We start from the raw sequence: 461373 nt of genomic DNA, 5'->3' as shown, positions 1-461373 counted from the left end.
CGCTCTACAGCTTCGGCATTTTTACGCGGCGAATGCTGCGCGAGCGGCTAGTGCTGCCGGTGTGCGTGCTGGGGCCGCTGCTCACGCTGCTCATCGTATCTCACTCCGTGGAGTGGCTCAACGGCTACAAGTTCGGGTTTGAGATTTTACTGCTCAACGGAGCACTCATTTACCTGGGCTTACTCTTGATTTCGCGGCCTCCGGCCCGAACCGAAGTGGGTGTGGCGTTGTCTTAACTGGGATGATTTTTGCTGCGTCAGGTGGTTCATGGTTCATTCATTAACTTCCTGATTTCTACGTTCTATGCGCGCCCTGTTTCTCTTCTTACTGGCCCTGGCCGCGCCGCTGGCCGGCTGGGCACAAGCCCGCCACCCTACCCCCCCCGCCTCCGCGCAAGCTCCTATCACCCTTACGCCTGGCAATATGAAGCTGCAAGCTGGCGGCGGAGCCGAAAACCGCCCCGACCACGCCCCCGAGTTTCCGGGCGGCGAGGAGGCGATGGGTAAGTTTTTTGCCCAAAACGTAAAAATACCAGTTAAGGCAAAGCAGGCCCGCATAACCGGCGATGTGCTCGTGACGGCCACCTTGGGCACCGATGGTAAGCTCATTAACCCGGTCATCGCCAAAGGCTTATCACCCGAGTGCAACGCCGAGGCCCTGCGCGTGGTGCAGGCCCTACCCCCCTGGCAGCCCGCCACCCGGCGCGGCGTGCCGGTGCCCGTGCTGGTGCAAGTGCCCGTGCCGTTCAACAACGCGGGCGTGACGCAGTTTGAGAATGACCGCAAAGTGCCCCGCTCGGCGAAGGATGCGCCGGGGCTGAATTGAGGGATTAACTATTGAATTAGAACTAGCCAAAAAGAACGGTCATGCTGACGAAGGAAGCATCTCACTCGCTTCGTTACAGCGGCGCGAATGAAGCGAGCGAGATGCTTCCTTCGTCAGCATGACCGTTCTTTTTGAAGCTAATTATCCTTGACTAAGAGCGCAGCTTCTAAAGCAATTTCCGCCTTTATCCGTTTATAAATAAGCCCGCCGGCCCAACGCCGGCCCCGATTAAATTATGGCCCGTAGCGGAATGAATACCGGCGGCGACCTCATGGCCGACCTGCCCAAAGCAAAAGTTAACAAAGAATCGCTGAAGCGGAGCCTGCGGATTTTCCGGTTTGTGCTACCCTATCGGGCCAAGTTTATTGTGGGCCTGCTGATGCTGGTGCTGAGTAGCAGCACATTTATGGCATTTCCGTGGGTAGCGGGCAAGCTTGTGGACGCGGCCAACCACAAAGCGGTAACGCTGCCCGGTGGCATGACACTTAGCATCAATCGCATTGCGCTGCTACTCTTTACAGTTATCGTATTTCAGGGCTTTTTCTCGTTCGGGCGCATCTGGTTTTTCACACAGGTGAGCGAGTACACGGTGCGCGATATTCGGCGGGCGCTCTACGCCAAATTCGTGCAGTTACCCATTCCGTTTTTTGAGCAAAACCGCGTGGGGGCCATCACGTCGCGCATTACTTCGGACGTGGCGCAGATACAGGATACGTTTTCGCTGACGCTGGCCGAGCTGTTTCGGCAAGTGTTCACGCTGCTGGGCGGCATCACGTTTATCATGCTGGTGTCGGTAAAATTATCGCTGTTTATGCTGGTTACGTTTCCGCCCATCGTGGCGGCGGCGGGGCTGTTTGGGCGCAAAATCCGCACCCTGGCCCGCACTACGCAGCAGGAGCTGGCACATACCAACACCATCGTGGAGGAAACCTTGCAGGCCATTAATTCGGTAAAAGCGTTTACCAACGAGCAGTTTGAGACCCGGCGCTACACGGTGGGGCTTGACAAAGTAGTGCGGGCGGCGCTGCAAAGCAATTTGTACCGCGGTGGCTTCGTGTCGTTCGTGATTATCGGACTATTTGGGGGCATTATTTTGGTGCTGTGGCGGGGTGCTACCCTCGTATATACGCCTGGTCCCGGCCACCTCGAAGTTGGACAGTTGGTATCGTTTATTATTTACACGGCTTTCATTGGCGCGTCGGTGGCGGGCCTCGGCGAGATGTACGGCAAGGTACAAAGCACGCTGGGCGCAAGCGAGCGCATCCTAGAAATATTGGACGAAACGCCCGAGCCGACCCACCAGGAGCCAGCCCTCGGCCGGGTGGCGACCCAGTTGCACGGTGATATTCGCTACGAGCATGTGGCCTTCCGCTACCCCACCCGGCCCGACATTGCGGTGCTGCAAGACATTAACTTTCACATCGCGGCGGGCGAAAAAATCGCGCTCGTCGGTCCCAGCGGCGCGGGCAAAAGCACTATTGCCGGCCTGCTGATGCAGTTCTACCCACTCAGCGGCGGCCGCATCCTGATAGACGGCCACGACGTGCGCGACTACGACCTCACGGCCCTGCGCCGCCACATCGGCATCGTGCCGCAGGAAACGCTACTCTTCGGCGGCAGCATCCGCGACAACATCGCCTATGGCAAGCCGGGCGCTACCGATGATGAAATCATCGAAGCTGCCACGCGCGCCAACGCCTGGCAGTTCATCTCGCTCTTCCCCGAGGGCCTGGATACGGTAGTTGGCGACCGCGGCATCAAGCTTTCGGGCGGGCAGCGGCAGCGGGTGGCCATCGCCCGCGCCATCCTCAAAGACCCGGCGGTTCTCATCCTCGACGAAGCCACATCGTCCTTGGACAGTGAGAGCGAAAAAATGGTGCAGGGCGCGCTCGACGAGCTGATGCAGAACCGCACCAGCCTCATTATTGCCCACCGCCTCAGTACCATCCGCAAGGTCGATAAAATCCTGGTCATCGACGGCGGCCGCATCGTGGAAGCGGGCACGCACGAGGAATTGAGCGACCGCGAAGGCGGACTGTATGCTAATTTATTGCGGTTGCAGTTTGAGCTGGCGTAATTTGTCGACTCAACTTCCATGTTTATGCAACCAATAGTTATTGCTGCGTTCCCGCTAACTTATGCCGAATATCGAAAGCTAAGCTTCGCTGAGTATCGGGCCAGACATCCGGCTATCTACGTAAGCTTGCCTATTATTCTGCTTATTACACTGATATTTCTCGCTCTTATAGTGGTGGATGCAGGTTTTGCAGCAGTAGATTGGCAAAGTGCACGTCCCTTATTGCTAATATCAGGAGCTATTTTATTGATTTGGATTGCCACTTGGTACAGCCTGCGGCGAAATTACAGCCAGAGCAACACTATAAAAGATGGAATAGCGTACCGCTTGGACGAACAAGGAATAGCTCCAGATGGCGACCGGGAATTAACATTGTGGAGCAATATTGAGAAAACGGCCACGTCATCTGGTCAATGGATTTTGTTGCGTCAGGCGAATTATCATTCAAAAGAAATTTATTTTCTAAATTCAACGAGCGTTGTGCCGCCAGCTACTCGCGCTGATTTTCATGCCCTTTTGAAGTACAAACGCATTAAACCTCTTTGAATTCGCACTGTAATATTAACCCAATGTCTGCCTCCCAGCTCTCCGAAGAAATCGCTTCCCTACCCCCCGAACTGCAAGCCGAGGTACAGGACTTTGTAAGTTTCTTAAAAACGGAGATTCATAAGGAACAACCGCCGCTAAAAGAGCGGCAGTTTGGGGCAGGTAAGGGTTAGATTATCATGGCCGACGACTTTGATGAGCCGCTAAAGGATTTTGAGGAATGTGTGTGATTTCTATTTGACGCACACCGCCAAAATCTGCGCTCAATACCCGTATTTCTCCTGCCACCACTCGCGCAGCCGCTCGCGGATTTTAATTTCCGCCGCATTATCGCCCGGCTCGTAAAAACGGGTGCCGCTGAGCGCGTCGGGCATAAATTCCTGGCTTTCAAAATTCCCTACCCCGTTGTGCGAGTACTGATACGCTTGGCCGTAACCTAGCTCCTGGAGCAGCTTGGTAGGGGCGTTGCGCAGAGGCACCGGCACGGGGTGCACGCCCTGGGCGCGCACCTGGGCCTGAGCCGCCCGAATGGCGGTGTAGGCGGCGTTGCTCTTGGGCGAAGTAGCGAGATAAATAACCGTTTGAGAAAGAACTAAATCCGACTCCGGCAGGCCGATAACGGTACAGGCCTGGAAGCAGCTTTGGGCCAGCAGCAGGGCGTTGGGGTTGGCATTGCCGATGTCTTCGGAGGAGAGAATGAGCAGGCGGCGGGCGATGAACTTGATGTCTTCGCCGCCTTCGAGCATCACGGCCAGGTAGTAGAGCGCGGCGTTGGGGTCGGAGCCGCGGATGCTCTTGATGAAGGCCGAAATCACGTCGTAGTGCATCTCGCCGCCCTTGTCGTAGCGCGCCAGGGGACGCTGGGCGGTGCGCTGCACGGCCTCGTCGCTGAGGCGCACGCGGCCGGTGGCGGGGTCGGGTGGGGTGCTTTGCACCACCAGCTCCAGCAGGCCCAGCAGCTTGCGGGCATCGCCGCCGCTGAGGGCCAGCAGGGCGTGGTCTTCCACCACGTCCACCGGAATTACGCGCAGCAGCTCGTCCTCGGCCAGCGCCCGGCGCACGATATCGCGCAGCGTATCGGCCGGCAATGCCTCCAGCGTGTACACCTGACAGCGCGAGAGCAAGGCCGGAATTACCTCGAACGACGGGTTTTCGGTGGTGGCCCCGATGAGGGTGACTACCCCCTGCTCCACGGCTCCGAGCAGGGCATCCTGCTGGGCTTTGCTAAAGCGGTGAATCTCATCAATAAAGAGCACTGTGCCGGACTGCTTGCGCGCTCGCTCAATTACTTCACGCACGTCTTTCACCCCCGCGCTGATGGCCGAGAGCATAGTAAACGGCCGCTTTAGCTCCTCAGCCAGCAGCAGGGCCAGGGTGGTTTTGCCCACGCCCGGCGGCCCCCACAAAATAAGGGAGGGTAGGCGGCCGGCGGCCAGGTAGCGACTCAGCACGCCGCTTTCGCCCAGCAAATGCGTCTGGCCGGCGTAATCTTGCAGCCGGCGCGGGCGGCGGCGCTCGGCCAGCGGCGGGGGGGTAGGGATATCGAAGAGGGAAGGCATTTTTTTATTATTCGTTTTTGTTACTCGTTATTCGTCTGTCGTTGCTGGCTGAACAATCGTGGGTAGCGCCCGCTTTGCTCGGCTGGCGCAATGGCAGAAACTGCTCACCTGGCCTCAGCTGTCAGACCGAGGTCGGCTAACGAAAAACAACCAACAAAAAACGAAAAATGTCTTCCCAGCGCGTTCACGCGGCCCTTTTTCTCGTTGCCCTCATCTACGCGGCCAATTATTCCTTAGCCAAGGACGTGATGCCGCATTTTATGACCCCGTTCGGCATCGTAACGCTGCGCGTGCTGGGAGCTTCCACGTTTTTTGCGCTCGTCAAATATTTCGTGGCCCCGCACGAAAAAATTACCGGCTGGGCCGATAACCGGCGGTCTATTCTCTGCGGCATTTTCGGCATTGGGACCAACCAGCTACTGTTTTTTGCGGGGCTGAATTATACGTCGCCCATCAGCGCCTCGCTGCTACAAACCATTGCGCCCATCGTGGTCGTCATCGCCTCGGCCGTGCTGCTGCACGAGCGTATTACGTTGCCGCGGGTGCTGGGCATTGGGGTAGGCGCGGCGGGGGCGGCCACGCTCATTCTGAGCCGCGACGCGCGGGCGGCCGTGTATCCGCACGCCACGCTGGGCAATATCTTTATTCTGGCCAATGCCACCGTATTTGGCCTGTACCTGGTCATGGTGCAGCCGCTGATGCGCAAGTATCACGCCTTCACGGTCTTGGCGCGGGTGTTTCTAGTGGGAGCCATCATCGCAGTGCCTTTCGGCTGGCGCGAGGCCTGGCACACCAATTACGCCAGCTTCCCGCTGAAAATTTGGTTGGAAGTGGGCTACATGGTAGTTTTTCTCACCATTATTGCTTACTTATTAAATAATTGGGCTTTGAAATACGCCTCGCCGGCCTTGCTGGGCGTGTATATTTATTTGCAGCCGGTGCTGGCCGTGCTCATCGCCGTGGCCCTGGGCAAGGACCATCTCAGCTGGAGCAAAGCCGGGCAGGCAGTACTTATCTTCCTGGGGGTGTGGTTGGTAAGCAAGAAGACGCGGCCCGCGCCAATACCGGCCGAGATGTTAGCGGAGTGAAACAGCTGCGGGTCGCGAAGCCTTTCACGGTTTAATAAAACCTTGCTTGCGGCCGGTAGTTAGCAAGGCTCCATCCTTGCTCGCACTTCGCAATGAATTTTACTGGTAAGAATATCCTGGTGGTCGGCGCTTCGTCGGGTATCGGGCTGGCTACGGCTCAGCTGCTGCACGTCGACGGGGCCACGCTTTACACCGCCTCGCGCCACCTGCCGGCCGAGCTGGCGGCCCTCTCGCCCACCCACTTTACCTACGATGCGACGCAGCCCGTGGGCACGGCCCTGGATGGGCTGCCCGAGGTGCTGCACGGCCTGGTATACTGCCCCGGCTCCATCAAGCTGCGGCCCTTCGAGCGGGTACCGGTCGAGGATTTTCAGGCCGATTTTGAGTTGAACGTGCTCGGCGCAGTGCGGGTGCTGCAAGCTTGCGTTAAGCGCCTCAAGAAGGCCGAGGGCGGGGGTAGCGTGGTGCTGTTCAGCACGGTAGCGGCGGCAGTGGGCATGAGCTTCCACACTAGCATTGCCACCGCCAAAGCGGCCCTGGAGGGCCTGACCCGTGCCCTGGCCGCCGAGTACGCTGCCAGCGGCTTGCGCGTCAACTGCCTGGCGCCCAGCCTCACCGATACGCCGCTGGCCGCAGCCCTGCTCAACACGCCCGAAAAAGCCGAGGCCGGGGCCAAGCGCCACCCTTTGCAGCGCGTGGGCCAGCCTACCGACCTAGCTAATATGGCTGCTTTCCTGCTCTCCGACCAGACCACGTTTATTACCGGCCAGGTCTTGGCCGTGGACGGCGGCATGGGTAAGTTGAAGTAGTTTAGTAAATAATATAGAGGATGGTCATGCTGAGCTTGCCGAAGCATCTCTACCGCGCCGTTCGGGTTCGTCCAATGGAGCGGTAGAGATGTTTCAACAAGCTCAGCATGACCGTCCTTTTAAGCAACTCAAAACATGAAAATCACCATCTTCTGGCACCGGCGCGACCTGCGCTTTCAGGACAACGCGGGGCTGGCGGCGGCGTTGCAAAGCGGGCACCCGGTGCTGCCGCTGTTCATTTACGACCAGACCATTCTGGAAAAATTACCAAAAAATGATGCTCGGCTCACCTTTATTTTCGACCAGGTGGAGCGGCTGGCCCATGAGGCCCACGAGGTGGGTGGCGGCCTGCTGGCCCGCTACGGGCGCACCCCCGACGTGTTCCGGCAGCTGCTGAAGGACTACGACGTGGCCGCCGTGTATACCAACGAGGACTACGAGCCCTACGCCACCGAGCGCGACCAAGCCATCGCGCAATTGCTGGAAAAGGAAAAAGTGACGCTCAATACCTTCAAGGACCAGGTGATTTTTGCCAAAGACGAGGTGATGACCAAGAATGGCAAGCCACACAAGGTTTTCGGGGCGTATTCTAAAACCTGGAAAGCACAGCTGAAGCCCAATAGCTTCGCGCCGCACCCGTCGAAAGACCTGCTTAAAAAGGAGAATCTAGCCCGGCCCAAAAGTGGCGATGCCAGCCGCCCTACCCTGGCTAGCATGGGCTTTGGGCGGCACGAGCAACCTACGCCGCCCGTGCGCCTGCCCGATGTGCCGGTGGTGAAGAGCTACGCTGAAAAGCGCGACTTCCCGGCCAATAACCGCGGCACTACCCACCGCTCGGTGCATTTACGCTTTGGTACGCTCAGCATTCGCCAGCTCATGGCGCAGGCTGAGGAGCTGAACGAGAAGCTGCTGAACGAGATGATTTGGCGGGATTTCTTTATGATGCTGCTGTGGCACTTTCCCAATACCGCCACCGAAGCCTACGACCCTAAGATGCGCCACCTACCCTACCGCGACGACCCGGAGCAGTACCGCGCCTGGTGCGAGGGCCGCACCGGCTACCCCCTCGTGGATGCCGGCATGCGGCAACTCAATGAAACCGGCTACATGCACAACCGGGCGCGCATTGCAGCGGCGGGCTTTTTCGTGAAGCAGTTGTTCATGGACTGGACGGTGGGCGAACACTACTTTTCCGAGAAGCTCATCGACTACGACATGAGCAACAACATCGGCAACTGGCAGTGGATGGCCGGCACCGGCGCGGTGGCCGCGCCCTGGTTTCGGATATACAGCCCCGACAGCCAGCAGAAGCAGTACGACCCCGAATTCGCCTACGCCAAGCAATGGCTGCCCGAGTTCGGCACCGACGCCTACCCCGCTCCCATCGTGGACCACAGGTTTGGCCGCGAGCGGGCGTTGGACCTGATTCGGAAGGGTAGGAAGTAGCGCCGGTCCGCTCGCGCAATAGTCATTTTAAGCTGGCCCGCGTAAGCTCTGGTAGCTTACCTCTTTATCTCCTTTTCCATCATGTTAGCCGTTGGTACCCAAGCCCCCGATTTTGAGCTGAGTGCTGGCCCCAACCAGACCCTGAAGCTGCGTGAACTGCAAGGCAAAAAAGTCATTCTGGCTTTTTATCCCGCCGACTGGAGCCCCGTGTGCAGCGACCAAATGGCGCTCTACAACCAAACGCTGAAGCTATTTGACCGGCACAACGCGCAGTTGCTGGGCTTGTCGGTAGATAGCCTATGGTGCCACAAAGCTTTCAGCGACAACCGGAAGCTACATTTTCCATTATTAGCCGATTTTGAGCCCAAAGGCGCGGTAGCCCGCCAATACGACGCTTATGATGAGCAGACTGGGGTTGCCAAGCGGGCTTTATTCGTGCTCAATGAGCAGGGAATTATCCGGTGGAGTTACCTGTCGCCCAACGAGGTGAACCCAGGTGCGGACGGTATTCTGGAAGCACTCGAAAAGCTGGATGCGTAGCGATTCAAATACGCCGTGCCGGGCTCTGAGAATCTGGCCAGTTGTGAGTTAAGAATTTCTTCGTTAATAATTTTCAGTTATGAGCGCACACTTGCAACCTGCTATCGGCGACCAGGACCACCGCCAGGGTCCGGCCAAAGCTCCCCTTCAGTTGGTGGAGTATGGCGACTACCAGTGCAGCTATTGCGGCCAAGCTTATCCGGCCGTGCGGGCCGCTCAGCAGGCCCTGGGCAACAAACTGGAATTTGTATTTCGCAATTTTCCGCTTACTGAAGTGCATCCTCACGCGCAGCAAGCCGCGCTGGCGGCCGAGGCAGCAGCCAAGCAACACAAATTCTGGGAGATGCACGACGCGCTATATGAGCATCAAAACCAGCTCGATGAACAGCACCTTATTGGTTTCGCCCGGCAGCTAGGGCTTGATATAGAGAAGTTTACTCAGGATATGCAGAACCCGACTATGGCTGGCAAGGTAGAAAGCGATTTTGAGAGCGGGGTGCGGAGTGGGGTCAATGGTACTCCTTCGTTCTTCCTGAATGGTCAAAAATTTGATGGTGAATGGCAAGGCCAGGGCCTAACGGAATTCTTGCAAAGCCAATTGACTTAACAAACTTCCACGCTCAAATTTGCTGTGGCGACTACGCAGCAAATGCTTGGCTCAAAGCCAAACAGTATTACGTGCATCGAATAGCGAAAATGCCGAACCACGCCCGCCCCGCGACGGTTATACCCGCATGGAAGCATCCGACCTCAAAGCCGCCTACCTCGACTATCTGCGCCGCCAAGGCCACGCGCCCAAAACCGTTTTTGTCTTCGCCGATGCGCAAGGCATTTCGGAGGCCGAATTTTACCGCCACTTCGCCTCCTTCGTGGCAATGGACCGCGAAATATGGGCCGATTTTGGCCGCAACGCGCTGAGCCAGGCCAGCCAGGAGCCGACCTGGGCAGGCTACGGTGCCCGCGAAAAGCTGCTGGCTTTTTACTACACGCTGCTCGAAATCATGAAGAACAACCGCAGCTACGCCATCTTGGCGCTGGGCCGCTCGCAGCGCTTCCGGCCAGCCGTAATTCCGAAGGTGCTGGACAAGTTTGAGATGGAATTCAAGCACTTCGTAGCCGACTTGCTGCGCGAGGGCCGTGCTACCGGCGAGGTAGCCAGCCGGCCCATGCTGGAAGATGGCTACGGCCGCATTTTTCTGCGTCAACTACAATTCATCCTGCTCTTTTTCGTGCGCGACCAGTCAACCAATTTCGAGCGCACCGACGCGGCCGTGGAAAAAGCCGTGACGCTGAGTTTCGATTTAGTGGGTAGGAATACATTGGATTCGGCCTTCGATTTTGGGCGGTTTCTACTGCACAAGCATTCGTAAACCTCTTTTTATAGAGAAATTGTAAAGAACGGTCATACTGAGTTTGTCGAAGCATCTCTACTGCATAAGTAATTCCTGACGCTGGAGTTAATTACGCGGTAGAGATGCTTCGACAAACTCAGCATGACCGTTCTGTTTTTCAAGCTTTTACTACCTCCAAAAAATGTCTGACCAACCTCAGGAATCACTGCCGACATCCAAGGTGGCGCGGGCCGCCCGCTTCGCCAAAACTGGCTTCAAGGTGGGGGCCAACTACGTGCAGTACTACGCCAAGCGCGCCGTGGGGGTCGACTCGCCCACCGCCGACTTGCACCAGGCCAACGCGGAGGAGCTATACGGCACGCTGAGCGAGATGAAGGGCTCGGTACTGAAGGTGGCCCAGATGCTGGCGATGGAAAAAAACCTGCTGCCGCCGGCCTACGCCGAGCAGTTCCGGCAGGCGCAGTACCAGACGCCACCGCTGTCGGGGCCGCTGGTAGTCAAGGCGTTCCGCGACGCGTTTGGGCACTCGCCCGGCGAGGTGTTTGATGAGTTTGACCCGCAGGCGCGGCAGGCAGCCAGTATTGGGCAGGTGCATTTTGCCCGTAAAATGGGGAAGCCGCTGGCCGTGAAGGTGCAATACCCAGGGGTTGGCGCGAGCATTCGTTCCGACATTGCGATGGTGAAGCCGGTGGCCCTGCGCATCATGGGCCTCAAGGAGGAAACCCTGCGCCCCTACATCGCCGAAGTGGAGGCGCGCCTGCTGGAAGAGACTGACTATAAGCTGGAACTGAGCCGTGGCCAGTCCGTGGCGGCCAAGTGCGGCCACCTGCCGCACCTGCAATTCCCGACCTACTACCCCGCCCTCTCGGCCGCGCGCATCCTCACGATGGACTGGCTGCCCGGCCAGCACCTAAAGGAATTTATGGCTCAAAACCCCAGCCAGGAGGTGCGTAACCAGCTGGGCCAGGCGCTGTGGGATTTTTACCAGTACCAGCTGCGCACCCTGCGCCAGCTGCACGCCGACCCGCACCCCGGCAATTTCCTGTTCAGCCTCACCGACGGCGGCACGGTGGGCGTGCTCGATTTTGGCTGCGTGAAGGACGTGCCGGAGCGGGAACAGCAGCAGTTCCTGAGCCTGCTGGCCCCCGAAACCCTGGACGACCCCGCCCGCCTCGAACTACTGCTGACCGAGGCCGGCGTACTGCGCCCCACCGACCCGCCCGCCCTGCGCCAGATGTATCTGCGTACCCTCACGCAGTCGCTGAGCTTGGTGGGCCGCCCCTTCCGCGAGCCGGTTTTCAACTTCGGCGACCCTACCTACCTTAAAAGCCTGTACGCACTCGGCGACGACCTGATGCAGGACGACGACCTGCGCCAGCAGCGCGAACCCCGTGGCTCAGCCCACTTTGTGTACCTCAATCGGACCTACGTGGGGCTATTCTCGCTGCTCACCGATTTGGGTGCGGTGGTGCAAACAGCCTAGTGAGGGAGGCAATGACAGACGGCTTCTGCATAATTTCCCTCCCGCCTACCTCACTTCCAGCACTACCACCGACTTGGGGGGTAGGGCAACGGCTAGCTTGTCGCCGCGCTTTTTGGCTCCTTTAAAATCGGCCAGCTTAACGTTATCGGGCTTCTCAAACGAGTTGTAATCGTTGACTTTCGCCGAGGTCAGCACGCGGCCGGTCACCGTTTTCCAGCTCACGCCGGGCAGGGCGGTTTCCAGGGTCAGGGTCTGGTGAGGGTCGAGGTTGACGAGCGACAAGTGCACTACCCCCTGCTTATCCTTGGAGGCCGAGGCGTTGAGGGCCGGGATTTTTTCGCCGTTCAGCACGTAGTCGGGGCTGCTGAATTCGAGGGGTAGGAACTCCGCGTCCTGGTGCACCTGGTAGAGGTCGAAGACGTGGTAGGTGGGCGTGAGCAGCATCTTTTCCTTGTCGGTGAGCACGAGGGCTTGCAGCACGTTCACGGCCTGGGCCAGGTTGGCCCCGCGCACGCGGTCGCAGTGGTTGTTGAAAATATTGAGGGTAGTGCCCGCCACCAGCGCGTCGCGCAGCGTGTTTTGCTGGTACAGAAAGCCGGGGTTGGTGCCAGGCTCCACATCGGTCCATACGCCCCACTCATCCACGAGCAGCGCCACCTTCTTCTCCTTGTCGTACTGGTCCATAATGGCGCTGTGCTTGGTCACTATCGCGTCCATTTTCAAGCAGTTGCGCAGGGTGCTGAAGTACTGCGCCTCGTCGAAGCCCGTGGCCGGACCCTTGTGGCTCCAGTCGCCAGTGGGCAGCGTGTAGTAGTGCAGCGTGAGGCCCCACATGCGGCCGGGGCCGATGTTTTTCATGCACGTTTCGGTCCAGTGGGCATCGTCGGCGTTGGCCCCGCTCACGATGCGCTTGAGCGCAGTGCCGGGGTAGTCGTGGGCGAAGGTGGCGTAGCGCCGGTACACATCGGAGTAATATTCGGGCGTCATGTTGCCGCCGCAGCCCCAGCTCTCGTTGCCGATGCCCCACCAGCTTACTTTATAGGGTGCGGGGTGGCCGTTGGCGCGTCGCTCCCGCACCAGGGGCGTGTCCTCGTCGGAGTTGAGGTATTCCATCCAGCCCGCCATTTCCTGCACTGTGCCGCTGCCCACGTTGGCGGCCAGGTAGGGCTCGGTGCCGAGCAGGCCGCACAGCTCCAAAAATTCGTGGGTACCGAAGCTATTGTCTTCCAACGTATTACCCCACCACAGATTCAGCATTTTGGGGCGCTGGGCGGCCGGCCCTACCCCATCATGCCAGTGGTACGTATCGGCAAAGCAGCCGCCCGGCCAGCGCAGGTTAGGCACGTGAATCTTCTGGAGCGCCCGCACAATGTCGAGCCGCAGGCGGCCCTGCTTGGGCACGTCCAGGCTGGGGTCAACCCAAAAGCCGCCGTAGATGCAACGCCCCAAGTGCTCGGCAAACTGTCCCTGAATATGCTTGCTAATGAGCAGCTTGGGGTCGCCGGGCCGCACGGTGAGCTGCACGGTTTGGGCCGGAGCCAGCAGCGGAGTCAGCGCAAGTGCAGCGGCAAGCACGCAAGAATAAGTCAGCTTCATGAGCGGGGAAAATCTGGGGTGGGAAAAGCGGGAGAGCTGCATGCCGCCGCAATATTGCACAATCGATTGTGCTTATCATTACTTCCCTACCCCTTTATTTTGAATGCATACGCCAGGCCCGCCGCGGGCTGGGCGGGCAGGCGCAACAGCAGCCCCTGCGCCGTGCGCTCGAAGGCCACCGGGCCGTGGCCCAGCAGCTCAACCTGGCGCACCGGCTGCGGGCGCAAAGGGTTGCCCGCGGCCAGCGCCGTGATGAGCAGCTGCCCCTCGGCGGGCCAGCCGAGCGCCGTGGCGTAGAGCACGTCGCCCTTGGTGGCGAAGCGGATATCCCGCGCCTCAAAAGCCAAGCCTTTACCCTCATTAAAGCCCTGGGCGCTAAGCTGGGCGGCCTGGGCTTGGGCGGGGCCTTCGCCGAACACTTGCCAGGGCCGGGTGCCGTAGATGCTCTCGCCGTTGACCGCCATCCAGGCCGTAATGCTCTCCACAATGGCCAGCTCGTCGGTGTCGATGGTACCGTTGCCGCGCACGGGCACACTCAGCAGCAGATTGCCGTTCTTGCTCACCACGTCCACCAGGGTGTGCACCACGGTTTGGGCGCTTTTGTAGCCGTGCTGCTCAAAAATGCGGCGGTCGTAGTGCCACTGGCCCAGGCAAGTGTCGGTTTGCCAAGGCAGGGGCTCCAGCCGGTTGCTTTGGCCGCGCTCCACATCCCAGACCAGGCAGCGGCGCTGCTGCTCATTCAGGATTTTACCGGTCACCACGGCCTCCAGCTGGCCGCCGTGGCGCTGGCGGTTGGTGTTGTAGTAATGGGCCGCCACGCGCAGGCCCACGTCGCTAACGGGCCACAGCGGCAGGGCGGTATCATCAAAATACACCAAATCGGGTTCGTATTTGTCGAGCAGCTCCACGGTGCGCTGGTAAAATTTCTCGCAGTAGGCGCGGTCTGGCCGGCTCGCCCCGTCGCCCCAGTCCCACTGCCGCGGACTGGCTCCGGGCGTTTGGGCGGCGCTCGGCGCGTGGTTTTGGGCGTACAGGGCCTGGGGGTCGTAGCCCTGCCACCACTGGCCCCGGCCGGCGGCGGCGGTTAGGCGGCCGTCGTAGGGCACGCCGGCGAGCGGGCCGGTTTTGTCGGCCTGCCGGGCCGTTTCGTACCACGTCCAGGCGTGGGCGGCGTGCACGCTCACCCCAAAGCGCAGGCCATGCTTTTTGGCCGCCTTGGCCCAGCCACCGATAATGTCCTGGCGCGGCCCCAGGCGCGTCGAGTTCCAGGGCTGGTGCGTGCTCTGGTAGAGGTCGAAGTTGTCGTGATGATTGGCCAGGGCCACGAAATACTTAGCCCCGGCCCGCCGGTAGAGGTCCACGAGCTGGTCGGGGTTCCAGCTTTCGGCCTTCCACTCGTTTATAACGTCTTTGAAGCCGAATTTCGACGGGTGGCCATACTTCGCCACGTGAAATTTATAGTCGTCGCTCCCCTCCTCGTACAGCAATCGGCCGTACCAGTCGCCGTGTTCGGGCTGGCACTGCGGCCCCCAGTGCGCCCAAATGCCAAATTTGGCATCCCGAAACCAGTCGGGCACCTGGTACTGAGCCAGCGATTCCCAGGTGGGCGCAAAAGGAGTAGGAGCGCTAGCCAGACGCAGGCTACGGCTGGCCAGCGCCCCCGGCAGCCAGGCGGCCGGCGCGGCCAAGGCCATGTTCTTCAACAGATTACGGCGGTTCATGGGCGGGAAAGTGATGGATGAGTAGCAGAGACGGGCGAATAGCTCGCGCAAGTAACGCCGCAGTAGTTAGTCGGCACGGGCGCTAGTTACGGCCTGCTATTCCAAATGCTACTCTGTGGGCTTCTGGCCGGGCTGGGTGGCGCGCGCCGGGGTAGTGAAGCCCGAAAAGCGGCGACCAACGGAGGGCCTTTGTTCTGGCGATTGGGGGTAGGGCCTGCTTCGCCTAAACCTATAGTCCGCCAAGAGGTTAATGCGGAGATAATCCTTCAGCTTTTTTTCATGAAAAAACTATTCCTTCTGCTGGCCGCCGCCTGCACTATCGGCTCAGCAACTGCCCAAACCTCGATGAGCTGCTGCGTGCGCCCGGCCACGGCCAGCGCCACCGAAGCCTTCGCCATGCTGGCCACCGATAAGGACTTCTCGGGCGGCCATGACGCGCCCCTACCCTACTCGTATGAAGGTGATGGCCAAATGATTACTTTCAAAACCAGTGACGGCCAGGCCGGCCACGGCTTTGAAATCAAAAGCGCTAAGCCCAGCAACAAATATTTGTTCGTCATCCACGAGTGGTGGGGTCTGAACGACTACATTAAGAAGGAAGCCGCCAAGTACGCCGAGGAGCTGCCGGGCGTCAACGTCATCGCCCTCGACCTCTACGACGGCCAGGTGGCCACTACCCCCGAAGAAGCCGGCAAGCTGATGCAGGGCGTGAAAACCGACCGCGCCACGGCCATCATCAAAGGGGCGGAAGCCTACGCCGGCCCCAAGGCTGAACTAGCCAGCATCGGCTGGTGCTTCGGCGGTGGCTGGAGCCTGCAAGCCGCCCTACTCGGCGGCAAGCAAACTGTGGGCTGCGTGATGTACTACGGAATGCCCGAGAAGGACGTCGCCAAGCTCAAAACGCTGAATTCAGACGTGCTGGGCCTGTTTGCTGAGCAAGACAAGTGGATTAACCCTGAAGTGGTGGGCCAATTTGAGAAAGATATGGCCGCCGCTGGCAAGAAGGTAACCGTGAAAGAATACCCCGCCGACCACGCCTTCGCCAACCCTTCCAACCCCAAGTACAACCAGCCCCTGGCCGCCGACGCGCATCAGAAAGCCTTGGCTTACCTCAAAGCCCGCCTGAAAGCGTAGCCCTACCCCACCCCGCGCCACCAAGCGCCCGCTACCGGCTAGTAGCGGGCGCTTGTTTTTTTAGCGCATGAGTAGCCTGCGCGGAACCCCTCACTTACTAGCCATATTTTCTACACAATAATCTAACAGTCAGCCCGCTTGCCGCAGGGCCGGCACCCGCGTCGCGAACGCCGCGCCCCGGCCTTCGGCCGCCGTAGCCGCGCCCAGCGGAGGTAGAGCCAGGGCTTGGCGCTGGGTTTTTATCAACTCGGGGCGCAGCTGCCGCACGGCCAGCAGCAGGTCGGCCCAGCTTTCGGCCACGTAGTAGATTTCGGGGCCGACGGCCATCGGGCTCGCGTCGGTAGCGGGGGGTAGGGCGAGCGTGCGCAGCGCGGTGGCCAGCGGCTGCCGGGCGGCTGGCTCGGCGGCGGCGGCCGCGTGCAGGTGCCGGGCCGAAGTCAGCAGCGTGGCCCCGTAGAGCTGTGGCCGCCCGCCGCCCGCGGGGGCCAGCAGCCCACGCTCGAAAGTGGCCTGGGTGAAGCGGCGCAGCAGCGCAGTGGCCGTCGGCGTGGTGGCCAGCTCTCCGGCGTGGCCCAGCTCGTGCAGGGCCTCGGCGTAGCCGGGTTCCAGCAGCAGCGGCACCCGCCCGAAGAGGTCGGTAAACAGGTCGGCCCCGCCCGACGGCTGGTCGAACTCGATAAAGCCGCGCAGCCTGGACACGATGGGCAGCTCGCGCCGGGCCAGGGCGGCGCAGTAAGTAGCCTCGCTCACGGGCGCGCCGGTGGGCAGCAGCGTCCAGCCGGTGCGCCGGTGCACCAGCTGCCCGATGGCGGCGAGGGGGGGTAGGGCATCGCGGCGCAGGCCCAGCTCGGCCAACGCCGACCCAAATGCCGGCCCCACCCAGCGGTGCAGCAGCGCCTGCTGGCGGTCAAATAGCATCTTCCAGACTACCCCCGAGGCGGGCGCGGCGGGGTGGTGGGGGCGGGCGAGCAGGTGGAGTGACATAATTTCTGGAAAAGAGATAACGGGAAAATAACAAAAAAAAGCCCGAATCCAGAGGACCTGGAATCGGGCTGATAAACGTAGCGGGGCGGGGGGAGCGGCAGCATGGTTAGTTGCTGATTTCCCGTGGCGGCCAGCCGTGCAGCACGATTCCGAGGCCCGGTTTGGGTCGGTTATTCAGGCACATAATGACTAGCTGGCGATGGCTCATAGAGTGGCAAATATACACGCTTTCTGTAAGCTCGCAAAAAAATTTGGCGTTATTAAAAAACCTCCTACCCCCGGTCCAACCAGTGAGTAAGCTGAACGCTTATTCGGCCAGCAGCCAGCGATAGGCGGGACCAAACTCGCGCCGCCAGAACCATTCGGCGTGGCGACCGTCGGCGGGGGCGCGCAGGCGCAGGTGGCTTGCAGGCACGCCGCGCGCCAGCAGCTCGTTGCGGGCGGCGGCCATGAGCGGCAGCATGGTTTCGCTTTCGGCCGGGCCGGCCACGAAGTAGAAGCGGCTAGCCGGCGCGGCCGGCCGGCGGCGCTCGTAAGCCAGCAGCGAGTCTTTGGCAAACCAGATGGCCGGCGAAAACACCCCTACCCGCCCAAACACAGCCGGGTACTTCAGCCCCGCGTAGAGCGCAATGAGCCCGCCCATGCTGGAGCCCGCAATGGCCGTGTGCGCCGCATCGGGCCGGGTGCGGTAGTGCGCATCAATGTATGGCTTGAGGGTAAGCGCCAGAAAATCAACGTACTGCTCGCCCTCGCCACCCTTCTTATACTCCGCATTTGCCCAGGGCGAGTACTCGTCGAGGCGGCGCTCGCCGCCGTTGTCCACGGCCACCACGATGCCGGGTACTGGCCGCTGGCCGGTGGCGGCCAGGCGGTTCAGGGTTTCGTCCACGCCCCACTCGCCCGCGAAGGCCGTGGCGTCGTCAAATACGTTCTGGCCATCTTGCAGATACAGCACGGGGTAGCGCTGGTGGCCGCGGGCGTAGCCCGGCGGCAGGTATAGCCATACCCGGCGCGCCCGCCCGCCCAGCTGCGGCAGCCGAAACGAGTCGCTGATTATTTGCACGTTAGCGGCCCGCGTGGAAGGCCGAGCGGCGGGCGCGCCGCCGGGACGCTGGTCCTCCCAGCCCGCCACTTGCAGGGTGAGCGTGGCGGGCGCGCCGAAATCGGCATGGCGGTTGGCCAGGGGCTGGAAATGAGCATCAGCCTCGGCAGTGGCCCACGAGCCGCGGGTAAACTTGAACTCCTGCGGCCCCAGCACGGTGGCCGGCAGCGTCAGCTGGTAGCTGCCATCGGGCTGGCGGGACAGGGCGTAGCTGGCCGCGCCGGGCTGCCAGTTATTGAATGAGCCAGCCACGTACACCGGGCCGGCCGGCGTGGCGGGGGGTAGGCCCGGCAGGCGCAGCGTGGTTTGGGCCAGGGCCGAGCCGGCCAGCAGCAGGCCCAGCAGCGGCATTAGGCAGCGGCTTTTCATTTAAAAATAAAGCGGGAAGATAATTAGCCCTACCGGATAATATCGCCGCTGCCCGCACCCCGCTCCGAGACGTCAATCTTGCGCAACGTATAAATGGCCCGCACCGAGTCGATACCCGGCAAGGCATTGACGCTGAAATCGATGCGCGAGCCTTTTTTCTGCGGACCACTTACAAAGTGGCGGTAGTCTTCGGCCGACTCGCGCACCACGTACAGGTCACCGGGGCCAGGCACCTTGAGGCGGGCGTAGGTACTACGGCCGTCGGGGGCGGGGCGGCGCTTCTCGCTGCTAGCCAGTTGGCTCACGCCCGTGAGACGGTACTTCTCGGCATCAGCCGTGGTTTTGGGCGGGTCGTAGTTGCCCAGGCCGTCGATAAATACCTCACGGCGGGCCACTAGCTCTTCGAGGGGCATGGTTTTAAGCAGGGGTAGGCTTTTTTCGGCCATTAGCAGCTGCTGCACCGCGTTAGCGGGGGCTGCCTGCTGGTAGAACACCAGCACCGGGTCCTTCAGTTTTATCTTACTGATAATGAGGGGGGCCTTGCCTTCCTCGTCGGAGCTATCCACGCGCTTGGCCACTTCAATGGGGGCCGGGGGCGCGGCAGTGCGGGTACCGGGCTTGCCTTTGGCCGCCGCGCTGCCGGGCCGGCCGGGAGCCGGCCGCCGGGTTTGCGCCTGAGCTGGCAACGAGCCGCTTAGTAGTAAGACACTCAAGCTCAGCGATAGCAGACAGGATACTAGTTTCATAATAGGAGGACGATATCAGCCAAAAGTACGGCGAACGTACCGTAGCAGGCGAGTAAGCCTGTAGGACTTGAGTGACCGTTTCAAAATGCAAAAGCTGACTGCTCGAGCCGGACACTTAGGCACGCGCTTTATGCCGCTCTAAAAACGAGCTAAGTGTTCGATAAACTTGTTTAAAGAGCCACCTTACCCCAATTTTATGGGTTCTGGCCCCTGGCCCAACTGTGGGTGCCACGCCGGCGGCGGGCGTCCGGTAGTTGGGCTCGCTACCCTAACCGAATGAGTGCTAATTATTCGGTCATAATTGGTTTAAATTACTGAAAAATAACATGTTAATAGACATAAGGTAATGTGAGCGTTTCCTAAATTAATTTTTAACCTTCATTCGGCTTTCATAGCTGTTGCCTCTTCCTCTTCTGGCCAGACCGGGCGCTACTAACAAACGGACGTTAGTACGAGCCGCCGTCGCCCAGCAGTCAAGAGTTTTTAGTTTGCCCGTAGGCCTTAGCTGACTTATCTTGTTGTGAATTTCAACGTTTTTTTATAATCCTACCCTATTCTGTCTGCAATCGATTGCGGAGACTTTCTTTCTTCCGAAACATTTCTCACCGCTCGGTGAAGCCCGTTTTTTTGGTTTTCTGTACTTGTGCAGAAAACCTTAAAAGAAGCCTGCTGGCTTGTATTTATTTCACTTTTCCCCACCCGTTTCTATTTCTTATGAAACACCACTACTTGGCGAAGCTACGGTTTCTCCTTTTGCTCACTTTCGGCCTCACTGCTTCGCTCGGAGCCTGGGCCCAAGCGGGTGCCGGCTCGATTAGCGGCCGCGTAACGGATACCAAAAATGAAGGACTACCCGGCGTAACCGTTCTGGTAGAAGGCACCTCGGTTGGTGGCTCGACCAACGCTGATGGCACCTACACCATCGGCGGCGTGCCGGCCGGGCCGCACACGCTGGTTATCTCGTTTATCGGCTACGCCACGGCGCGGGTGCCGGTGACGGTAGCGGCCGGTAAAACGACCACTCTGGCCCCGCAGGCGCTCGGCGAGAACGCGACGGCCCTGGGCGAGGCCGTGGTAGTGGGCTATGGTACCGCGCGCAAGCAGGATGTAACCGGAGCCGTAACTACCGTTACGGACAAGGATTTTGTGCAGGGCCAGATTACTAACCCCGAGCAACTTGTGCAGGGCAAGGTAGCCGGCGTGCAGATTACGACCGATGGTGGCGCCCCTGGCGCGGCCACCCAGATTCGTATTCGCGGCGGCTCGTCGCTGAATGCCAACAACGACCCGCTTATCGTTATCGACGGCGTGCCGGTTGATAACAGCCAGGGGTCAACCGCCACTTCTGGAGGGGTAGCGGGAGCTTCCAACCCGCTTAGCCTTATTAACCCAAATGACATCGCCACCTTCACGGTACTTAAAGACGCCTCGGCCACGGCCATCTACGGCTCGCGCGCCTCGAACGGGGTTATTCTTATTACCACCAAGAAAGGCCTGGCCGGCGACGCGATATCAGTAAATGTTAACTCGCAGACCACGGTTTCCAAGCGCTACAATTCGTTGCCGGTACTATCGGCCGATGAGTTTCGAGCTACCGTGCAGCAGGTGGCGCCCGCGAAAGTAAACCTGCTGGGCAATGCCAACACCAACTGGCAGGACCAGATTTTTCGCACGGCCATGACGTATGACAATAACGTTAGCCTGTCTGGCTCGATTGGCCGGAACCTACCCTTCCGCGTCTCCTACGGCAACCTAAATCAGCAAGGCATCTTGATTACGAACAAGCTAGTGCGTAACACTGGTTCGCTTAGTCTAACCCCCGTGCTGCTCGACAACCACCTGCGGGTGACGCTGAACGTAAAAGGTTCGGTAACGGATAACAATTTTGCTAACACTGGGGCCATTGGTTCGGCCGCCATTTTTGACCCGACGCAGCCGGTATACTCGGGCAATTCGGCCTACGGGGGCTACTACGAGTATGTGCAAGACCCCACTAACCCCGCCAGTGCCCCCCAGCAGTTAGCCGTGAAAAACCCGGTGGCCTCGCTGCAACTGACTCGCGACCGCAGCACGGTACTGCGTAGCATCGGCAACGTGCAGCTCGATTACAAGCTCCACTTCCTGCCCGACCTGCACGCCAACCTGAACCTGGGTTACGACATTACGCACAGTAATGGCGCTAATAACCAGAGTATTAACCTGGCCGACGACTACTACAACGTGCCGTATGACCCTACCAACCTGGTTAACCGGGGCGGCTCGTACACGCTTTACCAGCAGGACCGCCACAACAAACTGCTGGAATTCTACCTCAACTATTCCAAGCAGTTTGGCGACCATCGGATAGAGGTGCTGGGCGGCTACTCATATCAGGATTTTCTGACCACTTCGCCAAACTACGCCAGCTACCTGGGGCAGGATGGCAACTATTCCCCTACAGGATTGGCGCAGCAGGTTATTCGGGCTCCGGCCAACGTTAATCCTTTCCGCACGCAGTATACTATTGTTTCATTCTACGGACGCCTCAATTACAACTTTAAAGACCGCTACCTGGTAACTGGTACGTTGCGTAGCGACCAGACCTCGCGCTTCCCCGGCCAGAAGCCCCTGTTTCCGGCTGCTTCGGTAGCCTGGCGCGTGAAGGGCGAAGACTTCCTGAAGGACAATACGACGGTATCGGAGCTGAAGCTACGCGTAGGCTACGGCCGCACGGGCCAGCAGGACGTGTATGGCATCGCGGGTGACTACCCGACCATCCAGCGCTACGCCCTCAACAACCTACAGGCGCAGTACCTGCTGGGTGGCATTCCTTATGACCCTTACTCCCCGCAGGGCTTCAACAACCAGTTGAAGTGGGAAACAACTGCCACCTACAACGCGGGCTTGGATGTCGGCTTTCTAGATGGTCGCCTGACGGCCTCGGTTGATGCCTACTACCGCAAGACGACCGACCTGTTGAACGGCATCTACCTGCCGAGCCTCACCAACTTTACTAACTTCTACGTCTTCAACGTGGGCTCGCTCGAAAACCGGGGAGTAGAGTTGAATATCAACCTTAACCCCGTGCGCACGACCAATTTCCGCTGGGATATCAACTTGAACGCGACATACAACAAAAACAAGATTCTATCGCTTGGGCCGCAGCAGCCGGGCTTCGTGGGCGTGGAAAACAATGGCATCGGGGGTGGTACAGGTACTAATATTGGCATCTTCTCCGTGGGCCAGCCTTCTTCGGCTTTCTACGTCTACAAGCAAGTGTACGACACCAACGGCAAGCCGTTGAACGACGTGTACGCTGACTTGAACGGGGACGGCAAAATCGACGCCAACGACCGCTACGTCTATAAGCAGTCGGCCCCACCAGTGCTGTTGGGCTTTAGCTCCAACATGACCTATAAGCAGTTGAGCTTGGCCTTCACTCTCCGCGCCAACCTGGGCAATTATGTGTATAACAACATTCAGTCGCAGTATGGCAACTACCAGGGTATCAACGCCAATGGCTCATATCTGCTGAATGTAACCCAGGACGCGAACTACACGCAGTTCCCCAACACGACTCAGAATAGGTATTCATCAGACTACTACATCCAGAACGCCTCCTTCCTGCGTATGCAGAATGCTACTCTGGGGTATAATGTAGGTAAAGTCTTTAGCAACAAGGGGAATCTTACCTTGAGCTTCGCCGTTCAAAACGTATTTCTGGTTACAAAATACACGGGCTTGGACCCCGAAATTCCGAGCGGGATTGATAATAATACCTACCCGCGCCCCCGCACCTTCACATTTGGTTTGAACCTAGGCATTTAAGACTTATCTCAGTCATGAAAAATACGTTTACTCGCAGCGCCAAGATTCTCTCTATTGCTGCTTCAACGCTGCTGCTGGCCCCAGCTTGCACCAAGGACCTTAACCGCACGCCCACCTACGACCTGACCGCCGACAAAGTCTACAAAGACGCTGCTGGCTATAAAACGCAGTTGGCCAAACTCTACGGCGGCTTTGCTCTCACGGGCTCGCAGGGCCCTGCTGGCACTCCCGACATCAAGGGTATTGACGAAGGCACCTCTGACTATATCCGCCAGCTTTGGAGCGCCCAGGAGCTCACTACTGACGAGGCCGTAATTCAATGGGGTGACCCCGGCATTCAAGACTGGCACAACCTGAACTGGACTTCTAATGGCGTGCTTATTCGGGGCCTTTACAGCCGCCTGATGTATGAAGTAACTATCTGCAACAGCTACTTGCAGCAGGCGGCTGACGCGCAGCTGACCTCCCGTGGCATCACTAGTACTGATGCGGGTAGTATTGCTACTTTCCGGGCTGAGGCGCGCTTCCTACGGGCCCTGGCCTATTACCATGCCCTGGACCTGTATGGCAATACGGCCTTCGCTACCGAGAAGGATATCATTGGCGGTACTGTTCTGCCTCCCCGCACTACGCGCGCCGATTTATTCACGTATATCGAAACGGAGTTGAAAGCCATCGATACATCCTTGCTGGCTCCTCGCGCCAATGAATACGGCCGCGCCGACCAGGCAGCCGCTTGGGCATTGCTGGCAAAGCTCTATCTCAATGCGCAGGTATACACTGGCACGCCCCGCTACGCCGATGCCGCTACGTATGCCAAAAAGGTTATCGATGCCGGTTATAAGTTGCTACCTAAATACGGCAATCTTTTTTTGGCCGACAATGACAAAAACAACACGGAAATTATTTTCCCCATCGTGTTCGACGGCAAGTTTACCCAGAGCTACGGAGGTACTACCTTCCTGACACACGTTGCCGTACCGAGCACGGCTGTAGCCACCTGGAACCCAGCATTCTACGGAATTGGGGGCGGCTGGGGCGGCGCCCGCACTACGGCCAACCTATTTCAGCAGTTCCCCGATACGGCCAGCGACTCGCGCGGCCGTTTTCACACGGGTAGCCAAAGCCTGGCTATCGTTTCGCTCACTGACTTTCAGTATGGTTATGTGCCTATCAAGTTCCGCAATGTAACGTCGGCTGGCGTAGCTGGCTCAGATAACACATTCGTAGATGCTGACTATCCTATGTTCCGTTTAGGCGATATGTATCTGACTTATGCGGAAGCAGCCGTGCGAGGCGGTGGCGATATGGGCCTGGCCCTGACTTATGTAAACACCGTGCGTTCACGTGCCTACAATAACACGACTAATGGCAACATTACGGCCAGTAATCTAACCTTAGATTTTCTGCTGGCTGAGCGCTCACGGGAACTGTTCTGGGAAGCCACCCGCCGTACCGACCTTATTCGCTTTGGGCGCTTCACCAGTGCTTCTTATCTCTGGCCCTGGAAAGGTGGGGTGATGGCAGGTCAAGGAGTAGCCGATACGTATAATCTGCTCCCAATTCCTTCCTCGGAACTGAGTATCAATCCTAACCTTCAGCAAAATCCTGGTTACTAAGCCGGGCACTCCTTGTCTGGCCGCGCTTCTCCCATTTCTCACCCATTCGCAAGTAGCTATCTCATGCAATCCTGGTTTATCAAAACAACCGTCGGTGCGGGCACGCTGGCGCTGCTGGCCCTAGCAGCCTGCAAAAAAGACGAGGTGCGGGCCACCCTGACCCCGGCCAGCACGCCTACCCTAACTGCCTCAACTAGCGCCGTAGTGCTGTCCTCAGCCAACGCCGCACAGGGTGCCGTTATCTTCACCTGGACCCCGATTTCGGGCTTCAATTGGACCAACGTCGAGCATCCGTACGACCCAGCAGTAACTTATATGCTGCAATTTGCCAAGAAAGGCAGCAATTTTGCCGCGCCCTTCAATATCTCAGCTGGCGCAGGACCGAATACGACCTTGAATGTCGCTGATTTTGACGCAGCGATACTGGCAGCGGGCATCGCGCCTAATGTAACTACCGACCTAGAAGTGCGCCTGCAATCGGCATACGCCAGTAACCAGCCACTTTACACAGCCTCCCTACCACTAACTGTGACTCCGTACCCCGCCTGCCAACAGCCAGCTAAAGCGTGGGGCATCGTGGGGCCGGCGGGGCCGGGCTGGCCGGGTGGTGCCATTGATTTTACGATGACTTATGATTGCGCTGCCCAAACTTACACGTACACGGGGCCGCTGAAGGCGGACCAGTTCAAATTTCGCTTCGGTAAGGAATGGGCTACTAACCTGGGCGGCAAAGGCCCGAACGTGCCCCTGGCACCGGGCGGCGATAACCTGGTAGTCGCCACGCCCGGCACGTATACGGTGGTGCTTTTCGCTGCGACCGACACCACCAACCTGGCCAAAGCCTACTACACCATTAAGTAGCAGGTTCTCATTTTCTGATTAAAAAAGCCGCTGCTTACCAGCGGCTTTTTTATTTTTGCACCCCAAAGCGGCACTAAATTGGCTAGAGCCACGTTCGGGGGCCTGCGCTGGTTAGCAGCGCGACTATTGTTGTCCACCTATTCCTTTAGCTTATGCGTTCGGTAATTCTGCTTGTGGCAGCCATTATTTCTGTGGCCGTCGCGCCGGCAATGGCCCAGGTAGCCTCGGCCGTGGTAAAAACGACGGAGCCTGTTTCGCCCCGCGCTAACCCGGTGGCGGACCGCGTAGAGGCCCTCACCACCAGCATGACGCAGGCGCTAGGCCTAACCCCGGCGCAGGTTGAGAAAGTTCGGGCCATCAACGAAGGCGCGGTGCGCAGCGTGGAACACGCCCGTGCCCGCTACCAGCAGGACCCCGCCAAGCTACGCGACTACATGGAGGCCGTGGGTCTCAGTCGCCTAGAGCGCCTGAAAGACGTGCTCAACCCGGCCCAGTTTATTAAGTACCAGCAGAAGCGCGAGGAAAAGATGGGTATCCCAACAGCACATGCAGCCCAGGGCACGCCGCCTCCCGGCCTACCCGCTGGCCGCGGCGACGAGTAAATGAATAATTAGGGCGTGTGGGCGGTAACTAAAAAGTTCTTCTTTGGTTACCACCCACACGCCTTTAGTTTGATTCCTACCGTGTCACTAGTCCCGCGTAGTACGGATGTTTTCGCCAGCCACTTGCCAGCTATCGCTTCGGCGGGTCAATTCAAGGTGTATGCCCGCGAACAGTTCCGCACTCATACATCACTATATGGCCGGCGCGACTATTACAAAATTTCCTTATTTACCGGCAGCAGCCGCTACCACTACGCCAACCGGAGCGTGCTGATTGACCAGCCCGCGCTGGTGTTTTCCAATCCGCTGGTTCCTTATTCCTAGGAAGGCATTTCGGAAGAGCAAGGCGGTTACCTGTGCTTGTTTACGGAGGAATTTCTCATCCTCAACGACCGCGCCGCCAGCCTGCAAGAGTCGCCGCTGTTCCAGCTCGGCGGCGACCCGGTTTATTGCTTGAACGAAGGGCCGTACGTCGACTTGCATTACCTCTTCGGCAAAATGCTCTAGGAGCTGAACTCGGGCTACCCCTACAAGCAGGAGGTAGTGCGTAATTATTTAAACCTGGTTTTTCACAAGACCCTGAAGCTACAGCCGTGGGCGGCCTACTACCAGCATCCGAACGCCGCCAGTCGCATTGCGGCACTGTTTCAGGCGCTGCTGGAACGACAATTTCCGATTGACTCGCCCGCCCACCGGCTCAAGTTGCGCACCCCCGGCGATTTTGCCCGTTGCCTTTCGGTGCACGTCAACCACCTGAACCGGGCCCTGCGCGAGCTTACCGGCAAAACCACATCCGTGCACATCGCGGAACGTATCACGCGCGAGGCCAAGGCCCTGCTTCAGCACACGAACTGGAGCACCGCCAAAATCGCTTACGGGCTGGGCTTCGAGTACCCGACCTACTTCAACAACTTCTTCAAGAAGCAAACCGGCACCACCCCGTCGGCCCTGCGTGCCTTGCTCAGTCAAGACCACGAAGCTACCGCGCCGCCGCCCGCGGTTTAAATTTCCTATCTTTTTGTTTGAATCCTGTTAGGATGCCGTTGCGGGTCGGGGGACCTTTGGGTTGTTCAAGTAACACAGCATCTTTGATTTAACTAGCATGTCCCCTACCCTCACCATCGCGCCCCACTCAGCTGCGCCGCTCACCGTCAATCGCCTGGGCTTCGGCGCTATGCGCCTTACAGGTCCCGGCGTGTGGGGCGAGCCCGCCGACCGGCCGCAGGCGCTGAAGATTCTGCACGCCGCCGTAGCCGACGGTGTCAATTTTCTGGATACCGCCGATTTCTACGGTCTGGACGTGACCAACCGGCTGATTGCCGAGGCCCTCTATCCCTACCCCAAAGACCTAGTAATCTGCACGAAAGTGGGCGGCGCTCGCCAGCCTGATAAAAGCCTGGTACTATTTGCCCGACCCGAAGAGCTGCGCATCAGCATTGAAAATAACCTGCGCACCCTCCGGCAGGAGCAGATTCAATTGGTCCATTTTCGGGTGATGCCCCACGGCGAAGTGCCCTTTGCCGAGTCAATGGGGGCCATGTACGAGTTGCAGCGCGAGGGTAAAATCCAGCACGTGGGCGTGAGCAACGTGACGCCGGCGGAACTGGAAGCTGCTCTGCAACTGGGCCAGGTAGCCAGCGTGGAAAACATGTATGGCTACGCGCAGCGCACCACCTTGCACGAAGGCCACCGCGAAACCAGGAGCGGCGAAGTGCTGCCCCTGTGCGAGCAGCACGGCATTCCGTTCATCCCTTTCTTCTCGCTGGTCCACGGCTTACCCAACGCCAACGACAAGCTGGCCGAGCTGGCCCGGCAAAAAGGCGTGACGGTGGCCCAGCTCAACATCGCGTGGCTGCTACATAAGTCGCCGGTGCTATTGCCCATACCGGGCACCTCATCACTGGCGCACCTGCGCGAAAATTTGGCCGCCGCCGACATTCAATTGAGCGCCGAGGATATGGCTTATCTGGGGTAGAGACGAGGGGTAACGGGCTGGCCATTTAGGGCCAGCGCGCGGGCGAGTTAGCTCACTCAAGAACTAGTTGCTCATTGGCAATTCTTAATTTTTAGTTCTTCTCGGGCGGTGGGCTCAGCGCCTGCACCACCGGCCACGCCGAACTGCGAAACGCTACCGTGCGCAGGCCGGGGTAAGGAAACTCCGGCGGCACGGGCGGCAGCAGCATCGCCTGGGCGGCCTCCTGGCTCAGGGCTTCGCCCACCGAGCGCACGGCCCCGGCTGGCACGCCCAGGCGGGTTAGCTCGTGCAGCAGCGCCCAGCCGTTCAGCTCCGCGATGCGCACCAATAGCAATTCTTCGAGGGCGGCGCGATGGCGCACCCGCGCCGGATTGGTGGCAAAGCGCGCCTCAGCGGCCCAGTGCGGGCGCATCAGCACCATACACAACTGCTGAAACTGCGCGTCGGTGCCCACAGCCAGTATCAGCCGCTGGCCGTCGGCGGCGCGGTACACGGTGCCGTAGGGCACGATGCCGGGGTGGCCCGAGCCCAGCGGCACCGGGTCGTGGCCGGTGGTGAGCCAAGTACTACCCTGGTTGGCCAGCGAAGCCAGCGCGCTATCGAGCAGGCTCACTTCGATAAGTGCGCCTCGGCCGGTTTTCTCGCGCTGGTAAAGCGCTGTGAGGATGCCTTCCTTGAGTTGATGCGCGGCCAGTAGGTCGATGAGGGCCACCGGCATTTTCTGGGGCGGGTCGGCGGGGCAGGCGGCGTTGAGGTGCATGAAGCCGGTTTCGGCTTGCAGCACAGCATCGTAGCCCACGCGCGGGCTGGCCGGCCCGTAGCCCGTGAGGTGGGCGTAAATAAGGCGCGGATTGGCCGCCGCCAGCGCGGCGTAAGTCAGCCCGAATTTTTCAGCATCGCCGGACTTGTAGCTCACCAATAGCACGTCAGCCGCCAGGGCCAACTGGCGCAGCCCGGCCTGGGCGGCGGGCTGCCGCAGGTCGAGCGTTAATGATTCCTTACCCCAATTAGAAGCCGCGAAATAGGCCGATACGCTACTCTCGGGGTCATCGCTGGGCGTGCGCCAGGTGCGGGTGACATCGCCGGCCGGCGGCTCTATTTTCAACACATCGGCCCCCAACTCAGCAAAAAACTGGCCTACCTGTGGGCCGGCCAGCACGGCGGCCAGTTCCAATACCCGCAAGCCAGCAAAGGGAAGACTATCAGACATTTGGCAATTAAGTTTGGTAGCAGCCGGATATATCGCCGAGCGCGGCCGGTTCGTTACGGCTACACTATCCCGGCCCGCGCAAATATGGGGAAAATCACTTCCCGCTCCCCTACCCCCCACAGCTGCGCCAGCTCGTCGGCCACCAGCGCCACCATATCGGCCCCGTCGTGTTGCCGGGCGTAGTTGGCTGTGGCCGACCACGAGCGCAGGTAGCCCAGCATATCGGCCAACTGCCAGTACTTGGTTACCGTGAAGTGGGCCCGCCGCACCCGCGCAAACGGGAAGGGCAGCTCCGCGTACTCGTTTTCCACGTGGCGGCGGTTGGCATCCCAATAAGGAGCCGCCGTTTCGTCGTGAAACTGGTTGAGCACTTGGTTGAGGGCCGGCTGGTCGGTGTGGCAAAACTGGTAGCCCCACTCGGCCAGCACGGTGCCGGGGCCGGCCACACGCCGCACTTCGGCGTGGTAGGCTGCCAGGTCGAACCAATGCACGGCCTGGCCCACGGTGATAAGGTCGAAGTAGTCGTCGGGGAAGGGCGTATGTTCAGCCGTGGCCACCTGGTAGTGAATATTGGGGCGCTCAGCAGCTTCGGATAATTGATTAACGCTGAGGTCGGTGGCTTCCACGTCGCGGAAGTAGTCGGCCAGCACCGCGGCCACCTGGCCGTTGCCGGTGGCGCAGTCCCAGGCGCGCAGGCGGTTGGGTACCTGCGGCAGCAGCCAGACGTATAGCTCGGGCGGATACGCAATGCGGTAGCGGGCGTAGGCCGCCGCTTGGGTGGAAAAACGGTCGAGGGGCATACCCGCGAAGGTAGCGGCAAACGGGGCACTTATCCGGCTTACCTTTGTTCTAAATCAAGCGGTTTGCTGGCCCAGGAACGCAAGGTCAGCTCCTTTTTTTCACTTTAGTAGCTGAACCTTTGACTTTCCACGATTTCAACCTCCACGACGACCTACTGGCCGGCGTGGATGCCATGAACTACCTCAACGCCACGCCCATTCAGGAGCAGGCGATTCCCAAGATTCTCGCCGGCAAAGACCTCATCGCCTGCGCCCAGACCGGCACCGGCAAGACGGCCGCCTACCTGGTGCCGCTGCTCGATAAGATTTCGCACGACAAGCACGGCACCACCTCTACGCTGGTGCTGGTGCCTACCCGCGAGCTAGCCACCCAGATTGACGAGCAGGTGACGGGCTTTGGCTACTTCGTAGAAGCTTCGTCCATTGCCATTTATGGCGGTGGCAAAAGCGAAAACTGGGAGCAGCAAAAGCGCGCCCTCACCAGTGGGGCCGATATTATCGTGGCTACGCCCGGCCGCCTTATCGCCCACATGCAGCTCGGCTACGTCAAATTCGACGACCTCAAATACCTGGTGCTGGATGAGGCCGATAAGATGATGGACATGGGCTTTGCCGATGACATCCTCAACATTGTGCGGCAGCTGCCCCAGGTGCGCCAGACGCTGCTGTTTTCGGCCACCATGCCGAGCAAAATCCGCGACTTCTCGCAGCAGATTCTGCAAAACCCTGATGAGGTGCGGCTGGCCGTGAGCAAGCCCGCCGCGGGCATCAACCAGCAGTTTTACATGACCTTCGACCACCAGAAGCTGCCCGTGCTGGAACACCTCATCAAGGCCCAGGACGTGCAGAGCATGGTGCTTTTTACCAGCAAGAAAGCGGCGGTGGCCGGCATCGTGCGCTCACTTAATAAGCTGGGCTACCCCGCCCAAGGCATCAGCTCCGACCGCACCCAGGAGGAGCGCGAGGACACCATGCGAGCCTTCAAAAACAAGCAGTTTCCCATCCTGGTGGCCACCGATGTAGTGAGCCGGGGCATTGATATTGACTCGCTGAGCCACGTGGTAAACTTCGACGTGCCCCGCGCCGCCGAAGACTACGTGCACCGCATCGGGCGCACGGCGCGGGCGGCCACTACCGGCACCGCCATCACCTTCATCGCCGACCAGGACCAGGACCGCATCATCAAAATCGAAAAGCTCATTGAGCGCGAGATTGAGAAGCAGGCCATTACCGAGGGCCTCGGCTACGGCCCGGCCCCCGAATTTGACCCCAAGCGCTTCAGCGGCCTGCGCGGCAAAACCGGCCCCCGCGACGGCGGCCGGGGCGGTAGTGGTGGTGGCAGCCGCGACCGCGGTCCCCGCCGCGAAGGCGAGCGTGGCCCGCGCGCCGAAGGTGACCGCCAGGGCCGCGACCGCGGCCCACGCCGCGACGAAGACAAGAACGACCCGCACCGCGCTGAGCGCATGGCGAATGCCGCCGCCCGCTTAGCCGCCATTGATGCCGGCCAAACGCCGATAGCTGCCTATGTGGCTCCGCCCCGCGAGGCGCGTCCGCCCCGCGCCCCGCGCCCCGAAGGTGAAGCCGCAGAAGGCACCAGCCGCCCGCCCCGCACCCCGCGCCCACCTCGCGAGCCACGCCCCGAAGTCGAAGCCCCTACCCCCCGTGAGCCTCACGCCGACGGGGAAGCCCCTACCCCCCGCGAACCCCGCCCCGACGGCGACAAGCCCGAAGGCCAGCGCCGCCGCAAGCGCGGTGGCCGCAACCGGGGCGGCAAAGGCCCGCGCCCGGAAGGCGAGGCCACTGCGGAAACGCCACCCGCCCCAAGCGCCGAGTAGTATTTTTCAGCTTTAGCCGCCCGGCCGATGATTCATCGGCCGGGCGTTTGCGCGTTTGGGGGCCGGCGATTTGTGTTGCAGAAGGGCCGGTTTGTATAGCCCTAGCGGGGGGTAGGGCCGGACCTTTGTTTAGTAGAATAACTACCCTTTTTACCGTAATCACATGACTAGCATCAAGAAAGTAGCTCTGGGTAGCCAGGGCTTGGAAGTATCCGTGGAGGGCCTGGGCTGCATGGGCATGTCGGGCTTCGTGGGCGGCACCATCTACGGGGCCATTGATGATACCGAGAGCATCGCCACCATTCACCGGGCCCTGGAGCTGGGCGTGACCATGCTCGACACGGCCGACGTGTACGGGCCGTTGCACAACGAGCGGCTGGTTGGCCAAGCCATTGCCGGCCAGCGCGATAAGTACACCATCGCCACCAAGTTTGGTTTTGAGATTGGCGACGATGCTACCTGGAACGGGCAGTTTAATGGGCGGCCCGACTACGTGCGCAAAAGCATCGAGCGCTCGCTAAAAAACCTGGGCACCGACTACGTGGACCTTTATTACCTGCACCGCCTCGACCCGGCTACCCCCATTGAGGACACGGTAGGGGCCATGAGCCGGCTCGTGGAAGAAGGCAAGGTGCGCTACCTGGGCCTGAGCGAAGTGCCGGCCGACATCTTGCGCCAGGCGCACGCCGTACACCCTATTTCGGCGCTGGAAACCGAGTATTCGCTCTTCGACCGAGGCGTGGAGGAGAATGGCGTGCTACAAGCCACGCGCGAGTTGGGCATCGGCTTCGTGGGGTACTCGCCGCTGGGCCGGGGTTTTTTATCGGGCGAAATCAAATCGCCCGACGACTTCGAGGCTACCGATTCGCGCCGGATGTTTCCGCGCTACCAGGGCGAAAACTTCTATAAAAACCTGGAGCTGGTGCGCAAGCTCGAAGCCTCGGCCCAAGCCAAGGGCGTAACGCCCGCGCAGCTGGCCCTGGCCTGGGTGCTGGCGCAGGGAGTAGTCACCATTCCGGGCACCAAGCGTCGCAAGTATCTGGAAGCCAATGTAGCCGCCGCCGATATTCACCTGAGCGCGACCGAGCTGGCTGAGTTGGACGCCATTCTGCCCGTAGGCAGCACGGTAGGCGCGGCGTATCCGAGCTTTTCGTAGCGCCGCTTATTGGTTGGCCAGGTAAAGCACTGGTTGCGGGCCGCACGCGATGAGTTTTGCCCCCGAAATTCAACTGACGCATCGTGGTTTTCTTGAGAAGGCTTGCAGCGCGGGGCTCACGGCCAGTACTTTATGGGACACCAGTATAGCAACTATTTATGAAACAGCAGGTTAAGGATTTTCAGGTACTGGCTTCCGTCACGGACTACACGCGGTATTACAACCTGCCGGCCCCGGCGCACCCGCTGCTCACGCTGATTGACCTGGGGACCGCCCGCAGTTGGGCTAGCGACCCGTTGTCGGCCGCCGAGCGGGCGCGGCTACTTACGCCGGTGGTGCCGCAGTTCTACATCATATTTTTAAAGCGCAATCTTAAAGGACTGTTACACTACGGCCGCCAAACGTATGATTTCAGCGAGGGCGTGCTGGGCTTCTCGGCACCAGGCCAGGTGTTCACGGTGGATGAGTCGCTCGATATTTCCGAGCTAACGGGCTGGATGCTGCTCGTCCATCCCGACTTGCTGCGTAAGTACCCGCTGGGCCAGAGTATTACCCGCTACGGCTTTTTCTCCTACGATGTACACGAAGCCTTGCACCTTTCGGCGCAGGAGGAGCGCGTACTCGATGACCTGCTGGCCGGCCTCAAAAGGGAGTACGAACGGCCACTCGACGCCTTTAGTCACGCGGTGCTACTGACGCAGTTGGAAACGCTGCTTACCTACGCCAACCGCTTCTACCACCGGCAGTTCCTGACCCGCCACACGGCTGAACACGACTTGCTGAGCCGCTTTGAAACGCTGCTCGCTGCCTATTTTGCGGCAGAGGCGGGCCAGCCCCTACCCACCGTGCAGCACTTCGCCGATGCGCTGCACGTGTCGCCGGCCTACCTCGGCGATATGCTGCGCACGCTCACTGGCCAAAACACGCAGCAGCACATTCACCAGGCTCTGATTGAGCGGGCTAAGCAGCTGTTGCTCAGCACGTCGCTGACCATTAATGAAACGGCGTTCCAGCTGGGTTTTGAGTATCCGCAGTATTTCACGCGCTTATTTAAGAGCAAGACGGGCCGCACGCCGGCCGCCTTTCGCCGGTCGGCCAACTGAGGACCGGCTAGCCCTACCCCCCCGTTCCGGGCCGGTCGCCAACAATGCGGCCGACTTTGGTCTTTAGGAAGCTGGTGAAAGCAAGCCGCCCGGCCCGTCGTCGCGCCCGGCTACTTTCCCGCTTCTGATATGCAAGTAGGAATTGATAGCTTCGCCGCCGCCAATATGGGCTTGGCGGCTGGCCCCGATAATGATAACGCGGCGGCGATGCGCCAGCTACTCGACCGCATTGCGCACGCCGACGCGGTGGGGCTCGACGTGTTTGGGCTGGGCGAGCACCACCGGCGCGAGTTTCTGGACTCGGCCCCGACCGTAATTCTGGGGGCCGCCGCCGCGCGCACTACCCAAATCCGGCTCACCAGCGCCGTGACCGTGCTCAGCGCCGCCGACCCGGTGCGGGTGTTTCAGCAGTTCGCTACCCTTGACCTCATTGCCCAGGGGCGCGTGGAAATGGTGGTGGGCCGCGGCTCTTTTACCGAATCCTTCCCGCTGTTTGGGCTGAATTTGCGGGATTACGATAGTCTGTTCGAGGAAAAACTCGGCCTGCTGCTGCGCCTGCGCGACGAGGAGCATATTAATTGGCAAGGCAAGCACCGGCCGGCCCTTACGGGGCAGGGCGTGTACCCGCGCCCGATGCAGGCGCGGCTGCCCATCTGGCTGGGGGTAGGCGGCACGCCCGAGTCGTTCGTGCGGGCCGGCACGCTGGGCCTACCCCTCATGGTGGCCGTTATCGGGGGCGAAACGCACCGCTTCCGGCCGCTGGTGGACCTCTACCGCGAAGCGGGCCAGCGGGCGGGCTTCACGCCCGAGCAGCTGCCGGTGGGCCTGCACTCGCTGGGCTACGTGGCCGAAACGACCGAGCAGGCCGTGGCGGAGTTTTATCCCGGCTACGCCCAGACGTTTACGGCCATCGGCCGGGAGCGCGGCTGGCCACCGGTTACGCGCCAGCATTTCGACGCGGTGGCCGGGCCGCGCGGGGCGCTACTGGTGGGCGGCCCTGAAGAGGTAGCCGAAAAAATAAACCGTCACAGCGAGGCGCTGGGTGGCCTCGCGCGCATCACCTTCCAAATGGACAACGCCAACCTGCCCCACGCCAAGCTGATGCGCGCTATCGAGTTACTGGGCAGCCGCGTGCGGCCACTGGTGCAATGAGGTAGTGGGGGTAACAGGTAATAAAAGAACGGTCATGCTGACGAAGGAAGCATCTCGACCGCGCAAGTAACCAATATCGTTGCAACGAAGCGGTCGAGATGCTTCCTTCAGCATGACCGTTCTTTTATTACCTGTTACCCATTATTACCCAAAAAATTCTGCTGAATCATCTGCATGAAGTCACTTTCAGTCATGTGGGCTTTTGCGCCCAGCAGGCGCTCGGCGTCGTCCCCAGCAATGTAGCGGAGTTGGTTTTTGCCGTCGGTGGCGGCTTGATAAATAATTTCGGCAATATGCTCGGGCTGAGAAGCAGCCCCGCCCCGGCTGCTGAAGGCATCGAGCACGGCCCGCATCTGGCCAGCGTAGGGGTTGGCTTCGCCGTTGGGGTCGGCCGTGAGATGCAGCGAGCGGCCCGCAAAATCGGTGGCTACCCCGCCGGGGGCCACCACTTTTACCTGAATGCCGAAGGGAGCCAGCTCATACCAGAGTGACTCCGAAAAGCCGTCGAGACCAAACTTAGTGGCGTGGTAGAGCGAATTCATGGGGAAGGCCGTGCGCCCGCCCACCGACGTGATGTTGATGATAACACCGGATTTTTGGGCGCGCATGGCCGGCAACACGGCCTGCGTAACGGCAAAAACGCCAAATACATTAGTGGCAAACTGTTGCTGAATCTGGGCGGGCGTAGCCGTCTCGAACGGCCCCACGAGGCCGTAGCCTGCGTTGTTGAGGAGGACGTCGAGCCGGCCAAATTCCCGCTGCGCCTGCGCCACGGCACGTTGCACGGAGGCCGCGTCGGTTACGTCGAGGGCATACACCCGCACGCCGGGTAAGTTGCTGAATTTGGCATCGGCGGGGTTGCGCATGGTAGCGGCTACCTGCCAGCCGTGGGCGGCGAAGAGGCGTACCGCGGCAGCGCCAATGCCCGTTGAAGTGCCCGTGATAAAAACTGTCTGGGCCATAAGGAGGGAGAAAAAGAAAAAGTGAACTCCGCTAGACGGTTCTAGACCCAACTTATTGCAAGAATCAGCAACGTTTTGGTCCAAATGCGGGTCCTTTAGCCTACCATCGCCGCGGCTATGACCGCGCAAGGTAATGCAGCCAGATTAATTTTTTTGTTTTTTATTACCCGCACGAACTTCTACCTTTGTGCCCCTAATATCCTCCCCGCGCTCTGACTAGTACCTTTGTGAATAGACCGTTGTTGCTCCTGCTGCCAGCCTTGGCTGCCCTCGGCCTCACCACGCAGTGCCAGTCGAGCAAGCCTGCCGCCACGGCCGCTGCTACTACGCAGGAAGCCATTGCCCCGGCCGCCGCCAAAATTAAGGAGTACCGCTACGAAACGGCCCCCAACGACCCGCTCGGCGTGCGCGTGTACAAGCTGGATAATGGGCTGACCGTTTACCTGTCGGACTACAAGAACGCGCCGCGTATTCAAACGTACCTGGCCGTGCGTGCCGGCTCCAAAAACGACCCGGCTACCGCCACCGGCCTGGCGCACTACCTGGAGCACATGGTATTTAAGGGTACCTCGCGCCTCGGTACCAAAGACTGGAGCAAGGAAAAGCCGGAACTGGACAAGATTGAGGCCCTGTACGAGGTGTACCGCGGCGAGCGCGACGACCCGGCGGCCCGCAAGCGGACGTATCACCAGATTGACTCCATTTCGGGGGTAGCGGCGCGCTACGCCGTGCCGAATGAGTACGACAAGCTGATGGGTAGCATCGGCTCGAAGAACTCGAACGCGCATACGTCGAATGAAGAGACAGTTTATCAGGAAGATATTCCGAGTAATCAGCTCGAAAAGTGGGCTGCTGTGCAGAGCGAGCGCCTGAAGGAAATGGTGCCGCGCCTATTCCATACCGAGTTGGAAGCGGTGTATGAGGAGAAAAACCGGGGCCTGGATTCGGATTTTAATAAGGAGTTTGAGACGCTGAATGCCAGCCTCTACCCTACCCACCCCTACGGCACGCAGACGACCATCGGCACGATTGAGCACCTGCAAAATCCGTCCATTACGGAGATTAAGAAATACTTCGGCGAGTATTACGTGCCGAATAATATGGCGCTCTGCCTGAGCGGCGACCTGGATTATGACCAGACCATCCGACTGATTGACCAGTATTTTGGCGAGTTACAGAGCAAGCCGGTGCCGGCCTTTATTTCGCCGGTGGAGAAGCCAATTACCGCGCCCATCGTGAAGGAGGTGCTGGGGCCTCAGGCGGAAAACGTGATGCTGGGCTACCGCCTACCCGGCAAAGCCACCCGCGACGGCCTGCGCCTGCGGATGCTGGATAAAATCCTGACCAACGGCCAGGCCGGCCTGTTCGACCTCGACCTGAACCAGCAGCAAAAGGTGTTGCAAGCCCAAACTTTTGCCGACCTCAACGACGACTACTCCACGCATGTGCTCTACGGCACGCCGCGCCAGGGCCAGAAGCTGGAAGAAGTACAAAAATTGATGCTGGCCGAAGTGGACAAGGTGAAGCGCGGCGACTTCCCCGACTGGCTTATTCCGGCCATCGTCAACAACGAGCAACTGACCCGCACCAAGAGCTACGAGCGCAACGATGCCCGCGCCGCGGCCATGTACGAGTCGTTTATTGAGCGCGTGAGCTGGGCCGATTACTTGAAGCAAGATGAAGATTTTGCGACGATTACCAAGGAGGAAATCATCCAGTTTGCCAACGATAACTACGGGCCGGATTACGTGGCCGTGTTTAAGCGCACGGGGGAAGACCCGAACAAGGTGAAGGTGGTGAAGCCCGCCATTACGCCGGTGCCGGCCAACCGCGACGCGGCCTCGGCCTTTTACACGGAGGTGAGCAAGCTGCCGAGCACCGACTTGCAGCCGGTTTTCGTCGATTATAAAAAGGATATTCAGACGGCGGAAATCAAGCCCGGCCTACCCCTCTATTATACCAAGAACACGGAGAACGGGCTGTTTAGCCTGTTTTACGCCATTGACCTGGGCACCAATAATAACCCGCTACTTGATGTGGCGACCGATTATTTGCAGTACCTGGGCACCGGGCAATACACCGCCGCGCAGCTGCAGCAGGAGTTTTACAAGCTGGGCTGCTCATTTGCCATTAGCAGCACGCAGGACCGGGTGCTCATCAGCCTCAGCGGCTTGGATACCAACCTGGAGCCGGCGCTGAAGCTGTTCGAGCAGGTGCTGAACAACCCGCGCCCCGACGCGGCGGCGCTGAAAAACCAGGTGGCCGGGATTCTGAAGCAGCGCCAGGATGCCAAGCTCAGCAAGGGCGTGATTCTGAATCAGGCCATGCTGAACTACGCCAAGTATGGTTCGCGCAATCCGTTTACCAACATCGTCCCGGAGGCCCAGCTAAAGGCGCTGAAGCCCACGCAATTGACTTCGCTGCTGAAATCCCTACCCACCTACCAGCACCGGGTGCTGTACTACGGGCCACGTGATATTACAAAGGTTACTATTGGAGCTGAAAATAAGCGGGGTGGGGGTAAGTCATTACCTACGCCTCCCACGCCATCTGGCGGCTGGGGAATTTTAGAAACAATTTGGATGGAGCACAAAACCCCCGCTACCCTCAAGCCTGACCCGGCCGCCAAGGATTTTGCCGAGCAGCCGCTGAAGGAGAAAAAGGTGTATTGGGTGGATTACAAGATGGTGCAGGCGGAAATCCTGTTTCTGACTAAGGGCGACATTTATAATAAGGCAATGGCCCCGACCGTGGCACTCTACAACGAGTATTTCGGCGGCGGCATGGGTAGCATCGTGTTTCAGGACTTGCGCGAGAGCAAGGCGCTGGCGTACTCAGCCATGTCGCGCTACGCGAATGCCGACAAAACGGGGCGCTCCAACTACGTTATCAGTTACATCGGCACGCAGAGCGATAAGCTGCCCGAGGCCATGAGCGGCATGGAAAACCTGCTGACCGATATGCCTTTGGCTGATGCCAACCTGGTTATCGCCAAGCAGAGCATCCGCAACAGCATCGCCACCGACCGCATTACCCACGAGGGCGTGCTGCTCAGCTACGAGCGCGCCCGCCGCCTGGGCCTCGATTACGATGTGCGCCGCGACGTGTATGACCAAACTCAAAACATGACGTTTGCCGAATTACAGAAATTTCAGCAGGACAAAATTAAAGGTCAGAACCAGGTTATTCTGGTTATTGGCTCCAAGGGCCGTCTGAATTTCAATGCGTTGGCTAAATATGGCATTGTCCAACAGCTTACCCTGAAAGAGATTTTCGGGTATTAATTACCGTTTGTCCTTGCGAGCCTGCAAAGCAATCTCTCCTGCACGCTAGGGGCACTAACCCAACGAAGCGAACGACTAGGAAAGATTGCTTCGCAGGCTCGCAAGGACGGATACTTTGAACTTCCTGACTTCCCACCCACTCCTGAACAACGATTAAATAGACAACCTTTTTCCTCATGGCAGAGCAGAAAATCACCATTAAAAATGGCAAGCTGAACGTCCCCGACCAACCGATTATCCCCTATATTGAGGGCGACGGCACGGGGCCGGATATTTGGCGGGCCTCGCAGCTCGTATTTGACGCGGCAGTAGAAAAAGCCTACGGCGGCAAGCGGAAGCTCGTATGGAAGGAAGTGCTAGCCGGCGAGAAAGCCTTCAAGCAACTCAACAACTGGCTGCCGACCGAAACGCTGGACGCTTTCCGCGAATACCTGGTGGGCATCAAAGGCCCGCTCACTACCCCCGTGGGCGGCGGCATCCGCTCGCTGAACGTGGCCCTGCGCCAGGAGTTAGACCTCTACGCCTGCGTGCGCCCCGTACGCTACTACGACGGCGTGCCCTCGCCCGTGAAGCACCCGGAGCTGACCAATATGGTCATTTTCCGCGAAAATACGGAGGACATCTACGCCGGTATCGAGTACATGAATGGCACCCCGCAGGCCCAAAAAATGCTCGAATTCCTGCAAGACGAGATGGGCGTGAAGAAGATTCGCTTCCCCGAGTCATCGTCATTCGGCATCAAGCCGGTGAGCAAGGAAGGTACCGAGCGCCTCGTGCGCGCCGCCATCAAGTACGCCCTGGAGCACAAGCTGCCGTCGGTGACGCTGGTGCACAAGGGCAACATCATGAAATTCACCGAGGGCGCGTTCAAAACCTGGGGCTACGAGCTGGCCGAGAAGGAGTTTGGCAGCAAGGTGTTTACCTGGGCGCAGTACGATAAAATCGTGGCCAAGCAGGGCCAGTCGGTGGCCGACGCGCTGCAAAAGCAGGCCCAGGACCAGGGCAAGCTCATCATCAAGGACAGCATCGCCGATGCCTTTTTGCAGCAGATTCTGCTACGCCCCGCCGAATACTCGGTCGTGGCAACGCTGAACCTGAACGGCGACTACATCTCCGACGCGCTGGCGGCCATCGTGGGCGGCATCGGCATCGCGCCGGGCGCGAACATCAACTACCTGACCGGCCACGCCATCTTCGAGGCCACCCACGGCACCGCGCCCAAGTACGCCAACCAGGACAAGGTAAATCCCGGCTCGGTTATCCTCTCGGGCGTGATGATGCTGGAGCACCTGGGCTGGAAAGAAGCCGCCGCCCTCATCAATAAAGGCCTCGAAGCCGCCATCGAAAGCAAGCGCGTCACCTACGATTTCGAGCGCCAGATGGAGGGCGCTACCCTCCTCAAAACGAGCGAATTCGGCGAGGAGATTGTGAAGAATATGTAGTAATTTGGCGGTTGCCAATTAATATGAACCCCCGCGTTGGCTGATGAGGCCGGCGCGGGGGTTTTGTTTTTCACATATTTGAAGTATGCAAACCCTAGCCTTTGCTGATGAATTCGGCACAAATTCATTTGCTTTCGATAAGCAGACCTCGCATTTTATTGTGTGTAGTATTATCGTTAACGAGCATGACTTAGGCTTGTTGGAAATAGAAGTGGAGGAAATTAGGCGCAAGAACTTTCAGACTGGTGAAATAAAATCACTTAAAGTAGGCCAAAATCATCAAAGAAGGAAAGCAATATTAGAAAAATTATGCAAACTTAATTTTCAGATTTATGCTGTAGTTATAAATAAAAAGCTTCTGTATTCAGACGGATTCAAACACAAAGCATCTTTTTATAAGTTTGCCAATGGCCTTGTTTACAAGGAGCTTTATAAGACTTTCCCCAAGTTAACTTTAGCAGTTGATGAGCATGGTGGAAATGACTTTATGCTAAGCTTTAAGAAATATGTTCAAAAAAATCACATAGGTGATTTGTTTGAAGGAGCTAACTTCTTAGTTGAAAACTCAAGAAGCAACTTGATGATACAAGTGGCTGATTTTATGGCTGGCACTTTAGGCTATTGCTTTGATGACACGAAGAAAAGCAGTGAATCAGAAACCTTTTTAAAATTATTAGAGCCACGTCTTTCTAGTATTAATCATTTTCCTAACTATGAAAAGTTAGAAGAAGAAGTTAATACTTGTGATAGTTTATTTGATATTAGAGTTTCCGAAATGGCTCTACGAAGTGCGCTCAGCTTCGTAAGAGATAAGCAGAATAATGACAAGAGCCACTCAGACCAAATAAGTTTTGTTAAGCTTCTCTTAATGTACTATACTACATACAGAAAAAAAGGATTTGTATCTACCAAAGAGCTAATCAACCATCTTGATGCAGGAAGGCAACACAAAATATCCGAGCAGTATTTTCGCACACAAATAGTAGGAAAGGTTCGAGATTCCGGCGTTTTAATCGCTAGTAATAGCTCTGGTGATAAGGGCTATAAATTACCAACCTCAGTTGATGATTTGTACAAATTCATTAAACATAGTAATAGTATTATTATGCCAATGCTCAAGCGCATTAAAAGAGCGAAGGATATTATAAGCTTGGCAACCCATAATGACTTAGACCTCCTTGTAGCATATCCCAAATTACAAAAAATAATAGAAAGCTTTTAAAATTATTTATCAGCGTCTATGTATTACTGGCAGAATAAATAAATACACTAAAAATTCATGAAACGCTAACAGAAGCCAAAGCCCTCCGCTACTTAAACCGCTGGCGGAAAACGTTGTAACTTAGGCTACCTGAAAACCCGATGCTATGGTAACCCTCGAAACCATTATCCAAGAACTCCAGCAGGTGCCGCCCGAGCATCTGGATAAAGTGCATGAACTGGTGCAAACACTACTGCCTACCCCTATTTCCAACGAAGCAATAGCGGCCAAGCTGCACGAGCTACTCACTAGCCCCGATGACCTTAGCCCGGAGGCTTGGGCAGACGTGGAGGCCCATATGTGGCGCACGCGGGCTAAGTTACTTACGCGCCCCAATCCGTTTATGGAGGATGAAGCCCACCCTGCTTGACACCGACATTGTGTCCGAGTTGGTGCGTCGTAATCTCCTTATCAGCAAGCGGGCGGAAGCCTACGGGTTAGCGCACAGATTGCTTCAGGTAAGCGTAATCACTTACTGCGAGGCCCTGAACGGTCTGCTGTACCGCGACGCCCGCACGCAGTTAGGCCGCCTGCAAGCCATCCTTTCGTTAAGTAACCTGCTGCCTGTAACGGCAGAATCGGCAGCCATTGCGGCGCAGATTGAGGCCGATTTACGCCGGCGTGGTTTAAGCATTGGGTATACTGATACCTTAATCGCAGGGGTAGCGCTGGCCAACGGGCTTGTTTTAGCCACCAACAATACCCGGCATTATGAGCGGATAGCGGGCTTGCAACTGGTTAATTGGATGCAATGAACACCTACCGCCCTACCACTGCCCTGGCCAAAGCAGTTACCTTTGACGACATTACGATGCACGTGCAACTCACCGATGGCCGCACGGTAAGCTTACCATTGCTCTGGTTTCCGAGGCTGCTGGCGGCCCGGCCCGAGCAACGGCAGCAAGTGGCTATCGGTGGCGGCGGACGCGGACTGCATTGGGAGGAGTTGGATGAGGATTTGTCAGTGGCGGGACTGCTGGCGGGTGGAAATTAATTGCCATGACTAAGCAAGAGCTAATATGCGGCTATCCAATATTTACCAGAAGTCTTTAATTTGAAAGACTTATTCGACCGCTCATTATTTATCAAGCGCATCGAAGAAGGCATCCGCCAATCAGACAATGGCCAAACGCTGACGGAAGCCGAAGGCCGCCGCTAACTGAGCCGCTGGCGAAAACCATAGTAACTCAAAGTGACTGAAACCCGGTGCCGGAGCTATGAGACCTACTCTTCAAGCCTAGCTACTGCCGCGGGTTACGCTATATTAAACTTGCGCCAATAGCTGGGTTAGAACCAACAGTTGGCGAGCATTGGCCATTAGTGGAGCTAAGCTGGTATGGCTACTATCTATTAATTGGTTTTCCAATGAAAAAGCTCTTAATCCTTGGCTTTTTATTGTGTAGCGCAGGCATAGCTCAAGCACAGATATCCGTGCTAGTGAACCCCGATGGCACGCACTTGGTGCTATACCAAAACGGCAACACTGGCGTGCTAGTGAATCCTGATGGCACGTATTCGACGCTGGTGCAGAGTGGCAACACAGCCGTTATTGTCAATTCCAATGGCACGCATTCGGTTATTCCCAACACCGATGCCAACCCGACGGTGCTAGTAAATTCAAATGGTACGCACAGTGTTACTCAGCGCACGGGTAATGTGACCACGGTCACTAGCCCCGAGGGTACGCAAACTTTTAGCGAGCCGGCGGCTACCGATAGTACGCAGCGGCCAGGTTGGTGGTGGTTGCTGGGTAAGGGCAAGAAATAGCCCGCGCTGAGTGTAGCATCCACGGTTCAGGTCAGCCATCGCCATACTAAACCGTAGGGTGCGTAATCTTACTCAGCATCGGGAAGTTAAGTTTTGAGGGTTTCTTGCTTAGCGGTAACGAAAATGTCGGCAACAGCTTTACTTTTGCTTTGCTCACCTTTTCATCATTCGGCATGATTAAGTTTTTACCTTGGCTAGCGGCTGCGCTACTTCTATCCACCAGCTGCGAAAAGGCCCAAAAAGCTCAGGAGACCTATTCTAACCTCTCTAAGCTTAGCGAAGCGGGCAAGAACCTGGAAACCACGATGGAGGCAGCCAAGGACCGGCACGCCGAGCGCGTGAAAAGTGGCGATACGCTGTCCCTGCCCTACAAAGACCTCGAAAACTACCTGCCTGCCGACGTGAGCGGCTACACGGCCGGTGCGCCAAGCGGCCAGTCGATGAAGACAGCCGGCATGGCTTTCTCCTCCGCCGAGCGCACCTTCACCCGCGATACGGCCGAGGTAAAAGTGAGTGTAATTGACTACAATGGGGCCAATCAGCTTTACCAAGGAGCATCGGCCATGTTTAGCCTGGGCCTGGAGAGCGAGGACGATGAAAGCCTGACCAAAGAGGCGAAGCTTGGCTTGGATGGCGTGAAAGGCTCCGAAACATTCCATAAAAAAACGGGCGAGGCCGACCTGACCTTGGCTGTGGGCGACCGCTTTCTGGTCACCATCGCGGGTACCAAGCAGCAAAACCTGGAACTGGTAGAAGCAGTGGCTAAAAGCATGGACCTGAAGAAAATGGCGAAGCTCTAGCTGCTACTGCCGACGCGCCCTGCCCAGGCTAAAAGTGGCGCTAAACTCGCGGCGGCGGTGTAAATTTCGGCAATGCTATTCCTCTTCTCACCCGCTACTATTAGAATAATTCGCTGCCTGTTAATGGCTTGCGCATTAGTAGTGGCTGCTTTCCAGGGCCGGGCACAGAACGCGCCACCGGAAAAGCCCAAGGTTACGCGCATTTTGTTCTTGCTCGACGCCTCGGGCTCCATGATGGCCCCCTGGGAGGGCAAGCCGCGCTGGGAGGTAGCCAAGCGCCTGCTGGCCAAGATGGCCGACTCGCTCAACGCCTACCCCAACCTGGAACTCGGACTGCGCGTGTATGGCCACCAGCACCCCAACGCCGAGCAAAATTGCGAAGACTCGCGCCTCGAAGTGCCCTTCGCGCCTAAGAATGCGGCCGCCATTAAGGCGCGGCTCAAGACGCTGAAGGCGCAGGGCAACACGCCCATTACGTACTCGCTGGAGCAGTCGGCTAAAGACTTTCCGCAGGATAAAGCCTCGCGCAACGTGCTGCTGCTCATTACGGATGGGGTAGAGTCGTGCAAGGGCGACCCCTGCGCGGCCTCGCTGGCGTTGCAGCGCAAGCACATTTTTTTGAAACCCTTTGTGATTGGGATTGGGGCAGAAAAAGACTTTGGGAAAGCGCTCGAATGCCTGGGTAAATACTACAACGCGGCCGAGGTCAAGACCTTCCAGACGGTGCTCAACGACGTGATTGCCCAGACGCTGGCCAAAACCACGGTGGCCGTGAACCTGACCGACGAGGCCGGCCGGCCAGTGGAGTCGAACGTGAACATGACGTTCGTCAACAACGTGACCGGGCAGCCGGAATACAACTACGTGCATTACCGGGATGCGCAGGGCAAAGCCGACGTGGTAGACATCGACGCCTTGCAGAGTTATGACCTCATTATCAACACGGTGCCGGCCGTGCGTCAGGCCAATCTGGCTATTCGGGCGGGTAAGGCCAACGTCTTGACTTTCAAAACACCGCAGGGCCTGCTGCATTTGCAGCCGCCCGCCGTTACGCCCAATCCTTACGGCGCGACGGTGCAGGCCGTGGTGCACCCGGCCGCCAACCCCGGCGCTGGGCTGGCCCTACCCTTCGGCAGCCGCCAGAAGCTGCTGGCCGGCACCTACGAGGTGGAGATGCTGACGCTGCCACGCACCGTGCAGCGCGTGAGTGTGTACCAGGGCCAGACCGCGACCGTGAGCTACGCCGCGCCCGGCACGCTCAATATTACGTCCGACCTGAAGGGTTTTGGCAGCCTCTACAAGCTTAATGATGACGAGTCGCAGACCTGGATTTATAACCTACCTGAAACCAGCAGTCGTGTGAACCTGGCCATGCAGCCGGGCGCGTACCGGCTGGTTTTTCGCACCGCCACCAGCAACGGCAGCAAGTTTACGGACGTGCGCAACTTCACTATTCGCTCGGCGCAAACAACTTCGCTGAGCATTTTTGGGAGGTAAGTTGATACTGATGGCTGGTTCATTAAACCCTACCCCCCTCCCGGCGTCCAACCCGCACTTTTGCCCCCGCTCCGCGTTTGGAAGACCACGAAATCCTTACCAAGTTTCAGGACCCCGCCAGCCGTAACCTGGCCTTTAACCAGCTGGTACGCAAGTACCAGCAGAAGGTGTATTGGCACGTGCGCAAGATGGTGGTGGACCACGATGATGCCGACGACCTCACGCAGGACGTATTTGTAAAGGTGTGGAAAAACCTGGGGAATTTTCGGCAGGATGCCCAACTCTTCACCTGGATTTACCGCATTGCGACCAACGAGTGCCTAAGCTTTTTACAGAGTAAGCGGCGCAAGTTTTTCCTACCCCTTAATGACGTGGGGGCCGAGCTAGCCGCCAAGCTGGAAGCCTACCCCGCCGTGGCCGGCGATGAGATTGAGCTGAAGCTGCAAAAAGCCATTTTGCGGCTCCCCGACAAGCAGCGGTTGGTCTTCAACCTGCGTTATTATGATGAGATGCCCTACGAGCAGATGGCGCAGGTGACGGGCACCAGCGTGGGAGCCCTCAAGGCGAGCTACCACCACGCCGCCCGCAAGATTGAAGAATATGTGACGGCGGCTGATATGCTGAGTACGACCGCCGAAGACGCCGATTAAACCCTACCCCCTGGTTTGCATCCAACGTTCATGAAAACTGCTTTTAACCTGGACCAGCACCCGCGCCGCGGGCCGCAGCCGCTGAGCGCGCCCCCGGCCGGCTACTTCGAGCGGCTACCCACGCGCATTATGGCGCAGGTGGCCGCGCCCGCCGTGCGGCCGCTGCTGCCTGCCTGGCTGCGGCTGGCCCCCGCCTACGTACGTACCGGCCTGGCCTCTACGGTGTTGCTGGGTACGCTGGCGGCTTCGCTATGGCTGGGCGGCGGGCCGCTGAGCCGCCCGGCTACCCCGGCCAACAGTCTCGATGCCGTGCCCGCCGAGCAGCTGGTAGATTACCTGACCAACGGCGAAACCCACGTCGATATGCTCGACCTAGCCGAGCTACCCACGCACCGCTTGGGTCTGACGCGGCGTTATCTTCAACCATCAGATTCGGAGATGACGGAGGCGCTCGATGCGCAGCCTCACGACGAGGCTGGCTTGCTTTAATGCTTTTTGAATCTTGACGATGAAGCTGTTCCGATTGTTTTTTATGCAGGCGCTGGTGCTGGCGGCGCTGGTGGGCAGCCAGCCGGCGCAGGCGCAGGGGCGGCAGCCGGGCGGGCGCATCACGCAGCTCGACAATGCCAAGATTGCCTTCATTACCTCGCGCCTGACGCTGACCCAAGACGAAGCCCAGCGCTTCTGGCCGCTATATAATGAATTTGTGGGCCGCCGCCGCGAGCTCAATCGTTCGACCCGCCTACTGCGCAACGAAGCCAAAAACCCCACCCTGAGCGATGTGCAGCTCCGCGATAACTTCAACCAGGATTTTGCGCTGCGCCAGCAGCAGCTGGATTTGGAGAAAAGCTACTTCGACCGCTTACAGAAGTCGCTGACCATGCGCCAGGTGGCGGAGTTGTACCAGGCCGAGCGCGATTTTACCAAGGAAGTGCTCAAGCGCGTGGCGGGCCGGAATGATAGTCCGCCGGCGGCCGGGCAATAGCCCGCCCCGCTCCTACCCCCCGCGCTCGGCGCGGTACCTTTGCGGGCGTTATGCTGACGTCCCGCCAACTTTTTTTGCGCCACCAGGCCCAGACCTCCGAGTTTCCGCTGCTATTGGAAATCGAGCGAGCCGAGGGGGTTTATATGTACACGCCGGAAGGCCGCCCCATCCTGGATTTGATTGCCGGCATTGGGGTGAGCAATGTGGGGCACCGGCACCCGCGGGTGCTGCAAGCCATTCAGGGTCAGCTCGATAAATACCTGCACCTGATGGTGTATGGCGAGCTGGTGCAGGCCCCGCCCGCCCGGCTGGCCCACGCGCTGGCCGCCACCCTACCCCCCCCGCTCGACACGGTATACTTCACCAACTCGGGCACCGAGGCCATTGAGGGCGCGCTTAAGCTGGCCAAGCGCCACACGGGGCGCACGGGCCTGGTTTCGGCCCTCCATGCCTACCACGGCTCCACGCACGGGGCGCTGTCCATCACGGGCTCCGAGGGGTTTAAGAACAGCTACCGGCCGCTGCTGCCCGACGTGCTGCATTTGCGCTACAACGAGCTGGCTGACTTGGACTTAATAACCGAAAACACGGCCGCCGTGGTGCTCGAAACCGTGCAGGGCGAGGCCGGCGTGCGCCTACCCCTGCCTGGTTACCTGCCAGCCGTGCGGGCGCGTTGCACCAAAGTGGGCGCGCTGCTTATTTTGGATGAGATTCAGTGCGGCTTTGGGCGCACGGGTACGCAGTGGGCGTTTGAACAATTCGGAGTAGTGCCCGATATCCTGGTGTGCGCCAAAGGCATGGGCGGCGGCATGCCGATTGGGGCCTTTATCTCCTCGCCCGAAATTATGGTGGGGTTCCAAACGAATCCCATTCTGGGGCACTGCACCACTTTTGGCGGGCACCCGGTAAGCTGCGCGGCTTCGCTGGCCACGCTCCAGGTTATTCAGGAAGAAAACCTGCTGGCCGGCGTGGCAGCCAAGGCGGCGCGGCTACGGGCCGGCCTGCGGCACCCGGCCATCCGCGAAATTCGCAACTGCGGGCTGCTGATGGCCGTGGAGTTTGAGTCGTTTGAAGTGCTCAAACCAATTATCGACCGGGCGCTGGCCGTGGAGGGTATCCTCACCGACTGGTTTTTATTCTGCGATAACTCGCTACGCATCGCGCCGCCGCTAACCATTACGGAGGCCGAGATTGACGCGGCCTGCGCGGGGCTGCTCCGGGCCATCGCGGCCAAGCAGGGGGGGTAGGGCTGGCACGCGCACGGCCCGGTGGCCTATCGCTGGGGTAGGGCGGGGCTTTTTAGCAGCGACAGGCTCTCGTCCTTGATGCGCTCGCGGGGAACGGCATCCTTCACCCCCTGCGAAATCTTACCCATGAGCACGTCCACGATGTCTTCGCGGAAACCGAGCTTCTCGGCCATTATCGTGCAGAAATTCATCTCCGTCTGGTCCACGATACCATCGGCAAGCATCATGTCTACGAGGTCGAAAATCTGGTCGAAGCGCTCCGAGTCGTTGCCGGGCAGGTCGGCGGCGCAACGGGTTTCGCCCTGCACTATTTTGCGCACCTCACTGGCCGACACGCCGTTTTTCTTGCCCACGGTGATGATAAATTTCATCTCGCGGTCGTCCACGTTGCCGTCGGCTTTGGCTAGGGCGGCCAGGTTGCACAGGTGGCCTTTTATCTTTTTAGCCTGCTCTTTTTCAAAAAAACCAAACATGGGAGGACGGGTTGGAAGTGAAGGGTGGGGAAACGGGGGTAGCGAAAATTAAGGATAAATCACTTAATAACCAAACGCAAGCCCGGTAAATGCCTATTTTACGTGGTTTTGGCAAAAATGTCTGGCTCAAATTTAGGCCAGCACCTAGCGCTTGTGCCTCCGTTATGCGACCTTTGCGAGCTTAAGGCCAACTCAGCGTTGGTAGCGGGCGCTTTAGCTGAATTTTTGACATGAAGAGAATCGGAGTTTTTACGAGCGGGGGTGATGCTCCCGGCATGAACGCCTGCCTGCGGGCGGTAGTACGTGCGGGCGTGTACCACGGCATTGAGGTCTACGGCATCATGCGAGGTTACAGCGGCATGATTACGGGCGAGTTCGTGCGCATGGACTCGGCCTCGGTGTCGAATACGGTGCAGCGCGGCGGCACAATCCTAAAGTCGGCGCGCTCACAAAAGTTCATGACTAAGGAGGGCCGGCAGCAAGCGTTTGACCAGCTCGTGAATCATGGTATCGAGGGCCTAGTAGCCATCGGTGGCAACGGCACGTTTGCGGGCGCGAGTATTTTTGAGCAGGAGTTTGGTATCCCGACGGTAGGCGCGCCGGGCACGATTGACAACGACCTCTACGGCACGGACTATACCATTGGCTACGACACGGCCGTAAACACGGCTCTGGAAGCTATTGATAAAATCCGGGACACGGCCGACTCGCACGACCGCTGTTTTTTTGTGGAAGTGATGGGCCGCGACTCGGGCTACATTGCCATTCCGTGCGCCATCGGGGGCGGGGCCGAAATCGTGATGGTACCCGAAACGGCCATGAGCGTGGAGGCCGTTATCGAAACGCTGCTAGACAGCTACAAGCGGCACAAAACTTCCTTTATCGTCATTGTGGCCGAGGGCGAAGAGGAGGGCAACGTGCACCAGGTGGCCAAGCGCGTGAAGGAAGCCATTCCGCAGCTCGATACCCGCGTTACCATCGTGGGCCACATTCAACGGGGCGGCTCGCCCACCGCCGCCGACCGCCTGCTGGCCTCGCAGCTCGGCATCGCCGCCGTGGAGGGCCTGCTCAATGGCATGAAAAACGTGATGGCCGGCATCGTGGACCGCAAGCTCATGTACACCCCTTTCGAGGACACCATTTACAAGCGTAAAATCATCAACCAGAGCTTTATGCGGATGGTGGAAATACTGTCGGTGTAAGGGGTAGTAAATAATAAAAAAGAACGTCATGCAGACCAAAGGAAAGCATCTCACTTGCGTAACTGACTCTAAAATTTGAAGTTAGTTACGCAGGCAAGATGCTTCCCTTTGGTCTGCATGACGTTCTTTTTAGTTGATTGTCCTCACCCATTACCCAGCTCAACCCAAACATAGTCCGGGTCGCGGCGGAGCCAGGTGAGCTGGCGCTTGGCGTAGTGGCGGGTGTTGCGTTGCAGCAGGCGCACAGCCTCGGGGTAGTCGTAGTGGCCATCGAGGTAGCCGAAGATTTCCTGGTAGCCCACCGTTTGCAGGGCCTGGTGATGGCGGTAGGGTAGCAGTGGTTCGGCCTCGGCCAGCAGGCCAGCCTCCAGCATAGCCAGCACGCGTTGGTCGATGCGCTGGTATAGTTCTTCGCGGGGGCGGGTGAGGGCCACTTTCACGACCCGCCAGGGGCGGGCCGCCGCCGTGGCCGCCACCGCCGCCGGCCCCTGGTGGAAGCTAGAAAACGGCCGCCCCGTGCCGCGTGTTATTTCGAGGGCCCGCACCACGCGCTGGTGGTTTTGCAGGTCGAGGCGGGCGTGGGCCACGGGGTCGGCGGTGGCTAGCTCGGCTACGAGGGGGGATAGGCCGGTTTCGGCCAGCTCGCGCAGCAGCTGCTGGCGCACGGCGGGCGGCACGGCGGGCAGCTCGTCGAGGCCATCGGTGAGGGCTTGCAGGTATAGCCCCGAGCCGCCAGTGGCAATAACAACTCGTTGCTTTTCAAATAATTGCGTTAATAACGCCGTCGCCTCGGCCGCGAAACGGCCGGCGCTGTATTCTTCCGTAATGCTGTGCGAGTCAATAAAATGGTGCCCTACCCCCTGCATTTCGGCCGGCGTGGGCTTGGCCGTGCCAATACTCAGCTCGCGGAAAAACTGGCGCGAGTCGGCCGAGATAATCTCCGTGCCGAGCTGCTGGGCGAGCGCCACGGTGAGGGCCGTTTTACCCACGGCCGTAGGTCCGGCCACGGCCAGCAGCACCGGGCGTAGGTCAGGGGGGGTAGGGAGTAACTGAGCTAGGATTTTGGGTGAGAGCATAAAGAGTGCGGTAAGCTTTAGCTTGCCGGGAATAGGGTAGGGTAAGCTGTAGCTTGCTGCCAGCAGTTCACAAATTTTAAAACGCCAAGCTGAAGCTTATCCTACGCGCAACAATTCTGCGTAGAGCCGCAGCAGGGTTTTTTCTTCCTGTTCCCAGCTCCACTCGGCGCGGGCGCGGCGGCAGTTGGCGGCCAGGCGCTGGTAGTGCGGGCCGGGCTGGCCGCCGGGCAGCAGCCGGGCCAGGGCGGCGGCCAGGGTGGCGGGGTGCAGGTCGGGCACCAGCTCGGCAACCTCGTGCTGAGCGTTGAGGGCGCGGTACTCGGGAAAGTCGATGCAGAGCTGCGGAATACCGGCCTGCACGTAGTCGAAGAACTTATTAGCCAGCGAGTAATAGTAGCTCAGGCCGGTGTTTTCGAGCAGCATGATGCCCACCGTGGCCTGGGCCGTGAGCACGCGCAGGGCCTCGGGCAGCACGTAGCCCCGAAACTCGACCTGACCCGATGCCAGCAGCCCCAGCTGCGCCGCCTGCGCCCGCAACGCTACCGAGCAGTCACCCTCCCCACACATAATCAGCCGGGCCGGCACTGAGGGCATCGCGGCCAGCAGCTCGGCCAGCCCCCGGCCCATGTTGAGCGCACCCTGGTATAATAAAATTGGTTGTTGGTTGGTTTTCTGATTGTTAGGTATCGGGCTTTGGCTGGTAAGCGCGCCTGAAACTTGCGAAGAAGGAACATTCCGAACTACAGCAAACGGGCAGCTGGGATGACGCTGCTCGAAGAGCTGGGCCAGGGCGGGGCCCACCGTGTAGCGTAGCCGGGCGCGGGGCACAATGAAATTTTCGACCCACCGCCAGGCTCGCTGCACTCGAGGACGAGCCACTACTTCGGGCACTTCGGGGAATAATTCGTGGGCGTCGTACACGAAAGGCTGGCCACCCAGGCGGGCCCGCAGCCAGGTGGGTAGGGCGGCATCGAGGTCGGCGCAGCCCCAGGCGGCGGCGCGCTGGCCCAGCAAAAAGAAGAACAGCCGCAGATTATACTCCAAGTAGAATAACTTGCCGCTTTGAAACCAGCCCCGCAGCCGGTGCTGGGCGTAGGGGCGCGGGGCCAGCGGCACCGAGGCCGGGCGCTGCCAGCCCACCAGCAGCACCTGGTAGCCGGCCCGCGCCAGGCTGCCGGCAATACGCTGCATCCGCTGGTCGTAGCTCAGGTCAGTGGTGACGGCCAGCACGAGGCGCGGGCCCGGTAAGGCAACTAATTTGGACACAAGCAATACAAACTGGCGCAGCCTTCGTAAATTCAACCCAAAACTACTCCCGCTACCGCGCCAATCTGTACCTTGGCCCCGCGCGCGCTTTTAGTCCTCTATGCAAGCTCATTCTCCGGGACCACTGTTACCGGCCACCGCCCTCATGCTCGACCAGCTACAACTAGCCTACGTGGTGCTTGACCGCGATGGCTTGGTGGTGGAAGCGAACGATACCTTATTAACCATCAGCGGCTATACCTCTGCCGAACTGATTGGGATGTCCTTTTGTGGGCGCCTGGTGCCGAGAGCCCAACGTGCCGACTCTCACGAACAGTTTCAGCGCGTGCTGGCCGGCCAGGAGCCGTGCCCGCCGCATTTTGAGCTATCCATGCAAACCAAAGCCGGCAAGGGCTTCAGCCTGAGCTGGCAGCCCAACCTACTCAGTGACGAGCAGGGCGAAAACACTGGGCTGTGGGCCGCCGGCCATCCCGTGGCCAAAGATGCCAACCTTCGCCTCAACGGTACCTCAAACCTGCCTGAGTCCACGTACCTACGCGAGTTTTTCGATAGCTCGCACGACCTTATCCTGCACCTGAGCGCCACCAACGTGCTGCTGTTTGTGAACCGGGCCGGGCAGGAAAAGCTGGGCTATACCGAGAGCGAGCTGCTGGGCCGGCCCTTCACCGACGTGGTGCACCCCTACTACCGGGCTAAGCTTCTCTACCAGCTGCGCCGCCTCTACGAAGGCCAGGCCCTGAACAAACTCGAAACCGTACTGCTGACTAAGGCCGGCCGGCCGGTGCACCTCATCGGCTCGGTGAGCAGCGAGCAGCAGCCGGGCCGGCTGCCCAGCGCCCGCGCCGTGCTGCACGACATTACGGACCGCATCAAGGCCGAGCGCCTGCAAAAGGTGTACTATAGCATTGCCAACCTGGCCATTTCGGCCCACGACCTGCCCGCCCTCTACGGCGCCATTCACCGGGAGCTGGGCAAAGTGATTGAAACCAATAATATCTTCATCGGCCTCTGCGACGATGCGCGCACGGAGCTACAATTCGTATACTACGTAGACCAGCACGCCTATTTTGAGCAGGGCGACGGCCGGCCGTTCTCGATGGGCGTGACGGAATACGTAATTCAGCAGGGCCAGCCGCTATTTTTCACCAAGGATGACCTGTTGCGCCTCGTGCGCACCGGCGAGATGACGGCCTTTGGGCGGCTGCCGGCCGTTCTGCTGGCTTCGCCGCTGAGCGTGGGCGACCGCACCATCGGGGTGCTGGCAGTGCAGGAGTACGACCGGGCCGACCTCTACACGCCCGCCGACCTCGATATTCTGCACTTCATTTCGGGGCAGGTAGCGCTGGCCATCGACCGCAAGCGTCAGGAAGAGCACTTGGCCCTGCAAAACGCTCGGCTCAACGCCATTTTTGAGAGCGGCACCCAGCTGATGTGGAACGTAGACCGGCGCGGCCACCTCGTGTCGTTCAACCGCAACTACGCCGATTTTTACCACTATCGCAACGGCGTACCCCCCGCCCAGGGCCTCAACCTGATAGAGACGGATATCGCGCTCACTGATGAAGACACCCGCGAGCTGTTTCGGCGCAGCTACCTGGCGGCCGGCCGGGGCGAGGAGCAGCAGTTTGAGGCGCACCTGCGCAAGCACCAGGGGCCCGATATCTGGCTCAGCATTACGCTGGCTCCCATTTACCTGCCCGACGGCTCGTTTGAGGAAATCACGGCTCAGGCCCAGGATATTACGTCCACCAAAACATCGCAGCTGGCGCTGGCGGCGCAGGAAGAGAAATTTCGCTCCATCTTCGAGTCGTTTCAGGATATTTATTACCGCACCGACCGCGAAGGTAATTTTACCATCCTGAGCCCTTCGGTGCGCGAAGTACTGGGCTACAACCCGATAGAAGCCCTGAGCTACCGGCTCGAAGACATCTACTGGCAACCCGAGATGCACGGCGACCTGCTGCGCGAGCTGCGTAAAAACGGCGAACTGCGCAACTTCGAAACCCAGCTGCGCCACCACGACGGCTACCCGGTGAGTATGCTCGTGAATGCCCGTCACACCTCGTTCGGAACCGAGGGCATCGTGCGCGACATTACCGAGATTCGCCGTATTCAGGACGACTTGCGCCTGGCCAAGGAAGAAGCCGAAGCCGCCTCAGAAGCTAAAACGCAGTTTTTGGCCAATATGAGCCACGAGCTGCGCACGCCCATGAACGGCATCATCGGCATGATTGACCTGCTGGGCCAGACCGGCCTCAACGGCGAGCAGACCGACTACGTGGACACGCTGCGCACCAGCGCCGAGGCCCTGCTGACGATTCTCAACGACATTCTGGACCTGTCTAAGATTCAGGCGGGCAAGATGCGGCTGCACGAGGCTCCGCTGGCCCTGGAGCCCATGCTGGAACGCCTAAGCGCGCTGTTTTCGTACCGGGCCAACCAGAAGAACATCCGCTTTACCTGCCACCTGGCCCCCGATACTCCGGCCTTCATCGTTACCGACGAAACCCGCCTGCTCCAGATTTTGGCCAATCTGGTAGCCAACGCACTCAAATTCACCCCCCACGGCACGGTGAGCGTGGTAGGCTCGCTGGTGCGCACCGAAGGCGAGTACTGCACGCTGCGCTTTGCGGTGCAGGACTCGGGCATCGGCATTTCGCCTAACGACGCGGCCCGGCTCTTCACCAGCTTCACTCAGCTCGACACGACCCCCAGCAAAGCCTACGGCGGCACGGGCCTGGGCCTGGCCATCAGCAAGGAGCTGGCCGAGCTACTGGGCGGCACCATCGGGGTGCTGTCCAACACGGGCGAGGGCAGCGTTTTCTGGTTCACCATTCGCTGCAAGGTGCTGACTACGGCCCCTATTCCCGCGCAGGCGGCCCTGCCGGCCGCCCCTACCCCCCCCATCGCGGCACCACTCAGCAGCGAGTCGCCCCGCATCCTTTTGGTCGATGATAATGCCATTAACCAAAAGGTAGCGGCCCGCCTGCTGGCTAAGCTCAACTGCCACGTAGAAGTAGCCAGCGATGGCTACGAGGCCATTGCCCGCGCCACCGCCCCTGGTGCCAACTACCAGCTCATTCTGATGGACATCCAGATGCCGGGGCTCGATGGCATCGCCGCGACCCGCGCCATCAAGGCCCAGCTGGGGGCAGCCAGCCCGCCCATCGTGGCCATGACGGCCTACTCGATGCCCGACGATGCCGCCCGTTTTGTGAAAGCCGGTCTCGACGACTACCTAGCCAAGCCCGTGAAGCACCAGCAGCTGGCCGAAACGCTGATGCGTTGGATTGCTACCCCCATCGCCCCCGCCGAGGAGCCCGCGGCTCCCGCCGGGCCGGCGCTTATCGACCCTGAGGTGCTGGCGCAGCTGCACCAGCTGGGCGGCGACGGTTTCGCGGCCGAGCTGTACGATGAGTTCGTGGAAGAAACCACGGCCCTGCTCGACCAGGCCAATACTCACTGGGAAGCCCGCGATATTGAGGGCCTGCACCCCATGCTGCACCAACTCAAGGGCACGGCCGGCACCCTGGGCCTCACGCAGTTGTCGGGCAAGGCCCTGGCAATGGAGCAGGCAATTAAGAACCGGGAAACGGATACTCTAGGTGATGGATTAGCGGAGCTGGGGCAGTTATTCGCACAATTCGTGAGTCAATATCCTACTTTGCTGGCCGCGACGCAGCCAAGTAAGTAGGATTGTGACGGACCTTTACCCCCATTCCCTGCTTTATTACTTCGTTCCACTATATTTTTTTCCAGCTCCTACCCCTCCTTTTGCTTATGGCTCCCGACTCTCAACCCAAAACAATTCTCATTGCCGAAGACAGCTCAGTTATTCTGAGTTTGACGCGCAAAATACTGGAGCAGCAGAAATACCGGATTGTGCTAGCTAAAAATGGCGGCGAAGTGCTGCGCCAGCTCGAAAGCCAGCTCGAAACTAACCCCGTGGACGGCGTGCTGATGGACATCAATATTCCCATCAAAAACGGCTTGGAGTGCACCAAAGATATTCGCAGCCACGCCGACCCGCGCATCAGCGAGCTGCCTGTAGTAGCCATCACCGGCAACGCCAACAACTACTCGCTGGAGCAGTTCCGCGAGGCCGGCATTACCGACTATCTACCCAAGCCTCTAGATTTTGATGCCCTGGTGCGGGTAGTGCGCCAGTACGTCGGGTAGCTTTTTTAGCCGTTAGCTGCTAGCTGTTAGCCGTTAGCTTTCGTTCAGATAAAAAAGCTGATAGCTAATGGCAAACAGCTAAAAATATGACGCTGACGTTTTTAGGGACTGGCACTTCGTCGGGGGTGCCCATGATTGGGTGCGCCTGCCCGGTGTGCCGCTCGCTCGACTACCGCGACAAGCGGCTGCGCGTGGCGGTGCACCTGGCCGTAGAGGGTCGCAGCCTGGTAATTGATACCGGCCCCGATTTCCGGCAGCAGATGCTACGGGCTCACATCAGCCGGCTCGATGGCATCTTGTTCACCCACGAGCACAAGGACCACACGGCGGGGCTCGACGACGTGCGGGCCTTCAACTTCCGGCAACAGCAGGAGATGCCCGTCTACGCTGAGCCGCGGGTGCTGGCGCAGCTCCAGCGCGAGTTTGCCTACGTGTTTGCTGAGCATAAGTACCCCGGCGTGCCGCAGGTGAGCCTGCACCCCATTGCCGACGACCAGCAGCCCTTCGACGTGCTGGGGCTGGCCGTGCAGCCGCTGCGCGCCCTGCACTACAAGCTGCCCGTGCTGGGCTTCCGGGTGGGCGACCTGGCCTACCTCACCGATGCCAACCAGTTGCCCGCCAGCACAATGGACCAGTTACGCGGGGCCGATACCATCATCCTCAATGCGCTGCGTCACGAGCCGCACATTTCGCATTTCAGTCTGAGCGAGGCCGTGGCTGTTCTGGAAGAGCTAAAGCCGCGCCGGGCCTACCTCACCCACATCAGCCACCAGCTGGGCCGCCACCGCGAAGTGGAGGCTACCCTACCCCCCTGGGTGCGGCTAGCCTACGATGGGTTAGTTATCAACTGCTAAGCAAGGAGTTAGCGACTCACTGCCTGCCCCCGCCATGCACACCAACTACTACTTCCTGCGCCAACTGGCCCCGGCCCTCACCGAGCGGCTGCGGGGCTACCGCGTGGCCAGCTGCTTTTCGCAGGAAAAAGACGAGCTAGTGGTGAGCCTATTGGACGAAACGGGCACTGAGTTTTGGTTGAAAGCGCAATTAGGGGCGGCTTTCCCGGCGCTGGCGCTACCCGAAAGTTTCCACCGCGCCCGGCAGAACTCGGTGGACTTATTGCCCGAGTTGCTGGGCCGCACGGTAGCGCGCGTGGAGGTGTGGCCGCAGGATAGAGTGCTGCAATTCACGTTTGTGGAAGATGCCGCCACGCTGGTATTCAAGCTATATGGGCCGCGCCCGAATGCTATTTTTCGGCCTACACCAGGCGCGCTGGCCCAACTGTTTCACCAGCGCTACGCCGCCGATGCCGAGTTGGCCCCGGTCCCTACCCCCCTGCCCAGCCCGGAAGGCAGTAAGCTGCCCCCGGCGCTGGCCGACCTGCCGGCCCGCTTCCTGCGCGAGCAGCGCGCCTACGACCAGGTTCCGGCCGGCCGCAAGCAACAGCTAGTTGCTGAGCTGCTTATGGAGCTAGAAGACCCGGCTCATTACTACCTCATTTACCTCGATGGTCGCACGCGCCTGAGCCTGGTGCCGCTGGGCGAGGTGCTCGAAACGCTGCCCGGCTCCGACCCTATCGGTGCGCTCCGGCGCTTCGTGCCGCTGGCGCTGGCCCGCCGCGCCCTCGAAACCGAGCGCCGCCAGCTGCGGCAGCTGCTCACGCGCCGCGCCGATGAGGCTGGCACTAGCGCCCACCTAGCTGGCCAGCGCCTGCACGCGCTGGCCCACGAGGCTGGCTACCGCCACCGCGCCGACCTGCTGATGGCTAACCTGCACGCCATCGCCCCCGGCGCGACGCAGGTAGAAGTCGTGGATTTTTATACTAGCCAGCCCGTCATTCTCAAGCTCAAGCCGCTCGAAAAGCCCCAGCGCACCGCCGAAAACCTCTACCGCAAAGCCAAAAACCAGCAATTGGAAGAGCAGCAGCTCCGCACCCGCATCGATGCCCGCGAGACCGAGTCACTGGCCGCCCTAGAACTGCTGGAAGAGCTGGACGCCCGCCCCGAGCTAACCGAGCTACGGGCCCTGCGCGCCTGGCGCAAGCAGCACGCCCTCGACCCTAGCCCTACCCCCCTCAAAGCCGCTACCGAGCTGCCATTCAAGGTATTTGAGGACCACGGCTTTACCATTTTGGTGGGGCGCAACGCGCAAAACAATGACTTATTAACCCAGAAATACGCCCATAAGGACGACCTCTGGCTGCACGCCAAGGACGTAACAGGCTCGCACGTCGTGATTCGGCACCGCGCGGGACAACCGGTGCCCGAGCCGGTAGTAGAGCACGCCGCGCAGCTGGCCGGCTGGTACTCGCGCCGCCAGCACGATTCGCTGTGCCCGGTCACGGTCACGCCCAAAAAATTTGTGCGCAAGCCCAAGGGCGCGCTACCCGGCCAGGTAGTAGTAGAGCGCGAGCGTGTAGTGCTGGTAGTACCCGGCAATCCGTTTGAGAAGTAGCCCATTACGAAAAAAGCCCGCTTCTCAGCGGGCTTTTTGGTTGAAGTGCGCGCGGGGAGATTCGAACTCCCACACCCGAAGGCACCACCCCCTCAAGGTGGCGTGTCTACCAGTTTCACCACGTGCGCAATTGGCAATCGGTAACTTGTGTTCGGCGCGGAGCCGGCTTTGCTGAGGCGGCGAAGCGGGTGCAAATGTACTACCGAGTAGGCTTTACTTGCAAGCGGCGGTTTTTTAGCGACCAAGCTACTGATTCAGGCAAGGCTCATGCGCCCAGCCGGTACTTGGCAGAGTTTTAGCGTCTTGCTGGCTGCTGACTTTTTGACTTAGCTTTTTTATTATGATTCCTCACCCTGCCGCTGGTAAAAAAACGTCTGTTTTTGGTCAGTTTGCTGAAAAGACTACCAAGTACTCGGGCACAACCAGCGTTTTCGTCGGGGCCGTGGCGCTAGTGCTGCTGTGGGCCGCCACCGGGCCGCTGTTTAAGTACTCCGAAACCTGGCAGCTGGTTATTAACACCAGCACTACCATCATTACTTTTCTGATGGTTTTCCTCATCCAGCGCGCCCAAAATAAAGATTCGCTGGTGGTGCACCTGAAGCTGAATGAGTTAATAGCTGCCACCAAAGGGGCTAGCAACCGCCTCATCAACGCGCAGGATTTTTCGGAAGAAGAAATTCGACTTATTCACCAGTTTTATTGTTTGCTAGCCGATAAGGCCAGGGCCGACAATGACCTCGGCGAAACTCACTCGGTCGAAGAAGCCGAAGACAACCACCACGACAAGCTGGCCGCCCACCGCGCCGATTAAGGGTGTTGGCTTATTGCTTGCTGGTTGCCGCTTATTAGCTGTTGCTTGTTTAGCAGCGCTTCCGTATCGGTTAATAATCAGTAACCAACACTTACCACTCAGCATGAATCAAGCGCACTGGCACCTACTTTTCAACCATGCGCCCATTTTCGGAGCCCTGGCGGGCGGGCTGCTGCTGGCCGCCGGCCTAGGGCAGCGGCAGGTGGCCGTGCTGCGCGCTGGCCTTTGGGCGCTGGTGCTGGCCGTAGGGGTAGGGCTGCCGGCCCAGCTCACCGGCGCGGGCGCGGCCCTAGTTATTAAGGATATGCCTCGTGTGAGCCAGGCGCTCATCCAAAACCACGCCCACGCGGCGCGGCTAGGCTACTGGGTATTGGTGGCCACCGGCACGCTGGCCTTGCTGAGCCTGGCGATGTTGCAGCAGGGCGCGCCGCGGGCGCGGCAGTTGGCCTGGGCCACGCTGCTCGGTGCGGCCCTGAGCTTCGGCCTGCTAGCGCGTGCCGGCAACCTAGGCGGCCAGATTAGCCATCCCGAAATCCGCGCGGGTTTCGGTACGCCCGATGAATTGTAAGGCAAATTTCACCTTACCAAAAGATATGCAGCAAGCTGAAACTTGCCATCTTACAAGTAGCTCCTTTTCTCTTGCCCACTTACGGCAAGCTAAAGCTCACCCTGCACATTATGCCTTTTCCTTTTTTTGGGGATGATAAATCGACGGTAGCACGGCTGCTGGTTACCCTACCCCAGGTGGGCCGGCTGGAGTGGATAGGCCTGCGCCCGGCCCGCCGCACTGCGTTGGAGGCCGTGCTGGAGGCGGAGGTTATCACCGACCGGCACCTGGCCGGCGACCACGCCAGCCCCAAGGCCGGTGGCAAGCGCCAAATTACGCTAATTCAGCAGGAGTACCTGGCGGCGGTGGCCGGCTTTTTGGGGCTGGCTGGGCCGGTAGCACCCGGCCGCCTGCGCCGCAATCTGGTAGTGAGCGGCCTCAACCTACTGGCACTTAAGGGCCGACAAATTCAAATCGGTGAAAATATTATTTTGGATATTACCGGTGAGTGCCACCCATGCTCGCGCATGGAGGAAGAGCTGGGGCCCGGCGGCTACAATGCCATGCGCGGTCACGGCGGCCTCACGGCGCACATTGTCCAGGGCGGCCACCTGCGCGTGGGTGATGTTGTGCGAGTGCTACCCCCGGTGCCGACGGCCTAACGCCGGTGTTAGGTACTTTTAGCTCGCTAGGAGCGCTGAGGATGGTGCAAGATGCGCAGGAATTTATCGGTGCGCACGGCGCAGGCAGAGGCAATAAAAAACCCGCAGCCAAAGGCAACGGGCTTTCCTGAGCTATGAAAACACGGCTCTGGCGAGCCTATTGTACTCTACGAAGCTGCGTAACCAGCCGGATTTACCCGTTGGGAACTTTTTTTCAAGCGCCGTCCATCCGCACAATTTTGGGCGTGAAGGAACCCAGCACATCCACCAATTCGCGCTGGCTGGCCATCACGGTGTGAATGTCTTTGTAGGCCTGCGGGGCTTCGTCGAGGCCGCCGCCGAGCAGCTCCACGCCGTGGTCGGCGAGCTGCCGGCGCAGGTCGGCTTCGCCGATTTCGGCCTTGGCGCGGGTGCGCGACAGCAGCCGGCCGGCCCCGTGCGAGGCCGACGACAGCGACGCCGCCGCGCCCCTACCCCGCACAATAAAGCCGGGGGCCGTCATGGAGCCGGGGATGATACCAAGCACGCCCGCGCCGGCCGGGGTAGCGCCCTTGCGGTGCGTGATGACCTCGCGGCCATCGGCCAGGCGCTCCTTCCAGGCGAAGTTGTGGTGGTTTTCCACTTTCGCCAGGGGCTTTTCGCCCAGCGCCCGCGCCAGGCGGCGGTGAATCTGGTCGTGGCAGGCCGAGGCGAAATCGCCGGCCAGGTTCATGGCGGCCCAGTACTCCTGGCCGGCCTCGGTGTCGAGGCCCAGCCAGGCGAGGTGCTGGGCCTCGCCGGGCAGCTGGCACACGTCTTTGGCGAGCTTGGTGTAGTGCTCGGCAATGCCCGCGCCCAGCCCCCGCGAGCCCGAGTGCGAGAGTACGCCCACGTACTGGCCGGGGGGTAGGCCCATGTCGTTGGCCGGGTCAGTGATTTCGACAATCCCGAACTCCACGAAGTGGTTGCCCGAGCCCGACGTGCCCACTTGCTCGGCGGCGCGGTCGAGCTTGTTTTTCAGGAACGGAATGGCCTGAAACGTATCGCTGTGCAGCACCGCGTGGTCGAGGCGCTGGCCCCGCTCCCAGCTACGGCCGCTGCCGAAACGGGTGTTTTCGAGCAGCAGGTGGCGCACTTCCTGCACGCGCTGCGTGAGGTACTTGGCCGGCAGGTCGTACACGGAGAGGGCCATGCGGCAACCAATATCCACGCCCACGGCGTAGGGAATCACGGCATTGTCGGTGGCCAGCACGCCACCGATGGGCAGGCCGTAGCCGTGGTGGGCGTCAGGCATGAGGGCACCGGCCACGGTCACGGGCAGCTTCATGGCCGTTTCCATCTGGTGCACCGCGCCGGCCTCGATGTGCTCGGCGCCGAAGGTGACGTAGGGCTTGCGCGCCACCAGCTCGATGTGCCGCGCCACGGGGGGTAGCAGTGCGGCGGCAGTATGGCTCCAGGCCAGGTCGGTCAGAAAATCGGTGGGCGTCGCCAGAATTGCTCGCAGCAATTCCAGCTGGTCGGCCTGGGTCAGGCGCTTGAATTCTTTGCGCTGCAACTGCGCCAGCGCCAGCCCGATTGCGCGGCCCTCGGGAAATCCGAGCTGCCGCAAGTCATTGCCCCGTAAAATAGAAGCCATTGTTTTGAGAGTTAAAGGCTGGAATGGCAGGCGGCACCAAAGCCTTGCAGCCAAGTAGTTATCAGTTGAGAATGCCCTCCCACACGTAATCGTCGGCCGTGAGGCGTTCTTTTTGGAGCCAGTGAATGAGCCATTGGCGTTCGAGGGGGGTAGGGCGGCGGTTGTACTTGCCCCGCGCCTGCACCAGCTGGTAATCGGGCGTGATTTCGAGGGTCAGCATGCGGCTGCCGTTGAAGGTGAGCGAGTAGATGCCCCGCCGCCCGCGCTGGCACTGGTGCACGTAGGACGCCACGCAGTGGTGCATGTGGCGGCCTTCGTCGAGCAGCTCGGGGTAGCTGCGCAGCTGCCGGATGTGTACCCAGTCGCCGTCGCCGCCCGCAAAATCGGGCACCGCCAGCCCCGGCCACACGGCCGCCAGCAGCTCCTGAAAGCGCGGGTGGCGCCGGGCCGGCCCCAGCGTGCGGAACCAGCGCGCCGTGTGCGCCAGCAGCGAAGCCAAGCTGCGGCCCCGCAGCGAAAAGCCAGGCTGCGCGGGCTCGACCAGATTGCCCACACGGCGGCGGAAGTGAATCCAGTCGCAGACCGGGCCAAATTGCCAGGCATCGACGTCGGGCTCGGCCCGAAACAGGTCGAGCACCGCCAGCCACAGCGCATCGTCGGGGCCAATGGGCTCGCGCCCCAGCCGCGAGTCGAGCACTACGCCCAGCCACTCGGTGGCGTCGCGGGCCGCCAGCTGCGCATAGCGGTAGGCTTCCTGGAACGTGCAGCCATCCGGCGCCTGGCGCAGGCCGTGCTCCAGATGCTTGGTGAGCGGCGCGGGCAAACCCTCGAAGCTGCGCAGCGACTGGCCCCGGCCCAGGTGCAAGAACAGTAGCGTGAGGTCGACGCCCGCGTGCTGTGCCGGCGCCCTACCCCACCCATTGAGCATCCAGCCCGGCACATCGCCAAACTGGTCAAAAAGGTGGCGCACCAGGCTATCGAGCTGGTAAAAAGCGTTTTTGGAGCGCGGCTGCCAGCCGGCCAGCTCGCGCACCCGGCACGCAAAGTGCAGGCCTAGCTGAGCCAGGGCCGGGGCCAACTCGGGGCGGTCCAGCAAGCCGGTACGGCACTTGACTAGCTGGCTGAGAAAGTGCCGAATGCGCCACTGCTCGTCGGCGGGTCGGGTGGCTACGCAGTGGCGGTGCAGCTGCGCCAGGGCCGAATGCGGCTCGGCCTGGACCCCGATAACCTGCGCGGCATTAGCTGAAAAAATAAAGGAAAGCTGGCGGGCCGGCGGCCATTTTTGCCAGGGTAAATGCTGCGCTAAGGCAGTGGCAGCCAGCAGCGCCGTGCGCGCTTGAGGCGATAAAGGTTTGTTGCGGTTGGCCATGTGCCAGGGGCGCGGCCCGAAATTCCGGCCGCCAGGTTAGGTGGGTGAATATGCCATGCGAATGGGTCGGAAATGAGAGTATTTCTGGACATAAAAAATGACGGATTTGAGCGTGAAAAACGAGAAAAACTATACCGGGCAACGGGCGGCGCGCCACTAAATGTGCTCTAACCAACTGAGCTACCATGGGCCGAACCCACGAACGGGAATCGAACCCGCGACCGCACCGTATTGAACGAAGTAAGGCGCACCTACGGCACCGGTATTAATAAGCTAAATCTATTCGGGGCAACAAGCGTCCGGCCGCTATATCCTGCTCTACCTGGCTGAGCTACAGCCGCTACCGAAGCAGCGGCCAGCGGGATTCGAACCCGCGACCTGGCGATTAAGAGTCGAAGTATGGCCGGGCTACGGCACCCAACTAAATTGAAACGAGCAACGGTTAATTACTCGAAAAACGGAAAAATAATTTCTGAAAAACCGGGGCAATAACGGGCAGCCACGGGCTGGCCCTACCCCTGCGCAAACGCAGCATGGCGCGCCGTGCTACTTCGGGAGTCGAACCCGCGACCAGCCCAAGGGGGAGCGAAGGATGGCTGCGCAACGGCACCCGGTCGAATCAGAAAAAAATTAGCAACTCCAAATTCAGGGCAACAAGCGGCCGGCGTATCTGCCGCTACCGAAATAGCCGCAGTGGGATTCGAACCCTACGGCTTGCGCCGACAACCACGAAGTAACGCCGAGCCTACGGCACCTGAAAGAGAGGGAGTTGGGGGACTGGTTTGGAACGGGCCGCCGGAGCAAACAGGGCCCCGGCGGGTAGCCGTTCCGGCCAGCGGCTGCCATTAAGGGGTCAGCCGTGTGCCTAAGTCGGGAATCATAGAGCAGATTCGTGTAAAGGGTAAAACAATTAGTTTGCCAGTTTTGGTATATCCGAATAAAATTAACTTATTCGTAACCTACTTATTGACTGACGCGACCGGCCGGGGTTTTCGCTTTATTGCCCGGCCGGGCCGCTTGGTTTTTAGAGGTCAATTTTCTCGATTTCGGTGAGCGCGCTACCCCCCGTTTCGAGGGCGGCGAGCACGTCGAAGATTTTATCGGACCAGCCGGCGATGAGGGCCACGCCGTGCTCGGCGCGCACCTCGAGCGGGGCGGTGCCGTGGCCAGCCAGGTCGAAGAGGTAGAGGCGGGCCTGGGGAGCCACGTTGGCGCGGTAGGCGGCCCATTCCTGGGCCAGCGTGTTGCCCTTGCCGGCGCTATCCCAGAGCTGGCAGTCGGTGAAAATCATGACTTTATCCACTACCTCGCGGCGTTGGCGCAGGTCCTGCACCACGAGGTGGCCGTTGGTAGCGTAGCCGACCTCGCCCTCGCGGCGGTACAGTTCCTGCACGTTGCGCAGCACCTGGCCCTGGGGCAGCGCCACCCGCTTCCAGGTGTTGCCGAAGATGCCGGTAACTACGTGCTGGCAACGGCTTTGCAGCAACATACCCAGCACTAGGCCCACGTCGTAGAGCAGCACCTTGCTGCGCGGCGAAATAGGCTGCTGCATCGAGCCCGACACGTCGCAGGCCACCACCACGCGGGTGTCGGCCCCGAAACCGCGCAGGTTGCGGGCACTACCCCCGATAGCGGCCTCAAGCGCGGCTAGCACCGGGGGCGCCGCGCCCACTTCCAGGGCCAGTACCTCGCGGTAAGCGGCCAGGAAGCGGAAGGGCAGCTGCCGGGCGCGGGCCACCTGGCCGGCATCGGCGAGGGTAGCGCAGGCCAGGGCCAGCGTATCGGCTTTTACGTTGGCTTCCAGCAAGTTGCGCAGGTTGCGCAGCAGGGCCATGTAGCCCAGGCGGCGGCTGGCCACCAGCGTTTCCCAGGTGCTAGTGAGGGCCGCCTGCCGCTCAGCGGGCGAGGGGTAGGCGACTTGCCCGGCGGCCGACAACTCGGTTTCCCAGGTGTAGGGCACCGGTAGCGTGCCGGCCACGAGCTGGTCGAACACCGCTTGCTGCGCCTCGTCGCGGGGCTTGGGGTGCACTAAAAACAAGGCATCGCGGAGGCGCACGGCTGCCCCGTCGCGGTCGTACTTGGCCAGCTGGTAGGCATCAAACTTATTGAAAGCCAGCGCTAAGCCGTGTTGCACCTGCTTGGAGAGCCGGCCCAGGACTTTTGGGCCGGTGCGGCCGTTGGCCTGGGCATAAAAGGCCAGTAGTTCGGGGATTTCGTCGGCGCGCTGCACCACCCGCGCCACCAGGCGGCTCACTAGGTTGGTGCCCCGATGCAGGCGGGCCAACTCCACGGCCAGCACCAGCGGCACCGAGCGCAGGTAAAGCTGCTCGCGGGCATACACCGCCAGCCGGGCCACAAACTGCGGGTCGCTACGGGCCACCAATTCGCGCAGGCGGACCAGGCGGGTGTCGGCCGACTCGTAGAACTGGTCGCTTAGGGCGGCCGTGGCCACGGCGGCGTACAGCTCCTGGGCCGGAGTGAGGGGGTAGGCGGGGGCGTTTTCGTGGTTGCGAACCAGCGCGGTGTTGCTGCGGAAATTAAGATTGAAACGCATGACAGGAATAGGTAGCGGGTGGGGAATAGGTTGAATTACTTACGATTTTATTAATTAGCAATCTGCATTGGGCATACCTTTCCTAAGCAAATAAAAACTAATTCTTAGTTGTGAAACAGACACAAAAAAACCCGGGTTTCGAGGCCGGGTTTTTACTATCGCTGGGGTCTTACCGATTACTTACCGGTGTCGAAGCCACGAAGAAAAACCACGGGGATACCCATCTCGCCCGGCTAGGCCGAACTGCGACTGGGAATAGGCAGGCAGGGAGCTGGGGCAGGAAATGAGCATCGGGAGAATGGGCTAAGCGGCTGATAACCGGCTAACAACAAAAAACCCGAGCTGCAAGGGCTCGGGCGGCGATAATTTTAGCGAAAGCTAAAATCAGGCAAACGTACCGAGCCGGAGCAGCATTTCTGGCTGCTTTTTATCCGAATTGCGCAAGCTTATCAGGTGGTGGTACATGGTGTTTGGGTTTTTAGTATGACAAAGATGGGGTAATTATTCCACTTGTGCAACTATTCGTTAATTAATTTTTTAATTATTTTTCAGGAGACGATAATTGAGATAATTAAGTCGCATTAATTAATTCGGCAGCAACGTGAATTAAGATGCAAAGAAAGAAGAGCACTTCCTTATTGCGCCCTGCTTCGCGAAGGATAAAACTGGCGCCGGCCGGGCCAAGCCGTATTTTTGTGCGACGTGACTGATTCCACTTTTCTCCAGCGCCAATGGCTGCCCGACCGGGTGGCGACGGCGGCCGTGGGCTCGCCGGCCCAGCAGGCATTTCGAGCGGCGATGGCGGCTATTGAGGCGTTGCGGGCGCAGCTGAGCACATTGCGGGCGGCGCAGGCGGCTATGCGCCAAACGTACTGGCGGCAGGTGGGTCCGGTGGCCGCTGCCGCCGTAGCGGCACGCCGGGCGCTGTATGCGCCCCTCGAAACGGCCTTGACTGATGGTCATCTCAGCCGCGCCGAGATGGTGCAGGTGACAGAGTTGCTAGTGCATAACGCCCACAGTCTGGAAAGACGCTTTGGGGAAGATGAGGGTGAAATACTGGCACGCTACGCGCCTACCCCGCCCATGCCCGACGACGAGGTGGCCCCTACCCCCCTGCCTCCGGCCGAACCGCCCACTGCGCACGAGTTGCCGCATGAGCGAGCGGCCGAGGTAGCGCGTGCCCGCAGGCAGCAGCGGAAGCAACAGCAGCGCGCTACCCAGGCGCAGGCCGCCGAAACCGAGGGCCAGTCGCTGCTGCAAAATACCAAAACCGCTTACCGGCAATTGGCCCGCCTGCACCACCCCGACCGCGCGGCTCAGGCCGATGCGGCTACCCAGCAGGCTCAAACGGCGCTGATGCAGCGCATTACGGCGGCTTATGCGGCTGGTGATTTGGCCGCTTTGCTGGCGCTGCTAGCTACCAGTGAGGCCCCTACCCCCTCCTCTAGCCCCGAAGCCGATGCATTGCTGCGGCGCTATACTGCCGCGCTGGCGCAACAACAGGCGCAGCTGACTCAGGAGCTGGCCGCCGCCCAGCGCCCCGTGGAAGATGCGCCCTGGAGCGGCACCGAAAAGCAGCAGCGCACCCGCTTACGCCAGATTAAGCGCGACCTGCGGGCCGAAACGGACTACCTGGAGTATCTGGCGCGGCAGCTGCAAGAGCCAGCCAGCCTGCGGCAGCTCCTACGTGAGCTAACTGTTAACGAACTGGCGGGCTTTTGATTAGAAAAATAGCCGCCCCAACGCGCTAGGGCACTGGGGCGGCTGACAGGCTTGGCTTAGCGCTGGTGGCGTAAGCGGCTATTTATTAGCTAGTACATCTACCATCTCGATAGCGGGGGGGCTGGCCCACAGGTCGGCGTGGGTGCCCAAGGCAGCGGCTACCTGGCCCGCCAAGTGGGCCTTGCGGCCTTCCTCATCAGGAAACGTATCGAAGATACCGAAGGTAGAAGGGCCCAGCCGCAGGGCATACCAGGTAGTGGTAGCCGGTTCGGCCTGCACGATAGGTAGGGCCCCAGCCAGAAAATCAGCTACGGTTTGTTCGTGACCGGGCTTCACTTCAAGGCGCACCAAAAGGGCTTTTTTAACGGTATTCATGTGGGAAATAAAAAGATGAAAGAGTCGCCTGGCCCGCGGCGACGGGCAGCACAACCAGTAGGTTGCCCCAACTACTTCCAGCCCAGCTAATTGTTTAGCTTATTTATTATCGGGCCTAAGCTACGGCTACGCGCCGTGGCCCAGCGCGGTGGCAGCGGCCCGCACGGCCTCGGCTCGGTAGGCGGGGGCCGTGGCGGGAGCGCGCAACAATTTTAACAGGTGCATGTACTTGCGGCGACCTTCGGCCAGCATATCGGCGGGCACTTCGAGTGGGAATACACCAAAGGGCTCTACCTTCTGCACGCCTACCAGCAGGAAGCGCTCGGCGCGCAGGGCATCGAGGTAGAAGGCGGCCTGGCGGTCGTAGTCATAGTAGCTGCATTGCAGCCGGAAGTGGTCGGCGTCGCGGGCCATTGTCGTCTTGAAGTCCACGACGGTGTAGGGCTGGTCGGACTGGTCGAGCACGAGGTCGGCACGCAGCTTACAGAGCGTACCGGTAGTGGGCTCGGTGAAGATAGCACTGCGCTCGGGGTGGCCCTGGTCGAGCAGGCGGCTTAACTCCTGGTTCAGCTTTACCCCCTCCACCAGCCACCAGATGAGCGTGTCGTTGAGGCCGGGCTGGCCGGGCTGGTAGTCGGCCGGCTCCAACAGGGCGGTGTGAAAGGCCGTACCGAAACTCAGCGCGCCCGAGCCCGAATCGAGGCGCGGCGGACGGCCTTCGAGGGCATCGCGCAGGCGCGAGAGGTCGGAATTGGCGATGGCGGGTAAAGCGCGGTAATCGTCGTAGGAAACGCGCAGCAGGTCGGGGCGGGCGGTGGTAGAGGGCAACAGGTTGGACACGCGCCTTTAACTACTTTAGCGAGCTCCTAGTTTCTCCCGTTCTTATTTCCTCCGATTGCTGATTTTATAGCGCAACAAAAAGCCCGGCGCTTCTTTAGCAGAAGGGCCGGGCTTTCGAAAACTTAAAACCAGAAATCAGGAATTTTAAAACCGGAAGCCGTTAATTAGCTGTGATAAAGTACAGCCGCAGCTTTAGCTTATTCTGGGTATTGCGCGGGCCACCGAGCACTACCCGGTTGGGTAACGTTGATGTGACCGACGACAGCAATAACCCATTGTTCGGGATGTTGCGGTTGATAACGGCCTGGCAATAGGCAGCCATCGGCCAGGAATAAACGCTTTGCTCGATGTTGGTCTGGGCCGAAATACCCGTTAAGGAGGGTACGCCAACCACTTGCTTCCCAGTGGCATCGATTCCTGAATTCAGGTAAATATTTATAGGATGATTACTGGCGTCGGTGAAATAAATTGTCAGGTTAGGCGGCAGCGGGGCGAAGGGAGTGATGCTACCTGGGGGAACGAGGGCGGTGAGGGCCGTCGCGCTGGTAACCGTAATATTCTGACCAAACTGCTGCACATCAGTCAGATATGGAAACTCCAGGCGGGTTTGCAGCCCCAGCGCGCCTTCCACGAACGTTTGCTCACCAGTAAGCGTCGAGCTAATGCCTTGCAGCGATAACTTGGGTAGGTTGGGCGTACCGGCAGTACTCCGGTTAGCTTTTATCTGATAGAAGTGCCGAGCCGCCGGGGTAAACGAGGTGCTAAGCACGGCGGTCGGGTTGGTGGGGTCATGGTAGTACAGAATCATCGCCGACCCAGCGGCCGAAGCGCTCATGCGCACAATGGCCGCGTTGTCGGCGGCAGCGGTCGTTAGCACCAGGCCCGGCAGGTAGGCCACGAAGGCATCCTGGGTAGCCAACTGGCCAGCCTGCGCTTTGGCCAACAGGTCGCGGCCAAAATCATCATTCAAGGGCAGGCGTATGATATCCGCGTTTGGCCGGGCGCGGCGCACGGGGGCTGCCCCTTTATTGAGCAGCGTGGTAGAGTCGTAGTTGACGGGTGTGAACCGGGGCGCGGCAAACAGCGGCTTGATGTCCGAAAGCTGGTCAATAAGCCGGTGCACCTCAAACAGCGTCTGCGTCTTGGTCGTATCGCCGTAGCGGTAAGTATCCGGCTTAAGCGTCAGCGTGAGCGAGTCGTACACGAAGGTCGGGTCGGGCTGAAAGGCACCCATCAGGCCCAGCCGGAAAAAGCTCTTAGCTGTGAGCGTGCCCAGTAGGGGGTCGGAGTAGCGGCCTACCAGCAGGTAGTCCGAGCCCGACGTTACCACCGAGTCGCGCAGCACGGTGGAAGCGCGAATCGTCAACGTATCAATTAGGTACGCCCCTGTGTTAGTCTGGGCGTCAGGCAGGCCCACGCCAATGCTGGACACATCCTTTTTACAGCCCACGGCCAGCAGCCCCAGCACCAGTAGTAGCGCGTAGGGCAGGCGAAGCCAGGGGCGCGGCCGGCCGGAACCGGCCGGCACCTTACTGCTGTGCTGCACTGGGGTCAAATTTCCAGAAATCATCGAAGCGAGAGCTACCGCTACCACCCGTACCCACGTAGCCATAATTACCAATGCCAAACGACACGGCCGAGTTGCGCCCGACGCCGCCACCACCCGTGAAGGTGAAGGGGTTGGTTACCGTCCAGATATCCATAGTAGGGTCGTAGGCGTAGCAATCGGTGCGCACGGCGCTATTGCTACCCAACGTCACGTAGCCCAAGTTTCCAATTACGAACGAGGAAGCGTAGGCGCGGGCCACGGCGCTGTAATCATACGAAGTGGTCGAGTTACTAATGTTTTGCAGGTTATTCAGCTGAGACCACTTGCCAGCACCGCCATTACCGGCCGGGTTGTACGACCAGAAATCGGGGCTGTAGAGGTTATTGTTAATGCCCGTGCCCATGTACATCTGGCCGTTAATAACGAAGGCTACGGCCCCAATGCGCTTTGTACCGGGGAACCCAGCAGTTAACCCCGTCCAGGTATTTTGGGTAGGGTCGTACTTATAGAAATCGTTCTCGTTGTTGCCGTCGTAGCCCGTGCCCACGTAGCCCATATCGTTGATGCTGGCGGCCACCGCGCCGTAGCGACCCGAGCCGTTCGGGGTCGGGAAGTCAGCTACTCGCGTCCAGCTACCAACCGTGGTCACATTCGTCGTCACCGTGTTCGGGGCCGTGCCCGTGACGGTGGGCGTGATAGTATTTACGGCCGGGTCGAATTGCCAGAAGTCGCTCAGCGGGTTCGTGCCGTCGTAGCCCGTACCCACATACCCCTTGCCGGCGGCCGAGAAGGCCACGGCATTGTAGCGCACGCCGGCGGCAGCGGGCATCGGAGTCACCTTGTTCCAGCCACCGGCAGCAGGGTCCAGGGAGTAGAAATCATTGTACTTCTTAGCATTCATATCAATACCGGTGCCCACGTAAGCCACGTTATTGATGACAAAGCTGACGGCGTTGCTGCGCTGAGAGCCAGCGAAAGTGCTGGCTTGCGTCCAGTTGCCCAGCGTAGTGGTGGTATCGTCTTTGTGGCAGCTGGCCAAGCCCAGGCTGCCTAGTAGCGTTAGTGCCAGCACCAGCCGGCTTGCTCGTAGAACGAGGTTTTTCATGAAAAAGAGAGGTTGTTATAGCGTCAGGAGGCGGCGAGGCGGGAAGTTGGTTGCATCGCGCTTAAAAGAATGAAGGGCCTCATTCAGCCCGCAAAATTACGGTTTTAACCGTACTCCACCTAATACCGGGCAAAAAGTTCGGAGTTAAGGGTTAAGAATTAAGCGTTTAGAGCTTGCGTAAAAGTTTTTTTCACTGCGAACGTAACGCGACAAGCACATTCGCCCACTGCTCCTAACGACGATGGTTGGATGCAATTGCTTCGCGGGTTCGCAATGCCAACCGGCTTTTGCGTAAGACCTTAACTTTTAACTCCTAATTTTTAACTTCTATTTTTCTGCCCTACCCCCTAATCGAACCGGATGGCGACCATCGGCTTGATGCGGGCAATCAGGTAGGTAGGAATCACTACCGACAAGATGGACGCGCCCAGGGTGGCGGCGTTGAGCAGCAGCAGTACGCCAAGGTCCCAGGCAATGGGTACGCGGTCCATGTAGTAGTTTTCGGGGTCGAGGGGGATGATGCGAAAGTGATACTGCAACCAGCAGAAGGCCAGCGCGAACACGTTGCCGATAATCAGCCCCCGCACCGTGATAGCCAGGCCCCGGAAAAAAAACATCTCCCGAATCTGGTTGTCGGTCGCCCCAATAGCTTTCAGAATGCCAATCATCTTGGTGCGCTCCAAAATCATGATGAAAATGGTGGCCACCATGTTGAACGTGGCCACGAAGATTATCAGAATCAGGAAGATAATAACGTTGCGGTTGAGCAGGCCCAGCCAGTCGAACAGCTGCTGGTACTGGTCGGTTATCTTCTCGATACGCACCTCGTAGGGCAGCTGCTCATAAAACTGGTCGAAGGTGTGGTTGAGGGCGCTGAAGTCGCGCAGGCGCACTTCGAGGCCGCCCACCAGGGAGTCGGGCCAGGCGTTCAGCTCCTGCACCTGGCGCAAATCGCCGAGCACGTACACCTCATCAAACTCATCGAGGCCGGTCTGATAAATGCCCGCTACCCGAAACTTACGCACCCGCGGCGGCTGCTGAATAAAGTAGAATACCGCCGGGCTACCCACGCTTAAACGCAGCTTATCGGCGATTTTGCGCGAAATCACGATGTCGTCGCTGGCCGCCGAGTCGGCGAAGGTGATGAACCGGCCGGCCACCATATTCTGGCGCATGGCGCTGAGGCCGTGCCGCTCGCTCACGCCCTTGAGCACCACGCCCAGCACCTCGTCGGGGGTTTTGATGATGGCCGTTTTGCGGGCAAAGGGTTGCACCGAAGCCACTTGGGGGTAGCGGGCCAGCACGCGCCGCAGCTCGGGCTCGGAAATGGGGGCCACTTCGAGCGAGTTGTTGGTATCGTAGCGCGAGAGCTGCAAGTGCGCCCCGAAGGAGAATATCTTTTGCTGAATTTGCTCCCGAAAGCCGTGTAAAATCGAAAACGAGACTATCATCACGGCAATGCCCAGGGCAATGCTAACGGTAGCGATGCGCGTAACGGAGTGGGTAAAGGAGCCGGTGTCGGCCCCATCCATGCGGCGCGATATGTAGCGGGCGGTGTTCACGAGTGGGCGTAAAGCTACGGCCGCGCCGGGCGTCGGGCGGGGGGTAGGGCGCGTTTCTTACGCAGCAGGCTACTTTTGAGCCATGACGAGATGGTTTTTATTAGCGGCGGGGCTATTGACTAATTTGGAATCAGGCATAAATAACAAAGAATTACTAGCTGCTAATTCTTCATTCCTCCTGTCAAATTCCAAATCTCCCCTAGTGGGTGCCGCGCAGCTACCGCGCTACCTGCCGCTGCTGCGGGGCCAGCGCGTGGGCCTGGTCGTGAACCAGACTTCCCGCGTGGGCCGCACTTACGTGGCCGACACGCTGAAGGCGCTGGGCGTCAACCTGACCGCCATTTTTGCGCCCGAGCACGGTTTCCGGGGCGAGGCCGCCGACGGGGCCACCATTGCCAACGGGCGCGATGCCCGCACTGGTGCGCCGGTGCTGTCGCTCTACGGTAAAACCAAGAAGCCTACCCCCGACATGCTGGCCAATGTGGACGTGCTGGTGTTTGATATCCAAGATGTTGGCGTGCGGTTCTACACGTTCATCAGCACCCTGCACTACGTACTGGAGGCCGCCGCCGAGCAGGGTAAGCCGGTCATCGTGCTGGACCGGCCCAACCCCAACGGCGCGGTAGTGGACGGCCCGGTGCTGGAAGCCCAGCATCGCTCGTTCGTGGGGCTCGACCCGCTACCCATCTGCCACGGCCTCACGGTGGGCGAGCTGGCCCGGATGCTGAATGGCGAAAAGTGGCTGGCTGGCGGTCGGCAGTGCCGCCTCACGGTGGTGCCCGTGGCGGGCGGCTACACCCACGCCACGCCCTACCCCCTGCCGGTGCGGCCCTCGCCCAACCTGCCCACGGCGCGGGCCGTAGCGCTGTACCCGAGCATTTGTTTATTTGAGGGTACTAATGTGAGCGTGGGGCGCGGCACCGACCAGCCGTTTGAGGTAATCGGCGCGCCCAGCCAGCCAGCGGCGCGGCCTTATCAGTTTACGCCCCAGCCCAACGCCGGCTCCCCTACCCCCCCCCTCAACGGCCAGCGCTGCTACGGCCTCGACCTGCGCCAGCCCGCGCCCGGCGCGCCCAGCGAGTTTTTCACGCTGCGCTATCTGCTTGATTTTTACCAGCAAAGCGCCGACAAGCCACACTTTTTCACGAAGTATTTCGAGCAGCTGGCCGGCACCGACTCCCTGCGGGCCCAGGTTATCGCGGGTCGCTCCGAGGCCAGTATCCGCGCCAGCTGGGAGCCGCGGCTGGGCGAGTATAAAGCCTTGCGCAAGAAGTATTTGTTGTATCCAGATAAGTAGAGACGCGACCCTTCACGTCTCTCGGCGTTGTTTGTCCTAGCGGCCAATCTCTTTTCTGCACCAAGAGACGCGAAGGGTCGCGTCTCTACGTTGTTCTATCCTACCCCATGCCTACCCCCCTGCGCCTCATCTTCATGGGCACGCCCGATTTTGCCGTGCCCACCCTCGAAACCCTGCTCACCCTGCCCGAGGCGGAGGTGATGGCCGTGGTCACCGGGCCCGACCGGCCCGCCGGGCGCGGGCGGCAGCTGCACGCCTCGGCCGTGAAGGTGGCCGCACTGGCCCACGGCCTGCCCGTGCTGCAGCCCACTAATTTGAAAGACCCAGTCTTCCAAGAAGAATTAAAACGCTACGCTGCTGATTTGCAGGTAGTGGTAGCTTTTCGGATGCTGCCCGAGGCCGTGTGGGCGATGCCGCGCCTGGGCTCGGTTAATATCCACGCCTCGCTGCTGCCGCAATACCGCGGCGCGGCCCCCATCAACTGGGCCCTGATGCACGGCGACCAGGAAACGGGCGTCAGCAGCTTCTTTCTACGCCACGAGATTGATACCGGCGACCTCATTTTGCAGGATAAAATCGTCATTGCACCCGCTGATGACTTTGGGTCTTTATATGATAAGCTGAAGGTGGCCGGCGCGGTGCTGGCAGCCCGCACGGTGACGGCCATTGCGGCGGGCCGCGCGCCCAGCACCCCGCAGCCCCCTACCCTCCACCTGCGCCCCGCCCCCAAACTGACCAAGGAAACCGGCCGGCTCGACTTCCAGCGCCCCGCCCAGGAGCTGGTAAACCAGGTGCGGGGCCTCGCGCCGGCCCCCGCCGCCTACACGGCCCTGCCCGATGGCCGGGGCCTGAAAATATTGCGCGCCGCCGCCCTGCCCAGCCCTACCCCCCCCGCCGGTACCTGGGCCACCGATGGCCGCCAGCACCTGCGCGTAGCGACCCCCAGCGGCTGGCTCGACCTACTAGAAGTGCAGATAGAAGGGAAAAAGCGAATGTCGGTCGAAGAGTTTTTGCGGGGTAATAAGTTAGTTTTGAGCTAAGAGGGTTTATGCAAATCGGCTGTCATTGCCGCGCTGCGCTCGCAATGACAGCCGATTTGCCAACCTCTTTGATAACTGATAATTGCTAATTGCTAATTGAAAAGATGGTTTCTCTGATTGTAGCCGCGGCCGACGACGGCGTAATCGGCCGGCAGGGCCAACTGCCCTGGCACCTGCCCGCCGATTTGAAGCACTTTAAAACCCACACCCTGGGCCGCCCCGTGGTGATGGGCCGGCGCACGTTTGAAAGCATCGGCCGGCCGCTGCCGGGCCGGGCCAACATTGTGGTAACCAGCACGCCCGCCTGGCCGGCACCGCCTGGCGTGCTGCTGGCCCACTCGCTGCCCGACGCCCTGGCCCTGGCTGCCGCCCAGCCCGGCGGCGAGGAGGTCTGCGTTATCGGCGGCGGCGAAATCTACCGCCAGGCGCTGCCCGCCGCCGACATGGTGCACCTCACCGAAGTGCACACCACCGTGCCTGATGGCGATGCCTTCTTCCCCGCGCTCTCCCCCACCACCTGGCGCGAGGAAACCCGCGAGCGCCACGAGCCCGACGAACGGAACGCGCTGGCCTACAGCTTCGTGACGCTGAGAAGACGGTAAAACGGTGAAGTCTGGTGTTTTAACCGCGCGATGAGTGCAGGGTAGAATCTGAAAAATTTTATTTCTTACTGGCCGCCCCGAACGTGTGATGGTGCATGCTGACCAAAGGTGAAATTCGCTACTCGTGCGCAGCAAGATGCCCGGCTATTCCCCCTGCGCAACGTTACTGAATCATAGCACTCGTGCTGGGTCGCGGCGCAGCGGCGAGCGTCGCCAGCGACTCGCCCGCCGCGGGCGGCAGGCCCAGCAGCCGGGCCACGGCGCGGTATACTACGGCCGGCCCCTGGGTATGGCCCAGGATGCCCGCGTCGCCGGTGACCTGGGTCGATTTACTGAGCTTCTGGCCAGTGGCATCAGTCAGTAAATCATGGTGAAAAAAGTGCACTTGTCCGCCATTAAAGGGCTGAGTTTCGGAAAGCTGGGCCGCTAGCCAGAGCTGGGCGGCCGTACTGGGCAGCAAGTCGAGGCCCCGCACGACGAGCGTGGTGCCCAGCCGTAGGTCATCTACTACCGAAGCTAGCTGGTAGGCCGCTACCCCGTCTTTGCGCCGCACGATGAAATCGGGCATCGCCGCGGCCAGCGGTACGCGCACGGCGCCTTGGCCGCCATCCGCGAAGTCAATGACGGTACCAGCGGGCACCTGCGCCCGCCAGGCCGCCCCTGGCGTGGTTAGCGGCACGGCCCTACTCCCCGCCGTGCTGGTGCGGGTGCGCTGGCTGCCGCGCACCAAGCCCGGCTGCTGGGCCAGGCGGCGCAATATGCGGTTGTAGTCGGGCAGGTGCAGCAGCTGCGAGTGGTACCGCAAAAAGTCGTCGGGCCCGGTGGGGCCGTGGTCGTAATCTATTTTCAGCCAGTCAATTACCCGAAAAATATTTTCCAGATAAATCCGCCGCAGCCGGGCGCGGTCCAGGTCGTCGATGCGCAGGTGCAGCGTGCCGCCCGCCCAGCGTACCAGTAGCCAGGTTAGCACGAAGTTGACCGCATTGCCGAGGTGCAGATAGCCGCTGGGGGTAGGGGCCAGACGGCCGGTTGGTGCTTGTGGAGTTTTATTTTTAACGTTTGTCATTGCGAGCGCAACGGAGTGAAGCGCGGCAATCGCCCCAGAACAATGCTGGAACGAGTCGTGCGAGTATCGTTCTAGGGCGATTGCCGCGCTCCACTCTGTTGCGCTCGCAATGACAAATGATTCTCTTAAATTTATTCCACCACTATCCACGGCTCACCCTCGGGGTGCGCCCGCAGCTCACCGAAGCTTTCCAGCTCCAAACCATGAGCCGCGAAGATGGCCTGGGCGGCAGCTTCGCTGGCCGGCTCCACGGCCACCAGCAGGCCGCCGGAGGTTTGCGGGTCGCAGAGGTAGAATTTCTGCTCGTCGGTGAGCGGGCCTACCTTGTGGCCGTAGCTCTGGAAGTTGCGCACCGTGCCGCCCGGCACCGCGCCTTGCAGCAGGTAGCGCTCGGCCTGAGGTAAGCGCGGCACTCTTAGGTAATCGATAACGGCCTGTACGCCACTGCCTTCGCAGACCTCGGCCAGGTGACCCAGCAGGCCGAAGCCGGTAACGTCGGTCATGGCCCGCACACCGGCCAACTCGCCCAGCGCGGCCCCGATTTTGTTGAGCTGCCGCATCTGGGCCGGGGCCACGTCGGCATCTTCGGGCCGCAGAATTTCGCGCTTCTGGGCCGTGGTTAATATCCCTACCCCCACTGGCTTGGTGAGGTAGAGGCGGCAGCCGGGCACGGCCGTGTCATTGCGCTTGAGGTGCTTTTCATCAACCAAACCCGTGACGGCCAGCCCAAAAATCGGCTCCGGCGAGTCGATGCTGTGGCCGCCGGCCAGCGGAATGCCCGCCTCGGCGCAAATGGCGCGCGCGCCCTCCGTGACGCGGGCTGCTACCTCTGGCGCGAGCTTATCAATGGGCCATCCCAGCACCGCGATAGCCAGCAGCGGCCGCCCGCCCATCGCGTACACGTCCGAAATGGCATTGGCCGAGGCGATGCGCCCGAAGTCGAAGGCATCGTCCACGATGGGCATAAAAAAATCGGTGGTGCTGATGACGCATTGCCCAGCTTGGCCGGGGAGGCGGTATACGGCCGCGTCGTCGCGGCTGCCGTTACCCACCAGCAGGTTCTCGTAGTTGGGCTGAGGTAGGCTACTGTGCAGAATCTTATCGAGCACGCTGGGCGCGATTTTGCAGCCGCAGCCCGCGCCGTGGCTGTATTGGGTGAGGCGAATGTGGTCGAGGTCGGGGGTAGTCATAAAGTAATCGTTTTTTAAGGGGAACGTCATGCTGAGCTTGTCGAAGCATCTCTACTGCGCAAGTAATCTCTGACGTTGAGATTACTTGCGCAGTAGAGATGCTTCGACAAGCTCAGCATGACAATTCAGTTTTAGTAACCGCCGCCAGCACCCGCGCCGCGTTGGCTACCGCGTCGGTACCCTCCGCGGCTACCGTCACGGCTGGCCGGTCCTTTAGCCCAAAGCCGTAGGTTTTATCATAATAAGCCAGCACCAGCTCCACCATGCGGGGCATATCGCCGTCAGCGATGGCCCCGAGGGCTTCTTTGGTCACGAGGCCACCGAGGCGCTTACTGATGCGCAGCACGGCCAGAGCCAGGCCGCCGGCATCCTGGCGGCCGTAGCTGCCGGCCAGGTAGCGCACGCGGGCTGCGGGCGGCACGCTCAGCACCAGCAGCGGGGCGGCCTGCATCTGGGTAAAGAGGGGGGTAGGGATGGTGAGGCTGCCGATATTGCGGCTCTCATCCTCGACCCACGCGGGTTTATCGGGGGGTAGGGAGGCCAGCGCGGCGGCCAGGTTATTTTCAAATTGCTCCTGGGTGGGCTGCGGCAGCTGGCCCAGCGCCCCAAACGATGAGCCCAGGTGATGGGCCAGGCCCTCCAAGTCCAACACCGGCTCGCCCTGGGCGGCCAGCGCGTGCAGCACGGCCGTTTTGCCGCTGCCGGTGTAGCCGCCCAGCACCCTCATGGCTTGCGGGCGGGCCATTTCGGCCAGCACCCACTGGCGGTATTCCTTGTAGCCTTTATCCAATAAATTGACCCGGAAGCCGGCCAGCTCCAGCAGCCACTGCACGGCCCCGCTGCGCATGCCGCCGCGCCAGCAGTGCAGCCGCACTTCCTGGCCGGGAGCCAGACGTTTGGCCTCTTCGACCAGCGCGCGCATTTTGGGGCCGAAAAAATCGAGGCCCATTAGCACGGCTTTGTCGGGGTTGATTTGCTTGTAGGTGGTACCGATGCGGGCCCGCTCGTCGTCGGTGAACAGGGGTAGGCTGAGCGCGCCCGGCATGTGGCCCTGCACGTACTCGGCCGGGGCGCGCACGTCGAGGATAGGACCGCCGGCGGCGCTCAAAAAGTCGGTAATCGGGTAGCGAGGCATCACTGCAAACTTACGGGGTAGGGAGCACGACGCGCTATTTTTCGCCGGTCGGGGTGCCCACCTTCCCAATGCACGCAGTAAGTTTGCAGCTAATTCGCGGTTTGGCGCGCCGGGCTTCCGGCCGCCACCGCCCCGCTTGCGCTAATGCTGACAGCTTTTCTAGTCTTTTTCCCGCTGGCCGCCGCCCTAGTGCTGCACTTTGCCAAAGGCAGCGCGGCCCGCGTTCTGGCCCTGGGGGCTTCTTTGGTAGAATTAGCCGTGGCCGCGTTCGCGGCATTCGTCTTCGTCCGCAACGGGCCGGGGCGTTTCGACCTCAACCTCAACTGGATACCATCGGCGGGTATCACCTTTCACCTGGGCATTGACGGCTTGAGTTTGTGCCTGGTGCTGCTCACGGCGGTGCTAGTACCGATTATTCTGGCCACCGCTTTTCGGCATAAAGAATACGACAACCCTGGCGCGTTCTACGCCCTGGTGCTATTCATGCAAACCGGCCTACTGGGCGTGTTCACGGCCTTGGATGCGTTCGTGTTCTACTTTTTCTGGGAAGTGGCGCTGATTCCGATTTACTTCTTGGCCGGGGCCTGGAGCCGCTCGGACCGCCGCATTCAGATTACGTTTAAGTTCTTCTTATACACCATTATCGGCTCGCTGTTTATGCTGGCCGGCTTCGTGTATCTGTACTTGCAGACCGGCCCGGCCGCCGGCTCACTGGCCGCGCACTCCTCCGATATTCAGGCGTTTTACACGGCCGGGCACCAGCTGGGCGCGGCGCAGCAGTCGTGGCTGTTCTGGCTCATTTTCGCGGCTTTCGCGGTGAAGATGCCGATTTTTCCCTTCCACACCTGGCAGCCCGATACGTACACCGAGTCGCCGGCCCCGGCCACGATGCTGCTCTCGGGCATTATGCTCAAAATGGGTATTTACGGCTGCTTGCGCTGGCTGCTGCCGGTGGTGCCGCTGGGCACCAGCCAGTGGCAGCAGCTGGTGGTGGTGCTGGCCATTATCGGCATTATCTACGGCGCAATTATCGCCATCCGACAACACGACATGAAACGGCTCATCGCCTACTCCTCGCTCTCACACGTGGGGCTGATGATTGCCGGCGTGTTCTCGCTCAAAGACATTGGCTTGCAGGGTGCGGTTATCCAGATGCTGGCCCACGGCGTAAACGTGGTGGGCATGTTCCTGGTGGCCGATGCCATTGAGCGGCGTACCGGCACCCGCCACATTGCCGACCTCGGCGGCCTCACCCGCCGCACACCGCTGCTGAGCGTATGCTTTATCGTGATGCTGCTCAGCACGGTAGCCCTACCCCTCACGGGAGGATTCGTGGGTGAGTTTCTGCTGCTGGCGGGCGTCTACGAGTTCAACATGTGGGCGGGCGCGGTGGCCGGCCTCACCATCATTTTCTCGGCCGTATACCTGCTGCGCATGTACCAGCGTGTGATGTTGGGGCCGCCCTCGGCTCATTCTGACACCATCACCGACCTGAGCGGGGCTGAGCTGGCCATGTTTGCGCCGCTTATTCTGCTGGTTTTCTGGCTGGGCCTGTTTCCCGGCACCTTCCTGCATTTATCCGAGCCTACCATCAGCAGCATTCTGACGGCGGTGGGTAGGTAGTTTTTATTGTCATGCTCATCTAGTGTCCGCTTGCCGAAGCATCTCTACTGCTTCATCGAACGGTGTGGATGAAGCGGTAGAGATGCTTCGGCAAGCTCAGCATGACGTTCTTCTTTGAAGTATAGTTAGTATGCTCCCAATAGTTCTTCTTTCCGTCTTCGGTATCGTCAACCTGTTCCTGGGTTTTCTGCGCTCCAATCGGGTGCTGCTGCCCTTCGCGCTGGTGGTGCTAGCCTTGGTTTTCGGCGTCAATCTGCTCGACTGGAACCACGCCGGCAGCATTACGGGCCTGTTCGACTCGCCCTACGTAGCGCAGATGCTGACGGTGGACAACTATTCAGTGGCATTCAGCGGCATCGTGCTGCTCACGGCCCTGGTGCTGCTGCCCTTCTCGCGCTCCTACGTGGTAGCCCACGAGCCCAACCTGGCCGAATACTACTCGCTGCTGCTGTTTTCGCTGGTCGGGGCCATTATGATGGTGAGCTACAATCACCTCATCATGCTCTTCGTGGGCATTGAAATCCTGAGCATCAGCATGTATGTACTAGCGGGCTCCGACAAGCGCAACGTGCGCTCGAACGAGGCGGCGCTCAAATATTTCCTGCAAGGCGCGTTCGCTACCGGCATTCTGCTCTTCGGCATCGCACTGGTGTACGGCGCGACTGGTACGTTCCAACTCAACCAATTGGCCGCCAATATCGCCGCGCCCGCTAATGCCAGCTTGCAGCCCATGCTCTACGTAGGCGTGTTGCTGATGGTAATTGGCATCGGTTTCAAGGTGTCGGCCGCACCGTTCCACTTCTGGACGCCCGACGTGTACGAAGGCACGCCCACGTTCTTCACCGCCTTTATGAGCACGGTGGTAAAAACGGCCGGCTTTGCCGCGTTTCTGAAGCTGCTGCTGGTGGCATTGCCCGGCACCAGCGCCGTGTGGCTACCAACCATCATTGCCATGTGCGTGCTCACGCTGCTGCTCGGCAACGTGGGCGCGGCCGTGCAAACCAGCGCCAAGCGGATGCTGGCCTATTCCAGCGTGAGCCACGCGGGCTACCTGCTGCTGGGCCTGGTAGCCGGCCGCGGCCAGCTTGACGGCCCGGCCGCGCAAGCCATTTTCTTCTACAGCCTGGCTTATTCGATAGCCACCGTGGCAGCCTTCGGCGTGCTCAAGCTCGTGTCGGACCAGCGCCAGCGCGAGGACTACGCTGGCCTCGCGGGCCTGGGCCGTACCAACCCACTGCTGGCTTTTTCGATGACGGTAGCGATGCTCTCGCTGGGCGGCATCCCACTCACGGGCGGCTTTTTCGGCAAGTTTTTTATCTTCGTCACCGTGGCCGGGCAGGGCTACATCTGGCTGGTGGTTTTCGCGGTGCTGATGAGCATGGTGGGCATTTATTACTACCTGCGGCCCGTCATCGCCATGTATATGCGCCCCGCTGAGCCGGGTAACGACGCGCCGATTGCAGTGGATGGTTTTCAAGCGGCTACGCTGGTGGTGCTGGCAGCTATATCGTTGATTCTGGGCATCTTGCCGGGCTTTTTTAGCGGGCTATTATAAGAGAACAAGTACAATAAAAAAGGCCGTCATGCTGCGCTTGCCGAAGCATCTCTACCGCATCATCCGCACAGTTCGGATTTCGTTCGGTGGAGATACTTCGACAGGCGCAGCATGACGGCCTTTCTTCCCTCTGGCTTACCCCCTACCCCACCGGCGCGGGCTGAGTAGCCGGTTGCTGAATGGCGGGCGGCGGCGCGTTATACTCCGGGGTAGCGGCGCGCTCTTCGGCGGCGTGCTTACCGAGCGCATCGCCCCTGTCGAAACGGTAAAAGGGCCGAATGATGAGCCGCAGCGCCTGCCCCGAGCTGAAATAACTGAAAGCCCAATCCACCAGCGCCACTAGCTTGTTGCGAAAGCCGACCAGCAGAATAAGGTGGATAAACAACCACGACAACCAGCCCAAAAAGCCGTTAAAGTGAATGCCTTTGGGCAAATCCACCACGGCTTTGTTGCGACTCACGATGGCCATCACGCCCTTGTTGAGATACTCGAAATCCTTGGGCTGCTCGCCGCGCATCAGGCGCTGAAGATTATCAGCCAACAAGCTAGCCTGCTGCTGGGCCACCGGCGCGAGCATCGGCATTCCCTTGGGCATATCGAGGGTAACCAGGTTGGCCACATCGCCGATGGCGAAAATGTCGGGTTCGCCCTCCACCTGGTTCCAGCTATTGACGGTGATGCGCTTGTTGCGGGTCACGGCCGCGTCGGGCAGGCCGGGCACGGCCGCGCCGTTCACGCCGGCCGCCCATATCAGGTTACCAGCATCAATATATTCGGTATCAGAGTAGTACGCCCGGTCATCCTCGTATTTTTTGATGACCGTGTTCAGCCGCAGCTCCACCCCTAGCTTTTCGAGGTAGCGCTGCGCGTCCTGCTGCGACTCCTTCGACATGGGTCCTAGCACAGCCGGGCCGGCTTCCACCAGGATAATGCGCATCTGGCTCAAGTCTAGCTCGGGGTAGTCTTTGGGCAGCACGCCGTGGCGCATCTCAGCCAGCGAGCCGCTAATTTCTACGCCCGTCGGGCCGCCGCCTACCACCACTAATGTCAGCAGCGCCTGCTTGCGGGCGGGGTCGTCGGTAAGGACCGCTTGCTCCAGATTTTGAAAAATAAAGCTCCGCAGGTTTAGGGCGTTAGGAATGCTCTTAATCTGCATCGCGTTTTTCTCGATGCTCTCGATACCGAAAAAATTGGTGAGCGAGCCGGTGGCCAGTACCAAGTAATCGTAGCTGATATCACCGATGTTGGTGCGCACCATCTTCAAAGCCGGGTCTACGGCGTGCACGTCGGCCACCCGGAAGAAGAAGTTTTTCTGACCCGCAAAAATCTTGCGCACGGGGTAGGCGATGCTGTCGGCTTCAAGCGCGCCGGTCGCCACCTGATAGAGCAGCGGCTGAAAATTGTGGTAGTTATTGCGGTCTACCATTACTACCTGCACGGGTGCGCTGGCCAACTCCTGTGCCAGCTTGAGACCCGCGAAACCGCAGCCGATTATTACCACCCGCGGATTACTTGAAACCGGAATATTCGTATCCATAGCAAAAGCAAAAGGGTAGCAACTGATTGCCACCCTCTGCTAAACAGGAGAAATGAATTTCTGGTTATTAATTGTAAAAAACGTTTGTCCTTGCCAGTCTGAGAAGCAATCTTTCCTTTATACCTCGGGGATGTTTGCAGCCGATTAGGAAAGATTGCTTCACAGGCTCGCAAACACAAACGTTTTTCTAATAGTCTACCCCCTCTTTTTTCTTAAACTCGCCGTCCTTAATCTGCTTCACGAGTTGGAGCCAGCTGAAAGGATTCAGCAAGGGGTTGTTGCTCTGCGGGTTGGGGGCGGTACCCATGCGGCGGTCCAGGTTATACTGCTGCTGCGACATGGTTTGCCGGAAGTTAGCCGTGGCACCCATTGGTTGGGAGTTGAAAATCTTGCGCATCAGCTCCTCGTTGAGGTTGTCAGCCGCGGAAGTGCCCTTATCGTCGGGTAGGCGCAGGGCCAGAAAAGCTTTTTTAAAGGCTTGCTCAGTGGTGTAGGGAAAGATGCGCACCTCGGGCAGCATGGTGGGGTCATCTTGCATCGTGACGATTACCGAGAAGCTTTGGCGCTGATAATCAGGGGGAATAACAATGGTCTGGTTGCGGTAGCCAAGCGAGCGAAACACGATACTATCACCGGCCAGCACGGCCAATGAGAAGTAGCCGTAGGCGTTGGAAGTGGTGCCGCGCCCGGCCTTGGGCACGTAGACCGACGCGCCAGGCACGCCCAGCAGGCTGTCGCCGCTCGCCACAATGCCCGTAAACTGCACCACCCGGCGCTTGCCTTGGGCCCAGGCACGGGGAGCGGCCAGCAGCCCGGTCAGAACTACCAGACTGAGCAGCAGAAGGAAACGGCGACTATTCACAAAGTAAAAGGTTAGCGGCGGGATACGTTAGCAAATATACGAAGCTGCCCGCCGCGCCCGTCGTACTTTTGGGGCCGGCCGGGCGGGCCAGGTCATTCTGAACGGTAGATGCGCGTAAAACATTTCCCGGTTGCATTCGGGCAGCAGCTTTTTAAAGCTCTCGGCGACGAAAGCCGTGTACGGCTGCTGCATCTGCTGTGGCGCAACCGCGAAATGGTGGTCGGCGACCTGGAGCAGGTGCTCGATTTTACCCAAACTAAAACTTCGCGCCAGCTGGCCTACCTCAAAAACGTCGGCTTGGTGGGCGTGCGCCGCCTCGACAACTGGATGTTCTACTTCCTGCGCGACGAGACGGCCGAATTACTTCCGCAAATTCTGGGTTGGATGGAGCGCGACCCGCAGCTCGTGCGCGACCAGCAGACCTACCAAACCCTGTGGAACAACCGCGAGCTGGCCGCCTACAAAATTCAGAACCGGCGGTGGCTGCCCCCTACCCCCCCCGCCTAGCCCAACCCGCCCGTATGCAACGCCGAATATTTGTTTGTACCAACCAGAAGTCGGGCGTGGGCGAAGATGTCGCCAAAGCGCTTAAAAAAGAATTAAAAATCCAGGGCGTAAAAAAGCTGCTGCTGCACGGCGAAAAGCTGCACACCCGCGTGCAGACCTGCAACTGCCTCGACCTGTGCAAACACTGCAAAAAAGGCCCCGGCGCGGCGCTCATAATTTATCCCGAAGCCGAGGCTTTTGGCAAAGTGCAACCCAAAGATGCCGCCGATTTCGTGCGGTATCTGGCCGGGGAAGCCACCCGGCCCGGCCAGTTTCTGGATAACGAAAGTTAAGTTTTTACGGCCCCTACCCCCCTTGTGCATGAAAGCCTACCGCCACCTGTTTTTTGACCTTGACCACACGCTCTGGGACTTTGAAACTAACGCCCACGAAACACTGGAGCAGCTGTTTGCCGACTACGACCTTGCGCGCCATGGCCTATTTACGTTTGCGGAATTCAGCAGCCGCTACCGCGACGTGAACCACGCGCTGTGGCGCTTGTATCAGAGCAACAAGGTAACGCAGAAGCAGTTGCGCGAAACCCGCTTCGTGCGCACGCTCACCCGGCTGGGCGTGGCCGAAGCTGATATTCCGAGCGATATTTCGGACCGGTTCACGGATATTCTGCCGCGCAAGGCGGCGGTTTTTCCGCACACGCACGAGGTGCTTACCTACTTGAAGGACAAGGGGTACCAGCTGCATTTAATTACCAACGGCTTCGAGGATGTACAGCACGTTAAGCTGGCTTCGTCGCGGCTCACCAATTATTTTGAGGAAATAATTACTTCCGAGCACAGCGGCTTTTTGAAGCCCGACCCGCGCATGTTTGCCCACGCGCTGGCGCGCGCAGGTGCCACCGCCGCCGAAAGCCTGATGGTGGGCGATAATCTGGAATGCGACATATTAGGAGCCTATAATTCCGGCATTGACCAGGTGTATTTTAATCCTGACAAGCGGCGGCATTTCGCCGAAACAACGTATGAGATTAGCAGCTTGGCGGAGTTGCGCAATTTTCTGTAATCGTCTGTCCTTGCGAGCCTGCGAAGCAAGGACAGACGATTAAAAATTAACTATTACCCGCCCACATTCCCTACCCTATGTCCAACGCCTTTTTCCGCGTCCCTACCCCCATCAATGAGCCTGTGAAGGGCTACGCGCCCGGCGCGCCCGAGCGCATCGAGCTGGTGCAAGAACTGAAGCGCATCAAGCAGGTAGAGCGCGATATTCCGATGCACATTGGCGGCCAGGAAGTGCGCACCGGCCGCAAGCTGCCGCTGGCCCCGCCCCACGACCATAAGCATGTGCTGGCCCACTTTCACGAGGGCGATGCCAGCCACGTGACGCAGGCCATTGAGGCGGCGCTGGCCGCCCGCACGGCCTGGGCCGGCTTGCCCTGGGAAGAGCGCGCCGCCATTTTCCTGAAGGCCGCTGAGCTGCTGGCCGGCCCCTACCGCGCCCGCATCAACGCGGCGACCATGTTGGGCCAAAGCAAGAATGCGTTTCAGGCCGAGATTGACGCGGCGTGCGAGCTAATTGATTTTCTGCGCTTTAACGTGTATTTTGCGCAGGAAATATATCATCAGCAGCCCGAGTCGTCGCCCGGCATGTGGAACCGCCTGGAGCACCGGCCGCTGGAGGGCTTCGTGTTTGCGCTCACGCCGTTCAACTTCACCTCCATTGCCGGCAACCTACCGGTTTCGGCGGCGCTCATGGGCAACGTGGTGGTGTGGAAGCCCGCCTACCCCCAGATTTATTCGGCGCAGGTGCTGATGGAATTGTTCATCGAAGCCGGCGTGCCGGCGGGCGTTATTAACCTCATTTACGTGGATGGGCCGGTGGCCGGCGACGTGATTTTCAAGCACCGCGACTTTGCGGGCATTCACTTCACGGGCTCGACCAAGGTGTTCCAGACTATCTGGCAGGAGATTGGGCAGAATATTCACCGCTACAAGTCCTACCCCCGCATTGTGGGCGAGACGGGCGGCAAAGACTTTATCGTGGCGCACCCGTCAGCTCACGCCAAAGCGGTGGCCACGGCCATCTCGCGCGGCGCGTTTGAGTACCAGGGCCAGAAGTGCTCGGCGGCCTCGCGCGTTTATCTTCCTTCCAACCTGGCTGATGAGATTCTGGGCTACGTGAAGCAGGACGTGGAGTCGATGAAAATGGGTGATGTCGAGGACTTTACCAACTTCATCAACGCCGTGATTACGGAGGCCAGCTTTGATAAACTGGCCAAGTTTATTGACGAGGCCAAGGCCAGCCCCGACGCCGAAATCGTGGTGGGCGGCCACCACGACAAGTCGAAAGGTTACTTCGTGCAGCCGACCGTGATTAGGGCCAGAGACCCGAAATACGTGACGATGTGCGAGGAGCTTTTTGGGCCCGTGGTGACGGTGTTTGTGTACGATGCCGACCAGTTTGAGCAGACGCTGGAGCTGGTGGATTCGACCTCGCCCTACGCCCTCACCGGCGCTATTTTTTCGCAGGACCGCTACGCCATCGACCTGGCTACCAAGAAATTGGTGAACGCGGCCGGCAATTTCTACATTAACGACAAGCCAACCGGCGCGGTGGTGGGCCAGCAGCCTTTCGGCGGGGCTCGCGCCTCGGGCACTAATGATAAGGCCGGCTCGCTGCTCAACTTGCAGCGCTGGGTGTCGCCGCGCGCCATTAAGGAGACGTTTAATCCGCCGGTGGAATATCCTTATCCATTTATGGGCGCTGAGCCCCAAGAGAATCTGAACTTGGATAAGGGCTTGTAGCATAGGCTTTAGCCTGTGCGTAGGGCGCACGCACAGGCTAAAGCCTATGCTACAAAACAAAATCCCTACCCCCTGCTTATACCGCAGTCAAAAACAACGGGCGGCTTCTCTGACGAGAAGCCGCCCGTTGTTTTTCGGGATTTCGCCGGCTTATTTGGAATTACCAAAATTCCGCTTCTACCTTTGTGGCATCAATTCCTCTTACCAGAAGGATTGTTTTTATAAAGAGGCGTGGAGAGACAGGCTCGACGAAACGCCGGCAACCCCCAGCTACTTGCTGGAATGGTGCCAAGTCCTGGACATATAAAAACAAGTTGCCGTGTGCTGCTCCATTAACCCCCGCTTTACGACCACTTCGCTTGCTGCTTTACAGCATGGGTGTTGTTGTATGGCAGGGGCTGGCCAAATGCGCACGGGAGCTATGCGGGGCTGCTAGCACGCCCCACCGCTTTCACAACCAGTAGGCTACCTCCTCATTTGGGTTTTTAATGCTTCTCCGGGCCAGTGTGGTCTGGCGGGAGCAGCCTCGCGTGTCCGGCCGCTTTTTTAGCGGTAGCTGGCCCACGGAAATCCCTACCCCTCTCTCATCATGGATAGTACCCTTGCGGCCCAGGTCGCTGACCTGCGCCGCAACTTGGCCGGGCATTCCGCGCTGGAAATTATTCGGGCCGTGGCCGGGCATTTTCCCGGCCGGGTGTCATTTTCGACGTCTTTTGGGCTAGAAGACCAGGCGCTGAGCCACCTCATTTTTGCCAATGAGCTACCCGTGCGGGTATTTACGCTCGACACGGGCCGCAATTTTCAGGAAACGTATTCGACCTGGAACAAAACCCTGCTGCGCTACGAGCAACCCATTGAAGTATTTGCGCCGCAAGCGGCCAGCCTGGAGACGCTGGTGACGGCGAAGGGCCCGAATAGCTTTTACGAGAGTATAGCTAACCGCAAGGAGTGCTGCCACATCCGCAAGGTGGAGCCGCTGGCGCGAGCCCTGGCGGGGCAGCAGATTTGGCTCACCGGCATCCGGGCCGAGCAGTCGGCCAACCGCCAGCACATGCACCCGGTGGAGTGGGACGCCGGCCACGGCCTCATCAAAGTGCACCCGCTGTTTGAGTGGACATGGGACGACACGCTCTCCTTCACGCAGCAGCACGGCGTGCCCGTCAACCCGCTGCACCAGCAGGGTTTCGTGAGCATTGGCTGCGCGCCCTGCACCCGCGCCATCCGGCCGGGCGAGGATTTTCGGGCCGGCCGCTGGTGGTGGGAAAACGCCGACGCCAAGGAATGCGGCCTGCACGACACCACTGAGCACCAAGGACTTGACCCGGTGGTGGAAGCTATTAACTGAAGAACCAAGCCGTCTGTCATTGCGAGCGCAGCGCGGCAATCTTTCCTGGTCGTTCGCTCTCATTTGATTACTAACCCTAGTGTGCAGGAAAGATTGCCGCGCTGCGCTCGCAATGACAGACGGCTTATAAATTATTAAAAACAATGGATTACCTAGATAGATTAGAGGCCGAAGCTATTCACATTCTGCGTGAGGTGGCGGGCCAGTTTGAGCGGCCGGCGCTGCTGTTTTCGGGGGGTAAGGACTCGATTGCGCTGACGAGGCTGGCGGAGAAGGCCTTTCGGCCGGGCAAGTTTCCGTTTCCGCTCGTGCACATTGATACGGGCCACAACTTCGCGGAAATTATCGCCTACCGCGATAAGCTGGTTGCTTCACTGGGCGAAAAGCTGGTGGTGCGCAAGGTGGAGGACACCATCAGGGCGCGCGGCCTGCGCGAGCCGGGCGGCAAGTATCCGAGCCGCAACCCGCTGCAAACGTACACTTTACTCGACGTTATTGAGGAGTTTGAGTTTGATGCCTGCATCGGTGGGGCGCGGCGCGACGAGGAGAAGGCCCGCGCCAAGGAGCGCATTTTTTCGGTGCGCGACGACTTTGGCCAGTGGGACCCCAAGCGCCAGCGCCCCGAGCTGTGGAACATCTACAACGGCCGCATTCGGAAGGGCGAAAACGTGCGCGTGTTTCCCATTTCGAACTGGACCGAGCTGGACGTGTGGAACTACATTCAGCGCGAAAAAATAGCGCTGCCCGAGATTTATTTCTCGCACGAGCGGCAGTGCGTGGTGCTGCCCAGCGGCCAGCTACTGGGCCTGAGTGAGCACCTGAACCTCGACGATACCGACGAAATAGTAAACCGCCGCGTGCGCTTCCGCACCGTGGGCGACTCCACCTGCACGGCCGCCGTGGAGAGCGACGCGGCCTCGGTGGACGACATTATTCAGGACCTGCTACTAGCCAAAGTGAGCGAGCGCGGCGCCACGCGGCTCGATGATAACCTGTCGGAAACCGGCATGGAAGACCGCAAGCGGAACGGGTATTTTTAAGCTAATCGTCTGTCATTGCGAGCGCAACGAAGTGGAGCGCGGCAATCTTTCCTTGTCATCTGCACACACCAATTCAATTTTCACTATCCTGTCTTTTCCAACGATTAAGGAAAGATTGCCGCGCTCCACTTCGTTGCGCTCGCAATGACAGACGATTATAAATTCACCTCATGGATATTCTCCGATTTATTACCTGCGGCAGCGTGGACGACGGCAAGAGCACGCTCATCGGCCGTTTGCTGTACGACAGCGACTCGGTGTCGCTCGACGTGCTGGCGACGCTGGAAAAGAAGCGTAACGCCACCAACAGCACCGACGTGGACCTGGCGCTGCTCACCGACGGCCTCAAGGCGGAGCGCGAGCAGGGCATCACGATTGACGTGGCGCACAAGTACTTCACTACCCCCCGCCGCAAGTTTATCATCACCGACGCGCCGGGCCACGTGCAGTACACCCGCAACATGGTGACCGGCGCGAGCAACGCCGACCTGGCCATTGTGCTGGTGGATGCGCGCCAGGGCGTGATTGAGCAGACGCGCCGCCACACGCTGCTGGCCTCGCTGCTGGGCATCCGGCAGTTTGTGCTGGCCGTGAACAAGCTGGATTTGGTAGGCTACGACGAGGCCGTTTTTCAGCAGATAGTCGCTGACTACCAGGAAATTGCCGGGCAGTTGAAGCTGGCGCACGTGGTGGCCATTCCGCTGAGCGCGCTGCACGGCGACAACGTGGTGAAGCGCTCAAAGCACATTGACTGGTACCACGGCCCGAGCCTGCTGGAACACCTGGAGAGCGTGCCCGTGCCGGCCGATGCGAACCCCCACGAGCCGCGCTTTCAGGTGCAGTACGTCATTCGGCCGCAGACGGAAGAGCTGCCCGACTACCGGAGCTACGCGGGTCGTATTCAGAGCGGTACGTACCGCGTGGGCGACCGGGTGCGGGTGTGGCCCTCGGGCCTCGAAACGGTGATTGACGTCATTGAAATCGACCAAAAGGCGGTGGCCTCGGCCACTGCGCCCCAGGGCGTGGTGCTGAGCCTGCGCGACGATGTGGACGTGAGCCGCGGCAGCACCATCGTGCCCGTGAGCGCCCACCCGGCGGTGGTGCGCGAGCTGGAAGCCACGCTGTGCTGGATGGATGAGCGCCCGCTGCGCGCCGGCCGCAAGCTGCTGGTGCAGCACCACGCCGCCGTGGTGAAGGCGTCGGTGACGACCATTTTGCAGAAAACCGATATCGAAACCTTTGAAAGCCAGGGCACTGACGAGGCCAAACTGAACGACATCGTGCGGGTGCGCCTCAAAACGGCCCTACCCCTGGTAGTGGACGAGTACCGCCAGAACCGCGCCACCGGCGCCTTCATCCTGGTGGATGAGCAAACCGGCGCTACCCTGGCCGCCGGCCTGGTGGCCGCCACCGACCCCGAGTATTTCACGCAGGAGATTCCAGTGGAGCCGGCATTTTCTATCTGATTAGTAATCGTTTGCGATTGCTTCGCTTTGCTCGCAACGGCAAACGTCTCCAAATAAAGGCATTAAGCACAAAAACCTTATGACCAATTCGCCTCTTTTCCTACCCCGCCTGACGGTGGTGGGAGCCGGCCCCGGCGACCCCGAATTGCTGACGCTGAAGGGCGCGCGCGTGCTGGCCGCGGCCGACGTGGTGCTGTATGACGCGCTGGCCAACGACGAGCTGCTGGCCCACACCCGGCCCGGCACCGAGCTGGTATTCGTGGGTAAGCGGCTGGGCTTCAAGGCTTATTCGCAGGAAGAAATCAACGAACTGATTGTGCGGTGGGCTTATCGCCGCGGCCACGTGGTGCGGCTGAAGGGCGGCGACCCGTTTGTGTTTGGCCGGGGCCGCGAGGAGATGCTGCACGCCGAGGCGCACGGGCTGGCCACCGAGTACGTGCCGGGCATCAGCAGCGCGGTGGCGGCGGCGGGCAGCCTGGGCATTCCGCCTACCCACCGCGGGCTGAGCGAAGGCTTCCGGGTGCTGACCGCCACCACCGCCGACGGGCAGCTGGCGGGCGCGCTGCTGGAGGCAGCCCGCTCGCCGCGCACCACCACGATTATCCTGATGGGCCTGAGCCGCCTGGCCGAAATCGCGGCCTTGTTTGCCCGCTACGGCGGGGCCGACGTGCCGGCCGCCGTGGTTCAGCACGCCACCCTACCCACCGCCCGCGCCGCCATCGGCACCGTGGCCGACATCGCCGCGCGGGCCGCCCACGCGGGCCTGGCGGCTCCGGCCGTGATTGTGCTGGGCGACGTGGTGCGGCTGGCCCGGCAGGGCAATCAGGCCCCGGCCGCGCTCAACCACCTGCTGCGCGAATTGGAGCCCTACGCCAAGGTGGCCTGACGCACGGCCCTTACTTAGTTAAAAGTGAAGAGTTAAAATTCAGGATGAAAGTGCTTTAACTCTTCACTTTTAACTTTTAACTCGCTAAAAAAACTGACTTCCTAAATTCTGTATTTACCCTCAATCTTATGCTTCCTGTTCTTCCGCCCGCCCTCGATGAGGCCAGCTTGCAGCAGCTTACCCGTGGCCTCACGGCGCAGCAGCTGGCGTGGCTGAGCGGCTATTTCTACGGCCAGGCGGCCGGGGCCGGCCAGGCGGCCGTAGCCGGGGCCGTGGCCACGCCAGGCACCCAAAAGCTTACTATTCTCTACGGCTCGCACACTGGCAACGGCAAGAAAATAGCCGAGCAGGCGGCCGCGGCCGCCGCTACGCGCGACCTGGTGGCGGAGGTGCGCGACATGAACGACTACCCTCCCCGGCAGCTGGCGCAGGAGGAGAATCTGCTCGTCATCGTGAGCACGCACGGCGAGGGCGAGCCGCCGGTCAGCGCCGAGGAATTGCACCAGTTTATCACGGGCTCGCGGGCGCCGAAGCTGCCGAAGCTGCGCTACGCGGTGCTGGCGCTGGGCGACAAAAGCTACCTGCACTACTGCCAGACGGGCAAGGACTTCGACCAAAAGCTAGCCGAGCTGGGCGGCACGCGCCTGCTCGACCGCGTGGATGTGGACGTGGCCTTCAAAGCGCCCGCCGCGCAGTGGATTGACGCCGTGCTGGACGTGCTGGCCGGCGCGGCTACTGCGCGTGTCGCCGCCACGGCTGGGGCTGGAGGCGCGGCCGTGGCCGCGGCCCCTACCCCCCTCCCGGCGGCCGAATACACCCACGAAAACCCCTGGCAGGCCAGGGTGCTCGACAGCATTCAGCTCAATGGCCGCGGCTCGGACAAGGAGACGTACCACCTGGAGCTGGACCTGGCGGGCGCGGGCCTGCGCTACGCGCCCGGCGACGCGCTGGCGGTGGTGCCCGTTAACCATAACCCGCTGGTAGAGGAGGTGTTAAAGGCCTCGCGCCTCAGCGACATGGCCCCGGTGCGGCTCGGCGACGAAAGCCTACCCCTGGCCGCCGCGCTGGCCAGCCGCCGCGAGCTGACGGTGCTGACCCGCGACGTACTGGAGCGCTACGCTGCCCTGGCCCCGCACGCCGAGCTGCACGGCCTGCTGGCCGATTCGGCCCGCCTGCAACCCTACCTCTACGGCCGCGACGTGGCCGATTTGCTCACCGATTTTCCCACCGACCAGCTCACCGCCCAGGCCCTGGCCGACACGCTGCGGCCGCTGCCCAGCCGCGCCTACTCCATCGCCAGTAGCCTGCTGGCCCACCCCGACGAGGTGCACCTCACGGTGAGCGCCGTGCGCTACGAGGCCCACGGCCGCCGCAAGCACGGCGTGTGCTCATCGTTTTTGGCCGACCGCGTGGCGGTGGGCGACGAGGCGCGGGTGTATGTGCAGCAGAACGAATATTTCCGCCTACCCCCCACCGGCGACACGGACCTCATTATGGTGGGCGCGGGCACGGGCGTGGCGCCGTTCCGGGCTTTTGTGGAGGAGCGCGTGGAGCTGGGCGCGGCCGGGCGCAACTGGCTGCTGTTTGGTAACCCGCACTTTACCACCGACTTCCTTTACCAGGCCGAGTGGCAGCAGCACCTCAAGCGCGGCGGCCTGGCGCGGCTCGACGTGGCGTTTTCGCGCGACCAGGCCCAGAAGGTGTACGTGCAGGACCGGCTACTTGAGAACAGCCGCGACGTGTTTGGCTGGCTCGAAAACGGGGCGCATTTTTACGTGTGCGGCGATAAAACCCGCCTCGGCCACGCCGTGTTGGCGGCCCTTATTCAGGTAGTAGAAAAGGAAGCCGGCCTCGCGCCCGCCGAGGCCACGGCCTACGTGAAAAACCTGCGCAAGCAGCGCCGGTATCTGGAAGACGTGTATTAGTAACTATTTAAAAATCAACCGGAAGAATAGTTGATTAACCCGCCCTTTTTGAAGGGCAAAATCATGATGAGCGCTTTCCTACCTCCGAAAATACTTGCCGCTGCCAGCCTCGCTGGGTGCTGTTGTTGAAGCCAGCCTGGAGCCAGGTTCGCTATTTGCAGCCGCCGGATTCCTGACTAATCTGGGCCAGCCGGCCCGCACTCACTGCCTCATTTACTGAAAGTTATATTTTTTTGGAATGAAGCCCGTTTACTCTTCTTTTGTCTTAGCCCCGGCCCTGCTGCTTGCCAGCCCAGTGGATGCCCTGGCCCAAACCGACCTGATTGCCATCAGTGGCGTAGTGCGCGAAAAAGGCACCGGGGAGGCGCTGCCCGGCGTCAGCGTTAGCGTGAAGGGTGCCAGCGTGGGCACGCAGAGCGACAGCGACGGCCGGTTTGCCTTCAGGGCGAAGCTGCGCTACCCCTTCATTTTGGTCTTTAACGCCCTGGGCCACGATACGCAGGAGCTGGAAATAGGCAGCGCCAGCCAGCCCGTTTCGGTAGCGCTAGAGGCGAAGAACGTGCTGACCAGTGAGGTAGTCGTATCGGCCTCGCGGGTGGAGGAAAGCCGGCTGAAGTCGCCGGTGGCCATTGAGAAGCTCGACATTCGGGCCATCAAGGAAACGCCGGCCCCGAGCTTTTATGATGCGCTCGAAAACGTGAAGGGCGTGCAGATGCTCACCAGCAGCCTCACCTTTAAAGTGCCGAATACTAGGGGCTTTAACGTGCCGAATAACTTCCGCTTCATGCAGCTCGTGGATGGCGTGGATATGCAGGCCGCCACCCTGGGCGTGCCGCTGGGCAACGCCATCGGGCCGACCGAATTGGACATTGCCAGCGTGGAAATCACGCCCGGCGCGGCCTCGGCCCTGTATGGCATGAACGCCATCAACGGCCTGGCCAATCTCACCACCAAGAGCGCCTACACCTACCAGGGCCTGAGCGTGTACCAAAAAATCGGGGTAAACCACGTCGATGGCATCGACCGCAACCCGAGCGTGCTCACCGAAACGGCCGTGCGCTGGGCGCAGGCGTTTGGCACCGACAGCCGCTGGGCCTACAAGGTGAACCTCGACTACCTGCGGGGCACCGACTGGCTCTCGAACACCCAAACCGACCAGAACCCGCAGCCGCTGGCCACGGCCAACCCGGCCTTTCCGGAGCTGGCGGGCGCCTACAACCCGGCCGCCGACCTCTGGAACCGCTACGGCGACGACACCAACTCGTCGCTCTCCATTACGATTCCTTATCAGGGTAAAAACCAGACGTTTACCGTAACCCGCACGGGCTACTACGAGAAGGACCTGGTTCACCCCGTGGTGCGCAACATCAAGGCCGACGCCAGTGTGTATTATAAGCTGACCGACAAGGTAGAGCTGAGCTACAACTACCGGTTTGGGCTGATGGACGGCGTGTTTCAGCGCGGCAACAAAATTCAGCTCGATGGCGTGACGGTGCAAAACCACAAACTGGAGCTGAAGGGCAGCGACTTTGCGGTGCGGGCCTACACGCTGCTCGAAAACACGGGTAACTCGTACAACCTCAACCCACTAGCGCTGAACCTGGACCTGCAAAACGGCTCGAACGCGGTGTGGGGCAAAAAATTCACCACTGCCCTGCAAAGCCAGCTACAGGCGGGGGTAGGGCTGGCCCCGGCGATGGTGGCCGCCCGCGCCGCCGCCGACGCCGGCCGCGCCGAGCCCGGCACGCAGGCTTTCAACGACCTCAAAAACCAGATTATCGGTATAAATAACTGGGACAGCGGCGTGAACGTGAAGGGCGCGCCCATTCCGGGCGGCGCGGCGCTGTCGCAGCACAGCCGCACCTACCACACCGAGGGCACCTGGAACCTGGGCCCGCGCATCAAGTTTCTGGATGTGCTGGTGGGCGCCGATGCCCGCGTGTACCAGATTATTCCCGACGGCAACAACTTCGTGGATTTCAGCCGGCCGCTGGCCGAGCGCAATCAGCCGGGCGGCAACTACGTGTATTACAATAAGTTCGGAGCCTTTGTGCAGGGCACTAAGCTGCTGCTCGACGACAAGCTTAAGCTCACCGGGTCGCTGCGGGTGGATTATAACCCCGAGTTTACGGCCAAGGTAAACCCGCGCCTGGCGGCCGTGTACACGCTGGCCGAGAAGCACAATTTCCGGGCTTCGTACCAGAATGGCTGGCGTTTTCCGTCGCTGTTTGAGGCCCTTTCCTTCGTGAACAACGGCAACGTGCGCCGCGTGGGCGGCCTGGCCCGCGTGAACGACGGGCTGAATTACCTGCAAAATTCCTACACCCGCGCCTCCATCGACCAGTTCAACGCGGCCGTGAACGCCTACGTGGCCGCCAACAACGGCACGACCGCCGCCCAGGCCGCCGTGCTGCCCCAAAACAGCCGCCTGCTGCAAGTAGCCAACCTGCCCACCGAGCAGCCCGAGCAAATCAACGCCTTCGAGGTGGGCTACCGCAGCGTGCTGCTCGACAATAAGTTAGCCATTGACGCCGATGCGTATTATAACGTGTACTCGGGCTTTTTGGGCCAGGTAGAAGTGAGCGTGCCCAAAGATGCCAGCGGCAACCAGGTGGCCGTGGGCACCGATGCCGCCGCGCTGGCCGCCCTGCGCGCCAACCGCGATGCCCGCCAGGACCGCTACCGCGTGTACACCAACTCGCGCCAGAATTACCACAGCTACGGCTCCACGCTGGGCCTGACCTACAACTTCATCGGCAAATTCACGGCAGGCGGCAATATTAACTACAACGCCTTGTCGGCCAACAGCGCGGCGGACGTGTTCGTGACGGGTTTCAACACCCCGAAATGGGCCGGCAGCGCCTCGTTTGGCAACCGCGAAATCGCGCGCAACCTGGGCTTCAACATCGTGTACCACTGGCAAACTTCCTTTTACTGGGAAAGCCCGCTGGCCAACGGCCAGGTTCCCGCCTACACCAACCTCGATGCCCAGGTAAACCTGCGCGTGCCGAATCTGAAATCGACCATCAAAGTCGGCGGCACCAACGTGTTTGACCGCCGCTACTACCAGTACGCCGCCGGCCCCACCATCGGGGCGCTCTACTACGCCAGCATCACGTTCGATGCCACGGTGCTGCATTAAATAAGTTAAAAGTTTAGCGTTAAAAGTTAAAGCTGAATGGCTTACGCGATTTTAACTCTTCACTTTTAACTTTTAACTCCCCCATTCCATGTCCGTTATCCTGCCCCCTACCCCCCCTGCGCACTCCGAAGTCGAGCACGTGAAAGTTGCCAGCCGCTACCTGCGCGGCACTATTGTCGAGAGCCTCAACAACCGCCTCACCGGCGCGCTGAACCCCGACGATACGCACCTCATCAAGTTTCACGGCTCATACCAGCAAACCGACCGCGACCTCGAAAGCGAGCGCAAGCGCCAGAAGCTGGAGCCGCTGTTCTCCTTTATGATTCGGGTGCGGGTGCCGGGCGGCGTGGCCTCGGCGGCGCAGTGGCAGCGCCTGGATGCGCTGGCCGACGCCTACGGCAACGGCACGATGAAGCTTACCACGCGCCAGACGTTTCAGCTGCACGGCGTGTTGAAGCGCGATTTACCAGCTGCTATTCAGGGTTTTAATGAGGTGCAGATGGACAGCATCGCGGGCTGCGGCGACGTGAACCGCAACGTGATGTGCAACACCAACCCGCACGAGTCGGCGCTGCACGGCGAGGTGGTGGCGCTGGCCCAGGCCATCAGCACGCACCTCACGCCGCGCACCACGGCCTACCGCGAAATCTGGCTCGATGGCAGCCTGCTCGAAACCACCGAAGCCGTGGACGACGAGCCGATTTACGGCCACACCTACCTGCCGCGCAAGTTCAAAATCGCGCTGGCCCTACCCCCCTACAACGACTCCGACATCTTTTCTAATGACATTGGCCTTATCGCTATTGAGGAAAATGGCGCGCTGGCGGGCTTCAACGTGGCCATCGGGGGTGGGCTGGGCATGACCTTTGGCCTGCCCGAAACCTACCCCCGCCTGGCCGACCTCATCGGCTTCGTGACTCCAGATAAAGTACTGGAAGTGTGCGAGAAAATCGTGACTATTCAACGCGACTGGGGCAACCGCGCTAACCGCAAAATCTCGCGCTTCAAGTATACCATCGACCGCGTGGGCCTGCCGGCCGTGGTGGCCGAGCTGCACCAGCGCCTAGGCTACGCGCTGGCCGAGGCGCGGCCCTACCAGTTTTACAGCTCCAGCGACGCCTTTGGGTGGACGCAGGGCACCAACGGTTTGTCGCAGCTCGTGTTGTTTGTGGAAGGCGGGCGCATACTCGACCGGCCGGGCTACCGGTTGAAGTCGGCGCTGCGCGAAATCAGCAGCTTCCACACTGGCGAGTTTCGCCTCACGGGCAACCAAAACCTGATTCTGGCCAACATTGAGCCGCAGCACCGCGCTCGTGTTCAAGCTGTTCTGGAAGAAAACGGTGCCGCGCCCAAGGCCGAGCAGCTCACCGCCCTGCGCCGCGACGCCCTGGCCTGCGTGGCCCTCAACACCTGCTCGCAGGCCTTCGCCGAAGCCGAGCGCTACCTGCCCCAGCTGCTCGATAAGCTCGATGCCGTAATTCGGGCCCACGGCCTGGCCGAAAACGGCATCCTCATCCGCATGACGGGCTGCCCGAATGGCTGCGCCCGCCCCTACCTGGGCGAAATCGGCTTGGTGGGCCGCGCGCCCGGCCGCTACAACCTCTACCTAGGCGCCGACCACGCCGGCGAACGGCTTAATAAGCTCTACCGTGAGATGCTGGATGAAGATGACATTTTGCAGGAATTAACTCCCCTGTTGGCCACTTACGCCACTAATCGCCAGTTCAATGAGGGTTTTGGCGACTTCGTGGTGCGGACGGGGGTAGTGAAAGCCACCGTGCGCGGGTTGGATTTTCACGCCTGAGTCGTATTTTACCTCGAATTATGGCAACTGACCTGCTTACGCCCCCGCCGCCAACCGCGGCTGCTCCCAGGCCCAGGCCGGTGGGCGGCGGCCCGCTACCCGTGTTTCTGGACTTGGCGCAGCGGCGTATTTTGCTGGTGGGCGGCGGCCCTGAAGCTTTAGAGCAGCTCGCGGCCGTGCTGGCCGCCGAGCCCACGGCCGCCGTCACGGTAGTGGCTCCGCGGCTGCGGCCCACCCTGCGCGCTCTGGCCGCCCGCCACCCGCAGGTGGTACTGCTGGAGCGCACCTTCGAGCCCAACGACCTACCCGGCCACGACCTCGTGCTGGTGGCCACCGATGATGCCGTGCTGCACGGGCTGGTGCGGGCTGGCGCGGCCGCCCGCCGCCTGCACGCCGTGGCCGCCCTCGGCCCCCCCGATGAGGTAGCGGCCGTGGCCTACTGGCAGCGGGTGGCAACCTATTCGCTGGCCGCGTTCGCGGGCTTCTTGGTGCTCAGCATTTTATCGTATTATTTTACCTGGCCGCAGGTGTTGCACATCGCTCAGAATTCGGGCATGTTCTACACCTTCGTAGCGGTGGGTTTTGGGGCGCAGCTTATTGACGGGATGCTGGGCATGGGCTACGGCGTGGTATCGGCCATCAGCTTAATGTCGTTGGGGCTGAACCCGTTGGCGGTAAGCGCCAGTATTCACACGGCCGAGATGTTTACCAGCGGCGCGTCGGGCTACCACCACTACCAGTTTGGCAACGTGAATAAGCGGCTGTTCAAGGTGCTGCTGCTGCCCGGCATCGCGGGCTCGGTGGGCGGGGCGCTGCTGCTGGTCCATTTTGGGGTCAAATACGCGAATTATATCAAGCCGCTGCTGGCCGTATACCTGCTCATTCTGGGCATCCGCATCATTGCCAAGGCCGTGCGCAAACAGCCGCAGGTGCGCCGCAAAGTGAAGAATGCGGGCTGGCTGGCTGGTGCGGGTGGCTTCCTCGATTCGTTTGGTGGGGGCGGCTGGGGGCCGCTGGTCACGAGCACACTCATTGCTAACGGCCGCACGCCCAACTTCGTCATCGGCACAGTGAGCCTGGTCGAGTTTTTCGTGACTCTCGCTAGTGCGCTCACCTTTTTCTCGATGGGCGGCCTCTCGCACTGGCAAATTGTGGCCGGCCTCATTGTGGGCGGCGTGGCGGCCGCGCCGCTGGCCGCCCGCCTGGCCGGGCGCATCCCTACCCGCCTCATGTTCATCGGTGTGGGGCTGATGGTGGTGGCCTGGAGCCTGTGGGCGCTACGCCACGGCTTGGAACTGCTGGGGGGGTAGGGCAGCAATACCTTTTCCCAATCCCCTTCCCTGGTCATCAGTCGGCCGCCAAGCCCCGCTAGCAACCTGCTGGCGGGGCTTTTTTAGGCGCTACGCTAACGAAGTTTTTTATTTTGACTTTCAATTAATTACGCTTAATTTCAAACATTCATTCGCGTTCCCGCTACCCCTATTTCCCCCGTTCTATGGAAGCCGCCCTTACTCAAATCCGCGACCAGCAGCAGCAAACCTGGGATACGTTTTCGCCCGGCTGGCGCAAGTGGGATGCCTGGACGATGGATTTTTTGCGCCCGATGGGCACGAAAATTATTGAGGCGCTGCATATTCAGCCCACCGACCAGGTGCTGGACATTGCCACCGGCACCGGCGAGCCGGGCCTGAGCATCGCGCGGCTCGCATCGCAGGGCAGCGTGGTGGGGTTAGACCTTTCCGTAGGAATGCTGGCCGTAGCCCACGACAATGCCGCCCAGCAGGGCCTGGCCAACTACGCGGCCGTGGCCGGCGATGCCTGCGCCCTACCCTTCCTGGACCAGCGCTTCGATGCCGTGAGCTGCCGCATGGGCTTCATGTTTTTCCCCGATATGCTGCTGGCTGCCCAGGAAATGCACCGGGTGCTGAAGCCCGGCGGCCGGCTGGCCACCTGCGTGTGGGCGGCCCCGGCCCACAACCCCTGGATAGCCACCATGATGGCCAGCATGAGCCCCCACCTGGCGCTGCCCGCACCCGCGCCGTTGGCCCCCGGCATGTTTCGCTGCGCCCAGCCGGGAATGCTGGCCGGCCTGCTCGAAACAGCTGGCTTCTCCGGCGTGCACGCCGAAGAAGTGCAAAGCACCGTCGAGTTCGACGGCCCCGAGCACTACTGGCAAAATATGCTGGAAATAGCCGCCCCCGTAGTGGCCGCCATGAGCCAGGCCGACGAAGCCACCCGCGCCGCCATCAAGGCCACGTTGTTCCGCAAGCTGGAGCCGCTGCTCGTAGCGGGAAAGCTTTCCCTACCCTTTGGCTCCCTGGTACTTACCGGCGAGAAAGGATAGTAACTGTCTGCTCGCTCGTTCTTCAATTCCGCTGGCGTCAGGTCGGCGGTTTTTTTTGTGCGGAAGCTTGTCAGGAAGTGGACCGCCCTCAGCGTGGCGCGCCGAGGGGGCGGGCAGTAGCTGGTTGGCATAACAATTGGGGACGCAGCTAGCTATCCAACTAATCTACTGATATTTTTTCAAGTATATAATTTCCCATGATAAAACGCTTACTTTTCGCGGTGTTCCTGAGTTCAAGCCTGTGGGCCGGCACCGCCCGCGCCCAAACGCCCGCGAAGGGCGAAACCCTGGCTTCGCAGCAGCTGAAGCAGCGCCTGCGCGGGCAATACCTCACCAACGACACGGCCCAGGCCATTATTAACCTCTATAGCCGGCGACAGGCGGGGGGCGTAGAGTGGATGATTGCCGCCATGCTTTCGGCGGTGCGCCTCGGCACCGCCAGCTCGGGCACTACTACTACCAGTTACGGCGGCTATAACACCACTACTACTGACGGTGGCACCAATATGGGCGGGGCGCTATTAGTGGCGACGCCCTTCCTAGCCTACGGCACGGCCAAGCTGCTACGCTACAGCAACGGCCACCTGGAGCAGGTACTCGCGGCCTACGCGGCGGGCCAGCCCCTACCCCACTCGCTGCGCCGCAAGCTCAAGCGGCGCTTGTTTACGGCACCCATCGTGCCCTATAAGCACATCAGCGCGCAGCCGGCCCCGGCTACCCCGGCCGCCCCAACCGTTAAGTAACGCCTTGCCTACCATGCGCTTCGTACTTTGCCTGCTGGCGGCCTGGCTGCTGTGCCTGCCGCTGGCGGCCCAAACCAACGTCCCCACCCCGCCCCTCGGGGCTTCGCCCGCCGACGCCGGGGCCGTGCTCGTTTTCAATAACTGGTACCTGCCGCGCTACCAGGCCAGTGCCAGCAGCGGGGCCGACACTACCGGGGCGCTGCTCTCGCTGTTTCGCAAGCGCCGCTACGCGGGCTTCCTGTACACCATTCCGTTTATCGTGGGGGTTTCGCTGGCCTTACCCCTTTCGACTACCGACAGCCGCGGGCAGCAGCACGTAGCCAGCGAAGCCATTTCACCTCCGCTCGGCATCGCGGTGCTGGCGGGCACGCTGGTGGGCTTCGTGGTGCACGCCAACCGTTTCAACAAAGACCACCTGCTGGCCATCAACCGGGCCTACGCGGCGGGGCAGCCCATTCCGGCCCGCTACCGCCGCCTGCTCCGCGACCGGCACTTTGCCGAGGCGGCCCTGCTGCGCGAGGGCCTGGCCCAGCAAATGGCCCGCGAACAGCTATCGGCTAACTAGCGCCCGGCCCTACCCCCCCCTTTGCGACGAGTCGCGCACTATCAATCGGGGCTTGAGCACGATACCGCGGGGGGTGCTGGGCTTGTGCTCGGGGGTAGGGAGCATTTTTTGGAGCTGCTGCACGGCAGTGCGGCCCATTTGCTCGCAGCGCTGGTCCACGGTGGTGAGGGCGGGCTCGGTGAGCTGGGTAAATACCTCGTTGCTGAAGCCAGCAATGGCTATATCTTCGGGCACCCGGCAGCCGTGCTTTTTGGCCACCTGCATGGCCCCCACGGCGGCTAGGTCGTTGGAGCTGAACACGCCATCGGGGCGGCGGGTGGGCGAGAGGCGCAACAGGCCGCGCATGGCGGCGGCCCCGCCCTGCTGGCTCAGCTCGCAGAAGGCGATGAGGCGCGGGTCGGGGGCAATGCCGTGGGCGGCCAGCGCGTCGAGGTAGCCCTGGTGGCGGTTTTGGTGGATGTTGACGTGCAGCGGGCCGGTGAAGTGCGCGATGCGCCGGCAGCCCTGCGCCAACAGGTGCTCGGTTACCTGGTAGGCCCCCAGGTAGTCGTTGAGCGTGACGGAGGTCACATTCGGCCCCTTGAAGCCCTGCACTACCCGGTCGAAAAACACGAGCGGCACGCCCTGCTGGCGCACGGCCTCGAAGTGCTCAAAATCGGTGGTCGTGTCGGAGAGCGAGAGTAAGATGCCGGCCACCTGCGCCCCCATCAGCAGCTCGATAATCTGCTTTTCCTGGTCGGCATTCTCGTTCGATTGACAAATCATGACGTTGAAGCCTGCCGCGCTGGCTTCGCTGGCAATGCCGTGAATGACTTCGGGAAAGAAATAGCCCGTGATGTGCGGCACTATCACGCCGAGCGTGTTGCTGCGGCCGCGGCGCAGGCCAGCGGCCAGCGGGTTGGGATGGTAGTGCAACTCCTTGGCCAGCTGGCGCACGCGCACCTTGGTGGCCTCACTCACGTCGTGGTGGTCGGCCAGGGCCCGCGAGATGGTCGAAGGCGACAAGCCCAGTTCCCTGGCCAGGTCGGTGATGGAAGCGCGGCGGTTCATAAAGCGGTAGGATGAGGGTAGCGGTTTGCAGGCCGGATTTTCAGGAAATTAAAAATTAAAAATGATAAATTAAAAATCTGACCATCAAATTTTTAATTTATCATTTTTAATTTTTAATTTCCCCAGAACCTACCCGAGCGGCACGAGACAATAAGAACGGCAAAGATGGGGTTTAAGGTCGTTAGCGCCAGCCTAGCCCGGCCGCCGGGGGCCAAAAAGGCGGGCCGGCCGGCGCGCCGCCGACCGGATGAGCCCGGCTAACGTAGCTTGCCGTATGAAGTCGTTTCTCGTCTGGCGCGTGCTGGGTGCTGTTTTTTTGCTGCTGCTGCTGGCCCTGGGGGTAGGCGGCTGGCTGCTGAGCAGCCGCTACGCCAAGCCCTACGTGCAACGGCTCGTGCGCGAGCAGCTAACCGGCAATTCGGAGCTGGTGCTGGCCCCGTTTGACGTAGAATTTTCGGTGTGGCGCGATTTTCCGCACCTCACGGCTTCGCTGCGCCATCTCACCCTGAGCGACAGCGCCCACCACCGCACCCTACCCGTGCTGCGCCTGGGCCGCGCCGACCTGCGCCTGAACCTGCGCGCCCTGCTGCACCACCGCGTGGAAGTAACCCGCCTGACCCTGCACGACGTGGCCATTGGCCAGCGCGTGGACTCGCTGGGCCAGGTGTGGGGACTGCGCGGCAAGAAGCAAGCCTCGGTGGCCCCGCCGCCCAAAATTGACCTGGCTCTCGACTCGGTTATTATCTACAACTTCGGCATTTTTACCCGCAACGACTACACCCACAATGCGTTGCTGGGGCGCGTGTACCAGGCGCGGCTGGCCGCCAGCCTGCACCAGGGCGTGCTGGCCGTGCAGGGGCGCGTGCGGGGCCGCCTGGTGAAGCTGCGCAACCGCACCGGCGACCTGCTCACCGACGAGCCCCTGCGGGCCTACCTGCACTACCGCTATGATTTTGGTACCCGGCGGGGCGAGTTTGCCCGCACCTGGGCCACGCTCAACGGCGATACCATCCGCGTCAGCGGCACCCACTCGCCCGACCTGGCGGCGGGCGCAGGCCTACCTAGAGGCACGGTGCTGAACCTGCGCTTTGCGGGCAGCCAGCCGCTGCTGGCCGTGCTGCATGCCACCCTACCCCCCTCGCTGCGGCCCATGCTGGCCGGGGCCACCAGCGCCAGCAAGGCGCACATCGAGTACCTGATGACGGGCTTGAGCGGCCCTAAAGTGCGCCCACGCGTGGTGCTGCACTTCGGGCTGCGCGGGGCCCGCGTGCGCTGGCCCGACCCGGCCCGGCGCATCGACCGCTGGGACTTGCAGGGCACGTATGACAACGGCCCGGCGCACCTGCCCGAAACCATGTCCCTGACCCTGAGCCAGTGCCGCATCTACTCGCCGGTGGGGCAGCTTGACGTGGCGTTTGAGCTGCGCGATTTTCGGCGGCCCTACGTGCGCGGGCAGTTGCACGGGCGCACCGGGCTGCCAGCACTCACGGCCCTGCTTTCGCCCGAGCACTGGCGCGCCCGGCGCGGCATTGCTGACCTCGACGTGCGGCTGGCGGGCCGGCTGCCGGCAATGGGGCAGCTGCGGCGCGGGCAGTTTGGCAACACGCTGTCGGTGCGCGGCACGGCTACCCTGCACGATGCCACCTTTGAGCTGGACGGCCACCCCGGCGACCTGCATGGGCTTGACGTACGCATTGGACTGCGCGACAGTCTCTGGCAGCTTGATAATGCCTCGGGCGTGCTGGCGGGCATGTGCTTCCGGGCTTCGGCCACTACTACCTACCTGCTCGACTACCTTACCGGGCAGCACCCCACTACCGCCATCCGGGGCAGCTTCGCGGTGGATGAGCTGGACCTGGGCAGCCTGCGGCAGCTGCTGCGGCCGGGGGCGGGGGGTAGGGCAGCGAGCCGGCCCGGCCGGCGCGGGCCGCGCAGCCTGGCCGACCGGCGGCGCATTGCCACCACGCTGGGCAGCCACCTTATTCCGGCCGGCATGTACCTCGACGTGGCGGTGCGCTGCGGCCGCCTGCCCCTGGCCACCGACACGCTGCGCGACCTGGCCGTGCGCGTGCGTCACGATGGCGAGCGGGTGCAGCTCAGCGATATTCAGGGTAAATTCTGGAATGGGGAGGTGCGCGGCCAGGCCCAGTGGCCCACCGATTCGGCCAACCGGGTGGTACCAGTAGCCTACAACCTTGATTTTAAATTTGATACTCTCAGCTACGCCTATGTGCTGGCGCGCCTTATGCACCCGCCTCAGCACCCAGCCCGGTCGCCGCGCAGCCCGGCCCTGCGCGAGCTGCTGCTAGCAGCTAATGGCAAAATCAACTACGAAATCAACACCTTGCAATTGCCCAACGGCGAAAAGCTACACGACCTGCGCCTGCGCTTCGACAAGCAGGGCCAGCGCCTCAACCTGCCCTACGTGTACTTCCAGGACCCGCAGGGGGGAATAGGCAGCGGCTCGGCCACGGTGCAGCTGCAAGGCGTGCACCTGGTGCGTGCCGATGCTAATCTTTATTTGCGCTACCCCTCGCTCGACGTGCCGGCCCTGCTGCGGATGCTGGCCAGCGTGGCTCCGCCCCGCGCTGACTCGGCCACGCTGGCGGGGCGGCGGGCCCTGCGGGCGGCGCGGCGAGCGGCCAGTCTGCCAGTGGGCAGCGCGCCCGCGCCGGTCAGCTCGGTTATTGCCGACGGGCGCTTCACGGCCCTGCTACGCGTGGAGGCCGACCGCGTGCGCTACGCCGCCGTGCGGGGCACCCGGTTTCAACTGGTGTCGCGCTTGCAGGCTGGCGAGGCCATCGTGGACGACTGCACTGTGAATGCGCTCGGGGGCCGGGTGGCGCTGCACGGCCGCCTACGCACCGATGCCGGCCGCCGCCACCACCCCTTGCAGGCCCAGGTGCTGCTGGAAGATATTCAGCTGCCCGAATTATTTAACACCGCCAGCGATATGCAACTGGATGTGCTGAGCGAGAGCAACGTGCGCGGTACCCTGCGCTGCGCGGCCGCCCTGCGCACCGACCTCAACGAGAAATTCATCCCTACCCTCGACCGCACCAGCGCCTACCTCAAAGCCGACCTGCGCGACCTGGAACTGGTAGACGTGCAGCCGCTGCAAGAAGCTTTTAGCCTGTTTCACAAGCGCACCAGCCATTTGTATTTTGAGCCCGTGAGCAGCGAGTTTATTCTGAATAATGGCGAATTGCTCATCCCCGACCTGCGCCTGAACAGCAACCTGACCGAGCTGCGGGTGAGCGGCCGCTACGACTTCGCCGGCCCCGCCAGCCTCTACGTGGGCCTGAACGCGCTGCACGCCCTCACGGGCAACAACGAGAAACGCGTGGCCCGCATCCGGGCCGGCGAGCCCGTGCGCCGCCGCCGCGCCCCGCTCACCTACGTCAACCTCAGCCGCGCCGCGCCCCGCGATAAGTTTCGCGTTAAGCTCTTCCAGAAGCAGGAGCAGCGCCAGGCCCAAACCGACCTGCGCCGCGATTTTCGCCGGCTCGTCATCACCCAGCGCCTCGACACTACGCTACGCTTGCTGCCCGGCTCGCCGCTCGTGGTGTCACCGTAGGGGGAGTGGGGAATGGATGCTAAAAGAACGTCATGCTGACGAAGGAAGCATCTCGCTCGCGCAAGTAAACCTAACGTCTGAGGTTATTTGCGCGAGCGCGATGCTTCCTTCGTCAGCATGACATTCTTTTATTCACTTATTCGCCCACTTACTTCAAAATCTCCTCAATCCGCGCTAGCTCCTCCTGGCTGAACTGGTAATTTTTCAGGCTGCCGATGGCGTCGGTTACCTGACTCGGCTTGCTGGCCCCGATGATGACGGACGTGATGCGCGGGTCTTTCAGCACCCAGGCCAGGGCCAGCTGGGCCATTGTTTGGTGGCGAGCCTGGGCCAGTTCGTTGAGCTTTTGCACTTTGGCCACGTTGGGGGACGTGAGCTGGTTTTCGTCGAGCGCGCCGTTGCCGAGGTTGCGGGCCACCCGCGAGTCGTCGGGCACTCCGGCTAAGTACTTGTCGGTCAGTAGGCCCTGGGCCAGGGGCGAGAACGGGATGCACCCTACCCCCTCTTCGGCCAGCACATCGAGCAGGCCCTTTTCGGGCTCGCGCACCAGCATCGAGTACTTGGGCTGATGGATGAGGCAGGGCGTGCCCAGCGCGCGCAGCACCTCAATGGCGCGCCGCGCCTGCTCGGGTGGGTAGTTGGAGATGCCCACGTACAGGGCCTTACCCTGGCGCACCATACTATCGAGGGCACCCATGCTTTCCTCCACGGGCGTGTCGGGGTCGGGGCGGTGGTGGTAGAAAATATCTACGTAGTCGAGCTTCATCCGGCGCAGGCTCTGGTCGAGGCTGGACATCAAATACTTGCGCGAGCCGCCGTCGCCGTAGGGGCCGGGCCACATGCCGTAGCCGGCCTTACTGGAGATGATGAGCTCGTCGCGGTAGCCGCGGAAGTCGTCGTGCAGCAGGCGGCCAAACATCTCCTCGGCCGAGCCCTGGGGCGGGCCGTAATTATTGGCCAGGTCGAAGTGCGTGATACCCGCGTCGAAGGCCGTGCGCAGGATGGCGCGGCAGTTGGCCTGGGCATCTTTCTCGCCAAAATTCTGCCACAGGCCCAGCGACACGGCCGGCAGTTGCAGGCCGCTGCGGCCGCAGCGGCGGTATTGCATCGCCTCGTAGCGGGCGGGGTTGGGGAGGTAAGCCATGAGAAAAAGCCTGGGAGGAAAAGGGAACGTTGCGGCGCTAAAACTACTAGCCGCCGCCGGGGTTTCGGCCCTACCCCCCACCAGTGGCCCAGTAAACGTCAGCTAAGCATTACTTTCCGGTCCGCAAGCGCTTTTCGCCCCCCGTTTATGCCCCATCCCTACCCCCGCCGGCTGGCCGGCAGCCTGCTGCTGGCCGCCGCCCTCGCCCTGCCCGCCGCCGCCCAAACCACCCCGGCCACTCGCACCCAAGACTCGCTCTTCGTGCGCCAGAATTACCGCAAACTGGAGCAGCTCATTCCGATGCGCGACGGCACCCGGCTGGCCACCATCCTCTACGTGCCGCGCGATGCGAGCAAAGCCATCCCCTACCCCTTCCTGATGGAGCGGACGCCCTATTCGGCCGGCCCGCGCGGGGCCGACACCTACGCTACCCGCGGCCCCGGCCCCAGCCGCGAGCTAAGCCAGGAGAAGTATATTTTTGTGTACCAGGACGTGCGTGGGCGCTATCTGAGCGAAGGGCAGTTTGAGGAAATGACCCCCGCCCTACCCCCCGGTAGCGGCGGCAAGGCCGCCAAGGGCCAGGCCCACGACGAAAGTACCGACACCTACGACACCATCGAGTGGCTGCTGAAACACGTGCCCGGCAACAACGGCCGGGTGGGCATTACGGGCATTTCCTACCCCGGCTTTTACGCCTCGGCCAGCCTGCCCAACGCCCACCCGGCGCTGAAAGCCGTGTCGCCGCAGGCCCCGGTTACCGACGAGTTTATCGGCGATGATGCCCGGCACGGCGGGGCGTTTTTTCTGCTCGATAACTTCGATTTTACCAATTATTTCGACGTGCCCCGGCCCCAGCCGGTGGCGGCGTACCAGCAATTATTTGCGCCGAAAATTGCCGATGCCTACCAGTTTTTCCTGGACCTAGGGCCCATCAAAAACGCCAATCAGAGCCAGTATTTCAACGGCCGGGCGCGCATCTGGAACGAGTACCTGGCCCACGACACCTACGATGCCTACTGGCAGGCGCGCAATATCCGGCCGCACCTCACGGGCGTGCGGCCGGCCGTGCTGGTCGTCGGCGGCTGGTACGATGCCGAGGACCTGTTTGGGGCGCTGCACACCTACCAGGCCATCGAAAAGCAGAACCCCGCCGCCACCAACCGCCTCGTGATGGGCCCCTGGACCCACGGGGCCTGGAGCCGGCCCGACTGGAGCAAATTCGGCCCCCTGACGTTTGGCCAAAACACCGCCGAATACTTCCGCCGCACCCTGGAAACGCCGTTTTTCAACTTCTACCTGAAAGACAAAGGCAGCTTCAACGCGGCCGAAGCCACGGTGTTCGACACGGGCACGAACGACTGGAAAACCTACCCCGCCTGGCCGCCCAAGGCGGCGCAGGAAATGCCGTTTTATTTTCAGCCGGGCGGTGTTCTCTATGGAGTAGTAGAAGGGCAGCTTGCTCCTTATCAGCAGCAGTCTGACTTTCACATCGTCCGCACACAACCGGCTAACTCAATAGCTTCCCCTACCTTCTCCGAATACCTCAGCGACCCGGCGCACCCGGTGCCCTACGCGCCCGGTATCCTGAGCAGCCGCAGCAACGAGTACATGATTGCCGACCAGCGCTTTGCGGCCGAGCGGCCCGACGTGCTCACCTTCCAAACCCTACCCCTGCCCGCCGACCTGACCGTGGCCGGCCCGCTGGCCGTGGACCTCTGGGTGAGCACCTCCGGCACCGACGCCGACTTCGTGGTAAAGCTCATCGACGTGCTGCCCGACGACGCGGCCGACCCCGCCCCCGGCGCGCAAAATACCACCCTACCCGGCACCCAGCGCCTGGTGCGCGCCGACGTGTTGCGCGGCCGCTTCCGCAACAGCTTCACTAAGCCCGAGCCCTTCCAGCCCAACGTGCCCACCGAGGTGAAGTATGAGCTGAACGACGTGCTGCACACCTTCAAAAAAGGCCATCGCCTGCAAGTGCAGGTGCAAAGCAGCTGGTTCCCGCTGGTGGACCGCAATCCGCAGCAATTCGTTAACATTTCTACCGCCAACGCGGCTGATTTTCAGAAGGCTACCATTCGGGTTTACCACGAGTCCGGCCACGCTTCGAGTGTGACGCTACCGGTGCTGAAATAACCGTTTGTCCTTGCGAGCGCAACGCAGTGGAGCGCGGCAATGACAAACGACTCGCTACTTAAACCTCACTTTCCAGATGAAACGCCGCGCCTTTTTGCCGCTGTTGGGCCTGGCTCCGCTGGCCGCCACCTTTCGCCCCACGCGCCTGCTGCAACCCGAGAAGCTGTTTTTCAAAGACGACGGCACGATTCCGAATAGCGCCTATCCCCTGCTGCTGTACCGGCAGGCATTCGCGGCGCGCGACGCGGCCGGCGCGGCGTGGCTGGAAAGCCACTTTGCCGCTAATAACTGGACCAACTCCTGGCGTAACGGCGTGTACCCATTTCACCACTACCACAGCACATCGCACGAGGTACTGGGCATTTACGCGGGCGCGGCGCTGCTACACCTGGGCGGCGAGGGCGGCCAGAAAGTGCGCGTGCAAGCTGGTGATATCCTGGTGATTCCGGCGGGGGTAGGGCACAAAAACCTGGGCGGCGAGAACCTGGGCGTAGTGGGGGCTTATCCCGATGGCCGCCACTGGGACGTGAATCGCGGCCTGCCCGGTGAGCGCCCCCAAACCGATAAAAACATCGCCGCGCTACCACTGCCCGCCACCGACCCGCTACTGGGCCGTAGCACCGGCCTACCCGCCATCTGGCGGTAAGAGGTAGCGCGCTACAAGAACGGTCATGCTGAGCTTGTCGAAGCATCTCTGCCGCGCAAGTACTCCTAACATTTGAAGTTAGGTACGCGGCAGAGATGCTTCGACAAGCTCAGCATGACCGTTCTTGTAGCTTTTAGCGCCAGTGCTTACGCGGCTTGCTTCTGGGCGTGCCAAAGCACCAGTTGCCAGCCTTTGGCGGCGTCTTTGATGTAGACCACCACGTACTTGATGCGCGTGAAGCTGGGCTGGCCGTCGACGCCGGGGCCGAGGTCAATCTGGATGAGGGCGTTGACGATGGCCGTGTGGTCGTCGTTGTATGCCCGCACGGTCATATTCTCGATATCAACCTTATCGTAGCGGCTCTGGCCGCTGGCGATAGACGCGATATAGCTCGCCTTGCCATCCTGGTGGCCGTTGGAGTGGGTGTAGATGAGGTCGTCGGCAAAGATGCTTTCGAGCGTCGGCAGGTCTTTGGCAATCTGCGCGTCGAAGCGCCGGCGTTCGAGCTGTTCAATTTCCTGGATGGCGGACATGGGGAGAAATATTGGGTAATTGCTAGTGTAAAAGAACGTCATGCTGACGAAGGAAGCATCTTGTCTGCGCTACAAGACCCAAGCAAGCCAATGCATGTGAGCAAGATGCTTGCTTTATCAGCACGGCGTTCTTTTATCCTGAGCCCCCTAAAAAAGCGCCAGCTGCCCGCTCGGCCCGGCCGTTGCCTCAGCACCATCGAGAGTAGAAAGCGAGAGGCCCAGCAGGCGCACGCCCTGCGGCAGGGGTAGCAGGGCCGTTAGCAGGTCCTGGCCCAGACGGAGCAGGGCGGCTTCATCAAACACGACGGCGGGTAGGGTGCGGCTACGGGTAATTTGCTGAAAGTCGGCGTACTTGACTTTGAGTGTAACGCAGCGGCCCGACTGGCCGGTGCGCTGGCAGTAGGCCCATACTTTGGCGGCCACGGGCAGCAGCGCGGCTAGTAGGTCGGGCAAGTCGTGCAGGTCCTGGGCGAAGGTCATTTCGGTGCCCACCGACTTGCGGGGGCGGTCGGGGCGCACGGGGCGGTGGTCCTCAGCGCGGGCAATGGCGTAGTAGAAGCCGCCCGCCTTGCCGAAGTGCTGGCGCAGCAACGCCTCGGGCTGGGCGCGCAGGTCGGCCCCAGTGAAGATGCCCAGCGCGTGCAGCCGCGCCTGCGTAGCCGGCCCGATGCCGTGAAACTCGCCTACCCCCAGCCCGGCCACGAACGCTGGCCCGCGCTCGGGCGGAATCACATACTGCCCGTTGGGCTTGCGGCGGTCGGAGGCCAGCTTGGCCAGAAACTTATTGTAGGAAATTCCCGCCGAGGCCGTAAGCTGGGTGCGCGCCAGGATTTTAGCCCTGATTTGACGGGCCACCTCGCTGGCGAGGGGTAGGCCGGCCAGGTTATCCGTCACGTCGAGGTAGGCTTCATCGAGGGCCACGGGCTCGATGAGTGGCGTGTACTCGGCCATAATCTCCCGAATCTGGCCCGACACTTCCTTATACACCTCGAAGCGTGGCGGCACGAACCGCAGCTCGGGGCAGAGGCGCGCCGCCGTGGCCGCCGGCATGGCCGAGCGCACCCCAAATTGCCGAGCCTCGTAGCTGGCGGCCATCACCACGCCGCGGGCGCGGGTGCCGCCCACGGCCAGCGGCCGGCCGCGCAGGGCCGGGTCGTCGCGCTGCTCCAAGGAGGCATAAAACGCATCCATGTCGAGGTGAATGATTTTGCGCGGCGCGGCGGGGGGTAGGGAGGGCGTCACGCCTACGAAGCTACGGCGCTGGCCGGACTGCGCCCGCGGCTGCCAACCGCCCGCTCGAACCGTGCCTTATTTCACTCTAAGTAGGGGCCACTCACAAAAACCCCTCTTTCAGCGCCTCTCACCCTTCGTTAGGCCCACCACAGCAGTTATTGGGCGAAATAGCCAGGCAGGCAGGGTCTTGTGGATTTGTTTTTGCTGAGCAACAATTCAAATCCTAAAGATTCTCGCTTGGCTCTATTATCAAACTCTTATTTATGAAGCATTTTCTTACTACGATTACTTGTATACTGTTGGCGGGCTTGTACCGACCGCTGAGCGGAAGCGCGCAGTCGCTGAGCGGTACCGTATTTGAAGACGTGAACTACGGCGGCGGGGCGGGGCGCACCTATACTACGGCTACTACCTCGGCTACTGCCTCAGGCTTTGCAACGGGCAGCATTCAGCGGCCGGGCGCGCGCGTGGAGCTGTATAATGCCAGCGGCAATTTTGTAACGGCCACCACTACGGATGCCAACGGGCAGTATACTTTTGGTGGCCTGACCAGCGGGGCCGGCTACACCGTGCGGGTAGTGAACTCGACGGTGAGTTCGGGCCGGCCGGGCGCTACCGGCGGGCTGCTGCCGGTGCAGACCTTTCGCACCAGCGGCGGCGCGGCCGACGCGCAGCGCGTGGGCGGCGAAAACCCCGCCGCGGCCGACGGCGCGGCCAATACCGGCAGCGTGGTGGTGACGAGCACGACCATCGGCAACAATATTAACCTGGCTTTTACGGGCCTCACCTCGGCCGCCGGGGTAGATAATACCTTGTTCCTGGACAACGTGCAGGTGCTGCAAACCGGCACGCCGCTCGCCACGAACCCCATTCAAAACCCGGACTTTGAGAACGGCACGCTAACGACCTTCGGCGGCACCTACCAGTACAATCCGATTCCGGCCAGCACCTTTGGCTGGACGTTTAACAGTACCTCGGGTATTGAGGCCAACAACTCGGCGTTTACCCCGCCCAACACCGCTTCCAACGCGCGGGCTGGCTTTATTCAGAGTACCAGTGCTGGTGATGGGGCCATCAGCCAAGCCTTTAACCTGCCGGCCGGCACCTACACTATCAGCTTCGCGGCGGCCAACCGGCAGAGCGGCGGGCTGCAACGCATCAACGTGACGGTGAATGGCTACCAAGTGCTGGCGAACCTGCAAGCCGTGGCTAACAGCTACAGCACCTACACCACCCAAGCATTTACGGTAGGTACCGCCTCGACGGGCGGGCAAGCGCTGAGCAGCCTTTCGGCCCAGAGCGTGGCCCCGGTGACGGCCACGCTCTTGCCCATAACGGGCCTCGATTTTGGGTTTAGCTTCGACGTGGTGACCAATACCAACGACGCAGGCCAGGGGTCGGTGCGGCAGTTTTTGCTCAACAGCAATGCCCTGACCAACGCCAGCCTGGCGCAGCAAGGCCGGACCGCCGGCCAGGAGACCAGCATTTTCATGATTCCGAACGGGGTAGCCGGCAGCGGCGCGCCGCAGGGCTTGCAGCGCACGCCCGCCGCTGCCAGCGGCCTCAACGCCGGCAGCAGCCCCAATACCTGGGCGCAGCTGCAAGTACTGAGTGCCCTACCCACCGTTACGGATGCTAACACGGCGCTCGATGCCACTACGCAGACGACCAATGTGCAGGACTCAAACACCGGGCTGGTAGGCACCGGCGGCACCGTGGGCACCGACGCCCGCTCGCTGCCGCAGGTGAACCGCCCGGAAGTGGAGATTTACGGCGCAAATACGCTTAACAACGTGCTGCGCGTGGCAGCCAGCGGCGCGGTGCTGCGCGGCCTGGCTTTGCACGGAGCCGGGGCCAACGCCAACGGCACCGTAACGCTGACCGGTGCCCAGAATTTTCTGGTGGAGAGGTGTATGCTGGGTACTTCGGCCCTGACTATTGCGGACCCTAATATCTTGCAGGCCAATACGTACAGTGCCAACTACAACCTCCAGATTCTGGGCGTGAGCCAGGGCACGGTGCGCAACAACCTCGTGGCCTACGCCAGCTCGTCGGGCCTGATATACAATGGTACCGCTGGCAGCGGGCTGGTAAGCGTGACCAGCAACGAGTTCGTGCAGAACGGCTACCGCGTATCGGGCGGCGACAACATCACGGCCGGCGACAACGGCGTGGCCAACGGCACGGGGCCGCTGCGCATCCGGGCCAACCTCATCCGCTCGGCCAACTCCGATGGGGTGCAGTTTGAAATCGGCTCGCTGAGCACGAACGTTGTCACGAACAATACCTTCTTCGACAACGGCAATGGGGGCCTCACCATCGCCCGCTCGCAGCTCGAAGGCTCGGCCATTCTGTACTTGCAGCGCACGGGCGGCAAAACGAGCAGCAACAACGACTCCATTGCCTACAACGTCATCAATCAGTCGCAGGCGTCGGGCATCGTGGTGGGCTACGGGCAGCGCGGGGTAGTTATTACCCGCAACTCAATTTTCTTCAACGGCACGCCCTTCAACTCGCCCACCGGCGCGAACCTGGGCATTGATATTATTCCGCAGTCTGGCTTCTACGTGGGGTCAGGCAACACGGTGGGCGCACGCGACTACGGCAACGGCGACGGCGTGACGCCCAACAACGGCCCTACCTCGGTGAGCCCGGCCTATGGCAACGCGGGCATGAACTACCCCATCATCACCTACGCCAGGGTGTCGGCGCTGGCCAGCACCACGGTGAGCGTGGGCGGCTACGTGGGGTCGGCCCCCGGCCAAACGGCCTTCGCGGGGGCCGTGGTTGATTTTTATGCCGCCGATAACGTACCGGCCAACAACGGTGGGCCGGTGCTGGCCGGCGACGGCCGCAAGGTGGCCCACGGCGAAGGCCGCAGCTACGTGGGCAGCCTCACGGCCGATACCAACGGCAACTTTGCGGGCACCCTCACCATTCCGGCCAACACACCGCCCAACGTTGGGCCGGCCTCGTCGGGGCTGATTACGGCCACGGCCACGCTGGTGAGCACCAGCAGCAACTACGGCACCTCGGAGTTCAGCCCCAACGTGCCGATTATCATCACGGCCGACGTGTACGCGACCATTACGGGCGCGTCGGGCGGCGTGAACGCGGGCACCACGGGCACCTTCACGGTGCAGTTTGGCAACCAGTCGGGCACCGGCCCGGTGCAAGCCGACGGCGTGACGGCCCAGGTGCAACTGCCGGCCGGCCTCACCGGCGTGACGGCCACCAACGGCGGCACTTACAATTCGACTACCGGCATTATCAGCTACAGCGGCTACACCGGCTTGCAGGCCAATAATATCCCTTCGGGCAGCTCCTTCAGCTCGACCATCAGCTACCCGCAGCCGGTAACTGGTCTGGTGACGGCCAGCGCCACCATCGCCACCACCACCAACGAGGGCGGCCTGCTGGCGAATAACTCGGCCACGGCTACCAACCTCACCAACCTGCTTTATGACGTGACTACCACCGTGGCCGGCCCGGCCAGCGCCGTGGCCGGGGCGCAGGTGAGCTACAATGTGACCACCCTCAACCCCGTGAACGCGGCCTTTCCCTCGCCCGCGCCCCTGGTGACGCAAACGGTGAGCGTACCGGCCGGAGCCTCGAACGTGTACGTGACCGGCGGCGGGGTAGTGAGCGGTAGCCTGGCGGCGGGCTACACCGTTACCTTTCCCACGCTGGCCGCCCTCGCGCCCGGCCAGGGCCTGACCAACACCGTGAGCTTCACGGCCCCGGCCGGCAGCACCTACAACGTGACGGGCACCGTGAGCACGGCCCCGGCCGACGGCAACGGCGGCAACAACACCTCGACCATCACCACGACTACGCCGAGCGCCGCCAGTGGCTCACCGGCCAACGTGTACGTGAAAATATCGCCCGCTTCGTCCATCGTAGCCCTGAACGGGGCCGTGAGCCTGACCGTGGAGCAGGGCAACTACGGCCCCGGCGCGGCGGCCGGCCTCCAGACGACCGTGCTGCTGCCGCCCGGCCTGCCCACCAGTGGGGCCAACGCCCCTACCCTGGCCGGCTATACGCTCAGCAGCAGCACCGCTACCACGGCCACCTACACCAACGGTACGCTGACGGCTACTTACAGCGCGACCAGCGGCTTATTTACGCTGCCGGCGGTGACTGGCAGCCAGCCTTCCGGCACCACCGGCACGGCGGCTAACAACTATACCCTGGGCTACGTGGCCACAAAAGCCGGTGTGTTTCCGGCCACGGCCACGGTGAGCAGCACCACCCCCGACCCCGTGCTGGGCGACAACGTGGCCTCGGCCGAAGTGACGGTGAACCCCGGCGTGGCCGACCTGGCCATTACCATCATCGGACCCACGCTGGTGGCCGGCGGCGAAACGCTGACCTACACTGTGACGACCACCAACAATGGCCCGGCCGACGCGCAGGGGGTAGGGCAAATGGTGAGCATCCTGGCCGGCCTACCCCTGACCGGCCCCACGGCCGTGCGCCTCAACGGGGCCGCGCCCACCAGCGTGAGCGGCTCGGTAGCCACCTACGGCACCGGCACCGGCGCGGCCACCTACAACCCCCTCACCGGCGTAGTTACCTTCCCGGCAGCCGGGCTACCCCAGCTGGCGGTGGGCAGCGCCATAAGCAGCACCATTACCTACGTGGCCCCAGCCAACGGCAACGCGGTGCTCACCAATACGGCGGCCGTGCAGAGCAGCTCGCTCGACATGAACCTGGCGAACAACTCGGCCAGCGTGGCGGCCCCGCTTCAGCCGGTGGCCGACGTGCAGGTGAGCATCAGCGCGGCGGGCTTTATCACGACGAATGCCAGCGGTGGCAACCCGGTGCTGTTTGGCGTGACCACGCTCAACAACGGCCCCAACATTGCCCCCGGTACGGTGACGACCGTAGTGCTGCCTACCCTGCTGCCCATTTCGGGCACCGGCCCGGAAGTGGTGCGTATCAATGGCCAGGTGCCCAGCAGCGTGAGCAATGGGGTGGCTACCTACAATTTCGCGGATGGCAGCTCGGCTACCTACGACTCGCGCACGTCGAATAACTCGGCTACCCCCGGCCGCGTCACGTTCTCGGCGCAAACCAACCTACCGCCGGGCGGCTCGGGCGTGGGGGCCACTATTGGCTTCGTGGTGCCTACCGGCTACATCGGCCAGCTCGTGGCTACGGCCAGCGTGGCGGTGAGCGGCATTTTGGATAACGACCAGAGCAACAACCTGGCCCTGGCGCAGCCCGTGCTGGGTACGGCCAACGGCTCGAACGACGTTTCGACCACCGTCACGGCCTCGGCCAGTACCGTTACGGCGGGCCAGCCCCTCACGCTGACGGTGACCTCGAGCCCCGGCGGCGGGGCCAGCGGCGTGCTGCAAGCCTTGCAGCTGCCGGCCGGCCTCACCAGCAATGGCGGCACCGTGACGGTAAGCGGCGGGCCCAGCGGCTCGGTCGTGACCGGCGGCACGCTCTCGCCCAACTACGACAATACCAGCGGCCTGCTCACCTTCCCGGCCATCCTCAACCTGACTGCCCCTACCTCTTACTCAGTGGTTATCAGCCGGGTGCCGGGCCAGGGCCCGCTGGTGGCCACGGCCAGCATCACGGCCAATGAGCTGGACACGAACCCGGCCAACAACGTGGCTATTGCCTCGGTGACTATTACGCCCGCCGCCGCGCTGGGCGTAGTAGTTACCGGGCCGACCACGGCCCCGGTCGGCTCGGTAGTAACCTACCTGCTGGCGGCCACCAACAACGGCCCCACCACCACCACCGGCACCACCCAGACCGTGACCATCCCGGCCGGCGTCACGGCCTACTCGCTCAATGGCGGGCCGCTGGTGACCGTGAGCGGCCCCGGCCCCACTACCATTTCCCTGAGCGTGCCTACCACGCTCGTAGCCGGGGTCGCCAACACCATTACCAGCACCATCAGCTTCGTGGCCCCCGGCAACGCCGGCTCGTCGCTGGCGGTGAGCAGTAGCCTGAGCGCCACCGGCCCGGCCAGCCCGGTTACCGCCACCGGCTCGCAGACCACGATGCTCATCAGCCCCGCCCCGATTGCCTACAACGTGGTGAACACCCTAACCTCGCCCGAGGGCAACACGGCCCAGGCGGCCCTGGCACTCTCGCCGCTGCAAGCCCAGGCGCAGGGCTTGTCTTCGCTCAATGGCACGGCCCCGTTTGTGGTGCTGAGCCTACCGCTGGCCAGCCAGGGCGTGCTTTCGCTGGCGGGCTCGCCCGTGGCGGCCGGGCAAGTGCTCACGACGGCGCAGGCCGGGCAGCTGCAGTTCCTCCCCGCCGCCGGCTTCGTGGGCAATGCGCCGTTCACCTTCCAGGCTTACGACAACAACAACCTGCGCTCGAACGTGGCGCGCTACCTGATTCCGGTGGGCAGCGATAATGCTTCGGTGTACACGGCCACGCCCAGCAAGGGCGGGACTGTGTTTTACCAGAACAACGACGTGATTGCCTACGTAATCGACCCCAACGGAGCGCTCTACAATGGCACGGGCCAGATTTACCAGCCCACCGGCCCCAACGCCGGCCAGTCGGCCACCGGCCCCGTTAATAACGGCGTGCAGGCCACGACGACGACCGGCGACTTCACCAGCACCTCGGTGCCGGCCATCACCTCGCTGAGCTTGCTGGGCCTGACCTACAACCCGGCCACGGGCCAGCTCACGGTGCTGGACCGCACCAAGCTGAAGGCCGGCACCTATACCGTGAGCATGACGACCACCGACCTGCGCGGCGGCATCACGACCCAGCCCGTGACGTTCACCATCGGGGCCAACCCGCTGCCGGTGACCCTGACCGAGTTCACGGCCAAAGCGGTGCGCAACCTGGATGCCGCCCTGGCCTGGGCCACTGCCTCGGAGCTAAATAACGACCACTTCGACGTGGAGCGCAGCTTTGACGGCGCGACTTACGGGAAAATCGGGCAGGTAGCCGGCAGCGGCAGCACCACCGTGGCCCGCACCTACGCCTTCACCGATGCTGGGGTGGGCCGCGCCGCCACCGGGCCGGTATACTACCGCCTGCGCCAGGTAGATGCCACTGGCACCAGCAGCTACTCGCCAGTGCGCACCATCAGCTTCGCGGCCGCGGCCGCCAGCCTGGCCGTGTACCCCAGCCCCGCTACCAGCAGCACTACCCTCGACCTGAGCCTGCTGCCGGCCGGCACCTACCAGGTGACCCTGCTGGATGCCACCGGCCGCCTCGTGCGGCATTTCGACGCGGCCGGCGGAATGCTCCATTCGCTTGACGTGAGCGACCTGGCGACCGGTACCTACTTCGTGCGCTTAGCCGGCACCTCGGCCACCGGCCAGGCCCTCAACCTCAGCCAGCACCTCACCAAAGAATAGCAGCTTCGACCCAGCTATTTACTTAAAAACCCCCTGGCTGTTCAGCCAGGGGGTTTTTAAGTAAATAGCTTACCTCAGCGCGGCAGCAGCACCGTGAACGTGGAGCCAGTGCCCGCCTCGCTTTCCACGGCAATGCGGCCGCCGGCATTTTCCACCATCTTTTTCACCATAAACAGGCCGATACCGCTGCCTTCCACGTGGGTGTGCAGGCGCTCGAAGAGGCCAAAAAGCCGGCGCTGCCCGGCCGGGTCAATGCCGAGGCCGTTGTCGCGCACAGTTAGGCGCACGTGAGCGCCGTCGGGGTAGGCGCACACCTGAATGTGGGCCGGGCGCGCGGGCGCGCGGTACTTGAGCGCGTTGCTGAGCAGGTTGTAGACCACGCTGCGCAGGTTTTTTTCCAGAAAGCGCACCCCTACCCCCTCCGCCAAGTCGAGGTCGAGCCGGGCCCCGGCCCCGCGCACCAGCGGAGCCAGGTCGAGCATCACGCCCTGCACCACCGGGGCCAGCAGCACCAGGGCCGGGGCCAGGCCATGCTCGCGCTGCAGCTTGGCCACGTCGCTGAGCTGCTCAATAGTACGCTGGAAGCGCTCGACCGAGCGGGTAAGCATTCCCAGAATATTGTGCACTGCCGGCCGCTGCCGGGCCTCTACGGGCAGCTCGTCGGCGAGGGCTTGCAGCAGCCCTTCAATGTTGGTAATCGGGCCCTTCAGGTCGTGCGAGGCCGAGTAGATAAAGGTATCCAGGTCCACGTTGACGCGGGTTAACTCCTCGTTGTTGTCGCGCAGCAGGCGCTGGGCCTGGGCCACGCGCTCCTGGGCCAGCTTGTGCTCGTGAATGTCGGTGTAGGTGCCAATCCACTGCATCACCTCACCCTGCTCGTCGCGCGAGGGGAGGGCGCGGCCCAGCATCCAGCGGTAGTCGCCGGCTTGGTTTAGGATGCGGCATTCTAGCTCCAGGGGCTGCTGGGTAGCAAGCGCTTGCTCCCAAGTATGGAAAATGGGGGCTAGGTCATCGGGGTGAATCCGGCTAATTATCTGCTCGGGCGTCACGGCTTTTTCCCCCACGTAGTCGAACCAGCGGCGGTTGAGATAAGTGGTTTCGCCGGTCACGCCGGCCGTCCAGGCTATTTGCGGAATGCCTTCGAGCACCCGGCTCACCTCGGCGGCGGTGCGCTCCACGGCCCGGCGAGCCGCCTGCTGGCGCACCAGCTCCTCGTTTTTGCGGTCGAGCAGCTCATTCTGGCGCACCACTACCGAGCGGATGGCCGATATTTCCTGGCGCGCAGACATATCGGCCAGCAGCACGGCCAGCATAGGCGCGCCACTGAAAGTAAGCACGTTCATGGACAGCGAGAACGGGCGTAGGGCCCCGGTCTGGCGGTTGCGCAGGGGCATTTCGCCGCGCGCCTGGCTAGCCCAACCCTGCTGCCACAGCCCGGCCCAGTAGGCTAGGTAGTCGGCCGGCACAAACTCGGTGAACGGGTAGCCCAGCAACTCATCGGGCAGGCAGCCCAGGGCGGCGGCCAGGGTGGCGTTGGCGTACAGCACTATCCCATCGGCCCCCAGCAGCACCGCGCCTTCGCCCATCTGCTCCACCAGGGTGCGGTAGCCGTGGTCGGCACTTTCGAGGGTAAAGATGCGCGGTCCCTCCGCGCCCTGAATAGCCAGCGCATCAACGGCCCCCGTGCGCACGGCCGCAATAAGCTCTTCGGCTTCGCGCAGCTGCTGGCGCAGCTCTTCGTTTTCCCAAGCCAGGTCGGCGGCGGTGGGGTTCATGGGGTAGTAGCGGGGGGCAATAGATGGTCTAGGCCTAAAACGCTCAACACGAGCGGGCGGTTCGAGAGGTCGCCCACCAACCGGCGCTGAGGTAGCGGCCGCAGGCGCACCAGCGTGGGTGCGGCCACCAGCTGGGCCTGCTGGGCCAGCTCGGGCTGCTGGTAAATGTCGAGGATGCGCAGCACGTAGCCGCCGGGCAAATACTGCTCACAAATGGCCTTGATGTTGCGCACGGCCCGCGTCGAATTGGGAGTAGCCCCCGTCACATAAAGTACCAGCTCGTAGGCGGGCGGGCCGGGGGGGGTAGGGGCCGGTAGCACGGGCTAAGCGGATAGCCGCAGGTCGAGCCCCACAATAACCCGCTCCTCATTCGAGAGGTCGCCGATAACCCGGCGGATGGGCTCGGGCATCTTGCGCACCACCGTCGGGATGGCCAGAATCTGGTCGCCCTCGGCCAGCTGCGGGTTTTGCAGCAAGTCGATGACTTCCAAGCGGTAGCGGCCGGGCACGTGCTGCTCGCAGTAGCGGCGCAGGTTGGCCAGCGCCGCGCTCGACCGGGCCGTGGAGCCGGCCACGTACAGGCGCAGCTCCCAAGTTTCGCCGGGGGGTAGGGTGTCGGCCCCGAGTAGTTCTTCCCTCACATCATCCATCATAGCTAGCGGGCATACGGCGCTCAGGGCCGGGCGTTGGGCGGGGTAGGGAAATAATCGGCGGCGGTGCCGCCAGTGGCCAGGGCCGCGTGGCCCTCGCGCTGGGCAGCATCGCGGGCCTGCTCCTGCTGGCTGAGGTGGCGCAACTCTTCTTCGACCGACTCAAATTCCGTGCGCAAATTGGCGATGGTAGCTTCCAGCACCCGACGCCGGCGCTCCAGCTCGCGGTCGCGGCGCTCGGCTTCGTGCTGGCGCACTGCGAGTTGAGCTTCTTCCTGAATGCGCTGCGTGAGGCGGCCAGCCCCGGTAATAATACCATCGGGCCCAATTATAACGTCGAGCAGCTCCACGCCGTGGTCAGTTATTATAAATTCGCGCACCTGGTTGGAGTGCGCCATGCCCCTGGCCTTGAGAATGCTCAGGCCGCGGTTACGCTCGCCTATTCCCTCCAAGTCGCGCACCGAAATCCAGGTATCGACTAAGGACGACACGCCTTCTTCGGTTAGCTCCAATTGCCCATACTTCCCGCTGACGAGGGCCGTGAACAGTGCCGTAACGTTGTTAATCTTCAGGAAATCAATCATCCGCGTGAGCATACTACGCACTTCGCTGACGCTGCCTACCGAGATGAGGTTGCTGATGGGGTCGATGACGACGGCCTGGGGCCGAAACTCGCGCACATCGCGGTGCAGCGTCACGAGGTGGCGCTCCAAGCCGTTGAGTGTAGGCCGCGAGGCTTCGATGCGCAGCAGGTCCTGGTCGAGATAGGGCTGCAAGTCGAGCCCCACCGTCTGCATATTGCGGATGAGCTGAGCCGGCGATTCCTCAAAGGCAAAGTACAGGCAGCGCTCGCCGCGGCGGCAGGTTTCGGCGGCAAAGGCGGCGGCCAGCGTGGTTTTGGCGGTGCCGGCCGTGCCCGTGAGCAGCACGCTGCTGCCCCGGTACCAGCCGCGCTGCGCAAACATGGCATTGAGCCCCGGCACGCCGGTCGAAATAATTTCGTCGGACACGGTGTGGTCCAGCCGCAGCGACGTTACGGGTAGCACCGAGATGCCGTCCTCGCTGATGAGGTAAGGGTATTCGTTGGTGCCGTGCGTGCTGCCGCGGTACTTTACGATGCGCAGCCGCCGGGTCGTAATCTGCTCAATCACCCGGTTATCGAGCAAAATCACGCAGTCCGACACGTACTCCTCCAGGCCCTGGCGCGTGAGCGTGCCGTCGCCGCGCTCGGCCGTGATGATGGTTGTCACGCCCTTATCCTTGAGCCAGCGAAACAGCCGCCTAATTTCGGAGCGCAACACGGCCTGGTTGGTAAAACCCGAAAATAGCGCCTCAATGGTATCGAGCACCACGCGCTTGGCCCCGATAGAATCGATGGCGTAGCCCAGGCGGATAAATAGCCCGTCGAGGTCGTACTCGCCCGACTCTTCTACTTCGGAGCGGTCGAGGTGCACGTGGTCGAGGCGCAGCATCTTATCGGCCTGCATCTGGCGCAAGTCGAAGCCCAGCGAGGCCACATTTGCCGTCAGCTCGTCGGCGGTTTCCTCGAAAGTCATCAGCACGCCCGGCTCCTTGTATAGCTCCACACCGCGCACCAGAAACTCAATGGCCATCAGCGTTTTCCCGCAGCCCGCGCTGCCGCAGAGGAGGGTAGGGCGGCCCAGCGGCAGGCCGCCTTCGGTTATCTCATCTAGACCTTCGATGCCGGTGGGCGACTTAGGCAGCCGGGGCAAGGCAGCAAGGGGAGAGGTCATAGCAGCTTCGCTAAAAAAAGGAGGGTAGGGCGGATTTTAGTGCAAGGTAAGCCTGCGACTTCCTTATAGAGCAGGACTTAATAGAATCGTCCGTTGTTGCTTCACTGCGCTCGGTTCTGAAATCGTTCGGTTGTCATTGCTTCGCGTTGCTCGCAACGACGGCCATCTTTGTACAGACCAACTACGCCCGCCCTACCCCCGCCGGGCCTGGCGGCGCTGGCGCAGGCTGGCCAGCCGGGCGCGCTCAGCGTGGCGCGCCTCGCGCAGCAGCAGGCGCTCGGGCAGCCGGGCCATGAGGCGCTCACGCACATACTGGGCCAGGGCCGACAGCGGCACGGTGTGGGCCGTGCGCAGGTATTGGGCCACTTCGCGCTGGCGCAGGGTGCTGGCCCCGGCCAGGCCCCGCGCCAGCAGAAACTGCTTGATTTCCTCTACCCACAGCAGCCCGGCCAGCGGGGCGCGCTGCACGGTGGCGTTGTAGCCGGCCGGGCGGTGGCAGCGCAGGGTAGGGCCGTCGGCGGCGGCTACCAGCACGCCTACCCAGGCGGGCAGGCGCGGTAGCAGCTTGGCCAGGTGCTTTTCAGTAACCACGAAGGTGACAAAATCATAGACTTCGGCGTAGCAGCGGAGCTGGTTTTCTACCCGTTGCAGGGTGTCGCCGTCGCCCTTCACCTCATAACCGTGCATAAAGTACTCGGTGATATGCACCACGTCGGCGCGGGTACTGCCGGTGGGCAGCTCATCAATGTGCACCCCGCCCCGCAGCAGGGGGTAGAGCCGGGCACGAATCTCGGGGTCGTTCATAAGCCGGCGCGAAGGTAAAAGTCGCGGCAGCTTGGGCAGTAGGCATTGCGCTTTATATTACCTGCGCTGCCGTTTAATCAGCCTCCTACCCCCCTCCACCTCATGAACGACCCAACCCGAACTACCCTTGTGGCCGAGCTAACCGCGCTACTACTGGGCGGCAATGCCCACGCCACCTTCGAGCAGGCCGTGGCCAACCTGCCCGCGCCACTGCGCAACCAGCCAGTGCCCGCGGTGCCCTACACCATCTGGCAGCTCGTGGAGCACATCCGCATTGCGCAGGCCGACATTCTGGACTTCTGCCTGAACCCCGATTATCAGGCCCGCGAGTGGCCCGCCAGCTACTGGCCCGATAAGACCTTGGCTGTGAATGAAGCCGGCTGGCAGGCCGCGCTGCGCGCCATCGAGCACGACCGCGAGCAATTTATTAGTCTGCTCGAAGACCCCGCTACCGACCTCTTCACGCCCCTACCCCACGGCGACGGCCAGAACATGCTGCGCGAAGCCCTGCTCATCGGTGACCACGCTGCCTACCATACCGGCGAGATTATTTTGCTGCGAAGGCTGCTGGGCGCGTGGGAATAGGCCTGGCACGCTGCGCCCACCTTACAAAAAAATAGCCCGCTCCAAGTTGGAACGGGCTATTTTTTAACTCAGCCGAAAGGCTGGAAAGCGCCTACTTACGCTTCTTCAGGGGAGCCTTTTTCAGGGGTGCCTTGCGGCTGCGCGGGGCCCCCGTGCCGGTGGTCTTCTTGCCGGGCAGCTTGTTGCCAGCCGCCTTGATGTCGGCAATCGTCGGGGCCGGGCCGTACTTGGCTTCCGCCGCGTTCGTGTCCCCCGTCAGGTAGGGGTCGAAGTCCACCCGGCGGTTCAGGGCCTGGCCCGCCGCCGTCTTGTTGTCGGCAATCGGCTTGGTCTCCCCGTAGCCACGAGCCTCGATGCGGTCGGCCGGGATGCCCTTGCTGAGCATATACTTGCGGGCCGAAGCCGCGCGCTCGTAGCTCAGACGCAGGTTGTAGTCGTCGGCTCCCTTGCTATCCGTGTGCCCGGCAATGCTGAGCGAATAGTCGGGGTAGTCGTTCATAATCTGCACCATCTGGTTCAGCTTGGCGTACGAACTCGTCTTGAGCGTGGCCTTGTTGAAGTCGAAGTTGATGTACTTGGTGGCCTCGTTGAGGATTTTCTTGTCCTCGGCCTTAATCTCGGGGCAGCCTTTGTTGGAGGCCGGGCCGGCCCGGTCGGGGCACTTGTCCTGGTAGTCGGGCACGCCGTCGCCGTCCGTATCAATGGGGCAGCCGGTGGCGTCCACTTTCACGCCAGCCGGGGTATTGGGGCACTTGTCGAGGTAGTCGGCCACGCCGTCCCCATCCGAGTCAAGCGGGCAGCCGGTAGCATCGACGCGCACGCCGGCCGGGGTGTTGGGGCACTTGTCGTCGGCATCGGCTACGCCGTCGCCGTCCGCGTCGGGGCAGCCTTGCAGGGCGGCCAGGCCTTTCACGTCGGGGCACTTATCCTGGTAGTCAGGTACGCCGTCACCGTCCGTATCGAGCGGGCAGCCGTTCACGTCCACTTTTACACCGCTAGGTGTATTCGGGCACTTGTCCTTGCGGTCGGGCACGCCGTCGCCATCCGAGTCCTTGGCTTTGCCGAAAGCAACAGTTACGCCTGACGAGAACTGCATGTAGCGGTCGTGCTTGTTCCAGAAGCCGTCACTGTTTGCTGCCGAGCCGTCCAAACGGTTGTCGTCAGTTAGCAGATAGTGCTGGCCGGCCTGTACGAAGAAGATGAATCCAGGCGTGATGTGAAAATCTAGACCCAAGGCCGCTTGTCCATCGAACGAGCCATAGCGGGCATTGCTAGCAGCGGCAAGGGGTGCGCCTGGCGAAGCGGGCCCGTTGCTACGGTCAGTGTTTACCCAAGTGAAGCCAGGCTGCAACAGGATGTAGGGGTGCAGGAAAAACTCGTCCTTGATGGGTAGCTTCAACTTGAAGCCCAAGCCGTAGGACCACATGCTTGCGTCGAAGCGCTGGTTGTTGGCGAGCGGGGTCTGACTCGTAAACGTACCGCTCTCGCTAGGATAGCGCAGCTTAGTATAATTGGCCGACAAATTAATGTCCAAGCCTTTGCTCATGTAGCGCGTCAGGGAAGCTCCGCCACCCACGGTGCCGTTACGCAGGTCCCAGAAATTGCTACCCAGGTCGCCCCGGTATTGCAGCGTGGTACCGTAAAGGCTAAGGGCCGTCTTGTGGTCGGCAGTTTGCGCGTGGATTTCGGGAACAGCAGCCAGCATACCCATGCCGAGCAGCAGCGTCTTGGGAGATAAGTGTCTCATAGACAAAAAATGGTTAAATAAATAAAACTGTCTGCCAGGAGGTCAAGACAGCAAAAGCAAAAGGTATGAGGTGAAAAATATGCGCCTGTAAGTCCTGTGAAGTTGCTTTTTGTAATTACACCCAATCAGCGGGCAGGTAAGCAGCGGTCGTCGGCATACGCAATATCTATTGCCAGACGCTACCAAACAGGAATTTCAGGTGCGTGGCTCGTTAAACGATTATTAGAAAAATGCGGATGATTTTGGCACTATAATGAGGTAAAATTGTCAAAAGTGAGTCCTAAAATAGCGCAGTTCCCACACACAAGTTTTATGAAATAAAGTTTTAATAATCAATCTTTTATTCATTAATCTTCACCTCAATTAGCCGCTCATCCGGGTTATGCCCAGGTTAAGGCAATCAGATTGAAAAAAGGCTGGCCTTAGTAGAAGCTGCGTCGTGAACAGCGTCCTTTTCCCTTTTAATAAAATCAGCTTTCCATTTTGGCAAAAAAACCCTCCTATCTGGCTACCCGTCAGGCAGGATTTTTTATCTAAATTATTCAATTCCAGTAAGTTATTTACAAATAACTTACTGGACGCTAGAGTCGGCACTGGTCTTGGCATTAGGTACGCATCCCTCACCTATCAGCCCACACCGACATGGCCATTCTCGATAACCTGGCGAAAGCCGCCAAAGACTTCTTCGTCGAGCCCGACGGCGAAGTTCCGGCCGCTGCCGCCCCGCGCGTGGCCGGGCCGCTGGCCAGCCCTACCCCCCCGCTGGCCGGCCTGCCGCCCGGCACCACCCAGCCCGAGCAGCGCCACCTCGACCACATTGCGCAGGTGCTGGCCGGCGATGGCAAAGATTTCGGGGCCTTCGTCAAGATGGTGAAAAGCCTGGCAGCCAGTGGCCTCAGCGGCCCGCTGCTATACCAGACGGCCTTCAACGCCTTCGCCGCCGTGACGGGCACCGACCTCCCTACCCTCCTCACCTCGGCCAATGCGCTGGCGCAAAAGCTGGCCGACGACCGCGCCCAGGTGCTGGCCCGCCACCGCGAAAAAACAGGCGAAAACGGGCCACCAGGTAAGCCCGGTGCCCTGGTCCAGCTGCGCGAGCGGGAGACCAGGCTGCAAGCCGCCGTGGCCAGCCTCACTCAGCAGCTGGCCGAGCAAAGCCAGCAGTTGACCGACACCCAGCAGCAGCTGCACCAGGAAACTTCCAAAACCCAGGCCGCGCTGGCCTCCTACGAGCTGGCCCACGCGGCCGCCGTGGCCGAATTGCAAACACACCAGCAAGCCGCTAAGTCTTTATTAATCAAATAAATCCCTTTCTGAGCCATGAAAACCTTGCTTTCTTCTGACATCAGCCCTACCCTGCCCAAGTGGCAGCAGCCCGAAAAGGTGGCCGGCTGGGTAGTGCTGGCCGCCGGGGCCGGGGCCGGCGTGTACTACTGGGGCCAAATCGTGCCCTACCTCGTGGATATCGTATTCAATAGCGTGAAGCTGGGCATCGGGCTGGGGGCGCTGTTCGTGCTGTTTTTGCTGGTCACGAACAAGCGGATTCAAACTGGCCTCTGGTATGCCGGGCAGCGGATTTTGCGCACGCTGGCGGGCATTTTCGTCAACACCGACCCCATCGGCATCATGGAGGACTACATCTCGAACACCGAAAAGGAGGCCCGCCAGATGGAGGGCGAAATCGGCCACATTGAGGGTGCCCACGAGCTGGTGAAGCGCAAGCTGGCCGCCAACGACGCCCAGATGAAGGAGTACCTGGCCCTGGCCGACTCGGCCACCCGCCAAAACGAGAAGGACGCCGCCGAAGCCTACGCCAGCCGCGCCGCCCAGATTCTGGACTACAACCAGCGCCTGCAACCCATGGCCACTACCACGGCCAACGTGAGTGTGGTGATGCGCCAGATTCTAAAAGCCGCCCTACGCCAGATTGACGGTAGCAAATTCAAAGTCGGCCTTTTGAAAGACGAATACGAGCTCGTGAAACGCACCAGTTCGGGCATGCGCGCCGCCATGAACATCCTGCGCGGCGACCCTGACAAGAAGTATTTCTTCGACCTGGCCACCGACCGCGTGGCCCAGGACATGGCCCAGCAGCTCGGCCAAATCAAGCAGGCGATGCGCTACTCGCAGGAGTTCGTGAAGGAGATGGACATCCAGAACGGCGTGATGAGCGAGAAGGGCCAGCGCCTGCTGGACCGCTACCAGAAGGGCGACTTCAACGCCTTGCTTACCAATGACAAAACCCCGGTTGCTACGTCAGTAGCCGCCACTAAAAAACGCTCCGATGATGCCTATTCTAGCCTGCTTGATTAGTGGCTGCCTGGCGCTGCTGCTCTGCGCCGTGCTACTGTAGCGCGGACTCTGTGAGTCCGCGCGTGGCCCGGCCTACCCCCTATTTTTTTAACAACTACTTCACTCGCGGACTCGCAGAGTCCACGCTACTTCTATGACAACTCGTGGTAAAATTGTACTCGGCGCCATCGTTTTTGCGCTGCTGTACTTTGGCATCAATAAGCTGATTGCCAGCAATAAAATCTTCCAGAAAGCCGATACGCAGTCGGTGCTGCTCAGCTCGATTGAGCTGCCGGCCGCGCCGAGTGGCAGCCGCGCCACGCTGGTGGTGCCGCTGGCCCCGCTGCCCGGCACCGCCCCGGCCGAAAACGGCACGCCGGTGGTGTGGGAAGTGATGGCCTGGAACTCCCAGATGGCCGGGATGCTCGCCAACGGCGGCCCCCGCACCACCATGGGCTCGGCCCTGGCTGCCAACAAGATAGACATGCAGATAACCCGCCAAGACGACGTGTCGAAAATGCAGGCTGACCTGGTGAAAAACGCCCTCGACCTGCAAGCCAACCCGGAAACGCCGGGCCTGATTGTGAGCATCATGGGGGATGGCCTACCCGCCTTCTCGGCCGTGCAGAGCCAGTTGGAAAAGGCCGGCACCAGCCTGCAAATTATCCCGTACTCGGTGGGCAAATCCTTCGGCGAAGACAAGCTGATGGGGCCGAAAGAGTGGCTCGATAACCCCAAGGCGGCGCTGGGCAAAACCGTGGCCTGCTACCTGCGCGACGGTGACCAGAACATTGCTCTGAAATGGTGCGCTGATAACGGCCTGAAAGTGAACCCCGACGAAACGACCTACGACCCCGAAGCCGTGAACTTCATGTCGGCCAGCGACTTTCTGGTGGCCGCCGAGAAGTACATCGTGGGAAAGCCTGAGTCGCGCACCAAAGTGGTGAGCGGCCACAGCACCGGCGTAAAAGTGGACGTAGTGGCCGACGCCGTAGCCACCTGGACGCCCGGCGACGTGAATATCGCCAAGCAGAAAGGCGGCCTGGTCAACATCGTGAGCACCAAGGACTACTCGAACCAGATGCCCAACATCATGGTGACCACCAAGCGCTGGTACGCCGCCCACCAGCCGGCGGTGCTGAATTTGATGACCGGCTTCGCCGTGGCCGGCGACCAAGTGAAAAGCCACCCCGAAGCCCTGACCCGCGCCGCCGACATCTCGGCCCAGGTCTACGGTGACCACGACAAGCCCGGTGCCTACTGGCTGAAGTACTACAAGGGCACCAGCGAGGCCGACCGCACCGGCCAGGTGGTGGAATTGGGGGGTAGCAAAGCCTTCAATTTCAACGACAACCTAACCTTGTTTGGGCTGGACAACGGCGGCACCAACATCTACGCCGCCGTGTACAAGACTTTCGGCGACGTGCAAAGCAAGCTCTACCCCAAGGAGTTACCCAGCTACGTACCGCTGGCCAACATGCTCGACCTGAGCCTGCTGCGCAAGCTGCAAGCCCAGTACAAGGGCAAGAACCTGGCCCCGGCCGAAACCCCGCGCTTCGCGGCCGACGATGAAATCCGCCGCAGCGTGAGCAAGCGGGCCTGGAACATCGAGTTCAATACCAGCCAGAGCACCTTCACCCCTGCCGCCCAGCGCGAGCTAAGCCAGCTCTTCAACGACCTCGTGGTGGCCGGCCGCCTCAAAGTGGCCGTGCACGGCTACACCGATAACACCGGCAACGCCACTGCCAACCAGCAGCTGAGCGAAGCCCGCGCCGAAGCCGTGGCCCACTGGCTGGAAGCCAAAAGCGCCAGCGCCTTCCCCCAGGGCAGGGTGCAGGTGTACGCCCACGGTGCCGCCGAGCCGGTAGCCACCAACGCTACGGAAGCCGGCAAGGCGCTGAACCGCCGCGTGGAGGTGGTGCTGGGGAATTAGAATCTTGGTTTTGAATGACAAATAAGAACGTCATGCTGAGCCTGTCGAAGCATCTCGCGTGGGGTAGTAATCATTGCCATTCCAACGATTCGAGCGAGATACTTCACTGCGTTCAGCATGACGTTCTTTTTCAACCCACTACTCTCCCCATGAGCCCCCTTTTCACTCCCAACGCCCACCCACGCCGCGCCACGCTGGCCGCACTCGTGGCCGGCCAGGTGCTGGCACTGCTGGCGCTGTGGCTTTTCTACCCCCTTCAACTTTTCCCTAGTCTGGGGGAGGTGTTCCGCGCCCTCGGCGACCTTATTACTACCCAAGGCTTACTGCCCGAGCTGTGGGCCAGCCTGCTCACGGCGTTGCAGGCGCTGGGCATTGCGACGGTTTTGGCGCTGTTTATTTCGTATCTCACGGCCCTACCCTTCTTCCGGCCGCTGGCCTTCGCGGCCTCCAAGCTGCGCTACCTCACCCTCACGGGGCTCACGTTTTTTATGGCGCTGCTGCTCAGCTCGGGGCACCAGGTGAAGCTTTCGGTGCTGGTGTTCGGGGCCACGGTGTATCTGGTGACGGGCATGACGCGCGTCATCCTCAGCACCACCCAGGAGGAGCTGGACCACGCCCGCACCCTGGGCCTGGGCGAGTGGGGCAGCTTCTGGGAAGTAGTGGTGCACGGCAAGCTCGCTGATATGCTCGAAGTAGTCCGCCAGAATTTCGCCATCATCTGGACGCTGATAACGCTGGTGGAGACGCTGTACCAGTCGGAAGGCGGCATCGGGCTTTTGCTTTACAAGCAAAACCGCTACCTGCATTTGGATGGGGTAGTGGCGATTCAGCTGGTAATTCTGGCCGTGGGTGTGGCGCAGGACTATGGCTTCGAGGCGCTGCGGAAGGTATTTTTCCCTTACGCGGGGCTGGGAGCGATGTAGCGTGGACTCTGCGAGTCCGCGCGTGGTGTCATTGCACAACGTTCCTACGCGCGGACTCGCAGAGTCCACGCTACATCGGGGCCAAGTAGGTGTGCGGCCACTGCTGCCAATCAGCCGCCAGACCAGCTTTCACCGGGTTTTCCAATACATACGCGATAATGCGCGCCAACTCTCCCTGGCGAACTACGTGGTCATAACTCTCAGCTTGCCAAAAAGCTCCACTACGCAACAGCAGCTTATTAGCCTGCGTAGCAGTGTAGCCTTTCAGGCGCTGAAGTGTCTTTAGCAAAGGGGGTGCCTCAACCGGCAGTGACACAACGAGATGCACATGATTGGGCATTAAACAATAGCACAGCAAATCATAGCTTTTACCATCGAAATAATGTAGTGCTTGTGCTACCAGGCCAGCCACTTCGGGCTGCTCCAGCCATGTTGGCCCGTAGTCGGCCTTGGCTAACTGCGCATCAAACCGCCCGAAATAACGCTTTTGCTCTGTATAACGCTGCTCTGAGTTCAACTCCAGGCGGTTGCGTTTTAGCTCGTCTTCCTCGCGCCATTGATTTATCACTTGCTGAGGTAAGGAGCCAGCCAGCCGGAAAGTGAGAAAAATAGTCTCGCCCGGCGGCAAGCGATGCGGCAAACGACGCTCATAATTAATCAAATCGGGCACGCCCGCAAAGTACGCCGTAGTGTGGACTCTGCGAGTCCGCGCGTGGTGTCATTGCACAACGTTTCCACGCGCGGACTCGCAGAGTCCACGCTACCCCCTACCATGACCGCCCTACCCCACTCCTACAAAGACCCGCTGCTTACGCTGCAAGACGTGTCCATGCAATTTGGCAGCGAGGTTATCCTGCGTGACCTTAATGTACAGGTGCTCGACGTGATTCGGCCCGGCATCAACCAGGGGCAGGTGGTGGGCATTTACGGGCGCTCGGGCGTGGGCAAGTCGGTGCTGTGCCGGCTGCTGGCGGGGCTGGCGGCCCCCAGCACCGGCACCGTGCGGGTGGGCGAGGCCCAGCAGCCGGTGCGGGCCGGCGCGGTGGGCTACGTGCAGCAGCGCTACCCCCTCTTCAACCACCTGACCCTGCTGGATAACCTGCTGCTGGCCGCCCGCCGCCAGCACGACCCGGCCGAGGCGAAAGCCCGCACCGATGCTTACCTAAGCCGTTTTGGGCTGGCGGCGCACGCCCGCAAGTACCCGGCCCACCTCTCGGGCGGGCAGCGGCAGCGGGCGGCTATTGCGCAGCAATTGCTGTGCTCCGAGCATTTAATTTTGCTTGATGAGCCGTTTTCGGGCCTCGATGTGGCGATGATTGACGAGGTGAAAAAGCTCATTGTGGAGGTCACGACGCTGCACGAGCTGAACACCGTGCTCATCGTTTCGCACGACATCATGACCACCACCGCCCTTGCCGACCAGCTCTGGCTGCTGGCCCCCGAGCGCGACCCCGCCACCGGCCAGCTGCTGCCGGGTGCCACCATCAGCCCCCGCCACCAGTACAACCTGGCCCAGCGCGGCCTGGCCTGGCACCCCGACGTGGAGGCCGAGCCCGAGTTCACGCAGTTTGTGGCCGAGCTGAAGCAGGAAATCCGGGCGCTATAATTCCCTACCCCCCTGCCGGGCGGCTACGTGCCGCTGGGCAGGTACAGCACCCGCCACGCGCCGTAGTCAGCGAGGCCCAGGTTGCCGAAGCTGGCCGCAAAATCGGCGAACGACTGGGTGTAGGCCAGCCCGTTGTTGGGCGGGTTGAAGTCAATCGGGTCGTTGTCGAAAGCTGTATTCAGGTCCCAGGGATTCAGGATATTAACCGTGGTGCCATCGGGGGTGAGGTCGCCCTCGATGCCCTTCACCACGATGGCGTGCGAGGGCGCGCCCACCACAGTTATCCACAGCGGGCCGTATTGGCTCAGCCAGTCGGCCCACTGCTGGGGCTCGGGGTAGAGGCTGGCGTTGCTGGGCAGAGCAATATCCTGAAAGCCAAAATGGTCCTTCACGGCTTCGAGCATGTCCCAGCCGTAGGAGGTGCGCAGGCTGCGGCCCACTTCCTGGGCCAGCGCCTCGGGCACCACGGACTGCTGGCGCTGGTAGCTGACGAGCATGGCCATCGAGCCGGCCCAGCAGCTGAGCTTATCGGGCTGAGGCTCCAGAGATACATCGTAGGAAGTGCTGACCGAAGTGGCCGGGTTGTCATCAACTGGCATGGCGGGGGTAGGAAATTAGTTGAAAATCAGGGGATAAGATTGCGAAAGGGGGCCACCCGACCGCCGCACCGCCCCCGCACAGCACGCCGGCCCCGCCTTGCGGATGTGCGATTGAAAGGGGCACTTCGACTCACTGCCCGCAGGTTGGTGGGGTTGACGGGGAATTACAGTAAGTTCATCAACGTGGAATGACAGGTGGAAAAAGGGAAACACACTGCCAGCCCGCAGCAACGCCCTATTTTGCGTCGCTACTAGCCAGGCGAAGACCTGCAATTTGCTTTAGCCAAGTGGGGCGGGCCGACGGCACGCGCTGCCAGTGGCCACCTTGGGCCGGTCTTGTTAGTTTGTTCCCTACCCCCTCTCGCGCTTCGTACCTATCCCTGGCTGGCACTCAGCGCCAGCCCACCGCTCTCCTCCCGTGCACAGCGGCGTATGCCTGGCGTGCCCTTGCTACCATTACCTTATTGCTATCCCTTCAATTCTCGTTTAGTAGCGGGGCAAAGGTATCCGGGCCTTCCCCGCCCGGCATCAGTGCTACCACTGAAAGTTGGAGTCGGCGCGCCTCCCTACCCCCGCACCATGTGCAGATGCGGAATCCCGTCTTCCAGATACCCCGCGCCTTCCGCCGCGAAGCCAAAGCGCTCATAAAACGCCCGCAGGTACTGCTGCGCCCCAATCTGGATGGGTTGCACCCCAAACCGCGCCTCGCACTCCCCAATGGCCTGGCGCAGCAGCTCGCGGCCCAGGCCGGCGCGCCGGTAGCGCGGGGCAGTCACGACCCGCCCAATGCTGACCTGCGCGTAGCTGCGCCCGGCCCCGAATAGCCGGGCGTAGGCCGCCAGCTCGCCCGCCGCGGTGTGGCCCAGCAGGTGGTAGGCGGCCTGGTCGTGCCCGTCCATATCCTGAAACGGGCAGTTTTGCTCCACCACGAACACCTCGCTCCGCAAGCGCAGCAGCGCGTAGAGTTCGGCCAGGGTCAGGGCCTCAAAGGGTTTAGTGGTCCAGTGCAGGGTCATGGAGTCGCGAAAGCTTAGTTTATGAAAGGGAGTAAGACCAAGGTTCGGGGGAGCTAGGCGAGGTCGCGTACCTGCCAGTCGGGAGGCAGGCGGTTGGTGAGATTGTACAGCTTGAATGGCAGACCCCACTGTTCCAATTTAGCTGTCAATCGTTGGTCGAGCGTGGTTTTGCGTTGCTGCCTAACCACGCGGCGTAACGTCCGCTTGCTGCCTACATCGGGCACTGGCAATTGCGGTGGTTCAACTAGAAATAAAATAACCTCAATAGCAGGCTGCCTGCTCAGGCAAGCCAACGGCCGCAACGAGTCATGGCCTAACCGCTCGGCCAAGGTTAGGCCCGCCAAGGTGCCAATGGTTTTGCGTAACACTGCTTTGTAAAGCTTGTCATGCCGTTTGCTTGTACTCTTCGCTGGGTTACGCTTGCGCTCATCTTTGATTTCGATGAATTGCAGTTGTTCAATTTCAGTAGGCAAGCGGCACACAATATCCATTCCCTGAACACGCTGCACACCCCCTTTTTCAATCACTTGCCGGTAAAAACTCGCTGCTGCATTCGCGGCTAAATTTTCCTGTTGGTCATACTTAACTACTTGCCAATTTGGATGGAAATCAAAGGCGAGTCCCTCACCGGTTTCCTTATTCTTCTCCTCTATTGTCGGCATGAAACTGTCTGTCTTCTCGGGCGAAAATCTCCTCTAAATCGTCGGCCTGTTCTAATTCAACTTCCAGTGCTACCACATCTGGCAAATACTCGAAATTATCCGTTGTGACTACGGTGGTAGCCTCCCCTTGGCGAGCATTCAACCCAAAATACTTTATCGGTAGCGCCTTGGCATCTTTCTGCCGCGATAGGATATGAAATGCTTTGAGCAAACTCATGCTGTGCGTGGCCAGGATTATTTGGAATCCCTGGCGGGCAAGTTCGGCTAAAATGGCGGCAAGTTTTCGGAGAAGCGCGGGATTTAAGTTGGCTTCGGGCTCATCCCAGAAAAGAGTAGTTTCAGGGGTCAGTTTACCATTAGCCAGCAGTTGAGAAAGTATAGCAAATTTACGAATTCCCTCAGCAACTAAATTCATTTCTATTGAAGTACCCTCTTTAGGTATGAGGTAGAAGCGTTCACCTGATTGCTCTATCGTACCGCCTAGTAAGTACCCGTTGGTAAATAACTTATGTTAAAGGAGGTGGTCATGCTGAGCTTGTCGAAGCATCTCTACCGCGTAACTAACTGCAAACGTTGGGGTTACTTACGCGATAGAGATGCTTCGACAAGCTCAGCATGACTTTCTTTTATCATAAACTAATTCGTGCCAGGTACTTAAATCTTCTAATTTAACCAAAGACTCTGCGGCAGCTTTTTTAGGCTGTTTTAGCGCGAGCGGTTTTAGCGAGGATAGTAAATTCAGATAAGTAATATCTATTGGCAATTTATATCGCTCATCTAGTCTGCTAATCCAAGCTAGCGTCAGCACTTCTTTAGCTGGAATAAATAAAGGGTTTTCTACTTCGTCCGGTTTAGGTTGGTTACCTATTGATTGTACTTGAACAACTTGTAGCGAACTATCCTGAAAAGGAAGAACGACACTCATTTGCAACTGATTTATGTTGCTAAATTCAGCAATTATAGATGTTACTTTCTGCGCCTCCCACCTACTAAGTTTGCCCAGTTCATTACGCTCCGGCTGAAAAACACCTTTTAAATTTTCAGATAAATAAGTGCGAAAGTTTTGTGTACTCCAATCAAGCTCAAAAGCATCAACTTTACCTTTCGAGAGATTAGCGAGTGTTTCGAGCATCGCATATCCCACCTTCAACACATGGCTCTTCCCGGTCCCATTATTCCCAACCAGCACATTCAGCCCCGGCCCAAACTCAAAGTCGGCATCGGCGAAAACGGTGAAATTCTGGAGGTGGAGGCGCTTTAGCATATTTCAAAACTACGTACTTGCGGCCTGATTCGGCCATCCCTACCCCCCTATGCCCACCGGAACCCTGCTCCTCATCGACGACGAAGCGCGCTTGCGCCAGCTGCTGGCCCAAGTGCTGGAGCTGGAAGGCTACACCGTGCTGCAAGCGCCCGACGCCTACCGGGGTCTGGCCCTGCTAAGTCAGCACGCGGCCGAGGTGCTGGTGGTGCTCAGCGATGTGAAGCTGCCCGACGGCCACGGCGTGGAGCTGCTGCCCCGCTACCGCGCTGCCGCGCCGCTGGCCGAAGTGGTGCTGCTCACGGCCTTCGGCACCATCCCCGACGGGGTGAAGGCCATGAAGCTGGGGGCGTTTGACTACCTCACCAAGGGCGATTTTGAGCAGCAGCTGGTGGTGGTGGTGGAGCGCGCCGCCGAAAAGGCCCGCCTCCAGCGCCGGGTGGCCGAGCTGGAAAAGCGGGTGGGCCAGCGCCACAGCTTCGAGAGCATGATTGGGGAGGCGCCGGCCCTGCGCCGCGCCCAGCACCTGGCCCGGCAGGTGGCGCCCACCGATAGCACCGTGCTGCTCGAAGGCCCCACCGGCGCGGGTAAGGAGCTATTTGCCCAAGCGTTGCACGAGGCCAGCGCCCGCAAAAGCAAGCCCTTTGTGGCCGTCAATTGCAGCGCTTTCCCCAGAGATTTGCTGGAAAGCGAGCTGTTTGGCTATAAAAAAGGGGCCTTCACGGGGGCGCTTACTGACAAGAAAGGCTTACTGGAAGAAGCCAGCGGCGGCACCTTATTTCTGGATGAAATCGGCGAGTTGGAGCTGAATGTGCAGGCTAAGTTTCTGCGCGTCTTGGAGATGCAGCAATTCACCAAGCTTGGCGACACCAAGCCCACGAGCGTGAACGTGCGGCTGGTGGCGGCCACTAATCGCAACCTCAAGCTGGAGGCGGCCGAGGGGCGCTTCCGGCCCGATTTGTACTACCGGCTCTCGGTGTTTACCATCCTGGTGCCCTCGCTGAAAGAGCGGGCGACGGACGTGCCGCTGCTGGCCGATTTTTTCCTGCGGCACTTCGCCGTTCGGCTGGCTAAGCGCTTGCCCGGCCTCGCGCCCGAGGCCGGAGCCGCGCTGCAAGCCTACCCCTGGCCGGGCAATGTGCGCGAGCTGAAGAACGTGCTGGAGCGCGCCGCCATCCTGGCCCCGGCTGGCGAGCTGGTGAGCCTGGATTATCTGCCCGAAGAATTCCAAAGCGGGGCACGTCCGGTTTTTGCCGCCGACGATGACAGCCTGCGCGCGTTGGAAGCCAAGCATATCAAGCGCCTCATGGAGGAGCTAGCCGGCAGCAAGCCCGAAGTAGCCCGGCGGCTGGGCATCGGGCTCACGACGCTCTACCGGAAGCTCCAGGAGTACGGGTTGGAGGACTGACCGGGGCCGCCCGGCGCAGGTCATCCCTACCCTACCGGCTCTCCAGGGTCACGTAGCTGCCCGCGTCTACCGTGAAGTGCGCCGTGCCTTTTGCCACCGTCAGGCGCGGGCCTTCCTGCACTGCCCGCGTTTTATCGGTGACGTACACGCGCAGGGTTTTCACGGTGGCGGGCAGGCCGGTGAGCGTGACGGGCCGGGTCGCGCCGTTGTTGACGAGGTGCAGGGCGTAGAGGCCCTTGGCTTGGTTGCCGAGGGCGGCGCAGGCGAAATTGGGCCGGTCGGCGGCCAGGGGCAGGGCGGCCAGGTCGGGGGGCGTATTAGCCAGCTGCTGAAGATTATAGAAGCGCTGGGTGGGGTGCAGCGGCGCGGGATTGCCGTAGATGCCGCCGCCGGCCAGGGGCGAATAATCAGAGGTGAGCTGCCATTGCAGAATGCTCAGCGGCTGGCACTGGGCCAGCAGGCGGGTGTAGAGGGTGATTTCCTGGAGGGCGTAGCTGGGCTCCTCAAAAATGGCGGGGTAGCCCCAGGCCTGCGCGTCGATGCTGCCCTCGCCCACCAGCAGGGGCAAGTTGATTTCGCGGGCGGCGGCGGCCCACTTGGCCAGGGTGGCATCGTCGCAGCCGCGCCACGAGTGGAAGGATACCGCCCCGATGTAGGGCCGCGCCGCCGGGTCGCGCAGGGCGGGGTAGATAAAGTCGTAGGTAGTCGCATCCGAGTTATCGCCCAGCAGCAGCTTAGTTTTCAGGCCCCTGCTTACGAAATACGCCCCCAATCCTTTGATAAGCTCGTCGTGCTCCGGGCCGGTTTGCCGGATGTTGATGCCCAGGTCCGACTCGTTGAATGAGAACATGGTCGCCTCTACCCCATACTTTTCCTTTAGGTAAACGAGATAGTCGGCAATGGACTTGTAGCTGGCCTGCATAGTATTCTTATCCAAGGGGTTGCCCCAGATGCCATCCGGCCCCGGCCCACCACCCCGAATGCGCGGCCCCACAATGGCCCACTGCGGCGCCGACCACGCCGTGACGATAACCGGGATGCCTTTCTTGCTCAGGCGCTGGGCCATTTCCATCGATTCGCGCACGTGCGGGTGCAGCTGGCCCTGGTTGGCGGCGGCGGTGGGGTCTTGGGCCAGGTCGGGCTGCCAGAGCTGCCAGGGCATCTCGACGCGGCCCCAGGCCAGGCGCAGGTGTTGCAGGCAGTAGTCGATTACCTGCGGGTCGCCCTTGGGGTTTTGCAGCCGAAAATTGCCGCCGAAGCCCGCGAATGGCCGGCCCGGCCGCGCCGGGTTCAGCGTGAGGTGGATGGGCGCGCGGTCAATCGGCCCGCTGCCGCTGAGGGTAAAGGCCAGGTGCGCCACCTGGCCCTTGGCCAGCGCGCCCAGCTGAATGGGCACGTAGAGGCGGCACGGGCCCGTCTCCCTACCCCCCTCCGGGCGGCGCAAGAGCACTTGGGTGGGCTCGGCAAAGGCCAGCTCCACCTGGTAGGTGCCAGCCACCACGCGCACTCGGCGGGCGGGCACCTGCGTTTTGGCTGCGGGGGTAGCCAGCGGCTGCTCGGCCAGCACCCGGCCCGTGGCGTCGAGCAGCTGCACGGTGGCTTGCGCGTAGGGAACGGGGGGTAGGGCCAAGCTGAAAAACGCGCCCTGCATGTCGGTAGCCGCCAGGGCGGTGGCGTCGATGGCCACGGTGGCCCGGCCGGGGCCTTGGTCTTCCACTGTTTCGACCAAGGCCAGGCTGTCGAGGCGAGTCGTGATGAACTGCTGGTTACCCTGGCGGACGTAGCGCGGGCGCTGCCGCTCCTGGGCGGTGGCCACCACACTGGCCCAGCCCGGCCGCACCAGCTGCAGGCTGGTCGCAAACTCCAGCACTTGCCCGCTCACGCGCAGGCCGTTGATATTGCCCCAGGGGGTGACTTCGGCCTGGCCAAAAGCCGGCTGCCCGCCCAGGGCCAGGGCCAGCACGCCCGCGGCCCAGGCCGCCAGGCGGTAGTTCGGGGCGGAAAAAAGAGCGGTTTTCACGGGCAAGGCCAACGGGCGGAAAGGTGGGAAAAGGCGATGGACAATGCTACTGCGGGATTTTTGGCGGCAGTAATAGTATTGCTGCGTTGTTTTGCCGAATAGCGCGCCCTGTAATTCGTTTGCCGCGCTGGCTATCTATGCAGCGGTTTAGCTAGGCAGCCGTCCAATGCAGCATGACGTTCCTTCGACTTCTCTGATAGCCTGTGTATCTCGTAGCTGCTGCCACTATTCACCCCGCACCATGTCCTTAAAAATTCAAATTCGCCTGGGCGTTTTCCTCATGCTGGGGCTGCTGCTGGGGTTGGGCGGTTACGTCATTCTCGCCATTCACCGGCTCGAAACGGAGGCACCCGGCGTGCAGCAGCCTAATGCGCTGGCGGCCCAGCGGGCGGTGTATTTATTCTTGGTAATCAGCGTTTTGTTGGGTATCGTATTGATGGTGCGGCTGCCGCGCCTCGTGACGCGCCCCCTCACTCGCCTCACCGCCGATGTAGAGCGCGTGGCTGCGCCCGGCCCCGTGACGCGCGTGGCCGTGACGCGCAACAACGAGGTGGGTTCGGTGGCGGCGGCCGTGAACCGGGTGCTGCGTCAGGCCGAAGACGAGCGCCGCACTACCCTGGCCGAATTAATTACGCAGCGCAACCGCACCGATAGCCTCGTGCGCGGCCTCGACGAGGGCTTGCTACTCATTGACCACCAAGGTATTATTGCCCTGGCCAACCCCGTGGCCTGCCTGCTGCTGGGCCAGCCCGCCAAGGAATTACTCGACCAGCCGGCCGCCGCCGTGGCCCAGCACAACGAGATGCTGCGCGAGTGGCTGCGCGCCCTCGACGCGCCCGCCGCTAGCCCTACCCCCCCCGATACGGCCGACGCCGGCCGGCCGGCGGGCCCGGTATTCACAGTGCGGCCGCACGGCGAAAACCTGCATTACCAGCTCACAATGAGTGAGGTGACAGAGCTGAACGAGGAGCTGCAAAAGGCGGTGCCGGCGGGCCACGTCTTTTGCCTGCGCGACGTGTCGGCCTTCAAGAACCTCGACCAGGTGAAGTCGGAGTTTCTAGCCACCATTTCGCACGAGCTGAAAACGCCGCTGGCCAGCATCAACCTGAGCCTGATGCTGATGCAGGACGAGCGCCTCGACGCGGCGCGGCGGCTGGAAATAGCGGGCGGCATCCGGGGCGAAACCCAGCGGCTGCTGGGCATGGTGGGCCAACTCATTGAAGTATCGCGGCTCGACGCGGGCAAGGAAATTCGCCTCAACCTGGCCCCCGTGCCGCTGCCCGAGGTGGTGCGCTACGCCACCGACATCGTGCGCGCCCAGCTCACCGATAAGGACTTGCGCCTGGTGGTGCACCTGGCCGAGCCCCTACCCCCCGCCCAGGCCGACGTGGAGAAAACCACCTGGGTATTAATCAACTTGCTCTCCAATGCCATCCGCTACTCGCCGCACGGCGCGGCGCTCACCATCCGGGCGGTGCCGTGGGGCGAGATGGTGCAGCTGAGCGTGGAGGACGAGGGGCCGGGCATTGCGAAGGAGTTTCACCAGCGCATTTTCCAGCGGTTTGGGGGGGTAGTGGGGCCAGCGGGGCAGGCGCGCGGCAGCTCGGGGCTGGGGCTGAGTATTTCGCGGGAATTTATCACGGCGCAGGGCGGGCAGCTGTGGGTGGAGAGCCAGCCGGGCGCGGGCAGCTGCTTCACGTTTACGCTGCCAGCGGCGGGGTAATAACGAGCGTCAGAGAATAAAAGAACGTCATGTCTCACTGCGTTCGACATGACGTTCTTTTTTATTCAACGACATTCTTTGCCGTTACGCCACGGCACGGCCTATATGGCAAAGCTGGCACTGCGTGAGCCAGGCCGTGAGCGGCCCTTCTTCGGCGAAGAAAGCAACTTGATTGTTGCTGGCTGCGGGGCCGCCCATCTCGGCCAATAGCTTGGGTGAGAGCAGATACCCCAGGCACACGGGGCCAGACAGGCGCTGGGCGGCGCGGACCAGAAACTCAGTGGTGAGCCAGTGACGGTCGGCGGCGTCGGGGGCGTTGCGGCTGCGCAAATCGACTTGCCAGAACGGGCAGTTTACCTGGCGCGCCAGCTGCAGCGTGGCGCGGTAGCCCTGCCGCAGCTCGGCCGCCGATACCGGCCGGCGCCAGCGCGCCACCAGCAGCTGCAAGTCGGGGCGGTAGCGCAGCTCCAGAAAATCGGCTTCTGGGCGGAGGGGGGTAGGCGGGGGCACGGTGGTCATGGCAAAAAGGAATTGGTAACCAACGGGAGGATGCTCGTTTCGACAGCGAAGGTTGTCAGTAGTTTAGCCGGCAAGGCGCTTTGTTCGGCCGGCGGCGGGGCTTTCTAGACCAATGGGCCGTTATCGTCGGGTGGCGTTGGCTCGGGCTGATTCCGGAAGCTGAAGCCAGCGTGAGTTAATCGTAATACCAGCCGGACACGCTTATTTTACCTTCATGATTCGTCGCCTTTTGCCCCTGCTTTGCGTGTTTTCCAGTATCATCCCGGCTGCGTTGGCCCAGACTAAAACCAAGGCCGCAGCTACCGAGCAAGGGGCCGATGCCGACCGCTACCCCCTCAGCCAGTACCCCTTCTACCAAGGACCCGATTTGGGGCTGACGTTTGACCACGACGGCCAGGGCACGCTGCGGGTGTGGGCGCCCACCGCCGGGGCACTGCGCCTGCGCCAGTACGCGGCTGGCGCGGGCGGCGCGGCCACCGCCACCCACGCCATGCAGCGCGGCCCCAGCGGCACCTGGATGCTAGTGCTGCCGGCCGGCACCACCGGCTTCTACACCGTGCAGGCCACCATTGGGGGCCGCGAAATGGCCGAAGTGGCCGACCCCTACGTGCGCGCCGTGGGCGTGAATGGCCGCCGCGGCGCCTGGCTCGACCCGGCCACCGCCGCGCCCGCCGGCTGGGCCGACGACCGCCGCCCGCGCCTACCCCACCCCACTGACATCATGGTGGGCGAGGTGAGCGTGCGCGATGTATCGAGCGACCCGCAGTCGGGGATTCAGCACAAAGGCAAATTTCTGGGCCTGACCGAAACCGGCACTGCCGGCCCGCAGGGCGTGAGCACGGGCTTGCAGCACATTCAGGAGCTGGGTGTGACGCACGTGCACTTACTGCCGGTCAATGATTTCGCGGCGATTGACGAATCCCTACCCCCCTCCCCGGCGCGGTACAGCTGGGGCTACGACCCGCTGAATTATTTCGTGCCCGAGGGCTCATATGCCACCGATGCGCTGGACCCGGCGGTGCGCATTCGGGAGTTTCGGCAGCTGGTGCAGGCGCTGCACCAGCACCGGCTGGGCGTGGTGGCCGATGTGGTATTCAACCACGTGGCCGACGCGGGCAGCAGCGCGTTTGAGCAGCTGGTGCCGGGCTATTATTTTCGGCACAATGCCGACGGCTCACTCTCCAACGCCACCGCCTGCGGCAACGAAGTGGCCTCGGAGCGCCCGATGGTGCGCAAGCTCATCGTGGACTGCGTGAGCCACTGGGCCCGCGCCTACCACGTCGATGGCTTCCGGTTCGACCTCATGGGCGTGCTGGATATCGAGACGATGCGGGCCGTGCGCGTGGCCCTCGACCAGCAAGACCACGGCATTTTTGTGTACGGCGAAGGCTGGGCGGCCGGCCCCAGCCCGCTGCCCGAGAGCCAGCGCGCCGTGAAGGCCAACATGCCCCGCCTGGCCCGCATCGCGGCCTTCGGCGATGAGCTGCGCGATGGCGTGAAGGGCCACTACGCCCACCAGGCCGAGGCCGGCTTCGTGGGCGGCCAGCCGGGCCTGGAGGAGAGCGTGAAATTCGGCATTGTGGCCGCTACTCAGCATCCGCAAATTGAGTATCAAAAAGTCAATTACAGCCAAGCGCCCTGGGCCAGCCAGTCCGGCCAGGCCCTCAACTACGTGGCCTGCCACGACGACCGCACGCTGTGGGACAAGCTGCGCATCGCCAACCCCACGGCCAGCGAGGACGAGCTGATTAAGATGGATGCGCTCTGCAACACCATCGTATTCACGTCGCAGGGCGTGCCGTTTTTACCGATTGGCGACGACTTTCTGCGCACCAAAAAAGGCTCATCTAACTCCTACAACCTGCCCGATAGCATCAACCAGCTCGACTGGGGCCGCAAGGCGAAGTACCAGGCCGTGGCCGCGTTCTACCGCCAGCTGCTGGCGCTGCGCCGGGCGCACCCGGCCTTCCGCCTGCCCACCCAGGAATTGATTGCCCAGCACCTCGAATTTCTGCCCGGCCTACCCCCCGGCACCATCGGCTACCAGCTGAAAGACCACGCCGGCGGCGACGTGTGGCAGACCATCACCGTCTTGTTCAACGGCGGGCGCCAGCCGGCGACCGTGTCCGTGCCATCCGGCAGCTACAAGGTGGTGCTGCGCGGATTGGAAATCAAGCAGAGCGGGCTGGAAACGCTACGCGCCGAGGCGGGCGGTGTGGCCGTGCCGGGCTACTCGGTGCTGGTGCTGGTGCAGTAGCCTCTGGTAGGATATTTTTTACTTCCGGAAAAATATCCTACCAGTGTGGTAGGATATTTTTCCGGAAGTAAAAAATATCCTACCAGGAATAATTTAGCAGGCGGCTCCCGTGCCGGCGGTATTTGCGGGGCGACCTTATCTCGCGTAGGGGCTTGAGCAGCTCACCGTAACTACTGCGCCGGCCGAATTTGCCTGGCTTTCCTGCCACTCTACCCAAGCAAGTATGCCGGCTATTTCCTTGGTCGAAAGATTTGGGAAAGAAGGCATTTGTTGCTGGCCGTTATCATCGTAGAGTTTCAAGGCGTATTCATCGCCGCTGGCAATGACTTTGGCCGAATTGTGGACCCAGGAAACTAGCCACGGCAGCCGGCGACGCTTGGTGATGCCGGCCAGCGCCGGGCCCACTACTTTGTCATTGACGGCGTGGCATTGGGCACAATTGTTTTTGAAAAGCGCGTCGCCAGTCACAATGGCTTCTCCATTTGGAAAAGAAACGGGGGGTAGGGGCCGCGATTCAGCGCTGGCAATTATTCTTGAACTTTCACCCAGACTATCAACGGGCATACCAGCGGTTACCTCTGTTGCTGGCCCCACGCTCACTAATCCCGCCGCGCTCAACGCCAAAAAACCTATCAACAATACAATCAGACCCATTCCGAGGGGTAGGGCGAAGGCAGCCGGGTTGGTTCGCATGGCAGCGAAGAAGTTAGGTGAGCGCAAAGGTCCTGACTAAAAACCGCTCAAGCCAGCTTTTGCTTGCTGGAAAGCTTATTTTTTCAGTAAATATTCATGCATTAACAACGCCTGCATTTTACCGCACCTGCCGGCCCTTCCAAGCGTAGCGGCCGCGCCGGGCGGCCAGGCCCACGGCCAGCGCGTAGGGCGCATACAGCAGCTGCAAAGGCAGCAGCCAGGCCAGCCAGCGGCGGCGCTTTAATAGGGTCAAAAACGGCCATAGCAGCCAGGCATCGGCACTCAGCTTAAGGGCCCAGGCGGCCCCTACCCAGGGCCACAGCGCCGGCCGGACCAGGGCCAGCCCGAGGCCGGCGGCCAGGCTCAGGTTAGTGCCCAGCACCAGCAGCGCCAGCTGGCGCGGGGCGGCGGTGCGGTAGTGCGGGTACTTGCTGGCCCAGCGCACGCGCTGCCGCAGCAGCGCCCGCAGCGTGGCCGGCGCGGGCGTGTCTACCACGGCCTCGGGCGCGGCCAGGAAGCGGATGCCGGCGGGGTGGCGCTGGTGCATTTTGTGGAGCAGAAACTCGTCGTCGCCGCTCGCAATTCCCTGGTTATCGAGGTAGCCGCCCACTACGCGGAAGGTGCTGCGCCGGAAGGCCAGGTTAGCACCATTGCACATGGTGGGCCGGCCCCGCCCGATGCAGCCTGCCCCTACCCCTCCCAACCCGGCAAACTCCAGCCCCAGCAGCCCATCGAACCACGCCCCGCCCGGCGTGAGCCGCACCGGCCCGCTCACGAAGTGCAGCGCTGGCTGGGCCCGCAGCAGGTCGGCGTAGGCCCGGAGCCAGCCGGGGCCGGGGCGGCAGTCGGCATCGGTGCAGACGACCCAAGGGGCACGGGCCTGCGCCTCGGCGGCGGTGAGGGCGGCTTTCTTGCCAGTATGGCCGGGGGATAGGGCGATGAGCCGCAGGGCAAATGGGGCACTTTTGGTGGCAGCCCGCACCAGCGCGGCGGTGCCGTCGGCCGAGTGGTCATCGGCAATCAGCACCTCGAAAGAACGAGGGGGTAGGGATTGATTTCGCAGGGCTTGCAGCAGGTGTGGCAGGGCGGCGGCCTCGTCGCGGGCGGCGATAAGGACGGAGAAGAGGGGGTAGCCCTCCGCGTTCGCCTCACCCCCTAGCCCCCTCTCCAAAAGAGAGGGGGGACTAGCTTTTAATTCTAGTGTAGAGCTAAAAGCTAGTCCCCCCTCTTTTTTGGAGAGGGAGCTAGGGGGTGAGGTTTCGTTGGGGGATGAGATGCCCCCGCGCAGCCACGCCCACACCCCCGCATACAGCGCCGGCCCCAGCAGCAGCGCCACTCCTAATAGCCGCTCCATCACCGGGCGCGGCGCTCGCGCAGCACCCGCAGGCCGGGCAGCAGCAGCAGCCCGAACGCACTGGGCAGCGCGATATTTATCACCCACAGACTCAGGCTGGCACTGAGCACGGGCAGCGCCGGCTGGCCCAGCAGCCCGAAGAGGTGCGTGGCCGACAGCTCGCGCACGCCCACATCGGCCAAGGCGTTGAGCGAGGGCACCAGCGACTTGAACAGGAACGTGCCGGCCACGGCGGCCACCGCTGGTCCCAGCGGCCCGCGCACCCCGTAGGCAGTCAGCAGCAGCAAAAACTGTCCGCAAAACACCGCGTAGCGCAGCCCCGAAATGCCCAGTACCGCGTGCAGTTCAGTAGTTGAGTAGGTGGGCATCACGGCCAGGTAGCGCCGGAAGCGCCGTAGCGGCCGCACCAGCGCCAGCGCCGCCAGCAGCAGCCGCGAGCGGTAGAGCGGCAGCAGGGTAAGCGCCCCGCCCAGGCTGGCCGCCAGCCCTACCCCCACCTGCGCGGCCGGGTAGCCCACGAGGTAAAATTTCAGCAAAAAGTATAGCAGGCCCGCCCCGCCCGCCAGCAGCGTGGCCACCAGCTGCGCGTAGCGGCCCAAAAATACGGCACCCACGGCATCGAGGCGCTGGCGCGAGTGCAGCTCCAGGATGCGGGCGGCGTAGTCGCCCACGCGGTTGGGGGTGGCAAAGCCCAGCGTGAGGCCCAGCACCACCGCCCGCAGGCTGCGCCCGAAGGAGTGACCGGGCTCCAGGTGCTGCGCCAGGCGCTGCCATTTCCAGGCCTCCAGGCCCCAGTTGAGGGGCACCAGGGCCAGGGCCAGCAGCACCGGCCCGCGGCCCGCGCCGCCGAGCGTGGTGGCCAGCAGGTGCCGCCAGGCGGCGGCCGTGTCGGGCGCGGCAAATACCGAGTGGTAGAGCAGGCCCAGCGTGAGCAGCGTGACGCCGATTTTGGCCAGCGTGACCCAGCGCGGGCCCCGGCGGGGCCGGCCGGAGGGCGCGGGGGCGTAACTTTGGAGAACATGGCCGTTTCCCGCACTTTGCCCCCTACCCCCCTCCAACGGCTGCCCCCGGCCGAGAAGGTCATCATGGGCATCGACCCCGGCACCCAGATTATGGGCTACGCCGTCATTGAGGTGCGCGGGCAGCACGTGAAGGTGCTGCAATACGACGTCATTAATATGAAGGCTCTGGGTACGAATCACGCCGTAAAGCTAAAGCGGATTTTCACCCGCATGCTGGAGCTGATTGACGAGTTTCTGCCCGATGAGCTGGCCATCGAAGCGCCGTTCTACGGCGTCAATGTGCAGAGTATGCTCAAGCTGGGCCGGGCGCAGGGGGTAGCGATTGCCGCCGCGTTATCGCGCGATATTCCGTTTGTGGAGTACGCGCCCACTAAGGTCAAGCAGGCCGTCACGGGCTCGGGCGCGGCCGATAAGGAGCAGGTGGCCCGCATGCTGCGCCAAACCCTGGAGCTGCCGCCCATTGAAGAAGCCCCCAAGTTTTTGGACGCTACCGATGCGCTGGCCGTGGCCCTGTGCCACCACTACCAGCAGGGCAACAACGTGAAGGCCGGTGCCAAAAGCTGGGGCAAGTTCTTGGAGGATAACCCCGCCAGGGCCCTGGCCACCACCGGCGCCCCGCGCAAGCCCACTCCTCGCCGGGCCAGCTAGCAGAATATTAGTCGAGCAAGCCCATCAATTGGGACAGGAAATTCTTGTATTCACACAATAAATTAGCGGAGCGTACCAGGCCGCTTTACTTTTGTTGTAGATACATTAATCAGCCTTTCGCGCCAGCTGGCTTACCAGCAGCGCCCTCCGCTTCTTCTTCTTATTTTTATGTTTCCTTCCTATTTTTTCCGTGCGGTAGTGGTAGCCTTGCTACTGGCCGTGGCCGGGCCAGGCCGAGTGTTCGCGTTTTCGGACCCCACAACCACCTACCCGCCCATTAAGAAAGCAACTTCCGTTGCCAGCCGCGAGGCGGTGCCCCAGACGCCGGTAGGCACGGCCGCCGTAGCTACTGTGCCTACTGCGGCCATCGTCAGGACGCTGGCTACGCCGGACACGAGTGCCGCCGCCCCGCAGCTGATACAGCTGCGCGGAGTGGTGCTGAACCCCGACGGCCGGCCCTGCGCCGGGGCCAGCGTATTTCCGGCGGGAGCCCCCCGGCAGCTGGTTGTAACCGATGCGCAGGGCAGCTTTGTGCTGCCGGTGCCGGCTGGCACCGCCCTGGCACTACAAGTGGAGTATTTTGGCGTAGGTAGCAGCCGCGTGGCCGTCAGCACCCCTTCGGCTGAGCCCCTGCGCATTACGCTCGGCAACTAGCCATAAGTCAATTTTTCGTTAGGCCCGTCGAAGCCTTCTGCCCCTTGTGGGCGGAAGGCTTTTTTACTGTTTTTATACTTTTGACTGCCCAGCATGACTATCCAGTAAATTGGATTAAGCGTAGGAATTGTTAGTTTTTATTGACCCGCATTTACCAGCTACTGGGCTAGTAAATGGTACCATTCAGCTAGCGACTGACAAACTGCTACTTGTCATCAACTACTTTTAGTACAGTAATTCCTACCGGGAATACTATTTACGCTTACTACCTCACTCTGCTATGCTAAGCCTTCGCTCTTCTTTTGCCGCTTTCGTTGCTGGTTCCCTGCTTCTGGCCGGACCTGCACAGGCGGTTCGCACGCAGCCAGCCGGCCAGAAAACTGACCGGCCAGCTACCATTGCCCGCCGAGGTGCGACGGCCCGGCCGGGAGCAGCCAAAGCGGCTGCCCCGGCTGGTAGCAGGGTAGCCCGGCATTCGGCCGGCCACGCCGCCAAGCACGCTACCCCCGCCGTTGCCACCGTGCCCCCGGCCGCCGCGCCCGCCGTCTTGGCCGAGGCCCCCAAGCTGGTTAACCTGACCGGCCGGGTGCTCGATACCAAGGGGCGGCCCTACCCCGGCGTGAGCGTTTTTCCGACCACCAATACGCACCAGGTTACTGTGACCGATGCGCAGGGAAATTTCCAGCTGCAAGTGCCGGCCCAAACGGCCATGAGCCTGCAAGCCGACTATTTTGGCGTGGGCAGCAGCCGGGTTGCCATTGATGGCAACACGACCCAGCCCCTGCGCATCGTGGTGGGCCGCTGAGCCGCCCGGCTGGCCAAAGCGTTTATTTTCTGTGCCTTCAGCTCCTTTCCTCTCGGAAAGGAGCTTTTTTTTGTGCCAACACTGGAGGCTAGCGCGATTTTTGGATGGGCTGAATTAGCAGCCAGCCAGTCGCACGGGGCGCAGCTATTTTAACGTACTTACTGGTTCTTATCTTATCCTTATCCCACTATGGCCGTTCTACCCCTGCCTACCCCTGCTGCCCCGACTAACACCTGCGCTACCCCTTCGCCGCGCTTGCTGGCCAGTATGCCCGAGCACAATCCCAACCCCGTGGTGTGCCTCACAACCGGGGGCCGGCAATTATATGCTAATCCCGCCGCTATGGCCTTCACGCACAGCCTGCCCCGCGCCGAGCAAGTGCGGCTGCGCCAGCAGTTGCGCGCCCTGGCCGCGGCTCCTCCCCCCGGCGGCGAGCAGGATGTGCAGCTGGGCGAGCGGTACTTTCACCTGCACGTGGTGGCCGCCCCCACCGAAGACGGCGTGATGCTGTACCTGGCCGAAACCACGGCCCGCGTGCGGGCCGAGCAGCAGCTGGCCGAGCAGCAGGCGTTTATCAGTGCCATTCTGGATGCTACCCCCAGCAATATCTTCGTGCGTGATGAGGCGGGCAATTTCGCGTTTGAGAACCAGGCGGCTTCTACCCTGCGCCAGCTCACGGGCTACCTGCACCACACCCACGCCCAGGCCCCTACCCCCCGCCAGGCCGCTGAGCAGGCCCAGTACCTGGCCACCGACGCGCGCGTGCTGGCCAGCGGCGAGCAGCTGACGACCGAGGCCGCCGTGACGCTGGCCTCGGGCGAGGTGCGTCACTTTCACGTAGTGAAGCGCCTGCTGGCCCGCCCTAATGGCTCGCGGCAGGTGCTGGTGGTGAGCACCGACATTACGCCGCAGCGGGAGGCGGCCCTGGCCCTGGCCCGGCGCGAAAAGCAGTACCGCGACCTGATGATGCACTCGCAGGCCCTCATCTGCACCCACGACCTGGACGGCCGCCTGCTCTCGGCCAACCCCGCCGTGGCTGAGCTGCTGCACCTGCCGCTGGCCACGCTGCCCGGCCGGTACCTGCGCTCGCTGTGCGCCCTAGAGCACGAGCCGGGGGTAGGCCAGTACCTGGCGCATTTCGCTACCACCGATAGCCAGCGCGGCATGATGGCCCTCACCTGCGAAGGCAGGGCCAAGCGCTACCTGCTCTACGACAACCACGTGGTGCGCGAGCCCGGCCAGCCGCCCTACGTTATTGGCTACGGGCAGGACATTACGGAGCGGGTGCTGGCCGAGCGCGAGCTGCGGCGCGCCAAGGCTGCCGCCGAAGTCGCGGTGCGGGCCCGCGAAAACTTCCTGGCCAATATCAGCCACGAGATTCGCACGCCGCTCAACGGGGTGCTGGGCATGGCCAGCCAACTGGCCAAAACCACGCTCGACTCGCGGCAGCAGGAGTTTGTACGCACCATTCGGCACGCGGGGCAGCACTTGCTGCACGTGATTAATGATGTGCTCGACATGGCCAAAATCAGCTCGGGCAAGCTGGAGCTGGAAGCCGTGGCTTTTAACCTCTGCGACTCAATGGGCGAAGCCATTCGGCCGCTACTGGTGCAGGCCCAGGAAAAGGGCCTGCACGTGGCTGGCACGCCGCTGCGCACCACCTGCGCCTACCCCTGGGTACTCGGCGACCCGCACCGCCTCAACCAGATTCTGATTAACCTGGTCGCCAACGCCATCAAGTTTACGGAGCCCGGCGGGCGCATCGTCGTTATTGGCGAGCAGCTAGCCGAAACCACCACCACGCTCACCGTGCGCTTTACGGTGGAGGACACCGGCATTGGCATCGCGCCCGACAAGCAGGAAGTGATTTTTGAGGGCTTTACCCAGGCATATTCCGACACCACCCGGCGCTTTGGCGGCACGGGCCTGGGCCTGAGCATTTCGCGGGCGCTGGTCGAGCAGCTGGGCGGGCAGCTCACGCTGTGCAGCGCGCCGGGCCAGGGCAGCACCTTCGCCTTCGTGCTCACGCTACCCAAGGCCGACGGCCCCGCCCCGGCCCAACTGCCCGATGCCTATGACACCGGCGCGCTGCGCGGCCGCCGCCTGCTGGTGGTCGAAGACAATGAGATAAACCGCACCGTAGCCCGCCTACTTTTTGAGGGCTGGGGCGCGGCGGTAGACGAGGCGGAGGATGGCCTGGCCGGCGTGCACCAGGTGCGCGACGCGGCCCTACCCTACGACCTGGTGCTGATGGACATTCAGCTGCCGGGCCTGAACGGGCTCGATGCCACGGCCGCCATCCGGGCCCTGCCCGACCCGGCGCGGGCCGGGCTGCCCATTGTGGCCCTGACCGCCAATGCCTTTCGGGCCAACCGCGACCAGTACCTGGCGGCGGGCATGAACGCCTGCCTGGCCAAGCCCTTCGAGGAAGAGGAAGTGTACCGTACCCTGGTGCGGCTGCTGCCGCCCGTGGCCGCCCCGGCCAGCTACGACCTCACCAAGCTGCGCGCCCTGGCGCGGGGCCGCGAGGAGTTCGTGGTTAAAATCATCCAATCGTTTTTGCGCAATATGCCCGGTAGCGTGGCCCGGCTGCAAGAAGCAGCAGCTGTGGGCCACTGGGACGAGGCAGCCCGCATCGTGCACCACATCAAGCCCGGCCTCGAGTCGTTGGGTATCAGCCAGGTAGCTGTGGCCGTGCAGCAGCTCGAAGCCGCCGCCCCGGCCAGCTACCCGCGCCTACCCGCCGCCGCCACCCAGCTCGTGGCCCAGGTGCAGCTAGCATTGCGTGAGCTGGTGAATGAGTGAAAGAACATAATGCTGACCGTTTTACAAGCTTTTTAAGTGACGGGAAAACTCCTCCTGGTAGGACTTACCGACGGGAATGAGGTGGCTGCCGAGCTTCAGCATGTGGTCTTCGACGGCCTCAATACGGCGCAGGTTGACGATGTAGGAGCGGTGCACCCGCACGAAGTGGGCGAAGGGCAGGCGCTCGCCTAAGGCCTTGAGGGTGAGGTAGACAATATGTTTCTGGGTGGTCGTGACCAGTACCGAATAGGTTGAGAGCGCCTCGATGTAGAGTACGTCATCGAAGTTAATTTTGATGGAGCGGGTGCCCACCTTCACGAACAGCTCGGGCGCAGGCTCGGGGGGCGCGGGGGCCGTGGCGGGGGGTAGGGCAGGCACCGCGGCCCGCGCCGCCAGCACCTTGGCAATGGCCTGGTTGAAGCGCACCAGCTCGACGGGCTTCACCAGGTAGTCAACCACTTGCAGCTCGAAGGCGGCCACCGCGAAGTCGTGGTAGGTAGTTACCAGAATGATGGCCGGGGCAGGGCGGGGCAGCAGGCGCGCCAGTTCCAGCCCGTTGAGGGTGGGCATCTCCACGTCGAGCAGCAGCAGGTCGCAGCGCCCTCCCTGGCGGAAGTACGTCAGGGTTTCGAGGCCGCCGGGCAGTGAGGCCACCAGCACTAGCTCGGGCGTCAGGTCTACCAGGTGCTCCAGGGTGAGGCGGTTGATTTCGTTGTCATCAACAATAATGCAGGTCAGGGGCGCGGATTGCATCAGTAAATAAGGCTAGTGAAGGCCGTCGGCAGCTCTCAACGCGGCTCAAGCTAAGGCAAAGATATTGCCTACCCGCCGGGCGGCGTGGCCCCGGCCAGCCGCGTGCCAGGACCCGCCCCTACCCCTTACCAAACCCGCGTTATTAAGGCAAAAGAATGATAAATCCCTATTAACCAGAGCTTTTTATTGGGTTCTACCTTGCGGCTGTATTCGTTTCATTTCCCACCCTTCATTTCGCTACCCATGCGTACCATCCTTGGGCTTACCCCACCGGTAAGCCATTCTTCCCTCTCGCGCCTGGCCGGCTTGCTGCTGGCCGGGGCCGGCACCCTGCTCAGTGGCTGCGCAGCCCACGATGCGGCCCCTACCCCCCTGGCCGCCGCCACTGGCACGGCCGACCTCACCGCTGGCCTCGGCAACGGGGTCAACCTACAGCCCTCGTACTATAACGGCGGCAACCCCAATTTTGGCTTCTCGCTGATGAAGCAGCAATCCAAAATCAAGACCGTGCGCATCGAGATTGAGCCGGGCTACGAGACTCAGGCCAAAGGCTGGATTTCCCAGGCCAAAAGCAACGGGTTCGCCGTCATCGCTACTTACCATAAGTCGTCGGTGCTGGGCTCGGATAACACGGGCGAGCTGGCGACGGCCGGCAACTGGTGGAAAGCCAATTATAAGACGCTGGGCGGCAACTTCACGATTAACCTGATGAACGAGTGGGGCAGCCACAACATCTCGTCCAACACCTACGCGGCGGCCTACAACAGCGCCATCAGCAGCGTGCGCAGCGTGTATAGCGGCCCGATTATCATCGACATTCCTGGTTATGGCCAGGAAACGGCCACGGCCGCGGCGGCCGTGAAAGGCACGGGCGGCACTAAAATCAACGACACCAACATCATCCTGTCGGCGCACGTGTACCCCAACGGCTACAACCAGGGCAAAGGGCACACGCTGCAAAACGCCGACCTCGACGACCTGGGGTCGGCCGGGCGGCCCTGCATTATCGGTGAGTTCGGCAATTCGCCCTCTGGCGCCGCGAACTGGTCGGGCATCGTAAGCTACGCTAAATCGAAGGGCTGGACCGTGCTGGGCTGGTGCTGGAACGGCGACGGTGGCAGCATGAACATGGTAACCCCCTCGTGGTCGTCCAACGCCACTGCTACCTCGTTCTCGCTCAGCTCGTACTTCAACACGGTGTATAACCTACTGTAAAGCAGAAGTTTAGTAGACAGTCCTTCGCGGGTAGCGGGTAGCTCTTTCAATCACCGAAGAGCTATTCGCTACCCGCGAAGGACTTTTCACAGCTGCACGTCGCCGCGCAAAAATGTGACCGCGTAGCCGCCGATGTCCACCCGGTCGCCGCGCAGGCGGCACCACAGCTCGCCGCCCCGCGCCGATTCCTGGCGGGCAAACAGCTCGGTTTTACCCAGCTTTTCGGCCCAGAAGGGGATGAGCGTACTGTGCGCCGAGCCGGTAACCGGGTCTTCGGGCACGCCCACCTCGGGCGCGAAAAAGCGCGACACGAAATCGACCGCGCCGCTACCCGGCGCGGTGGCAATGAGGCCGATGTAGCCCAGGCCTTCGAGCGCCGCGAAGTCGGGGCGCAGGGCCAATACTTCGTCGGCGTGGGCAAACTCGACCACCAAATCGCGCGAGGCCAGCACGGCCAGCGGCGTGGCCGCGCCGGGCCCCAGCGCGTGCATCAGCACGTCGGGGTGTTCGGGGGGGGGTAGGGCGCGGGGCGGGCGGCTAGGGAAGTCGAGCACCAGGCGGCCATCGGCCTCGCGGCGCACTTTCAGCAGGCCGCTTTTGCTTTGAAACGTGATTTCGGGCTTGGCGTAGCCGCGCTCCTGCCAAAGCACGTGGGCCGAAGCCAGCGTGGCGTGGCCGCAGAGGTCAATCTCGAAGGTAGGCGTGAACCAGCGCAGATGAAAATCGGCCTCCTCGCCGGGTAGGGGCACAAAAAAGGCTGTTTCGGCCAGGTTATTTTCGGCCGCGATGAGTTGCATGGTTTCGGCGGGCAGCCATTCGGCAAGCGGGCATACGGCGGCCGGGTTGCCGGTGAAGGGCCGACGTGCGAAGGCATCGACCTGGTAGATGGGAATAGTCATACTTGAGAAGAAAGCAAAGATTCTGGAAAACGTGGCGGGTAGCACCGCTACCGCCGGAGGCCGCAAAGATGCGCCACTCCGGCCACCGCCCGCTAGTTTCTCACCGCTACCTACTTAGCGGGCTGCCTGCGCCAACACGACTTCCAGGATGCGGGCGGCCTTGTCGGAGCCCAGGAGTTGGTCGAATTCGGGCGAGGCCAGAATCTGCTGCGTCACGGCGAGCGAGGTGACGATGCTGTGGCCCAGCACACTGGGGCCAGTGAGCGTGAAGCCACCCTCGTGCAAGGTCGTGTTTACCAATACGGTGGCGGAATGAGCAGTGAGTACTTGCCGAAAAGTAGCCATTGAAGCGAGGGGTAAATGAAAGCCGCAAGCTAATTGCGGCCGGCGAATGGCCCCGGCATTTCCTTTTGCGTTTAAGCACTTTATGCAGTCCCCTACCCCTACCCCCCCCGCCAAGCCTACCCCCCCCGCCGAGGATGGGCAGGACCCGGCCAAGAAGCCCAAAGAGCAGCGAAACAAGCAGGAGCAGAACGCGGTAGAGGAGCAGGAAGCAGAGGAGCGCAGCGCACCTTCGGGCAAGGTTATTTACAAGGCCATCGTATCGGAGGGCACCGAGGAGCTGAAGCGCTCGTCGGCGGCACTGTTCTGGTCGGGGCTGGCGGCGGGTCTTTCCATGAGCTTTTCGATGGTTGCCGAGGGCCTGCTGATGCGCTACCTGCCCAACGCCACCTGGCAGCCACTGGTGGCCAGCCTGGGCTACAGCCTGGGCTTTGTCATCGTGGTGCTGGGCCGGCAGCAGCTTTTCACTGAAAACACGCTTACGCCCATTTTGCCACTGTTGCAGGAGCGTACCTGGGAGTGCCTGCGCAACGTGGGCCGGCTATGGGGCGTTGTGCTGGCAGCCAACCTAGTAGGTGCCGCCCTGATAGGGCTTGCCATTGCTCACTCATCAGCTTTTGAGCCGGAGGTGAAGGCGGAGTTTGCGCGCATGGGCCACACGGCACTCAGCCACGACTTCGCTACCACGCTGGTGCGGGGCGTATTCGCGGGCTGGCTTATTGCCTTGATGGTCTGGCTATTACCCTTTGCTGAAGAAGGACGTTTCTGGGTTATTATTTTCATCACCTACTTCGTGGGCGTAGCGCACTTCAGCCACGTTATCGCGGGCGCGGTGGAGGTTTTTACCCTGGCCGCGATGGGCCAGACGGGCTGGGGCACGGCGCTGGGCAGCTTCGTGGTGCCGGCGCTGCTGGGCAACATCCTGGGCGGCCTGGCCCTGGTAGCGGCCCTCAACTACGCGCAGGTAACGGCCGGTGAGGAGAGCAACTAAGTAGCTGGTGACTTCAGCAAAAGAAGATTGTTCCTGCTTCGCGGCGCTCGTAAGGACAGATGATTTCACGAAAGCCTATCAGCCACCAGCTAAAAAAACATGCCGCTCGAACCCTGGCAGACGCTCCGCTCCGAACTTGTGTTTGACCACCCTTGGTACCAGCTGCGGCGCGACCATGTGCGCCTGCCCGGCGGCCAGGAGCTTGACGATTACTTCGTGAGCGTGCGGCCCCACGTGGTGCTCACTTTCCCGCTTACGACTGATAATCAAGTGGTTTTTGTGCGGCAGTACAAGCACGCCGCCGGCCAGATACTGCTGGAGCTTCCCGGCGGCGTGGTAGACGCGGGCGAAACCTCCGTGGCCGCCGCAGCCGCCCGCGAGCTGCTCGAGGAAACCGGCTACGCCCCGCCCCTACCCCCCGAGCCGCTGCTCGACGTGTACGATAACCCCACCAAGGACACCAACCAGAGTTCGTTTTTCCTGGCCCGCGACGTGCGCCCGGTGGCTGCCCAGCACCTCGACCCCACCGAGAACATTGAGGTAGTGCTGGTGCCGCTGGCCGAGGTCGAAGGGCTGGTTTTACGGGGCGATATCCGGGTGTCGGGCTCGGTGGCGCTGTGCCTGCTGGCGTTGCGGCGGTTGGCGGGGTAGCCAGGCTAGCGGCGGCGGCTGGCTTTTAGTGCCCGCTCATCATCGTCAGCAGGTCGGTTATGGGGTCCGCGCCGTGCAGCATCTCGGTCGAGTCCAGGGTCAGCCGGGTAACTTCCGACGTTCGCTGCCGCATCTGCTTTTCGTAGGCGGCGATGGCAGTTTGCACGTCCTCAAAAGGGCGGTCCGTCAGGCATTCGGCCAGCTCAAAGGCATCCTGCATGGCCATATTTACGCCCTCCCCGGCGTAGGGCGGCATGCGGTGAGCGGCATCGCCCAGCATGGTCAGGTTGGGAAGCGCCGCCCACTCCTGCGCCAGGGGAAAATGATATTGCGGACGCGGAATAAACCACGCCTCCGGGCTAATAAATAATTCCTGCCAAATATTATTCCACGAGCCAAAATCCTTTTTAAACCACTCGGTAACCTGCGCCCGGTCGGCGAAGTCAATACCACTTTGCCGCACCCAGTTTTCCGGCACCTTACACCCGGTATAAAAAGACAAGCTACCCTCGCCTTTCGCGCTCAGAATAAGCGATTGCTCGTCGCCAAAAGCAAAAACTTTCCCGCCGTTGGCCAGGCTCCACAGGTTCGGCGCGTTTTTCTCCGCGTGGTACACGTTGCCCTCCACAATGGTAACGCCCGAATAAAGGGGCTGAATAGCCGTGATGTAGGGGCGAATTTTTGAATTTGCGCCGTCGGCGGCAATCACGAGGTCCGCGTAAGCAGATGAGCCATTTTTGAAGGATAAGCGCCAGCCGTCCTTTTCCTTTTCCATCGAGGCAAACTGGCTATTCCAAACCACGGTGCCGCCGGCCAGAGATTCCAGCAGAATATGGCGCAAAGGCCCCCGGTCAATCTCCGGGCGCTGGTCGCCAGCATCCTCCGCAAACAGCTCATCCATTACGCTTGCGGCGTGCTTATCCACTATCCGCAGCCGGCCCGCTTCCGGGCGGTGATTAGCATAAAACGCCTCCAGCAAGCCCGCCCGCCGCAGGGCTTCCAGCCCGGATTCTTCGTGCAGGTCGAGCGTGGCCCCCTGCATTCGCACGTCCTGGCTAGCGTCTCGCTCATAGACGTTTACCACCGCGCCTTTGAGCTGTAAGAGCCGGGCTAAGGTTAGTCCGCCCGGCCCGCCGCCCACGACGGCGATTTTTTTGTCTTGCATCAGCATATCACAAAATCTTATGTACGACCCAAAGGTATTTTTCAAAGCAAGGTGGAAAATTGTATGAATCGGTCGTTTTGATTTCGGCTAAGGTCTTTGGGCAGCACGCCAGACAGCTTTTTAATTTCCCTGATGAAATGCGACTGGTCGGCAAAGCTTTGCTGCGGAAACAACTTACCCGCTTTGAGGTGCTGAAAAGAAGCCCGAAAGCGCAGAATGCTGCTGTATTTTTTCAAGGATAACCCGTATTGCTGATTGAAATAGCGATTAATTTGCCGGCTACTCCAACCTACTTGCTCAGCCAGCTCCCGCACGGCGCAGCAGCCGTTTGAAGCATAGAGCAGGTCAAAAAGCTTACGCTTTCGGCCGTCAATTTCCTGCGGTAAAAGTGCCCTGATTCTTTGAGTGGATTTTTGGCAAAAAAGGTCAAAATCAGCCAAATCGGCCGCCGTGAAATCCCAAAAACCAGCAGGCAGGTTTTTTGCGCTATTTAATAAGCCGGAAACTGAGTCGTGAAAAATATATTCCGTTGCCAGCAGCTTGAAGCTGATGACGAACATCTGGGTTTTAGCCGTTAAAACCGCTTGGTCGGGCCGCGTGCCTACCCCCAGCAACGTCGCCTGCACAGGGCCGGTAGCTGATGGAGAGAAAATTAAATCAATTCGCCCGTCGGGCAACACAATAATCTCCTTGTCGCTATTCGCTTGGTTGCCTAACCGCCAAAAGCTTTCCACGAAGTCCGCCAGCGCTTCGTCGGGCGCGACCCATCTATAATCCAGGTCATTCGTCATCGGCCTCCCTTCATCCGTAATTTACCGCTTTTACATAACGCCCGATAGCCGGAAATATTTTAGCTTTATTTTCGAGCTTGACGCGCTGCTGCTGAGCGTGTTCCTGAGCAGCGCTAGCTACGCACATTACCACGCAGGCGACGTAGCCCGCAAATTCTTCCTACCCCTCGCTATTTCTCCGATGCCTACCGACTACCAACCCATCGCCTGCGGCTTCTACGACGAGCTGGAGGCCGCGGCCACCCGCCGAAAGCAGGTGTACCTGCAATATTTCAACGATTTGCGGCAGCTTTGCCAGGGCACTACGAGCATTAAGACCTTCGTCACCCGCGAGCAGGCCGAGTATGCCGTGCTGGCCTCGGGCGAGGAAATCCGCCTCGACCACATTATTAGAATTGATGACACGCCCGCGCCAGGGTTTGCGGAATACCCTGATTTTCGGAGTGGGTGCTAGCCCGCCACCGCTCAGCTTCTTCAATGGTCCGGCTGGTTGTTGCGCAGCGCGGCGGAGAGCGCTAGGTTTGCGGGCGCGGCCGGCCGTTCGGGCGCTTTTCTTTTACCGCCTATGTCGCTTCGGAGCTTTTTAGTTACGCTGGTAGTGCTCACCGGGCTGCTGCTGCTCATATTCTTTGGGTTGCAGCTATTGCATGTTTCCACCGGCCGGCTGGTTGACTGGCTGACGGGCCTGGGGGTGCTGTGGTGGCTGGCCGCCGTCCTAATTCTGCCCTGGAATGCCCATTTTGCCGCGCTGGCCGTGGTGGAGCAAGCCCGCGATGCGGAGGCCCACGGCATTGCCGTTGACTCCGACACGGTGGCCTTCGCCCGGCGAGTGGCCAGCCGCTTCAAGCTGCTGGCTATTGGGTTGCACTTGGCTACGGCCGCCACGCTGTTCGCGCTGGCTGCCTACCACGTGGTTCCGCTGGGCTATACGGCCGCCGTGGTCGCGCTGGCCCTGATGCTGGTGCGCCCCGCCGAGCGGGCCTACGAGCACCTGGCGGCCCGCCTGCGCAACATGGGCCAGCAAATTCGCTACCCGCGGGAAGACGTGGCGGAACTACGCGACCGGGTTAGTAGCCTGGAAAGCAGCGCCAAAGAACTGAAGCACGCGCTCGACATCAACCGGGAAGGCTCCTGGGCTTACAACCAAGACCTTACCCTGGCCGCGATGCGTCAAACCATTGACCGCCTCGATGGCCGCCTCGAAGAGCTGACCCGCCTAAACGCCCGCGACCACGAAGCCCTGGCCCGCCAGACCGTCACCGAAATCAGCCGCCTTTCCGAGGATGCCCGCTTTCTCAACCAGGTGCGCGAGCTGATTAGCTTCTGGAAGCAGGCGTAACGAGGAGCGCGACCGGGCGCTTACCCCCTACGTCCAGTACTGCACCGGCGCGTGCGGAAAACGGCGCTGCCACTCGGCATAAAACCAAGCCTTTAGCTCTCGCATCGTGGGCAGGTCGTACACGTACTTGAGGCCACCGAACTTATTGCGCTTCACGGTGCGGGTGCTTTCTTCGAGGTCGAGGCTGGTGTTGGGGTACCAGCCGAGCAGCACTTCTTTCGAGCCGGGCGTGAAGCGATGGGTGATGAACTCCACGGTGAGGTCGAGGCCGGGCACGTCGGCCAGCGCCGCGTGCAGGCGGTCGAGCAGCTCGCCGTAGTGCTGCCGCCAGTCGGGCAGCGGCATAATGGGGGCCAGCACTACGCCCACCGGGTAGCCGCCGCCACCCTGGGCCACCGGCAGCGCCAGCCGCCGCAACGCTTGAATGCGCGCCTCGATACTAGCCGTGCCGCCCTCCAGCTGCCGGGCCAGTGGCTCGGCATTGAGCGAGGCGCGGGCGCGGGTGTGGCCATTATGCGGTAGGCCCAGCAGGCTTTCTACGTGGTCGTATTTACTCACGAAGCGCAGCCTACCCCCCTCGCGGCCAGCGAAGTAGCGCACCGTTTCGGCCAGCGCGCCGGTAAGGTGCTCGATGCCCAGCACGTCGGTGTAGCAGCTGGCCTCGAAGCTCACGGGGCGGTCGGCGCGCTCGTAGGCCTGGGTGTTTTCGAGTAGCTTAGGCAGGTTGGCGAAGGCACGCACTACGGGCGGGCCGCTGAGGCTGCCGGCCAGGTAGCAGTACTGGCAGTGCGCGGGGCAGCCCTCGGCGAGGTTGAGCTGGTAGTCGGCCGAGGGGGGGGTAGGCTGGAGGCGCAACGCGCCGGCGGGCGCGTTTACCACGGCCAGCGTGGTTTTGGCGGTGCGGTAGGTGGCGCGCTCGTCGTCGCCGCGCAGGCCGGTGAGGCGGTTACTTTTCAGCAATTCTATGTCCAGATTGAGGGCCGTAGCGCGGGCCAGGATTTGCTGGCCGTAGTCTTCATCGAGGGCCGCCGGAGTGAAGAGCACGCGCTTGGGCAGCCAGAGCTTCGCCCCGTGGGTGCGAGGCGCGGCCGCTTCCAACGAGGCGGGTAGCAGGGCGGGCGCGGGGGCGTTGAGAACGGGCAAAAAGAGGTCAGTCTGCATAGCTTATTAAACGCCTGCCTGCCTAAAATGGGTCGAATTTCGTCCTTTTAGTCATCGATTTTTAGCACTGACTTATAGATAGTTGCCGAGCAAAACTCATTTTTTTTCAGTATCCCTAAGCGAGCGCCGCGGCCCATTTTTGCGTATAGCCGGGCCATGCCCAATTCTGCTCCCCTTATTCTTACGCTCTTGCTCGACGCGGCCAGCCAGGCTTTTTTTGACGAGCAGCGGCGGCGCTATTTTCCGCCCAAAATCAACTACCTCAGCGCGCACCTCACGCTCTTCCACGCCTTGCCGGGGGCGGAGGAAGCCGCCATCATAGCCGACCTGGCCGAAGCCGCGGCCAACGAGCCCGGCCCCCTACCTCTGCGCGTGACGGGCCTCAAATTCATGGGCCGGGGCGTGATGTATACGCTCGACAACCCTACCCTACCGGCCCTGCACCGGCGCTTGCAGCGGCAGTGGCAGCCCTGGCTATCGGCCCAGGATAGCCAGAGCCTGCGGCCCCACATTACGGTGCAAAACAAGGTGGACCCCGCCGTAGCCCGCGCCCTGCTGGCCGAGCTAAGCGCTGGTTTTAAGGCTTTTGAGGCGCTGGGTACCGGCCTGGCGCTGTGGGCCTACCGCGGCGGGCCGTGGGAGCGGCGGCAGGTTTTTGAGTTTGGGCAGTAGCGCGCAGCTTCCACTCCGCCTCACTTTCTAAACAAAGTACTGAGCCTCAAAACCGGGCTAAATCAACGCGGCTTGCGTGCTGCGCGCCAGAAACTCGCTCAGCACCTGCTGCACCGGCACGCCGACGGCAGTCAGCACGAGCTGCGGAGGCGTGAGGTAGCCGGGCACCTCGGGGTAGGCGGCGGGTAGGGGCGCAAAGCTCATGTGCCAGCCCTGAAACTCGCGCCAGCGCATGGGACCATCGGCCAGGATTTCGAGCCGGCCGTGGCGCGGGTCGGCCGCGATGCGGGCATAGAGGCGGCGCACGGCCGCCGGGCAGCCTTCCAGTACCTGGATAAACTGGCCCTCGCCGTACATCAGCACGCCCGTGATGCAGTTTCGCTCGTTGGCCAGGCGGCACTGCCTGAGCAGGTGCAGCAAGGCGGGCTCCTCAAACCGGGCAATCGCTTCGCTCACATACACGATACTGTGGTATTTTCCTACTTCACAATCCATAGTTGCTCATCACTCACTACCAGGGCCCGGCGCGCTTCGCCACGCGCTACTGGTAGTGTACTTCGCCAGCCCGCGCTGGCCGCTCCTACAAATCTACCGTATGCACCGGTACTTATCCTTTTCGCATGAACCTGAAGACTACTCCTGCCAAGCCGCTGACCGCCGACGTGGTGCTCGTGGGGGCCGGCATAATGAGCGCCACGCTGGGCGTTTTGCTTAAAGCGCTGGACCCTACCCTCACCCTGGCCGTGTACGAACGCCTCGACGCGGTGGCTGCCGAAAGCTCCGACGCCTGGAATAATGCCGGCACCGGCCACTCGGCTTTTTGCGAGCTCAACTACACGCCGCAGCTGCCCGATGGCAGCATCGACATTTCGAAGGCCGACAAGATAGCCGAGCAGTTTGAGTTGAGCAAACAGCTGTGGGCCAGCTTGGTGCAGACCGGCCAACTACCCGAACCAGCGGCTTTTATCCACAGCATTCCGCACATGAGCTTCGTGTGGGGTGCCGAAAACGTGGCGTATCTGCGCCGCCGCTACGAGGCGCTGCTGGTCTCGCCGCTGTTCAAGGGTATGGAATTCAGCGACGACCCAGCCCAGATTGCGGAGTGGATTCCGCTGGTGATGGCTGGCCGCGACCCAGCCCAGCCAGTGGCCGCCACGCGCATGGCCATTGGCACCGACGTCAACTTCGGCACCCTTACCCGCGCGCTGTTTGACCACCTGCGGCAGCAGCCGGGGGTAGCGTTTGAGTTGGGCCAGGAAATTGAAGATTTCCGCCACAAGGCCGACGGACTGTGGCGGGTGAAGGTGCGCGACCGGGCTACCGGCCAGAGCCGCAAGGTGCGCACGCGGTTCGTGTTTATTGGGGCCGGGGGCGGCTCGCTCACGCTGCTGGAGAAGTCGGATATTCCCGAGGCCAAGGGCTTCGGCGGCTTCCCGGTGAGCGGGCAGTGGCTAAAATGCACCCAGCCCGCCGTTATCGACCAGCACGATGCTAAGGTATACGGCAAGGCGGCCGTGGGCTCGCCGCCCATGTCGGTGCCCCACCTCGACACGCGCCAGATAAACGGCCAGCAGGAGCTGCTGTTCGGGCCCTACGCCGGCTTCAGCACCAAGTTTTTGAAGAAAGGCTCGTATGCCGACCTATTTCGCTCGATTGAGCTGGGCAACATTCGGCCGCTGCTGTACGCCGGGGCGCGCAATATTCCGCTCACGCGCTACCTCATCGGGCAGGTACTCCAGACGCCCGAGCAGCGCATCGCGGCCCTGCGCGAGTACTACCCCGAGGCCCGGCCCGAAGACTGGCAGCTCGAAATGGCCGGCCAGCGGGTGCAGGTTATTAAGAAGGATAAAAAGCAGGGCGGCGTGCTGGAATTTGGCACCGAAGTCGTGACCTCGGCCGATGGCTCCATTGCGGCGCTGCTCGGGGCTTCGCCGGGCGCGAGCACGGCCGTGAGCATCATGCTCGACTTGGTGCAGCGCTGCTTTCCCGAGCAGGCGGCCACGCCCGAGTGGCAGGCCACGTTTCATCGGCTGGTGCCGTCTTTTGGGCAGTCTCTGGCCAATAACCCGGCGCTGACGGCGGCCGTGCGGGCGCACTCGGCGCGGGTGCTGGGGCTGGAGAACGCAGTATGACGTTCTTTGAGTATTCATCACTTATTGCCACATGACCGCGCTTTTGCTCATCGACTTTCAGCTGGATTTTCTACCTGGCGGCTCGCTGGCCGTGCCGGAGGGCGACGCCCTCCTACCCCTGCTCAACGACTTGCAGCCGCGCTTCGACCTGGTGGTAGCGACCCAGGACTGGCACCCGGCGGGGCACCGCAGCTTTGCCAGCACCCACCCCGGCCAGCCGGTTTTCGGCGAGATAACCTGGCAGGGCCTACCCCAGCGCCTGTGGCCCGACCACTGCGTGCAGGGCTCGGCGGGCGCGGGCCTGCACCCCGGCCTGAACCTGGACCGCGTGGAAGCAATTTTCAGAAAAGGTACTGACCCTGAGCTGGATAGCTACAGCGCATTCTTCGACAATGGCCACCGGCGCGCCACCGGCCTGAGTGCCTACCTGCGGGCGCGGGGCATCACGCGGGTGGCGGTAGCTGGCCTGGCCAGCGATTACTGCGTGTATTTTACGGCCAAAGATGCCCGCGCCGAAGGCTTCGAGGTAGCCGTGCTGGAGGATGCTACCCGCGGCATCAATCCCGAAAGCATCGCCGCGGCTAAGGCCGACCTGCTGGCGCAGGGCGTGCGGGTCGGGCCGAGCACAACAGTGCTGACCGCTTGAACTTTACGTCGCGTCGCGTCATTTTTTCAAGGTAGAGACGCGAGCGACCCTTCGCGTCGCTCGGCACCAGGGGTCGTCCAACGGGAAGAGACGCGAAGGGCCGCGTCTCTACGGTCCGTACCCTACCTTCCGGCCTCTTACCCTTCTCCTACCCCGCCCGCCATGCTTATCAGCCCCGCCACGCTAGCCGACATTCCGGCCCTGGCCGACCTCATCAACCGGGCCTACCGCGGCGAGGCCGCCCAGGCCGGCTGGACTACCGAGGGCCACCTGCTCGATGGCCCCCGCGCCGACGCGGCCCTGCTGCGCGAGATGGTAGCCGTGCCCCACACCCAGTTTTTAAAGAAGGAAATTGACGGGGCGCTGGTCGGCTGCGTGTACCTGGAGCCACAGGGTAACGCCGTGTACCTCAGCTTATTGGCCGTAGCGCCCGAGCGGCAGTCGCAGGGCCTGGGCCAGCAATTGCTACTCGCCGCTGAAGCCTTTGCCCAGCGCCTGAAGCGCCACCAACTCAAGATAAGCGTGCTGGCCGCCCGCCCCGAGCTGCTGGCCTGGTACGAGCGCCAGGGCTACCAGCGCACCGGCACGAGCGAGCCCTTCCCGGCTAGCACCCGCTTTGGCCGCCCGCGCCAGCCCCTCACCCTGGTAATGCTGGCGAAGGAGGTGAAAATGCAAAGTAAGCTTTAGCTTGTTGGCTTACTACTAAGGCGTTACCTACCCCTAGTTCGGCAAGCTGATGCTTATCCTACTGCCATTTTTTTCAGTAGGCCTAGCAGTTCGTGTTGAGTGGCCTGGGTGCGGTCGTGGGCGTACCAGGTGTGCAGGGCTTTGATGAATTCATCATGTTCCATGCCTTCGGCTTTGAGCTTGGTTATCAGGGCCTGGGCCTCGGCGGGACGCGGGCCCCAGTGCGCCACTTCGGTGAGTGTATCGGCGCGCAGCACGACCAGCTTGGGGATGGAGCGGCCGCCGTTGGTGAGGTACTGGTCGATAAGGTCGGGGTTTTCGTCGCGCAGCAGGTAGGCGGTGCGCAGGTGGCCGGCGCTGGCCTGGGCCACGGCCTCCACCACGGGCAGGTTTTGGGCGGCGTCACCGCACCAGCCTTCGGTGAGTAGCAGCCAGACGTAGTTTTCGCGCAGGCCAGCCGCCGCCGCCACCAGCTCGGGCTGCAGCTTCACGGTTTTGTCGAGGCGGCTCATGCGCTGCTCGTTGAGCTGGGCGTAGGTCAGCAGCTCGGGTGTTTGCTGGGGGCCGGTGGTTTTACCGGCGGCTAATAGCTGGTCAAGCAGCTGGCGGTAAGCTGCATACGAATAGGCTGAGGCCAGGCGCGCGGGACTGATAACTGGTGCGGATGAGGGGGTAGGCATAAGGAAAGGGACGGGAATGCGGGTACAACAATTAACGAGGCTGGTTGTCGGAGCGGGCGGCAAACTTTAGTCTCACCCGATAGCCCAGCGGGTAGGTTTTGCGTATTCTCTGATTCCGAGTGGAGGACGGCTGTCATTGCCACGGTATGCGCCTAACAACAGCCGTCCTTCACCCGAAAACAGGCACTTAAACCCCCTACCCCCGCATGATGGACCAAGTAGCCGCTGGCGTGTACCAGCTCCGTATCAAACGTTTTGTGAACGTGTATTTTGTCGAAACCGGCACCCCCGGCGAGTGGGTACTCTTCGACACTGGCCTGCCGGGCTCGGACAAAGAAATTATCGCCGCCGCCGATAAGCTCTTCTTCCCCGGCACCCGGCCCGAGGCCATTATCCTGACCCACGGCCACCTCGACCACATGGGCTCGGCCAAGGAACTGGCAGCGCACTGGAACGTACCGGTTATTGCCCACCCGCTGGAGCTGCCGTACGTGACGGCCAAGGCCCTGTATCCGCCCAGCGACCCCACCGTGGGCGGCTCGCTGGCCTTTATGAGCCGGTTTTTTCCTAAGCAATTGCCCGACCTGACCGACGTGGTGGAGGCCCTGCCCCTTGGCGAGGAGCACCCGCCCTACCTGGCGCAGTGGCGCTGGCTGCACGTGCCGGGCCACGCCCCTGGCCAGCTTGCCTTTTTCCGGGAGGCCGACCGCACCCTACTCGGCGGCGATGCTTTTGCTACCACCAACCACGAGTCGATTCCGGCCGTGCTGCTCGGGATTCCCGAAATCAGCGTGGCAGGCTCGCCCTTCAACTACGATTGGGCGCAGTGCCGCCAGTCGGTGCAGACGTTGGCCGACCTCAACCCGGCCGCCATTGGCTGCGGCCACGGCCCGGTTATCAAGGGCCCCGCGGCGGCCGCCGGCTTGCGCAAGCTGGCCGATAACTACCAGCTGCCGGCCCAGGGCCGCTACCTCGCTGAGCCTGCCCGCACCGATGCCAGCGGCGTCGAGCACCTGCCGCCCAAGCCCGTTGATAAGCTGCCCAAGCAGGCGGCAGCCATTGGCGCGGGCCTGCTGCTGGCCGGCGCTACCTGGCTGCTGGTGGGCGGCCGCCGCAAAAAGCCCAAGCACCCGAAACCTGCCAAGAGCTACGCGAGCACCAGGCACGCGAAGCCCGGCCACCGGCCCGGTGCGTAAGCCGCAGTGCTATTTTTGACGGGGGTAGGGCAGATGCTTCACGGGCCTGCCCTACCCCCGTTTTTTCATCTTACCTCGCCCCATGACGCACTACTTCCTGGCGGCCGGGCTGCTGGCTGCCCCGGCCCCTACCCCCCCCGCTGCGTTCTACACCACCTACACTTATACGGCCTACACCGTGGTGGACCGCACCACCGGCGAGCCGCCGACCCAGGTGCCGGGGGTAGGCGGCACGCTGGCCTTGCGCGCCGACGGCACCTACGACAAGCGCCTGAGCCTGCTCATGGGCGATAGCGGCCCGCGCCTGTTTGCCCAGCACGGCCGCTTTACTACAAAGGGCGACAGCATCACGTTTCGCTTCACGGACCTTAAAGGCCCCGACGTGCAGCGCGGCACCTACCGCTATAACGCCAAAGCGCGCCGGCTCACCATCACCATCGCGGGCTACCCCCCCGGCAACCAGGGCGTGTATGAGCTGGGGGCTACCGCACCGCTACCGAAGTAGCAGCGGGGCCGCCCCTCCGGCAGCCGCCGTACCTTGCGCCCGCATTCAACTCCTCTTCCCCACCCGGCCCCCGAGTTGATACTTGATAACTGCTAACTGATACTTAAAAAAGATGGGACGCGCATTTGAATTCCGGAAAGGCCGCAAAATGAAGCGCTGGGACCGGATGTCGAAAGACTTTACCCGCATCGGCAAGGAAATCGTGATGGCCGTGAAAGAAGGCGGCCCCAACCCCGACTCCAACGCCCGCCTGCGCACCGCCATGCAAAACGGCAAGGGCGTGAATATGCCCAAGGACCGCGTAGAAGCCGCCATTAAGCGCGCCACTGGCAAAGAAGAAAAAGATTACCAGGAAGTGGTGTACGAGGGCTACGGTCCCCACGGCGTGGCCATCGTAGTCGAAACCGCCACCGACAATCCCACCCGCACCGTGAGCAACGTGCGCCTCTACTTCAACCGCAACAGCGGCGCGCTCGGCACGGCCGGTAGCTCCGACTACACCTTCACCCGCAAAGGCGTATTCAAGCTGGCCGCCGAAGGCTTGGACCGCGACGAGCTAGAGTTGGAATTGATTGACGTGGGTGCCGAGGACGTGTACGAAACCACCGAGGAAGACGAGCATGGCGCTGAGCACCAGTACATGGTGATTGAAACCGCTTTCACCGATTTTGGTCAGATGCAGAAGGCGCTCGATACCAAGGGGGTAAATATTGTGAGTGCTACCCTTCAGCGCGTGCCTAACACCACCGTTTCGCTCAATGACGAGCAGGCCGAGGAGGTTGAAAAGCTCATTGATAAACTCGAAGAAGACGAGGACGTGCAGGCCGTGTACCACACGATGGGGTAGGGAATCATGGCGCTGCTCAAACTTATTCCGACGATTTTTTATGCTGACCTGGCCGTGGGCAGGCACTTGTTTGGGCAGGGCCTGGGCTTTGAGCTGCGCTACGAAGCGCTGAGCGGCGCGCAGCCTTTTTGCATTCTGGAAAAAGATGGCGTAGAAATTTACCTGGCCCAAAACGCCGCCCTCGCCGCCCAGGACCGGCCCGAAATCCGGCTCGCTACCGATGATATTACCGGCCTTTTTGCCGAGGTACAGCGCGCTGCGCCCGAGCTGCTGCATCCCAACGGCAACCGCGTCATGCGCAAGTCCTGGGGACTACTCGAATTTGCGTTGCTCGACAAAAGCGGGGTTTGCGTGCTAGTGCAGCAGCAGTAGCCGCAACCAAATCCGACAAGCCACTTCCTTCATAAGCGCCGCTAGTCTTGCCGACTGGCGGCGTTTGTTGTTTCTTGCGATTCCTTATGAAAATTCTCCTACTCCTCCCCAGCCTGCTGCCCTTCGCCGCCCTGGCCCAGCCTTCCAATCCCCTACCCCCTCTCGACCCGACCATTCAGCGGCTGGTGGCGGAGATTTCGGCCAAAAATCTGGAAGCCGATGTGCGCAAGCTCGTCAGCTACGGCACGCGCCACACGCTCAGCGACACGAAGGATAAAAAGCGCGGCATCGGCGCGGCACGCCAGTACGTGTTCGACGAGTTTAAGAAGTACAGCAAGGCCGGCGGCGGCCGCATGACGGTGGAGATGGACACCTTTACCTACAACCCCGACGGCCGGCGCGTAGACAAGAAAACGCTGATGGCCAACGTACTGGCGACCCTCCCCGGCACCGACCCCACCGATACGCGCGTGCTGCTGATGAGCGGCCACATCGACTCGCGCGTGACCGACATCATGAACCGCACCGCCGACGCGCCGGGGGCCAACGACGACGCCAGCGGCGTGGCCGCCGTGATGGAGGTGGCCCGCGTGCTGGCCGGCCAGAAATTCCCGTGCACCATAAAGCTAGTGGCCGTGCAGGGAGAGGAGCAGGGCCTGCTGGGAGCTGACCACCTGGCTAAACGCGCCAAAAAAGAGGGCTGGAACCTGGTGGCGATGCTCAACAACGACATCGTGGGCAACTCGCACGGCTACGACCCCGAAATCACGGATACCCTGCATCTGCGCGTGTTTAGCGAGGGCGTGCCGGCCATCGAAACACCCGACCAGGCCAAGGTGCGCCGCCAGCTCAGCAACGAGAACGACGCCAGCAGCCGCCAGCTCGCCCGCTACGCCCAAACCGCCGCCCGCCAGTACGTGGATGCCGGCGGCTACGGCGTGCTGCTGGAATACCGCCCCGACCGCTTCCTGCGCGGCGGCGACCACACGCCTTTTAATCAGCAGGGCTACGCGGCCGTGCGCTTCACCGAAACCAACGAGAATTTCAACCACCAGCACCAGGACCTACGTACCGAAAACGGCATCGAGTACGGCGACAAGCCCGAATTCATGGACTTCCGCTACCTGCGCCGCACCGCCCAGGTAAACCTGGCAACCCTCGCCAGCCTGGCCAGCGCCCCCGCCGCCCCACTCAAGGTAGAAGTCCTCACCGCCAAGCTCACCAACCGCACCGAGCTGCGCTGGCAGGCCCCGCAGGGCGGCCCTACCCCCGCCGGCTACGTGGTACTGGCCCGCGAAACCAGCGCCCCGCAGTGGCAGCAGCGCTTCCCGGTCAGCGGCACCACCGCCGACCTGGCCATCAGCAAGGACAACTACATTTTTGGCGTGGCCAGCGTGGACGCGCAAGGGCGCGAAAGTCTGCCGGTGCTGCCCGTGGTGGGGCAGTAGGGTATTCATTTTTACTTTCCCTACAATATGGCGGCCGTGATTTTTGATGACTTTGACCTAACTCATTTTTGGAGTAACAGTGCCTACGCCCTGGAAAAGTACGTGGAAGAGCGTTTTTCCAGGGAGTTGCTGATTTCAATTGAGCAAGAGTTAGGGTACAAACTACCTGCTGCTTACATCGAGTTGATGGAAACGCAAAACGGCGGCATCCCTGCCAATACGTGCTTTCCAACTGGCGAACCGACTTCCTGGGCAAAAGACCACATTGCCATTACCGGCATATCTGGCATTGGATACACCAAACCTTACTCGCTTCGCGGCAAGTTGGGTAGTCAGTTTATGCTGGACGAGTGGGGATATCCGCCTATCGGCGTGTGCGTTTGCGACTGCCCATCGGCGGGCCACGATATGGTGATGCTTGATTATTCAGCCTGTGGCCCGCAAGGTGAGCCAACCGTAGTGCACGTAGACCAAGAGGACGATTACATTAGTACGTTTCTAGCCCCGGATTTTGAATCATTCATCCGCGGCTTAGTCAATGAGGAGCAGTATGATACGTCGGCTGAAGACTTGCAGAAGGACTTAGCTCGCATTGAACACGGCAGCTTATCGCCTCTGCTCACCGAGCTTATTGCCAGGCAGCCTACGCTTGATTTTGAGACGATAATCCGAAAAATCTGTCATCAGCTTGCCACTGAAAAAGGCTTTTTTGCCCTGCACGCCGACGAGGTATCCCTGTTGCTCTACGACGTACAGTTTCTGCTTTATAGTCAGACTCATCCGGTTACTTCCGAAGCTGACTACTTAGCCGCCTACCCCAACATCATCGCGCTTGCGAAGAGCGAATTCAGTACCGGTGGGTACGCACCGGGCTTTGTCAAAGACTGGTTGGCAAGCCGCCGCGCCGCCGGCAAAATCATTATTCCAGCGGGTAGCCTGGCATTCAGTGAAGCTTACGAACGTGCGTTGCGCCAGCAACTGCTACAGTACTGCCAGCCCGCAAGTGATACTATAGTTCTCCCTAAATGACATTGGCCGCACGGTTCCACTTTGCCGCTACGCGGCAGTGCAGGCACAGCCGCCACTACTAGCGCTAGCGCGAGTTACCATTCGTATTTTACCCGTTCCAGCCCAGCCCTTCTACCTCTGGCGCAACGCATGGTCCCCACCCCGCCAACGCGGTTGCCTATAAACGGCGAACCCCCGGCTGCTGGAAACAACCGAGGGTTCAGAAGAAGGTGCAGTCACACCTTACTTCTCACTCACAATGGATAAGGCTCGTGCGAAAACGGAAGTCAAAATCAAGCTTGACATCCGCATACCACCCGAAGTAGCCAAATGGCTGCTTTGGTTTCTGATGAGCGGTGGAGCCGTAACGGCCGCCGCGCATTGGGTTAGGTAGGGTAAGGGGGTAGGCCGCAAGGCTTGCCCCCTTATTTTTTGTTGAATCAAAAGCTCAACAAGCGTTGAACGTTTAACAAATGTAGAACATTCAGCGCAAACCTGCTATCGTAAGTTTGGTAGTACACAAAGCTTTCGGCTCAATGCCCCAAGAAAACAGCCTCCAACGCTTCCTCGACGCCCAAACCCGTGACTACCCCGCGGCGCTGGCCGAAATCCGGGCCGGGCGCAAGCGCAGCCATTGGATATGGTACATTTTCCCCCAAATCCAGGGCCTGGGCTTTAGCTCGACGTCGCAGCACTACGCCATCCGCGACGCGGCCGAGGCGGCGGCGTACCTGGCGCACCCGGTGCTGGGGCCACGGTTGCGCGAAATCTCCGGCGAGCTGTTGAAGTTGGCGGGTCGCGATGCGAGCCGCGTTTTTGGCAGTCCGGATGATTTGAAGCTGCGTTCGTCGATGACGCTGTTTGCGGCGGTACCGGGGGCTGACCCGGTTTTTGGGGCGGTGCTGGATAAGTACTTTGGCGGAAAGACGGATGAAAAGACCTTGCAGCAGTTGGGGAGGTAGGGTGCGGGGCTTGCCCCCGCCCGTCGTTGAACGCTTCCAGTTACGTCCGTTCAACGCCGGGTGGGGGCAAGCCCCGCACCCTACTACGTTCGTAGCCGGGCTATTGTAATTCATTGGTCACCGCAGCGATACATTCGCCAAACCTTTTCTTTTTTCAGCCATGCTACTCCTACCCCTCCTTATCGTGGCCGTCGTGCTGCTGGCCATGAGCTTGCGCATCGCCCAGGAATACCAGCGCGCCATCGTGTTTCGGCTGGGGCGCTACAACGGCACGCGGGGGCCGGGCCTATACTGGCTCATCCCGTTCCTGGAGCGCCAGCAGACCATCGACATGCGCACCAAAACCGTGGAGCTGGAGCAGCAGGAAACCATTACCAAGGACAGCGTGACTATTAAGGTGAATGCCGTGCTGTGGTTTAAGGTGCTGAACCCGGCGGATGCGGTTATCAAAGTGGCCGACTACAACAAGGCCGTGTACCAGCTGTCGGTGACGGCGCTGCGCAACATTATTGGGCAGAACCAGCTGGATGAGGTGCTGCGCGAGCGCGCCCAAATCAACGGCTCGCTGCTGCAAATCGTGGATGCCGCCACCGAAGCCTGGGGCGTCAAGATTGAGCTGGTCGAGATTAAAGACGTGGAAATTCCCGAATCCATGCAGCGGGCGATGGCCCGCGAGGCGGAAGCCATTCGGGAGAAGCGGGCCCGCATCATCAAGGCCGAGGCCGAGCTGGAAGCTTCGCTCAAGCTCACGCAGGGCGCGCAGGAGATGGAAAAAAGCCCCTACTCGCTGGAATTGCGCCGGATGCAGATGCTTTCGGAAATCGGCATCGACAACAACACGACGACGGTTATTTTGCTGCCCTCCGAGTTTTCCAACGCCGCCAGCAGCTTCACCCAGATGGTGAAGCAGCGCTACCCGGCCGCGCCGGAGTCGCCCCCGGCCGGCGCGTAGCAGCCGCGTAGCTGGCGGCGGGCCCCTACCCCTCCGGGTTGGCGGGGAGGCCGGCCAGGTACTTTGCCCGGTGGCCGGCCAGCCACCGGGGCCAGTTTTGCCAGCGCCAGGCCAGGTTCAGCAGCCGGGTTAATTCGGGGGCTCGTTCGGGCTCTATGCGCAGGGCCTCGGCGAGGTGCTCGCTGGCCTCGGCGGGCAGAAAGCGGCGCAGCAGCGAGATGCCCCGGTTGTGGTGCGCCAGCGCATAATTCGGGGACACGTCAAACAGCCGGCGGTAGTCCTGGTCGGCCAGGTGGGGGCGGCGCAGCGACTCGTTGGCCTCGGCCCGCCAGAGCAGCACGTCGGCGTGCTGCGGGTCGAGCCGCAGGCCGGTGTCGGCCGCGGCTACGGCCTCTAGGTAGCGCTTTTGAAAGAAAAAAAGCTGCGCCTGCCAGCCGTGATAGTAGGCTCGGAGCGGGTCGAGCCGCAGGGCCTCAGCCAGGGGTTCGTTGGCCGTCAGCGAGTGGCCGTTTTCCCAGCGTGCCCTGGACAAGATGAAGTGCGTGGCGCACCATTCCGGGGCCAGGGCTACGGCACCTTCGGCCGCCTCCAGGGCTTCGGGTATCCGGTTGAGCTTGACCAGCGCCTCCGCCAGGTACAGCTGCGCGGTCGAATTCAGCGGGTTGCGGGCTAGGTGCTGGCGGGTCAGGTCCACGACCAAATCAGCCCGCCCGGTTTGAATAAGCTGCCAGTACAGGGTGGTTTCGCTCTTAGTCAGCCGTGGCTTAGAACCTGGGGTCTCGCTCATTACCTAGCTGCCGGCCTCCGGCTTTTTCAGGCCCAGATACACCAGGATGTCATCGTAGAGGCCGCCCGCATTCGAATAGAGCGCGTAGTTGCGGGCCGTGGCAAACCACTCCTTGGTGCTGGGCTTGATACTGTTAGTCGCGCCGAGCAGGTCGCTCTGCTCGATGGGCAGCGGCTGGCCACTTTGCATGGACAGGCGCAGGCGGGTATCCACGGCGGCATCAACCACGGCCTTGAGGTCGGCCCCGCTGAGGCCGGCGGTGCGGGCGGCCACGGCAGCTGGGTTTACGCCGGCCGCCAGCGGCTTGCTTTGAAGTAAGATTTCCAGGATGCTGGTCCGGGCGGGTTCATCGGGCGGGGTCACGAGTACGATTTTATCGAAGCGGCCGGGGCGGCGGAAAGCGGGGTCGAGCTGCCAGGGCGCGTTGGTGGCGGCCATGATGAGCACGCCCTCGTTGGAGGCCGACACGCCATCCAGCTCTTCCAAAAATTGGTTGATGACGGTGCGGCCGGCGCTCTGGCGCAGGTCGTGGCGGTTGGCGGCCAGGGCATCTACTTCGTCAAAAAACAGCACGCAGGGCGTTTGCGAGCGGGCCAGCTCGAAGAGCTGGTGCAGGTTTTTCTCGCTGTTGCCCAGCCACATATCCAGAATATCGGCGATGCCCACGCTGATAAAGTTGGCCTGCGCCTCGCCGGCCGTGGCGCGGGCCAGGTAGGTTTTGCCGCAGCCGGGCGGGCCGTAGAGCAGCAGCCCGCCGCCAGTGGCTTTGCCGTAGGCTTTGTATAAGTCGGGGAAGCGTAGCGGGTGGATGATTTTGAGGCGGATTTCCTCCTTCACCGCCTCCATCCCGCCCACGTCCTGGAAGGTAATCTTCGGTTTTTCGAGGCCCAGCAGGCGGGCCTGCTCGGCGGGGGCCGGCGGCGGCGGCACCAGGCCCGCCGCGGCCACCGGCTGCGCCGGCGCGGCCGCTTGCAGCTTGGCAGCCAGGGCCGTATCGGCCAGGTGCGGGTCCAGGCGCAGCGCTTGCTGGTAGGCATCATGGGCGGCAGCGGGCTGTTGCTCATCGAGCAGCAGGCGGGCATGCAGCAAGTAGGCGGGGCCGCTGGCGGGGCCGGCGGCCAGCAATTCTTCGAGCACCACCAAGGCAGCCGAGGTTTTGCGCTGCGCAAAGTAGGCTTCAGCCAGGCCTAGCTGCAGGGCGGGGGTAGCGGGGGCCAAATGCAGGCCGTCGCGGTACAGCGTTTCGGCTTCCTGGTGCCGGCCGGCCTGGCGCAGCAACTCGCCCAGGTGCTGGCGCAGGGGCAGGTTGTCGGGCGAAAATTGCAGGGCATCGAGCAGGGGCTGGAGGGCCGGGTCGGTAGCGGGCATGAGCGAGAGAGTTGACGGGAGCTTTACGGTAAAAACCCCATTTGGGCTGCCTCCAGGTCGCCGGGCGCACGCAACAGGTAGCCCAAAGCCTCCACTTCCTCATCAGCAAGCCGGCAGTTCGCTACACTGGCCTTAACCAAACTAGCAATTCGTCGTTAGGAACAACCTATGGAACCTAAGCTATTCGCATTCCATCGGCCGGGGCCCCGGCCCGCCGCCGCCCGCCGGTTGCCCGGCCCGGCCAATTATTTGGGCGCGGCTGGTGCGGCACCGACTGGCCGCCGAGCCGCCCGAACCTACGCCGCTCCAGCGGACGGACGAGCATGATGGCCGAGGTTATTGATTGGCCGGAGAAAGTACGCCTGACCGTCGCGCTGCTGCTGCTGCTGGCGCTGCCGTGCGGATTTATCGGTTTGTGCGCGCTGGCGCTACGGCCGCCGCAAGCTACTGCGCGCTTTACCCCGCTGCTGCGTCTACTAGTGGTAGGCCTGACGGTCGGCTTGCTCGTTTTCCTGGCCCTGCGGCAATCGCCGGTGGTGCTCATTTGGTGCCTGGTGGTCGCGGCCGTCTTTACGTTGGTGCCGCTGATGCTGCACTGGCTGGCATGGCGTGGCAAATCGCCGCAGAGCCCGATGCCCGTGCCACCCATCTTTCTGCCGGCCATTGGCGCGTTAGTGCCTCTGTTCTTTCTCTGGGCTAACTTTCTGGAGGAGATACTGCACATTAGCTTCCCCGCGGTCAAACCTCTGCTCCGCTATTTTTTCTCCTGACCGCCGCGTAGCTGGCTGGGGTAGTAGGGTGATTGGTTTCGGGAAGATAACTTACTTTCGGTCAGTTCACCTCGTTGGCTCAGCGTCTGGGCGGGCGACCAAAGTCTTTACGTCTCATGGCCCTTTATTCGCCGGAAATTCAGCATCTGCTCTACGAAAATGACGCCGGCCGCGTCATCGGCCTTGATAAAGTGCAGCTCCTGGACCCGGTGCCCACCGCCCGCCTGGGCCCGGTGCGGGCGCTGCTGAGCAGCCCCGACGAGTACCTGGCCTACCAGGCGGCTTCGGTGCTGACGGCCTGGGGCGATGCCGCGGGCCTGCGGCACCTGGAGCAGCTCATCGATGGGCGCGTGGACCAGCGGCTGACAATGGCCCCGCACCGCATCTGGGACTATGATAACGGGTACGACGAGATGGCCTGGGCCGTGGACCTGTATGGCCTTTCGCCGGAGGCCCAACGGCCGGCGCAGCTCCGCGTTTTGGGTAAGCTGCTGGCGCTGTACGGTCCATGCTTTTTTGAGTCGAACCTAAAAGCCGCCCTGCTGGATTTGGCGTTGCCCCTGGCCGCGGAGCTGGGACCCGCCATGCGCGCGGCCCTGGCCCGCACCCAGGAAGCGGGCCAGCTCTACCTGGCCAGCCAGCTGCTGCCGCCGCTGGCCCGCGTGGACAGTGCGGCGGCCCGCCGTTTGGTCGATGCGTTTCCGGGGCTGCTACGGCAGGCCGCGCCGAAGCCCAGCGCGGGGGAAGCCGATAGCATCCGCGCCAACGTGCGCGAAGCCCTCGGCTACCTGCCGGCTTCGGCGCTGGACCGCCCCGCCGTGCGCGCCGCCATCGCGCGCGTGGGCAACATCAAGTGGGGCGAGTCCGACTATCACCGGCTGGGGTCAGCTCAGGCGCTGATGCGCGAGTACCTGCGCCGGGCGGGCCTGGTGACGGAGGCGGTCCGGCAGTTTCGCGGGTACCTCTTGGCCTGGCCCTGGCTGGATGCCGCCGCCTGGCTGGCTAAGACAGACGAGGATGGGAGCAAGGGCCCGGAGCTGATGCGCGATGTTCACGCGCCGACGCTGCCCGGCTACTCACTCCTCGAAGACGAGCCAGCGTACTGGGGGCCCGGCGTTGACCCGTTGGAAGACGAGGTACGTGCCTTGTCGCAACGGTTGTCGGCCGGCCACCTCACGTACTACATGCGCCGAACCTGCTTCTACTACCTGCGCTGGGAGGCCATTAAAAACCACCCCGCCGTGCGGGCGCTGGGCCTACCCGACCTCTACGAGCCGCTCATCATGCTCTACGAGCGCGGCGGCTGGTTTCGGATGGAGCACGGCGACTACATTGACTTTGGCAGTTCCATGACTGGCAAAAGCACCCCCGCCCAGGCCGCGCAGTTTTCGTCCCTTCCCCTCGACCCGGCCACCCTCGACCAAATCGACCGGGACTACACCCGCCGCAGCCTGGACGAGCTGCTGGCCCGGCTGCTCGCCCAGGCGGTCACCGGGCTGCGCGACTACGAGGCCGTGTTGCAGCCCCCGGCTTCCGAGGCGGCCCTGGCCGCGTTGCAAACGGGTGCCCAGGCCGCGCTGGGCTTGCCCGTACCGGCCGGCTACCTCACGTTTTTGCGCCTGGTGGACGGGCTGAACTGGGACGACCTGCTCATCTACGGCAGCGGCCCCTACCCCCTCGTCACCGAGCCCACCATGTTCGTGCGCGACCTCGTGGCCACCAACCTGGCCTGGCGGCGGGCGGAGCCGACCGCCCCGCCCCGGCTCTACCTGGCCGAAGACCGGGACCTGCTGTATGGCTACGAACCAGCCGCCGGAGCCGAGCCCTACCTAGCCTACGAGCGGGCGGGCGGGGCCGTCGCCAAGCGCTTCCGGTCGGCCGAAGAGCTGCTGGGGCACGCCTTGCAAAGGCGCGTGTGGGAAAATGAAGAAGCGTGGCGCGGCCGGCGCTGAGCGGCCCCTACCCCCCGCAAAGCCCTGGCTCTACTCGCCGGTAGGCGGCAGGGGCGCGGGAGCCGACGCGGGGCCACCCGCCTGCGGCACGGCGGCCGGCAACGGGCCGGGGGCCTCCGCTGGCTCATCGCCTGCCGTACCAGCGGGCGGCAGGGGTGCAGGGGCCGGCGCAGGGCCGGCGGCTGCGTCCGCAGCAGTGGCGGGGCTGGCTGGCTGCTCGTGGCGGGTGGGCGGCACGTAAGTCTGGTGCGCGTTATACCAGACCGCATACCCGACTGCGGCCAGTCCCGCTACCCCGGCCAGCATTAACAACGCTTTTCCCTGCGTCCCAAACGCTAAGGGCTGAGGCGCGGCGCGCAGCTGCCGCCGGATTACCCAGAGGCTAAACAGCACGCCGCCTACCCCCACCGCCAGGTCGATGAGTCGGCTGGTGCCCTCGCTAACAGCAGGCTGGCTGGTGGCCCCTTCGTTCATCATGTGCGGGTTGAAAATACCCGCGTAGAGGAAAAATAAGCCAATGACTAACAGCACAGCGGCACGCAGGAGGGCAGAGGCGGACATAAGAAGGCAGAAGAGAATGACAGGGAGCTGACTTTGTAATAATATACAGCTAAAAACTACTGATTTACTCTTTGAATACGAGTTGGTTGGCGTTGAAGTTAATGGCCTCGCTTGGCCGATTAAAGTAGCTATTTCCTACCCCCCACTTCGGTTAGCAACTGCGTGTTGAGGCGGGTGTATTCGGCGCGGGCGATGTCATTTTTGTTGGTGCCGAGCGCATCGAGTGACTGGCGGGCGGCGGCGGCGGCATCCTGGTTTTTGCCCTGCTTTTGCAGCAGCTTGGCCTTCCAGTAGTAGCCGTAGAACGCGTCGCCAGGGTTGGCTTTGATAAACTCGTCGAGCCAGCCCACGGCGGGCGTGAGGTCGGGCTGGTTGGAGTTGTAGTAGTATTGCGCGGCCGTGATATAGGGCTTTTTCTCGCCCTTCATGGCCTCCTTAATCTGGGCCAGCACAATCGGGTCGGGGTTGCCGATAAGGGGTAGGGCCACCTGCACGCGCTCCCAGGCCAGGGTGAGGTTGGCGGCAGCGGGGCGCAGGTTTTCGAGGCTCAGGCTCAGGCTCTCCTGCGGGTTGGCCAGCCTGGTGGCTTTGGCAGGCAGGCGCAGCACGTCGAGGCTTTGCTTGTATTCATACGCACCCCACTGCGCGGTGTCGCGGTTGAGGATAATGGTCCAGCTGGCCTTGCCGGGGATGGTGAGTAGGGCGTAGGTGCCGGCCGGCACGGCCTGCCCGCCCAGCGTCACGGCCTCCCCAAAGCGGATTTTGGTGACCGTGTTGGCGCCCGTGCGCCACACCTGGTCGTAGGGCACGAGCCCGCCGAAGGCGGTGCGGCCTTTCAGCGAAGGGCGCGAGTAGTTCAGTTCCACGAACGAGGTGGAGAACGCCTCGCGGATGTTCACGGCCGGGCTGGGCTGCGGCACGGTGAGCGGGGCTTGGGCGTGGGCGGCGGGGGCCAGCAGCAGAGCGAGCCCGGCCAGGGCGAGGGGGTAGGAAGTAGGCATGGCGACAAAAGTACGGGGCGGGGCGGCGAGGCAAAGCCGGCGAACAAGTGCATCATTCTTACGTTCTTACTCCGCATTCCGACGCGTCCCTACCCCTTCCTTTTGCGCCCATGAAAATAGTACTCACCGGGGCCACCGGCTACATTGGCCAACGCCTGCTGCCGGTACTGGCTGCCGCCGGGCACCAAGTAGTGTGCCTGGTGCGCGATGCCCGCCGCTTTGCCCTCCCCGACACGCTGCCCGCCAGCCAGCACCCGCTGGTGCAGGTGGTGGAGGCCGACCTGTTGAAGCCCGACACCCTGGCCGCCCTACCCCCCGATATTGACGCGGCCTACTACTTGGTGCACTCCATGAGCGGCGAGGGTAGTGCGAACTTCTTTCAGCTGGAACAGGCTTCGGCGCAGCACTTTACCGACTACCTCGACCGCACTACGGCGCGGCAGGTCATCTACCTCTCGGGCATCGCCAACGACCACGACCTGAGCGTACACCTGCGCTCGCGCAGCGCCGTGGAAGACGTGCTGGGCCACGCCACCCACGCGCAGCTCACGGTGCTGCGGGCCAGCATTATCATTGGCTCGGGGTCGGCGTCGTTCGAGATAATCCGCGACATTGTGGAGAAGCTGCCGGTGATGGTGACGCCGCGCTGGCTCAACTCGCGCTGCCAGCCGCTGGGCATCCGCGACGTGATGTTTTACCTCGAAGCCGTGCTCGACAACCCCGCCTGCCTGGGCCAGCGCTTCGACCTGGGCGGACCTGATGTGCTGACGTACAAGCAGATGCTGATGGGCCTGGCCGCCGTGCGCGGCTACCGGCGCTGGATAGTGACGGTGCCCGTGCTCACGCCCCGGCTCTCATCATGGTGGCTGTATTTGGTTACGAGCACCTCGTTTTCGCTGGCCCAAAGCCTGGTCGAGAGTCTCAAAAATGACACTGTGGTGGACCCCGCCCGCAGCATCGAGCGGGTGGTGCCGCACCGCTGCATGAGCTACCGCGAGGCGCTGGCGCTGGCCTTCCGGCGCATCGAGCAAAACGAGGTGGTGAGCAGCTGGAGCGATGCTATGAGCAGCGGCACCCTGCGCCCCGACTATATGAACGCCATTCAGATTCCCAAAAACGGGATGTTCTTCGACCGGCAGCGGCGCAGCTTCACGCGGCCGGTGGCCGAGGTGCTGGACAATATCTGGCGCATTGGCGGCGACCGCGGCTGGTACAAAACCGACTGGCTCTGGCGCATCCGCGGCATCATGGACAAGCTGGTGGGGGGGGTAGGGCTGCGCCGCGGCCGGCGCTCGCCCAACCACCTGCGGGCCGGCGACCCGCTCGATTTCTGGCGCGTGCTGGTGGCCGACTCCGCCGCCCGGCGCTTGCTACTTTATGCCGAGATGAAGCTACCCGGCGAGGCGTGGCTGCAATTTCGCATCGTGGACAACCCCGACGGCAGCCACACCCTGGAGCAGTTGGCCGCCTACCGCCCCGAGGGTCTACTGGGCCGGCTGTATTGGTATTCGGTGCTGCCTTTCCACGGCATTATTTTCAAGGGCATGGTGGAGAATCTGATTAACTACGGGCGGTAAGAGCTTAGCTGCTAGCTTGCGGCTGGGTCAATGCCCACTACCCTACCCTCAGCCGCTCGCCCCGTCATTCTACCATGCCGACCCCTTACCAGCCCTACCGCAACGAGTCGTTCAATACCATCTACAACCTGTTGTTTTGCGACGACCTGGCTCTCTACAAAACTGATAACCAAAGCACTGCCTACCCCTGGGTCGCACTGCTGGCCGATGCGCCCGACCACCCGGCGCTACGCCAGGTAGCCCACGACACGCAGCTGGAAGCCCGCGCCCGCCTGCTAGCCTACCGCCGCCTGCTAGCCCTAGGCGACCCCGAGCCCACCAAAGAACTGCTGGGCGTGGTGGTGGAAGTGGGCCTGCCCGGCGGCCTCGACGTGCTGGCCGCCTACCCCGACGGCTCGGCCCGCTACCTCAACCAGGCCGAAAAACTGCTGGTGTGGGACGCGGCCACGCCCGACTCGACGCGGCTTATCGAGCAGCTGCTGGCCGCCAGCCGCCAGGTAGCCCGCCAGATTGGCCCCTGGCTGGAGGCCCGCCGCCCCTACCCCCCCGCGGGCGCGGTACGCCTCACCTTCCTGATGAGCGACGGCCTGTACTTCGGCGAAGGCCCGTTTGAGGTGCTGCAAGCCGACCCACTGGGCGGCCCCGTCATTGCGGCGGCTACGCAGCTGCTGGTTTTCCTGACGAAATACGGCCAGCCGGCAGCGTAGGGGCGCGGTACCTGGTGCGTAACCGGCGGCGCGTTTTGGCGCTACCTCAAGAACTCGCGCCGGTGCTGGCCGTAGGCAACCCTTATGGAGAATGCCGCTACCGACTGGCTGAGCCGCGCCGAGCAGCTGCGGGCCCTGAACCGCCCCGCGCAAGCTGCCCAGCTGGCGCGGGAGCGCCTAGCTCAGGAGCCCAATGACCCGGATGCCCACCTGCTACTGGCCCAAAGCCTGTTTGACCAGGGGGAGATACCCGACGCCCGCCAGGCGGCCGAAACGGCCGTGGGCCTGGCCCCCGACCGGGCGTATGCCCACTTCATCCTCGGCCTGGCCTGGCTCGAACTCAGCCAGCAATGCCTGCCCGACGCGCTGGCGTGCGTGCGCGAAGCCATCCGCCTCGGCCCGGTGCAGGCCCAGTTCTACGCCATTGAGAGCAGCATCTTATACCAGCAGAATCAACTGGTGCCAGCCCTGGCGGCCGCCGATGCCGGGCTGGCCCTCGACGCTACCCACGCCGACTGCCTCCTGCAACGGGCCATTTGCCTGGCTGAGCTGACCCGCGACGCGGAAGCCCAGGCCACTTATACGCAACTGCTGTGGGTAGACCCGGCCAATCCTAAAGCGCACAATAACTTAGCCCTGCTGCTGCTCCACCAAAACCGCGACGCGGAAGCCCTAGCCCACTACCGTGAGGCGCTACGCCTTGACCCCGACTTCGCGTTGGCTCGCGTGGGCGTGGTTGAGGTGCTGCTGCGCCGCTACGCGACCTACCGCCTGGAGCGCCGCCTGATGAAGTGGCTGATGGCCCGCTTAGCGCTGGCAGAGGTGGGGCGGGGCTACCCGGCCGGCCGCCGGCCCTGGCAGACCTGGCTTTTGCTGCTGTTTTTTCCGGTATCGAGTGCGCTCCAGCTACCCGCCCAATTGCAGCTGCGCCGCGACCCGGCCGCCCGGCCCTACCTCACGGCCCACCACGACCGGGCGCTCGTATCGCAGTACGGGATGCTGGTGGGCCTGGGCGTGCTGGTAGCGGCCTGGCTGGTACCGGCCGGCCGGCCGGCCGTGGGCCTGCTGGCGGCCCTGGCCCTGGCGCTACCGCTCTACGACCTGGGGCGCGCGCTGGCCGCCTTCGCGCTTCGGTCGGCCTTCCAGTTATTCATTTATCCGGTGTCTATGCTGCTCTTGCTGGCCCTGGATGCCGGCATAAAGTTTGACTCGCCGGGCCACCTGCACGACGGCTACGGCCGGTTGCTACTGGCGGGCATGGGCCTGCTGAGCATCGCGCATGCCTTCCAGCGCACGGGTGCTCGCTGAAGCATCTGGCCGTTATGCCTTTTGCTAACTGCCAAAGGCCCCGCGATGGCAAGCGGCTCGTGCGCATGGTAGTTACCCAACTACTGGTTTTCCTGATGCGATACGGCCAGCCGGCGGCCTAGGGGCACGGCGGGTTGCTTCCTGTCCAGCGAAGCAGTGCGCTCACACAACCCTGCTACTGTTTAGCTAGTTACAGCGACTTCATAAACGCCAGCAGGGCGGCGCGGTCGGGGGCGCTCATCTGGCTCACGGCGTCGGCCGACTGCTGGGCTTCGCCGCCGTGCCACATAATAGCTTCGAGCACACCGCGGGCGCGGCCATCGTGCAAAAAGGAGCTGTGGCCGTTCACGACTTCGCTCAGGCCCAGGCCCCACAGCGGCGGGGTGCGCCACTCCTGGCCGGTGGCCCTGAAGTCGGGCCGATTGTCGGCCAGGGCGGGGCCCATGTCGTGCAGCAAGAGGTCGGTGTAGGGCGCGATGGTTTGGTTGGCAGTTTCGGCGGGCAGGCCGGGGGTAGCGCTGGTACGCAGCACGGGCAGGTGGCAGCTCGCGCACTTAGCGCTCACAAACAAGGTTTTGCCGGCCAGCACCTGGGCATCTTTTACGTTGCGGCGGGCGGGCACGGCCAGGGTTCGCACGTAGAAGGCCACGCTCTCAAACTCGGTATCGGGCAGGTCGAAGGAGGTTCCGGCCGCGGGCGGCTGGTTGCCGGCCTGGCTCTGGCCGGCGGCGGGCTCCAGCGGGAAGAGGCTGGTGGTGATGCCCATATCACCATTGTAAGCAGCCCCCACTTGCTGGCGAATGGTAGGCTGGTTGGCCTTCCAGCCAAAGCGGCCGAGCACGGTCGTTTGGCTGGCCACGTCCCACACGTAGTTGGGCCGGCCCGAAATGCCGTCGCCGTTGGCGTCGTTCTCATCGGCGTTGGCCACGATATCGACCTCGTTCACAGCCTCCAGCAAGCCCAGGCCAACTACCGGCGGGGCTACCCTGGCCGACAGCAGCAGGCCCGCAGGCATAGCCATGTAGGGTGTGGCCACGGCGTAGCTGGGCTGGCGCAGGCTCATGCTGGTGCCGTCGGCCAGCTTTTTAATAGCCTCTACGTAGCTGATGCTCAGGCTACCCTCGGGCGTGGTGCCAACGATGCCGCGCGTCTGAAGCTGGTCGCCAAAGCCGGCCACTGGCAGCGGCCCGCCGTGCGCATCCTGGCCGGCCTGGCTGAGCCGAAACAGCATTTGCACGCTGCTGGGGTCGTCGATGGGCACTGCGCCGCGCCCGTCGTTGACGTGGCAAGCCGTGCAGTTGGGGTTGATGAAAAGCGGCCCCAGCCCGTCGGCCGTCACGAAGTGGCGCTCAAAATCGGCGTCGCCGTCCTTGTGCTTTTGCAGGTTGGTCCCCGTCAGGCTCGGAAACGGCGAGCCGAAGGCCGTACTACCGGCGATGCTCACGGTTTGGGTGCCCCCGGCGGCCACATCATCGGTGGAAGTGCTGGGTGCCACGGCATCGCCCGCCGAAGTAGCGCAAGCGGCCAGCCCCACCAGGCAAGCGGCGGCAAGCAAATGAGTAGCTATTTTCATCTCTGTAGAATAAATACTTATTTTTACCAAACCCCAACAGCAGGTCGGTGTAGCAGCGAGTTACAAACCGTTCACGGCCGTGGCCACGGCCCCGTCGATGAGCACCTGGCAGGCGCGCACGGCGGCCTGGGCGTTGCGCACGGCCTGGGTATTTTGGGTAATGGCCTGGTCGAAAGTGCCCGGAATGGCCTGGATGGCATTCTCAGCCGCCACAAACTGCGCCTTCAGCTTGGTATCGGCGTTGGGGTTGCGCTGCTTCACCAAGTCGCTGAGGCCGATGCCGTTGCCGGGGCCGTTGGCCCCGTAGCGCCCCAGGTAGATGCTCTCCACGCCCTGCACGTTTTTCAGGAATTCCGCCTTAGAATTGTCGCTGTAGCGGGCTTCCACGTACTGCGGGCTGCCACTGGCGACGGGCCGCTCTATCTTGCTGTTGCCCAGCTCATCAATGGCATCCTGCATGCCGCCGAGCAGGTCTTGCAGGGCGGCTTTCTGGCTGGCGTAGGTGGCATTGCCGGGGCCGGCCGTGGCCAGGGTATTGGCGTAGCGGCCGCCCGTGGCCTGCCAGGCCGTGAGCAGCTGGCCCGTGCCCTGGTGCAGGTTTTGGCCCGAAGCATTCAGAAACTCCAGCTCGCGGGCCGTGAAGGCGCCCAGCGGCTTATCGTTGTTTGTACCAAACAGCAGAAACTCAATGGGATGGTAGCCTTGCAGCCCGCCATCGAGCGTGCGCAGGTAGGTGGTGGTGAGGGGGGTAGGGCCGGCCAGCAAGGCGGCCAGGTCGGTTTCGTTGAGGGGCCAGGTGTCGATGCGGTCGTCGAGCAGCTGGGTGCTCACGGGGCCAAACGCGAAGGCCTCGGTGGATTCCCAGGGCGCGCGGGCGGCGCGGTAGGCGGCGCGGGCCGCGTCGAGGGTAGCAGCGGTGGGCGCGGCTGCAAACGCCTGGATGGCCGCTTGTAGCGCGGCGGCCTGGGTATCAACATCCTGGTAATTGCTCAGAATGACGGTATTGGCCTCGTTGGCCAGCAGGGCGGTCGCGTTGTAGCCCGAGTAGCCGGTAGTAGCGTTCTGCGGCTCAATAATGTCTTTGCCGCACGCGGTGGCGAGGAGCAGGAGCGCGGCGGCAGTGAGCTTGATACTAGTAGACATAGCGTTGTTTGTTAATTCGTTGTGGTCTATTTTATCAAAACTTCGCTACCAGCGTGGCATAAAAGCTGCGCCCGATGGCCGGAATAATGCCCGGCCCCGGATACTCGTCGGTGCGGCGGGTGAAGTAGCGGCTGTCGGTCAGGTTATTCACGCCGCCCTTCAGGTCAAACTGCCGAAAGTGGTAGGTGGCCGACACGTCCCAGACGTGGTAGGCGGGCACCTCGCCCACAATGGCGTAGGCGTTGGCCTCGTCGGGGGTGAAGTTGGCGCGGTACTTCGTATTGTTGGCGTCGCCAAACGAGTGGCTGGTGTAGCTATACTGGCCCGTGACCGAGAACGGCCCGTAGCCGTAGGTGAGGCCCACGCGGTCGATGTTGTTGGGGGCGTACTCTACCTGGTTGCCGCTAAACTCGCCGGTCACGTACCTGGCGTTCACGTAGGCGTAGGAATTGAACGCGCTGAGCCGGTGCTTGGAGTTGGGAGCCAGCGCTTTAAGCGGGCTGATTTCGACGTAGCTCTCCACGCCTTTGTGCTCCGAGTCGGCCACGTTGGTGCGAATCTGGTAGCCGTTGCCCGTCACCGGGTCAACGGCCGACACCAAGCCGATGCGCTGGTTGTAGCGCAGCAAAAACACACCCACGTCGAAGTTCAGCCACTCCTGCACCGTGCCGCGGTAGCCCAGGTCGGCATTGTAGCCCTTGCTGTCGTGCAGATTGGGGTCGATGCGCGAGGTGACGCCGAAGGGCGTGAGCGACGAATAATCGACCGGCCGGTAGGCCTGCGAAAAATTGGCGTAGAAGCTCGTGCTGCCGGTGGCGTTCAGCTGGGCCCCTACCCCCCCCAGGGCGAAGGTGCGGTTCCGAACCTCGTTGGTGGTGATGATATCGCCGCTATCTACCGTTTGGTAGCCCTGGGCGGTATTGCGCAGGTACTCAAACCGAAAGCCCGGCGTGAGCGAAAACCGCGAGCCAAAGCGCAGCACCGTCTCCACGAAGGGCGCGAAGTTCTGAGTATTAAAAACTAAATCATTCTCAAAATCACCACCGTAGAGGCCCAGGTCGAAGTCGGAGCCCGTGGAGCCGGGGCCGCCCTCCTGCCGGTGCATGCTGCCCACGAAGTAGCGCGCCCCCACGGCCAGCGTGTTGTCAAGGCCAAACAACTGGTAGTCAGTGCGCAGGCGCAGCTCGTTGGTGAGGCTGTGAAAATACTCGTGCTCTACCTCGCGGGGCACGTACTGGCGCGTAGCCCGGTCGATGGTATCGGGAATGGCAGGGCCGCCGTCCTCGTTGCGCCACACCAGCGAGCGGCTGCTCAGCGTGCCGGCGCTCTTAAATGTAAGCAGGCTTTTGTCGGAAATTCGGTAGTCGAGGGTAGCCGTGAGTACGTTCCAGGGGCTGGTGAGCCAGTTGCGGGCCCGCGTGCTCTGGCGCGCATTGGCGTTGAAGAGCGAGTCGGTGAGGCCGCCCGACATCTGAATCTTGTTGCGCAGCAGCGAGTATTCGAGGCCGATTTTGAGCTTATCGGTAGCCTGGTAGCGCAGGCCGGCGTAGGCCGTTACCTGGCTCACGGCCGAGTTGGGCCGCCAGCCCTCCTGCCGCCGATACTGGCCGTAGGCGTAGTAATTGAGCTTGCCCACCTGCCCGCCGATGCTCACAAACGTGTTGGCCAGCCCAAACGAGCCGCCCGTTTGGCGCAGCGTAAACTCCAGCGGCTTATCGGTGGGCCCCTGGCGCATTACGTAGTTGATGACGCCGCCAAACTGCGGCCCGAATTGCAGCGAGGCCGCCCCGCGCACCACCTCAATGCGCTCCACGGCCTCCAGGGCGGGCTGGTAGTAGGTTTCGGGGTAGCCGTAGATGTCGGCCGTGATGTTGTAGCCGTTTTGGCGCACGTTCATTTCCACGCTCTGCACGGGGTTGAGGCCGCGCAGGCCCACGCCGTTGCTGGGGAAGCCCGCGCCCTCCGTTTCGGAGAAGTTCATGCCCGGAATGCGGCCCAGAATCTGGCGCGGGTTGTTTTGGGCCGTGTTGGCGTCGAGCGAGTCGAGCACCAGCACCTCCGTTTTCTTGCCGGCATAAATGACGGCCCCGCCAACCTCGCCCAGGTTGCCGAGGCCATTTTTGGATTTTAGGCCCAGGACACGTACCTCATCGAGGCTTTGCGTGGTGGGTTGGTTTTGGGCCAGCGCCGCCAGCGGCAAACTGGCGGCGGCTAGGGAAAAAGTGAGGCGAGTAAGCAGGCGCATCTATTTGGAATTTTTCTAAACAGATGCAAATGTAGAATGTGTCTAATTAACAACAGGCTTCATCAGCAAATTATAAAATGAAGAATTGGTGATTAAAAACAATCATTTAGTATTTCCAACTTAGTATCAATTCTTTGGGCAGCGAATAATTTCACTAGCGATTCAGACATCTCCCCAATTATTCTGCCCTCAACGCCCAAGAGCAGTATACTGGGTCAATCAGTTACTCTCGTGCGAAGTAGTCTGCGCAAGAAATAAGCAACCCAGAAAGCCGTTATGCTTCAACAAGCGGACGCTAGATGAGCATGACGGCTTTCTGGATTGCTGGTTTCTTCCTTAACAGCTTCAGAATTACCAGCTCCTTAGTTACTTGGCTTTTTTGGCGGGTGCTACCGCGCCATCCCGGAAGGCTTTGAGCGCGGGCGAGGGCTTGCCATCGTCGGTCCAAGCGTTGAGCTGGTAGCCGCTCCAGCTTTTGGCGCCCTCGGGCTCCCAGTAAAATACGCCTAAGCCCTTGCCTTGCGGCACGGCGCGCACGGCTTGCTGGGTGGCCACCAGCATATCGTAGGTGTTTTGCACTTTTGTGTAGTCGTTGCCCACTTCGGCCACCACTACTTCCTTGCCGGGGTAGCGGGCCACCATATCGAGCAGGTTGGCGCGCAGGCTGGCGATGGAGGCCGTGTAGTCCTGCTTGAGCCAGAAGGGATAATATGACATGCCGATGACGTCGAACTTGCCGCCGTCTTTGGTGAGGTTGTCAAAAAACCAGCGGTACATCTCATTGTTGTTGCCGCGGTCGAGATGCACAATTACTTTGGAGGTGGGGCTCACGGCCTTCACCGCCTCGTAGCCCTTGTTGATGAGCTGGGCGAGCTGCGCGAAGTTTTTGGCGCTGCCCTCGGGCCAGAGTATCCCGCCCGGAATTTCATTGCCCACCTGCACCCACTCGGGCGTGACGCCGGCGGCTTTCAGCATCGTCATCGTGCTGAAGGTGTGGTCGTACACATCGGTCAGCAGCTGCGGGAAGGAGTGGCTGGCCCAGGCGGCGGGCTTGGCCTGCTTGCCGGGGTCGGCCCAGGTATCACTGTAGTGAAAGTCAATCATGACCCGGAAGCCCTGGTCGGCGGCGCGTTTGGCCATCGCCGTCACTTCGGCGGGGCTGCAGTGACCGCTGGCTTTATCGGCGGAGGGGTTAACGAACACCCGCAGCCGGATGGAATTGATGCCCTGGGCCTTGAGAATCGCCAGGCAGTCCTGGGCCTGGCCCTGCTCGTTGTGGAACACGTAGCCCGTGGCTTCCATCTGCTGGAGCCAGCCCACGTCGGCACCCTTGGCAAAGCTTTGGGCCGAGGCCGCCGGGGCCCCTAAGCTAGCGGCACCCAGCAAGAGGGCCGCGCAAAAAAAGCGTTTTATCATGGTAGTACGAACGTAAAGAGCCTATCAGAGTGGGGCGGGGGAAGCAACAGCAAACCGAACGAAAACGGCCGGCATTGCGCCACCCAGTGGAGCAAAAATAGCCGGCTCATCCAGAAGCACTGGTCCCTACCCCCCGAAATTACCTGCGTTGGTTGCATTAGCTGAACGCTGGGCAACCCGCAGGGGGTAGGGCGCATCTGAGGGGAAGAATGAGTAAAAACTGTCATTTTTTGGAAAGGCCGGTAACGTTAGGGCCGGCCACTCGGTAGTCGGGGCAGGTAGTAAGGAGTCAAAAACCGGTGAGGCAACCGGAACCAGCAAATTATTTTCATTATAAAACTTCGATTAAACGCCATCAGGGTAGTTTTTTAAATTAATATGAGATAGTACTATGCTAAACAAAGTACCTGTCGTAAGTTTGTTCTATCAAAAGCCAAGTACCACCCCACTACCTACAACCTGGCCGCGCCTAGCTGCGGCACCAACGAGGTAGCTACCAGCCGCCAACCGGGCCGCTGGGTTGCGCCGGAAGCCCTGCCGGCCTACCCCCCTCGACTAGCCCGCTAGTCAGCCTACCCCCTCTTTTTACCCACGTGCTTCAGCACCGGGTTCCAGCTTTTCTCTTTTCCACCGGAACCGCGGCCGGCTGGGAACGAAATCGCCATGCCCTTTCTGCACGCCTTTTTCAGCTTTCGCGCCATGAACTACGCCTTTCAACTTAATTCGCTACTCTTGCTGGCTACCCTGGGCCTGCCCCTGACGATGGCGGCCCAGACGGCCCCTACCCCCTCCCGTGCCACCGTCAGCGGCACCGCCGTGGATGGCGGGGCCAAGGCCGAGCCGCTGCCCTTTGCTACGGTGCTGCTGCGCCACGCTGAAGCTGCCGATACCAGTCTGGTAGCCAGCGGCCAAACGGCGCTGGATGGTACGTTTGCCCTGCCCCAAGTGCCGGCCGGTGCTTACCGGCTGCGGGTACTGGCCCTGGGCTACCAGAGCCTGGCCCAGGCAGTACGGGTAGTGCCCGGCCAAACCAGCGTGGTGGTGGGCCTGCTCAAGCTGCGCGCCGGCAGCCAGCAACTGGGTGAGGTGCAAGTGACGGGCCAGCAGGCCGTGGTGCAGCAGGAGCTGGGCAAAACGATTATCAACGTAGAAAAGGACCTGAGCAGCGTGGGCGGCACGGCCGTGAACGTGCTCGAAAACGTGCCCGCCGTGGCCGTAGACGCCACGGGCACGGTGAGTTTGCGCGGCTCCAGCAACCTGACGATTCTCATTGACGGCAAGCCGGCCGGCACTAGCAACGGCGGGCCGGGCCCGCGCCTGGACCAGATTCCGGCTTCGCAGATTGCGCAGATTGAGGTGATGACCAACCCCTCGGCCAAGTACGACGCCAGCGGGGCGGGCGTCATCAACATCATCACCAAGAAAAATAAAAAAGAGGGCTGGAACGGCCAGGCCGCCCTGGTGGTGGGCACCCGCGAGAAATATTCGCCCAGCCTCAACCTGAGCCGCCACCACGGCAAGGCTACCTGGAATATGGGCTACGACGGTAACGACCAGCTTTACCGCACCCGCTCGAACAGCCAGCAAACGGCGCTGCTGCCCGACGGTAGCAGCCTGCTCACGGGCCAGAACGGCACCGGCCTCCAGCATAACCGCAGCCACAGCCTCAACCTGGGCCTCGACTACACCCTACCCAAGGACCAGACCCTGAGCGTGAGCGTGCAGCCGCACTGGGAGCACCAGACCGAAACCGACAACCAGCTATTGACCCAGCAAACGGCGGGCTCCCCGACCGTGACGACGCAGCAGGGCCAGGAGCTGGCTGATATAAAGGTGAAGGTGTTGGAGAGCTCGGCCAGCTACCGCCGCACTTGGGAAGCCCACAAGGACCGCGAACTGACAGCCAACGCCGGCGCGGTCATCATCGACGCCAACCTACCAGTGAGCCAGCTGCTGACGGGCGGCACGGCGCCGGCCGGCTTTCAGCAGCAGCAGCAGGTGAAGGCCCAGATTTACTTCGGCCAGGTAGACTACACGCTGCCCAGCACCGATGGCAAGGGTAAGTTGGAAGCCGGCCTGAAAAACCAGGTGCTGCGCAACACCGGCAGCACGGCCATGCTGGTGCCCATCAGCCTGGACCCGAACGCCGAGTTTGTGCGCGACGATAAGCGCTCGTTCGACTACAGCTTTGTGCAGGTGATGCCGGCCGCCTACGCCACCTATTCGCAGCAATTGGCCCACGGCTGGAGCGCCCAGGGCGGCCTGCGCACCGAGGCCACCTTCCTCAACGGCGGCCTGGCCGACGGCCGTGCCTCGGTGAACCGGCAGTACGTCAGCCTTTTCCCCTCGGCCACGGTGGCCAAGGAGCTGGCGAAGGAGCCCGGCCAGAGCCGGCTGCAATTCAGCTACGCCCGGCGGCTGAACCGGCCCGACTTTATGCAGCAGCTGCCCTTGCAGCTCTACCAGGACCCGCGCAACTACCGCCAGGGCAATCCCGGCCTGCTGCCCGAGTTTAGCCACAATGTGGAGCTGGGTCACCAGCTGAATCTGAAGAACGGGGCCAGCATCACGAGCACGGTTTTCGCCCGTTTCACGCAGAACGCTATTCAGCGCATCCGCACCATTGATACCCTGGCTACCCGCACTGCCAACGTGGGGGTAGTAACTCAGGAAACCTTCCTGAACCTGGGCAGCACTACCAACCTGGGCCTCGAAATGACCTGGGCTCAGCCCCTGACGAAGTGGTGGCGCGTGTCGGCCAGCGGCTCGCTCTACCGCTCGCAAATCGCCACCAACGCCGGCGATGCCGCCAACCGCTCGGCCCTGGCCGGCACCGCCCGCCTGGCCAACTCTTTCACGCCCCATAAGGGCCTCGATGTGCAGCTCACCGGCACCGTGCGCTCCACGGTGCTCACGGCCCAGGGCCGGCAGCTGCCCACCGGCGGCCTCGACCTGGCCCTGCGCCAGCGCCTATTCGGCGAGCGCGCCGCCCTCACGCTGCGCGTTTCGGACCTGCTCAACACCCAGGTGCGCCGCACTGAGCTGACCACCCCCGAGCTGCAAACCTCGCTCTATAACAAGTACGAAACGCGCGTGGCCTGGCTGGGCTTCACCTGGTTCATCGGGGCCACCAAAGCCAAGGCTGGCAACATCGACTCGGCCCCGAGCGGTGGCGGCGGGTTTGGGGGGTAGGGTCTAAAAGAACGTCATGCTGAGCTTGCCGAAGCATCTCGCTCACGTCGTTGAACGGCCCTCATAATGCGAGCAAGATGCTTCGGCAAGCTCAGCATGATAACCTAACTACTTGTTATTCAAGACGTATTTTTCTCATCACTCTTTTTCAATTCCTTACGTGAAAACTATTGCCTTGTTGCTCGCCGTGGCCCTGTTGCCCGCCACTCCTTCTTTCGCCCAAACGCTGGCCGCTGCGCCGGGTAGCGGGCTGGCCCTGAGCCTGCGCCCTACCCCCCTGGTGCCGGCCAGCCACACCCGCAGCGTGGCCGGCGGGGGCAGCATCACGTACTTCGGCACGGTGTGCTCGCACGATGCCGCCGATGCGCAGTTTGCCCAAATGCGGCAGGTATTTGCGGCCAGCCGGCCCACGGTGGTATTCTATCAAAACCCCGACGGCGGCCTCGACAGTACCGAGGCGGCCACCATTGCCCGGCTGGGCGAGGCCGGCTACGCCCGCTTCCTGGCTCGGCAGTACCAGGTGCCCACCGAGCGCCTCGACGACCCGCTGGCCGAGTATGCCTTCCTCCAAACCAAGCTGGACCCCGAGCGCCTGAAGCTGTACTACCTGCTGCGCGAAACCCAACGCTTCCAGGCGCGCACCGGCGCCTCGGCCGCGCTCACCAAGCGCGCTATGCGCCAGTTCCTCGCCAATAGTCCGCAGTTTTTGCCCGGCACGGCGCAGGTTATCCGCACCGAGGCCGAGCTGGCCGCCGCCTACCGCCGCTACTGCCCCGCCAGCCCCCAGTGGTGGCAGGCCCCGGCCGACTGGTTCATACCCCAGGCCGCAGCTAACTCCGATAATGCCTTCCTGCGTGAGGTGAACGCCGCCGTGCTGGCCTACCGCGAGCAGCAGGTGCAGGGCAAGCTGCTGGCCCGCGCCCAGGCCGGCGAGCGGGTGCTGGTGGTGATGAGTCGCGCCGAACTGCCGGCCTCTACCCCCACCCTGGCCCGCAACTAACCGCCCCGGCGGCTAACCCACTGAAGCGCAGCACTCTGCTGCTGCCCGCCGCCTGGCGCGAAACCTTATAGGGCGGTGGGTGGCGGCGGGGTGTTGCGTTTTTTTCAATAACGAGCTTACGCCTGGAACGCTGGCTTACCGCCGGAAGCTGATGCCCAAAAAATACTCCCTATCCACAGAGTGCGTGATGGGCAGGTGGGTGCCAAAATCGAGCTGCACGTTATCCGATATATCCAGCTGCGGACCCAGGTTGACGGAGCTGCGCCAGGCGGCCTGCCGGGTGTCCCAGTAGCCCACCAGTTCCACGAAGGCCTGCACGACTTTCGTAAACTGGTAGTCGGTGGTGACGGTAGGTGTGAGCTGGTAGAAATGCTGCCCGGCCTCGGGGTCGTAGTAGAAATTACTGGCTACCTGGCCGCCCACGCTCCATTTCTGGGTGCATTGAAACACGCCGGTCAGGGTGAGGCCGGGCTCGTAGCCGCCATCGCCCACCGCGCCGCCGGTGGGCAGCTGCACGTAGGCGATGAGGCCCAGCGCGCCGCGGCTGTCGTCGTCGCCCAGCAGCGTATGCTTGAGGCGCAGCGTTACGTCGCCCACACCCCGCGCGAGCTGGTTTTGGTTGAACGGGTTCTGGCCCACCTGGCTGTCGTCGAAGTTGTGCGAATAGGTGAACATATCTAGCGCCACCTGAAAATCGGTGCGGTCGGTGAGGCCAACTTTGGCCAGAAAATGATTCACGTACCAGTCGTGGCCGTGGGTAAGGTCCTCGCGCCGGGTGAGCAGGCGCAGCACGTCGGTTTCGTATTGAAAGTGGCCCGCATCGACCGAATACGGGCTTTCGGTGATGCCGGGGCGGTCGGGCACCATCGGCCGCATGTAGTTGCGGGGGGTAGGGTTAAACAGATTATACTGCTCCTTGTGGCGCAGGGTATCGTTGAGCAGCTTGGTATTTTGGGCGGCGGCGGGGCCGGCCAGGGCCAGCAGCCAGGCCAGGCAGACGTAGAAACGGGGCATAAGAAAGTGCAAGTGAGCAGTGAGCCGCATACGTAGGGTTGGCCTTCGCAGTCATTGAGTCACCCCGGCCCGTTCAGTGCTCCCCGCAAAACCTACCTTTGCGGCCGACATGGAAAAACCCAGCATTCCGCAAGGCACCCGCGATTTTGGACCGGCCCAGGTGGCCCGCCGCCAGTATATTTTCAGCGTCATCCGGCGCACGTTCGAGCTGTTTGGCTACGCCCCGCTCGAAACCCCGACCCTGGAAAACCTCTCGGTGCTCACCGGCAAGTACGGCGACGAAGGCGACCAGCTACTTTTTAAAGTGCTGAACTCGGGCAATTTCCTGGTGAAGGAGCGGCGCGGCGAAATCACGCCCCTCGTAACGGCCGCCGACCTCGAAGCCGGCCCCAAAGCCGTGCTGCCCAAGATTGCCGAAAAGGGCCTGCGCTACGACCTCACCGTACCCTTTGCCCGCTACGTGGCCATGAACCGGGGCACGCTCACCTTCCCCTTCCGCCGCTACCAGATGCAGCCCGTGTGGCGCGCCGACCGCCCCCAGCGCGGCCGCTACCGCGAGTTCTGGCAGTGCGACGCCGACGTGGTGGGCACGGATTCGCTGCTTTGCGAGGCGGAGATAGTGCTGATGATGAGCCGGGTTTTTGAGGAATTGGGACTCGATGATTTTACCATAAAAATCAATCACCGGGGCGTGCTACGGGGTCTTCATCAAACAATAGGTGAAGGACAAGAAAGTGACCTACTCGTAGCAATTGATAAGCTTGATAAGATTGGACGTGACGGAGTAACAAACGAACTCCTTATTAAAGGATATTCGGAACATGCTACTGAGGTGTTATTCACACTATTATCGATTGAAGGGAATTACGAGAACAAATTGAAATGGCTGCGAATGCACTTCGTTAACGAGGGATTGCAATCAGTAGGATTTGAGCCCGGTGCAGCAATGGATGACCCGGAATCTTTCGTTCTTTCGGGTTCTGGTTACGAAGGGTTGAGAGCCCTGAATGAAGTGCGCGACCTATTGCAAGCCAGCGGCTTCACGCAGTGGGACCGCCTCGAATTTGACCCTACCCTGGCTCGCGGGCTGAGCTACTACACGGGCTGCATTTTCGAGGTAAAAATTAATAACGTGGCGATGGGCAGCGTGAGTGGCGGCGGGCGCTACGATAACCTGACAGGCGCGTTCGGGCTGCCCGGCGTGTCGGGGGTAGGGTTTTCGTTCGGGGTCGATAGAATCTACGACTGCCTCGAAAGCCTCAATCTCTTTACCGACACCGGCGAAACGCCCACGCGGGTGCTGCTCACGCACTTCGACCAGGCCAGTGGCCGGGCGGCCCTACCCCTGCTGGCCGAGCTGAGGGCGGCCGGCATCCCGGCCGAGCTGTATCCCGACGCTGGCAAGGTGCAAAAACAGTTCAAATACGCCGATGCCAAGGGCATTCCGCTGGTGCTCATCCTGGGCCCCGAGGAACTGGCGGCCGGCATAGCCAAGATTAAAATTCTGAAAACCGGCGAAGAGAAAGCGCTGGCGCTGAGTGAGGTAGTAGCGGCGCTCACGGCGTAGAGCCAGTAAAGAAGTAGGGTGCAACTCCTTAAGGCCGGGGCTTTTGGGCCACCAGGCGCACCAGGCGCAGGGTTTGCTTGGTGAAATCGGCCGGGGCCACGGGCTCCTTGTAGCGCACGATAGTCAGGCCCGCGTCGCCGTAGAGCTTTTTCAGCTCATCGTGGTTGAAGAATACCCGGTAGTCGCCGTTAACTACGTGCAGCTGCTGGGCGGCATCCATGTGAAAGGCTTCGAGCACCACCAGGCCGCCGGGCTTCAGGGCCCGCTGCACCCGCGCGGCGTAGTCGCGGCCCCCGGCGTAGCTCAGCACGATGAGGTCCCACTTGTTCTGGCCCCAGTCGTAGGTGGCCATGTCGTGCACCTCGGTGGTGAGAGGCACGCTCAGCTGCTGGGCGCGGGCCTGGGCAAAGGCCAGGGCTTTTTCGGCGATGTCCACGCCCGTGACGCGCCAGCCCAGCTGGGCCAGGTAGAGGGCATTGCGGCCCTCGCCCATGTCGGCATCAAGGGCTGCGCCGGGCGGCAGGCCGCGCACGGTTTCGACCAGCAGCCCGTTGGGCGCGTTGTTGAAGAGGCGGGTGCGGGTAGTCGAGTCGGTGAGCAGGTAGTTCCAGCGCTGCCGGGCTTGCGCGGTCAGGGCCTGCTGGTAGGCTACTTTTTCGGCCGGCGTGGCCCCCGGCCGCAGCACCGGGTCGGGGCCCAGGCCGGGCACGGGGGGTAGGCCCCGCTTCTCGGCCGGGGCGGGCTGCTGGGCCTGGGCCGGCCGGGCGGCCAGCAGGCAAAAGGCCAGCGCGCAAGCGCTGGCGGCGGCTAAAAACGGCGTAGTTTTCATAGAAAAGAAAGAGAGGAAAAAAAGGTGGGCAAAGCGTTTGCAGGCGTGGGGCGGCATGCGCGGGCGAGCGAAGGCACGCCGCCAGAGCCTACCATAAGCACTTGGTATACTGACTAACTAGCTAAGCTATGTGAAGACGTGGGCCACCGGCTTTTTAGTCCGCGAAGGCCGCCGGGGCGCGCACGAAGGGCGCAGCGGCCCACAGTTTCTGCAATTCCAAATTGATTTATCAGCTCCGAAAACCCCACCTCCGCAGCTGGTTAGCCGCTATCCGTAATCCACTACCCCCCTACTTCATTACCACCGCCATCAGCCCTACTTTTCCGTGGGCTAAAAGTAGCGTAAAAGCCGGCGTTTATCAAATTATTTTTTCTGGTAGTCAAGTACTTGCGCCGCCGTGGGGCCCAGGTCCTGCCCGCGCGGGTGCCGATGCTTGCCCCGTTCTCCGCGCCGGGCGGCCCCGGCCGGCCGGGGTATTCGGGATGCCGGACTACTTTTAACCCCGGCCTTTCGGCGGCATCCGGGCGAGGCACCCCGCCGGCCCGAGCTCCTACCCCTCCATGACCCTGCTCACTATTCTGCTGGCCGTGCTGGCGCTCATTGTCCTCATCAGCTGGGGTAAGGTGAATGCCTTTCTGGCCTTTTTGCTGGTGACGCTGCCCACGGGGCTGGCGCTGGGCCTACCCCCCGCCCGGCTGCTGGCCGCCGTGCAGCAGGGCCTCGGCGATACGCTGGCTTCGGTGGTGCTGGTGGTGGTGCTGGGGGCCATGCTGGGCAAGCTAGTGGCCGACAGCGGCGCGGCCCGGCAGATTGCGGGCGTGATGGTGAGCACCTTCGGGCCGGCCAATGTGCAGTGGACGATGCTGGGCGCGGGCTTTATTATCGGCATTCCGTTGTTTTATAACGTGGGCTTTTTGCTGATGATGCCGCTCATTTTTTCGGTGGTGTATCAGTACCGGCTGCCGCCGCTGTACGTGGGCTTGCCCATGCTGGCGGCGCTGTCGGTGCTGCACGGCTTCCTACCCCCCCACCCGGCCCCGACGGCGCTGGTGGCGCAGTTTCACGCCAACCTGGGCCTCACGTTCGTGTATGGACTGGTGGTGGCGGTGCCGGCCGTGGTGCTGGCCGGGCCGCTGTATGCGCGCACGCTCCAGGGCATTGTGTCGCGGCCCCGGCCGGGGCTGGTGGCCGAGCCCGAGGCGGCCGGGCCGCTGCCGGGGCGGCTCAATAGTTTTTTATCGTCGCTGCTGCCGGTGCTGGTACTGGCGGTAGTGCTGGCGACCAAGGCGCTGGTGCCGACCGGCGGGGCGCTGGGCGCGGGCCTCACCCTGCTCGCCGACCCTGGGGTGGTGATGCTGGTGTCGGTGGTGGTGGCGACGTTTAGCCTGGGCAAGGCACAGGGGCGGGCGGTGCCGGCCATTATGAGCACATTTGGCGCGGCCGTGGCCGACATTGCGCCCATTCTGCTCATTATCGGCGGGGCGGGCGCGCTGAAGGAAGTGCTGGTGGCCAGCGGCGTGAGCCAGGAGCTGGCCGCCAGCCTGCGCGGCACGGGGCTGCCGCCGCTGGTGCTGGGCTGGCTCATCGCGGGCTTTATTCGGGTGTGCCTGGGCTCGGCCACGGTGGCGGGCCTCACGGCGGCCGGCGTGATGCTGCCGCTGCTGGCGCATTCGCCCGTCAATCCCAACCTGCTGGTGCTGGCCATCGGGGCGGGCAGCCTACTGTTTTCGCACGTGAACGATGGCGGGTTCTGGCTCTTTAAGGAGTATTTCGGCCTGTCGGTGAAAGACACCTTTCGCTCGTGGTCGATGATGGAAACCATCGTGTCGGTGGTGGGCCTGCTGGGCGTGCTGGCCCTGGATTGGGTGCTGCCGCTACTGGGAATATGAATGTGACGACTTCACAAAAGAACGTCATGCTTATCTGGCGTCCGCTTGTCGAAGCATCTCGCTAGGGATAGTAAAATCAATCATACAACGATGCGAGCGCGATGCTTCGACAAGCGGACGCCAGATAAGCATGACGTTCTTTTATTAAAAAAACCGCCCTACCCCCTCTTTTTCCACACTTTCTCACCATGCCAAAATTGTCCCTACTGCTGCTCGGCACCGCGCTGCTTTGTGGTGCCGCCATGCCCCCTACCCCCCCACCCGCGCCCGGCGGCTGGACGCGCCTGCTCGACCAAAACCTGAGCCAGTGGCGCACCTACCAAAGCCACCGCCACGTGCCCGGCGACAAGGGCCTGCCGCCCACCAACGCCCAGGGCCAGCCCCTACCCCCCATCGGCTACGATAAGAATGAGGCCAACGTATTCTCGGTGAGCAGGCAAAATGGCGAGCCGGTGCTACGCATCAGCGGCGAGATTTACGGCTGCCTCGTGACGCGCCAGGACTACGCCAACTACGACCTGAAGCTGCGGGTGCGCTGGGGCCAGCAGAAGTGGCCGCCCCGCCTCCAGGAGCCCCGCGACAGCGGCATCCTCTACGACAGCCAGGGCGAGCCGGGCGTGGACTACTGGCACAGCTGGATGCTGAGCCAGGAGTTTCAAGTATCAGAATACCAGAAAGGTAACTCGATGGGCGACTACTGGTGCATCGCCAACTCAGCGGCCGATATCCGGGCCCGGCCCGTGCAGGATACCCTGCACTACGACCCGACCGCGCCCGTCGTGGCAATGGGCAACGGCGGCCGCAACTTCTGCTACGCGCTGCCTACCCCCCCGCTGCCCGCCAACGAGTGGACTGAGCTGGAGCTACTCAACGTGAACGGCCAGAGCGTGCACCTCGTGAATGGTCGCGTGGTGCTGGCCGTCAACCACTCCAGCTTCGTGACTAAGGGCCAGCGCCAGCCCCTCACCCACGGCAAGATTCAGCTGCAAAGCGAGGCCGCCGAGGTGTTTTACAAAGACATTATGCTGAAGCCTTTGGCGGCAATACCGGCACAATACACCCGGTATTTTAAGTAGGAAGCGCCACCACGATAGGCCCGTATCAGCCGGCGCAGCGTTCGCCAGTCTGCCTTTGGCATTATGGGACGATAAATTTTGACTGTCAAGGTATTACTAAACCAGCAAACGTTGGTACTGACCGGGCCAAATGCGGTTAAATCTGCTAGCATACCCGTAGTGTCACTTACCTTGCCATTGGCAGTTACCGCGTTCTTTCTGACAAGCTGGGGCTACTCGCGCCGGCGGGGTGGGGTAGTGAATTCGCGGCTAAAAAAAGTCTTTCTCCTCTCCCTTTAACGTCTTCTTTCTCTCCATTTTTGAATTCCCATGCAGCAAAAATTTCCCTTCGCATTCCTGCTTCTTTTAGCCTTGCTGCTGGGCCGGGCCAGCGGCGCGCAGCAGCTCGGCGTGTTCGATGGCAGCCAGGATATTGGCACTAACGTGAAGCCCGGCGCGGCGGCCTACCTGCCCGCCACCCAGCAGTACGTGGTGACTGGCGCGGGCTACAACGTGTGGCTCGACCACGATGAGCTGCACTACGCCTACAAAAAAGTAACCGGCGATTTCATCCTCTATACTAGGGCCAGCTTCGTGGGCTGCAAGGGGGTAGAGGAGCACCGCAAGCTGGGCTGGATGGTGCGCCAGAGCCTGACCGGCACCTCGCCCCACGTGAGCGCCGAGGTGCACGGCGACGGCCTCACCTCGCTGCAATACCGCCCCACCAGCGGGGCCGCCACGGAGGAGGTGCGGGCCAAAATGACCCACGCCGACATTGTGCAGCTCGAGCGCGTGGGCGACGTGTACACCATGCGGGTGGCGCAGTACGGCCAGCCGTTTGAGGTGGTGCAGAAAACGGTGGCCGGCCTCGGCGATGCCGTGTACGTGGGCCTGTTTGTGTGCTCGCACAACGCGGAGGTGCGCGAAACGGCCGTGTTTCAGGATGTGCGCCTGAGTGCGCCCGCCCCCGCCGGCCTGGTGCCCTACCGCCAGTACCTGGGCAGCCGCCTGGAAGTACTGGATGTGGCCAGCGGCAGCCGCGAGGTCATCTACTCGGCCCCCAATTCGCTGCAAGCCCCCAACTGGCAGCGCAATGGCAAAACCCTGGTCTACAATAGCGACGGCCTGATGTACAGCTTCGACCTGACCACCCGCACGCCTACCCTGCTACCTACCGGCAATGTCAAAAACAACAACAATGACCACGTGCTGTCCTTCGATGGGCGGCAGCTGGGGCTGAGCAGCGCGGTGGATAAGCTCGGCGGCTCCATTGTGTACACGGTACCCGCCGCGGGCGGTACGCCCCGCCAGATTACCCCCAAAGGCCCGTCGTACCTGCATGGCTGGTCGCCCGATGCGCGCCACCTGGTTTTTACCGGGCAGCGGAATAATGAGTTCGACATTTACCGGGTGCCGGCCACCGGCGGCAAGGAAGTGCGCCTGACCACCGCCTCCGGCCTCGACGACGGCCCCGAGTATACCCCCGACGGCCAGTTCATCTACTTCAATTCGAACCGCACCGGTACCATGCAAATCTGGCGGATGCGCGCCGACGGCAGCCAGCAGGAGGCCGTGACCCACGGCGAGTTTCAGGACTGGTTTCCGCACATCTCACCCGATGGCAAATTCTTAGTATTCATATCGTTTCTGAAGGAAGAAGTGCCCGCCGACGACCACCCATTCTATAAACACGTCTACATTCGGCGGCTACCCATCGGGGGCGGCGAGCCGCAGGTTATCGCCTACATCTACGGCGGGCAGGGCACCCTGAACACGCCCTCGTGGTCGCCCGACGGCCAGAAAATCGCCTTCATCAGCAATACCGCCGCCCCGTACTAGGAAAATCAAGTAGAAATGATAAATTGAAAATGCTGATTGAAAGATTTTTAATTTATCATTTCCACTTGACTTCTCAGGGCCAGGCTTTGCAGGAAAGATGCCCCTTTTTACCCCAATGACGGCCCCTACCCCCCTTGCCAACTACAACCAGCAGCTTGCCACCGCCCGTACCCCGTGCCGCTGGCCAAGTAGCCCACTGCGCACCCTTTAAGCAGGCGCGGGCGTAGTAATACCCATTTGGGTAGCCCGGCTCACCGGGTGTTCTTTGTTTTCTTATGAAAAAACTTGTTTTAGTCGGCTTGGCCGCCGCCACGCTGGCCTCGTGCCGTGAGGCCAATACCGGCGTGCAGGGCCGCCCTACCGCCGCGAGCCCTACCCCTGATAAATCCTTGCGCCTCGACACGGCTTTCGTAAAGCTGGGGCCCGGCCTGCGTACCTACCCCCATACCTATACTGGCAGCCTGCTGGTGGGCGAAGGCAAGCAAGTAGCCGTGCCGCTTGAAATCGACTGGACGACCGTGCAGCAAGCGGGCTGCGCTCAGGTGGCCAGCGTGCGGGTATACCAGCTCAACGCCGCCGACCGCCGCACCAAAGTATCGGCCAGGGCCATGCGCGACGCCGTGTGCCGGCCAGGCCAGCAGCCCGACGGCAGCGTCGGCTCCTACACCGGCACGGCCTACCTCAAGCTCACGGCCGAGGCGCGCGACGTACACCGCACCACCGCCACCACCTTCACCCTAAACGGCCTGGGCTACCACGATACACTGACCGGCCAGTAAATCTTATATCGATAACGAAGTAGGGTGCGGGGCTTGCCCCCCGCCCACCGTTGAACAATTCGTACGATTGTGTTCAACGGCGGGCAGGGGCAAGCCCCGCACCCTACTTTATGAATTCAGCGCAGCAGCTAACAGCTTAATTCAAGTATACGCGGTGCGTCATCTCAAAGCGGTGCGGCGCGAAGGCATTATAATATGGGGCCGGGCCGTCGAAAGTGAGCACGTGCACTAGCGGAATACCTTCGAGGCGGCTTTCGACGACGCGCACGGGGTAAACTTCACCCGCTATGGGCCAGTCGCCGCCGTGGTTGGCGGGGCGGTTGTCGGCGTCTACGCAGCGCGCGTAATCGAGATAGGGGGCCGCCGTAGTGGCTTCGGCCAAGGTGTAGCTCGCAACTTCCATAAGGCAGGGAGAAGGAAAATGTGGTGCGAAGGAGAAGGACCGACAGGCGCTACCGAAGCCAGCGCCCGCCCGAATGTAGCCCTTAACGTACCCGCGGGCCGGGAAGTTTACTACCCCTACCCCCGCCCCCCAAGGATATCTCACGCGCAGCATAACGTGGTGACAATTAATGACTGACAATTACTAATTGAAAAAAGCTACCCCACGTGCAGAATGACGTAGAGCGAGGCCGTCGAAATCACGACCCACAGCAGCAAACCCAGCATGTAGGGCCTGGCACCCACCGCTTTAACGACCCTGGCCGACAGCCCCGCGCCGATAAAAAACAGCGTCACCGTGAGGCCGATTTTAGCCGCGCTCACCAGCACCGGCCCCGCAGGCCGGATGGCCGGCACGAAGGTATTGGCCAGCATGGCCAGCACGAAGCCCAGGATGAAGTAGGGAATCTTGATTTTTACGCCCTTCTGCTTGAAAACCAGGGCCGTGCCAATGGCCACCGGGATAATCCAGAGGGCCCGCGCCAGCTTCACGGTAGTAGCTACTTCGAGGGCCTGGTTGCCGTAGGCGGCCGCCGCGCCCACCACCGACGAGGTATCGTGGATGGCAATGGCGCACCACAGCCCAAACTGCTGCTGGCTCATGCGCAAGGCGTGGCCGATGGGCGGAAAGGCGAACAGCGCAATAGCATTCAGCACGAATACCGTGCCCAGGGCCACCGACATTTCCTCGTCTTTGGCCCGCAGCACCGGCCCCACCGCCGCAATGGCCGAGCCCCCGCAAATGGCAGTGCCGCACGAAATCAGGTGCACCACGTGGCGGCCCAGCCCCAGCCACCGCCCCGCGAAATACCCCAGCACCAGCGTGCCGAAGATGGAAACCACCGTGAACGCCAGCCCCTCCTTGCCCACCTGCACGGCGGCGTGCGCATTCATGCCAAAGCCCAGCCCGATAACCGAGAACTGCAACAGCTGGTGGGTGAAGTTTTTGGTATGAGTCGTGAACGGGTTACCCATCGTTTGGGCCAGCGCCAGGCCCAGTGCCAGCGCGATGGGCGGCGAGGCCCACGGCGTGAGACAGTATAGCAGCAGCAGCGCAAATACCACCTGTCGCCCAGTAAACTCCCGCCCCCAAACCGTGCGCGGCGCGTAGAAATGCCGCCAGAAACCCGTCGGGTTTTCGGGCGCATCGAGTGCGGCCGCGGCGCGGTCCATCTGGGCCGCCGAGGCCATGAGCATGGGCGCGGCGGTGGTAGCGGGCGCGGTATTGGGTGGGGTAAGAGGGGTAGGGCGAGGCATAGTGAGGGACTTATTTGCTGCTGCAAATTTACGGCCTTGCCTACGCAACTGTTTATTTAAAATTGTTATTCGAAATAACCAAAAGTTATCTGAGTTGATGCAACAACTACTAGCGCGTGCGAACAACAGGCCAAAAAGAACGGTTATGCAGACCGTTCTTACTCAGCGCATTACCCTTCTACCAACCCCTTTGCCCTCTCCTGCACGAAGCTCAGGAACCGTTGCGCCGGGCGCGCCAGTGGCTGCCCCTGCACCCACACCGCCTCAAACTGCCGGGGTAGGGCCAGGCCCACAATGGGCACCACTTCGAGCAGGCCGGCCGCCAGCTCGCGCCTCAGGGCCTGGCGCGACACGAAACCCAGCGCCGCGGGCGCGGCTTCGAGGTAGCCCTTGATGGCCTCCGTGCTGCTGAGATAGCAAGCCACGCGCAGCTCGCTGAGCTTGATTTTGCGCTCGCGCAGGGCAAATTCCAGTACTTCGAGCGTGCCCGAGCCGCGCTCGCGCAGCACCAGCGGGTGGGCCAGGGCGTCGGCCAGCGGCAGGGGGGTAGGGGGCGGGCCGGCGGGCGTGGCCCGGCGCACGGCCACCAGCTCGTCGGGCAGCAGCAGTTCGTAGTGCAGGTCGCGCGAGTGCGAACGGCCTTCCACAAAGCCCAGGTCCAGCTCGCCGCGCGGCAGGGCTTCGGCAATGCGCTCGGAGTTAACGTTGAGCAGGCTCAGCTGCACGCGGGGGTAGCGGGCCTGGAAGGCGGGCAGCCAGGCCGGCAGCACGTACTGGCTGAGGGTGGTGCTGGCCCCCAGGCGCAGGCGGCCAGCGGCCTCGTCGGGGTCGCGCAGGCCGTGCAGCTGCTCGTCCAGGGCCTGAGCCGAGGCGGCAACTGCTTCGGCGTGGCCCAGCAGCAGGCGGCCGGCCTCGGTGAGCAGCACCTTGCTGCCGCTGCGCGCCAGCAGCCGCTGGCCGTACTGCGCCTCCAGCTCGCGGATGTGCTTGGTTACGGCCGGCTGGCTGATGAATAACTCGTGCCCGGCTTTGGTAAAGCTCAGGTGCCGGGCCACGGCGGCAAAGACGCGCAAACGGAAATCGGACATAAGCGCGAAGGTCGGGGAATTAGGCTGTAGAGATGCGACCCTTCGCATCTCTCGCGTCAGGGTCGTTTACGTGCGTCAGGGTCGTTCACACGCCAAGAGACGCGAAGGGTCGCATCTCTACAGCCCGGTTCGTACCTTTGCCCCGCCTACGGTGATGGATTTCCACCGCGAACCGCCGACGCCCCGCGCGCCGCGCTGATGATTCCTACGCAACGGTCGGCCACTGGGGCCGCGCCGCGTAGCTCCATCTAACGTTCGTACTCGTGGCCCCCCCTACCCTTTACTCTCGCCTCGTACCCGCCCGCTTGCTGGCTTTTGCTTTCACTCCTACTGTTTGGTTTATGGGACGCTGGCTGCTACTGGCGGCGCTGGTGGGCGGGCTGGCCGGCACGGCCTCGGCGGGCTTTTTAGTGAGCTTGGAGTGGGTGACGGCTTGGCGCGGGGCGCACCCTTGGGCGCTGGCACTGCTGCCGGCGGGCGGCCTGGTGGTGGGCCTGGCCTACCACTACTTCGGCAACCGGGTAGTGAAGGGTAATAATTTAATCCTGGACGAAATTCACGCCCCGAGCGAGGTAATTCCGCTGCGGCTGGTGCCGCTGGTGCTGGGCGGCACGCTGCTCACGCACGTGTTTGGCGGCTCGGCGGGGCGCGAGGGCACGGCCGTGCAAATGGGCGCGGCCCTGGCCGACCAGCTCGCGCGCTGGCTGCCCCGGCGCGAGCGGTCGCTATTGCTCATCGCGGGTATGAGCGCAGGCTTTGCCTCGGTGTTTGGCACGCCGCTGGCCGGGGCGGTATTTGGGCTCGAAGTCTTTTTGATTGGCCAGGTGCGCTACGAGGCCATCTGGCCTAGCCTACTGGCCGCCGTAGTGGCCGATGCCGTGACGCGGGCCTGGGGCGTGGGCCACACCGCCTACCCCCAGCTGGCGGCCGTACCGCTCACGGCGGCGGGGCTGGGCGCGACGCTGCTGGCGGGCGCGCTGTTTGGGCTGGCGGCGCGGGCGTTTGCCACGCTCACGCACGCCATTTCCAAAGTATTTGCGAAGCTGATTGCCTACCCCCCCCTGCGGCCGGTGGTGGGCGGCGCGCTGGTAGCGCTGGCCATGTGGGGCCTGGGCACCATGCGCTACGCCGGCCTGGGCGTACCGGTCATCGTGGAAGCGTTTCAGCACCAGGTGGGCACGCAGGATTTCGCCCTCAAGCTGCTGCTGACGACCCTCACGCTAGGGGCGAGCTTCAAGGGCGGCGAGGTAACGCCGCTGTTTTTTATCGGGGCCACGCTGGGCTCGGCGCTGGCGGGTGTGCTGCCGCTGCCGGTGGCACTGCTGGCGGGTATGGGCTTCGTGGGCGTGTTTGCGGGCGCGGCCAATACGCCGCTGGCCTGCATTTTTATGGGCCTGGAGCTATTTGGCGGGCACGCGGGCATCTACCTGGGGCTGGCCTGCGTGGTAGCGTATTTATTTTCGGGCCACCACGGCATTTACGCCTCGCAGAAGATTGGCCAGGCTAAGCACCCGCTGCTGGGCCGGGCGGCGGGTAAGCGCCTGGGCGAGTTGTGAGGGCAAAAGCCGCGTGCCGCGGTACCTGCCAACTGGCCACGGGCTACCGCTAAAAATAAAAACCGCCTTCGCGCTGGCGCAAAGGCGGGCTGGGGCGGGCTCATTCGGAGCCGCTCACGGTGGGAAACCTTCCTAATGCGGGCCGCCTACCGGTGGGGCGCACTATTCAGGCTGTCAAAATGTCATGCGTCAGTGCTTTCAGCTAGCTGCACGAGGTAGTACTTAAAAACGCTTTCGCTTACTGAAAATCACTACGTACATGATGGCCAGAAAGGGCCCCAAGGAGATGGCGCTAAGTAAGCGCAAGTGCCAGTAATGTGCGGTGCTCAGGTGCCAGTGCTCCGCGATGGCTTTAATGAGATGTTGCATACCTAAATGTACACACTATCAGCGACTTTTGCAAGCAAATAAAAGCTTCATTACCAAGCCAAAAGCGGGGCGCACGGGCTAATGCACTAGCTCAATTAAATAAAATAGTGTGTGGTCACTCACCACTAGTCCTAACCACAATAAAAACAAATTTTTCACCCGTCCGTGCGGCTTAAAGCGGCCTAGTAAAAACCGGCAGTTCGCCCAAATAAATTCTGAAAATAATCGAGTACAAATTGGTGCGGCGAGCGATAACCCTATGCTGAATGGTAACGGTCGAGGTTAAAGAAGACTTAGAAGTAACAGGCGAATTTCAGCCGAGCCACTTTGAGCGAGGTAAAAGCTTCAAGCGTGAGCTACATCCGTTTGGCGAGACCCAGCGGCTACCTGGCGCACGCATTCGGCTTAAAAGCGGGCGTACATTCCTGCGGGTCAGCAGCGGAGAGCCGGGTAGCACTTTTTAGACACGGGTAAAAGCAGACAAGCATTGCCGCTGTCTGTTTTCACTGAACTACCTCAGGTATGCCACTGGCTCTGCTTATCGCCTTATTGACCGGTCAGGTTTTTGGCTAAGGCTACGGAAAAGACGCCCTCGATGCTATTTCGTTGACCCAGAGCACTGTGGAAGGCTACGCACCACGTTTTTACTGCTGCTGCGACTTGGCCTCGCGCCAGCTAAACGCGGGCTCGTAACCCAGTACAGTGCGCGCCTTCTCAATTGAGAGCAGCGTTTCGTGCTCCGTCAGTTGTTTCTTCACCGGCACGGTGGGGAAGCAGGTGGCCATCAAATCGGCAGATGGAGTCGTCATCACCGTATCGGCATTCGCGATGATAAAGGCGTGCATGCCAGTAGCTTGCCACTCAATAGCTTTGCGGATAGCCTGGGCGCCGTCGCTCGCATCAATGTAGGCCCACATATTCCATTTACGCTCCTCCGGGTTGTCATTGTAGGCCGGAAATTTGGCGTAGTCGGTAGGCTCCATCACGTTCGAGAAACGAAGCCCAACGAGCTTCATATCAGGCGTCTGGTAGCAAAATTGGCGGGCCATGTCTTCCATAAGCACTTTGGCCAGGGCGTAGGCACTCTTGGCCCGTAAGGGGTAGTCCTCGTCTACGGGCGCGTAGGGAGCGGCCTCGTCAAAGGGCTCCCCGAGCGTGGTTTCGCTGGAGGCCCAGATAACCTGGTGAATACCTAGCCGCCGCGCTGCCTCAAAGACATTGTAAGTGCCCATGATATTGTTCTGGAACAAGTGGGCGTCGGGATATTGCCGCGGAGCCGGGAAGGCAGCTAAGTGTACAATAGCGGCGAAAGCTTGCGGAGCTACTCCCGCGTAGATTTCCTGGCCTACTGAGGAAAGCGCATCCAGCGTTTGGCCAAAATCGGCTAAGTCGGCAATAATGCACGGCACGCCTTTTACGGGTACCGTATCGACCACGAATACATCGTAGTGGTGGGCTAGCAGGTCGGCTACGCAGGCCTTGCCCAGTTTACCTGCCCCGCCCGTGACCAAAATGCGCGGACGCGCCGGCTGTGATTGCTTACTCATAATTCTGACTGCGGCCAGCAGCTACGTACTGGCCGGCACGCGCCGACCATCCGGCCCCAAAGGCATACGCAAAAAGTGGTGGGACGACGGATTCCCGTTACAACGAGGCGAATAATCAAGCTATGTCTCGGTTAATTTTGACTGCCCATTATTGGGGCACCCGAGTAGTCTTCTCACCGCAGTTGGGGGTAGGGTCTCCGTTTGCGCGTCGGCTTTTGACCTACTTAGGTCGAGACCCGACGCGCAATCTAAACGTGCCGGGAAGCGGATATTTAGTATGCGGATGGTCAGCTACCCCATGCCCAAAACTCGCGCCTGCCACGCCAAGACAAAGGGCCCAGCCCGTTACAGAACGGCTTACCGGGATGCGTGTGCACTCGCCCGCGCCGACCAGCTACCGGGCCACGGCTCGGCTATATCAGCCTCAGACTTTCACGTCGTAACGGTCGAGCATCATCACCTTGTCCCACACCTGCACAAAGGCTTTCACGAAGCGCTTGTGGCCATCGCTGCCGGCGTACACTTCCGCCACCGCGCGTAGCTGGCTGTTGGAGCCAAACACGAGGTCAGACCGGGTCGCCACGAAGCGCCTTTCCCCCGTTGCGCGGTTGTCGAGCGAGAAGGTCATGCCCTTCGCATCCGCCTTCTTCCAATCAAAGTCCGGGCTGGTCAGCACGGTGAAGAAGTCGTTGGTGAGCACGCCCACGCGGTCGGTGAAGATACCGTAGGGCGAGCCGTCGTGGTTGGCGTTCATGGCCCGCAGGCCACCCGTCAGCGCTACCCACTCGGGCGCGGTGAGCGAGAGCAGCTGCGCCTTATCAAGGAATAGCTCCTCCGGCGAAACGTGCTGGGTAATTTCCCCAAACCCTTTGTCGAGGTAGTTGCGGAAACCGTCGGCCACGGGCTTCAGCCACGTAAACATCTCAATGTCAGTGAGGTCCTGCGTGGTGTCGCGGCGGCCCGGCGTGAAGGGCACCTCGGTGGCAACGCCCGCATCGGCGGCCGCTTTTTCGAGCGCCGCACAGCCGCCCAGTACGATAAGGTCGGCGAGCGACACCTTTTTGCCCCCCGCCGGCTGGCCGTTGAACTCGTCCATCACCCTGCGCAGGGCCGCCATTACCGGCACCGTGCGGCGGTTCACCGCCCAGTCTTTTTGCGGGGCTAGCGCGAGCCGGCCGCCGTTGGCGCCGCCGCGCTTGTCGCTGCTGCGGTGCGTGACCGCCGCCGAAAAGGCGGTGTACACCAGGTCGGAGGGGGAAATACCCAACGCCAAAATTGACTTCTTCAGCGCCGCGGTATCCGCCGCGTCGATTGGGGCGTAATCGGCCAGCGGAATGGGGTCCTGCCAGAGCAGGTCGTTTTCATTCACCTTCTCGGCGCCGAGGTAGCGCTCGCGCGGGCCCATGTCGCGGTGGGTCAGCTTGTACCAAGCCTTGGAGAAGGCCTGGGTAAAGGCATCGAAATCGTGGAGGAATTTCTCGCACACCGCACGGTACTCGGGGTCCACTTTAAGGGCGATGTCGGTCGTCATCATCATCAGGGCGTTCATCTGGCCAGGGATGTGCGCATCGGGCGTCTTGGGCGCGCTCTTATCAACCGGGGTCCACTGCAGCGAGCCGGCCGGGCTCTTGGTCTGCTCCCATTCAAACTTGAACAGGTTGATGAGGTAGTCGTTGTCCCACTGGGTGGGGTTGGGCGTCCAGCTGCCCTCGATGCCGTTGGTCATCGTGTTTTCGGCGTTACCCTTGCCCTTGGGGTTGTGCCAGCCCAGGCCCATTTCCTCCATCGGCGCAATCTCGGGCTGTGCCCCAATTTGGGCCGCTGGCACCATGCCGTGGCTCTTGCCAAAGGCGTGGCCACCGGCAATCAGGGCCACGGTTTCCTCGTTGTTCATGGCCATGCGGGAGAACGAAACGCGGATATCGCGCGCCGCGCCCATCGGGTCGCCCTTGCCGTAGGGGCCTTCGGGGTTCACGTAAATAAGGGCCTGGTGCGTGGCCCCGAGCGGGTTTTCGAGGTCGTAATCAGCATCACCGTTCTGGCCGCGCCAGCGCTTGTCGCGGGTTACCATTTCGTCGGGCGTGTGTTTCTTGTGGCCGTCCCATACCTCGGGGCCCCAGTAGGTGCTGTCGTCGGCCTCCCAGGCATCGTGGCGGCCGCCGGCGAAGCCGTAGGTGGGGAAGCCCATAATTTCGAGCGCGCAGTTGCCGGTCAGCACAATAAGGTCGGCCCAGGATAAAGAACTGCCGTATTTCTGCTTGATGGGCCAGATGAGCCGGCGCGACTTGTCGGTGTTGCCGTTGTCCCACCAGCTGTTAATGGGCGCGAAGCGCTGTAGCGCCTCCCCAGCGCCCCCGCGGCCGTCGGCAATGCGGTAGGTACCAGCCGAGTGCCAGGCCATCCGAATCATCTGCGGGCCGTAGTTATTATAGTCCGACGGCCACCAGTCAACCGAAGAAGTCAGGAAGCCTTTGATTTCCTGCTTCAGCGCCTCCAGGTCGATGGCGTTGAACGCCTCGGCATAGTTGAAGTCCTCCCCGAGCGGATTGGCGCCCGCGGCATTGTGGTGCAAAAGCTCTACTCGCAGCCGGTTGGGGTACCAGTCGGAGAGGGTAGGCGACGACCCTTCCGCACCGCCAATTCGGTCGCCGCCAAAGGGGCATTTGCCGGCCATTTCAAATGTTTTGGTGTCGGTCTTGTCGTGGCTTATGTTGTTCATGTATGGTTTCCTCTAAAATGGATATTGTTACCTAAACACAGGTTCTGTTATAACTGTTGTGCTTACCCTTTACCAACTGGTTTTCTGCTTTTTTAATGCAGGAAAGGCAAGAGTTAAGAACCCCGCAAAATCGGCATTGCGCCTACCCGATGGCCGCCACAAGGCTGTGAGTTCTTGGGCTGTAATAGCCACCACTCACAATGAAGGGCTAGCTTAGAAAGCTGATTACGAGCCGGATAGGGGTCTTAAACGGCCATGACCCTTAAGACCAGCTTAAGCCGAGCTTAAATTCTGGTTAAATCACTGCCAGCCGGCTTTTCTGCGAGTTGTTACGCAGGCACCCTCCCTACCCCCATCCTACCGCTGAAGAGCCTGAGGTAGCCCAGCAAAAATGAATACTGATTTAGCTTGCACATGAGCGCATCAGGTGTGCTGATACTATATTCTGCCCACAGGGTAATTATCCCTCCTCAGGTACCGCTCGCGAAAAAGCAGAATGTGCTAAATAGCCGTATCCCTAATTGCACCCTAATAAAACAAAAAACCCATTCCTAAGCTAGAAACGGGGTTTTTCGTGGGCCCACTTGGGGGCGATGTTCTGCCGGTATACGCTGGAGCGTACTGCTAATTCTCTTGTAGAGAAGCCATAGGCTATTTGACCAGTAAAAAAGCCGGCACGTTTCGGCACCGACTTGCTTCAAAACCGGGGGCAAGTTTTGGCTTTGCCCCCGGTCTGCCCCCGGTAAGGGCGCGGTGGCCGCCGCGCCCTTACCGGGGGCAGACACAAATAGCAGCAAGCGCAATGAGGATATAATGTCGCTTTGGTGATTCGTGGCCTATGCCGTGGGCAGTTTGGTAGCATAGATGCTCCTCGGGCGGCTATCGGGGCAGGCATGAGTGAGATAGTCTAGTTATCAGCACTTATGTTTGACTTATGATAACATTCCCACAACTCATTGCAGCCTCTTTTCATCTAGTCGACAATCCCGCGAAGGAACGAGCCGACGAGGCGGTTTTTGAAGGTACTGAGCGCCGCATTGCAGGGTTTGAAAGTGGCGCAGACATTCAGCTATACAGGCACGATGCGCTCGATGGCACAAAGGATTACTATGCCATGCCGCTCTATATGCTATATAATCCTGAGCGCGACTCTTGCTTATTAGCGACAACGCCGGTTCCTTTCAGAGATAAGCATTTTTTAACCGAAACTGCAGAAGCTTACACCGCAGAGCAAGCCTTCCAGAAAGTCGCTGCGTTCTTCAGTGGAGCCAATAAGAAGGTTATTCCGACTGAGGTTTTTTAAGAAAGAGTGAACCCCTCGACTAATAAGGTCGGGGGCTTTTGCTTGCCGAGGCATTTTCACCGCTACGGCTGGTGTTACCACTATTGACTCTCATTGCCATTAACTTGGGATTATTGTAGTAGAGGTCATCACCCGCATCGTAATTGGTTTGGGCTACGTCGCCGTGGCTGAATGCACAGGCCAGGGGCCCAGCGCCACCTCCCAGGCTTCGAGCAGCCGCGGGCCATACCGCTCCAGCGTATCGTAGCCGTAGACACTGGCTGACACGTGGCCTAGGGCAATCTCTTTCAGTGTTTGGTCACCTTCGCTGCCCAGCACCAATAGCGCCGCGCCTGTGTGACGGGCGGTGTGAGTAGTGATGACCTGCCAGAGCGGCTGCACCTGCTCGGTGCGCGTCTTACCAGAGAAGCCGACCTCTACGAACTCCCGGTTCAGCCCCACGGCCTGGCCCAACAGCTTCAGCCGGCGGTTGCGCTCCTGCTGGGTGGGCAGGTGCAGCTGCCCCTCGCAACGCTGCCAAATAGCCGCGGCCGTGGGCGGCAACGGAATTAGCACCGGCTCACCCGTTTTCTGCTGGTAAAGCTCGACGCACAGCGTAGGGCCATAGGTGGGTAGGTCATGCGCGCCCACGTGGTGCGGCTTGAGGGCGCGCAAGTCCACGTCGCGCAGCAAGAGCAGCAGTTGCAGCAGAAAAGCGTCGCGCTCCTGTGCTAGGTCAGCCGGCAGTTCAGCCGTGAGCAGCGCCCGCACCTCGGCCTGGCGCAGCGTGGGCGAGCGGCCGTAGCGCGCCGTAAACTTGCCCAGCCAACGCGGCTGCGGCAGTTCAGCTAGGCGATAGCATTCTCGCAGAAACTTGTAGTGCCGCTGTACGGTGGAATCGCGCTTGCTCTGGGTGTATAACCAAGCCACGTACTGAGCTAGTCGTTCTTTCGTGAGGCTAGCCAGCCGTAGGGTAGGGTCGAACTCGCCTAGCCCGGTCACGACCTGCTTGGCGGCTCGCAAGTAGCTCTCGCTTAGAGTCTGTTCATTCTCGGCACGCCAACGCTTCTCGAACTCGGCCCAGGTGGCGGTGGGCGGCACGGGACCGCCGGCAGCCGTGGTGGGGTCAGGTGCTGTGGGCGCGGGCAGCTTGACCCGGCGCTGCGTACCGGCACCCACAGCCAGCACAGCTGCTTCCAATTCAGCCTGCGTCACATCGGCCTCGGGCTTGCCCGCGCCCTCGGCGGCAGTAAAGACACCCTGCACGGCGGCTAGCAATCGGGTGAGGCGCAAGTTGAGTTGGATAGAATTATCGGCCCCCGTATGGATGCGTTTGGTCTTGGTGGGCTGCCAGTGAGCGGGTAGCACCTTGACACCCGTGGGCATTTTCCAGCGGTGGCCGCCGGCCCAATGTAGGTCACCGAATACTACCGCCCGGCCCTGCTTATCGGGGCGGTCAAGCCGCTGCCGAAAAATGAATTCCATATTTTCATTCCTCAATTGGCATATGCACGCCTTGGCCAAGCTTATATATCAAGCAGATACCCGACGCTACCCTCTGTTTTAAATCATCAATCCCAAATTCCATTCTATCACTACAATCATCTGATTTCAAAGTAATTACGCTACCAGATGTGGAAATAACTCGTCGAATAAAAGGTTCTCTATCTTCTAGAATAAACAAATGCACTCCTCTCGTAAATCTTATTTCATCATCAGAAACAAAATCAACTGGGGTCATAAAGTAACGAGAACCATGAGGGTAGCTTGGACGCATACTGTTACCTTTTATTTCAATAACAAATCCATTAAAGTAGTCTACACCTGGCAACTTTAACACCGGTACATCAATAAGTTTATTAGGTAATATAAAAAGCGGCTCCGATGAAACATCACGCTTTTGTGCTAATGTGCTCAAATAATCGTAAGATTCTATCGGAAACATTGACATACTTCCGTAAACATCTTTATAAGTACTTTCTATATATCTCGCCCCTTGACTACCTTCCCAAATATCGCTTAAATCATATTCAAGAATTAATGAAAGTTTGGCTTCAGTTTCGGCAGACGGTAATGTGTCGCCTAGTTCGAACTGTGATATAGCCGCTCTAGATATACCCACTTTACTGGCAAGTTCGCCTTGAGTCCAGCTTAGCTGGCGTCTGAGACGATATATTTCCTCTCCTATGGCAGTTTTCGACCTCACATTTAAAATTTTATCATTGAAAATCAAACGCTTATAAAGTCGGCAAGAATAACACTTGCTTTTACTTTATACAAACTTGCACCACTTTACAATGCTTTACTATCTTTGACATGTCAAGCAAAGATAAGTACTATGAAAGTGAACACTGCAAATATCCGACATATTGTACCGCACGGTGGCATGACTCTTATTGCACAAAAACTCGGCATAACACGCCAAGCTGTTAGTCAAGCCCTTAAAGCTGCAAAGCCTAGCAATCCAATTGTTCAGGAAGCAATCAAAATGGCGCAAGAGTCTGGTGCTGTAGACACTGCGAGAATTTTAGCATCTATCAGGGCTGTCTGAACTATGGTACGCTTTGACTTAGCCACTGGTACAATAATTTTTGAAGACCCAGCGATGACAGCGCGCATCCTCGAAAATGAGCAACGAGTTAGGTTATCTGCTGAAGCAGAACAACTTGCACTCTCTGCTATCTATCGCTTACACGGTAAAGCTGACCCTTCAAGGCTATACGGCGGGCTACTAACACTACGCCTTGCTTGCTCAGAACGTACTGCTTATCAACTACTTCGCGATGGGCACATCCACTTTACGTGCGTAGGTGCCAAGAATTACAGAATAACAGAGGCCGCTGTACGCCGGTATCTAGGCGACGCCGCATAGTTACACATTTATTTTCAGGGTTTTACACTTTGCTGGTAAATCCAGCTCGGTACTTTATTGCCTTTTAATTCCAAAATACTTCTCACACTATATAATGCACATACACGTCATGCTTAACGGAATACCACGTCCTGAATACGCTATCAATCACATACATCATCAAAATTTAGCTTCTAACTCAGGACAAACCAACTCTCTGCTGTCCCTACCCGCACTATTTGCAGAAGTTGACCGCTTATCTGATAAACCTGCCGCAGTGCCGCACGATGAGGTTTTGAGGAACCTGTTGGAGCAAGTGCAAGCAGTTGACTTTCGTGTGTTAGCCAAACTTGATGATGAGAAGGACAAGATACAGACTCAACACTACGTTGTTCTGGTAATTCAGGAGATGTTGACGCTTGCTCAAAGAAACAATTGGGGCTTGTGCAGACGCCAGGGCTTTCTATACAGCTATAATGGAGCGTACTGGCAGCATCTTGAGCAAGCGAGCCTGCGCACGTTTTTGAAAGAAGTTGCGGAGCGCTTGGGGGTTTCTGTTCTGAATGCCAGGTATTATGGCTTCGGCGAACATCTCTACAAGCAGTTTCTGGATACCGCAACAGTACCTACGCCTTCGCGCAGGAGTCGTTCAACGGTGCTAATTAACTTGCTTAATGGTACTTATGAAATTAGTGATAAGAAACAGTCACTACGACCATTTGCGGCTGCTGACTTTCTTACGCACCAACTATCCTTTGCTTATTCTCCCGAAGCTACAGCTCCGCGATGGAAATCATTTCTCGATAGAGTAGTTCCTGACATATCTAGTCAGCAGGTATTGGCTGAGTATCTAGGCTACCTATTCGTAGGCTCGTCCAAGCTGAAGTTGGAAAAAGTACTGCTGCTACACGGTGGCGGAGCTAATGGCAAATCGGTATTTTTTGAGGTCGTAACAGCCTTATTAGGAGAGGAAAACGTTAGTCATTACTCCCTTAACTCACTTAGTAAAGAACCAGCTTATCGCGCAAGTTTAGCTACTAAACTCGTGAATTATGCCAGTGAGTTGAGTCGTGGATTGGAAGCTGACACCTTTAAACAGTTGGTCTCAGGAGAACCTATAGAAGCTAGGCTACTTTATGGTCAACCGTTTATACTACATGATTACGCGAAGCTCATCTTTAACACGAATGAGCTACCCAAGGAAATCGAGCACACGCATGCTTTTTTTCGGCGCTTTCTAATAATACCGTTCAGTGTGACAATTCCTGAAGCTGAGCAGGATAAAACACTGGCTACCAAAATCATCAAGGAAGAGTTGGCTGGTGTGTTCGTATGGATACTGGAAGGCCTGCGCCGGCTGCTAGCACAGCAGGGGTTTACTGATTGTGAAGCAGCTCGCCAAGAGCTGGACCTGTACAAACTACAGTCTGACACAGTCCGCTTGTTTTTAGAGGAACGCGAGTATGTGGCCAGCCCTGATCTATCCAAACCAACGCAAGACGTTTACCAAGATTATCGACAGTTCTGCCTTGATTATGGCCACCGCTACCCCGTAGCTCGCGGCAAATTTGTGAATCGCTTACACGAGGCGGCCGGCATAGTGGAGAGCCGACGTAATAGTGGCAAAGTACTATTCCTAGCTCGGACTATCTGAAAAACCAATCTTTTTGGGCCAGCACCTTTAGCACTTCTGACACTTTTGGATGGTGGCTGCCAAGCTTGTTTCAGTGTCGAAAGTGCTAAAAGTGCTGGTCTAAAAACATCTTTTTTCCACACCTATGAAACGATACCGCTACGAATTCGTGCCTTACACTGGGCGCAAATCACATGGTATTTGCCCGGGCTGCGAGCGGCCACACTGCTACTCGCGCTACGTGGATACCCACACAGGAGAACTACAGCCTGAGCGCTATGGCAAGTGCAACCACAAAGTGAGTTGCAACTATTTCGTGAGTCCATACCATATCGGAGCAAGCGGCATCAGCTTTGCCACACAATTATATCTGGAACGAAAGCTCGGCAAATCGCGCTCGCCCGGCATTCCATCAATTCCTCGCCATGTGCGACCGGCCCCCATCAAGACTGTGTGCATACCACAGTCCGTTTATCAACAGTCGATGCGTAGGTATGAGGATAACGCGTTTGCTAAGCTACTACAACAACATTTTGGCTGCGATACGGAGCAGGAATTGCTGCGCAAGTTTCACGTGGGCACATCCAGGTACTGGCCTGATGCTTGTGTGTTCTGGCTGATAGATGAGCGCGGGCGCGTACGCGCTGGCCAGGTAGTACAATTTGATGAAAGCGGCCGCACTGTTAAGGCTCCTGAACGTCGTACCAGATGGGTGCATACGGCGATGACTCACCGTCTGCGAAACAGCAAAAGTGCTTTGCCAGACTGGTTGATTGAATATAATAGTAGCAAAGGCAACTGTGCTCATTTGTATGGGCTGTTTCAGTTAGCCACAGCCCCTGCCTCCTATCCGATAGCAATAGTGGAAAGTCCTAAGGCAATGATTATTGCGAGCGTATATTTTCCGCAATTCATCTGGATGGCTACTTTGGGATTAGGTAATCTAACTGCCGAACGGCTTGAACCACTACGGGGGCGTCGCATCGTGTTGTGGCCCGATGTTGGCGGCTACAACCACTGGCAGGCCAAAGCGGCTGCCTTGAGCAAATTGGGCTTTACCATTCAGGTATCTGATTTGCTGGAAAAGAAGGCAGTAGATGAGCAAGGGCTTGACTTAGCAGATGTGCTACTGCGGGAGTGGGTGGGATACCCACCTAGCTGGGATGAGAAGGAGTTATAGCTACCCCACTATGCCTCCCCACCCCGCCGCAACGTCTCGTATACGCGCTTGAGCATCCACTCCTGTACCATGCCGCCGAAGTCCTTGTCGGCGAAGAGGCGGTTGAACATCTCCTCGTTCTGGTCGCGGCGCTCCAGCACTTGCTGCCAGAAGTTGTCGTCGAAACCGAATTTGAAGTTTTCGAGGGTGTTTTGCTGGGCCTGCTTGCTGAGCATGGGGTTGGCCACCAGGTCTTGTTCTATCTGGTCGAAGAGGAGACGGTCGGTCGCGTCGAACTCGGTGCCGAAGCGCTCGTTCAGGACGTGGATGATGGCGGATAGGCGGTCCTTCTCCTCCTTAGCGTGGCGCAGGCCGGCTTCGCTGGCGGGGTCGAGCTGGCCGTTCTGGTCTTTCTCGGGGGCCAGGTGGGTGGTGCCGACTTTTTGCAGGCGGTAGTACTCCAGGGCTACTTCGTCGTTGAGCACGAAGCTGTCGGCGTCGCGGCTGGGGGGCAGCTTGGTGAGGAGCAGGCGGCCGTAGGCGAACAGCTTTTCCAGGTCGGCATCGGTGAAGGGCATCACCTGCGAGAGGTAGGCGTAGAGGCGCACGAAGCTGGTGAGCGTGTGCTTGAAATCGTCCTTGACCTCGGCATCGACCAGGTACTTGTAGCGCTGCACGGCGGGGTCGAGGAAGCTGTTGAGCTTGCCCTGGTCGGTGGGCGTGAGGGCGTTGGCTGATTTGAAGAACACCTGGCCAAACGCCTCTACCTCTTCGGTGTAGATAACGTTGCGCTGATCCAGGCGGGCCTTGAGGTCGTAGAGCAGGTTGGGGTCGGGGCTTTCGCGCAGGTAGGTGGCCTCGTAGTAGGGCTGGAAGGACTCCAGGATGGTATCGAGGTCGTTGGCGAAGTCGAGCACGAAAGTGTCTTCCTTGCCGGGGGCGGTGCGGTTGAGACGCGAGAGGGTCTGCACGGCCTTCACGCCGCTCAGCTTTTTGTCGACGTACATGGTGTGCAGCAGGGGCTGGTCGAAGCCGGTCTGGTACTTGTCGGCCACCAGCAGCACCTGGTAGTCGTCGCTGGCGAAGGCTTCGGGCAGGGCCTTTTCGCTGATGCCACCGTTCATCTTGGGCTCCGTGTATTCGAAGTCATGCTCGTCTACCACTTTGCCCGAAAAGGCCACCAGCGTTTTCATGTCGGTGTAGCCCTGCTGCTTGAGGTAGCGGTCAAACTCCTGCTTATAGCGCACGGCGTGCAAGCGCGAGCCGGTTACCACCATCGCCTTGGCCTTGCCACCGATTTTGTGGCGCACCACTTGGCGGTAGTGCTCCACTATCACTTCCGTTTTCTGGGCCAGGTTATGGGGGTGCAGGCTCACGAAGCGGCCAATGGCGCTGGCGGCCTTCTTCTTGTTCAACTCGGGGTCGTCGGTGATGGCCTTGCTGACGCGGTAGTAGGTATCGTAGGTGGTGTAGTTGCGCAGCACGTCCAAGATGAAGCCCTCCTCGATGGCCTGGCGCATGCTGTAGAGATGGAACGGCTCATGCTGGCCCTCGGCGTTGGGCTGGCCGAATACCTGGAGCGTTTTGGGCTTGGGCGTGGCCGTGAAGGCGAAAAAGCTCAGGTTGGGCTGCTGGCCGCGGGCCTCCATTACGCGCCGGATATTGTCTTCAGCGGTGTCCTCGGCCGGGCTATCGGCTTCGTCCTGGGCGGCTTGCGCCAGGGTGCGGCCGGTGAGCACCTGCTTCATCTTGGTTACGCCCTCGCCGCTTTGGCTGCTGTGGGCCTCGTCTACTACCACGGCGTAGCGGCGCTGGGGCAGGTCGGCCACCTTCGCCACCACGAAGGGAAACTTCTGGAGCGTGGTGATGATGATGTTGGTGCCGGCTTGCAGGGCGGCGGCCAGCTGGGCGCTGTCTTTCTCCACTTTCTGCACCACGCCCTGCTTGTGCTCAAACTGGAAGATGGTGTCCTGGAGCTGCTGGTCGAGCACGCGGCGGTCGGTGATGACGATAACCGAATCGAAGACCCGGTTGGCGGCCGCGTTATGCAGGCAGCTCAGGCGGTAAGCCAGCCAGGCAATACTGTTGCTCTTGCCGCTGCCGGCCGAGTGCTGAATCAGGTAGTTGTAGCCAGCCCCGTGCTGCTGGGCGTGCCCGCTGAGGCGGCGCACGGCATCGAGCTGGTGGTAGCGCGGGAAAATGAGGCTGTGCTTTTCCAGGATTTTCCCATCGGGCGTTTTCACCTTTTCGGTTTGCACGTGCAGGTAGCGGCCCACGATGTCGAGGAACGAGGTGCGGCTCAGCACCTCCTCCCAGAGGTAGGCGGTGCGGTAGCCGTGCGGGTTGGGCGGGTTGCCCGCGCCGTGGTGGTGGCCCCGGTTGAAGGGTAGGAAGCGCGTTTTGGGGCCGGCCAGGCGGGTGGTCATGTACACCTCGTCGGGGTCCACGGCGAAGTGGACCAGGGTGCGACGGCGAAACTGAAACAGCAGCTCCAGCGGGTCGCGGTCGTGCTGGTATTGCTTTTTGGCGTGGTCCGCCGTCTGGCCGGTGAGGGGGTTTTTCAGCTCCATCGTGGCCAGCGGGATGCCATTGAGGCTCAGCACCACGTCAAGCGACTTCTTGTTCAGCTGGCTGTAGTAGAGCTGGCGGGTCAGGCCCAGGCGGTTAAGGCCGTAGAGGCGCTCGGTGTCGGGGTTGAGGTCGGTTTCGGGCCGGAAATAGGCCAGGTGGTACTTCACGCCCAGGTCGGTGATGCCGTTGCGCAGCACGTCGAGCGGGCCGCGCAGCTCCAGTTCCTTGCCCAGCCGCTGCAAGAACTTGGCGGCGGCCTGCGGGCCGTGTGCCTTCTCTGTCTTAGCCCAGGCTTGGGGCTGCGTGGCTTGGATAAATGTCAGCACCTCGGCCGGGAAGAGCGCTGTGGCCGCGTCGTAAGTGGCCGCCGCTACAGCCGCGTAGCCGCCCTGCGTGGTGAGGTGGTGCTCCAGGGCTTCTTCAAACGCTTTCTCGGTGTGGATGGCGGCGGGCATGGGGGTAGGACGGGTAGCGAGGCGTAAAACTAGCAGCCAACCGGCTGCCCATGACGGTTACCTAAGGCATACATAAGAAAAGTGGCCTAGGAGCCTCCAATGGCCGATGCCGCGAGGCTAAAACCCCGTTTTGTTACCTGACGGTTACCTAAGAACCGCCGCCGGGGTATAGTGCCGCACATCGAGCTGCCCGGTTACGGCCTCGGCGATGAGGGCGGCGCGGTACTCTTGCAGCAGAGCTATTTCCTGGTTGATGGTATCGGCAGTTTCCAGAATGCGGCTTGTCTGCTCCGCAACGTGGTCGACAATGGTTTGCTGCTCATGCCGGCTAGGCAATAGTATCAGCATGTTCTTTAGAAACTCCTGGCTGATATTCTGCATTGAACTGCTAGCACCTGAAGATTCTGACTGAATCTGAAAACGGCCATACCATGAGCTGATTATCAGCAACACATACTCTTTGTTAGCGTTTTCTCGAAAGAACAAACGGAATATCTTATCACAGAGTAGCAGCTTTGGTCTTACTTCTCCGACTACCACGGCGCTGCCAACTAGCTCTTTGGTATTCGCTCTCGAAATCAGGAAATCCCCTGGGTTGATTTCGTACTCGGGTAGTGGAGTCAATTCCGAAGGAAGCGCCTTGTTTTCTGTTGGGTCAAAATCCAGCCCATTTACACAGCCAACTTTCAAAACGCCCCATTCTTCTGGTTCGGCTGGCCGACTCTCACACGACGGGCTCCACCCTTGCTCCAGATTAACCAGCAGATGCTTCAACTGCTTCACCTCCCAATATGCGGGCACCTCCCCCAGCCACTCCACGCCCGAATCGCGCAGGGGCGCGGCGGCATCCAGGCCTTTGGTCACGGCGTGGTTGATGAGGGCGGCCCGCTCCTCCCGCAGCAGCTCCAGCATCTGCCGCTTCTGGGTGATGAGCTGGTCTAGCTGGGCGGTTTTGTCGTCTAGGAAGGCAGTAATGGCGCGTTGTTCTTCAATCGAAGGAACAGGCAAAGGAAACTCTGTCAGAAAATCAGTTGGCACCCGCTTTTGGCCGGCTGAACCGACCATTACACCTTCGCCTAATCTCAAAAACAGCTCTGACTTTACCGTATAGAACAGAAACCGGGAAATGGTTAAATCATGCTTCGGTCGAATCACATGAAACTCAGTGGAGCCGAACCCAACAGGAGTTACCAAATTCGTCAAGACAGTTGCTTTGCCATTCTCGAAGCAGGGCGTGATTTTCGCCAACAAGACATCGTTCTGCTCGAAATAGGTGTAACCGCTTTGCACGTCAGCCAAAGCCTTGAAAGTATCCTGCCGAAAGCTACCATCTTCTCCCACAGCCTCCATCGGCAGAAAGACTACTGCTTCAGCACTTTCGTCAAGTTTTAAACTATCTCTGCTTGGGTTAATGGTTGCTACAAACTTCAGCTTCTTAACCTCCCACCCTACCGGGATTTCCGGCATCCACTCTACGCCAGTCGGCTTATAGGCTGGATAGCGGCTCACTTGCGGTTCTACTAGTTCTGCCATAATGGTTCTTGGTGCCAGTTTTGGGGGAAGCCCATTGCGGCCGGGTCAGCGGCGGGGTATTTTGCCAGCAGGTCGCGCAGGCGCTGCGGCAGGCCGGCGGCCGGGTCGATACTGTGGAGCAGGTATTTCATGCCAATCAGGGCCGTATAGAGCTTATTGGGCTGGCGCGGGGCGGCTACCACAAAGAAGGCGGGCGGCTTGGGCAGCAGCCGCGGCACGGTGGTCAGGTTGCGATTCCAGAGGCGCGAGTGGTGGGCACACACATTGCGCACCTCCGTAATGCATTGCAGCCACGGCGCTAAATAGGTCTTGTTGAACACCAGGAAGCGCCGCGCTACCAGGTCCGTTTCGGGCACCGCGGGCAGCAGGTTGCCGTATAGCCGCGACAGCAGCCCGAGGGACAGTACCTCTAAGGTTTTCCAGGCCGGCGGCCGGCGGGCATCCGTGGTGTAGCGCTGGTAGTGGTCTTGGATAAACGAGTCTTTAGAGCGGTCCAGCTCGTCGTCAATCTTCAACAGGTTGCGATTGTGCGCCCCCAGGTTTCTAAACAGAGCCGGGTCTTCAAACCACCACGGCGAGTGGCCTAGCGAGAAGAGGTAGATGAGCCGAGTCCGCAGCGCGATTTCGATACGCTCAATGGTATCGAATACCAGCAGCCGCAGCTCGCGGTCGAAATTGTAGAGGCTGATAACCGTATCGAAGTCGCTACCCGGCTTGAAGGTATGGTTAACCTTGTCGTCCTGCATCGGCCACCAGTAGCCCGCTAGCCGGTAGTAGCTAATGGTTTCCAGCTGCTTAGCAGCCCTGGCCGGGTCGGCTACGTGCAGCCCACGGGCTTGAAGCAGCGCTACTTGGTCGGCGATGGTGAGCGCCTGTTTGCCGTATATCATTGGGTATAGGGCAAAAAAAAGACTCGCCCTGGTACGCTGTTCTGAAGGGAAGCGTGGCGAGTACTGTTGTTACAAAGGTACAACATCGTACACGCAATTACAATTTTCCTGCACAAAACTTGCACGTAGATTACAGAGAAACTACGCGCAGATTACACAATGAACCTGTTTAGGAAGGAGGTAGCGGCGAGCAAAACGCAAAAACTCCCACAAAAGCGAGAAATTTGAGGTGCGACCCATCTCCTTTCTCTCCTTCATGGAAGTCCTGACCAAAGATATGATTATCCGCTGGATACTGCCTCATTTGCCCACCCGCACGGGTGGCCGGCGGCCGGCTGCTGACCCGGCCGAGGTCGTTGGAGCCATCTGCTACAAGCTCAAAACTGGCTGCCAGTGGCGGTGGCTGCCCGTCAGAAGCCTGTTCACGGGGCCGCCATTAAGCTGGCAGGGGGTGTACTACCACTTTAACGCCTGGGGCAAGCAAGGAGCCTGGAAAAATCTGTGGCTCACCAGCTTGCGCCTGCATCGACGCCGCCTCGACTTATCCAGCGTCCAACTCGATGGCAGCCATACGCTGGCCAAGAATGGCGGGGCCGCTATCGGCTACCAAGGCCGCAAGGCGGGCCGCACCACCAACGCCCTGTTCCTGGCCGACAACCAGGGCCTGCCGCTGGCTGTGGCCACGCCCCAGGCCGGTAACCAGCACGATACGTTCGAGTTGGAACGGGTGTTTGCCGAGTTGTGCGACTTACTCGAAGCCGCCGAGCTGCGCTTGGAAGGCTTGTTTTTGAATGCCGACAAAGCCTTTGATGTCAGTAGCTTGCGCCAAGCCTGTGCGCGGCGCGGCATCGAAGCCAACATCCCACGCAACCGGCGCTCAGCCGACTGGCAGACCGATGACGACACCCCCCTGGACCCGGAACTCTACCGCCGCCGCCTGGTCATTGAACGCCTCAACGCCTGGCTCGACGGCTTTAAGGCCCTGCTTGTGCGCTACGAAACCAGCTTGCAAAACTGGCTGGCTCTGCACTGGCTAGCCTTTACCGTACTACTACTGCGCAAAATTGCCCCGCCTACTTCCTAAACAGCTTCAATAGAAGGCATTTTAGTCCACAATGGTGTGCAGCAAGCCTTCCGTTTTGGCTTCCAGCCGCAGGATATCGGCCCGGATAGCTTGGAGCTGGCGCAGCGGCTGGTACTGGTAGAAGTAGCGCGTGAAGTTGATTTCGTAGCCCTCCTTGGTTTTGGTCAGGTCTAGGAACGCCTCGGGCACATGGGGCAGCACCTCGCGCCGGAAGTACTCGTCGGGGTCGTCGAGCAGGGGCACGTTCTCGAAGTCGCGCAGGCTGCCATCGGCTTTGGGCCGGCCCTTGCTGTCCTTCACCACCTTGCCGCTGGCATCGCGCTGGGGCTGCTCCACCGTGAGGCGACGGTAGCCAAAGGCCTCGTTGGGGAAAATCTTGCAAAATTCGCCCTCCTCGAAGCGCCCGTAGAGGGTGGTAATGGTGACCAGCTGGTCGTCGGCAATCACGTTGCGTTTGCTACCCAGGCTGCGCGGCATCTTCTGCGAAAAGCTCACCGCGTTGAGCAGCTGCACCTTGCCCTTGCGCTCGGGAGCCTTGCGGTTGGTTACCAGCCAGATGTAGGTGGTGATGCCGGTGTTGTAGAACAGCTGGTCGGGGAGCGCCACGATGCCTTCGAGCATGTCGCGCTCCAGCAGCCAGCGCCGGATTTCACTTTCCCCACTGCCGGCCGCCCCCGAAAACAGGGGCGAGCCGTTGAACACAATCGCCAGGCGCGTGCCCTCAGCCGTATTCTTCATCTTGCTGGCCATGTGCTGCAAAAACAGCAGTGAGCCGTCCGAAATGCGCGGCAGCCCCGCCCCGAAGCGCCCGGCGTGCCCCAGCTTCTCGTGCTCGGTCTTGATGGCCTTTTCCGCCTTCTTCCACTCCACTCCAAACGGCGGGTTCGACAGAATGTAGTCGAACTTGGCATCGGGCAGTTGGTCCTGGGTGAAGCTATTGCCCAGCTTGATGTTGTCGGCCCGGTGCCCCTTAATCAGCATGTCGGCCTTGCAGATGGCATACGACTCGGGGTTCAGCTCCTGCCCAAAGGCCTCCAGGCGGGCCTCGTCGTTCAGCTCGTGCAGGTACTCCTCAGCCACGCTCAGCATCCCGCCCGTGCCGCAGGCCGGGTCGTATATGGTCTTCACGATACCCTTCTTGGTCAGAATGTCGCGGTCCTGCAAGAACAGCAGGTTTACCATCAGCCGGATGACCTCGCGGGGCGTAAAGTGCTCACCCGCCGTCTCGTTCGAGCTTTCCGCAAACTTGCGAATCAGCTCCTCAAAGATGTAGCCCATCATCAGCGGCTTCACCTTGGCCGGGTGCAGGTCGATTTCCTGAAACTTCTTGAGCACCATGAACAACAGGTCGGCCGATTCCAGCTTGGTTATCTGGTGGTCAAACTCGAAGTGCTCCAGAATCTCGCGGGCGTTGGCCGAAAAGCCGTTGATGTAGTGCCGCAGGTTGGCCGCCACGTGGTTAGGGTCGGCCAGCAGCCGCTCGAAGTCAAACGGGCTGTGGTTGTAAAACGTCAGACCGGACTTTTGATTGAGCACCATGTCAGCCATTTCGGGCGGCAGGTTCTGCGTGCGCGGGTGCTCGGCCAGCACGGCAGCCTTGGTGGGGGCCAACACCCCGTCGAGGCGGCGCAGCACAGTCAGGGGCAAGATTACTTTGCCGTAGTCAGCCTGCTTATAATCACCCCGTAAGAGGTCGGCTACGGCCCAGATGTGCGCCGCGTATTGCTTGAAATCCATAGTCGTAAAAAAGGCTCCGCTTGGTGAAGCGGAGCCTTGAAAGTAAGACCGAGCCCGGCAACTGGCCGCCTCAGCTATTCATCACAACGTTAAAGCGCTAGCTGCCAACCTAGTTTTTATTGACTACCCCAGTAGCCTAAGCAGTCGCCTACTGCGCCGCTAGCTCCACCGATTGCGCGGCGGGCGCAGGATGGTAGTCGCGAAAGTAGCCGGCAGCCTTCGGAAACTTTCGCTTGTAGGCGTTTATCTGCCCGGAGTAGAACATACTAGCATCGGTCATTCGGTTACTCTGTTCTTGCAGAAGTGTACTTTGTGCTTGCAACTGCTCGTATTGCGCCCTGGGTACCCGGAAAAACGAACTGTAGATGATAAGGGTAACGAGGCAGATAGCAGGCATCCCGAGCACTAGCAGCAACAGCCTTTTGTCATGAAAAGCATCCAGTCCCACAGTTGTCGGCAAGCGATTTACGGTACTATCCACACGCTGCTCCATTGTATCTAGGCGTGCCGATATCGCCGCCAAAAATGACTGCACTTGCTGGTCTAGCCGCCTATATTCTTTATTAAGCCTAGTTAGCAGCTCCCCACCAGCCTGTTGCAATGTAGCCGGCGTTGGCAGTTCAGCCACCAGCACTGGACCTAATTGCTTCGCTACGGCAGCCGCATCTAAGGCGGGTATCTTGGCCACCAGCTTCGGGGCTAAGTTATTTGCCACTGCCTCCCCATTAAAATTTATGGTTGGGTTGGCCTTGGCCTCAACAGCCGCTAGCAGCTGTTGGATTTCTTCGCTGCTAGCGCCCTTTTGGGCTAGCAGCATCTTCATACCCTCCTCCAGGTACGTTATTTTCGAGAAAACTTCAGTAGCATCCATAAATAAAAGAAAATCAATAAGTTGTTACGAGCCAAACTCAAAGTCCTTTTGAGGTAGCACGGGAGCCTGGGTCACCTGCACAGCAGGTTGCTTTGGTGCCGTAGCCTGCTGCTTTTCCTTCGCTTGCTTCGCCCCATCAGCAAATAGCTGCCCTAGAGCCCCAGCAGTGAAGGCGGCACCAAGCTGCTGAGCAGCATCTTTCTGCGCTGGCGCTTGGGCCCGATATTCAGCGAAGGACTTCTGCAAGTTGCCGGCGCTGAAATCCTTCCCGACCTCGCTACCCTTGAAATCGAAGCCGTTTTTAGAGAAAACTACCCCGTACACGACTGGACCGTCTACCTTTTTGTGTTGCAGCGGCTTCACCACAATGCCATCCCAAACCACTTTGGCTTGTAGGTCATCAAACGAGCCAACCTTGCCCCGTTGAGGAGCTAGCGCATTGGCTACCTCGTGCCGCGTCCGTTGCCAATCTGCCTGCCTTACTTCTTTTGGCGTGCGTGCTTTCTGCTGGCTAGGGGTCGGGCCGGCTTGCTTAGCATGCTCGCGCCCGCGCTGCTCCGCCGATATCAGACCCAACTGGCGCTCCACTGCCTGAGCAGCCTCACGGCTGCGCTTGCCAATAAACTTATCCGAAATCGTTTTGCCGTCATTGTCAACTCGGTTGATGATGAGATGCGCGTGTGAATGGTGGCGGTCGAAGTGCTGTATCAACCCCCACTGGGTGTTCTCAATTTTCATCTCCTTGAGCCAAGCTACCCCCGACTGGCGGAGTGTCTCACCCACCTGCTCGCGCGTCCGGCCGATGCTCTCTTCCGGTGGCAGCGAGATGGCCACGTGCAGCACAGCATTGCCCAGCCCTGGCCGCCGGCTCCGTTGAAAATCGAAGTCGGCGGCCATGTGAGCCGCACTGTCTGAGCGCACGCCTTCGGCAGCCAATACCCGTGCCTCTTTGCACTCCTGCATGGCGTACTTGGTGATGCCAGGAAAGGTCTTTCCCACTTTAGTCTTCGCTGTCATCAGTTCCCACGGCCGCTGAGTTCTGCCATTTTTTGGTCCACCTGCGACAGAATTTGCTGCACCTGAGTCTGCGTTACCAGCCCTAGGTGTGCCAAGCTCATTAGCTGGTTTAGGTTCGTGGCTAGTTTCACCAGCTGGCCATAATGCTCGTCCAAAGCTGGCTCGTGCCGCATGGTGAGCGGCAACCCATTCCAGGCCATGCGCAGTAGCTCAGACCGGCTACGACCAGTGGTATTCACCTGCTCATTCAGCCGCTCAAAATCACCGGGCGGCATGGTGATAGTCAGCGAAACAGCGTGAACGTCCTGCTTCGGCCGGCCAGGTCCACGCTTCTTTTTGGGTTCCTCGGGAGCTTCGCTTTCGGGCATCATGGCTGGCTAGGAGTTAGAAGGTTAGAGCCCCCGGCATGGGCAAGAAGAGTGAGGCGATAGCCGAACGGAGTTTTGACACCGTCAAAACACTTCTTGCTCCCCGTATGCGCGTAATCTGGAGTCGTCTGGTGGCGTTTGTTAACTGCCCCACTGCCTTTTTGCGACCACTCCGAAATGAGTAAATCAGGAATAAAAATCACGATGCGTAAATGATGAATAGTACTTGATAAGCAATTGAAATTTCTGAACGAATACGCTAGCCCGTCTCTCAAAAACCCTATGCTTTTAGCAAGATAATAACCCGCAGCCTTATTCCAATCGTATTTTTAACACTCTAACTATTAATAATTTAAACCATGTTAGAATTATCATTTATCACGCAAAAGTGAATAAAACATGGCAGAAAATAACCCAAACAAACAAATCAGCGAGCTTATTTTAAACAATAATTACACGGCATAAAATCAATATCAAGTGCATACCAAAGAGTCATAACAGCACCGTTTTTTCATCGTCTACTAAATACTTGTGCATCGTTGCTACTGGTACTCCCGTGGCCAACTCAATCTTTTTGAACTGAGCCTCTACCCCCTGAAATTGTCGCAACTCAGCAATGATAGTATCTACTAATGGTGGTTTATCAGACCCTTTGCTACTCCAAGCTTGCCCTGCCTTAAACCACTCCGAAAATCGCACCTATCCCTATTTAGCAGTAACCACCAAGACACCAACAGCACCCCGGAATAACCCTTAATTATTCAGATACTGCTCAGTAAACGACTTGAATTATACTCCAGTCGCTACGAGTCATTGTACATGATTGAGTACCTCGGTTACCCCTCTCAACTAAAATAGTCTATACTTCAGAACAACATCACGTTAAAACGACGCTGATGAGCAACTGTCTTTCGCACCCCTCCTACGACCCTGATTTTTCAAGACCAAGACTACGAACATTCCTTTTAAATAATCCATCTTTACTATATTTCCGAGCCAACTCGCCCAAACTCGCATACTTATTCTAGCGCATTTGTATTTACAGTTTAGAAATCGACCCCGCTCAGTTTTCACACACCTGAGAGTCATTGGCCGCTCGTTTAAGTATTTTGTAAAATTATCTATTACATATTATTATACCTGAGCTGTAATACCATTCCTATAGAATCTGCTTTTTACTCGGGCAGACAATCTTTCTTTTAGGAAAACTGAGTTGGTTTAAGATAGTAACAATCCAGTATCGTCTGTCAACCATAAAATAAAGAAGCGCCACTTTTTTCAATTAGCGGCGCCTCATGGTAATAGGATATTTACTTTTTATCTAGGAGTGGCTGCCCCTACCTGCTTTGAGCAATCGCTGAAGCCGGTGTTCTACTTCTTGGCTCCCAGGGCATGCTCCTCCACCGGGTACGCCAAACGGTAATGGCCGCCCGACAGCTAAGCCCCAACGCCTAGCCAGTACTACCTGCTCAGCCACACGATTACCATGGGCTAGCAGACTTACCAGGGCGTACAAGCGTTGGCTCCCTGTTGGCTCAAGCATTTCTAGTTCGGGTAGAGCCCACACAGCTAATTCGGCAGCGTGTAAGTACTGCTGCGCTAAGTATAGAGTTGGTGGTCCGTAAAGTGGCGGGTCGAGCAACGGTAGTTCCGGTGAGTCAGACAAGTATTGTGCTAACTCGCTCAGGTCTTGGTCATTGAATCGGACTTGGTCGCCCCTTACCAGAAGTTCGGGCTGAAATAAATTCAATGTGTCCCTCCAAGTCTGAGCAGCAAGCACAGGAAAATGAAGTCGGAGCCGTTGCTTCAGATAAGCCAGCGCCTGTTCCTGCTGCTGAGCCGTGGCTTGGGCGTATGTAATTGATTGTCCTGCTTTGGCAGTAAAAGAAATAGACATGATGGGATGCTAAAAACGACGAAGACTATGATAGGAGGCAATGAATGAGGGCTAACCGCTAAAAAGTGGTGGCCACCCAGCGAGGAGAAGTGAGACAGCAGGGCCGCGGCTCACCAGCGTGTTCCTTTTAGAAAAGTGTATTCACCCAGTTGAGCAGCGGGACCGCAGCAGATGTGGGCCCTGGGGGTTAATGGCTTCGCTTGTCCAGAAGCGAACCTCGATTTTCAGCGCACATTCTCACATAAACAGTGAGGCAAAGTGCAGTAGACTACATGGTGAAAGGGACACACCGAAGCAACCTACTGGCTAGCCAGTGCAAGAAGAGTTGTAATCGAATGGAGACGCCCCTAGGGCTGGGAGGGCACCGCAGGAGGTACCAACCGGCCTTCCAACCATTCATCTTCTAACCAAGCATGGCGGACTTGCTGAGCCTCGGTCTTAAAGGCCTGTCGGCGGTCGCGCAGAGCCTCACGCAGCACATCCACTAGGGGTGCGCCGGTAAGACGCTCGATGGCGATGGTCAAGTGCTGGTTGTGGGCGTACAGGGTAACGGCGGTGATACCTGCCAGTTCGAGCATGGCCAGTTGGCACTGCTGGTACTTGGCCAGTTTACCGGCGCGGCGCAGTTGCTTGAGGTCGCGACGGTTACTCATCGTGCTTGACGGTTATGCAATAGGTTAAGGGACAGCACGTTGGCCAGCTGAAAACGAGCCGCCAATCGGTCAAAGGTGTTAACCCGGTGGTCAGGCAGGGGCGCGCCGACTACCCAGGTGAGCCAGGGTCGGGGCGAGTGGAGATAGTGGTCGCGAAAGGGCATGGCCCGCAGGTGGCGCAGCCTGCCGTTCGTGGCGTAGTAAGGTCGCTGGCGGGCAGCTTCGGCTTCGCAACAAGCGACTTTAACCCACATGCTTGTTTCCCAGCATATAAGGCGGGCAATGCCCTGGCACTTGCGGGTGAAAGGATTGGTTTGGATGTGCTCAACCTCGCTGAAAGGGTGGTTACCGGGGAGGGCCGCCAAGATGTGACGGCGTAGTTCACCGGGCACAGGCTGACCGGTTACATGCGTTTCCATGTATTTTTGGGGTAAGGTTTGCAAGAACCCACAGTAGTGCCTGGTAGAAACAGGTGCTATGCTTGAGGTCAGTCGTTTCAGCGGCTGACCTCTTTTTGCTTACTGCGGGGTAGGCTATTCCACTCGGAATACTACAAATGTATACACGTTAGCAACACAAAGCAAATACAAAGGACATTTCTTGCATTTTCAGCCGCTACTATCTTTGCACTATGGCAAAAGACAAAGAGAATCGCGAACTACAGGTCAATATAAAGGCGAATCAGCAGGAGAAGGATTTGCTCGAATCTGTAGCAAGAGCTCGTGGACTCAGTAACTCTATGCTCGTTCGGATGCTCGTGGCCGATGAGGCTCGGCGGCTAGGCATCTCCTAAGCTTAAGGCATTCGACCGGATAAGTTAGGCTTGTCCTTTCCTGAATAATCATCTAAGTACTTGTTTTTCAAATAATTGGCATAGTCATGACGGGTAGGCAAAAATCACAGAGCTAGAGTTCTCCTACGGCAACCGCTTAATTGTACATTTGCAGCCCGCCACCCCCAAAGATGTAGGGGTGCCCACACAGCGCGTGACGGAGCTGCGCAAGTGGGTGAGTGGTGGACAGGTACGTTTTTTTCGTCGCCCCATGCGCAGAAGCCCCGCCCCTAACGGCCGCCCAACTACCCCAGCCATCCGGCCAGCTCAAAATTGGATAGGCCTGCTTTTTCTACTGGTTTTCAGCCATCTGCGCGCTCAGACACCGGCCGATATTGCCCGCCTCAACCAGCAGATTACCCCGATTACGGCGGTGCGGGCCGGCAGCGGGTTTGCCGATCTGGCCCCGCTAGCCCCCATAGTGGCCTCGGCGCGGGTGGTAGGCCTAGGCGAATGCACGCACGGCACGCATGAGGTATTCCAGCTCAAGTATCGGCTGCTGGAATACCTGGTCACGCAGCAGGGCTTCAACACGTTGGCCCTCGAAGTTGATTACGGGTGGGGCGAGACTCTGAACGAATACATTCAGACGGGGGCGGGCGACTCGCTCACGGTGCGCAAGGCTGCGGGCTTTCACATCTGGGACACCACCGAGTTCTGGGACATGGTGGAGTGGATACGCGCCTACAACAAGCAGCACGCCGCCAAAATCCGCTACGTAGGCATTGATATGCAGGACTCCGAGCCCAATCTGCTGCGCCTAGAGCACTTCGCCACCGAGCGGGCCGATACCGTGCTCCAGCGGCAGGTACGGAACCTGGGCACCTACTACTCCGCGTCCAGCAAGGCTTCCGGTAATTCCAAGCAGCGCCTCCTGCGCCTCTCGGACGAGTTGGTACTGCACCTGCAAGCGGTGGCGGCCCCAGCCGCGATACAGCAGCATGGGCAGGTGCTGCGGCAGCGAGCGACCGAGATGAATTTTTGGGGGCGCGACCAGGCGATGGCCTCCAACATTGCCTGGGTGCTCCAGCAGGAGCCGACGGCCAAAGTCGTGGTATGGGCGCACAATGACCACATTCGGCGCGATGAGGACCAACTGCGGATGGGGCAGTGCCTAACCAAGCAACTCGGGTCGGCCTACGTAGCCGTGGGCTTTGCCACGGGCCACGGCACGGCCAGCGTCTTCAACCCCGATGGGACTGCCCATGCCCTCGTGCTAGCGCCCCCCATTCCCAACTCCTTTGAGATGTGGCTCGACCAAGCGGCCCTGCCCAACTATTTCCTCAACCTGCGCAGCGCCGCCGCGCCCGACAAGTGGCTGACCACGCGCCGCAAGTTTCGGGCGATTGGCCACAATGAACGGCCGGGTGGCGCGAATGGCCAATTTGCCTGGTACCCGCCGCTACCTAAAGCGTTCGATGTGCTGTTTTACCTGCACGAGACATCCGCTTCGCAGCCCTACCGGGCTGCGCACCCGGCTCGGTAGCCCAGCCCAGACTCGGGGAGCACCACTCAAAGTAGCTGGTGGCTTACCTCGTTTAGGCAGCGAATGCGCGGCGTACACACCTGTCTATTTGAAAGAAGAAGCACTAATATGCTACTGATTTTTTATCAACTGAGATACTTGTGCATGGTAGCCACAGGCACGCCGGTCGCCACCTGAATCTTCTTAAAGCTTAGTCCCTCTCCTCTTAGTCTGCGCAATTCGGCCACTACGTTATCAGCAAGTGCCGGGCGACCGGGCGCTTTATTACTGCGGGCCTGCCCAGCTTTAATACGCTCGGAGAAGCGGACTCGCTCCTGTTTGGCAATGGCAGCCAGAAAACCGATGATGGCCTCCCGAAACAGGCCGGTGCTGTCGAGGTACTGCTCAGTAAAGGACTTAAATTGCACACCAGCTGCCGTGAGCCGTTGCAGGTGGTTGAGCGTTTCGGTCACTCCCTCGCGACTAAAGCGGTCAAGGCTCCAGAATAGTACTACGTCGAAGCGTCGCTGATGCGCATCGACAAAGAGATGCTGAAACTCGGGCCGCTCAGCGCTGCCACCACTTTCCTGGTCGCAGTACTCCTTATATACTGTATAGCCCAACCGCTCGGCGAAAGCACGCAACTCGCGAAGTTGGTTCTCGTTGGTCTGGCCTTTGTCCTTAGTTGAAACGCGAGCGTAGATGGCAGCGGTCATATCCTACAGCGCACTATAAGCTGACGTTAGAAAATTCCTTTTTAAAAGAAGCTTTGTCAGTGAAGTAGTTTTTAAGCTTCCGGGCGTCATCTATCGCTTTCAAATTAATTAAGTTGTTGTAACCATCTCTCAACTCCCATTCACCATCGTTTGACATGCGCAGGTAGGCCTGTGGAGTTGAAGAGTAATTATCTAGTTCCATCCGGTCAAGTTCAAAAATCGGGTCAACCCCTAATGATGCCTCTCGATAAATAAGGGTAATCTTGTTTTTAAACCGGTAATTCTGGTCCGATAATTCAGCTTCAGTGACGACCATTTTGTGAGTTTTCTGAGCTAAGTCTGATAAAGAGTCAACGTAATCAAAGCGGCCGTTATCATACCAGACTGCAATAGGCGAGGTAAGCATGGAATTGGGGTGTTTAGTGGTTCGCAAAACTACTGTTTTTCGAATGACTTTGCGACCCACGTCAAAGGCCCCAAAAACATCATTTTTCTGAGCCTTTTAGAGGAGGGTTTTTCGAACGGTTTTCTATGCCTAGTCTGGCTCAGCAGGGCCAGTCCACGAAGCCACTGGGGTGGTCTAACGAGAGCGGACAGTGAGCTTAGGTGATGTCGCCGACCAACACCTTATTAGGCCGCGTGGGTGCAGGCTGACCTAGCAGCAAGTTTTCGGCAACGACAGAATCCAGGTCGTCGTGCGCGGACGCTGGGGCCGGGTGCTCAGGGCCCGCTATGCAGCTGGCCCGCAGCCAGCTGCATAGCGGGCCACGCGGTAGCCCTCGACCCGCAGCTCAGCCCGGCCCGCAGGCGGCGAGTGCCGTAGCGGCTGGTATGGCGGAGAAAAGCGTGCTGGGCGGCGAACTGCCAGTCGGGAATCGGCCGCGGCTTAGCCGCTCGCCACTGGTAGTAGCCGCTGGGGCTCACCCCAGCACCCGGCACGAGTCATAGACAGACCAAATGCTTGCCTGTGCGCTAGTATTAAAGTATACTTGCTCACACACTGAGCCTGTGCTTATAGCAGGCAACTGGTCACCGCTTTTTAAAATATCACGCTCTATCTCTACGCGCCTTAACTAAGCTCGCAGGTGCTTGATTTCCTTGGCTCGGTGCTGCTGGACACGGCTTGCGGGCTTGGTGCTGCCAGTGGCCCAGCAAGGCGGGCGAGATGCCCTAAGCACGGGCCACGTCGGATTGCCGTGCGCTGGCAACTACCTGGCGGACGCACTCGACCTTAAAAGCGGGCACCTATTTTCGTTAGGTAGAAGCCTAGCCGTCAACAGGTTTTTTCTTGTTCATAGGCAGGAGAAGTTAATACTTCTCACTGTCCATTCCGGCTAGACCACCTCAACGTCCGTAGAGTACCTTTGCTTTATTTCCACTACAAGTAAGAAGTTTCAACCTAGCGCAAAAAGCAAGTATTCATTTGAATTTTTGCAATCGACGATGAGGCAAATCACTGAGCAAATTGGCGGGTATACTTTCAAAATATATCTTCATCAGGAACATGATACAGATATAAAATTAATCCTTGAGGGAACAACGAAGGGGATGCCACTAGGAGGAACCTATTCATTCATTAAACATCAACCACATAACTCAACAGGCGAATATCATATACATGTCTATGATGATTCGAATGAAATTTTAGCCATTAATCAAGGTGGTACAGGACACGATGGCTATCACGGCACTCGCATTCCTAATAAAGTTTATCGTGCTTTAGTCGCTAAATTTCCTAATTGGAAATTCCCTTCAAATCAAATTGTGGAATCAACTGATTACGTCACGGCTTTTGATTTTCGTCATCAAACTCTTAGGCCTGTGCGCGTAATGAAACATACGATGTCAGACTCTATAGTAGAGTCGTTTGAAGGATTTTTTCACCGATTTGCTGACGAGCCTTTCCTAGTAGGGGGCACAGGAGGATATTTCGCCAAAACTATTGCTATTGTTGAATCAATGGATGGAAATATTAGAAAGATTGCCGTTGACCGGTTCAGATTTACCGATGTAAATTATTAAAACTATAATGTACAATGCTTCAAAAAGGAGATAGAGTCCGGCATATTGATGAGCAACTGAATGCTCAGTACGGAGTAATGGAAGTCTGGGAAATCAAAAACGGTCATGCTACGTGCCGTTACGGAGATTACTTTGATTTAGCAGTAGCAACATTTCCGCTAGACCAATTACAAAAAGCTGGGTAAACGTGTTATTCTTTTCACTTTGGAGGTGATTGATGGGACCCGGCACCGGCAAACTCGGTCGCCCATACGCTGGCCGGTGAGGTACAACCCATACAAGCCAAGTTGAATAATGGGCGCAGTGGCCTGCTTCACCGGCCTTTTAGCCTTAAACTCCTTGCGGAAATAGGAAGCCTATAATCCGCTTTACCCGGCGGGCTTCAAGTGGTTTCCTCTAGGCAGTCCAGCTCTACCCTTTCCACTAATAACAGCGAGCGCACCTGCGACAAGCCGGCGTAAACCACGCCTTGGCAATCATTTTGCGATAGCAACGCTCCCTGAATTAGCTTAGCCGAGATAGGAAAAATTTAATTTTTGAGCCTACTGCGAAGCGTGAAGCCGAAAGCTGTTATTTTGTTTGTCCAATCAGTAAATCATGGTAGCCTTTGGGCCACAATTCCAATTGATAAGGGTTCTTATTTCTATTTGAATGACTGTGGTTTATGCGGTCAAGCTGGGTTGTAATTTGCCAGTCAGCGCTCCAGCGTACGTGGTCTAGTAATCGAGTCAAGTAAGCTTCAGAAAGTAATCCTGTCTTATAATGTTTACGCTGAATATTAGCAATATCCTTCACCGACACTATGCTGGTGTGTGCATCAATATACTTGGTTAGTTCAGGGCCAATGTTGAAGCGGAGCTTAGCTGCAACGAAAATGGCGCGAGCAATACAAAAGTCAGGATATGGGTTATCTGCGTAATTTATCTCAACGGTTTGCTGTTCAAAAGCCGAATAAAATCCATTCTCGTAGATACGACGTTCGGAGCTAGAAGGCCATAACTCCATCGCTACCGCCTCGATATTCAGGAAGGTAGTAGCAGGCAGGTCAGCGAAAGACCTGCTAGGCCAGTTGCTACTTTGCTGGAATGCCCAAGTCTGGCTAACAGACCAGATATCAAATTCCCACCCGTTATCTCTCACCTTTATACCCCCAAACCTGTTGCGGTGACAAATTTTTGGGGACAACCAATGGATTATGGAGTCCATATGCTCATCCTGAACAACCAAATCAACATCTCTGGGCGTGACACCCCACAAAAGGTCTCGGAGGAGCCCTCCAAACAGGAAGGCTTGCCAGCCCTCTTCGCGCATAGGGCGCAGGGTAGCGCGTAGCCTCGCTTGCGACTCACTATCAGCGGACAGGAAGCTTCTGAGCCGCTGACGTAACTCGCGGGGTTTAGCTTCTGTACGTTGTGATTCGAAGCTAGCCATTGAACAATTCCTTATGTAGTGTGACAGCAAAAGTGTCAGTCATACCGCAAATGTAGTCAGCTACGAGTTGGAGGCGTCGGTAGGTTACGGGAATGTCAGTGTTCTTTTCGCTGTCTTCTTCTACTGCGTTCTCAAAAACTTTGCGGTAGTTTTTAGACAAGAGCATATAAGCTTTATAATGCAACCCCTTTTGGTCCGAAGGATTATCGTAAGGAGCTTGCTCAATTCCTTTCCAGAATAAATCCATCAATTCATGAATTACCCTCCGGCCCATTAGCTCTAGCCTTAGGATAGAAGGAGACGGAAATACCCGCTCACGAGCAATCTTTTTGCTGGCCTTCCATAGGTGAGCTGTGCTGCCTTCCTTTAACAACTCGCTGGTGAAGGTGCCGGCCATGATGGCGGCTATGTTCTCGCCAAAAGCAGTGCTAGCAGCCTGCATGTGTTTCCAAACTAGCATTGTGCGGAATAACTGAGAGAGTGGTTCGTCTTTCTCCTGCTCCGACAATTTCATTTTTGAGTTATCCAAGCGGTTTTGCAGGTTCTCTTCTGCCTTTACAAAAACCCCCTCCGTGTCAGGACTAACTCCATGTTTAGCAAACTCATTGCGCAAATCAGACCAAGTCAATGAGTTTTTCTTAACACCATCTTCTAGGTCGACAGCTGAGTAAACAATATCATCAGCGGCCTCAACAAGAAAAGTAATAGGATTGCGAGCATCTTCAGTACCAGTCTCTTGCTGAATGCGTCTAACCAAGGCCTCCTCAGAAAAGAAGAATCCTGGCTTACCCCGTCCGTGGTCCGCTTCATCGGTTTGGTCGGAAGGAGCTATATACTTCAAGCTAGCCGATAGGGTACCCGTCGTTAAGCTTAGCCCGTCGTAGTCACCAAGCATTGTAAGTCGCGTTACCAGCCTTAAGGTCTGCGGATTACCATCGAAGCGCTCAAAGTCCTGACTTAAATTACGCCCCTTAACCTGCAAGTCATTATGTAAATCAGTGTCAGGCTTTAGTTTCTCCTTAAACCACTCTATCATAGCCTCTTCACCAGCATGGCCGAATGGTGGGTTACCCAAATCGTGAATTAGCCCACAGGTAGCTGCAATAATGGTCAACTGCTCTATCTGCGCTTCATTAGGACGAAACTCTTCCGGTAGCGCGCTTAATGCTAAGCGTGTAAGGCCTTGAGCGATATTAGCAACTTCTAAAGAGTGGGTCAGACGGGTTCTGACAGAATCATGTGGCTCAAGAGGAAAGACCTGGGCTTTGTCCTGAAGGCGTCGTACAGGAGAAGAGAAAAGAGTACGGTCATAATCCCGCTGAAATTGGGTCCGCGCGTCCAACTCGCTCTGAGTAGTGCCCCTGTCAGGAGCACCATTAAGTACGTTAGACCGGGTTTGGTGAAGAAGTTGGGACCAGTTCATCATGTAAATCAGTAATATAAGCCTTGAGAGTGAAAAAGAGAGTGCATGACAGCCCGGTACTTATGACACCCTCGACACTCACCGCAAGCAACGGATGCCTTGTGGCAGGAGTGAGCGTGAAACAGGAGGCTAGGCGGTATGCCAGAGAGCCTTACCAACTCAGCCGAATCCAACTCCAATGCGGGAGCGCTCACTGTTAGGCCTCCTTCTTGGAAATAAACCAGTTGACTTATGAGGTCCACAAATTGTTGCTGACCATCTGCGTGTACGTTGTCAGTGGCTACTGTACCAATCATCAACTCGTTGATGCCAAACCGTATAACCTTCATTACGGCTAGAGTTATGAGCAACTGATTTCGGTAGGGCCACCATTCCGACGCGGGCGAAGTATCTAGTTGAGGGCCACCGCATAAATCGCCGGCACCAAGTGAGCTACAGTCGACCCGGATAATTTCATGCGGAATTTGTAGGTTGTCAGCTACAGCTTGGGCCGCTCGCAACTCACCTTCAAATGGCAGTTGGCCATAGTCAATAGTGACAGCCAAAGCAGGTTTTTTCCAGAATGCTAAGGCAATAGAATCTATCCCTCCCGAGAGCAATAATGCTGATTTCATCGGTCAGGAAGCCTACCAAGAGGCTTTGTAGATGGCCGTCGCAAAATCAGCCGTTATTTCGCAGTCAGTACCAATGAGCATGGTTAAGTCATTGATACCGATGTTTTCTGCGAGGACAACTACCCTTTTGCCCAATGCCTTGGCATAGCCGATTTCAAAAAGTGTACCGGGGTCAAGACCATTCATTATGGCAAAAAGCAGGTCCGTTTTCTTAATTTCAGCTATATCCTTCGGCACTACTTGATGTGGGTCGCCAATACCAATGTCGTGGTAAGGAGAGAATACTCGGTTTCCGAACTCAACTAGCTTTTCCCTGCATTCTTCGATTAGCCACCGCTCGGCGATAGTGAAAAAAGGGCCTGCCAAGTAGACGCTACGAGGGGCGTCGCTGGGAATCAACTCATCAAAGCTTGGAGTATCCACCGGAAGAGGCAGGTAAATATTCTGGCAGAAATGGGCGGTGTACTTTGATGCTGCCAACGCAGCTGCGGCAGCTGGTTTACCCTCTATAATCCACTGCCAAGCGAAAGCGGCTGAGAAGATGTCCCCTGAGCCGATAGACCAGACAGAGCTTGTCTTGAAGGCTGGTACCGAGGCCGTACCACCAGATTCAACCACCAGTGCACCGTGTGCGCCATTCTTGATAATGACAACATCAGCATGCTCCTGCTTCAGTAGGAATCGGCCAATATCTGCCAAAGGTGTATCGGCGGGCAATTCAGACAGCCGTAAAGCCTCTTGGCGGTTTAGTACTAAAGCTAATTGGTCAGCAGTCGAGCCATTTTTATGGAATGGTATGGGATTGCCCGACTGTGGGTCATACACCACTTTCTGGCCGTGTACCTGTACTTCTGCTTCAATCAGACCGAAAAGCAAGATGCTAGGGGCCGTAACAGTCGGCATCTGCACTTTAGGCTGGTTGAATATATTGGGGTAGATGACGGGCTTGGATAATGGGTGGTGATAATAGAATGAAACGGTTTCAGGTATTGGCGTAGTAGTACGCTTGATACCATATGTGTCGCAGATGATGGCTAAGTCGGCTGCCGCATCAGCACCAACGCATGTCGTAAACTCAATAGTCGGAACGTGGCCGGCAAGAGCCGCTGCCGCCCGTAGGCCAGAGCCATACAACTCGTTCCATTGGGGCTCGCGGCAGAATTCTCGGTAAGTGCCTCCAACAATAGCAAGGGTCGTTTCCATAGCTAGGCGTTCTGAACATTAACCGCACACTGCGCGCCATTAATGCTGAGTACTCGAGCGACGAAGTCAACACCAGACTCAATGCAGGCTATCAACCGGGCGGGCTCCACAACAATACTGCCGCAGATTTGCCCGCTTCTGTTGATAGCAACCAATGCCCTGACTCCACCATTGATAGTGATGGGTAAACGGTCGCCGGGATTCACAGAAGCAAGGGCAGCAATGTTGGGTGAGGCCAGTGTAGTAGGAATACTTATTCCTTGGCAATTATCAGGGCCGCCTGGCCCAGTTGGGGGAGCAGTAGGCCGCTCAAACGAGATAGAAGAACCTCCTCCGCTCATGATGCTATTGGGTGGGTTAAGAATAGCATCAAACCTAAGCAGAAAAAAGTACCCAGCTGAGATGGCTTAGTAATTAACGTGTATCTCGCTGAACCAGGAGCAGTTCCTTTGGATGATTCAGAGCTCTGATGTGAGCTTTTCGCCCTGGCTTAGGGCTGGTGCCTATAACAGCTTGCTTCAGATTTCCGAACATAGTATGCACCCAATTACGGCCTATTGTATTTCGCCAGCGGCCAAAACCAAACTCAGTGCTACCATCCAAATAAACAAGAACAGCACCATCACATTCAAAACGACGAACAAACTCTTTGAGTATTTGCTCATCAGTAAGGCCTTGAATAAAAGCAGGTTGCTTGGACATAGCAGCGATTTTATTTAGAAATTATTTCCTAGTTAACCATGAAGCGACAAAGGTATTTGCGCTACTTCCCTTATCATAATCCCTTAGTCGCTAAATCTTGAAAAGTACTGCGACATATATTATATTTTCATATATTTCACTACATGCTCACATTGAATGAAGGACTGACACACAATTGTTCAGCTGCTTACAAAACCAATGTTCATTGCCTCGAAGCAGCTGCCGGTGTTGTACCTCCCGCTAGCTAGGCCCCGCCACCGCGGCCAGCAGGCGAGTGCTCAGACTAAATTTTGCTGGACGGATAATGCCTATGACAACGCCCAAGTCGAAACCGGCTGAAGTACCCTTAAAATCGAATTGCTACCCAACGGCGGGAATTTTATCAGCTGGGATAAAGACTATCTAGAAGTTGCTTACTACCTCGAAACCTATTTCAGCTTCGATGTACGCTACTCCAAGCTCGGCTATTGCAATAGTCAGAAATTGCCTTCATTAGTCACTTACCCTAGTTAATGGCCCACACTAAGTAAACTGCCCTAAGCTAAGGTGTGTAACCCTACAAGTACCCTAGACAAAGCAAAAGACCGTTTCCACTAGGAAGACGGCTTTTTTAGTAGCGGGGACTATACTACTACCTTAGGAGAAACCCTACGTATACTTATAATTTCTTAAGATAAAAGAATAGGGTCTTCAATACGCATATGATCTGAATTATTAAAAACCTCCATTTGATAATTATTATCTAATTCATCGGCGTAAAGAAGCTGACATTGAAAAGAAGCTAAGTTCATGTTGACTTGATTTTTAGGGCTCAGCATAATACTGAATTCACCATCTTTTTCAACCGATAGTGGCAAGTTTGGTATGTTAGCAATAATATCATTATCACCAGACACTATTTTAATACCCTTTATTTTAGCGCGACCATTACCAATATTTATCAATTTTATACTCTTACCTGATGGGTTACTCACAGCGTTTCCAAAGCGAAAGCGAGGAATAATTGATAAACGTAATTTAGTTTTTTCTATATGCAGCATTTCAGCAGAAATATTTGCGTTAGAATCCTTATCAACTTCTCCTTGCATATGCAAGTCAGTTTGCTCGGATTTTCTCAGCTTTCGCCAAGCTTTGAATTGTGTTTCTTCCTCGTGGGCTCTCATTTCAAAGTCATTAGGCCAACTCACTGCTGCTTTGCGCCTAATCATTTCAAATTGCTTTTCTGGTATGTCTGCTGGCCTACCTTTTTGCAATTCTTTTACAGCCTTTTTCTGAGTAACAATACAGTGATGCTGCATTTCAAAATCCTCAGGCCACTCACCTTCGCATTTATCCTTAATTACTTTTTCTGCTTGGGAATAGTCATCTGCTTTATCAGAAATTACTAGCTCTTCCTCAGCTGCTTCATTCTTATCCTGCTTTGTAGCATTCGGTAAAGAAGCTATTAGGCTTTTAATGTGCACATGGTACGAGCTGGGTTGCTCCGGCTGAATTTTAAGCACATTACCTGCATCACTCACAAATTGCATAAGCTGCGCTTCTTCATAAGCATTTAACGCATTCACTCCTGATAGTGGCCCTTTCAAAATTTCAGGTCCTTTTTTATCTATCAGTAGAGGCAACATAGCTTTTTTTGCTCCCCACCTAGCCCCAAGCTCGAAAAGAGTATAATGCGAACTCATGCTATCACTCGATACCAGCCCAACTAGTAGCTCACATTCATAAATTTCTATTTGCAGCTGCGCATCAGTAGTTGTGCCTCCAGGTAGGCGATATCCATCAACACTCGTGCACCGAATTTCTTCAACCTTAAGATTTAATGCAGACCTCATTAGTTGAATCACTTCTTTTGCTGCCTCACCATTCTTGCTGCTGTGGCTAATGAACACTCGGATTCCTTTACGCTTAGCTGGCTTGGCTCCTTTTGGTTTAGTTGGTGCCTTATCTTTTTCCCTGGTTTGATAATAGAACTGTCGTCCATGTGTGTTAAGACTCACATCGCCAAATTCGTACGGGCCGGTGCCCATGTAGTCATTCCGCTCTAAGAGACCTTTACTACTCAAGTATTCTACCGCATCATTAAGGTTTCGCGGGCTTAGTTGAGTAGCATTCTTAAGAGCGTCACCATCGAAGGACACGTCATCTCCTTTATCGCTTTCAAATAGTACCGTCACAACTCGCAGCGCGTTGACTTCTATTGGGGTGGGCATGGATAGAAAGTTTGTTATCAGGTTAATAAAAATTCAGCATGACCGGGGGCAAAACCGGGGGCATAAAATAAAAAAGGCCATTTCCGAAACAGAAATGGCCTTTTAGTGGGCCCACTTGGAATCGAACCAAGGACCTACTGATTATGAGTCAGTTGCTCTAACCGATTGAGCTATAGGCCCGGTACCACCGCCGCGAGGGGGTAGGCGCTGCGAAGTTACGCCGTATAGCCGCAATCGCGTGTGCATTCTCAACCAACTGAGCATCTTTTGAGCCCGACCTTTGCCGACCGACTACCAGTTCCCAGTATTCCCCCATGCTTCCCAATCTTCTTTTCGACTTCGGCGGCGTGCTCATTGATATTGACTACGACCGCACGCCCGAGGCGTTTCGCCGCCTGAGCCGGGCGGGCCGCGCGGCCGAATATGCGCAGGCCAGCCAAGCCGAGCTGTTCGACCAATTTGAGACCGGGCACCTTTCGCCGGCCGGATTCCGGGCCGGACTACGCGCCGCTTATGACCTCGACGCCACCGATGCGCAGATTGACGCAGCTTGGCACGCGCTGCTGCTCGATGTGCCCGCCGAGCGCCTGGCCCTGCTGGGCGAGCTGCGCCGCACCGGCTACGCCACGGCCCTGCTCTCCAATACCAACGCGTTGCATATTGCCGAAATAAACCGCCGACTGGCGCTGAAATATGGTTTTAAAAACGGGATTGCCGATTGCCTCGACCGGGTTTTTTATTCGCAGGAAGTGGGCTTGCGCAAGCCGGGCGAGGAGATATTCCGGCACGCGCTGCGCGAAATGAACTGGCAGCCCGCCGAGACGTTATTCATTGAAGACAGCCCGCAGCACATTGCTACGGCCCGTCGCCTGGGGCTGCGCGTGCTGCACCTGGCCCCGCCCCTGACCCTCACCACCGCCCTGCCCGAAGCCCTGCGTGTCTTTCCCCGAGAATATCCCGAACCGCTGGCCCCTACCCCCGCCTGAGCCGCCGGCCCCCGCCGAGCCGCCGTTGCTGAGCTGGCCCGCCGACGCGGCCGCCGAGCCCGCGCCCGTACGCCGGGCTTGGGCCGGCCACCTGTTTCGGCGCTATGAGCGGCCACCGCTGCCGCGGGGCTGGCGCTATGCGCTGCACCTGGGGCTGTTTTTGCTCACGCTGGCTTGCACCGTGCTAGCGGGCGTGCAGCTGGTGCGCAGCGGGCCGGTAGAGCTGCTGCCACTGGATGTGTTTAGTCTACCGGCCGCCGAGCGGTGGCGGCAGTTGGGCTGGGGGCTGCTCTACGCGGGGCCGTTTCTGGGGGTGCTGGCGGTGCACGAGTTCGGGCACTACTTCACGGCGCGCTATAATAAGGTGCGCACCACGCTGCCTATTTTCCTACCCGTGCCGCTGGGGCTAGGCACGTTCGGGGCCGTTATTCGGGTGAAGGACCGGATATTCTCGCGGCGCGAGTTTTTCGACATCGGGCTGGCCGGACCATTGGCGGGGCTGCTGGTGGCGGTGCCGCTGCTTATTTACGCCTTCACCCATTTACCCGACCAGGCCGAATACTTGCTCGTGACTACTCGCAGCCTGGGGCGCTACCCAGCCCCGGAATTCACACTGGCCCAGCCGCTGCTCTACCGCTGGCTGGAAACCGCCTTTGCCGACCCGCACCGCCTACCCCCCCCCAACCTGCTGCTGCGCTACCCCCTGCTGGTGGCCGGCGAGCTGAGCTTGTTTTTCACGGCCCTCAACCTGCTGCCCATCGGCCAGCTCGATGGCGGTCACATTTTGTACGGGCTGCTGGGGCCGCGCCGGGCGGGGCGGCTGTCGGCGCTATTGTTCGTGGCCTTTATTTTCTATGCCGGGCTGGGGATTTTCTCGCTGCGCAGCGGCTGGCAAACGTGGCTCTATGGCGGCGTACCCTACGCCCTATATCTGGGCTTGGTTTGCTGGCGGCTGTTGCCGCGCGCCAGCTGGGGCTTGGCGGTGGGCGCGCTCATCTGGGGGGGACAAATCGCGGTGGCTACGGCCTGGCCTGGCACGATGGGGCAGCCGGGCTGGCTGCTGTTTGGGCTGCTGCTGGGCCGGCTCTCGGGCATCTACCACCCGGCCGCGCCCGACGACCGCGCCCTCAGCCCCGGCCGACAGGTGCTGGGCTGGATTATGGTTGGTCTATTTATTTTATGTTTCTCACCCGCCCCTCTTTTGGCTGTTAGCTATTAGTTGCTAGTTTTATTCATATTATGCAGTTTCAGCAAAGTCAGGTCACCCGCTCCACGCAGCTCACGCTGCGCAAAGACGGTCTTTATGTAAACCAGCGTGATGGCCGGGGGCAGGTAAATATGGCCGTTGAGATTCCCTACGAAGAATTGCTACCCATGCGGCTGGAGTACCAGCGCGTGGTACCGGCCAAAAACCTGCGCTGGCTGGCAGCCGGCGCGCTCTGGATAATCGGCAACGCCGCCCGCGTGCAGTTCGAGAATTTGCGGTCCCTACCCCCCCACTTCTGGCTCTATGCGCTCAGCGTGGCCCTGGGGATGGCCCTGGTGGTGCTCTACGCTTGGCAAAACTGGTGGCACCAGGCTACGCTGCACACCGCCCACCTGCAAGTGACGCTAGCCGACCGCCCCCGCGACCGCCGTCAGCTACGGGCCTTTGTGCGCAGCCTCGAAACCCGCACCAAAGACTACCTGCGCTCCGAATACGCGCCTATCAATCCGCTGGGCCTCATCGAGCCGCAGCTGCGCCGCCTGGCTTGGCTACACGAACTGGCCGTGCTGGAAACCCCTGAGGCGCAGGCCCTGGCTACCCGCCTCACCGGCCGCCTGCCCGGCCGCGGTTTCCGCTGCTTGGGCCAGAGAATGGAAGCGCTTTACGTGAACTGATAAATAAGCGGTTAGCTTCAATCTATAATGCTTTATTAGCCCTGCGGGCACAGTCTGCTTTTGGCTGGGTACGCAAGGCGTTTGGGCCTAAGCTACTGACCATAAGCCCGGCTGTAACACGAAGCCCCAGGCCACTCGTAAAAAAGGCGTCACCTTTTCCTACCCCCGCCATGAGTATTACGCTAAATCACGCCGCCGTCACGTTTGCTAAAAAGCTGATTAAGGACGGTAAAATCAAGAACGACCAAGGTCATTGGGGCCAGCACAATCCTGATGCAAAAGCAGAAAATGCGTTTCTCAAAGACCACGAAATCGGGGAATACGCGCAGTGGCACCTGGGCGAAGACAAAAGCCAGAGTGCCGATAACAAGGGCCGCTACAAATTTCCTTACGGCGACTTCAAAACCGTGCACCGCGATGGCCTCCTTGCTGCCAAGGAGCGCGCCGCCCAGCAAGGCTACCCCGATGTGGAGCAAGCCGCTGATGAACTGCTGCGTGAACTGGAAAAGTCAGTTAAGGATTAAAAGATAAGAGACTTGCAAAAAAGAACGTCATGCTGAGCTTGCCGAATCATCTCGCTCGCGCCATTAAATGCGGAGCCAACGATTGAGTTACTGCTACACGCGAGATGCTTCGACAAGCTCGGCATGACGTTCTTTTCTCTCGACTTTCTTTGCTCAGAAGCAAGTTTAAGAACTAAAAAGGAACGGGTCATGCTTCGAAAAGCTCAGCATGACCCGTTCCTTTTTAGTTCTTATCTCTTAAAGCCCTATTCCCCTACCGGGCGCTCGGGGCCGTAGGCGTTGCCGGCGGCGGCGCGGCCGATGCCGCCATCGGGGCCTTTTTCGCCTTCGGCCAGGTCACCAACTTCGGCGGCGGCGCGGGCATCATTGTACGCCTGGCCTAGGCTGGGAATATCGTCACGCAGGTTGTCGATGCGGGTGTCGAGGCGGCGCAGCACTTGGCGTAGGCCCTTTACTACCTGGCGGGCGGTGAAATTCAGGTTACTACCCTGCTCCAAGGTGCTGTTATTGAGGCTGGCCAGCGGCGTGTACACGGCAATAGCATCGTCGAGGGCTTGCAGGTGCTCGGTGGTTACGCCTTCGTTGGCGAGCAGCGGGGCAACGCCATCGGCGGCGGCGGCCACAGCATTCAGGGCTCCTATCAGCTCCTCGCCGTGCAGGGGGTTCAGCACATCGGGGGTATAGCCCGCTACTTCGGCCAAGGCGGGATTGCGCACGCCCAACTGCAACACGCGCAGGCCTCGCACAATGCGGCCGGCGGCGGCTTCGGCGGCCTGCTCGGCGCGGTCGCGGGCATCGGAGGGCTCCTTGGCGCTCTTGGTGCCCTGGCGGCCGGATACCTCGTCGTAGGCTTGCAAGAAGTTATTCAATTGCTCAAAATCGGCTACCATCGCAGGACTGCGCGCTTCCCACTGGGGGCGCTGGTCGGTGAGCGTGCGATATACCTGGCGAGCCATTTTGGCGTATTCCTGTTCGTGGTCAGTCATGGAAAGTGGAAAAGAAAAGTGGTACCCGTGCATACGGGTACCACTTCATTTTAGGTTACTTTTTAAGCCGTTTGTCCTCGCGAGCATGTTGCGCATCAAGTAAGGACAAGCGGCTTCAACTACCAATCCGAAGCCCTACCCCAGTGCCGCTACGCCGGGCAGCTCCTTCCCCTCCATAAACTCCAACAGCGCGCCGCCGCCGGTGCTGATGTAGCTCACGCGGCTGGCGAAGCCGAGCTGTTGCACGGCGGCAGCCGAGTCGCCGCCGCCGATGAGCGAGTAGGCCCCGGCATCGGTGGCTTCGGCCACAGCGCGAGCTACGTACTCGGTACCCAGGCTGAAGTTGCTCAGCTCAAACACGCCCATTGGGCCGTTCCAGAGGATGGTTTTGGCATCCTGAATGATGCTGGCGAACTGCTCGCGGGCATCGGGGCCGATGTCGAGGCCCATCCAGCCAGTCGGGATATCACCGTTGCCAGCAATATCTATATTAGCGTCGTTGGCAAACTTATCAGCGATGAGGCTGTCGCCGGGCAAAATCAGTTCTACGCCTTTTTCCTCCGCCTTCTGCATAAGGCGCTTAGCCAAGTCAATCTTATCAGTTTCGACCAGCGAATTGCCCACGTTGCCGCCCTGGGCCACGATGAAGGTGTAGACCATTGCCCCGCCAATGAGGATATTATCCACTTTGTCCAGCAGCCGCTCAATCAACTCAATCTTATCCGAAATCTTGGCCCCGCCCATGATGGCGGTGTAGGGTCGCAGCGGGTTGTCGAGCACCTTGCGGGCGTTATCCAGCTCGCTTTGCAGCAGCAGGCCACCCAGGCGGTCCTGCGGTGCGAAGTACTGCGCCATTACGGCCGTGGAGGCGTGGCGGCGGTGGGCCGCTCCAAAGGCATCGTTCACGTACACGTCGCCGAGGCGGGCCAGCTTTTGGGCAAATTCCGGGTCGCCGGCTTCTTCCTCGGGGTGAAAACGCAGATTATCCAGCAGTAGTACCTGGCCGGGCTGCAGGCGCTGGGCCGTGGCCAGGGCCTCGTCCGAGAGCACATCGCCGGCCCACTGCACCGAGCGGCCGTACTCCTGCGCCAGGCGCGGCAGCAGGGTTTCGAGCGAAAATTTCTTTTCGTAGCCGCCCTTGGGCCGGCCCAGGTGCGAGAGTAGCACCACCGAGCCGCTATCACCCAGAATTTTCATAATGCTGGGCGTGGCCGCCCGGATGCGGGTGTCGTCGGTGATATGCAGGTCTTTATCGAGCGGCACGTTGAAATCGACGCGCACCACGGCGCGGTGGCCGGCGAAGTTGTAATTGGCGAGGGTGTTCATGAAGGAGTAGGGTAAGTTTAGCTGGCACCGCAGGGCCGTAAATGGGCCCGGCAAGGTACTAACGGCTACGGCGGCGGGTAGTTTTGGCGGGCGCGCTGGGGCTGGTGGGGGGTAGGGCGGGCTGGCGGCGGCCCTGCGGCGGCAAGCTAAAGCTTACCCTACATTCTACCTTTGTGGGTAGTATGATGAGAATCGGCATTTTCTTCGGGGGCACCTCGCGCGAGCGGGAGATTTCCTTCGCCGGTGGGCGCACCGTTTTTGATAATCTGGATAAGGGCCTGTTTCAGCCCGTCCCCATTTTCGTGGATAGCCTGGGGCAGTTTATTCTGCTCGACTGGCAGTACTTGTACAAGGGCACCATCCGCGATTTTTACCCGCCCGTGGCGGCCCTACCCCCCTCGCGCCACCCCTGGCAGCTCTACATCGAAAACCTGGGCGAGCTAACCGATGAGGAGTTGACGGCGCTCATCGCCCCCGTAGGCCGCCGCGTAGAAGCCAGCGAGTTGCCCCGGCTCATGGACTTCGCATTCCTGGCCCTGCACGGGCCGGGCGGCGAGGACGGAGCCATTCAGGGCCTGCTGGAGTGGGTCGGGCTGCCGTACTCGGGCTCCGGCATTCTTCCCTCGGCCATCGGCATTGATAAAATCGCTCAGAAGCGGCTGATGCAGGTCGTGGGGCTGGCTACGCCGAAGTTTCGGGTGACGAATAGCATTGGGAAAGATGAATTAGCCGAACTGGTGCAAGAGTTGGGTCTACCGCTGGTAGTCAAATCGCCGCGCCAGGGTAGCAGCATTGGGGTAAGCATTGTACGAGAGGAGAATACGGAAGAATTTCGGGCCGCGCTAGAACGCGCGCTTTTTGAACGTACCCTAACGAAAGCACAGTGGGAAGGACGGGATGAAAATGACCGCCTCATCTGGGTGCGGCAGTTAACTGACGTTCGGGAAGGCATTGGTTTGCCGGTCAGAGCGGTAGCTTATGGCTTCGAGCCCAAGCCTGAAATAAAAACTATTCTTGGTTTTAAATACAAATCCAAGCCTCTGCATCCGAAGGGTTGGGTAGAGAAGAGCGAGATTTTCTATCATCCTGAGGCTCTACTTGATTTTATTGACGCTAGCTTCAAAGAATTTGCGCTCGTCTCAATCTATAGTCTTACCGGCGAAAATTCAGCGCTAATAGAGCAATTCGTAGCCGGCCGTGAGTTCTCCTGCATCGTTATCGAAGACCAAAAAGGCCAACCCCTCGCCCTACCCCCCACCGAAATCGTGAAGGGAAGCGAGGTCTTCGACTACCGCGCCAAGTACCTGCCGGGCCTGGCCCGCAAAATCACGCCCATTGACTTGCCGGAGGCCGATATTGAGCGCATTCGCCAGCAGGCGCAGACAATGTTTCGCACCTTCGGGTTTGAGGTGTATGCGCGACTGGACGGCTTTATTCAGGCGGACGGGACGATTTTTCTCAACGACCCGAATACGACGAGCGGGATGCTGCCGGCCTCGTTCTTCTTCCACCAAGCGGCCGAGATTGGGCTGAATCCGAGCCAGTTCTTAACCTACCTTATCCGCACTTCGCTAGCGGCGCGGCGGCGCGGCGGCCTGAAACCGGTACAGCTAGGCACGCTATTACACGAGCTAGACAATGATATTCGCGGGCGGCAGGGCGGCACCGACGAGCGCATCCGGGTGGCGGTCATCATGGGCGGCTACTCCTCGGAGCGGCACATTTCGGTGGAGAGCGGGCGCAATATTTACGAGAAGCTGAGTTCGAGCACCAAGTATCGGCCGATGCCGGTGTTTCTGGCCGGCAGCAGCGCCGAGTTTCGGCTCTACGAGCTGCCCATCAACGTGATGCTGAAGGACAACGCCGACGATATTCGGGAGAAAATAGAGCAGGCCGAGGCGGGCCACGCGGCGCACCCTGTCCTGGCGCACATCCGCGCGGAAGCCAGCTTGATTACCCAAGTGTACGCGGGCCAGGCCATTGCCGCGCCGCGCCGCCTCTCGTTTGAAGAGCTGGCCGAGCTGGTGGATGAGGTATTCATTGCCCTGCACGGCCGGCCGGGGGAGGATGGGGCCTTGCAGCGCGAGCTGGAAAAACTGGGCCTGCCCTACAACGGCTCGGGCGCCGACAGCTCGGCCGTGACCATCAACAAGTTCGAGACCAACCGCCGCCTGCGCGAAGCCGGCCTGCGCGTGGCTGCCCACCGCCTAGCCGCCCGTCTGGAGTGGGCCGCCGACCCAGCGGCATTCTACCGCAGCCTGGAGGCCGATTTTCCCTACCCCTTCATCGCCAAGCCAGCCGACGACGGGTGCTCCTCGGCGGTGAAAAAGATAAAGAACCGCGCCGAGCTGCAAGCCTTCAGCGAGCAGATGTTCCGCGAGCAGGAAGCGCTGCTGCCCGGCCCGGCCGCCGTGCTACACTTGGGCTTCAAGGAGGAATTTCCGCAGAAGGATGCCTTCTTGGTGGAAACCCTCATCGGCCCCGACGGCGCGGCTACCTTCCTGGAAATCACGGGCGGGCTGCTGACTTCGTATGACGAAAGCGGCGAACTGCACATCGAGGTATTCGAGGCCAGCGAGGCGCTGGCAACGGGCGAGGTGCTGAGCCTGGAGGAGAAGTTTCTGGCCGGCGAGGGGCAGAATATCACGCCCGCCCGCTACGCCGCCGACCCGGCCGAGCGCCAGCGCATTTCGGACGAGGTGAAGCGCGTGTTGCGCCAGGTGGCCGAGGTGCTGGGCATCGAGGGCTACGCCCGCATTGATGCCTTCGTGCGGGTGCGGGCCGGCGGGGCGGTCGAAGTGCTTATTATTGAGGTTAATTCCCTACCCGGCATGACGCCCGCAACCTGCATTTTTCACCAAACCGCGCTGGCTGGGTATACGCCGTACCAGTTTATTGACCGGATACTAGATTTCGGCAAAGCGCGGGCGGAGAAGAGTTTATAAATCGTTTGTCCTTGCGAGCGCAACGAAGTGGAGCGTGGCAATCTTTCCTGGTCGTCCACTTCATTAAGTTGGTAATCCTAACGTGAAGGAAAGATTGCCGCGCTCCACTTCGTTGCGCTCGCAAGGACAAACGATTGAAAACATCATATTCTATAAAATGTCTTTCTTAAAAGCGGATACCTGGCTCGACGTTTTCTTGCACCTGCTGCTCATTGCGGCGTTGGGGGCGGCGCTGGTGCTGGGATTTTTCTACGTCTATCTGCCCATCACCACGCACCACGGCGAAACCATTGTGGTGCCCAAAATAACGGGCATGACCCTGGCCGACCTGCCCGCCTACCTCAATGAGCGCAAGCTGGCCTACTTCGTGGACGATAGCAGCTACGCGCCCGGCACGCGGCCCTTCACGGTGCTCACGCAGGAGCCCGCGCCCGGCGAAAAGGTGAAGCAGGACCGCAAAATCTACATTTCGGTGGCCATGCGCCGCCCGCCGGTCATCAAAATGCCCAAGCTCACCGACGGCTCGGTGAAGAACGCGCAGCTTATTCTGAAGAGCTACGATTTGGAAATCGGGCAGCTTAAAATGGTGCCCAACGTGGCGCAGAACGCGGTGCTCAAGCAGCTGGTGGGGGGTAGAGAAATTGCGCCCGGCGCGCCCATCGCCAAGGGCACCAAAGTGGACCTGGAGGTGGGCGATGGCCTGGGCAACACCGAGTTTGAGATGCCCAACCTGCTCACCATGCCCGAAGATGAGGCCCGCACCCTGCTCGCCGGCCAGCACCTGGAAGTGGGCGAAGTCTTCAAGCAAGCCGCCGAAAGTGGCCAAACGCCCGGCACCGTGGTGCGCCAGCGCCCGGTGGCCGCGCCTGGGGCCACCATCCGCATGGGCCAATTAGTGGATTTGTGGATTGCGGAGTAGCCTGTTATCAATTTGTCCTTGCGCTCGCAATGACAAACAGATTTTGTAACTTAATTTTTATGCGCTCGCTACTCCGCTTCCTATCCCTGCCCGCGCTGCTACTGAGCCTGGCGACGCAGGCCCAGACCGTGCCCGTCGTGCTCACGCCCCAGCCGCTGACCGCCGACCCCGGCCGCACGGCCGGCCGGCCTACCCCCCTGGCATCGGCCCAACGCACGGCGGCCCTGGCACTGCCTTTTTTCGAGGATTTTACGCTGCCCCGCGATGGGCAGCCTAGCCCGGCCCGCTGGCAGGGCGCAACGCTTGCCTACCCCGATGGTAGCGGCCTGCTCCGAACCTACACCGGCGGCGGGGCCTACGTGAGCAACCGCCTGGCTATCAATCCGCTCACGCGCGGCACGGCCACGCTCGATGCCCTGCGCGCCAATGGCTTGCCCTATAATGCTACTTCGACTTCATTTTACGGCGCTACCGATACGCTGACTTCGCTACCCATTGATTTGAGTGGCTATTCGGTAGCTAACCAGCTGTATATCAGCTATGCCTGGCAGGCGGGTACGCTGGCCGGCGCGCCGGCAACGAACGGCGGCGGCACGTCGGTGAGCCTGACGCTGGAGTTTCTGGACAACGTGGGGCGCTGGAACACCATCTGGACCTACGGCGGCGAGAATAAGACGACAAATTTCCAGCAGCGGATTTTCCCGCTCAACCAGGCCAGCTATTTCCACAGCGGCTTTCAGTTTCGGTTTCGGGCCACCGGCAACCAGAGCACGAGCCGCGACGCCTTTGGGCTGGATTATATTTATTTAAATACCAACCGCACGGCCAGCGACACAATTTTTCAGGATATTGCCACCAGCCGGGGGCTGAACAGCCCCTTGCGCAGCTACACGGCCATGCCGGCCTGGCAATACGCCGCTGCGGGCCGCGCCGCCCTGAACCCGGCCCTGAGCGCTACCATCAATAACCTGCTGCCCAGCGGCAACCCTACCCCCATCAGCGCGCTCGGCACGGTGCGCGAGCTGACCAGCGGCGGCTTTGGGCCGGCTACCTGGCTCACGGCCAGCCAGCAGCTGCTGGCCGGCGCGCGCCAGGTGCCGATAGTCGGCGATGCCGGCACGGCTCCGCTGCCCCCCGACCCTACCCCCCGCCGCTACCGCTACGCGCTGGCCCTGACCACCAACGAAGCCAACCCCCTGACGCTGCCCAACGACAGCACCTATCGCGACTTTGAACTTGCCGACTACTACGCCTTCGATGATGGCTCGGCTGAGGCTTTTTTGCCGCTGCCGGCCCAGAGCACCGGGCCCGCTACGTACTTCGCCTACCCCATCACGGTGGCCCAGGCCGACCAAGTGAAATCTATTCGGCTGGCCCCATTTTTCAACAATATTCCGACTTCTCAGGGGGGCGAAAATTTCCAGAACCGCTCGGTGACGGTGGCCGTGTGGGCCGATAACAACGGCCAGCCCGCCGACCTGCCGCTGGCTACCCAGACCGGGGTGCTGCTGCAAAGCCTGGCCACTACCCAGTCGTTTCAGGAAATTACTTTCACTACGCCGGTGCCCGTGACGGGGCGCTTTTACATCGGCTACGGGCAGGCTTCGGGTGGGCAATTCCTACCCTACGGCTACGATTTGAATAATACCTCCACGGCCCCTACCCTCTTTTACAACACGCAGGGCGTGTGGACCAAACCGAACTTGACGACGCCCGGCACTATCATGATGCGGGCCGTGCTGAATAATAATGTGGCTGTCACCAGCACCCGCGCGGCGGTGAGCGCGCAGTTTAGCCTTTTTCCTAACCCCGCCCCCACCGGTACGGTAGTGGCCGTGAGCGGGCCAGCCTTCCGGCGGGCCACCGTGCTCGACGTGCTGGGCCGCCCCGTGTGGCAGCAGCCCGCCGCCGAGGCCGGCCAGGCTACCCTGCGCCTGCCCGCTAACCTACCCGGCGGCGTGTACCTGGTGCAGCTAACGCTGGCCGATGGCAGCGTGGCCACGCGCCGGCTGGCGGTGCAGTAACTTAGCCGTCTATGCTAGTTATTAAATCTCAACATAAAGCCGAGGTGGACGCAGCGCAGCGGGCGTATTGGTGGGGCAAAACACCCCAACAACGCTTGGCAGCGGCGGCCCGACTAATGGCCGAAGCCCGGCAGGTATACGCTTCTAATCCCGCTAATCCACCCCGCATGTATGGAGAGCGAATACTTAAATCTACTGCGCCTATTCCACGCCGCGCGCGTTGAATACGTAATCGTGGGGGGCTACGCGGTTATCGCGCACGGTTTTCCCCGCACAACCAGTGATATTGATATTTTAGTGCGCCCCACGCCGGAAAATGCTCGGCGGACGGTGCGGGCCTTAATAGAATATGGTTTTACGCATGGAGAATTTGAGGAGGCTGATTTTCTGAAACTGCCCAATTTTTTGTCGTTCAGCCGCCAAGATTTGTGGATTGACTTATTGACTCAGGTCAAGGGGGTTTCTTATGAAGAATGCGCAACAAATGCATTAATTGTTGAAACCGCCAACCTACCAGTACGCTACATTAACTTGAGAGCATTGCGTAAGGCAAAAGCTGCTATCAATCGGCCACAGGACTTGCAGGATTTAGAAAACCTGCCTCCTTCCTAATTTCCTCTTTATTTACCCCATGCCCGTGCCCGACATCACTCCCGCCGAACTCCACCAGCGCCAGCAAGCCGGCGAAATGCCCACCATTATCGACGTGCGCGAGCCTTGGGAATTTGAGGAAAGTCACATTCCCGGCGCGCAAAATATCCCGCTCGGCTCGCTGCCCACTAAGCTAGACGACCTGGAAGAGCATAAGGACCAAGAGGTTATCGTACATTGCAAGAGCGGCGCGCGTTCGTCGGCCGCTAAGGCGTTTCTGACTCAGCAGGGCTTCACCAACGTGCGCAACCTGGAAGGCGGTATTCTGGCCTATTGAGGTGTTCATTTTTTGCTACTCGTTATTCAACGCCGGCCAACCGCTTGCCGAAAAACGAGTAACGAGCAATGACTCTACCGGCTGCTTTGCTCCTCCACGTGCAGGTCGTGGTCGAAGGGGCTTTTGGTGAACGGGTAGACCAGCTGCTTCACGTAGCCCTTGGGGTAGGCGGCTTCGTGCACGCCGGTGGCGGCGGGCCACTCATTGCCGGGCAAGTAGTAGGTACCGAACACCTTATCGATGAGCGGGAAGTGGATGGCGAAGTTGATGCCATAGTGCGCCGGGTCGTCGCCGTGGTGCCAGTGGTGGTACTGGGGCGTCACGAAGAGGTATTTCAGGAAGCCAAATTTCAGGCGGGTGTTGGCGTGAATAAGCACCGCGTGAATGGACACGAACAGCACGTAGCAATTGAAGGCCAGCGGCGAAAACCCGCACACGTAGAGCGGAATAAACGAGATGGCGCGGGTAGCAAAAATATCCACGAAGTGCGTGCGCGAGCCCGCCAACCAGTCCATCGCCTGCGTGGAGTGATGCACCGAGTGGAAGCGCCATAAGTACACGTGCGAATGAAAAAGCCGGTGCGTGGCGTACTGAAACAAGTCGGTGAGGAACAAAGCGAGGGGTAGGGCCAGCAGCAGCGGCAGGCCGTGCACCCAGCTTTGCAGCGGGGCCAGGCCCAGGTGCCCAAACAGCAGCCGCGCCGGAGCCTGGGTGATGACCCCAAAAAACTGCACGAACAAGTGGCTAACCGCGAAGTATACCAAATCGGTGCGCCACTCGGCGTGGAAGCGCGACTGCCGCAGGTTTTTGGGAAACGCCAGCTCGATGGGCACAAAAATCACGCTCATCAATAGCAGGTCGAGCACCAGCCAGTCGAGGCCCAGGTGCCAGCTGGTAGCCTCCACCGAGCGGGCCTGCACCGCAAAGCCGCCCAGCACCACGGCCGCCGTGGCCAGCGCGATGCCCAGCAGCGGTAGCCGCTTGCGCCGGCTCAGCAGGAAGCTGACCGTGGCAAACAGAAACGAGGCCACAATGCCGCTCATCAGCAGCGTTTTCATGGCCTCACCGGTGTACACTTCCCGAAATTCAGGGATGGTCAAATACTCGGGGTAGTGAAAGCAGCCCACGGCGGCCAGCGCCAGCAGCGCCAGAAAAATGGAGGCGTAGCCGCTAATGTAGCCCTCGCCGATACGCAGGCGTTGGGGGCCAAGGGAGGGGGTAGGGGTCATGGCAAGTCGGGATTGGTAGGGCGTTAACGGCAGCAAAGGTGCGCGTCGCCCCATCCGGCCGGCAAGACTACTTACGCATTAATTCGACTTTTCATTGGGAAATTTATTTAGTTTAAAACTTTGGATAATAAGGTATTAACCTTACATAAATCCGACTTTTGGAGATATGCTGCGCAGCCTGGCGCGGCAGCTTTTCTCGCAGAGGTTTGCGAAGGTAAGGCGCGGAGGTTCGCGGAGTTTTATAGGCCGGGAAAGCGCCCCGAGCTTACCCGCCGAGAAGCCAGCGGGTGAGGCTAGTTGCTTTCTAAAAAAGCTATTGCCTTAACGCTACGCAGTCAGCAGTAGCGTTAAGGCAATAGCTTTTTCTACGCCGCTTTACGGCGCTATAATGAGCCGGCTACGCCTGCATCTGCTTCATCATCTGGCGTTCCTGCTCAGCGTGGTTGGCCGCGAACTGCTGCTGTTGTTCCGGCGTGCGCTTGGTGCCCAGGCTGGCGAGCAGCTTTTTCAGGTCGGCAGCGGGCAAATCGGTGCCGTAGGCGGGCGTGCCGGGCTGCTGCCGCCACGACTCGTGCAGGGTGCCATCGTCCACGGCATCGAAGCCCAGCTCATCCACCAGCGCCATCACCTGCTGCTTGGCGGCGGCCTCGTCGCCGGCCACGGGCAGTGAAATGCGGCCGGGCGTGCCGGCGGGCTGACCCGATTTTTCGAGGTGCGCCGCGTAGATGTTGTTGAATACCTTCACCACCGGCCGGCCCAGGTGCTGCTGCACCCATTCGCTTTCGGTGAGGTCGCCGCCATCCAGCTCGGGTATGCGGCCGTCGCGCAGCAGGGGGTAGTAGTTGCTGGTATCGATAATGGGCACGTCGGCGCTCACGCCCTTAAATAGGTCTTTGGGCAGGTCGGGGATGTTTATCAGCGGGATGGTTACCACGATAATTTCACCGTGGTGCGCCGCTTCTTCCACGGTAGCGGGCGTAGCGCCGGTTTTTTTAGCCACGTCGGTCAGTGTTTCGGGGCCGCGCGAGTTGGCAATGAGAACCGAGTGGCCGAGGCTGGTGAGCCGCACGGCGAGGGCGCTGCCGATGTGGCCGGCCCCAATAATTCCAATGTTCATCTGGAAAGTTTGTTGAAAGGGTGAGGCAGCGGCTTCGTGCCACTGCGTCTAGCTAAACAACCTCAGCAGTCGATTGCTTTTTTCAAACGGTTCAGGGTCTGTTTGTCCCTGCGAGCATGTTGCGCATCAAGCAAGGACAATTATCTCTCTAACAGCTTATCAACGAGCCGTAACTCGCAGCCTGCCATCGGGCGCGTAGGCCAGCTGACCCAGCTCCACTAAGCCGCGCAAAGCGGCCGTTACGGCTTCGGCCTCGGCGGGGGGGTAGCGGGCCACCACCTCGCGGGGCAGCAGCGGCGCGGCGCGTAGCAGCGCCAGCAGGGCGGCGGGCAGCGCGGCAGAATTGATGGGCGCTTGGCGGGCTTTCTTGCGCGCCAGGCACACGTCGCACACCCCACAAGCAGGCGCGTCGGGCTCAGCGAAGTAGTCGAGTAGGGTTTGCTGGCGGCAGCGGGTGGTGCCGGCGGCGTACTCAATCACCGACTTTGTCTGGTGCTCAGTTAGTTGCTTAGCGGCTTTGAGGCGACGCTCATCGAGCGGCAGCTGGGCGGCGTCGTAGCGGGGGGTAGTAAAGAGTGCCTGCGGCAGCTCGCGGCGCGGCTGGTAATGCAGCACGCCCGCGCTGTGCAGGTAGCGCAGCTGGCGCGTTACGTCGGTGGTACTTTGGCGTAGGTGCCGGGCCAGGTTGCTTTCTGAAACACCCTGGAACGCCACGAACAGCTCGCCGCCGTAGAGCCGCAGCAGGGCTTTAATGAGTAAATCGTGCTGCGCGTTGGCCACCTGGAAGCGGTACAAATCATCCTGGTTACTAATGAGCTGCACTCGCGCCGGCTGGTTCACGGCCTCGGTAAGCTGCACGAAGCCCTGCTGCTCCAGCACCTTGAGGGCCTGGTAGGCTTCCACGGCCTTGAGGCGGTAGGTTTCGGCAAACGCGCCGAGGTCGAAATCAAACGCCACCAGCTCGCCGCCGCCCACGGCCGTGCGCGAGTAGTTGGCCAGCGCCTGGTACACGCGCCGCACCACGTCGGGGGGCGGGTGGGCCAGCGCCGCCTGCCGCCGCAGACCGTCGGCATCGTTGGGGCCGCTGAGCAGTACGGCAAAGGCATAGAGGCCGTCGCGGCCGGCGCGGCCGGCCTCCTGGTAGTAGGCTTCGAGGGTGGCGGGCGCATCGAGGTGGGCCACCACCCGCACGTCGGGCTTGTCAATGCCCATCCCGAAGGCATTGGTAGCCACGATGATGCGCGTTTTGTCGGTTAGCCAGTTTTGCTGCGTGCGGGTGCGCTGCTCGGCGCTGAGGCCGGCGTGGTAGGCGGCGGCGGGCAGGCCCTGCTGGCTGAGCCAGGCGGCGGTGTCTTCGGTCTGGCGGCGGGTGCGGGCGTACACGATGCCCGTTTTACCCGGCCCTACCCCCCGCAAAACTTCCAGCAGCCGGCGCGGCTTGTCCTCAGTCGGCAGCACCGAGTACGAGAGCTTGGGCCGGGCAAAGCTTTGGGTGAAAATGCCATAGCCGGGCCGGAAAACCAGCTTTTCGACTATATCCTGCCGCACCTGCGCGGTGGCGGTGGCCGTGAGCGCGATGCACGGCACCGCGGACGGCAACAGCGCCCGTAGCTCGGCAATGCGCAGGTAGGGCGGCCGAAAGTCGTAGCCCCACTGCGAGAGGCAGTGCGCCTCGTCCACGGCCAGCAGCCCCACGCTCATGCGCGCCACCCGCGCCCGAAACAAGTCGGTGAGTAGCCGCTCAGGACTGACGTACAAGAACTTAACTTCGCGGCCATACACGCAATTATCCAGCGCCTGGTCGATTTCCTGGTGGCTCATGCCCGCGTACACGGCCTCGGCCTTGAGCCCGCGCTGACGCAGGCCCGCCACCTGGTCCAGCATGAGGGCGATGAGCGGCGTCACGACCACGCACAGCCCCGGCCGGGCCAGCGCCGGCACCTGGAAGCACACGCTTTTGCCGCCCCCGGTGGGCAGCAGGGCCAGCGCATCGTGCCCCGCCAGCACCGCCTCAATTATCTGCTGCTGTCCCGGCCGAAACTCCTGGTGGCCCCAGTACTGGCGCAGCAAATCGAGCGGGGCGGCGGTAGTGGCAGGCGGGGCAGGCATAGCCCGCAAGTTACGCTCGCTACAGATACCCCCACCCGGTCCCCTACGCTAAGCTAAGCGTATCATTCACCACGTTTTTTTACCATTTCGTCTAAAATTCATAAAATTTGCTTAACGTAATTAGCTAAAATCTTAAACGGATTATATTTTTGTCATACTTCTACTTCATTCTATACAAAATATCTGGTCATTTCTATTGCTCAGGTCACTTTGAGGTCGGAAATTCTTTTGCATTATGAATATTCCGCTCCTCAATCGCCTCGCGCAGTTTGGAAAGCCCAGCCCGGCCCTAACTGAAGCCAGCACCCGAGCGCAGGCCACCGTTGATGCCGTTTGCCTGGCGCTACCCGAGGTCCTGGCCGTGGCCGTTATCGCCATCGAGAGCGGGCAGGCCCTGGCAAGCTACGCGGCCCTACCCTCCCTAAACCCAGCCAAAGCCGCGCTCTACAATGCCGAAGTGGTGAAGCAAAAGCGCCAGGCTATCAAAGCGTTAGGATTAAATGGGGAGAAGATTGAGGATATTCTTATCACGCTCCGCGAGCAGCTGCATCTGCTCCGCCTTAGTCCCGACGAGCAGCGGCTTCTCTACCTGGCCGTCAGCGCCCGCGATACCAACCTGGCCATTGCCCGTGACGTCCTCAAGACCTATTGTCAGTAATCCCCTTCATTTTAATCACCCTTTTTACTTCTTTTTTTAACGTAATGGCATACTCTACTAACAACTCCGCTGGCCAAGCTATTCAAAACATCCTAAACGACCTACCCCAGTTGCTGGCCGTAGCGATTGTGGATGTTCAATCGGGCATGACGCTGGCTTCGCACTCCACCTCGCCGACGCTCAATCCAGAAACGGCCGCTGCTTACAATACGGAGGTCGTGAAGCAGAAGCAGAAGGCAATGAACGCGCTGAAGCTAACGGGCGAGTCGATTGATGATATTCTCATCACGCTCACCAACCAGATTCACCTGCTCAAGCTGGTTGACAACGGTAAGAAGTTCATCTACCTAGTCGTGAACTCCCGCGATACGAACCTGGCCATCGCCCGCGACGTGCTGCGCCAGCAGGTTGACCTGCTGAAATAGCCGCACGGTATTCGCGGCTACCTAGCCGCTGGCTGGCCACTTTCTACTAAGTGGCTGCCAACCTGGCAACCCGACCTTCGACTAGCTTTAAGCCACTGGTAGTCAGATTAAAAGCCAGTAGTTCCAAGCCACTGGCTCTTGTTAAATTATTTACATTAACCTCAACCTAACCCTCCCGCTTACCATGAAACTAACCGCTTCTCCCTTCGATGAGGCCACCGGCAGCCTGCTACCGGTGTACCGTGATGCGTATCTCCGGGGCGACTTGTCGCATCGGAATACGAAGCTGGTAGATAACTACCTGAAAATCAACCAACAGCGGAGCGATGCGACGCTGCTGCACTTCTACCACATGAGGCAGCAGGGCGAGTTGGTACGCCCGGTGGGCTGGATGGGCCAGCAGTTGAAGTTGCTGCGCACCGCGCCGCAGCGGTTTCGCCGCCGCGCCGCTACGCTGGCTACGGGAGCCCTGCTGGTGGGTGGGGCCGCAATGGCCGCTATCAGCCCCTCAGTTACTGGTACTAGCAAAATCGGTCCTGAAGCTGATTTGCCCAGCGGCGAAATTCTGGCGGTCGCGCCAGCTGCCACAGCCTCAGCCATGCGGCTTGTCACGGTGCGGGGCCGCATCCTGGACGAGAATGGCCGGCCGCTGGTAGGCGCTACCGTGCTGAGCAAAACTGCGGGCCGGGGTGTGAGCACCGATGCCACGGGCAGCTACGCGCTGGTGGTGCCCGCTGGCCAAGCCGGCGAGCTGCAATACGGCTACGGCAGCTACACCGACGAGCTGGTACAGCTCAATGGGCACTACACCCAAAACGTGACGCTGGTGCCCCGTAAGTACACCGATATTTCGATTAAGAGAAGGCACCGCTGGCTGTTTTTCTAAACCGTTGCGTCACTAAAGTACCTTGCCCGTAGTGGCGGCCCGTACCAGGTCGTTGCTGCGGGCAAGGTACTTTAGTAGCTCTTTACGGGGCAACTACCCGTTTAACCTTTATTGCCCGTGCGACAGTATTCCATCCGTGACCTGGCTCAGTATTCGGGCATTAAGGCCCATACCATCCGTACCTGGGAGCTACGCTACGACCTGTTGCGGCCTCAGCGCACGGCCACCAATATCCGCTACTACGATGAGCATGACCTGCGCCGCCTGCTGCACATAGCCTCGCTGTGCAGTCACGGCCAGCGCATTTCACAGGTGATGCAACTGAGCGAACAGGAGCGGGAGCAGGCCGTGCTGGCCCTCGAAGCTACCGTGGCAGATAACTACGAGGCGCAGCTCAACGCTTTGACAATGGCCATGTTAGAGCTAAACGAACCCCTGCTGCATCGGCTCCTGACCGCCGCCATCAGCCAGCACGGGGCCGAGCCGGCGATGCTTCAGCTCGTGTATCCGCTGCTCCAGCGCATTGGGCTGGCCTGGCAGGTAGGGGGTGTACTCAACGTGGTCCAGGAGCACCTGGTATCGCAGCTGGTGCGGCAAAAGCTGCTGGCGTTGCTCGATGCGCTGCCGGCCGCCCCGCCGGCCGGGGCACCCCGCTGGCTACTGTTTTTACCCGAAGGCGAGCTGCACGAACTGGCACTGCTTTTTCTGGTGCATGCCTTGCGCAGCCGCGGCCAGCAGGTGCTGTACCTGGGCCAAAACCTGCCCCTGGCAGCCGTAGCGGCCACCTGCCAGTCCTACCAGCCGGCGGCCCTGCTCACGGTGCTTACCGCCGGGCTGCTACCCGAAGAGGTAACCCGCTACGCCACCGACCTGCGCCAGCAGTGCCCCGAACCACAGCTGATTTTTTACGGCCCCCTAGCCCAGCAGCTCCGGGCCAGCCTACCCCCCGCCAGCCACCTACCCCCCCTCATTACCGACGTGCTGGAATTGATTCCGGTTGTGAGCCGGGCAGCAAATAAGCAGCGCGCATGAAAAAGCCCGGTACCTCACGGCACCGGGCTTCCTCAATAACTCCAGCTAAAACCTATGCCGCTACGGCCGTCGTCCCTTCGCGGTCCTCAATGGCTTTGCGTAGCTTGGCAATGGCCTGCGTGGCGCGCTCCTCGTCCAGGCGATTGATATTGAGCAGCATCTTGGTCTTCTCCTGGCGCGTGATGAGCGGATGGTTCAGCAGGCGGATAATCTCTTCCTTCTGGCTGGCAGTGGCGTACTGCACTGGAGCGGTAGCAGCCTCAGCAGCGGGGGCTTCGGCCGGCGTGAGGGGGGTAGGGGCCGTAGTCACGGCGCGCATCACGGGGGTAGGCTCGGCTACAGCCGGGGCCACGGCGGGCGCGGGCACGTTGCCAGAGTACTCCATCTCCTCAGCGGGGGTAGGCTCGTAGCCGGCAGCGCGGATTATCCAGGCCAGGATGTTACGGTAAGCTTTCCCAATGGCGCGGGTCTGCGCCATGCTGGCAATGGCAAACTCCTGGTAGAACTTCTTGCCGCTCTCCTTGTTGGAGCAGATGGCGAAGCCGGCCCCTACCGTGGTGCCGTGGCGCAGGTCATAGAGCGTCACCTTGGCCTGGTACTTCAGCTCCTGCTCCGAGCTGAGGTTGATGACGTGCTCCACGATGGGCACAATGCCCAGGCGCGAGCCGGCATACTGCCAGCCTTCCACGTTCACAAACTCCTTGCCCTGCACCTGCGTGCTAAGCTTGTTGTCCTTAATAAACCGGGCCAGGTCCTTGGCCAAATCGAGCGTTTCGTCCGATTTGGCGATGTCATAGCTCTCCGCGCGGGAGGCGGCTTTCTTGGCGACGGTAGCTTCCTTGGGGGTTTTGGCGACTTCGGTCATGGTGGAGATGGGCTGGGCCCGGTTATCGTTCTGTAGTACGAGTGGATAACCAAGCCAAGGCAAAGAGTGTTCCAAAAAAGCCAATTTTATTAGTAAAATTTAGCGCTGATAATCAGGATGTTTGGGAGGGGTAGGAAAATCTTTTTGAGCCGGGTAGTTTTCTAAATGACTTAGCCGAATTTTAAGAGAATAAAAAACAAGAAAGGAGGTCATGCAGAGCGAAGCATCTCGCTCTCCTCGTTCGGGTGTCGTTCAACGAGGCGAGCAAGATGCTTCGCTCTGCATGACCATTCCATTTTAACCCAAATTTCCTACCCCTCAATGTGGCCGTCGCGCATCACGATGGTGCGGTCGGCCATCTGGGCCAGCGTATCGTTGTGGGTCACGATGACGAAGGTTTGGCCGAACTCTTTGCGCAGCCAGAAAAACAGTTCGTGCAGCTCCTGGGCGTTTTTGGAGTCGAGGTTGCCGCTGGGCTCGTCGGCAAAGATGATTTCGGGCGAGTTGATGAGGGCGCGGGCGACCGACACACGCTGTTGCTCGCCGCCGCTCATCTCGCTGGGCTTGTGGTCCACGCGGTGGTCGAGGTTGAGCAGGCCGAGCAGCTCGCGAGCGCGCACCCGCACTTCCTTCTCCGAGCGGTCGGCGAGGTAGGCGGGCAGGCACACGTTTTCGATGGCCGTGAACTCGGGTAGCAGGTTGTGAAACTGAAACACGAAGCCAATATGGCGGTTGCGAAACCGAGCCAGCGCGGTGCGCCCCAGGCTGGTAATCGCCTGGCCATCAAATAATACCTCACCTGAATCGGGCTCATCCAGGGTACCCAGAATGTGCAGCAGCGTGCTCTTACCAGCCCCCGACGACCCCACGATGCTCACGATTTCGGCCCGCTGGATAGTCAGGTCGATGCCTTTGAGCACTTCCAGCGAATTATAGCTTTTGCGAAGATTGATGGCTTGCAGCAAGGGGCAGAATCTTATGTAGGGCGTCGGTTGGGCAAAGCTACGCGCAAAGGCAGCCGAGTGTTGGCTCCGTTTGTCATTGCGAGCGCAACGCAAGTGGAGCGCGGCAATGACAAACGTTTTTTGCTTCTACCCTTTCATTCTATCGGCCCTACCTTCGCGGCAGCAACTAAATTCATCCCCTACCCTCTCCGATGAACATTCACGAGTATCAAGGCAAGGAAATTCTGAAAAAGTACGGCGTGCGCGTGCAAGAGGGCCTCACGGCCGACACCGCCGAGGAAGCCGTGGCCGCCGCCCAGAAGCTCACCGAGCAAACCGGCACCAGCTGGTACGTCATCAAGGCTCAGATTCACGCCGGCGGCCGGGGCAAAGGCGGCGGGGTGAAACTCGCCAAAAACCTGGAACAGGTAAAGGACATCGCCGGCCAGATTCTCGGCATGCAGCTCGTGACCAAGCAAACCGGCCCCGAAGGCCGCCTGGTTAACAAGGTGCTCATTGCCCAGGACGTATACTACCCCGGCGAAAGCCCCACTAAGGAGTTCTACATGAGCGTGGTACTGGACCGCACCTCGGGTAAGAATGTCATCATCTACACCACCGAGGGCGGCGTGGACATTGAGGAAGTAGCCGACCATCACCCCGAAAAAATCCTGAAAGAATTCATCGACCCCGCCGTGGGTCTGCAAGGCTTTCAGGCCCGCAAAATCGCGTTCGGCCTCGGCCTCGAAGGCGAGGCGCAGAAGGAAATGGTGAAGTTCGTGACGGCTTTGTACAAAGCTTACGATGAGACGGACTCGGCCATGTTCGAGATTAACCCGGTGCTGAAAACGTCGGACAATAAAATCCTGGCCGTGGATGCCAAGGTGACCCTGGACGACAATGCCCTGTTCCGCCACAAGGATTTTATGGCCCTGCGCGATACCAACGAGGAAGACCCGCTGGAAGTAGAAGCCAGCGAGAATAACCTGAACTACGTGAAGCTCGACGGCAACGTGGGCTGCATGGTCAACGGCGCGGGCCTGGCAATGGCCACGATGGACATTATCAAGCTCAGCGGCGGCGAGCCGGCCAACTTCCTCGACGTAGGGGGTGGGGCCAATGCCCAGACGGTAGAAGCGGGCTTCCGCATCATCCTGAAGGACCCGAACGTGAAGGCCATCCTGATTAACATCTTCGGCGGCATTGTGCGCTGCGACCGCGTGGCCAACGGCGTGGTGGAAGCCTACAAGAAAATCGGCGATATCCGGGTACCCATCATCGTGCGCCTGCAAGGCACCAACGCCGAGGAAGGCGCGCGCATCATCGACGAAAGCGGCCTGAAAGTGAAGTCGGCCACGCTGCTCAAAGATGCCGCCGACCGGGTGAAGGAAGTGCTGGCTGAGGCCAAGTAAGCAGCCCGGATTTTATTCATAAAAGCCCGTCTGGTAACCCCAGCGGGCTTTTTTGGGTTATGATGGAATAAAAAGAACGTCATGCAGACCGCAGGGAAGCATCTCGCTCGCATCGTTCGGGTTTGTGTAACGATGCACGCGAGATGCTTCCTTGCGGTCTGCATGACGTTCTTTTACTTTTTAAATACTTTTTAAACTCTCACTTCCCTACCCTTCTTTCCACGATGGAATTCACCCGCTTAGGAAATACCGGCCTCCAGGTTTCCAAAATATGCCTGGGCACCATGACCTACGGCACGCCCACCGAGCGCTGGCCCTGGGCGCTCAACGAGGAGGCCAGCCGGCCCTTTATGCAGAAGGCGCTGGAGCTGGGCATCAACTTCTTCGACACCGCCGACGTGTACTCCAATGGGGCCAGCGAGGAAGTGGTGGGTAGGGCGCTGCGCGACTTTGCCAAGCGCGATGAGGTGGTGCTGGCCACCAAGGTATTTAACCCAATGGGACCGGGGCCGAACGATAAAGGCCTTTCGCGCAAGCACATACTGAGCGCCATCGACGCCAGCCTGAAGCGCCTGGGCACCGACTACGTGGACCTCTACCAGATTCACCGCTGGGACTACCACACGCCCATTAAGGAAACCTTGGAGGCGCTGCACGACGTGGTGAAGGCCGGTAAGGCGCGCTACATCGGGGCCTCGTCGATGTTCAGCTGGCAGTTTGCCCAGGCCCTATACCTGGCTGACAAACACAACTGGACGCGCTTCGTGAGTATGCAGCCACATTATAACCTGGTGTACCGCGAGGAAGAGCGCGAGATGCTGCCGCTGTGCGAGGACCAGAAAATCGGCGTTATTCCGTGGTCGCCGCTGGCGCGGGGCCTGCTCACCGGCGGCCGGGGTAGGGAGCGCAACGAAACCGAGCGCGCCAAGACCGACAATTTCGGCAAAAGCCTCTACGGCCGCGACGACGACTTTGCGGTGGCCGACTGCGTGACGGAAATTGCCCAGGAGCGGGGCCTGCCCAATGCCCAGATAGCGCTGGCCTGGATGTTGAGCAAGCCCGTCATCACGGCTCCCATTGTGGGAGCCAGCAAGCCCGGCCACCTCGAAGATGCCGTCGCGGCCGTGAATGTCAAGCTCTCGGCCGGTGAAATTAAGCGCCTGGAAGCGCCCTACCAGCCGCATCCGGTATTGGGCTTCAGCTAAGTTGAAAATTAGCCATAATGCCTATAAAGAATGGCTCGCCTGGTAATCCAGGCGAGCCATTCTTTTAGGTTCTGCGCGGCGCTTATTTGCCTTCGGCAATGCCAGCGTTTTCTTCGGCGGCTACAGGGATAGCTTCGCCTTTCACTTTGAGCTCCACTTCCATATTGCCGCGGGTGCCAACCGAATAGGGGCAGATTTTATGGGCCTGGCGCACCATCTCGATGGTCTTGGCCTGGTCAAACGACTTGAGGTCTACGTCCAGAATGGCGCTCAAGCCGTAAGCCTCGCCGTCTTCAAAGAGCGATACCGAGCACTTTACTTCGGTGGCGGGGTCGAGCTTATCCCCGTTGCGCTGCGCAATGACGAGCAACGCCTGTTGAAAGCACGACGAATAGCCGGCCGCGAACAATTCTTCGGGGTTGGTCGTGCCTTTTTTGCCGCCCAGCCCTTCGGGCACCGACATGTCGAGGTCAATAATGCCGGTAGTGGAGCGCACGTGGCCGCTACGGCCGCCCACGGCCGTAGCATCGGCCGTGTAGAGAGTCTTTTTAGAGGAATCCATAAGAAGGAGAAGTGAACGAGTTCAGGATACGCTAACCGATTTTTCCGGCTCAGGGTTGTGCGGGGGGTAGGGAGAGGCGCAAAATCGCGGGCTTGTTTGGCTGCGCCGGCTTTTATGGCTACTTTTGCAGCCCGAACCACTGGGCGCATAGTACAACGGATAGTATGGGAGCCTCCGAAGCTCTAGATTTAGGTTCGATTCCTAATGTGCCCACTTTTGAAAGTCCCTGGCGTTCTGCCAGGGACTTTTTTGTACCTCTAAGGGATATTTTAAGCCAAAGCATCGCGCTTCACGAATCGTTGTGCACTCTTAAGGTTATGCCGTCTATCAACACCAACGTAACTATGCAACTGGTGCATGACCATTGCATGAGACTAGGGGGATTATTGCAATGGTTAATCAGAATTTCAAGCACTGGCTTCGAAGAGTATAAAATATTATAATCCTAATCTCAATTTAGATTATGAATCCTGTTGACTCACAAGCTTATAACATATTTGCCCAAGCAGAGACATTCATGTTGACTGCCGAACAGGTTCACACTAAGGCAGGGCCTGGCAAAAATATTATGTTAATTTTTCCTGGTCTTGCGTCACAGGGCTTTGCTATAGAGTTATACATGAAGTGCCTACTTTCGCTTGAAGGCAAGCCAATTCCTAAATCTCACAATTTATTAAGCATATATGATAAACTTTGTCAAGTGTATCAGAATAAAATATATATTAATTATAATCATATTTTGTCAAAAACACCTAATTTAGATAAGTTAGAGTTAATTCTTAAGGATGGTGGCAATCAGAATCCAAGTTTTGATTTTCGCATTATACTTAATCAAGTCAAAGACGTATTTCCTGCCGTTCGCTACATGTTTGAGCAGTCTACAATTCCAACAGGGCTGTATGCATTAGTCGGACTGATAATGAATGCTAGTAGAATGCTCATTTTGGAGTTAAGACCTACTTGGTTCACTGGCTTCGCAGTAATGCCCACAAATTATCTTTACAAAGGCATAACAACTAGTGAAGCTAAAGAGCGCTCTATTACTGATAATCCCTTTGGGAAATATTCCAAAGAATTAGCTAGATATTACTTAGGTTATCAGTGTATTAATTGTTTTAATTGGGTTAATTTCAAAATAGATATGGTTAAGAGACCTGGTAAATTTGTAACTCCTAAACCGATTAGAGATAACCCCATAGTAGCTCTCCCTATAGACTTAATCTACCACTGCTCAGCGTGCTATATGAGGTCAGATGTTTCAAGTATACCCATACTTATTGAGGCTCATACTGGCAGAAAACCGGATTTAAGTAGCGACCCATCTTGGCTCACTCTGCTTATCGGTCAATAATTATTTCATATTTTTAGAAAATTGAGGTAAGCCTTAAAAAAAGTCAATAAGTGATGGGGGGAGGCTAGTAACTTTTGCTAGTACCTACGCAGTCGGCAGTTCGCTAACCGGCAGCCAGCAAATCTAAAACCGCTCCTACCATGTTTCTTTGCAGGTGCGCCGCCTCTTTCGCCGCGCCTTTTTACTTATGGCAAACTCCACCCTGACCGGCCTGCGCGCCGGCGTACTGCACGGCGACGAAGTGCAGGCCCTCTTCCAACACGCCAAAACCCACGGCTACGCCCTGCCCGCCGTGAACGTGACTGGCACCGACACCGTGAACGCCGTGCTCGAAACGGCCCGCGACCTCAACTCGCCGGTTATCATTCAGTTCTCGAACGGTGGCGCGCAGTTTTTCGCGGGTAAGGGCCTGCCCAATGATAAGCAGCAGGCTAGCATCGCGGGCGGCATTTCGGGGGCGCACCACGTGCACCTGATGGCCGCCGCCTACGGCGTGCCCGTGATTCTACATACCGACCACGCCGCCAAAAAGCTGCTGCCCTGGATTGATGGCCTGCTCGATGCGGGCGAGAAATACTACGCCGAGCGCGGCCAGCCACTCTACAGCTCGCACATGCTAGATTTGTCGGAAGAGCCAATTGCGGAGAACATTGAAATCTGCCGCGAATACCTGGCGCGCATGGCCAAAATTGGCATGACGCTGGAAATTGAGCTCGGCGTGACCGGCGGCGAGGAAGACGGCGTGGACAACTCGGACGTGGACAGCTCCAAGCTCTACACCCAGCCCGAGGAAGTAGCCTACGCCTACGAGCAGCTGCGCGAAATCAGCCCGCGCTTCACCATCGCGGCGGCATTTGGCAACGTGCACGGCGTATACAAGCCCGGCAACGTGAAGCTGCAACCCAAGATTCTGCACAACTCGCAGGAGCACCTGCGCCAGAAGCACAACATCACGGAGGCCCTACCGATTGACTTCGTATTTCACGGCGGCTCGGGCTCTTCGCAGGAGGAAATCCGCGAGGCCATTGGCTACGGAGCCATTAAGATGAACATCGACACCGACTTGCAGTGGGCGTTCTGGGAGGGCATTCAGAAGTACTACGTCAAGAACGAGGGCTTCCTGAAGGGCCAGATTGGTAACCCTACCGGCCCCGACTCGCCCAACAAAAAGTACTACGACCCGCGCGTGTGGCTGCGTGAAGGCGAGAAGACCTTCGTGACGCGCCTCAAGCAGGCATTCGAGGACTTGAACGCCGTGAACCGCCGGCCCTAGCTGCGCCGCTGATGAACTTTGCGCCGGGGGGACGCGTATAGGCCGCGTAACTTTTCTTTCCAAAACCATGAAAAAGACCCTTCTTTCTGCCCTGGCTTTCAGCTTGTTCACGCTAGCCGCCCAGGCCCAGACTACCCCCACCACGACGACCAAAGACGGCGGCGATAAAGTCATCACCACCGCCGATGGCATGACCGTGAAGACCAAAGTAGACGAAGACGGCAAGATGAAGGTAAAAGGCTACGACCAGGCCGGCAACCGCATGAAAGCCACCACCAAGCCCCGCACCGCCAATGAGCGCAAAGACTACAAAGAGTCGCGCAAGGAAGCCCGCAAGGCGATGCAAGGCGACAAGAAAATGAAGATGCAATCGTCGGGCAGCATGTAAAAAACTGCTTTCTACCCCTTCGGCCAGGTTGCCAGGGGTAGGGATTAAAAAAAGGACCGGCTGGCAGCCGGTCCTTTTTTTGTGCTGGTCGTGTGGTCTTTCTAGCAGTTTGTAGTAGTAGTTGGCAAGCGCTACTCGTGGCTGATGCGCTGCGTCCAGCTGCCAGCAGCTGCCAGCACCCGCACCACATAGAGGCCGGGGGGTAGGGCGGCCAGCGCCACGGGGCCACCCCCAGTTGGCAGCGCAGCTTGGGCGGCCAGTCGGCCCTGGCTATCAAATACTTGCACGGTGGCCGCACCGACGCTGGCGGGCATTCGTACTTGTAGCTGGCTCTGCGCCGGGTTGGGATAACATTGCCAGCCGGGCGGCGCGGCCGGGCGGGCTGTGGCTAATACTTGCTGGTAGGCGGCGAGGGCAGCCTGGGCGGCGCCTTGCAGCTCGGCCAGCGAGGGGGCGGCCAGCACCGCAAACGCGACGGTGGTGGAGTCACCGGGGGCCAGGCGTGGCACCAGCATACTCACTACCTGCGACACGTCGGTGCCCGTGGCCGCGGCACCCGCCTCGCGGTGCGCCCGGTTAAAGCCGCCGCTCAAGGCCAGAAACTTTTCAGCTGGGCTAAAGCCATCGCCAAAGTAGATGGGCGTGCCGGCCGGGGCGTTATTATCGATGGCATAAACCCCAGCCGGGCGCGGCCCCAGCACCTGCACCCCCGCGTACACGCGCGGGTCGAGGGGGTCGTAGGCGTAGCTCACGCGGTTCACGGAATCCCAGCGGGCCACGTTGCGGCCGGGCGTGCCGGGCAGGTCCCAATCGGTAAAAATACCCGCGTAGAGGGGCTTAAGCGTGTCGGCGGTCAGGTTTAGCAAGCTATAATCGAGCAGGATAACATCGCGAAGTGCGGCGGGCGCGGCCCAGCTCTGGCCGCGCTGGCGCACCCGCACGCCCACCGAGCGCGGGCGCTGCGGGTCGGGTAGCGAGTCGCGGAACGTGCCGCGGGCCTCCTGGTCGGCGCGGGGGCCGGGCGCCATCCGCGCCACCTGCATCAGCTCAAAAAATGACTGCCGGGCCGCGCCGGTGGTGCTGCGCAGGTGGTCGGCCACGCGGGTGGGGGTAGTAGCCAGCAGCAGGCCGCCCTCGCTCAGCAGCGGCGTGCTGGCGCGGTAGCTCACACCCTGGCCCACGGTGGCCGTGATATCATCGTAGCCCAAATTGCCCCGGCCGGTCAGGCTCAGGCTGAGGTCGCCGACATTGAGCTGCACGTAGTCGGGGTTGAGCAGCAGCTCCAGGTATTGGGTGGAGCGGTAGCCGGCCTCGCCGGCCAGGTCGTAGCGCAGGGTAGCCTTGGTATTCACCGGGATGCCACCCGCCGCCACGGCCAGCCGGAAGGGCGCGGCCTCGTTGGTAGCTTCGGCCAGGGTAGCCAGGCTGCCCACCGCGAAGCTGCCCGCCCGCACCGTGAGGTAGGGCGAGAGCGAGATGAGCCGCACGCTCAGCCCGGCCACCGGCCCCAGCAGGTTGCGCACCTGCACGGCCAGCCGCAGCGTGTCGCCGGGCGCGTAGCCCGAGGGCCGGGCCGGGGCAATGGTGCTGCTCACGATACGGGCCTCGCGCTGGGTTAGCGCCGCCACAGCCCGCGCCACGTTCAGACGGCCGGTGCCCAGGTAGCCCCGGTAGGCGGCGTTGGCCGGCACCTGGTACATGCTGGTATCGGCGGCTTGGCGAATTTGCGCTTGCACCTGCTCGGCATTAAGCTGCGGAAAGTGGGCCCGCACCAGCGCCGCCGCGCCCGTTACCTGCGGCGCAGCCAGCGAGGTGCCGGTGTTGTAATTATAGTCGGCATCTACGCTCCCGTTCTTCGAGCCCAGAGCCGAGATAATAGCTACGCCCGGTGCCGCCAGGTCCACGCGGTGGCTGTAAGTCGAAAAGCCGGCTTTGGCATCGGCCGCGTCGGTGGCCGTTATGGATAGCACGTGGTCGTAAGAAGCGGGGTAGAACAGCAGGTCAGCGGGGGTGTTGCCGGCCGCCGCCACCAGCACCACGTCGCGGTTCACGGCCGCGTAGGTGCACACGTCCTGCTCGAAGCGCGAGTAGCCGCCCGCCCCGCCCCACGACATGTTAATGACCCGGCAGCCGTGGTCGGCGGCGTACACAATGGCCTCGAAGCCCGCAAAGGCTCCGGTTGTGGTGCCCGGAAATATTTGCAGGGGTAGGAACTTGGTGTTAAACCCTACCCCCGCTATTCCCAAGCCATTATCGGCCTGCCCCGCCGCCACACCCGACGTTTCGGTGCCGTGCACCGCGTTATCGTCGTTGGCGCGCGGGTCGTTGTTATTATTAGAAAAGTCCCAGCCGTAGAAGTTATCAATGTAGCCGTCGCCGTCGTCATCAATTCCGTTGATAGGGTCGACATAATTGTACTTTACCTGCCGGCGCAGGTCCTCGTGGGTGAAGCGAATGCCCGTGTCCGTCATCCCGATTACCACGCTGGTGTCGCCCTTCATAAAGTCCCAGGCGCGGTAGGCCTGCGTCAGGCGCAGGTAATACTGCTTGCCAGCCGTGGAGTCGGCCAGCGGGTCGTTGGGTAAATACAGTGGCTGACGCACGTACAGCGGCTCCACGTATTCCACCACGCCAGTGGCCAGCAGCACGGCGCGGGCCTTGGCCAGCGATACTTCCGGCGGCACGCTCAGCTCAAATACCCGGCGCAGGTCCACCGCCGCGGGCTGCTCGGGGCTCGGGGCCAGGCTGCGCGGAAATTTTTGAGTAAGGCTGGTGGCGCGCAGAGTTTGCAGCGCAGCTTGCAGGGCAGGCAGCTCGGCGGCCGGCGCGCCGGCCCCGGCGCGCAGCTTCACTACCAGCAAGCCCGGCCGAGTAGGCGGAGCCTGCGCCCCGGCCGAATTAAACTCTAGCAGAAGGCTTAGCAATAAGAGCGTAAAGGATAATTTCATAAACTAATTGAACGATGAATAAATCCTGGTAAAGGTAAATCGCGGCGGCCGCTTACCCACGAAGAAACTGCCTATTCGCGTCGCAAAAATCCGGCCTTTCAGGCCATATTTTTGCCGGCTGAAAGTTGCAGTTTGCCTCACTGCTTTTTTCGCGACCGCGTCAGTCCTACCCCCGCTCTGCGGTCTCGTACTGCGGGCACTTCATCCCCTAACAGCGTTACTGGCCCTACTCCCAGCTGGCGGGTAAGCCAGCTTCGCGGGCCAGCGGAGCCGCCCCGCTGGTAAACAAACCCGCCAACACGGCCTGGGCTATTTCAGCTAGCTCCAGGTGGTAGTCGGGGTGCAGCTTTTCGGCTTGCCGCAGAGTTTCCTGGGTACGGCGCACCAGGTGCTGAAGCAGCGGCTGGGTAGGGCCGTGCAGCCGCGCCACCAGCGCCGGCTGGTGGCGTAGCACGTTGGCCAGCAGCCGCAGGCTCAGCTCCACTTCGCCAAAGGCATCCTCCGTGATGCGGGTGTGGTAGGCTAGCCGCGCCTGCAGCTGCCGCAGGATAACCAGCAGGTCGTTAGGCGTTTGGTGGAACCCGCGCACGGGGTCGTCCACCTGCTGGCGCAGGGTGGCGCGGCGGTTTTCCAGCGCCTCGGGGCCTTCGAGCAGGCGGTAGGCGAGTTGCTCGGTCAGCACCGCGTCCTGGGCCACGAGGCGGGTTAGGAGCTGGTCTTTTTCTTTTTGCGGCAGGTCGAGTAGGGCGCGGCGCAGAGCAGGAGGTAGGGCGGACATAACATATTAATAATAAGCAATTTGCGAACAAAATTTACAGAAATATTGGCTGCACCAAGTTGTGTTCAGGCTTATTAGTTATGACGTACAATGTTAGCGGTTTATGTTTAGTGTCGAGCCAGTACCGTTTTGAGTTAAGAATGGCCATCACATCCAAAGCTGCTACCAGGCTGCTGAACGTAGCGTGCCGCCGAAAGCGAATCCGAATGCCACCTTCGTGACTGGTATCGGACTGAACAGCTTTCACGGACTGAATAACACGCTCGAAAGCAATAAAATCGTCAATGGCCCGGCCCGTAAATTCGACTTCGTGCCACGGCCGGATAGTGTCAAGCTCAGCTGGAGTTTTGTAGGGTATTCCAATTTGCCTTCGCTCAGCAGAATCCGGGTTGAGCGGGAGTAAGGTTAACCGCAACATTCCTCCATCACAGGAACCACCAATTGGCGTAGGCCATAAAATTCCTGTTTCTGGCGATTCCGGAGGCTCTGGAAATCCTACTTTACAAAATCCCAATAGCATTAGAAACCAAACAGCAAACCAGCCGGACGGCAACATGTCCCAACAAGTCAACCGACGACGCACCCGGCGCGGAACCAGCATAAGCAACAGCGGGCAGCTTTTACTATCCTACCCCCCGATGCCGGCCGAAGCCAAAATGCACAAAAAAACCCGTGGCCAATTGGCCACGGGCTCTTCGTATAACTTAGCGGAGGCTATTCCGCGTCGCCTTCTGCAGTCAGGGTTTTGCCCTGGTGCTGCGTTTCGGGAAGCGTGAAGCTAGCTTCGCTGGGATTCGATAGCTCGTCGGGCATGTTTTCGGCCGAAGCGGGTGCGGGGCCCATCGGGGCCTGCATATCAGAGCGCATCGAATCGTCCATCATGTCGGCCATTTGCTGGCCGCTGTTGTCGTCGAAAACCTGACCGGCCGTTTCGCGGTTCAGGAAGATGTCCGATTCCTTTTCGGTGGCGGTACGCGCGTCTTTTGAGTCTTCATTTTTGGGTTGAGCGGCGGCTTTACCATTGAGGTCGTTGCCGGGGGCTACTTGCGGGATAGAGGCCATACGAATTAGTCTTTATTAGGGTGTTCCTGGTCGTTTACTTCTTGCCAGGTAGCGTGGGGCTTACCCCCGGCGTAGCGGCGGTCATCGTCGGCCCAAGCAGTGCGCTGCACGTCGGCATCGGCATCCTTCGCAGCTACTACTGACTCGGGGTCCTCATTTTGCTTAGCGTGGCCGCGCTGGGGGCCGGCGCTGGGCGCATCGGGCTCGCCGTTGGGCTGGTAGCCGGGGTTTTGGGAAGCCGTGGGTGGAGTAGCAGGCTTACGAAGCTCGCTGAATTCGTCGGGGTTATCGTTGCTACCGTCATTACTGGCTGGGGGCGTGGCAGGTTCCGTTTCGTTGGGCTTGCCAAAATCGCCGTAGGCCGGGGTGCCCGCCTCGGCCTGGGTAACTTGCTCGTCGGGGTTGAGGTGGGCGGTGGCGGCGCGGTCCTGTTGGCCGGCGGGCCGCTGGTCGCGGTCGGCCGAATCGGAGGCAGGGGAAGTGCTCATGGGAAGAAAAAGGTCGGTGGGAAAGTCAGCCAGCGGCTAGCTGCCTGTTTACTGCATTTGGCCGGTTCGCGTTGCTGATTCTCCGGGTTGGGGGCGCGTTTTTTGCGGCATCGCCGTAAAGCGGCGTTCCATCGGGCCCGCTCACGGCCCCCTACCCCCCTCCTTAATGGCTATTCAACACGATGCGGCGGGTAACCGCTTCACCAGCGGCCCCGCCGCCCAGCCGGCCGAGTTGGTGTATACCCTGCCCGAGCCGGGCGTTATTGACTTCGTGCACACCTTCGTACCCGAGGCGCAGCGCGGCCAGGGCCTAGCCGAGCAGCTGGCCCAGGCCGGCCTGGCCTACGCCCGTCAGCAGCACTTGCGTGTACGCACCAGCTGCGAATTTATGCAGGCTTATGTGCAAAAAAATAGGGAGCAGGGAGTAGGGAAAGAACGTCATGCTGACGAAGGAAGCAGCTCGCCCGCGTAACTAACCTCAAACGGCATTGATTACTTACGCGGGTGAGCTGCTTCCTTCATCAGCATGACGTTCTTTCCCTACGCCCTCATCACGCTATTACCTCCAATTGCCACTCCAGCTCCTCATCGGTGATGGGGTAGGGCTGGCCGTGGCGGATGGCCTGGTACACAGCCTCAAACAGCCCGAGGTAGCTGCTGGGCGCGGCCACGTCGGCCAAGGGGGGTAGCAAGTGGTTGTGGCCCGCGGGGTCGGCGAGCACGAGGCGGCCGGGCTGGTCGGCCACGCGCTCGTGGCCGTAGGCGGGGTTGTCGGGCTTGATGCCGGCCAGCAGCTGGGCTTCCTGCGGGTCGGTGCGGTCCTTGCGGTAGCTGCCCAGGGTACCGTGCAACACGAAGGCGGGGCCGGGGTCGGCCACGAGCATGCCGGCGGTCAGCCACACGTTCAGGTCGTGGGGGTAGTGCAGCTGGATGGCAAAATAATCGGGTACCTGCGTGCCGTAGCGATGGCGGCCGAGCGTTTTCTCAAACGACAACGGCTTACCAAACAAGCTGATGGCCTGGTCCACGAGGTGTGGCCCCAAGTCGAAGAGCAGGCCCGCCCCCGGCCGGTCGGTTTCCTTAAATACCTTGGGCCCGATGGCCGGCCGGTAACGGTCATAGCGAAAGTGCACCTCGATGAGGCGGCCCAGCTGCCCGCTTTCCACTACCCGGCGCACGGCGCCGAAGTCGGTATCCCAGCGCCGGTTTTGATAGGCCAGCAGCCGGCGCCCCTGCTGCCGGGCCAGGGCGGTTAGCTCGTGCCACTGGGCCACGGTGGTAGCCACTGGCTTTTCTAGCAGCACGTGCTTGCCGGCCAGCAGCGCCTGGCGGCTGAGGTCGTAGTGGGTATCGTTGGGCGTATTCACCACCACCAGCTCAATGGCCGGGTCGGTGAGCAGTGCCTCGGTGCTGGGGCAGGAAATGATGCCAGGGTAGTCGGCGACCATGCGCTGCTCGTGGCGCTCGGCCACTGCCCGCAGCTCGAAGCCGGGGTGCAGCGCCAGAAAGGGAGCGTGAAATACCTTGCCGGACATGCCGTAGGCCAGCAAACCCGTGACAATGGGCAAATCGGAAGAAGTAGGGGTCATGCCCAAATGTAGGCAGCGCGGCTGGGGCGCTAAGCTACCAGCTCGGGAACCGCCACAGCGGCCCGCAGCGGCGCGGCCAGCCGCACCACGCCTACACCAGGCGCACGCAGCCACGCGGCCCGCGCCAGCTGGCCCAGCCCGATGGTGCCGGTGAGGTAATTGCCCCGCGTAGCCGAGCGAAGCTCTTCGTGCACGGCGCTAAAATCGGCCTTGTCGGGCGCGGCTTCGGTGCCGAAGGTCACGAGCACGTCCACTTCGGCCGCATCGGGGGCGAGGGCGAGGTGAGCATGCTGATGAATTTTCTTGTAGGCGTAGCGGTAGCCGTAGGTGAGCGCCGAGAGGTCGCTGAGCACGGCCGAGGCGGTGGGAAACGCCCCCGCCCCGCGCCCCAGAAAGAACTGCCGGTCGGCAAAGCCGCTCTGCATCACGAGACCGTTGAACTCGTCGTGCACGCCCGCCAGCTCGTGGCCGGGGCGCACCAGGGTGGGTAGCACGGCCGCCGCCAGCCCGCCGCCGGGCAGCCGCCGCGCCTCCGCTACCAGCTTGATTATCAGGCCCTGCTCGCGGGCGTAGGCCGTGGCCCGCTCGCTGATGCCGGTGATACCCACAGCCAATAAATCAGTCGGGGCCACCACCGCACCGAAGGCGTGGGCCAGCAGCAGCACCAGCTTATTGCGGGCGTCGAAGCCCTCCACGTCGAGGGCCGGGTTGCTTTCAGCAAAGCCCAGTTCCTGCGCCCTGGCCAGGGCAGCGGCGTAGGGCTGCCCGTCGCGGCTCATAGCCGTGAGAATGTAGTTGGTCGAGCCGTTAATAATGCCCTCCACCGATTCCAGTAGGTCGGTATCGTAATATTCTTCTAGGTTGCGGATGACGGGCAGGCTGGCGCAGGCCGCCGCCTCGTATAGCAGGGGCGTGCCAGTCTGGCGCTGAATTTCAATGAGTTCGGGCAGGTGCTCGGCCAGCATTTTTTTGTTCGCCGTTACCACGGCTTTGCCGCGCCACAACGCTTCCTTCACGATGAGGTAGGCTTCGTCGGCATCGTCAATCAGCTCCACAATAACCGTGAGGTCGGGGTCGGCCAGCAGGTCATTTTTGTCGAAAGTGAATAGCCCGGCGGGTAGCGAGCGGTGCTTCTGGCGGTTTTTCACCGCGATGCGGCCAATACGGGCGCGCAGGCCGGGCGTGCGTTCCAGCACGGCGTGCAGGCCCTGGCCCACGACGCCAAAGCCAAAAAGACCAATGTGGAGGTTGGTGCGGGTCATATAAAAAGAAGGGGGTAGCGGACTAAAACGACTCCTCCCCCACCCAGCCACGCATCAAGTTTTCTTCCCGGAAAAGCTTAAAAAAAGCCCTCCCGACAAGTCAGAAGAGCTACCGCCAACGCGGGCACTTTTGGCTTATCTTCTTCCGAGCCGGGCTGGTGCCGCGCCTCGAAACAGGAATTAGCACCTCGTATTGCTACCGGTTGCTAAGGCATCGCAGGGCCTGTCCCTCCGCCTTTCTTGATAAGGGCCCCCGGTGAGGGAGCGCCGTAAAGGTAGCCCGGCCGCCGGCTTCGGGCCGAGCGAAGGGGGTAGGGAGGCCGCCGACCACCGGCCAGAGCATAGGCACCCGTGAAAGAGTGCGCTATACCCGCTCGAATACAACGACTTATAGCACGTAGGCTGATACGGCCTTTTTGCAAATAATCTAGCTCGGCAGCAAACAAGCTGTACTATTGATTTTCAAGACTTAATTCTACCTTAAGATTAGTTGATACGCTTATTTAGACTAATAAAAACATCAAACCAACCTCTTGATGCGTAGGGATTAGCACTGTAAACTCCCGGCTGCCAAAGCCACTATTTCTTACTTACCGCTGTATGAGCCCACATTTCATCCAACAGCTGCTCGATAAAACGCCGCCTGCCCTGGTGCCCACCCAGCCCGTGACGCTGCGCGTGAATGGCCAGGACCACACCCTCCACATCGCGCCCTGGACCAGCCTGCTCGACGCCCTGCGCGAGTACCTGAACCTGACCGGCACCAAAAAAGGCTGCGACCACGGCCAGTGCGGCTCGTGCACCGTGCTCGTCGATGGCCAGCGCATCAACTCCTGCCTGGCCCTAGCCACGGTGTACCAAGGCAAGGCTATTCAGACCATTGAGGGCCTGGGCAGCGCCGACAACCTCTCGCCCTTGCAGCAGGCGTTTATCGACCACGACGCCTTTCAGTGCGGCTACTGCACCCCTGGCCAGATTTGCTCGGCCCAGGGCCTCATCAACGAGGGCCGCGCCAAAACCGCCGACGAAGTGCGCGAGCTGATGAGCGGCAACCTCTGCCGCTGCGGAGCCTACACCAATATTCTGTCGGCCGTGATGGAAGTGCTGTGCGATGGTAAGGTGGTGGTCGATAACGGCACGCTGGTTACCATTCCAGCGCAGCCCACCGCCGCCAGCTCAGTCAACTAATTAGCAGCCCTTTATGAACAGCTTCACCCTCACCCAAGCCGAGGCCGTGCAGGCGGCCGTGGCCGATAATACCAGCCACGACGGCGCCGCCTATCTGGGCGGCGGCACCAACCTCATCGACCTGATGAAGTACAACGTGGCCCGCCCTACCCACCTCACCAGCCTCGGCCACCTGCCGCTGAGCCGCATCGAGGCGCTGCCCGATGGTGGCCTGCGCCTGGGCGCCCTCGCCACCAACTCGGCCACTGCCTACGACGAGCAGGTGCAGGCGCGCTACCCCCTGCTGAGCCAGACGATATTGGCTGGGGCCACGCCGCAGCTGCGTAACATGGCCACCGACGGCGGCAACCTCTTGCAGCGCACCCGCTGCTACTATTTCTACGACCTCGCTACCCCCTGCAATAAGCGCGAGCCGGGCACCGGCTGCTCGGCCATCGGGGGCTTCAACCGGGTGTGCGGCGTGCTGGGTACCTCGGAGAGCTGCATCGCTACCCACCCCTCCGATATGTGCGTGGCCCTGGCGGCACTGGAGGCCGTGGTGCGTGTGGAAGGCCCCGCCGGCGAGCGTACCATCAAGTTTGAGGACTTTCACCGACTGCCGGGCGACCAGCCGGAGTTGGACAACACGCTGAAGCCTGGTGAGCTAGTAACGGCCATCGACCTGCCCAAGCGCGGGTTTGAGAAGAACTTTACCTACCTCAAGCTGCGCGACCGGGCCAGCTACGCCTTTGCGCTGGTGAGCGTGGCGGTGGGCCTGGAAATGGAGGGTAACACCATCAAAAAGGCCCGCTTTGCGCTGGGCGGCGTGGCCCACAAGCCCTGGCGCGACCAGGAGGCCGAAAAGATGCTGGAAGGCCAGTCGGCTTCGCCCGATTTGTTTCGGCAGGTGGCAGCCAAGGTATTTGCCGAGGCCAAGGGTTACGGGCCTAATTCGTTCAAAATCGAGCTGGGTCGCCGCGCCATCGTGCGCGCCCTCAAGCAGGCCACCGAGATGAGCCAGGAGCTTGATTCAACCGCTTTCCTAAATTCTAATCCGTAAGCTATATGAGTCAGACTATCGCCACCCCGCCCACCGTACGCCTGAACTCCGACGTAGTGGGCCGCCCCATCAGCCGCCCCGAAGGCCCGGCCAAAGTATCGGGCTCGGCCACTTACGCCGCCGAATTCAACGTGCCCGATTTGTGGTACGGCTACGTGGTAACCAGCCCCATCACGAAGGGCAAAATCATAAAAATCGACACCGCGCCGGTGCTGGCCCTACCCGGCGTGAAGCAGATATTTTCGTACGAGAATGTGCCCTCGCTGGCCTGGTTCGACCGCTCCTACAAAGATGACGTAGCGCCCGGCGGCTCGCCGTTTCGGCCGCTGCACAATGCCGAAATCCTATTCAGCCAGCAGCCGGTGGCGCTGGTCATTGCCGAAACGTTCGAGCTGGCGCGCTATGCGGCGTCCATTCTGCGGGTAGAATACGAGGTGGCCGAGCACAACACCGACCTTGAAAAAGCGCGCGGCGAAGCCTTTGACGCGCCCAAGGGCAAAACCGGTTTCCTACCCCCTCCCAAGCCCAAGGGCGACGCCAACAAGGCCTACGCCGAGGCACCGCATAAGATTGCGGGCGAGTACACACACCACGCGCAGCACCACAACCCGATGGAGATGTTTGCCTCCACCGTAGAGTGGCTGGGCGATGGTAAAAAGTTGAAAATCTACGACAAAACGCAGGGTGCGCCCAACGTGCAGCAATACCTCGCCAAGATTTTTGGGCTGAGCAACGAGGAAGCGCGAGTTATTTCGAAGTTCACCGGCGGCGGTTTTGGCGCGGGCTTGCGGCCGCAGTACCAGGTTTTTCTGGGGGTGCTGGCCGCGCTGGAGCTGGAGCATTCGGTGCGGGTGTCGCTCACGCGCTCGCAGATGTTTGGCCTGGGCCACCGGCCGCACACCATTCAAGACATCAAGCTGGCGGCCGACGACCAGGGCTACCTGCAATCGCTGGAGCACAACGCGTTTGCCGAAACCTCGCAGTATGAGGCCGAAACCGAAACGGTGGTCAACTGGTCGGGCATTCTGTATAAAACGCCCAACAGCAAGTTTGCTTACCAACTGGCCCGGCTCGACGTGGATACGCCCGCCGACATGCGCGCCCCCGGCGCGGCCACCGGCTCGTTTGCCATCGAAAGCGCCGTGGATGAGCTCTCGTATGAGGCCAAGGTGGACCCCTTGCAGTTCCGCTTGCTGAACTATACCTACGAGGACCCCACCGAGAACAAGCCTTTCAGCAGCAAGCGCTTGCTTGACTGCTACCACGAAGGCGCCGCCCGCTTCGGCTGGGACCAGCGTACCCCCGAGCCCCGCTCGATGCGCGACGGTGACCTGCTGGTGGGCTGGGGCATGGCCACCGGCTGCTGGGATGCCTCCATGCAAAAAGCCGCCGCCAAGGCCATCCTGAAAGCCGACGGCACCCTCACCGTAAACAGCGCCACCAACGACCAGGGCGCGGGTACCTACGTGATTATGACCCAGATGGCCGCCCAAACCCTGGGCCTGCCCATGGAGCAGGTGAAGTTCAACCTGGGCGATACGGAATACCCCACCGCCCCTATTCAAGGTGGCTCCTGGACCGCCAACTCAGTCGGCGCGGCCGTAAAAAACGCCTGCGAGGAAGTAGGCAAGAAGCTGCTCAAGCTGGCCCAGAAGATGGACAAATCCCCACTGGACGGCCTCGATTTCGAGAACGTGCAGTTCGTGGACGGCCACATTCGCGCCAACGAGGACATCCGCATGTCGGTGGCCATCCAGGATATTCTACAAGCCAGCGGCGAGGCCAAGATTGAGGCCGATGGCAAAGCCGGCCCCAACCCCGCCAACATGCTGAAATACTCGATGCACTCGCACAACGCGGCCTTCGTAGAGGTGAAAGTGGACGAGGAACTGGGCACCGTGCACGTCACCCGCGTGGTGAACGCCGTGGCCGCCGGCCGCATCCTAAACCCCAAAACCGCCCGTAGCCAGGTACTCGGCGGTACGGTCTGGGGCATCGGCATGGCCCTGATGGAAGAGGCCTACCTCGACAACGTGCAGGGCCGCTACATGAACCACAACTACGCCGAGTACCACATCCCGGTAAACGCCGACATTCACAAAATCGACGTGATTTTCGTGGAGGAGGAAGACGACATCGCCAGCCCCATCGGCGTAAAAGGCGTGGGCGAAATCGGCATGCTGGGCGTCGCGGCGGCCGTGGCCAATGCCGTGTACCACGCCACCGGCAAACGCGTGCGGGAGTTGCCGATAACGATTGATAAGCTGCTGTAAGTAGCAAGTAGCAGCAAACGAAACCGCCCCGCAGCCAATTGGCTGCGGGGCGGTTTTTTGTTTCAGTGAGTCAGTCTTGTCTGATTTGAACTAGCTTTATCGGGGTCAGGAATCAAACCTCTTACAGCATTCCAAAGACCTGTTTTATTAGCTGAAGCCGCAAATACTATTAAAAATATGACAAAACCGACAACAGCTGTTTGAACCCCTTTTACTAAAACTGACATCCAAAATCCATCCCAAGGACTTTTGCTTTTTGGAATAATTGGGCTAATTATTTCTTTAAGTTTATTTTCCTGATTCGCTTTAATTCTTTCTTCTATTTCAGCAACTGTTTCATCTAAAGTAAACTGCGTAAAATTCAATAGTATTTACTCTGCCTGAATCTTCAAGGCAGGAATAGTAGTTTTAGAAACCTTATGAAATGCTTCTAGAGCATCTTCTGTCAGCTCACCATCTTCATTATCAATTTTATACTGCTTAATATATTATATTTTATTAGATTTGTAAAGACTATAGGCTATATGCCCAATCATATCATTCTCATCTTCAACAAACTCAGAGTATAAAAAACTAAATTTTCTTTCCATATCTATTTTTCTTTCATTATAGTTTTAGCGCGCGATTCTGCATATGCACTCTTAATTGCATCTTTAGAAATATTAAGGTCATAAGATTTTCCAACATAAACAGCGCTAAATATTAGTGCGCCGTTTCTTGAATTATCGGAAACAATGTGAGCGGATTTTCCGCTTCCAGAAACCAACTTACCATTGGCACTTCGCACTGCTGACAGCGAGATTCTTCCTTTTTTCATACTTCAAATTTACGTTGATTTTCCTATAATTGTTCGTACGACGTCGCCCTTACCCATTGTACACTTCTTTTAAGTCGGCTTCGGTGTATAAGTCTTCTTCATCTTTGAGGAAATCAAAAGCCTGGCTTTCGGCGGCTAGCTTCTGGATTCCCTGCGCCAGCTGCTGCTCCTCGTAGCACTTGCTTACGAAGTCGGCGAAGTCAGAAATTTCTTCGGCTTTATCGGCGGGAAGCAAATTAACGGCTTTGATGGTGCGGTCGATAATTGCCTGCTTGCTTATCGTCATGGCAGTTGTTGTTGAATGCTTAAAGTTACTGCGAAGGCGCCCCGCAACCACAAGGTTACGGGGCGCTTTTGCTTATCCTCTGCCCTACCCCCTCAAAAAGCCGCCGCGAACTCCTTCGCGAACTCCTCCAGCTTCACCTGGCCCAGCGGGGGCTTGTGCTGCTCGTAATCCTCGCCCAGCGCGCCGCTGTTCATGCTGGCGTGGATGTCCACGACATCGACGGCGGTGCTGGGGGGTAGGTCGTTTTGGAGCAGGTTTTACCCGCGGCTTTTGAAACCGCGGGCGCGGGCCAACGGTTTGCATAACCCGGCCGCGCCGCCGGGCGTACTGCCCCAACCGGCCTTTTTCCCGCCATGACTGAACTCCAACGCCTCTTCCTCGCCTACGACCAGCACCGCGCCGCGCGCCAGCCCTGCGCGCTGGCCACGGTGGTTGAGGTCATTGGCTCGGCCTACCGGCGGCCGGGGGCGCGGATGCTCGTGACCGAAGACGGCGAGCTGACCGGGGCCATTAGCGGCGGCTGCCTGGAGGGCGATGCGCGGCAGCGGGCGCGGCGGGCCATTTTTCAGGGTGAGCCGGCGCTCGTGACCTACGACACGCGCGACGAGGACGACCCGCGCCACGGCCTCGGCCCCGGCTGCCAGGGCGTGGTGCGCATCCTGCTGGAGCCGCTGGATTTTACCAATGCCGATAACCCGCTAGAGCTGTTGCGCGACTTTGCCCGGCACCCTACCCCCGCCGTGCTGGCCACCGTGTTTGCCACCGATGCCAGCGGATTGAAAGCCGCCGTAGGCCAGCGCGTGCTGCTCACCGAAGCGGGGGTAGTGCGCGGCACGCCGCTGCTGGCCGCCCCGCTGGCCGAGGCCGCCCGCGCCACGCTGGCGCTGGGCCAGCCTCGGGTGCTGGACCTCGACACCGACGCCGGCCCGGTGCGGGCGTCGCTGGAAGTGCTGCGGCCGCCGCTGCGCCTGGTGGTGTACGGGGCCGGCAACGACGCCCAGCCGCTGGTGCGCCTGGCCGCCTCGCTGGGCTGGCACATTACGGTGGTCGATGGCCGGCCCCACCTCCCTACCCCCCTGCGCTTCCCCGAAGCCGCCGAGGTGCGCCTCACGCCCGTGCGCGAGCTGGAAACGGCCACGCCCGACCCGCTGGCCTACCACGTGCTGCTCAGCCACAACTACGCCTACGACCTGGCCGCGCTGCAAACGCTGCTGGCCTCGCCCGCGCCCTACATTGGCCTACTGGGGCCGCGCCTCAAGGCCCAGCGCCTGCTGGAGGAGCTGGCTGCATTTCCGGCCGCGCTGGTGCAGCACTTGCGCGAGCGTTTGCACAGCCCCATTGGGCTGGATTTGGGCAGTGAAACGCCGGAGGAAATTGCCCTGGCTATTGTGGCTGAGATTCAGGCGCAGCACAGTGGGCGGCAGGGGCGGCCTTTGCGCGAGCGGGCGGGCACAGTGCATATTCCGGCCAGTGTATGATACTGGGGTTCAACGAGTCGTTTATTCCGGCCATCATCGCGGGCACCAAGGTGCATACTATTCGGGCGGGCCAGCGGTGGCGGGCGGGCGCGGTGGCGCAGTTTTGCGCCCGCGCCCACCAGCCCAACCACTACGAGTTCTGGCCGCCTTTGCCGGTGCTGCTGGTGCAGGAAATCGAGCTGACGGCCACCGAGCTGCGCGTGGACGGCCGCCCCCTACCCCCCTCCGAGCTGCTGACGTTGGCTCAGGCCGATGGCTTCGAAACAACGGCCGGACTACTGGCTTTTTTCGCCGACCAGCCCCTACCCTTCCGGGGGCAGCTCGTGCACTGGACCGACTGCCGGTATTAGCGCCGTAGCGCGAACTTTCCATGTTTCGGGCGCGAGCGCAGCGAGCAGCCGGGACGGGGTGGCGCGAAGGGTCCCTACCCCCCTCCGGCGCGCTAAGCCCAGCTAACGGACTGGGGAGCTGCCCTGGTTTTCTGAATCCTATGGCGGCTTACTTGCGTTGGATAAGCGCGCATCTGACTGCGCTTCATCTGTTCCTGCGAAGGCAACGTAGAACTTTGTCTTATGAGACACGCTGAGCTGGCCCACGTGGGCATCCCGATTGCGCCTTCCCTGGACCCTACTTTGGCCGACGATGGCGTGCGGCCGCGCGTTGCGCCCGACAAGCAGCGCCTGCTGCGCATTTCGGCGCTGGCGGTGCTGGTGGCCATTACTATCAGCATCGTGGCGCGGGGGCTGGTTTATTTGATTAATCTGGTAACCAACCTGGTTTTTCACGGCGAGGCCTCCATCATTTACCATAGCCCGGCTGATAATCACCTGGGCCTGTGGGTAATAGCCATGCCAGCTATTGGCGGGCTGGTGGTGGGGCTGATGGCTATTTACGGCTCCAAGGCCATTCGGGGCCACGGCATCCCGGAGGCGATGGAGCAGATTCTGACCAACCAGAGCCGTATTAAGCCGGCCATTATGTACCTCAAGCCGCTGTCGGCGGCGGTGGCCATTGGCACGGGCGGGCCGTTTGGGGCCGAGGGGCCGATTATCGCCACGGGCGGCGCGCTGGGCTCCACCCTGGGGCAGCTCATCAAGGTGACGCACCACGAGCGCAAGGTGCTGCTGGCGGCGGGTGCTACGGCGGGCATGGCGGCCATTTTCGGCACGCCCATCGCGGCGGTTTTTTTGGCTATTGAGCTGCTGCTGTTCGAGTTTTCGCCCCGCTCGCTGCTGCCCGTGGCGCTGGCGTGCGTGACGGGCGCGGCCGGCCACCACCTCCTATTCGAGGCCGGCCCGGTGTTTCCGATGCCGGCGGTGGCCGCGCCCAGTAACCCCGCGCTGGCCACGTATAGTGCTATCGGCCTGCTAGTTGGTCTGCTTTCGGTGGGCGTTACCAAGCTGACTTATTATATCGAAGACCTGTTTGAAGAGCTACCCATTCACTGGGCGTGGTGCCCGGCGCTGGGCGGGCTGGCGGTGGGCATTATTGGCTATTTCGCGCCGCACACGCTGGGCGTGGGCTACGAGAATATCACGGCCGTGCTGTCGGGCACCGCGCCTTTAGCGCTGCTGCTGGGCTTGTGCTTTCTGAAATTTACGTCCTGGTCAATTGCCCTGGGCAGCGGCACCTCGGGCGGCACGCTGGCCCCGCTGCTCACCATTGGCGGGGCGCTGGGAGCGCTGCTGGGGCTGGCTATTCAGCATTTTTTTCCGGCTTCCGATATCGTGCTGCCGCTGGCGGCACTGGTGGGCATGGCCGCCATGTTCGCGGGTGCGTCGCGGGCGCTGCTGACCTCCATCGTGTTTGCGGTGGAGGCTACGGGGCAGGCCTCGGCGCTACTGCCGCTGCTGGGGGCCTGCACGGCGGCCTACCTGGTGTCGTTTCTGCTGATGGGCAACACCATTATGACCGAGAAAATAGCCCGCCGCGGCGTTAAAACGCCCGTGGACTACGAGCCCGACCTGCTTGACAAAGTGAACGTGGAGCGCGTGCTGCAAGGCAATATGCTGGCCATCAGCACAGACAATACCATTGGCGAGGTGCGCGCGTGGAGCGAGCGCGAGCCCGACTCCGAGCGTACTACTCCCCACTTGGTGACAGTACACCCCGACGGTACCTTCGCCGACATCGTGAGCCTGGTGACGCTGGCCGGCTGGCACGCCGACGACAACGCGCCCATCAGCACGCTGCTGCAGCCGCGCACAACCGCCGTGCTGGCCACCGATTCGCTGCGCACGGCCGTGGAACACATGGCCCGCGAAAACGTGGACGTGCTGCCGGTGGTATCGGCCGGCAAGCTGCCGCAGGTCAGCGGCGTTATCTCGTACCGCGACATCCTCGCCGCTTACAAAAACCGCCTGGAGGACGACAGCAAAATGGTGCCGCACATTTTGCTCAAGCGCAAAAGCCTGCGGGTGCTGCTACGCGGCCAGGCGCTGTTTCAGAAGCAGCGTACGGAGGCGTAGCCCTACCCCTCACTGCTGGTCGGGCTGACGTAAAAGCCGTTTGTCCTTGCGAGCGCAGCGCGACAATCGCCCCAGAACGAGACCCGCACCGCTCGTTCCGCTAGCTCGTTCGTCATTCGTTCTGGAGCGACTGCCGCGCTGCGCTCGCAAGGACAAACGGCTTTATGTAAATCTTACTGTTTACTCAAAGCCCCGGCCAGCATCGTCCTTTTCCTCCTTACGCTTGGATTTCGCGGCTTCGCCGTCGCGGCCGAAGCGGTAACTGAAATTGAGGAACGCCACGCGCGACTCGCGCTTGTTGTAGCTCTGCGAGTCGAGGCCGGGGGCGTAGGCCAAGAAGTTGTATTGCAGCGTATTAAATACGTCCGACACGCGCAGGGTGATGGTGCCCCGGTTGTCGGGCAGGAGGGTATACTTGGCGGCCAGGTCGGTGTTGAACGACGTGAGGCGGCGGCCCTGGGCCGTGACCACCGGCGAGCGGTAGTTGAGCGACACCTGAATATCGAGCTTCTTCATAGGCGTGAAGGTTGAGTTGAGGCGGGCCATGCCCACGATGTTGCTGTTGGTGTAGTCGGAGGCCAGCAACGTGGTGCGCACGAGGCGGCGGAAGGTGGAAGCCGAGCCGCTCAGCTTCCACCACGCGGCGAGGGGTAGGGAGCCTACCAATTCCAGCCCGTAGTTGGTTTCCTGACCGATATTGAGGCGGGTAGTGCTCGTGACTTGGTAGCCGGTGAGCGGGTCGCTGATAACCTGACGGAAGCTGGTAATCGTTTGTTTTTCAAGACTATAAAAGCCTGTCACGGCCACCGATGCTTTGTTGGCGAAGCCTTTTTGGTAGCCCAGCTCGGCCTGGCCTTCATATTCGGGCAGCAGGGCGGGGTTGCCGGCGCGCAGGTTCAGCGGGTCGGAGCGGTCCAGAAAGGGATTCAGCTCGCCCTGGTTGGGGCGCTGCACTCGGCGCGAGTAGCTAAGCTGCACCTGCTGCTCGCGGGGCAGCCCGTAGGCCAGCGTGCCGCTCGGAAACAGGTTGAGGTAGCTGCGCCGGAACTCCTGGCCCGTGAGCTGCTGCTGGCCGTGGGTGTTGGTTTGCTCCAGGCGCAGGCCGCCCTGGTAGCGCAGCTTGCCCAGCTCGCCGCCCAGGCTGGCGTAGAGCGCCTGCACGTATTCCTGGTACAAAAAAACCGACTGTTGCGCCAGCGCCGGGCTGGCGCTGGTGGCGGTACTGCTGAAATCATAGCGGTTGTCGGAGCGCTGCCAGGTGCTCTTGGCCCCGGTTTCAAAGCGGCCCTTCTCGCCCAGCGGCTGCGTAAAATCGACTTGCGCCGCGCCCTGGTGCAGGTAGGTATGGAAGGTCTGCTGCTGAGTAGCCAGTCCGCCATCGCCGAGGTAGCGCAGGTTGGCGGCTAGGGCGTTGTCGGCCGAAAGGGGCGTGTACACGGCCCCGGCCGTCAGCTCGCGGCCGGGCCGGGCGGGCCACACGCGGCGGTAGTCGAAGGTAAAATCGGCCGACTTATTGTGGCCCAGGCTAGCGTTCTGGCGGTCGCTGGTACCCACGTACACCGGCTGGTTGAGCGTCTGGTCCTGCTGGCGCGACAGGATGGTTTCGTCGTTCTGGTAGGTATTGAAGCGCGGCTGCGCGGCCAGCGTCAGGGTCTGGTCGTGGGGTAGGGCGTATTCCAGACCCACGCGCACGGCGTGCGAAGTTTGGGCGGTCTGGCCCTGGCGGCCCTGGTGCAGCAGCAGCGTGTGGTCGGTGGTGGTGGGCTGGCCGGTGGCGGGGTCAAGCACCGGGCCAGTAGTGGTCTGGTCGAGGCTGCCATTGGTGAAGCGCGGGTCGCGCCGAAAATCATACGAGCCAAACAGGTTCAGCTTGCCTTTGCGGTAGTTGAGCGTGAGTGAGGTGTTGTATTTGTTGCGCGTGCCTACCCCTCCCGAAGCCACGCCATTGAGGCCATCGCGCTGGTTTTTCTTGAGAATGATATTGATAATGCCCGCCGAGCCGGCCGCGTCGTAGCGCGCCGAGGGGTTGGTAATAACCTCGATGCGGTCGATGCTGCTGGCCGGAATCTGGTCGAGGCTGCCGCCGCCCGCGCCGCCCGCCGCCCCGGTGGGCTTGCCGTCGATGAAGATAGTGACGCCGCTTTTGCCGCGCAGGCTGATGGCCCCGGTCTGGTCCACGGCCACCGAGGGCACGTTTTGGAGCACGTCGGTGGCGGTGCCGCCCACGGCGGTGAGGTCCTTGGCCACGTTCACCACCCGCTTGTCGAGGCCGGTGCTCACGGGGGGCCGCTCGGCCGTCACCACCACTTCGGTGAGCCGGGTGGCGGCCGGGCGCAGGCGCAGGCTGCCAAGCTGCGCCGCCGGCGCGGCGCTGGTGAGGCTCACTTCGCGCTGGCCCACGCGGTAGCCCAGCACGTTGGCCCGCAGCACGTAGGCGCCGAGCCGCAGCTTTTCGAGCGCAAAAACCCCGGCTTCGGTGGTCTGCGCATCGGTCACGGCCGTGGAATCGGGTAGGCGCAGCAGCACCACGGAGGCGAAGGGAATGGGCTGGCCGGTGGTAGCGTCGAGCAGGGTACCGCGCACGGCGCTCGTTTGGGCCAGCGCGGGCACGCTCAGCAGCGCCAGCAGGGGTAGCGGCGCGGTGCTTTTGGTAATAAACAACATGGATAGCAACCTCTGAATAAAGCGCAAAAGTACCGGCCGATTCTGTGGGGATTTTGGGCCGTGGGTAGTAAAAGCCTGCTGGCAGCTGGCCGCTACTTTTGCTGGGCACTGGTAAATGCTGCGCAACGATGCGGCACTATTTTTCCTACTGCGCTACTTTTAAGCTGATGAACGCGTCTACTTATTCTGGCCAGTATTTAAGCAGCGGGGTGCCGGTATCTTATGTTTGCTACCTGCCAATCTGACTCCCCCTTCCCCCACTATCATGCTAACGAAGTACCTGATACTCTTCTTCTTATTGATTGTGATGGGCTCACACGCCCAAACCATGTTGAAGTTTGATAAACGGTTTGTTGAATGCGAAGACAAATGGGTAGTTTTTCGCCCCGACAAGGACGGCACTTACCACTACGGCTTTATCTATATCGACGAGCAGGCAGGTCTTACGCATCAGGTCGGGGGGAAATTCACTATTGCTAAAGACGGCAGCTATGTACGCATACCCCAAGGACTTGACAGCATCAACATGAAGGTCCGTCTTCTGCCCAATCAGGTGCGCGTAGCCTTGCTTCCTCCGGTCGCGTTTGCTTCATTAAAAATCAACGCGACACCAGACTGGCTACATTTTTATAAGACGGACACGGTGTCCGTCAAGCACCTGTTCCGCTGGGGCTTTCTATATAATTCCTGGAATGAATCGGCTAAAGCGCTTACTTATCTACAACGTGCACAGCAACTTGACCCTAAATTCAGGGGCCTTGCGCCCGAGCTGGCGTACACCTACAACGTTTTGCAACAGTATGACAAGGCTATTGCGGTAGCATTAAATGGCCTCGAAACCACACCTGATAACTGCTACACTTACAAAGAACTCTCTTATGCGCAACTGCAACTGGGGCAGCTTGAAGATGCCGTAACCACTTATAAAAAAAGCATTTCACTATGCACTGACAAGGCAATAAAAAGCGAGATTGCCTTTAACATAACAGGGCATTACTACCGCACAAAAGATAGAAGCAATTTTGACTATTGGGCTAAGGAAATTAAAAAATGGGCGACGAAGGGCGATAAGTTCACCACTAATCTAATCAGTATGCAGGCGACTTTTCCCAAGTAACTGGCGGGTCGAACCTAGGCGCATTTGCTAGACTAGGCCCAAACACCTACCCCACCTTAACCGTTTGGCGTAGCAAACTCATTACGCTTACATGCTGTCACGCTACTTTTTGCTACTCCTGCTCACGCTGTCGGCCCTGCGCTTGGCGGCGCAGCAGGCCCCGAGTCCTGCTGACACGCTCCATGCCCGCGCCTTGCCCACAGCTACCGTGGTGGGCTACGGCGAGCGGCTGCCGCTGCGCCGCACGGCCGCGGCGGTGGGCGTGCTCGACCAGACGATTATTCAGCGGTTTAATGAGAACTCGCTGGCCTCGGCGGTAAATACGCTGCCGGGCGTGCGGCTGGAGGAGCGGGCTACGGGCAGCTACCGCATCAGCGTGCGGGGCAGCACATTGCGTTCGCCATTTGGGGTGCGCAATGTGAAAATGTACTACTTCGACATTCCGTTTACGGAGGCCAATGGCACGAGCCCGCTCAATATTCTGGACCCGGCGCAAATCGGGCGCATTGAGGTGCTGAAGGGGCCGGCGGGCAGCGTGTACGGGGCCGGCACGGGCGGCGTGGTACGCCTCGAAAACCGCCGCCCTACCCCTCCTATTTCGGCCAACGCGGCGGGCCAGGGCCGGGCGCAGGTGGGCTACTCGGTGGGCTCGTTCGGGCTGCGCCGCTTCACGGCCTCGGTGGAAACGAGCAAGGCGAACGGCGACTACTTCCGGGCGCAGTATGCGCACCAGCAGCTGCACGGCTACCGCGAGCAGAGCGCGCTGCGCCGCGACGTATTCGCGCTCGACGGCCAGACTTCGCCCACCGACCGGCAGACGCTGGCCGTGCACGCGCTCTACACCGATTTGTATTACCAATTGCCAGGCGGCCTCACACGGACGCAGTTTGAGCAGGACCCACGCCAGGCGCGGCCGGGCGCGCCGAGCGGCCCCGGCACGGTAGCCCAACGCGCCAGTTACGCCTCGCAGACCGGGCTGCTGGGCGTTACGCACGAGTACCAGATTTCGGATAAGTGGCGCACAGTGGCCACGCTCTACGGCCGCAGCACCAGCGTACAAACGCCTTATCTGGTTGATTGGGAGCGCGATGCCATTCTGGGCGGCGGCGGGCGCGCGGCGCTGCACTACCGCGGCCTGCTGGCGGGGCACACGCTACGGGTGCAGGGCGGCGGCGAGTTTCAGGTGTCGTTTACCGATTCGCGCAGCTACCTCAACGTGGGTGGCGCGCCCACCACGCTGCGCTACGACGACGAGATTCGGACCCGCACGGGCTTCGTATTTGCTCAGGCCGACTATGAGTTACCGGCCGGCTTCCTGCTCACGGCCGGGGCTAGCTACAACCGCCTGCGCTACCAGATTGACCGCATCTCGTCGGCCGCCGCCAACCCCACGGGCTACGGCGTGGCGCGCGATTTTCAGCCTCAGGTGTTACCGCGCCTGGCTTTACTTAAAGAATTGACGCGTAACATCTCGGCCTACACCAGCGTGAGCAGTGGCTACTCGCCGCCCACCGAGGCCGAGCTGCGGCCCTCCGACGGCACCATCAGCCAGGATTTGCAGGCCGAGCGCGGCACCAGCTACGAGGTGGGTAGCCGGGGCACGCTGCTGAGCGGCCGGCTGAACTTAGACGTGGCGCTGTTTGATTTGGAGCTGCGCAATACCATCGTCTCGCGCTCCAACGCGCAGGGCATCCAGCTCTTCGCCAATGCCGGCGACACCCACCAGCGCGGTGCCGAAGTGGCGGCCAGCGGCTGGCTGTGGCAGCCTCCTACCCCCTCCGATGCGCCCAGCCCGGCGGCGGGCCTGCGCGCCTGGGCCAGCTACGCCTACAATCGCTTTCGCTTTGGCAGCTATGAGTCGGCCACCGGGCAGCAGTACGGCGGCAACCAGCTCACCGGCACCGCGCCGCACACGCTCAGCGCGGGCCTGGACTTCAGCGAGGCGCGAGGCTTTTACCTCAGCCCCACGGTGGGCCACCAATCGACTTTGCCGCTCAACGATGCCAACACTGACTACGCGGCGGGCTACTGGATATTCGGCAGCCGGGCTGGCTGGCGGCGCACCCTGGCCGGCCGGCTGAGCCTGGACGTGTACGGGGGGGTAGAAAACGCCACCAACCGCCGCTATAGCCTCGGTAACGACCTGAACGCCTTCGCCGGCAAGTATTTTCAGCCCGCGCCGGGCCGTAATTATTACGCCGGCACGCTGGTGAGCTGGCGCTGGTAGGGCGCGGGGCTGCCCCCTGCCCGGCGTTGAACGACTCGTATTAGTAGACCCTTTTATTACCCGATGGACGGGGCTTTTCGTCGGGGCGCACGCGGGCAATTAGCACTACGAACGCCAACAAGGGCCGCTTACCCGGAGATATCCTACTCTGACCCGCAGCTATCCTACTTAAGTTTGAATATGTTTTACTTTTTCTCGAATATATTCTACTTGGGGTATCCAACTGTGTGCTCTTTTCAAAGGATATCCTACTTTGGCTAAAATATATCCTACTCTTGGCGGCCGGCACGCTACTTGGGTAAGAAACTGCTGATTAATATTGGGCGAACGCATCGGTGGGAACGGCGGCCGTCGTGGCCATTTGCAGACCTAGAGTGGTTCCTAAATCCAGGTACAGATTAGCTGGGGCGGGCTGCCGGTTTTTTGCTGGCTGTCCGCTCGTCGTTCTCGCCGCTCGTTCTCGCAAAGAGCGGACAGCTGGCGAAAAGCCGGCAGCCCGCCCCGTACACCGACCTGGTAACTGCTCTAAGCTGGGCCGTACAAACACCGGCTCCGGCTTTGCCGTAAGCCTGCCGGCACGCCCCCGAGACGGGGGCACCGCCTACCCTATCCCACTTACCCTTCCTTTTCCATGAAAATTTCCCTATTACTCGTAGCGGCCCTGGCCCTTACCCTGCACACGGCCGCCGCGCAAAGTGGCGGCGGCTCGGCCCTGGGCGTAAAGCCCAACTACAAAGTGGGCGGCGAGCCGTCGTCCAATAAGCCTAAGGGCAAAAATATCATCACCCGCTCGGGCGGCGAAGGCCACAATAGCGTGCAAGCGCCCAAAGGCAAAATCCTGGTGGCCCCCACCGCCCCGGCCAAAACCAAGGGGCGCACCAGCTCCACCAATTCGCCGCAGTAGCGGATTTTGGGCCTTGTTGACAGCGGCTGGCTCGGTCCATCGGGGTAGGAGTTCAATGTAACTCTTACCCCGATGGACCGGGCCAGCCGCTATTTTTGTAAGCGTAGTCCTACTAAGCTACTCAAAGCAAATGGCCAGCTTATCCTCCCGAAGCGAGTTTTTCCTTGTTGCTCTGGTGATAAGCTTACTCAGCAGCTGCACAGCGGCCATTGAAACCAGGAAAACACCTACTTGCGAGGACAGCCACATTTTTACCTGGCCGGCCCAGCAGCTGCACGACTCGATTCCGGCATTATTCCGAGCAGAAGATTCGCGGCAGGATGACGACCCGGTGCTGAGCCGGCTCTTCACTTATGACATCCCGGAAGCTGGCCCCGACGCGACAGCCATGCAAGCTACTTTCACTGCGGAAACGGCTGACAGCGCTTTGTTTGGAAAGGAGTATTTCACGCGCGCAACAGCCGGCAACATCTATTTGCACGACTTCGGAATGAGCTGGAAATCACCAACCTACTTCGCTAACGGCAAGCCATTAGCTTATTTAACGGATTTTGCTATTAAGCTTGATTCGGTAGGTCCATCTCAAACGAAAGTATCCATCGAAACGCTGCATCCGCTGGTTTATCATGGCTTCGGCGGCATTGGCGCGCACGGCCCGAGCTTGATAGCGAAGCAAGTCCCCGTAGCCGCATCCAGGCCCGAAGAATGCGCGCTGCTGACTTATCTCATAACGCAACTCCCTACCCCTCCGCCCCTACAACGTGACCCCGATGCCCGGCCCGAGCAGGAAGAACGGCTTGCCCGCCGACAGCAGGTAGCCGCCGCCCAGGTAGAGCGGAAACGTGAGCCGCGCGCCCGTGCGCACCGGCGTCACGGAGCCCAGCACCACGATGCCCAGGTCGCGGCCGGTGGCGCTCTGCGACAGGTTGAAGGCGTTGAGGGCCACGAAGCCCGCCCCGATGCGGTAGGGGCGCTGCCGGTTGATTTTGTCGGGGGCGTAAAAGCTGAGCTGCGCCAGCGTGGCCAGACTGATGCCGCTGAAGCTGCCGTAGCCATCGGTGCCCTGCACCTTCGTGAGCAGGCCCGCCGGGAAGCTCACGTTCACATCGAAGTTGACGTGGCGGCGCAGCACCAATTCTACCTGCTGCGAGTAGCCCTTGGTGCTGTACTGCTTGGCATCGTCGCGCACGGTGATGATGATGCGGTACCAGGCATCGAGGTCGTAGGTTTTGCGGCCCAGCAGGCTGTTGAGGCTGAAATTACCCGCCTGGCAATCACTACCCTGGTAGTAAGCGTAGCGCGGCGACGCCTCCCCTGGGCAAATAACGAGCTGGTCCACGGTGCGCTGGTCAATGAGATTGCCCTTATCGTCCACGGTGCGCACGTCCATCGTCAGGTATTGGCGGCCATAGAGGTCGCGGCTCTCATCAATGGCGTTGGTATTGAAGCTGAACACCACGTCGGGAATAGTCTTGTCGTAGAGCACCGGGCCGTTGAGCTGGGTAATAGGGCGCGGGCCGTTGCCGTAGTTCACCAGCACGAAGTTGAGCGGGTGGGGCCGCTGGGCCTCCTTCACGCTCAGGGCGAAATCGGTGGGCGCGTTGCCATCAAACACCACTACGCGCCGGCGCACGCTGCTCAGGGGCACCTGCACGCGGTAAATCACCGTTTTCTCGGAGCGCGTAGACGAGTCCGAGGGAATGATATTGGCCCCGTCGAAGTGGTAGCGGCCCTTGAGCAAGGACTCGCCTTCGAGGCGCACGTCCACGGTTTCGCCGGGGTTCATGGTGGTGCTGGTCGTCCAGTCGCCGCCGCGATGCAGCACGCTGAGCGTGGCAATGCGCGGCCGGGGCGTAATGTCGAAATTGGTAATGTACTTGGCCAAATCACCGTCCTTGATGTAGAGGTAGCCGTCGCTCTGGCGGTGAGTATTGTACACCCGCAGCTGGCACAAAACCCGGTCATTCGACAAATAGCTGCGGGTAAACAGCTCGGCCACGAGCGCGCCGCCGGGCTCCTGTTGGCCCTCCACGCGGTAGGTGCGGCGCAGGTCGAAGTTGTGGCCGTCATCCAGAATCAATTCGGTGCCCGTGGTGCGGCCCGCGTCGTCGTAGGTAATGTCCTTGCGGTCGGGGTTGAGGAAGCGCAGGCGGCTGGCGCGCACCACAAAATCGAGGCGCAGCGGCGGCAGCTGGTAGCTGAGGCGACCGGCCCCGTCGAGGTAGGGCCGCTCGGCCTGGGCGCGCACCACCACGGTGTGCGGCCCCAGATTATTGGGCACGAGGTGCAGGAAAAGGCCGTTTTTTTCGCGCGTCAGCTTGTAGTCAATCGCCTGGTCTTTGGTCCACTCGTTGGGCACGCGCACGTTAGCGAGGTTATTCGTGCTCACTTCCAGCACCCGTTCTTCGCCAATAAACAGCTCAGGGTTGGTCAGGCGCGCATCGAGGGTAGTACGGGTCAGGGGTAGCAAGCTCACCAGCTGCGTGGCCCGCGCCGGCCGGCCAGCCGAGTCGGCGGCCGGCGCAAACGCCAGCCGCACGAAGGGCGCGCCCGTGAGGTTGCGAAAGTGAATCATGCCCCGGTACTCACCGCCCGGCCCCGCGATGAGCGAGTCTTGCAGCACAAAATCGGAGGAGGGCAGCAGGCGCGGCGGCCGGGCCCCTGGCCGGCTGGGCACGAGGCGCAGCTCAGCCACCTGGTTGTCGTCGTGGTAATAGAAATAGAGCCGCGGCTCGCCGGCCACGGTCAGCATCTGCTCGCCCAGGCTATAGCGCACCGTGTCGAAAGTAAGCGAGAGGCTGCGCAGCAGCGGGGGGGTAGGGGCCTGCGCGCAGGCCGGGGCCCAGCTGCCTAGCCACAGCACGAGGCCCGCCAGCGCGCTCCGCCAAAATAATATTTTCATGGGCACAAAAGTCCGGCTAGCCCCAGAACGGGGAAAACCAGTGCAAAAAACGGGTATTTTTTATCAACAACGCCAGGCTATCGCTGGCAAAGCCGGCTTTGAGTTGGCTACCTACCCCCAAGCCAGCCGCAAACATCCATCCTTTTTGTTGAGGTTTGCGTGAGCCGACCGGGCTTCATAGTCCACTCATGGCTGGCTGCTTGCCTTTGAGTGAATTTTCCACCCCCTCCTCCGCCTCTTCATGCGCCGCGCTCTATGCCTTGGGCAGCTGGCGGCCCTCCTGCTGCTGGCAGGGCGGGCCAGCCTCGCTACTCCCCTCCCACCCCCCGACTCGGCGCGCACGGCCCCGCCCCGCCTCACGGTGGGCCTAAGCACCGCCAACCGCACCACCTACCTGCAGCGCGCCCCGCAGGCCGCCGACGACCGCGGCTACCTCGGTACCACGCTCACCTACCAGGCCCCGAGCGGCTTCGTCGCGTCGGGCTACCTCAACCACTCCTACGCCTACACCTACCTGCACGAGCCGTTTTACAACTTCGGTGAATTGATGGCGGGCTGGCAGTCGGTGAGCAATTCGGATACGTACTGGACCGTGCAGTACACGCACCTGTTTGCCTACGGCGAGAGTGCGCTGGTGCAGGCTTCGCTGCGCAACGACCTCAGCGCCAGCCTCACGCAGTTTTTTGGGCTGGTTACGGCCAGCGTCAGCGCCGATTTATTTTTGGGCAACAAGACCGACTTTGTGCTGACGCTCAACGCCAGCCACCACTTTCAACTGCCCGTGCTGGCCCACGACACGCTGAGCATCGAGCCTACCGTGGAGTTTGGGGCGGGCAGCCAGCACTTCTACGCCGCCTCTCTGGGCAAGACCACGGTGGTCAAAACCAGGCGCAAAGGCACCACTACCACGTTTACCGAGCCGGCCACGCCGGGCTTCAGCTCGCTGGGCTACACGCTTTCATTGCCGGTCAGCTTCGCGGCCGGGCGCTATGTGGTGGCGGCCACGCCCAGCTACCTGGTGCCGCTGCACATTCCGAATGGCGGCAACACGAGCGCTTTTTTCTACGGCACGCTGGCTGTGAGCCGTACCTTTTGGTAAGCAAAATTTTGCTTACCAAACAGCTAACTCTTATTCTGCGGTAGCCAGGCCTTTATTTTATCGACTAATTGCTGGGGCGAGTCGGCCACGTTGAGGTGCAGGCCGTAGGCGGGCATTTCGAGGGTGGCGAGCTGCGAGTCAAGCATATTGGCCTTCATGTAGCTGTCCTGGCGCGACTCCATGCGTTGCAGCAGCAAAGCCCGGTCGCCGGTCAGGAAAACCCAGTCCAAGGGCTGCTGCGCGCCGGCTTGCAGGGTAGTGCGGTAGCTTTCCTTGAGCGACGAGCAGGCCAGGATGGCCCCTTTATCCTGCTCCCACTGGCCGATATGTTGGGCCAGGTCAGCGAGCCAGCCGGCGCGGTCGGCATCAGTGAGGGGCGTACCGTGGGCCATTTTGTCGATGTTGGCCTGCGGATGAAAGTCGTCGCCGTCGAAGAATGGCAGGCCGGTTTGCTTAGAGAGCAATTCGCCCACGGTCGTTTTGCCGCTGCCCGAAACGCCCATCAGGACAATGATTGGTTTGTTCATGCCCGCAAATAACGACCGCGGATTCAAACTGATTTAACGGATTTCGCGGATACGCCGCTGGCGCGGCTCAACACGGTGTTTTTACCGCTCAGCCGGGCCGGCTACCGCTCGCGGGGCAGGCAGTTGGGGGGCCAAAAGCAAGCCGGTAGGTTTGGGTATTCTTTCACCTCAAACCCCTGGTTGTCATGTTCACTCGCCTGTTTTTTCGCTTGATTTTCGTTGTGGCGCTCGTGCTGGCGCTGCCCGCCGCCCGCCCGGCCCTTGCCCAGACTGCCCCTACCCCCCACCCCGCGTTTAACGTGACCGTGACGGGCCACGGCCGGCCGGTTATTCTTATTCCGGGCCTCACCTGCCCAGGGGCGGTGTGGGACGAGACGGTGGCGCGCTACCGCGGCCAGTACCAGTGCCACGTGGTGTCATTGGCCGGCTTTGGGGGGGTAGGGCCGCAGCAGCCGGTGCCCGCGCACTTGCTGCAAGACACCCGCGACCAGCTGCTGGCCTACATCAAAGCGCAGAAGCTGCGCCGGCCGGTTATCATCGGCCACAGCCTGGGCGGCTTCCTGGCCCTGTGGATGGCCGCCACCGACCCTACGGCCGTGGGCCCGCTCGAAATAGTGGATTCGCTGCCCTTTATTTCGGCCGTTCAAAACCCCGCCGCCACCGCCGAGCTGGCGCGCCCCCAGGCCGAGCAGCTGCGCCAGCAAGTGAGCCAGGGCCACCTGACGCTGACCGCCAGGCGCCAAATGAGCGCGGGCATGGTCACCGACTCGGCCCGCATTACCCAGTTGACGCGCTGGAGCCAGGGCTCGGACCCGGCCACCGTGGCCCAGGCCATGTACGATATGTACACCACCGACCTGCGGGCCGACGTGGCGCGCATCAAGCAGCCGGTGCTGGTGCTGGGCTCGTGGGCGGGCTACAAGCAGTACGGGTCCACTAAGGAGAGCGTGCGCGCCACCTTTACCCAGCAGTACGCGCAGCTGCCTCAAGCCCGCATCGAGCTGTCGGAGGCCGGCCGCCACTTCCTGATGTACGACGATACGGCCTGGTTCTTTGCCCAAACTGATGCCTTTTTGCGGCAGCGGGCAGTGGCGGTGAAGTAGCGCTTAGCACAGCTCCCTACCCCCTCTCTAACCTCATTATCTCCCGCCCATGCTTCCTGCCCAACATGTTGACGCGCTCCGGCTAGAGCTGTCGGTGAAGGCCAAAAACGGCCTCGACTTCATCTTGGCAGCGACGGTGGTGTGGGTGGCCATCGCCTACGTCTGGACGCTGCCCTACCCCCCCGCCCGGCTGGGGTTCCTCACGTTCTTCGTGGGCGCGCCCATGCTGCCGCTGGCCTGGCTTTTTTCGAAGCTGCTGCGCACCACCTGGACCTTGCCGCACAACCCTTTGCAGCCGCTGGGGCTGTGGCTGAATTTTGCCCAGCTGTTTTATTTTCCGTTTTTATTCTTCATTTTTGGCCAGCACCCGGCGTACTTTGTGATGACCTACGGCATCATTACGGGGGCGCATCTTTTTCCCTACGCCTGGTTTTACGATGCCCTCCCCTATGCCTTCGCGGCGGGGCTGATTTCGTTCGGCTGCCTGTTTGTGGGAGTGCGCACGGCGGCTAGCGCGCCCTATTGGGTACCGGTGTTCGTGGCGGGCGCGCTGCTGGGGCTGGCAGCGGCGCTGTGCGGGTCGTATCGGCGGCACGCGCGGGCCTACTACGGCGGCGCGTAGCGGCGGCGTAATCTTGGCTTTTATTCTCCGCTTTCTATGAATCGCCTCACTTCCAACTTCCGGCTGTACTGGCTGCTGCAAGCCCTGGGCTGGGGCCTATGGGGGCTGGTAGGCCTGGTGCTGAGCATGGGTTTCGGGCGGTCTTCCTGGGTATTGATACCCGTAGAGCTGGTAGTGGCCGGCACCATGCTGGCGGCCAGCCACGCGCTGCGCACCTTCGTGCGGCACCATGGCTGGGCGCGCTTGCCGCCGGGGCGGCTGCTACCCCGCCTGCTGGCCATCAACGTAGTAATCGCCCTGGCAGCTACGGTAATAATGAGCGTATTCATCGCGGGAATGCTTTGGCTGTGGCTACCGCAACAGCTGGTTAAGGGCTTCCCGTGGCTACAGTACGTAGGGTATTTCATCACCAATTCGATGGCGCTGTGGCTGTGGTCGGCGGTGTATTTCGGGCTGCATTATTTCGATAATTTCCGGGCGGCCGAAATTGACACCTGGAAGCTGGCCGCCATTGCCCGCGAGGCCGAGCTGCGCACGCTGCAAGCCCAGCTCAACCCGCATTTTCTCTTCAATGGACTGAACAATATCCGGGCCCTGGTGATGGAAGACCCCGCCCGCGCCCGCGCCATGATGACGCACCTGGCCGAGCTGCTGCGCTACTCCATGCAGCGCAACACCCTGGCCCAGGTGCCGCTGGCCACCGAGCTGGAAATCGTGGAAAACTACCTCCAGCTCGAAGCCATGCAGCTCGAAGAGCGCCTGCGCTACACCCTCGACGTGGCCCCCGAGGCCCTGCCCGTGCTGCTGCCGCCCATGACGGTGCAGCTGCTGGTCGAGAACGCCATCAAGCACGGGCTGGCCCCGCGCCCGGCCGGCGGCTGCCTCAGCCTGAGCGCCCAGCTCGACGGGGCGGGCACCGGCCTGCTGGTGGCCGTGCGCAACACGGGCACCTACCAGCCCACGCCCGGCCACCCTGGCGTGGGCGTGCGCAACGTGGGCGAGCGGCTGCGGCTGCTCTTCGGGCCCGCCGCCAGCTTCCGCATCGGCCCCGACCCACTGCGGCCCGATACCGTGCTGGCCGAACTGCGCTTGCCGGTTGGTAAGGAGGTGATGAGGGCTAAAAGAACGTCATCACCTCCTTACCAAAAATGAACGCCTTACTCATCGACGACTCGCGCCTGGCGCGCACCGAGCTGCGCCACCTACTGCGCGCCTTTCCCGACGTGACGGTGGTGGGCGAAGCCCGCCACGCCGACGAGGCGCGCCAGCAGATTCAGGCGCTGCGGCCCGAGGTGCTGTTTCTCGATATTCACATGCCCGGCCAGTCGGGCTTCGACCTGCTGGCTTCGCTGGAAGGGGCCGTGCCGCACGTTATCTTCACCACGGCCTACGACCAGTACGCGCTCCAAGCCTTCGAGGTCAATGCGTTAGACTACCTGCTCAAACCCGTGAGCGAAGCCCGGCTGGCCGCCGCGCTGGCCAAGCTGCGGCCGGCCGCGCCGGCAGCCCCTACCCCCCCACCCGCGCCCGAAGCGCCCGCGCCGCCCCTCACGGCCCACGACCAGGTATTCGTGAAGGACGGCGAGCGCTGCTGGTTTGTGAAGCTGGCCGATATCCGGCTTTTTGAAATCAGCGGCAGCGCCACGCGGGTGTATTTTGAGCAACACCAGCCGCTGATAGCGCGCAGCTTGCAGCAGTTGGAGGCGCGCCTCGACCCCAAGGTATTCTTCCGGGCCAACCGCCAGCAAATCATCAACCTGCAGTGGATTGCGGGTATTGAGCCGTGGTTTAGCAACACGCTCAAAATCAGCCTACGCCACGGCCCCGACGTGGAAATATCACGCGCGCAGTCGGGGCTGTTTCGGGAGTTGATGAGTCTGTAGGGTGCGGGGCTTGCCCCCGCCCGGCTACCGCACGGCACTGGCGTGGTGCCTTCCGGCTACCGCGCGGCCGTGGGCAAAACACCTTCTTGGCACGCCAGCGCGAACGCCGCGTAGTCGGCCGCCACCACGGCCTGCGCCTGGGCCGCGAAGCCGAGCACGGCGGCGCGCCACGCGCCTACCCCCTGCCCGAAGGCCTGAAGCGCGTCGGGTCCGGCCGCGCCGCGGTGGCCGGCCGCCCGCAGGTGCGCCCAGGCCAGCAGGTGGCCAAAATCGGGTAGCGCAGCTTCAAAGCCCGCCGCGTCCTGGGTGAAATTGCTAAAGTCCAGCTTGTCGGCCACCGGCTGCAGGGCCCGCAGCACAAAGGGCCGCCCGCCCAGCTCCAGCGGCTGCAGCAGGGCCGGGCACACCGCCTGCAAGTAGCCCTGCGCCGCCACCACGCGGGCCGCCTCGGTAGGCCACGCGGGCTGCGGCACCGGGCAAAACGGCGCGGGCGCGGCCGGCAGCGCCAGCTTGAGGTCGAGCAGCCGGGGCAGCTTGCCGGCGTGGCGGCTTTTGGCCAGCAGCGCGTAGCGGGGCACGCCCAGGCTGCCTACCCCGGCAATGCGCCCGGCCACGTCGAGCAGCGGCCCGCAGGGCGGCTGGGGCTGGGCCAGCCGCCAGCTCTCTACGGCGCGCAGCACGGCCAGCGCCTCAGCGGGGGGTAGGGGGCGCAGGGCAGCCGACTTGTGGGCGCGGAAGTGCCAGCCGCCGTGCCGGCTGGCGCGGCCGGCCAGCAGCTCGCGCGGCCGGCGCTGCTGCACGTTATGGAGCAGCTGGCGCACCAGGCCCCATGCGGTGGCTCGTTCCAATAAATAGGCTTTGCCGGTGGCCAGCGCGGCGGCGTAGGCGGCCAACAGGGTTTCGGCGTGGGTCTGCTGGGCGGCGGGGGGTAGGCCAAAGTGCGCGGCGGCCAACCGCACGCTTACCAGCAGGCGGCCCACATCCCAGCTTAGCGGCCCTAGCACGGCTTCATCAAAGTCGTTTAAATCGAAATAAACCAGTCGGTTATCGCCCCGATACGAGCCAAAGTTTTCGATGTGCGCATCGCCGCAGAGCCAGCCCACCGGCCCGCCGGCCAGCGCGGGCGCGGCCCCAAAGCGGGCGTAGTAGAGCGGCGCGCTCCCCCGAAAAAACGCCAGCGCATCGGCCTGCATCCGGTGGTAGCGGATAGGCAGCAGCGCGGGCACCCGCCCAGCATCGTGCAGCTGAAAAAACGCGGCGAGCGCGCCGGGCGTGGCGGCAATATCGGCAGCAGGCATGGGTAGGGCAGGAAATAAGCGCAACTTATATCAGCCATACTGAGCATTGCCTGAACGCGCTACGCCGGGCCTACTTAAGCCGGCCGCAGCAACACCCGCGCGGGTGCGCCATCGCTGCCCGCTATTTTGAGAGGTAGACACAGCAACTCGTAGTCGCCGGGCGCGATGTGCTGCAAGGCCAAGCCTTCAATCACGCAAATGCCCGCGTCGAGCAGCGCGTGGTGGGCCTCGGCCTTCCCCACCGAGAGGTAATCCACGCCCACGCACACCACGCCCGCATCGCGCAAGTAGCGGGCCGCATCGCCATCCAGCGCCACAAAATCAGGCTTGAACGGCTCGGTGCTCCACTCACTATCCGAGATGCGGGTTTTGAACAGCAGCCGCGCGCCCGGCTTAATAGCCAGCTTTTGCACCTCGGCTAGGCTGATGCTTTTCGGGTCTTGGATGGCTACCACAGTGGCCGGGCCTATGAGGCGGCCCAGGTCTAGGGTCGTGGTGTCGCCGGCGCCGGTCGTGAAGTGCAGCGGCGCATCGACGTGGGTGCCGGTGTGGGCGCTCAGGTGCAGCTCGGTCACGTTGGCGGCGTCGCCGCGGTCCTGGCTCAGGGTGCGCTTGACGGTCACGCCGAGGTTATCGGGCCAATGCACCATCTGGTCGCGGATAGTCGTGGTGGCATCGAGCCAGGGAGCGGGGGTAGGCATGTTTCTACTAACTAACAATGAATGACTAATCGCGCCGAGCGCTTCCGCGTCCTCCGCGAAATTTTCCGCGGCTTCTGCGGTCCAAAAAACGCTCGCGCCTACTTGCGGTTTTCATAATGCGACTCAATGGTGTAGTGCGGCAGCAGGAGCTTGGCGACCAGGCCCGTCCAGCCAGTTTGGTGGCTGGCGCCGAGGCCCTCGCCGGTATCGCCATTGAAGTACTCGTTAAAGAGCACGTAGTCGCGGAAATTAGGGTCGTTTTGAAAAATGTCGCGGGTGCCGAAGCAGGCGCGGCGGCCGGTTTTTTCGTCGCGCAAAAACAGCCGGTTGAGGCGCTGCGCCAGCTCGTCGGCCACGTCCAAAATGGTGACGTAGTTGCCCGAGTTGGTCGGGCACTCCACCTTAAAATCGTCGCCGTAATAATGATAAAAACGCTGCAACGACTCCACAATCAGAAAGTTAACCGGAAACCAGACCGGCCCGCGCCAGTTGGAGTTACCCCCAAACATGTCGCTCTGCGACTCGGCCGGCTGGTAGTTCACCACGAAGGCCGTGCCGTCCGCTTTATAGACGTAGGGATTATCCAGATATACCCGCGAGAGGCTGCGAATGCCGTGGTCAGACAGGAATTCGTTGGGGTCCAGCATCCGGAATAGCAGGCGCTTCATGCGGTGGCCGCGCAGCAAGCTTAGCAGGCGGCGCGCGCCCTTGCCGGGCTCCTGCCAATGGCTCACCAAGTCGGCCAGGCCGGGGCGGTTAGTAAGTAGCCAGTTCATGCGGGCCAGAAATATGGGCGCGCCCATCAGCACGTCCTCATCCAGCACTTCCACCGCGAAGAGCGGAATCAGGCCCACCATTGAGCGCACTTTCAGCAGTTCGTGGCCGCCGCCGTCGGGCTTGTTGAGGGCATCGTAGTAAAACTCATCCTCGTCGTCCCAAAGGTCCAGCGCAGTGTTGCCCACGTTGGTCATAGCTTCGGCGATATAGAGAAAATGCTCGAAAAACTTGCACGCCAAATCCTGGTACACGGGGTTGGTCTGGCTCAATTCCAGCGCGATACGCATCATATTGAGCGCAAACATGGCCACCCAGGCCGTGCCGTCGGCCTGCTCCAGCGTGCCGCCGAAGGGCAGCGGCGCTGAGCGGTCGAACACCCCGATATTATCCAGCCCCAGAAAGCCGCCCTCAAAAATATTGTGCCCGTCGCGGTCCTTGCGGTTCACCCACCACGTGAAATTGAGCAGCAAACGGTGGAACACGGTTTCCAGAAAAGCCACGTCGCCGGCATCGCCGCGCTGCTTCTGGTCAATCTTGAACACCCGAAACGTGGCCCAGGCGTGCACCGGCGGGTTCACGTCGGAGAAATGCCACTCGTAGGCCGGCAGCTGGCCGTTGGGGTGCATGTACCAATCGTGGCACAGCAGCCGCAGCTGGCTTTTGGCAAATTCCGGGTCGAGCTGCACCAGCGGCAGGCAGTGAAAAGCCAGGTCCCAGGCCGCGTACCAGGGGTATTCCCAGGTATCGGGCATCGAGATAATGTCGTAGTTGGTCAGGCTTTTCCACTCCGCGTTGCGGCCGTTCAGCCTCTCGGGCGGCGGCGGGGGTAGGGCCGGGTCGCCGGCCAGCCAGCGCGGCACATCGTAGTCGTAGAACTGCTTACTCCACAGCATCCCGGCATACGCCTGGCGCTGCACCAGACGCGCATCGGCCTCGGTTATTTCCTGCTGAAGCTCGGCGTAAAACTCATCGGCCTCGTGCTGGCGCTGCGCGAGGATTTTCTCAAAATCGGCGAAGGGCGCGGTCAGGCCCGCCGGGCCCAGGCGCAGGCGCACCTGCCGGATTTCGCCGGGCTGCAAGGTGATGGTGTAGTGGGCAGCGGCCTTGGTGCCAGTGCGCGCCGGGTTCACGGTACCCTGCTTTTTATCAACTACATAACCATTAATGCCATCCTTGTAAAACTGCTCGCCCGACGGGTGCCCGTCAATGCGCTCCACGTTGGTGTGGTTGTCGCAAAACAACAGTTCGGCCGGGTCGTTCAGGTACCAGGTCAACTCGCCCAGCTCGCGACGACTGACTTGCACCGACGTGTTGCTCAGCGCTTTAAGACTAGGGCGGTAATCGTCGTAGCCCCAGGTCCAGGTGTTGCGAAACCAGAGTTGCGGCAGCACGTGCAACGTGGTGGCCTCCGGCCCGCGGTTCACGATGGTGTACTGAAAAAGCAGGTCGTCGGCATCGGCTTTGGCCATCTCCACGAACACATCGTAGTAGCGGCTTTCGTTGAAAATACCCGTATCAAGCAGCTCGTATTCGGGCTGCTGGCGGGTGCGGGCACCGTTTTCCTTCACCAGTTCTTCGTAGGGAAAAGCAGCTTGTGGGTACTTATAGAGCAGCTTTTGGTACGAATGGCTAGGTGTAGCATCGAGGAAGTAGTACAGCTCCTTCACGTCCTCGCCGTGGTTGCCCTGCGGCCCGCTCAGGCCGAATAGCTGCTCCTTTAGAAAAGGGTCCTGCCCGTTCCAGAGCGCGATGCTCAGGCACAACAGCTGCTGCGTGTCGCAGAAGCCGGCCAGGCCCTCCTCGCCCCAGCGGTAGGCGTAGGAGCGGGCCATGTTGAAGTTGGTATAATTCCAGGCATCGCCGCCAGCCGAGTAGTCCTCGCGCACCGTGCCCCACTGCCGCTCCGAGAGGTAGGAGCCATAGTGCCGCCAGTCTTTCTTCCCCGTATTTGCTTCTTCGAGGCGTTGATTTTCAGCGTTCATGAATTAGATAATGTCATTGCGCTCGCAATGACAAATGGTGCATTAAACAGTCCTGCCCTACCCCCCTGTGGCAAAGCCAGGGTACAGGGTCATGCCGCCATCCATAAAAATGGTTTGGCCAGTGATGTAGTCGGCCTCGTCGGAGACGAGCCAGGCGGCGAGCTGGCCAATATCTTCGGGCTCGCCCACGCGGCCGTAGGGAATGAGCATCAGCAGCTTGGCTTCGGCTTCGGGGGTAGCCCAGGCCGAGGTGTTGATGGGCGTTTTGATGGCACCCGGCCCGATGGCGTTCACCCGGATTTTCTGGGGGGCCAGCTCCTGGGCCGAGCTTTTCATCAATTCCATAATGCCGCCCTTGCTGGTGGCGTAGTTGACGTGGCCGGCCCACGGAATAACCTCGTGCACGCTACTCATGCATATCATCTTGCCCAGGGCCTTGCTCACGTCGGGCTGCGGGCCGCGCCGGATAAATTCGCGGGCACCTTCGCGCAGGCACAAAAACTGACCGGTCAGGTTCACGTCGAGCACTTTTTGCCACTGCGCCACGCTCATGTCCACGAACTTGGCATCGACCTGAATACCCGCGTTGGCCACCACAATGTGCAAGGTGCCGAAGTGGTCCACGGCCTGCTTGAACATGGCCTGCACCTGGTCCTCCTTGCTCACGTCGGCCTGAATGGCCAGGGCCACGCCGCCCGCGTCGGTGATTTCTTTCACCACGGCATCGGCCGCGTCGGAGTTACCGATGTAGTTGACGACGACGCCGGCCCCGTGGGCGGCCAGGGACTTAGCCACGGCCGCGCCGATGCCGGAGCTGGCCCCGGTGACGAGGGCAAATTGCCCCGACAGGCGGGACGAAGTGGGGGTAGGCATGAAAGAAAGAGAGAATAAGGCGAAAATTTACCGCGCCAACCGGCGGGGCTGCCCGGTAAGACGCGGTTTGGCCGGCGCAGGTTTTCGGCGGTGCGGCTTATTCTTAAAGCTCATCTACCCTTCACCATCGCAGGTCGGATTATTGCCCGTCGCGGTGGGCACTGAGGCTGCACTTTTGGCGTTGAAGTTCGGCCAGGCGGGAGAGTTTATTGGGTCCAGACGTTACTTTTAGCGCCTCCTACCCCCCGCTCAACGGCTAAGCCCCCGATTTAACTGATGCGCACTTTCTTGCTCGGATTTCTCCTCACGGCCGCCACGCTGGCCAGCTCCGCCTTGGTAGCCCAGACGCTACCCGACGTGGTGGTGCTGGGGCACCGGGGCGGCAAGCGCGTGGGCGTGCTGCGGCAGCTGGGCCTGAGCCCCGCTCAGGAAGCGCGCATTGCCACGGTGCTCGATGAGGAGCAGGCCGAGCGCAAGCAGCGCCTCACCCACCGCCCCGACGAAACCGAGCACGCCGCCCGCCTGGCCCGCGCCGCCGATTTTGAAGTCAAGATTCAGGCCGCGCTCACGCCCGCCCAGCGCGAGCACTACCAGGAGCTGCGCGGCCTGCGGCCCCCGCGCCAGCAACTACCCGAAATGCAGGTGCCCGGCGCTACCGTGCGGTAAAATGGAAAGACGCGCAGGGTTGCATTGCTCCGGGTAATAACTACTTCAGCTCCAGCGGCTCAGGAACTGCTGGAAGGCTTCCTTGTACTGCTCGCCCACAGGAATCGTCTCCGTGCCGATTTGCACGGTGAGGCGGCGCACGGCCTCAATCTTGTCCAGGGCCACGATGAAGGAGCGGTGGATGCGCAGGAAGCGCCGGGCGGGCAGCTTTTCTTCCATTGCCCGCAGGCTCATCAGCGAAAGCAGGGCGCGGGGCGTGCTCTTGAGATGCACCTTCACGTAATCTTTCAGGCCCTCCACGTAGCGGATATCGGCCAGGGCCACGCGCACGAGCTGGTATTCCACTTTTAGAAAAAGGTAGTCTTCCTCGGCGGGAGGGGTAGGCGCGGCCTCGGCCGGGGCGGCGCTGCCCGCCGCCAGCTCGGCATAGGCGCGGGCTTTGGTAGCGGCGCGCAAAAACTCCTCGTAGTTGAAGGGCTTGACCAGGTAATCGAGCGCATCTACCTTATAGCCTTCCAGGGCGTACTGCGGGAAGGCGGTGGTGAACACGATGCGCGGCGGGGCGGCCTGCTGGCCCAGCACGCGCGCCAGCTCCAGGCCGGTCAGCTCCTGCATCTGAATGTCGAGAAAGGCCACGGCCACCGGCTCGGCCAGCTCGTGCAGCCCTTGTAGCGCCTCCACGCCGCTGCCGTAGCGGCCCAGCAGCTTCAAAAAGGGCGTTTGCTCGATGAAGGTGCAGAGTAAGGCGAGCGCTAGGGGCTCATCGTCTACGGCAATACAGGTGATGGTCATGGTTAATTATGAAGCAGTTGTCATGGCGAGCCTGCGAAGCAATCTTTCCTTCACGGGCGCGCCGTTGGCCTGGCAAAGTGCATACGCCAAGGAAAGATTGCTTCGCAGGCTCGCCATGACAGGCGATTACTAACGAAAAACAAAAATCAACCCGCAATCCCCAGCTCCAACTTCACCTCAAACTCGTTATCGGGCGTGTGCTCCGTTACTTGCAGCGCGTAGTGGCCGGGGTAGAGCAGGTCGAGGCGGCGGCGGGTGTTGGCCAGGCCGATGCCGTTGGAGCCGGCCAGGTCGGTACTAAGCTTGGCGAAGAGCGTGTTGCGCACCTCAATATCGAGCTGGCCGGGCGCGGGCTGGCGCAGACTGATGTAGATGCGGCTGGCCTGGGTAGCGGCCACGCCGTGCTTAAAGGCATTCTCGACGAAGGGCAGCAGCAGCATGGGCGCAATGCGCGCCTCGCTCACCGGCTCGGGGTGCTCAAATACCACCTGCACGCGGTCAGTGAGCCGGAGCTGCATGAGGTTGATATAATCCTGAATAAAAGCCACTTCCTGGCTGAGCAGGGCCTCGCCGCTGGCCGTGTCGTAGAGTACGTAGCGCATCATGCGCGAGAGGCGGTGCAGGGCGGCCCGCGCCCGCTCGCCATCAATGAGCGTGAGTGAGTAGATGTTGTTGAGGGTATTGAAGAAGAAGTGCGGATTAATCTGAGCCTTGAGCAAAGCCAGCTCGGCTTCCACGCGCTGCTGGTCGAGGCGTTCGCGCAGGCGGGCTTCCTGCTGCCAGTGCTGCACCATCGTGATGGCCGTGGCGATGCCCAGCACCAGCAGCGTGATGAGCAGGTTCACCAAATCGAAGCGGTTGCCGAGGACCGGCCGCCCCGCCCCGGTTGGCCGGGGCGGCCGGGGTAGGCGGCCGGCGGCCGCGTCGGCGGCATGAAAAGCCTCGCGCATTAGTTCGGGTAGGTGCAGGGCCTGCTCCAGGGCGCTGCTCAGGAGCAGCACCGTGGCCGCCGTGCCCGCCAGCGCCAGCACAAACCAGCCATTGCGCCCGCGCAGCAGCAGGCGCGGCACGCTCACGCGGGTGGTGAGATAGAAGGCAGCCAGCCACATCAGGAGCAGCACGCCCTGCTTCGCCCAGTACTGCGTGGGTAGTACCACGTGGCCCGCCGAGGGCTGAAACAGCAGCAGCGCCAGCGCCAGCAATCCCCACGCCAGCACGTGGATGAGGGGCGTGAGCACGCGCTGAAAAGCAGTAGCAGGCATGAGAAAGGCGGGAGAAGGCTGCCAAAAGTAGGGCCCGCCCACCGCCTACCCCCCCGCCTACCGACCAGCGGGCGCAATCTGCCGACCGCCCCGCCGCTTTTGCCGCCCGGCCGGAGCGCGGGATTTCACCGGGCTTTAACTTTACTCGGTCTTCCCACCCTATTCTTGTTTGTATATGCTACGTTGGCTCCTGCGCTTCGGGGCTGGGCTGGCCATGCTGGCCGGCCTGGCCGGCAGCGCCCCGGCCCTGGCCGGCCCGCAGCCCGCCCGCACCGAGGACACCCTGGTAACGGCGGCCGCGCGCCCGGCCCAGTTTCTGGAAGACCACTTTTACAGCGTGCTGGAAGACCCCGGCGGCCTCCTGCCGTTGCGCCTGGTCAGCAGCCCGGCCTATGCGGGGCGCTTTGCTACGCTGGCCGGCACCCGCCAGCCGCCTAACAACCAGCACCCGCGCAGCACCTACTGGCTGCGCTTTACGGTGCGCCCGGCCCCCGGCCCGCTCACCGACTGGTACCTGGAGCTGTACGACCCGCACATTGGGGCCGCTACGCTGTTTCGGCCGCGGCCGGGTGGTGGCTACGATAGCCTGGTGGCCGGGGCCAACCGCCCCTTCAGCACCCGGCCGCAGCCTTATAAGAACTTTCTCTTCGCCCTACCCCAGCACCTTGGGCCGGCCGCTACCTACTACCTGCGGCTGCGCTCCGACACGCCCACCAGCTTCCGGGCCATGCTACACAGCGGGGCCGACCTCATCCCGGAGCTGAGCTTGCAGTACTGGCTGCTGGGCGGCTTCTACGGCATCCTGCTTATCATGGTGATGTACAACTTGTTTCTGTATTTTTTTCTTCAGGAAAGGTCGTACATCTACTACGTGCTCTACGTGTTGAGCGGGGCGCTGCTTTTTCTTTCGGAAGACGGGCTGGGGTTTCAGTACCTGTGGCCGGCCGCCCCTGGCTTCAACCATTTTATCGGGGTAGCCGCGCCGGTACTGCTGCTGCTCACCTTCAGCCAGTACGCGCGGGCCTTTCTGGAAACGGCCGCCCGCCGGCCGCGCCTCGACCGGGCCATCCGCTGGGTGGTGCTGGGCAGCGGAGGGCTGCTGGTGCTCGATGCGGCCGTGGTGCACTCGGGCTTCAGCTTCTGGCTGTATTTGCTGCCCTACGGGCTGCTCTACTACGCTGCCTGGCAGGTGTGGCGCGGGGGTCTGGACTCGGCACGCTACCTGCTGCTGGCCCAGGCGCTGGTGGCGGGCAGCCTGGGATTCTTGATTTCGCGCAAGCTGGGGCTGGAGTTTTACAACAACGCCTACACCGTGTACAGCCTCAACGTGGCCTTCGTGATAGAGGTGGCCGTGCTGAGCTACGCGCTGGCCGATAAGATTAAGGGCCTCATGGACACCACGCTGCACTCGCAGCGCCGCCTGCTGAAGCAGCTCCGCAAAAAGCACCAGGCGCAGGCGCTGCTGGTAGAGCAGCTGCACGAAAACCAGGCCCTCAAAGACCAGCTCAACACCGAGCTGGAGGCCCTGGTGGCCCGCCGCACCGACGAGCTGCGCGGGCAAAACGATACCATCGCGGCCCAAAACCGCGAGCTGCTGGAGCGCAACAGCCTGCTGGCCTTGCAGTCGGCCGCCATCGAGCAGCTCAACCGCGACCTGCGCCGCGACCTGCGCGACCAGAAGGAGGCCCGCCTCGAAGCCCGCGACTTCGACTTCGGCGAGTTCAGCCAGCTCTATCCCGATAAAGACGCCTGCCTGCGCTACCTCGCCGACCTGAAGTGGCAGCACGGCTACCAGTGCCGCAAGTGCGGCCACGAAAAGAGCTGCGAGGCCCGCGAGCCCTACGCCCGCCGCTGCACCCGCTGCCGCTACGTAGAGTCGGCCACCACCGGCACGCTGCTGCAAAAGTGCAAGTTTCCGATGGTGAAGGCGCTCTACGCGGTGTTTCTGCTGCACGCCCATCAGGGCCGCTACGCCCCCGCCGAGCTGGCGCGGGTACTGGAGCTGCGCCCGGCCACCACCTGGGCATTTGCCCAAAAAGTACTGGCCGCCTTGCAGCGCCGGGCTCAGGCTCTCGACTACGATGCGAGTGAGCCCTGGACCCATGTGCTGCTGGACGCCACCGCCGATGCCGAGTCCGAGGAATTGCAATCAGCCGAAGCCCAGTAAGCTCCCAGCTTAGATTCCGGCAACGATTGCGAAAACGGCGGGGGTAGGTGGGCCGCGGGTCTGAGCGCACGTTTTTTTTTGCCAGAAAGCCCGCGGCTACCCATTGTTTTTTAGCTCGCGGGCCCGGCTGGCCGATAGTGCTGTTAGGGAATGGCAGCCCCATAATCGGCGAAGGATGGTTGTGCAGTAAGCGTAAAGCGGCGGGAAGACGGAAGCGGAAAAAGGGCGAAAGCGGGGCGAGAGAGGCATTTTTAGGCTTGCATTTGCTGAACACAAGCTGCTAGCTTTGAGCCACTCTAGTGGTAGTTGCCCTCTTTCCCACCCTCTTTTCATGAAAAGAAAACTATTCCCTTTGGGCTCGCTGCTCCGCCACTCGGCGGTAGTGCTGGCCTGCGGACTACCTGCCGGCGTGGCCTTCGCTGCGCCCCCGCGCGCTACCCCGGCGCGGCCGGCCCGCCACCCGGCGGCCACCATCCCGGTGAAGGGCCGGGTGACCGGGGCCGATGGCACGGGCCTACCCGGCGTGACGGTACTCGTGCGCGGCACCAGCACCGGCACTACTACCGGGGTCGATGGCTCCTTTAGCTTCAGCGCGCCCGAAAACAGCACCCTACTCTTTAGCTTCGTGGGCTTCGTATCGCAGTCAGTGGTGCTCACCAGTGCCAACGCCGCCGACGTGGCCGTGACGCTGCGCGAAACGGCCCAGGGCCTGGGTGAGGTAGTGGTAGTGGGCTACGGCACCCAGCAGCGCGCCGACGTGACCGGGTCCATCTCCACGGTGTCGGGCGCGGCCATTGCCAGCCAGCCGGTGGCCGACCCTACCCAGGCCCTGCAAGGCCGGGCGGCCGGCGTAACGGTAACCCAGAACTCGGGCGCGCCGGGTGGGGCGGGCGGCACCTCAGTGCGCATCCGGGGCATCTCGTCGGCGGGTAACAACTCGCCCCTGTACGTGGTGGATGGCTTCCCGCTGCCCACTTCCGATGCCAACGGCAACGCGGTAGAAAACCAGCTTAACTCCATCAACCCCAACGATATCGAGAGCATTGACGTGCTCAAGGATGCCTCGGCCACGGCCATTTATGGGGTGCGGGCGGCCAACGGGGTCGTCATCATCACCACCAAGCGGGGCAAGGCCGGCAGCGCCAACATCTCGGTTGATGGCTATCGGGGCTTCCAGCAGGTGTGGCGCAAGCTCGATTTGCTGAACTCGCAGCAGTACGCTACCATCAACAACGAGAGCCTGTTGGCGGCCGGGCAACCTATCAATCCTAAGTACGCTGACCCCACGGCGCTGCCCGTGAACACCGACTGGCAGAAGGCGGTGTTCCGGCCCACGGCCGTGATTCAGAGCTACAATATCTCGGCCAGCGGGGGTAGCGACAAGGCCCGCTACGCGCTGAGCGCCGGCTATTTTCAGCAGGATGGCACGCTCAATGGCTCTAATTTTGAGCGCTTTACGATTCGGGCCAACGGCGACATCACGCTCAATAAGTACGTGAAGGTGGGCAATAGCTTGGCCATCACCCACCAGCAGGACCGCCAACTGGATACCGGTAACAGCGAGTTTGGGGTGCTCAACAACGTGATTCAGCTGCCGCCCACCATCCCGGTGTACAACCCCAACGGCACTTATTATGAGCCCACCGCCACGGCCGACAACTTCATCGAGCCCAACCCGGTGCTGCAATCGCTGATTACCAACGCCAAGTTCAGCCGCAACCGCATCATCGGCTCGGTGTTCGCGGAGGTGGAGCCGCTCAAGGGCCTGCGCTTCCGCACCAACGTGGGGGCCGACCTGATTTTTGACAACCGGAATCAATTTACGCCCTCGCTCGGCCCCAACTCACCCCGTAACTCGGTGGCCGGGGCACTTTCCGAGACCAACTACAATCCGACGTATCTGATTGAGAACACGCTGACTTACACCCACACCTTCGCCGAGCACCACCACCTCACGGCGCTGGCGGGGCAGTCGGCGCAGCAGTTTCAGTACATGTACACGAACGCTTACCGCTCGGGCTTCGTCAACAATACGCTGCAAAACATCAACGCCGGGCCGGCTTCCAACCCCGCCTACCCCGTCACGAACGCCGGCATCGGCATCGAGCCGATTACGGACCGGCTGGCCAGCTACTTCGGGCGCGTCAACTACGACTTCGCGGGCAAGTATCTGCTCACGGCCACGGCCCGCCTGGATGGCACCTCGCAGTTTGCGCCGGGCTACCAGTTCGGCTTCTTTCCGGGGGCTTCGGTGGGCTGGCGCATCTCGGAGGAGAGCTTCATCAAGGATATTCCGGTTATCAGCAACCTGAAGCTGCGCGGCGGCTACGGCAAGGTAGGTAACCCGCTGAACGCTGGGCGCTTCGCCTACCTGGCTACCATTAATTCGGGCATCAGCTACCCCTTCGGCACCACGGTGTTTCAGGGGGCGGCCCCCACCCGCGGGGCCAATGAGCTGCTGCGCTGGGAGAATAACTACCAGGCCGACCTGGGCCTGGACGTGGGCCTGTTTGGCAACCGCGTGGAGCTGTCGGTGGACATCTACAACCGCCGCTCGCCCAACCTCATCAGCAACGTGCCGCCGACGCTGGTGTCGGGCACCTACGAGCAAGTGCCGACCAACGCCGTCAGCTCGCGCAACAACGGCATCGACCTCTCCTTGAACACCCGCAATCTGGTGGGCGGGGATAATAGCGTGGGTTGGACGACGGGCCTCGTGTTCTCGGCTTATCGCAACCGGATTCTGAACCTGAATGTGGCCACGCCCTTCAACGGCACCGTGACCCGCACGGGCACGGCCATCTCGCGCTTCGACCAGAACTCGTCCATCGGCTCGTTCTACGGCTACGTGGCCGACGGACTGATTCAGACCGCCGATGAGTTGGCCGCCCTCAATAAGAACGCGCCGGGTGGCATTTACCAGTTCTCGGGCACGGCTCCAGGCGACATCAAGTTCCGCGACATCAATGGCGACGGGGTAGTAAACGACCAGGACCGCGTATTCATTGGCAACCCCAACCCAAACTTCACCTTCGGCGTCACCAACACGGTGAGCTACCGGGGCTTCGACCTCACGGCCTTCGTGCAGGGCTCGGAGGGGGGTAAGATTTACAACCTGAACCGGGTGTATACCGAGGGTGGCCTCTACAGCAACGGCAACAGCAGCACCCGCGTGCTGGGCCGCTGGACCGGCCCCGGCACCAGCACCGACGTGCCCCGCGCCATTGCCGGCGACCCCAACCAGAACCTGCGCGTGAGCAGCTACTTCGTGGAAGACGGCTCCTACGTGCGCCTCAAGATGCTGACGCTGGGCTACAACTTCGCCAAGCCGCTCATCAGCCGCTTTGGGGGCCAGACGCTGCGCGTGTACGCCACGGCTCAGAACCTGGTGACGCTAACCAAATACACCGGCTACGACCCCGAAATCGGCAGCCAGGCCGGGGCCTTCGGCATCGACCGGGGCATTTTCCCGCAGGCGCGCGTGTTCACCGCCGGCCTGAATATTGGCTTTTAATTAAGAATTAGAAATTATGAATTGGCAAGTGCGAGTTGAAATAGGTAGCTAACGCCAAGCGCTTTTTCAATTCATAACTTCTAATTCATCATTCATAATTCTTCTCCCTACCCCACCCATGCACTCTCTCCCTACTAAACTCACGGCCGGCGCGTTGCTGGGCCTGGCGCTGCTCGGCGGCTGCGGCAAGAAATACCTGGACCTCCAGCCGGTGGACCAGATTACGACCCAGAACTTTTACCAGACCGAATCCGATGCTTTGCAGGCCGTAACGGCCTGCTACTCGCAGCTGGGGGTAGGCGGGCAGTATAACTACGCGCTCTGGGGCATTGGCGAGATTATGTCGGACAACTCCTTTACTGGGGGCGGCGGCGGCGGCGACGGGGCCGAGGAGATTCAGCTCGACTTTTTCAACATCCCGACTACCAACCCAATGGTGGGCCGCCTGTGGGGCGGCTGCTACGTGGGCATCGGCACCTGCAACCAGGTGCTGCAAAAAGTGCCCGGCATTGCCGGCATGAACGAGGCCATCCGCAAGCGCAGCCTGGGCGAGGCGCAGTTTCTGCGGGCCAAATATTATTTCGACTTGGTGCGGGCCTTCGGCGACGTGCCCCTGATTCTGGTGCCGCCGGCCAGTCCGGCCGATGCGCAGATTCCGCGCGTGCCCGCCGCCCAGATTTACGCCCAGATTGAGACCGACCTACTGGCCGCCATCGGCAACCTGCCCGGCAGCTACGGCGGCACCGACCTGGGGCGGGCCAGCAAGTGGGCCGCCACCGGCCTGCTGGCTAAGGTGTACCTGACCGAAGGCAAGCTGGCTGAGGCCGCCACCCAGGCCGACGCCGTGATTGCCGGCTCGGGCAAGAGCCTGTGGGCTAACTATGGCGATAACTTCCAGGTAGCCAACGAGAACGGCCAGGAGTCGCTGTTTGAGGTGCAGTACGTGAACGGCCTGAACCAGTACATCGTGGATGGGCTGGGTTTCGTGGGCAACGAGTTTTTTGCGCCCCGCGGCCAGGGCCTGGTGCCCCAGGGTGGCTACGGCTTCAACGTGCCGGAGCTGGAGTTTGTGCAGGGCTACGAGGCCGGCGACAAGCGCAAGGCCGTCACCATCTGGGCTCCCGGCGACCTCTACCCCGCCGGCAGCGCCACCACGGCCCAGCCCGCCTCGCTGCCCGGCTCGCCCTACGGCTTCAACTGCAAAAAGTGGTTTGTGGGCAAGGTGAACACCAACGTCTGGGACTCGCCGCTGAACTTCCCGGTGCTGCGCCTTTCCGAGATGTACCTGATTAAGGCCGAGGGCCTGGGGGCAACCCAGGCCGGCTTCGACGCGCTGAATGTGGTACGCACCCGCGCCGGCCTACCCCCCCGCAGCGCCGCCAACACCCCCGACTTCAAGGCGGCCGTGGTGAAGGAGCGGCGCTACGAGCTGGCCTTTGAGGACGACCGCTGGTTTGACCTCAAGCGTACCAACAACCTGGTTACCAACCCCCAGCTACTGGCCAAAGGTATTAAGCCCTTCAATATCGTGCTGCCCATTCCGCAGAGCGAGCGCGATGCCAACCCGCAGCTGGTGCAAAACCCAGGCTATTAATTTTTTAAGCTGATAGCCTCTCCTTCATTTCCCACCCGACATTCCATGTTTACTTCTACTCGCAAACTCGGCCTGGTGCTGGCCGGTGCGGCGGCGCTGGCGGCCTGCCGCAAGGAGGGCGTTACCAGCCTCGACGGGGTCATCCCTACCCCTGCTTTTACGGTGGCCCTCAATACCACGCAGTTTCCGGTGGTGGCCACGTTCACCAACACCACCACCGACGCCTTTCTCTACCAGTGGGACTTTGGCGACGGCTCGCCGCTGGCTTCGGGCCAAAACGTAACCCACACCTACAAGACGCCCGACACCTACCGCGTGAAGCTGACGGCCGCTGGCCGCGGTGGCAGCAGCAGCTCGCCGCAGCTGCCGGTCACGATTCCGACCGTTTGCGGCAATGCGGGCTACGCGGTGCTCACGGCCTGCGGCGGCACGGGCGCTACCTCCTGGACGCTCTCGGACCAGCCGGGGGCGGTGGTGAAGCTGGCGGCCGACGGGGCGGTGCTCTCCACCTCGCCCGTGCTCAACGCCTGCCAGCTCGACGACGTGTTTTCGTTCACTAATAGCTTTACCTACGCCTACGATGCGGGTGCGGGTACCTACGCCAACGGTACCTGCGGCGCGCCGCTCAGCGGCAACTCCGACTTCGTGTATAAGCCCAACGGCACGCTGGGGCAGATTATCCTGCTGGGTAATAAGTCCTTCATTGGCCTGCCCGACTCGGTGGTGAACAAGACCTACGACATTGTAGAGGCCACGCCCACCCAGCTGCGCCTGCAAGGCACTAACCCCGACGGCACCAAAACCGTGGTCACCTACATTCCGCAGCTTTCGGCTCTCGACAAGGCCAAGCAGGCGCTCACCGGCGGCTCGGCGCGCACCTGGGTGCTCGATAATACCGTGGCCGCCCCCATTGTGGTGGGCAACGAGGCCAGCCCCAGCGGCTACTTTCCGGGCGTGCCGGTGGGCGGGCTACCCGCCTGCCAGGCCGACGATGAGTACACCTTCACGGCCGACGGCAAGTTTACCTACGACGCCAAGGCCGAAACCTACGTGGCCCTCGATGCTGCCGGCAAAGACGTGTACGCCTGCCAGGCTCCGCGCTCCGACAACACCACGTTTGCCTTCGGGCCGGCCTCGGGGGCGGGCGTTGCGCAATTTGTGCTGGGCAAGGCGGGCACCTTCATCGGCGTGACGAATGCGCCCACTGACCGCATCTACCGCATTATTTCCATTGATAACCAGCATATGGTGCTGCGTGCCGGCGGCCCCACCGCCGACCCACTATTCACGATGAAAATGCGCGTGAAGTAGCGACTCTCTCTTTCTTACCCACCCTTCGTTTGTTTATCATGACCTATTCATTCAGTTTAGGAATACCGCTGCGGCGGGCGCTCTCGACGGGCGCGCTACTGACGCTGGCCCTCAGCGGCTGCACCCAGAACCCGCCCGGCCCGGTCATCACCGCTACCAGCACCGGTGGCAGCGCCAGCACGGTCACCAACGCCGACGCTCACCCCTACGCCGACTACACCGAGCAGGTGTGGAGCGACGAGTTTGACGCGACTAGCCTCGACGCCACCAAGTGGACGCCCGAGGTGCAGGATGTGTGGTTCAACAACGAGCTGGAGGCCACCACCAACTCGCGCACTAACGTGAACGTGGTCAACGGCCTGCTCAACATTACGGCCGTTCAGGAAAACTACCACGGGCGCACCTACACCTCGGCCCGCATCAACACCAAGGGCAAGAAGGAATTCACCTTCGGCCGGCTCGATGTGCGGGCCAAAGTGCCCAAGGGCAAGGGTATCTGGCCGGCCATCTGGATGCTGGGGGCCAATGACAGCCAGGTGAGCTGGCCGGCCTGCGGCGAAATCGACATCATGGAGCTGAAGGGCAGCTCGCCCACGGTGGCCTACACCACCATGCACTTCGGCAATACCGTGGCTACGCACCAGTACAAGGGCTCGCCCTACACGCTGCCCACCGGCGCAAGCCCCGACTTTTCGGGCGACTTCCACCTCTACAGCGCCGTGCGCAGCCAGAATCAGATTGACTTCTACGTGGATGGCACCAAGTACTTCACGTTCACGTCGGGCGATGCCGCGCCCTACCCCTTCAACAATCCTTTTTACGTGATTCTGAACGTGGCCGTGGGCGGCGACTTCGACGGTAACCCCGACGCCAGCACCACCTTCCCGCAAACGATGCAGGTGGACTACGTGAAATTTTTGCAGTACAAGCAGTAACCGTAACGGGGGGGGGTAGGGCTGGCCCTACCCCCCCCCCGTTTTTTTCACCTTCTTTTTCCCCACCCCACACGCATGAAAAATTTTACGCAATTTCTACTAGCCGCCGGGCTGGTCACCCTGGGTAGCCGCGCGGCATCGGCGCAGGTGCTCTACGATAATTTTGAGACTACCCGGCTGGTCACGTATGGCTACGTAGATGGGGCCCTGGCCCCGGCAGCCACCCCTACCGGCGGCACCGTGAACACCAGCGCCACCTGCGGCAAGTACGACCGCAGCGCCACGCAGTACGCGGTAGTGGTGCTGGACCCCACCAATGCCCACATGGCCGACGTGAGCGCCTACTCGGGCGGCACCAAGCACCTGACGCTGAAGTTTCGCAGCCCCGGCCCCGGCACGGCCGTGCAGCTCGTGCTGCAAAACAAAGCGAAAGTGGCGGCGTTGGGCTATCCCAATGGCAACTACGGCGGCACGTTCAACGCCACCTCTACCGCCGCGACCGACAGCTGGGAAACGCTGACCTTCACTTATGCGGCCGGGGACGTAAGCAGCGCCGATGCCTCCGTGAAGGCGACCGATGTGGACCAGCTGGTGATGCTGGTAGCGCCCGGCAGCACCACGGCCACCACCTATTACCTCGACGATATTATGGGCCCCGAGCTGGTGGCCGGGCCCCTGGTGCCCGCCGCCCCCGCGGCCGCCGCCATTCTGCTCGATAACTTCGAGAATACCCGCCTGGTAGCTTATCCCAGCGCCCAGGGCACCGTGAACGAGGCGGCCGCCAACCCCGCCAGCAACGCCGTGAACAGCAGCAGCACCTGCGCCAGCTTCGTGCGCGACGGCTCGCAACCCTACGCCACCATCGTCATTCAGCCCAAGAGCGGCACGTTTGGCGATGTGTCGGGCTACGCCAGCGGCGCGCAGCAAATCACGCTGAAGCTGCGCAGCCCCGACGCCGCTACCAAGGTGCAAATAGTGCTGCAAAACAAAGCAAAATCCGCCAACGGCTACCCCAACGGCAACTACGGCGGCACGTTTGATGCCGTCACCTCGGCCACGGCCAACGAGTGGCAGACGCTGACCTTCGCCTACACCGCCGGCGCGGCCGGCAGCAGCATCGACGCCAGCGTGCTGGCCACCGACGTGGACCAGATTGCCCTGCTCATTGCCCCCAACTCGACCGTGGCCACCGGGATGCCGGCCAAGACGTACTATTTTGACGACCTCGTGGGGCCGGCGTTTGCCGCCACGGCCACGGCCGTGCGCCAGGCCAGCACCAGCGCCGCCGCCCTGGCCCCCGCCTACCCCAACCCCGCCGCCGGCCGCGTTTCGCTGCCCTACAGCCTGCAAAAAGCGGCCGTGGTGAGCCTGGCCGTGTACGATGCCCTGGGCCGCCGCGCCGCTTCGGTGTTTGAAAACCAGGCCCGACCGGCCGGCGAGTTCAGCGCCGACTTCAGCACCGCCAGCCTCGCACCCGGCCTCTACATCTGCCGCCTGGTAGTAGACGGAGCCGTGCTGAGCCGCCAGCTGAGCGTGCAGTAAGCTCCCTATCCCCGCTTACCCCATGAGCCGGCCGGCACTTCTGCCCGAAGTGCCGGCCGGCTCTTTTTCGTACCCTGGCCGGCCGTTTTGGCGTAGGCTTTGCCTTGACTTACCCGCCCGGTTTCAAGCCTCCTACCCCCTCACGCACGGTTCATGTTAGCGCACGCTATTTGGGTAGCTGATTGGCTAATTTCGGCGGCGGTGGGCGTTGGCTCGTAAGCTGGCCCAGGGCGGCCAACCGCTACTTTCTTCTTTAGCTTCTTTTGCCGCGCTGGCCAGCGCGGTTTCACCCCCTGATGAGTACCCCCGACCTGCTTGCTACCCCCCTCGCCAGCCCCGAGCCCCCTACCCCGGCTGCCGATTTTGAGCTGGCTTTTCAGCAAAAAGAAACCCTACTGGCCAGCTACCTGGCCGCCTTTGCGGTGGTATACTTCCGGCAGGCGGCCGAGCGCAGCGCCACCCAGCTGCAAGCCACGCTGCGGGTAGAAAACGACGTGGCCGCCTTCCCGGCGGCGGCTATCTTATTGAACATCAATGATGCGCTAACGCTGACCGAAGTAGCGGCCGAGGCCGCTAGCCAACTCGTGATGGGCCTGGCGGGCGTGGCCGAGCAGCTGGGCGCGGCCATTACGCGGGCGCGCATCGCCTTCCCAGCCCCCGAGGCGCAGCACGCCGACCACGAGTGGTGCGTGACCCTGGCTTTCGCGGCTGACCACACGGTGGCCGTCAGCTTTGCCTGCACCGGCGGGCTACCGGGGCCCTGGGGCGCGGCCTACCTGCCGGCCCACGTGCGGCGGGTGTTCGAGCAAATCGGGAGCCATCCGCAGGTGCCGGTGGGCTACGTTGCCTTTCTGGCTGAAGAGGAAGTGGCGCTGCTACGCGACTTCCGCGCCGTGCCGCAACACGTGGCCGGGGGCGGCCCACAGCAGCTGCACCGCTTGTTTGAGGAAACCGCCCGCGCCTACCCCAACCACCTGGCCCTGAGCTGGCTAACCGAAACCCGCACCTACGCCCAGCTCAACGCCGAGGCTGACCAGCTGGCCGCCCGCCTGCAAGCCGCGGGCGTGCAAGCCGGCGACTTCGTGGGCTTGTATCTGGCAAAATCGGTAGAATTATACGTCGGGATGCTGGCCGTGCTCAAGGCCGGCGCGGCCTACGTACCGCTCGACTTATCCTTTCCGGCCGACCGCGTGACGTTCATCCTGGGCGACTGCGGGGCGCGGGCGCTGCTGGTGAGCCAGCCGCTGCCGGAGGGCTTCGCGGCGTGGTCGGGCCTGGTCATTGACCTGGCGCAGCCGGCCCCGGCCCTACCCCCCCCGCTGGCCCCGGTGGCGGGCGGGCCGGAGGCCATTGCCTACGTCATCTACACCTCGGGCACCACGGGGCTGCCCAAGGGCGTGCTGCTGCCGCACCGCAGCATCTGCCACCTGGTGCGGGCCGAGCAATTGCTATTTCAGCCTACCCCGCAGGACCGCGTGGCGCAGGGCTTTTCGGTGGCGTTTGATGCCTCGCTGGAGGAAATCTGGCTGGCCTGGGGTGCGGGCGGCACGCTGGTGCCGGTACCCGAAGAAACCATGAAAGCGCCCGACGCGTTGCCGGGCTTTCTGACTGACAGCCAGATAACTGTCTTCTCCACCGTACCCACGCTGCTCTCGCTGCTGCCGGCCGGCATCCCGGCCCTGCGGCTGCTGATACTGGGCGGCGAGGTGTGCCCGCCCGAGCTGCTCACCAAGTGGGCCAGCCGGCAGTGCCGGGTGGTGAACACCTACGGCCCCACCGAGGCTACGGTAGTGGCCACGGCCGCCGATTTCGTGCCCGGCCAGCGCCTGACCATCGGCCGGCCGCTGGCGGGCTACGAGGTGCTGCTGCTCGACCAACTGGGCCAGCTCGTGCCGCTGGGCGCGGCTGGTGAGCTGTGCATTGGCGGGGCCGCGCTGGCCGCCGGCTACCTCAACCGCCCCGAGCTGAGCGCCGCCAAGTTCAACACCGTCAGCGAGTTGCCCAACGGCTTCAGCGGTCGCCTCTACCGCACTGGCGACTTGGCCCGCTTCGAGGCCGAGGGCAACGTGGACTTTCTGGGGCGCATTGATACGCAGGTGAAAATCCGGGGCTTCCGGGTCGAACTGGCCGAGATTGAGAGTCTGCTCTTGCAATGGCCGGGCATCCGCAACGCCGCCGTGGCCCTCAAGGAGGGGGACGACGGCGTGAAAAAGCTCATCGCTTACCTCATCTTGGCCCCCGACCATTTATTGGACGAAAAAGCGGTGCGCGCCTACCTGCGCGAGCGCCTCGCGCCCTACATGCTGCCCGCCGCGCTGGTGCCGCTGGCCGCGTTTCCGCTGCTTACCAGCGGCAAGGTGGACCGCAAGGCCCTGCCCTACCCCGTGGTGGGCGCACAGGCCCCCACCCGCGAGCTAACCCTACCCCGCGACCCGCTCGAAACCGCCATCTACGCCGTGTGGCAGAAGCGCTTTGACACGGCCGACATCTCCGTAACCGACGACTTTTTCGACCTCGGCGGCAACTCGCTGTTGGCTTCGCTCATCATCTCCGAGCTGCGCCAGCAGTCTGATTTTCAAGGCCTGTCGGTGAAGGAAATGTACACCCGTCGCACCATCGAGGGGCTGGCCGCCGCCGTGGCGGCCGAGGCCCGTGCCATCGCCGCCGCGCCGCCTTCTACTCCCACGCACGCTACTCCCCTGCGGCGCGCCAGCACTGCCACCCGGCTGCTGACGGCCATTTTGCAGCTGTTCGCCATTGCGACATTTTACGCGGTACCGGTCTTTTTCCTGAACGCTACGCTGCTGCTACGGCCCATCATTGCGGAATGGTCGTGGACCGTGACCATCTTGGCCGGCGCGGCGGCCGTGGTGGGCTACGTGCCACTGGCCTGCTTGCTGGTAGTAGCAATTAAGTGGCTGATTATCGGTCGATTTCGAGCGGGTGAATATCCGCTGTGGGGGATTTATTACTTCCGGTTTTGGGTGGTAAAAAAAATGGTGGAGGCCGCCCCTACCCCCCTGCTGTCGGCCACCCCTTTCCTGGCCATTTTTTATCGCCTGCTGGGGGCGAAAATTGGCAAAAACGTGTACCTGGGTACTACCCGCGTGCTGTGCTTTGACCTGCTGACCATTGGCGAAGGCGCGAGCGTGGCCCGCGAGGCGGGGCTGCTGGGCTATCGCATTGAGCGCGACCGCCTCATCATTGGCCCGACTACCGTGGGGCGCGACGCCTACGTGGGCCTGCGCGCCATTCTGGAGGGTGATACCCACCTGGGCGAAGGGGCCGAGCTGGACGACCTCTCGGTGCTACCGGCCGGCCAGCAGGTGCCCGCCCGCGAGGGCTGGCTGGGCTCGCCGGCCCGGCGCGTGCGCGAAGTGCCATTAACCCCGCTGCGGCCGGTGGCCGGGCCGGGCGCGGGCTACCTGGCGGCGCAGCTGGCGGCCATCGCGCTGATGCTGCTGGTGCCCACGGTGGCGTCGCTGCCGGTGCTGGCCGTGTTGTACAAGTTTGTAGAGCCCTTAAATCCGGGACCCTCGCTGCTGGCACTGCTGCCGCTGTCGGGGCTCTACGTGTTGCTGCTAGTAGTGGTGCTGGCCGGCACTAAGCGCCTTGTGGCCGGCCGGCCGGCGGATGGTACCATCCCGCTTTACAGCCTGGCCTACGTGCGCCACTGGGTGGCCGATGCCGTGCTGGCCCAAAGCCTAACGCTGCTGCGCCCGCTCTACGCCACCATTTACACGCCCTACTGGCTGCGGCTGCTGGGTGCCAAAATCGGCCGCCGAGCCGAAGTTTCGACTCTCAATCACATCTCGGCCGACCACCTCACGGTGGGGGCTGGCTCGTTTCTGGCCGATTCGGTGAGCGTGGGCGCGCCGCGGGTGCAGCACGGGTTGGTGTCGGTGCTGCCCACGGTGGTGGGGCCGCGCACCTTTGTGGGCAATGGCGCGGTGCTGGCCGGCGGCACCGTGCTGGGCAGCAATAACCTGATTGGCGCGCTCTCGTCGGCCCCCGTCGAGACGCCGCCCGACGGCACGTCGTGGGTCGGCTCGCCGGCCTTTCTGCTGCCCAACCGGCCGGTATCGGCGGCTTTCGCGCCAGAGCTAACGTTCGCACCGCCGGCCCGACTGGTGTGGGCGCGGTCTATTATTGAATTATTTAAAATTGTGCTGCCATTCACGTTCACGTTCGTGACGTTCGGGGCGCTCTACCACTACTGCCATTTGCACCTCCTCTACTACTCGTTCTGGAGCAGCGTGGGGGTAGGGACGGGCGTATTGGTGGGGCTGATTTTTGGCTTTTCCCTGCTCACGGCCCTGCTCAAATGGGTGCTCATTGGCCGCTACCAGCCGTCGGAACGGCCGCTGTGGTCGTCATTTGTGTGGCGCAATGAGTTCGTCAACTCCTTGTGTGAGAGCTACGTATATCCCTTTTGGGAAGCCGCGCTGCTGGGTACGCCGTTCGCCACCTGGTTTTTCCAGCTCATGGGTAGCCACTTTGGCCACTCAGTATATATGGACACGACCGAAATCACCGAGTTTGACCTAGCCTGGGTGGCCGACCACGCCGTACTCAACAACGGCTCTACCATCCAAACCCACTTATTTGAGGACCGCGTGATGAAGATGTCGAACCTGCGCATCGGGCGACACGCCACCGTAGGCACCTCGTGCGTGGTGCTTTATGACTCAGTTATTGGGCCCGGTGCGACGCTCAAAAGCCTCAGCCTTTTGATGAAAGGCGAGCAGCTGCCGGCCGGCACCCGCTGGCAGGGCATTCCGAGCACGTTTATCGCGGGGGGGTAGGGCCGGGGCCGGTTATGCGCGGTTCGGCCGCTTGCCTGCCCACTTGGAAGCCACAGTAAAAAGGGAGTAATAGCGGCAGGACTTATGCACACTGTGCCAGTCAGCGCAGGCCACACGGCAGTCAGAGCAGGGTAATTCTTAAGAGCCAGTCAAAACAATGTACCTACACTGGTTGTCTTACACCTAAAGCCTCTTTTTCGTCTACTCACATGGCGCAATCTGTTTTGCACCCGGCCAACAGCCGGGGCCACGCCAGCCACGGCTGGCTCGATTCCTACCACACCTTTAGCTTCGCTAACTACCACGACCCCAAGCGGATGCACTTTGGCGCGCTGCGCGTGCTCAACGACGATACCGTGGCGGCTGGCCGGGGCTTCGGCCGCCACCCGCACGACAACATGGAAATCATCAGCATCCCGCTCGCCGACGACCTGGAGCATCAGGATTCGCTGGGCAATGAGGCCATAATTCGCCAGAACGACGTGCAGGTGATGAGCGCCGGCACCGGCGTGGCCCACAGCGAGAAAAACCACAGCACTACCGCCCCCGTCAGGTTCCTGCAAATTTGGGTGTTTCCGCGCCAGCGGGGGGTAGCGCCGCGCTACGCCCAGCAGAGCTTCCCGCCCGCCGAGCGCCACAACCGCCTGCTCCAGGTAGTATCGCCCAACGCCACCGAGGGCGCGGTCTGGGTCAACCAGGATGCCTGGTTTCACCTGGGCAACTTCGACCAGGGCTTTCGCACTGATTATCAAGTTAAAAAGCCCGGTAACGGCGTGTATGCCTTTGTGCTCGAAGGCGACGTGACCATCAACGGCCAGGCCCTGCACCGCCGCGACGGCTTCGGGCTTTGGGAGGTTGATGCGCTGGCTATCCAGGCCGATAGCCATGCCGAGCTGCTGCTCATGGAAGTACCCATGCAGTTTTAGGGCCGCGGATAAATCGTCGAAGCCCCTACCCCCCCTGGCAAGGCAATCAGGCCGCGCGAGTGGTTTGCGGTCCTGGTAAGCCCTGGCTTCCTGCTGATTAGGCAGTGCTTATAAACGTCTTCGGGTAGTAGCGCGATTTATAAAAATCGCGCTACTACCCGAAGACGTTTCAACGAAGAACCCGCGTAACGTCAGTTCAGCATTGCTCGTTACTTTTGCGTCGTGGCCGAGTACCTGCTTTTCGTTGATACTGAGACGTCGGGCTTGCCCGCCGACTGGCACCGGCCCTACGCCGAGCCCGGCGCGTGGCCGCACGTGGCGCAGGTGGCCTGGCTCATCTACACGGCGGCCGGCGAGCTGGTAAAGACTGAAAACCACTACATCCGGCCCAGCGACTACGACCTGACGCCCGCCTCCATGCAGGTGCACGGCCTCACGCTGGCTTACCTGCACGAGAATGGTGAGGCCCGCCTGCCGGTGATGCAACGCCTGCACGACGACCTGCGGCGCTATAAACCCCTGGTAGTGGGCCACTTCATTGAGTTGGATTACCACATGGTGGGCGTCAGCTTTCATCGCTCGGGGCTCGATAATGCGTTGCTGGGCCTACGAACTTTCTGCACCATGCGCCTCACCGGACGCTTCTGGCAGCCGGTGCGCCAGCAGTATCTGCGCCTGGCCGACCTGTACCAGCGCCAATTCGGCCAGCCGATGGGCAAGCAGCATGACGCCTTAGCCGATGCCGAGGCCACCGCGCAGTGCTTTTTCGAACTGCGCCGCACCGGCGACATCGACGCCGAAGTGCTGGCCAGCCAGCCCACATTGCAACCGCCGCCTACCCACGCCGCGCTGACCGCCGCCCGCCGGCCGTTTTGGAAATACTGGCTGGGGATGATTTAAGGGGGTAGGCCCGGCACGGTGGTTTTCGAAATTAATTAAAAATTAAAAATGATGAATTAAAAATCTGACTGTCAGATTTTTAATTCATCATTTTTAATTCTCAGTCCCTACCCCCTCCCCTACTGCCAGGTGCGCTCAATCTCCTCCAGGGTGCGGCCTTTGGTTTCGGGCACGCCGCGCCACACGAACACGAACGTGAAGGCCGACAGCACCGCGTAGAGCCCGAACGCGCCAGCCAGCCCAGCGGCTTTTACCAGCGAGAGGAAAGTGAAGGAAATGACCGTGCAGGCTATCCACAGCGCCACCGTGGCCACCGAGGCGGCCCGGCCGCGCACGGCGGTGGGGAAAATTTCGGTGATGACGACCCACACGCCCGGCCCCAGCCCCACGGCGAAGCAGGCCACGTAACCCATAATCAATCCCAGCAGCCACGGGCCCGGCGCATGCAGTTGCAGGGCCACCACCAGCGCCCCCAGCGCCAGCGCCATGCCGCCCGAGGCCAGCAGCAGCAGCGGCTTGCGCCCTACCCTATCAATCACGAACAGGGCCACGACGGTGCCCGCGAAGTTGATGCCGCCAATCAGGGCATTGGCCCCAATGGCCGAGGCCGCGCTCTGCCCGCTGTGCTCAGTGAAAATAATGGAGCCGTAGTACAGAATGGTATTGATGCCCGTCACCTGCTGCAACACCGCCAGCACCACCGCGATGCACAGCGGCCGGCGCAGGCGCGGCTGAAACAGGCTGGTGGACTCGTCGCGCTCGGCGGCCAGCGCGGCGTGGATTTCGGTGGCCTCGGCGGCGGCGGCTATCGGGCCGTTGAGGCGGGTGAGAGTGCGCAGAGCTTCGGCTTCGCGGCCCTGGCCCAGCAGCCAGCGCGGGCTTTCGGGCACGAGCAGCAGCGCGAACATGAATAGCGACGAAGGCAGCGCCGCCGAGGCAAACATCCAGCGCCACGCCACCAGCCCCAGGCCCGCCAGGTAGTAGCTGGTCACGTAGGCCAGCAGAATGCCCGATACAATGGCCAGCTGATTGAGCGTCACCAGCTTGCCGCGAATGGGAGCCGGTGCAACTTCGGCAATGTAGAGCGGGGCCAGCAGCGAGGCCACGCCAATGGCGAGGCCGCCCACCAGCCGCGCCACCACAAACTCGGTGAGCGTGCGCGGCACCGCCGCCGCCAGCGAGGAAAGCGTGAACAGCAGCGCCGCTCCAAACAGCAGCCGCCGCCGCCCGTAGCGGTCAGTGAGCCAGCCGGCCACGGCCGCCCCCACCACCGCGCCAAACAGGATACTACTGGCCGCCAACTCAGTCTGCGTATCATTCAGCCCAAAATCCTTCTTCAAAAATACCAGCGCGCCGTTGATAATGGCCGTGTCGAAACCGAACAGCAGCCCGCCCAGCGCCGCCACCGCCGCAATCAGGTACACGTAGCCAGTAGAGCCGGCCGGGGCCGAAAGGGCCGCCGCGCCGGCCGCCTCGCGGGATAGTGGGCCGGGCGAATGAGAAGGAGGCATGTGGTGGGAATGAGTGGTGAGTTACCGATTAAATAATTGAATGAACGGTCATGCTCATCTTGCGTCCGCGCAGCGGAGCGTAGTCGAAGCATCTCTGCCGCTTCATCCGCGCCGTTCAACGAAGCGGTAGAGATGCTTCGACTACGCTCCGCTGCGCGGACGCAAGATGAGCATGACGTTCTTTTTTAGTCCTTGAAACTTCACTGAAGAGCCTCAAACTACCAGCACCTCAATACCCATTTCCCGAAAAGGCGCGAGCTGCGCCGCCGTGGCTTCCGAGTCGGTGATGAGCTGGTGGACCTCGGCGGTGGGGCAGATGAGGGCGGTGGCCACGGTGCCGAGCTTGGTATGGTCGGCCACCACGATGCGCCGCCGGGCCTGCCGCAGCATCACCTGAATGGCGGCCGCTTCTTCGGGATGCAGTGAGGTGAGGCCCTTTTGCGCGTCAATGCCGTTGACGCCGATGAAGACTTTATCCACGAAAAACTGGCTCAGCGCCTGCGCAGTGGCTGCCCCTACCAGCGAAAACCAGCCGCCCGTGAGAAAGCCCCCGGCCACGAATACCCGCACGTCGTCGCGCTGGCTCAGCTCCATTGCCACGTTCACGGTGTTGGTGATGACTGTCACGTTGGCGCCCGGCCGCAGGCTGCGCGTTACCTGCGTGGTAGTGGTGCCGGCGGTGAGCGAGATGGTTTCGCCGGGCTCAATAAGCGCCGCCGCGGCCAGTCCGATGCGGCGCTTTTCGGCGAGGTTGCGGTCCATCTGCTCGTGAAAGCTGGAGTTATAGCGAAACGGCTCGTAGAGCAGCGGCTCGATGGGCACGGCCCCGCCGTGGGTACGCCGCAGGCGGCCGCGCTGCTCCAATTCCACGAGGTCGCGCCGCACGGTGGCCACCGACACGTCGAACTGCTCGGCCAGCTCATCCACGGTGACGGTGCCGGTGTGCAGCAGCTTTTCGACGATGGTTTGGGCGCGGGCGGCGGCGGGGTTTTCGGGGGGTAGGGGATTGGTCATAATCAGTTAATTATTTGTTCTGGCGGGTGCCTCACCCATCACGTCCGCACATACGCCTTCATCGTAGCGCACTCGGTGCCCTCTGCCGGGCCATGAGGCCGAATAGTATATTCCCCCACCGCCGCCGGCACGATAAACGTCTCGGCATAATGCACCACGAACGGCGCAAACGCGCCGGTCGGGCTCTCTATGACGGCCTCCGCGCCCTGCACCAGGTTGAGCACGTTGACGCCGCCGCCGGTGTGGTGGGGCACGGGGCCAGTGAACCAGTGGCGGCGCGTTTCGATAAATTCGCGCGCGTGCAGGCCGGTGCGCTCCTCGCGCCAGCCCGCACCCTGGGCCACGGGCTCCACCGCGTTCACCAGGTGGCGCGCTACCCAGGCGGTGGTGCGCTCGGGCTGCATATTGGCCGCGCCGTGGGCGAGGTGAATGGGGCGGGGCCGGCCGTCGAGGCCCAGGCGGTTCCAGTCCCAGAGCTTGAAGGTAAAAATGAAGGGGGTAGCCGAAATTTCCAGCACCATGCTGCCCGCCCCGGAGCAGTGAATGGTGCCGGCCGGAATCAGAAAGTGGTCGTGCCGGTGGGCCGGAAATTGCTGCGCGTAGCGCTCGGCCGGAAAGGGTGCGGCCGGGTCCCGCTGCGCTTGCGCTAAATCAAGCAGCATGGCCTGATAATCAATATCTTCCTTTAAGCCCAGATACACCGTAGCGTCCGGCTCGGCATCCAGCATATAGTAGCTTTCATCCTGGGTGTAAGGCAGGCCGAAGTGGTCGAAGGCGTACTCGGTGAGGGGGTGGACTTGCAGCGAGAGGTTGCCGCCACCCACGGTATCGAGCAGGTCGAAGCGGATGGGAAACTCGGTGCCGAAACGGGCGTGCACAGCCTCGCCCAGCAGCTCGCGGGGGTGGGTAAATACCAGGTCAATACTTGGAATTTCGACCCGCGCCGCACCGAAACCCAGCAGCAGGCTGTTTTCCTCGGGCACGCAGTCGAAGCACCAGGCGTAGTTGGCGGGGCCGTCGGGCAGGTCGCACACCGCGCGCATCCACTGCCCGCCCCAGGGGCCGGGGTCGAAAAACGGCACCACCCGGAACGGCCGCCGCGCCGCCGCCGCCAGCCCGGCCCGCAGGGCGGCCCCGGTGATAAGTTTGGGCTGCGCGGGGTCGTGGGCATCGAGCAAAAAGTCGGCGCGGGGCAAAGCCTGCTTCTTGAGCCGGTCGGCGGCCCGCCAATCCACGAAAAAGGCGCGCTTGTACTTCAGGCTGGCTTTTTCGGCGAAGTTGTCGCTGCCCAGGTTGGCAATTTCGCCGCGCCGCTGCCGCAGCTGGATTTCCCAGCGGGCCAGGTCAGCATACACCAATATAGCGGGGGTAGGGCAGACAAGCGTGGCCCCGGTGCCCAGCACTATTACCAGACCATCAGTATGTTGACGCAATTGCTGCTGAGCTGCTTGCAGCTTATTGGGGGCAAAGAAATCGGCCACCGTCAGCCCGTTAAGCCGGCCAAATACCGGGTCGTCGGTGAGCGGGCCGGCCACCATCGCGTCAATCTCGGCCGGAGAGCGGTACAGCGCATCGGCCACCACCCAGCGGGTTGGGGGGGGTAGGGCCGGCTCCAGCTCCTGGCGCAGACGCGCCAGGTCGGTGCCGGGGTAGCACTCGATGGCCAGCACTGCCGGGCCGGAGGGGGGTAGGGCCGCCTGCAACACCGCGCCAATTGCCGCCCAGCCAAGGTAACAAGCGTCGGCCGCCGCGGCTATCGGCACGAAGGGATATTTATCGTAGTTGGAGGAACGCATAGAGTCAAGCCAAGGCCATAGTGGCTAGCTACCGCAAATATTGACGTTAAAAATGCTTGTTTACTAGCAAAGCGAGCAAAATAATTTTTCATTTTGCTAAAATAGTCGCTTATTTTGTCCTACTCCTCAGGCTTTAGCAAAAAGAGCCAGGCTGGCTGACCGCTTCTCAGCTTTATTGATTGGGTGAAGCCAAGTGGTTACCCTTAGCCCTACCCCCCATTCCCATGACTACACCGGCCTGCTCCTACCCTACTCAGCTTATTGGCCATCAGCATTATATTATTAAGCTGTTAATGGCTTGCCTGTTGGCTTTGCTGCTATTGCCGCGGCTGGCCCCGGCCCAGGCACGGCGGAAGGGGCCGGGGCCAGCCGCCACTAAGGCAGCCGCCAAGCAGCCAGTTGATTACGTCAACGTATTCACGGGCACTTCCAACTCGCGCTGGGCGCTGTTTCCGGGGCCGACGGTGCCGTTTGGTATGGTCAAGCTGAGTCCTGATAACCAGGGGCAGGTGTGGACGGCCGGCTACGAGTACACCGTGAGCAGCATTTCGGGCTTCAGCCACCTGCACGCCTTCGGCCTGAGCGGCCTGAGCGTGATGCCCGCCACCGGCCATTTGGAGAATCTCAACCAAACCAAAACCTACCCCGGCGAGCCCGACGGCCCCTTCGGCACGATGTGGACCGCCGGCTACCGCTCGCGCTTCGACAAGCGCACCGAGCACGCCGCGCCCGGCTACTACGGTGTAGAATTGCTTGACGCCCGCACCAAAGCCGAGCTCACGGCCACCACCCGCACCGGCTGGCTGCGCTTCACCTTCCCCGAAACCGGCAACCGCCAAGGCGACGAAAACACCAGCGGCCCGGCCCGCATTCTGTTCGATTTTGACTTCCCGACCGAGGAGCAGGTGGCCATCCAGAAGGTGCAGGTGCGCCAGGTAAGCCCCACAGAATTAGAAGGTTCTATTCAGCAGAAGAGCGGCTACCCCGACCAGTACACGGTGTACTTCGTAACGCAATTCAGCAAAGCCGCCGACAGCCTCAGCAGCTGGCAGACGCCGCCCTACACGGGCACGGCTACCACCTACGGCACCGCGTTTCGCAACCCGGCCACCATCCACAACAATATCAAGGCATTTGAGGGCAAAGACGACTGCGGCGTGTGGCTCTCCTTCCATACCAAAGCGGGCGAGCAGGTGGTGATGAAGTCGGGTATTTCCTTCGTGAGCGTGGCCCAGGCGCGGCTTAATCTGGAGACCGAAACCAAGTCCTACGGCTTCAATTTCGATGCCGTGGCCGCCGCCGGCCGCCGCGAGTGGAACGAGCTGCTGGGCCGCGTGGAGGTGACGGGCGGGAGCGAGGCGCACAAGGAAACCTTCTACACCAACCTCTACCGCGCCTACACCGGCCGCGCCATTATGAGCGACGTGAACGGGCAGTACACCGATGCCTGCGAGAAAACCCAGCAGCTGACGGCCCCCGCCGATGCCGCCTACAGCAGCGACTCGTTCTGGGGCACGCAGTGGAACCTGACGCCGCTGATGACCCTGCTCACGCCCGCCAAGGCCAATTCCTGGGTCAATTCTTTCCTGGCGCTCTACGACTCGGGCGGCTGGATTCCCGATGCGCCGGTGGGCCTGGAGTATTCGGCCGTGATGGGCGCGCAGCACCACAAAGCCCTGATAGTAAGTGCCTACCAGAAAGGCATCCGCGATTTTGACGTGAATAAAGCCTGGGCCGCTACCAGGCACGACCTCACCACGCCCGGCCAGGCCGGCCCGTGCGGGGGCTACGTGGGCAACCGCCAGCTCGGCCCGTACTTGCAATATGGCTACGTGCCCGACGAGGACGGGGCTTCGTCCAACACCCTCGAATATGCCTACGACGACTACGTGGCCGGGCAGTTTGCCGAGGCCCTGGGCAAAACTGACGACCAGGCATATTTTGCCAAGCGGGCGCTGTCCTACAAAAACCAGTTCGACCCGCAGACTGGCTACATGCGCCGCCGCCACCGCGATGGCAGTTGGGTTTCCCCAGTCAACATCCACAAATTTGGCACGGTAGGCGACTGGAACTCGGCGGGCTGGATGGAGGGCACGGCCTGGATTTACTCCTTCTTCGTGCCCCAGAACGTGCCCGAGCTGGTGCGCATGGTGGGCCCGGAGCGCTTCAACCAGCGGCTGGAAGAAGGCTTCGCCAAAGGCTACGTGGACCTCAGCAACCAGCCCAATCTGCAGGCCCCGTTCCTATTCAACTACTCGGGCAAGCCCTGGCTCACGCAGAAATACACCCGCTACGTACTCAACAAGTTCTACAACAACTCGCCCCTGAGCGGCTGGGTGGGCGAGGAAGACGAGGGCCAGCTCTCCTCCTTCTACGTGCTGCTGGCAATGGGCCTCTTCGAGATGGACGGCGGCACCGCCGTGCGCCCCACCTACGACCTCAGCAGCCCATTATTTGACCGCGTGGTGCTGCATCTGGATAAGAAATATTACGGCGGCCACACCTTCACCATTGAGGCCAAAGACAACTCCGAAACCAACGTCTACATCCAGTCGGCCACGCTCAACGGCCAGCCGCTGAACCGACCGCTACTCGCGCACGCCGATTTGGTGAAGGGCGGGACGCTGGTGCTGCAAATGGGGCCGCAGCCGAACATGGGTTGGGGGGTAGGGCGGTAGTACCGCCCTCCGCGGAGCCCCGCTAATACACCTTCACCTCCCACACGCCCGCCCGCGGCCCGCCCGTGCGCTGCGTCAGCTGCACGCGCACGTATCGGGCTTTGGTGGGGGGTAGGGCCACGGTGAGCGGCGAGGCCACGGCTGGCGTGCTCGTCTGGCGGCCGGCCGAAGTCCAGGTGCGGTTATCATTGGAGGTAAGCACCTCAAACTGATAGGTATAAATGGGGTATTCGGGGTAGATGGCGACTTCCTTCACCGACTTGGCGGTGCCCAGGTCCACGGTGAGCCGGGCGGTGGGGCCGGGCTTGCCAATCCAGGGCGTGCCGTTGTTTTCGTCGGTGGCGTAGCTGGCCTTGGTTTTGGGGTCGAGGTCGCCGGAGCTGGTAGTGGGGGCGCGGTAGGCCAGGTTTCTGCGCGGCGGTACCGGCCCCAGTGGCCCTACGCCTACGTGCGTAGTTACCACGCGCTGAATGGAGCCATCGGGATTATAGAGGAGCTTATCGACGGCCACCTGGCGCAGCTTGGCCGATATTTTGTACTCGTTCACCGTGTTGAAGCGGTGGTAGATGATGTACGTATCGACACCCCTGCGCAGCAGCGTGTGGTGGCCGGTCGAGAAGATGGTGGCATCGCTGGTATTGGTGCCCAGGATGGGGCGCATCATGCCCTCGGTCCAGGGGCCGAAGGGGGTAGGGCCTGTAGAATAACGCACCTGATACGTCTTGTCCCAGGTGTGGCCCCAGGAGTAGGAAAAGTAGTATTGCCCATCGCGCTTGTGCAGGTAGGGCGCTTCAAAATAGTGCGGCGGCGTCACGTCGCGCGGCTCTCCGTCGAAGGTTATCATGTCGGGCTTGAGCTTCACGGCCAGGCAGCGGCCTTCGATATCGAAATCGGAGTGCGACGAGCCCCAGTACAAATACGCTTGGCCATCGTCGTCAATAAAGCACTCGGCATCAATAGTTTCGACGAAGAAGAATGCCTTGTGCCGAACGAGCGGCTGGCCATCGGCGCGGGCGTTGCGCCAAGGGCCGAGCAGCGCGTCGGCTACGCCCACCCAGATTTCCTCGCCCACCGACACGTACATGTAGAACTTGCCGTTGGGCGCTTTTACCACGCTGGGTGCCCACACGCCGGCCGTTTGGGAGGTCGAGCTGCCGCACTGCGCCTTGGTGGGCCAGTTGAGGTACTGGCACTGCCAGTTCACAAAGTCGGTGGAGGTCCAGGCCGCCATCCGGTTGATGCCGTTCCAGTAGGTCAGGTCGCTGGTGGCGTAGATATAATAGGTGCCTTTATCCTCAACAATGGTGGGGTCGGCGTAGTAGCCAGGCAGCAGCGGGTTGCCGTTGCCAGCGGCGTTGAAGGGCTTATCGGGGTGGTGCCAGAGCCGCAGTACCGACGAGTCGGCCGGCGCCTGGGCGCGGGCGAAGGAGGAGCCGGCCAGCAGCGCGGCCAGTAAGAGAAGGGCGGTTTTCATTGGGCAGGCAAGGTAGGCAGCCCGAAACTCACGAAAATGCGCTCTTCGCCGCCCTTCCAAAGTATGGCAGGCATTCGGCGGGCTGCCGTTTGCCGCCGCCCTACCCCACCCCATGCACGCTACCGGGCCGGCCGTTTGCGCCAGCCTCGCGTACTTGCCGCCGATTCTTGCTCACTCACGCCTTCCCCTATGGAAACCCGCCTGGCTTTTCTGCGCACCGTGCGGCCCTTCGACCTCCTACCCCCCGAAGTGCTGGAGGAGGTAGCCGCGCTACTGCAAGAGGTGACGCACCCGCGCGAGGCCGTCATCTACCGCCAGGGTGAAACCAAGCTGCGGGGCGTGGATTTAATAATTGAGGGCGGCTACGACACGTTTTTTTTTGATGGCCAGCAGGCGCGGCGGCTACCCGAAACCTACGGCCCCGGCGAGTGCTACGGCGGCGTGTCGGTGCTACTCAATAAAAAGCGCTCGCTGCGCACGGTGCAGGCGCGAGCCGGCACGCGGGTGTACTTTTTGCACCGGCACGCTTTTCGGGAGCTGTGCCTGGGCTACGAAGCATTTTTTCACTACTTTACCAATCGCTACGGCCGGCTGATGCTCGATGCCGAGTACGCCGAGCTGGTGCACCCCGGCCCGCAGGCCCCCCAGAATTTCATTGCCGCCGACGAGCTGTTCTCGCGCCGCATGGGCGGCGTGGAGCTGCGCCCCGTGCTGGCCTGCCCCGGCCCTACCCCCACCCACGAGGTGGCCCGGCGCATGGCCAAGGCGCGCAGCAGCTGCTACTTCGTGCTCGATGAAAAGGAGGAAAAAATAGCCGGCTACGTCACCGACATCACCCTGCGCGACAAGGTGGTGGCGGGCCTCGGCGATGCGCGCCTCCCCATCAGCACCTACCTCGATGCCCCTACCCGCTCGGTGAGCAGCGAAGCCTTTGTGTATGAGGCACTTTTGCTAATGTTTCGGACCAAGACGCGCTACCTGCTGGTGGAGGGCGCGCCGGGCGAGTACCTGGGCTTCATCTCGCGCAATAAGCTGCTGGCCGAGCAGGCGCAGTCGCCGTTTTTGTTTATTCAGGGCGTGAAGCAGGCCGTGTCCTTGCGCGAGCTGCGGCGCAACTGGCAGAAGGTGCCCGACATCGTGTTTCAGCTGCTGGAGCGCGGCGTGAAATCCGAAATCGTGAACCAGGTTATCACGACCGTGGCCGATACCATCGCCCTCAAAGTCATCGAGGACGTGATAAAGGAGCTGGGGCCACCGCCGGCGCGGTTCGTGTTCATCGTGCTCGGCTCGGAGGGTAGGCAGGAGCAAACCCTGCTCACAGACCAGGACAACGCCATTATTTACGAGGACAAGGCCAATGAGCAGCGCGAGCTGGTACGCGACTATTTCCTGCGCTTCGCCACCGAGGTATCGGACCGCCTCAACGAAATCGGCTTCAGCTTCTGCGACGGCGGCTTCATGGCCAAAAACCCGAAGTGGACCCACTCGCTTTCGCACTGGAAGCGCAACTATACGGAGTGGCTGCACGAGTCGAACCCCGAAAACGTGATGCGCTTCGCCGCCTTTTTCGACATCCGCTTCCTCTACGGCGAGGCCGATATCTTGGAAGAACTGCACGATTTTCTGGACACGGAGCTGCAAAAGCCGCTCGACCGTTTCCTGCACTACATGGCCACCAACGCCGTGCAGTACGAGCCGCCGCTCACGTTTTTCAACAACATCCGCACCTTCGCCGTGGGCGAGCAGCAGGTGGTGAATCTGAAGAAAATCATGTCGCCCATCGTGGACGCAGTGCGGGTTTTTGCCCTCAAAAACCGCGTCTTCGCCACCAACACCGGCCAGCGCCTGGCGGCCCTGCGCCAGCTCGGGGTTTTTACCGAAAAGGAGTACCAGGAGCTGCTGCAATCGTACTACTACCTCATGGGTATGCGCCTCAAAAAGCAGGCTACCCAGATGATGCACGACAAGCTACCCCCCGACAACTACCTGGACCCCAAAAAACTAACTAAAGTAGAGCGCGTCACGCTAAAGGAAATTTTCAAGGTCATCGCCGATTTTCAGTTGAAAATCAAGGTGAATTTTGCCAAGATGCTGAGCTGATTTTCCTACCGGGTAATTCATTGCGCCAGGTTAGCGCCACATGGGCAAGCTGCGCCTGGCAATTACTTAGCTACGGCAGCCACGCCAGCAGATAAGCGGCCAAGCGTCAGGAGATGTTCTTGTTCAATAAGTAGACGCGTTAGCTTCAAGCAGTTGCTTGCAACACAATGTTTTCCCGGCAGGCCGCATACAGCAAGCAAGCCCGCACCTGCGCCGCCCCAACGGCCGGGAAGTCCTCCTCGATATCGGCCGCGCTCATGCCGTTGGCCAGCATCTCCAGCACCTCGGCCACCGTCGTGCGCGTGCCCTTCACCACCGGCTTGCCAAAGCGCACCTGCGGATTCAACTCAATGTAAGCGGTGATAGCGGCGGTGTCCATAGCTGTGAAGATACTGGTAACTTGTTTGCGGTCTGGTTGCCCCCGCGCCCCCGGCCCCGCCGTGCCGGGGGCGGCTTAGGGCTACTTAGGGTTTTACGCAGCTTGCGTGCTTCCCACCCCAGCGCCCCGGCCGCCACTACAAGCGGCGGGGGTAGCGGGGGTTTCTCGGCCTCACGGCAGAATGCGTTACTCGTCCCTCATTCCCGACAATTTTTCCAGCATCCGCGCCACGGTTTCACCCAGCGGGTCAATCAGCTTTTGAAGCACTATCCATACAAACTCGAAGTCTGTATCGAAGTAATGGTGCGTCAGTTTGTCGCGCATCCGGGCAATGTTGCGCCACTGTATTTCCGGGTAAGCATCCCGCCAGTCGGTTGGCAGGTTTTTAGTGGCTTCACCAATGATTTCGATGCTTTTCACGATGGCTCGGCTCATGACTTCATCGGTTACCAACGCAACCAAGTCGGGCAGTTTTGCTCGACACCTTTGCAAAAACTGCACCTCGTCCTAGATATGCATCAGCCGCTCAAGCGGCAACGGGGAGGACATATTCGGTCGTCTTTAAAATATGCGGCCCGATGTATTTCGACAACCCCGGCCGGGTCAGCAACTCCACTTCGCGCCCGAGTAACTCTTCCAAAAAGTCAATCACCGCGAAGAAGCCTTCAAACGTCTTGCGTCCTTCCTGAAAATCCACGAGCAAGTCTACGTCACTCTCCGGCCCGGCCTCATCGCGCGCGAACGAGCCGAACAAGCCCAGCCGCGCCACGCCCAGCGCCCGCAATTGCGCCCCCTGCTGCTGCAGGCGCTCGATTACTTCGGCTTTAGTTTGAACAGATTGCATAAGAACAGACTACGCGACTAATGATGCACAAGATACGGCAGCTACCCGCCCCCCGCGCCCCGGCCGCCACCCCAAGCGGCGGCAATAGCAACAGTGTTATAGCCCTTACAAGTAATCGCAAATCACTTGGACCAACCATTTACTCCACCTCCAATTAATGCGTAATAATCAGAATTATACGGAAGAGAAACAGATTTAAATCTGCCAGTTTTGTGGCCACAAAACTGGCAGACTGCACATTTCACACATTTCCTGGCATCTAACTGACTAGTATCAAAATCGATAACATAACCAGCATTAAGTTTCAAAACTTCACTGTACACCTTTCGAATTGCGGTTTGCTCACCAGCAGACTTATCAATCCTAAATACAGTACATTTTTTTACTATTCTCTTATACTTTACGGATTCGTAATGCCAATAAACTAGATAACCATAATCAGTTTTAAACTCATCTAGACCCATTATATATGAGTTTAATTGCGCTTTATGTGTTATTTGAGGTGAAATTATTTCTTTGTTTAAAGGTCTGAACTTCTCCTCAACTATAAAATTTTGGCCATCCGCATTTGTGAATACGTAATCTGGCTGACCAACAAATTTTCCTTTACTACTCATGAAATACTTTTTACTATTATTGCCATGACCAACATACAAAATACTTGAATTGCGTAAGTCATTGAAGAAGAATTCATTCTGCTTAGTACGAATTTCTTCTTTTAAAGTGTTATCAGAAAATTGAACTTGAACTTCATTTTTATCTCCGATAGCATACGAAACAAGCCTATTTTGTTCGTGTAATTCGGTCCCAATTACCGCTTCTTTACTTTTTTCGTGTTCAGAAAAACTCTTGGATATACTTAAGCTTGCAGGGCAAAATACATAATTTGAAATATCAGTGGCTGTAACATAATTCTGCTTACTGAATTCTAATAAAAAATCACTAATAGTTTTGTGATAAATCCCCTCCTGTATATTATCTGGACGCGGCTTTCTGTTTGATTTAAAATTACCTTCTGAAATAATATCATATAGAACGTCTCTAGCCCACGATAAAATTTTATTCTTTTCTTTGTCGTCTTCCGATTCATTTGAAAATGGATGTATATAAGGCATAGAGGAATCTTTATTTACCTTACATAACTCATCCATAAAGCTTGATAAAATGTCACCCTCAACAAACCCCAGTCTTTTTAAATGATATTCCAATGCACCTTGCGCACTACCATCCAAATAAGAAAGGCAACTTTCAATAAAGCTTTGGCGCTTGTACATATATATTAATATAATTAAAATAATATTAATTACATGCAAAGCATAAGCGCAAAAGCCCCCGCCAGCACCAGCCAACGGGGCTTCATCACAAATATACTCGCAACCTAAACCGCCGGCATCTCCACGTTCTCGAACTTCACCGCGCCGTCTTCCAACACCGCCTCCACCACGGTATCCTTGGAAACGCGGCCGGAGAGAATCTCTTTACTCAGTTCGTTCAGAATCACGCGCTGCAACACGCGCTTGAGCGGGCGGGCACCAAATTGCGGGTCGAAGCCCTGCTCGCCGAGGTAGTCGAGCACCTCATCGGTGGCTTCGAGGCTGATGCCGGCCTCTTGCAGGCGCTGCTGGATTTGCCGGAACTGGATATCGACAATCTTGCGGATTTCCTTACGCTTGAGGGGCTGGAACATCACAATTTCGTCGATGCGGTTCAGGAACTCGGGGCGCATGTGCTGGCGCAGGCGCTCCACTACTTCGTCGCGGGTGCGGTCCACCACTTCCTCGTGGTTGTACTCGTTCAGGTCTTTGAAATTGCGCTGAATGATGTCGGCCCCCGTGTTCGAGGTCATGATGATGATGGTGTTCTTGAAGTTCGCTACCCGGCCTTTGTTGTCGGTGAGGCGGCCATCGTCAAGCACTTGCAGCAGGATGTTGAACACGTCGGGGTGCGCCTTTTCGATTTCATCGAGCAGCACCACCGAGTAGGGCTTGCGGCGCACGGCCTCCGTGAGCTGCCCGCCCTCGTCGTAGCCCACGTAGCCGGGAGGTGCCCCGATGAGGCGCGACACGGAATGGCGCTCCTGAAACTCGCTCATGTCGATGCGTACCATCGCGTTCTCGTCGTTGAACAGGTATTCAGCCAGCGCCTTGGCCAGCTCGGTTTTGCCTACCCCGGTGGTACCCAGGAAGATAAACGAGCCAATGGGCCGCTTGGGGTCTTGCAGGCCGGCGCGCGAGCGGCGCACGGCATCCGAGATGGCGGCGATGGCTTCGCTCTGGCCGGCCACGCGCTTGCCCAGCTCGTTTTCGAGGTTGAGGAGCTTGTCGCGGTCGGCTTGCAGCATTTTGCTCACCGGGATGCCCGTCCACTTGGCCACTACCTCGGCAATGTCCTCACTGGTCACGACTTCCTGGAGCATGCCGCCGCCGTCTTTGTTGGCGTTGGCTTCGTCCTGCAAGGTTTTTAGGCGCTGCTCGGCTTCGGCAATCTTGCTGTAGCGCAGCTCGGCTACGCGGCCATAGTCGCCCTGGCGCTCGGCCTGCTCGGCTTCGGTTTTGAAGCGCTCGATGTTTTCCTTCTCGGTCTGGATGCCGGTGAGGACGGATTTTTCGCCTTCCCACTTGGCCTTCAGCTCGTCGCGCTGGCTGCCCAGCTCGGCCAGCTCCTTGCTCAGCACGGCCTCACGGTCGTGGTTGTCTTCGCGCCGAATGGCCTCGCGCTCAATCTCCAGCTGCATCATGCGGCGCTGGATTTCGTCGAGCTCCACGGGCATGGAATTCAGCTCGATGCGCAGCTTGGCGGCGGCCTCGTCCATGAGGTCGATGGCCTTGTCGGGCAAAAAGCGGTCGGTGATGTAGCGGCTGCTCAGCTCCACGGCCGCAATCACGGCGTCGTCGGTGATGCGCACGCCGTGGTGCAACTCGTACTTTTCCTTGATACCGCGCAGGATGCTGATGGCGTCGGGCACGCTCGGCTCATCCACGATAACGGCCTGAAAGCGACGCTCCAGGGCCTTGTCTTTCTCGATGTATTTCTGGTATTCCTTGAGCGTAGTCGCGCCGATGGCGTGCAGCTCGCCGCGGGCCAGGGCGGGCTTGAGTAGGTTGGCCGCGTCCATCGCGCCCTCGCCGCCGCCGCCGGCCCCAATCAGGGTGTGGATTTCGTCGATAAAGAGCAGAATCTGCCCCTCCGAGTCGGTCACTTCCTTGATAACGGCCTTGAGGCGCTCCTCAAATTCGCCCTTGTACTTGGCCCCTGCGACTAGCAGGCCCAGGTCGAGGCTCATCAACACCTTGTCTTTCAGGTTTTCGGGCACGTCGCCGGCCACGATGCGCTGGGCCAGGCCCTCGGCAATGGCGGTTTTGCCTACCCCCGGCTCGCCGAGCAGCACGGGGTTGTTTTTGGTGCGGCGGCTCAGAATCTGGAGCACCCGCCGAATCTCCTCGTCGCGCCCGATTACGGGGTCCATCTTGCCCTGGCGCACGCGCTCGTTGAGGTTGATGGCGTAGCGGTTGAGGCTCTGGTACTGCTCCTCCGCCGTTTGGCTGGTCACCTTGCGCCCACCGCGCAGCTCCTGGATGGCGGCTTTCAAGTCCTTCTCCGTAAAGCCGTTGTCTTTCAGCAGGCCCGCCACGCTGTCCTTGCCGCCCAGGATACCCAGCAGCAGGTGCTCGACGGACACAAACTCGTCGCCCAGCTCGCGCATCTGGGTGTTGGCGCGCTGCACGGCGTTGGCCGCGTCGTTGGCGAGGTAGGGCGAGCCGCCGCTCACCTTGGGGTAGGCCGTCACGAGGGCATCGAGCCGCTGGCCGAGGTTGGCCAGGTTCGCGCCCACCTTCTTGCCCAGGAAGCTCAGGGTATTCTCGTCGTTCTGGAGCAGGGCCTTCAGCAAGTGGCCGGTTTCGATGGCCTGCTGCTGGTTGGCCCCGGCGAGTTCGGTGGCCTTCTGCACGGCCTCCTGCGCCTTGATAGTGAAGTTCTTAAAGTCCATTTCAGTGCTAGTGTCTTAGGTAATGCTTCGGGTTAGGAAGCTGTACGTAAGGCATAGCAAACGGGGTGCTAGGGTGCGAAAGCGGACTTTTTGGCGGGAAACCCTTATTTCTCTAGAAATTCCTTGTCAAAAAGTCTTGACAACTAAACTCCAAGTTGTGGCAATACTTTATTAGCTTCAATCCGCTTATCGTATATTTTCAATCTTATGAATGCTCTCATCATAGGATTTACAAATTGATATCTTATATTACTTCCTTGCCCAATTTTTTCTAGGATACGCCCCTTTTCCTCTTTGCATAGTCCTTCCAAGTAATAACGCAAATCAGTTGTGGTCATAGTAGATTTGCCTTTTTTCTTTTTACCTTTAAAATGGGATAAAGCTCCGCTATTAGTAAAGCAATTGTATTCATCTAATTCTGCGAGAGCACATGCCGCTAATACTTCTTCAAAATGAGAAGGACCTTTTGAACTAATAATGGATTTTTGATATGAATTCCGTAGAGACTGAGAAGTTGTTTGGATACATTTCTTAACCGCATAGGTAAAATGTTCTATCGAAACAGTATTAGACTCACTGTTAATTGCATATAATGCAGCACTTTTGCAGATAGCATGTGTATAATTTGGAAATCCAGAAGAATACTCTATTATTTTTTCTTTAACATTTTGAATTATCTCTAACTCAAGCCTTTTTAAACCATTATCTATAATTTGCGCAAGTTCTTCATCTGACATACGAGGCATTTGTATCTGCACCAAACACCTCTCAAGTGATGGATGCTCGCCAAGCAAATTATTGACATCTCCAGCAATACCTACTATTAATATAGTTATATTAGGAACATTATCAGACAATGCCTTTATAGTATCGGCCATCCGCGTTTTAGTCTCATCTTTTGTAATGCTATCGAACTCATCAAAAATAATTAATAATCTATTTGATAAGTTCTCAAACACATGCTGAATATCAGCAGAATCAATTTCATCCTTCTCTGGTAGAAATAAATCCAGCTGCACAGCTTCTTGTCTAATTTCAGCATTAAAGCCTATCCCTTTCTTATCAGAGTAGAATCGAATCTTTTTTAATGCTTCGCTCCATAGACCTTTAAAATCCTCAGTACGATTGCACGTTACTTTAGAAGATATTACGTCTGGAAATACTGTCATAGCCATATTGGCTAAGGATGTTTTTCCTACTCCTCTATCACCGTAAAGCACAGCATGCGCGCCTCGCTGCTTTAAGGCACTATACAAGTCATTTAATTGACCAAGCCTTCCGTAGAACAAATCCCGTTTTTCAATAGGAGCTGTAGGACTAAAAACCTCGTCCAGTTTAGCAAGCTTGTCTTCGTTAGACATCATTTTAACTTTATTAACTTTAGCCATAATTTATGAACAGAATAGGTTTATTGAACTACAGATGTCTACTTGTTTTTTTACCCAATTTGAGCAAAAGGTATCACAGGACGTAAAGTAGTAGCAGTAGAAAATTCTGGATAAAGAGTTTGAAACATTACCTGTGCTTCCTCAAGTAAGTTCGGAGACTTGGCTAAGGCAGCTTTATTGAGCAACAAGTAAGCATTAGTTTCAGGACTATGCTGGTGGTTCCAACGCTCAGGCGGGAAAAAATCGCTGGCTAGCTGCGAATAAATTCGAAAGCGCTGAACGTTAATTAGTTTTTTTTCGATTTCGACTGGTTTCGGAGTACCAATAAAACCGCCAGATGCCAAAGGGTCTCGTTTTAGTATCTGTAGCATTACCGCTAGACAAGTATTCAAAATCCGAATAGCTTCCGCTGGACCATCATTTGTTTGGTAGGCGTACTTAGCCTCTGGGTCACGCTCATAGCGATGAAGTTTGAGGTAAAACTTCAGCACATATATGTGATGTTGGTACTTTTCAGCCTGAATGATGTAATGTTGGCCCTTCTTAGTTTGAAACGGGCAGATATACCGCTCAATCAAAAAGCCGCCTGGGGAATAAGGCGGCTTTTCAACTACAAAGCGGAACGGGTAAACGTTACCCGGAAAATCGCGTGGAATCAAAACAAGTACGGATAGGCTTTACGACGCTTGGCCTCCAACTCTTGCGGCTGCACAGGACGAAAAGCACCTGTTTGCACTACATGACTAGATGAGCATGTAACTATTTTTGAACCAGGCTTGTCAGCAGTAGGCTTGGGAATGTTAGTGTTCATAGTTACAAAGTTACAATAGCTGGGCCAAAGTTGAGAAGACAGTTGCAATACTTCATAAACAGTCAAAGGGTTGAGTGTTCCGAAGTTGGCGCGGACTTGTAGCTCGCGTTAATAGCTGCACTTAATGCACAGCAGCAAGCTACACCAGAACCGCTATTTCGCCTGCTGCCCGTCTTCGTACTCCTGCACCCAATCTTCCAACACGATACCAACCATATCAGCAAAGTGGCGGGTGTTGTGCGTAATCAGCATCAGCTTATGCGCCACTATTGAGCTGCCAAGCAGCCTATCGAACTCACCTTACAGGCAGCCGATGCGTTTCGAGTGGGTTTCTGCTGGGCATAGGTTTCCGGCGTGGCCGAGATGCCTGGCCGATGGGTAGCAGGAGACAGCCACAGGAATTTATCCAGATTCTGGCAATGCGCAGCGCTGGCTTCCGGGCAGCTTAGGAACCGGGCTTTACCCTGCCCATTTTGCGCAGCTGCTTTTCGTCGCGGCGGCTCATGCCGGGCACTTTCTCGTTGTGGCGGCGGGCGCGGGGGCTACCGGCATCGTGCATGGGAGGCGTGACGAGGGGCTGGCTGCCCGGCACGGTGCCGGGCGTGATGGTACCCCCGGCGGGAGCCACGCCCCCGGAGGGCAGCACGGTTTGGGCCAGTGCGGCGCTGGCGGATAGGGTGAGGGCGGCCAGGAGGATGGACAGGAATTTCATGGCTAACTAAGAAGAAGAGGGGGGAAATTAAGTGGGTCGTTTTGATGGCGCACGGGGCCGCCGTGGTGGTACAAGTAGCTTATGGGCGGGCGGCCGCTAGCGTCAGCACCTCGCGCACTTTCGTCCACTTTATAGCGGGGTAGCGGGCGTTGTCGAGGGGCTCCAGGCGGGGTAGGCCGGTGAACATATTGTGCAAATACTGCATCCCTTGCCAGGGCGGAAACACCTCACCGGGGGCCGGCGCGAGGCGGCGGGTGATATTAATCATGAGTTTTAATACCCAGAGGCCACCGGCGCGCAGCCGACCGAAGCGGCGGCCGGTAGCGGCGCTGGCATCGGCCTGGAGTCGGCGCACGGTGGCCGTTTGGCCAGCAATGCGCAGGTAGCGGGGCGTGGTGGGGTCGAGGGCGGCCAGGGCCGTGTAAGCGGCCGTGTCGGCGATGGTGGTGAAGTCGAGGGGCTGGTCGGCGCTACCCCAGTAAAGCACCCGGCGGATGGGAAACAGCACGACCGGGGCCTGGCCGGTGAGCAGGTCCATAAACATGCCGTTGAGGATGGACGTGGCCCGGATGGGCGCTTTATCGAGGATGCCGCCAAACTCGCGGCGCAGGTCGAGGTTGCGGTTGCTGCCAGCAGGAAGCTTCGTGAAGTCGATGGCGAAGTCGGAGGGGATGAAGCGGGGCACGCCGGCGGCTACGGCGGCAGCGAGCAGGTGGGTTTGGGCATCCACGATGGTAGCGCGCAGGCCCGAGAGGGCTGATATCACGCAGGCCACGCCAACCAGCGCCTGCGTGAGGGCGGCTTTATCGGCCAGCTCGATTGCGATTATTTCCGCCCCGCGCGCGCGCAGCTGGGCTATTTCGGGCTTGGCGGCGCTGCCGGGACGCACGAGTACCAGCAGGGTAGCACCGCGGTCGAGGAGTTGCTGGGCAATGCGGAAACCCAGGTCGCCGGTAGCGCCGGCCAGGGCAATTAGGTTATCGGCCATTCGGAGTAGAAACGAAAAATTACCCCGAGATACGCAGCAGGCCGGCCAGAGATGTGCCGCGGCCGGCGGCGGGCCGGATAAGCTGACTGGCAGCTACCAGCGTTTACGCCCGAAGCAGTGGTTCGGCCTAAGGTAGCGCCGGGCCTGGGCCGGCGCGATTTGCGGCGGAGCAGGTGCGCTAGTGCCCGCATCGGCTAAATTGCTTTAGCTTAGCGCAAAATACCTCCGACAGCGCGCAGCAGCCGGAGCCTCTTTTCTCCCACCCATTCTTTGCAAGCAGGTTATGAGTGAACTTCCCGAAGTGCCCTCGCGGCGCGAATTTGTCAAGCAGGGTACCGCGGCGGCGGCTTTCTTTATTGTTCCGCGCTTCGTGCTGGGCGGCAAGGGCTACACCGCGCCCAGCGACCAGCTGGTGGTGGCCGGCGTGGGGGTAGGCGGCAAGGGCGAGAGCGACATCGCCAACTTCGCCAAAACCAGCAAGGCCCGCATCGCTTACCTCTGCGACGTGGACGAAAGCCGCGCTGCCCGCACGGTAAAGGCGTTTCCGCAGGCGAAGTTTTACAAGGACTGGCGCAAAATGCTGGATAAGGAGAGCAAGCACATCGACGCGGTGTCGGTGTCCACGCCCGACCACAACCACGCCATTATTACGCTGGCGGCCATGCAGCTCGGCAAGCACGTGTACGTGCAGAAGCCGCTGACCCACGACATCTACGAGGCCCGCGCGCTCACCGAGGCGGCCAAAAAGTACAAGGTAGTGACCCAGATGGGCAACCAGGGCGCTTCCAACGACGGGGTGCGGCAACTGCGGGAATGGTACGACGCGGGCACCATCGGGGAGGTGCACACGGTGTATTGCTGGACCGACCGCCCGGTGTGGCCCCAGGGGATTCCGTGGCCCACGACCGCCGCGCCGGTGCCCGCTACCCTCGACTGGGACCTATGGCTGGGCACGGCCCCGGCCAAAAACTTCGTGGATAAGCTGGTGCCCTTCAACTGGCGCGGGTGGTGGGACTACGGCACCGGCGCGCTCGGCGATATGGGCTGCCACCTAGTGGAAGCGCCCTTCCGGGTGCTGAACCTGGGCTACGCCAGCGCCGTGCAGGCCAGCGTGGGCAGCGTGTACGTGGATGAGTTTAAGCGCGGCTATTTCCCCGACAGCTGCCCGCCGTCGAGCCACGTCATCCTCAAATTTCCGCAAACCGACAAGACCCAGCACCCCGTAACGGTGCACTGGATGGACGGCGGCATTCAGCCCGAGCGCCCCGACGAGCTGGAGCCCAACGAGAAGTTTGGCGACGGCGGCAACGGTATTCTGTTCATCGGCGACAAGGGCAAGATGATGGCCAGCACCTACTCCGAAAACCCGCGCCTGCTGCCCACCTCGCGCACCCAGCAGGTGCAGGTGCCCCAGACGCTGGCCCGCGTGCCGGGCCAGGCCAACGGCCACTACGGCCAGTGGGTGGAAGCCTGCCTGGCCGGCTACGGCAAGATGGCCGTCAGCTCGCCCTTCGAGATTGCCGGCCCGCTCACTGAAGCTTTGCTGATTGCCAACCTGGCCATTCGCGGCTACGACATTCAGCGGCCCCGCGCCACCGGGCCGGGCGGCAGTATGGACTACCCCGGCCGCGGCGTCGAGCTGCTGTGGGACCCTAAAAACCTGCGCATCACCAACTTAGACGACGTGAATCAGTTCGTGAAGCGCACGTACCGCACGGGCTGGTAGGCGGGGGGTAGGGCCGGGCGGCGGCCGGATTTCGGTTGCCGCCCGGCCTTTCGCGTAAAAGGGGCGGCGACTTACTACTCTCGCCGTTTTTTTGCGCATGGCAACCTACACCGTCGAACGACTTTCCTTCCAACACCTGACCGAGCTGCCCCAAGCGTGGCAAAACGCCGACTATCTGGCCCTGCTCACGCAGCTCGACTACGACAACCCCGCGGCCCTACCCCCCGCCGAGCTGAAGGAGATGTGCCAGATGGCCCTCACCGACCTGGAGCCCGCTGCCGCCGCTCAGGCCGTGCTCACCTACCTGCTGGCCGATGAGCTGACCGAAGGCCAAATAGAGCAGTTGGCCCACCAGATGGAAACCGAAAAGCTCTGGGAAGAAAACCCCGCCATGAAGCTGCACCCGGCTTTTTTCAACGCCACGCAGCTACTCTATACCGCCTACAACGGCAAGTTTCCGCACCCGCAGGCCGTCGAGTTCAAGGTCAAAATCACGGCCCCTACCCCCGACGACTTGGCCGTGCTCGACCAGGAGCCGGCCGTGCCGCTGCTGCGCCTGCTGGCTCAGGGCCTCACCGACCACGCCCTGCTGCACCGCCTGTTTAGTGAGCAGCTGGCGGGCGGCGAGTTTGCCGAGGCACCAACCATTCTGTGGCAGCTCACGCCGGGTGAGAAAACCGCTGACAGCGTGGTATTTGATATTATCAGCTCTGATTACTGGCTGGAAGACTTCAAGTACGCCGACACCTACGAGGCGACGCTGCCGGACGCATAGCGCACAACTGATAAAAACAGCAGAACGTCAGGCTGAGCTTGCCGAAGTATCTCTACCGCCTCGTTGGATGAAGCAGTAGAGATGCTTCGGCAAGCTCAGCCTGACGTTCTGTTGTATATAAGTATAACTACTTGCTGGTCAGCTTTTTAATCAAATCCGTTTCGTCCTGGCGGTAGGGTGTGCCGTCCGGGCGAAACACTTCGTGAAACCACTCATTAGGCTCCGAGCCGTCGGGCAGGGGCGTATCCCAGGCGTACTTGGTGTTGGTTTTGCCCGCCACAAGGCCCCAGTTGATGGCGGCTACGTGGTATTTTTTGAGTACGGGTAGCACATTAGCAAAGCGCGAGTTGCGGGGCCGGGCCATGTACTCGGTGCAGAGGAGCGGCCGGCCGTGGGTTTCGAGCGCCTCGATAAGGTGCTGCTGCTCCACGCCATCGCCATAGTTGTGATAGGTAATGACATCCGAATGCAAAGCTTGGTAGGTATTGAGAACCCGCAAATCTAGGTTCCAGAGGCCCGAGCTCAGGGGCTGGTCGGGGCGCACGGCCTCGGCCCAGGCAAAGACGTTGCGCAGCAGCGGCAGCGAGGCATTGCCCTTGCCCTCGTTGCCGGGCTCATTGTATAAATCCCAGAGCGCGATGCGCTTATCGTGGCCAAAGCTGGTGAGCACGTCGGTCACGTAGGGCCTTAATTGCACGAAGGTGGCCGAGTCGCGCGAGGCGGGGTCGCCGGGGTCCTGCATCCAGCCCGAGTTGTGGATACCGGCGCGGGGCGCGGGCTGTGGGCCGGCTTTGGGGCCCTTGTTCCAGCAATCATCAAAGAAGACGAAGATGGTGCAGATGTGGTGCTTGTCGGCAATGGCTAGGTAGTCGTTCAGCCGCTTTTTGAAGCCCGCCGGGTCTTCCTTCCAAGCCAAATCGTGCAGGAACACACGCATAGTATTGAAGCCGATACCCTCGGCCCAGCCCAACTCCTTGTCAATGGTGGTGGGGTCGAAAGTAGCGGCCTGCCACATTTCGAGCTGATTGATGGCGGTGCTGGGGATGAAGTTGGCCCCCGTCATCCAGGGGCGGGCCTGGTACCAGGCGTTGGCTTTGGCGCGGGGCCAGCGCACGTCCTGGCCGGGGGCCAGCATGGCCGCGCCGCCCTTGGTTTTGGTCTTTACTTTCTGCGCCTGCGCGGCCGGCGCGCCGAGCAGCGCCAGGCCCAGCAGCAGCCAGGATAGTTTCTTCATGCGGAAGGGGTAGGAAAGATGGAGGGCTAAGGTAGCAAGCGCACCCTTAACCGCGGCCGGCCATCAGGCGAGAGTCGGGCAGGGCGATAACCGCCCACGGGCGCTACCTTGCGGCAACCTCAGAGCTACCAGGTAGCGCCTGCGAGTTCGCATCTACTTCCTAAAATATGCTTTGTAAAAAAGCCATTGTAGTGCTCACGCTGAGCACTTTGGGCGCGGGCGCGGCGCGGGCCCAGACGCTGCGCCCACCGGCTTATCCCCTCGTTACGCACACCCCGTACTTCAGCGTGTGGGCTTTTCAGGATACGCTGGCCGCCGGGCCTACCCGGCACTGGACCGGCGCACCGCAGAGCCTGGAAGGCGTGGTGCGGGTAGATGGCCGCGCTTACCAGTTTTTGGGCCAGGCGCCGCCGCAGTACCGGGCCCTGATTCCGACGGCGGCCGAGCGGCCGTATGCGGCGCGCTACACGTTTGCGGCCCCGGCGGCGGGCTGGGAGAAGCCGGCTTTTGCCGGGGCGGCCCGCTGGAAAACCGGCCCGGCCCCCTTCACCAACGACGCGAAGCAGCCCGGCACGCAGTGGACCACCCACGACGTGTGGGCGCGCCGCACCATCGGGCTGCCGGCCGCGCCGCCCACCGGGCCCCTGACGCTGCTGCTACTGCACGACGACGACGCGGAAGTGTATATCAATGGCGTGCTGCTGCTTAAGCAGGCCGGTTATAATGACCAGTACGACCGGTTCGCGGTGCCCGCGGCGGCGCGCGGCGCGTTGCGCAAGGGCGAAAACGTGCTGGCCATGCACTGCGTGAACCCCCACGGCGGGGCGCACCTCGACGCGGGCCTCTACGAAACGCTCCCTACCCCGGCCCCGCTGCCCCAGGCCCGCCAAACGGCCGCGACGCTGACAGCCACCCAGACGAGCTACACCTTCGCGGCCGGCCCGGTAATACTGACTGTCAGCTTCTTATCGCCGCTGCTGCTCGATGAGCTGGAAACCCTGGCCCGGCCTATTAGCTACGTCACCTGCACGGCCACGGCACCCGATGGCAAAGCGCACCCCACCCAGGTACTGCTAACCGAGGCCGGCACGCTGGCCAGCAACACGCCCTACCAGGAGGTGGCCGACCGCCCCGGCGCGGCAGGCAGCCTGCGCTGGCGGGCCGTGGGCACCACCCAGCAGCCCGTGCTGGCCACGGCCGGCGACAACGTGCGCATCGACTGGGGCTACGCCTACCTGGCCGCGCCCGGCGCGGCGGCGCTGGCTAGCGGCGACCCGCAGCAGCTCAAGCTGGCATTTGCCAAAACCGGCACCCTACCCCCCACCGGCCCGGCCCACCCCGCGCAAGCCCAGCGCGTGGCCCAGGCCGCCGTGCTCGACTTGGGCCGGGTAACCGCCACGCCCGCCGAGCAGCACCTGCTGCTCGGCTACGATGAGCAGTATGCCGTGCAGTACTTCGACCAGAACCTACGGCCCTGGTGGCGGCGCGACCCGGCCATGACGATGGATAAGGCCCTGCAAGCCGCCGAGACCGACTACCCCCGCCTGCGCCAGAAGGCCACCGAGTTTGATAAAAAAATGTACGCCGATGCCCAGGCGGCCGGCGGCCGGCAATACGCCGACTTGTGCCAGCTGGCTTACCGCCAGGCCATTGCGGCGCACACGGTGGTAGCCGGCCCCAAGGGTGAGCTATTTTTCTTTTCCAAAGAAAACTTCTCCAACGGCTCCATTGGCACGGTGGACATTACGTATCCGTCGGAGCCGCTTTTTCTGCTCTATAATACCGAGCTGGCGAAGGGAATGCTGCGCTTTATCTTCGACTATTCGGAGTCGGGGCGCTGGAAAAAGGACTTTCCGGCCCACGACGTGGGCACCTACCCCCTGGCCAACGGCCAGACCTACGGCGAGGACATGCCAGTGGAAGAAGCCGGCAACATGCTGATTATCACGGCGGCGGTGGTGAAAATGGATGGTAAGCCCGACTTCGCCCGCGCGCACTGGCCCACCCTCACCAAGTGGGTCAGCTTTCTGAAGCGCGATGGCTTCGACCCGGCCAACCAGCTCAGCACCGACGACTTTGCCGGCCACCTAGCCCGCAACGTTAACCTCTCGGCTAAGGCCATTATGGGCATCGCCTGCTACGGCCAAATGGCCCGGCAAATGGGCGATGCCAAAACAGCTGACGAGTATACCACCCTGGCCCGCGACCTGGCCAAAAAATGGGTAACGATGGCCCAGGACGGCGACCACTACGCCTTGACCTTCGACAAGCCCGCCGGCTCGTGGAGCCAGAAGTATAACCTGGTGTGGGACAAAATACTCGGCCTGAACATCTTTCCACCCGAAGTAGCGCAGCAAGAAGTGGCTTTCTACTTAAAGCACCAACAGAAATACGGCCTACCCCTCGATAGCCGCAAGACCTACACCAAGTCGGACTGGATACTCTGGACCGCCACGCTGGCTGGCAGCCGCGCCGATTTTGAGGCGCTGGTGGCCCCGGTCTGGCAGTTTGCCAACGAAACCCCCAGCCGCGTGCCCCTCAATGACTGGCACGAAACCACCGATGCCAAGCAAGTCGGCTTCCAGGCCCGCTCGGTGGTGGGCGGGTATTTTATGAAAATGCTGGATGTGAAGCTGAACGGGAAATAGCGGCCATAAAAAACCCGCTTGTCTTGGCGAGCATGTTGCGCATCAAGCAGGGACAAGCGACTTTTATGCTACTCATTGCGCAGCTCAAACCGCTCGAACGTGGCCGTGGCCGATGCCGGGCCCTGGGCCACCACGCCCACCCGCACGCCGCGGTCCCAGGGGGGTAGGAACTGGCCGTCAGCGGTTTCACTGGCGGGCAGCAGCTCGGTCCAGGTGCGGCCGTCGGGGCTGTAGGCGAAGCGGTAGCGGCTGCCGCCCTGGTCCTGCACGCGCAGGTGCAGCGCCGCCGCGGGGGGTAGGGCGGCTTCGGCCAGGGTGCGGGTTTTGCCGTCGCGGCGCTCCTGCACTTGCAGCTTGCCCGCGCCGGCCAGCACGCTCAGGGCATTGTTGGGGTCGCCGAGGGCGGCCAGGCCGGCGGTGGTGCCGGGAGGTAGGGCGCTGGGGTTCAGCAGCGTGGTGGTGGCCGAATAGTTGGCCGCCAGCGTGGGCCGGCCCAGCGCCGCGCCGCCCTTGTCGGGCCGGGCCGTGAGGCGGAGCTGCCCATTTTGCAGGGCAAATGCGGGCTTATCTTCCACCGGCCACTCCCAGGCGGGAGCCAGGGTAGCGCCGGCAAACTCGTCGGCCACCACGGCCGGCACTTTGGCGGGCGCCACGGGGGTAGTGTGGTTGTTCAGAAACTCGGGCCAGCCGCTTTTAGTCCACACAAACTCGCTGAGTACGCCCTGGCGGCCCACATTCTGGAAGCTGCCACCGGTCTGGTAGGCGTGGTGCAGCAGGTACCAGTGCCCAGCGCGCTCGATGGGCGTGCCGTGGCCGGGGCAGGTCCAGACGTCATTTTTGGTCAGAATAGGGTTGCGGTCGTACTTCTCCCAAGGGCCGAGCAGCTTTTTGGCCCGCGCTACCCCCGTGGCGTAGGTGCAGCCGGGGCCGCAGCAGCCGTTGGCGGCATAAAACAGGTAAAAATAACCGTCGTGGCGCACCACGCTGGGGCCTTCCACCAGGTTGCCCTCCCAGGCGGCGGTGTTGCGAAACAGCTCGGTCTTCTCCCCTACCAGGGCCGTGCGGTCGGCGCTGAGACGCTGCGCCCAGAGGGGGGTAGGCTTTTTTACGCTGTTGCTGTCTTCCTTCCAGATGAGGTAAGGCTGGCCGTTTTCATCGTGGATGGGGAAGCCGTCGATGGAGCCGTCGGGCTGGCCCACCAGCGGGCCGTGGTCGCGGTAGGGCCCTTCGGGGCGGTCGGCGCTGGCCACGCCCACGGCCAGGTTGCCGCCGCGCTTATGCGCCGTGTAGAAGACGTAGGTTTTGCCGTTGGCATCGTGGTTGATTTCGGGCGCCCAGAAGTAGTAGTCGGCCCACGCCGGCCGCTCGCCCGGAAACACGTGCCCCACCAGGCTCCAGTGCTGCAAATCGGTCGATTTCAGCAGCGGAAACGTGGGGCCCCAATTAGAGGAAGTAGCAGTAGCCCAGTAGGTGTCGCCCACCTTGGTCACCGACGGGTCGGGGTAGTCGCCGGCCAGCACGGGGTTGGCGATGGCGAGGGGGGTAGGCGTGGCGGGCCGGGCCGGGGCCGCCTGCACGCGGGGCTTGGTCCTGGCCTTGACATTTGCCTGGGCCGTGGCCCCGAGCGGCGCAGCCCCGAGGCAGCCGGCCAGGACCAGCGCGTAATAAAGCTTTTTGGTGCGCATAAGCAGAACAGCAAAACGGCCTGCACTTGGCAGGCCGTAGCGTGAAGAAACAAGAGACTAGTAATCAGCGAATCAGCAGCTACTCACCGGCCGGCCGGGTTATCGGCGTATTGATAGCCACCGGGGTGCCGAAGTTAGGCGTGCCATCGGCATTCCAGGTGAACTGCTGCATGCGGGGGTTGCGGGGGTTGCCGCAGCCCTGGTTGGCGCTGCTGTTGGCGTGGTATACCAGCCAGTTTTGGGTGCCATCTTTCGAGATAAAGAAGCCGTTGTGGCCGGGGCCGTAGGCCCCATTAGCGGGGTTTTTCACGAATACCGGCGTTTGCGATTTCGACCAGGCGGTGGGGTCCAGCGGGTTGGTGCCGGTGAGCGTGAGCATTCCCAGGGTATAATCGTCGGTGCTACACTGGCTGGCCGAATACGTGAGAAAGGTCTGGCCGTTGTGCTGCAAAATCTCGGGGCCTTCGTTCACCTTGGGGTAGCCGTTCAGCTCCCAGCTCAGCTCGGGCTTGGTCAGCAGCACGCGTGGGCCGGTAATCGTCCAGGGGTTGCTCATGGCCGAGATGTAGATATTCTGCTGTTCGGAATTGGCTTCCTGGCCCGACCACAGCGCGTAGCGGCTGCCGTTCAGGTCAAACACGGTCATGTCAATCGACCAAAAATCCTGGGTGGGAACATAAATGCGGCCCTTATCCGTCCAGGTGCCGGTGGTAGGGTCAGTGTTGGCGTTTTCGAGCACCCACGAGCGCTGGCCGCCGCAACAGCCCTGGCTGGCCGGGCCGGCGGTGTAGTAGAGGTACCACTTGCCATCGAGGAAATGCAGCTCGGGGGCCCACACGTTGTTGGTGTTGTTGCCGTTGGGCAGCGGCGTCCACACAATGGTCGTGGGGGCCGAGCCCAGGTCGGCCATCTTCGCCGTTTTGCGGATGGTGACGTTGTTGCCGGTAGTGGCCATGAAGTAATAAAACCCGTCCTTTTGTACCACCCACGGGTCGGGGCCGGAGGCGAGCAGCGGGTTGGTGAAAGTGGTGGCTGCCGGGGCTGGTGGAGCCGGCGGGGGGGTAGGCGACGGGCTGCTGCCGTCATTTTTGCTGCACGACAGCAGCACGAAGAGCAGCGGAGCCAGCAGCCGCGAGAGATAACCAGGACGAACAAGCATAGTGCGAGGGTGGGAGAAGAAAGCGGACTGCTGGTGAGAGAGTTAGGAGTCTAGGATAAACGCCTTTTGAGTAAGTCCTAAACTCTCAACCCCTTCGAACTAATAGCCTTGGTTCTGGGTGAGGCCGATGAGGTTAACATCCTGCTGAGGCAGGGGTAGCAACTGCGACTTACCCACGATAAAATTGTTGAATTGCGCGTCGTGCTGCTTGAGCTGGTCAATGCCCGCCTGGTTGTCGAGCAGGCCGTAGCGCTGCAAGTCAAACCAGCGCAGGCACTCGCCGGTCAGCTCCGTCACGCGCTCATGGCGCAACTGCATGCGCAGCGTGGCCTGCGTGAAGTTGCCCGCCACCAGTGGGGCCAGCCCGGCGCGCTGCCGCACCTGGTTGATGAGCGGCACGGCGGCCGCCGTCTGGTTCTGCTCATTCAGGGCTTCGGCTTGCAGCAGCAACACATCGGCGTAGCGCATCACCCGGAAGTCGTTGGGCGAGTCGAAGTTCTCATCGCCGCGGTAGTAGTCGCTCTGGTACTTGCGCCAGTAAGTGCGGCCGAGGTTGAAGTTATCGCCTTTGTAGCGGTTAAGGAAACCGTAGGTGCCGGCCGCAAAGCCGGCCGGCCGCGAGAGGTCGTACACCAGCGAGTCGGCGCTGAGCGGCAGGGGCGAGACAAACTGGCGGTAGTTATAAAACACGGTGGCGGCCAGGCGCGGGTCGCGCTGCCCGGCGGTGGTACCCTCCTGCAAAAACTCACTCACTACCCACGGGCGCATCTCGCAGTCGGTGAAGCCCAGGTTGGCCGTACCGCCGTTTTGGGGCGGGCCGAAAAACTTGGGCCGCTGAAAGCCCTGCGAAGTAGTGGCGTCAACGCCGCCCTGGCCGTCGGGGCCGCCAATGTTGTTGTCTAGAAACTGCACTTCGAAAATACTCTCCGCGTTGTTTTTGCTCGTGTGGCGGAAGTTGTCGGTGTAGTTGGTGAGCGAGTAGGTGCCCGCGCCGATAACCAGTGCGAACTGCGCCTGCGCGTCGGCCCAGCGCTTGTTTTGCATGTAGGCTTTGCCGAGCAGCGTGCGGGCGGCCCCCACCGTGGCGCGGCCCTGGTCCGAGCCGCCGTAGGTAGCCGGTAGGTTGGGCGTGGTACCGGTGCCGATGGCGGCTTGCAGGTCGCTGATAACCAGCGCCCACACCTGCGCCGACGTACCCTGCGCCGGGCGGTAGTCAAGGGCCGCCGGCTGCGTCGACAGCGGCACGTTGCCGAAGAGCGACACCAGGTTGAAGTAGCTCAGGGCCCGCAGAAAAGATGCTTCGCTCACGATGCGGGTGCGCAGGGTCGCGTCCATCTGAATGGCCGGCACGTTGGCCAGCACCTGATTGCAGCGGTCAATGGTGCGGTAGCAGTCGCGGTAGACGTTGGCGGTTGCCTCGAAATTGTAGTCGGTCTGCACGAAATTGGTCATGTCGCGCAGCAGCGTATAGGGGCTCTCGCTCCAGCCATCGTCGGCGCGCCCGTCATACACGAAGGAAAACCAGCGGCGATACATGCCGATGGCTTGCAGGCCCGCGTAGCAGGCGTTGGAAGCGCGCACCGCGTCGTCGCTCGTTTGCCAGAAGGTAGCGGTGGTGGCTAGGTTGGGGTTGCTCTGGTCGAGCAGGTCTTTTTTGCAGCCCGTGGCCAGCAGCGTGCTGGCGGTGGCCAGGGCCAGTAGTATTTTTTGCGAGGAGGATTTCATCACCAGAAGAGATTAAAGCGGAAAAACTAACGGGGCCGGGCAGCTAGAAGCCGAGCTGGGCCCCCACCGTGAAGGTGCGCGGGTTGGGGTAGTTGCCCTCATCCACGCCGCGCGTCAACAGCGAGCCGTCGAGGCCGCCGATGGTTTCCGGGTCGTAGCCCGAGTATTTGGTGATGGTAAACAGGTTTTGCGAAGCGAGGTAGATGCGCACGCTACCCAGGCCTTTCACCTTCTCTACCAGGCTCTTGGAGATGCTATAGCCAATCTGCAGGTTTTTCATGCGCAGGTACGAGCCGTCTTCCAGAAAGCGGGTAGTGTTGCCAAACGTGTTGGTGCCGCTTTGCAGGGCCAGGCGGGGGGTAGTGGTAGAAGGGTTAGTGGGCGTCCAGGGTGAGAGGTTGGCCGGGTAGTTGGTGGGGTCGTCGAAGCGGCCCAGCCAGTAAGCCCCCGAGTTGTACACGTTGTTGCCCTGCACACCCTGAAAGAACGCCGCCACGTCGAAGCCACCGTAGGCGGCCGTCAGGTTCAGGCCATACTGAATTTTGGGAAATACGCGGCCCACGTGCACCCGGTCGTTGAAGTCAATTTTGCCGTCGCCGTTGGTGTCGTGGTAGCGAATGTCGCCGGGTTGGGCACCGGGCTGCGCGCTAGCGGCAATGTTGTCGCCCGATTGAAAGATGCCATCGACCTGGTAGAGGTAGAACGAGCCCACCTCGTGGCCGACCTCAGTGCGCGTGACCCCGCCGTTGGGGCCGGCATCGAAGAAGTTGGCCGCGCCGCCCGAAGTGCCCAGCTCCATCACCGTGTTGCTAATGGTGGTCAGGTTACCCGTAATACCATAGGTAAGCTTGCCGGCGGTGTTGTTGTAGCCCACCAGCAGCTCAAAGCCCTTATTTTGGATGCGGCCAATCTGCTGGAAAGGGTCGCCGCCCGCGTTGCCCAAAAACAGCGGAATCTGGGGGTTCACATTAGCATTGCGGGTTTCCGAGATGTAGTAGTCCGCACTCACCGTCAGGTGGTTATCCAGAAAGCCCACGTCGAGGCCGTAGTTCTGGGTGCGGCGCTCTTCCCAGCCCACCGAAGGCGAGCCCAGGGCCGTTTGGGTGGCACCGTTGGCCAGGTTACCCCCGTAGTTGTAGTTGACGTTGGGATTGATAAAGGCCTGGTAGAGGTACGAGCCGCCATACGCCCCGTTGAGCTGGTCGTTACCCAGAATACCGTAGGAGGCCCGCAGCTTCAGGTCGCTGATGGCCGTGATGCCTTCGAAGAATTTCTCCTTCGACACCCGCCAGCCCACCGAGCCCGCCCCAAAATTGCCATACTTGCGGTCGGCCGAGAAGCGCGACGAACCGTCGCGGCGAAAGGCCCCCGTCACGAGGTAGCGCCCGTCGTAGTCGTAGGTCAGCTGCCCAAAGTACGAGCGCTTGGCCCAGGTGTAGGTCGAGCCCGTGCCCGGCAGGGGGGTAGCCCCGGCGTCGAGCGCCCAGTAGTAGGTAGGGCCGTTGCCGTAGCCCTGGGCGGCACCCTGCGTAAACTCAAAGCGGTCGTTCTGCTCCGAGTAGCCGGCTACCACCGTCAGGTTGTGCAGGCCAAAGCTGTGGTCATATGTCAGCGTGTTTTCGGCTAGCAAAAACGTCTCGTTGCCCTGCGCATCGGTGTAGCCCGAAACGGGGGTGATGTTGTTCGGGGCCAGCCCGCCCGCCTGCTGCTGGCGCTGGTCGTGGAAGCCCCGGTACTGCGTGCCCAGGTTGAGGCGGTAGCGCAGCGAGGGCAGGAAAGAATACTCGGCAAATACGTTGCCTTGCAGCTGGTTATTACTGCCCAGGTTCTGAAGCAGGCGTTGCGCCCCAATGGGGTTCGAGCCAAACGTGGGCCGGTTGTTGGAGTCGCCGTAGCCAAAGCCACCCGGATTGGCCGGGTCGTAGATGGGCGTGATGGGCGTAATGCGCAGCAAATCAATAAACGGCGTACCGTTGAGGCGCACCTGATTGGCGCGGGTCAGGGCCAGGTTTTCGCCCACTTTCAGCTTGCCCTTTGTAAAGCCCGAGTTCACCCGCAGGTTGTAGCGGTCGTAGCGCGGCCCGATAACGGTGCCCGACTGGCTGAAATAATCGCCCGAAACCAGGAAGTTCGAGTTGTTGCCGCCGCCCGAAAAGCTCAGGCTGTAATCCTGAATGGCCCCGGTCTTGAAAAATTCTTTTTGCCAGTCGGTATCTACCCCCGACGGGTTGGCAATACCCGAGGGCACGCGCAGGCCGGCGTTAGTATAAGCCTGGGTAGCCAGGGCGGTGTACTGCGCCGCGTTGGCCAGGTCGTAGCGGCGCACAATGTTCTGCCGCCCCGCGTAGCCGCTGAAATTGATGGCGGTAGTCCCCGATTTGCCTTTTCTGGTGGTGATGATTACCACACCATTAGCCCCCGACACGCCATAGGGAGCCAGGGCAGCAGCATCTTTCAGCACCTGCACGCTTTCCACGTCCTGAGGCGTAAAATCGCGCAGGCCACCCGTCACCCACAGGCCATCGATGATGAAAAGCGGCCCCGAGCCGTTGTTAATCGAGCCTACCCCCCGAATATTGATGTTCGGCGTTTGGCCCGGCGTTCCGTTGGAGGCTACCTGCACACCCGGCAGGCGGCCCTGAATAGCCTCGGAAAGCGTGGCGACCGGGGCGCGGCGCACGTTCGTCGCTCCCAACGTAGCCACCGAGCCGGTCACGTTCTGGCGCTCCTGCGTCAGGTAGCCCACCACTACCACATCGTTCAGCTGCTGGGTGTTATCGCTGAGCGTCAGGGTAATCGAGGTGCGGCCGGCCAGCTCCACTTCCTGGGTGGTAAAGCCAATGGAGGAGACGACCAGCGTCGCGTCGGCGGGCGCATCGATGGAGAACGCGCCGGTAGCGTCGGTGGTGGTGCCCGTGGTGGTGCCTTTCACGAGCACCGTCACACCGGGCAGGCCCTCCCCCTTGGCATCGGTAATGCGGCCCGTTACGCGCACCTCGCCGGGCGCAAGCGTCTGATTACCAGTCGCCGCTGCCGTAGTAGCCGGCAGGTCGGCTGGAGTCAGGGCTAGCGAGTCGATAGGCTGCCCCGGCTGGCCGGCCGTTTCCGGCACGATGACGTAGGTGCCATTGCTGAGCTGCTTGAAGCGCAGGCTGTTGTGCTTGGTCAGGTAGCGCAGCGCCTCTTGCAGCGTTCTGAAAGATGGGTGAGCGGGCGTAACATACTGGCCCTCGGTTAGCTGGCTCCGGTACAGAAACGTAACCTGGTAGGTAGTGCGCAGTTCCTGCAAAAAGTCTTCCAGCGGCTGCTGCCGGGGGGCGGCGGGCACTTTGGGAACGGGCAAAATGGGCGTGGTCTGCATAGCCAGGGGCAGCATAACCTGGGCTTTGCTGGCCGCGGGGGGTAGGCTACCCAGCAGCAAAGCCATCCGCACGAAGCGAGTAGAGTTTGTCATTGTGTGGTGGGAAAAAGGAGAGGATGAAGCGGAGGAAGCGTGGCCGCGCCTAGCGGGCTTGCTCAAAGCGCACGGTATTGCCCGTGCGCGTAACCTGGAGGTCGAGGATTTCGGCCAGCGCCGGCAGCAGCAACTCGGCCTTGGTCACGGCTACGGCACCCGACACCCGCTGGCGCAAAATGGCCGAATCGGCCACGCTCACCCGCAGGCCATACGTGTCGCGCAGCAACTGCATAATGTCGCGCACCGGCGTCTGGTGAAACTCGAAGAAGCCTCTGGTCCAGGCAGAGTACAGGGCCGACGGCACCGCGCGCCGGCTCAGGTGGGGCTGGGCGACCGACGTTTCGACTAGGTCGCCGGGCTGCATGAGCAGGTGTTCGCGGGTTAGCAGCGTTTGGCGCTCCACCGCCACTTTGCCCGAAGTCAGCACCACTTTGGTAGCCCCGGCCCGGCTGTTCACGTCGAACTGCGTGCCGAGCACGGCAATGCTGAGGTCGGCGGCGTGCACCACAAACTTGACGGGCGCGGGTGCCGCGGCAATATCCGCTACCGGCCGCGGGGCCAGGTGCGTGACCCGGAAGTAGCCTTCGCCCGTCAGCCACACTTCGCGGGGCGAGGTGGCGGTCCAGCGGGCGGCCGCGGTCAGGGTAGAATTAGCATTCAGTACCACCACCGAGCCATCGGGCAGCGTAACGGTGCGCTGCTGGCCAGCCCCGGAAGTATAGCGAACGGTAGCGCTGGGCATAGCAGCCGGGCGCTGCCACTGCCACCATGCCAGGCCCAAGGCCATCAGCAGCACCATAGTGGTAAGGGTGCTGGCCAGAACGCGCAGGCGGCGCTGGCTACGTAGGCGCGGCGGGGCTAGTGCCGGCCGAATAGCCTGCTGCAAGCGCTGAAACTCGGCATCTTCGAGGCCGGGGGGTAGGGCCGGGCGCTGGGCCTGGTACAGAGCTCGCACCAGGGCGTAGGCCTGGGCGGCCTCGGCCTGCTTGGCCGGGTGCTCACGCAACCAAGCCTGCCACCCAAGGCCCGCGGCCGAGTCGCCATCGGCTACGTAGGCCTGAAACGACTCATCGAGCAGAAAGTCATTAACCGAGTAGCGGGTAAACTCCATGAGCCGGGGTAGGAAGAGAAAGGCGGATACTTTAGCTACACCGGCCCCCGGTTTTTATACTTGTCAATCCTGGCTGTTTTTTCGGAATAATTTTTAATTTATTAATTAACAGTCGATTAAAAACCAAGATAGCCACCTTGCAGTGCCCACTGCCCCAGCAGCCACAGCCATACTACCGGCGGCAGGCGCTGCCTCAGCAGCTGCAAACTCTGGTAAATGAGGTTGCGCGCCGACTGGGGATTGAGGCCCATAATGTCGGCAATGCGGTCGTAGGAGAAGTCGTCGAAAAACTTGAGGTAGATGGCTTCACGCTGCCGGTTGCTGAGCTGGGCGAGGGCGAGCAGCAGCTGCGCGCGCTGCGCCTCTGACAGCTCCTGGGCAATCAGAAAGTCTTCGGGCGAGTAGTGGAAATCGGCGGCCAGCTCGGCAACGTAGGCGGTGTGCCAGCTGGTGCGGCGCGTTTGGGCGCGGGCATCGTTGGCCAGCTGGTGGCGCAGGGCCTTGAATAAATAGGGGCGCACGGCGGCCGCCTCCAGCTGGCTTAGCCGGGCGCGGCGGTGCCACAGCCGCTGAAATAGGTTCTGAATACCGTCCTTGGCCGCATCTTCGTCGCTGGTGAGCCGCACAGCGTAGCCGTAAAGCGCCCGGTACTGCTGCCGAAACAGCGCCTCAAACGCCCGCTCGTCACCCGCTAGAAAGTCTTCCCACAGCGAGTTGTCGGGCATCGGCATCAGTTGGCTAGCGGGCGGGAAGATGTTGAAATACGAATTTTGGGTTTGCTTTGCGCCGGGTTGAGGCCCACCGCGGCGGCCTAGCCGGGTAAACTTACGGTAAACTACCGCACCTACCCTGGTAAACCGCGCGGGTCGCCAACCTTCCCAAGCCCACCAGCTGGCAGCCCGCGAAAGTAAGATTCGAAACGCCTCATCCTGCCGCTGTAAAGTCGCCTACCCCCTCATCTAATGCCCACCCGTCGTCATTTTCTAACTGGCTCGGCCGCTGGCCTGGCTCTGCCTGCTATGCGCCCCTACCCTGCCGCCGCGGCCCGCACTTACACCAACCCGGTGGTGCGCCGCGATTTCCCCGACCCCTCCGTGCTGCGGCACGGCGGGCACTACTACGCCTTTGGCACCACCGGCCGGGGCCGCACGCCCGATGGCCGGGTGTTCACTCTGCTAATTTCTGATGACCTAGTGGAGTGGCGGCCGCTGGGCGGAGCCCTTACCCCCCCGCCGGGCAGCGAAGAGTTCGACTTTTGGGCACCCGAAGTGGTGGAGCACCAGGGCACGTTTTATATGTACTACTCGCGGGGCGGCGGGGCCATCGGGGCCACGGTGGGCCACCAGCTGCACGTGGCCACCAGCGCCCGGCCCGAGGGGCCATATACTGAAATCGCGGCGCTGCCGGTGGCCGACAGCCAGTTTACCATCGATGCCCACGCCTTTCAAGATACTGATGGCCAATGGTATCTGTTCTACGCCCGTGACTTCACGGATACCAACGACGGCTACTACCCCGGTACCGGGCTGGTGGTGGATAAATTGGTGAGTATGACCCAGCTGGCCAACCAGCCGCGCACGGTACTGCGCGCCCGTCACATCTGGACGCTCTTCGAGGCCAACCGCACCATGCCGCTCTACGGCAATCGCACCTTTGCGCAGTGGCACACGCTGGAAGGGCCGTTTACGCGGCTCCACGAGGGTAAATACTACTGCTTTTTCAGCGGGGCCAACTTCCTCACCGACCGCTACGGCGTCGATTACTGCGTGGCCGAGCACATTATGGGTCCCTACGCCGACTCGGGCTCCGATGCCGGGGCGCGAGTGCTGCACTCGGTGCCCGGCCACGTGCGCGGCCCCGGCCACCACTGCCACACCCTGAGCCCCGACGGCCGCACTGAGTACCTGGTGTACCACGCCTGGAACACCGCCATGACTGAGCGCGAGCTGTGCATCGATAAGCTGGCCTGGACCCAGCAGGGTCCGCGCGGCCTCGGGCCTACCTACACGCCGCAGCCCATGCCGAGCTAATTACCTGACTGCTATCTAACTCCTTACAATCAGTAGATTTTTATTTGAACAGCGCTAAATCATATAAAAAAAGCCGCCCGCTCCAAGTTGGAACGGGCGGCTTTTTAATGCAGCCTATTAGCTGAAGCGCTTACTTTTTGCGCACCGGGGCCTTCTTCAGGGGAGCCTTTTTCAGGGGCGCCTTGCGGCTGCGCGGGGCCCCCGTGCCGGTGGTCTTCTTGCCGGGCAGCTTGTTGCCAGCCGCCTTGATGTCGGCAATCGTCGGGGCCGGGCCGTACTTGGCTTCCGCCGCGTTCGTGTCCCCCGTCAGGTAGGGGTCGAAGTCCACCCGGCGGTTCAGGGCCTGGCCCGCCGCCGTCTTGTTGTCGGCAATCGGCTTGGTCTCCCCGTAGCCACGAGCCTCGATGCGGTCGGCCGGGATGCCCTTGCTGAGCATATACTTGCGGGCCGAAGCCGCGCGCTCGTAGCTCAGACGCAGGTTGTAGTCGTCGGCTCCCTTGCTATCCGTGTGCCCGGCAATGCTGAGCGAATAGTCGGGGTAGTCGTTCATAATCTGCACCATCTGGTTCAGCTTGGCGTACGAACTCGTCTTGAGCGTGGCCTTGTTGAAGTCGAAGTTGATGTACTTGGTGGCCTCGTTGAGGATTTTCTTGTCCTCGGCCTTAATCTCGGGGCAGCCTTTGTTGGAGGCCGGGCCGGCCCGGTCGGGGCACTTGTCCTGGTAGTCGGGCACGCCGTCGCCGTCCGTATCAATGGGGCAGCCGGTGGCGTCCACTTTCACGCCAGCCGGGGTATTGGGGCACTTGTCAAGGTAGTCGGCCACGCCATCCCCGTCCGAGTCAAGCGGGCAGCCGGTAGCATCGACGCGCACGCCGGCCGGGGTGTTGGGGCACTTGTCGTCGGCATCGGCTACGCCGTCGCCGTCCGCGTCGGGGCAGCCCTGCAGGGCGGCCAGGCCTTTCACGTCGGGGCACTTGTCCTGGTAGTCAGGTACGCCGTCACCGTCCGTATCGAGCGGGCAGCCGTTCACGTCCACTTTTACGCCGGTCGGCGTGTCGGGGCACTTGTCCTTGCGGTCGGGCACGCCGTCGCCATCCGTATCCTTGGCTTTGCCGAAAGCAATGGTCAGGCCCGCCGACTGCACCAGAAACCGGTCGTGCAGCTTGCCGCTGCTGGTCGTGATATTATCAATACGGTCCGAAAACGGATAATGCTGGCTGGTTTGAATATCGAGGGCGATAGCCGGCGACAACCGAAAGCGCAAGCCCGCAAGCCCAAACACCTCAAATGCCTGAATGCTGGAACTGAAGCCCTGCACGCTACCGGGGGTGAGGCTACCATCCGGGTTAATCCCATTGTAATTACCCGTGCTGCTGGCCAGAAAGGCGCCGCCGCCGGCCATTAAATAAGGCTGAATGAAAAAGTCTTCGGGAATAAAACCGGTCATTTTCAGCTTCAGGCCCAGGTCTATCATGCCTACTTTGGCATTAAGCTCGGGGTAGGGCTGGCGGGGGGCTACGAAACGATAGTTTTCGTAGTTGCCCAGCAATGACAAGTCAAAGCTGCGCGAAAGGTAGCGGCTAATGTGGCCTCCCGCGCCTACCTTCTGAGGGGTAGACAGCTTCCAGAAGTCACCGCCTAGGTTACCCTGATATTGCAACACGCTAATGCTGCCACCAATAGCCGTTTTGCGGTCTGCGGTTTGGGCGAGTGTGGGGCTGGCGGCCAGCCCGGCGGCCAGCAGCACGGCCCCCGGCAACAGCCGGCGGAGAGTAGAAAAGAGTGGACGCATATGCGAAAAAAGGTTGGGTAAATCAGCAGGCAATTGCTTGCTTAGGGCTTCCTACGCAAAACTTAACCTGACGGTAATAAAAAAGCTCGGCGCTACCTCATATTTTTTTACTCATCTTTTCTTCAGCGCGCTATCCATCACCGCCTCATCGCTTATCCTGCTGAGCTTATTACTTAGTAAAAAGCCGGCTGCGGCCGGCTTTGTTACCCGCCGCGGCCCACCTAAGTGGCCGGCTAGTCGGAGTGCTTAGTAGCCGAGGTTTTGGGTCAGCACACCGCCGCTGAGATTAATCTGGGGCTGTGGGATAGGAAATACCTCGTTTTTACCCTTCACGAAGGTTTTGCCGTGCAGGGCCATTGCGGGCACGATGGGGCCGAGTTGTACGCTCTCCTGGCGCACCAAGTTGAAGAAGCGGTCGTGCTCCAGGGCCAGCTCCACGCGGCGCTCGTGCCAGATGTTGGCCAGCGTGGGGGGGGTAGGGGCCAGGCCGGCGCGGGCGCGTACGGCCGTGAGGTCAGTAGTAGCGGCGCTGGCTTGGCCCAGCTGCGCGGCGGCTTCGGCGTGAATGAGCAGCACCTCGGCGTAGCGCATCAGGCGAACGTTCTTAGGCAGGCAGTCGGTGTTGCCGCAGTTGGGCTTCTGAGTGCGGCTGTGGTAGGCTTTGTAGCTGTAGCGCGCATCCTGCACCGAGTCCTGGCTCGGGATGCGGAAACCGTCCCAGAATACCGTGCCGGTCGATTTTTGCCCGGCCGGGGGCCGTGGGCTGAATAAAAATAATGGTGCCCGCCCGGCACACGTCGCCGGGCTAGTAGGCATTACTCAGGCTGACCGAGGGCGTGTTGAAGCCAAAACCCAGGTCCAACCAGCCGTGCTTGCCGCCCGCGCGTGGGCCCTGGCACACGGCGTAGAGCTGCACGGCCTCATTGTTACAGGAAGGGTCGACGCCCGTTTGCACCTCAAAAACCGACTCCGAGTTGTTGTTGCCTACCCCCTCCGTTGCAGCTAAGCTGGTTTTGACGCGGGCAACTCCGTTCTTTTGCAGAAAAAATTTCGCCGGGTTGGACTGATTTTCAGCCGGGGCAGCCGCACGGTTACGGCACACGCTACCCGCCCCGGCGCGACACAAATCTCCCTCCCTGTGGCAGTCCTGGAGCGGCTAGGACACAAGCCTACCACGCCGGCTGCCTCTGCCGGGGCCGTACGAGCCTGCTTCTGCCCGCGGCGGCCATTTTTTACCAGCCCATTGCTGCCTCTACCTTTCCACCTTTCATTCCTACCCCCCTCTTTCCGATGAAGCATCGCAAGTCGCTCTTCCACGCCGCTCTGCTGCTGGCGCTGAGCCTGGCCGGCGGCAGCGCCCAGGCGCAGGTCCGCGCCAAAGCCCCGGCCAAGGCCAAATCCCAGCCGGCCGCCCCTACCCCCATCGCGCCCACCGCAGACCCGCAGATGCAGAAGTTCGTGACGAGCCTGCTGCAGAAGATGACACTGGAAGAAAAAATCGGCCAGCTAAACCTCGTGTCGGTGGGCTTCGACGTGACCGGGCCGGTGGTGAGCCAGAATGTGGAAGCCAACATCAAAAAGGGCCTCGTGGGCGGGGTACTGAACACCTACACGCCGGTGGCGGCCCGCAAGCTGCAAGACCAAGCCATTCAGGGCTCGCGGCTACGCATTCCGCTGATTTTGGGCTACGACGTTATTCACGGGCACCGCACCATCTTCCCGATTCCGCTGGGCCTGGCCGCCAGTTGGGACCTCAACGCGATAGAGCACAGCGCCCGCATCGCGGCCGCCGAGGCCTCGGCCGATGGCCTGAACTGGGTGTACTCGCCGATGGTGGACATTGCTCGCGACCCGCGCTGGGGCCGGGTGGCCGAGGGCGCGGGCGAGGACCCCTACCTGGGCTCGCGCATTGCGGAGGCGATGGTGCGCGGCTTCCAAGGCCCAACTAATGACATGACCCGGCCCGAAACCGTGATGGCCTGCCTCAAGCATTTTGCCCTGTATGGCGCTGCCGAGGCCGGCCGCGACTACAACACGGTGGATATGAGCCGCCAGCGCATGTATAACGAATACCTACCCCCCTACCGGGCGGCGGTGCGGGCAGGCGTGGGCTCGGTGATGTCGTCGTTTAATGATATCAACGGTATTCCGGCCACGGCCAATAAATGGCTGCTGACCGACCTCTTGCGCAAGCAATGGGGCTTCCAGGGCTTCGTGGCCACCGACTACACGGCCATTAATGAGCTGGAGGCGCACGGCATGGGCGACGAGAAAAAGGTGTCGGAGCTAGCCATCAACGCGGGCGTGGATATGGACATGGTGGGCGAGGTCTTTCTCAAGCAGTTGGCTACCAACCTCAAGGAAGGCACCGTGACGCAGGCCACCATTGACCAGGCCTGCCGCCGGGTGCTGGAGGCCAAGTACAAGCTCGGCCTCTTCACCGACCCCTACCGGGGCGTGACGGAGGAGCGCGCCAAAGCCACGCTGATGAAGCCCGCCTACCTCGCCGATGCCCGCGACATTACGCGGCGCACGTTGGTGCTGCTCAAGAATGACAAGCAGACCCTACCCCTCAAAAACTCGGTGAACATTGCCGTAGTGGGCCCGCTGGCCGACCGCAGCCGCGACATGCTTGGCAGCTGGAGCGGGGCCGGCGACGGCAAGCAGGCCATCTCTATCTTGCAGGGAATCAAGAACGTGGGCGGCGCGGGCGTGCGCGTGACCTACGCTCAGGGTGCCAACGTAATCGACGACCAGCAGCTGATTCAGCGCCTCAATGCCAATGAAGGCGAGCTGAATATTGACCCGCGCCCCGCCGAGACCATGATTGCCGAAGCCGTGCAGGCCGCCCAGGGTGCCGACGTGGTGGTGGCCGTAGTGGGCGAAAGCCAGGGCATGACTGGCGAAGCCGCCAGCCGCGCTGACATTGGCCTGCCCGGCCGCCAGCTCGACCTACTCAAAGCGCTGAAAGCCACCGGCAAGCCACTAGTGGTAGTGCTCGCCAACGGCCGGCCGCTCACCCTGCCCTGGGAAGACCAGAACGCCGATGCCATCCTCGAAACGTGGTTTGGCGGCACGCAGGCCGGCAACGCGGTGGCCGACGTGCTGTTTGGGGTGTATAACCCGTCGGGCAAGCTCACGATGACGTTTCCGCGCGCCGTGGGGCAGATTCCAATTTATTACAACCACAAAAGCACCGGCCGTCCCTACGCCGGCGTGCTACTCGACAAATATAAATCGCGCTACCTAGATATTACGAATGACCCACTCTATCCCTTCGGTTTCGGCCTGAGCTACACTACGTTCACCTACGGCAAGCCCGCGGTGAGCCAGGCCAACATCGGCCCCGGCCAGGGCCTGGAAGTAACCGTGACGGTGCAGAACACTGGCCAGTACGACGGCACTGAGATTGCGCAGTGTTACCTGCGCGATATAGTGGGCAGCAGCACCCGCCCGGTGCAGGAGTTGAAGGGCTTCCAGAAAATCACTCTCAAAAAGGGCGAAAGCCGCCAGCTTACCTTCTACCTCGCGGCCAGCGACCTGAAATTCTACAACGACGACCTCAAGTTCGTGTCTGAGCCCGGCGAGTTTCAGGTGATGACCGGCGGTAATTCGCGCGACGTGCAGATGGCCAGCTTCACGCTGACGAAATAAGAGCGGTTTTGAGGGAGTAGGGCGAACGCTAGGCTACGATTTATATAGATTATAAAGAACGTCATTCCGAGCTTGCCGAGGAATCTCGCCCGCGCCGTGCGGGTACCGTTCAATGAAACGGGCGGGATTCCTCGGCAAGCTCGGAATGACGTGCTTAATTAGGGCGTAGCAGCCAGCCTGCCCTACCCCCTAGTTCACGGCTGGCGTGGGGTTCTTCACGTACTTATTCAGCCACGAATCCATCTCCCAAAGCATGTGGAGCAGGTTTTCGCGGGCGGCGTAGCTGTGGGCCTCGGCGGGCAGCACTACGTAACGAGCCGTAGCGCCCTGACCCTTGAGGGCGGCGTAAAAGCGCTCGCTCTGGATGGGAAAGGTGCCCGAGTTGTTGTCGGCCTCACCGTGAATGAGCAGAATGGGCGTCTTGATTTTATCGGCAAAATTGAAGGGTGACATGGCGTCGTACACGCCCTTGGCCTGCCAGTAGGTGCGCTCCTCACCCTGGAAACCGAAGGGCGTGAGCGTGCGGTTGTAGGCCCCGCTGCGGGCGATGCCGGCTTTAAATAAGTCGGAGTGAGCCAGCAGGTTAGCGGTCATAAAGGCACCGTAGCTGTGACCCATCACGGCCACGCGGGCGGGGTCCACCACGCCCAGGCGCTGGCCTTCGTCGATGGCCGCTTTGGCGCTGCTCACCAGCTGCTCGGTATAGGTATCGTTGGGCTCGGCAGTGCCTTCGCCCACGATGGGCACGGTGGCGCTTTCAAGCACCGCGTAGCCCTGCGTGACCCAATACACGGGCGAGGCCCAGCTGATGCGCGTGAAGGTGTAGGGAGAGCCGCTCACCTGCCCAGCATTGGCCTTGTCCTTGAATTCGACGGGGTAGGCTTCCATGAGCGTGGGCAGCGGGCCGTCGGTTTTCTTATAGTTGGGCGGTAGGTAGAGGTTGGCGGTGAGGGCCACGCCATCGGCGCGCTTATAGTGCAGCACCTGCTTGCGGAAGCTACCGCCGAAGGCGGCATACGGGTTGGCGAAGTGCGTGAGAGCGAGCGGCTGGCCTTTTTTGCCCAGCGTGCGCAGGTAGTAGTTGGGCACCTGGTCGGCGGCCTCGCGGCGGGTCAGCAGCTCCAACTGGCCTTTTTTGCCATCAAACAGCACCACCGGTACCTCGTAGTAGGGCGCTTCGGAGCGCCAGCGGCGGGTAGTCTTTCTGGTGGTCAGGTTCAGCTCATCCACGAAAGGCCGGTCGCCCTCGGGCGAAGCGCCCTGGCCGGTGAGGTAAATGGCCTGCCCGCTCTGCGCCAGCCGCAACACGCTACGGCCCTGGGCATTGCGGCGCGTCACGGGTGAGCCGGGGTTGTGGTAGGTATCCTGCGACGAGCCATCGAAGAGCACTTTCAGCGGCTGGCCGGGCGCGGTAGGGTCGAGCTGCCAGGTGGTTTCGTGGCGGTCGGCCCAGCGGTAGCCATCCACCAGGGCCAGGTGGTCGGTGCCCCACGTCATGCTGGCGTAGCGGAGGGGTAGGGCCGCCAACTCCTGCGCCGCGCCGAAGGGCGCGGGCAGCAGGTACACTTTGTCGCGCACGTCGGCCTTTACCTTGGGGTCGCCGCCATCCTGGGCCTCGGCGTAGCTGATGGTGGCGGGCGCGTCGCTGCGCCAGCCGTGGTCGCGCGGGCCGGTGGGCACGGCGTCGAAATTGGTGGGCACGTTGTCGGCCAGCGGCAGGTCGGCGATGGTCTTTACCACGCTACCCGAGGCCAAATCCAGCACCTCAATGCGCTGCGGGAAGCTGCTGATGGGCAGCGTATAAGAGAAAGGCCGATGGGCGGTGCGCACCAGCACAAAGCGGCCATCGGGCGAGGGCGACGCCGCGCGCACTACCCCCGGCTGGCCCAGCGGCTGGGCGCGGCCATCGGCCAGCGTCACCCGCACGAGCTGCGCGGTGGCGTAATACTCAAAAATGCGCTCGTCGGCGGGGTTTTTCAGCAAATCCTGGTAGGTTCGGGCACCCGATTTTTTGCCGCTGCCGGTTTCCTGCACGGCCGGGCCGGTGGGGGTAGCATCGGCGGCCGGGGCCGCGCCGCGCCCGGTGGGCACGGTGTGCGCCAGCAGCGTCTGGCTATCCTGCACCCACTCGAAGGAGTTGCCGAACACGTCATTGAGCGGCGTGGCCAGCAGGCGGCGGGCGGTGTTGGTAGCCACGTCGGCCACCCACAATTCTACCCGGCCCCCTATCCCCTCGCTGGCGGGCGTAGTCAGGGTAAAGGCGAGGTGCTGGTTGTCGGGCGACCAGCTGGGGCTGCTGATGCGGGCCTGGGCGGGCAGGTCCCGCACGGGCGTTTCGGCCCCGCCGGGCAGGCGCTTAAACTGCATGCCCACGGCGTAGCTCACGCGGCTCTGGCCGTTGGTACGCGGGTTGAGGCGCAGGCCGGCCAGACGCAGCTCGGGCTGGCTCAGCTCGGCGACGGTCGGGAAGTCCTGCACCGCCAGAATGGCTAGCACGCTGCCATCGCCGGCAAGGCTCACGCGGGGGGTAGGCGGGGCCAGCAGCAGGTCGCGGATAGCGGCGGGCGGCTGCTGATACTGGGTTTCCTGGGCCATTGCGGGGGCCACTAACAGGAGCAGCACGGGTAAGAGTTTTTGCATGGGAAGCAGCTAGCGGAGGGTAGAAGAAACCGAAAGAACGTCATGCTGCACAACGTGAAGCAGCTTGTTAACAGGCGCTTAGGGTAATGACCCTAACGCCGGCGGCAAGCTACTTCACGTTGTGCAGCATGACGTTCAATGTTACGTCACACGCAGCTATTTACCCTACAAGCGACCAAAATTCAGCCCCAGAATAAGCACGATGCCCAGCACCATGAGAATGAGGTAGGTTTCGACGGAGCCGGTCTGTACGAAGCGCAGTAGCTGGCCGCCGGCCAGCGTGGCGCGCCCTACCCCGTTGGTGAGGGGGTTGATGACGCCGTTCTCCACGAACTTATAGAGTCCTTTGGACAAGGCCATCGTGGGCTTCACGAACACCGCGTTATACAGCTCATCCACGTAATATTTGTGGTACACCAGACTGTCTATGGCCGAGCGCTGGGTTTCTTCTTCAGCGGGGCGTTCGGCACGGGCGATGTAGAGGACGTAGGCCAGGATGAGGCCCGCCAACGCCACGCCCACCGAGATGCCGATGAGCATCCACTCCGTGCCCTGGCTCAGCTCAGTTGACGAAGCGGCCGGCATAATGCGGTGTGAATACGTGAAAATCGGAGCCAGATAGTCACTCAGGTAGTGGCGACCGCCGAAGAGCATTGGCGCGCCCATAAAGCCGCCCACGGTCGAGAGAATCGCCAGCACAATCAGCGGCAGCGTCATGCTGGCCGGCGACTCGTGCAGGTGGTGGCGCTGCTCCTCGGTGCCCCGAAACTCACCGAAGAACGTGAGAAACAGCAGCCGGAACATGTAGAAGGCCGTCAGGAACGAGGTGAAAACGCCGATGGCCCACATCACCTTGTTGTGCTCATACACGTGGCTCAGGATTTCATCTTTCGAGAAAAAGCCCGCAAACGGCGGAATACCGCTGATAGCCAGGCAGCCAATCAACATCGTTAAAAACGTGATGGGCAGGGCTTTGCGCAGGCCGCCCATGCGGCGCATGTCCTGCTCGTTGCTCATGGCGTGAATCACCGAACCGGCACCCAGGAAGAGCAGCGCCTTGAAGAAAGCGTGCGTCAGCACGTGGAAGAACGCCGAGGTATAGCCCATCACCCCCAACGCCAGGAACATATAACCCAGCTGCGACACCGTGGAATATGCCAGCACTTTCTTGATATCGTTCTGCGCCAGGCCAATAGTGGCCGCGAACAGCGCTGTGGCGAGGCCGACAATGCCCACAACTTCCAGCGTTTGCGGAGCCAGCGTAAAGAGAATATTGGAGCGCAGCACGAGGTACACGCCCGCCGTGACCATCGTAGCGGCGTGGATGAGGGCCGAGACGGGGGTAGGGCCGGCCATCGCGTCGGGTAGCCAGGTGTAGAGCGGCAGCTGCGCCGACTTGCCCATCGCACCCACGAATAGCAGCAGCGTAATGGCCGTAACCACGCTCACGCCGTAGTTACCGAACTGTCCCAGGCTGGCCTTCTGAAACACCTCACCGTACTCTACCGAGTTGAAAGTCAGGTACAATAGAAAAATACCGAGCAGAAAGCCCAGGTCGCCGATGCGGTTGATGATGAAAGCTTTCTTAGCCGCGTTGTTGTAGCTGGTATTGGTGTTCCAGAAGCCGATGAGCAGGTAGGAGCACAGCCCTACCCCTTCCCAGCCAATGAATAGAATAACAAAATTTGCCCCCAGCACCAGAATCAACATACTGAATACGAAGAGATTAAGGAAGCTAAAGAACTTCCCCACGTTCTCATCGTGGTGCATGTAGCCGATGCTATAGAGGTGAATGAGCGTCCCTACCCCCGTTATCAGCAGCAGCATAATCAGGCTGAGCTGGTCAATCTGGTAGCTGAACGGAATTTGCAGTGAACCTACTGAAATCCAGTCAAATAGATGAACGGTGTACTGATACTGGAAATTCAGGAACAGAAACAACGACAGCCCGAACGAGCCCAGCACCGTGAACGTGCCCAGCGCGCCGGCCACTGTACCCGACAACTTTTTGTTTAACAGACCATTAAGCAGAAAACCCAGAAAAGGCAACCCCGGAATGAGGAGGTAAAGCAGGGTAGGAAAAGGCGCGGAAGCGGCGGGGAGGACTATTTCTTGCATGAATGTAGGGGCGGGGCTTGTCTGCGCCCGGCTAGCAGAACGAAAAATCGGGAAGTAGCAACCAAACGACCGGGTGGAGGCGAGCCCCGCACCCTACCCTTTCAGCCGGCTGAGCAGGTTGACGTCGGTATTCTGGAAGTTGCGGTAAATCATGACGATAATACCCAGGCCGACCGAGACTTCGGCGGCGGCTACGGCCATGATGAAGAACACGAACACCTGCCCGTTGGGGTCGGCGCGGTAGGCGGCAAAGGCGGTCAGCAGAATATTCACGGCGTTGAGCATCAACTCAATGCACATGAAGATAATGATGGCGTTGCGCCGCACGAGCACCCCCGTTACGCCGATGCAGAAGAGAGCAGTGGCGAAAAACACGTAGTACTGCAAGGGTACTTCGTGGATGACGGCGGGCACGAGGGAAGCGTTGGTCATGGGGTAGCAGGTAAGGGGCGGAAACGCCGGCTTAGCGGGCAAAGTTAGGGCCGTAGCGTGGACTCTGCGAGTCCGCGCGCGGGAACGTTGTGAAACGCTGTTCCATGATACTACGCGCGGGCTCGCAGCGCCCACGCTACTTTCCGTAAAATATCGGCTCCTGTCCCGCGTCTGCTTAGGCATAATGGAAGCCCTTTCCCTACCCCTCTCCGCGCTTATGACGACCGCCGCCGGCCAGGACCAGCAGATACAGACCGCGGTGCGCGAGCAGCGCGGCCGGCTGCTGCGCTTTATTGAGCGGCGGGTGCCCGACCCGGCCGAGGCCGAAGATATTTTGCAGGATGTATTTGCTGAGCTGGTGGAAAGCTACCGCCTGCTCAAGCCCGTGGAGCAGGCGGCTGCCTGGCTCTTCCGGGTGGCCCGCAACCGCATCATCGACCGCTACCGCCGCGTGCCGGCCCAGCGCACGGTATCCTTGGATGCGCCGCTGGGGGTAGGAAGTGACGGCGACGAGCCCGCCCGCCTGCTGCAAGACGTGCTGCCTGCCCCCGACGACTCGCCCGAAAACCGCCTGCTGCGCGAAACCATCATGGACGCCCTCACCGACGCCCTAGCCGAGCTGCCCGCCGAGCAGCGCCAAGTCTTCGTGTGGCACGAGCTGGAGGATAAGTCCTTCAACGAGATGGTGGCCGACACCGGCGTGCCGCTCAAAACCCTCATCTCGCGCAAGCACTACGCCGTGAAACACCTGCGTAAGCGCTTGCAAAAGCTTTACGACGAGCTGTTTACCGACTAGCTTGCGTCTTCCCTTCTCCTATTTGCCTTATTGATATGAACCGCTCTTTCTGGCTGAAAAAAGCCGTCAAATTCGTTTTCTTCGCGGCGCTGTTTATGACCGTCGCCGTTTTTGCCACCATGAGCCTGTGGAACTGGCTGATGCCAATGATTTTCCATTTGCCCGTGCTCAATTTCTGGCAGACGCTGGGCCTGGTGGTGCTGAGCCGCATTCTCACCGGTGGCTTTGGGCGCGGCGGGCAGGGCGGCTGGGCCCGCGGCCGCGCCTGGAAGCGCCAGATGCAGCAGCGAATGGAAGCTTTCTCGCCCGCCGAGCGCGAGAAATTCCGGCAGCAGATGCGCAGTCGCTGCGCTGGTGCATGGGGCCGCCCGGCGGCTGAAACTACAGCTGAATCAGCTGTTTAGCTGCTTCATTTTTGCCCATTTGTTCCAGCAAAAAGGCCGTCGTTTCGACGGCCTTTTTCTTTGTCCTCTTTGTGCGGTAGGGTGCGGGGCTTGTCCCCGCCCGTCGTTGAACGACCCGTAGCGCACTCGTTCAACGACGGGCGGGCGCAAGCCCCGCACCCTACTGCTGGCTGGCGCGAAATAGCTTCTGCTTCTCATCCTTCGACAGGCTTTCGTAGCCCGAGCGCGAGATTTTATCCAGGATGAGGTCAACCTCTTCGGGAGGGGTAGCGCTGCCGGCCGACTTGCCGGCCGCAGCAGCCCCCACGCGCGGCGCGGCCACGGTGCTGCGGTGCGTCACCTGCATGGCGGGGCGGCGCTGAAACAGCCGGCTAAACCAGCTGCCCACGGCTATCACGGGCTGGCCCATGTCGCGCCCGGCCTTCATTTGCTTGATGAAAAAGTAGCCTAGCAGCGCCCCGCCGAGGTGGGTGATTTCGCCGCCGGGGTTGCCCCCATTGATGCCGGCCAGCGAAATCAGGACCACCGCCACGGCTATCCACTTGATTTTAACTGCCCCAATGATAAAGAGCATAAAGGTGTAGTCGGGCAGCAGCGTGGCCGCGGCCACGATAATGGCCGTGACCGATGCCGAGGCCCCGATGACGGGCAGCCCTACCCCAGGCCGCAGCACGGGAATAAAATTATAGGCTAGCAGAAAGAACACCGCACCCGCCAGCGCGCCCAACACGTAGAGGCTCACCAGCCGCCGGTCGCCCAGGTACTCCCGAATAATCTGCCCGAACCAGTAGAGGTTCAGCATATTAAACAGCACGTGCAGGAAGCCTTCGTGCACGAAAGCGTAGGTGAGCAGCGTCCAGGGGTGGCGCAGCAGCACGAAGCCATCCGACGAAAGCGCCAGTTGGCGCATGATGAGCACGTAGATGGCATCGGACTGCGAGATGAAGAAGATGGCCCGCAGTATGATGAGCACCGCGAACACCAGCCCGTTGAGGATAAGGAGCTGGTTTAACGCATTATCGCGGCGCGCAAACGCCTCGCGGATATCCTGGGTAAAACTCATGATAACGGTAGATTTTTAGTAAAAGCGGGTGCGCCCGTCTTCCCAGATTTTGACGATAATAAACCCAATCAGCAGCCCGCCGATGTGGGCCAGGTGGGCCACCGTGTCGCCGGGGGCTTGGTGCAGGCCACTGTATAACTCGTAAAGCGCGTAGAAAAATACGAGGTACTTGGCTTTAATAGGAAATGGAATGAAAAGCAGGTACAGCTCCGTGTTGGGAAAGAGGTAGGCGAAGGCAAACATGACCCCGAATAACGCGCCCGACGCCCCCAGCATGCCGCCGATGGGTAGGGTATGGATGGCCTCGTGCACCGCCTCGACGCGCCCCAGCAGCTCCTGGCGCAGGCCCTGGTCGGTGGGGTTGCGGGCCAGCGCGGCGGCGGCCTGCTCATCGGCCGGCTCCTGAAAGCCGCTGGATTTCATAAACTGGTCGTACTCGTAGGCAGCGGGGTTGGCCTTGAAGTCGGTGTAGGCCACCTCCGTTTTATGCGACTGGTAGAGGGGCAAGCTCTGATAGAGCACGCCGGCCCCTACCCCGCACATGAGCCAGAACGCCAAAAAGCGCTGCCCGCCCCAGCGCTGCTCCAGCATGGGCCCAAACACCATCAGCCCGAACATATTGGAAAAAATATGCCCCCAGCTGCCATGCAGAAACATATAGGTGAAAAACTGCCAGAAGTGAAAAAAGGCCGACCCCAGCGGGTAGAGGCTACCCAGCTGCGTAATGGAGGGGTCGAGCCGGATATTTTGCTGGGCCAGAAAAACTGCCACGTTAAACAGCAGCAGGTTGCGAACGGTAGGCGTGAGGTTGAACATAGAGGGTAGGCGAGGCGGCCGGGAGCCGCAAAGTTCGCACCGGACCGCTTACGCGCCGGCTTTACGGAAAAAGGCGGCCAGCTGCTCCCCGTCGAGCAGCACCACGGTGGGGCGGCCGTCGGGGGTGTAGCTGGGCACCTGGCAGGCGAAGAGCCGGTCCACGAGGGCGCTCATTTCCACATCGGGCAGGCGGGGCAGGCTGGTGGCCTGCGCCACGCGCCGGGCCAGGGCGCGGGCCAGCGCCTCGCGCCGGTCGAGGCGCAGCGGCGCGGCCCCGCTCCGAAACTGCTCAATCAGCCCTTCCAGCAGCGCCTGCTCGCCCTGCGCGGGCAGGTCGGCGGGCACGGCCTCGATGGCGATGGTGTGCGGCCCAAACTCGGCGAAGCGAAAGCCCAGCTGGTGCAGCGCGGGCGTTAGCTCGGTGAGCACGGCGTAGTCGGCGGGCGAAAACGTGAGCGGCCGCGGAAACAGCAGCGCTTGCGCTACCACCGCGCCCCGCTCCTGCCCGGCCGCGTACTGCTCGTAGAGAATACGTTCGCGGGCCGCTTCCTGGTCAATCAGCATCAGCCCCGACTTCACGGGCAGCAGCACGTAGCGGTTCAGCACCTGCGTCGCGCGCGGCGAATGGGGGAATGAGTGAAGGGATAAGGGGGGGGTAGGGCGCGTGCCTTCGGGCGGAGCGGCGTGGGTGAAGGGCAGCTCAGGCAGCGGCGGCACGGGGGCTTCGGGGCTGAGGGGGGGGGTAGGGCTGCCCGCCTCCGCCTCGCCGGCCGGGCGCACGGGCTGGCCCAGCTCGCGGTAAAAGGCTTCGAGGTCGCGGCGGGCCTGCTCGGTGGGGCGCGGCGCGGCGCGGCCGGCGGCCGCCCTACCCTCCCCGCGCGCGGCGGCGCTCACCGAAGCGGCCAGCGCATCGGGGTTGAACTCGACGTTGCGGGCGGGGGTAGGGAGCGCCGCGCCCCCACTGCCAAACGAGTTGCCGCCCGCCGAGGTGCGCAGCGGCCGAATAGGCGCGAAATTCACATCGCCCTCAAAATCAAGCGACGGCGTGAGGCTGTGCAAACCCAGTGCCTGCCGCACGGCGGCGCGCACCACAGCGTACACCGTTTTTTCGTCCTCAAACTTGATTTCCGTTTTGGTGGGGTGCACGTTGATGTCAATGGATTTGGGGTCTAGCTCCAGAAACAGCACGTAGAACGGGTGCGTATCGCGGGGTAGCAGGCCCTCGTAGGCGGCCAGCACGGCGTGGTTGAGGTAGGCCGAGCGAATAAAGCGGTTATTGACGAAGAAAAACTGGTCGCCCCGGCTCTTCTTCGCCGACTCCGGCTTGCCGATGTAGCCCTTCACCGTGATAAAGGCCGTCACCTCCTCGCAGCCCGCCAGCTGCTCCTTATAATTATTACCCAATAACGCCACAATGCGCTGGCTCAGCTTGCCGGCGGGCAGGCTGAACACTTCCAGGTCATTTTGATATAAAGAAAAGGCAATCTGTGGGTTAGCCAGCGCCACGTGCTGAAACTCGTCCAGGATATGGCGCATCTCCACGGCGTTGCTCTTCAAGAAATTGCGCCGGGCGGGCACGTTGAAAAACAGGTTTTTCACCGCGATGCTGGTGCCGTCGGGGCAGGCAGTGGGCGTTTGGCTGGTCACCTGCGAGCCCTCCACAAGCAGCAGCGAGCCGGTTTCCTGGCCCCGCGGCTTGGTCCGAATCTCGACCTGCGCCACGGCCGCGATGCTGGCCAGCGCCTCGCCCCGAAAGCCCAGCGTACGAATACGAAACAGGTCCTCGGTGCTGCGAATCTTGCTGGTGGCGTGGCGCTCCAGGCTCATGCGGGCATCGGTGGGCGACATACCCAGGCCGTCGTCCACTACCTGCACCAGCTGCTTACCCGCCTCTTTCACAATTAGTTGTACGCTGGCCGCACCGGCGTCCACGGCGTTTTCGAGCAGTTCCTTCACCACCGAGGCCGGGCGCTGCACCACCTCGCCCGCCGCAATCTGGTTGGCTAAGTATTCGGGCAGGAGTTGGATGATGTCGGGCATAAAATTTGGGGGTAGGCGGGGACCCTACCATTTTTTGGCCACGGGTGGGGCAATTAGTCGGCAGAGCGAGCGCTTTTCAGCGTTCGCTGCTGGCTTGGTGCCTACCTTTGCGGCCAATTTGGGCTAGCTGCCCGGCTTATCTTTTGGTGGCAAAGCAGTGCCGTATAGTATGGAACCGTGGAAGCTGGTTGGCGGTTCCGGCAGTACCTGCCGGCAAAAGTAGGCCGGCCGGGCCGCCTTTTCTATCTTTTTAAACCTCCCGCCCAGGGCTGATGCGCGTCGATTTTCGAGTTCTGTTTTTGGGCTTACTGCTGGGAGGTGCCGGGTTGCTGCTGGGCTTTTCGGGCCCCCGCCAGGCCCTACCTGACCCACTGCCCAGCGGTCCTGCCGAGCAGCGGTGGGTAGACAGCGTGTTTGCCGCCCTCACGCCTGACCAGCGCCTGGGGCAGTTTTTTATGGTGGCGGCCTACTCCAACCGCGAGAAGGCCCACGCCGACCGCATCGAGCGGCTGGTGCGCAACCAGGGCATCGGTGGGGTCATGTTTTTGCAGGGTGGCCCCAAGCGTCAGGTACTGTTAACCAACCGCTTGCAGGCCGCCGCCCAGGTGCCGCTGCTCATCGCTACCGATGCCGAATGGGGCCTCGATATGCGCCTCGATTCGACCATGCACTTCGCCAAGGAGATGACGCTGGGCGCGATGGACGACGATAAGCTCGTGTACGCGATGGGCCGCGACCTGGCCCGCAAGCTGCGGGCGCTGGGCGTACACATTAACTTCGCGCCGGTGGTAGATGTCAATTCCAACCCCGACAACCCGGTGATTGGCAACCGCTCGTTTGGCGAAAACCAGGACCGCGTGGCGGCCCTGGGCGTGCAATACGTCAAGGGCTTGCAAGACCAGCACGTGATTGCCGTAGCCAAGCACTTTCCTGGCCACGGCGACACCGACACCGACTCGCACGTGGCCCTGCCGGTGATTAACACCGACCTGGCGCGGCTCGAAAAAGTGGATTTGGTGCCCTTCCAAAAAGCCTTTGAGGCGGGCGCGCTGGGCGTAATGGTGGCGCATTTGTACATGCCGCTTTTTGACACGACCAACGCCAAAACCACTACCCTCTCCAAGGCGCTGGTGACGGGCCTGCTACAAGAGCGCATGGGCTTTAAGGGCTTGATTTTCACCGATGCGCTGAATATGCGCAGCGTGAGCAAGCTCTATAAAGATGGTGAGCTGGACGCGATGGCCCTGGCCGCGGGCAACGACGTGCTGCTGTTTTCGGAAGACGTGCCAGCCGCCCTCACCCGCATTAAGGAGGCCGTGGCAGCCGGTAAGCTCCAGCAGGCCGACCTGGACGCGCGGGTCAAGAAAATTCTGCGCGCCAAGTACTGGGCGGGCCTCAGCCACTACCGCCCGGCCAATGCCCTGACCCTGCGCGACAGCCTCAACCTGCCCGAGTCGCGGGTGCTGTCGCAAACGATTTTTGAGCACGCCGTGACGGTAGTCAAGAATGACGACAAGCTCCTCCCCTTTCAGCGGCTCGATACGCTGCGCATCGCGGCCATCACCATCGGCACGCAGGCGGAAGGACCCTACGCCACGATTTTCAACAAGTACCAGCCCGGCCCGGTGTACGCCGTGCCCGACCGCTACGCGCCCGACTCCACGTTTACCCGCATTCAGGCGCGGCTGGGCGATGCCAACGTGGTGGTGGTGAGCCTGCACCAGATGAATAATACGCCCAGCCATAAATACGGCCTGGGCGATGGGGCCCTGAAATTCCTGCAAAACCTGCAAGCCGACAAGCGCCGCAAAACAGTGGTGGTAGCGATGGGTAACGCCTACGGCCTCAAGTATTTGGAGAGCGCCCGCACGCTGGTATGCGGCTACGAGGACCACTACGCGGCGCAGCTCGTGGTGCCGCAGGTGCTGTTTGGGGCGCTGCCGGCGCGGGGCAAGCTGCCCGTCACGGTGTCGGAAACGCTGAAGGCCGGCACCGGCCTGGCTACGCCCGAGCTGCACCGCCTGCGCTACGCCGCCCCCGAGCGCGAGGGCCTCGACTCGCGCATTATGAGCCAGATTGACCACATCGCGCTCGAAAGCATCGTGACCGCCGCCACGCCTGGCTGCCAAGTGCTTATCGCCAAAAACGGCACCGTGGTCTTCGACCAAAGCTACGGCTACGGCACCTACGACCAATCGCAGCCCGTGACCAACAGCACGTTGTACGACCTGGCGTCGGTGACCAAAGTGGCCGGCACGCTGCAAGCCGTGATGTACCTCAAGGACCAGGGTCGCCTAAATCTGGATGACAAAGTTTCGGCCTACCTGCCCGAGATGCAGCGCACCAACAAGCGCGAGATGACCGTGCGCGACGTGCTGCTGCACCAGGCCGGTCTCAAGCCCGGCATCCCGACCTGGGAGCGCACCGTGCGCGACGGGGCCCTGAAGCCAACGTACTATTCGAGCAGCCGCTCCGATGACTTCCCGAACGAAGTCGCGCCGGGTGAATTCTCCCTCAAGGCCGCCGACGACTCGGTGTGGGCCTGGACGCTGCGCTCGGCCCTGCTGCCCAAGGTGCGCGGCAAGTACCCGGTAGAGTATTCCGACCTCAGCTTTATTATTATGAAGCGCCTGAGCGAGAAGCTGTTGAGCGAGAAACTAGAGAACTTTCTGCCCCGCGAGTTTTACCGCCCGCTGGGCCTGGGCAGCATGACGTACAACCCGCTCACGCGCTTCCCCAAGAGCTGCATCGCGCCCACCGAGAACGATACCTACTACCGCCGCGAGCAAATCCAGGGCACGGTGCACGACCAGACGGCGGCCCTCGTGGGGGGGGTAGGCGGCCACGCCGGCCTCTTCGCCACCGCCAACGACCTGGCCGTGCTGATGCAGATGAACCTGCAAAACGGCCGCTACGGCGGCAACACCTACTTCCAGAACTCCGTGGTGAGCGAGTTTTCGCGCCCTCAAGTGGCCGGCAACCGGCGCGGCCTGGGCTGGGACCGCGGCGACCCCAGCAAGGCCGAAGGCCCCACCAGCCACCTCGCGCCCGCCAGCACCTTCGGCCACACCGGCTTCACCGGCACCTGCGTCTGGCTCGACCCGGACAATCAGATTCTCTACGTCTTCCTCTCCAACCGCGTCTACCCCGACGCGGGCAACATCAAGCTGCGGACCTACAACATCCGCACCCGGATTCAGGAAGTGATTTACAAGGCGATGGCGCGGAACCGGCCAGAGGTGGGCAGCACGGCGGGCGGGCAGTAGGGCGGCCCTACCCCCGGCATAAGCCTGGATGCAACGCTTTGGACGGGGTAGGACTCTTGGTGACAACTATTTCCTTCTTGCCACCCATGAAACAGCTTGCTACCCCCCTCCTACTCGCGGCATTGGTTGGCAGTGCGGCTACGGCTTCGGCCCAAACTACTTTTCGGCTAGGCGTACGCGGCGGCCTTAATCGGGCAAATACAACGTTGAGTGAAACGCAGGGCGGTTATTTTGTGACTTACGCAAATGAGCGCAAATCTGCAACTTATACCTGGCAGGCGGGTGCGGTGTTGGAGGCTAATTTCGGCAAACTTGCTTTTCAACCCGCCATTTTATTCTCCCAGAAAGGCGAGAAATACTACGCCGCGGCTTACGTTGGCGATTTTGGAGTCAGCTTAGTTGAGCAGTCAAGCACCAATCATTATAATTGGCTGGAGGTGCCGCTCAACCTAGTGTATACGCTGCACGGCGACCACGGCTTGCAGGTTTTTGCGGGGCCTTACGTAGCAGTAGCAGTTGGCGGCCGGCAGCGGGGCACTGCGACTTCGCAGACGCTATTTGTACCTAACTCTGTGCCGATTGTTCAAGACCTGGATGGCCGCATAGCTTACGATTCCAACTCCACTAATCAGCGGGTAGATGCTGGAGTAAATTTTGGTTTGGGCTACCGCCAGGGTCCGTTGCAGCTTCAGCTGGGCTATGGCCTGGGTCTACGCGACCTGCACCGGCCGGACAGGTCCTACGGTTTTAATGCTACTACTGCCTACAACCGCGTGGCGCAGCTAACGGGCACTTACTTCTTCTCGCTGTAACTCAACCTACTCTGGCGCTACCCACCCGTTGTCAGCCGGGTAGCTGTCGGGCGCGTAAGTGCTGCCGAGGGTCACTTTCTGGATGGTGCGGCCGTTGCGGACGGGCACCGTAACGGTACTCGCGTTTTGCCACACGGCGATGCTGCGGTGGATTTTCTCCTCCGCGCCATTGTCGAAGGTTATGGTCAGGTCCACGGGCATAGGCTTGCCGCCTTTGTTGGTCACGGTTATTTGGGCGGGCTGGTCGGCGGGACGCACCACACTCGTGATGGCCAGGTCGGGGTAGCCACCCTCAAAAAACCAGCGCCGCCAGAACCAGTCCAGGTTCTGGCCCGCCCCGGCATTCATCGAGTAGAAGAAGTCGTAGGGCATCGGGTGCCGGCCGTGCCAGGTGCGGATATAGGTATGCAAGGCCTTGGTAAACAGCTCATCACCCAGCAAATCCTTCACGTAGAGGTAGCCCAGGCCGGGCTTAGGATAAGAATTGAGAAAGAACGCACCGCCGGTTTGCTGGGTGGTGAGGGTAACGATGGGAACATCGCCCTCCTCATCGGCATGGTCGGCGTAGGCCTGCATGCCATAGTCGTCCACGAGGCCGGGCTGAAGAAGGGGCGAGATAATCCACTCGCCGATGGTGGCCCAGCCCTCATCCATCCAACCGTATTTCGTCTCGTTGATGCCCATGTAAAACGGGAACATCGTGTGAAATATCTCGTGGTCGGTGAGTTCGATACCGGCCTCGCGGGTGGGGGTAGGGTTGTCATTGACCATCATTGGGTACTCCATCTGGTCGAGGCCATCGAACACCGTCTCGTGAGCGTAGGGGTAGGGCCACTTCGGAAACGTGTAGCTCATGGCCTCCACCGTCTTGCGCCCAAACTTTGCCGCCTCCTCAAAATCATCGTGCTTCGGATTATACACCGCATCCACGCGGGTGCGGCGCTTGGTGGCGGGGTCTACCACGAGGCTGGTGGCGTCCCACACGTAGTGGTCGGCGGTAGCGAAGGCGAAGTCCGTCACGTCGCGGGCCTCAAAGTGCCAGGTATTGTAGGCGTTAGGGGCGGTAGCATCGTGCAGCCGCGCCTCGGCACTGTCGATAATGCTGGCGATGCCATCTTTTTTCTCGGCCGTGCGCAGGCGCGTGAGGTACTTCTTGGTCAATACCTTATCGGCGTTGGTCAGGTCGCCGGTGGCCCAGACCAGAAAATTGCGCGGCACCGTGATATCGGCCGCGAAGTGGCAGAAGTCGTTGTAAAACTCCGGCCCGCCGGTGTAGGCAATGCGGTTCCAGCCGTCAATATCATCGTACACGGCGATGCGTGGGAAGAAATACGCGACAAAATCTGCCCCTGGCGCGACTTCGCCCGTGCGCTGGTGCGAGCCTTTATTGAGGATGTAGGAATAGGTAATGGCCACCTGCGCTGCCTGGTGCGCGCCCAAGGCGCGGCGCAGCGGCACAACCATATTCGTATTATCAATCTGAAGCAAATTCGGGTCAATAGCCTGACCATTAATACTCAGCTGTTCGATTTTTACCCCGTCGCTCAAATCCTCGGCCGCAAACTTGCCCGAGCGGGGCGCGCCCTTCTGGTACAGGTTGGGGTAGAGCTTGAACCAGAGCTGGCGCAGCGAATCGGGGCTGTTGTTCTGGTACTTGATGTGAACGGTACCAGCCAGCAGCCGGGTAGCAGGGTCAAAATTGACCTTGATAACATAGTCAGCGGTGTTTTGCCAGTACTTCGGGCCGGGCTGGCCGGTGGGCGAACGGGTGCCCTTGGCGTAAGTGGCCTGCAGGTTGCGGGGCATTGGCAGGGCGGTTTGCGCCTGGCTGACCGAATACGTAAGCGCCAGCAGCAACAGCAGCGGCAGGCGACAAAAACCGAGAATCTTTTTCAAAAAGGCAAGCTAAAATGTGGCGCCGGTGAAGCGTACAGGCTGTTTTCAGCGGAGAAAGCGCTGCGCCTGCTACTAACGCAAAAAATGGCTGGACGCTGCAAGCCGGCCCGCAAAAATAGCCTAAACGCCAGACCAACCCGACCGCAGCCGATAGAACACCAGGCTCCCGAAAGCAGGTCAGCCTTCTTTTAGTTTCTGATTCTTCCCTACCCCCCTGGCATAAAGCCGCCCGCGGCTTACTCGACCCGCCGTAAATCCAGGTCCTGAAAATCGTAGCTGAAATCGGTGGCCGGCGAAATGGGCTTCATTTTAATGCTGGCCGCCCTACCCTGCTCATCGAGCGTGAAGGCGGCGAAAGCGTCGGCGTTCATACTGCGGGCCTTCCAGCGCACGGCGTAGGTATTGCCGCGGTAGGGCAGCAGTTGACCCACCAGGCGCGGGGCACGCTTGGACCTCATCCACAAGTCGTTGCCTTGCTGGTACACGGCCACGTCGCCGAGCCAGACATCGTGGTAGCGGCCCACGTAGGCGCTGTAGCTGGGGCGCTTGGGGGCGGCTTTCTGGGCGGCAGCCACCTGCTGCCACACGGCGGCGGTGGCTTTATTGGCATCGGTGTTGCGCACTTTGGTGCGGTCCAGCATTTCCTGCACGCGGTCGAGGCCGCGCACATCCAGGTAGTAATCTTCAATAGTATTGGAAACAGCCGTGAAGGCGGCCCCGTTTTCTTGGTTGGTGAGCACGATGATGCCCAGGTGCAGCTCGGGCAGCAACAGCACCTTGGTTACCATCCCAATTTCGCCGCCCGTGTGCGACACCTCCTCGTAGCCCCGCACATCGCGCAGAAACCAACCCAGACCGTAGGCGGCAAAATGCGTGTGGTAGGGCGAAGGCGCGGGGCTGACGGGCAGAATAGTCTGCGGCGTCCACAGCTCTTGCAGCGTAGCGGGCTTGAGCAGCGGGGCCGGGGCACCGGGGCCGCCTAGCAGCATCAGGGCCCACTTACTCAGGTCGGCTACGCTGCTGTAAATGCCACCGGCCGGCCCCAGCAGCGTGTTCAAGTCGCGCCTGATTACCTGTACCTTACCCTCAACCAGCCCGTGCGCATCAATAACGTTGGTGGGGTCGGGCAGCTGGGTAAAGACCGGCGCAGTGCGCGCCATGCCCAGCGGGCGCAGCAAGCGGGTTTCTACAAACGTGGCCCAGGGCTGGCCGCTCACCCGCGCCACCACCTCGCCCGCCACGAGGTAGAGGCTGTTATCGTAGTCAAACTTGCTGCGAAACGACGATACAGGCTGGAAATAGCGCAGGCTATGAATCACGTCGGCCACCGTAAAGTCGGCCGAGTCCGGAAACTGCATCAGGTCGCCCGCGCCCAGGCCCAGGCCGCTGCGGTGGCACAGCAGGTCGCGCACCGTGAATTCGGCCGTCACGTAGGGGTCGTACATCTTGAACTCGGGGATGTAGTCGGTCACCTTATCATCCCAGCGCAGCTTACCCTCGTCCACGAGCAAGCCCAGCGCCGCCGTGGTGAAGGCCTTGGTATTGGACGCAATGCCGAAGAGCGTGTTGGCATCTACCGGCTCCTTGGTGGCCAGCGAGCGCACGCCGTAGCCTTTAGCCACTACTACCTGCCCATCTTTCACCACTGCCACGGCCATGCCGGGTACGTCAAACGCTTGCAGGGTGCGGGCCACGGTGGCATCGAGCGCCGCCACGTCGAGGGGCGAGGTGGGGGTAGGCGCTTGGGCCTGCGCCGCCGGGTGCCACAGGCCGGTTAAAAGCAGCAGCGCAAAAAGTTGTGTTTTCATCAGGAAAGTAGGCAAGTAGCAGCCTGGAAATGACAGGCTAATTCCACCACTGCAAATAAAGTCCACGACCCATTATCTTATGCAAAATCGTCTTTAAACCAAGGAGATATACTCGGCTTAAAGACGATTTTAGACAAAGCCCCTACCCTACCGCTCCAACTTGAAGCCGGGGTCGCGGGCGGGCGGCGCGGTGCGGTTGGCCACGGCCCAGCCCGTGAGGTACATCCAGCGGGTCATATTGGTAAGCTTGGGGTAGTTGATGCGCTGGGGCTCGTCGCGGGGCGTGTGGTAGTCGGGGTGCAGCAGCGAGGTATACATCACGGCCGGAATGCCCAGGCGCGCATACGGCAGGTGGTCGGAGCGAAAATACCAGCCCTCGGGGTGGTCGGCGCGGTCCCAGAGCGTATCGAGCTTGAACTTAGGGCCGGCCTGGTTGGCGGCCAGCGCCATGTTGACCAGTTCCAGCGAGTTGCGGTGCGGGCGCTGGCGGCCTAGCAGCGCGGCGCTGTCGGGGGCGTTGCGGCCCATCATTTCCGCGTTCAGCACCGCCACAATGCTGGCTTGCGGCACCGTGGGGTGAGCCGAAAAGTAGGTGGAGCCCAGCAGCCCGCGCTCTTCCGAGCCCTGGTACACGAACAGCGCCGAGCGGCGGGCCGGCTTTTGCTTGAAAGCCCGCATAATGGCCAGCAGCGCGGCGCAACCACTGGCGTTATCGTCGGCCCCGTTGTAGATGGAATCGCCAGCAATGGGGGCGCGCACGCCGTCGTGGTCCTGGTGGGTGCTGAAGAGGACGTACTCTTTTTTCAATTGCGCGTCGGTGCCGGGCATCTTCGCCACGAGGTTCACGGAGGGGTACTGGAAGCTCTCCACTTTCAGCTCGGCGGTGAGCTGCTGGCCAGCCTGCTGCACCCAGCTGGCCGCGCTGGCCGGCAGCCACATCACGGGCGGCGTATTCATCACTCGGGTGCTGGCCGCGCCGGGCAGGCTGTAGCGCCCACGCTCAAAAATGTGGCTCCAGTGGTCGTAAACGGCCTGCGCGGGCACATCGGAAATAAATACCACCGCCACCGCGCCGGCCTTCAACAGCTCGCCGGCCTGCCCGCTCCCGCTGAATTTGCCAAATACGTAGCGCCGGTAGCTGATGCCATCGGTGGGCGCGCCCGCAATTTGCACGGCTACGGCCTTGCCTTTCACGTCCACTTTAGCCAGCTCGGCCGCCGAGCCGGTGCCCACGTACACCAGCGGGGCGTTGAGGCTGGCGTTGGTCGGGGCCACCACCGCGCCGTCTTCGTTCAGCTTAATTTCGTGCGTGCCAATGCGCAGCGTGCTGGCCTTGGTGAGGCGGGTGCGCTGCAAGCTGAACCACTGGAAGTAGGTGCCGTCGTCGCCGGCCGGCAACATTCCGGTAGCCCGAATCTGGTCGGCGAGCCACACAGAGGCTTTTAATTCGTCGAGCGTGCCACCTTCACGGCCCCGGAAATGGTCGTCGGCCAGCCCGAACAGGTCGCGCTTGATGTCAGCTTCCTTGATGGCGCCCTCGGCGTTGGCGGGGGGGGCAGGCTTTTTGGACTGCGCTTGGCTGGTCAGCGGCACCGCCAGGCCCAGCGTGAGTAGCAGGGGTAAGGATTTTCTCATGGAAAAGAGCTTTAGAAAGGATTAGCGGTGGTGTGCGACTGATGGAAAAGTAGAGACGCAAAAGTTAGCATCTAATCATGGGCGACAAACAAGCAACTTGCCAGCGCAAAATTTCTCCTTATTAAAACCATACGCGCGGCGAGCCCAAAGCTACGTGGCAGCCGCGGCCGTGGCAACGCTCTTTTCGTCGGCGCGCTGGCCCGGCTGCCAACATCGGCCGCTCATTTTGGTTAGCCCCTCGCCTACCCTCCCTTTATTTATGAACATCGGCATTGTTTGCTACCCCACCTTCGGCGGCTCCGGCGTGGTGGCTACCGAGCTGGGCAAGGCCCTGGCCCAGCGCGGCCACCAAGTCCATTTTATCACCTACAGCCAGCCGGTGCGGCTCGACTTTTTCAACGAGAACGTCTTCTACCACGAGGTGTACGTGCCCACCTACCCGCTCTTCCAGTTTCCGCCCTACGAGTCGGCGCTGGCCAGCAAGATGGTGGACATTGTGCAGAATGAAAAACTCGACGTGCTGCACGTGCACTATGCCATCCCGCACGCCTCGGCCGCCTACCTGGCCAAGCAGATTCTGCGCTCGCGGGGCATCACGGTGCCGGTGGTTACGACCCTGCATGGCACCGATATTACCCTCGTGGGCAAGGATGCCAGCTACGAGCCGGTAGTTACGTTCAGCATCAACGAGAGCGATGGCGTGACCTCCGTATCGGCTGACCTACGCCGCGAAACCTACGAGTATTTCCCAGTGGAGCACAAGATTGAGGTCATCCCTAACTTCATTGACCTGCATCGCTTTCAGAAGCAGAACAAGAGCCATTTTCGCACCGCCATCGCGCCCGAGGGCGAAAAAATCCTCATCCACACCAGCAACTTCCGCGCCGTGAAGCGGGTAGAGGACGTGCTGCGCATCTTCTGCGGCGTGCGCCAGGTCATTCCGGCCAAGCTGCTGCTGGTGGGCGACGGCCCCGACCGCACGCGCATGGAAAAGCTGGCCCGCGACCTCGACTGCCAGCGCGACGTGCGCTTTCTGGGCAAGCTCGAAGCCGTGGAGGAAGTTCTCAGCGTGGGCGACCTTTTTCTGATGCCCTCTGAAAATGAGAGCTTTGGCCTCGCTGCCCTGGAGGCGATGGCCTGCGAGGTGCCCGTGGTGAGCACCAACGCCGGTGGCATCCCGGAGCTGAATATCAACGACGTAACCGGCATGCTCAGCAACATCGGCGACATCGACGATATGGTTAAAAACTCGCTCTATGTGCTCAACGACGCTAACCTGCCTCGCTTCAAAGCCGCGGCTCGCGCCCGCGCCGAGGAGTTTGCCGTGGGCAATATCGTGCCGCTATATGAGGCTTGCTATGAGCGCGCCGCGCACTTGGCACTCAGCTCGTAAACGAGTCTTGCGGATGAGGAAATCTTGAATAAACAGGTTGTTCAAGCTGAACAATAAAATCTGTATATATTACTTAAAATCAATATTTTAGCTCCTTATAGCTTTTTGTTTTAATTACCACCTGCCTGTTCTCGGCTGTTACTGTCACTTCGTGTTCGCCAAGCTTTGCCAGTTGATAAATAGTCCACAGCTTTTTTTCCTGAAGCCTATATGGCTCAGGCCTATCTCCAAAAGCTGTAGAGTTTAGTAGAGTATCAAAATAATTGCCGTTCAAATAAATAATGTATTCCGGGGTCATAATAATGTTTTTTTGAATACTTACTTTCAAGATAGTACCTTACCTATCTCATTTAAAGCAGCAACGTAGCCACTTCCTGCCAGCCGCACACGCGGCGGTAGCGGGTTTCGTGCGCATTATGCGGCGCGTCGAACAACAGCCCTACCCCCCGAAAACCGTCGAAGTTGTAGGCGTTGTCGTCGATGAGGTAGTCGGCGTTGATAATGCTCTTATCACCGCAAAACACGAAGTTGCGCCAGGGCAGAAACGGGAAGTGCTGCCGGAGCCACTGGTATTTGTCGAGAAAGGAGTTCGGAAATTCCATCGCCGCCGTGGTAATAAAAATCTCGTATTTTTCCGCTAACTCCTTCATTACCCGCTGGCTATCTTTTATAATGGGTAAATCACGAAAAAAGCCTTCCGCGTTGGGGTAGGCGCGCAGGGCGGGCTGGTGCTCGGGGGCCACGGCCTCGTGCGGGTTTTTGCCCCGTAAGGCTTCCAGCGTCAGCTCCAGCTGAAAATCGCGGCCGTACCACTCCCGGAACCGGGCGATAGAGTCGGCCATTACCTCGTCCATATCCACGGCAATGCGCTGTTTATTCATGGGTTGTGGCATCGAAAATGGCATCTCGCAGATAGCGGATAGCAACGGATTCTTTTCTGTTTTGCGATTAAAACAACTGGGCCGCCTCGCGCTTCACCACGGCCAGCGCCTGGGCCGTGGGGTCGGCAGCATCAGTCATGAGGCCCTCCAAAATGCGTTTGGCCAGTTCGGTGCCGCGCAGTTGGGTAGGGTTGCTGAGGCCGTGAAAGGCGCGGTTGACCATCGTGAGCACGTCTTCCTTCGCCTGCTTGACTTGGTGCCAGGCTTCGGGACTCATGTAGAGCTGCTGGGAGTAGTTGTGCTCAAATTCGGCCCGAATTTCCTGCTGCAACAGGCGATGGTAGTCGGCCGCGTTCTGGCCGGCGCTGCTCAGCCGCACCAGGATATTATTGGGCGCGATGCGCTCCAAGAGCAGCGTCACGCGCTCATAAGCTTGCAGGCGCAGCGGCAGGGTAGCCTTGCTGCTGTCGAGCCGCAGCTCGATGAGACGGCGCTGCTGCTCTTTTTCTAAATACTGACGAAAAAGAAAAAAAATGGCCCCAGCCACGATGAGCGCGGGCAGGATGGTCTTGAGTAAGTCAAAGAAATAAGTGGTCGCGTCCATAAAAGGTAGGTAAAGACAATAGCTTGCCGTGAAACTACGGTAGCGCCGGATTTTAGTCCTTCTCGGGCCACCGAGCCCTACCCCCTACCCCCGTCGTGAACCGCCGCCTACCCTACCTTGTTGACACCAGCAGCCTACCCGACGGCGGGCGTATATTTGTTTTATCTGCATTCATTCTAAACTCGCACGTACTATGGCTATTGCCACGCAAGCCCCTCCTATCGGCCTCACCGCCCGCGCGCTAGTGGAGGTTAAAAATATTATCCAGGAAAAAAGCGTGCCCGCCGACTACGGCCTGCGCATCGGGGTGCAGGGCGGCGGCTGCTCGGGCATGAGCTACCTGCTGGGCTTTGACAAGGCCAAGGACCAGGATGAAATCTACGACCTCGATGGCGTGCAGCTCATCATGGACAAGAAACATGCGATGTACGTGCTCGGCATGGAGGTTGACTTCCAGGATGGCCTAAACGCCCGCGGCTTCATCTTCAATAACCCGCAGGCCAAGAGCACCTGCGGCTGCGGCTCGTCGTTCTCAGCCTAGTATCGCAGATTTTGCGGATAAAGCAGATTACGCAGATACTTAGCCGCGCTTTTCAGCTTATTTTAATTCGCTAATTAGTACGGGAAACTCTCTTACCTTTTGCTATGGATATTAAGTATTTATCTGATGCCAAAGGCACTATCACGGGCGTCTTCATTCCTATCGAAGAATGGCAGCGCCTACAAAAGCAGTATGGCATCCAGGAGCCGGCTCCGGCCGACTCGGGCAAGCAACTGCGACAGCAGCTAACCGGCGCGTTGCAGCACCTCAAGCCCGATGACGACGCGGAAGATTAACCTGCCTGTTGTCCGTCTGAAAAAGCCCGGCCCGGCCGGGCTTTTTCGTGCGCTAAGGAGCCACCCTACCCCTGCCCAGAACTGAAAGCTACCTGGCTATCCGCTGGTTTGCGGGCTAGCTCATTTAGTACGTCTTGGTCATATCATCGGGCACAACGATAACGTAGTCAGCCAGTTCAATATTCTCTTTGTCAAGAGTTTGCATCTGCTTCTGACTTACCAGGCTCAGGGTTTTGACGCGCAACTTGGGAGCTGTTTGGTGCAGGTAGGCCACAATGCCATCATGGTGGTCGGAATGGTACGAGCCGTTGAGGTGCAGCAGGGTTTGGCCGGGGCTCAGGCTAGTGCGGATGGTGTAGGCCATCGTAGCATCTTTGAGGGCTTGGGCCTGGATGATATTTTGCGCCCCACCGCCGTGGGCAGCGGCCGCATCGCCAAACATGGCGGCCATATTTTTATAGCCCGGCAGGTTGTAGTCTACTGTTAGGGGTAGGGGTGCGAGGTAGCTTTTATCAACGGCCGGCAGGGCATCGAGAGCCGCGAGCGAGCCGCGCGCCACCTGCTGGGCGTAGCGGCGCGGCGCGTTGGTGCCAATTACCGGAATCTGCTGGGTACGAGCTAGCAGCAGCAGCGGGCGGTAGTCAGTGGCGTAGTTGGGCCAGGGCCGGCTCTGGCGCTCAAAGGTTGAGTCGGGTAGCGTGCCGGCGGCGTACTGCGCCACCAGCGGCTGCACGTCGCGCTCAAACATCTCCAGGCCCAGCACCAACTTACCAGGACCCTTGAGCCGAGCTAAGTCCTTGGTTACCTGTAATTCCAGCCAGTGCGCGATGGGGTCGTTGTGCTGCTCGCCAAAAAGCACCACGTCGGCTTGCGCTAGTTGGGTCAGCATCTGGTCGTAGTCGGCGGGCTGGCCCTGGCCCGTGAAGAGGCGGTAGGCAGGCCGCTCGCCAGCTGGCCCGAAGGCCAGTAGCAGGGGTAGGAAAAGCAAGAGAAGGAGCTTCTTACGCATGGCTGGGTCATCGGGGCGGGCAGGATGCCCACCTTGACAACGGTTAAAATTCCTCCTTGTTCAACTCCTACCCCTTATAAAACATCCACTTGGACAACTCCTTGTACGTCACCTTTTTACCATACATCAAGATGCCCACCCGGTAGATGCGCGACGCAACCCACACCGTGCCCACGAAGCCAATAACCAGCAGCCCGATGGACAGTGCCAGCTGCCACGCCGGCACCCCAAAGGGCAGCCGAATCACCATTGCCACGGGCGAGGTAAAGGGTATCATCGACATCCAGAAAGCTACCGGACCGTCGGGGTTGCGCAGAATAACTGAAAAGCCCACGATGTAGCTCAGAATGAGCGGCATGGTAATCGGAAACATAAACTGCTGGGTGTCCGTCTGGTCGTCTACGGCCGCACCTACGGCCCCAAACAACGCCCCGTAGAGCAGGTAGCCGCCCAGGAAATATGCGATGAAGCCGAATACAATTGTCCAAATCGGAATGTCAAGCTTACCAATCATGTCGAACACGTTGCCGACCGCTCCCGCCCGCTTGGCCGGGTTCATCTGCTCGGCCGAGGCGGCGGCCCCATCAGCAATTGCCGACGAACTGGCCCCGACGGTCGTTTCGGGCGTCGCCCCACCAACTGGCGCGGTTATCGCCGTTTTGGCGGGCTGGTCTTGGCTCATCACGAGCGGCAAAACGACGCTGGTAGTGCCCCACGAAAGCAGTCCCCACAGCAAAAACTGCGTGAGGCCCACCGCCGCTACCCCCACAATTTTGCCCATCATCAGGTCAAAGGGCTTCACCGACGAGAGCATTACTTCCATAATACGGCTCGACTTCTCCTCCCCTACCCCACGCATAATTTGCACACCGTAGAGAAAAATGAAAAAGTAGATGAGCACGGCGAGTACCGAAGCGATGCCCGTCGTTACACCCGAATTACTAGCTTGCTCTTTACCAGTCTCATCCAGGCTTACCGAGCTTAGCGGCACTTTGGCTCGTAACTGGTCAAGCTGGGCTTGGGTAAGGCCCAGTTTCTGCATTTTCAGTTCGGCAAAGGCGTTAGTTAAGGCCGTTTGCACGCGGCTTTCTTTGCTGAGACTGATGTTACCCTTACCGAAAAACTGCACGCCCTGTGGGTCCGTCTCGCTCACGCCGGTGGGCAGGTAGAGCAGCCCGGCGTGCCTATCCCGCTGAAAGGCACGCTTGGCCTCGACTAACGTGCCGCCTACCGGCAAAAACTGAAGCTGGGGCGTCGAGACCAGCCGATTAGCGATGCGTAGGTTGCTCTCATCGCGCACGTCAATGATTTCGGTCGTCTCATCCGACTGCACGATTTTGCCAATAAACAGCCCGAAGCCGGCAATGAGCAGCGGCACAAGTAACGTGAGTACCACAAACGCCCGCTTACGCACGCGGGTTAGGTATTCGCGCTTGGCCACGAGTAGAAATTTAGAAGCCATAAGCTTGATTATTAAGTATTAAGCGCTGTTTATTAGTCAGTTTACGCAATTAGCTTACGAAGTAACAACAGCTCTTAAGCTGTTTCTTCGACAAGCGTACCGGGCATGGTTTCGCGCACGCGCCGGATAAAAATCTCATTGATACTCGGAATCTGCTCGCGGAAAGCGTGGATTTGCACCTGCCCAATGAGGAAGCGCAGTAAATCGTTGGGGGTAGTGCCGGCGTGTAGCTGGATGCGAGCGTAAAAGTGGTCGTTTTCGCGCTCCTTTTGCTCGATTACCTCAAAATCAGGGTGCGCTACTAGTAACCGGCCCTGGCCCTCTACCTCAAAAGTATTGGTTTTGAATTGGTTGCGGATGGTACCCACCGGCCCATCGAGCACTTTGCGCGAGCGGTTAATGAGGGCAATGCTATCGCACATCTCCTCCACCGACTCCATGCGGTGAGTTGAGAAAATAATAGCTGCTCCCGCCTCCTTCAAACGAATAATCTCGTCCTTAATCAAGTTCGCATTTATCGGGTCGAAGCCCGAAAATGGCTCATCAAGGATAATCAGACTTGGCTCATGCAGTACGGTCGCGATGAACTGCACCTTCTGCTGCATTCCCTTACTGAGGTCCTCCACATTCTTCTCGGCCCAGGCTTTGATATCAAAGCGCTCAAGCCAGTCCTTGATGCGCCGCAAGGCATCGGCGCGGGGCAGGCCGCGTAGCTGAGCCAGGTAAAGCAGTTGCTCGCCTACCTTCATTTTTTTATAGAGTCCGCGTTCCTCGGGCAAGTAGCCAATCTGGCCAATATGGCTCGAATTAAGCCTTTCGCCCCGAAACAGCACCTCGCCCGAGTCGGCCCCCGTTATCTGCGTGATAATGCGGATAAGCGAAGTTTTGCCCGCACCATTAGGCCCAAGCAGGCCAAAAATACTTTGCTCGGGCACGGCTAGGCTCACCCCTTCGAGGGCGGTATGCGCAGCGTACTGCTTACGCACGTCGCGGACTTCAAGAATGGGCCGGGGGCTGAAAGGTTGCATGGCGTGAAATCAGGGAGTAGGGTGGCGTAAATGTAGCAGCCAGCGCGGCCGGGTCGGTTAGAATGCTTCCCAAGCGGTAATTTGAGCTATCTAAGCGGTGATAATCAGGACTGAGCGGGTAGCGGGCCAACAGCTGGGATTTCCTCTTCTAATTCACGCAACTGACCTTCGAGCCGGTCGAGGTGTTGGCCGTAAAGGCGCTGCAAGTAGCGCATGGTCGTATATTTTATCGGCAGGTAGAGAAGTATGCTCAACAATTGCATTGCCCCCAATACCAACCCTACTTGTAATGGTGTCCGTAGCTTCGGCGACTCGTGCAATGCTATAAGCCCGCACACTAGCATCGTAACCGGAATCGTAGCCAGCGTAAGCCGGTAGTATAACTGGACTAGGCTCCGCAGTCCTCGCGTGATGCGCAACAGGTGGCCTCGTAAGTCGTCGGCTGGCTCATCCATCGTGCGAATCAGGCCCAACTTGCGGTAAAAATAATAGATGCACACCCCTGCTATTAGCGCTAGTAGTCCACCGAACAGTCGCAGCCAAAATACCGGAGCCCAAACTGCTATCGTCAGCGAAGACAGCAATAGCGCATAGTTGACTCCTAGTTCCAACCGGGCGTTGCGGCGCAGCTTTGCTAAGATGCTGCCCGACCGTTGCACCACTAATTGGGTCAGTTCAGCAGTAGTCAGACGGGTAGGGAAGGCCACCGGCTCGGACTGCTGCCACTGGCGGCGTAGGTCATCAAGTTCCATAATTTATCGTCTGTAAAAGATTAAGCGCGAATAAGTTGCCGGCGCAACTTCTGCTGCACCCTATGCATTTTCACGCGCACGTTATTTTGAGTAATACCCAGAATATCAGCCATCTCGTCATACGGCCGGTCCTCCAGATACAAAAGCACGAAGGCTTTATCCACGTCCGAAAGCCGGTCAATAGCGCAGTAAAGGGCAGCGGTTTCTTCGGGTTCGTAAGTAATACCCTCCACGGGCTGAGCCAAGTGCCAAGCTTCCTCAGCCACATCTACCGAAGCGGGGCGGCGAGTACGCTGGCGCAAATTGCTTATAGCCACGTTCAGCGCAATGCGGTAGAGCCACGTGCTGATTTTAGCATCGGGCTGCGGTACGTAGCGTGGCCAAGCCCGCCAGAGTTGCAGCACGATTTCCTGAAATAAGTCCTGCCGGTCGTCAGTACCCTGGCAGTAAAGCCGACACACGCGCAGCACCAACGGCTGGTAGTTGTGCAATGCAGCCAGAAAATCAGTGGACGGAACAGCGCTCATGAATAGGATAGCAGTTTCACAATGTCTATCGCCAGTGTAAGCAACACATTACAGAAAATCTTATGAAAACAGTTGAGGTCATTCTGATACCTCAAATTTGAAACTGCCTAAGTCACTTGCAGTCAGCCCAAAGTACCGGTACGCAATGGCACAAACGAAAACGGCCCCACTTCTAAAACAACTGTTTCAGGAGCGGGGCCGTTTATTGAGGAAAATTACTATTTATAATACTATTATAAATATATTCAAGTATATATAATTTATTTCATAAATGCGCATGATGTTTGGATTAACTTACTTTCTAATAGATAAATTACGTAACTATGATAATCAGGTTTGTAACTCCAAATTGCTAAGTAACATGACTAATAGCTTAGTAAAATCAGTAACTTTAGTTCTGTCAAATTATCAGAAACAGTACCTATTACCCGTTAGCCCTTAATGCAGAAAGTCCTTCTGAGTGGCGCTGGTAAAAGCGCACGACCCAGAAGGACTCTCGTGATAAATTGGCGGCGACCGACTCTCCCACCGGTGAAGGCAGTACCATAGGCGCACCGGGGCTTAACGACTCTGTTCGGAATGGGAAGAGGTGAACACCCGGGCTAAAGCCACCATTGCTGGCGTTAAGTATCGTGTTCAGTGATACTTGACAAAACCGTTGACATAAGGGAAAAGAGAAAGAAGTAAAAGCTTCTGGGCCAGCGGAAGCCCTCGGTTCCTTAGTACCGCTCAGCTATGTCATTTCTGACTTTACACCTGCGGCCTATTCACGTGGTCGTCTACCACGAACCTTTCATTGGGATGACTCATCTTGAGGTGAGTTTCGCACTTAGATGCTTTCAGCGCTTATCTGCTCCCAGCGTAGCTACCCGGCGCTGCCCCTGGCGGGACAACCGGCGCACCAGCGGCTGGTCCAACTCGGTCCTCTCGTACTAAAGTCAGGTCCTCTCAATCATCCAACGCCCACCACAGATAGGGACCGAACTGTCTCACGACGTTCTGAACCCAGCTCGCGTGCCACTTTAATCGGCGAACAGCCGAACCCTTGGGACCTTCTCCAGCCCCAGGACGTGACGAGCCGACATCGAGGTGCCAAACCTCCCCGTCGATATGAGCTCTTGGGGGAGATCAGCCTGTTATCCCCGGCGTACCTTTTATCCTTTGAGCGATGGCCCTTCCATGCGGAACCACCGGATCACTATATCCGTCTTTCGACCCTGCTCGACTAGTCAGTCTCACAGTCAAGCCCACTTCTACTATTGCGCTCTACATCCGGTTACCAAGCGGATTGAGTGGACCTTTGAAAGCCTCCGATACTCTTTTGGAGGCGACCACCCCAGTCAAACTACCCAGCAGCCACTGTTCTCTAAAAACTCAGAGTTAGGCATCAGGCACAGTAAGGGCGGTATTTCAACGTTGGCTCCACAAATCCTAGCGGACCCGCTTCGACGCCTCCCGCCTATGCTACACATACTGAACCCAACACCAATGGCAACCTATAGTAAAGGTGCACGGGGTCTTTCCGTCCCGTGGCGGGTACTCGGCATCTTCACCGAGACTACAATTTCACCGAGCTCACGGCTGAGACAGCACCCAAATCGTTACACCATTCGTGCAGGTCGGAACTTACCCGACAAGGAATTTCGCTACCTTAGGACCGTTATAGTTACGGCCGCCGTTTACTGGGGCTTCGATTCAAGCCTTCGCCTTGCGACTAAGCTCCCCTCTTAACCTTCCAGCACCGGGCAGGTGTCAGGCCTTATACGTCCGCTTACGCGTTAGCAAAGCCATGTGTTTTTGTTAAACAGTCGCTTGGGTCTTTTCACTGCGGCTTCTCTATCGCTAGAGGAAGCGTCCCTTCTCCCGAAGTTACAGGACCATTTTGCCGAGTTCCTTGGCCGTGATTCACTCGAGCGCCTCAGGATTCTCTCCTTGACTACCTGTGTCGGTTTGCGGTACGGGCCGAATATAGATACAACGTTTAGCAGCTTTTCTTGGCAGTCCTTAGGTACACTATCTGCGTGGCCCGAAAGCCGTGCAGTACTATCACCTTTCCCCTAGTTGAGCGTACTTAACTACTCATCCAATAGGTACGGGCTTTAACGAGCACTTCCGTCCGCTCGCGGTACTTTCATTCCTGCGTCCCTGCATCACTTCTACATCCGGGGGCCAGAATATCAACTGGCTTGCCATCGGGTACACCTCTCGGCTATCCCTTAGGTCCCGCCTAACCCAATTCCGATTAGCGTTGAATTGGAAACCTTAGTCTATCGGCGAATAGGTTTCGCACCTATTTTATCGTTACTCATGCCTACATGTGCTTTTCTGGACGCTCCACCGTGCCCTGACAGGACGGCTTCTCCGCAACCAGAATGCTCCCCTACCACTTGACAAATACATGTCAAATCCCGCGCTTCGGTGCCTAGCTTGATGCCCGCGTATTATCGATGCCCGGTCGCTCGACCAGTGAGCTGTTACGCACTCTTTAAAGGAATGGCTGCTTCCAAGCCAACCTCCTGGCTGTCAAAGCAACTGGACCTCCTTTGTTCAACTTAGCTAGAACTTAGGGACCTTAGCGGCGGGTCTGGGTTCTTTCCCTCTCGGCCGGGGACCTTAGCACCCCAGGCCTCACTGCCGTGTATGAATTTGCTGGCATTCGGAGTTCATCAGGATTCGGTAGGCTCTGACACCCCCTAGTCCTATTGGTAGCTCTACCTCCAACAAACCTAACCACGACGCTGTACCTCAATACATTTCGGGGAGTACGAGCTATTTCCTAGTTTGATTGGCCTTTCACCCCTACCCTCAAGTCATCCAAATCCTTTTCAACGGAAACTGGTTCGGACCTCCACAGCGTGTTACCGCTCCTTCATCCTGCTCAAGGGTAGCTCACTAGGTTTCGCGTCTACCCCCACTGACTACGCGCCCTATTCAGACTCGCTTTCGCTGCGGCTTCGTGCCTTAAAGCACTTAACCTTGCCAGTGAGGAGTAACTCGTAGGCTCATTATGCAAAAGGCACGCTATCAGACCATTTATAGTCCTCTAACTGCTTGTAAGCACACGGTTTCAGGTTCTTTTCACTCCGCTATCCGCGGTTCTTTTCACCTTTCCCTCACGGTACTGGTTCACTATCGGTGTCTCAGGAGTATGTAGCCTTAGCGGATGGTGCCGCTCGATTCAGACGGGGTTTCTCCGGCCCCGCCCTACTCAGGATACCACTACCGTAAATCAGAATTGTCACTTACCGGGCTCTCACCGTCTCTGGCGCAGTTTCCCACCTGCTTCAGTTAACTCGATTTAATCAGATGTCGTGGTCCTACAACCCCAGAACGGCCGTAACCGCCCTGGTTTGGGCTCCTCCCCGTTCGCTCGCCACTACTTGGGGAATCATTGTTATTTTCTTTTCCTGCAGGTACTGAGATGTTTCAGTTCCCTGCGTTTGCCCCAGTCCTATTAAAGGAGTGGTCACTGGTCTTCAACCAGTGGGGTTGCCCCATTCGGACATCTGGGGATATAACGGGTATGTGCCCCTCCCCCCAGCTTATCGCAGCTTATCGCGTCCTTCTTCGCCTCTGAGACCCTAGGCATCCCCCGTGTGCTCTTACTTACTTCTCGCTTGCGATTCATCCTACACGGGGTAGAATGAATTGCTTATATCTTGTGGATATAAGCCCGCTTTTTACTTCTCTCTCTTGTTTTCCCTTACGTCAAAGAACGTTTACTACTCAATTAGTAGTAAATGCGGAATAGCTGAACTACTTCACGCTAAACCAATTCCTAAATTTTGATACCTTCGCAATTAGAAGGTATAAATAGTGGAGGATAACGGAGTCGAACCGTTGACCCCCTGCGTGCAAGGCAGGTGCTCTAGCCAGCTGAGCTAATCCCCCATAATCAAGTTACAAGCAGCTCTCCACTAGTAATAGTGGGCCTGCCTGGACTCGAACCAGGGACCTCTACATTATCAGTGTAGCGCTCTAACCACCTGAGCTACAAGCCCGATTTGGTATACCTATAAAGTATAGGCAAAGCAAATCTGGAAAATCGTTGAATGAGGAAACAAACATTTAATAAGTAAACTACACGAACTTAACGTCGTGAGCAGAGTCGCTCCAGAAAGGAGGTGATCCAGCCGCACCTTCCGGTACGGCTACCTTGTTACGACTTAGCCCTAGTTACCTGTTCTACCCTAACTGGCTTCGTTGCGGAGCACCAGCTTCAGGTCTACCAAACTTCCATGGCTTGACGGGCGGTGTGTACAAGGCCCGGGAACGTATTCACCGCGCCATGGCTGATGCGCGATTACTAGTGATTCCAGCTTCACGGAGTCGAGTTGCAGACTCCGATCCGAACTGAGAACGGCTTTTCGAGATTGGCATCTGGTCGCCCAGTAGCTACCCGCTGTACCGTCCATTGTAGCACGTGTGTCGCCCTAGGCGTAAGGGCCATGATGACCTGACGTCGTCCCCGCCTTCCTCACTGCTTGCGCAGGCAGTCTAGCTAGAGTCCCCACCATTACGTGCTGGCAACTAACTATAGGGGTTGCGCTCGTTGCGGGACTTAACCCAACACCTCACGGCACGAGCTGACGACGGCCATGCAGCACCTTGCTTTGTGTCCCGAAGGAAAGACCCATCTCTGAGCCGGTCACGCGCATTCTAGCCTAGGTAAGGTTCCTCGCGTATCATCGAATTAAACCACATGCTCCACCACTTGTGCGGGCCCCCGTCAATTCCTTTGAGTTTCACCGTTGCCGGCGTACTCCCCAGGTGGGATACTTATCGGTTTCCCTAAGCCACGGACAATCTTTAGCCCGCAGCGAGTATCCATCGTTTACGGCGTGGACTACCAGGGTATCTAATCCTGTTCGCTCCCCACGCTGTCGTGCCTCAGCGTCAGTATCAGCCTAGTCAGCTGCCTTCGCAATCGGGGTTCTGGACCGTATCTATGCATTTCACCGCTACTCGGTCCATTCCGCCAACCTCGTCTGTACTCAAGCTCCGCAGTATCCAGGGCAGTTCCGCTGTTGAGCAGCGGGCTTTCACCCCGGACTTACAAAGCCGCCTACGCACCCTTTAAACCCAATAAATCCGGACAACGCTCGCACCCTCCGTATTACCGCGGCTGCTGGCACGGAGTTAGCCGGTGCTTATTCTGTAGGTACCGTCATCACTCCACACGTGAAGCTTATTCTTCCCTATCAAAAGCAGTTTACGACTCAGAAAGCCTTCTTCCTGCACGCGGCATGGCTGGGTCAGGCTCTCGCCCATTGCCCAATATTCCCTACTGCTGCCTCCCGTAGGAGTCGGGCCCGTATCTCAGTGCCCGTGTGGGGGACCAGCCTCTCAGCTCCCCTAGTCATCGTCGCCTTGGTCAGCCGTTACCCAACCAACTAGCTAATGACCCGCAACCCCATCTATACCCAATAAATCTTTAACTAAAAACCGATGCCGGTTCCAAGCCTTATGCGGTATTAATCCGCCTTTCGGCGGGCTATCCCCCAGGTGTAGGTAGGTTAGTTACGTGTTACGCACCCGTGCGCCACTAATAGTATTGCTACTATCCGTTCGACTTGCATGTATTAGGCCTGCCGCTAGCGTTCATCCTGAGCCAGGATCAAACTCTCCATTGTAAAATATTCCAAATTCACTACCTAAGTAGGAACGATGTCGAGTGCTGACCCTGCTCACGTATTGACGTTAAGTTAATTCGTGTTCGTTTGGTATGTCGCACTACTGGCCGAAGCCTGTTTTGCGACACCTCACTATATGTTTGTTTCCGTCATTCAAAGAACGTTTGTTGCTTCCAATTGAAGCAACATGGTGGGCAACGTCAAGCGCCCTTTCTCACTGTCTGCAGCGCCCTGTTTTATTTGGGAGTGCAAAGGTAAGAATATTTTCCGACTTTCCAAATTCTAAGCGAAAATTTTTTAAGATTTTTCGTTCCGATTTTTAAGTCTGACCGCCTCCAGTTGAAGCGGGGTGCAAAGGTAAGGCAAGATTTTCGGACTTTGCAAGTGAATTCGAAAGTTATTTTTTCGAGGCTTGCAGTAGTAGCACGAGTAGATAAGACACGTAGCTACTTCGAAGAGTTCCAGTCTTTGCAAAAGGTGCCTCGCGCTTGCGTTTGGGGCTTTTCCAGTAGGCCGGTTGCCGTTTGGGACTGCAAAGGTAGCAGGGCCTTTCGGTTTGGCAAGCGGTGAATTAAGAAATAAGGTTAGCGCGGGTTGTAAGTGTCTGAGAGCGGGGGCAAAAATTTCTGACCGAATAATACCGCAATACCCTCATAGACTAACGACAGAAGTTTTTGATGTTTTCAAATGCACTCCCATCCCCTTGTTCTCCGGCCCGCCGCCAAATGACACAGGCAGAATCAAGCCTATTCATGGCAAAGTAGCAATTCCCTAGTTTATTAAGCAAAGCACCTTCTCCTGGTCTAATATTTACAGCCATTTTATAGTCCTGCAACGCTCTATTGTAGGATTTGTGGCTAAGTAGTACATCAGCTCTATCCTCGTAAGCACGGTTTTTTTCCGACAACAGTGAAATAGATGTCCCGAAATCTTGCAAAGCTCCTACGGTATCACCTAGTTCTAATCTAGCCTCCCCACGAAATTTATACAAACGTGCATCATCTGAGCAATTCCCAAGCGATGCAGCTTTAGTGAAGTCTCTCACAGCTCCAGTATCGTTATCTAACCTGTGCTTGGCGTATCCTCGCATCGAGAAAATATCAGCAACCAAAATATGAGTTTTGGAATCCCTCTGCTGTAAGCTTGATGTTATCAACGATTTATCGGCAAACAAGGAATCTGCTTGTTTAATCACGTATTTAGGTTTAAGTACCCGTGGTTAATTAGTTTATGTTAAATTTTGAGAAATTTATTCTCCATAAATTTCCTACTTGCGCTAAGCAACGATTAACTGCGTAGAAAAGAGTATCCTTATTAAAGTAGTCACCTGGGTCAAGCTGTTCTTTCTTCAATTTACGCCAAAGTGTTTCCGCAATATTGAGGTGTGGCGAATAAGTAGGTAAATAAAATATACGTAATCCGCGGGCTTCCCAAAAAGGTAATTGCTGCTGGATTAGCTGCGCTTTGTGGATACTTGCATTATCTACCACAATTACTGTTGGCTTTCGAATCTTAAAAGATAATTCTTCTAGTTGTGTAAAGATAAAATTTGCGCTAATAGTCGTTTCCGTTGTTAACCAATGGGTTTGATTGCGTCGGCTAATAAGTCCCCAAATATTGATTTTATAGCCTTGCTCAACTGGTATGAAAACTTCTTCTCCTAGTAACTGCCACCCGTAGGGCACGTAGCCCGTACTGCACATATGGCTTTCATCTCCGTAAAATAAGTCTAGAAAACCTTGCTCGCAAAGTATCTCTAATTCAGTTAATTGCGCCTTCTTTAAGGCATATAAATCCGGACAGGGCTTGCCTTTACAGCGCCTTCTTATTCGCTTATATCGTCCGTCAAGACTTTTAAAAAAGATTTAAAGGTGCTCAAGCTAACCGATTTGTTAGTTTCCTGTTCCCATTCCGCTTTAGCCGTTTCAATACGTTGTCTATTTGCTTTGATAGCTTGCAAAACAGACTCTTTATCCTCCACTACGCTTACTACTGCTTTGCGCCCGCGTCCAGTCTTTGTTTGTAGTCCCTCAATACCCTCCTCTTGATAGCGTTTTGTCCACCCATTAACACTTACATAAGTCATAGCCGTAAACTTGGCTACTTGCTCTGAGGTGAGCCCGATAGCTTTTAATAAAATCACTTCGCATCTAGCACGAAAACAGGGCGTCTTTCCCGTTCTAGCTCCTTGTTCTAAGGCTGACTTTTCAGATTTACTCAGTAAGGGGGTATTAACTCTTGACATGATGCAAAGCTAATCATTATAACATAAACTAATTAGCAACGAGTACTTATCATTAATGATGTTAAGCATAGAATCGCACTCTTTTTGAAGAAGCTCCAAATTCGTTAAGCTTGGATAAAAGAGCTTGTATACTACCAATATGGCTCCAGCGATGGCAAAGGTCCACTTGACAAGTAGCTTCCAGTTATGTTTGGTCTTGCTAAATACACCACCAAAAATATTACGCTTTTCTCCTATCTTTATCAATTCAGCGTTCTCGCTCAACAGCTGCTTACACTTAGCTTCAGTCTCGGCCAGTCCGGCAGTAAGCGCAGATGCCTTTTTCTTCTCCTCAGCCAGAGCCTTATTTAACTCACGAAGCTTCTCACCTTGAAAGGACTGCTCGAACTGCTCACGTCTTGCTTTGTCTATCAGCAGTTCATACGCCTCTTGTACACTTCGGAAACGGTCAGTGAAGAATGCGCTGTTTTGGTGCTTATCAGGATGAAAGTGTTTTGCGTATTCTCTGTACGCCCTACGAATTTCCTCTGTTGAAGCACCAAACTGTAGACCTAGAACTTGGAAGTAATTAATAATGTAGCCGATTTAGCCAAATTGCCAACTAAAACGGCTACAATAATACACGTTTTAGACTGCTATCAACCTACCGAAACAACGTACTCACCCTATCCGGCCCGACGCTGACAATCGTAATCGGAACTTGCAGTTCCTTTTCCAGAAAAGCCAAATAATCTTGCAGCGGCTTCGGAAACTGCGCGGCCTCCGTAACATTGGTGAGGTCGGTATACCAGCCGAGAAGCTGCTGGTACACGGGGGTTACCTGGTCGAGCTGGCCGGGGTCGGGGAGGTTGGGGGTTTCCTCCCCATCAAGAGTGCGGTAGTGGGTGCAGACTTCTATTTCGGCGAAGGCGTCGAGCACGTCGGCTTTCATAAGGTGCAGTTCGGTGACGCCATTGAGCATGATGGCGTAGCGAAGGGCAGGTAGGTCTATCCAACCGGTACGCCGAGGGCGGCCGGTGGTGGAGCCAAACTCGCGGCCGGCCTGGCGGATTTGTTCACCTACCTCGCCGGTCAGTTCTGTAGGGAAGGGGCCACCGCCGACGCGGGTACAATAAGCTTTGGTGATACCGTACACTTTATCGATGTGGCGGGGCGCTATGCCGAGTCCAGTGCAGGCCCCAGCAGCGATGGTGCTACTAGAGGTAACGTAGGGGTAGGTGCCAAAATCAACGTCCAACATTGAGCCCTGAGCGCCTTCAGCGAGAATGCGCTTGCCTTGAGTGAGCAGGTCGTTGAGCAGGTATTCCGTATCGGTGAGCTGCAACGTACGCAGGAAGTCGACGGCAGCGAAGAAGTCAGCTTCAAAAGGCTCAATCTCCAGCGCTTTGCCGTAGGGAGCAGCTAGACTAGCGTGGTGCGCCACGGCTTCGCGGTAGCGCTTCTCGAAATCGGGAAGTAGAATATGGCCGACGCGCAGGCCGACGCGGCCAATTTTGTCGGAGTAGGTAGGGCCAATGCCTTTGAGAGTACTGCCGATTTTGGTATTGCCGCGAGCTTCCTCGCTAATGCGGTCGAGGGCGCGGTGGCTGGGCAGGATAAGCTGGGCCTTCTTGGAGATGTAGAGGTTGTGGGCGTAATCCACTCCTCTATCTGTAAGCTTTTGCAGCTCTTGGCGGAAGACTACCGGGTCGAGAACGACGCCATTGCCGACAACATTAAGAATGTGGGGGTGGAAAATACCGCTGGGCACTTGGTGCAACACGTGCTTTTGGCCATCGAAGGTGAGGGTGTGCCCGGCGTTGGGGCCGCCCTGGAAGCGGGCTACGGCGTCGTAAGTTGGCGCTAGAACGTCCACGATTTTACCTTTTCCTTCGTCGCCCCATTGGAGGCCTATTAATACGTCTACTGGCATTTTAGAGTGTATTTGACGCCCTCCTTACTATTACCCTACCCTATCTTCTTCCTTGAACTTGGAGGATGAGAGAGCCGGAGAACTGGAGGGCGGCTGAGGGGATTGAATTTTTATAACAAAAAAATAGCCGCCTAGCAGGCAGCTAATAAGAGTTGCTGACGGGCGGCAGCTCCACTGGTGGCTATAGCAAAGATATTAGTTAGCTTAGTGAGCGCCAGTATTTTCTTGAATTGTTCGGCGGGATTAATGAGTACCAACTCGCCGCCGCGACTACGAAATTTGGTAAGGTGCGAAACTAGCACGCTAATGCCAGTGCTATTTATGTAGCAGACACCCGACAGGTCTACCGCACAATAGATGATGGCCCCGCCGAGATGTTCGCTGACGGCTGCCAGCACTGGCTGCGTATCGGGGTTGCCAAGAAGGTCGCCGGTTAGCGTAAGATAGAGGATGCCGTCGGTGATAGTGCTGGTAATGGTCATCTAGGCGGGTTTGCCGGGCGCGGGGCAGGATTGGCGACAGCTTTAGCGCGGCAGTCGCCACAAATGCCGTACAAATTTAGGGAGTGATGCAGAATCTGGAAGTTGAGCAGGTCCCCCACCATTGTTTGGATGCCGTGGATACGCGGGTCGCAAAACTCAACTACTTTGTGGCATTCGGTGCAAATAACGTGGTCGTGCTGCCGGTAGCCGTAGCTTTTCTCGTACTGCGCCAAGTTGCGGCCGAACTGGTGCTTGCTCACGAGGCCCTGCTCCACCAATAAATCGAGGGTATTATAGACGGTAGCGCGACTTACTTGCAGGTTACGCTCCTTCATACCGGCGTACAGCTCCTCCACGTCGAAGTGGCCGGAGCGAACGTAAATCTCCTCCAGAATAGCGTAGCGCTCGGCGGTTTTGCGCAGGCCTCTATTCTCCAAGTGAGCAGTGAATATTTTCTTTACTTCTTCGAGCCGTTCGGTATTAAGCGGTGCCTGGCTGGCGGCGCTGGGCGCGTGCCGGGCGGCGTAGCCCGTTTCGGACGAGCCCCCTACCCCCTGCCCAACGTCCTCAAGCAGCGGAGAGTTTGTGGATGACGTATTCATAAGAGATAAGTTAGCAAGACTACCAAAGCTAGGATAAAGCTCAACGCCCGCCCGAAGGTTTACATTTCAAAATAAAGCGGGTAGTGCTTGGCGCAACCGGGGTTGAAGGCCGCCGCGCACGCCGGGCACTGGTTATCGCTGGCCAGGTAAGCATTGATGGTAAGCGTGGTACAACAGCTGCCGCAATAGATGGCTGCTGCCTCAAACTCGGCGCGAGGCCACGTCTGCGCCGGGTGGCCGGCCTGCTCGGTGTGGCACTCAAAGCAGGCGTAGAACTCACCGCAGCACCTAAACTTGATGGCAATAATATCGCGCTCGGAGTGCCAATGCGTGCACTGCGTGCGCGCATTGACGGCGGTACCGTGGACAATTAAGGGGGTAGGCTCCCTCACGATTCAAACCGCTCTACTTGCAGCACGCCATTAACTTTACTCAGGCGCTGGATAAGGGTGTTCAAGTGGTCGGTGTCGTTGACGAATACCATAATCTGGCCCTCAAAAAAGCCATCGTTCGAGTCTACCGTGATGGAACGCATGTTGACTTTAAGGCTAGTGGAGATGATGCGCGTCACGTCATTCACAATCCCTACCCGGTCGGAGCCTTTGAGGCGGATGCCGGCCAGGAAGGCCAGCTCCAGCTGGTCGGTCCACTTGGCGCGCACGATGCGGTTGCCGTAGTTCGACATCAAATCGACGGCCCGGTGGCAACTGGTGCGGTGAATGATGAGGCCCGATTCGGTCTCGAAGCCAAACACGTCGTCGCCCGGAATAGGGTTGCAGCAGCGCGCCAGGCTATGATTAAACTTGTCCGTGCGCTCGCCCACTACCAGCATATCGGGTCGCACGCCCCGGATTTTCTGCACTTCGTGGTCAAATTTCTTGGGCTCCAGCACCGAATTGGCGCGCGACGCGGCCGACTTGAAGAGCGTGTCGCGGATTTCGCGGCCGTCGAGCTGGCCCACCGCCAAGCGGTAGTAGAATTCCGGGGGGGTAGGGACGTTAAAATAAGCTAGCAGCCGCTGGAAATTCTCGGGCGTGTTTTCGACCCCAATCAATTCCAGCCGCTTTTCCAGGATAAACTTACCGTCGTCGGCCTTGGCGCGCTTGTCCTCGCGCAGAAAGTCCTTGATGCGGGTTTTGGCCTTGCTCGTAATCACGTAGGTAAGCCACTCGGGGGTAGGGCGCTGCTTGTGCGAGGTCAGGATTTCCACCTGGTCGCCGTTGCGCAGTTGGTAGCTAAAGGGCTCCAGCTTCTGGTTGACCTTGGCCCCGAGGCAGTGCAGGCCGATGTGGGTATGAATATCGAAGGCAAAATCCAGCGCCGTGGCCTTATCGGGCAAAATGATGAGCTTGCCCTTGGGCGTGAAGGTGTAGACCTCCTTCACGAACAGGTTTTGGCGAAACTCATCCATGAATTCGAGCGCGCTCGAATTGTTGGTTTCCAGCATTTCGCGCACCCGGTTGACCCACGCTTCGAGCGTCGATTCGGGTTGTAGGCTGCCGGTATCCTTGTATTTCCAGTGCGCGGCGTAGCCTTTTTCGGCGATGTCATCCATGCGCCGCGAGCGGATTTGCACCTCGACCCACTGGCCGGGGTGCGACATAACGGTGGTGTGCAGGCTCTCGTAGCCGTTGGCCTTAGGCGTGCTCACCCAGTCGCGCAGGCGGTCGGGGTTAGGCTGATAAAAGTCCGTGACAATGGAATACACCTGCCAGCAGGCGGCCTTCTCCTGCTCGGGCGGCACGTCCAGAATGACGCGGATGGCAAACAGGTCATACACCTCCTCGAAAGTGATATTCTGCTTACGCATCTTCTTAAGAATCGAGTAGATACTCTTCGGCCTACCCTTGATTTCGTAAGTGAAGCCCTGTGCTTTCAGCTCTTCATCGATGGGGTGCACGAATTCCTTGATAAAGCGGTTGCGGGCGCTCTGGCTCTGCTTGACCTTACCCTTTAGCTCGGCGTAAATCTCGGTGTCGGTATACTTAAGATGCAGGTCTTCCAGCTCGGTTTTAATGGCGTAGAGGCCCAGGCGGTGGGCCAGCGGCGCGTAGAGGTAAATGGTTTCGCTGGCAATTTTGAGCTGCTTGTGGCGCGGCATCGAGTCTAGGGTCCGCATGTTGTGCAGGCGGTCGGCAAGCTTGATGAGAATCACGCGCACGTCCTCGCTGAGTGTGAGCAGCATTTTGCGAAAGTTCTCGGCCTGCTCGCTGGAACCGTACTCGAAAACACCCGAAATCTTGGTCAGCCCGTCGATAATGCGGGCAGTTTTGGGGCCAAAATCGCGCTCGATATCCGAGATTTCGGTGGGCGTATCTTCTACTACATCGTGTAGCAGCGCGGCCACAATGCTGGTGGTACCAAGGCCGATTTCCTCCACCGCGATTTGGGCTACGGCCAGCGGGTGCAGAATATAGGGCTCGCCCGACTTGCGGCGCATCTCCTTGTGCGCTTCCAGGCTTTGATTGAAAGCCTTCTTAATCAGCTTAGTATCACCCTCGTGCAAATACGGCTTGGCCGTGCGCAGCAGGCGGCGGTACTGGCGCAGGATTTCCTGGCGTTCGGCTTCGAGGTCAATTACGGGAGGCATGGTACCGCAAATAACACGCGGGAAAGCGGAAAGGTGGCGCGAATGCCGGATAAGCTTTCGCTGGTCAGTCGCCGGTGAGCCCAACGCCCAGCCAGCGAAAGCTTGGCTTACGTTTGCGAAGCTACCAGATACGCAGTACCTTTGCGGCCCCGCAGCGAACGGCTGCCCCCGCGGATGTGGCGAAATTGGTAGACGCGCCAGATTTAGGCTCTGGTTCCTTACGGTGTGTGGGTTCGAGTCCCTCCATCCGCACCATGCTAATGTGAAAATGTGCTGAATGCACCATTGTCCTGAACGTGAAAATGATTTATAACATCTTCATATTCGGCACATTGGTGCATTTAGCACATTTATTTTTTAACCTTCGACTGGCAGGCAGCAGCTTGCTCCCATCGTTTTGACTATCACGCTTAACCGCAATGAGGAGCAGCTGACCGGGCTGCTGAACGTACATCTTGAGGAAGCCGACTACCGCGACGCAGTGGAGCAGCAAATCAAGGAAACCAGCAAAAAGGCGCAGTTCAAGGGCTTCCGCCCCGGCAAAGTGCCCGCTGGCTTAGTGCGCAAAATGTACGGCAAGGGCATCTTGGCCGATGAAATCAACCGCCTGCTCGGCCGCAGCGTGGATGAGCACCTGAAGACGAATAACGTCAAAATTCTGGGTGAGCCCCTACCCCTGCCCAGCGACGTGGACTTCGACACGGCCAAGGAATTCGATTTCCAGTTTGAGCTGGGTCTGCTGCCCGACTTTGAACTGCCCGCCGACAAGCAGGTGGAGCTGAAGCGTCCGGCCGTGACGCTCGACGACGCGACCCTGGCCGAAACGCACGAGCAGATTACCCGTCAGTACGGCGAAACTACCAACCCGGAGGTTTCGGAGGCCAGCGACTACCTGTTTGGCAAACTGAAAAAGGCCGGCGCGGAGGGCGAAGGCCAGACGGTGCTGCTACCTATTAATAAGGTAACCAGTGGCCAGGAGCGCTTCGTGGGCGTAAAAGCCGGCGACACCCTAACGTTTGACCTCAGCGAAGCTTTTGGCAACGACGCGGGCGCTATCCGCAGCTTCTCGGGGCTGAGCAAAGAAGAAGCCAGCGGCGCTACCGGCGATTACGAGCTGGAAGTGGAGAAAGTGAACCGCACGGCCGCGCCCGAGGATAATCAGGAGCTGTTCGACAAAGTATTTGGCCCCGAGGCGGTGACTTCGAAAGAAGAGTTTGACGCCAAAGTGCGCGAAACGGTGCTGGAGAACTACACCCGCGAGTCGGACAACCTGGTGAACCGCCGCCTCATCGACGCGATGATTGACGCCACCCCGATACAGATTCCGACCGAATTTTTCAAGAAGTGGCTGGTGCGCGCCAACGAGGGCAAGCTCGATGCTGCCACCGTGGAGCAGCACTACTCGGACTACGAGCGCGAGCTGAAGTGGAGCCTCATTCGCAATAAAGTAGTGGAAGACACGAACTTGCGGGTGGAGCGCGATGAAATTCGCGACCGCGTGCTGGACAAGATTCTGGGGCAGTTTGGCGGCAGTATGCAGATGACCGACGAAATGCGCCAGGGTATGGCGGGCTTCGCCGATAACTACCTGAAGCAGGACAACGGCAAACACTACGTGGAGGAATACGAGGCCATTCTGGCAGAGAAAGTAGTGGAAGCCCTGCGTGGCAAAGTTGTTGTTACGGATGAGCCCGTAACGGCCGCAGAATTTCGCAACCAAAACGAGGGGTAGGCCTCCCGTTGGGTTGAGATTAAGAAGCCTTTACGCCCCGCGTAAGGGCTTTTTTATGTTGTCCGCAATATACTTACAACATTTCAGGCCCCTACCCGTCTTTTGCTTTTGAACCGGGCGGGCCGCGGCCTACCCCCTACTTTTTTCTCATGCTGAACAAACAAGAGTTTCGCAAATTTGCCGTGAAGGGCCAGGGGCTCAACGGCTTAGCGGTAGACCAATATATTAACAACGTCGAAGGCCAGGTACGCGGCGGGCTGATAATGCCTTCCAACATGACCCGCTCGGTGATTGAGGAGCGTCCGCAGAATTTCCGGGAAATCGACGTGTTTTCGCGCCTCATCATGGACCGGATTATTTTCTTGGGCACGGCCGTGGACGATTATATCGCCAATATCCTGACGGCGCAGATGCTGTTTCTGGAGTCGGCCGACTCGAAGAAGGACATTCTGCTTTACATCAATTCGCCCGGTGGCTCGGTGTATGCCGGTTTGGGTATTTATGATACTATGCAGTATGTGAACCCCGATGTGGCTACCATCTGCACCGGCTTGGCGGCTTCGATGGGCGCCGTGCTACTAGCCGGCGGTGCAGCGGGCAAGCGCTCGGCCCTACCCCACGCCCGCGTGATGATTCACCAGCCGAGCGGTGGCGCGCAAGGCCAGTCGTCGGACATTGAGATTACGGCCCGTGAGATACTCAAGCTCAAGAAAGAGCTGTATGACATTCTGGCGCAGCACACCGGCAAAACCTACCAAGAAATCCATGACAACTCGGACCGCGACTATTGGATGCGGGCTGATGAGGCCAAGGAATACGGGCTGATTGATGAGGTACTGGAGAAGGCTAAGGCCGCCTAGCTACTGGCGCGTTAGCTGGTATTGCTGGCGAGCAAGCAAATTACAAAAAGAGCCCTGGCCTACCGGTTAGGGCTCTTTTTATGAGTAGCAAGCGCTTACTTAATGGCCACGGTGGCGGGCTGAAAACTGGGGTGGCCAGCCTGCCAGAGCGCGAAAGCGTACATGTTGGCGAAGTTGCGGAAGGTCACCGCTTTGTCTTCGGTAAAGTGGCCGTTGTCGTAGTTTACCTGCATCAGAACGGGCTTGCCGGAGGTGGTAGCGGCCTGCAAGGCGGCAGCCAGCTTGCCCGGCTGCCACACTATCACGCGGGGGTCGTTCATGCCGCCCACGCACAGGACGGCGGGGTACTTCGTGCCGGGCTTCACGTGCTGAAAAGCATCCATCTCGTAGAGCGCCTGGCACTGCACCGGGTCTTTAACGGAGCCGAACTCGGGCACGTTGACGGGGCCATTAGGCGAGTTTTCCATGCGCAGCGCGTTGGAGCAGCTCACGTTGCTGATGGCGGCGGCAAATAAATCGGGCCGCTCGGTGATGGCCCGGCCAATGAGGATGCCACCCGCGCTGGTGCCCATCCCGATGAGGTGGCTCGGGCTGGTGTAGCCGTTCTTCACCAGGTAGTCGCCGCAGGCAATGAAATCTTTCCAGGTATTGGGCTTGGTAGTTTGGTAGCCGGCGCGGTACCACTTCTGCCCCTTCTCTGAACCGCCGCGCGGATGGGTTTCGGCTATCACTACGCCTTGGTTGAGCAGGGCCAGGTAGCGGGTGCTGAAATACGGCACAGACGAGATACCATAGGCCCCGTAGCCATTCATAAAACAGATTGCCTGGCCATCCTTCTTAAGGCCCTTGCGGTAGATGAGGGAGAGCGGCACCATCGCGCCATCATGGCTGGGCACTTCTACTTCCTCGACCACCAAATCGGCCACGCCGGGGTACTCCGCCTTGACTTCAAAAGCACTAATTGCCAGCTTTTTACTTTCCGGGTTGTAGTCATAGAACGTGGCGGGCTGCTTCCAGGAGGTGATGCCTACCAGCACGGCATTGCTGCGGGGCGCATCGAGCGGCTGCACGTGGGCCGTACCACTAAAGGGCAGCGGTACGTCGGCCCACTGGCGGCTGCGCGGGTCATACTGCCGGATGTGGTCGTTGATGCCGTCGTTGAGCGTGACGAATAAGTAATCTTTCGAAGAAACGATGCTTGTAATATTGCGCGGCCCCTCGGGCAGCAGTACCGTAGCCGTAGCCGGATTGGGATGGGCCGCGTCAGTAACCAGAATCCGGCCCTTGGGAGCACCTTTCACGCTGTAGAGGTATAGCTTGGGGCCCAGCTTCAGGTAGCTGTAGACGCTATCGGTGGGAGCGACCAGCTGCCGCCAGGGAATGGTGGGCTTACCCAAATCGGCGGGGGTAGCGACCCACACATTTTGCCGGTTATCGACTGAGCCCAGGCCGCCGTAGACCTGGGTATGGTCATCGGAAAAATAGAGGAAGGGATATTCATCGGGCCGAATGTGAAAGGCCGGATTTTTAGCCCGCGAAAACAGTTCAGGGTCGGCTGAGGCCAGCGTACCCAGGCGGTGCAGGCGGGCTTTGGTATCGAGGTTACCCTTGGGGTCTTTGGGGTCGGTCGAGTTGTTGGGGGTATACAGAAAACCCGTATCGGTGGGTAACCAATCAACGCTACCCCCCGACACAGCCACGATGCTTTCGGGCAGCAGCGCCTGGGTCGCCACCGTCATAATGCGGAGCGTGGACAGTTCCGCGCCGCCCTCCTGCAGGCCTACCACCAGCCGCTGACCATCGTTGCTGGGCGTGAAGGCCGTTATGGAATAAGTTTTAGCCGGGTCGTAGGCCACGGGGTCGAAGAGCAGGGTTTCGGCCCCGGTAGCGCCTTCGCGCAGGTAGAGTTTACCCACCTTTTCGGCGGGCAGCGTTTTGCGGTAGAAGTAGCGGTTGCCGCGCTTCTTGATTTCGGAGTAGCGGGCGGGCCGCAGCCGGTCGTAGCGCACAAACGCGCTGATGAGGCTGTCGCGGCCCGGCAGCCGGTCGAGCGTCTGCTTGGTGTAGTCGCCCTGGGCCTTGAACCAGGCGAGCACTTCGGGGCTCTTGGTATCTTCGAGCCAGCGGTAGTTATCTACCACGGCCCGCCCAAAATAAGTATCGGTGACGGGGCGCTGGGGCGTGGCGGGTAGCGACTGCGCACCAACACCCACGCTGCTCAGCAGCAATAGAACCAGCAAAAAGTTTTTCATAGCAAGTGAGGGGGAAAGTGAGGAACAGGAGTTAAAACAGCAGTTATGCAGCGTAAGCAAGCGCATCGACACCAACCCGGCGGACCTGGCAGCGGAGTCAGCGACCCTAAACTGGCAGGGCCCTACCCCTCTGCCAAGAGTGAGACAGCCTCCGCCGAGCGCGCAGTGGCCCTGGCTACTTTGACAAGTTGGCGGTAGGCAACTAGCTGGTTGAAAAGCAAAGCTAACGCTTGACGAGAGGGTGGACAATAGGTAATTTTACTTGATTTATCCTGCGTTTAGTGTTGACAATCAACCATAAATGCGGGCCAATGCCGAACTTGAGCCGAAGGGCCGCCGCCGGGGCCAACATCTGCTGTCAGCCGGGGGTTGGTACGTATACCACCAGCCGTTGGCGGGTGGCGGTGGGGTAGGCAGGTGGGTAAACTCCCTTAGCGGCCGTACCTTTAGACCCGTTTCGCCGAAAGTGGCTTTGGCCACCTAGTTTACCTGTTTTGACCCGATGCCGGAAATAGCCTGCTCCTTCTGCAATAAGCCCAAGCGCGACGTCGCGGTGATGATTTCGGGCATCAATGCCCATATCTGTGAGAAATGCGTGGCGCAGGCGCAACACATTCTCAGCGAAGAAACCAAGCTGCAAGCCGAGGCCCGGCAGCCGAAATTTAATCTCATCAAACCCCGCGAAATTAAGGAGCACCTCGACCAGTACGTGGTGGGCCAGGACGAGGCCAAGCGCGTGATGTCGGTGGCCGTATACAACCACTACAAGCGCCTGATGCAGAAGCCGCAACACGACGAGGTGGTGATTGAGAAGTCGAATATCATTATGGTGGGCGAAACCGGGACGGGCAAGACCTTTCTGGCGCGGATGCTGGCCAAGATTCTGCAAGTGCCCTTCTGCATCGCCGATGCCACGGTGCTGACCGAGGCCGGCTACGTGGGCGAGGACGTGGAAAGCATCCTGACGCGCCTGCTGCAAGCGGCCGACTACAACCTGGAAGCGGCCGAGCGCGGCATCGTCTACATCGACGAGATTGACAAAATCGCGCGCAAGAGCGACAACCCGAGCATCACCCGCGACGTGAGCGGCGAGGGCGTGCAGCAGGCCCTGCTGAAGCTGCTCGAAGGCACGGCCATCAACGTGCCGCCGCAGGGCGGGCGCAAGCACCCGGACCAGAAAATGATTTCGGTGAATACCGAGAACATCCTGTTTATGTGCGGCGGGGCATTTTCGGGCATCGACCGCATCATCAAAAGCCGGCTGAATACCAAGCCGATGGGTTTCGCCAAAACCAACCTCGACGCGACGGTGGACCAGCAGAATTTCCTGCGCTACGTGTCGGCGCAGGACATCAAGAGCTTCGGCCTGATACCAGAGCTGATTGGCCGCCTACCCGTGCTCACGCACCTCGACCCGCTGGATAAGACCACGCTGCGCCTCATTCTGACCGAGCCCAAGAACTCGCTCGTGCGGCAGTATCAGCGCCTGTTCAACATGGAGAATATCGCGCTCGACTTTACGGAAGGGGCGCTGGAATACATCGTGGAGCGCGCCGATGAGTACCGGCTGGGTGCGCGCGGGCTGCGCTCCATCTGCGAGAGTATTATGACCGATGCCATGTTTGAGATGCCTTCGGAAACGGGGGTAGGCGAGTTTACGATTACGGAAAGCTACGCCCGCAGCAAGTTTGAGAAGTCGCCGATACGGTTGATGCGGGCGGCGTAAGGTTCCACCCGGTCATTGCGAGCGCAATGACAGATAGCCTCCGCGCTAACTTGCGGCCATGACGGTAACTGAACGCGGGCGGCAGCTGCTGGGCCTGCGCCCCGACGAGGGGCGCACGGTGGGGCTGTTTTTCCTGCATAATTTTCTGCTGGGGGTAGGCACCATTCTGGTGTACGTGGCGGCCAACGTGCTGCTGCTGGAAAATAACCCTGAGCGCAACCTCCCCCTGGCCTACGGCGTGGCAGCGCTGACGATGCTGGCGGTGGGCCGGGCCTACGCCCACTTTGAGCACCACTGGCTGCTGCAAAAGCTAGTGGTGCGGGTGCTGCTGGCAGCCGTGGCGGTTACGGGGGTGCTAGGCGTGCTGGTGGCTACGGGGCACTCGGTCGCGGCGGCCGTCGCCATTATGACGGGCTACCGGGTGGTCTATATGCTGACCAGCCTGGAATTTTGGGGTGTGTCGGCGGTGGTATTTGATGTGCGGCAGAGCCGGCGGCTGTTTGGCATCATCAGTGCGGGCGACATGCCGGCGAAGGCACTAGGCGCGGTGCTGGCCATTTTTATTCATACCAACGCCGAGCTGCCGTGGCTGCTGGCTACCGCGTTTGGGGCCTACCTGGCAGCGCTACTGGTACTGCAGGCTACCTTGGGGGCGCATGAAGTCACGGCCGCCCCTACCCCCCGCCCGGCGCGCACCGCGGCGGTAGCGCCGGGGCTGCGGCGCTGGTTTGGCGAAAGCCGGCTAGTGCAGGCCATGTGCCTGAGCTTGCTGGGCCTGGCGACGGTAACGACGGGCGTGGAGTACTTATTTTTTGTGAACGTCAAGCACCGCTTTCACGACGAGGCGGCCATCATGCGCTACGTGGGCACGGTGCTGGTGTGCACGTTTATTTTAGCCTTGATTTTCAAGCTGATATTCTCGCAGCGCACCCTGGACCGGCTGGGCGTGCGGCGGATGCTGCTGGTGCTGCCGGTAGCGCTGCTGCTGGCCCTACCCCTCTACGCGGGCCTCGACCACGGCGATATCAGCCTGATGCTGCGCTACTTCTGCGGGCTGTACCTGGGGCTGGAAGTACTGCGCCGGGCGGTGTTCGACCCGGTGTATCTGCTGCTGTTTCAGCCGCTTTCGCCGCCCGAGCGCTTGCAGGCCCACACGCTAGCAAAGGGCTTGTACGAGCCGCTGGGCCTGGGGCTGGGCGGCGCGCTACTATTTGGGCTGCACACGCTGCCGGGCGGGCAGTCGTGGGTGCCGTTTGGGTGGATGGCCCTGGTGATGGTGGGCGTGCTGCTGCTGCTGGCCCGCACCTACCGCCAGTACGTGGCCGAGCTGCAACACGCGTTGGGCCAGCGCTTCACATCGGGCGAAGATGAAGCAACGTCAGCTTTTGAAACGCCCACTGAAGCCCTACCCCCTCCCGCCAGCCCGGCCGAGTTGCGGCAGCTTATTCATTCCTTGCGCGACAAAGCCAACCGGGCCGCTGCCACCCGGCATCTGCTACGCCTGGGCAACGCCGTGCTGCCCGCCGTGGCCGACTTACTCAGCACCGATGCCGACCACGCGCTGGTGCGGCGGGTGGCGCTGGTGTGCGGGCGGCTGCGCACGGCCGCCAGCCGGCAGCTGCTGGTGGCGCTGGCCCGGCAGCCCAACCTGTTTCGGCGCGAGGCGGCGTTGCGGGCGTTGCGCCTGTTCGGTGTGGTGCCGCAGGAGGTGCCGCTGTTTCAGGCGCTGGTGCACGATGAGCTGCAACTGGCCCAACAGCTGCTGCACGGCCAGGCCACGGCCGCGCCCGAGCTGGCCACCTGCCTCGACTACGAGCTGATGCGCACCCAACAGCGAGTATTTGCGCTGCTGGGCCAGATTTACCCACCCCAACTTATTGCCGATGCCCAGCGCGGAGTGGCGCACGCTGCCCGCGAGCGCCAGGCTAACGCCCTCGAAATGCTCGATAACAGCATTGCCCGGCCCACGTACCAGGGCTTGCAGGCGCTGCTGGCCGTGGCCCCGCCCGCCGAAAAGGAGCGCACCTTCGACCAGTTGCTAGGGCCGCTGCTGGCCCCGCCGCCCATTGTCGAAACGATAGTGGAGCGCGGCGAAACGGCTTTTTCGGACTGGACGGTGCGCGCCGCCCTCGACCGCTGGCAGCCCACGGCCGCCACGGTGGCCGGGCTGTCGCCGCACCTACGCAGCCCCAGCCCGCTGGTACGCGAGAGTGCCTTTGCCATTCTGGCGCGGCTCGCTACCCAGCAGCCTACCCTGTATCAGTACGTGAACACCGCCCACCAAACCCTCGATACCCTGCGCATGAGCCACGAAGCCACTACCTCACACATCAGCGCCGCCGAGCGGGTAGCGGTGCTTCAGCAAACCGCCCTCTTCGCCGAAACGCCCGAAAACGTGCTCAGCAGCATCGTACCCATTATGAAGGAGGTCAGCTTTGCCGACGGCCACCAGATTTTTGCCAAGGGTGATTTGGGCAGCTCGCTTTTTATTCTCTACGAAGGGGGGGTAGGAATTTTCAACGGCGAGCAGCGGCTGGCTACTTTCAGCAAGGGCGATTTCTTCGGTGAGCTGGCTTTGCTTGATGCGGAGCCACGCTCGGCGGCGGCCGTGGCGCAGGGCGTGGTCACGGCCTTTCGCCTGGACCAGGAAGACTTTTACGACGTGATGGAGGAGCGGCCCGAAGTGCTGCGCAACATTATGAAAGTGCTTTGCCAGCGGCTGAGGAGGCAGAATGAAGCAGTTTTGGGGTCTTAAAAGCCGCTTGTCATTGCGAGCGCAGCGCGGCAATCTTTCCTTGTCATTCGCATCATTGAGTTTACTACCCCTGACGGGAGGAAAGATTGCCGCGCTGCGCTCGCAATGACAAACGTTGTCAACTAAGAAACTACCTCATACGTCATCACGGGTTGCGCTTTGTTTTTGAGATGCAGCTCGCCGATGGGCTGGCACTCGAAGCTTTCGCGGATGCGCTCGTAAATAGCTTCGGTGATGACAATCTGGTTGGGCTGGCCGGCCGATTGCAGGCGCTGGCTCACGTTCACGGTATCGCCTATCACGGTGTAATCCAGGCGCTTGAGAGTAGCGGAGCCGATGTTGCCGGACACCATTTCGCCGGTGTTGATGCCGATGCTGACGGCAGGGTGGTAGTCGGTGCCGCCGGGCAGGAGGTCGTGGGTGGCTTGCAGGTTGGTGCGCACGACTAAGGCCGCGTCAATGGCGCGGTCGAGGTGGTACTCGCCCCGGAAAACGGCCATTACGGCATCGCCCATAAACTTATCCACGTAGCCGCCGTGGGCGATAATCTCCTGCACAATCTGGTCGAAATACTTATTGAGCAGCTTCACGATGGTGGCCGGCGGCTGGGTTTCGGAGAGCGAGGTGAAGCCGCAAATGTCCACGAACATCACCGTGGCCTCCACCGTTTCGGAGGCCATCAGCTTGTTCTCGAAGCCCGGCCGGGCCATAAAGTTGATGACCGTCTCGTCCACGTACATCTTGAGGATATTATTCTCCTGAATAGCCCGCATGGTGTCGCGGAGCTGCTGCACGTGGTGGGCGGTTTTCTCAATGGTTACTTCTAAGTCGTTGAAATCAACGGGCTTGCACACGAAGTCGAAGGCCCCGCCGTTCATGGCGGCCCGGATATTCTGCATATCGCCGTAGGCCGAGACCATCACGGTTTTAGTGACGGGGCTGGCTTCGGGCAGGCGGCCGAGCAGCGTGAGGCCGTCCATGACGGGCATGTTGATGTCGGCCAGTACCACATCCACGTCGGGGTGCTCCTGCAGGCGGTCGAGGGCCTCTTGGCCGTTGCCGGCAAAGACGAACTCGTAGGCATTTTCCCGAATTTTACGGCGAAACTTTTGCTTGATGAGCAGTTCCAAATCGGCCTCGTCATCAACTACTAAAATTTTGGTTTTCATGTGGTTGAGATAACGTGGAGCTTATCGCGCAGGGCCGCGAAGTCCACGGGCTTAGTCAGAAAGTCATCGGCCCCGAGCTGCATGGCTTGCTGGTGGGTAGCCTCGTCGCCGTAGGCCGTGAGCATCATCACGAGCGGCGGCGGGGGGGGTAGGGGGTCGCTTTTGACGTGGCGCAGCAGCTCTAGCCCGCTCATGCCGGGCATGTTGATGTCGGAGAGAATGAGGACGACCTCGCTGGGATGGTCACGCAGAAACGTGAGCGCCTCCTCGCCCGAGTAGGCGAAGGAAAAGGCAAACTCGCCGCTGCGGATTTCGCGCCGGAAGCGCTGCTCGAACAGCACCCGCACGTCGGTCTCGTCGTCAACTACCAGAATTTTCATGGGAAGTAAAGATAGGAGCAGGCCCGGCGGCTCAGGCCGTGGGCAGCGTGATGGTGAACGTGGTGCCCTGGCCCGGCTGCGAAGCTACGGCCAGCGTGCCGCCGTGGCCCTTCGTAATAATATCGTGGCTCAGCGAGAGACCCAGCCCCGTACCCTCACCCGTGGGCTTGGTGGTGAAAAAGGGCTGAAATATCTTGGGCCGCACGGCGTCCGGGATGCCCGTGCCGTTATCCAAAACCTGGATTTCGACCTGCTCCGCCAGTCGTTTCGTCGCTACGCTTACGGTGGGCACGTAGCCGCTTTCGCCCGCCAGCTGGCGCTGCTGCACGGCGTAAAAGGCGTTGTTGAACAGGTTCAAAAGGACTCGACCCAAGTCGGCCCCTACCCCCTCTACCGGCGGCAGGCCGGGGGCGAGGTCAGTTTGCAGGGTGGCGTTGAAGCTCTTTTCCTTGGCCCGCAGGCCGTGGTAGGCTAGGCGCAGGTACTCGTCGGCCAGGGCATTCATATCCAGCGCCGCCCGTTCGCCGGTGCTGGCGCGGCTGTGCTCCAACATCCCGCGCACGATGCTGCTGGCCCGCTGCCCGTGCTGGTGAATCTTGCTCAGATTTTGGGTGAGGTCATCGGCCAGGGCGCTTACTTCGGCCGCATCACCGGCGGCCTGGGCTTCTTTCAGTTCGGCCAGCAGCTCGGCGCTCACGTCGGCGAAGTTATTGACGAAGTTGAGCGGGTTTTGAATCTCGTGGGCGATGCCGGCCGTCAGCTCGCCCAGGCTCGCCATTTTCTCCTTCTGGATGAGCTGATTTTGCGTGGCGCGCAGTTCGGTGAGCGAGCGCTGCAATTCGCCGGTGCGCTGCTGCACCTGGGTTTCGAGGGTATCATTCTGGGCAGCCAGCAGGGCTTGTTTGTCCTGCTCCTGCGCAATGGTTTGGGCCGAGAGGCGCTCGACCTCGCCCAGCTTAACTTGCAGCAGCTCGGCGTCGAGGGCAAACTCGCGGGCCAGAAACAGGGAGATGCCCAGCGCCGGCAACACAATTCCCAGCAAGAGCAGTACATTCAGCAACAGCTGAGATGGCGTTTTAGCGAGGTACAGCACGGCGCAATAGGCCATCGCGACCAGCAGCTGGCCAGCAAATCCCGCCGCAATCAGCCCGGCTCCCCGTTGCCCTTGGCGCAGGGCTATTACCGTCAGGCGCAGCTGCTCGACTACGCACCCCACCACCAGTATCGTCCACGCACTATCAACGGCCGGGTTCTGGGAAACAATCAGCAGGAGCACTACCCCCCAGTAGGCCACCCACAGCCCCCGGTAGAGCCGGCCCGGCCGGAAGTGAAACAAGGCGTACAAGGCCCGAATGGCCCACAGCCCATTCATGGCGGCCAAGACATTGGCCAGCACCAAGAGCGCCAGAAAGGGCACCAGCGTAGGCAAGGCCAGGGTTCGGAAGCCGTAGCCCAGCAAGGACCCCAAAGCTATCGTGAGGGCAAAGCGGGCAAAGTAGCGGTTGGCCGGCTGCGACGGGTTGTAGTAAAAAAAGGCGAAGTGCAGGAATGCCAGCAGGGCCGAAAACCCCACCAGCACCAAAAGAACTATGGCGCTATCCCGCTCCCGCGCCCGGCCTTCCCAAAATTGTTGCGGGGCAAACAGGGTCACTCTCAGCTGCGGCCGCTGGCTGAGTCCTAGCGGCAGCAACGGCCGCCAGGGTGCGTAGCGCACCGCCAGCACCTGCTCGGCGGGGCCGCCCGCGGGCACGGCACCCGGCGGCAGGAATTGGCCCAGGGGCTGCACCCGCGCGGGGTCGGCGGCGAGCACCCCCTGGCGCTGCACCAGCCGGCCGTTGAGGTACACTTCGATGGCCCCTACCCCGAATGAATTAAATAGCAGGTCGCGCTGGCGCAAGCTGGCGCCGAGCCGAAAACGCAGCCGCAGCCAGCTGATACCCGTGCCCAAGGCGGGGGGTAGCTCGCGCCGGGGCCGGGTGGGGCTGAGGGTGTCCCAGCGGCTGTCGTCGAAGTCGGGGCGGGCCCAGGCCGGGTCGTCGCCGGCGTGGTAGCGCCAGCCTTTTTGCAGCAGCAGGCCGGTAGTGGGGGGTAGGCGGTTAATGCGCAACGCGGCCGAATCGGGCGTTTGGGCCAGGCACGAGCCGGCGCTGAACACTAGCGCCAGTAACAGTAGCAGGTGTTTCATAAGCGGCAGAAGGGGGGTAGGGCTTAGCCGGGCAGCGTGATAGTGAAGGTGGTACCCTGGCCCGGCTGGCTTACCACGGTGAGCGTGCCACCGTGACCCTTCGTGATAATATCGTGGCTCAAGGACAAGCCCAGCCCCGTGCCCTCGCCGGTGGGCTTGGTGGTAAAAAAGGGCTGGAAAATCCGCTCCCGCACGGCTTCCGGGATGCCCGTGCCGTTGTCGCGCACGGCTATTTCCACCGTCGGGCCCACCTGGCGGGTGGCTACCCCCACGGTGGGCGTGTAGCCGGCCTCGCCGGCTTGCTGGCGCTTTTGCACCGCGTAAAAGGCATTGGTGAGCAGGTTCAGCAGCACCCGGCCCAGGTCGCCGGGCACGGCGGATACGGGGGGTAGGGCGGGCGCGAAATCGGTTTGCAGGGTGGCGTTGAAGGTTTTATCCTTGGCCCGCAGGCCGTGGTAAGCCAGGCGCAGGTACTCGTCGGCCAGGGCATTCACGTCGGTGGGGGCGCGCTCGCCGCTGCTGGCGCGGCTGTGCTCCAACATGCCGCGCACGATGCCGGCGGCCCGGCCGCCGTGCTGCGCAATGCGACCCAGGTTCTGGCGCAGGTCAGCCAGCAGCTCAGCTTCAATGGCCGGGTCGCGCACGGAGCGGGCGCGTTCCTCGGCCAGCTCAGCCACCAGCTCCACGCTCACATCGGCGAAGTTGTTGACGAAGTTGAGCGGGTTCTGAATCTCGTGGGCAATGCCGGCCGTCAGCTCGCCCAGGCTGGCCATTTTTTCGCGCTGAATCAGTTGGCCCTGCGTTTCCTGAAGCTCCTGAAGGGTGGTGCGCAGCTCGTCGGTTTGGCGGGCCAGGGCGGCCGTGCGCTGGCCCACTTCGTATTCGAGGGTTTGGTTTTGGCTCTCAATGGCCCGCTGCTCCTGCTCGACGGTCAGGCGCTGCTGCACATCGACTTTAAGGGTCTTGGCTTGGCTGCGGGCCACCAGCAGCCCGACTCCTAGCCAGGCCACTACCAAGCCCTCCACGTTATCAACCGTACCACTCTTATCTAAAGCCAAGGTAAAAGGCCGTGCCAGCAGCTCCACCACGAGCACAACCACGCCGGGCAGCAGGGCCAGGGCCAGCCACTGCGCGGGGCGGTAGGCGCGCAGCCGCCAGCCCACGGCAACGCCAATGCCGAGCACCACGGCCAGAAACATATCGTCGAGCCAATCCAGCACCGGGCCGCCCAGTAGCAGTCCCAGCCCCATGATGGCCGCCGCCGGCTGCCAGAGGCGCGTTAGCCAGCGGTCCCACCGCGGCAGGCGCGCAGGAATGTCCAGCGCTTTGCGGCCCCAGTACACCAACCCAATGGCTAGCGGCGCAGACAGGTATAGTTCACCATCAGCCATGCAATTGATTGGTTATATTATTGAAAATAAACGTCTTATTCCGTCGAATCCCGAAATGGCAGCCGAACCACAAACTCCGTGAACTCACCCTCCTGGCTTGCCACCGTGAGGGTGCCGCCGTGGCCCTGCACCACGATGTCGTGGGCCAGCGAGAGGCCCAGGCCGGTACCCTCGCCGGTGGGCTTGGTGGTGAAAAAGGGCTGAAAAATCTTGGCCCGCGCCGCTTCCGGGATGCCCGTGCCATTGTCGCGGATGCTGACTTCTACCTCGTCGCCGTCGCGGCGGGTGGCCACGGCCACAGTAGGCGCGTAGCCAGCTTCGCCGGCTTGCTGGCGCTGCTGCACGGCGTAGAAGGCATTGGTGAGCAGGTTGAGCAGCACCCGGCCCAGGTCGCCAGGTACGGCGGATACCAGCGGCAGGATGGGCGCAAAATCGGTTTTTAGGGTCGCGTTGAAGGATTTGTCGCGGGCTCGTAGGCCGTGGTAGGCCAGGCGCAGGTACTCATCGGCCAGGGCGTTGAGGTTGGTGGGCTGGCGCTCGCCGGTGCTGGCGCGGCTGTGCTGAAGCATCCCGCGCACGATGCTGGCCGCCCGCTGGCCGTGGAGGTTGATTTTGTGCAGGTTGTGGCGCAGGTCGTTCAGCAGTTCGGCTTCGAGGGCGGCGTCGGGGGTAGGGTGGGTTTGCTCGGCTTCCAGCTCGGCCACCAGCTCGGCGCTCACGTCGGCAAAGTTGTTGACGAAGTTGAGCGGGTTCTGAATCTCGTGGGCGATGCCGGCCGTCAGCTCGCCCAGGCTCGCCATTTTCTCGCTTTGGATGAGCTGCTGCTGGGTGGCGCGCAGCTCGCGCAGGGCGGCTTGCAGCGCGTCGGCCTGCTGAGTGAGGGCGGCCATGCGCTCATCTACCAAGTGTTCCAGCGCGACATTGCGGGCGGCTACTTGCTGGCGCAGCTGCTCGGCTTCGGCCAACCGCTCTTGCTCCTGGCGCAGGTTTTTTTTCTGCACAAAAGCCAGCACGAGCATCCCGCCCAGCCAGAGCAGGTTGAATTTGGACCACATGCGGAAATAGTCCCGGTAGGGCAGCACGAACTGCAAGTCCCGCGCCCGCAACACAAGCCCAATGGTATAATGCAGCGCCAGCGGCGTGAGGCCCCACAGCGCCGTGGCGGCCGGGCGGTAGCGGCGCAGGCGCAGCAGCACGGCCGCGCACACGCCCAGCACAAACAGCGTGTAGAGCACCGCAAACCACTTATTGACGTACCCGAACGCGGCCGACCCACCGAAGCCCAGCACCGCCGGCACCCACAGCCCCAGCAGCCACGCGCGCACCTGCGGCAGCTGCCGCGGGTTGTTGAGCAGGCTGCGCAGCACGCTCGCGGCCACAAACCCCAGCGTGGCCACCGACAGCAGCGGCCAATCAAAATGCGTGCGCCAGTATACTTCGTCGTGCTCCATAGCGGGAAACCGGCCCAGCCGGCCCCGCAAAGTAAAGCCTAGAATTTACGCATAATCATCTGTCCTGGCGGGCACGTTGCGCAAGCCCTAAATCGCTACCCCTACCCCAGCGCCTTTTCCGCCGCCGCGCGCTCGGCCGGCGTGTTCACGTTGCGCAGGGCCTCTTCACCGGGAGTAGGGAGCACTTCTACGTCGCTGTTGATGAGCATCTTGCGCGGGCACGAGTAGCCCAGGCCCAGGAAGCGCAGTAGTTCGGGGTAGGCGCGCGGCTCGAAAATGGTGATGAGTGGCTCGGGAAAATCATTATTGGGGCTTTGAAACGCGGTGGCCAGCCGGGCGGGCTGGCGGCCGGCCACCAGCGTGCGCAGCACGTTGGTGGTAAGGAAGGGCAGGTCGCAGGCCAGCACCAGCCAGGCCGCGTTGGGGTCATGCCGAAAAGCGGATAAGATGCCGCCCATTGGTCCCAGGCCCACAAAAGTATCGGGTAGCGGCTGTAAGCCGACGGGCATTTCCGCCGCCTGCTCGGCGCGGCACGACACGAAAACATCCTGGCAAACTTCGGCCAATAAGTCGGCGGCTACCTCGCGCTGCTCGCGGCCGGTGGGGCCGTAGCGCAGGCGGCTTTTGTCGGTTTGCATCCGCTGGCTGAGGCCGCCGGCCAGCACCAGCCCGCGCAGCGGGGCCTGCCGGGCCGCTAGCCACTGCCGCACCCAGGCAGCCAGCCCGGCCGGGTCGGCCAGCGCGAAGCGGGGTAGGGCGGCGTGGTGCGGCAGGTGCTGCTGCAAATAATCGGGCAGCTCGCCTACCCCCTCGGCCAGCACCAGCACCTGCACGTCGGTCAGCTTATCCAGCTTGTGGGCCAATGACTTGCGCGGGTCCACGAGCACGATTTGCTGGCGGGCGCGGAAGTGGTTGCCATTCACCAGCACCAGGTCGGCAGCGGCCAGCAGCGCGGGCTGCGCAAAGCGGTCGAACGGCCCGTGGTCGTCGCGGCGGCGGAAGTGAATCTTATCGGTTACTTCGGCCCAGGCTCCGGCTTGCAGCAGCGGGCTCAGTGTTTGGGCGGCCTCGGCATCGCCGCTGGCGTGGTCGGCATCCACGTAGCCCACGCGGTGCCCGGCCGGGGCCAAAGCAGCCGTGAGGCGGGCCGCCAGCCGCTGAATCTCGCCGCAGGGCGCGCCCAGCAAGGCCAGCTCGTGGCGGGCAAAGTCGCCCAGGTTGGGGCGGGTAAGGTCAGCGTGCTTGGCGCGGGGCAGGGGGGTAGGGCTCATGGATGGGGTAACAAGTGAGGGAGGATTTGGCTTGACGGAGAGTTTACGTAAAACATATTGTCATTCGTAAAGTCGCCCGTCCTTGCGAGCGCAGCGCGGCAATCTTTCAATCACGCTAAGATTACTAATCCAGTGAAGCGAACGACCAGGAAAGATTGCCGCGCTGCGCTCGCAAGGACGGGTAACTTTTACGTAAACCCACTTTTTATCCCTAAAGCCTACCTCCGTGCTTTCCGTTGAAGACGCTTACCGCCGCATCCTGGCCACTGTCCGGCCCCTACCTCCCGAAACCGTGCCACTGGCCGCCGCCGTGGGCCGCGTACTGGCCCAGGATGTAGCGGCCGACCGCGATTTCCCACCCTACGACCGGGTAACGATGGACGGCATCGCCCTAAACTACAACGCCTTAGCCGCCGGCCAAACGCAGTTCCGCATCGAGCGCACCCAGCTGGCCGGCGACGTGCCCCAGCCGCTGGCCGACCCGCGGGCGGCCATTGAAATCATGACCGGCGCGGCCCTACCCCCCGGCACCGACACGGTGATTCGCTACGAGGACCTGGATTTTACTGCTACGCCGGCCCGGCAGGCCGCCGTGCGCGCCCTGCCCCCCCGGCCGGGTCACAACGTGCACCGCCAGGGTAGCGACCAGCCCGCCGGGGCGCGGCTGCTAACATCGGGCCTCGTGCTGAGCCCGGCCGATGTGGCGGTGGCGGCCACTGTGGGCGCGGCCACGCTGGTCGTGGCCCGCCGCCCGCGCTTGGCCGTGGTGAGCACCGGCGACGAAATCGTACCCATCGCGGCCACGCCCCTGCCCCACCAGATTCGCAGTTCCAACGCCGCCATGCTGCAAGCCGCCTTAGCCCTGGACGGCGTGGCGAGCAAGGTATTTCATTTTACTGACGACCTGGCCGCGCTTAAAGCTAATTTATTACCGCTGCTAACCAGCTTCGACGCGGTGCTGCTTAGCGGGGGCGTGTCGAAGGGCAAGGCCGATTTTTTACCGCAAGCGCTACGCGAATCGGGGGTAAGCGAGCTTTTTCACCGGGTGGCGCAGCGACCGGGACAGCCGCTGTGGTTCGGGGCGCGGCCGGGCGGGGCGGTGGTGTTCGCGCTGCCCGGCAACCCGGTGGCCACGTTCGCGGCCTACTACCGCTACGTGCGCGGCTGGCTGCGGCAGTGCCAGGGCGCGGCGGCGCGGCCGCCGCAGTTCGCGGCGCTAGCCGCGCCGTTCGACTTTAAGCCCGCGCTGACTTGCTTTTTGGCCGTGCGCCTGGAAAACGCGCCCGATGGCCGGCTGCTGGCTTTCCCTACCCCCACCGCCGGCTCAGGTGACCTCGCGGGCCTGCTTGCCGCCGATGGCTTACTGGAGCTGGCCCCCGAGGTGAGTTATTTTGCGGCGGGTACAGTGTGGCCGCTGTGGCGCTACCGCGAGTAGCCGCGCCCAACTCATTCGGCTGCTTCACGTACCTAGCTCCAGGCTAGGTACTGGCTAATACCTTATCAATGAGCATCTTTTCTTCATCTATTCATCATCATGAAACGCATCAGCTGGTTACTCCTCATTCCGGTCCTAATGCTGGGCTTATTTCCCGCTTCGCAGGCCCAGGCGCAGGCACCGCCGCGCCGCGGCTGGAGCCCCCAGGCCAAAGATGCCGCCATCGGTGGGGCCGCCGGCATTTTGGGCGGCATCTTGGTTAATGGCCGCAATCGCAAGGTGGGTGCGCTAATTGGCGGCCTAGCGGGCACCGGCGTAGGCTACGCCGTAGGCAAGCACACGGATAACAAGCGCAAAGCCGCCGCCGCCGTGGCCGCCCAGCAGGCCGCCGCCCGCGAGCAGGCTGCCGCCGAAGCTCAGGCCGCGGCCAGCCAGCGGGACGCCGCCACCCAGCGCACCACCGCCGCCCAGGCTTCAGCGCGGGCTGCCGATGAGCGCGTTGCCACCGCGCGTGCCAATGCGGCTCGCACCAGTACTGCCCGCGCCGCCGCTGACCGCCGCCTCGCCGCCGAGCACCGCGCCGAAGCCAGCCAGGCTCAAGGGGCCGCGCCCGCCGTGGCCGACCTAGCCGTGGCTGCCGGCTTTTTCTCCAACCCTAACTACGACCAGACGGGCTATCCCTACTCTTTTTCGGAGGTGCGGCGCAAAAGCTGGTAGGTAGCAGGTTTTCAGCCCAGGCTCCCCGGCCTGGGTTTTTTTGTCCTCCTTCGTTCTTTCATTTCCAAAACTCTTCATGAAACTTTACCTGCTCTCCGGCTGCGTGGCGGCCCTGCTCACGGCTTGCTCCGGCAATCAAAACCAACCCGCGGCTACCGGCGCGGCCAGCCCCACGGCTAGCCCCAGCACCACGGCCGATGCACCCGCCGCCAGTGGCACAGCCGCCAACGTGGCCGACCTCGACCAGAAATTTGTGAGCGCCTGGAATGCCAAACAGGCGAGCCAGGTCACGGATATGCTGGCCGATGACGTGCAGTTTTTGCAAGGCGAAACGCATTTCAGCGGCAAGGACGAGGTGACCAATAAGTGGGTAACCCCGACTATTACCACAATCTCTAACCTCAAAACCAATAGTCTCAGTACCGGTAGCGATGCTGGCATGGCCTATGAGGCCGGCACGTTTACGGTGGACGTGCTGCCCACCGCCACCGAGAAAGCCACCGGCGCGGGCTCCGGCAACTACGTCTTTTTGTGGAAGAAAGCCAGCGACGGCAACTGGAAAATCAGTCTCGCCCAGCTCGAAGACCTGCCCGTGCAGGAGAAAAAATAACGCCGACCACGGCGCAAACTAAAGGCCCGGCGAATGTCGCCGGGCCTTTTTTGGGTTATAGCATTGGCCGGTTTCAGACCTGCTCCAGATATTCTTCGCCGTTGAGCACCGACTCCATGTGCTGGCTTTCTTCCTCCGTAAAAAGCCGGGAGCGGATGAGAAAACGCACGCCCAACGGGATTTCCAAGGAGAAACTTGCGCCCCTACCCTTCGTCACGTCCACGGTCAGTTGGGTGTGCTGCCAGTACTCGAACTGGCTGGCGCTCATAAAAAAGTCGCAGCCATGAATCTGGCCCAGCCACACATCGCTACCGCCCACCCGAAACTCGCCCTTCTGGAAGCACATCGGCGAGGAACCATCGCAGCAGCCGCCACTTTGGTGAAACATAAGCGGGCCGTGCTCGTCGCGCAGCAGGTCAATGGTGGCTTCGGCGGCGGTAGTGACGAGGACGCGGGAGGTAGGCATCTTTGGGCAACGGGTGAATGGGTGATACTGAAGCTATTTAGGGACTGCCCAAGAATCAAAGAAGAACGTCATGCTTCGGCAAGCTCAGCATGACGTTCTTCTTTGGTTGATTAATTTACGATTAAATCCCTTAAAAGAACCCTAGTTTTTGTTGGCTGTAAGAAATCAGCATATTCTTGGTCTGCCGATAGTGGGCCAGCATCATTTTGTGGTTTTCGCGGCCGAAGCCGGAGGCTTTGTAGCCGCCAAAGGGCGCGCCAGCGGGGTAGTCGTGGTAGCAGTTCACCCACACGCGGCCGGCCTGAATGGCGCGGGGCATCATATACATTTCGTGGGCATCGCGGGTCCAGAGGCCGGCACCGAGGCCGTAGAGCGTGTCGTTGGCAATGGCAATGGCCTCTTCACTGTCCTTAAAAGTGGTGACGGACAGCACCGGGCCGAAGATTTCCTCCTGGAAAATCCGCATCTTGTTGTGGCCCCGGAAGATGGTGGGCTGGATGTAGTAGCCTTCGGCCAGCGCGCCGTCTTCCTGCTGGTACGCGTCGCCGCCCACCAGTACTTGCGCCCCTTCGGCCTTGCCGATTTCGAGGTAGCTCAGGATTTTCTCAAACTGGTCGTTCGAGGCTTGCGCGCCCATCATCGTGTTGGTATCCATTGGGTTACCGAGCTTGATAGCTTTCACGCGGGCGATAACGCGGGCGATGAACGCGTCGTAAATGTCTTCGTGTACCAGCAGTCGCGAGGGGCAGGTGCAGATTTCACCCTGGTTGAGCGCAAACATCACCGCGCCCTCAATGCACTTGTCGAGGAAATCATCGTCGTGGTCCATCACGCTCTTGCAGAACACGTTGGGCGACTTGCCGCCCAGTTCCATCGTCACGGGGATGATATTTTCGGCGGCATATTGCAGAATGAGGCGACCGGTGGTCGTTTCGCCGGTGAAGGCGACTTTCTGCACGCGCTTGTTGCTGGCCAGCGGCTTGCCGGCTTCTAGGCCGAAGCCGTTCACTACATTGAGTACGCCGGGCGGAATCACTTCTTGCAGCAACTCCATAAGGACCATAATGCTGGCGGGCGTTTGCTCGGCGGGTTTCACCACCACGCAGCAGCCGGCGGCCAGGGCGGGCGCAATTTTCCAGGTCGCCATCAGCAGCGGGAAGTTCCAGGGAATAATCTGCCCCACCACGCCCAGCGGCTCCTGAATTACCAGCGATAATGTACTTTCATTCAGCTCAGTAGCGGAGCCTTCTTCAGCCCGAATTACGCCCGCAAAGTAGCGGAAGTGGTCGATGGCCAGCGGCAGGTCAGCAGCCATCGTTTCGCGGATGGCCTTGCCATTTTCTATCGTCTCGACTGCCGCCAGGTAGGGCAGGTTGGCCTCCATGATGTCGGCGATTTTCAGTAGCACACCGCTGCGAACGGTCGGCGAGGCTTTGCTCCAGGTTTTGAAGGCTTCGTGGGCCGCGTCGAGCGCCAGCTCAATATCTTCCTTGGTACTGCGGGCCACTTTGCAGAACGCCTTGCCATCAATCGGCGACGGGTTGTCGAAGTACTGACCCTTAACGGGAGCGACCCATTTGCCGCCGATAAAGTTGTCGTAGTGCGATTTAAAATTGGGCCGGGCCACTACGGTAGTTGGTTTTTCAAGCGTTTCAACCATGATAAAGGGTGGGATTTGGTGAGGAATGAAAATGGGACACAGCCACAGTTAACCTGAACAGCGGCAAATCAACAATACTAAGTTAGTAAGTCATTACTCACTAAAAAAGTTACGGCTCGGATAGTTGGTAAAAATTGTTAACCGGCTGAGGACTGCCCGTCCTTGCGAACATGTTGCGCATCAAGCAAGGGCAAACGTTTTCGCTCTACCCCTCTCAATAAGCAATGCTCACTACCTCCACCTCTTTCGTAGCCGGGCCGAGGTGCAAAGTCACGACCTGGCCTACTTGCGCGCCCTGCACAGCGCGGGCGATGGGCGCCACGAAGCCAACCTTACCCTGCGCGATGTCTGCCTCATCCACACCCACAATGGTGAAGGTGCGCTCGAACCCGACCCTACCCCCCTGCCGGGTGCGCAGCCTGACGGTGGCCCCGAAGCGCACCTCGCCGGGAGGCTGGGTGGCGGGGTCCACGAGGCGGGCGCTGGCCAGGCGCTCGGTGAGGAGCGCGAGCCGGCCGTTGAGCAGCGAGAGGCGGTGGGTGCGGTCGGTGTCGTTGCCGCGGTCGGCTTCGCTGGCGGGGCGGGTGGCTTCGAGCGTGACCAGCTCGGCGCGCAGCTGCTCTAGGCCGTTGGGCGTCACATAGTTTGGGGTACCGGGCGGCAGTGCGGCGCGAGGCGGCACGATGGGCGGCGTTTGGGCATCGTCCTCTTTTATAAATCCTCGGCTCATACCCAGGCAAACGCGGACCGGGCAGGCGGGTTGCGCAGCCCAATTGTAACCCTGGCGGGCAGTTTGGGGTTAATGCCTGCTATTTCGCCATTATCCCTACCCCGATTCGTTCGCGTTATCCTGATGCCTGAGTTACTAACCGAGCCTTTTATTCTTAGCTCCAGCCCTACCCCCGCCCGCGGCCTCGATACCGCTTTAGTCTGGCTCATGGCTCTCACCTGCGGGCTGGTGGTGGCCAATATTTACTACAACCAGCCGCTGCTGGCCGCCATCGGGCGCACGTTTCACGTGCCCGACAGCCAGGCCAGCCTGGTGGCTACGGCCACCCAAATCGGCTACACGCTGGGCATTCTGTTGGCCGTGCCGCTGGGCGATATGCTGGAGCGCAAGCGTCTTATTCTCTGGATGCTGGTAGGCGCGGCGGTGTGCCTGGGCGGCGCGGCGCTGGCCCCTACGTTCGCGCTGCTGGCGGTGGCGAGCGTGCTCATTGGCATCTGCTCGTCGGTGCCGCAACTGCTGCTGCCGATGGCGGCGCACCTAGCCCCCGAGGCCGACCGCGGCCGTATCGTGGGGCGCATCATGAGCGGGCTGCTGATTGGGATTCTGCTCTCGCGCACGGTGAGCGGCTACGCGGGCGCACACCTGGGCTGGCGGGTGGTATTTGCCGGCGCGGCGGGCCTCATGCTGGCGCTCACGGGCCTGCTGGCCTGGCGGCTGCCGCAGGACCGGCCTAATTTCACGGGCACCTACGGCTCGCTGATGCGCTCACTGGGCACGCTGACGCGCGAGTTGCCGACGCTGCGGCGGTCGGCGCTGGTGGGGGGTAGCATTTTCGCCGCATTCAGCGTGTTCTGGACGACGCTGGTTTTTTACCTCGGTAGCCCGGCGTATGGCTACGGCAGCGATGTAGCGGGCTTTTTTGGACTGGTGGGGGCCGCCGGCGCGCTGGCCGCGCCGCTGGCCGGCGGCCTGGCCGACCGGCGCGGGCCAAGCTACGCCATCACGGCGGGGCTGGGGCTGGCGCTGGCTTCGTACCTATTGCTGGGGGTAGGCGGCGGCTACCTGGCCGGGCTGATACTAGGCATTCTGCTACTCGACGTGGGCGTGCAGTCGGTCCACATCTCCAACCAAACGCTCGTGTTTTCGCTGCGCCCCGAGGCCCGCAGCCGCCTCAACACGGTGTACATGACGGGCTATTTCACGGGCGGCTCCCTAGGCTCCATCGTCGGCGGCCTGGCCTGGACGCACTTCGGCTGGCCGGGCGTGTGCGCCGTGGGCAGCGCGTTCGTGGCCCTGGCGCTGGCGTTGCACCGGTTTTATGGGCGGGGACAAATAATCGGGTGAGCATTTCAGTTGGCCAAGTGCTGCCGCAGTAACCCAATATATTGGGCAGTCAAATCATCCTGCTTATGTAAGGCAGAGTTTTGGGCTACTGCTAGGAGTGAGCCGTAAAGTGGCTCAAAGTCAGACGGGTTCATTTGTTCGTTAAACCGAGGCCGTAACGGGCTGATATCCATTAGAACGGCCATTGCTGTCCACCTAACCTGCTCATCAGAATCAGCTAATTTGGTGGATAATAGGGAGAGCACGGGCTTAGCGTACAAATGCAGGTATTGACGACTTTCTCGAATGGCGAATAAAAACGTTACCGTATGGCTGGCATTAGTTGTTGCCCCAATTGCTTGTAATAATGCTACTACGGAGAGCGGGCCAGTAGCTGTCAAAGCCAAAACTGCTCGGTCAAGTACCCTCAGCTTCTCATTGACCACTACCACTAGCAAGTTAGGTATGGCTTGGCTGGCATAGCGCCGCAATTCCACCTTGAAGTGCCGCCACAGTAAATCCAGACACCAAAAGTCAACCCGACTATCAGCCGTGACACCTAATCCAGCAAATAAACCAGCATAATGTGCGGCCCTATCATCCTCAGCAGTTAGCAATTGCATAGCCTGCTCCTGTTCGGCTTGACTACCATAAATAATCCGCTGTACCAGTTCAAGAGTTTCCATACCTACCCCAACCGCCCCAAGCACACCTCCAAGCTCGCTCGCCAATGCGGAATAGCTACCCCCAACGCCTGCTTCACCTTGCTCTTATCCATGACCGAAAAGGCGGGCCGCGTGGCTTTGGTAGGATACTCGGCGGTGCGGATGGGTAGGGTCTTCACCGGCGTGCGGCCCAGCTCGAAAATAGCCGTGGCGAAGTCGTACCACGAGGCCACGCCCTCGTTGCTGTAGTGGTAGATGCCGTAGGCTGTGCTTTGGCTCTCCACAATGTGCAGGATGCAGCCGGCCAGGTCGATGGCGTAGGTAGGCGTGCCGAGCTGGTCCCAGATAATCTTCAGCTCGTCGCGCTCGCGGCCGAGCTTGAGCATGGTTTTCACGAAATTATTGGCGTACTCGGAGTAGAGCCAGCTCGTGCGCAGGATGAAATACTGGCTGGTATGAGGCGGAATCACCTGCTCGCCCGCCAGCTTGGTGCGGCCGTAGACGCTGATGGGTGCGGCCTCGTCGGTTTCAACCAGCGGCTGGTTACCGGTGCCGGCAAACACGAAATCGGTGGAAATCTGGACAAGCGTAGTGCCGAACTCGCCGCAGAGCCGGGCCAGGTTGGCTACCCCCTCGCAGTTGACGCGCTGGGCCAGGTCGGGCTCGTCCTCGGCCTTATCTACGGCCGTGTAGGCGGCGCAGTTGACGGCGTAAGCCGGGCGGTGCTGCGCAAATAGCTCGCGTAAGCCGGTGGGGTTTAAGATATTGGCCTGCGCTTCGGGTGGAAAGACCAGACCGGTTAATTTCTTTTCTTTGGCTACGTGCGCCAGGCACTGCCCCAATTGGCCCGAGGCCCCAAAAACCAGCGTCGTCTGCATTTATTCAGTAAATAGCGTTCAGGCCGCAAGTTATGTAGAGACGCGACCCTGCGCGTCTCTCGGCGCTAAGGGTCGCTCACGCAGGGAGAGTGGCGCAGGGTCGCGGCTTTATAAACTTGGCGGCTCGGGCCCGCGTTTGTTCTTTATCGGCTCGAAGCGCCGTTCGCGGGGCTGCTTCTCGCTCAGGTATTTCCAGTAGCGGCGCGGCATTTGGCGCTGGTGCAGCTTGATATTCTTGCGCTCGGGGATGTTAACGTGGTCGAAATACGCCTGCCAAAGGATTTTGAAGAGCGGCTCGCGCTCATCGAGCACCGTGGCCGCTACCTCGCCGGGGCGGGGGGTAGCGCGGCCAGTTTCAAACTCCACGATGGTCGTCTGGCGCAGGTCATAATACAGCCCGTAGCGGCGCTTCTTGTCAAAAATCAGCCAGCGCTGGTCGGCATAGCGGCGGGTAAAGTGGCCGGCAATGAGCGGCAGCACGTCAAAATCGGGCTCGATGGTGGCGTGAAACAGGCCGTCCTGGGCCTTCTCGAAGCGCACGAAAGCCTCCATGCGGTGTTTCTCGCGGAAGAGCTGCTGAGCCAGGCGCTGCATGCGGCGCACGGTGGGGTCGGCGTAGTTTTCGGAGATGTCGCGGCCCGCGCGCAGGGCCATGTCCGCGTAGCGGAAAATGAGCAGCTCGCGCTCGGGGTCTTCGCTCAGAAAGACGTGGTAGAGCCGGGCCCGCGCCGCGTCGGGCATAAAGCGCAACAGGCCGTCCCAGGTGCGGGTAGCCAGCGTTTCGTCGGTATCGATGGCTACGGCCTGGGCAAACAGCCCGCCTTGCGCCGCGCCTTCGGGCTGAATGCTATTGGGGGCCGAGCGGCGCTCATACACCCGAAACAGCACCGTGAGCAGGCCCTCAAACGAGCCGTCGTAGGTGTAGTCGGCGGGTGGATGGTGCAGCGTGGGCGCGGGTGGGCGCGGGGCCACCGGGCCTACCCCCGCATGGGCATCGGGGCGGCGCAGGGGGGTAGGGACACTCACGCGGGTAAAGTAGTAGCAGGCGTAACGGCCGCCGACTCGGCCATAAAATTCAGCAGCCGGGCATTCACACCCGCCGCTTCTTCAAGCTGCACCCAGTGCGTGGCCTCGGGGAAATAGTGCAGGCGGCCATCCTGGCACTGCGTGAGACTGATTTTGGCCAGCCGGGCGTTCAAAAAAGCATCGCGCTGGCCCCAGAGCACTTGCACCGGCACTCGAATGGGCGGCCACGTGCCGGCTGGCCGCCGCAGCGCCCGGTACCAATTGACCATCGCCGCCGCGGCCCCCGGCTGCGCCCAGGCTACTTTGTAGCGCGCCACTTCGGCCGCGCCGAAGGTACCGGGCCGGCTGGTGCGGCGCAGCGCCTGCTCGCCCCAGCGCCAGTTGCGCCGCCGTAGCAGCCACTCGGGCAGGCTTGGCAATTGAAAAAATAGAATATACCAGCTTCGCAGCAGCTGGTCGGGCACACGCCATAGGCTGGGGCCTACCACGGCCGGGTGCGGCACGTTGAGAATAGTAGCCCGCGCCACGCGCTGGGGGTAGTGCGCGGCCAGATACCACGCCACGATGCCGCCCCAGTCGTGGCCCACGATAAATGCCTGGCGGCAGTCCGCCGCATCGAGCAAGCCAATAATATCGGCGGCCAGGGTCGGCAGGACGTAATCTTTGATTTTCAAGGGCTTATCGCTCAGGTTATAGCCGCGCTGGTCGGGGGCCCACACGCGGTAGCCGGCGGCAGCCAGCGCCGGAAGCTGCGCCCGCCAGCTGTACCAAAACTCCGGAAAGCCGTGCAGTAGCACCACGAGCGGGCCATTGGCGGGGCCGCACTGCACCACGTGCAGCCGCAGGCCATTGGTGGGCACGGTGTGGTGTTCGAGGGGGTAGTCCATGTGGGCTGTACCCGGCTACCCCCCCAAAAGGTTACGCGCCGGCCCGCTTACGCCGCCACGCCAGGCTGCTCCGAGGCCAGGCTCGCGGCGCGGGCCGCGTCGTGCAGGTGGCGCACCAGGGGCAGCAGCTCCGAAATACGGCAGCAACACGACAGGCGCGGGGCTTTGCCAATACCCAGGGGGGTAGGGCCAGCCAGCGCCAGCAGCGGCTCAGCAGCGAGCGAAGCGGGGGCCGACGCGACGGCGGGGGCGCGATGAGTAATCTGCATGGGTATAAAGAAGTTATCCCGGCCACCGCGGCCAGGCAAGCTGAGGACCAGCGGCTACTTCGCCACCAGCGTATCGGTGAGGTAGCCGCTGGCGGTCACGAACCGGAAGTAGTAAGTGCCGGGCTGGGTCGGCACAAAAGTGTAGAGAGCCTGAGCCAACGTGGTCGTTTGGGGGCAGTTGCAGCCGTTGTAGTCCACCTGCACGCCAAGCAGGTGGGTGTTGGCGGCTACCGGCACCTGCTCGGCCACGCTGCTGAGCTTCCCGCAGGGGCTCCCCGGCTGGTAGGTGAGGGAGTAAGTGGCGGGCTGATTCACGGTCACCGTTTTGGGGCCGATGGCGCTGCTCACGGGTACCACCTGCGTGCTCTGGCACTCGCTGGGCGAACTATTGTTCAGGCAGCCGCTCAGGCTGAGGGTGCTTGCGGCGAGCAGAATTTTTTTCATGCGAATAGCTGCGGTAAATAGGCAGTGGATAAATGGACAAGAGTACCTGCTTTTCTTCCATTCCGCACACTGCACTAGCTATGCCAATTTAAGTTACGTGTTCCGTCAACCCTACCCCACCTGGGCAAACAAGTCCAGTTGCTGCGTGACTAAAGCCGAGCGCGTAGCCTTACCTCCAAACAAAATCTGGCGGCGCACCTGCTGCGAGTCCAGCTCGCCGAGGGCAGCCGGAGCCAGGCCCCGCGCCGAAAGGAAATGCCGCGCCCGCTTCATCACTATCCCAAACTGGCCGAGGTGCTCGGCCGTAAGCGACGTAAAGCGCCGGGCCTGGATAATGCGCTCGACGGAGCGCGCCCCTACCCCCGGAATGCGCAGCAGCACGGCGCGGTCGGCCACGTTCACATCCACCGGAAACAGGTGGCGGTTGCGCAGCGCCCAGGCCAGCTTGGGGTCGATTTCGAGGTCGAGGTACGGGTGCGCGGGGTCCAGAATCTCGTCGGCCTCAAAGCCGTAAAAACGCATCAGCCAGTCGGTTTGGTACAGCCGGTGCTCGCGCACGAGCGGCGGCTGCGTGACTTGCGGCAGGCGCGCATCGTCGGTAATCGGCACGTAGCCCGAGTAATACACCCGCTTGAGGCCGTAGCCTTGGTAGAGCGAGTCGGAGAGCTTAATTATCTGTAAATCATTCTCATCCGATGCCCCCACGATGAGCTGCGTACTCTGGCCGGCAGTGGCAAACTGCGGTACCTTCTTAAACAGCGCCTTCTCCTCTTTATTCTGAATAATACCGTCCCGAATCTGGGCCATCGGGGTCAGAATCTCGGCGTAGTTCTTCTCCGGAGCCAGGTTTTGCAAGGCCAGCTCCGAGGGCAGCTCGATATTCACGCTCAGGCGGTCGGCGTAGAGGCCGGCTTCCTGAATCAGCTCGGGCGACGCGCCGGGGATGGTTTTGACGTGGATGTAGCCGTTGAAATTGTGCTCGGTGCGCAGCTTTTTCACGATGCGCACCAAACGCTCCATCGTGTAGTCGGGCGAGCTGAAAATGCCGCTGCTCAGAAACAGACCCTCGATGTAGTTGCGGCGGTAAAAGTTGATGGTCAGGTCCACCACTTCATCCACGGTGAAGGCGGCGCGCTTCACGTCGTTCGAGCGGCGCGACACGCAGTAGGCGCAGTCGAAGATGCAGTGGTTGGTGAGCAGAATCTTGAGCAGGCTCACGCAACGGCCGTCCTCGGTAAAGCTGTGGCAGATGCCCATGCCCTCGGCGGTGCCCAAGCCCTGCTGCTCGTTTTTGCGCTTGCCGCCACTGCTGCTGCACGATACGTCGTACTTGGCGGCGTCGGCTAAGATGCTTAGCTTCTCCTGAATGCGCTCGTTCATCGAAACGGGGTGGTTTGGCGGGGGTAAAAGTAGCGCCGGCCACTGAAATTGGCAAGCTTTTGATAAGCTAATTTTTTTAGAAAAAGTTTCCTTACCCGTGGCGCTTCGCACCACATTCAGCGGCTTACGTTGCCTACCCCCTACCGCCGGTGCCATACCTTAACGGGGGGTAGTAGCGTTGGGGTAGACGCGCAAGCCGGGCCCTGCCGCGCGCGGCCCGCCGTAACTTGCGCGTAGTGCCGCCGTGCCCGATGTCGCGTAGTTTTTTAATCCTGTGTCTTTCATTAGTAGGCTTGCTGCTGAGCGGGCCGGGCCGGGTGCGCGCCCAGGATTTTACCCCGCGGGTGGCCGTGCCGCCCGACTCGCTGCGCGCCGCCGAAAAAATCGTGGCCCCGCCCGCCGACTCGCTGGGCCGGCGCTTTGATGAGGCGCGGGTGCGCCTGAACCTAGAGCGCTACACCCGGCGCAGCACCATTATGGGACGGTCGCTAGCGGCGTTTTTTCGCTTTACCAAGCCGCGGCAAGAAGACCACGGCCTCGACGCGGTGCTGCTCAACCGGCAGTTCGACCAGCACAACTTCAAGATTGTGCGGCGCGTCAGCATCACGCCCTTCGATGCCTTTGGGTATAGCCTGAACGACTCGTTGCGCCAGCCGCACACGTTTCTGGAGAAGTCGGGCAATGCCGTGCACATCCGCACGGCGCGCTCGCGCATCCGGCAGGTGCTGCTGTTTCGGGTGGGCCAGCCGCTGCTGCCGCAGGCCCTGGCTGAAAGTGAGCGCCTGCTGCGCCAGACCGACGAAATTCTCGACGCCCGCGTGCTAGTAAATGAGGCCACCGCTACCCGCGACAGCGTGGATATTCTAGTGTACACCACCGACGTGTTCAGCCTCACGGGGGGCTACGAGCTGCGCGGCGGGCTAAACCAAGCCGTAGTGACGGCCGGCGACCAGAACTTCTTAGGCCTGGGCCACCAACTCAGCAACCGCTACCAGTTTGGCCGCGACCTGCCCCAAACCTGGGGCTACGAGGCGGGCTACCGGGCACCGTTCCGCAACTTCGTGTACGCTGAGGGGCACTACTATAATGAGTTCGAGTCACACTCGGGCGGGGTGTCGGCGCGGCGCGACTTCTACTCGCCCAGCGCCCGCTGGGCCGGCGCGCTTACGGCCGACGTCTTTAACCTGCGCATCGTGTTACCGCGCGATGCCCCCCCCGCCGAAGGCCAGCCCCCCAATTACAAGATACGCTCCTACACCAGCCAGACGCTGTGGGTGGGGCGCGCCCTGCGCCTGCGCTCCTACGACCTGGGCTACGAGAACCCCGGCCGGCTTATCATCGCGGGTAGCATTATCAACGAGCACCATACTACTAACCCCGCCAACACCCCCGACGACCGCACCCGCGTCATTCTGCTAGGCTCGGTGGGCTATTCAGTGCGCCGGTATTACAAGGACAAGTACCTTTTTGGCTTTGGCCGCACCGAGGACGTGCCGGCCGGCACGCTGCTCAGTTTCACGACCGGCGTAGAGCACAACGCGGTGGGGCCGCGCCGCTACTTCGACGTGCGCGTGGCCGGGGCGGGCTACTCCGAGCGCCAGGGCTACCTCTACGGCAGCCTCGATTTCAATACCTTTCAGCGGGTGCTCGATGGCGGTTGGGAGCAGGGCCTGCTCAGCGGGCAGGTGCTGTACTTTACGCGGCGCTTCCGGGCGGGCAACTATTTGAGCCGCCACCTGCTGAACGCCCGCGTCACGGCGGGCTTCAACCGCTACCCCGCCGAGGTGCTGCTGAGCGGCGTTAGTAGCAACCCCGACGGTGTGCGCGGCTTCCGGCCCAGCGGCCAGATACTGGCTACCAGCCGCCTGCTGGCCAACTACGAGGGCACCGTGTACACGCCGCTCTCGCTGCTGGGCTTCCGGGTGGCGGTGCTGGCCTTCGCCGATATGGCAGTGGTGAACGAGCGCATTGGTGGCGGCTCGCCCTTCGGCGGCGACGCGCCCTACACCGGCTTTGGCCTGGGCCTGCGCTTCCGCAACGAGCTGACCGTGCTGCGCACGTTCCAGATTCTGCTGGGCTTCTACCCCCGCGGCCAGCTCAGCCCCAACGGCTTGCGCCTGTTCGAAACCAACCGCGACTCTTACAATTTTAGCGACTTCAGCTTCGGCCAACCCAGCGTGGTGCAGTACGGTATTCAGTAGCCGACCATTCAACTAAGTAAAGCAGTAACCGGCCCGCGACGCGCAGAGCAAGCCCTCTACGTAGGCCGCTCCAGCGTTGAAGCGCAGTAAATCAGCGCCTACCCCATTCAAAGAGATGGAGCCAGCGCTACTCCTGAAACTCGATGGGCAGCGTGCACGATACCCGCACGGCCTGCCCTTGCTGCTGGGCAGGCACCCAGTTGGGCATGAGCCACACCAGCCGCAGGGCCTCTTCGTTGAGGCCGCTGCCGGGACCGCGCACCACCGAAGCATCGGTGATATGCCCGGCGGCATTCAGGATAAAGCATACGTACACCTTACCTGTAACGTGCTGACGCAGAGCCAACTCAGGGTAACGCAGGTTTTTCATCAGGTAAGCGCGTAAAGCCGCGTCGCCGCCCGTAAACTGCGGTCGCATCTGCGGGTTCACGAAAATAGAATCGGGCTTGAACAGCAAGCCGGGGGTAGGCGTGGCCCTGGGGGCAGCGCTCGCGGCCAGGCTACCCATTGGTAGCGGCCCGGCGGAGGCCAGTGCGGGGCTCTGGGCCAGCGCGGAGCTCTGGGCCAGCGCGGAGCCGGCCAAAGCCAAGCTAAGTAAGAGTAAGCAAGATATAAATCGCATGGTCATAAAGGTAAAAAAAATATAACACTGGCTGCAGTGATAAGCTATCCATTGTCAAATTTAAGGGTTTTTGATTCATTTTTATAGTACTTTTCCGAACAACGTCCCGATTCTTCCAAGGATGCTGAAAATTCCTGGTTTTAGCTTATTTCGGCGCGCTGTGCCGGGCGGCCCTACCTTCGCGGCCTTCACCTGTCGGCGCTTGCCGGCCTTTCCGTACTTATGCGTCTCGGCGATTTTAACGACCTCGAAATAGCCCGCGAAGTCAGCATTGGCTTCTACCTGACCAGCGACGACGGCGACCTACTGTTGCCCGAGAAGTACCGCCCGGTAGGCGTGCACGTGGGCGACATCATCCGCGTGTTCGTGTACCGCGACTCGGAAGACCGCCTCATTGCCACCACGTTAGAGCCGCTGGCCGTGGTCGATAGCTTCGCCGCGCTCGCCGTGCGCGACGTGGGCCCGCCCGGCGCTTTCCTCGACTGGGGCCTCGAAAAAGACCTATTGCTACCCCACGCCAACCAGCGCCAGCCCGCTCGCCCCGGCGACTGCGTGCTAGTGTATGTGTACCTGGACGACGCTACCGACCGCCTCGTGGCCTCGGCCAAGTGGCAGCAGTTTCTGAATCCTGAGCCCTTCCAAGGGGCTGAGGGCGCGAGTGTGCAGTTGCTCATCGCGGAGGAAACGCCGCTCGGCTACCACGTCATCGTGAACGGCACCCACGCGGGCTTACTCTATGGCAATGAAGTATTTAGACCTTTACGCCTGGGCGAGATACTACCCGGCCACCTGCGCCAGATTCGAGCCGATGGCAAGCTCGACGTGCGTCTCGGCCAGGCCGGCTACAACGAGGTAGCCAGTGCCGCCGGCCTCGTACTCGCCGCCCTGCGCCAGCGCCCCGACGGCCGCCTACCTCTCGGCGATAAAAGCCTGGCCGACGACGTGTACCGCCGCCTGGGTATGAGCAAAAAAGTCTTTAAAAAAGCCATTGGCTCGCTCTACAAGCAGGGTTTGGTAGAACTGGGCCCTGAGGAAACCCGGCTGGCAGTAGCCAAGTAGCGGTATCTCTTTCGGGTGCTTTTTGCCTTATGTTGCAGTTTATTTTTATGTAAAAATATTTTGTATTATCCTGATTTGAACTGGGTTTAGAATTTTTCAACTGAATAATCAATCAGTTTAGATAAGTTACTGAGCTACCCTACCCGAAACTTCTTTAATAAAGCCCGCTGTGCCACTCGGCCAAGCGGGCTTTTTTGTGCTCGCCCGGCACTCTCTCGCAGACCACGAATTTCTAAAAACGGATAGTACAGTTTTAAAACTTAGAAGTAAGTTTTAAAACTGTACTATCCGTTATATCTTTAGCGTATGGAAGAGCTAACGAAAACCGAAGAACCCATCATGCAAGCGCTGTGGAAGTTAAAGCAGGCTTTCGTGAAGGACATCATCGAGCACCTACCCGACGACCCCAAGCCGCCCTACAACACCGTGTCGTCGGTGGTGCGTATTTTGGAGCGGAAGGGCTATCTGGGATTCAAGGCTTACGGTAAAACCTACGAGTACTTTCCACTCATCAGCAGGGCGCAATATCGGGCCCAAAGCCTGAAACGCCTGATGGCCCGCTACTTCGATAACTCGCCAGCCGCGCTTGTCTCCTATATGGTGGAGGAAACCTTGAGCCCGAAGGAGTTGCAGCAATTACGCAAGCTACTGGCCAATGACGACGATGCTACCCCCCAAGCCCGGCCATGACCAACGGCCTGCTCCCGTGTCTAGCAGCGGCTACGGCCTGCCAGGTAGCTTTTAACTTGTGCTATCGGCTGCTGCTGGCCCGCCTCAGCACCTTCGGCTGGAATCGCGCTTACTCGCTGGGTACATTGGTAGCCAGCGCGTTGCTACCCCTGGTAGCGTTGCCAGCCGCCTGGGCACGGCTGTTATAGCCGGCCGCCACGGTCCCGAGTCTGCCAGCGTGGAAGCTAGCTGCCGCGGCCGCGGCCATCGATGCACCTGCGGTGGCTCCGGCGGCAAGCCTACCCTGACTGACGGTGGTACTGGTAGCTTACTAGCTGGGCGTGGCCTGGCAGGAAGGACGCACGGGGCGCAGCTTGGGCTGGCTGTATCGGCTGGTACGAAGGCACCCGCGCACGCGGCTGGGGCGGGACTGGCTGGTGCAGCTGCCCGCGCCGGGCCGGCCTTTTCCTTCGGGCGCTACGTGTTTTTGTCGCCGGCCCACACGCAGCTCATTACCCCCGACTATGCCCAACTACTTCAGTATAAGCAGGTACATAGTACCCAATACCACTCCTTCGACCTGCTGTTGGCCGAGGTAATCGGTTGGTTCTTTTGGTTCAACGGCCTGGTGCCTTATCTGCGTTGGCAGCTGCAAACGGTACACGAGTATCTGGCCGATGCCACTGTAACGCGCCACGCTGGCAGCCACTGCGCCTATGGCCACCTGCTGCTCAAGCTAGCCACCGGGCCACTGCCAGTTTCATTGGTTCACCCCTTTTCTACCAAGCAGGTTGCCCTACGCCTACAAATACTCACCAATCCTCCCTCTTCTCTCATGAAAAAGCTTCGTTTTCTGTTAGTTATTCCGGTGGCTACCCTTGCTTGAGTGAGCGCGACGGCCCTTGGCCCTACCCCCTCGTCGGCAGCCAAAGCGCCGGGCTCAGTTTCTCATACTTTGCGCGCCCAAAGCCGGATTGGGACTATCACGTGGCTGGGCCATCACTTTCTGTCGGCTGCGCAGCTCACCAGGGCGCTGGGGCTGAAACCAAGTGATGCCTATAGCAAAGAAGCGCTGGATGCCAAGCTCAATTACTGGCCCGACAATAGTGACTTTACCTCCCGCTACATGAACCAAGGCTACTTGTTTTTCGCGCTGAGCCCAGTGGCCAAAACCCAAGCCGATGGAACCACCGACTTACTTTTTACCCTGCATGAAGGCCCTACTGCTCAAGTAGATACCATCACCGTGAAAAGTAACCGCAAAATAGCTACTGCCGATATCCTGCGCATGCTACCGCTGCACCAGGGCGAGCTGTTTAGCCGCGCCAAGCTCATTCAATCGCAGCGCGTGCTGACCAAAAGCGGCTTTTTTGACCCCACCAAAATTGCTGTCAACCCGCAGCCCGACCCAGCGAGGGGCTTGGTCAACGTAGGATTTGTGGTCGTGGAAAAATAGCTTCTCCCATTTTTTCATTTCCGAGAATTTGCTTTTTCAAAAAATCGTCGTTCCTTTGCCCCCGCAAACCGACCCCAACTAATGACCTTCGTCGCAACCGTTTCGCAAAGCTGGTGGCACTCAACCTTCCCAAGAGGCTGAGCATTAGGCATTATAAGTTGGTTGAACCCCTTAGAGATTCTCCAAGCCCGCTGCTCACCGCAGCGGGCTTTTTTGTTGTCCCCTACCCCCGTCTTTCCTCGCCATGCTGGCCGCTACTGCTACTTCTTCCGCCACCATTGTTCATAGCCGCCACCGCCGCCTGCTGGCCGATACCCTCACGCCGGTGAGCCTGTACCTGCGGCTGCGCGACCAGTTTGTGGGCACGCTGCTGCTTGAAAGCTCCGACTACCACGGTAATAACAACAGCTTTTCCTACCTCTGTTTCAGCCCGGTAGCGCGCTTTGAGCTCGATAAAAACCAGCTCACCACCCAGCGCCCCGGCCAGCCGGCCGCCACCAGCACGCTGGCCGACCCGCGCCAGGCGCTCACGCATTTGCGGGAGTTTCGGAGCAGCTTCCAGCCGGCCGCGCCGTCGGGGCTGCCGTTCATTACCAACGGGCTGTTTGGGCACATGGCCTACGAGGCGGTGCAGTATTTTGAGGATGTGACGCTGCGCGATAAGCCAGGGGCCAGCACGGTGCCGGCCATCGTGTACCAGGCATTTCGCTACGTTATCGCCATCAACCACTTCAAGGACGAGCTGTATTTATTTGAGCATCAGTACCTGAACGAGGGCGAAGAGCCGGTAGCCGACACGCTCGATTACATCGAAACGCTCATCCAGAACCGCAACTTTGCTACCCATGCTTTTCACCTCACCGGCGAGGAAACGTCGAACGCCACCGATGCCGAGTACCTGGAGCTAATTCGGCTGGGGCAGCACCACTGCCAGCGCGGCGACGTGTTTCAAATGGTGCTTTCGCGGCGCTTCCAGCAGGGTTTTCAGGGCGATGAGTTTAATGTGTACCGGGCGCTGCGCTCGCTCAATCCGTCGCCCTACCTGTTCTTTTTCGACTACGGCAGCTACAAGATTTTCGGCTCCTCGCCCGAGTCGCAGATTGTGGTGAACAAGGGCCAGGCGGTGCTCTACCCCATCGCGGGCACCTTCCGGCGCACCGGCGACGACGCGGCCGACGCCCGCCTGGCCCAGGAGCTGCTCAACGACCCCAAGGAAACCGCCGAGCACGTGATGCTCGTGGACCTGGCCCGCAACGACCTCAGCCGCCGCTGCGACGTGGTGGCCGTGGAGCGCTTCAAGGAAATCCAATACTACTCACACGTTATTCACCTGGTTTCCAAGGTAGTGGGCCAGCTTGGCCCCGACACCGAGCCGCTCGATGTGGTGGGCGAAACCTTCCCGGCCGGCACGCTTTCGGGCGCGCCCAAGTACCGCGCCATCCAGCTCATCGATGAGTACGAGAGCACGCAGCGCGGCTTCTACGGCGGCTGCATCGGGGCGCTCGACTTTGGCGGCGACTTCAACCACGCCATTATGATTCGCACTTTTCTCAGCAAGGACAATACGCTGTATTACCAGGCCGGCGCGGGGGTAGTGGCCAAGTCGGTACCGGCCAACGAGTTGCAGGAAGTACATAATAAGCTGGGCGCGCTGCGCGCGGCTATGCAGCAGGCGGAAAAGGTGTAATCATTTTCAGTAAATAGGCGGTCATGCTGAGCTTGTCGAAGCATCTCTACCGCGCAACTAACTATAAACGTTGAGACTACTGCAGCGGTAGAGATGCTTCGACTCCGCTCCGCTGCGCTCAGCATGACGACTTAAAAAATTAAAAAAATGCCCATTCTGGTTCTCGACAACTACGACTCTTTCACCTACAACCTCGTGTATATGCTGCGCGAACTGGGGCAAGAAGTGGACGTATTTCGCAACGATAAAATCAGCCTCGAGGAGGTCGATAAGTACTCGCACATTCTGCTGTCGCCGGGGCCGGGCATTCCGAGCGAGGCGGGTATTATGCCCGAGTTGATAAAGCGCTATGCGCCGACCAAGCATATCCTAGGCGTGTGCCTGGGCCACCAGGCCATCGGAGAAGCCTTTGGTGGCCAGCTCGCTAACCTGGGCGAGGTACACCACGGTGTGGCCCACACGCTGCACCAAACGCCCGACGCGGCCGATAACCGGCTCTTCAACGACGTGCCCGATAATGTGCGCGTGGGCCGCTACCACTCCTGGACCATCGCGCCCGAGGGCGTGCCGGCCGAGCTGCGCATCACGGCCTTTGATGAAAACGGCCAGGTGCTGGCCCTCGCCCACCGTGATTATGACGTGCTGGGCGTGCAGTTTCACCCCGAGTCGGTGTTGACGGAGCACGGCAAAACCATGCTGGCGAATTGGGTGAATGGGTAGCCGGACTCACTGAAAAAGGTCGTCATGCTGAACGCAGTGAAGCATCTCTACCGCAGCAGTATTCTCAACGATTGACTTTAGTTACGCGGTAGAGATGCTTCGGCAGGCTCAGCATGACGTTCTAGATTAATACTCAGCTAATAAAGTGAAAGACACCCTCAACCACCTTTTTGCCTACCGCACGCTGCCCCAGGATGAGGCGCACCGCGTGGTGCTGGGCATTGCCCAGGGCCAGTACAACCCCGCCCAGATTGCCGCCTTCCTCACCGTGTACCTCATGCGCAGCGTGACGGTGGAGGAGCTGGCCGGCTTCCGCAACGCGCTGCTGGAGCTGTGCCTTCCCGTAGACCTCGGCGGCGTGGATGCCATGGACGTGTGCGGCACCGGCGGCGACGGCCGCAACACGTTCAATATCTCCACCTTATCGGCCTTTGTAGTGGCCGGCGCGGGGCAGCCGGTGGCCAAGCACGGCAACCACGGCGTGTCATCTATCAGCGGCAGCAGCACCGTGCTGGAGCACATGGGCGTGAAGTTTACGGCCGATAACGACGCGCTCAAGCGGCAGCTGGACGAGGCGAATATTTGTTTTTTGCACGCGCCGCTGTTTCACCCGGCCCTCAAAAACGTGGCCCCGCTGCGTAAGGAGCTGGGCGTGAAAACCTTCTTTAATATGCTCGGGCCGCTCGTGAACCCGGCCCGGCCGCGCTTGCAGCTGGTGGGCGTGTTCAGCCTGGAGCTGGCGCGGCTGTATGCCTACCTGCACCAGCAGGAGGGAGGTAGGGAATTTCTCATTGTGCACAGCCTGGATGGCTACGACGAGGTATCGCTAACTGGTCCGGTGAAGCTCATCAGCCGGCAGGGCGAGGAACTGCTGTCGCCCAGCGACTTGGGCTTGCCGCAGACTACGCCCGAGGCGCTGTTTGGCGGCGACACGGTGGCAGAAGCGGCGGCTATTTTTCAGAAGGTATTGCGTAACGAGGCCCCCGCCGCCCACCGCAACGCCGTACTGGCTAATGCCGCGCTGGCCCTGCGCACCGCCGGCCGCGCCGCCGATGCTGCCGAAGGGCTGGCCCAGGCGGCCGAGTCGCTGGACAGCGGCCGGGCCCGGCAGGCGTTTGAAAAGCTGCTGGCGCTGGGGTAGGCTGCGCGGGGGGCACTTCTTCACTCGAAGAACGTCATGCTGAGCTTGCCGAAGCATCTCGCTCGCGCCGGCTGAATGTTGTTAGCCAATTGAAATTACTAAGCCACGCGAGATGCTTCACTGCGTTCAGCATGACGTTCTGTTTGCAAAAAATTACATGACCATCCTCGATAAAATAATCGCTGAAAAGCGCCTGGAAGTGACGCGCTGCGAGGCCGAAATGCCCGTGACGGCGCTGCACGCCCTACCCCCCTTCACGCGGCCGGTGCTATCGGCGCGGGCGGCGCTCACTGCCGCCGGCTCGTCGGGCATTATTGCTGAGTTTAAGCGGCGCTCGCCTTCCAAAGGCGTGCTAAACGGCACGGCCGAGGCGGGTGCCACCACGGCGGGCTACGCGGCGGCGGGCGCGGCGGTACTGTCGGTGCTCACGGATGAGCCGTTTTTTGGCGGCACGGCCGATGACCTGCGGGCGGCGCGGGCGGCCTGCCCCATTACGCCGATTTTGCGCAAAGACTTTATCATCAGCGAATACCAGATAACGGAGGCGCGGGCGATGGGGGCCGACCTTATCCTGCTCATTGCCAGTTGCCTCTCGCCGGCCGAGGTGGTGCAGTTCAGCGCCTTTGCGCACAGCCTGGAGCTGGAAGTGCTGTTGGAAGTGCACGACGAGGCCGAGCTGCGCAGCCACCTGGCCGACACTGTGGATTTGGTGGGCGTGAACAACCGCAACCTAGCCACGTTTGCCACTGATGTGGAGACGTCGGCGCGGCTGGCTGGCCTCATTCCCCGCACCTTCGTGCGGGTAGCTGAGAGTGGCTTGCAGCATGCCAGCACCATTCTGGCGCTACGGCGGGCGGGCTACCAGGGCTTTCTGATTGGTGAGACGTTTATGAAAACCACTGACCCGGCGGCGGCGTTAGCGGGACTGGTGGCAGAACTATCCGGGCCTGTTACGGCTTCTTAGCGCACTATGAAAGTCAAAATCTGCGGTATGCGCGAGGCGGCCAACATTCTGGCCGTGGCTGACTTCAATCCCGATTTTCTGGGGTTCATCTTCTACGATAAATCGCCCCGCTACGTGGCCATTACGCTCTCGACGGAAGTGCTGCGCAGCCTGCCCGAAGCCGTAGCCAAAGTGGGCGTTTTCGTGGATGCGCCGCTGCCCGAGCTGCTGGCCACGGCCACGCACTACAGCCTCGACTACATGCAGCTGCACGGCCACGAAACACCCGCGTACTGCCGCGCCGTGCATGAGCAGGGCTTGCGCATCATCAAGGCATTTTCGGTAGATGAGCACTTCGATTTCAATACGTTAGCCGACTACGCGCCGCTGTGCGACTTATTTTTGTTTGACACTAAAGGCGCGCAGCGCGGCGGCAATGGCCGCACGTTTGACTGGCGGGTGCTGGCCAATTACCAGGGCCCTACCCCCTTCCTGCTGAGTGGTGGCCTGGGGCCGGCCAACGCCGACGAGCTGCTGCGCTTTCACCACCCCCGGCTGGCGGGCTACGATTTTAATAGCCTGCTTGAAATCACGCCCGGCTTCAAGAATGTGGAGGTTACCGGCCAGCTGCTGACCCGCCTACACGAGCAGCGCGCCGACTATTAATTGCTACCTGTTTACTACTCACTGTTACTTACTTATGACTCTCACCGCCCCTTCTCCCTACCGCGTCGATGCCAGCGGCTACTACGGCCCCTTCGGCGGTGCCTATGTACCCGAAATGCTCTATCCCAATGTGGAGGAGCTGCGCGATAACTACCTGCGTATCATTGAGGACCCCGAGTTTCAGCAGGAGTATAAGCAGCTGCTGCGCGACTTTGCGGGGCGCCCTACCCCCCTGTTTCTGGCCCAGCGGCTGTCGGCCGAGATTGGCACGACCATCTACCTCAAGCGGGAGGATTTGTGCCACACCGGGGCACACAAAATCAACAACACCATCGGCCAGATTCTAGTGGCGCAGCGTCTGGGCAAGAAGCGCATTGTGGCCGAAACCGGGGCCGGCCAGCACGGCGTGGCCACCGCCACGGTGTGCGCCCTCAAGGGCCTGGAGTGC

General features: G+C 60.6%; 381 protein-coding genes, 6 tRNA genes, 3 rRNA genes, 2 pseudogenes and 3 riboswitches (2 of these 395 cut by a window edge). Of the genes and pseudogenes, 203 read left to right on the top strand and 189 right to left on the bottom strand.

Annotated elements, in window-relative coordinates; translation table 11 throughout:
- The 5 genes from LC531_RS04385 to LC531_RS04365 all read left to right on the top strand — a co-directional run.
- Window positions 1-236, top strand: the end of a protein-coding gene (locus tag LC531_RS04385) for a sodium:solute symporter (protein WP_223649107.1). 1267 nt of this gene lie to the left of the window's left edge; the window shows 236 of its 1503 coding nt (coding positions 1268-1503); its start codon lies beyond the left edge, outside the window; it ends in the stop codon at window positions 234-236.
- A gap of 67 nt (window positions 237-303) precedes the next feature.
- A complete protein-coding gene (locus tag LC531_RS04380; RefSeq protein WP_223649106.1) occupies window positions 304-825 on the top strand; it encodes a TonB family protein in 522 nt (173 codons plus the stop codon).
- A 235-nt stretch (window positions 826-1060) separates the two neighbouring features.
- Window positions 1061-2902 (top strand): ABC transporter ATP-binding protein, encoded by a 1842-nt coding sequence (locus tag LC531_RS04375; protein WP_223649105.1) that lies wholly within the window; start codon window positions 1061-1063, stop codon window positions 2900-2902.
- 24 nt (window positions 2903-2926) lie between these two features.
- Complete coding sequence (locus LC531_RS04370) at window positions 2927-3448, top strand: hypothetical protein (RefSeq protein WP_223649104.1); 522 nt, start codon at window positions 2927-2929, stop codon at window positions 3446-3448.
- A 23-nt stretch (window positions 3449-3471) separates the two neighbouring features.
- The gene (locus LC531_RS04365) at window positions 3472-3621 is read left to right on the top strand and encodes a DUF2281 domain-containing protein (protein ID WP_223649103.1); all 150 of its coding nucleotides are present in this window, start codon (window positions 3472-3474) and stop codon (window positions 3619-3621) included.
- Window positions 3622-3711: 90 nt separating this feature from the next.
- Here the strand turns inward: LC531_RS04365 and LC531_RS04360 are convergent, their stop codons facing one another.
- Window positions 3712-5007: a replication-associated recombination protein A gene (locus tag LC531_RS04360; RefSeq protein WP_223649102.1), complete on the bottom strand. Its 1296-nt coding sequence runs from the start codon at window positions 5005-5007 to the stop codon at window positions 3712-3714.
- A gap of 167 nt (window positions 5008-5174) precedes the next feature.
- Here LC531_RS04360 and LC531_RS04355 point away from each other — a divergent pair, with 167 nt between their 5' ends.
- The 7 genes from LC531_RS04355 to LC531_RS04325 all read left to right on the top strand — a co-directional run bounded on the left by LC531_RS04355 (window position 5175) and on the right by LC531_RS04325 (window position 11725).
- Window positions 5175-6095: a DMT family transporter gene (locus tag LC531_RS04355; protein ID WP_223649101.1), complete on the top strand. Its 921-nt coding sequence runs from the start codon at window positions 5175-5177 to the stop codon at window positions 6093-6095.
- A gap of 92 nt (window positions 6096-6187) precedes the next feature.
- A complete protein-coding gene (locus LC531_RS04350; RefSeq protein WP_223649100.1) occupies window positions 6188-6904 on the top strand; it encodes an SDR family NAD(P)-dependent oxidoreductase in 717 nt (238 codons plus the stop codon).
- 135 nt (window positions 6905-7039) lie between these two features.
- Window positions 7040-8350, top strand: a complete 1311-nt coding sequence (locus LC531_RS04345) for a cryptochrome/photolyase family protein (RefSeq protein ID WP_223649099.1) — start codon at window positions 7040-7042, stop codon at window positions 8348-8350.
- Window positions 8351-8431: 81 nt separating this feature from the next.
- Complete coding sequence (locus tag LC531_RS04340) at window positions 8432-8890, top strand: redoxin domain-containing protein (protein WP_223649098.1); 459 nt, start codon at window positions 8432-8434, stop codon at window positions 8888-8890.
- A 79-nt stretch (window positions 8891-8969) separates the two neighbouring features.
- Window positions 8970-9497 (top strand): DsbA family protein, encoded by a 528-nt coding sequence (locus LC531_RS04335; RefSeq protein WP_223649097.1) that lies wholly within the window; start codon window positions 8970-8972, stop codon window positions 9495-9497.
- 127 nt (window positions 9498-9624) lie between these two features.
- Window positions 9625-10260 carry a TetR family transcriptional regulator C-terminal domain-containing protein gene (locus LC531_RS04330; RefSeq protein WP_223649096.1) on the top strand — a complete coding sequence of 212 codons (636 nt, stop codon included), beginning with the start codon at window positions 9625-9627 and terminating at the stop codon, window positions 10258-10260.
- A 163-nt stretch (window positions 10261-10423) separates the two neighbouring features.
- On the top strand, window positions 10424-11725 hold the full coding sequence (locus LC531_RS04325) for an ABC1 kinase family protein (RefSeq protein WP_223649095.1): 1302 nt from the start codon (window positions 10424-10426) through the stop codon (window positions 11723-11725).
- 45 nt (window positions 11726-11770) lie between these two features.
- Here LC531_RS04325 and LC531_RS04320 read toward each other — a convergent pair whose 3' ends face one another.
- Together LC531_RS04320 and LC531_RS04315 are read right to left on the bottom strand one after the other, a co-directional pair.
- Window positions 11771-13321, bottom strand: coding sequence for an alpha-N-arabinofuranosidase (locus LC531_RS04320; RefSeq protein WP_223649094.1), 1551 nt, complete (start codon window positions 13319-13321; stop codon window positions 11771-11773).
- A gap of 86 nt (window positions 13322-13407) precedes the next feature.
- Window positions 13408-15042: an alpha-L-fucosidase gene (locus LC531_RS04315; protein WP_223649093.1), complete on the bottom strand. Its 1635-nt coding sequence runs from the start codon at window positions 15040-15042 to the stop codon at window positions 13408-13410.
- Between the two features lie 279 nt (window positions 15043-15321).
- On the opposite strand from LC531_RS04315, the gene LC531_RS04310 reads away from it, so the two are divergent.
- The gene (locus LC531_RS04310) at window positions 15322-16176 is read left to right on the top strand and encodes a dienelactone hydrolase family protein (protein WP_223649092.1); all 855 of its coding nucleotides are present in this window, start codon (window positions 15322-15324) and stop codon (window positions 16174-16176) included.
- Between the two features lie 129 nt (window positions 16177-16305).
- On the opposite strand, the gene LC531_RS04305 is transcribed toward LC531_RS04310, so the two are convergent.
- The 3 genes from LC531_RS04305 to LC531_RS04295 all read right to left on the bottom strand — a co-directional run bounded on the left by LC531_RS04305 (window position 16306) and on the right by LC531_RS04295 (window position 19377).
- Entirely contained in the window at window positions 16306-17160 is an 855-nt protein-coding gene (locus tag LC531_RS04305; RefSeq protein ID WP_223649091.1) for a hypothetical protein, read from the bottom strand.
- Between the two features lie 307 nt (window positions 17161-17467).
- A complete protein-coding gene (locus tag LC531_RS04300) occupies window positions 17468-18631 on the bottom strand; it encodes an alpha/beta hydrolase-fold protein (RefSeq protein WP_223649090.1) in 1164 nt (387 codons plus the stop codon).
- A 29-nt stretch (window positions 18632-18660) separates the two neighbouring features.
- Window positions 18661-19377, bottom strand: coding sequence for a hypothetical protein (locus LC531_RS04295; RefSeq protein ID WP_223649089.1), 717 nt, complete (start codon window positions 19375-19377; stop codon window positions 18661-18663).
- Window positions 19378-20091: 714 nt separating this feature from the next.
- Here LC531_RS04295 and LC531_RS04290 point away from each other — a divergent pair.
- The 8 genes from LC531_RS04290 (at window position 20092) to LC531_RS04255 (ending at window position 28241) form a co-directional block, all read left to right on the top strand.
- The gene (locus LC531_RS04290) at window positions 20092-23184 is read left to right on the top strand and encodes a SusC/RagA family TonB-linked outer membrane protein (protein ID WP_223649088.1); all 3093 of its coding nucleotides are present in this window, start codon (window positions 20092-20094) and stop codon (window positions 23182-23184) included.
- Window positions 23185-23198: 14 nt separating this feature from the next.
- Window positions 23199-24803, top strand: a complete 1605-nt coding sequence (locus LC531_RS04285; protein WP_223649087.1) for a RagB/SusD family nutrient uptake outer membrane protein — start codon at window positions 23199-23201, stop codon at window positions 24801-24803.
- Between the two features lie 63 nt (window positions 24804-24866).
- Complete coding sequence (locus LC531_RS04280) at window positions 24867-25664, top strand: SusE domain-containing protein (RefSeq protein WP_223649086.1); 798 nt, start codon at window positions 24867-24869, stop codon at window positions 25662-25664.
- A 152-nt stretch (window positions 25665-25816) separates the two neighbouring features.
- Window positions 25817-26266, top strand: a complete 450-nt coding sequence (locus LC531_RS04275) for a hypothetical protein (protein ID WP_223649085.1) — start codon at window positions 25817-25819, stop codon at window positions 26264-26266.
- Between the two features lie 123 nt (window positions 26267-26389).
- Window positions 26390-26590, top strand: coding sequence for a hypothetical protein (locus LC531_RS04270; RefSeq protein WP_223649084.1), 201 nt, complete (start codon window positions 26390-26392; stop codon window positions 26588-26590).
- Window positions 26591-26626: 36 nt separating this feature from the next.
- Window positions 26627-26773 (top strand): hypothetical protein, encoded by a 147-nt coding sequence (locus LC531_RS04265; RefSeq protein WP_223649083.1) that lies wholly within the window; start codon window positions 26627-26629, stop codon window positions 26771-26773.
- A 36-nt stretch (window positions 26774-26809) separates the two neighbouring features.
- Entirely contained in the window at window positions 26810-27271 is a 462-nt protein-coding gene (locus LC531_RS04260; RefSeq protein ID WP_223649082.1) for a helix-turn-helix domain-containing protein, read from the top strand.
- 97 nt (window positions 27272-27368) lie between these two features.
- Window positions 27369-28241: an aldo/keto reductase gene (locus LC531_RS04255; RefSeq protein ID WP_223649081.1), complete on the top strand. Its 873-nt coding sequence runs from the start codon at window positions 27369-27371 to the stop codon at window positions 28239-28241.
- 91 nt (window positions 28242-28332) lie between these two features.
- Here the strand turns inward: LC531_RS04255 and LC531_RS04250 are convergent, their stop codons facing one another.
- Together LC531_RS04250 and LC531_RS04245 are read right to left on the bottom strand one after the other, a co-directional pair.
- A complete protein-coding gene (locus LC531_RS04250) occupies window positions 28333-29451 on the bottom strand; it encodes a CaiB/BaiF CoA transferase family protein (protein ID WP_223649080.1) in 1119 nt (372 codons plus the stop codon).
- Window positions 29452-29510: 59 nt separating this feature from the next.
- Window positions 29511-30251 carry a class I SAM-dependent methyltransferase gene (locus LC531_RS04245; RefSeq protein ID WP_223649079.1) on the bottom strand — a complete coding sequence of 247 codons (741 nt, stop codon included), beginning with the start codon at window positions 30249-30251 and terminating at the stop codon, window positions 29511-29513.
- A gap of 119 nt (window positions 30252-30370) precedes the next feature.
- Between LC531_RS04245 and LC531_RS04240 the strand changes: the two genes are divergently transcribed.
- The 4 genes from LC531_RS04240 to LC531_RS04225 all read left to right on the top strand — a co-directional run bounded on the left by LC531_RS04240 (window position 30371) and on the right by LC531_RS04225 (window position 35497).
- Window positions 30371-32086, top strand: a complete 1716-nt coding sequence (locus LC531_RS04240; protein WP_416138213.1) for a DEAD/DEAH box helicase — start codon at window positions 30371-30373, stop codon at window positions 32084-32086.
- Window positions 32087-32249: 163 nt separating this feature from the next.
- Entirely contained in the window at window positions 32250-33242 is a 993-nt protein-coding gene (locus tag LC531_RS04235) for an aldo/keto reductase (protein ID WP_223649078.1), read from the top strand.
- Window positions 33243-33400: 158 nt separating this feature from the next.
- Complete coding sequence (locus LC531_RS04230; protein ID WP_223649077.1) at window positions 33401-34345, top strand: helix-turn-helix domain-containing protein; 945 nt, start codon at window positions 33401-33403, stop codon at window positions 34343-34345.
- 129 nt (window positions 34346-34474) lie between these two features.
- The gene (locus LC531_RS04225; RefSeq protein WP_223649076.1) at window positions 34475-35497 is read left to right on the top strand and encodes an LLM class flavin-dependent oxidoreductase; all 1023 of its coding nucleotides are present in this window, start codon (window positions 34475-34477) and stop codon (window positions 35495-35497) included.
- A 134-nt stretch (window positions 35498-35631) separates the two neighbouring features.
- On the opposite strand, the gene LC531_RS04220 is transcribed toward LC531_RS04225, so the two are convergent.
- Window positions 35632-36459, bottom strand: a complete 828-nt coding sequence (locus tag LC531_RS04220; RefSeq protein ID WP_223649075.1) for an SDR family oxidoreductase — start codon at window positions 36457-36459, stop codon at window positions 35632-35634.
- A gap of 227 nt (window positions 36460-36686) precedes the next feature.
- Between LC531_RS04220 and LC531_RS04215 the strand changes: the two genes are divergently transcribed.
- The 13 genes from LC531_RS04215 to LC531_RS04155 all read left to right on the top strand — a co-directional run bounded on the left by LC531_RS04215 (window position 36687) and on the right by LC531_RS04155 (window position 49392).
- On the top strand, window positions 36687-39743 hold the full coding sequence (locus LC531_RS04215) for a M16 family metallopeptidase (protein WP_223649074.1): 3057 nt from the start codon (window positions 36687-36689) through the stop codon (window positions 39741-39743).
- A 176-nt stretch (window positions 39744-39919) separates the two neighbouring features.
- Window positions 39920-41185 carry an NADP-dependent isocitrate dehydrogenase gene (gene icd, locus LC531_RS04210; protein WP_223649073.1) on the top strand — a complete coding sequence of 422 codons (1266 nt, stop codon included), beginning with the start codon at window positions 39920-39922 and terminating at the stop codon, window positions 41183-41185.
- Between the two features lie 85 nt (window positions 41186-41270).
- Window positions 41271-42407 carry a DUF3800 domain-containing protein gene (locus LC531_RS04205; protein WP_223649072.1) on the top strand — a complete coding sequence of 379 codons (1137 nt, stop codon included), beginning with the start codon at window positions 41271-41273 and terminating at the stop codon, window positions 42405-42407.
- Between the two features lie 145 nt (window positions 42408-42552).
- Window positions 42553-42816: a hypothetical protein gene (locus LC531_RS04200; protein WP_223649071.1), complete on the top strand. Its 264-nt coding sequence runs from the start codon at window positions 42553-42555 to the stop codon at window positions 42814-42816.
- Complete coding sequence (locus tag LC531_RS04195; RefSeq protein WP_223649070.1) at window positions 42797-43201, top strand: type II toxin-antitoxin system VapC family toxin; 405 nt, start codon at window positions 42797-42799, stop codon at window positions 43199-43201. The genes LC531_RS04200 and LC531_RS04195 overlap by 20 nt, the downstream gene beginning before the upstream one ends.
- Window positions 43198-43440, top strand: a complete 243-nt coding sequence (locus LC531_RS04190; protein ID WP_223649069.1) for a DUF2442 domain-containing protein — start codon at window positions 43198-43200, stop codon at window positions 43438-43440. Before LC531_RS04195 ends, LC531_RS04190 begins: the two co-directional genes overlap by 4 nt.
- A gap of 437 nt (window positions 43441-43877) precedes the next feature.
- Window positions 43878-44213 (top strand): hypothetical protein, encoded by a 336-nt coding sequence (locus tag LC531_RS04185; protein ID WP_223649068.1) that lies wholly within the window; start codon window positions 43878-43880, stop codon window positions 44211-44213.
- Window positions 44214-44386: 173 nt separating this feature from the next.
- On the top strand, window positions 44387-45013 hold the full coding sequence (locus LC531_RS04180) for a hypothetical protein (protein ID WP_223649067.1): 627 nt from the start codon (window positions 44387-44389) through the stop codon (window positions 45011-45013).
- Window positions 45014-45136: 123 nt separating this feature from the next.
- On the top strand, window positions 45137-46510 hold the full coding sequence (locus tag LC531_RS04175) for a vWA domain-containing protein (protein ID WP_223649066.1): 1374 nt from the start codon (window positions 45137-45139) through the stop codon (window positions 46508-46510).
- A gap of 77 nt (window positions 46511-46587) precedes the next feature.
- On the top strand, window positions 46588-47160 hold the full coding sequence (locus tag LC531_RS04170) for an RNA polymerase sigma factor (RefSeq protein WP_223649065.1): 573 nt from the start codon (window positions 46588-46590) through the stop codon (window positions 47158-47160).
- Between the two features lie 30 nt (window positions 47161-47190).
- Window positions 47191-47649, top strand: coding sequence for a hypothetical protein (locus LC531_RS04165; protein WP_223649064.1), 459 nt, complete (start codon window positions 47191-47193; stop codon window positions 47647-47649).
- Window positions 47650-47668: 19 nt separating this feature from the next.
- Window positions 47669-48145, top strand: coding sequence for a hypothetical protein (locus LC531_RS04160; protein ID WP_223649063.1), 477 nt, complete (start codon window positions 47669-47671; stop codon window positions 48143-48145).
- A gap of 53 nt (window positions 48146-48198) precedes the next feature.
- Entirely contained in the window at window positions 48199-49392 is a 1194-nt protein-coding gene (locus LC531_RS04155; protein WP_223653851.1) for an aspartate aminotransferase family protein, read from the top strand.
- Between the two features lie 26 nt (window positions 49393-49418).
- Here the strand turns inward: LC531_RS04155 and LC531_RS04150 are convergent, their stop codons facing one another.
- Window positions 49419-49865: a tellurite resistance TerB family protein gene (locus tag LC531_RS04150; RefSeq protein ID WP_223649062.1), complete on the bottom strand. Its 447-nt coding sequence runs from the start codon at window positions 49863-49865 to the stop codon at window positions 49419-49421.
- A 230-nt stretch (window positions 49866-50095) separates the two neighbouring features.
- Between LC531_RS04150 and pfkA the strand changes: the two genes are divergently transcribed.
- A complete protein-coding gene (gene pfkA, locus LC531_RS04145; RefSeq protein WP_223649061.1) occupies window positions 50096-51067 on the top strand; it encodes a 6-phosphofructokinase in 972 nt (323 codons plus the stop codon).
- 143 nt (window positions 51068-51210) lie between these two features.
- On the opposite strand, the gene miaA is transcribed toward pfkA, so the two are convergent.
- Complete coding sequence (gene miaA, locus LC531_RS04140) at window positions 51211-52143, bottom strand: tRNA (adenosine(37)-N6)-dimethylallyltransferase MiaA (protein WP_223649060.1); 933 nt, start codon at window positions 52141-52143, stop codon at window positions 51211-51213.
- A gap of 96 nt (window positions 52144-52239) precedes the next feature.
- Complete coding sequence (locus tag LC531_RS04135) at window positions 52240-53409, bottom strand: glycosyltransferase (protein WP_223649059.1); 1170 nt, start codon at window positions 53407-53409, stop codon at window positions 52240-52242.
- Between the two features lie 100 nt (window positions 53410-53509).
- On the opposite strand from LC531_RS04135, the gene LC531_RS04130 reads away from it, so the two are divergent.
- From LC531_RS04130 to LC531_RS04115, 4 genes are all read left to right on the top strand, one after another.
- Window positions 53510-57103: a PAS domain S-box protein gene (locus tag LC531_RS04130; RefSeq protein WP_223649058.1), complete on the top strand. Its 3594-nt coding sequence runs from the start codon at window positions 53510-53512 to the stop codon at window positions 57101-57103.
- Window positions 57104-57189: 86 nt separating this feature from the next.
- Window positions 57190-57588 carry a response regulator gene (locus LC531_RS04125; RefSeq protein WP_223649057.1) on the top strand — a complete coding sequence of 133 codons (399 nt, stop codon included), beginning with the start codon at window positions 57190-57192 and terminating at the stop codon, window positions 57586-57588.
- 86 nt (window positions 57589-57674) lie between these two features.
- Window positions 57675-58442, top strand: a complete 768-nt coding sequence (locus tag LC531_RS04120; RefSeq protein WP_223649056.1) for an MBL fold metallo-hydrolase — start codon at window positions 57675-57677, stop codon at window positions 58440-58442.
- A gap of 34 nt (window positions 58443-58476) precedes the next feature.
- Window positions 58477-60039 (top strand): NFACT RNA binding domain-containing protein, encoded by a 1563-nt coding sequence (locus LC531_RS04115; RefSeq protein ID WP_223649055.1) that lies wholly within the window; start codon window positions 58477-58479, stop codon window positions 60037-60039.
- Window positions 60040-60085: 46 nt separating this feature from the next.
- Here the strand turns inward: LC531_RS04115 and LC531_RS04110 are convergent.
- Window positions 60086-60167 (bottom strand) — tRNA-Leu (locus tag LC531_RS04110).
- Between the two features lie 212 nt (window positions 60168-60379).
- On the opposite strand from LC531_RS04110, the gene LC531_RS04105 reads away from it, so the two are divergent.
- The 3 genes from LC531_RS04105 (at window position 60380) to LC531_RS04095 (ending at window position 62059) form a co-directional block, all read left to right on the top strand.
- Window positions 60380-60850, top strand: a complete 471-nt coding sequence (locus LC531_RS04105; RefSeq protein ID WP_223649054.1) for a low affinity iron permease family protein — start codon at window positions 60380-60382, stop codon at window positions 60848-60850.
- A gap of 103 nt (window positions 60851-60953) precedes the next feature.
- Complete coding sequence (locus LC531_RS04100; RefSeq protein WP_223649053.1) at window positions 60954-61418, top strand: hypothetical protein; 465 nt, start codon at window positions 60954-60956, stop codon at window positions 61416-61418.
- 110 nt (window positions 61419-61528) lie between these two features.
- Complete coding sequence (locus LC531_RS04095; protein ID WP_223649052.1) at window positions 61529-62059, top strand: MOSC domain-containing protein; 531 nt, start codon at window positions 61529-61531, stop codon at window positions 62057-62059.
- Window positions 62060-62273: 214 nt separating this feature from the next.
- On the opposite strand, the gene LC531_RS04090 is transcribed toward LC531_RS04095, so the two are convergent.
- The 3 genes from LC531_RS04090 to LC531_RS04080 form a co-directional block, all read right to left on the bottom strand.
- Entirely contained in the window at window positions 62274-63674 is a 1401-nt protein-coding gene (locus tag LC531_RS04090) for an RtcB family protein (RefSeq protein ID WP_269808154.1), read from the bottom strand.
- Between the two features lie 61 nt (window positions 63675-63735).
- Complete coding sequence (locus LC531_RS04085; protein WP_223649051.1) at window positions 63736-65043, bottom strand: PcfJ domain-containing protein; 1308 nt, start codon at window positions 65041-65043, stop codon at window positions 63736-63738.
- 1024 nt (window positions 65044-66067) lie between these two features.
- Window positions 66068-67597, bottom strand: a complete 1530-nt coding sequence (locus LC531_RS04080; RefSeq protein WP_223649050.1) for a TROVE domain-containing protein — start codon at window positions 67595-67597, stop codon at window positions 66068-66070.
- Window positions 67598-68299: 702 nt separating this feature from the next.
- On the opposite strand from LC531_RS04080, the gene LC531_RS04075 reads away from it, so the two are divergent.
- The gene (locus tag LC531_RS04075) at window positions 68300-69319 is read left to right on the top strand and encodes a hypothetical protein (protein ID WP_223649049.1); all 1020 of its coding nucleotides are present in this window, start codon (window positions 68300-68302) and stop codon (window positions 69317-69319) included.
- A gap of 78 nt (window positions 69320-69397) precedes the next feature.
- Here LC531_RS04075 and LC531_RS04070 read toward each other — a convergent pair whose 3' ends face one another.
- From LC531_RS04070 to LC531_RS04050, 5 genes are all read right to left on the bottom strand, one after another.
- The gene (locus tag LC531_RS04070) at window positions 69398-69694 is read right to left on the bottom strand and encodes a putative quinol monooxygenase (protein WP_223649048.1); all 297 of its coding nucleotides are present in this window, start codon (window positions 69692-69694) and stop codon (window positions 69398-69400) included.
- 126 nt (window positions 69695-69820) lie between these two features.
- Window positions 69821-70534 carry a PD-(D/E)XK nuclease-like domain-containing protein gene (locus LC531_RS04065; RefSeq protein ID WP_223649047.1) on the bottom strand — a complete coding sequence of 238 codons (714 nt, stop codon included), beginning with the start codon at window positions 70532-70534 and terminating at the stop codon, window positions 69821-69823.
- Window positions 70535-70694: 160 nt separating this feature from the next.
- Complete coding sequence (locus LC531_RS04060; protein WP_223653845.1) at window positions 70695-72080, bottom strand: DUF4270 family protein; 1386 nt, start codon at window positions 72078-72080, stop codon at window positions 70695-70697.
- Complete coding sequence (locus LC531_RS04055) at window positions 72064-73188, bottom strand: Kelch repeat-containing protein (RefSeq protein ID WP_223649046.1); 1125 nt, start codon at window positions 73186-73188, stop codon at window positions 72064-72066. The genes LC531_RS04060 and LC531_RS04055 overlap by 17 nt, the downstream gene beginning before the upstream one ends.
- A 347-nt stretch (window positions 73189-73535) precedes the next feature.
- A complete protein-coding gene (locus tag LC531_RS04050) occupies window positions 73536-74750 on the bottom strand; it encodes an ABC transporter permease (RefSeq protein ID WP_223649045.1) in 1215 nt (404 codons plus the stop codon).
- A gap of 202 nt (window positions 74751-74952) precedes the next feature.
- Between LC531_RS04050 and LC531_RS04045 the strand changes: the two genes are divergently transcribed.
- From LC531_RS04045 to LC531_RS04035, 3 genes are all read left to right on the top strand, one after another.
- Complete coding sequence (locus tag LC531_RS04045) at window positions 74953-76047, top strand: exo-beta-N-acetylmuramidase NamZ family protein (RefSeq protein ID WP_223649044.1); 1095 nt, start codon at window positions 74953-74955, stop codon at window positions 76045-76047.
- Window positions 76048-76154: 107 nt separating this feature from the next.
- The gene (fmt, locus tag LC531_RS04040) at window positions 76155-77087 is read left to right on the top strand and encodes a methionyl-tRNA formyltransferase (RefSeq protein ID WP_223649043.1); all 933 of its coding nucleotides are present in this window, start codon (window positions 76155-76157) and stop codon (window positions 77085-77087) included.
- Between the two features lie 104 nt (window positions 77088-77191).
- Window positions 77192-77689, top strand: a complete 498-nt coding sequence (locus LC531_RS04035; RefSeq protein ID WP_223649042.1) for a dihydrofolate reductase — start codon at window positions 77192-77194, stop codon at window positions 77687-77689.
- A 163-nt stretch (window positions 77690-77852) separates the two neighbouring features.
- On the opposite strand, the gene LC531_RS04030 is transcribed toward LC531_RS04035, so the two are convergent.
- The 3 genes from LC531_RS04030 to mnmH form a co-directional block, all read right to left on the bottom strand.
- Window positions 77853-78755 carry a glutamate--tRNA ligase family protein gene (locus tag LC531_RS04030; RefSeq protein WP_223649041.1) on the bottom strand — a complete coding sequence of 301 codons (903 nt, stop codon included), beginning with the start codon at window positions 78753-78755 and terminating at the stop codon, window positions 77853-77855.
- Window positions 78756-78886: 131 nt separating this feature from the next.
- Window positions 78887-79945, bottom strand: a complete 1059-nt coding sequence (gene selD / locus LC531_RS04025; RefSeq protein ID WP_223649040.1) for a selenide, water dikinase SelD — start codon at window positions 79943-79945, stop codon at window positions 78887-78889.
- A gap of 112 nt (window positions 79946-80057) precedes the next feature.
- A complete protein-coding gene (gene mnmH, locus LC531_RS04020) occupies window positions 80058-81080 on the bottom strand; it encodes a tRNA 2-selenouridine(34) synthase MnmH (protein ID WP_223649039.1) in 1023 nt (340 codons plus the stop codon).
- Window positions 81081-81224: 144 nt separating this feature from the next.
- On the opposite strand from mnmH, the gene LC531_RS04015 reads away from it, so the two are divergent.
- Both LC531_RS04015 and LC531_RS04010 read left to right on the top strand, forming a co-directional pair.
- Window positions 81225-82703, top strand: coding sequence for a complex I subunit 4 family protein (locus LC531_RS04015; RefSeq protein WP_223649038.1), 1479 nt, complete (start codon window positions 81225-81227; stop codon window positions 82701-82703).
- Window positions 82704-82833: 130 nt separating this feature from the next.
- Window positions 82834-84258: an NADH-quinone oxidoreductase subunit N gene (locus LC531_RS04010; protein ID WP_223649037.1), complete on the top strand. Its 1425-nt coding sequence runs from the start codon at window positions 82834-82836 to the stop codon at window positions 84256-84258.
- 142 nt (window positions 84259-84400) lie between these two features.
- Here the strand turns inward: LC531_RS04010 and LC531_RS04005 are convergent, their stop codons facing one another.
- Window positions 84401-85795: an NAD(P)/FAD-dependent oxidoreductase gene (locus tag LC531_RS04005; RefSeq protein WP_223649036.1), complete on the bottom strand. Its 1395-nt coding sequence runs from the start codon at window positions 85793-85795 to the stop codon at window positions 84401-84403.
- A 187-nt stretch (window positions 85796-85982) separates the two neighbouring features.
- Window positions 85983-86657: a carboxypeptidase-like regulatory domain-containing protein gene (locus tag LC531_RS04000; protein WP_223649035.1), complete on the bottom strand. Its 675-nt coding sequence runs from the start codon at window positions 86655-86657 to the stop codon at window positions 85983-85985.
- A 108-nt stretch (window positions 86658-86765) separates the two neighbouring features.
- Here LC531_RS04000 and LC531_RS03995 point away from each other — a divergent pair, with 108 nt between their 5' ends.
- The 15 genes from LC531_RS03995 to LC531_RS03925 all read left to right on the top strand — a co-directional run bounded on the left by LC531_RS03995 (window position 86766) and on the right by LC531_RS03925 (window position 105225).
- On the top strand, window positions 86766-87164 hold the full coding sequence (locus LC531_RS03995; RefSeq protein ID WP_223649034.1) for an ArsR/SmtB family transcription factor: 399 nt from the start codon (window positions 86766-86768) through the stop codon (window positions 87162-87164).
- A 14-nt stretch (window positions 87165-87178) separates the two neighbouring features.
- The gene (locus LC531_RS03990) at window positions 87179-87496 is read left to right on the top strand and encodes a (2Fe-2S) ferredoxin domain-containing protein (RefSeq protein ID WP_223649033.1); all 318 of its coding nucleotides are present in this window, start codon (window positions 87179-87181) and stop codon (window positions 87494-87496) included.
- A 28-nt stretch (window positions 87497-87524) separates the two neighbouring features.
- Entirely contained in the window at window positions 87525-88223 is a 699-nt protein-coding gene (locus LC531_RS03985) for a YjjG family noncanonical pyrimidine nucleotidase (protein ID WP_223649032.1), read from the top strand.
- A 77-nt stretch (window positions 88224-88300) separates the two neighbouring features.
- Window positions 88301-89965, top strand: a complete 1665-nt coding sequence (gene pruA / locus LC531_RS03980; RefSeq protein ID WP_223649031.1) for an L-glutamate gamma-semialdehyde dehydrogenase — start codon at window positions 88301-88303, stop codon at window positions 89963-89965.
- A gap of 216 nt (window positions 89966-90181) precedes the next feature.
- Window positions 90182-90275, top strand: a riboswitch (SAM riboswitch).
- 279 nt (window positions 90276-90554) lie between these two features.
- Window positions 90555-91310 (top strand): phosphoadenylyl-sulfate reductase, encoded by a 756-nt coding sequence (locus LC531_RS03975; RefSeq protein ID WP_223649030.1) that lies wholly within the window; start codon window positions 90555-90557, stop codon window positions 91308-91310.
- Between the two features lie 143 nt (window positions 91311-91453).
- The gene (gene cysD, locus LC531_RS03970; protein ID WP_223649029.1) at window positions 91454-92350 is read left to right on the top strand and encodes a sulfate adenylyltransferase subunit CysD; all 897 of its coding nucleotides are present in this window, start codon (window positions 91454-91456) and stop codon (window positions 92348-92350) included.
- Between the two features lie 170 nt (window positions 92351-92520).
- A complete protein-coding gene (locus tag LC531_RS03965; RefSeq protein WP_223649028.1) occupies window positions 92521-93816 on the top strand; it encodes a sulfate adenylyltransferase subunit 1 in 1296 nt (431 codons plus the stop codon).
- Window positions 93817-93895: 79 nt separating this feature from the next.
- Window positions 93896-94702: a uroporphyrinogen-III C-methyltransferase gene (cobA, locus tag LC531_RS03960; protein WP_223649027.1), complete on the top strand. Its 807-nt coding sequence runs from the start codon at window positions 93896-93898 to the stop codon at window positions 94700-94702.
- 128 nt (window positions 94703-94830) lie between these two features.
- On the top strand, window positions 94831-96627 hold the full coding sequence (locus LC531_RS03955; protein ID WP_223649026.1) for an assimilatory sulfite reductase (NADPH) flavoprotein subunit: 1797 nt from the start codon (window positions 94831-94833) through the stop codon (window positions 96625-96627).
- 238 nt (window positions 96628-96865) lie between these two features.
- Window positions 96866-99769: a TonB-dependent receptor domain-containing protein gene (locus LC531_RS03950; RefSeq protein ID WP_223649025.1), complete on the top strand. Its 2904-nt coding sequence runs from the start codon at window positions 96866-96868 to the stop codon at window positions 99767-99769.
- A gap of 88 nt (window positions 99770-99857) precedes the next feature.
- Window positions 99858-101573, top strand: a complete 1716-nt coding sequence (cysI, locus tag LC531_RS03945) for an assimilatory sulfite reductase (NADPH) hemoprotein subunit (RefSeq protein WP_223649024.1) — start codon at window positions 99858-99860, stop codon at window positions 101571-101573.
- A 20-nt stretch (window positions 101574-101593) separates the two neighbouring features.
- Complete coding sequence (locus LC531_RS03940) at window positions 101594-102883, top strand: TSUP family transporter (RefSeq protein ID WP_223649023.1); 1290 nt, start codon at window positions 101594-101596, stop codon at window positions 102881-102883.
- Window positions 102884-103068: 185 nt separating this feature from the next.
- Window positions 103069-103917 carry a class I SAM-dependent methyltransferase gene (locus tag LC531_RS03935; RefSeq protein WP_223649022.1) on the top strand — a complete coding sequence of 283 codons (849 nt, stop codon included), beginning with the start codon at window positions 103069-103071 and terminating at the stop codon, window positions 103915-103917.
- 197 nt (window positions 103918-104114) lie between these two features.
- Window positions 104115-104660 (top strand): hypothetical protein, encoded by a 546-nt coding sequence (locus LC531_RS03930; protein ID WP_223649021.1) that lies wholly within the window; start codon window positions 104115-104117, stop codon window positions 104658-104660.
- Window positions 104661-104673: 13 nt separating this feature from the next.
- On the top strand, window positions 104674-105225 hold the full coding sequence (locus LC531_RS03925) for a hypothetical protein (RefSeq protein WP_223649020.1): 552 nt from the start codon (window positions 104674-104676) through the stop codon (window positions 105223-105225).
- Window positions 105226-105234: 9 nt separating this feature from the next.
- On the opposite strand, the gene LC531_RS03920 is transcribed toward LC531_RS03925, so the two are convergent.
- Window positions 105235-106275 carry a LacI family DNA-binding transcriptional regulator gene (locus LC531_RS03920; protein WP_223649019.1) on the bottom strand — a complete coding sequence of 347 codons (1041 nt, stop codon included), beginning with the start codon at window positions 106273-106275 and terminating at the stop codon, window positions 105235-105237.
- Between the two features lie 274 nt (window positions 106276-106549).
- Between LC531_RS03920 and LC531_RS03915 the strand changes: the two genes are divergently transcribed.
- The gene (locus tag LC531_RS03915) at window positions 106550-109852 is read left to right on the top strand and encodes an AsmA-like C-terminal region-containing protein (RefSeq protein WP_223649018.1); all 3303 of its coding nucleotides are present in this window, start codon (window positions 106550-106552) and stop codon (window positions 109850-109852) included.
- A gap of 148 nt (window positions 109853-110000) precedes the next feature.
- On the opposite strand, the gene mgrA is transcribed toward LC531_RS03915, so the two are convergent.
- Entirely contained in the window at window positions 110001-110996 is a 996-nt protein-coding gene (gene mgrA, locus LC531_RS03910; RefSeq protein WP_223649017.1) for an L-glyceraldehyde 3-phosphate reductase, read from the bottom strand.
- Between the two features lie 147 nt (window positions 110997-111143).
- Between mgrA and LC531_RS03905 the strand changes: the two genes are divergently transcribed.
- Together LC531_RS03905 and LC531_RS03900 are read left to right on the top strand one after the other, a co-directional pair.
- Window positions 111144-113132, top strand: coding sequence for a CocE/NonD family hydrolase (locus LC531_RS03905; RefSeq protein WP_223649016.1), 1989 nt, complete (start codon window positions 111144-111146; stop codon window positions 113130-113132).
- A gap of 76 nt (window positions 113133-113208) precedes the next feature.
- Window positions 113209-113778, top strand: a complete 570-nt coding sequence (locus tag LC531_RS03900; RefSeq protein WP_223649015.1) for a cupin domain-containing protein — start codon at window positions 113209-113211, stop codon at window positions 113776-113778.
- A 146-nt stretch (window positions 113779-113924) separates the two neighbouring features.
- On the opposite strand, the gene LC531_RS03895 is transcribed toward LC531_RS03900, so the two are convergent.
- Both LC531_RS03895 and dinB read right to left on the bottom strand, forming a co-directional pair.
- Window positions 113925-114311 (bottom strand): nuclear transport factor 2 family protein, encoded by a 387-nt coding sequence (locus LC531_RS03895; protein WP_223649014.1) that lies wholly within the window; start codon window positions 114309-114311, stop codon window positions 113925-113927.
- Window positions 114312-114458: 147 nt separating this feature from the next.
- A complete protein-coding gene (gene dinB / locus LC531_RS03890) occupies window positions 114459-115553 on the bottom strand; it encodes a DNA polymerase IV (RefSeq protein WP_223649013.1) in 1095 nt (364 codons plus the stop codon).
- A 254-nt stretch (window positions 115554-115807) separates the two neighbouring features.
- Here dinB and LC531_RS03885 point away from each other — a divergent pair, with 254 nt between their 5' ends.
- A complete protein-coding gene (locus LC531_RS03885; RefSeq protein WP_223649012.1) occupies window positions 115808-122896 on the top strand; it encodes a T9SS type A sorting domain-containing protein in 7089 nt (2362 codons plus the stop codon).
- A 74-nt stretch (window positions 122897-122970) separates the two neighbouring features.
- On the opposite strand, the gene LC531_RS03880 is transcribed toward LC531_RS03885, so the two are convergent.
- The 5 genes from LC531_RS03880 to LC531_RS03860 all read right to left on the bottom strand — a co-directional run bounded on the left by LC531_RS03880 (window position 122971) and on the right by LC531_RS03860 (window position 127879).
- Entirely contained in the window at window positions 122971-124671 is a 1701-nt protein-coding gene (locus tag LC531_RS03880) for a sensor histidine kinase (protein ID WP_223649011.1), read from the bottom strand.
- Complete coding sequence (locus LC531_RS03875) at window positions 124668-124991, bottom strand: circadian clock KaiB family protein (protein WP_223649010.1); 324 nt, start codon at window positions 124989-124991, stop codon at window positions 124668-124670. The genes LC531_RS03880 and LC531_RS03875 overlap by 4 nt, the downstream gene beginning before the upstream one ends.
- Before the next feature lie 3 nt (window positions 124992-124994).
- On the bottom strand, window positions 124995-125324 hold the full coding sequence (locus tag LC531_RS03870) for a circadian clock KaiB family protein (protein ID WP_223649009.1): 330 nt from the start codon (window positions 125322-125324) through the stop codon (window positions 124995-124997).
- A 20-nt stretch (window positions 125325-125344) separates the two neighbouring features.
- The gene (gene kaiC, locus LC531_RS03865) at window positions 125345-127075 is read right to left on the bottom strand and encodes a circadian clock protein KaiC (protein ID WP_223649008.1); all 1731 of its coding nucleotides are present in this window, start codon (window positions 127073-127075) and stop codon (window positions 125345-125347) included.
- A 192-nt stretch (window positions 127076-127267) separates the two neighbouring features.
- A complete protein-coding gene (locus LC531_RS03860; RefSeq protein WP_223649007.1) occupies window positions 127268-127879 on the bottom strand; it encodes a sce7726 family protein in 612 nt (203 codons plus the stop codon).
- A 102-nt stretch (window positions 127880-127981) separates the two neighbouring features.
- Here LC531_RS03860 and LC531_RS03855 point away from each other — a divergent pair, with 102 nt between their 5' ends.
- Entirely contained in the window at window positions 127982-128464 is a 483-nt protein-coding gene (locus LC531_RS03855) for a DinB family protein (protein WP_223649006.1), read from the top strand.
- Between the two features lie 91 nt (window positions 128465-128555).
- On the opposite strand, the gene LC531_RS22825 is transcribed toward LC531_RS03855, so the two are convergent.
- The gene (locus tag LC531_RS22825) at window positions 128556-130211 is read right to left on the bottom strand and encodes an OmpA family protein (RefSeq protein ID WP_269808153.1); all 1656 of its coding nucleotides are present in this window, start codon (window positions 130209-130211) and stop codon (window positions 128556-128558) included.
- Window positions 130212-130853: 642 nt separating this feature from the next.
- On the opposite strand from LC531_RS22825, the gene LC531_RS03845 reads away from it, so the two are divergent.
- The 4 genes from LC531_RS03845 (at window position 130854) to LC531_RS03830 (ending at window position 135359) form a co-directional block, all read left to right on the top strand.
- Window positions 130854-131516: a hypothetical protein gene (locus LC531_RS03845; RefSeq protein ID WP_223649005.1), complete on the top strand. Its 663-nt coding sequence runs from the start codon at window positions 130854-130856 to the stop codon at window positions 131514-131516.
- Between the two features lie 15 nt (window positions 131517-131531).
- Window positions 131532-132524, top strand: coding sequence for a hypothetical protein (locus tag LC531_RS03840; RefSeq protein ID WP_223649004.1), 993 nt, complete (start codon window positions 131532-131534; stop codon window positions 132522-132524).
- A 133-nt stretch (window positions 132525-132657) separates the two neighbouring features.
- Entirely contained in the window at window positions 132658-134436 is a 1779-nt protein-coding gene (locus LC531_RS03835; RefSeq protein WP_223649003.1) for an OmpA family protein, read from the top strand.
- A gap of 149 nt (window positions 134437-134585) precedes the next feature.
- A complete protein-coding gene (locus tag LC531_RS03830; protein WP_223649002.1) occupies window positions 134586-135359 on the top strand; it encodes an ABC transporter permease in 774 nt (257 codons plus the stop codon).
- Window positions 135360-135429: 70 nt separating this feature from the next.
- On the opposite strand, the gene LC531_RS03825 is transcribed toward LC531_RS03830, so the two are convergent.
- Window positions 135430-136029, bottom strand: a complete 600-nt coding sequence (locus LC531_RS03825; RefSeq protein WP_223649001.1) for a transposase — start codon at window positions 136027-136029, stop codon at window positions 135430-135432.
- Between the two features lie 102 nt (window positions 136030-136131).
- Between LC531_RS03825 and LC531_RS03820 the strand changes: the two genes are divergently transcribed.
- The gene (locus tag LC531_RS03820) at window positions 136132-136965 is read left to right on the top strand and encodes an ATP-binding cassette domain-containing protein (protein WP_223649000.1); all 834 of its coding nucleotides are present in this window, start codon (window positions 136132-136134) and stop codon (window positions 136963-136965) included.
- Between the two features lie 23 nt (window positions 136966-136988).
- Here the strand turns inward: LC531_RS03820 and LC531_RS03815 are convergent, their stop codons facing one another.
- From LC531_RS03815 to LC531_RS03795, 5 genes are all read right to left on the bottom strand, one after another.
- On the bottom strand, window positions 136989-137564 hold the full coding sequence (locus LC531_RS03815) for a papain-like cysteine protease family protein (RefSeq protein WP_223648999.1): 576 nt from the start codon (window positions 137562-137564) through the stop codon (window positions 136989-136991).
- 566 nt (window positions 137565-138130) lie between these two features.
- On the bottom strand, window positions 138131-138580 hold the full coding sequence (locus LC531_RS03810; protein WP_223648998.1) for a GNAT family N-acetyltransferase: 450 nt from the start codon (window positions 138578-138580) through the stop codon (window positions 138131-138133).
- Between the two features lie 53 nt (window positions 138581-138633).
- A complete protein-coding gene (locus LC531_RS03805; protein WP_223648997.1) occupies window positions 138634-139242 on the bottom strand; it encodes a hypothetical protein in 609 nt (202 codons plus the stop codon).
- Window positions 139217-139684 (bottom strand): AAA family ATPase, encoded by a 468-nt coding sequence (locus LC531_RS03800; protein WP_418886494.1) that lies wholly within the window; start codon window positions 139682-139684, stop codon window positions 139217-139219. The genes LC531_RS03805 and LC531_RS03800 overlap by 26 nt, the downstream gene beginning before the upstream one ends.
- 168 nt (window positions 139685-139852) lie before the next feature.
- On the bottom strand, window positions 139853-140506 hold the full coding sequence (locus LC531_RS03795) for an AAA family ATPase (RefSeq protein WP_223648996.1): 654 nt from the start codon (window positions 140504-140506) through the stop codon (window positions 139853-139855).
- A gap of 49 nt (window positions 140507-140555) precedes the next feature.
- On the opposite strand from LC531_RS03795, the gene LC531_RS03790 reads away from it, so the two are divergent.
- Window positions 140556-141911, top strand: coding sequence for a sigma-54-dependent transcriptional regulator (locus LC531_RS03790; protein WP_223648995.1), 1356 nt, complete (start codon window positions 140556-140558; stop codon window positions 141909-141911).
- Between the two features lie 31 nt (window positions 141912-141942).
- Here LC531_RS03790 and LC531_RS03785 read toward each other — a convergent pair whose 3' ends face one another.
- Entirely contained in the window at window positions 141943-143931 is a 1989-nt protein-coding gene (locus tag LC531_RS03785) for a glycoside hydrolase (RefSeq protein WP_223648994.1), read from the bottom strand.
- Window positions 143932-144172: 241 nt separating this feature from the next.
- Between LC531_RS03785 and LC531_RS03780 the strand changes: the two genes are divergently transcribed.
- Window positions 144173-145654, top strand: coding sequence for a sensor histidine kinase (locus LC531_RS03780; protein WP_223648993.1), 1482 nt, complete (start codon window positions 144173-144175; stop codon window positions 145652-145654).
- Between the two features lie 84 nt (window positions 145655-145738).
- On the opposite strand, the gene LC531_RS03775 is transcribed toward LC531_RS03780, so the two are convergent.
- Window positions 145739-146173, bottom strand: a complete 435-nt coding sequence (locus LC531_RS03775; protein ID WP_223648992.1) for a hypothetical protein — start codon at window positions 146171-146173, stop codon at window positions 145739-145741.
- 214 nt (window positions 146174-146387) lie between these two features.
- On the opposite strand from LC531_RS03775, the gene pulA reads away from it, so the two are divergent.
- The gene (gene pulA, locus LC531_RS03770; protein WP_223648991.1) at window positions 146388-148430 is read left to right on the top strand and encodes a type I pullulanase; all 2043 of its coding nucleotides are present in this window, start codon (window positions 146388-146390) and stop codon (window positions 148428-148430) included.
- A gap of 135 nt (window positions 148431-148565) precedes the next feature.
- On the opposite strand, the gene LC531_RS03765 is transcribed toward pulA, so the two are convergent.
- From LC531_RS03765 to LC531_RS03755, 3 genes are all read right to left on the bottom strand, one after another.
- Entirely contained in the window at window positions 148566-149123 is a 558-nt protein-coding gene (locus tag LC531_RS03765; RefSeq protein WP_223648990.1) for a c-type cytochrome, read from the bottom strand.
- A 118-nt stretch (window positions 149124-149241) separates the two neighbouring features.
- Window positions 149242-150294, bottom strand: a complete 1053-nt coding sequence (locus tag LC531_RS03760; protein ID WP_223648989.1) for a glycosyltransferase — start codon at window positions 150292-150294, stop codon at window positions 149242-149244.
- A 182-nt stretch (window positions 150295-150476) separates the two neighbouring features.
- Window positions 150477-151535, bottom strand: coding sequence for a lysylphosphatidylglycerol synthase transmembrane domain-containing protein (locus tag LC531_RS03755; protein ID WP_223648988.1), 1059 nt, complete (start codon window positions 151533-151535; stop codon window positions 150477-150479).
- Here LC531_RS03755 and ruvC point away from each other — a divergent pair.
- From ruvC to LC531_RS03735, 4 genes are all read left to right on the top strand, one after another.
- Window positions 151497-152147, top strand: a complete 651-nt coding sequence (gene ruvC, locus LC531_RS03750; protein WP_223648987.1) for a crossover junction endodeoxyribonuclease RuvC — start codon at window positions 151497-151499, stop codon at window positions 152145-152147. The genes LC531_RS03755 and ruvC overlap by 39 nt on opposite strands.
- A 168-nt stretch (window positions 152148-152315) precedes the next feature.
- Window positions 152316-152801, top strand: coding sequence for a carboxypeptidase-like regulatory domain-containing protein (locus tag LC531_RS03745; protein ID WP_223648986.1), 486 nt, complete (start codon window positions 152316-152318; stop codon window positions 152799-152801).
- Between the two features lie 280 nt (window positions 152802-153081).
- Window positions 153082-153606 (top strand): carboxypeptidase regulatory-like domain-containing protein, encoded by a 525-nt coding sequence (locus LC531_RS03740; protein WP_223648985.1) that lies wholly within the window; start codon window positions 153082-153084, stop codon window positions 153604-153606.
- Between the two features lie 189 nt (window positions 153607-153795).
- Window positions 153796-156411 (top strand): PAS domain-containing hybrid sensor histidine kinase/response regulator, encoded by a 2616-nt coding sequence (locus LC531_RS03735; RefSeq protein WP_223648984.1) that lies wholly within the window; start codon window positions 153796-153798, stop codon window positions 156409-156411.
- 21 nt (window positions 156412-156432) lie between these two features.
- On the opposite strand, the gene LC531_RS03730 is transcribed toward LC531_RS03735, so the two are convergent.
- Window positions 156433-157164 (bottom strand): LytR/AlgR family response regulator transcription factor, encoded by a 732-nt coding sequence (locus LC531_RS03730; protein WP_223648983.1) that lies wholly within the window; start codon window positions 157162-157164, stop codon window positions 156433-156435.
- 243 nt (window positions 157165-157407) lie between these two features.
- On the opposite strand from LC531_RS03730, the gene LC531_RS03725 reads away from it, so the two are divergent.
- Complete coding sequence (locus tag LC531_RS03725) at window positions 157408-158379, top strand: glycoside hydrolase family 5 protein (RefSeq protein WP_223648982.1); 972 nt, start codon at window positions 157408-157410, stop codon at window positions 158377-158379.
- Between the two features lie 86 nt (window positions 158380-158465).
- Here the strand turns inward: LC531_RS03725 and LC531_RS03720 are convergent, their stop codons facing one another.
- Complete coding sequence (locus LC531_RS03720; protein WP_223648981.1) at window positions 158466-159278, bottom strand: PhzF family phenazine biosynthesis protein; 813 nt, start codon at window positions 159276-159278, stop codon at window positions 158466-158468.
- A gap of 114 nt (window positions 159279-159392) precedes the next feature.
- Window positions 159393-159623, bottom strand: a complete 231-nt coding sequence (locus LC531_RS03715; RefSeq protein WP_223648980.1) for a hypothetical protein — start codon at window positions 159621-159623, stop codon at window positions 159393-159395.
- A gap of 82 nt (window positions 159624-159705) precedes the next feature.
- Here LC531_RS03715 and LC531_RS03710 point away from each other — a divergent pair, with 82 nt between their 5' ends.
- Together LC531_RS03710 and LC531_RS03705 are read left to right on the top strand one after the other, a co-directional pair.
- Window positions 159706-160611 carry a formate/nitrite transporter family protein gene (locus LC531_RS03710; protein WP_223648979.1) on the top strand — a complete coding sequence of 302 codons (906 nt, stop codon included), beginning with the start codon at window positions 159706-159708 and terminating at the stop codon, window positions 160609-160611.
- A gap of 99 nt (window positions 160612-160710) precedes the next feature.
- Complete coding sequence (locus tag LC531_RS03705; protein WP_223648978.1) at window positions 160711-161262, top strand: NUDIX hydrolase; 552 nt, start codon at window positions 160711-160713, stop codon at window positions 161260-161262.
- Window positions 161263-161287: 25 nt separating this feature from the next.
- On the opposite strand, the gene LC531_RS03700 is transcribed toward LC531_RS03705, so the two are convergent.
- Entirely contained in the window at window positions 161288-162427 is a 1140-nt protein-coding gene (locus LC531_RS03700; RefSeq protein WP_332874853.1) for an FAD-dependent oxidoreductase, read from the bottom strand.
- Window positions 162428-162468: 41 nt separating this feature from the next.
- The gene (locus LC531_RS03695; RefSeq protein WP_223648977.1) at window positions 162469-163218 is read right to left on the bottom strand and encodes a helix-turn-helix domain-containing protein; all 750 of its coding nucleotides are present in this window, start codon (window positions 163216-163218) and stop codon (window positions 162469-162471) included.
- A gap of 181 nt (window positions 163219-163399) precedes the next feature.
- On the opposite strand from LC531_RS03695, the gene LC531_RS03690 reads away from it, so the two are divergent.
- Window positions 163400-163672 carry a hypothetical protein gene (locus LC531_RS03690; RefSeq protein ID WP_223648976.1) on the top strand — a complete coding sequence of 91 codons (273 nt, stop codon included), beginning with the start codon at window positions 163400-163402 and terminating at the stop codon, window positions 163670-163672.
- Between the two features lie 111 nt (window positions 163673-163783).
- Window positions 163784-164557, top strand: coding sequence for a hypothetical protein (locus LC531_RS03685; RefSeq protein ID WP_223648975.1), 774 nt, complete (start codon window positions 163784-163786; stop codon window positions 164555-164557).
- A 27-nt stretch (window positions 164558-164584) separates the two neighbouring features.
- On the opposite strand, the gene LC531_RS03680 is transcribed toward LC531_RS03685, so the two are convergent.
- The gene (locus LC531_RS03680) at window positions 164585-165718 is read right to left on the bottom strand and encodes a spore photoproduct lyase family protein (RefSeq protein WP_223648974.1); all 1134 of its coding nucleotides are present in this window, start codon (window positions 165716-165718) and stop codon (window positions 164585-164587) included.
- A 156-nt stretch (window positions 165719-165874) separates the two neighbouring features.
- Between LC531_RS03680 and LC531_RS03675 the strand changes: the two genes are divergently transcribed.
- Complete coding sequence (locus LC531_RS03675; protein WP_223648973.1) at window positions 165875-166390, top strand: 2'-5' RNA ligase family protein; 516 nt, start codon at window positions 165875-165877, stop codon at window positions 166388-166390.
- Window positions 166391-166447: 57 nt separating this feature from the next.
- Here LC531_RS03675 and LC531_RS03670 read toward each other — a convergent pair whose 3' ends face one another.
- Window positions 166448-166846, bottom strand: coding sequence for a BLUF domain-containing protein (locus LC531_RS03670; protein ID WP_336245489.1), 399 nt, complete (start codon window positions 166844-166846; stop codon window positions 166448-166450).
- 158 nt (window positions 166847-167004) lie between these two features.
- Between LC531_RS03670 and LC531_RS03665 the strand changes: the two are divergent.
- From LC531_RS03665 to LC531_RS03655, 3 genes and pseudogenes are all read left to right on the top strand, one after another.
- Window positions 167005-168522, top strand: a pseudogene (locus LC531_RS03665) (malate:quinone oxidoreductase); the annotation flags it as partial.
- A 31-nt stretch (window positions 168523-168553) separates the two neighbouring features.
- The gene (gene pncA / locus LC531_RS03660; protein WP_223648970.1) at window positions 168554-169168 is read left to right on the top strand and encodes a bifunctional nicotinamidase/pyrazinamidase; all 615 of its coding nucleotides are present in this window, start codon (window positions 168554-168556) and stop codon (window positions 169166-169168) included.
- Between the two features lie 162 nt (window positions 169169-169330).
- Window positions 169331-169855: a GNAT family N-acetyltransferase gene (locus LC531_RS03655; RefSeq protein ID WP_223648969.1), complete on the top strand. Its 525-nt coding sequence runs from the start codon at window positions 169331-169333 to the stop codon at window positions 169853-169855.
- Window positions 169856-169908: 53 nt separating this feature from the next.
- Here the strand turns inward: LC531_RS03655 and LC531_RS03650 are convergent, their stop codons facing one another.
- Window positions 169909-170535, bottom strand: a complete 627-nt coding sequence (locus tag LC531_RS03650; RefSeq protein WP_223648968.1) for a thioredoxin family protein — start codon at window positions 170533-170535, stop codon at window positions 169909-169911.
- 206 nt (window positions 170536-170741) lie between these two features.
- Between LC531_RS03650 and LC531_RS03645 the strand changes: the two genes are divergently transcribed.
- From LC531_RS03645 to LC531_RS03610, 9 genes are all read left to right on the top strand, one after another.
- A complete protein-coding gene (locus LC531_RS03645; protein WP_223648967.1) occupies window positions 170742-171731 on the top strand; it encodes an MBL fold metallo-hydrolase in 990 nt (329 codons plus the stop codon).
- An 82-nt stretch (window positions 171732-171813) separates the two neighbouring features.
- Entirely contained in the window at window positions 171814-172236 is a 423-nt protein-coding gene (locus LC531_RS03640) for a hypothetical protein (RefSeq protein WP_223648966.1), read from the top strand.
- A 112-nt stretch (window positions 172237-172348) separates the two neighbouring features.
- Entirely contained in the window at window positions 172349-173083 is a 735-nt protein-coding gene (locus LC531_RS03635) for a YebC/PmpR family DNA-binding transcriptional regulator (protein ID WP_223648965.1), read from the top strand.
- A 6-nt stretch (window positions 173084-173089) separates the two neighbouring features.
- Complete coding sequence (locus LC531_RS03630; protein WP_223648964.1) at window positions 173090-173455, top strand: VOC family protein; 366 nt, start codon at window positions 173090-173092, stop codon at window positions 173453-173455.
- An 86-nt stretch (window positions 173456-173541) separates the two neighbouring features.
- The gene (locus tag LC531_RS03625) at window positions 173542-174903 is read left to right on the top strand and encodes a M20/M25/M40 family metallo-hydrolase (RefSeq protein ID WP_223648963.1); all 1362 of its coding nucleotides are present in this window, start codon (window positions 173542-173544) and stop codon (window positions 174901-174903) included.
- A 27-nt stretch (window positions 174904-174930) separates the two neighbouring features.
- Window positions 174931-175932, top strand: a complete 1002-nt coding sequence (locus tag LC531_RS03620) for an SMI1/KNR4 family protein (RefSeq protein WP_223648962.1) — start codon at window positions 174931-174933, stop codon at window positions 175930-175932.
- A gap of 238 nt (window positions 175933-176170) precedes the next feature.
- Complete coding sequence (locus LC531_RS22610; RefSeq protein WP_262903254.1) at window positions 176171-176305, top strand: hypothetical protein; 135 nt, start codon at window positions 176171-176173, stop codon at window positions 176303-176305.
- 142 nt (window positions 176306-176447) lie between these two features.
- Window positions 176448-176873, top strand: a complete 426-nt coding sequence (locus LC531_RS03615; protein WP_223648961.1) for a DUF1810 domain-containing protein — start codon at window positions 176448-176450, stop codon at window positions 176871-176873.
- A 160-nt stretch (window positions 176874-177033) separates the two neighbouring features.
- The gene (locus LC531_RS03610; protein ID WP_223648960.1) at window positions 177034-177825 is read left to right on the top strand and encodes a slipin family protein; all 792 of its coding nucleotides are present in this window, start codon (window positions 177034-177036) and stop codon (window positions 177823-177825) included.
- Between the two features lie 25 nt (window positions 177826-177850).
- Here LC531_RS03610 and LC531_RS03605 read toward each other — a convergent pair whose 3' ends face one another.
- Window positions 177851-178612, bottom strand: a complete 762-nt coding sequence (locus tag LC531_RS03605) for a tetratricopeptide repeat protein (protein ID WP_223648959.1) — start codon at window positions 178610-178612, stop codon at window positions 177851-177853.
- A gap of 3 nt (window positions 178613-178615) precedes the next feature.
- The gene (locus LC531_RS03600) at window positions 178616-179980 is read right to left on the bottom strand and encodes an ATP-binding protein (RefSeq protein ID WP_223648958.1); all 1365 of its coding nucleotides are present in this window, start codon (window positions 179978-179980) and stop codon (window positions 178616-178618) included.
- A gap of 323 nt (window positions 179981-180303) precedes the next feature.
- Between LC531_RS03600 and LC531_RS03595 the strand changes: the two genes are divergently transcribed.
- Window positions 180304-180750: a hypothetical protein gene (locus LC531_RS03595; protein ID WP_223648957.1), complete on the top strand. Its 447-nt coding sequence runs from the start codon at window positions 180304-180306 to the stop codon at window positions 180748-180750.
- Between the two features lie 116 nt (window positions 180751-180866).
- On the top strand, window positions 180867-182702 hold the full coding sequence (locus LC531_RS03590) for a hypothetical protein (protein WP_223648956.1): 1836 nt from the start codon (window positions 180867-180869) through the stop codon (window positions 182700-182702).
- A gap of 30 nt (window positions 182703-182732) precedes the next feature.
- On the opposite strand, the gene LC531_RS03585 is transcribed toward LC531_RS03590, so the two are convergent.
- A complete protein-coding gene (locus LC531_RS03585; RefSeq protein WP_223648955.1) occupies window positions 182733-183263 on the bottom strand; it encodes a hypothetical protein in 531 nt (176 codons plus the stop codon).
- Between the two features lie 128 nt (window positions 183264-183391).
- On the bottom strand, window positions 183392-184264 hold the full coding sequence (locus LC531_RS03580) for a DUF2911 domain-containing protein (protein WP_223648954.1): 873 nt from the start codon (window positions 184262-184264) through the stop codon (window positions 183392-183394).
- A 110-nt stretch (window positions 184265-184374) separates the two neighbouring features.
- On the opposite strand from LC531_RS03580, the gene LC531_RS03575 reads away from it, so the two are divergent.
- The 3 genes from LC531_RS03575 to LC531_RS03565 all read left to right on the top strand — a co-directional run bounded on the left by LC531_RS03575 (window position 184375) and on the right by LC531_RS03565 (window position 187856).
- Window positions 184375-185841 (top strand): SDR family oxidoreductase, encoded by a 1467-nt coding sequence (locus LC531_RS03575; RefSeq protein WP_223648953.1) that lies wholly within the window; start codon window positions 184375-184377, stop codon window positions 185839-185841.
- A gap of 74 nt (window positions 185842-185915) precedes the next feature.
- Complete coding sequence (locus LC531_RS03570) at window positions 185916-186548, top strand: hypothetical protein (RefSeq protein ID WP_223648952.1); 633 nt, start codon at window positions 185916-185918, stop codon at window positions 186546-186548.
- Window positions 186549-186632: 84 nt separating this feature from the next.
- The gene (locus tag LC531_RS03565) at window positions 186633-187856 is read left to right on the top strand and encodes a tetratricopeptide repeat protein (RefSeq protein ID WP_223648951.1); all 1224 of its coding nucleotides are present in this window, start codon (window positions 186633-186635) and stop codon (window positions 187854-187856) included.
- A 190-nt stretch (window positions 187857-188046) separates the two neighbouring features.
- Here LC531_RS03565 and LC531_RS03560 read toward each other — a convergent pair whose 3' ends face one another.
- The 4 genes from LC531_RS03560 to LC531_RS03545 all read right to left on the bottom strand — a co-directional run bounded on the left by LC531_RS03560 (window position 188047) and on the right by LC531_RS03545 (window position 194233).
- Entirely contained in the window at window positions 188047-189429 is a 1383-nt protein-coding gene (locus tag LC531_RS03560; RefSeq protein ID WP_223648950.1) for a di-heme oxidoreductase family protein, read from the bottom strand.
- A gap of 60 nt (window positions 189430-189489) precedes the next feature.
- Window positions 189490-190572 carry an imelysin family protein gene (locus LC531_RS03555; RefSeq protein ID WP_223648949.1) on the bottom strand — a complete coding sequence of 361 codons (1083 nt, stop codon included), beginning with the start codon at window positions 190570-190572 and terminating at the stop codon, window positions 189490-189492.
- Between the two features lie 34 nt (window positions 190573-190606).
- Window positions 190607-192817: a TonB-dependent receptor family protein gene (locus LC531_RS03550; RefSeq protein ID WP_223648948.1), complete on the bottom strand. Its 2211-nt coding sequence runs from the start codon at window positions 192815-192817 to the stop codon at window positions 190607-190609.
- Between the two features lie 366 nt (window positions 192818-193183).
- Window positions 193184-194233: a glycoside hydrolase family 53 protein gene (locus LC531_RS03545; protein ID WP_223648947.1), complete on the bottom strand. Its 1050-nt coding sequence runs from the start codon at window positions 194231-194233 to the stop codon at window positions 193184-193186.
- A 699-nt stretch (window positions 194234-194932) separates the two neighbouring features.
- Between LC531_RS03545 and LC531_RS03540 the strand changes: the two genes are divergently transcribed.
- Both LC531_RS03540 and LC531_RS03535 read left to right on the top strand, forming a co-directional pair.
- Complete coding sequence (locus LC531_RS03540; RefSeq protein WP_223648946.1) at window positions 194933-197425, top strand: outer membrane beta-barrel family protein; 2493 nt, start codon at window positions 194933-194935, stop codon at window positions 197423-197425.
- A 160-nt stretch (window positions 197426-197585) separates the two neighbouring features.
- Window positions 197586-198425 (top strand): hypothetical protein, encoded by an 840-nt coding sequence (locus LC531_RS03535; protein WP_223648945.1) that lies wholly within the window; start codon window positions 197586-197588, stop codon window positions 198423-198425.
- A gap of 135 nt (window positions 198426-198560) precedes the next feature.
- Here the strand turns inward: LC531_RS03535 and LC531_RS03530 are convergent, their stop codons facing one another.
- Complete coding sequence (locus LC531_RS03530) at window positions 198561-199439, bottom strand: transporter (protein WP_223648944.1); 879 nt, start codon at window positions 199437-199439, stop codon at window positions 198561-198563.
- Window positions 199440-199548: 109 nt separating this feature from the next.
- Here LC531_RS03530 and hisS point away from each other — a divergent pair, with 109 nt between their 5' ends.
- Entirely contained in the window at window positions 199549-201006 is a 1458-nt protein-coding gene (gene hisS / locus LC531_RS03525) for a histidine--tRNA ligase (protein ID WP_223648943.1), read from the top strand.
- Window positions 201007-201034: 28 nt separating this feature from the next.
- Here the strand turns inward: hisS and LC531_RS03520 are convergent, their stop codons facing one another.
- Complete coding sequence (locus LC531_RS03520; protein ID WP_223648942.1) at window positions 201035-201835, bottom strand: class I SAM-dependent methyltransferase; 801 nt, start codon at window positions 201833-201835, stop codon at window positions 201035-201037.
- Window positions 201836-202395: 560 nt separating this feature from the next.
- Here LC531_RS03520 and LC531_RS03515 point away from each other — a divergent pair.
- The 4 genes from LC531_RS03515 (at window position 202396) to LC531_RS03500 (ending at window position 207397) form a co-directional block, all read left to right on the top strand.
- Entirely contained in the window at window positions 202396-203724 is a 1329-nt protein-coding gene (locus LC531_RS03515; RefSeq protein ID WP_223648941.1) for a gluconate:H+ symporter, read from the top strand.
- Window positions 203725-203912: 188 nt separating this feature from the next.
- Window positions 203913-204800, top strand: coding sequence for a 3-keto-disaccharide hydrolase (locus tag LC531_RS03510; RefSeq protein WP_223648940.1), 888 nt, complete (start codon window positions 203913-203915; stop codon window positions 204798-204800).
- A gap of 309 nt (window positions 204801-205109) precedes the next feature.
- Window positions 205110-206618, top strand: a complete 1509-nt coding sequence (locus LC531_RS03505) for a TolB family protein (protein ID WP_223648939.1) — start codon at window positions 205110-205112, stop codon at window positions 206616-206618.
- Window positions 206619-206893: 275 nt separating this feature from the next.
- On the top strand, window positions 206894-207397 hold the full coding sequence (locus LC531_RS03500) for a hypothetical protein (protein WP_223648938.1): 504 nt from the start codon (window positions 206894-206896) through the stop codon (window positions 207395-207397).
- A gap of 136 nt (window positions 207398-207533) precedes the next feature.
- Here LC531_RS03500 and LC531_RS03495 read toward each other — a convergent pair whose 3' ends face one another.
- From LC531_RS03495 to LC531_RS03485, 3 genes are all read right to left on the bottom strand, one after another.
- Complete coding sequence (locus LC531_RS03495; protein WP_223648937.1) at window positions 207534-207800, bottom strand: hypothetical protein; 267 nt, start codon at window positions 207798-207800, stop codon at window positions 207534-207536.
- 197 nt (window positions 207801-207997) lie between these two features.
- Window positions 207998-209095 (bottom strand): YeiH family protein, encoded by a 1098-nt coding sequence (locus tag LC531_RS03490; RefSeq protein WP_223648936.1) that lies wholly within the window; start codon window positions 209093-209095, stop codon window positions 207998-208000.
- Between the two features lie 170 nt (window positions 209096-209265).
- Window positions 209266-210183 (bottom strand): LysR substrate-binding domain-containing protein, encoded by a 918-nt coding sequence (locus LC531_RS03485; protein WP_223648935.1) that lies wholly within the window; start codon window positions 210181-210183, stop codon window positions 209266-209268.
- A 141-nt stretch (window positions 210184-210324) separates the two neighbouring features.
- Window positions 210325-210398: riboswitch (Fluoride riboswitch) on the top strand.
- 126 nt (window positions 210399-210524) lie between these two features.
- On the opposite strand from LC531_RS03485, the gene LC531_RS03480 reads away from it, so the two are divergent.
- Window positions 210525-211739, top strand: a complete 1215-nt coding sequence (locus LC531_RS03480) for a chloride channel protein (protein ID WP_223648934.1) — start codon at window positions 210525-210527, stop codon at window positions 211737-211739.
- Between the two features lie 1013 nt (window positions 211740-212752).
- Here the strand turns inward: LC531_RS03480 and LC531_RS03475 are convergent.
- Together LC531_RS03475 and katG are read right to left on the bottom strand one after the other, a co-directional pair.
- Window positions 212753-213655 (bottom strand): NAD-dependent epimerase/dehydratase family protein, encoded by a 903-nt coding sequence (locus LC531_RS03475; protein ID WP_223648933.1) that lies wholly within the window; start codon window positions 213653-213655, stop codon window positions 212753-212755.
- 424 nt (window positions 213656-214079) lie between these two features.
- The gene (gene katG, locus LC531_RS03470; protein ID WP_223648932.1) at window positions 214080-216374 is read right to left on the bottom strand and encodes a catalase/peroxidase HPI; all 2295 of its coding nucleotides are present in this window, start codon (window positions 216372-216374) and stop codon (window positions 214080-214082) included.
- A 934-nt stretch (window positions 216375-217308) separates the two neighbouring features.
- Here katG and LC531_RS03465 point away from each other — a divergent pair.
- The gene (locus tag LC531_RS03465) at window positions 217309-217677 is read left to right on the top strand and encodes a hypothetical protein (protein ID WP_223648931.1); all 369 of its coding nucleotides are present in this window, start codon (window positions 217309-217311) and stop codon (window positions 217675-217677) included.
- A gap of 153 nt (window positions 217678-217830) precedes the next feature.
- Here the strand turns inward: LC531_RS03465 and LC531_RS03460 are convergent, their stop codons facing one another.
- Together LC531_RS03460 and LC531_RS03455 are read right to left on the bottom strand one after the other, a co-directional pair.
- Window positions 217831-219141: a site-specific integrase gene (locus LC531_RS03460; protein ID WP_223648930.1), complete on the bottom strand. Its 1311-nt coding sequence runs from the start codon at window positions 219139-219141 to the stop codon at window positions 217831-217833.
- Between the two features lie 4 nt (window positions 219142-219145).
- Window positions 219146-219889: an XRE family transcriptional regulator gene (locus LC531_RS03455; RefSeq protein ID WP_223648929.1), complete on the bottom strand. Its 744-nt coding sequence runs from the start codon at window positions 219887-219889 to the stop codon at window positions 219146-219148.
- A 105-nt stretch (window positions 219890-219994) separates the two neighbouring features.
- Here LC531_RS03455 and LC531_RS03450 point away from each other — a divergent pair, with 105 nt between their 5' ends.
- The 4 genes from LC531_RS03450 to LC531_RS03435 all read left to right on the top strand — a co-directional run bounded on the left by LC531_RS03450 (window position 219995) and on the right by LC531_RS03435 (window position 223320).
- Window positions 219995-220207, top strand: a complete 213-nt coding sequence (locus tag LC531_RS03450; protein WP_223648928.1) for a hypothetical protein — start codon at window positions 219995-219997, stop codon at window positions 220205-220207.
- Between the two features lie 3 nt (window positions 220208-220210).
- Window positions 220211-220528 carry an excisionase family DNA-binding protein gene (locus LC531_RS22970; protein ID WP_418886490.1) on the top strand — a complete coding sequence of 106 codons (318 nt, stop codon included), beginning with the start codon at window positions 220211-220213 and terminating at the stop codon, window positions 220526-220528.
- A 94-nt stretch (window positions 220529-220622) separates the two neighbouring features.
- The gene (locus LC531_RS03440) at window positions 220623-222161 is read left to right on the top strand and encodes a DNA primase family protein (protein ID WP_223648927.1); all 1539 of its coding nucleotides are present in this window, start codon (window positions 220623-220625) and stop codon (window positions 222159-222161) included.
- 124 nt (window positions 222162-222285) lie between these two features.
- Window positions 222286-223320: a DUF6371 domain-containing protein gene (locus LC531_RS03435; protein WP_223648926.1), complete on the top strand. Its 1035-nt coding sequence runs from the start codon at window positions 222286-222288 to the stop codon at window positions 223318-223320.
- A gap of 8 nt (window positions 223321-223328) precedes the next feature.
- Here the strand turns inward: LC531_RS03435 and LC531_RS03430 are convergent, their stop codons facing one another.
- The 3 genes from LC531_RS03430 to LC531_RS03420 form a co-directional block, all read right to left on the bottom strand.
- Complete coding sequence (locus tag LC531_RS03430; RefSeq protein WP_223648925.1) at window positions 223329-226325, bottom strand: type I restriction endonuclease subunit R; 2997 nt, start codon at window positions 226323-226325, stop codon at window positions 223329-223331.
- A 144-nt stretch (window positions 226326-226469) separates the two neighbouring features.
- A complete protein-coding gene (locus tag LC531_RS03425) occupies window positions 226470-227858 on the bottom strand; it encodes a restriction endonuclease subunit S (RefSeq protein ID WP_223648924.1) in 1389 nt (462 codons plus the stop codon).
- Entirely contained in the window at window positions 227846-228748 is a 903-nt protein-coding gene (locus LC531_RS03420) for an Abi family protein (RefSeq protein WP_223648923.1), read from the bottom strand. The genes LC531_RS03425 and LC531_RS03420 overlap by 13 nt, the downstream gene beginning before the upstream one ends.
- 256 nt (window positions 228749-229004) lie before the next feature.
- On the opposite strand from LC531_RS03420, the gene LC531_RS03415 reads away from it, so the two are divergent.
- Window positions 229005-229832 (top strand): IS5 family transposase, encoded by an 828-nt coding sequence (locus LC531_RS03415; protein WP_223648922.1) that lies wholly within the window; start codon window positions 229005-229007, stop codon window positions 229830-229832.
- Between the two features lie 21 nt (window positions 229833-229853).
- On the opposite strand, the gene LC531_RS03410 is transcribed toward LC531_RS03415, so the two are convergent.
- The 6 genes from LC531_RS03410 to LC531_RS03385 form a co-directional block, all read right to left on the bottom strand.
- The gene (locus LC531_RS03410; RefSeq protein ID WP_223648921.1) at window positions 229854-231569 is read right to left on the bottom strand and encodes a type I restriction-modification system subunit M; all 1716 of its coding nucleotides are present in this window, start codon (window positions 231567-231569) and stop codon (window positions 229854-229856) included.
- A 148-nt stretch (window positions 231570-231717) separates the two neighbouring features.
- A complete protein-coding gene (locus LC531_RS03405) occupies window positions 231718-232440 on the bottom strand; it encodes a hypothetical protein (protein ID WP_223648920.1) in 723 nt (240 codons plus the stop codon).
- 24 nt (window positions 232441-232464) lie between these two features.
- A complete protein-coding gene (locus LC531_RS03400; protein WP_223648919.1) occupies window positions 232465-233439 on the bottom strand; it encodes a relaxase/mobilization nuclease domain-containing protein in 975 nt (324 codons plus the stop codon).
- A gap of 17 nt (window positions 233440-233456) precedes the next feature.
- Window positions 233457-233828 carry a plasmid mobilization protein gene (locus LC531_RS03395; RefSeq protein WP_223648918.1) on the bottom strand — a complete coding sequence of 124 codons (372 nt, stop codon included), beginning with the start codon at window positions 233826-233828 and terminating at the stop codon, window positions 233457-233459.
- A 2241-nt stretch (window positions 233829-236069) separates the two neighbouring features.
- On the bottom strand, window positions 236070-236375 hold the full coding sequence (locus tag LC531_RS03390) for a hypothetical protein (protein ID WP_223648917.1): 306 nt from the start codon (window positions 236373-236375) through the stop codon (window positions 236070-236072).
- The gene (locus tag LC531_RS03385) at window positions 236372-236794 is read right to left on the bottom strand and encodes a hypothetical protein (RefSeq protein ID WP_223648916.1); all 423 of its coding nucleotides are present in this window, start codon (window positions 236792-236794) and stop codon (window positions 236372-236374) included. Before LC531_RS03385 ends, LC531_RS03390 begins: the two co-directional genes overlap by 4 nt.
- A 212-nt stretch (window positions 236795-237006) precedes the next feature.
- On the opposite strand from LC531_RS03385, the gene LC531_RS03380 reads away from it, so the two are divergent.
- On the top strand, window positions 237007-237168 hold the full coding sequence (locus LC531_RS03380; protein ID WP_223648915.1) for a hypothetical protein: 162 nt from the start codon (window positions 237007-237009) through the stop codon (window positions 237166-237168).
- A 250-nt stretch (window positions 237169-237418) separates the two neighbouring features.
- Window positions 237419-238693: an erythromycin esterase family protein gene (locus LC531_RS03375; protein WP_223648914.1), complete on the top strand. Its 1275-nt coding sequence runs from the start codon at window positions 237419-237421 to the stop codon at window positions 238691-238693.
- Between the two features lie 125 nt (window positions 238694-238818).
- On the opposite strand, the gene LC531_RS03370 is transcribed toward LC531_RS03375, so the two are convergent.
- Together LC531_RS03370 and LC531_RS03365 are read right to left on the bottom strand one after the other, a co-directional pair.
- Window positions 238819-239388 carry a recombinase family protein gene (locus tag LC531_RS03370; RefSeq protein WP_223648913.1) on the bottom strand — a complete coding sequence of 190 codons (570 nt, stop codon included), beginning with the start codon at window positions 239386-239388 and terminating at the stop codon, window positions 238819-238821.
- 13 nt (window positions 239389-239401) lie between these two features.
- Window positions 239402-239794, bottom strand: coding sequence for a hypothetical protein (locus LC531_RS03365; protein WP_223648912.1), 393 nt, complete (start codon window positions 239792-239794; stop codon window positions 239402-239404).
- A gap of 1037 nt (window positions 239795-240831) precedes the next feature.
- Here LC531_RS03365 and LC531_RS03360 point away from each other — a divergent pair.
- Window positions 240832-241410, top strand: a complete 579-nt coding sequence (locus LC531_RS03360; protein ID WP_223648911.1) for a hypothetical protein — start codon at window positions 240832-240834, stop codon at window positions 241408-241410.
- Window positions 241411-241980: 570 nt separating this feature from the next.
- Here LC531_RS03360 and LC531_RS03355 read toward each other — a convergent pair.
- The 7 genes from LC531_RS03355 to LC531_RS03325 form a co-directional block, all read right to left on the bottom strand.
- A complete protein-coding gene (locus LC531_RS03355) occupies window positions 241981-242721 on the bottom strand; it encodes a hypothetical protein (protein WP_223648910.1) in 741 nt (246 codons plus the stop codon).
- Window positions 242722-242833: 112 nt separating this feature from the next.
- Window positions 242834-244267: a dGTP triphosphohydrolase gene (gene dgt, locus LC531_RS03350; protein ID WP_223648909.1), complete on the bottom strand. Its 1434-nt coding sequence runs from the start codon at window positions 244265-244267 to the stop codon at window positions 242834-242836.
- A 5-nt stretch (window positions 244268-244272) separates the two neighbouring features.
- On the bottom strand, window positions 244273-244878 hold the full coding sequence (locus LC531_RS22965; protein ID WP_223648908.1) for a 7-cyano-7-deazaguanine synthase: 606 nt from the start codon (window positions 244876-244878) through the stop codon (window positions 244273-244275).
- 12 nt (window positions 244879-244890) lie between these two features.
- Window positions 244891-246081 carry a PfkB family carbohydrate kinase gene (locus LC531_RS03340; RefSeq protein WP_223648907.1) on the bottom strand — a complete coding sequence of 397 codons (1191 nt, stop codon included), beginning with the start codon at window positions 246079-246081 and terminating at the stop codon, window positions 244891-244893.
- Window positions 246082-246495: 414 nt separating this feature from the next.
- A complete protein-coding gene (locus tag LC531_RS03335; RefSeq protein WP_223648906.1) occupies window positions 246496-246783 on the bottom strand; it encodes a hypothetical protein in 288 nt (95 codons plus the stop codon).
- A 668-nt stretch (window positions 246784-247451) separates the two neighbouring features.
- Window positions 247452-248993 carry a toll/interleukin-1 receptor domain-containing protein gene (locus tag LC531_RS03330; protein WP_223648905.1) on the bottom strand — a complete coding sequence of 514 codons (1542 nt, stop codon included), beginning with the start codon at window positions 248991-248993 and terminating at the stop codon, window positions 247452-247454.
- A gap of 106 nt (window positions 248994-249099) precedes the next feature.
- Window positions 249100-249173 (bottom strand) — tRNA-Ile (locus tag LC531_RS03325).
- A gap of 134 nt (window positions 249174-249307) precedes the next feature.
- Here LC531_RS03325 and LC531_RS03320 point away from each other — a divergent pair.
- The 4 genes from LC531_RS03320 (at window position 249308) to LC531_RS03305 (ending at window position 252384) form a co-directional block, all read left to right on the top strand.
- Entirely contained in the window at window positions 249308-249979 is a 672-nt protein-coding gene (locus LC531_RS03320; RefSeq protein ID WP_223648904.1) for an HAD family hydrolase, read from the top strand.
- Complete coding sequence (locus tag LC531_RS03315; protein WP_223648903.1) at window positions 249930-251198, top strand: site-2 protease family protein; 1269 nt, start codon at window positions 249930-249932, stop codon at window positions 251196-251198. The genes LC531_RS03320 and LC531_RS03315 overlap by 50 nt, the downstream gene beginning before the upstream one ends.
- A 20-nt stretch (window positions 251199-251218) precedes the next feature.
- Window positions 251219-251860, top strand: coding sequence for a hypothetical protein (locus LC531_RS03310; protein WP_223648902.1), 642 nt, complete (start codon window positions 251219-251221; stop codon window positions 251858-251860).
- A gap of 170 nt (window positions 251861-252030) precedes the next feature.
- On the top strand, window positions 252031-252384 hold the full coding sequence (locus LC531_RS03305) for a hypothetical protein (RefSeq protein ID WP_223648901.1): 354 nt from the start codon (window positions 252031-252033) through the stop codon (window positions 252382-252384).
- Window positions 252385-252629: 245 nt separating this feature from the next.
- Here LC531_RS03305 and LC531_RS03300 read toward each other — a convergent pair whose 3' ends face one another.
- Both LC531_RS03300 and LC531_RS03295 read right to left on the bottom strand, forming a co-directional pair.
- Complete coding sequence (locus LC531_RS03300) at window positions 252630-253370, bottom strand: hypothetical protein (protein WP_223648900.1); 741 nt, start codon at window positions 253368-253370, stop codon at window positions 252630-252632.
- Window positions 253371-253505: 135 nt separating this feature from the next.
- Window positions 253506-254696 (bottom strand): phosphoglycerate kinase, encoded by a 1191-nt coding sequence (locus tag LC531_RS03295; RefSeq protein WP_223648899.1) that lies wholly within the window; start codon window positions 254694-254696, stop codon window positions 253506-253508.
- 185 nt (window positions 254697-254881) lie between these two features.
- On the opposite strand from LC531_RS03295, the gene LC531_RS03290 reads away from it, so the two are divergent.
- The 5 genes from LC531_RS03290 to LC531_RS03270 all read left to right on the top strand — a co-directional run bounded on the left by LC531_RS03290 (window position 254882) and on the right by LC531_RS03270 (window position 261512).
- On the top strand, window positions 254882-257641 hold the full coding sequence (locus LC531_RS03290) for a D-alanine--D-alanine ligase family protein (protein WP_223653839.1): 2760 nt from the start codon (window positions 254882-254884) through the stop codon (window positions 257639-257641).
- A 157-nt stretch (window positions 257642-257798) separates the two neighbouring features.
- Window positions 257799-258560: a PASTA domain-containing protein gene (locus tag LC531_RS03285; protein ID WP_223648898.1), complete on the top strand. Its 762-nt coding sequence runs from the start codon at window positions 257799-257801 to the stop codon at window positions 258558-258560.
- Between the two features lie 59 nt (window positions 258561-258619).
- Window positions 258620-260584 carry a T9SS type A sorting domain-containing protein gene (locus tag LC531_RS03280; RefSeq protein WP_223648897.1) on the top strand — a complete coding sequence of 655 codons (1965 nt, stop codon included), beginning with the start codon at window positions 258620-258622 and terminating at the stop codon, window positions 260582-260584.
- A 171-nt stretch (window positions 260585-260755) separates the two neighbouring features.
- Window positions 260756-261196 (top strand): nucleotidyltransferase family protein, encoded by a 441-nt coding sequence (locus tag LC531_RS03275; RefSeq protein WP_223648896.1) that lies wholly within the window; start codon window positions 260756-260758, stop codon window positions 261194-261196.
- A 19-nt stretch (window positions 261197-261215) separates the two neighbouring features.
- Complete coding sequence (locus LC531_RS03270; protein WP_223648895.1) at window positions 261216-261512, top strand: rhodanese-like domain-containing protein; 297 nt, start codon at window positions 261216-261218, stop codon at window positions 261510-261512.
- A 74-nt stretch (window positions 261513-261586) separates the two neighbouring features.
- Here the strand turns inward: LC531_RS03270 and LC531_RS03265 are convergent, their stop codons facing one another.
- From LC531_RS03265 to LC531_RS03255, 3 genes and pseudogenes are all read right to left on the bottom strand, one after another.
- Window positions 261587-262741, bottom strand: coding sequence for a sterol desaturase family protein (locus tag LC531_RS03265; RefSeq protein WP_223648894.1), 1155 nt, complete (start codon window positions 262739-262741; stop codon window positions 261587-261589).
- Window positions 262742-263138: 397 nt separating this feature from the next.
- Window positions 263139-263891: pseudogene (locus LC531_RS03260) on the bottom strand (NADPH-dependent F420 reductase); the annotation flags it as partial.
- A gap of 126 nt (window positions 263892-264017) precedes the next feature.
- Window positions 264018-265967: a RecQ family ATP-dependent DNA helicase gene (locus LC531_RS03255; protein WP_223648892.1), complete on the bottom strand. Its 1950-nt coding sequence runs from the start codon at window positions 265965-265967 to the stop codon at window positions 264018-264020.
- Between the two features lie 235 nt (window positions 265968-266202).
- On the opposite strand from LC531_RS03255, the gene LC531_RS03250 reads away from it, so the two are divergent.
- From LC531_RS03250 to LC531_RS03235, 4 genes are all read left to right on the top strand, one after another.
- On the top strand, window positions 266203-266625 hold the full coding sequence (locus LC531_RS03250) for a hypothetical protein (protein ID WP_223648891.1): 423 nt from the start codon (window positions 266203-266205) through the stop codon (window positions 266623-266625).
- Window positions 266626-266669: 44 nt separating this feature from the next.
- On the top strand, window positions 266670-267050 hold the full coding sequence (locus tag LC531_RS03245) for a hypothetical protein (protein WP_223648890.1): 381 nt from the start codon (window positions 266670-266672) through the stop codon (window positions 267048-267050).
- Between the two features lie 184 nt (window positions 267051-267234).
- Window positions 267235-267936 (top strand): carboxypeptidase-like regulatory domain-containing protein, encoded by a 702-nt coding sequence (locus LC531_RS03240; RefSeq protein WP_223648889.1) that lies wholly within the window; start codon window positions 267235-267237, stop codon window positions 267934-267936.
- A 117-nt stretch (window positions 267937-268053) separates the two neighbouring features.
- Window positions 268054-268968 (top strand): MerR family transcriptional regulator, encoded by a 915-nt coding sequence (locus tag LC531_RS03235; RefSeq protein WP_223648888.1) that lies wholly within the window; start codon window positions 268054-268056, stop codon window positions 268966-268968.
- A 52-nt stretch (window positions 268969-269020) separates the two neighbouring features.
- Here the strand turns inward: LC531_RS03235 and LC531_RS03230 are convergent, their stop codons facing one another.
- Together LC531_RS03230 and LC531_RS03225 are read right to left on the bottom strand one after the other, a co-directional pair.
- Window positions 269021-269833 carry a hypothetical protein gene (locus tag LC531_RS03230; protein WP_223648887.1) on the bottom strand — a complete coding sequence of 271 codons (813 nt, stop codon included), beginning with the start codon at window positions 269831-269833 and terminating at the stop codon, window positions 269021-269023.
- Between the two features lie 311 nt (window positions 269834-270144).
- Window positions 270145-270798, bottom strand: coding sequence for an ABC transporter ATP-binding protein (locus LC531_RS03225; RefSeq protein WP_223648886.1), 654 nt, complete (start codon window positions 270796-270798; stop codon window positions 270145-270147).
- 191 nt (window positions 270799-270989) lie between these two features.
- Here LC531_RS03225 and sucC point away from each other — a divergent pair, with 191 nt between their 5' ends.
- Together sucC and LC531_RS03215 are read left to right on the top strand one after the other, a co-directional pair.
- On the top strand, window positions 270990-272189 hold the full coding sequence (gene sucC / locus LC531_RS03220) for an ADP-forming succinate--CoA ligase subunit beta (protein ID WP_223648885.1): 1200 nt from the start codon (window positions 270990-270992) through the stop codon (window positions 272187-272189).
- Between the two features lie 224 nt (window positions 272190-272413).
- Entirely contained in the window at window positions 272414-273394 is a 981-nt protein-coding gene (locus tag LC531_RS03215) for an aldo/keto reductase (RefSeq protein ID WP_223648884.1), read from the top strand.
- 82 nt (window positions 273395-273476) lie between these two features.
- Here the strand turns inward: LC531_RS03215 and LC531_RS03210 are convergent, their stop codons facing one another.
- Window positions 273477-273956 carry an organic hydroperoxide resistance protein gene (locus tag LC531_RS03210; RefSeq protein WP_223648883.1) on the bottom strand — a complete coding sequence of 160 codons (480 nt, stop codon included), beginning with the start codon at window positions 273954-273956 and terminating at the stop codon, window positions 273477-273479.
- Window positions 273957-274097: 141 nt separating this feature from the next.
- On the opposite strand from LC531_RS03210, the gene LC531_RS03205 reads away from it, so the two are divergent.
- The 4 genes from LC531_RS03205 (at window position 274098) to LC531_RS03190 (ending at window position 276968) form a co-directional block, all read left to right on the top strand.
- Window positions 274098-274169 (top strand) — tRNA-Arg (locus tag LC531_RS03205).
- Window positions 274170-274419: 250 nt separating this feature from the next.
- Window positions 274420-275307 carry a hypothetical protein gene (locus LC531_RS03200; protein ID WP_223648882.1) on the top strand — a complete coding sequence of 296 codons (888 nt, stop codon included), beginning with the start codon at window positions 274420-274422 and terminating at the stop codon, window positions 275305-275307.
- A gap of 187 nt (window positions 275308-275494) precedes the next feature.
- Window positions 275495-276580 carry a class II fructose-bisphosphate aldolase gene (gene fbaA / locus LC531_RS03195; RefSeq protein ID WP_223648881.1) on the top strand — a complete coding sequence of 362 codons (1086 nt, stop codon included), beginning with the start codon at window positions 275495-275497 and terminating at the stop codon, window positions 276578-276580.
- Window positions 276581-276647: 67 nt separating this feature from the next.
- Window positions 276648-276968, top strand: coding sequence for a hypothetical protein (locus tag LC531_RS03190; RefSeq protein ID WP_223648880.1), 321 nt, complete (start codon window positions 276648-276650; stop codon window positions 276966-276968).
- A 131-nt stretch (window positions 276969-277099) separates the two neighbouring features.
- Here the strand turns inward: LC531_RS03190 and LC531_RS03185 are convergent, their stop codons facing one another.
- The 5 genes from LC531_RS03185 to LC531_RS03165 form a co-directional block, all read right to left on the bottom strand.
- Entirely contained in the window at window positions 277100-279916 is a 2817-nt protein-coding gene (locus tag LC531_RS03185; RefSeq protein ID WP_223648879.1) for a S8 family peptidase, read from the bottom strand.
- Between the two features lie 226 nt (window positions 279917-280142).
- Window positions 280143-280694 (bottom strand): hypothetical protein, encoded by a 552-nt coding sequence (locus tag LC531_RS03180; RefSeq protein ID WP_223648878.1) that lies wholly within the window; start codon window positions 280692-280694, stop codon window positions 280143-280145.
- A gap of 34 nt (window positions 280695-280728) precedes the next feature.
- On the bottom strand, window positions 280729-281295 hold the full coding sequence (locus LC531_RS03175) for a hypothetical protein (protein WP_223648877.1): 567 nt from the start codon (window positions 281293-281295) through the stop codon (window positions 280729-280731).
- 113 nt (window positions 281296-281408) lie between these two features.
- The gene (locus LC531_RS03170) at window positions 281409-281756 is read right to left on the bottom strand and encodes a hypothetical protein (protein ID WP_223648876.1); all 348 of its coding nucleotides are present in this window, start codon (window positions 281754-281756) and stop codon (window positions 281409-281411) included.
- A 5-nt stretch (window positions 281757-281761) separates the two neighbouring features.
- Window positions 281762-282244 (bottom strand): hypothetical protein, encoded by a 483-nt coding sequence (locus LC531_RS03165; RefSeq protein ID WP_223648875.1) that lies wholly within the window; start codon window positions 282242-282244, stop codon window positions 281762-281764.
- A gap of 166 nt (window positions 282245-282410) precedes the next feature.
- Here LC531_RS03165 and LC531_RS03160 point away from each other — a divergent pair, with 166 nt between their 5' ends.
- A complete protein-coding gene (locus tag LC531_RS03160) occupies window positions 282411-282716 on the top strand; it encodes a GNAT family N-acetyltransferase (RefSeq protein ID WP_223648874.1) in 306 nt (101 codons plus the stop codon).
- A 79-nt stretch (window positions 282717-282795) separates the two neighbouring features.
- On the opposite strand, the gene LC531_RS03155 is transcribed toward LC531_RS03160, so the two are convergent.
- A complete protein-coding gene (locus tag LC531_RS03155) occupies window positions 282796-283833 on the bottom strand; it encodes a Gfo/Idh/MocA family oxidoreductase (protein WP_223648873.1) in 1038 nt (345 codons plus the stop codon).
- 29 nt (window positions 283834-283862) lie between these two features.
- Window positions 283863-285095, bottom strand: a complete 1233-nt coding sequence (locus LC531_RS03150) for a homoserine dehydrogenase (RefSeq protein ID WP_223648872.1) — start codon at window positions 285093-285095, stop codon at window positions 283863-283865.
- A 132-nt stretch (window positions 285096-285227) separates the two neighbouring features.
- A riboswitch (SAM riboswitch) is annotated at window positions 285228-285345 on the bottom strand.
- A gap of 350 nt (window positions 285346-285695) precedes the next feature.
- On the opposite strand from LC531_RS03150, the gene LC531_RS03145 reads away from it, so the two are divergent.
- From LC531_RS03145 to LC531_RS03135, 3 genes are read left to right on the top strand one after another with little or no spacing between them, the layout of a single operon-like run.
- Window positions 285696-286283: a (2Fe-2S)-binding protein gene (locus tag LC531_RS03145; protein ID WP_223648871.1), complete on the top strand. Its 588-nt coding sequence runs from the start codon at window positions 285696-285698 to the stop codon at window positions 286281-286283.
- Window positions 286284-286296: 13 nt separating this feature from the next.
- Window positions 286297-287322, top strand: a complete 1026-nt coding sequence (locus LC531_RS03140) for an FAD binding domain-containing protein (RefSeq protein ID WP_223648870.1) — start codon at window positions 286297-286299, stop codon at window positions 287320-287322.
- Window positions 287323-287327: 5 nt separating this feature from the next.
- Window positions 287328-289595, top strand: coding sequence for a xanthine dehydrogenase family protein molybdopterin-binding subunit (locus LC531_RS03135; protein ID WP_223648869.1), 2268 nt, complete (start codon window positions 287328-287330; stop codon window positions 289593-289595).
- A 62-nt stretch (window positions 289596-289657) separates the two neighbouring features.
- On the opposite strand, the gene LC531_RS03130 is transcribed toward LC531_RS03135, so the two are convergent.
- The 3 genes from LC531_RS03130 to LC531_RS03120 form a co-directional block, all read right to left on the bottom strand.
- Complete coding sequence (locus tag LC531_RS03130; RefSeq protein ID WP_223648868.1) at window positions 289658-289960, bottom strand: hypothetical protein; 303 nt, start codon at window positions 289958-289960, stop codon at window positions 289658-289660.
- 227 nt (window positions 289961-290187) lie between these two features.
- Window positions 290188-290412 carry a hypothetical protein gene (locus tag LC531_RS03125; protein WP_223648867.1) on the bottom strand — a complete coding sequence of 75 codons (225 nt, stop codon included), beginning with the start codon at window positions 290410-290412 and terminating at the stop codon, window positions 290188-290190.
- Between the two features lie 49 nt (window positions 290413-290461).
- Window positions 290462-290698, bottom strand: a complete 237-nt coding sequence (locus LC531_RS03120; RefSeq protein WP_223648866.1) for a hypothetical protein — start codon at window positions 290696-290698, stop codon at window positions 290462-290464.
- Window positions 290699-291051: 353 nt separating this feature from the next.
- Here LC531_RS03120 and LC531_RS03115 point away from each other — a divergent pair, with 353 nt between their 5' ends.
- The 3 genes from LC531_RS03115 to LC531_RS03105 all read left to right on the top strand — a co-directional run bounded on the left by LC531_RS03115 (window position 291052) and on the right by LC531_RS03105 (window position 294644).
- The gene (locus LC531_RS03115) at window positions 291052-292176 is read left to right on the top strand and encodes an XdhC family protein (protein WP_223648865.1); all 1125 of its coding nucleotides are present in this window, start codon (window positions 291052-291054) and stop codon (window positions 292174-292176) included.
- Window positions 292173-292526: a hypothetical protein gene (locus LC531_RS03110; RefSeq protein WP_223648864.1), complete on the top strand. Its 354-nt coding sequence runs from the start codon at window positions 292173-292175 to the stop codon at window positions 292524-292526. The genes LC531_RS03115 and LC531_RS03110 overlap by 4 nt, the downstream gene beginning before the upstream one ends.
- 222 nt (window positions 292527-292748) lie before the next feature.
- Complete coding sequence (locus LC531_RS03105) at window positions 292749-294644, top strand: chloride channel protein (protein ID WP_223648863.1); 1896 nt, start codon at window positions 292749-292751, stop codon at window positions 294642-294644.
- Window positions 294645-294824: 180 nt separating this feature from the next.
- Here LC531_RS03105 and LC531_RS03100 read toward each other — a convergent pair whose 3' ends face one another.
- Complete coding sequence (locus LC531_RS03100) at window positions 294825-297308, bottom strand: TonB-dependent receptor (protein ID WP_223648862.1); 2484 nt, start codon at window positions 297306-297308, stop codon at window positions 294825-294827.
- 265 nt (window positions 297309-297573) lie between these two features.
- On the opposite strand from LC531_RS03100, the gene LC531_RS03095 reads away from it, so the two are divergent.
- The 3 genes from LC531_RS03095 (at window position 297574) to LC531_RS03085 (ending at window position 301556) form a co-directional block, all read left to right on the top strand.
- Window positions 297574-298425, top strand: coding sequence for a tetratricopeptide repeat protein (locus LC531_RS03095; RefSeq protein ID WP_223648861.1), 852 nt, complete (start codon window positions 297574-297576; stop codon window positions 298423-298425).
- A gap of 91 nt (window positions 298426-298516) precedes the next feature.
- Complete coding sequence (locus LC531_RS03090; protein WP_223648860.1) at window positions 298517-300652, top strand: TonB-dependent receptor family protein; 2136 nt, start codon at window positions 298517-298519, stop codon at window positions 300650-300652.
- 631 nt (window positions 300653-301283) lie between these two features.
- On the top strand, window positions 301284-301556 hold the full coding sequence (locus LC531_RS03085) for a hypothetical protein (protein ID WP_223648859.1): 273 nt from the start codon (window positions 301284-301286) through the stop codon (window positions 301554-301556).
- Window positions 301557-302310: 754 nt separating this feature from the next.
- On the opposite strand, the gene LC531_RS03080 is transcribed toward LC531_RS03085, so the two are convergent.
- Window positions 302311-304458: a hypothetical protein gene (locus LC531_RS03080; RefSeq protein ID WP_223648858.1), complete on the bottom strand. Its 2148-nt coding sequence runs from the start codon at window positions 304456-304458 to the stop codon at window positions 302311-302313.
- A gap of 241 nt (window positions 304459-304699) precedes the next feature.
- On the opposite strand from LC531_RS03080, the gene LC531_RS03075 reads away from it, so the two are divergent.
- Window positions 304700-305557, top strand: coding sequence for a hypothetical protein (locus tag LC531_RS03075; protein ID WP_223648857.1), 858 nt, complete (start codon window positions 304700-304702; stop codon window positions 305555-305557).
- Window positions 305558-305580: 23 nt separating this feature from the next.
- Here the strand turns inward: LC531_RS03075 and LC531_RS03070 are convergent, their stop codons facing one another.
- Window positions 305581-306084: a gluconokinase gene (locus LC531_RS03070; protein ID WP_223648856.1), complete on the bottom strand. Its 504-nt coding sequence runs from the start codon at window positions 306082-306084 to the stop codon at window positions 305581-305583.
- A gap of 185 nt (window positions 306085-306269) precedes the next feature.
- On the opposite strand from LC531_RS03070, the gene LC531_RS03065 reads away from it, so the two are divergent.
- The 4 genes from LC531_RS03065 to LC531_RS03050 are packed head-to-tail and all read left to right on the top strand — an operon-like array spanning window position 306270 to window position 309692.
- On the top strand, window positions 306270-307187 hold the full coding sequence (locus tag LC531_RS03065; RefSeq protein WP_223648855.1) for an alpha/beta fold hydrolase: 918 nt from the start codon (window positions 306270-306272) through the stop codon (window positions 307185-307187).
- A gap of 49 nt (window positions 307188-307236) precedes the next feature.
- Window positions 307237-307809 carry a DUF7010 family protein gene (locus LC531_RS03060; protein ID WP_223648854.1) on the top strand — a complete coding sequence of 191 codons (573 nt, stop codon included), beginning with the start codon at window positions 307237-307239 and terminating at the stop codon, window positions 307807-307809.
- Between the two features lie 36 nt (window positions 307810-307845).
- Window positions 307846-308961: a sensor histidine kinase gene (locus LC531_RS03055; RefSeq protein ID WP_223648853.1), complete on the top strand. Its 1116-nt coding sequence runs from the start codon at window positions 307846-307848 to the stop codon at window positions 308959-308961.
- Window positions 308958-309692: a LytR/AlgR family response regulator transcription factor gene (locus LC531_RS03050; RefSeq protein ID WP_223648852.1), complete on the top strand. Its 735-nt coding sequence runs from the start codon at window positions 308958-308960 to the stop codon at window positions 309690-309692. Before LC531_RS03055 ends, LC531_RS03050 begins: the two co-directional genes overlap by 4 nt.
- Window positions 309693-309748: 56 nt before the next feature.
- Here the strand turns inward: LC531_RS03050 and LC531_RS03045 are convergent, their stop codons facing one another.
- The 4 genes from LC531_RS03045 to LC531_RS03030 form a co-directional block, all read right to left on the bottom strand.
- Window positions 309749-310990 (bottom strand): DUF2252 family protein, encoded by a 1242-nt coding sequence (locus tag LC531_RS03045; protein ID WP_223648851.1) that lies wholly within the window; start codon window positions 310988-310990, stop codon window positions 309749-309751.
- 74 nt (window positions 310991-311064) lie between these two features.
- Window positions 311065-311691 (bottom strand): cyclase family protein, encoded by a 627-nt coding sequence (locus LC531_RS03040; protein ID WP_223648850.1) that lies wholly within the window; start codon window positions 311689-311691, stop codon window positions 311065-311067.
- 98 nt (window positions 311692-311789) lie between these two features.
- Window positions 311790-314450 carry an MGH1-like glycoside hydrolase domain-containing protein gene (locus tag LC531_RS03035; protein WP_223648849.1) on the bottom strand — a complete coding sequence of 887 codons (2661 nt, stop codon included), beginning with the start codon at window positions 314448-314450 and terminating at the stop codon, window positions 311790-311792.
- Between the two features lie 57 nt (window positions 314451-314507).
- Window positions 314508-315323, bottom strand: a complete 816-nt coding sequence (locus LC531_RS03030; protein ID WP_223648848.1) for an SDR family oxidoreductase — start codon at window positions 315321-315323, stop codon at window positions 314508-314510.
- A gap of 276 nt (window positions 315324-315599) precedes the next feature.
- Between LC531_RS03030 and LC531_RS03025 the strand changes: the two genes are divergently transcribed.
- Entirely contained in the window at window positions 315600-315989 is a 390-nt protein-coding gene (locus tag LC531_RS03025) for a hypothetical protein (RefSeq protein ID WP_223648847.1), read from the top strand.
- Window positions 315990-316034: 45 nt separating this feature from the next.
- On the opposite strand, the gene LC531_RS03020 is transcribed toward LC531_RS03025, so the two are convergent.
- Together LC531_RS03020 and LC531_RS03015 are read right to left on the bottom strand one after the other, a co-directional pair.
- Window positions 316035-316781 (bottom strand): LytR/AlgR family response regulator transcription factor, encoded by a 747-nt coding sequence (locus LC531_RS03020; protein ID WP_223648846.1) that lies wholly within the window; start codon window positions 316779-316781, stop codon window positions 316035-316037.
- A gap of 146 nt (window positions 316782-316927) precedes the next feature.
- Window positions 316928-318043: a sensor histidine kinase gene (locus LC531_RS03015; RefSeq protein WP_223648845.1), complete on the bottom strand. Its 1116-nt coding sequence runs from the start codon at window positions 318041-318043 to the stop codon at window positions 316928-316930.
- A gap of 175 nt (window positions 318044-318218) precedes the next feature.
- On the opposite strand from LC531_RS03015, the gene LC531_RS03010 reads away from it, so the two are divergent.
- From LC531_RS03010 to LC531_RS02970, 9 genes are all read left to right on the top strand, one after another.
- The gene (locus LC531_RS03010; protein ID WP_223648844.1) at window positions 318219-320210 is read left to right on the top strand and encodes a 7TM diverse intracellular signaling domain-containing protein; all 1992 of its coding nucleotides are present in this window, start codon (window positions 318219-318221) and stop codon (window positions 320208-320210) included.
- Window positions 320211-320541: 331 nt separating this feature from the next.
- Window positions 320542-323724 (top strand): SusC/RagA family TonB-linked outer membrane protein, encoded by a 3183-nt coding sequence (locus LC531_RS03005; protein WP_223648843.1) that lies wholly within the window; start codon window positions 320542-320544, stop codon window positions 323722-323724.
- Between the two features lie 118 nt (window positions 323725-323842).
- On the top strand, window positions 323843-325318 hold the full coding sequence (locus LC531_RS03000; RefSeq protein WP_223648842.1) for a RagB/SusD family nutrient uptake outer membrane protein: 1476 nt from the start codon (window positions 323843-323845) through the stop codon (window positions 325316-325318).
- A 45-nt stretch (window positions 325319-325363) separates the two neighbouring features.
- Complete coding sequence (locus tag LC531_RS02995; protein WP_223648841.1) at window positions 325364-326629, top strand: PKD domain-containing protein; 1266 nt, start codon at window positions 325364-325366, stop codon at window positions 326627-326629.
- A 38-nt stretch (window positions 326630-326667) separates the two neighbouring features.
- Entirely contained in the window at window positions 326668-327564 is an 897-nt protein-coding gene (locus LC531_RS02990; RefSeq protein ID WP_223648840.1) for a glycoside hydrolase family 16 protein, read from the top strand.
- 75 nt (window positions 327565-327639) lie between these two features.
- The gene (locus LC531_RS02985) at window positions 327640-329106 is read left to right on the top strand and encodes a T9SS type A sorting domain-containing protein (RefSeq protein WP_223648839.1); all 1467 of its coding nucleotides are present in this window, start codon (window positions 327640-327642) and stop codon (window positions 329104-329106) included.
- Between the two features lie 296 nt (window positions 329107-329402).
- Window positions 329403-333911, top strand: a complete 4509-nt coding sequence (locus LC531_RS02980) for a Pls/PosA family non-ribosomal peptide synthetase (protein ID WP_223648838.1) — start codon at window positions 329403-329405, stop codon at window positions 333909-333911.
- Window positions 333912-334120: 209 nt separating this feature from the next.
- Window positions 334121-334837 carry a pirin family protein gene (locus LC531_RS02975; RefSeq protein WP_223648837.1) on the top strand — a complete coding sequence of 239 codons (717 nt, stop codon included), beginning with the start codon at window positions 334121-334123 and terminating at the stop codon, window positions 334835-334837.
- A gap of 222 nt (window positions 334838-335059) precedes the next feature.
- Window positions 335060-335737: a 3'-5' exonuclease gene (locus tag LC531_RS02970; RefSeq protein ID WP_223648836.1), complete on the top strand. Its 678-nt coding sequence runs from the start codon at window positions 335060-335062 to the stop codon at window positions 335735-335737.
- 119 nt (window positions 335738-335856) lie between these two features.
- Here the strand turns inward: LC531_RS02970 and LC531_RS02965 are convergent, their stop codons facing one another.
- From LC531_RS02965 to LC531_RS02955, 3 genes are all read right to left on the bottom strand, one after another.
- Window positions 335857-337248 (bottom strand): sugar porter family MFS transporter, encoded by a 1392-nt coding sequence (locus LC531_RS02965; protein ID WP_223648835.1) that lies wholly within the window; start codon window positions 337246-337248, stop codon window positions 335857-335859.
- Window positions 337249-337461: 213 nt separating this feature from the next.
- Window positions 337462-338262, bottom strand: coding sequence for a DeoR/GlpR family DNA-binding transcription regulator (locus LC531_RS02960; protein ID WP_223648834.1), 801 nt, complete (start codon window positions 338260-338262; stop codon window positions 337462-337464).
- Between the two features lie 38 nt (window positions 338263-338300).
- Window positions 338301-340058, bottom strand: a complete 1758-nt coding sequence (locus tag LC531_RS02955) for a class I mannose-6-phosphate isomerase (RefSeq protein WP_223648833.1) — start codon at window positions 340056-340058, stop codon at window positions 338301-338303.
- Between the two features lie 224 nt (window positions 340059-340282).
- Here LC531_RS02955 and LC531_RS02950 point away from each other — a divergent pair, with 224 nt between their 5' ends.
- Window positions 340283-342736, top strand: a complete 2454-nt coding sequence (locus LC531_RS02950; RefSeq protein ID WP_223648832.1) for a GH92 family glycosyl hydrolase — start codon at window positions 340283-340285, stop codon at window positions 342734-342736.
- A 22-nt stretch (window positions 342737-342758) separates the two neighbouring features.
- Here LC531_RS02950 and LC531_RS02945 read toward each other — a convergent pair whose 3' ends face one another.
- A complete protein-coding gene (locus LC531_RS02945; RefSeq protein ID WP_223648831.1) occupies window positions 342759-344210 on the bottom strand; it encodes a family 43 glycosylhydrolase in 1452 nt (483 codons plus the stop codon).
- A 189-nt stretch (window positions 344211-344399) separates the two neighbouring features.
- Here LC531_RS02945 and LC531_RS02940 point away from each other — a divergent pair, with 189 nt between their 5' ends.
- Entirely contained in the window at window positions 344400-346310 is a 1911-nt protein-coding gene (locus LC531_RS02940) for a DUF294 nucleotidyltransferase-like domain-containing protein (protein WP_223648830.1), read from the top strand.
- Window positions 346311-346455: 145 nt separating this feature from the next.
- Here LC531_RS02940 and LC531_RS02935 read toward each other — a convergent pair whose 3' ends face one another.
- The 9 genes from LC531_RS02935 to LC531_RS02895 all read right to left on the bottom strand — a co-directional run bounded on the left by LC531_RS02935 (window position 346456) and on the right by LC531_RS02895 (window position 355420).
- The gene (locus LC531_RS02935) at window positions 346456-346689 is read right to left on the bottom strand and encodes a DUF433 domain-containing protein (RefSeq protein WP_223648829.1); all 234 of its coding nucleotides are present in this window, start codon (window positions 346687-346689) and stop codon (window positions 346456-346458) included.
- Between the two features lie 186 nt (window positions 346690-346875).
- Window positions 346876-347190 (bottom strand): HepT-like ribonuclease domain-containing protein, encoded by a 315-nt coding sequence (locus LC531_RS02930; protein WP_223648828.1) that lies wholly within the window; start codon window positions 347188-347190, stop codon window positions 346876-346878.
- Window positions 347191-347215: 25 nt separating this feature from the next.
- Window positions 347216-347533 carry a nucleotidyltransferase family protein gene (locus LC531_RS02925; protein ID WP_223648827.1) on the bottom strand — a complete coding sequence of 106 codons (318 nt, stop codon included), beginning with the start codon at window positions 347531-347533 and terminating at the stop codon, window positions 347216-347218.
- A 122-nt stretch (window positions 347534-347655) separates the two neighbouring features.
- Complete coding sequence (locus LC531_RS02920; RefSeq protein ID WP_223648826.1) at window positions 347656-348882, bottom strand: PD-(D/E)XK nuclease family protein; 1227 nt, start codon at window positions 348880-348882, stop codon at window positions 347656-347658.
- Window positions 348883-348911: 29 nt separating this feature from the next.
- Window positions 348912-351521 (bottom strand): ATP-dependent chaperone ClpB, encoded by a 2610-nt coding sequence (gene clpB / locus LC531_RS02915; protein WP_223648825.1) that lies wholly within the window; start codon window positions 351519-351521, stop codon window positions 348912-348914.
- 143 nt (window positions 351522-351664) lie between these two features.
- Window positions 351665-352909 (bottom strand): ATP-binding protein, encoded by a 1245-nt coding sequence (locus LC531_RS02910; protein WP_223648824.1) that lies wholly within the window; start codon window positions 352907-352909, stop codon window positions 351665-351667.
- A 50-nt stretch (window positions 352910-352959) separates the two neighbouring features.
- On the bottom strand, window positions 352960-353568 hold the full coding sequence (locus LC531_RS02905) for a hypothetical protein (protein WP_223648823.1): 609 nt from the start codon (window positions 353566-353568) through the stop codon (window positions 352960-352962).
- A 597-nt stretch (window positions 353569-354165) separates the two neighbouring features.
- Entirely contained in the window at window positions 354166-354432 is a 267-nt protein-coding gene (locus LC531_RS02900) for a hypothetical protein (RefSeq protein WP_223648822.1), read from the bottom strand.
- A gap of 79 nt (window positions 354433-354511) precedes the next feature.
- Entirely contained in the window at window positions 354512-355420 is a 909-nt protein-coding gene (locus tag LC531_RS02895; protein WP_223648821.1) for an NmrA family NAD(P)-binding protein, read from the bottom strand.
- A gap of 283 nt (window positions 355421-355703) precedes the next feature.
- On the opposite strand from LC531_RS02895, the gene LC531_RS02890 reads away from it, so the two are divergent.
- Together LC531_RS02890 and LC531_RS02885 are read left to right on the top strand one after the other, a co-directional pair.
- The gene (locus LC531_RS02890) at window positions 355704-357146 is read left to right on the top strand and encodes a Gfo/Idh/MocA family protein (protein ID WP_223648820.1); all 1443 of its coding nucleotides are present in this window, start codon (window positions 355704-355706) and stop codon (window positions 357144-357146) included.
- 97 nt (window positions 357147-357243) lie between these two features.
- Window positions 357244-357921 carry a hypothetical protein gene (locus LC531_RS02885; protein ID WP_223648819.1) on the top strand — a complete coding sequence of 226 codons (678 nt, stop codon included), beginning with the start codon at window positions 357244-357246 and terminating at the stop codon, window positions 357919-357921.
- A 127-nt stretch (window positions 357922-358048) separates the two neighbouring features.
- On the opposite strand, the gene LC531_RS02880 is transcribed toward LC531_RS02885, so the two are convergent.
- A complete protein-coding gene (locus LC531_RS02880; RefSeq protein ID WP_223648818.1) occupies window positions 358049-359155 on the bottom strand; it encodes a glycoside hydrolase 5 family protein in 1107 nt (368 codons plus the stop codon).
- A 167-nt stretch (window positions 359156-359322) separates the two neighbouring features.
- Between LC531_RS02880 and LC531_RS02875 the strand changes: the two genes are divergently transcribed.
- The gene (locus LC531_RS02875; protein ID WP_223648817.1) at window positions 359323-361803 is read left to right on the top strand and encodes a glutaminase family protein; all 2481 of its coding nucleotides are present in this window, start codon (window positions 359323-359325) and stop codon (window positions 361801-361803) included.
- A gap of 68 nt (window positions 361804-361871) precedes the next feature.
- Here LC531_RS02875 and LC531_RS02870 read toward each other — a convergent pair whose 3' ends face one another.
- The 6 genes from LC531_RS02870 to LC531_RS02845 all read right to left on the bottom strand — a co-directional run bounded on the left by LC531_RS02870 (window position 361872) and on the right by LC531_RS02845 (window position 371665).
- A complete protein-coding gene (locus tag LC531_RS02870) occupies window positions 361872-363488 on the bottom strand; it encodes a family 43 glycosylhydrolase (RefSeq protein WP_223648816.1) in 1617 nt (538 codons plus the stop codon).
- 79 nt (window positions 363489-363567) lie between these two features.
- Window positions 363568-364647, bottom strand: a complete 1080-nt coding sequence (locus LC531_RS02865) for a glycoside hydrolase family 43 protein (RefSeq protein WP_223648815.1) — start codon at window positions 364645-364647, stop codon at window positions 363568-363570.
- Window positions 364648-364746: 99 nt separating this feature from the next.
- Window positions 364747-366372, bottom strand: coding sequence for a RagB/SusD family nutrient uptake outer membrane protein (locus LC531_RS02860; protein WP_223648814.1), 1626 nt, complete (start codon window positions 366370-366372; stop codon window positions 364747-364749).
- A gap of 43 nt (window positions 366373-366415) precedes the next feature.
- Window positions 366416-369826 (bottom strand): SusC/RagA family TonB-linked outer membrane protein, encoded by a 3411-nt coding sequence (locus LC531_RS02855; protein WP_223648813.1) that lies wholly within the window; start codon window positions 369824-369826, stop codon window positions 366416-366418.
- A 49-nt stretch (window positions 369827-369875) separates the two neighbouring features.
- The gene (locus LC531_RS02850) at window positions 369876-370940 is read right to left on the bottom strand and encodes a FecR family protein (RefSeq protein WP_223648812.1); all 1065 of its coding nucleotides are present in this window, start codon (window positions 370938-370940) and stop codon (window positions 369876-369878) included.
- A gap of 116 nt (window positions 370941-371056) precedes the next feature.
- The gene (locus tag LC531_RS02845) at window positions 371057-371665 is read right to left on the bottom strand and encodes an RNA polymerase sigma factor (protein ID WP_223648811.1); all 609 of its coding nucleotides are present in this window, start codon (window positions 371663-371665) and stop codon (window positions 371057-371059) included.
- A gap of 237 nt (window positions 371666-371902) precedes the next feature.
- Between LC531_RS02845 and LC531_RS02840 the strand changes: the two genes are divergently transcribed.
- A complete protein-coding gene (locus tag LC531_RS02840) occupies window positions 371903-372970 on the top strand; it encodes a glycoside hydrolase family 43 protein (RefSeq protein WP_223648810.1) in 1068 nt (355 codons plus the stop codon).
- Window positions 372971-373100: 130 nt separating this feature from the next.
- Here the strand turns inward: LC531_RS02840 and LC531_RS22820 are convergent, their stop codons facing one another.
- From LC531_RS22820 to LC531_RS02820, 3 genes are all read right to left on the bottom strand, one after another.
- Complete coding sequence (locus tag LC531_RS22820) at window positions 373101-374762, bottom strand: OmpA family protein (RefSeq protein ID WP_269808152.1); 1662 nt, start codon at window positions 374760-374762, stop codon at window positions 373101-373103.
- Between the two features lie 246 nt (window positions 374763-375008).
- Window positions 375009-375578 carry a RagB/SusD family nutrient uptake outer membrane protein gene (locus tag LC531_RS02825; protein WP_223648809.1) on the bottom strand — a complete coding sequence of 190 codons (570 nt, stop codon included), beginning with the start codon at window positions 375576-375578 and terminating at the stop codon, window positions 375009-375011.
- The gene (locus tag LC531_RS02820; protein ID WP_223648808.1) at window positions 375568-375864 is read right to left on the bottom strand and encodes a hypothetical protein; all 297 of its coding nucleotides are present in this window, start codon (window positions 375862-375864) and stop codon (window positions 375568-375570) included. Before LC531_RS02820 ends, LC531_RS02825 begins: the two co-directional genes overlap by 11 nt.
- A gap of 188 nt (window positions 375865-376052) precedes the next feature.
- Between LC531_RS02820 and bglX the strand changes: the two genes are divergently transcribed.
- Complete coding sequence (bglX, locus tag LC531_RS02815) at window positions 376053-378416, top strand: beta-glucosidase BglX (RefSeq protein WP_223648807.1); 2364 nt, start codon at window positions 376053-376055, stop codon at window positions 378414-378416.
- 189 nt (window positions 378417-378605) lie between these two features.
- Here the strand turns inward: bglX and LC531_RS02810 are convergent, their stop codons facing one another.
- From LC531_RS02810 to nuoK, 3 genes are all read right to left on the bottom strand, one after another.
- Window positions 378606-381056, bottom strand: a complete 2451-nt coding sequence (locus LC531_RS02810; protein ID WP_223648806.1) for a S9 family peptidase — start codon at window positions 381054-381056, stop codon at window positions 378606-378608.
- A 165-nt stretch (window positions 381057-381221) separates the two neighbouring features.
- Window positions 381222-383174, bottom strand: a complete 1953-nt coding sequence (gene nuoL / locus LC531_RS02805; protein WP_223648805.1) for an NADH-quinone oxidoreductase subunit L — start codon at window positions 383172-383174, stop codon at window positions 381222-381224.
- 93 nt (window positions 383175-383267) lie between these two features.
- A complete protein-coding gene (gene nuoK / locus LC531_RS02800; protein ID WP_223648804.1) occupies window positions 383268-383606 on the bottom strand; it encodes an NADH-quinone oxidoreductase subunit NuoK in 339 nt (112 codons plus the stop codon).
- A gap of 184 nt (window positions 383607-383790) precedes the next feature.
- On the opposite strand from nuoK, the gene LC531_RS02795 reads away from it, so the two are divergent.
- Both LC531_RS02795 and LC531_RS02790 read left to right on the top strand, forming a co-directional pair.
- Complete coding sequence (locus tag LC531_RS02795) at window positions 383791-384402, top strand: RNA polymerase sigma factor (protein WP_223648803.1); 612 nt, start codon at window positions 383791-383793, stop codon at window positions 384400-384402.
- Between the two features lie 35 nt (window positions 384403-384437).
- Entirely contained in the window at window positions 384438-384806 is a 369-nt protein-coding gene (locus LC531_RS02790; protein WP_223648802.1) for a hypothetical protein, read from the top strand.
- Between the two features lie 160 nt (window positions 384807-384966).
- Here LC531_RS02790 and LC531_RS02785 read toward each other — a convergent pair whose 3' ends face one another.
- Genes LC531_RS02785 through mutL form a run of 3 tightly spaced genes read right to left on the bottom strand, consistent with a single transcriptional unit; the run spans window position 384967 to window position 388725 of the window.
- A complete protein-coding gene (locus LC531_RS02785) occupies window positions 384967-385869 on the bottom strand; it encodes a rhomboid family intramembrane serine protease (RefSeq protein WP_223648801.1) in 903 nt (300 codons plus the stop codon).
- A gap of 15 nt (window positions 385870-385884) precedes the next feature.
- Window positions 385885-386685, bottom strand: a complete 801-nt coding sequence (locus tag LC531_RS02780; protein WP_223648800.1) for a rhomboid family intramembrane serine protease — start codon at window positions 386683-386685, stop codon at window positions 385885-385887.
- A 48-nt stretch (window positions 386686-386733) separates the two neighbouring features.
- Window positions 386734-388725, bottom strand: a complete 1992-nt coding sequence (gene mutL, locus LC531_RS02775; RefSeq protein ID WP_223648799.1) for a DNA mismatch repair endonuclease MutL — start codon at window positions 388723-388725, stop codon at window positions 386734-386736.
- A 272-nt stretch (window positions 388726-388997) separates the two neighbouring features.
- On the opposite strand from mutL, the gene LC531_RS02770 reads away from it, so the two are divergent.
- Both LC531_RS02770 and LC531_RS02765 read left to right on the top strand, forming a co-directional pair.
- Window positions 388998-391991, top strand: a complete 2994-nt coding sequence (locus LC531_RS02770) for a glycoside hydrolase family 3 N-terminal domain-containing protein (protein ID WP_223648798.1) — start codon at window positions 388998-389000, stop codon at window positions 391989-391991.
- Between the two features lie 86 nt (window positions 391992-392077).
- Window positions 392078-392803 carry an outer membrane beta-barrel protein gene (locus LC531_RS02765; RefSeq protein WP_223648797.1) on the top strand — a complete coding sequence of 242 codons (726 nt, stop codon included), beginning with the start codon at window positions 392078-392080 and terminating at the stop codon, window positions 392801-392803.
- 6 nt (window positions 392804-392809) lie between these two features.
- On the opposite strand, the gene LC531_RS02760 is transcribed toward LC531_RS02765, so the two are convergent.
- The 3 genes from LC531_RS02760 to LC531_RS02750 all read right to left on the bottom strand — a co-directional run bounded on the left by LC531_RS02760 (window position 392810) and on the right by LC531_RS02750 (window position 398142).
- Entirely contained in the window at window positions 392810-394699 is a 1890-nt protein-coding gene (locus LC531_RS02760) for a M1 family metallopeptidase (protein ID WP_223648796.1), read from the bottom strand.
- A gap of 236 nt (window positions 394700-394935) precedes the next feature.
- Window positions 394936-396507 carry a serine hydrolase gene (locus LC531_RS02755; RefSeq protein WP_223648795.1) on the bottom strand — a complete coding sequence of 524 codons (1572 nt, stop codon included), beginning with the start codon at window positions 396505-396507 and terminating at the stop codon, window positions 394936-394938.
- A gap of 147 nt (window positions 396508-396654) precedes the next feature.
- Window positions 396655-398142, bottom strand: coding sequence for a M28 family peptidase (locus tag LC531_RS02750; protein WP_223648794.1), 1488 nt, complete (start codon window positions 398140-398142; stop codon window positions 396655-396657).
- A 259-nt stretch (window positions 398143-398401) separates the two neighbouring features.
- Between LC531_RS02750 and bshA the strand changes: the two genes are divergently transcribed.
- Window positions 398402-399535: an N-acetyl-alpha-D-glucosaminyl L-malate synthase BshA gene (bshA, locus tag LC531_RS02745; RefSeq protein WP_223648793.1), complete on the top strand. Its 1134-nt coding sequence runs from the start codon at window positions 398402-398404 to the stop codon at window positions 399533-399535.
- Window positions 399536-399614: 79 nt separating this feature from the next.
- On the opposite strand, the gene LC531_RS02740 is transcribed toward bshA, so the two are convergent.
- The 3 genes from LC531_RS02740 to LC531_RS02730 all read right to left on the bottom strand — a co-directional run bounded on the left by LC531_RS02740 (window position 399615) and on the right by LC531_RS02730 (window position 401020).
- Window positions 399615-399833, bottom strand: a complete 219-nt coding sequence (locus LC531_RS02740; RefSeq protein ID WP_223648792.1) for a hypothetical protein — start codon at window positions 399831-399833, stop codon at window positions 399615-399617.
- Window positions 399834-399885: 52 nt separating this feature from the next.
- Window positions 399886-400416: a 5' nucleotidase, NT5C type gene (locus LC531_RS02735; RefSeq protein ID WP_223648791.1), complete on the bottom strand. Its 531-nt coding sequence runs from the start codon at window positions 400414-400416 to the stop codon at window positions 399886-399888.
- 67 nt (window positions 400417-400483) lie between these two features.
- Window positions 400484-401020 (bottom strand): DUF7935 family protein, encoded by a 537-nt coding sequence (locus LC531_RS02730; protein ID WP_223648790.1) that lies wholly within the window; start codon window positions 401018-401020, stop codon window positions 400484-400486.
- 193 nt (window positions 401021-401213) lie between these two features.
- Between LC531_RS02730 and LC531_RS02725 the strand changes: the two genes are divergently transcribed.
- The gene (locus LC531_RS02725) at window positions 401214-401561 is read left to right on the top strand and encodes a HesB/IscA family protein (RefSeq protein ID WP_223648789.1); all 348 of its coding nucleotides are present in this window, start codon (window positions 401214-401216) and stop codon (window positions 401559-401561) included.
- A 104-nt stretch (window positions 401562-401665) separates the two neighbouring features.
- A complete protein-coding gene (locus tag LC531_RS02720; protein ID WP_223648788.1) occupies window positions 401666-401857 on the top strand; it encodes a hypothetical protein in 192 nt (63 codons plus the stop codon).
- Window positions 401858-401981: 124 nt separating this feature from the next.
- Here the strand turns inward: LC531_RS02720 and LC531_RS02715 are convergent, their stop codons facing one another.
- From LC531_RS02715 to LC531_RS02625, 19 genes are all read right to left on the bottom strand, one after another.
- Window positions 401982-402866: a ChaN family lipoprotein gene (locus LC531_RS02715; RefSeq protein WP_223648787.1), complete on the bottom strand. Its 885-nt coding sequence runs from the start codon at window positions 402864-402866 to the stop codon at window positions 401982-401984.
- A gap of 67 nt (window positions 402867-402933) precedes the next feature.
- On the bottom strand, window positions 402934-404328 hold the full coding sequence (locus tag LC531_RS02710; RefSeq protein WP_223648786.1) for an ABC transporter permease: 1395 nt from the start codon (window positions 404326-404328) through the stop codon (window positions 402934-402936).
- Between the two features lie 74 nt (window positions 404329-404402).
- The gene (locus LC531_RS02705; RefSeq protein WP_223648785.1) at window positions 404403-405356 is read right to left on the bottom strand and encodes an ABC transporter ATP-binding protein; all 954 of its coding nucleotides are present in this window, start codon (window positions 405354-405356) and stop codon (window positions 404403-404405) included.
- Between the two features lie 104 nt (window positions 405357-405460).
- Window positions 405461-406108, bottom strand: coding sequence for a hypothetical protein (locus LC531_RS02700; protein WP_223648784.1), 648 nt, complete (start codon window positions 406106-406108; stop codon window positions 405461-405463).
- A 20-nt stretch (window positions 406109-406128) separates the two neighbouring features.
- Window positions 406129-406635 carry an RNA polymerase sigma factor gene (locus LC531_RS02695; protein WP_223648783.1) on the bottom strand — a complete coding sequence of 169 codons (507 nt, stop codon included), beginning with the start codon at window positions 406633-406635 and terminating at the stop codon, window positions 406129-406131.
- Between the two features lie 504 nt (window positions 406636-407139).
- A 5S ribosomal RNA gene (gene rrf / locus LC531_RS02690) occupies window positions 407140-407251 on the bottom strand.
- Window positions 407252-407335: 84 nt separating this feature from the next.
- Window positions 407336-410251 (bottom strand): 23S ribosomal RNA (locus LC531_RS02685).
- A gap of 201 nt (window positions 410252-410452) precedes the next feature.
- Window positions 410453-410526, bottom strand: a tRNA-Ala gene (locus tag LC531_RS02680).
- A 36-nt stretch (window positions 410527-410562) separates the two neighbouring features.
- A tRNA-Ile gene (locus LC531_RS02675) sits at window positions 410563-410636 on the bottom strand.
- 116 nt (window positions 410637-410752) lie between these two features.
- Window positions 410753-412268, bottom strand: a 16S ribosomal RNA gene (locus tag LC531_RS02670).
- The 16S, 23S and 5S rRNA genes sit together here with 2 tRNA genes alongside, the layout of an rRNA operon.
- Window positions 412269-412926: 658 nt before the next feature.
- Window positions 412927-413463, bottom strand: a complete 537-nt coding sequence (locus tag LC531_RS02665; RefSeq protein WP_223648782.1) for a tetratricopeptide repeat protein — start codon at window positions 413461-413463, stop codon at window positions 412927-412929.
- A gap of 28 nt (window positions 413464-413491) precedes the next feature.
- Window positions 413492-414022, bottom strand: a complete 531-nt coding sequence (locus tag LC531_RS02660; RefSeq protein WP_223653837.1) for a transposase — start codon at window positions 414020-414022, stop codon at window positions 413492-413494.
- A 71-nt stretch (window positions 414023-414093) separates the two neighbouring features.
- Window positions 414094-414513 (bottom strand): helix-turn-helix domain-containing protein, encoded by a 420-nt coding sequence (locus LC531_RS02655; protein ID WP_223648781.1) that lies wholly within the window; start codon window positions 414511-414513, stop codon window positions 414094-414096.
- Between the two features lie 9 nt (window positions 414514-414522).
- Window positions 414523-415086 (bottom strand): J domain-containing protein, encoded by a 564-nt coding sequence (locus LC531_RS22960; RefSeq protein WP_223653835.1) that lies wholly within the window; start codon window positions 415084-415086, stop codon window positions 414523-414525.
- Between the two features lie 70 nt (window positions 415087-415156).
- Entirely contained in the window at window positions 415157-416425 is a 1269-nt protein-coding gene (locus LC531_RS02645; RefSeq protein WP_223648780.1) for an adenylosuccinate synthase, read from the bottom strand.
- 131 nt (window positions 416426-416556) lie between these two features.
- Window positions 416557-416907 carry an STAS domain-containing protein gene (locus LC531_RS02640; RefSeq protein ID WP_223648779.1) on the bottom strand — a complete coding sequence of 117 codons (351 nt, stop codon included), beginning with the start codon at window positions 416905-416907 and terminating at the stop codon, window positions 416557-416559.
- Entirely contained in the window at window positions 416904-417359 is a 456-nt protein-coding gene (locus LC531_RS02635) for a Fur family transcriptional regulator (RefSeq protein WP_416139051.1), read from the bottom strand. The genes LC531_RS02640 and LC531_RS02635 overlap by 4 nt, the downstream gene beginning before the upstream one ends.
- Window positions 417360-417568: 209 nt before the next feature.
- On the bottom strand, window positions 417569-417901 hold the full coding sequence (locus LC531_RS02630; RefSeq protein ID WP_223648777.1) for a CHY zinc finger protein: 333 nt from the start codon (window positions 417899-417901) through the stop codon (window positions 417569-417571).
- Window positions 417898-420099 (bottom strand): RelA/SpoT family protein, encoded by a 2202-nt coding sequence (locus LC531_RS02625; protein ID WP_223648776.1) that lies wholly within the window; start codon window positions 420097-420099, stop codon window positions 417898-417900. The genes LC531_RS02630 and LC531_RS02625 overlap by 4 nt, the downstream gene beginning before the upstream one ends.
- A gap of 170 nt (window positions 420100-420269) precedes the next feature.
- On the opposite strand from LC531_RS02625, the gene LC531_RS02620 reads away from it, so the two are divergent.
- The 3 genes from LC531_RS02620 (at window position 420270) to LC531_RS02610 (ending at window position 422691) form a co-directional block, all read left to right on the top strand.
- Window positions 420270-420354 (top strand) — tRNA-Leu (locus LC531_RS02620).
- Between the two features lie 142 nt (window positions 420355-420496).
- Window positions 420497-421831: a trigger factor gene (gene tig, locus LC531_RS02615; protein ID WP_223648775.1), complete on the top strand. Its 1335-nt coding sequence runs from the start codon at window positions 420497-420499 to the stop codon at window positions 421829-421831.
- Window positions 421832-421980: 149 nt separating this feature from the next.
- Window positions 421981-422691, top strand: a complete 711-nt coding sequence (locus tag LC531_RS02610) for an ATP-dependent Clp protease proteolytic subunit (protein ID WP_269808151.1) — start codon at window positions 421981-421983, stop codon at window positions 422689-422691.
- Between the two features lie 95 nt (window positions 422692-422786).
- On the opposite strand, the gene LC531_RS02605 is transcribed toward LC531_RS02610, so the two are convergent.
- Window positions 422787-424943: a prolyl oligopeptidase family serine peptidase gene (locus tag LC531_RS02605; RefSeq protein ID WP_223648774.1), complete on the bottom strand. Its 2157-nt coding sequence runs from the start codon at window positions 424941-424943 to the stop codon at window positions 422787-422789.
- Between the two features lie 502 nt (window positions 424944-425445).
- Between LC531_RS02605 and clpX the strand changes: the two genes are divergently transcribed.
- Window positions 425446-426669 carry an ATP-dependent Clp protease ATP-binding subunit ClpX gene (gene clpX, locus LC531_RS02600; RefSeq protein ID WP_223648773.1) on the top strand — a complete coding sequence of 408 codons (1224 nt, stop codon included), beginning with the start codon at window positions 425446-425448 and terminating at the stop codon, window positions 426667-426669.
- Window positions 426670-426727: 58 nt separating this feature from the next.
- Window positions 426728-429424 carry a cyclic nucleotide-binding domain-containing protein gene (locus LC531_RS02595; RefSeq protein WP_223648772.1) on the top strand — a complete coding sequence of 899 codons (2697 nt, stop codon included), beginning with the start codon at window positions 426728-426730 and terminating at the stop codon, window positions 429422-429424.
- 122 nt (window positions 429425-429546) lie between these two features.
- Here the strand turns inward: LC531_RS02595 and LC531_RS02590 are convergent, their stop codons facing one another.
- The 6 genes from LC531_RS02590 to LC531_RS02565 form a co-directional block, all read right to left on the bottom strand.
- Window positions 429547-430593 carry an adenylate/guanylate cyclase domain-containing protein gene (locus LC531_RS02590; RefSeq protein ID WP_223648771.1) on the bottom strand — a complete coding sequence of 349 codons (1047 nt, stop codon included), beginning with the start codon at window positions 430591-430593 and terminating at the stop codon, window positions 429547-429549.
- The gene (locus tag LC531_RS02585) at window positions 430590-430973 is read right to left on the bottom strand and encodes a response regulator (RefSeq protein ID WP_223648770.1); all 384 of its coding nucleotides are present in this window, start codon (window positions 430971-430973) and stop codon (window positions 430590-430592) included. Before LC531_RS02585 ends, LC531_RS02590 begins: the two co-directional genes overlap by 4 nt.
- A 31-nt stretch (window positions 430974-431004) precedes the next feature.
- Entirely contained in the window at window positions 431005-433158 is a 2154-nt protein-coding gene (locus tag LC531_RS02580; RefSeq protein WP_223648769.1) for a sensor histidine kinase, read from the bottom strand.
- Window positions 433159-433181: 23 nt separating this feature from the next.
- Entirely contained in the window at window positions 433182-434549 is a 1368-nt protein-coding gene (locus LC531_RS02575; RefSeq protein ID WP_223648768.1) for a sensor histidine kinase, read from the bottom strand.
- A 35-nt stretch (window positions 434550-434584) separates the two neighbouring features.
- Window positions 434585-436000, bottom strand: a complete 1416-nt coding sequence (locus LC531_RS02570; RefSeq protein ID WP_223648767.1) for a sensor histidine kinase — start codon at window positions 435998-436000, stop codon at window positions 434585-434587.
- A 101-nt stretch (window positions 436001-436101) separates the two neighbouring features.
- Window positions 436102-437271, bottom strand: a complete 1170-nt coding sequence (locus tag LC531_RS02565) for an NTP transferase domain-containing protein (protein ID WP_223648766.1) — start codon at window positions 437269-437271, stop codon at window positions 436102-436104.
- Window positions 437272-437497: 226 nt separating this feature from the next.
- Between LC531_RS02565 and LC531_RS22850 the strand changes: the two genes are divergently transcribed.
- The 3 genes from LC531_RS22850 to LC531_RS02550 all read left to right on the top strand — a co-directional run bounded on the left by LC531_RS22850 (window position 437498) and on the right by LC531_RS02550 (window position 440033).
- A complete protein-coding gene (locus tag LC531_RS22850) occupies window positions 437498-438706 on the top strand; it encodes a molybdopterin molybdotransferase MoeA (protein ID WP_223648765.1) in 1209 nt (402 codons plus the stop codon).
- Between the two features lie 99 nt (window positions 438707-438805).
- Window positions 438806-439423: a glycine zipper domain-containing protein gene (locus LC531_RS02555; protein WP_223648764.1), complete on the top strand. Its 618-nt coding sequence runs from the start codon at window positions 438806-438808 to the stop codon at window positions 439421-439423.
- Between the two features lie 76 nt (window positions 439424-439499).
- Window positions 439500-440033 (top strand): YybH family protein, encoded by a 534-nt coding sequence (locus LC531_RS02550; protein ID WP_223648763.1) that lies wholly within the window; start codon window positions 439500-439502, stop codon window positions 440031-440033.
- A gap of 73 nt (window positions 440034-440106) precedes the next feature.
- Here LC531_RS02550 and LC531_RS02545 read toward each other — a convergent pair whose 3' ends face one another.
- The 3 genes from LC531_RS02545 to LC531_RS02535 all read right to left on the bottom strand — a co-directional run bounded on the left by LC531_RS02545 (window position 440107) and on the right by LC531_RS02535 (window position 442889).
- Window positions 440107-440499 (bottom strand): DUF779 domain-containing protein, encoded by a 393-nt coding sequence (locus LC531_RS02545; protein ID WP_223648762.1) that lies wholly within the window; start codon window positions 440497-440499, stop codon window positions 440107-440109.
- Between the two features lie 130 nt (window positions 440500-440629).
- The gene (locus tag LC531_RS02540) at window positions 440630-442159 is read right to left on the bottom strand and encodes an aldehyde dehydrogenase family protein (protein WP_223648761.1); all 1530 of its coding nucleotides are present in this window, start codon (window positions 442157-442159) and stop codon (window positions 440630-440632) included.
- A 214-nt stretch (window positions 442160-442373) separates the two neighbouring features.
- Window positions 442374-442889: a GreA/GreB family elongation factor gene (locus LC531_RS02535; RefSeq protein ID WP_223648760.1), complete on the bottom strand. Its 516-nt coding sequence runs from the start codon at window positions 442887-442889 to the stop codon at window positions 442374-442376.
- Window positions 442890-443012: 123 nt separating this feature from the next.
- On the opposite strand from LC531_RS02535, the gene LC531_RS02530 reads away from it, so the two are divergent.
- A complete protein-coding gene (locus tag LC531_RS02530) occupies window positions 443013-444233 on the top strand; it encodes an MFS transporter (RefSeq protein WP_223648759.1) in 1221 nt (406 codons plus the stop codon).
- A gap of 5 nt (window positions 444234-444238) precedes the next feature.
- On the opposite strand, the gene LC531_RS02525 is transcribed toward LC531_RS02530, so the two are convergent.
- The 7 genes from LC531_RS02525 to LC531_RS02495 form a co-directional block, all read right to left on the bottom strand.
- Complete coding sequence (locus LC531_RS02525) at window positions 444239-444898, bottom strand: hypothetical protein (protein WP_223648758.1); 660 nt, start codon at window positions 444896-444898, stop codon at window positions 444239-444241.
- A gap of 2 nt (window positions 444899-444900) precedes the next feature.
- Window positions 444901-445755 (bottom strand): dTDP-4-dehydrorhamnose reductase, encoded by an 855-nt coding sequence (gene rfbD / locus LC531_RS02520; protein ID WP_223648757.1) that lies wholly within the window; start codon window positions 445753-445755, stop codon window positions 444901-444903.
- Window positions 445756-445863: 108 nt separating this feature from the next.
- Complete coding sequence (locus tag LC531_RS02515; RefSeq protein WP_223648756.1) at window positions 445864-446781, bottom strand: TIGR03915 family putative DNA repair protein; 918 nt, start codon at window positions 446779-446781, stop codon at window positions 445864-445866.
- Window positions 446778-447668, bottom strand: coding sequence for an alpha/beta fold hydrolase (locus tag LC531_RS02510; protein ID WP_223648755.1), 891 nt, complete (start codon window positions 447666-447668; stop codon window positions 446778-446780). Before LC531_RS02510 ends, LC531_RS02515 begins: the two co-directional genes overlap by 4 nt.
- 47 nt (window positions 447669-447715) lie before the next feature.
- On the bottom strand, window positions 447716-447937 hold the full coding sequence (locus LC531_RS02505; protein WP_223648754.1) for a hypothetical protein: 222 nt from the start codon (window positions 447935-447937) through the stop codon (window positions 447716-447718).
- A 54-nt stretch (window positions 447938-447991) separates the two neighbouring features.
- A complete protein-coding gene (locus LC531_RS02500) occupies window positions 447992-448381 on the bottom strand; it encodes a hypothetical protein (RefSeq protein ID WP_223648753.1) in 390 nt (129 codons plus the stop codon).
- A gap of 111 nt (window positions 448382-448492) precedes the next feature.
- A complete protein-coding gene (locus LC531_RS02495) occupies window positions 448493-449761 on the bottom strand; it encodes a putative DNA modification/repair radical SAM protein (protein WP_223648752.1) in 1269 nt (422 codons plus the stop codon).
- 251 nt (window positions 449762-450012) lie between these two features.
- Here LC531_RS02495 and LC531_RS02490 point away from each other — a divergent pair, with 251 nt between their 5' ends.
- Entirely contained in the window at window positions 450013-451962 is a 1950-nt protein-coding gene (locus LC531_RS02490) for a BamA/TamA family outer membrane protein (RefSeq protein WP_223648751.1), read from the top strand.
- Between the two features lie 127 nt (window positions 451963-452089).
- Here the strand turns inward: LC531_RS02490 and LC531_RS02485 are convergent, their stop codons facing one another.
- A complete protein-coding gene (locus tag LC531_RS02485; protein ID WP_223648750.1) occupies window positions 452090-452545 on the bottom strand; it encodes an energy transducer TonB in 456 nt (151 codons plus the stop codon).
- 261 nt (window positions 452546-452806) lie between these two features.
- Between LC531_RS02485 and LC531_RS02480 the strand changes: the two genes are divergently transcribed.
- The 11 genes from LC531_RS02480 to trpB all read left to right on the top strand — a co-directional run.
- Entirely contained in the window at window positions 452807-453643 is an 837-nt protein-coding gene (locus tag LC531_RS02480) for a CvfB family protein (RefSeq protein ID WP_223648749.1), read from the top strand.
- 306 nt (window positions 453644-453949) lie between these two features.
- Complete coding sequence (locus tag LC531_RS02475) at window positions 453950-454333, top strand: BlaI/MecI/CopY family transcriptional regulator (protein WP_223648748.1); 384 nt, start codon at window positions 453950-453952, stop codon at window positions 454331-454333.
- Window positions 454330-454521 (top strand): hypothetical protein, encoded by a 192-nt coding sequence (locus tag LC531_RS02470; RefSeq protein WP_223648747.1) that lies wholly within the window; start codon window positions 454330-454332, stop codon window positions 454519-454521. The genes LC531_RS02475 and LC531_RS02470 overlap by 4 nt, the downstream gene beginning before the upstream one ends.
- Before the next feature lie 29 nt (window positions 454522-454550).
- The gene (locus tag LC531_RS02465) at window positions 454551-455198 is read left to right on the top strand and encodes a M48 family metalloprotease (RefSeq protein ID WP_223648746.1); all 648 of its coding nucleotides are present in this window, start codon (window positions 454551-454553) and stop codon (window positions 455196-455198) included.
- A gap of 69 nt (window positions 455199-455267) precedes the next feature.
- Window positions 455268-455768: a POTRA domain-containing protein gene (locus tag LC531_RS02460; RefSeq protein ID WP_223648745.1), complete on the top strand. Its 501-nt coding sequence runs from the start codon at window positions 455268-455270 to the stop codon at window positions 455766-455768.
- Window positions 455769-456012: 244 nt separating this feature from the next.
- On the top strand, window positions 456013-457455 hold the full coding sequence (locus tag LC531_RS02455; RefSeq protein WP_223648744.1) for an anthranilate synthase component I family protein: 1443 nt from the start codon (window positions 456013-456015) through the stop codon (window positions 457453-457455).
- A 147-nt stretch (window positions 457456-457602) separates the two neighbouring features.
- On the top strand, window positions 457603-458175 hold the full coding sequence (locus tag LC531_RS02450) for an anthranilate synthase component II (RefSeq protein WP_223648743.1): 573 nt from the start codon (window positions 457603-457605) through the stop codon (window positions 458173-458175).
- Window positions 458176-458320: 145 nt separating this feature from the next.
- Window positions 458321-459316, top strand: a complete 996-nt coding sequence (trpD, locus tag LC531_RS02445; RefSeq protein ID WP_223648742.1) for an anthranilate phosphoribosyltransferase — start codon at window positions 458321-458323, stop codon at window positions 459314-459316.
- 157 nt (window positions 459317-459473) lie between these two features.
- The gene (trpC, locus tag LC531_RS02440) at window positions 459474-460280 is read left to right on the top strand and encodes an indole-3-glycerol phosphate synthase TrpC (protein WP_223648741.1); all 807 of its coding nucleotides are present in this window, start codon (window positions 459474-459476) and stop codon (window positions 460278-460280) included.
- 6 nt (window positions 460281-460286) lie between these two features.
- On the top strand, window positions 460287-460925 hold the full coding sequence (locus LC531_RS02435; protein ID WP_223648740.1) for a phosphoribosylanthranilate isomerase: 639 nt from the start codon (window positions 460287-460289) through the stop codon (window positions 460923-460925).
- 34 nt (window positions 460926-460959) lie between these two features.
- Window positions 460960-461373 carry the 5' portion of a tryptophan synthase subunit beta gene (gene trpB, locus LC531_RS02430; protein ID WP_223648739.1) on the top strand. The gene runs 792 nt beyond the window's last position, so only the first 414 of its 1206 coding nucleotides appear in the window; the start codon lies at window positions 460960-460962; its stop codon lies off the right edge, out of view.

Origin of the sequence: Hymenobacter psoromatis, from assembly GCF_020012125.1 — a bacterium.
Taxonomy (GTDB): domain Bacteria; phylum Bacteroidota; class Bacteroidia; order Cytophagales; family Hymenobacteraceae; genus Hymenobacter; species Hymenobacter psoromatis.
This window is presented reverse-complemented; position numbering and strand designations above follow the sequence as displayed.

Excerpts from the sequence above, each read along its gene's own strand:
- LC531_RS02570 (WP_223648767.1), bottom strand. The coding sequence starts at position 436,000 with ATGGAGCACGACGAAGTATACTGGCGCACGCATTTTGATTGGCCGCTG.
- LC531_RS02855 (WP_223648813.1), bottom strand. The coding sequence starts at position 369,826 with ATGACAAACTCTACTCGCTTCGTGCGGATGGCTTTGCTGCTGGGTAGC.
- LC531_RS02875 (WP_223648817.1), top strand. The coding sequence starts at position 359,323 with ATGCTTTGTAAAAAAGCCATTGTAGTGCTCACGCTGAGCACTTTGGGC.
- LC531_RS02720 (WP_223648788.1), top strand. The coding sequence starts at position 401,666 with ATGGATATTAAGTATTTATCTGATGCCAAAGGCACTATCACGGGCGTC.
- LC531_RS03955 (WP_223649026.1), top strand. The coding sequence starts at position 94,831 with ATGCTTCCTGTTCTTCCGCCCGCCCTCGATGAGGCCAGCTTGCAGCAG.
- LC531_RS03270 (WP_223648895.1), top strand. The coding sequence starts at position 261,216 with ATGCCCGTGCCCGACATCACTCCCGCCGAACTCCACCAGCGCCAGCAA.
- cysI (WP_223649024.1), top strand. The coding sequence starts at position 99,858 with ATGTCCGTTATCCTGCCCCCTACCCCCCCTGCGCACTCCGAAGTCGAG.
- LC531_RS03810 (WP_223648998.1), bottom strand. The coding sequence starts at position 138,580 with ATGACCCTGCACTGGACCACTAAACCCTTTGAGGCCCTGACCCTGGCC.
- LC531_RS02705 (WP_223648785.1), bottom strand. The coding sequence starts at position 405,356 with ATGCAACCTTTCAGCCCCCGGCCCATTCTTGAAGTCCGCGACGTGCGT.
- LC531_RS03585 (WP_223648955.1), bottom strand. The coding sequence starts at position 183,263 with ATGTCCGCCTCTGCCCTCCTGCGTGCCGCTGTGCTGTTAGTCATTGGC.
- LC531_RS03950 (WP_223649025.1), top strand. The coding sequence starts at position 96,866 with ATGAAGCCCGTTTACTCTTCTTTTGTCTTAGCCCCGGCCCTGCTGCTT.
- LC531_RS02780 (WP_223648800.1), bottom strand. The coding sequence starts at position 386,685 with ATGTTCAACCTCACGCCTACCGTTCGCAACCTGCTGCTGTTTAACGTG.
- trpC (WP_223648741.1), top strand. The coding sequence starts at position 459,474 with ATGACCATCCTCGATAAAATAATCGCTGAAAAGCGCCTGGAAGTGACG.
- LC531_RS03060 (WP_223648854.1), top strand. The coding sequence starts at position 307,237 with ATGCTTCCTGCCCAACATGTTGACGCGCTCCGGCTAGAGCTGTCGGTG.
- LC531_RS03900 (WP_223649015.1), top strand. The coding sequence starts at position 113,209 with ATGAAACGCCGCGCCTTTTTGCCGCTGTTGGGCCTGGCTCCGCTGGCC.
- pulA (WP_223648991.1), top strand. The coding sequence starts at position 146,388 with ATGATTCGTCGCCTTTTGCCCCTGCTTTGCGTGTTTTCCAGTATCATC.
- LC531_RS02840 (WP_223648810.1), top strand. The coding sequence starts at position 371,903 with ATGCCCACCCGTCGTCATTTTCTAACTGGCTCGGCCGCTGGCCTGGCT.
- LC531_RS04195 (WP_223649070.1), top strand. The coding sequence starts at position 42,797 with ATGAAGCCCACCCTGCTTGACACCGACATTGTGTCCGAGTTGGTGCGT.
- selD (WP_223649040.1), bottom strand. The coding sequence starts at position 79,945 with ATGACTACCCCCGACCTCGACCACATTCGCCTCACCCAATACAGCCAC.
- LC531_RS04120 (WP_223649056.1), top strand. The coding sequence starts at position 57,675 with ATGACGCTGACGTTTTTAGGGACTGGCACTTCGTCGGGGGTGCCCATG.
- LC531_RS03255 (WP_223648892.1), bottom strand. The coding sequence starts at position 265,967 with ATGCCTGCCCCGCCTGCCACTACCGCCGCCCCGCTCGATTTGCTGCGC.
- LC531_RS03245 (WP_223648890.1), top strand. The coding sequence starts at position 266,670 with ATGGCATACTCTACTAACAACTCCGCTGGCCAAGCTATTCAAAACATC.
- LC531_RS03140 (WP_223648870.1), top strand. The coding sequence starts at position 286,297 with ATGAACAGCTTCACCCTCACCCAAGCCGAGGCCGTGCAGGCGGCCGTG.
- LC531_RS03520 (WP_223648942.1), bottom strand. The coding sequence starts at position 201,835 with ATGAAAACTACGCCGTTTTTAGCCGCCGCCAGCGCTTGCGCGCTGGCC.
- sucC (WP_223648885.1), top strand. The coding sequence starts at position 270,990 with ATGAACATTCACGAGTATCAAGGCAAGGAAATTCTGAAAAAGTACGGC.
- LC531_RS03835 (WP_223649003.1), top strand. The coding sequence starts at position 132,658 with ATGACAACTCGTGGTAAAATTGTACTCGGCGCCATCGTTTTTGCGCTG.
- LC531_RS04290 (WP_223649088.1), top strand. The coding sequence starts at position 20,092 with ATGAAACACCACTACTTGGCGAAGCTACGGTTTCTCCTTTTGCTCACT.
- LC531_RS04255 (WP_223649081.1), top strand. The coding sequence starts at position 27,369 with ATGTCCCCTACCCTCACCATCGCGCCCCACTCAGCTGCGCCGCTCACC.
- LC531_RS02480 (WP_223648749.1), top strand. The coding sequence starts at position 452,807 with ATGCGTCTCGGCGATTTTAACGACCTCGAAATAGCCCGCGAAGTCAGC.
- LC531_RS03160 (WP_223648874.1), top strand. The coding sequence starts at position 282,411 with ATGGCTATTCAACACGATGCGGCGGGTAACCGCTTCACCAGCGGCCCC.
- LC531_RS02655 (WP_223648781.1), bottom strand. The coding sequence starts at position 414,513 with ATGTCAAGAGTTAATACCCCCTTACTGAGTAAATCTGAAAAGTCAGCC.
- LC531_RS03855 (WP_223649006.1), top strand. The coding sequence starts at position 127,982 with ATGAACGACCCAACCCGAACTACCCTTGTGGCCGAGCTAACCGCGCTA.
- LC531_RS03100 (WP_223648862.1), bottom strand. The coding sequence starts at position 297,308 with ATGTTGTTTATTACCAAAAGCACCGCGCCGCTACCCCTGCTGGCGCTG.
- LC531_RS03695 (WP_223648977.1), bottom strand. The coding sequence starts at position 163,218 with ATGACGAATGACCTGGATTATAGATGGGTCGCGCCCGACGAAGCGCTG.
- LC531_RS03015 (WP_223648845.1), bottom strand. The coding sequence starts at position 318,043 with ATGCCTGCTACTGCTTTTCAGCGCGTGCTCACGCCCCTCATCCACGTG.
- LC531_RS02910 (WP_223648824.1), bottom strand. The coding sequence starts at position 352,909 with ATGGCTAAAGTTAATAAAGTTAAAATGATGTCTAACGAAGACAAGCTT.
- LC531_RS03240 (WP_223648889.1), top strand. The coding sequence starts at position 267,235 with ATGAAACTAACCGCTTCTCCCTTCGATGAGGCCACCGGCAGCCTGCTA.
- LC531_RS02585 (WP_223648770.1), bottom strand. The coding sequence starts at position 430,973 with ATGAAAATTCTGGTAGTTGACGACGAGACCGACGTGCGGGTGCTGTTC.
- clpX (WP_223648773.1), top strand. The coding sequence starts at position 425,446 with ATGCCGGAAATAGCCTGCTCCTTCTGCAATAAGCCCAAGCGCGACGTC.
- LC531_RS02550 (WP_223648763.1), top strand. The coding sequence starts at position 439,500 with ATGAAACTTTACCTGCTCTCCGGCTGCGTGGCGGCCCTGCTCACGGCT.
- LC531_RS04300 (WP_223649090.1), bottom strand. The coding sequence starts at position 18,631 with ATGAAAAGCCGCTGCCTAATGCCGCTGCTGGGCCTGCTGCTGGCCGGC.
- LC531_RS04150 (WP_223649062.1), bottom strand. The coding sequence starts at position 49,865 with ATGTTTGGTTTTTTTGAAAAAGAGCAGGCTAAAAAGATAAAAGGCCAC.
- LC531_RS03095 (WP_223648861.1), top strand. The coding sequence starts at position 297,574 with ATGCTAACGAAGTACCTGATACTCTTCTTCTTATTGATTGTGATGGGC.
- LC531_RS03805 (WP_223648997.1), bottom strand. The coding sequence starts at position 139,242 with ATGCCGACAATAGAGGAGAAGAATAAGGAAACCGGTGAGGGACTCGCC.
- LC531_RS04350 (WP_223649100.1), top strand. The coding sequence starts at position 6,188 with ATGAATTTTACTGGTAAGAATATCCTGGTGGTCGGCGCTTCGTCGGGT.
- LC531_RS03860 (WP_223649007.1), bottom strand. The coding sequence starts at position 127,879 with ATGAACGACCCCGAGATTCGTGCCCGGCTCTACCCCCTGCTGCGGGGC.
- LC531_RS03920 (WP_223649019.1), bottom strand. The coding sequence starts at position 106,275 with ATGAACCGCCGCGCTTCCATCACCGACCTGGCCAGGGAACTGGGCTTG.
- LC531_RS03085 (WP_223648859.1), top strand. The coding sequence starts at position 301,284 with ATGAAAATTTCCCTATTACTCGTAGCGGCCCTGGCCCTTACCCTGCAC.
- pfkA (WP_223649061.1), top strand. The coding sequence starts at position 50,096 with ATGAAGAGAATCGGAGTTTTTACGAGCGGGGGTGATGCTCCCGGCATG.
- LC531_RS04305 (WP_223649091.1), bottom strand. The coding sequence starts at position 17,160 with ATGTCACTCCACCTGCTCGCCCGCCCCCACCACCCCGCCGCGCCCGCC.
- LC531_RS04005 (WP_223649036.1), bottom strand. The coding sequence starts at position 85,795 with ATGGATACGAATATTCCGGTTTCAAGTAATCCGCGGGTGGTAATAATC.
- LC531_RS03620 (WP_223648962.1), top strand. The coding sequence starts at position 174,931 with ATGGCGGCCGTGATTTTTGATGACTTTGACCTAACTCATTTTTGGAGT.
- LC531_RS03320 (WP_223648904.1), top strand. The coding sequence starts at position 249,308 with ATGCTTCCCAATCTTCTTTTCGACTTCGGCGGCGTGCTCATTGATATT.
- LC531_RS04010 (WP_223649037.1), top strand. The coding sequence starts at position 82,834 with ATGCTCCCAATAGTTCTTCTTTCCGTCTTCGGTATCGTCAACCTGTTC.
- LC531_RS03070 (WP_223648856.1), bottom strand. The coding sequence starts at position 306,084 with ATGAACAAACCAATCATTGTCCTGATGGGCGTTTCGGGCAGCGGCAAA.
- LC531_RS02730 (WP_223648790.1), bottom strand. The coding sequence starts at position 401,020 with ATGGACGCGACCACTTATTTCTTTGACTTACTCAAGACCATCCTGCCC.
- LC531_RS04095 (WP_223649052.1), top strand. The coding sequence starts at position 61,529 with ATGCCTTTTCCTTTTTTTGGGGATGATAAATCGACGGTAGCACGGCTG.
- LC531_RS02995 (WP_223648841.1), top strand. The coding sequence starts at position 325,364 with ATGTTTACTTCTACTCGCAAACTCGGCCTGGTGCTGGCCGGTGCGGCG.
- kaiC (WP_223649008.1), bottom strand. The coding sequence starts at position 127,075 with ATGACCTCTCCCCTTGCTGCCTTGCCCCGGCTGCCTAAGTCGCCCACC.
- LC531_RS03080 (WP_223648858.1), bottom strand. The coding sequence starts at position 304,458 with ATGAAAATATTATTTTGGCGGAGCGCGCTGGCGGGCCTCGTGCTGTGG.
- LC531_RS03465 (WP_223648931.1), top strand. The coding sequence starts at position 217,309 with ATGATAACATTCCCACAACTCATTGCAGCCTCTTTTCATCTAGTCGAC.
- LC531_RS03190 (WP_223648880.1), top strand. The coding sequence starts at position 276,648 with ATGAAAAAGACCCTTCTTTCTGCCCTGGCTTTCAGCTTGTTCACGCTA.
- LC531_RS22970 (WP_418886490.1), top strand. The coding sequence starts at position 220,211 with ATGGTACGCTTTGACTTAGCCACTGGTACAATAATTTTTGAAGACCCA.
- LC531_RS04345 (WP_223649099.1), top strand. The coding sequence starts at position 7,040 with ATGAAAATCACCATCTTCTGGCACCGGCGCGACCTGCGCTTTCAGGAC.
- LC531_RS02755 (WP_223648795.1), bottom strand. The coding sequence starts at position 396,507 with ATGAAAACACAACTTTTTGCGCTGCTGCTTTTAACCGGCCTGTGGCAC.
- LC531_RS03390 (WP_223648917.1), bottom strand. The coding sequence starts at position 236,375 with ATGAGTAACCGTCGCGACCTCAAGCAACTGCGCCGCGCCGGTAAACTG.
- LC531_RS03685 (WP_223648975.1), top strand. The coding sequence starts at position 163,784 with ATGTCGCTTCGGAGCTTTTTAGTTACGCTGGTAGTGCTCACCGGGCTG.
- LC531_RS03705 (WP_223648978.1), top strand. The coding sequence starts at position 160,711 with ATGCCGCTCGAACCCTGGCAGACGCTCCGCTCCGAACTTGTGTTTGAC.
- LC531_RS03530 (WP_223648944.1), bottom strand. The coding sequence starts at position 199,439 with ATGCCCCGTTTCTACGTCTGCCTGGCCTGGCTGCTGGCCCTGGCCGGC.
- LC531_RS02790 (WP_223648802.1), top strand. The coding sequence starts at position 384,438 with ATGAACCGCTCTTTCTGGCTGAAAAAAGCCGTCAAATTCGTTTTCTTC.
- LC531_RS02975 (WP_223648837.1), top strand. The coding sequence starts at position 334,121 with ATGGCGCAATCTGTTTTGCACCCGGCCAACAGCCGGGGCCACGCCAGC.
- LC531_RS03230 (WP_223648887.1), bottom strand. The coding sequence starts at position 269,833 with ATGACCGAAGTCGCCAAAACCCCCAAGGAAGCTACCGTCGCCAAGAAA.
- LC531_RS03915 (WP_223649018.1), top strand. The coding sequence starts at position 106,550 with ATGAAGTCGTTTCTCGTCTGGCGCGTGCTGGGTGCTGTTTTTTTGCTG.
- LC531_RS02935 (WP_223648829.1), bottom strand. The coding sequence starts at position 346,689 with ATGGACACCGCCGCTATCACCGCTTACATTGAGTTGAATCCGCAGGTG.
- LC531_RS02645 (WP_223648780.1), bottom strand. The coding sequence starts at position 416,425 with ATGCCAGTAGACGTATTAATAGGCCTCCAATGGGGCGACGAAGGAAAA.
- LC531_RS02845 (WP_223648811.1), bottom strand. The coding sequence starts at position 371,665 with ATGCCCGACAACTCGCTGTGGGAAGACTTTCTAGCGGGTGACGAGCGG.
- LC531_RS03650 (WP_223648968.1), bottom strand. The coding sequence starts at position 170,535 with ATGCCTACCCCCTCATCCGCACCAGTTATCAGTCCCGCGCGCCTGGCC.
- LC531_RS02895 (WP_223648821.1), bottom strand. The coding sequence starts at position 355,420 with ATGGCCGATAACCTAATTGCCCTGGCCGGCGCTACCGGCGACCTGGGT.
- LC531_RS03610 (WP_223648960.1), top strand. The coding sequence starts at position 177,034 with ATGCTACTCCTACCCCTCCTTATCGTGGCCGTCGTGCTGCTGGCCATG.
- LC531_RS03075 (WP_223648857.1), top strand. The coding sequence starts at position 304,700 with ATGCGCCGCGCTCTATGCCTTGGGCAGCTGGCGGCCCTCCTGCTGCTG.
- LC531_RS03600 (WP_223648958.1), bottom strand. The coding sequence starts at position 179,980 with ATGCCCGCTACCGACCCGGCCCTCCAGCCCCTGCTCGATGCCCTGCAA.
- LC531_RS03935 (WP_223649022.1), top strand. The coding sequence starts at position 103,069 with ATGGAAGCCGCCCTTACTCAAATCCGCGACCAGCAGCAGCAAACCTGG.
- LC531_RS03425 (WP_223648924.1), bottom strand. The coding sequence starts at position 227,858 with ATGGCAGAACTAGTAGAACCGCAAGTGAGCCGCTATCCAGCCTATAAG.
- LC531_RS03450 (WP_223648928.1), top strand. The coding sequence starts at position 219,995 with ATGAAAGTGAACACTGCAAATATCCGACATATTGTACCGCACGGTGGC.
- LC531_RS02965 (WP_223648835.1), bottom strand. The coding sequence starts at position 337,248 with ATGCCTCCTTCTCATTCGCCCGGCCCACTATCCCGCGAGGCGGCCGGC.
- LC531_RS04275 (WP_223649085.1), top strand. The coding sequence starts at position 25,817 with ATGCGTTCGGTAATTCTGCTTGTGGCAGCCATTATTTCTGTGGCCGTC.
- nuoK (WP_223648804.1), bottom strand. The coding sequence starts at position 383,606 with ATGACCAACGCTTCCCTCGTGCCCGCCGTCATCCACGAAGTACCCTTG.
- LC531_RS04250 (WP_223649080.1), bottom strand. The coding sequence starts at position 29,451 with ATGTCTGATAGTCTTCCCTTTGCTGGCTTGCGGGTATTGGAACTGGCC.
- LC531_RS02940 (WP_223648830.1), top strand. The coding sequence starts at position 344,400 with ATGGAAACCCGCCTGGCTTTTCTGCGCACCGTGCGGCCCTTCGACCTC.
- LC531_RS02735 (WP_223648791.1), bottom strand. The coding sequence starts at position 400,416 with ATGAATAAACAGCGCATTGCCGTGGATATGGACGAGGTAATGGCCGAC.
- LC531_RS02945 (WP_223648831.1), bottom strand. The coding sequence starts at position 344,210 with ATGAAAACCGCCCTTCTCTTACTGGCCGCGCTGCTGGCCGGCTCCTCC.
- LC531_RS03055 (WP_223648853.1), top strand. The coding sequence starts at position 307,846 with ATGAATCGCCTCACTTCCAACTTCCGGCTGTACTGGCTGCTGCAAGCC.
- LC531_RS04230 (WP_223649077.1), top strand. The coding sequence starts at position 33,401 with ATGAAACAGCAGGTTAAGGATTTTCAGGTACTGGCTTCCGTCACGGAC.
- LC531_RS03500 (WP_223648938.1), top strand. The coding sequence starts at position 206,894 with ATGAAAAAACTTGTTTTAGTCGGCTTGGCCGCCGCCACGCTGGCCTCG.
- LC531_RS03515 (WP_223648941.1), top strand. The coding sequence starts at position 202,396 with ATGACCCTGCTCACTATTCTGCTGGCCGTGCTGGCGCTCATTGTCCTC.
- LC531_RS03010 (WP_223648844.1), top strand. The coding sequence starts at position 318,219 with ATGCTACGTTGGCTCCTGCGCTTCGGGGCTGGGCTGGCCATGCTGGCC.
- LC531_RS02950 (WP_223648832.1), top strand. The coding sequence starts at position 340,283 with ATGACTACACCGGCCTGCTCCTACCCTACTCAGCTTATTGGCCATCAG.
- LC531_RS02740 (WP_223648792.1), bottom strand. The coding sequence starts at position 399,833 with ATGACCCCGGAATACATTATTTATTTGAACGGCAATTATTTTGATACT.
- LC531_RS02590 (WP_223648771.1), bottom strand. The coding sequence starts at position 430,593 with ATGAAAACCAAAATTTTAGTAGTTGATGACGAGGCCGATTTGGAACTG.
- LC531_RS04375 (WP_223649105.1), top strand. The coding sequence starts at position 1,061 with ATGGCCCGTAGCGGAATGAATACCGGCGGCGACCTCATGGCCGACCTG.
- LC531_RS02715 (WP_223648787.1), bottom strand. The coding sequence starts at position 402,866 with ATGCGTAAGAAGCTCCTTCTCTTGCTTTTCCTACCCCTGCTACTGGCC.
- fmt (WP_223649043.1), top strand. The coding sequence starts at position 76,155 with ATGCCTACCCCCCTGCGCCTCATCTTCATGGGCACGCCCGATTTTGCC.
- LC531_RS04295 (WP_223649089.1), bottom strand. The coding sequence starts at position 19,377 with ATGAAACTAGTATCCTGTCTGCTATCGCTGAGCTTGAGTGTCTTACTA.
- LC531_RS04100 (WP_223649053.1), top strand. The coding sequence starts at position 60,954 with ATGAATCAAGCGCACTGGCACCTACTTTTCAACCATGCGCCCATTTTC.
- LC531_RS02610 (WP_269808151.1), top strand. The coding sequence starts at position 421,981 with ATGCTGAACAAACAAGAGTTTCGCAAATTTGCCGTGAAGGGCCAGGGG.
- LC531_RS03165 (WP_223648875.1), bottom strand. The coding sequence starts at position 282,244 with ATGAGCACTTCCCCTGCCTCCGATTCGGCCGACCGCGACCAGCGGCCC.
- LC531_RS03725 (WP_223648982.1), top strand. The coding sequence starts at position 157,408 with ATGCGTACCATCCTTGGGCTTACCCCACCGGTAAGCCATTCTTCCCTC.
- LC531_RS03830 (WP_223649002.1), top strand. The coding sequence starts at position 134,586 with ATGAGCCCCCTTTTCACTCCCAACGCCCACCCACGCCGCGCCACGCTG.
- LC531_RS04220 (WP_223649075.1), bottom strand. The coding sequence starts at position 36,459 with ATGGCCCAGACAGTTTTTATCACGGGCACTTCAACGGGCATTGGCGCT.
- LC531_RS03505 (WP_223648939.1), top strand. The coding sequence starts at position 205,110 with ATGCAGCAAAAATTTCCCTTCGCATTCCTGCTTCTTTTAGCCTTGCTG.
- LC531_RS03590 (WP_223648956.1), top strand. The coding sequence starts at position 180,867 with ATGGCCCTTTATTCGCCGGAAATTCAGCATCTGCTCTACGAAAATGAC.
- icd (WP_223649073.1), top strand. The coding sequence starts at position 39,920 with ATGGCAGAGCAGAAAATCACCATTAAAAATGGCAAGCTGAACGTCCCC.
- LC531_RS03180 (WP_223648878.1), bottom strand. The coding sequence starts at position 280,694 with ATGTCCGCCCTACCTCCTGCTCTGCGCCGCGCCCTACTCGACCTGCCG.
- LC531_RS02505 (WP_223648754.1), bottom strand. The coding sequence starts at position 447,937 with ATGCAGATTACTCATCGCGCCCCCGCCGTCGCGTCGGCCCCCGCTTCG.
- LC531_RS03820 (WP_223649000.1), top strand. The coding sequence starts at position 136,132 with ATGACCGCCCTACCCCACTCCTACAAAGACCCGCTGCTTACGCTGCAA.
- LC531_RS03655 (WP_223648969.1), top strand. The coding sequence starts at position 169,331 with ATGCTTATCAGCCCCGCCACGCTAGCCGACATTCCGGCCCTGGCCGAC.
- LC531_RS03575 (WP_223648953.1), top strand. The coding sequence starts at position 184,375 with ATGAAAATAGTACTCACCGGGGCCACCGGCTACATTGGCCAACGCCTG.
- LC531_RS04235 (WP_223649078.1), top strand. The coding sequence starts at position 32,250 with ATGACTAGCATCAAGAAAGTAGCTCTGGGTAGCCAGGGCTTGGAAGTA.
- LC531_RS03710 (WP_223648979.1), top strand. The coding sequence starts at position 159,706 with ATGCAGTCCCCTACCCCTACCCCCCCCGCCAAGCCTACCCCCCCCGCC.
- LC531_RS03560 (WP_223648950.1), bottom strand. The coding sequence starts at position 189,429 with ATGAAAATAGCTACTCATTTGCTTGCCGCCGCTTGCCTGGTGGGGCTG.
- LC531_RS03630 (WP_223648964.1), top strand. The coding sequence starts at position 173,090 with ATGGCGCTGCTCAAACTTATTCCGACGATTTTTTATGCTGACCTGGCC.
- LC531_RS03780 (WP_223648993.1), top strand. The coding sequence starts at position 144,173 with ATGTCCTTAAAAATTCAAATTCGCCTGGGCGTTTTCCTCATGCTGGGG.
- LC531_RS03775 (WP_223648992.1), bottom strand. The coding sequence starts at position 146,173 with ATGACCACCGTGCCCCCGCCTACCCCCCTCCGCCCAGAAGCCGATTTT.
- LC531_RS02575 (WP_223648768.1), bottom strand. The coding sequence starts at position 434,549 with ATGGCTGATGGTGAACTATACCTGTCTGCGCCGCTAGCCATTGGGTTG.
- LC531_RS03905 (WP_223649016.1), top strand. The coding sequence starts at position 111,144 with ATGCCCCATCCCTACCCCCGCCGGCTGGCCGGCAGCCTGCTGCTGGCC.
- LC531_RS03730 (WP_223648983.1), bottom strand. The coding sequence starts at position 157,164 with ATGCAATCCGCGCCCCTGACCTGCATTATTGTTGATGACAACGAAATC.
- LC531_RS04370 (WP_223649104.1), top strand. The coding sequence starts at position 2,927 with ATGCAACCAATAGTTATTGCTGCGTTCCCGCTAACTTATGCCGAATAT.
- LC531_RS03605 (WP_223648959.1), bottom strand. The coding sequence starts at position 178,612 with ATGAGCGAGACCCCAGGTTCTAAGCCACGGCTGACTAAGAGCGAAACC.
- LC531_RS03795 (WP_223648996.1), bottom strand. The coding sequence starts at position 140,506 with ATGCTAAAGCGCCTCCACCTCCAGAATTTCACCGTTTTCGCCGATGCC.
- LC531_RS03930 (WP_223649021.1), top strand. The coding sequence starts at position 104,115 with ATGATAAAACGCTTACTTTTCGCGGTGTTCCTGAGTTCAAGCCTGTGG.
- LC531_RS03410 (WP_223648921.1), bottom strand. The coding sequence starts at position 231,569 with ATGGATTTCAAGCAATACGCGGCGCACATCTGGGCCGTAGCCGACCTC.
- LC531_RS02955 (WP_223648833.1), bottom strand. The coding sequence starts at position 340,058 with ATGCGTTCCTCCAACTACGATAAATATCCCTTCGTGCCGATAGCCGCG.
- LC531_RS03475 (WP_223648933.1), bottom strand. The coding sequence starts at position 213,655 with ATGAGTAAGCAATCACAGCCGGCGCGTCCGCGCATTTTGGTCACGGGC.
- LC531_RS04190 (WP_223649069.1), top strand. The coding sequence starts at position 43,198 with ATGAACACCTACCGCCCTACCACTGCCCTGGCCAAAGCAGTTACCTTT.
- cysD (WP_223649029.1), top strand. The coding sequence starts at position 91,454 with ATGGATTACCTAGATAGATTAGAGGCCGAAGCTATTCACATTCTGCGT.
- LC531_RS03330 (WP_223648905.1), bottom strand. The coding sequence starts at position 248,993 with ATGCCCACCCCAATAGAAGTCAACGCGCTGCGAGTTGTGACGGTACTA.
- LC531_RS04330 (WP_223649096.1), top strand. The coding sequence starts at position 9,625 with ATGGAAGCATCCGACCTCAAAGCCGCCTACCTCGACTATCTGCGCCGC.
- fbaA (WP_223648881.1), top strand. The coding sequence starts at position 275,495 with ATGGCAAACTCCACCCTGACCGGCCTGCGCGCCGGCGTACTGCACGGC.
- LC531_RS03360 (WP_223648911.1), top strand. The coding sequence starts at position 240,832 with ATGAGGCAAATCACTGAGCAAATTGGCGGGTATACTTTCAAAATATAT.
- LC531_RS04175 (WP_223649066.1), top strand. The coding sequence starts at position 45,137 with ATGGCTTGCGCATTAGTAGTGGCTGCTTTCCAGGGCCGGGCACAGAAC.
- LC531_RS03310 (WP_223648902.1), top strand. The coding sequence starts at position 251,219 with ATGCAGTTTCAGCAAAGTCAGGTCACCCGCTCCACGCAGCTCACGCTG.
- LC531_RS04130 (WP_223649058.1), top strand. The coding sequence starts at position 53,510 with ATGCAAGCTCATTCTCCGGGACCACTGTTACCGGCCACCGCCCTCATG.
- LC531_RS02695 (WP_223648783.1), bottom strand. The coding sequence starts at position 406,635 with ATGAGCGCTGTTCCGTCCACTGATTTTCTGGCTGCATTGCACAACTAC.
- LC531_RS03880 (WP_223649011.1), bottom strand. The coding sequence starts at position 124,671 with ATGAACCCCACCGCCGCCGACCTGGCTTGGGAAAACGAAGAGCTGCGC.
- LC531_RS04015 (WP_223649038.1), top strand. The coding sequence starts at position 81,225 with ATGCTGACAGCTTTTCTAGTCTTTTTCCCGCTGGCCGCCGCCCTAGTG.
- LC531_RS03115 (WP_223648865.1), top strand. The coding sequence starts at position 291,052 with ATGACTGAACTCCAACGCCTCTTCCTCGCCTACGACCAGCACCGCGCC.
- LC531_RS02525 (WP_223648758.1), bottom strand. The coding sequence starts at position 444,898 with ATGGAAACTCTTGAACTGGTACAGCGGATTATTTATGGTAGTCAAGCC.
- LC531_RS04200 (WP_223649071.1), top strand. The coding sequence starts at position 42,553 with ATGGTAACCCTCGAAACCATTATCCAAGAACTCCAGCAGGTGCCGCCC.
- LC531_RS03030 (WP_223648848.1), bottom strand. The coding sequence starts at position 315,323 with ATGCCTACCCCCACTTCGTCCCGCCTGTCGGGGCAATTTGCCCTCGTC.
- LC531_RS03170 (WP_223648876.1), bottom strand. The coding sequence starts at position 281,756 with ATGGCCTCTATCCCGCAAGTAGCCCCCGGCAACGACCTCAATGGTAAA.
- LC531_RS04365 (WP_223649103.1), top strand. The coding sequence starts at position 3,472 with ATGTCTGCCTCCCAGCTCTCCGAAGAAATCGCTTCCCTACCCCCCGAA.
- LC531_RS02890 (WP_223648820.1), top strand. The coding sequence starts at position 355,704 with ATGAGTGAACTTCCCGAAGTGCCCTCGCGGCGCGAATTTGTCAAGCAG.
- LC531_RS03510 (WP_223648940.1), top strand. The coding sequence starts at position 203,913 with ATGCCAAAATTGTCCCTACTGCTGCTCGGCACCGCGCTGCTTTGTGGT.
- LC531_RS03700 (WP_332874853.1), bottom strand. The coding sequence starts at position 162,427 with ATGCAAGACAAAAAAATCGCCGTCGTGGGCGGCGGGCCGGGCGGACTA.
- LC531_RS02510 (WP_223648755.1), bottom strand. The coding sequence starts at position 447,668 with ATGGACTACCCCCTCGAACACCACACCGTGCCCACCAATGGCCTGCGG.
- ruvC (WP_223648987.1), top strand. The coding sequence starts at position 151,497 with ATGGCCGTTTCCCGCACTTTGCCCCCTACCCCCCTCCAACGGCTGCCC.
- LC531_RS02500 (WP_223648753.1), bottom strand. The coding sequence starts at position 448,381 with ATGAAAAAAATTCTGCTCGCCGCAAGCACCCTCAGCCTGAGCGGCTGC.
- LC531_RS03120 (WP_223648866.1), bottom strand. The coding sequence starts at position 290,698 with ATGACGATAAGCAAGCAGGCAATTATCGACCGCACCATCAAAGCCGTT.
- LC531_RS02475 (WP_223648748.1), top strand. The coding sequence starts at position 453,950 with ATGGAAGAGCTAACGAAAACCGAAGAACCCATCATGCAAGCGCTGTGG.
- LC531_RS04360 (WP_223649102.1), bottom strand. The coding sequence starts at position 5,007 with ATGCCTTCCCTCTTCGATATCCCTACCCCCCCGCCGCTGGCCGAGCGC.
- LC531_RS04315 (WP_223649093.1), bottom strand. The coding sequence starts at position 15,042 with ATGAACCGCCGTAATCTGTTGAAGAACATGGCCTTGGCCGCGCCGGCC.
- LC531_RS03765 (WP_223648990.1), bottom strand. The coding sequence starts at position 149,123 with ATGCGAACCAACCCGGCTGCCTTCGCCCTACCCCTCGGAATGGGTCTG.
- LC531_RS03925 (WP_223649020.1), top strand. The coding sequence starts at position 104,674 with ATGCGCTTCGTACTTTGCCTGCTGGCGGCCTGGCTGCTGTGCCTGCCG.
- LC531_RS03580 (WP_223648954.1), bottom strand. The coding sequence starts at position 184,264 with ATGCCTACTTCCTACCCCCTCGCCCTGGCCGGGCTCGCTCTGCTGCTG.
- LC531_RS03550 (WP_223648948.1), bottom strand. The coding sequence starts at position 192,817 with ATGCGCCTGCTTACTCGCCTCACTTTTTCCCTAGCCGCCGCCAGTTTG.
- LC531_RS02495 (WP_223648752.1), bottom strand. The coding sequence starts at position 449,761 with ATGAACGAGCGCATTCAGGAGAAGCTAAGCATCTTAGCCGACGCCGCC.
- LC531_RS04180 (WP_223649067.1), top strand. The coding sequence starts at position 44,387 with ATGATTAAGTTTTTACCTTGGCTAGCGGCTGCGCTACTTCTATCCACC.
- LC531_RS22965 (WP_223648908.1), bottom strand. The coding sequence starts at position 244,878 with ATGAAATCAGCATTATTGCTCTCGGGAGGGATAGATTCTATTGCCTTA.
- LC531_RS03000 (WP_223648842.1), top strand. The coding sequence starts at position 323,843 with ATGCACTCTCTCCCTACTAAACTCACGGCCGGCGCGTTGCTGGGCCTG.
- LC531_RS04205 (WP_223649072.1), top strand. The coding sequence starts at position 41,271 with ATGCAAACCCTAGCCTTTGCTGATGAATTCGGCACAAATTCATTTGCT.
- LC531_RS03280 (WP_223648897.1), top strand. The coding sequence starts at position 258,620 with ATGCGCTCGCTACTCCGCTTCCTATCCCTGCCCGCGCTGCTACTGAGC.
- LC531_RS03540 (WP_223648946.1), top strand. The coding sequence starts at position 194,933 with ATGAACTACGCCTTTCAACTTAATTCGCTACTCTTGCTGGCTACCCTG.
- LC531_RS03335 (WP_223648906.1), bottom strand. The coding sequence starts at position 246,783 with ATGTCCAAGCAACCTGCTTTTATTCAAGGCCTTACTGATGAGCAAATA.
- LC531_RS03940 (WP_223649023.1), top strand. The coding sequence starts at position 101,594 with ATGGCAACTGACCTGCTTACGCCCCCGCCGCCAACCGCGGCTGCTCCC.
- LC531_RS04165 (WP_223649064.1), top strand. The coding sequence starts at position 47,191 with ATGAAAACTGCTTTTAACCTGGACCAGCACCCGCGCCGCGGGCCGCAG.
- LC531_RS03415 (WP_223648922.1), top strand. The coding sequence starts at position 229,005 with ATGGAAGTCCTGACCAAAGATATGATTATCCGCTGGATACTGCCTCAT.
- LC531_RS03790 (WP_223648995.1), top strand. The coding sequence starts at position 140,556 with ATGCCCACCGGAACCCTGCTCCTCATCGACGACGAAGCGCGCTTGCGC.
- LC531_RS03025 (WP_223648847.1), top strand. The coding sequence starts at position 315,600 with ATGCGCACTTTCTTGCTCGGATTTCTCCTCACGGCCGCCACGCTGGCC.
- LC531_RS03145 (WP_223648871.1), top strand. The coding sequence starts at position 285,696 with ATGAGCCCACATTTCATCCAACAGCTGCTCGATAAAACGCCGCCTGCC.
- LC531_RS02810 (WP_223648806.1), bottom strand. The coding sequence starts at position 381,056 with ATGCAAAAACTCTTACCCGTGCTGCTCCTGTTAGTGGCCCCCGCAATG.
- LC531_RS03375 (WP_223648914.1), top strand. The coding sequence starts at position 237,419 with ATGCGCAGAAGCCCCGCCCCTAACGGCCGCCCAACTACCCCAGCCATC.
- LC531_RS03050 (WP_223648852.1), top strand. The coding sequence starts at position 308,958 with ATGAACGCCTTACTCATCGACGACTCGCGCCTGGCGCGCACCGAGCTG.
- LC531_RS03250 (WP_223648891.1), top strand. The coding sequence starts at position 266,203 with ATGAATATTCCGCTCCTCAATCGCCTCGCGCAGTTTGGAAAGCCCAGC.
- LC531_RS03175 (WP_223648877.1), bottom strand. The coding sequence starts at position 281,295 with ATGCTGGTTCCGCGCCGGGTGCGTCGTCGGTTGACTTGTTGGGACATG.
- LC531_RS02870 (WP_223648816.1), bottom strand. The coding sequence starts at position 363,488 with ATGCGCACCAAAAAGCTTTATTACGCGCTGGTCCTGGCCGGCTGCCTC.
- LC531_RS03395 (WP_223648918.1), bottom strand. The coding sequence starts at position 233,828 with ATGATGCCCGAAAGCGAAGCTCCCGAGGAACCCAAAAAGAAGCGTGGA.
- LC531_RS02770 (WP_223648798.1), top strand. The coding sequence starts at position 388,998 with ATGCGCGTCGATTTTCGAGTTCTGTTTTTGGGCTTACTGCTGGGAGGT.
- LC531_RS02865 (WP_223648815.1), bottom strand. The coding sequence starts at position 364,647 with ATGCTTGTTCGTCCTGGTTATCTCTCGCGGCTGCTGGCTCCGCTGCTC.
- LC531_RS02900 (WP_223648822.1), bottom strand. The coding sequence starts at position 354,432 with ATGAAATTCCTGTCCATCCTCCTGGCCGCCCTCACCCTATCCGCCAGC.
- LC531_RS04310 (WP_223649092.1), top strand. The coding sequence starts at position 15,322 with ATGAAAAAACTATTCCTTCTGCTGGCCGCCGCCTGCACTATCGGCTCA.
- LC531_RS04325 (WP_223649095.1), top strand. The coding sequence starts at position 10,424 with ATGTCTGACCAACCTCAGGAATCACTGCCGACATCCAAGGTGGCGCGG.
- LC531_RS03295 (WP_223648899.1), bottom strand. The coding sequence starts at position 254,696 with ATGAACACCCTCGCCAATTACAACTTCGCCGGCCACCGCGCCGTGGTG.
- LC531_RS03435 (WP_223648926.1), top strand. The coding sequence starts at position 222,286 with ATGAAACGATACCGCTACGAATTCGTGCCTTACACTGGGCGCAAATCA.
- LC531_RS04105 (WP_223649054.1), top strand. The coding sequence starts at position 60,380 with ATGATTCCTCACCCTGCCGCTGGTAAAAAAACGTCTGTTTTTGGTCAG.
- LC531_RS03150 (WP_223648872.1), bottom strand. The coding sequence starts at position 285,095 with ATGACCCGCACCAACCTCCACATTGGTCTTTTTGGCTTTGGCGTCGTG.
- LC531_RS02455 (WP_223648744.1), top strand. The coding sequence starts at position 456,013 with ATGCTGGCCGCTACTGCTACTTCTTCCGCCACCATTGTTCATAGCCGC.
- LC531_RS02850 (WP_223648812.1), bottom strand. The coding sequence starts at position 370,940 with ATGGAGTTTACCCGCTACTCGGTTAATGACTTTCTGCTCGATGAGTCG.
- LC531_RS03460 (WP_223648930.1), bottom strand. The coding sequence starts at position 219,141 with ATGGAATTCATTTTTCGGCAGCGGCTTGACCGCCCCGATAAGCAGGGC.
- pncA (WP_223648970.1), top strand. The coding sequence starts at position 168,554 with ATGACCGCGCTTTTGCTCATCGACTTTCAGCTGGATTTTCTACCTGGC.
- LC531_RS02885 (WP_223648819.1), top strand. The coding sequence starts at position 357,244 with ATGGCAACCTACACCGTCGAACGACTTTCCTTCCAACACCTGACCGAG.
- rfbD (WP_223648757.1), bottom strand. The coding sequence starts at position 445,755 with ATGCAGACGACGCTGGTTTTTGGGGCCTCGGGCCAATTGGGGCAGTGC.
- LC531_RS03965 (WP_223649028.1), top strand. The coding sequence starts at position 92,521 with ATGGATATTCTCCGATTTATTACCTGCGGCAGCGTGGACGACGGCAAG.
- LC531_RS03155 (WP_223648873.1), bottom strand. The coding sequence starts at position 283,833 with ATGACCCCTACTTCTTCCGATTTGCCCATTGTCACGGGTTTGCTGGCC.
- LC531_RS03405 (WP_223648920.1), bottom strand. The coding sequence starts at position 232,440 with ATGGATGCTACTGAAGTTTTCTCGAAAATAACGTACCTGGAGGAGGGT.
- LC531_RS03485 (WP_223648935.1), bottom strand. The coding sequence starts at position 210,183 with ATGTCCGATTTCCGTTTGCGCGTCTTTGCCGCCGTGGCCCGGCACCTG.
- LC531_RS03020 (WP_223648846.1), bottom strand. The coding sequence starts at position 316,781 with ATGACCATCACCTGTATTGCCGTAGACGATGAGCCCCTAGCGCTCGCC.
- LC531_RS04245 (WP_223649079.1), bottom strand. The coding sequence starts at position 30,251 with ATGCCCCTCGACCGTTTTTCCACCCAAGCGGCGGCCTACGCCCGCTAC.
- LC531_RS02565 (WP_223648766.1), bottom strand. The coding sequence starts at position 437,271 with ATGAGCCCTACCCCCCTGCCCCGCGCCAAGCACGCTGACCTTACCCGC.
- hisS (WP_223648943.1), top strand. The coding sequence starts at position 199,549 with ATGGAAAAACCCAGCATTCCGCAAGGCACCCGCGATTTTGGACCGGCC.
- LC531_RS03480 (WP_223648934.1), top strand. The coding sequence starts at position 210,525 with ATGGGACGCTGGCTGCTACTGGCGGCGCTGGTGGGCGGGCTGGCCGGC.
- LC531_RS04380 (WP_223649106.1), top strand. The coding sequence starts at position 304 with ATGCGCGCCCTGTTTCTCTTCTTACTGGCCCTGGCCGCGCCGCTGGCC.
- dgt (WP_223648909.1), bottom strand. The coding sequence starts at position 244,267 with ATGATGAACTGGTCCCAACTTCTTCACCAAACCCGGTCTAACGTACTT.
- LC531_RS02450 (WP_223648743.1), top strand. The coding sequence starts at position 457,603 with ATGCCCATTCTGGTTCTCGACAACTACGACTCTTTCACCTACAACCTC.
- LC531_RS03040 (WP_223648850.1), bottom strand. The coding sequence starts at position 311,691 with ATGCCTACCCCCGCTCCCTGGCTCGATGCCACCACGACTATCCGCGAC.
- LC531_RS03845 (WP_223649005.1), top strand. The coding sequence starts at position 130,854 with ATGGCCATTCTCGATAACCTGGCGAAAGCCGCCAAAGACTTCTTCGTC.
- LC531_RS03690 (WP_223648976.1), top strand. The coding sequence starts at position 163,400 with ATGCCTACCGACTACCAACCCATCGCCTGCGGCTTCTACGACGAGCTG.
- LC531_RS03215 (WP_223648884.1), top strand. The coding sequence starts at position 272,414 with ATGGAATTCACCCGCTTAGGAAATACCGGCCTCCAGGTTTCCAAAATA.
- LC531_RS03420 (WP_223648923.1), bottom strand. The coding sequence starts at position 228,748 with ATGATATACGGCAAACAGGCGCTCACCATCGCCGACCAAGTAGCGCTG.
- LC531_RS03675 (WP_223648973.1), top strand. The coding sequence starts at position 165,875 with ATGCCCAATTCTGCTCCCCTTATTCTTACGCTCTTGCTCGACGCGGCC.
- LC531_RS02435 (WP_223648740.1), top strand. The coding sequence starts at position 460,287 with ATGAAAGTCAAAATCTGCGGTATGCGCGAGGCGGCCAACATTCTGGCC.
- LC531_RS03990 (WP_223649033.1), top strand. The coding sequence starts at position 87,179 with ATGCAACGCCGAATATTTGTTTGTACCAACCAGAAGTCGGGCGTGGGC.
- LC531_RS03105 (WP_223648863.1), top strand. The coding sequence starts at position 292,749 with ATGAGACACGCTGAGCTGGCCCACGTGGGCATCCCGATTGCGCCTTCC.
- miaA (WP_223649060.1), bottom strand. The coding sequence starts at position 52,143 with ATGCTCTCACCCAAAATCCTAGCTCAGTTACTCCCTACCCCCCCTGAC.
- LC531_RS03290 (WP_223653839.1), top strand. The coding sequence starts at position 254,882 with ATGAGAATCGGCATTTTCTTCGGGGGCACCTCGCGCGAGCGGGAGATT.
- LC531_RS02925 (WP_223648827.1), bottom strand. The coding sequence starts at position 347,533 with ATGCAATCTGTTCAAACTAAAGCCGAAGTAATCGAGCGCCTGCAGCAG.
- LC531_RS03210 (WP_223648883.1), bottom strand. The coding sequence starts at position 273,956 with ATGGATTCCTCTAAAAAGACTCTCTACACGGCCGATGCTACGGCCGTG.
- LC531_RS03305 (WP_223648901.1), top strand. The coding sequence starts at position 252,031 with ATGAGTATTACGCTAAATCACGCCGCCGTCACGTTTGCTAAAAAGCTG.
- LC531_RS03045 (WP_223648851.1), bottom strand. The coding sequence starts at position 310,990 with ATGCCTGCTGCCGATATTGCCGCCACGCCCGGCGCGCTCGCCGCGTTT.
- LC531_RS03985 (WP_223649032.1), top strand. The coding sequence starts at position 87,525 with ATGAAAGCCTACCGCCACCTGTTTTTTGACCTTGACCACACGCTCTGG.
- LC531_RS04340 (WP_223649098.1), top strand. The coding sequence starts at position 8,432 with ATGTTAGCCGTTGGTACCCAAGCCCCCGATTTTGAGCTGAGTGCTGGC.
- LC531_RS02980 (WP_223648838.1), top strand. The coding sequence starts at position 329,403 with ATGAGTACCCCCGACCTGCTTGCTACCCCCCTCGCCAGCCCCGAGCCC.
- LC531_RS03370 (WP_223648913.1), bottom strand. The coding sequence starts at position 239,388 with ATGACCGCTGCCATCTACGCTCGCGTTTCAACTAAGGACAAAGGCCAG.
- LC531_RS02960 (WP_223648834.1), bottom strand. The coding sequence starts at position 338,262 with ATGACCAATCCCCTACCCCCCGAAAACCCCGCCGCCGCCCGCGCCCAA.
- LC531_RS04080 (WP_223649050.1), bottom strand. The coding sequence starts at position 67,597 with ATGCGTTTCAATCTTAATTTCCGCAGCAACACCGCGCTGGTTCGCAAC.
- cobA (WP_223649027.1), top strand. The coding sequence starts at position 93,896 with ATGACCAATTCGCCTCTTTTCCTACCCCGCCTGACGGTGGTGGGAGCC.
- katG (WP_223648932.1), bottom strand. The coding sequence starts at position 216,374 with ATGAACAACATAAGCCACGACAAGACCGACACCAAAACATTTGAAATG.
- LC531_RS03265 (WP_223648894.1), bottom strand. The coding sequence starts at position 262,741 with ATGACCCCTACCCCCTCCCTTGGCCCCCAACGCCTGCGTATCGGCGAG.
- LC531_RS04285 (WP_223649087.1), top strand. The coding sequence starts at position 23,199 with ATGAAAAATACGTTTACTCGCAGCGCCAAGATTCTCTCTATTGCTGCT.
- LC531_RS03720 (WP_223648981.1), bottom strand. The coding sequence starts at position 159,278 with ATGACTATTCCCATCTACCAGGTCGATGCCTTCGCACGTCGGCCCTTC.
- LC531_RS04030 (WP_223649041.1), bottom strand. The coding sequence starts at position 78,755 with ATGACAAACGTTAAAAATAAAACTCCACAAGCACCAACCGGCCGTCTG.
- LC531_RS03200 (WP_223648882.1), top strand. The coding sequence starts at position 274,420 with ATGAATCCTGTTGACTCACAAGCTTATAACATATTTGCCCAAGCAGAG.
- LC531_RS04355 (WP_223649101.1), top strand. The coding sequence starts at position 5,175 with ATGTCTTCCCAGCGCGTTCACGCGGCCCTTTTTCTCGTTGCCCTCATC.
- LC531_RS04035 (WP_223649042.1), top strand. The coding sequence starts at position 77,192 with ATGGTTTCTCTGATTGTAGCCGCGGCCGACGACGGCGTAATCGGCCGG.
- LC531_RS03275 (WP_223648896.1), top strand. The coding sequence starts at position 260,756 with ATGGAGAGCGAATACTTAAATCTACTGCGCCTATTCCACGCCGCGCGC.
- LC531_RS03570 (WP_223648952.1), top strand. The coding sequence starts at position 185,916 with ATGCCGACCCCTTACCAGCCCTACCGCAACGAGTCGTTCAATACCATC.
- LC531_RS03430 (WP_223648925.1), bottom strand. The coding sequence starts at position 226,325 with ATGCCCGCCGCCATCCACACCGAGAAAGCGTTTGAAGAAGCCCTGGAG.
- mgrA (WP_223649017.1), bottom strand. The coding sequence starts at position 110,996 with ATGGCTTACCTCCCCAACCCCGCCCGCTACGAGGCGATGCAATACCGC.
- LC531_RS03840 (WP_223649004.1), top strand. The coding sequence starts at position 131,532 with ATGAAAACCTTGCTTTCTTCTGACATCAGCCCTACCCTGCCCAAGTGG.
- LC531_RS03490 (WP_223648936.1), bottom strand. The coding sequence starts at position 209,095 with ATGCCTCGCCCTACCCCTCTTACCCCACCCAATACCGCGCCCGCTACC.
- mutL (WP_223648799.1), bottom strand. The coding sequence starts at position 388,725 with ATGCCCGACATCATCCAACTCCTGCCCGAATACTTAGCCAACCAGATT.
- LC531_RS03495 (WP_223648937.1), bottom strand. The coding sequence starts at position 207,800 with ATGGAAGTTGCGAGCTACACCTTGGCCGAAGCCACTACGGCGGCCCCC.
- nuoL (WP_223648805.1), bottom strand. The coding sequence starts at position 383,174 with ATGCAAGAAATAGTCCTCCCCGCCGCTTCCGCGCCTTTTCCTACCCTG.
- LC531_RS22820 (WP_269808152.1), bottom strand. The coding sequence starts at position 374,762 with ATGCGTCCACTCTTTTCTACTCTCCGCCGGCTGTTGCCGGGGGCCGTG.
- LC531_RS02530 (WP_223648759.1), top strand. The coding sequence starts at position 443,013 with ATGCCTGAGTTACTAACCGAGCCTTTTATTCTTAGCTCCAGCCCTACC.
- LC531_RS02860 (WP_223648814.1), bottom strand. The coding sequence starts at position 366,372 with ATGAAATCCTCCTCGCAAAAAATACTACTGGCCCTGGCCACCGCCAGC.
- LC531_RS04085 (WP_223649051.1), bottom strand. The coding sequence starts at position 65,043 with ATGGCCAACCGCAACAAACCTTTATCGCCTCAAGCGCGCACGGCGCTG.
- LC531_RS03380 (WP_223648915.1), top strand. The coding sequence starts at position 237,007 with ATGGCAAAAGACAAAGAGAATCGCGAACTACAGGTCAATATAAAGGCG.
- LC531_RS04055 (WP_223649046.1), bottom strand. The coding sequence starts at position 73,188 with ATGAAAAACCTCGTTCTACGAGCAAGCCGGCTGGTGCTGGCACTAACG.
- LC531_RS02700 (WP_223648784.1), bottom strand. The coding sequence starts at position 406,108 with ATGGAACTTGATGACCTACGCCGCCAGTGGCAGCAGTCCGAGCCGGTG.
- LC531_RS03680 (WP_223648974.1), bottom strand. The coding sequence starts at position 165,718 with ATGCAGACTGACCTCTTTTTGCCCGTTCTCAACGCCCCCGCGCCCGCC.
- LC531_RS03625 (WP_223648963.1), top strand. The coding sequence starts at position 173,542 with ATGAAAATTCTCCTACTCCTCCCCAGCCTGCTGCCCTTCGCCGCCCTG.
- LC531_RS02725 (WP_223648789.1), top strand. The coding sequence starts at position 401,214 with ATGGCTATTGCCACGCAAGCCCCTCCTATCGGCCTCACCGCCCGCGCG.
- LC531_RS03565 (WP_223648951.1), top strand. The coding sequence starts at position 186,633 with ATGGAGAATGCCGCTACCGACTGGCTGAGCCGCGCCGAGCAGCTGCGG.
- LC531_RS02535 (WP_223648760.1), bottom strand. The coding sequence starts at position 442,889 with ATGAGCCGAGGATTTATAAAAGAGGACGATGCCCAAACGCCGCCCATC.
- LC531_RS03995 (WP_223649034.1), top strand. The coding sequence starts at position 86,766 with ATGCGCGTAAAACATTTCCCGGTTGCATTCGGGCAGCAGCTTTTTAAA.
- LC531_RS03090 (WP_223648860.1), top strand. The coding sequence starts at position 298,517 with ATGCTGTCACGCTACTTTTTGCTACTCCTGCTCACGCTGTCGGCCCTG.
- LC531_RS03975 (WP_223649030.1), top strand. The coding sequence starts at position 90,555 with ATGGATAGTACCCTTGCGGCCCAGGTCGCTGACCTGCGCCGCAACTTG.
- LC531_RS03555 (WP_223648949.1), bottom strand. The coding sequence starts at position 190,572 with ATGTCTACTAGTATCAAGCTCACTGCCGCCGCGCTCCTGCTCCTCGCC.
- LC531_RS04335 (WP_223649097.1), top strand. The coding sequence starts at position 8,970 with ATGAGCGCACACTTGCAACCTGCTATCGGCGACCAGGACCACCGCCAG.
- LC531_RS02580 (WP_223648769.1), bottom strand. The coding sequence starts at position 433,158 with ATGAAACACCTGCTACTGTTACTGGCGCTAGTGTTCAGCGCCGGCTCG.
- LC531_RS04115 (WP_223649055.1), top strand. The coding sequence starts at position 58,477 with ATGCACACCAACTACTACTTCCTGCGCCAACTGGCCCCGGCCCTCACC.
- LC531_RS02605 (WP_223648774.1), bottom strand. The coding sequence starts at position 424,943 with ATGAAAAACTTTTTGCTGGTTCTATTGCTGCTGAGCAGCGTGGGTGTT.
- LC531_RS03715 (WP_223648980.1), bottom strand. The coding sequence starts at position 159,623 with ATGGCTACTTTTCGGCAAGTACTCACTGCTCATTCCGCCACCGTATTG.
- LC531_RS04090 (WP_269808154.1), bottom strand. The coding sequence starts at position 63,674 with ATGGCTTCTATTTTACGGGGCAATGACTTGCGGCAGCTCGGATTTCCC.
- LC531_RS03735 (WP_223648984.1), top strand. The coding sequence starts at position 153,796 with ATGGCCGTTCTACCCCTGCCTACCCCTGCTGCCCCGACTAACACCTGC.
- LC531_RS03615 (WP_223648961.1), top strand. The coding sequence starts at position 176,448 with ATGCCCCAAGAAAACAGCCTCCAACGCTTCCTCGACGCCCAAACCCGT.
- LC531_RS02540 (WP_223648761.1), bottom strand. The coding sequence starts at position 442,159 with ATGGTTGAAACGCTTGAAAAACCAACTACCGTAGTGGCCCGGCCCAAT.
- LC531_RS03645 (WP_223648967.1), top strand. The coding sequence starts at position 170,742 with ATGATGGACCAAGTAGCCGCTGGCGTGTACCAGCTCCGTATCAAACGT.
- LC531_RS03125 (WP_223648867.1), bottom strand. The coding sequence starts at position 290,412 with ATGAAAAAAGGAAGAATCTCGCTGTCAGCAGTGCGAAGTGCCAATGGT.
- LC531_RS02640 (WP_223648779.1), bottom strand. The coding sequence starts at position 416,907 with ATGACCATTACCAGCACTATCACCGACGGCATCCTCTATCTTACGCTA.
- LC531_RS04160 (WP_223649063.1), top strand. The coding sequence starts at position 47,669 with ATGAAGCTGTTCCGATTGTTTTTTATGCAGGCGCTGGTGCTGGCGGCG.
- LC531_RS04125 (WP_223649057.1), top strand. The coding sequence starts at position 57,190 with ATGGCTCCCGACTCTCAACCCAAAACAATTCTCATTGCCGAAGACAGC.
- LC531_RS03545 (WP_223648947.1), bottom strand. The coding sequence starts at position 194,233 with ATGATAAAACGCTTTTTTTGCGCGGCCCTCTTGCTGGGTGCCGCTAGC.
- LC531_RS03385 (WP_223648916.1), bottom strand. The coding sequence starts at position 236,794 with ATGGAAACGCATGTAACCGGTCAGCCTGTGCCCGGTGAACTACGCCGT.
- LC531_RS03870 (WP_223649009.1), bottom strand. The coding sequence starts at position 125,324 with ATGATGGATGATGTGAGGGAAGAACTACTCGGGGCCGACACCCTACCC.
- LC531_RS03005 (WP_223648843.1), top strand. The coding sequence starts at position 320,542 with ATGAAAAGAAAACTATTCCCTTTGGGCTCGCTGCTCCGCCACTCGGCG.
- LC531_RS02625 (WP_223648776.1), bottom strand. The coding sequence starts at position 420,099 with ATGCCTCCCGTAATTGACCTCGAAGCCGAACGCCAGGAAATCCTGCGC.
- LC531_RS02470 (WP_223648747.1), top strand. The coding sequence starts at position 454,330 with ATGACCAACGGCCTGCTCCCGTGTCTAGCAGCGGCTACGGCCTGCCAG.
- LC531_RS03885 (WP_223649012.1), top strand. The coding sequence starts at position 115,808 with ATGAAGCATTTTCTTACTACGATTACTTGTATACTGTTGGCGGGCTTG.
- LC531_RS03895 (WP_223649014.1), bottom strand. The coding sequence starts at position 114,311 with ATGTCCGCCATCCAGGAAATTGAACAGCTCGAACGCCGGCGCTTCGAC.
- LC531_RS02545 (WP_223648762.1), bottom strand. The coding sequence starts at position 440,499 with ATGCCTACCTCCCGCGTCCTCGTCACTACCGCCGCCGAAGCCACCATT.
- LC531_RS04280 (WP_223649086.1), top strand. The coding sequence starts at position 24,867 with ATGCAATCCTGGTTTATCAAAACAACCGTCGGTGCGGGCACGCTGGCG.
- LC531_RS02825 (WP_223648809.1), bottom strand. The coding sequence starts at position 375,578 with ATGCCTACTAGCCCGGCGACGTGTGCCGGGCGGGCACCATTATTTTTA.
- LC531_RS03635 (WP_223648965.1), top strand. The coding sequence starts at position 172,349 with ATGGGACGCGCATTTGAATTCCGGAAAGGCCGCAAAATGAAGCGCTGG.
- LC531_RS03065 (WP_223648855.1), top strand. The coding sequence starts at position 306,270 with ATGTTCACTCGCCTGTTTTTTCGCTTGATTTTCGTTGTGGCGCTCGTG.
- LC531_RS02595 (WP_223648772.1), top strand. The coding sequence starts at position 426,728 with ATGACGGTAACTGAACGCGGGCGGCAGCTGCTGGGCCTGCGCCCCGAC.
- LC531_RS03340 (WP_223648907.1), bottom strand. The coding sequence starts at position 246,081 with ATGGAAACGACCCTTGCTATTGTTGGAGGCACTTACCGAGAATTCTGC.
- LC531_RS03595 (WP_223648957.1), top strand. The coding sequence starts at position 180,304 with ATGATGGCCGAGGTTATTGATTGGCCGGAGAAAGTACGCCTGACCGTC.
- LC531_RS02490 (WP_223648751.1), top strand. The coding sequence starts at position 450,013 with ATGTCGCGTAGTTTTTTAATCCTGTGTCTTTCATTAGTAGGCTTGCTG.
- LC531_RS03365 (WP_223648912.1), bottom strand. The coding sequence starts at position 239,794 with ATGCTTACCTCGCCTATTGCAGTCTGGTATGATAACGGCCGCTTTGAT.
- LC531_RS02750 (WP_223648794.1), bottom strand. The coding sequence starts at position 398,142 with ATGAGAAAATCCTTACCCCTGCTACTCACGCTGGGCCTGGCGGTGCCG.
- LC531_RS22610 (WP_262903254.1), top strand. The coding sequence starts at position 176,171 with ATGGATAAGGCTCGTGCGAAAACGGAAGTCAAAATCAAGCTTGACATC.
- pruA (WP_223649031.1), top strand. The coding sequence starts at position 88,301 with ATGTCCAACGCCTTTTTCCGCGTCCCTACCCCCATCAATGAGCCTGTG.
- LC531_RS03440 (WP_223648927.1), top strand. The coding sequence starts at position 220,623 with ATGCACATACACGTCATGCTTAACGGAATACCACGTCCTGAATACGCT.
- LC531_RS03355 (WP_223648910.1), bottom strand. The coding sequence starts at position 242,721 with ATGCGCGAAGAGGGCTGGCAAGCCTTCCTGTTTGGAGGGCTCCTCCGA.
- LC531_RS03185 (WP_223648879.1), bottom strand. The coding sequence starts at position 279,916 with ATGAAATTATCCTTTACGCTCTTATTGCTAAGCCTTCTGCTAGAGTTT.
- LC531_RS03740 (WP_223648985.1), top strand. The coding sequence starts at position 153,082 with ATGCTAAGCCTTCGCTCTTCTTTTGCCGCTTTCGTTGCTGGTTCCCTG.
- mnmH (WP_223649039.1), bottom strand. The coding sequence starts at position 81,080 with ATGCCTCGCTACCCGATTACCGACTTTTTGAGCGCCGCCGGCGGTCCT.
- LC531_RS02555 (WP_223648764.1), top strand. The coding sequence starts at position 438,806 with ATGAAACGCATCAGCTGGTTACTCCTCATTCCGGTCCTAATGCTGGGC.
- LC531_RS02795 (WP_223648803.1), top strand. The coding sequence starts at position 383,791 with ATGGAAGCCCTTTCCCTACCCCTCTCCGCGCTTATGACGACCGCCGCC.
- LC531_RS02765 (WP_223648797.1), top strand. The coding sequence starts at position 392,078 with ATGAAACAGCTTGCTACCCCCCTCCTACTCGCGGCATTGGTTGGCAGT.
- LC531_RS02880 (WP_223648818.1), bottom strand. The coding sequence starts at position 359,155 with ATGAAGAAACTATCCTGGCTGCTGCTGGGCCTGGCGCTGCTCGGCGCG.
- bshA (WP_223648793.1), top strand. The coding sequence starts at position 398,402 with ATGAACATCGGCATTGTTTGCTACCCCACCTTCGGCGGCTCCGGCGTG.
- LC531_RS03035 (WP_223648849.1), bottom strand. The coding sequence starts at position 314,450 with ATGAACGCTGAAAATCAACGCCTCGAAGAAGCAAATACGGGGAAGAAA.
- LC531_RS04320 (WP_223649094.1), bottom strand. The coding sequence starts at position 13,321 with ATGAAGCTGACTTATTCTTGCGTGCTTGCCGCTGCACTTGCGCTGACT.
- LC531_RS02710 (WP_223648786.1), bottom strand. The coding sequence starts at position 404,328 with ATGGCTTCTAAATTTCTACTCGTGGCCAAGCGCGAATACCTAACCCGC.
- LC531_RS02985 (WP_223648839.1), top strand. The coding sequence starts at position 327,640 with ATGAAAAATTTTACGCAATTTCTACTAGCCGCCGGGCTGGTCACCCTG.
- LC531_RS03815 (WP_223648999.1), bottom strand. The coding sequence starts at position 137,564 with ATGCCAGTTGATGACAACCCGGCCACTTCGGTCAGCACTTCCTACGAT.
- LC531_RS04070 (WP_223649048.1), bottom strand. The coding sequence starts at position 69,694 with ATGAATACCGTTAAAAAAGCCCTTTTGGTGCGCCTTGAAGTGAAGCCC.
- LC531_RS04225 (WP_223649076.1), top strand. The coding sequence starts at position 34,475 with ATGCAAGTAGGAATTGATAGCTTCGCCGCCGCCAATATGGGCTTGGCG.
- LC531_RS03110 (WP_223648864.1), top strand. The coding sequence starts at position 292,173 with ATGATACTGGGGTTCAACGAGTCGTTTATTCCGGCCATCATCGCGGGC.
- clpB (WP_223648825.1), bottom strand. The coding sequence starts at position 351,521 with ATGGACTTTAAGAACTTCACTATCAAGGCGCAGGAGGCCGTGCAGAAG.
- LC531_RS03745 (WP_223648986.1), top strand. The coding sequence starts at position 152,316 with ATGTTTCCTTCCTATTTTTTCCGTGCGGTAGTGGTAGCCTTGCTACTG.
- LC531_RS02990 (WP_223648840.1), top strand. The coding sequence starts at position 326,668 with ATGACCTATTCATTCAGTTTAGGAATACCGCTGCGGCGGGCGCTCTCG.
- LC531_RS22825 (WP_269808153.1), bottom strand. The coding sequence starts at position 130,211 with ATGAGACACTTATCTCCCAAGACGCTGCTGCTCGGCATGGGTATGCTG.
- LC531_RS03640 (WP_223648966.1), top strand. The coding sequence starts at position 171,814 with ATGACGCACTACTTCCTGGCGGCCGGGCTGCTGGCTGCCCCGGCCCCT.
- LC531_RS02785 (WP_223648801.1), bottom strand. The coding sequence starts at position 385,869 with ATGAGTTTTACCCAGGATATCCGCGAGGCGTTTGCGCGCCGCGATAAT.
- LC531_RS03300 (WP_223648900.1), bottom strand. The coding sequence starts at position 253,370 with ATGACTGACCACGAACAGGAATACGCCAAAATGGCTCGCCAGGTATAT.
- LC531_RS03285 (WP_223648898.1), top strand. The coding sequence starts at position 257,799 with ATGTCTTTCTTAAAAGCGGATACCTGGCTCGACGTTTTCTTGCACCTG.
- LC531_RS03135 (WP_223648869.1), top strand. The coding sequence starts at position 287,328 with ATGAGTCAGACTATCGCCACCCCGCCCACCGTACGCCTGAACTCCGAC.
- bglX (WP_223648807.1), top strand. The coding sequence starts at position 376,053 with ATGAAGCATCGCAAGTCGCTCTTCCACGCCGCTCTGCTGCTGGCGCTG.